Annotated in this window: 419 protein-coding genes, 7 tRNA genes, 13 pseudogenes and 1 riboswitch (2 of these 440 running past the window's edge); of the genes and pseudogenes, 197 read left to right on the top strand and 242 right to left on the bottom strand. The window is 64.1% G+C overall.

Features of this window, described 5'->3' with window-relative positions; translation table 11 throughout:
* The 14 genes from GGD62_RS15680 to GGD62_RS15615 form a co-directional block, all read right to left on the bottom strand.
* A protein-coding gene (locus tag GGD62_RS15680) for an ABC transporter ATP-binding protein (protein ID WP_092260221.1) crosses the window boundary here: on the bottom strand, positions 1-1,794 show its 5' portion. The gene continues 234 nt to the left of window position 1, outside the view; 1,794 of the gene's 2,028 nt are visible here — the first part of the coding sequence; its start codon is at positions 1,792-1,794; the stop codon falls past the left edge of the window.
* A 135-nt stretch (positions 1,795-1,929) separates the two neighbouring features.
* Complete coding sequence (locus tag GGD62_RS15675; protein WP_183708985.1) at positions 1,930-3,990, bottom strand: FAD-dependent oxidoreductase; 2,061 nt, start codon at positions 3,988-3,990, stop codon at positions 1,930-1,932.
* Between the two features lie 191 nt (positions 3,991-4,181).
* Positions 4,182-8,378: a DNA-directed RNA polymerase subunit beta' gene (rpoC, locus tag GGD62_RS15670; protein WP_018322257.1), complete on the bottom strand. Its 4,197-nt coding sequence runs from the start codon at positions 8,376-8,378 to the stop codon at positions 4,182-4,184.
* A 129-nt stretch (positions 8,379-8,507) separates the two neighbouring features.
* Complete coding sequence (gene rpoB / locus GGD62_RS15665) at positions 8,508-12,626, bottom strand: DNA-directed RNA polymerase subunit beta (RefSeq protein ID WP_018322256.1); 4,119 nt, start codon at positions 12,624-12,626, stop codon at positions 8,508-8,510.
* A gap of 483 nt (positions 12,627-13,109) precedes the next feature.
* Positions 13,110-13,487 (bottom strand): 50S ribosomal protein L7/L12, encoded by a 378-nt coding sequence (rplL, locus tag GGD62_RS15660; RefSeq protein ID WP_018322255.1) that lies wholly within the window; start codon positions 13,485-13,487, stop codon positions 13,110-13,112.
* Positions 13,488-13,541: 54 nt separating this feature from the next.
* On the bottom strand, positions 13,542-14,060 hold the full coding sequence (gene rplJ, locus GGD62_RS15655) for a 50S ribosomal protein L10 (RefSeq protein WP_018322254.1): 519 nt from the start codon (positions 14,058-14,060) through the stop codon (positions 13,542-13,544).
* A 575-nt stretch (positions 14,061-14,635) separates the two neighbouring features.
* The gene (locus GGD62_RS15650) at positions 14,636-15,589 is read right to left on the bottom strand and encodes a 2-hydroxyacid dehydrogenase (protein ID WP_183708984.1); all 954 of its coding nucleotides are present in this window, start codon (positions 15,587-15,589) and stop codon (positions 14,636-14,638) included.
* An 89-nt stretch (positions 15,590-15,678) separates the two neighbouring features.
* Positions 15,679-16,371, bottom strand: coding sequence for a 50S ribosomal protein L1 (rplA, locus tag GGD62_RS15645; RefSeq protein WP_018322253.1), 693 nt, complete (start codon positions 16,369-16,371; stop codon positions 15,679-15,681).
* 6 nt (positions 16,372-16,377) lie between these two features.
* Positions 16,378-16,806, bottom strand: a complete 429-nt coding sequence (gene rplK / locus GGD62_RS15640) for a 50S ribosomal protein L11 (protein ID WP_006611824.1) — start codon at positions 16,804-16,806, stop codon at positions 16,378-16,380.
* A gap of 133 nt (positions 16,807-16,939) precedes the next feature.
* On the bottom strand, positions 16,940-17,494 hold the full coding sequence (gene nusG / locus GGD62_RS15635) for a transcription termination/antitermination protein NusG (protein WP_008136441.1): 555 nt from the start codon (positions 17,492-17,494) through the stop codon (positions 16,940-16,942).
* Entirely contained in the window at positions 17,494-17,685 is a 192-nt protein-coding gene (gene secE / locus GGD62_RS15630; protein WP_026202711.1) for a preprotein translocase subunit SecE, read from the bottom strand. The genes nusG and secE overlap by 1 nt, the downstream gene beginning before the upstream one ends.
* A 364-nt stretch (positions 17,686-18,049) precedes the next feature.
* Entirely contained in the window at positions 18,050-19,318 is a 1,269-nt protein-coding gene (locus GGD62_RS15625) for a class I SAM-dependent methyltransferase (RefSeq protein WP_179739848.1), read from the bottom strand.
* A gap of 85 nt (positions 19,319-19,403) precedes the next feature.
* Positions 19,404-20,423 carry a lysylphosphatidylglycerol synthase transmembrane domain-containing protein gene (locus GGD62_RS15620; RefSeq protein WP_092260229.1) on the bottom strand — a complete coding sequence of 340 codons (1,020 nt, stop codon included), beginning with the start codon at positions 20,421-20,423 and terminating at the stop codon, positions 19,404-19,406.
* Positions 20,424-20,435: 12 nt separating this feature from the next.
* Positions 20,436-21,023: an SIS domain-containing protein gene (locus GGD62_RS15615; RefSeq protein ID WP_244550731.1), complete on the bottom strand. Its 588-nt coding sequence runs from the start codon at positions 21,021-21,023 to the stop codon at positions 20,436-20,438.
* A gap of 165 nt (positions 21,024-21,188) precedes the next feature.
* On the opposite strand from GGD62_RS15615, the gene GGD62_RS15610 reads away from it, so the two are divergent.
* From GGD62_RS15610 to GGD62_RS15525, 18 genes are all read left to right on the top strand, one after another.
* The gene (locus GGD62_RS15610) at positions 21,189-22,205 is read left to right on the top strand and encodes an SDR family oxidoreductase (protein ID WP_092260401.1); all 1,017 of its coding nucleotides are present in this window, start codon (positions 21,189-21,191) and stop codon (positions 22,203-22,205) included.
* Positions 22,206-22,287: 82 nt separating this feature from the next.
* Entirely contained in the window at positions 22,288-23,853 is a 1,566-nt protein-coding gene (locus tag GGD62_RS15605; protein ID WP_018322247.1) for a PfkB family carbohydrate kinase, read from the top strand.
* A 27-nt stretch (positions 23,854-23,880) separates the two neighbouring features.
* Positions 23,881-24,882, top strand: coding sequence for an NAD(P)-dependent oxidoreductase (locus tag GGD62_RS15600; RefSeq protein WP_092260233.1), 1,002 nt, complete (start codon positions 23,881-23,883; stop codon positions 24,880-24,882).
* Between the two features lie 5 nt (positions 24,883-24,887).
* The gene (locus GGD62_RS15595) at positions 24,888-25,499 is read left to right on the top strand and encodes a hypothetical protein (protein WP_246800118.1); all 612 of its coding nucleotides are present in this window, start codon (positions 24,888-24,890) and stop codon (positions 25,497-25,499) included.
* Complete coding sequence (locus GGD62_RS15590) at positions 25,496-26,533, top strand: aminoglycoside phosphotransferase family protein (protein ID WP_246800117.1); 1,038 nt, start codon at positions 25,496-25,498, stop codon at positions 26,531-26,533. Before GGD62_RS15595 ends, GGD62_RS15590 begins: the two co-directional genes overlap by 4 nt.
* On the top strand, positions 26,508-27,356 hold the full coding sequence (locus tag GGD62_RS15585; protein ID WP_183708981.1) for a transketolase: 849 nt from the start codon (positions 26,508-26,510) through the stop codon (positions 27,354-27,356). Before GGD62_RS15590 ends, GGD62_RS15585 begins: the two co-directional genes overlap by 26 nt.
* 10 nt (positions 27,357-27,366) lie before the next feature.
* The gene (locus tag GGD62_RS15580) at positions 27,367-28,326 is read left to right on the top strand and encodes a transketolase family protein (protein ID WP_183708980.1); all 960 of its coding nucleotides are present in this window, start codon (positions 27,367-27,369) and stop codon (positions 28,324-28,326) included.
* 8 nt (positions 28,327-28,334) lie between these two features.
* Positions 28,335-29,441: a DegT/DnrJ/EryC1/StrS aminotransferase family protein gene (locus GGD62_RS15575; protein WP_092260241.1), complete on the top strand. Its 1,107-nt coding sequence runs from the start codon at positions 28,335-28,337 to the stop codon at positions 29,439-29,441.
* A complete protein-coding gene (locus GGD62_RS15570) occupies positions 29,431-30,549 on the top strand; it encodes a DegT/DnrJ/EryC1/StrS aminotransferase family protein (RefSeq protein ID WP_183708979.1) in 1,119 nt (372 codons plus the stop codon). Before GGD62_RS15575 ends, GGD62_RS15570 begins: the two co-directional genes overlap by 11 nt.
* A complete protein-coding gene (locus tag GGD62_RS15565) occupies positions 30,546-31,352 on the top strand; it encodes a sporadic carbohydrate cluster 2OG-Fe(II) oxygenase (protein ID WP_018322239.1) in 807 nt (268 codons plus the stop codon). The genes GGD62_RS15570 and GGD62_RS15565 overlap by 4 nt, the downstream gene beginning before the upstream one ends.
* Positions 31,345-31,737 carry an LIC12192 family sporadic carbohydrate cluster protein gene (locus tag GGD62_RS15560; protein ID WP_018322238.1) on the top strand — a complete coding sequence of 131 codons (393 nt, stop codon included), beginning with the start codon at positions 31,345-31,347 and terminating at the stop codon, positions 31,735-31,737. The genes GGD62_RS15565 and GGD62_RS15560 overlap by 8 nt, the downstream gene beginning before the upstream one ends.
* A 25-nt stretch (positions 31,738-31,762) precedes the next feature.
* Entirely contained in the window at positions 31,763-32,428 is a 666-nt protein-coding gene (locus tag GGD62_RS15555) for a class I SAM-dependent methyltransferase (protein ID WP_183708978.1), read from the top strand.
* Positions 32,406-32,981 (top strand): WbuC family cupin fold metalloprotein, encoded by a 576-nt coding sequence (locus GGD62_RS15550; protein ID WP_183708977.1) that lies wholly within the window; start codon positions 32,406-32,408, stop codon positions 32,979-32,981. The genes GGD62_RS15555 and GGD62_RS15550 overlap by 23 nt, the downstream gene beginning before the upstream one ends.
* Positions 32,982-33,038: 57 nt before the next feature.
* A complete protein-coding gene (locus tag GGD62_RS15545; RefSeq protein ID WP_018322235.1) occupies positions 33,039-34,022 on the top strand; it encodes a lysylphosphatidylglycerol synthase transmembrane domain-containing protein in 984 nt (327 codons plus the stop codon).
* A gap of 23 nt (positions 34,023-34,045) precedes the next feature.
* Positions 34,046-36,337 carry a hypothetical protein gene (locus tag GGD62_RS15540; RefSeq protein ID WP_246800110.1) on the top strand — a complete coding sequence of 764 codons (2,292 nt, stop codon included), beginning with the start codon at positions 34,046-34,048 and terminating at the stop codon, positions 36,335-36,337.
* Positions 36,338-36,552: 215 nt separating this feature from the next.
* Positions 36,553-37,770 (top strand): class I SAM-dependent methyltransferase, encoded by a 1,218-nt coding sequence (locus GGD62_RS15535; RefSeq protein WP_183708975.1) that lies wholly within the window; start codon positions 36,553-36,555, stop codon positions 37,768-37,770.
* Positions 37,763-38,956, top strand: coding sequence for a class I SAM-dependent methyltransferase (locus GGD62_RS15530; protein WP_183708974.1), 1,194 nt, complete (start codon positions 37,763-37,765; stop codon positions 38,954-38,956). Before GGD62_RS15535 ends, GGD62_RS15530 begins: the two co-directional genes overlap by 8 nt.
* A gap of 13 nt (positions 38,957-38,969) precedes the next feature.
* Positions 38,970-40,004, top strand: a complete 1,035-nt coding sequence (locus GGD62_RS15525; protein WP_183708973.1) for a Gfo/Idh/MocA family protein — start codon at positions 38,970-38,972, stop codon at positions 40,002-40,004.
* Here GGD62_RS15525 and GGD62_RS15520 read toward each other — a convergent pair.
* Complete coding sequence (locus tag GGD62_RS15520; protein WP_183708972.1) at positions 39,994-41,664, bottom strand: hypothetical protein; 1,671 nt, start codon at positions 41,662-41,664, stop codon at positions 39,994-39,996. The two genes, GGD62_RS15525 and GGD62_RS15520, sit on opposite strands and share 11 nt — an antisense overlap.
* A gap of 152 nt (positions 41,665-41,816) precedes the next feature.
* On the opposite strand from GGD62_RS15520, the gene GGD62_RS15515 reads away from it, so the two are divergent.
* The 3 genes from GGD62_RS15515 to GGD62_RS15505 all read left to right on the top strand — a co-directional run bounded on the left by GGD62_RS15515 (position 41,817) and on the right by GGD62_RS15505 (position 43,743).
* A complete protein-coding gene (locus GGD62_RS15515) occupies positions 41,817-42,323 on the top strand; it encodes a hypothetical protein (protein WP_179739815.1) in 507 nt (168 codons plus the stop codon).
* Between the two features lie 9 nt (positions 42,324-42,332).
* Positions 42,333-42,839 (top strand): hypothetical protein, encoded by a 507-nt coding sequence (locus GGD62_RS15510; protein ID WP_183708971.1) that lies wholly within the window; start codon positions 42,333-42,335, stop codon positions 42,837-42,839.
* Between the two features lie 142 nt (positions 42,840-42,981).
* Positions 42,982-43,743 (top strand): glycosyltransferase family 2 protein, encoded by a 762-nt coding sequence (locus GGD62_RS15505; RefSeq protein ID WP_183708970.1) that lies wholly within the window; start codon positions 42,982-42,984, stop codon positions 43,741-43,743.
* Between the two features lie 136 nt (positions 43,744-43,879).
* Here GGD62_RS15505 and GGD62_RS15500 read toward each other — a convergent pair.
* Positions 43,880-43,955 (bottom strand) — tRNA-Trp (locus tag GGD62_RS15500).
* 151 nt (positions 43,956-44,106) lie between these two features.
* Between GGD62_RS15500 and GGD62_RS15495 the strand changes: the two genes are divergently transcribed.
* Positions 44,107-45,342, top strand: a complete 1,236-nt coding sequence (locus GGD62_RS15495; RefSeq protein WP_183234646.1) for a serine hydrolase — start codon at positions 44,107-44,109, stop codon at positions 45,340-45,342.
* A gap of 205 nt (positions 45,343-45,547) precedes the next feature.
* On the opposite strand, the gene GGD62_RS15490 is transcribed toward GGD62_RS15495, so the two are convergent.
* Together GGD62_RS15490 and GGD62_RS15485 are read right to left on the bottom strand one after the other, a co-directional pair.
* Positions 45,548-46,315, bottom strand: coding sequence for an SDR family NAD(P)-dependent oxidoreductase (locus GGD62_RS15490; protein WP_141934334.1), 768 nt, complete (start codon positions 46,313-46,315; stop codon positions 45,548-45,550).
* An 81-nt stretch (positions 46,316-46,396) separates the two neighbouring features.
* Complete coding sequence (locus GGD62_RS15485; protein WP_179734435.1) at positions 46,397-47,095, bottom strand: histidine phosphatase family protein; 699 nt, start codon at positions 47,093-47,095, stop codon at positions 46,397-46,399.
* A 135-nt stretch (positions 47,096-47,230) separates the two neighbouring features.
* Between GGD62_RS15485 and GGD62_RS15480 the strand changes: the two genes are divergently transcribed.
* The gene (locus GGD62_RS15480; protein WP_018322223.1) at positions 47,231-48,016 is read left to right on the top strand and encodes an SDR family NAD(P)-dependent oxidoreductase; all 786 of its coding nucleotides are present in this window, start codon (positions 47,231-47,233) and stop codon (positions 48,014-48,016) included.
* Between the two features lie 1,042 nt (positions 48,017-49,058).
* Positions 49,059-50,237, top strand: a complete 1,179-nt coding sequence (gene argE / locus GGD62_RS15475; protein ID WP_183708969.1) for an acetylornithine deacetylase — start codon at positions 49,059-49,061, stop codon at positions 50,235-50,237.
* A 275-nt stretch (positions 50,238-50,512) separates the two neighbouring features.
* On the opposite strand, the gene GGD62_RS15470 is transcribed toward argE, so the two are convergent.
* Positions 50,513-51,571 (bottom strand): phosphotransferase family protein, encoded by a 1,059-nt coding sequence (locus tag GGD62_RS15470; RefSeq protein ID WP_018322221.1) that lies wholly within the window; start codon positions 51,569-51,571, stop codon positions 50,513-50,515.
* A gap of 140 nt (positions 51,572-51,711) precedes the next feature.
* The gene (locus tag GGD62_RS15465) at positions 51,712-52,947 is read right to left on the bottom strand and encodes an acyl-CoA dehydrogenase family protein (protein WP_183708968.1); all 1,236 of its coding nucleotides are present in this window, start codon (positions 52,945-52,947) and stop codon (positions 51,712-51,714) included.
* Positions 52,948-53,158: 211 nt separating this feature from the next.
* Between GGD62_RS15465 and GGD62_RS15460 the strand changes: the two genes are divergently transcribed.
* Entirely contained in the window at positions 53,159-53,821 is a 663-nt protein-coding gene (locus GGD62_RS15460) for a TetR/AcrR family transcriptional regulator (RefSeq protein ID WP_183708967.1), read from the top strand.
* Positions 53,822-53,825: 4 nt separating this feature from the next.
* On the opposite strand, the gene GGD62_RS15455 is transcribed toward GGD62_RS15460, so the two are convergent.
* From GGD62_RS15455 to GGD62_RS15425, 7 genes are all read right to left on the bottom strand, one after another.
* A complete protein-coding gene (locus tag GGD62_RS15455; RefSeq protein ID WP_183708966.1) occupies positions 53,826-54,218 on the bottom strand; it encodes a RidA family protein in 393 nt (130 codons plus the stop codon).
* 97 nt (positions 54,219-54,315) lie between these two features.
* Positions 54,316-54,531, bottom strand: a complete 216-nt coding sequence (locus GGD62_RS15450; RefSeq protein WP_018322217.1) for a hypothetical protein — start codon at positions 54,529-54,531, stop codon at positions 54,316-54,318.
* Between the two features lie 209 nt (positions 54,532-54,740).
* Positions 54,741-55,970: a CaiB/BaiF CoA-transferase family protein gene (locus GGD62_RS15445; protein ID WP_183708965.1), complete on the bottom strand. Its 1,230-nt coding sequence runs from the start codon at positions 55,968-55,970 to the stop codon at positions 54,741-54,743.
* 191 nt (positions 55,971-56,161) lie between these two features.
* Positions 56,162-57,367: an MFS transporter gene (locus tag GGD62_RS15440; RefSeq protein ID WP_183708964.1), complete on the bottom strand. Its 1,206-nt coding sequence runs from the start codon at positions 57,365-57,367 to the stop codon at positions 56,162-56,164.
* A 135-nt stretch (positions 57,368-57,502) separates the two neighbouring features.
* Positions 57,503-58,330 (bottom strand): 3-keto-5-aminohexanoate cleavage protein, encoded by an 828-nt coding sequence (locus tag GGD62_RS15435; protein ID WP_179734423.1) that lies wholly within the window; start codon positions 58,328-58,330, stop codon positions 57,503-57,505.
* A gap of 122 nt (positions 58,331-58,452) precedes the next feature.
* Positions 58,453-59,850: an MFS transporter gene (locus tag GGD62_RS15430; protein ID WP_183708963.1), complete on the bottom strand. Its 1,398-nt coding sequence runs from the start codon at positions 59,848-59,850 to the stop codon at positions 58,453-58,455.
* Between the two features lie 268 nt (positions 59,851-60,118).
* Positions 60,119-60,859, bottom strand: a complete 741-nt coding sequence (locus GGD62_RS15425; protein ID WP_092260287.1) for an NrtR DNA-binding winged helix domain-containing protein — start codon at positions 60,857-60,859, stop codon at positions 60,119-60,121.
* Positions 60,860-60,959: 100 nt separating this feature from the next.
* Between GGD62_RS15425 and GGD62_RS15420 the strand changes: the two genes are divergently transcribed.
* Entirely contained in the window at positions 60,960-62,006 is a 1,047-nt protein-coding gene (locus GGD62_RS15420) for an SPFH domain-containing protein (RefSeq protein ID WP_183708962.1), read from the top strand.
* On the top strand, positions 61,990-62,928 hold the full coding sequence (locus tag GGD62_RS15415) for a sugar kinase (protein ID WP_183708961.1): 939 nt from the start codon (positions 61,990-61,992) through the stop codon (positions 62,926-62,928). Before GGD62_RS15420 ends, GGD62_RS15415 begins: the two co-directional genes overlap by 17 nt.
* A gap of 23 nt (positions 62,929-62,951) precedes the next feature.
* Here GGD62_RS15415 and GGD62_RS15410 read toward each other — a convergent pair whose 3' ends face one another.
* The 10 genes and pseudogenes from GGD62_RS15410 to GGD62_RS15365 all read right to left on the bottom strand — a co-directional run bounded on the left by GGD62_RS15410 (position 62,952) and on the right by GGD62_RS15365 (position 72,219).
* Positions 62,952-63,122, bottom strand: coding sequence for a hypothetical protein (locus GGD62_RS15410; protein ID WP_183708960.1), 171 nt, complete (start codon positions 63,120-63,122; stop codon positions 62,952-62,954).
* A 13-nt stretch (positions 63,123-63,135) separates the two neighbouring features.
* Positions 63,136-63,351 (bottom strand): hypothetical protein, encoded by a 216-nt coding sequence (locus tag GGD62_RS15405; protein ID WP_018322207.1) that lies wholly within the window; start codon positions 63,349-63,351, stop codon positions 63,136-63,138.
* Between the two features lie 68 nt (positions 63,352-63,419).
* Complete coding sequence (locus GGD62_RS15400) at positions 63,420-64,757, bottom strand: sorbosone dehydrogenase family protein (protein ID WP_183708959.1); 1,338 nt, start codon at positions 64,755-64,757, stop codon at positions 63,420-63,422.
* Positions 64,754-65,194, bottom strand: a complete 441-nt coding sequence (locus GGD62_RS15395; RefSeq protein WP_183709024.1) for a DUF2231 domain-containing protein — start codon at positions 65,192-65,194, stop codon at positions 64,754-64,756. The genes GGD62_RS15400 and GGD62_RS15395 overlap by 4 nt, the downstream gene beginning before the upstream one ends.
* A gap of 163 nt (positions 65,195-65,357) precedes the next feature.
* The gene (locus GGD62_RS15390; RefSeq protein ID WP_183708958.1) at positions 65,358-65,663 is read right to left on the bottom strand and encodes a hypothetical protein; all 306 of its coding nucleotides are present in this window, start codon (positions 65,661-65,663) and stop codon (positions 65,358-65,360) included.
* Between the two features lie 324 nt (positions 65,664-65,987).
* Positions 65,988-66,521, bottom strand: a complete 534-nt coding sequence (locus GGD62_RS15385) for a hypothetical protein (protein ID WP_183708957.1) — start codon at positions 66,519-66,521, stop codon at positions 65,988-65,990.
* Between the two features lie 39 nt (positions 66,522-66,560).
* Positions 66,561-67,877, bottom strand: a complete 1,317-nt coding sequence (locus GGD62_RS40795; protein ID WP_183708956.1) for a pentapeptide repeat-containing protein — start codon at positions 67,875-67,877, stop codon at positions 66,561-66,563.
* Between the two features lie 19 nt (positions 67,878-67,896).
* The gene (locus tag GGD62_RS15375; protein WP_183708955.1) at positions 67,897-69,195 is read right to left on the bottom strand and encodes a DUF2235 domain-containing protein; all 1,299 of its coding nucleotides are present in this window, start codon (positions 69,193-69,195) and stop codon (positions 67,897-67,899) included.
* 214 nt (positions 69,196-69,409) lie between these two features.
* Positions 69,410-69,483 (bottom strand) — tRNA-Gly (locus GGD62_RS15370).
* A 330-nt stretch (positions 69,484-69,813) separates the two neighbouring features.
* Positions 69,814-72,219, bottom strand: a pseudogene (locus GGD62_RS15365) (ATP-binding protein).
* A 346-nt stretch (positions 72,220-72,565) separates the two neighbouring features.
* Between GGD62_RS15365 and GGD62_RS15360 the strand changes: the two are divergent.
* Positions 72,566-73,279: an ABC transporter substrate-binding protein gene (locus GGD62_RS15360; protein WP_092260308.1), complete on the top strand. Its 714-nt coding sequence runs from the start codon at positions 72,566-72,568 to the stop codon at positions 73,277-73,279.
* Positions 73,280-73,290: 11 nt separating this feature from the next.
* On the opposite strand, the gene GGD62_RS15355 is transcribed toward GGD62_RS15360, so the two are convergent.
* Both GGD62_RS15355 and GGD62_RS15350 read right to left on the bottom strand, forming a co-directional pair.
* Entirely contained in the window at positions 73,291-73,494 is a 204-nt protein-coding gene (locus GGD62_RS15355) for a hypothetical protein (RefSeq protein WP_183234659.1), read from the bottom strand.
* A 22-nt stretch (positions 73,495-73,516) separates the two neighbouring features.
* On the bottom strand, positions 73,517-73,699 hold the full coding sequence (locus tag GGD62_RS15350) for a hypothetical protein (RefSeq protein WP_038950498.1): 183 nt from the start codon (positions 73,697-73,699) through the stop codon (positions 73,517-73,519).
* 212 nt (positions 73,700-73,911) lie between these two features.
* Here GGD62_RS15350 and GGD62_RS15345 point away from each other — a divergent pair, with 212 nt between their 5' ends.
* Positions 73,912-74,292, top strand: coding sequence for a YciI family protein (locus GGD62_RS15345; protein WP_183708954.1), 381 nt, complete (start codon positions 73,912-73,914; stop codon positions 74,290-74,292).
* A 9-nt stretch (positions 74,293-74,301) separates the two neighbouring features.
* Here the strand turns inward: GGD62_RS15345 and GGD62_RS15340 are convergent, their stop codons facing one another.
* Positions 74,302-74,892, bottom strand: coding sequence for a TMEM175 family protein (locus tag GGD62_RS15340; RefSeq protein ID WP_018322195.1), 591 nt, complete (start codon positions 74,890-74,892; stop codon positions 74,302-74,304).
* A 128-nt stretch (positions 74,893-75,020) separates the two neighbouring features.
* On the opposite strand from GGD62_RS15340, the gene GGD62_RS15335 reads away from it, so the two are divergent.
* Together GGD62_RS15335 and GGD62_RS15330 are read left to right on the top strand one after the other, a co-directional pair.
* A complete protein-coding gene (locus GGD62_RS15335; RefSeq protein ID WP_183708953.1) occupies positions 75,021-77,078 on the top strand; it encodes an ATP-dependent helicase in 2,058 nt (685 codons plus the stop codon).
* Between the two features lie 56 nt (positions 77,079-77,134).
* A complete protein-coding gene (locus GGD62_RS15330; RefSeq protein WP_183708952.1) occupies positions 77,135-78,115 on the top strand; it encodes an NADPH:quinone oxidoreductase family protein in 981 nt (326 codons plus the stop codon).
* A gap of 41 nt (positions 78,116-78,156) precedes the next feature.
* Here the strand turns inward: GGD62_RS15330 and GGD62_RS15325 are convergent, their stop codons facing one another.
* From GGD62_RS15325 to GGD62_RS15315, 3 genes are read right to left on the bottom strand one after another with little or no spacing between them, the layout of a single operon-like run.
* Positions 78,157-79,404: an amidohydrolase family protein gene (locus tag GGD62_RS15325; RefSeq protein ID WP_183708951.1), complete on the bottom strand. Its 1,248-nt coding sequence runs from the start codon at positions 79,402-79,404 to the stop codon at positions 78,157-78,159.
* Positions 79,405-79,421: 17 nt separating this feature from the next.
* Entirely contained in the window at positions 79,422-79,919 is a 498-nt protein-coding gene (locus tag GGD62_RS15320) for a GAF domain-containing protein (protein WP_183708950.1), read from the bottom strand.
* Positions 79,916-80,965, bottom strand: coding sequence for an MFS transporter (locus GGD62_RS15315; RefSeq protein WP_312014264.1), 1,050 nt, complete (start codon positions 80,963-80,965; stop codon positions 79,916-79,918). The genes GGD62_RS15320 and GGD62_RS15315 overlap by 4 nt, the downstream gene beginning before the upstream one ends.
* Positions 80,966-81,360: 395 nt before the next feature.
* Between GGD62_RS15315 and GGD62_RS15310 the strand changes: the two genes are divergently transcribed.
* Together GGD62_RS15310 and GGD62_RS15305 are read left to right on the top strand one after the other, a co-directional pair.
* Positions 81,361-82,308, top strand: a complete 948-nt coding sequence (locus GGD62_RS15310) for a LysR family transcriptional regulator (RefSeq protein ID WP_283806125.1) — start codon at positions 81,361-81,363, stop codon at positions 82,306-82,308.
* Between the two features lie 150 nt (positions 82,309-82,458).
* Positions 82,459-83,490, top strand: a complete 1,032-nt coding sequence (locus GGD62_RS15305) for an LLM class flavin-dependent oxidoreductase (protein WP_183708949.1) — start codon at positions 82,459-82,461, stop codon at positions 83,488-83,490.
* A 17-nt stretch (positions 83,491-83,507) separates the two neighbouring features.
* Here GGD62_RS15305 and rlmB read toward each other — a convergent pair whose 3' ends face one another.
* A complete protein-coding gene (rlmB, locus tag GGD62_RS15300) occupies positions 83,508-84,335 on the bottom strand; it encodes a 23S rRNA (guanosine(2251)-2'-O)-methyltransferase RlmB (protein WP_179734393.1) in 828 nt (275 codons plus the stop codon).
* A gap of 206 nt (positions 84,336-84,541) precedes the next feature.
* On the opposite strand from rlmB, the gene GGD62_RS15295 reads away from it, so the two are divergent.
* Positions 84,542-84,627, top strand: a tRNA-Tyr gene (locus GGD62_RS15295).
* A gap of 212 nt (positions 84,628-84,839) precedes the next feature.
* On the opposite strand, the gene GGD62_RS15290 is transcribed toward GGD62_RS15295, so the two are convergent.
* Both GGD62_RS15290 and GGD62_RS15285 read right to left on the bottom strand, forming a co-directional pair.
* Positions 84,840-85,331 carry a hypothetical protein gene (locus GGD62_RS15290; protein ID WP_018322186.1) on the bottom strand — a complete coding sequence of 164 codons (492 nt, stop codon included), beginning with the start codon at positions 85,329-85,331 and terminating at the stop codon, positions 84,840-84,842.
* Between the two features lie 43 nt (positions 85,332-85,374).
* Positions 85,375-85,860: a hypothetical protein gene (locus tag GGD62_RS15285; protein ID WP_183708948.1), complete on the bottom strand. Its 486-nt coding sequence runs from the start codon at positions 85,858-85,860 to the stop codon at positions 85,375-85,377.
* Positions 85,861-86,141: 281 nt separating this feature from the next.
* Between GGD62_RS15285 and GGD62_RS15280 the strand changes: the two genes are divergently transcribed.
* Positions 86,142-86,636 carry a hypothetical protein gene (locus tag GGD62_RS15280; protein ID WP_183708947.1) on the top strand — a complete coding sequence of 165 codons (495 nt, stop codon included), beginning with the start codon at positions 86,142-86,144 and terminating at the stop codon, positions 86,634-86,636.
* 164 nt (positions 86,637-86,800) lie between these two features.
* Positions 86,801-86,875: transfer RNA gene (locus GGD62_RS15275), tRNA-Thr, on the top strand.
* A 13-nt stretch (positions 86,876-86,888) separates the two neighbouring features.
* Here the strand turns inward: GGD62_RS15275 and GGD62_RS15270 are convergent.
* A complete protein-coding gene (locus GGD62_RS15270; RefSeq protein WP_183708946.1) occupies positions 86,889-87,200 on the bottom strand; it encodes a hypothetical protein in 312 nt (103 codons plus the stop codon).
* An 84-nt stretch (positions 87,201-87,284) separates the two neighbouring features.
* On the opposite strand from GGD62_RS15270, the gene GGD62_RS15265 reads away from it, so the two are divergent.
* Positions 87,285-87,944, top strand: coding sequence for a hypothetical protein (locus tag GGD62_RS15265; RefSeq protein ID WP_183708945.1), 660 nt, complete (start codon positions 87,285-87,287; stop codon positions 87,942-87,944).
* Positions 87,945-88,065: 121 nt separating this feature from the next.
* Here GGD62_RS15265 and GGD62_RS15260 read toward each other — a convergent pair whose 3' ends face one another.
* The 6 genes from GGD62_RS15260 to GGD62_RS15235 all read right to left on the bottom strand — a co-directional run bounded on the left by GGD62_RS15260 (position 88,066) and on the right by GGD62_RS15235 (position 94,200).
* The gene (locus tag GGD62_RS15260; protein WP_183708944.1) at positions 88,066-88,218 is read right to left on the bottom strand and encodes a hypothetical protein; all 153 of its coding nucleotides are present in this window, start codon (positions 88,216-88,218) and stop codon (positions 88,066-88,068) included.
* 157 nt (positions 88,219-88,375) lie between these two features.
* Positions 88,376-88,663 carry a hypothetical protein gene (locus GGD62_RS15255; RefSeq protein ID WP_183708943.1) on the bottom strand — a complete coding sequence of 96 codons (288 nt, stop codon included), beginning with the start codon at positions 88,661-88,663 and terminating at the stop codon, positions 88,376-88,378.
* Positions 88,664-89,011: 348 nt separating this feature from the next.
* Positions 89,012-89,425: a GFA family protein gene (locus GGD62_RS15250; RefSeq protein WP_018322183.1), complete on the bottom strand. Its 414-nt coding sequence runs from the start codon at positions 89,423-89,425 to the stop codon at positions 89,012-89,014.
* A 236-nt stretch (positions 89,426-89,661) separates the two neighbouring features.
* Positions 89,662-91,494 carry a PQQ-binding-like beta-propeller repeat protein gene (locus GGD62_RS15245; protein WP_183708942.1) on the bottom strand — a complete coding sequence of 611 codons (1,833 nt, stop codon included), beginning with the start codon at positions 91,492-91,494 and terminating at the stop codon, positions 89,662-89,664.
* Between the two features lie 99 nt (positions 91,495-91,593).
* Positions 91,594-92,307: a class I SAM-dependent methyltransferase gene (locus tag GGD62_RS15240; protein WP_183708941.1), complete on the bottom strand. Its 714-nt coding sequence runs from the start codon at positions 92,305-92,307 to the stop codon at positions 91,594-91,596.
* Positions 92,308-92,502: 195 nt separating this feature from the next.
* On the bottom strand, positions 92,503-94,200 hold the full coding sequence (locus tag GGD62_RS15235; protein WP_183708940.1) for a methyl-accepting chemotaxis protein: 1,698 nt from the start codon (positions 94,198-94,200) through the stop codon (positions 92,503-92,505).
* Between the two features lie 246 nt (positions 94,201-94,446).
* On the opposite strand from GGD62_RS15235, the gene GGD62_RS15230 reads away from it, so the two are divergent.
* Positions 94,447-94,647 (top strand): hypothetical protein, encoded by a 201-nt coding sequence (locus tag GGD62_RS15230; RefSeq protein ID WP_183708939.1) that lies wholly within the window; start codon positions 94,447-94,449, stop codon positions 94,645-94,647.
* Positions 94,648-94,650: 3 nt separating this feature from the next.
* Here the strand turns inward: GGD62_RS15230 and GGD62_RS15225 are convergent, their stop codons facing one another.
* Positions 94,651-94,917 (bottom strand): hypothetical protein, encoded by a 267-nt coding sequence (locus GGD62_RS15225; protein ID WP_183709026.1) that lies wholly within the window; start codon positions 94,915-94,917, stop codon positions 94,651-94,653.
* On the opposite strand from GGD62_RS15225, the gene GGD62_RS15220 reads away from it, so the two are divergent.
* Together GGD62_RS15220 and GGD62_RS15215 are read left to right on the top strand one after the other, a co-directional pair.
* Complete coding sequence (locus GGD62_RS15220; RefSeq protein ID WP_183708938.1) at positions 94,916-95,290, top strand: hypothetical protein; 375 nt, start codon at positions 94,916-94,918, stop codon at positions 95,288-95,290. The genes GGD62_RS15225 and GGD62_RS15220 overlap by 2 nt on opposite strands.
* Before the next feature lie 305 nt (positions 95,291-95,595).
* A complete protein-coding gene (locus GGD62_RS15215; RefSeq protein ID WP_018322174.1) occupies positions 95,596-95,850 on the top strand; it encodes a hypothetical protein in 255 nt (84 codons plus the stop codon).
* A gap of 27 nt (positions 95,851-95,877) precedes the next feature.
* Here GGD62_RS15215 and GGD62_RS41665 read toward each other — a convergent pair whose 3' ends face one another.
* The 4 genes from GGD62_RS41665 to GGD62_RS15195 form a co-directional block, all read right to left on the bottom strand.
* On the bottom strand, positions 95,878-96,120 hold the full coding sequence (locus GGD62_RS41665; protein WP_018322173.1) for a DUF6719 family protein: 243 nt from the start codon (positions 96,118-96,120) through the stop codon (positions 95,878-95,880).
* A gap of 248 nt (positions 96,121-96,368) precedes the next feature.
* Positions 96,369-97,076: an outer membrane protein gene (locus GGD62_RS15205; RefSeq protein WP_026202698.1), complete on the bottom strand. Its 708-nt coding sequence runs from the start codon at positions 97,074-97,076 to the stop codon at positions 96,369-96,371.
* Between the two features lie 286 nt (positions 97,077-97,362).
* A complete protein-coding gene (locus GGD62_RS15200) occupies positions 97,363-97,797 on the bottom strand; it encodes a hypothetical protein (protein WP_018322171.1) in 435 nt (144 codons plus the stop codon).
* Positions 97,798-98,009: 212 nt separating this feature from the next.
* Positions 98,010-98,417, bottom strand: coding sequence for a His-rich protein BRANT (locus GGD62_RS15195; RefSeq protein WP_183708937.1), 408 nt, complete (start codon positions 98,415-98,417; stop codon positions 98,010-98,012).
* Positions 98,418-98,667: 250 nt separating this feature from the next.
* On the opposite strand from GGD62_RS15195, the gene GGD62_RS15190 reads away from it, so the two are divergent.
* Positions 98,668-99,210: a tetratricopeptide repeat protein gene (locus tag GGD62_RS15190; RefSeq protein WP_183259002.1), complete on the top strand. Its 543-nt coding sequence runs from the start codon at positions 98,668-98,670 to the stop codon at positions 99,208-99,210.
* Positions 99,211-99,317: 107 nt separating this feature from the next.
* Positions 99,318-100,700 (top strand): serine hydrolase, encoded by a 1,383-nt coding sequence (locus GGD62_RS15185; protein WP_183708936.1) that lies wholly within the window; start codon positions 99,318-99,320, stop codon positions 100,698-100,700.
* Positions 100,701-100,751: 51 nt separating this feature from the next.
* On the opposite strand, the gene GGD62_RS15180 is transcribed toward GGD62_RS15185, so the two are convergent.
* A complete protein-coding gene (locus GGD62_RS15180; RefSeq protein WP_026202697.1) occupies positions 100,752-102,320 on the bottom strand; it encodes a S10 family peptidase in 1,569 nt (522 codons plus the stop codon).
* Between the two features lie 249 nt (positions 102,321-102,569).
* Here GGD62_RS15180 and GGD62_RS15175 point away from each other — a divergent pair, with 249 nt between their 5' ends.
* From GGD62_RS15175 to GGD62_RS15165, 3 genes are all read left to right on the top strand, one after another.
* Positions 102,570-103,349, top strand: coding sequence for an NAD kinase (locus GGD62_RS15175; RefSeq protein ID WP_018322166.1), 780 nt, complete (start codon positions 102,570-102,572; stop codon positions 103,347-103,349).
* A 98-nt stretch (positions 103,350-103,447) separates the two neighbouring features.
* Positions 103,448-103,993, top strand: a complete 546-nt coding sequence (locus tag GGD62_RS15170; RefSeq protein WP_008549760.1) for a response regulator — start codon at positions 103,448-103,450, stop codon at positions 103,991-103,993.
* Positions 103,994-104,021: 28 nt separating this feature from the next.
* Entirely contained in the window at positions 104,022-104,600 is a 579-nt protein-coding gene (locus GGD62_RS15165) for an Hpt domain-containing protein (protein WP_018322165.1), read from the top strand.
* A 154-nt stretch (positions 104,601-104,754) separates the two neighbouring features.
* On the opposite strand, the gene GGD62_RS15160 is transcribed toward GGD62_RS15165, so the two are convergent.
* From GGD62_RS15160 to folE, 4 genes are all read right to left on the bottom strand, one after another.
* Positions 104,755-105,930, bottom strand: coding sequence for a DUF2336 domain-containing protein (locus GGD62_RS15160; protein WP_092260354.1), 1,176 nt, complete (start codon positions 105,928-105,930; stop codon positions 104,755-104,757).
* Between the two features lie 165 nt (positions 105,931-106,095).
* On the bottom strand, positions 106,096-107,175 hold the full coding sequence (locus GGD62_RS15155; protein ID WP_183708935.1) for a lytic transglycosylase domain-containing protein: 1,080 nt from the start codon (positions 107,173-107,175) through the stop codon (positions 106,096-106,098).
* A 178-nt stretch (positions 107,176-107,353) separates the two neighbouring features.
* A complete protein-coding gene (hisI, locus tag GGD62_RS15150; protein WP_183708934.1) occupies positions 107,354-107,776 on the bottom strand; it encodes a phosphoribosyl-AMP cyclohydrolase in 423 nt (140 codons plus the stop codon).
* Between the two features lie 83 nt (positions 107,777-107,859).
* On the bottom strand, positions 107,860-108,552 hold the full coding sequence (gene folE / locus GGD62_RS15145) for a GTP cyclohydrolase I FolE (protein WP_018322161.1): 693 nt from the start codon (positions 108,550-108,552) through the stop codon (positions 107,860-107,862).
* A 235-nt stretch (positions 108,553-108,787) separates the two neighbouring features.
* On the opposite strand from folE, the gene GGD62_RS15140 reads away from it, so the two are divergent.
* A complete protein-coding gene (locus GGD62_RS15140; protein ID WP_183708933.1) occupies positions 108,788-109,243 on the top strand; it encodes an iron-sulfur cluster assembly scaffold protein in 456 nt (151 codons plus the stop codon).
* A 67-nt stretch (positions 109,244-109,310) separates the two neighbouring features.
* On the opposite strand, the gene GGD62_RS15135 is transcribed toward GGD62_RS15140, so the two are convergent.
* Entirely contained in the window at positions 109,311-110,210 is a 900-nt protein-coding gene (locus GGD62_RS15135; protein WP_179734357.1) for a hypothetical protein, read from the bottom strand.
* Between the two features lie 247 nt (positions 110,211-110,457).
* Here GGD62_RS15135 and yidD point away from each other — a divergent pair, with 247 nt between their 5' ends.
* Positions 110,458-110,796: a membrane protein insertion efficiency factor YidD gene (gene yidD / locus GGD62_RS15130; protein WP_183708932.1), complete on the top strand. Its 339-nt coding sequence runs from the start codon at positions 110,458-110,460 to the stop codon at positions 110,794-110,796.
* A 92-nt stretch (positions 110,797-110,888) separates the two neighbouring features.
* The gene (locus GGD62_RS41660) at positions 110,889-111,128 is read left to right on the top strand and encodes a hypothetical protein (protein WP_183708931.1); all 240 of its coding nucleotides are present in this window, start codon (positions 110,889-110,891) and stop codon (positions 111,126-111,128) included.
* On the opposite strand, the gene GGD62_RS15120 is transcribed toward GGD62_RS41660, so the two are convergent.
* Complete coding sequence (locus GGD62_RS15120) at positions 111,129-112,343, bottom strand: hypothetical protein (protein WP_183708930.1); 1,215 nt, start codon at positions 112,341-112,343, stop codon at positions 111,129-111,131.
* Between the two features lie 2 nt (positions 112,344-112,345).
* A complete protein-coding gene (locus GGD62_RS15115; protein WP_018322155.1) occupies positions 112,346-113,713 on the bottom strand; it encodes an APC family permease in 1,368 nt (455 codons plus the stop codon).
* 352 nt (positions 113,714-114,065) lie between these two features.
* Here GGD62_RS15115 and GGD62_RS15110 point away from each other — a divergent pair, with 352 nt between their 5' ends.
* Together GGD62_RS15110 and GGD62_RS15105 are read left to right on the top strand one after the other, a co-directional pair.
* Entirely contained in the window at positions 114,066-115,352 is a 1,287-nt protein-coding gene (locus tag GGD62_RS15110) for an alpha/beta hydrolase (RefSeq protein WP_246800106.1), read from the top strand.
* Between the two features lie 171 nt (positions 115,353-115,523).
* Positions 115,524-115,850 carry a GrlR family regulatory protein gene (locus GGD62_RS15105; protein ID WP_038950525.1) on the top strand — a complete coding sequence of 109 codons (327 nt, stop codon included), beginning with the start codon at positions 115,524-115,526 and terminating at the stop codon, positions 115,848-115,850.
* Positions 115,851-115,883: 33 nt separating this feature from the next.
* On the opposite strand, the gene GGD62_RS15100 is transcribed toward GGD62_RS15105, so the two are convergent.
* Together GGD62_RS15100 and GGD62_RS15095 are read right to left on the bottom strand one after the other, a co-directional pair.
* On the bottom strand, positions 115,884-116,261 hold the full coding sequence (locus GGD62_RS15100; RefSeq protein WP_092260373.1) for a hypothetical protein: 378 nt from the start codon (positions 116,259-116,261) through the stop codon (positions 115,884-115,886).
* A 91-nt stretch (positions 116,262-116,352) separates the two neighbouring features.
* Positions 116,353-117,513, bottom strand: coding sequence for an MFS transporter (locus GGD62_RS15095; protein ID WP_183708928.1), 1,161 nt, complete (start codon positions 117,511-117,513; stop codon positions 116,353-116,355).
* A gap of 184 nt (positions 117,514-117,697) precedes the next feature.
* Here GGD62_RS15095 and thrS point away from each other — a divergent pair, with 184 nt between their 5' ends.
* The 3 genes from thrS (at position 117,698) to GGD62_RS15080 (ending at position 121,741) form a co-directional block, all read left to right on the top strand.
* Positions 117,698-119,752: a threonine--tRNA ligase gene (gene thrS / locus GGD62_RS15090; protein ID WP_018322151.1), complete on the top strand. Its 2,055-nt coding sequence runs from the start codon at positions 117,698-117,700 to the stop codon at positions 119,750-119,752.
* A 93-nt stretch (positions 119,753-119,845) separates the two neighbouring features.
* A complete protein-coding gene (locus GGD62_RS15085; RefSeq protein WP_018322150.1) occupies positions 119,846-120,409 on the top strand; it encodes a nitroreductase in 564 nt (187 codons plus the stop codon).
* A gap of 63 nt (positions 120,410-120,472) precedes the next feature.
* Positions 120,473-121,741 (top strand): serine hydrolase, encoded by a 1,269-nt coding sequence (locus tag GGD62_RS15080; RefSeq protein WP_183708927.1) that lies wholly within the window; start codon positions 120,473-120,475, stop codon positions 121,739-121,741.
* On the opposite strand, the gene GGD62_RS15075 is transcribed toward GGD62_RS15080, so the two are convergent.
* Positions 121,727-124,189 (bottom strand): bifunctional diguanylate cyclase/phosphodiesterase, encoded by a 2,463-nt coding sequence (locus GGD62_RS15075; RefSeq protein ID WP_183708926.1) that lies wholly within the window; start codon positions 124,187-124,189, stop codon positions 121,727-121,729. The two genes, GGD62_RS15080 and GGD62_RS15075, sit on opposite strands and share 15 nt — an antisense overlap.
* A 1,306-nt stretch (positions 124,190-125,495) precedes the next feature.
* Complete coding sequence (locus GGD62_RS15070; RefSeq protein ID WP_179734338.1) at positions 125,496-126,341, bottom strand: LysR family transcriptional regulator; 846 nt, start codon at positions 126,339-126,341, stop codon at positions 125,496-125,498.
* 102 nt (positions 126,342-126,443) lie between these two features.
* Between GGD62_RS15070 and GGD62_RS15065 the strand changes: the two genes are divergently transcribed.
* A complete protein-coding gene (locus GGD62_RS15065) occupies positions 126,444-127,436 on the top strand; it encodes a zinc-dependent alcohol dehydrogenase family protein (protein ID WP_210317830.1) in 993 nt (330 codons plus the stop codon).
* Between the two features lie 47 nt (positions 127,437-127,483).
* Here GGD62_RS15065 and GGD62_RS15060 read toward each other — a convergent pair whose 3' ends face one another.
* On the bottom strand, positions 127,484-127,741 hold the full coding sequence (locus GGD62_RS15060; protein WP_246800104.1) for a hypothetical protein: 258 nt from the start codon (positions 127,739-127,741) through the stop codon (positions 127,484-127,486).
* Between the two features lie 417 nt (positions 127,742-128,158).
* Positions 128,159-129,232, bottom strand: a complete 1,074-nt coding sequence (locus GGD62_RS15055) for a hypothetical protein (protein ID WP_092259287.1) — start codon at positions 129,230-129,232, stop codon at positions 128,159-128,161.
* A 245-nt stretch (positions 129,233-129,477) separates the two neighbouring features.
* On the opposite strand from GGD62_RS15055, the gene GGD62_RS15050 reads away from it, so the two are divergent.
* Entirely contained in the window at positions 129,478-130,512 is a 1,035-nt protein-coding gene (locus GGD62_RS15050; protein WP_018322143.1) for a patatin-like phospholipase family protein, read from the top strand.
* On the opposite strand, the gene GGD62_RS15045 is transcribed toward GGD62_RS15050, so the two are convergent.
* Together GGD62_RS15045 and GGD62_RS15040 are read right to left on the bottom strand one after the other, a co-directional pair.
* Positions 130,513-130,941, bottom strand: a complete 429-nt coding sequence (locus GGD62_RS15045; protein WP_179734336.1) for a CBS domain-containing protein — start codon at positions 130,939-130,941, stop codon at positions 130,513-130,515.
* Between the two features lie 190 nt (positions 130,942-131,131).
* Positions 131,132-131,953 (bottom strand): rhomboid family intramembrane serine protease, encoded by an 822-nt coding sequence (locus GGD62_RS15040; RefSeq protein WP_183708925.1) that lies wholly within the window; start codon positions 131,951-131,953, stop codon positions 131,132-131,134.
* 455 nt (positions 131,954-132,408) lie between these two features.
* Between GGD62_RS15040 and GGD62_RS15035 the strand changes: the two genes are divergently transcribed.
* On the top strand, positions 132,409-132,963 hold the full coding sequence (locus GGD62_RS15035) for a PAS domain-containing protein (protein ID WP_183708924.1): 555 nt from the start codon (positions 132,409-132,411) through the stop codon (positions 132,961-132,963).
* Positions 132,964-133,090: 127 nt separating this feature from the next.
* Positions 133,091-134,223: pseudogene (locus tag GGD62_RS15030) on the top strand (DJ-1/PfpI family protein).
* Positions 134,224-134,276: 53 nt separating this feature from the next.
* Here the strand turns inward: GGD62_RS15030 and GGD62_RS15025 are convergent.
* Entirely contained in the window at positions 134,277-134,663 is a 387-nt protein-coding gene (locus tag GGD62_RS15025) for a hypothetical protein (RefSeq protein WP_177237232.1), read from the bottom strand.
* A 146-nt stretch (positions 134,664-134,809) separates the two neighbouring features.
* Between GGD62_RS15025 and GGD62_RS15020 the strand changes: the two genes are divergently transcribed.
* Together GGD62_RS15020 and GGD62_RS15015 are read left to right on the top strand one after the other, a co-directional pair.
* Positions 134,810-135,316, top strand: coding sequence for a GNAT family N-acetyltransferase (locus GGD62_RS15020; protein ID WP_183708923.1), 507 nt, complete (start codon positions 134,810-134,812; stop codon positions 135,314-135,316).
* A 126-nt stretch (positions 135,317-135,442) separates the two neighbouring features.
* Positions 135,443-135,754 (top strand): hypothetical protein, encoded by a 312-nt coding sequence (locus GGD62_RS15015; protein ID WP_183708922.1) that lies wholly within the window; start codon positions 135,443-135,445, stop codon positions 135,752-135,754.
* A 78-nt stretch (positions 135,755-135,832) separates the two neighbouring features.
* On the opposite strand, the gene GGD62_RS15010 is transcribed toward GGD62_RS15015, so the two are convergent.
* On the bottom strand, positions 135,833-137,782 hold the full coding sequence (locus tag GGD62_RS15010; RefSeq protein WP_179734328.1) for a DEAD/DEAH box helicase: 1,950 nt from the start codon (positions 137,780-137,782) through the stop codon (positions 135,833-135,835).
* Positions 137,783-138,064: 282 nt separating this feature from the next.
* Between GGD62_RS15010 and GGD62_RS15005 the strand changes: the two genes are divergently transcribed.
* Positions 138,065-138,418 (top strand): cupin domain-containing protein, encoded by a 354-nt coding sequence (locus GGD62_RS15005; RefSeq protein ID WP_183708921.1) that lies wholly within the window; start codon positions 138,065-138,067, stop codon positions 138,416-138,418.
* 23 nt (positions 138,419-138,441) lie between these two features.
* Here the strand turns inward: GGD62_RS15005 and GGD62_RS15000 are convergent, their stop codons facing one another.
* The 3 genes and pseudogenes from GGD62_RS15000 to GGD62_RS14990 all read right to left on the bottom strand — a co-directional run bounded on the left by GGD62_RS15000 (position 138,442) and on the right by GGD62_RS14990 (position 140,068).
* Entirely contained in the window at positions 138,442-138,954 is a 513-nt protein-coding gene (locus tag GGD62_RS15000; RefSeq protein WP_018322134.1) for a hypothetical protein, read from the bottom strand.
* 111 nt (positions 138,955-139,065) lie between these two features.
* A pseudogene (locus GGD62_RS14995) lies at positions 139,066-139,377 on the bottom strand (transposase); the annotation flags it as partial.
* Between the two features lie 7 nt (positions 139,378-139,384).
* Positions 139,385-140,068: a TetR/AcrR family transcriptional regulator gene (locus tag GGD62_RS14990; protein ID WP_183708920.1), complete on the bottom strand. Its 684-nt coding sequence runs from the start codon at positions 140,066-140,068 to the stop codon at positions 139,385-139,387.
* A 211-nt stretch (positions 140,069-140,279) separates the two neighbouring features.
* On the opposite strand from GGD62_RS14990, the gene GGD62_RS14985 reads away from it, so the two are divergent.
* The 4 genes and pseudogenes from GGD62_RS14985 to GGD62_RS14970 form a co-directional block, all read left to right on the top strand.
* Positions 140,280-141,173 carry an NAD(P)/FAD-dependent oxidoreductase gene (locus tag GGD62_RS14985; RefSeq protein ID WP_183709022.1) on the top strand — a complete coding sequence of 298 codons (894 nt, stop codon included), beginning with the start codon at positions 140,280-140,282 and terminating at the stop codon, positions 141,171-141,173.
* A gap of 21 nt (positions 141,174-141,194) precedes the next feature.
* A complete protein-coding gene (locus GGD62_RS14980; RefSeq protein ID WP_183708919.1) occupies positions 141,195-141,668 on the top strand; it encodes an isoprenylcysteine carboxylmethyltransferase family protein in 474 nt (157 codons plus the stop codon).
* A gap of 144 nt (positions 141,669-141,812) precedes the next feature.
* Complete coding sequence (locus tag GGD62_RS14975) at positions 141,813-142,271, top strand: nuclear transport factor 2 family protein (protein WP_183258978.1); 459 nt, start codon at positions 141,813-141,815, stop codon at positions 142,269-142,271.
* 249 nt (positions 142,272-142,520) lie between these two features.
* Positions 142,521-142,724 (top strand): annotated as a pseudogene (locus tag GGD62_RS14970) (SAM-dependent methyltransferase); the annotation flags it as partial.
* Between the two features lie 160 nt (positions 142,725-142,884).
* Here the strand turns inward: GGD62_RS14970 and GGD62_RS14965 are convergent.
* From GGD62_RS14965 to GGD62_RS14955, 3 genes are all read right to left on the bottom strand, one after another.
* Complete coding sequence (locus GGD62_RS14965) at positions 142,885-143,307, bottom strand: VOC family protein (protein ID WP_183708918.1); 423 nt, start codon at positions 143,305-143,307, stop codon at positions 142,885-142,887.
* A gap of 110 nt (positions 143,308-143,417) precedes the next feature.
* Positions 143,418-143,900 carry a DUF5680 domain-containing protein gene (locus tag GGD62_RS14960; RefSeq protein ID WP_183708917.1) on the bottom strand — a complete coding sequence of 161 codons (483 nt, stop codon included), beginning with the start codon at positions 143,898-143,900 and terminating at the stop codon, positions 143,418-143,420.
* Positions 143,901-143,903: 3 nt separating this feature from the next.
* A complete protein-coding gene (locus GGD62_RS14955; RefSeq protein ID WP_092259236.1) occupies positions 143,904-145,055 on the bottom strand; it encodes a zinc-binding dehydrogenase in 1,152 nt (383 codons plus the stop codon).
* A gap of 507 nt (positions 145,056-145,562) precedes the next feature.
* On the opposite strand from GGD62_RS14955, the gene GGD62_RS14950 reads away from it, so the two are divergent.
* The 3 genes from GGD62_RS14950 to GGD62_RS14940 all read left to right on the top strand — a co-directional run bounded on the left by GGD62_RS14950 (position 145,563) and on the right by GGD62_RS14940 (position 148,454).
* Positions 145,563-146,753 (top strand): MFS transporter, encoded by a 1,191-nt coding sequence (locus GGD62_RS14950; RefSeq protein ID WP_183709021.1) that lies wholly within the window; start codon positions 145,563-145,565, stop codon positions 146,751-146,753.
* Positions 146,754-146,887: 134 nt separating this feature from the next.
* Positions 146,888-147,499: a PilZ domain-containing protein gene (locus GGD62_RS14945; protein ID WP_026202686.1), complete on the top strand. Its 612-nt coding sequence runs from the start codon at positions 146,888-146,890 to the stop codon at positions 147,497-147,499.
* Between the two features lie 331 nt (positions 147,500-147,830).
* A complete protein-coding gene (locus GGD62_RS14940) occupies positions 147,831-148,454 on the top strand; it encodes a transglutaminase-like cysteine peptidase (RefSeq protein ID WP_177237231.1) in 624 nt (207 codons plus the stop codon).
* A 117-nt stretch (positions 148,455-148,571) separates the two neighbouring features.
* Here the strand turns inward: GGD62_RS14940 and GGD62_RS14935 are convergent, their stop codons facing one another.
* The 4 genes from GGD62_RS14935 to GGD62_RS14920 form a co-directional block, all read right to left on the bottom strand.
* Positions 148,572-150,329: a CYTH and CHAD domain-containing protein gene (locus tag GGD62_RS14935; RefSeq protein WP_183708916.1), complete on the bottom strand. Its 1,758-nt coding sequence runs from the start codon at positions 150,327-150,329 to the stop codon at positions 148,572-148,574.
* Positions 150,330-150,802: 473 nt separating this feature from the next.
* Complete coding sequence (locus GGD62_RS14930) at positions 150,803-152,161, bottom strand: amidohydrolase family protein (RefSeq protein ID WP_409333946.1); 1,359 nt, start codon at positions 152,159-152,161, stop codon at positions 150,803-150,805.
* A gap of 254 nt (positions 152,162-152,415) precedes the next feature.
* Positions 152,416-153,963 (bottom strand): FAD-dependent oxidoreductase, encoded by a 1,548-nt coding sequence (locus GGD62_RS14925; RefSeq protein WP_183234699.1) that lies wholly within the window; start codon positions 153,961-153,963, stop codon positions 152,416-152,418.
* Between the two features lie 420 nt (positions 153,964-154,383).
* A complete protein-coding gene (locus tag GGD62_RS14920) occupies positions 154,384-155,091 on the bottom strand; it encodes a GntR family transcriptional regulator (protein WP_092259219.1) in 708 nt (235 codons plus the stop codon).
* 267 nt (positions 155,092-155,358) lie between these two features.
* Between GGD62_RS14920 and GGD62_RS14915 the strand changes: the two genes are divergently transcribed.
* The 6 genes from GGD62_RS14915 to GGD62_RS14890 all read left to right on the top strand — a co-directional run bounded on the left by GGD62_RS14915 (position 155,359) and on the right by GGD62_RS14890 (position 160,926).
* Entirely contained in the window at positions 155,359-156,345 is a 987-nt protein-coding gene (locus GGD62_RS14915) for an ABC transporter ATP-binding protein (protein ID WP_183708915.1), read from the top strand.
* Positions 156,346-156,387: 42 nt separating this feature from the next.
* Positions 156,388-157,677, top strand: coding sequence for a PotD/PotF family extracellular solute-binding protein (locus tag GGD62_RS14910; RefSeq protein ID WP_183708914.1), 1,290 nt, complete (start codon positions 156,388-156,390; stop codon positions 157,675-157,677).
* On the top strand, positions 157,677-158,636 hold the full coding sequence (locus GGD62_RS14905) for an ABC transporter permease (protein ID WP_183708913.1): 960 nt from the start codon (positions 157,677-157,679) through the stop codon (positions 158,634-158,636). Before GGD62_RS14910 ends, GGD62_RS14905 begins: the two co-directional genes overlap by 1 nt.
* A 3-nt stretch (positions 158,637-158,639) precedes the next feature.
* Positions 158,640-159,518, top strand: coding sequence for an ABC transporter permease (locus GGD62_RS14900; protein ID WP_183234702.1), 879 nt, complete (start codon positions 158,640-158,642; stop codon positions 159,516-159,518).
* Positions 159,519-159,522: 4 nt separating this feature from the next.
* Complete coding sequence (locus GGD62_RS14895; protein ID WP_183234703.1) at positions 159,523-160,254, top strand: aspartate/glutamate racemase family protein; 732 nt, start codon at positions 159,523-159,525, stop codon at positions 160,252-160,254.
* Between the two features lie 177 nt (positions 160,255-160,431).
* Positions 160,432-160,926 (top strand): hypothetical protein, encoded by a 495-nt coding sequence (locus tag GGD62_RS14890; protein ID WP_018322110.1) that lies wholly within the window; start codon positions 160,432-160,434, stop codon positions 160,924-160,926.
* Positions 160,927-161,101: 175 nt separating this feature from the next.
* On the opposite strand, the gene GGD62_RS14885 is transcribed toward GGD62_RS14890, so the two are convergent.
* Positions 161,102-161,479 (bottom strand): hypothetical protein, encoded by a 378-nt coding sequence (locus GGD62_RS14885; protein WP_018322109.1) that lies wholly within the window; start codon positions 161,477-161,479, stop codon positions 161,102-161,104.
* Positions 161,480-161,582: 103 nt separating this feature from the next.
* Complete coding sequence (locus GGD62_RS14880) at positions 161,583-161,921, bottom strand: hypothetical protein (protein WP_018322108.1); 339 nt, start codon at positions 161,919-161,921, stop codon at positions 161,583-161,585.
* A 93-nt stretch (positions 161,922-162,014) separates the two neighbouring features.
* Between GGD62_RS14880 and GGD62_RS14875 the strand changes: the two genes are divergently transcribed.
* Complete coding sequence (locus GGD62_RS14875; RefSeq protein ID WP_018322107.1) at positions 162,015-162,179, top strand: hypothetical protein; 165 nt, start codon at positions 162,015-162,017, stop codon at positions 162,177-162,179.
* A gap of 31 nt (positions 162,180-162,210) precedes the next feature.
* Here the strand turns inward: GGD62_RS14875 and GGD62_RS14870 are convergent, their stop codons facing one another.
* From GGD62_RS14870 to GGD62_RS14860, 3 genes are all read right to left on the bottom strand, one after another.
* On the bottom strand, positions 162,211-163,905 hold the full coding sequence (locus GGD62_RS14870) for a PAS-domain containing protein (RefSeq protein ID WP_183708912.1): 1,695 nt from the start codon (positions 163,903-163,905) through the stop codon (positions 162,211-162,213).
* A 124-nt stretch (positions 163,906-164,029) separates the two neighbouring features.
* Positions 164,030-164,560, bottom strand: a complete 531-nt coding sequence (locus GGD62_RS14865) for a gamma carbonic anhydrase family protein (RefSeq protein WP_104463504.1) — start codon at positions 164,558-164,560, stop codon at positions 164,030-164,032.
* Positions 164,561-164,649: 89 nt separating this feature from the next.
* Positions 164,650-164,979, bottom strand: a complete 330-nt coding sequence (locus GGD62_RS14860) for a DUF6949 family protein (RefSeq protein WP_018322105.1) — start codon at positions 164,977-164,979, stop codon at positions 164,650-164,652.
* A gap of 222 nt (positions 164,980-165,201) precedes the next feature.
* Between GGD62_RS14860 and GGD62_RS14855 the strand changes: the two genes are divergently transcribed.
* Positions 165,202-165,909, top strand: coding sequence for a hypothetical protein (locus GGD62_RS14855; protein WP_183708911.1), 708 nt, complete (start codon positions 165,202-165,204; stop codon positions 165,907-165,909).
* Positions 165,910-166,111: 202 nt separating this feature from the next.
* Here the strand turns inward: GGD62_RS14855 and GGD62_RS14850 are convergent, their stop codons facing one another.
* Positions 166,112-167,011 carry an AraC family transcriptional regulator gene (locus tag GGD62_RS14850; RefSeq protein WP_246800103.1) on the bottom strand — a complete coding sequence of 300 codons (900 nt, stop codon included), beginning with the start codon at positions 167,009-167,011 and terminating at the stop codon, positions 166,112-166,114.
* Positions 167,012-167,208: 197 nt separating this feature from the next.
* Between GGD62_RS14850 and GGD62_RS14845 the strand changes: the two genes are divergently transcribed.
* The 3 genes from GGD62_RS14845 to GGD62_RS14835 are packed head-to-tail and all read left to right on the top strand — an operon-like array spanning position 167,209 to position 170,944.
* Positions 167,209-169,335 carry a molybdopterin-dependent oxidoreductase gene (locus GGD62_RS14845; protein WP_183708910.1) on the top strand — a complete coding sequence of 709 codons (2,127 nt, stop codon included), beginning with the start codon at positions 167,209-167,211 and terminating at the stop codon, positions 169,333-169,335.
* 2 nt (positions 169,336-169,337) lie between these two features.
* Positions 169,338-169,643: a ferredoxin family protein gene (locus tag GGD62_RS14840; RefSeq protein WP_026202677.1), complete on the top strand. Its 306-nt coding sequence runs from the start codon at positions 169,338-169,340 to the stop codon at positions 169,641-169,643.
* Positions 169,640-170,944, top strand: a complete 1,305-nt coding sequence (locus GGD62_RS14835; RefSeq protein ID WP_183708909.1) for an FAD-dependent oxidoreductase — start codon at positions 169,640-169,642, stop codon at positions 170,942-170,944. Before GGD62_RS14840 ends, GGD62_RS14835 begins: the two co-directional genes overlap by 4 nt.
* 136 nt (positions 170,945-171,080) lie before the next feature.
* On the opposite strand, the gene GGD62_RS14830 is transcribed toward GGD62_RS14835, so the two are convergent.
* Both GGD62_RS14830 and cysE read right to left on the bottom strand, forming a co-directional pair.
* Positions 171,081-171,299 (bottom strand): DUF3126 family protein, encoded by a 219-nt coding sequence (locus GGD62_RS14830; protein WP_007602550.1) that lies wholly within the window; start codon positions 171,297-171,299, stop codon positions 171,081-171,083.
* A 160-nt stretch (positions 171,300-171,459) separates the two neighbouring features.
* Positions 171,460-172,284 carry a serine O-acetyltransferase gene (gene cysE, locus GGD62_RS14825; protein WP_018322099.1) on the bottom strand — a complete coding sequence of 275 codons (825 nt, stop codon included), beginning with the start codon at positions 172,282-172,284 and terminating at the stop codon, positions 171,460-171,462.
* A 292-nt stretch (positions 172,285-172,576) separates the two neighbouring features.
* Here cysE and GGD62_RS14820 point away from each other — a divergent pair, with 292 nt between their 5' ends.
* The 3 genes and pseudogenes from GGD62_RS14820 to GGD62_RS40785 all read left to right on the top strand — a co-directional run bounded on the left by GGD62_RS14820 (position 172,577) and on the right by GGD62_RS40785 (position 175,376).
* Entirely contained in the window at positions 172,577-173,953 is a 1,377-nt protein-coding gene (locus GGD62_RS14820) for a hypothetical protein (protein WP_183234707.1), read from the top strand.
* 154 nt (positions 173,954-174,107) lie between these two features.
* Positions 174,108-174,914: an alpha/beta fold hydrolase gene (locus tag GGD62_RS14815; protein ID WP_183708908.1), complete on the top strand. Its 807-nt coding sequence runs from the start codon at positions 174,108-174,110 to the stop codon at positions 174,912-174,914.
* A gap of 224 nt (positions 174,915-175,138) precedes the next feature.
* Positions 175,139-175,376 (top strand): annotated as a pseudogene (locus tag GGD62_RS40785) (hypothetical protein).
* A gap of 526 nt (positions 175,377-175,902) precedes the next feature.
* Here the strand turns inward: GGD62_RS40785 and GGD62_RS14810 are convergent.
* The 5 genes from GGD62_RS14810 to GGD62_RS14790 form a co-directional block, all read right to left on the bottom strand.
* Positions 175,903-177,213, bottom strand: a complete 1,311-nt coding sequence (locus tag GGD62_RS14810; protein WP_183708907.1) for an HlyD family type I secretion periplasmic adaptor subunit — start codon at positions 177,211-177,213, stop codon at positions 175,903-175,905.
* A complete protein-coding gene (locus tag GGD62_RS14805; protein WP_183709019.1) occupies positions 177,210-178,913 on the bottom strand; it encodes a type I secretion system permease/ATPase in 1,704 nt (567 codons plus the stop codon). The genes GGD62_RS14810 and GGD62_RS14805 overlap by 4 nt, the downstream gene beginning before the upstream one ends.
* A gap of 290 nt (positions 178,914-179,203) precedes the next feature.
* On the bottom strand, positions 179,204-182,743 hold the full coding sequence (locus tag GGD62_RS14800; RefSeq protein WP_183708906.1) for a DUF5801 repeats-in-toxin domain-containing protein: 3,540 nt from the start codon (positions 182,741-182,743) through the stop codon (positions 179,204-179,206).
* Positions 182,744-183,450: 707 nt separating this feature from the next.
* Positions 183,451-184,206 carry an alpha/beta fold hydrolase gene (locus GGD62_RS14795; protein ID WP_092259203.1) on the bottom strand — a complete coding sequence of 252 codons (756 nt, stop codon included), beginning with the start codon at positions 184,204-184,206 and terminating at the stop codon, positions 183,451-183,453.
* A 115-nt stretch (positions 184,207-184,321) separates the two neighbouring features.
* The gene (locus GGD62_RS14790; protein ID WP_183229958.1) at positions 184,322-185,458 is read right to left on the bottom strand and encodes a hypothetical protein; all 1,137 of its coding nucleotides are present in this window, start codon (positions 185,456-185,458) and stop codon (positions 184,322-184,324) included.
* Between the two features lie 308 nt (positions 185,459-185,766).
* Between GGD62_RS14790 and GGD62_RS14785 the strand changes: the two genes are divergently transcribed.
* Positions 185,767-186,012 (top strand): zinc-finger domain-containing protein, encoded by a 246-nt coding sequence (locus GGD62_RS14785; RefSeq protein WP_007602543.1) that lies wholly within the window; start codon positions 185,767-185,769, stop codon positions 186,010-186,012.
* A gap of 19 nt (positions 186,013-186,031) precedes the next feature.
* Positions 186,032-187,234: an FAD-dependent monooxygenase gene (locus tag GGD62_RS14780; protein WP_183708905.1), complete on the top strand. Its 1,203-nt coding sequence runs from the start codon at positions 186,032-186,034 to the stop codon at positions 187,232-187,234.
* A gap of 25 nt (positions 187,235-187,259) precedes the next feature.
* On the opposite strand, the gene GGD62_RS14775 is transcribed toward GGD62_RS14780, so the two are convergent.
* Positions 187,260-187,688, bottom strand: coding sequence for a hypothetical protein (locus GGD62_RS14775; protein WP_018322089.1), 429 nt, complete (start codon positions 187,686-187,688; stop codon positions 187,260-187,262).
* Between the two features lie 173 nt (positions 187,689-187,861).
* Here GGD62_RS14775 and GGD62_RS14770 point away from each other — a divergent pair.
* A tRNA-Leu gene (locus GGD62_RS14770) sits at positions 187,862-187,950 on the top strand.
* Between the two features lie 325 nt (positions 187,951-188,275).
* Here GGD62_RS14770 and GGD62_RS14765 read toward each other — a convergent pair.
* Entirely contained in the window at positions 188,276-189,553 is a 1,278-nt protein-coding gene (locus tag GGD62_RS14765) for a hypothetical protein (protein WP_246800101.1), read from the bottom strand.
* 361 nt (positions 189,554-189,914) lie between these two features.
* Between GGD62_RS14765 and GGD62_RS14760 the strand changes: the two genes are divergently transcribed.
* Positions 189,915-191,165 (top strand): multidrug effflux MFS transporter, encoded by a 1,251-nt coding sequence (locus tag GGD62_RS14760; protein WP_092259200.1) that lies wholly within the window; start codon positions 189,915-189,917, stop codon positions 191,163-191,165.
* Between the two features lie 205 nt (positions 191,166-191,370).
* Here GGD62_RS14760 and GGD62_RS14755 read toward each other — a convergent pair whose 3' ends face one another.
* A complete protein-coding gene (locus GGD62_RS14755; protein WP_183708903.1) occupies positions 191,371-193,038 on the bottom strand; it encodes a glycosyltransferase family 39 protein in 1,668 nt (555 codons plus the stop codon).
* A 159-nt stretch (positions 193,039-193,197) separates the two neighbouring features.
* Positions 193,198-194,808: an ABC transporter substrate-binding protein gene (locus tag GGD62_RS14750; RefSeq protein WP_183708902.1), complete on the bottom strand. Its 1,611-nt coding sequence runs from the start codon at positions 194,806-194,808 to the stop codon at positions 193,198-193,200.
* Positions 194,809-195,077: 269 nt separating this feature from the next.
* Here GGD62_RS14750 and GGD62_RS14745 point away from each other — a divergent pair, with 269 nt between their 5' ends.
* The 8 genes from GGD62_RS14745 (at position 195,078) to GGD62_RS14710 (ending at position 205,521) form a co-directional block, all read left to right on the top strand.
* Positions 195,078-196,208: a M20/M25/M40 family metallo-hydrolase gene (locus GGD62_RS14745; protein WP_183708901.1), complete on the top strand. Its 1,131-nt coding sequence runs from the start codon at positions 195,078-195,080 to the stop codon at positions 196,206-196,208.
* 208 nt (positions 196,209-196,416) lie between these two features.
* Positions 196,417-197,358: an ABC transporter permease gene (locus tag GGD62_RS14740; RefSeq protein WP_179734267.1), complete on the top strand. Its 942-nt coding sequence runs from the start codon at positions 196,417-196,419 to the stop codon at positions 197,356-197,358.
* An 18-nt stretch (positions 197,359-197,376) separates the two neighbouring features.
* Positions 197,377-198,264, top strand: a complete 888-nt coding sequence (locus tag GGD62_RS14735) for an ABC transporter permease (RefSeq protein WP_018322083.1) — start codon at positions 197,377-197,379, stop codon at positions 198,262-198,264.
* A 14-nt stretch (positions 198,265-198,278) separates the two neighbouring features.
* The gene (locus GGD62_RS14730) at positions 198,279-199,928 is read left to right on the top strand and encodes an ABC transporter ATP-binding protein (protein WP_183709018.1); all 1,650 of its coding nucleotides are present in this window, start codon (positions 198,279-198,281) and stop codon (positions 199,926-199,928) included.
* A gap of 293 nt (positions 199,929-200,221) precedes the next feature.
* On the top strand, positions 200,222-201,727 hold the full coding sequence (locus GGD62_RS14725) for a M81 family metallopeptidase (RefSeq protein ID WP_183708900.1): 1,506 nt from the start codon (positions 200,222-200,224) through the stop codon (positions 201,725-201,727).
* Positions 201,728-201,740: 13 nt separating this feature from the next.
* Entirely contained in the window at positions 201,741-202,904 is a 1,164-nt protein-coding gene (locus tag GGD62_RS14720) for a M20 aminoacylase family protein (protein WP_038949932.1), read from the top strand.
* Between the two features lie 2 nt (positions 202,905-202,906).
* A complete protein-coding gene (locus tag GGD62_RS14715; RefSeq protein ID WP_183708899.1) occupies positions 202,907-204,328 on the top strand; it encodes an amidase in 1,422 nt (473 codons plus the stop codon).
* Between the two features lie 302 nt (positions 204,329-204,630).
* Positions 204,631-205,521: a crotonase/enoyl-CoA hydratase family protein gene (locus tag GGD62_RS14710; RefSeq protein ID WP_183708898.1), complete on the top strand. Its 891-nt coding sequence runs from the start codon at positions 204,631-204,633 to the stop codon at positions 205,519-205,521.
* A 143-nt stretch (positions 205,522-205,664) separates the two neighbouring features.
* Here GGD62_RS14710 and GGD62_RS14705 read toward each other — a convergent pair whose 3' ends face one another.
* From GGD62_RS14705 to GGD62_RS14695, 3 genes are all read right to left on the bottom strand, one after another.
* Positions 205,665-206,642, bottom strand: coding sequence for an NADPH:quinone oxidoreductase family protein (locus tag GGD62_RS14705; RefSeq protein ID WP_183708897.1), 978 nt, complete (start codon positions 206,640-206,642; stop codon positions 205,665-205,667).
* On the bottom strand, positions 206,642-207,250 hold the full coding sequence (locus GGD62_RS14700) for a 2-hydroxychromene-2-carboxylate isomerase (RefSeq protein WP_179734255.1): 609 nt from the start codon (positions 207,248-207,250) through the stop codon (positions 206,642-206,644). Before GGD62_RS14700 ends, GGD62_RS14705 begins: the two co-directional genes overlap by 1 nt.
* A gap of 133 nt (positions 207,251-207,383) precedes the next feature.
* The gene (locus GGD62_RS14695; RefSeq protein ID WP_018322075.1) at positions 207,384-208,085 is read right to left on the bottom strand and encodes a glutathione binding-like protein; all 702 of its coding nucleotides are present in this window, start codon (positions 208,083-208,085) and stop codon (positions 207,384-207,386) included.
* 130 nt (positions 208,086-208,215) lie between these two features.
* On the opposite strand from GGD62_RS14695, the gene GGD62_RS14690 reads away from it, so the two are divergent.
* Complete coding sequence (locus tag GGD62_RS14690; protein ID WP_183708896.1) at positions 208,216-209,238, top strand: methionine synthase; 1,023 nt, start codon at positions 208,216-208,218, stop codon at positions 209,236-209,238.
* Positions 209,239-209,262: 24 nt separating this feature from the next.
* On the opposite strand, the gene GGD62_RS14685 is transcribed toward GGD62_RS14690, so the two are convergent.
* The 3 genes from GGD62_RS14685 to GGD62_RS14675 are packed head-to-tail and all read right to left on the bottom strand — an operon-like array spanning position 209,263 to position 211,251.
* On the bottom strand, positions 209,263-209,925 hold the full coding sequence (locus GGD62_RS14685; protein ID WP_183708895.1) for a hypothetical protein: 663 nt from the start codon (positions 209,923-209,925) through the stop codon (positions 209,263-209,265).
* 24 nt (positions 209,926-209,949) lie between these two features.
* Positions 209,950-210,477: a xanthine phosphoribosyltransferase gene (gpt, locus tag GGD62_RS14680; protein WP_018322072.1), complete on the bottom strand. Its 528-nt coding sequence runs from the start codon at positions 210,475-210,477 to the stop codon at positions 209,950-209,952.
* A gap of 36 nt (positions 210,478-210,513) precedes the next feature.
* Entirely contained in the window at positions 210,514-211,251 is a 738-nt protein-coding gene (locus GGD62_RS14675; RefSeq protein ID WP_018322071.1) for a molybdopterin-binding protein, read from the bottom strand.
* A 276-nt stretch (positions 211,252-211,527) separates the two neighbouring features.
* Here GGD62_RS14675 and GGD62_RS14670 point away from each other — a divergent pair, with 276 nt between their 5' ends.
* From GGD62_RS14670 to GGD62_RS14645, 6 genes are all read left to right on the top strand, one after another.
* Positions 211,528-212,946 carry a circularly permuted type 2 ATP-grasp protein gene (locus GGD62_RS14670; protein ID WP_183234723.1) on the top strand — a complete coding sequence of 473 codons (1,419 nt, stop codon included), beginning with the start codon at positions 211,528-211,530 and terminating at the stop codon, positions 212,944-212,946.
* Between the two features lie 4 nt (positions 212,947-212,950).
* The gene (locus tag GGD62_RS14665) at positions 212,951-213,895 is read left to right on the top strand and encodes an alpha-E domain-containing protein (RefSeq protein ID WP_018322069.1); all 945 of its coding nucleotides are present in this window, start codon (positions 212,951-212,953) and stop codon (positions 213,893-213,895) included.
* Positions 213,896-214,015: 120 nt separating this feature from the next.
* Complete coding sequence (locus GGD62_RS14660) at positions 214,016-214,864, top strand: transglutaminase family protein (protein WP_026202673.1); 849 nt, start codon at positions 214,016-214,018, stop codon at positions 214,862-214,864.
* Positions 214,865-214,934: 70 nt separating this feature from the next.
* Positions 214,935-215,342: a carboxymuconolactone decarboxylase family protein gene (locus GGD62_RS14655; protein WP_183708894.1), complete on the top strand. Its 408-nt coding sequence runs from the start codon at positions 214,935-214,937 to the stop codon at positions 215,340-215,342.
* 114 nt (positions 215,343-215,456) lie between these two features.
* Entirely contained in the window at positions 215,457-216,215 is a 759-nt protein-coding gene (locus GGD62_RS14650) for a proteasome-type protease (RefSeq protein WP_092259186.1), read from the top strand.
* Between the two features lie 24 nt (positions 216,216-216,239).
* On the top strand, positions 216,240-216,998 hold the full coding sequence (locus GGD62_RS14645; RefSeq protein WP_018322065.1) for an SDR family oxidoreductase: 759 nt from the start codon (positions 216,240-216,242) through the stop codon (positions 216,996-216,998).
* A 209-nt stretch (positions 216,999-217,207) separates the two neighbouring features.
* Here GGD62_RS14645 and GGD62_RS14640 read toward each other — a convergent pair whose 3' ends face one another.
* Entirely contained in the window at positions 217,208-218,446 is a 1,239-nt protein-coding gene (locus GGD62_RS14640) for an MFS transporter (protein ID WP_183708893.1), read from the bottom strand.
* 160 nt (positions 218,447-218,606) lie between these two features.
* Here GGD62_RS14640 and GGD62_RS14635 point away from each other — a divergent pair, with 160 nt between their 5' ends.
* Positions 218,607-219,857 (top strand): NupC/NupG family nucleoside CNT transporter, encoded by a 1,251-nt coding sequence (locus tag GGD62_RS14635; protein WP_183708892.1) that lies wholly within the window; start codon positions 218,607-218,609, stop codon positions 219,855-219,857.
* Between the two features lie 107 nt (positions 219,858-219,964).
* On the opposite strand, the gene GGD62_RS14630 is transcribed toward GGD62_RS14635, so the two are convergent.
* Both GGD62_RS14630 and GGD62_RS14625 read right to left on the bottom strand, forming a co-directional pair.
* Positions 219,965-221,182, bottom strand: a complete 1,218-nt coding sequence (locus tag GGD62_RS14630) for a rhomboid family intramembrane serine protease (protein ID WP_246800099.1) — start codon at positions 221,180-221,182, stop codon at positions 219,965-219,967.
* A 327-nt stretch (positions 221,183-221,509) separates the two neighbouring features.
* The gene (locus GGD62_RS14625) at positions 221,510-222,037 is read right to left on the bottom strand and encodes a cupin domain-containing protein (protein ID WP_018322061.1); all 528 of its coding nucleotides are present in this window, start codon (positions 222,035-222,037) and stop codon (positions 221,510-221,512) included.
* A 219-nt stretch (positions 222,038-222,256) separates the two neighbouring features.
* Here GGD62_RS14625 and GGD62_RS14620 point away from each other — a divergent pair, with 219 nt between their 5' ends.
* On the top strand, positions 222,257-224,386 hold the full coding sequence (locus GGD62_RS14620) for a glycosyltransferase family 41 protein (RefSeq protein ID WP_183708891.1): 2,130 nt from the start codon (positions 222,257-222,259) through the stop codon (positions 224,384-224,386).
* 201 nt (positions 224,387-224,587) lie between these two features.
* Here the strand turns inward: GGD62_RS14620 and GGD62_RS14615 are convergent, their stop codons facing one another.
* Positions 224,588-224,875, bottom strand: a complete 288-nt coding sequence (locus GGD62_RS14615) for an usg protein (RefSeq protein ID WP_028141201.1) — start codon at positions 224,873-224,875, stop codon at positions 224,588-224,590.
* Between the two features lie 379 nt (positions 224,876-225,254).
* Here GGD62_RS14615 and GGD62_RS14610 point away from each other — a divergent pair, with 379 nt between their 5' ends.
* On the top strand, positions 225,255-225,569 hold the full coding sequence (locus tag GGD62_RS14610; RefSeq protein ID WP_018322058.1) for a co-chaperone GroES: 315 nt from the start codon (positions 225,255-225,257) through the stop codon (positions 225,567-225,569).
* 47 nt (positions 225,570-225,616) lie between these two features.
* Positions 225,617-227,257 (top strand): chaperonin GroEL, encoded by a 1,641-nt coding sequence (gene groL, locus GGD62_RS14605; RefSeq protein ID WP_092259181.1) that lies wholly within the window; start codon positions 225,617-225,619, stop codon positions 227,255-227,257.
* Positions 227,258-227,453: 196 nt separating this feature from the next.
* Here groL and lepB read toward each other — a convergent pair whose 3' ends face one another.
* The 5 genes from lepB to GGD62_RS14580 form a co-directional block, all read right to left on the bottom strand.
* The gene (lepB, locus tag GGD62_RS14600; protein ID WP_183708890.1) at positions 227,454-228,203 is read right to left on the bottom strand and encodes a signal peptidase I; all 750 of its coding nucleotides are present in this window, start codon (positions 228,201-228,203) and stop codon (positions 227,454-227,456) included.
* 161 nt (positions 228,204-228,364) lie between these two features.
* A complete protein-coding gene (locus GGD62_RS14595) occupies positions 228,365-229,528 on the bottom strand; it encodes a slipin family protein (protein WP_183708889.1) in 1,164 nt (387 codons plus the stop codon).
* Positions 229,529-229,860: 332 nt separating this feature from the next.
* Positions 229,861-229,926 (bottom strand) — tRNA-Lys (locus tag GGD62_RS14590).
* Between the two features lie 7 nt (positions 229,927-229,933).
* Positions 229,934-230,005, bottom strand: a tRNA-Leu gene (locus GGD62_RS14585).
* 188 nt (positions 230,006-230,193) lie between these two features.
* A complete protein-coding gene (locus tag GGD62_RS14580) occupies positions 230,194-231,033 on the bottom strand; it encodes a LysR family transcriptional regulator (RefSeq protein WP_183261590.1) in 840 nt (279 codons plus the stop codon).
* Between the two features lie 131 nt (positions 231,034-231,164).
* On the opposite strand from GGD62_RS14580, the pseudogene GGD62_RS14575 reads away from it, so the two are divergent.
* The 3 genes and pseudogenes from GGD62_RS14575 to GGD62_RS14565 all read left to right on the top strand — a co-directional run bounded on the left by GGD62_RS14575 (position 231,165) and on the right by GGD62_RS14565 (position 233,853).
* Positions 231,165-231,751, top strand: a pseudogene (locus tag GGD62_RS14575) (cysteine hydrolase family protein).
* Positions 231,752-231,762: 11 nt separating this feature from the next.
* Positions 231,763-232,392: a glutathione binding-like protein gene (locus GGD62_RS14570; protein WP_183708888.1), complete on the top strand. Its 630-nt coding sequence runs from the start codon at positions 231,763-231,765 to the stop codon at positions 232,390-232,392.
* A 111-nt stretch (positions 232,393-232,503) separates the two neighbouring features.
* Complete coding sequence (locus tag GGD62_RS14565) at positions 232,504-233,853, top strand: caspase family protein (protein ID WP_183708887.1); 1,350 nt, start codon at positions 232,504-232,506, stop codon at positions 233,851-233,853.
* A 30-nt stretch (positions 233,854-233,883) separates the two neighbouring features.
* Here GGD62_RS14565 and GGD62_RS14560 read toward each other — a convergent pair whose 3' ends face one another.
* Positions 233,884-234,975: a DUF2778 domain-containing protein gene (locus GGD62_RS14560; protein WP_183708886.1), complete on the bottom strand. Its 1,092-nt coding sequence runs from the start codon at positions 234,973-234,975 to the stop codon at positions 233,884-233,886.
* A gap of 663 nt (positions 234,976-235,638) precedes the next feature.
* Between GGD62_RS14560 and GGD62_RS14555 the strand changes: the two genes are divergently transcribed.
* Both GGD62_RS14555 and GGD62_RS14550 read left to right on the top strand, forming a co-directional pair.
* Complete coding sequence (locus GGD62_RS14555; RefSeq protein WP_183708885.1) at positions 235,639-236,157, top strand: FecR domain-containing protein; 519 nt, start codon at positions 235,639-235,641, stop codon at positions 236,155-236,157.
* Positions 236,158-236,233: 76 nt separating this feature from the next.
* The gene (locus tag GGD62_RS14550; RefSeq protein ID WP_183708884.1) at positions 236,234-238,120 is read left to right on the top strand and encodes a CHASE2 domain-containing protein; all 1,887 of its coding nucleotides are present in this window, start codon (positions 236,234-236,236) and stop codon (positions 238,118-238,120) included.
* 174 nt (positions 238,121-238,294) lie between these two features.
* On the opposite strand, the gene GGD62_RS14545 is transcribed toward GGD62_RS14550, so the two are convergent.
* The 4 genes from GGD62_RS14545 to GGD62_RS14530 all read right to left on the bottom strand — a co-directional run bounded on the left by GGD62_RS14545 (position 238,295) and on the right by GGD62_RS14530 (position 241,932).
* Complete coding sequence (locus tag GGD62_RS14545; RefSeq protein ID WP_179734229.1) at positions 238,295-239,797, bottom strand: glycosyltransferase family 39 protein; 1,503 nt, start codon at positions 239,795-239,797, stop codon at positions 238,295-238,297.
* Between the two features lie 6 nt (positions 239,798-239,803).
* Positions 239,804-240,937: a glycosyltransferase family 2 protein gene (locus tag GGD62_RS14540; RefSeq protein ID WP_092259170.1), complete on the bottom strand. Its 1,134-nt coding sequence runs from the start codon at positions 240,935-240,937 to the stop codon at positions 239,804-239,806.
* 272 nt (positions 240,938-241,209) lie between these two features.
* The gene (locus GGD62_RS14535) at positions 241,210-241,413 is read right to left on the bottom strand and encodes a hypothetical protein (RefSeq protein ID WP_092259169.1); all 204 of its coding nucleotides are present in this window, start codon (positions 241,411-241,413) and stop codon (positions 241,210-241,212) included.
* A gap of 138 nt (positions 241,414-241,551) precedes the next feature.
* A complete protein-coding gene (locus tag GGD62_RS14530) occupies positions 241,552-241,932 on the bottom strand; it encodes a hypothetical protein (protein WP_018316508.1) in 381 nt (126 codons plus the stop codon).
* Here GGD62_RS14530 and GGD62_RS41530 point away from each other — a divergent pair.
* From GGD62_RS41530 to GGD62_RS14520, 3 genes are read left to right on the top strand one after another with little or no spacing between them, the layout of a single operon-like run.
* Positions 241,880-242,011, top strand: coding sequence for a hypothetical protein (locus tag GGD62_RS41530; RefSeq protein ID WP_256375077.1), 132 nt, complete (start codon positions 241,880-241,882; stop codon positions 242,009-242,011). The two genes, GGD62_RS14530 and GGD62_RS41530, sit on opposite strands and share 53 nt — an antisense overlap.
* A gap of 23 nt (positions 242,012-242,034) precedes the next feature.
* A complete protein-coding gene (locus GGD62_RS14525) occupies positions 242,035-242,871 on the top strand; it encodes a DUF72 domain-containing protein (protein WP_179734226.1) in 837 nt (278 codons plus the stop codon).
* Positions 242,872-242,879: 8 nt separating this feature from the next.
* The gene (locus tag GGD62_RS14520) at positions 242,880-243,341 is read left to right on the top strand and encodes a DUF488 family protein (protein WP_179734224.1); all 462 of its coding nucleotides are present in this window, start codon (positions 242,880-242,882) and stop codon (positions 243,339-243,341) included.
* A gap of 208 nt (positions 243,342-243,549) precedes the next feature.
* On the opposite strand, the gene GGD62_RS14515 is transcribed toward GGD62_RS14520, so the two are convergent.
* The 7 genes from GGD62_RS14515 to GGD62_RS14485 all read right to left on the bottom strand — a co-directional run bounded on the left by GGD62_RS14515 (position 243,550) and on the right by GGD62_RS14485 (position 249,919).
* A complete protein-coding gene (locus GGD62_RS14515) occupies positions 243,550-244,464 on the bottom strand; it encodes a PhzF family phenazine biosynthesis protein (protein WP_183708883.1) in 915 nt (304 codons plus the stop codon).
* Between the two features lie 198 nt (positions 244,465-244,662).
* Positions 244,663-244,878, bottom strand: coding sequence for a hypothetical protein (locus tag GGD62_RS14510; RefSeq protein ID WP_183708882.1), 216 nt, complete (start codon positions 244,876-244,878; stop codon positions 244,663-244,665).
* A 145-nt stretch (positions 244,879-245,023) separates the two neighbouring features.
* A complete protein-coding gene (locus tag GGD62_RS14505; RefSeq protein WP_018316513.1) occupies positions 245,024-246,331 on the bottom strand; it encodes an adenylate/guanylate cyclase domain-containing protein in 1,308 nt (435 codons plus the stop codon).
* Positions 246,332-246,361: 30 nt separating this feature from the next.
* Positions 246,362-247,525: an ABC transporter permease gene (locus GGD62_RS14500; protein WP_018316514.1), complete on the bottom strand. Its 1,164-nt coding sequence runs from the start codon at positions 247,523-247,525 to the stop codon at positions 246,362-246,364.
* Positions 247,522-248,454: an ABC transporter ATP-binding protein gene (locus tag GGD62_RS14495; RefSeq protein WP_183708881.1), complete on the bottom strand. Its 933-nt coding sequence runs from the start codon at positions 248,452-248,454 to the stop codon at positions 247,522-247,524. The genes GGD62_RS14500 and GGD62_RS14495 overlap by 4 nt, the downstream gene beginning before the upstream one ends.
* Positions 248,451-249,239 carry an HlyD family secretion protein gene (locus tag GGD62_RS14490; protein ID WP_179734218.1) on the bottom strand — a complete coding sequence of 263 codons (789 nt, stop codon included), beginning with the start codon at positions 249,237-249,239 and terminating at the stop codon, positions 248,451-248,453. The genes GGD62_RS14495 and GGD62_RS14490 overlap by 4 nt, the downstream gene beginning before the upstream one ends.
* Positions 249,236-249,919, bottom strand: coding sequence for a TetR/AcrR family transcriptional regulator (locus tag GGD62_RS14485; protein WP_018316517.1), 684 nt, complete (start codon positions 249,917-249,919; stop codon positions 249,236-249,238). Before GGD62_RS14485 ends, GGD62_RS14490 begins: the two co-directional genes overlap by 4 nt.
* A gap of 98 nt (positions 249,920-250,017) precedes the next feature.
* Here GGD62_RS14485 and GGD62_RS14480 point away from each other — a divergent pair, with 98 nt between their 5' ends.
* Genes GGD62_RS14480 through GGD62_RS14470 form a run of 3 tightly spaced genes read left to right on the top strand, consistent with a single transcriptional unit; the run spans position 250,018 to position 251,249 of the window.
* Entirely contained in the window at positions 250,018-250,353 is a 336-nt protein-coding gene (locus tag GGD62_RS14480) for a helix-turn-helix transcriptional regulator (RefSeq protein ID WP_092259151.1), read from the top strand.
* On the top strand, positions 250,350-250,823 hold the full coding sequence (locus tag GGD62_RS14475; protein WP_018316519.1) for an SRPBCC domain-containing protein: 474 nt from the start codon (positions 250,350-250,352) through the stop codon (positions 250,821-250,823). Before GGD62_RS14480 ends, GGD62_RS14475 begins: the two co-directional genes overlap by 4 nt.
* Positions 250,824-250,835: 12 nt before the next feature.
* Entirely contained in the window at positions 250,836-251,249 is a 414-nt protein-coding gene (locus GGD62_RS14470) for a GFA family protein (RefSeq protein WP_183708880.1), read from the top strand.
* Between the two features lie 4 nt (positions 251,250-251,253).
* Here GGD62_RS14470 and adhP read toward each other — a convergent pair.
* The 11 genes and pseudogenes from adhP to GGD62_RS14415 form a co-directional block, all read right to left on the bottom strand.
* Positions 251,254-252,278: pseudogene (gene adhP, locus GGD62_RS14465) on the bottom strand (alcohol dehydrogenase AdhP).
* A gap of 136 nt (positions 252,279-252,414) precedes the next feature.
* Entirely contained in the window at positions 252,415-252,825 is a 411-nt protein-coding gene (locus GGD62_RS14460; RefSeq protein ID WP_183708879.1) for a DUF2000 family protein, read from the bottom strand.
* Between the two features lie 82 nt (positions 252,826-252,907).
* Positions 252,908-253,297, bottom strand: a complete 390-nt coding sequence (locus GGD62_RS14455; protein ID WP_018316523.1) for a DUF4189 domain-containing protein — start codon at positions 253,295-253,297, stop codon at positions 252,908-252,910.
* A gap of 248 nt (positions 253,298-253,545) precedes the next feature.
* Positions 253,546-255,150, bottom strand: coding sequence for an NTP transferase domain-containing protein (locus GGD62_RS14450; RefSeq protein WP_183708878.1), 1,605 nt, complete (start codon positions 255,148-255,150; stop codon positions 253,546-253,548).
* Positions 255,147-255,848 (bottom strand): XdhC family protein, encoded by a 702-nt coding sequence (locus tag GGD62_RS14445; protein WP_183708877.1) that lies wholly within the window; start codon positions 255,846-255,848, stop codon positions 255,147-255,149. Before GGD62_RS14445 ends, GGD62_RS14450 begins: the two co-directional genes overlap by 4 nt.
* Before the next feature lie 2 nt (positions 255,849-255,850).
* Positions 255,851-256,174: an XdhC family protein gene (locus GGD62_RS14440; protein WP_007602422.1), complete on the bottom strand. Its 324-nt coding sequence runs from the start codon at positions 256,172-256,174 to the stop codon at positions 255,851-255,853.
* Positions 256,175-256,184: 10 nt separating this feature from the next.
* Positions 256,185-257,387, bottom strand: a complete 1,203-nt coding sequence (locus GGD62_RS14435; RefSeq protein WP_179734212.1) for a VWA domain-containing protein — start codon at positions 257,385-257,387, stop codon at positions 256,185-256,187.
* A gap of 147 nt (positions 257,388-257,534) precedes the next feature.
* On the bottom strand, positions 257,535-258,458 hold the full coding sequence (locus GGD62_RS14430) for a MoxR family ATPase (RefSeq protein ID WP_183708876.1): 924 nt from the start codon (positions 258,456-258,458) through the stop codon (positions 257,535-257,537).
* 60 nt (positions 258,459-258,518) lie between these two features.
* On the bottom strand, positions 258,519-259,325 hold the full coding sequence (locus tag GGD62_RS14425; protein WP_018316528.1) for a xanthine dehydrogenase family protein subunit M: 807 nt from the start codon (positions 259,323-259,325) through the stop codon (positions 258,519-258,521).
* 27 nt (positions 259,326-259,352) lie between these two features.
* On the bottom strand, positions 259,353-259,838 hold the full coding sequence (locus GGD62_RS14420; protein ID WP_026201687.1) for a (2Fe-2S)-binding protein: 486 nt from the start codon (positions 259,836-259,838) through the stop codon (positions 259,353-259,355).
* Between the two features lie 134 nt (positions 259,839-259,972).
* Positions 259,973-260,419, bottom strand: a complete 447-nt coding sequence (locus GGD62_RS14415; protein ID WP_092259130.1) for a carbon monoxide dehydrogenase subunit G — start codon at positions 260,417-260,419, stop codon at positions 259,973-259,975.
* Between the two features lie 172 nt (positions 260,420-260,591).
* On the opposite strand from GGD62_RS14415, the gene GGD62_RS14410 reads away from it, so the two are divergent.
* From GGD62_RS14410 to GGD62_RS14400, 3 genes are read left to right on the top strand one after another with little or no spacing between them, the layout of a single operon-like run.
* Entirely contained in the window at positions 260,592-261,947 is a 1,356-nt protein-coding gene (locus GGD62_RS14410; protein WP_183708875.1) for a 3-carboxy-cis,cis-muconate cycloisomerase, read from the top strand.
* 28 nt (positions 261,948-261,975) lie between these two features.
* The gene (gene pcaD / locus GGD62_RS14405) at positions 261,976-262,758 is read left to right on the top strand and encodes a 3-oxoadipate enol-lactonase (protein WP_018316532.1); all 783 of its coding nucleotides are present in this window, start codon (positions 261,976-261,978) and stop codon (positions 262,756-262,758) included.
* Positions 262,759-262,778: 20 nt separating this feature from the next.
* A complete protein-coding gene (locus GGD62_RS14400) occupies positions 262,779-263,171 on the top strand; it encodes a carboxymuconolactone decarboxylase family protein (RefSeq protein ID WP_014494190.1) in 393 nt (130 codons plus the stop codon).
* On the opposite strand, the gene GGD62_RS14395 is transcribed toward GGD62_RS14400, so the two are convergent.
* Entirely contained in the window at positions 263,133-263,669 is a 537-nt protein-coding gene (locus GGD62_RS14395; protein ID WP_183709016.1) for a hypothetical protein, read from the bottom strand. The genes GGD62_RS14400 and GGD62_RS14395 overlap by 39 nt on opposite strands.
* Before the next feature lie 302 nt (positions 263,670-263,971).
* Positions 263,972-264,151 carry a hypothetical protein gene (locus GGD62_RS14390; RefSeq protein ID WP_183708874.1) on the bottom strand — a complete coding sequence of 60 codons (180 nt, stop codon included), beginning with the start codon at positions 264,149-264,151 and terminating at the stop codon, positions 263,972-263,974.
* A 273-nt stretch (positions 264,152-264,424) separates the two neighbouring features.
* Between GGD62_RS14390 and GGD62_RS14385 the strand changes: the two genes are divergently transcribed.
* From GGD62_RS14385 to GGD62_RS14365, 5 genes are all read left to right on the top strand, one after another.
* Entirely contained in the window at positions 264,425-265,342 is a 918-nt protein-coding gene (locus GGD62_RS14385; protein ID WP_183708873.1) for an ABC transporter permease subunit, read from the top strand.
* Between the two features lie 9 nt (positions 265,343-265,351).
* Positions 265,352-266,671, top strand: a complete 1,320-nt coding sequence (gene livM / locus GGD62_RS14380) for a high-affinity branched-chain amino acid ABC transporter permease LivM (protein ID WP_179734204.1) — start codon at positions 265,352-265,354, stop codon at positions 266,669-266,671.
* Positions 266,668-267,501 (top strand): ABC transporter ATP-binding protein, encoded by an 834-nt coding sequence (locus GGD62_RS14375; RefSeq protein WP_091965931.1) that lies wholly within the window; start codon positions 266,668-266,670, stop codon positions 267,499-267,501. The genes livM and GGD62_RS14375 overlap by 4 nt, the downstream gene beginning before the upstream one ends.
* Positions 267,498-268,241 (top strand): ABC transporter ATP-binding protein, encoded by a 744-nt coding sequence (locus GGD62_RS14370; RefSeq protein WP_026201689.1) that lies wholly within the window; start codon positions 267,498-267,500, stop codon positions 268,239-268,241. The genes GGD62_RS14375 and GGD62_RS14370 overlap by 4 nt, the downstream gene beginning before the upstream one ends.
* Before the next feature lie 161 nt (positions 268,242-268,402).
* Positions 268,403-269,521, top strand: a complete 1,119-nt coding sequence (locus tag GGD62_RS14365) for a branched-chain amino acid ABC transporter substrate-binding protein (protein WP_018316540.1) — start codon at positions 268,403-268,405, stop codon at positions 269,519-269,521.
* Positions 269,522-269,602: 81 nt separating this feature from the next.
* Here GGD62_RS14365 and GGD62_RS14360 read toward each other — a convergent pair whose 3' ends face one another.
* Positions 269,603-269,989, bottom strand: a complete 387-nt coding sequence (locus GGD62_RS14360) for a response regulator (protein ID WP_018316541.1) — start codon at positions 269,987-269,989, stop codon at positions 269,603-269,605.
* Positions 269,990-270,234: 245 nt separating this feature from the next.
* On the opposite strand from GGD62_RS14360, the gene GGD62_RS14355 reads away from it, so the two are divergent.
* The 3 genes from GGD62_RS14355 to GGD62_RS14345 are packed head-to-tail and all read left to right on the top strand — an operon-like array spanning position 270,235 to position 274,360.
* Positions 270,235-273,042 (top strand): PAS domain S-box protein, encoded by a 2,808-nt coding sequence (locus tag GGD62_RS14355; RefSeq protein WP_183708872.1) that lies wholly within the window; start codon positions 270,235-270,237, stop codon positions 273,040-273,042.
* A gap of 58 nt (positions 273,043-273,100) precedes the next feature.
* Entirely contained in the window at positions 273,101-274,096 is a 996-nt protein-coding gene (locus GGD62_RS14350; RefSeq protein WP_183708871.1) for a P1 family peptidase, read from the top strand.
* Between the two features lie 51 nt (positions 274,097-274,147).
* Entirely contained in the window at positions 274,148-274,360 is a 213-nt protein-coding gene (locus tag GGD62_RS14345; protein WP_018316544.1) for a KTSC domain-containing protein, read from the top strand.
* Between the two features lie 13 nt (positions 274,361-274,373).
* Here the strand turns inward: GGD62_RS14345 and GGD62_RS14340 are convergent, their stop codons facing one another.
* Entirely contained in the window at positions 274,374-275,165 is a 792-nt protein-coding gene (locus GGD62_RS14340) for an EF-hand domain-containing protein (RefSeq protein WP_183708870.1), read from the bottom strand.
* Positions 275,166-275,419: 254 nt separating this feature from the next.
* Between GGD62_RS14340 and rpe the strand changes: the two genes are divergently transcribed.
* From rpe to GGD62_RS14320, 4 genes are all read left to right on the top strand, one after another.
* Complete coding sequence (gene rpe / locus GGD62_RS14335; RefSeq protein ID WP_183708869.1) at positions 275,420-276,121, top strand: ribulose-phosphate 3-epimerase; 702 nt, start codon at positions 275,420-275,422, stop codon at positions 276,119-276,121.
* 47 nt (positions 276,122-276,168) lie between these two features.
* Positions 276,169-276,756: a hypothetical protein gene (locus tag GGD62_RS14330; protein ID WP_018316547.1), complete on the top strand. Its 588-nt coding sequence runs from the start codon at positions 276,169-276,171 to the stop codon at positions 276,754-276,756.
* A gap of 90 nt (positions 276,757-276,846) precedes the next feature.
* Complete coding sequence (locus GGD62_RS14325; protein ID WP_177237224.1) at positions 276,847-276,987, top strand: hypothetical protein; 141 nt, start codon at positions 276,847-276,849, stop codon at positions 276,985-276,987.
* A gap of 210 nt (positions 276,988-277,197) precedes the next feature.
* A complete protein-coding gene (locus GGD62_RS14320; protein ID WP_018316550.1) occupies positions 277,198-277,389 on the top strand; it encodes a hypothetical protein in 192 nt (63 codons plus the stop codon).
* A 24-nt stretch (positions 277,390-277,413) separates the two neighbouring features.
* Here the strand turns inward: GGD62_RS14320 and GGD62_RS14315 are convergent, their stop codons facing one another.
* The 5 genes from GGD62_RS14315 to GGD62_RS14295 form a co-directional block, all read right to left on the bottom strand.
* The gene (locus GGD62_RS14315) at positions 277,414-278,853 is read right to left on the bottom strand and encodes a bifunctional serine/threonine-protein kinase/universal stress protein (RefSeq protein ID WP_183708868.1); all 1,440 of its coding nucleotides are present in this window, start codon (positions 278,851-278,853) and stop codon (positions 277,414-277,416) included.
* 6 nt (positions 278,854-278,859) lie between these two features.
* On the bottom strand, positions 278,860-279,600 hold the full coding sequence (locus tag GGD62_RS14310; protein WP_018316552.1) for a metallophosphoesterase: 741 nt from the start codon (positions 279,598-279,600) through the stop codon (positions 278,860-278,862).
* A gap of 131 nt (positions 279,601-279,731) precedes the next feature.
* Positions 279,732-280,337, bottom strand: a complete 606-nt coding sequence (locus tag GGD62_RS14305) for a hypothetical protein (protein WP_018316553.1) — start codon at positions 280,335-280,337, stop codon at positions 279,732-279,734.
* Complete coding sequence (locus GGD62_RS14300) at positions 280,330-281,016, bottom strand: hypothetical protein (protein ID WP_018316554.1); 687 nt, start codon at positions 281,014-281,016, stop codon at positions 280,330-280,332. Before GGD62_RS14300 ends, GGD62_RS14305 begins: the two co-directional genes overlap by 8 nt.
* On the bottom strand, positions 281,013-281,810 hold the full coding sequence (locus tag GGD62_RS14295) for a MotA/TolQ/ExbB proton channel family protein (RefSeq protein WP_183708867.1): 798 nt from the start codon (positions 281,808-281,810) through the stop codon (positions 281,013-281,015). Before GGD62_RS14295 ends, GGD62_RS14300 begins: the two co-directional genes overlap by 4 nt.
* Positions 281,811-282,009: 199 nt before the next feature.
* Here GGD62_RS14295 and GGD62_RS14290 point away from each other — a divergent pair, with 199 nt between their 5' ends.
* Together GGD62_RS14290 and GGD62_RS14285 are read left to right on the top strand one after the other, a co-directional pair.
* On the top strand, positions 282,010-283,380 hold the full coding sequence (locus GGD62_RS14290) for a sensor histidine kinase (protein ID WP_183708866.1): 1,371 nt from the start codon (positions 282,010-282,012) through the stop codon (positions 283,378-283,380).
* A 7-nt stretch (positions 283,381-283,387) separates the two neighbouring features.
* Positions 283,388-284,038: a response regulator transcription factor gene (locus GGD62_RS14285; RefSeq protein ID WP_183234754.1), complete on the top strand. Its 651-nt coding sequence runs from the start codon at positions 283,388-283,390 to the stop codon at positions 284,036-284,038.
* 431 nt (positions 284,039-284,469) lie between these two features.
* Here the strand turns inward: GGD62_RS14285 and GGD62_RS14275 are convergent, their stop codons facing one another.
* Positions 284,470-285,057 (bottom strand): TetR family transcriptional regulator, encoded by a 588-nt coding sequence (locus GGD62_RS14275; protein ID WP_183708865.1) that lies wholly within the window; start codon positions 285,055-285,057, stop codon positions 284,470-284,472.
* A 558-nt stretch (positions 285,058-285,615) separates the two neighbouring features.
* Between GGD62_RS14275 and purB the strand changes: the two genes are divergently transcribed.
* On the top strand, positions 285,616-286,923 hold the full coding sequence (gene purB / locus GGD62_RS14270) for an adenylosuccinate lyase (protein ID WP_018316561.1): 1,308 nt from the start codon (positions 285,616-285,618) through the stop codon (positions 286,921-286,923).
* A gap of 106 nt (positions 286,924-287,029) precedes the next feature.
* Complete coding sequence (locus GGD62_RS14265) at positions 287,030-288,202, top strand: M20 aminoacylase family protein (RefSeq protein WP_183708864.1); 1,173 nt, start codon at positions 287,030-287,032, stop codon at positions 288,200-288,202.
* A 24-nt stretch (positions 288,203-288,226) separates the two neighbouring features.
* On the opposite strand, the gene GGD62_RS14260 is transcribed toward GGD62_RS14265, so the two are convergent.
* From GGD62_RS14260 to GGD62_RS14245, 4 genes are all read right to left on the bottom strand, one after another.
* The gene (locus GGD62_RS14260) at positions 288,227-290,068 is read right to left on the bottom strand and encodes a caspase family protein (RefSeq protein WP_092259357.1); all 1,842 of its coding nucleotides are present in this window, start codon (positions 290,066-290,068) and stop codon (positions 288,227-288,229) included.
* Positions 290,068-291,912 carry a caspase family protein gene (locus tag GGD62_RS14255; RefSeq protein WP_183708863.1) on the bottom strand — a complete coding sequence of 615 codons (1,845 nt, stop codon included), beginning with the start codon at positions 291,910-291,912 and terminating at the stop codon, positions 290,068-290,070. The genes GGD62_RS14260 and GGD62_RS14255 overlap by 1 nt, the downstream gene beginning before the upstream one ends.
* Positions 291,913-292,064: 152 nt before the next feature.
* The gene (locus GGD62_RS14250) at positions 292,065-293,888 is read right to left on the bottom strand and encodes a caspase family protein (protein WP_183708862.1); all 1,824 of its coding nucleotides are present in this window, start codon (positions 293,886-293,888) and stop codon (positions 292,065-292,067) included.
* A 196-nt stretch (positions 293,889-294,084) separates the two neighbouring features.
* On the bottom strand, positions 294,085-295,992 hold the full coding sequence (locus GGD62_RS14245) for an acyl-CoA synthetase (RefSeq protein ID WP_183708861.1): 1,908 nt from the start codon (positions 295,990-295,992) through the stop codon (positions 294,085-294,087).
* 249 nt (positions 295,993-296,241) lie between these two features.
* Between GGD62_RS14245 and GGD62_RS14240 the strand changes: the two genes are divergently transcribed.
* Positions 296,242-297,321: a SecDF P1 head subdomain-containing protein gene (locus tag GGD62_RS14240; RefSeq protein WP_183230020.1), complete on the top strand. Its 1,080-nt coding sequence runs from the start codon at positions 296,242-296,244 to the stop codon at positions 297,319-297,321.
* A 252-nt stretch (positions 297,322-297,573) separates the two neighbouring features.
* A complete protein-coding gene (locus tag GGD62_RS14235) occupies positions 297,574-298,380 on the top strand; it encodes a Crp/Fnr family transcriptional regulator (protein ID WP_018316569.1) in 807 nt (268 codons plus the stop codon).
* Between the two features lie 10 nt (positions 298,381-298,390).
* On the opposite strand, the gene GGD62_RS14230 is transcribed toward GGD62_RS14235, so the two are convergent.
* Entirely contained in the window at positions 298,391-299,032 is a 642-nt protein-coding gene (locus tag GGD62_RS14230) for a glutathione S-transferase family protein (protein WP_183708860.1), read from the bottom strand.
* Positions 299,033-299,275: 243 nt separating this feature from the next.
* On the opposite strand from GGD62_RS14230, the gene murI reads away from it, so the two are divergent.
* The 6 genes from murI to GGD62_RS14200 all read left to right on the top strand — a co-directional run bounded on the left by murI (position 299,276) and on the right by GGD62_RS14200 (position 304,276).
* The gene (gene murI, locus GGD62_RS14225; protein WP_183708859.1) at positions 299,276-300,067 is read left to right on the top strand and encodes a glutamate racemase; all 792 of its coding nucleotides are present in this window, start codon (positions 299,276-299,278) and stop codon (positions 300,065-300,067) included.
* Between the two features lie 61 nt (positions 300,068-300,128).
* The gene (locus GGD62_RS14220; protein ID WP_179734172.1) at positions 300,129-300,902 is read left to right on the top strand and encodes an HpcH/HpaI aldolase/citrate lyase family protein; all 774 of its coding nucleotides are present in this window, start codon (positions 300,129-300,131) and stop codon (positions 300,900-300,902) included.
* Between the two features lie 66 nt (positions 300,903-300,968).
* The gene (locus tag GGD62_RS14215) at positions 300,969-301,352 is read left to right on the top strand and encodes a cupin domain-containing protein (protein WP_018316573.1); all 384 of its coding nucleotides are present in this window, start codon (positions 300,969-300,971) and stop codon (positions 301,350-301,352) included.
* A gap of 103 nt (positions 301,353-301,455) precedes the next feature.
* Complete coding sequence (locus GGD62_RS14210; RefSeq protein ID WP_183708858.1) at positions 301,456-302,223, top strand: acyltransferase; 768 nt, start codon at positions 301,456-301,458, stop codon at positions 302,221-302,223.
* Between the two features lie 278 nt (positions 302,224-302,501).
* Entirely contained in the window at positions 302,502-303,119 is a 618-nt protein-coding gene (rpsD, locus tag GGD62_RS14205) for a 30S ribosomal protein S4 (RefSeq protein WP_018316575.1), read from the top strand.
* 89 nt (positions 303,120-303,208) lie between these two features.
* Entirely contained in the window at positions 303,209-304,276 is a 1,068-nt protein-coding gene (locus GGD62_RS14200; RefSeq protein WP_183708857.1) for a low specificity L-threonine aldolase, read from the top strand.
* Positions 304,277-304,339: 63 nt separating this feature from the next.
* On the opposite strand, the gene GGD62_RS14195 is transcribed toward GGD62_RS14200, so the two are convergent.
* The 4 genes from GGD62_RS14195 to grxD are packed head-to-tail and all read right to left on the bottom strand — an operon-like array spanning position 304,340 to position 307,818.
* Positions 304,340-305,602, bottom strand: a complete 1,263-nt coding sequence (locus tag GGD62_RS14195) for a serine hydrolase (RefSeq protein WP_183708856.1) — start codon at positions 305,600-305,602, stop codon at positions 304,340-304,342.
* A gap of 1 nt (position 305,603) precedes the next feature.
* Entirely contained in the window at positions 305,604-306,890 is a 1,287-nt protein-coding gene (locus tag GGD62_RS14190) for a serine hydrolase (protein ID WP_183708855.1), read from the bottom strand.
* A 46-nt stretch (positions 306,891-306,936) separates the two neighbouring features.
* The gene (locus tag GGD62_RS14185; protein ID WP_183708854.1) at positions 306,937-307,488 is read right to left on the bottom strand and encodes an O-acetyl-ADP-ribose deacetylase; all 552 of its coding nucleotides are present in this window, start codon (positions 307,486-307,488) and stop codon (positions 306,937-306,939) included.
* Positions 307,489-307,491: 3 nt separating this feature from the next.
* Positions 307,492-307,818, bottom strand: coding sequence for a Grx4 family monothiol glutaredoxin (gene grxD, locus GGD62_RS14180; protein ID WP_018316580.1), 327 nt, complete (start codon positions 307,816-307,818; stop codon positions 307,492-307,494).
* A 240-nt stretch (positions 307,819-308,058) separates the two neighbouring features.
* On the opposite strand from grxD, the gene egtB reads away from it, so the two are divergent.
* Positions 308,059-309,354 (top strand): ergothioneine biosynthesis protein EgtB, encoded by a 1,296-nt coding sequence (gene egtB, locus GGD62_RS14175; RefSeq protein WP_183708853.1) that lies wholly within the window; start codon positions 308,059-308,061, stop codon positions 309,352-309,354.
* 50 nt (positions 309,355-309,404) lie between these two features.
* Positions 309,405-310,376, top strand: coding sequence for an L-histidine N(alpha)-methyltransferase (gene egtD / locus GGD62_RS14170; RefSeq protein WP_026201693.1), 972 nt, complete (start codon positions 309,405-309,407; stop codon positions 310,374-310,376).
* Positions 310,377-310,452: 76 nt separating this feature from the next.
* Here the strand turns inward: egtD and GGD62_RS14165 are convergent, their stop codons facing one another.
* Both GGD62_RS14165 and GGD62_RS14160 read right to left on the bottom strand, forming a co-directional pair.
* Positions 310,453-311,646, bottom strand: a complete 1,194-nt coding sequence (locus GGD62_RS14165) for a low temperature requirement protein A (RefSeq protein WP_183708852.1) — start codon at positions 311,644-311,646, stop codon at positions 310,453-310,455.
* Between the two features lie 25 nt (positions 311,647-311,671).
* The gene (locus tag GGD62_RS14160) at positions 311,672-311,908 is read right to left on the bottom strand and encodes a BolA family protein (protein WP_018316584.1); all 237 of its coding nucleotides are present in this window, start codon (positions 311,906-311,908) and stop codon (positions 311,672-311,674) included.
* Between the two features lie 176 nt (positions 311,909-312,084).
* On the opposite strand from GGD62_RS14160, the gene GGD62_RS14155 reads away from it, so the two are divergent.
* Together GGD62_RS14155 and GGD62_RS14150 are read left to right on the top strand one after the other, a co-directional pair.
* Positions 312,085-312,444: a DUF427 domain-containing protein gene (locus GGD62_RS14155; protein ID WP_018316585.1), complete on the top strand. Its 360-nt coding sequence runs from the start codon at positions 312,085-312,087 to the stop codon at positions 312,442-312,444.
* A gap of 64 nt (positions 312,445-312,508) precedes the next feature.
* A complete protein-coding gene (locus GGD62_RS14150; RefSeq protein ID WP_183708851.1) occupies positions 312,509-313,612 on the top strand; it encodes an alpha/beta fold hydrolase in 1,104 nt (367 codons plus the stop codon).
* A gap of 49 nt (positions 313,613-313,661) precedes the next feature.
* Here the strand turns inward: GGD62_RS14150 and GGD62_RS14145 are convergent, their stop codons facing one another.
* Positions 313,662-313,835: a DUF1328 domain-containing protein gene (locus GGD62_RS14145; RefSeq protein ID WP_018316587.1), complete on the bottom strand. Its 174-nt coding sequence runs from the start codon at positions 313,833-313,835 to the stop codon at positions 313,662-313,664.
* Between the two features lie 205 nt (positions 313,836-314,040).
* Here GGD62_RS14145 and GGD62_RS14140 point away from each other — a divergent pair, with 205 nt between their 5' ends.
* Positions 314,041-315,228 (top strand): acyltransferase, encoded by a 1,188-nt coding sequence (locus tag GGD62_RS14140; protein WP_018316588.1) that lies wholly within the window; start codon positions 314,041-314,043, stop codon positions 315,226-315,228.
* A 152-nt stretch (positions 315,229-315,380) separates the two neighbouring features.
* On the opposite strand, the gene purL is transcribed toward GGD62_RS14140, so the two are convergent.
* Positions 315,381-317,591: a phosphoribosylformylglycinamidine synthase subunit PurL gene (purL, locus tag GGD62_RS14135; RefSeq protein WP_018316589.1), complete on the bottom strand. Its 2,211-nt coding sequence runs from the start codon at positions 317,589-317,591 to the stop codon at positions 315,381-315,383.
* A gap of 184 nt (positions 317,592-317,775) precedes the next feature.
* Here purL and GGD62_RS14130 point away from each other — a divergent pair, with 184 nt between their 5' ends.
* Both GGD62_RS14130 and GGD62_RS14125 read left to right on the top strand, forming a co-directional pair.
* Positions 317,776-318,255 (top strand): PaaI family thioesterase, encoded by a 480-nt coding sequence (locus GGD62_RS14130; protein ID WP_018316590.1) that lies wholly within the window; start codon positions 317,776-317,778, stop codon positions 318,253-318,255.
* Between the two features lie 76 nt (positions 318,256-318,331).
* Positions 318,332-319,297, top strand: a complete 966-nt coding sequence (locus GGD62_RS14125) for a DMT family transporter (RefSeq protein ID WP_183708850.1) — start codon at positions 318,332-318,334, stop codon at positions 319,295-319,297.
* Positions 319,298-319,492: 195 nt separating this feature from the next.
* On the opposite strand, the gene GGD62_RS14120 is transcribed toward GGD62_RS14125, so the two are convergent.
* Positions 319,493-320,230 carry a tetratricopeptide repeat protein gene (locus tag GGD62_RS14120; protein WP_183708849.1) on the bottom strand — a complete coding sequence of 246 codons (738 nt, stop codon included), beginning with the start codon at positions 320,228-320,230 and terminating at the stop codon, positions 319,493-319,495.
* 238 nt (positions 320,231-320,468) lie between these two features.
* Positions 320,469-321,065, bottom strand: coding sequence for a TetR/AcrR family transcriptional regulator (locus tag GGD62_RS14115; protein WP_183708848.1), 597 nt, complete (start codon positions 321,063-321,065; stop codon positions 320,469-320,471).
* Positions 321,066-321,192: 127 nt separating this feature from the next.
* Here GGD62_RS14115 and GGD62_RS14110 point away from each other — a divergent pair, with 127 nt between their 5' ends.
* Complete coding sequence (locus tag GGD62_RS14110) at positions 321,193-321,582, top strand: RidA family protein (protein ID WP_018316594.1); 390 nt, start codon at positions 321,193-321,195, stop codon at positions 321,580-321,582.
* Positions 321,583-321,632: 50 nt separating this feature from the next.
* Here GGD62_RS14110 and GGD62_RS14105 read toward each other — a convergent pair whose 3' ends face one another.
* Both GGD62_RS14105 and purQ read right to left on the bottom strand, forming a co-directional pair.
* A complete protein-coding gene (locus GGD62_RS14105; RefSeq protein WP_018316595.1) occupies positions 321,633-322,619 on the bottom strand; it encodes a tripartite tricarboxylate transporter substrate binding protein BugD in 987 nt (328 codons plus the stop codon).
* Positions 322,616-323,317: a phosphoribosylformylglycinamidine synthase subunit PurQ gene (purQ, locus tag GGD62_RS14100; protein WP_183234773.1), complete on the bottom strand. Its 702-nt coding sequence runs from the start codon at positions 323,315-323,317 to the stop codon at positions 322,616-322,618. Before purQ ends, GGD62_RS14105 begins: the two co-directional genes overlap by 4 nt.
* Positions 323,318-323,482: 165 nt before the next feature.
* Here purQ and GGD62_RS14095 point away from each other — a divergent pair, with 165 nt between their 5' ends.
* Positions 323,483-324,499 (top strand): magnesium and cobalt transport protein CorA, encoded by a 1,017-nt coding sequence (locus GGD62_RS14095; protein WP_018316597.1) that lies wholly within the window; start codon positions 323,483-323,485, stop codon positions 324,497-324,499.
* A 104-nt stretch (positions 324,500-324,603) separates the two neighbouring features.
* On the opposite strand, the gene purS is transcribed toward GGD62_RS14095, so the two are convergent.
* Positions 324,604-324,846, bottom strand: a complete 243-nt coding sequence (purS, locus tag GGD62_RS14090) for a phosphoribosylformylglycinamidine synthase subunit PurS (protein ID WP_179734149.1) — start codon at positions 324,844-324,846, stop codon at positions 324,604-324,606.
* A gap of 13 nt (positions 324,847-324,859) precedes the next feature.
* Complete coding sequence (purC, locus tag GGD62_RS14085; protein ID WP_173015815.1) at positions 324,860-325,627, bottom strand: phosphoribosylaminoimidazolesuccinocarboxamide synthase; 768 nt, start codon at positions 325,625-325,627, stop codon at positions 324,860-324,862.
* A gap of 320 nt (positions 325,628-325,947) precedes the next feature.
* On the opposite strand from purC, the gene GGD62_RS14080 reads away from it, so the two are divergent.
* Positions 325,948-326,271, top strand: a complete 324-nt coding sequence (locus GGD62_RS14080; protein ID WP_018316600.1) for a DUF1476 domain-containing protein — start codon at positions 325,948-325,950, stop codon at positions 326,269-326,271.
* Between the two features lie 5 nt (positions 326,272-326,276).
* On the opposite strand, the gene GGD62_RS14075 is transcribed toward GGD62_RS14080, so the two are convergent.
* Positions 326,277-327,251, bottom strand: coding sequence for a LysR family transcriptional regulator (locus tag GGD62_RS14075; RefSeq protein WP_049814786.1), 975 nt, complete (start codon positions 327,249-327,251; stop codon positions 326,277-326,279).
* A 112-nt stretch (positions 327,252-327,363) separates the two neighbouring features.
* On the opposite strand from GGD62_RS14075, the gene GGD62_RS14070 reads away from it, so the two are divergent.
* A complete protein-coding gene (locus tag GGD62_RS14070) occupies positions 327,364-328,191 on the top strand; it encodes an oxaloacetate decarboxylase (protein WP_183708847.1) in 828 nt (275 codons plus the stop codon).
* Here the strand turns inward: GGD62_RS14070 and cynS are convergent.
* The 4 genes from cynS to GGD62_RS14050 all read right to left on the bottom strand — a co-directional run bounded on the left by cynS (position 328,178) and on the right by GGD62_RS14050 (position 331,997).
* Complete coding sequence (gene cynS, locus GGD62_RS14065; protein WP_018316603.1) at positions 328,178-328,666, bottom strand: cyanase; 489 nt, start codon at positions 328,664-328,666, stop codon at positions 328,178-328,180. The two genes, GGD62_RS14070 and cynS, sit on opposite strands and share 14 nt — an antisense overlap.
* Before the next feature lie 14 nt (positions 328,667-328,680).
* Positions 328,681-329,604 (bottom strand): ABC transporter ATP-binding protein, encoded by a 924-nt coding sequence (locus tag GGD62_RS14060; protein ID WP_183708846.1) that lies wholly within the window; start codon positions 329,602-329,604, stop codon positions 328,681-328,683.
* 5 nt (positions 329,605-329,609) lie between these two features.
* Positions 329,610-330,449, bottom strand: coding sequence for a nitrate ABC transporter permease (ntrB, locus tag GGD62_RS14055; protein ID WP_183230049.1), 840 nt, complete (start codon positions 330,447-330,449; stop codon positions 329,610-329,612).
* A gap of 168 nt (positions 330,450-330,617) precedes the next feature.
* A complete protein-coding gene (locus tag GGD62_RS14050; RefSeq protein WP_183708845.1) occupies positions 330,618-331,997 on the bottom strand; it encodes a CmpA/NrtA family ABC transporter substrate-binding protein in 1,380 nt (459 codons plus the stop codon).
* A gap of 160 nt (positions 331,998-332,157) precedes the next feature.
* On the opposite strand from GGD62_RS14050, the gene GGD62_RS14045 reads away from it, so the two are divergent.
* Entirely contained in the window at positions 332,158-334,098 is a 1,941-nt protein-coding gene (locus tag GGD62_RS14045; protein WP_183708844.1) for a sigma 54-interacting transcriptional regulator, read from the top strand.
* 209 nt (positions 334,099-334,307) lie between these two features.
* Here GGD62_RS14045 and GGD62_RS14040 read toward each other — a convergent pair whose 3' ends face one another.
* From GGD62_RS14040 to GGD62_RS14030, 3 genes are read right to left on the bottom strand one after another with little or no spacing between them, the layout of a single operon-like run.
* Positions 334,308-335,186, bottom strand: a complete 879-nt coding sequence (locus GGD62_RS14040) for a sulfurtransferase (RefSeq protein ID WP_183708843.1) — start codon at positions 335,184-335,186, stop codon at positions 334,308-334,310.
* 52 nt (positions 335,187-335,238) lie between these two features.
* Complete coding sequence (locus GGD62_RS14035) at positions 335,239-336,372, bottom strand: acyl-CoA dehydrogenase family protein (protein WP_183708842.1); 1,134 nt, start codon at positions 336,370-336,372, stop codon at positions 335,239-335,241.
* A 35-nt stretch (positions 336,373-336,407) separates the two neighbouring features.
* The gene (locus GGD62_RS14030; RefSeq protein ID WP_152102721.1) at positions 336,408-336,950 is read right to left on the bottom strand and encodes an OsmC family protein; all 543 of its coding nucleotides are present in this window, start codon (positions 336,948-336,950) and stop codon (positions 336,408-336,410) included.
* Positions 336,951-337,196: 246 nt separating this feature from the next.
* Here GGD62_RS14030 and GGD62_RS14025 point away from each other — a divergent pair, with 246 nt between their 5' ends.
* Complete coding sequence (locus GGD62_RS14025; RefSeq protein WP_183708841.1) at positions 337,197-337,865, top strand: TetR/AcrR family transcriptional regulator; 669 nt, start codon at positions 337,197-337,199, stop codon at positions 337,863-337,865.
* 153 nt (positions 337,866-338,018) lie between these two features.
* On the opposite strand, the gene GGD62_RS14020 is transcribed toward GGD62_RS14025, so the two are convergent.
* Positions 338,019-339,563, bottom strand: a complete 1,545-nt coding sequence (locus GGD62_RS14020) for an alpha/beta fold hydrolase (protein ID WP_183708840.1) — start codon at positions 339,561-339,563, stop codon at positions 338,019-338,021.
* 207 nt (positions 339,564-339,770) lie between these two features.
* Here GGD62_RS14020 and GGD62_RS14015 point away from each other — a divergent pair, with 207 nt between their 5' ends.
* Positions 339,771-340,748 carry an NADPH:quinone oxidoreductase family protein gene (locus GGD62_RS14015; protein ID WP_183708839.1) on the top strand — a complete coding sequence of 326 codons (978 nt, stop codon included), beginning with the start codon at positions 339,771-339,773 and terminating at the stop codon, positions 340,746-340,748.
* Positions 340,749-340,758: 10 nt separating this feature from the next.
* Positions 340,759-341,511 (top strand): hypothetical protein, encoded by a 753-nt coding sequence (locus tag GGD62_RS14010; protein WP_183708838.1) that lies wholly within the window; start codon positions 340,759-340,761, stop codon positions 341,509-341,511.
* Positions 341,512-341,551: 40 nt separating this feature from the next.
* Here the strand turns inward: GGD62_RS14010 and GGD62_RS14005 are convergent, their stop codons facing one another.
* Complete coding sequence (locus GGD62_RS14005; RefSeq protein ID WP_183708837.1) at positions 341,552-342,991, bottom strand: DUF1254 domain-containing protein; 1,440 nt, start codon at positions 342,989-342,991, stop codon at positions 341,552-341,554.
* A gap of 362 nt (positions 342,992-343,353) precedes the next feature.
* Here GGD62_RS14005 and GGD62_RS41840 point away from each other — a divergent pair.
* A pseudogene (locus tag GGD62_RS41840) lies at positions 343,354-345,056 on the top strand (amidohydrolase).
* Between the two features lie 143 nt (positions 345,057-345,199).
* On the opposite strand, the gene GGD62_RS13995 reads toward GGD62_RS41840, so the two are convergent.
* The gene (locus GGD62_RS13995) at positions 345,200-346,399 is read right to left on the bottom strand and encodes a TrmJ/YjtD family RNA methyltransferase (RefSeq protein WP_179734130.1); all 1,200 of its coding nucleotides are present in this window, start codon (positions 346,397-346,399) and stop codon (positions 345,200-345,202) included.
* Positions 346,400-346,748: 349 nt separating this feature from the next.
* Between GGD62_RS13995 and GGD62_RS13990 the strand changes: the two genes are divergently transcribed.
* Positions 346,749-347,963: an NADP-dependent isocitrate dehydrogenase gene (locus tag GGD62_RS13990; RefSeq protein WP_018316614.1), complete on the top strand. Its 1,215-nt coding sequence runs from the start codon at positions 346,749-346,751 to the stop codon at positions 347,961-347,963.
* A gap of 96 nt (positions 347,964-348,059) precedes the next feature.
* Positions 348,060-348,560, top strand: a complete 501-nt coding sequence (locus GGD62_RS13985; protein WP_183708836.1) for a DUF3455 domain-containing protein — start codon at positions 348,060-348,062, stop codon at positions 348,558-348,560.
* Between the two features lie 4 nt (positions 348,561-348,564).
* Here GGD62_RS13985 and GGD62_RS13980 read toward each other — a convergent pair whose 3' ends face one another.
* Together GGD62_RS13980 and alaS are read right to left on the bottom strand one after the other, a co-directional pair.
* On the bottom strand, positions 348,565-349,791 hold the full coding sequence (locus tag GGD62_RS13980) for a cyclic nucleotide-gated ion channel (RefSeq protein WP_183708835.1): 1,227 nt from the start codon (positions 349,789-349,791) through the stop codon (positions 348,565-348,567).
* Positions 349,792-349,797: 6 nt separating this feature from the next.
* Positions 349,798-352,479 (bottom strand): alanine--tRNA ligase, encoded by a 2,682-nt coding sequence (gene alaS, locus GGD62_RS13975; RefSeq protein ID WP_026201699.1) that lies wholly within the window; start codon positions 352,477-352,479, stop codon positions 349,798-349,800.
* A 233-nt stretch (positions 352,480-352,712) separates the two neighbouring features.
* Positions 352,713-352,803, top strand: a riboswitch (glycine riboswitch).
* A 144-nt stretch (positions 352,804-352,947) separates the two neighbouring features.
* Between alaS and gcvT the strand changes: the two genes are divergently transcribed.
* From gcvT to gcvP, 3 genes are read left to right on the top strand one after another with little or no spacing between them, the layout of a single operon-like run.
* Positions 352,948-354,096 (top strand): glycine cleavage system aminomethyltransferase GcvT, encoded by a 1,149-nt coding sequence (gene gcvT, locus GGD62_RS13970; RefSeq protein WP_183708834.1) that lies wholly within the window; start codon positions 352,948-352,950, stop codon positions 354,094-354,096.
* A 10-nt stretch (positions 354,097-354,106) separates the two neighbouring features.
* Positions 354,107-354,475, top strand: a complete 369-nt coding sequence (gene gcvH / locus GGD62_RS13965; RefSeq protein ID WP_018316619.1) for a glycine cleavage system protein GcvH — start codon at positions 354,107-354,109, stop codon at positions 354,473-354,475.
* Between the two features lie 17 nt (positions 354,476-354,492).
* Positions 354,493-357,360, top strand: coding sequence for an aminomethyl-transferring glycine dehydrogenase (gene gcvP / locus GGD62_RS13960; protein WP_183708833.1), 2,868 nt, complete (start codon positions 354,493-354,495; stop codon positions 357,358-357,360).
* Positions 357,361-357,496: 136 nt separating this feature from the next.
* Here the strand turns inward: gcvP and GGD62_RS13955 are convergent, their stop codons facing one another.
* From GGD62_RS13955 to recA, 4 genes are all read right to left on the bottom strand, one after another.
* Complete coding sequence (locus GGD62_RS13955; RefSeq protein ID WP_312014262.1) at positions 357,497-358,471, bottom strand: hypothetical protein; 975 nt, start codon at positions 358,469-358,471, stop codon at positions 357,497-357,499.
* 56 nt (positions 358,472-358,527) lie between these two features.
* Complete coding sequence (locus GGD62_RS13950) at positions 358,528-359,523, bottom strand: hypothetical protein (protein ID WP_183708832.1); 996 nt, start codon at positions 359,521-359,523, stop codon at positions 358,528-358,530.
* Between the two features lie 9 nt (positions 359,524-359,532).
* Entirely contained in the window at positions 359,533-360,519 is a 987-nt protein-coding gene (locus GGD62_RS13945; RefSeq protein ID WP_183708831.1) for a hypothetical protein, read from the bottom strand.
* Positions 360,520-360,626: 107 nt separating this feature from the next.
* Positions 360,627-361,715, bottom strand: coding sequence for a recombinase RecA (gene recA / locus GGD62_RS13940; protein WP_018316624.1), 1,089 nt, complete (start codon positions 361,713-361,715; stop codon positions 360,627-360,629).
* A 300-nt stretch (positions 361,716-362,015) separates the two neighbouring features.
* On the opposite strand from recA, the gene GGD62_RS13935 reads away from it, so the two are divergent.
* Both GGD62_RS13935 and GGD62_RS13930 read left to right on the top strand, forming a co-directional pair.
* Positions 362,016-362,216, top strand: a complete 201-nt coding sequence (locus tag GGD62_RS13935) for a hypothetical protein (RefSeq protein ID WP_018316625.1) — start codon at positions 362,016-362,018, stop codon at positions 362,214-362,216.
* Between the two features lie 155 nt (positions 362,217-362,371).
* A complete protein-coding gene (locus GGD62_RS13930) occupies positions 362,372-362,539 on the top strand; it encodes a hypothetical protein (RefSeq protein WP_018316626.1) in 168 nt (55 codons plus the stop codon).
* A gap of 649 nt (positions 362,540-363,188) precedes the next feature.
* Here the strand turns inward: GGD62_RS13930 and GGD62_RS13925 are convergent.
* Positions 363,189-363,446: a DUF2798 domain-containing protein gene (locus GGD62_RS13925; RefSeq protein WP_179734448.1), complete on the bottom strand. Its 258-nt coding sequence runs from the start codon at positions 363,444-363,446 to the stop codon at positions 363,189-363,191.
* Positions 363,447-363,804: 358 nt separating this feature from the next.
* Between GGD62_RS13925 and GGD62_RS13920 the strand changes: the two genes are divergently transcribed.
* Both GGD62_RS13920 and GGD62_RS13915 read left to right on the top strand, forming a co-directional pair.
* A complete protein-coding gene (locus GGD62_RS13920) occupies positions 363,805-364,002 on the top strand; it encodes a hypothetical protein (RefSeq protein ID WP_026201702.1) in 198 nt (65 codons plus the stop codon).
* Positions 364,003-364,155: 153 nt separating this feature from the next.
* On the top strand, positions 364,156-364,389 hold the full coding sequence (locus GGD62_RS13915) for a DUF6894 family protein (RefSeq protein WP_018316629.1): 234 nt from the start codon (positions 364,156-364,158) through the stop codon (positions 364,387-364,389).
* A 9-nt stretch (positions 364,390-364,398) separates the two neighbouring features.
* Here GGD62_RS13915 and GGD62_RS13910 read toward each other — a convergent pair whose 3' ends face one another.
* The gene (locus GGD62_RS13910; RefSeq protein WP_018316630.1) at positions 364,399-364,653 is read right to left on the bottom strand and encodes a hypothetical protein; all 255 of its coding nucleotides are present in this window, start codon (positions 364,651-364,653) and stop codon (positions 364,399-364,401) included.
* A 104-nt stretch (positions 364,654-364,757) separates the two neighbouring features.
* A complete protein-coding gene (locus tag GGD62_RS13905; protein WP_179734122.1) occupies positions 364,758-365,054 on the bottom strand; it encodes a hypothetical protein in 297 nt (98 codons plus the stop codon).
* A 375-nt stretch (positions 365,055-365,429) separates the two neighbouring features.
* Here GGD62_RS13905 and GGD62_RS13900 point away from each other — a divergent pair, with 375 nt between their 5' ends.
* A complete protein-coding gene (locus tag GGD62_RS13900) occupies positions 365,430-365,894 on the top strand; it encodes a PaaI family thioesterase (RefSeq protein ID WP_018316633.1) in 465 nt (154 codons plus the stop codon).
* Between the two features lie 137 nt (positions 365,895-366,031).
* On the opposite strand, the gene GGD62_RS13895 is transcribed toward GGD62_RS13900, so the two are convergent.
* On the bottom strand, positions 366,032-366,325 hold the full coding sequence (locus GGD62_RS13895) for an HdeA family protein (RefSeq protein ID WP_026201704.1): 294 nt from the start codon (positions 366,323-366,325) through the stop codon (positions 366,032-366,034).
* A gap of 182 nt (positions 366,326-366,507) precedes the next feature.
* Between GGD62_RS13895 and GGD62_RS13890 the strand changes: the two genes are divergently transcribed.
* Positions 366,508-366,750, top strand: a complete 243-nt coding sequence (locus GGD62_RS13890; RefSeq protein ID WP_183234795.1) for a PilZ domain-containing protein — start codon at positions 366,508-366,510, stop codon at positions 366,748-366,750.
* Positions 366,751-366,794: 44 nt separating this feature from the next.
* Here the strand turns inward: GGD62_RS13890 and GGD62_RS13885 are convergent, their stop codons facing one another.
* Together GGD62_RS13885 and GGD62_RS13880 are read right to left on the bottom strand one after the other, a co-directional pair.
* Positions 366,795-368,831 carry a pyrroloquinoline quinone-dependent dehydrogenase gene (locus tag GGD62_RS13885; protein WP_246800095.1) on the bottom strand — a complete coding sequence of 679 codons (2,037 nt, stop codon included), beginning with the start codon at positions 368,829-368,831 and terminating at the stop codon, positions 366,795-366,797.
* A gap of 13 nt (positions 368,832-368,844) precedes the next feature.
* A complete protein-coding gene (locus tag GGD62_RS13880) occupies positions 368,845-369,069 on the bottom strand; it encodes a hypothetical protein (protein ID WP_018316637.1) in 225 nt (74 codons plus the stop codon).
* A 164-nt stretch (positions 369,070-369,233) separates the two neighbouring features.
* Here GGD62_RS13880 and GGD62_RS13875 point away from each other — a divergent pair, with 164 nt between their 5' ends.
* A complete protein-coding gene (locus GGD62_RS13875) occupies positions 369,234-369,638 on the top strand; it encodes a hypothetical protein (protein ID WP_026201706.1) in 405 nt (134 codons plus the stop codon).
* Positions 369,639-369,751: 113 nt separating this feature from the next.
* Entirely contained in the window at positions 369,752-370,078 is a 327-nt protein-coding gene (locus tag GGD62_RS13870) for a hypothetical protein (RefSeq protein WP_018316638.1), read from the top strand.
* 77 nt (positions 370,079-370,155) lie between these two features.
* Here the strand turns inward: GGD62_RS13870 and GGD62_RS13865 are convergent, their stop codons facing one another.
* From GGD62_RS13865 to GGD62_RS13850, 4 genes are all read right to left on the bottom strand, one after another.
* Positions 370,156-370,512 (bottom strand): carboxymuconolactone decarboxylase family protein, encoded by a 357-nt coding sequence (locus tag GGD62_RS13865; protein WP_183708830.1) that lies wholly within the window; start codon positions 370,510-370,512, stop codon positions 370,156-370,158.
* Between the two features lie 7 nt (positions 370,513-370,519).
* A complete protein-coding gene (locus GGD62_RS13860) occupies positions 370,520-373,747 on the bottom strand; it encodes an efflux RND transporter permease subunit (protein ID WP_183708829.1) in 3,228 nt (1,075 codons plus the stop codon).
* Complete coding sequence (locus GGD62_RS13855) at positions 373,744-374,754, bottom strand: efflux RND transporter periplasmic adaptor subunit (protein ID WP_183709013.1); 1,011 nt, start codon at positions 374,752-374,754, stop codon at positions 373,744-373,746. The genes GGD62_RS13860 and GGD62_RS13855 overlap by 4 nt, the downstream gene beginning before the upstream one ends.
* Before the next feature lie 114 nt (positions 374,755-374,868).
* Positions 374,869-375,168 carry an ArsR/SmtB family transcription factor gene (locus GGD62_RS13850; RefSeq protein WP_409333947.1) on the bottom strand — a complete coding sequence of 100 codons (300 nt, stop codon included), beginning with the start codon at positions 375,166-375,168 and terminating at the stop codon, positions 374,869-374,871.
* A gap of 115 nt (positions 375,169-375,283) precedes the next feature.
* Here GGD62_RS13850 and GGD62_RS13845 point away from each other — a divergent pair.
* The 4 genes and pseudogenes from GGD62_RS13845 to GGD62_RS13830 all read left to right on the top strand — a co-directional run bounded on the left by GGD62_RS13845 (position 375,284) and on the right by GGD62_RS13830 (position 379,620).
* A pseudogene (locus tag GGD62_RS13845) lies at positions 375,284-376,565 on the top strand (NAD(P)/FAD-dependent oxidoreductase).
* Between the two features lie 57 nt (positions 376,566-376,622).
* Positions 376,623-376,826 carry a DUF2892 domain-containing protein gene (locus GGD62_RS13840; RefSeq protein WP_183234801.1) on the top strand — a complete coding sequence of 68 codons (204 nt, stop codon included), beginning with the start codon at positions 376,623-376,625 and terminating at the stop codon, positions 376,824-376,826.
* A gap of 39 nt (positions 376,827-376,865) precedes the next feature.
* Positions 376,866-378,305, top strand: a complete 1,440-nt coding sequence (gene ccoG, locus GGD62_RS13835; RefSeq protein WP_183708828.1) for a cytochrome c oxidase accessory protein CcoG — start codon at positions 376,866-376,868, stop codon at positions 378,303-378,305.
* A 151-nt stretch (positions 378,306-378,456) separates the two neighbouring features.
* Positions 378,457-379,620 carry a GNAT family N-acetyltransferase gene (locus GGD62_RS13830; RefSeq protein WP_183708827.1) on the top strand — a complete coding sequence of 388 codons (1,164 nt, stop codon included), beginning with the start codon at positions 378,457-378,459 and terminating at the stop codon, positions 379,618-379,620.
* Positions 379,621-379,627: 7 nt separating this feature from the next.
* Here GGD62_RS13830 and GGD62_RS13825 read toward each other — a convergent pair whose 3' ends face one another.
* Complete coding sequence (locus tag GGD62_RS13825; RefSeq protein ID WP_020508626.1) at positions 379,628-380,293, bottom strand: DsbA family oxidoreductase; 666 nt, start codon at positions 380,291-380,293, stop codon at positions 379,628-379,630.
* Positions 380,294-380,463: 170 nt separating this feature from the next.
* Here GGD62_RS13825 and GGD62_RS13820 point away from each other — a divergent pair, with 170 nt between their 5' ends.
* Complete coding sequence (locus GGD62_RS13820) at positions 380,464-381,264, top strand: thioesterase family protein (protein ID WP_183708826.1); 801 nt, start codon at positions 380,464-380,466, stop codon at positions 381,262-381,264.
* Here GGD62_RS13820 and GGD62_RS13815 read toward each other — a convergent pair.
* On the bottom strand, positions 381,252-382,076 hold the full coding sequence (locus GGD62_RS13815; protein ID WP_183708825.1) for a helix-turn-helix domain-containing protein: 825 nt from the start codon (positions 382,074-382,076) through the stop codon (positions 381,252-381,254). The genes GGD62_RS13820 and GGD62_RS13815 overlap by 13 nt on opposite strands.
* A gap of 40 nt (positions 382,077-382,116) precedes the next feature.
* Positions 382,117-382,938: a helix-turn-helix domain-containing protein gene (locus GGD62_RS13810; RefSeq protein ID WP_018316648.1), complete on the bottom strand. Its 822-nt coding sequence runs from the start codon at positions 382,936-382,938 to the stop codon at positions 382,117-382,119.
* Positions 382,939-383,480: 542 nt separating this feature from the next.
* Here GGD62_RS13810 and GGD62_RS13805 point away from each other — a divergent pair.
* Positions 383,481-384,578 (top strand): site-specific integrase, encoded by a 1,098-nt coding sequence (locus tag GGD62_RS13805; protein ID WP_183708824.1) that lies wholly within the window; start codon positions 383,481-383,483, stop codon positions 384,576-384,578.
* Here the strand turns inward: GGD62_RS13805 and GGD62_RS13800 are convergent.
* Together GGD62_RS13800 and GGD62_RS13795 are read right to left on the bottom strand one after the other, a co-directional pair.
* Complete coding sequence (locus tag GGD62_RS13800; RefSeq protein WP_157644208.1) at positions 384,575-384,748, bottom strand: hypothetical protein; 174 nt, start codon at positions 384,746-384,748, stop codon at positions 384,575-384,577. The two genes, GGD62_RS13805 and GGD62_RS13800, sit on opposite strands and share 4 nt — an antisense overlap.
* 109 nt (positions 384,749-384,857) lie before the next feature.
* Positions 384,858-385,169, bottom strand: a complete 312-nt coding sequence (locus tag GGD62_RS13795) for an MFS transporter (RefSeq protein WP_312014261.1) — start codon at positions 385,167-385,169, stop codon at positions 384,858-384,860.
* A 317-nt stretch (positions 385,170-385,486) separates the two neighbouring features.
* Here GGD62_RS13795 and GGD62_RS13790 point away from each other — a divergent pair.
* Positions 385,487-385,905 (top strand): annotated as a pseudogene (locus GGD62_RS13790) (sigma factor); the annotation flags it as partial.
* A 39-nt stretch (positions 385,906-385,944) separates the two neighbouring features.
* Here the strand turns inward: GGD62_RS13790 and scpA are convergent.
* The 6 genes from scpA to mdeB form a co-directional block, all read right to left on the bottom strand.
* A complete protein-coding gene (gene scpA / locus GGD62_RS13785) occupies positions 385,945-388,083 on the bottom strand; it encodes a methylmalonyl-CoA mutase (protein ID WP_183234806.1) in 2,139 nt (712 codons plus the stop codon).
* A 63-nt stretch (positions 388,084-388,146) separates the two neighbouring features.
* Complete coding sequence (locus GGD62_RS13780) at positions 388,147-390,162, bottom strand: acetyl/propionyl/methylcrotonyl-CoA carboxylase subunit alpha (RefSeq protein WP_183708823.1); 2,016 nt, start codon at positions 390,160-390,162, stop codon at positions 388,147-388,149.
* An 8-nt stretch (positions 390,163-390,170) separates the two neighbouring features.
* On the bottom strand, positions 390,171-391,700 hold the full coding sequence (locus GGD62_RS13775) for an acyl-CoA carboxylase subunit beta (RefSeq protein ID WP_183708822.1): 1,530 nt from the start codon (positions 391,698-391,700) through the stop codon (positions 390,171-390,173).
* A 17-nt stretch (positions 391,701-391,717) separates the two neighbouring features.
* A complete protein-coding gene (lpdA, locus tag GGD62_RS13770; RefSeq protein WP_183234809.1) occupies positions 391,718-393,433 on the bottom strand; it encodes a dihydrolipoyl dehydrogenase in 1,716 nt (571 codons plus the stop codon).
* Positions 393,434-393,441: 8 nt separating this feature from the next.
* The gene (locus tag GGD62_RS13765) at positions 393,442-394,722 is read right to left on the bottom strand and encodes a 2-oxo acid dehydrogenase subunit E2 (protein ID WP_183708821.1); all 1,281 of its coding nucleotides are present in this window, start codon (positions 394,720-394,722) and stop codon (positions 393,442-393,444) included.
* A 17-nt stretch (positions 394,723-394,739) separates the two neighbouring features.
* Complete coding sequence (gene mdeB, locus GGD62_RS13760) at positions 394,740-397,418, bottom strand: alpha-ketoglutarate dehydrogenase (RefSeq protein ID WP_183708820.1); 2,679 nt, start codon at positions 397,416-397,418, stop codon at positions 394,740-394,742.
* 370 nt (positions 397,419-397,788) lie between these two features.
* On the opposite strand from mdeB, the gene GGD62_RS13755 reads away from it, so the two are divergent.
* Entirely contained in the window at positions 397,789-398,649 is an 861-nt protein-coding gene (locus GGD62_RS13755) for a helix-turn-helix domain-containing protein (protein WP_018316658.1), read from the top strand.
* A gap of 72 nt (positions 398,650-398,721) precedes the next feature.
* Here GGD62_RS13755 and GGD62_RS13750 read toward each other — a convergent pair whose 3' ends face one another.
* The 12 genes from GGD62_RS13750 to GGD62_RS13695 all read right to left on the bottom strand — a co-directional run bounded on the left by GGD62_RS13750 (position 398,722) and on the right by GGD62_RS13695 (position 410,054).
* Entirely contained in the window at positions 398,722-399,945 is a 1,224-nt protein-coding gene (locus tag GGD62_RS13750) for an ABC transporter substrate-binding protein (protein ID WP_183234812.1), read from the bottom strand.
* A gap of 77 nt (positions 399,946-400,022) precedes the next feature.
* Positions 400,023-401,888 carry a long-chain fatty acid--CoA ligase gene (locus tag GGD62_RS13745; RefSeq protein WP_183234813.1) on the bottom strand — a complete coding sequence of 622 codons (1,866 nt, stop codon included), beginning with the start codon at positions 401,886-401,888 and terminating at the stop codon, positions 400,023-400,025.
* A gap of 1 nt (position 401,889) precedes the next feature.
* Positions 401,890-402,669 carry an enoyl-CoA hydratase/isomerase family protein gene (locus GGD62_RS13740; RefSeq protein WP_007594449.1) on the bottom strand — a complete coding sequence of 260 codons (780 nt, stop codon included), beginning with the start codon at positions 402,667-402,669 and terminating at the stop codon, positions 401,890-401,892.
* Positions 402,670-402,685: 16 nt separating this feature from the next.
* Positions 402,686-403,819, bottom strand: coding sequence for an LLM class flavin-dependent oxidoreductase (locus GGD62_RS13735; protein WP_007594451.1), 1,134 nt, complete (start codon positions 403,817-403,819; stop codon positions 402,686-402,688).
* A gap of 167 nt (positions 403,820-403,986) precedes the next feature.
* Positions 403,987-404,778: a creatininase family protein gene (locus GGD62_RS13730; protein WP_183708819.1), complete on the bottom strand. Its 792-nt coding sequence runs from the start codon at positions 404,776-404,778 to the stop codon at positions 403,987-403,989.
* A 4-nt stretch (positions 404,779-404,782) separates the two neighbouring features.
* Positions 404,783-405,547 carry an enoyl-CoA hydratase/isomerase family protein gene (locus GGD62_RS13725; RefSeq protein ID WP_092215471.1) on the bottom strand — a complete coding sequence of 255 codons (765 nt, stop codon included), beginning with the start codon at positions 405,545-405,547 and terminating at the stop codon, positions 404,783-404,785.
* A 105-nt stretch (positions 405,548-405,652) separates the two neighbouring features.
* Positions 405,653-406,372, bottom strand: coding sequence for an ABC transporter ATP-binding protein (locus tag GGD62_RS13720; RefSeq protein WP_183708818.1), 720 nt, complete (start codon positions 406,370-406,372; stop codon positions 405,653-405,655).
* On the bottom strand, positions 406,365-407,090 hold the full coding sequence (locus tag GGD62_RS13715) for an ABC transporter ATP-binding protein (RefSeq protein WP_028140599.1): 726 nt from the start codon (positions 407,088-407,090) through the stop codon (positions 406,365-406,367). Before GGD62_RS13715 ends, GGD62_RS13720 begins: the two co-directional genes overlap by 8 nt.
* Positions 407,087-408,031 carry a branched-chain amino acid ABC transporter permease gene (locus GGD62_RS13710; protein WP_061881449.1) on the bottom strand — a complete coding sequence of 315 codons (945 nt, stop codon included), beginning with the start codon at positions 408,029-408,031 and terminating at the stop codon, positions 407,087-407,089. The genes GGD62_RS13715 and GGD62_RS13710 overlap by 4 nt, the downstream gene beginning before the upstream one ends.
* A 70-nt stretch (positions 408,032-408,101) precedes the next feature.
* Positions 408,102-408,971: a branched-chain amino acid ABC transporter permease gene (locus tag GGD62_RS13705; RefSeq protein WP_183708817.1), complete on the bottom strand. Its 870-nt coding sequence runs from the start codon at positions 408,969-408,971 to the stop codon at positions 408,102-408,104.
* A 114-nt stretch (positions 408,972-409,085) separates the two neighbouring features.
* Positions 409,086-409,610, bottom strand: a complete 525-nt coding sequence (locus tag GGD62_RS13700; protein WP_018316668.1) for a flavin reductase family protein — start codon at positions 409,608-409,610, stop codon at positions 409,086-409,088.
* A gap of 90 nt (positions 409,611-409,700) precedes the next feature.
* A complete protein-coding gene (locus tag GGD62_RS13695; protein ID WP_018316669.1) occupies positions 409,701-410,054 on the bottom strand; it encodes a VOC family protein in 354 nt (117 codons plus the stop codon).
* Positions 410,055-410,731: 677 nt separating this feature from the next.
* Here GGD62_RS13695 and GGD62_RS13690 point away from each other — a divergent pair.
* Positions 410,732-411,289 carry an Lrp/AsnC family transcriptional regulator gene (locus GGD62_RS13690; RefSeq protein WP_246783209.1) on the top strand — a complete coding sequence of 186 codons (558 nt, stop codon included), beginning with the start codon at positions 410,732-410,734 and terminating at the stop codon, positions 411,287-411,289.
* 142 nt (positions 411,290-411,431) lie between these two features.
* Positions 411,432-412,508, top strand: a complete 1,077-nt coding sequence (gene ribB / locus GGD62_RS13685) for a 3,4-dihydroxy-2-butanone-4-phosphate synthase (RefSeq protein ID WP_183709011.1) — start codon at positions 411,432-411,434, stop codon at positions 412,506-412,508.
* Here ribB and GGD62_RS13680 read toward each other — a convergent pair.
* A pseudogene (locus GGD62_RS13680) lies at positions 412,467-412,742 on the bottom strand (AraC family transcriptional regulator); the annotation flags it as partial. The gene ribB and the pseudogene GGD62_RS13680 overlap by 42 nt on opposite strands.
* 369 nt (positions 412,743-413,111) lie before the next feature.
* On the opposite strand from GGD62_RS13680, the gene GGD62_RS40585 reads away from it, so the two are divergent.
* On the top strand, positions 413,112-413,486 hold the full coding sequence (locus GGD62_RS40585) for a hypothetical protein (protein ID WP_210317847.1): 375 nt from the start codon (positions 413,112-413,114) through the stop codon (positions 413,484-413,486).
* 360 nt (positions 413,487-413,846) lie between these two features.
* Here GGD62_RS40585 and GGD62_RS13670 read toward each other — a convergent pair whose 3' ends face one another.
* On the bottom strand, positions 413,847-414,152 hold the full coding sequence (locus GGD62_RS13670; protein WP_183234818.1) for a hypothetical protein: 306 nt from the start codon (positions 414,150-414,152) through the stop codon (positions 413,847-413,849).
* A 57-nt stretch (positions 414,153-414,209) separates the two neighbouring features.
* Complete coding sequence (ligD, locus tag GGD62_RS13665; RefSeq protein WP_183708816.1) at positions 414,210-415,076, bottom strand: non-homologous end-joining DNA ligase; 867 nt, start codon at positions 415,074-415,076, stop codon at positions 414,210-414,212.
* A 527-nt stretch (positions 415,077-415,603) separates the two neighbouring features.
* Here ligD (GGD62_RS13665) and GGD62_RS13660 point away from each other — a divergent pair.
* Both GGD62_RS13660 and GGD62_RS13655 read left to right on the top strand, forming a co-directional pair.
* Positions 415,604-417,283 (top strand): annotated as a pseudogene (locus tag GGD62_RS13660) (PHP domain-containing protein).
* The gene (locus GGD62_RS13655; protein WP_183234820.1) at positions 417,283-417,846 is read left to right on the top strand and encodes an MOSC domain-containing protein; all 564 of its coding nucleotides are present in this window, start codon (positions 417,283-417,285) and stop codon (positions 417,844-417,846) included. Before GGD62_RS13660 ends, GGD62_RS13655 begins: the two are co-directional and overlap by 1 nt.
* Before the next feature lie 179 nt (positions 417,847-418,025).
* On the opposite strand, the gene GGD62_RS13650 is transcribed toward GGD62_RS13655, so the two are convergent.
* Together GGD62_RS13650 and GGD62_RS13645 are read right to left on the bottom strand one after the other, a co-directional pair.
* Positions 418,026-418,448 carry a hypothetical protein gene (locus GGD62_RS13650; RefSeq protein ID WP_007594570.1) on the bottom strand — a complete coding sequence of 141 codons (423 nt, stop codon included), beginning with the start codon at positions 418,446-418,448 and terminating at the stop codon, positions 418,026-418,028.
* Between the two features lie 15 nt (positions 418,449-418,463).
* Entirely contained in the window at positions 418,464-418,664 is a 201-nt protein-coding gene (locus tag GGD62_RS13645; protein WP_183234821.1) for a hypothetical protein, read from the bottom strand.
* Between the two features lie 258 nt (positions 418,665-418,922).
* Between GGD62_RS13645 and ligD (GGD62_RS13640) the strand changes: the two are divergent.
* Positions 418,923-419,869: pseudogene (ligD, locus tag GGD62_RS13640) on the top strand (non-homologous end-joining DNA ligase).
* Positions 419,870-419,897: 28 nt separating this feature from the next.
* Here the strand turns inward: ligD (GGD62_RS13640) and GGD62_RS13635 are convergent.
* Positions 419,898-420,722 carry a ribonuclease HII gene (locus tag GGD62_RS13635; RefSeq protein ID WP_183234823.1) on the bottom strand — a complete coding sequence of 275 codons (825 nt, stop codon included), beginning with the start codon at positions 420,720-420,722 and terminating at the stop codon, positions 419,898-419,900.
* Between the two features lie 163 nt (positions 420,723-420,885).
* Positions 420,886-421,809 carry a Ku protein gene (locus GGD62_RS13630; protein ID WP_183708815.1) on the bottom strand — a complete coding sequence of 308 codons (924 nt, stop codon included), beginning with the start codon at positions 421,807-421,809 and terminating at the stop codon, positions 420,886-420,888.
* 543 nt (positions 421,810-422,352) lie between these two features.
* On the opposite strand from GGD62_RS13630, the gene GGD62_RS13625 reads away from it, so the two are divergent.
* The 3 genes from GGD62_RS13625 (at position 422,353) to GGD62_RS13615 (ending at position 423,918) form a co-directional block, all read left to right on the top strand.
* Positions 422,353-422,802 (top strand): hypothetical protein, encoded by a 450-nt coding sequence (locus GGD62_RS13625; protein WP_183234825.1) that lies wholly within the window; start codon positions 422,353-422,355, stop codon positions 422,800-422,802.
* A 2-nt stretch (positions 422,803-422,804) separates the two neighbouring features.
* The gene (locus GGD62_RS13620; RefSeq protein ID WP_183234826.1) at positions 422,805-423,533 is read left to right on the top strand and encodes an SOS response-associated peptidase; all 729 of its coding nucleotides are present in this window, start codon (positions 422,805-422,807) and stop codon (positions 423,531-423,533) included.
* 124 nt (positions 423,534-423,657) lie between these two features.
* A complete protein-coding gene (locus tag GGD62_RS13615; protein ID WP_183234827.1) occupies positions 423,658-423,918 on the top strand; it encodes a hypothetical protein in 261 nt (86 codons plus the stop codon).
* A gap of 237 nt (positions 423,919-424,155) precedes the next feature.
* On the opposite strand, the gene GGD62_RS13610 is transcribed toward GGD62_RS13615, so the two are convergent.
* Together GGD62_RS13610 and GGD62_RS13605 are read right to left on the bottom strand one after the other, a co-directional pair.
* The gene (locus GGD62_RS13610; protein WP_183708814.1) at positions 424,156-424,305 is read right to left on the bottom strand and encodes a hypothetical protein; all 150 of its coding nucleotides are present in this window, start codon (positions 424,303-424,305) and stop codon (positions 424,156-424,158) included.
* Between the two features lie 35 nt (positions 424,306-424,340).
* Positions 424,341-424,733, bottom strand: coding sequence for a GMC family oxidoreductase N-terminal domain-containing protein (locus GGD62_RS13605; RefSeq protein ID WP_183708813.1), 393 nt, complete (start codon positions 424,731-424,733; stop codon positions 424,341-424,343).
* A gap of 156 nt (positions 424,734-424,889) precedes the next feature.
* On the opposite strand from GGD62_RS13605, the gene GGD62_RS13600 reads away from it, so the two are divergent.
* From GGD62_RS13600 to GGD62_RS13575, 6 genes are all read left to right on the top strand, one after another.
* Positions 424,890-426,611 carry an extracellular solute-binding protein gene (locus GGD62_RS13600; protein WP_183708812.1) on the top strand — a complete coding sequence of 574 codons (1,722 nt, stop codon included), beginning with the start codon at positions 424,890-424,892 and terminating at the stop codon, positions 426,609-426,611.
* A 386-nt stretch (positions 426,612-426,997) separates the two neighbouring features.
* Positions 426,998-427,489, top strand: a complete 492-nt coding sequence (locus GGD62_RS13595; RefSeq protein WP_183233413.1) for a nuclear transport factor 2 family protein — start codon at positions 426,998-427,000, stop codon at positions 427,487-427,489.
* 197 nt (positions 427,490-427,686) lie between these two features.
* Positions 427,687-429,051, top strand: a complete 1,365-nt coding sequence (locus GGD62_RS13590; protein WP_183233414.1) for an MFS transporter — start codon at positions 427,687-427,689, stop codon at positions 429,049-429,051.
* A 51-nt stretch (positions 429,052-429,102) separates the two neighbouring features.
* Positions 429,103-429,840, top strand: a complete 738-nt coding sequence (locus GGD62_RS13585; RefSeq protein WP_183233415.1) for an EthD domain-containing protein — start codon at positions 429,103-429,105, stop codon at positions 429,838-429,840.
* Positions 429,841-429,917: 77 nt separating this feature from the next.
* Positions 429,918-430,970, top strand: a complete 1,053-nt coding sequence (locus tag GGD62_RS13580) for an SMP-30/gluconolactonase/LRE family protein (RefSeq protein ID WP_183233416.1) — start codon at positions 429,918-429,920, stop codon at positions 430,968-430,970.
* Positions 430,971-431,945: 975 nt separating this feature from the next.
* Positions 431,946-433,385 (top strand): FAD-binding oxidoreductase, encoded by a 1,440-nt coding sequence (locus GGD62_RS13575; RefSeq protein WP_244550582.1) that lies wholly within the window; start codon positions 431,946-431,948, stop codon positions 433,383-433,385.
* Positions 433,386-433,631: 246 nt separating this feature from the next.
* On the opposite strand, the gene GGD62_RS13570 is transcribed toward GGD62_RS13575, so the two are convergent.
* The 11 genes from GGD62_RS13570 to GGD62_RS13520 form a co-directional block, all read right to left on the bottom strand.
* Complete coding sequence (locus tag GGD62_RS13570; RefSeq protein WP_183233417.1) at positions 433,632-434,954, bottom strand: FAD-binding oxidoreductase; 1,323 nt, start codon at positions 434,952-434,954, stop codon at positions 433,632-433,634.
* A 147-nt stretch (positions 434,955-435,101) separates the two neighbouring features.
* Complete coding sequence (locus tag GGD62_RS13565) at positions 435,102-436,574, bottom strand: aldehyde dehydrogenase family protein (RefSeq protein ID WP_183234875.1); 1,473 nt, start codon at positions 436,572-436,574, stop codon at positions 435,102-435,104.
* A 75-nt stretch (positions 436,575-436,649) separates the two neighbouring features.
* Positions 436,650-437,819, bottom strand: a complete 1,170-nt coding sequence (locus tag GGD62_RS13560; protein ID WP_183233467.1) for an alanine racemase — start codon at positions 437,817-437,819, stop codon at positions 436,650-436,652.
* A 26-nt stretch (positions 437,820-437,845) separates the two neighbouring features.
* The gene (locus GGD62_RS13555; protein ID WP_183233419.1) at positions 437,846-438,718 is read right to left on the bottom strand and encodes a GNAT family N-acetyltransferase; all 873 of its coding nucleotides are present in this window, start codon (positions 438,716-438,718) and stop codon (positions 437,846-437,848) included.
* A gap of 370 nt (positions 438,719-439,088) precedes the next feature.
* Positions 439,089-440,057, bottom strand: a complete 969-nt coding sequence (locus GGD62_RS13550) for a homoserine kinase (RefSeq protein WP_183233420.1) — start codon at positions 440,055-440,057, stop codon at positions 439,089-439,091.
* A 34-nt stretch (positions 440,058-440,091) separates the two neighbouring features.
* Positions 440,092-441,519, bottom strand: a complete 1,428-nt coding sequence (gene thrC / locus GGD62_RS13545) for a threonine synthase (protein WP_183234877.1) — start codon at positions 441,517-441,519, stop codon at positions 440,092-440,094.
* A 72-nt stretch (positions 441,520-441,591) separates the two neighbouring features.
* Positions 441,592-442,902, bottom strand: a complete 1,311-nt coding sequence (locus GGD62_RS13540) for an FAD-binding oxidoreductase (protein WP_183233422.1) — start codon at positions 442,900-442,902, stop codon at positions 441,592-441,594.
* 53 nt (positions 442,903-442,955) lie between these two features.
* A complete protein-coding gene (locus tag GGD62_RS13535; protein WP_018321788.1) occupies positions 442,956-443,834 on the bottom strand; it encodes an ABC transporter permease in 879 nt (292 codons plus the stop codon).
* Between the two features lie 38 nt (positions 443,835-443,872).
* A complete protein-coding gene (locus GGD62_RS13530; protein ID WP_183233423.1) occupies positions 443,873-444,823 on the bottom strand; it encodes an ABC transporter permease in 951 nt (316 codons plus the stop codon).
* A gap of 55 nt (positions 444,824-444,878) precedes the next feature.
* Positions 444,879-446,549 (bottom strand): peptide ABC transporter substrate-binding protein, encoded by a 1,671-nt coding sequence (locus tag GGD62_RS13525; RefSeq protein WP_183233424.1) that lies wholly within the window; start codon positions 446,547-446,549, stop codon positions 444,879-444,881.
* The gene (locus tag GGD62_RS13520; RefSeq protein ID WP_183233468.1) at positions 446,546-448,237 is read right to left on the bottom strand and encodes an ABC transporter ATP-binding protein; all 1,692 of its coding nucleotides are present in this window, start codon (positions 448,235-448,237) and stop codon (positions 446,546-446,548) included. Before GGD62_RS13520 ends, GGD62_RS13525 begins: the two co-directional genes overlap by 4 nt.
* Positions 448,238-448,877: 640 nt before the next feature.
* Between GGD62_RS13520 and GGD62_RS13515 the strand changes: the two genes are divergently transcribed.
* Positions 448,878-450,203 (top strand): FAD-binding oxidoreductase, encoded by a 1,326-nt coding sequence (locus tag GGD62_RS13515; protein WP_183233425.1) that lies wholly within the window; start codon positions 448,878-448,880, stop codon positions 450,201-450,203.
* A gap of 113 nt (positions 450,204-450,316) precedes the next feature.
* On the top strand, positions 450,317-450,793 hold the full coding sequence (locus GGD62_RS13510; RefSeq protein ID WP_018321783.1) for an Lrp/AsnC family transcriptional regulator: 477 nt from the start codon (positions 450,317-450,319) through the stop codon (positions 450,791-450,793).
* Positions 450,794-450,821: 28 nt separating this feature from the next.
* On the opposite strand, the gene GGD62_RS13505 is transcribed toward GGD62_RS13510, so the two are convergent.
* Positions 450,822-452,198 carry an aspartate aminotransferase family protein gene (locus tag GGD62_RS13505; RefSeq protein ID WP_183233469.1) on the bottom strand — a complete coding sequence of 459 codons (1,377 nt, stop codon included), beginning with the start codon at positions 452,196-452,198 and terminating at the stop codon, positions 450,822-450,824.
* A 343-nt stretch (positions 452,199-452,541) separates the two neighbouring features.
* Here GGD62_RS13505 and GGD62_RS13500 point away from each other — a divergent pair, with 343 nt between their 5' ends.
* On the top strand, positions 452,542-453,231 hold the full coding sequence (locus tag GGD62_RS13500; protein ID WP_183233426.1) for a haloacid dehalogenase type II: 690 nt from the start codon (positions 452,542-452,544) through the stop codon (positions 453,229-453,231).
* 112 nt (positions 453,232-453,343) lie between these two features.
* On the opposite strand, the gene GGD62_RS13495 is transcribed toward GGD62_RS13500, so the two are convergent.
* Positions 453,344-453,490, bottom strand: the end of a protein-coding gene (locus GGD62_RS13495) for an NAD-dependent succinate-semialdehyde dehydrogenase (protein WP_183233427.1). It continues 1,311 nt past the right edge of the window; only the last 147 of its 1,458 coding nucleotides appear in the window; its start codon lies off the right edge, out of view; it ends in the stop codon at positions 453,344-453,346.

Genomic DNA, 453,490 nt, shown 5'->3' with positions numbered 1-453,490 from the left:
GGTCGACCAGATCATGGTGCGTCCCTTGGCGACCTTGAGCAGCGTGCGGTTGATCGCGGCTTCCGTGGTCTGGTCCAGCGCCGAGGTGGCTTCGTCCAGCAGCAGCACCGAGGGGTTGCGGATGACCGCGCGCGCGATCGCGATGCGCTGGCGCTGGCCGCCCGACAGGGTGTCGCCGCGCTCACCGACCGGCGTGTCGTATCGCTGCGGCAGGCTCATGATATAGCGGTGGATCTCGGCCTTCTTGGCCGCCTCCTCCACCTCCTCGTCGGTCGCTCCCTCCTTGCCGAGCCGGATGTTCTCGCGGATCGACATGTTGAACAGCATGTTCTCCTGGAACACCACCGCCATGCTCCGGCGCAGCGAATCCAGCGTCACCTTGCGGACGTCGACACCGTCGATGGTGACGCGGCCCTCGTCGGGCACGTAAAGCCGCAGGATCAAATTGAGCAACGTGCTCTTGCCGGAGCCGCTCGGGCCGACGATCGCGATGCGCTTGCCCGCATTGAGCTTGAGGCTGAGATTGTCCAGCACCGGCGTCTGGCTGCCCTCGTACTGGAAGGTGACGTGATCGAAAGTGATGTCGTTGGTGATGCGCGGCAGGTCGGGTGCGCCGGGGCGGTCGGCAGCGCGAGTCGGCTCGTCCAGCAGCTCCTGCATGTGCCGGATCGCGGCGGCCGAGGAGATCGACACCGGGATGAAATGCATGACATGAGCGATGTTGTAGGAGACCTCCCAGAACGCGCTCTCGAAGGTGACGAAGGTGCCGATGGTGATCTGGCCCTTGGTGGCGAGATAGGCGCCGATCGCGAGCACCACGAGGTGCAGCATCAGCACCGAGATGGTGACCGTCCGCTCCACCATGGTCGACAGGAACGCGGCCGAGGCGATCTTGTTGCGCGTCTCGTCGTTGCGGAAGGTGAAGAAGCCGAACATCTTGCGCTGCAGGCTGAACGCCTTGATCACGGCCTGCGCCGCCACGTTCTCCTGCACCATGCCGAGCAGCGCGCTTTCGTTGAGCTTCTGCTCGTAATTGGCCTGCACCGCCTTCGGCGTCAGGATCCGCGGACCGATCAGTGTGATCGGGAACACGAGCAGCGCGACCGCCGCGAGCTGCCAGTTCAGGAACACCATTAGGATGATGCCGGCAACCAATTCCAGAAAGGGCAGCGCGGCACTGTTGGCAAACGTCTTGACCGAGCCTTCGAAGGCCGAGAGGTCGACGGAGAAGCGCGACAGGATCTCGCCGCGCTTGGTGCGGCCGAAATAGGCCGCCGGCAGGTCCTGAACGTGCTCGAACAGGCGCTTGCGGACGTCGGAGATGATGCAGGCCGCCAGCCGCGCGTCCCAGCGCTCGTACCAGACCGCGACGATCGAGGTGAAGATGCCGGCGACGGCGAGCACGCCGAGGATCTTGTACAGCGCCTGGAAATCCTCCTCGCCGAGCGCGTCGTCGATCAGGAACTTGAGGCTGAGCGGCATGATGACGTTGAACAGCGTCTCGACGCAGACGCCGAACGCCACGAAGGACAGCATCCGCTTGTAGTTCGCCAGGAACGGCTTGACGAACCCGACGATGGTCGCGAGCGCGCCGGCGGCCTCGCGCGCGGTGAAGACGACGAGGTCCTCATCCTCATCGTCGTCGTCGAGCTCCAGCTCGTCGTCCGCCTCGTCTTCGGCGTCCTCGTCGTCTTCGAGGTCCGGCTTGGCAGCCGAGGCGAGCTTGTCGTCGAGCTCGGCCGCCTCTTCGGCGGCGAGCTTCTGTTTGTCGGGCGAAAGAGGCTTGGATGCCATGAAACCAACCGATGCTGACGGCCGGCATGACCGCAGAGAAAGCAGAACATAGCGGCAAGCCGCTATTGAACCCGATTCTATGCGATCAGGATGAATTCGGCAAAACAATTGGCGAATTCGACGCGCGCCCCGCGGCTAGTCCTCGTCTTCGTCCTCGACCTTGTCGAAGAAGGAATAGCGCAGACTGTCGGCGTCGGCGTACCACTGCCCCGGCCCCTTGTTGGCGGCGAGCGTGGCCTCCCAGAGCGCATCGGTGCAGTCCTTGCGGTGCATCGAGAGGTCGAAACCATTGCCGAAGAACAGCTCGGACCATTCCCACCAGGTGCCGAGTTTCTTGACCCCGCGCAGGAGGTCGTAGCGGTCGATCAGCGCCGGCGCCATGTCCGAGGTAATCGAGCCGAACACGAGGCCGGTCTTGACCACGCGGTTCAGTTCCTTGATTGCGCGGACCACCTGCTTCGGGGAAACGTGGCAAAGGCTGGTCTCGAACACGAAGTCGAACGCGCCGTCCTTGAACGGCATGTCGGTGATCGAGCCGAGCTTGTTGTACTTCTTCAGCGCCTTCGGCGTTCTGGCGTGGATGGCGCGGTTGCTCTCGATGCCGAAGGCATCGATGCCTCGCTCGCGCAGCGCGCCGACCAATTCGCCGCTGGCCGAGCCCGCGACGAGCAGCCTGGTGCCCTTCGTCTTGCCCCAGACGATGCCGAGCAGTCGGGTGAGGTAATCGGGATCGGTGAAGTGCCGCCACGCCTCGTGATAGGGGCCGAGGCCGCGATAATTCTCGAAATAGTCACGATCGATCTTGTCGGAGAGCGGCTTGTCGTCCTGCGCGCGCTCGCGGCGCAGGCGCATCATCTCGGTCAGGATGATGTCGGTCGCCGCGTCCGAGGAGTCGAGCAGCCCGTTCAGCGTCGAGTCGAACAGATAGTCGCCGACCACCACGATGCCGGGATGCTCCTTCGGCTCGGGCCGGTGATTGGTCATGACGTCGCGTACCGGCAGGCCACCCGGTATAGCGTTCACCGACGACAGCCAGCGGTGGATCTTGCCTTCCATGAAATGCAGGCGCGCATCGCCCAGCGAGGCCGGCAGCGATTTCAGCGCGGCATCGATCAGCTCCTGGTCCGACAGATTGGCGAAGGCCAGCGCGTCGGAGCCGGGAATCAGCCAGTTCAGCACGCCGTGCTTGCCGACGTCGTGGCGCGCGCCCTCGTTGTAAACGCAGCAGCCGCCGAAGGCTTCCGACATGAACCAGGCGCCTGGAATCTTCTCGCCCCAGAACGGCGTGTCGAACAGGATCGAGACGCGCAAATAGTGCGCGGGACGGTCGAAGTAAGAAACGTGCTTGACCATCGACTTGCGGAGTTGCTCGCCTTCCCACCCCATGGTGGCGAGCCAGGAATGCGGCAGGCAGACCAGCACGAGATCGAAGTCGCGGGTCTCCGGTCCCTTGCCGTTCATCATCTTGAGCTGGTAGCGGCCGGTCGGCGCCTTGCCGACGGCAAGGACGCGGTGGTTGAGCTGGATGTCGGCATTGACCTCCGACTGCAGGCACTCGATCAGCTGCTCGTTGCCGTTCTGGATGGAGTAGAGGCCGATATAGCCGTCGACATCCATCAGATAGTTCTTGAGCGCGTTGAGGCCGTTGGTGTTGTGGCTCTCGGTAGCGATGTCGGAGCGCGCCATCACCTTGAAGAAGCGCTTTGCGGTTTCGTCCTCGACCTCCTCGTCGAGCACCTGCTCGGCGGTCTTGTAGGCCCAGGGATTCTCGTTGTCGTGCGCGCCGACGCCCTCGTAATATTCGATCGGCGACATCGCTTCAGTGCAGCGCTTGCGGAACGCCTCGATCGCCGCGGCGGTCTTGGCGCCGTATCTGCGACGCATGCCCGGCACGTCGTTGAGCAGCTCGCCGCCGAACTGCACCTGCTCGGCGTCCATCGGAATCGTCTGCAGCCCGAAATGCTGGATCAGCTCGCGCAGTGGGTCCGGCCCGGTCATCGAGTAGTCGTAGATCTCGGCAACGCCGGCCTCGTACATCGCGGGCGCGGAATCGAACTTGCGGGTGACGATCTTGCCGCCGAGCCGATCGGAGGCCTCGTAGATGGTGACGCGACAGAGGTCGCCGAGCTTGCGCTTCAGATACCAAGCGCTCATCAGCCCGCCGGGGCCGCCGCCTACGATTGCGAGATCAAGCATGTGAGTTCCGTGGTCTCCGGCCCGCCCCCTTCACGGGACCACCGGTCTAAACTCTCCTAGCAGAAGCGCTTTTGCGCCTGAAGGAAAGATGAACAAAGGTTGATCCCGCATCGCAACAGACAAGCAAAGCAACAAAAAGGCCGGCTTTCGCCGGCCTTTTCATTGTCCTCGGTAGTCCTACGGATGAACGATCATTCCGCGGGCGGCAGCGCAGGAAGCTCCGCTTCCGGCGCGGGCGACACGACCGCCGCCTGCTTCTCGCGCTCGTCCAGGATCAGCTTGTCGCGCTTCATGGCGACTTCGCGAATCTTGGCCATGGAGGCGCCGGTGCCTGCCGGAATCAGCCGGCCGACGATGACGTTCTCCTTGAGGCCTTCGAGCGGATCGACCTTGCCGTTGACCGCCGCTTCCGTGAGGACGCGGGTGGTCTCCTGGAACGAGGCCGCCGAGAAGAAGGAGCGGGTCTGGAGGCTCGCCTTGGTGATGCCGAGCAGAACCGGCGTCCCCGTGGCGGGCTTCTTGCCCTCTTCCTTGGCCTTCTCGTTCAGCGCGTCGAACTCGATCTTGTCGACCTGCTCGCCCGAGATCATGTCCGTATCGCCCTGGTCGGTGACTTCCACCTTCTGGAGCATCTGACGGACAATCACCTCGATGTGCTTGTCGTTGATGAGCACGCCCTGGAGCCGGTAGACTTCCTGGATTTCGTTGACCAGGTAGGCCGCCAGTTCCTCGATGCCCTTGACCGCAAGGATGTCGTGCGGTGCCGGGTTGCCTTCCACGATGAAGTCGCCCTTTTCGACGACGTCGCCGTCCTGAAGGTGGATGTGCTTGCCCTTCGGGATCAGGTACTCGCGCGGCTCGTCGGTCTTGTCCATCGGCTCGATCGAGATGCGACGCTTGTTCTTGTAGTCGCGCCCGAACCGGATGGTGCCCGCGATTTCGGCGATGATCGCCGCATCCTTCGGACGCCGTGCCTCGAACAGTTCCGCCACCCGCGGCAGACCGCCGGTGATGTCACGCGTCTTGGCGCTCTCGGTCGAGACACGGGCGAGGATGTCGCCCGGATTGACCTTGGCTCCGACGTCGACCGAGAGAATGGCATCGACCGACAGCATGTAGCGGGCATCGCCGCCACGGGCGAGCTTGAGCACCTTGCCGTCCTTGCCCTTGACCACGATGGCCGGACGCAGGTCCGCGCCGCCGCGGGTCGAGCGCCAGTCGATGACCACGCGCTTGGCGATACCGGTGGCTTCGTCGAGCGTTTCCGAGATCGACTGCCCCTCGACCAGATCCTCGAAGCCGATGGTACCTTCGACCTCGGTGAGGAGCGGACGGGTGTAGGGATCCCACTCGACGACGCGCTGGCCGCGCTTGACCATGTCACCTTCGTCGACATGCAGGCGCGAGCCGTACTGGACACGGTGCGTCGCACGCTCGGTGCCGTCGGCATCGACGATCGCCACCACCATGTTGCGCACCATCGCGACCAGGTGACCTTCGCTGTTGCGGGCGATGGCCTTGTTCCGGATCACGATCTTGCCGTCGAAATTGGCTTCGACGAACGACTGCTCGTTGAGCTGCGCCGCACCACCGATGTGGAACGTACGCATCGTGAGCTGGGTGCCCGGCTCGCCGATCGACTGCGCCGCGATGACGCCGACCGCTTCGCCGTGGTTGACCGGCGTGCCGCGGGCGAGGTCGCGGCCGTAGCACTTGCCGCAGATGCCGTTGACGAGTTCGCAGGTCAGTGCCGAGCGGATCTTCACCTCCTGCACACCACCCTGCTGGATGGCGTCCAGATGGCTTTCTTCCATCAGCGTATCGCGCTTGATGATCACCTTGCCCGAGCTGTCACGGATGTCTTCGCAGGCCGTGCGTCCGAGGATGCGCGAACCGAGCGAAGCAACCACGGTGCCGGCATCGACGATGGCGCGCATCTTGATGCCGAGCTTGGTGCCGCAGTCGCTCTGCGTGATGATGCAGTCCTGCGCGACGTCGACGAGACGACGGGTCAGGTAGCCCGAGTTCGCGGTCTTCAACGCGGTGTCCGCGAGACCCTTGCGGGCGCCGTGGGTCGAGTTGAAGTACTCGAGCACCGAGAGGCCTTCCTTGAAGTTCGAGATGATCGGCGTCTCGATGATCTCGCCCGACGGCTTGGCCATCAGGCCGCGCATGCCGGCGAGCTGGCGCATCTGGGCCGGCGAACCGCGGGCACCGGAGTGAGCCATCATGTAGATCGAGTTGATGTCGGCATCCGCTCCGGCCGCCGTCTTCTTGGTGGCGGAGATCTCCTTCATCATCGCCTTGGCGATTTCTTCCGTGGCCTTCGACCAGGCGTCGACGACCTTGTTGTACTTCTCGCCATGGGTGATCAGACCGTCGTTGTACTGCTGCTCGAAATCCTTCGCCAGCGTACGGGTGGTGTCGACGATCTTCCACTTGGAATTCGGCACGACCATGTCGTCCTTGCCGAACGAGATGCCGGCCTTGAACGCGTTGTAGAAGCCGAGCGCCATGATGCGGTCGCAGAAGATCACCGTCTCCTTCTGGCCGCAGTGGCGGTAGACCTGGTCAATGACGCCCGAGATCTCGCGCTTGGTCATCAGCTTGTTGATGATCTCGTAGGGGACGCGCGGGTTCTTCGGCAGCAAATTGCCGAGCATGACGCGGCCGGCGGTGGTCTCGATCCAGCGCTTCGAGATCTTGCCGGTCTCGTCGACGCCTTCCCACCGGTACTTGATCTTGGTGTGGAGGTGGATGACCTTCGCATGCAACGCGTGCTCGAGCTCGGCCATCTCGCCGAACACCTTGCCCTCGCCGGGCAGGCCTTCGCGCATGATCGAGACGTAGTAGAGGCCGAGCACGATGTCCTGCGACGGCACGATGATCGGCTGTCCGTTCGCCGGATGCAGGATGTTGTTGGTCGACATCATCAGGACGCGCGCTTCCAGCTGCGCTTCGAGCGACAGCGGGACGTGCACGGCCATCTGGTCGCCGTCGAAGTCGGCGTTGAACGCGGAGCAGACCAGCGGGTGAAGCTGGATCGCCTTGCCCTCGATCAGCACGGGCTCGAACGCCTGGATGCCGAGACGATGCAGCGTCGGTGCGCGGTTGAGCAGCACCGGATGCTCGCGAATGACCTCATCCAGGATGTCCCAGACCTCGGGCCGCTCCTTCTCGACCAGCTTCTTGGCCTGCTTCACCGTGGTGGACAGGCCCTTGGCGTCGAGCCGCGAATAGATGAACGGCTTGAACAGCTCGAGCGCCATCTTCTTCGGCAGGCCGCACTGATGCAGGCGCAGCTCGGGACCGACCACGATCACCGAACGGCCCGAATAGTCGACGCGCTTGCCGAGCAGGTTCTGGCGGAAGCGGCCCTGCTTGCCCTTGAGCATGTCGGCGAGCGACTTCAGCGGGCGCTTGTTGGCGCCCGTGATGACGCGGCCGCGGCGGCCGTTGTCGAACAGCGCATCGACCGCTTCCTGAAGCATGCGCTTCTCGTTGCGGATGATGATGTCGGGCGCGCGCAGCTCCATCAGCCGCTTCAAGCGGTTGTTGCGGTTGATGACGCGGCGGTAGAGGTCGTTGAGGTCCGAGGTCGCGAAGCGGCCGCCGTCGAGCGGCACCAGCGGACGCAAGTCCGGCGGGATCACCGGGACCACGGTCATGATCATCCATTCCGGCTTGTTGCCGGAGTGGCGGAACGCTTCCACGATCTTCAGGCGCTTGGCGAGCTTCTTGTGCTTGATGTCGGAGTCGGTCTCCTGCATCTCGAGGCGCAAGGTCGCCTCGAGCTTCTCGAGGTCCATGCCCTTGAGCAGCTCGCGGATCGCTTCCGCGCCGATCATGGCGGTGAAGCTGTCCTGGCCGTACTCGTCCTGCGCCTTCAGATACTCGTCTTCCGACAGCAGCTGGCGGTCCTTCAGCGCGGTGAGGCCCGGCTCGAGCACGACGTAGTATTCGAAGTAGAGGATCCGCTCGAGATCCTTCAGCGTCATGTCCAGCAGGAGGCCGATGCGCGAGGGCAGCGACTTCAGGAACCAGATGTGGGCGACGGGCGCTGCGAGCTCGATATGGCCCATGCGCTCGCGCCGGACGCGCGAAAGCGTGACCTCGACCGAGCACTTCTCGCAGATGATGCCCTTGTACTTCATGCGCTTGTACTTGCCGCACAAGCACTCGTAATCCTTGATCGGCCCGAAGATGCGGGCGCAGAACAGGCCGTCGCGCTCGGGCTTGAAGGTGCGGTAGTTGATGGTCTCCGGCTTCTTGATCTCGCCGTAGGACCAGGACAGAATCTTCTCTGGAGACGCGATCGAGATCCGGATCTGGTCGAAGACCTGAGCCGGCGTCGTCGGGTTGAAGAGATTCATAATTTCTTGGTTCATCGTCTTCTCCTCGCGTGCCGGTCGCCTCCGGCCGCAAATTCGAAAATCACTCAAGCAGGGCGCCCTGCCCTCAAGGCCTCGGACGGGGCGCCGGTGCCCGGCCGCGAAGGCCGGGCATGACAGGTCGAATTACTCGGCCGCTTCCGACGTCGGTGCCGGTCCCATCTTGGAGTTGTGCAGGTCGACGTTGAGGCCGAGCGAGCGCATTTCCTTGACCAGCACGTTGAACGATTCCGGAATACCGGCCTCGAACGTGTCGTCGCCGCGCACGATCGCCTCGTACACCTTGGTACGGCCGGCGACGTCGTCCGACTTCACCGTCAGCATCTCCTGGAGCGTGTACGCCGCGCCATAAGCCTCGAGCGCCCACACCTCCATTTCGCCGAAGCGCTGGCCGCCGAACTGCGCCTTGCCGCCCAGCGGCTGCTGGGTGACGAGCGAGTACGGACCGATCGAACGCGCATGGATCTTGTCGTCGACCAGATGGTGCAGCTTGAGCATGTAGATGTAGCCCACCGTCACCTTGCGATCGAAGGCATCGCCGGTGCGGCCGTCATAGACGGTCGACTGACCCGACGCGTCCAGGCCGGCAAGCTTCAGCATCTCCTCGATGTCGGCTTCCTTGGCGCCGTCGAACACCGGCGTCGCGATCGGCACGCCGCGGCTGAGATTGTGGCCGAGCTCGATCAGTTCGTTGTCGTTGAGCGACTTGATCGTCTCGTCCTCGCCGTAGACCTTCTTCAAGGTTTCCTTCAGCGGCTTGATGTCCTGCTTCGACAGGTAAGCATCGACCGTCTGGCCGATACGCTTGCCGAGGCCGGCGCAGGCCCAGCCGAGATGGGTCTCGAGGATCTGTCCGACGTTCATGCGCGAAGGCACGCCGAGCGGGTTGAGCACGATGTCGGCGTGCGTACCGTCTTCGAGGAACGGCATGTCCTCGATCGGCACGATCTTCGACACCACGCCCTTGTTGCCGTGGCGGCCGGCCATCTTGTCGCCGGGCTGGATCTTGCGCTTCACCGCGACGAAGACCTTGACCATCTTCATCACGCCGGGCGGCAATTCGTCACCGCGCTGAAGCTTCTCGACCTTGTCGAGGAAGCGCTGTTCAAGCCCCTTCTTCGACTCGTCGTACTGCTTCCGCATGGCCTCGATCTCGGCCATCAGCTTGTCGTTCGGCGAGGCGAACAGCCACCACTGCGACTTCGGGTACTCCTCGAGCACCGCACGGGTGATCTTGGTGTCCTTCTTGAAGCCCTTCGGGCCGGCAATGCCCTGCCGCCCCTCGAGGAGCTCGGCAAGACGGTTGTAGACGTTGCGGTCCAGGATCGCCTGCTCGTCGTCGCGGTCCTTGGCCAGACGCTCGATCTCTTCCCGCTCGATCGCCAGCGCACGCTCGTCCTTGTCGACGCCGTGACGGTTGAACACGCGCACTTCCACGATCGTGCCCTGCACGCCCGGGGGAACGCGCAGCGAGGTATCGCGAACGTCGGAAGCCTTCTCGCCGAAGATCGCGCGCAGCAACTTCTCTTCCGGCGTCATCGGGCTCTCGCCCTTCGGCGTGATCTTGCCGACCAGGATGTCGCCGGCGCGGACTTCCGCACCGATGTAGACGATACCGGCTTCGTCGAGGTTCTTCAGCGCTTCTTCCGAGACGTTCGGAATGTCGCGGGTGATTTCCTCGGGTCCGAGCTTGGTGTCGCGAGCCATCACCTCGAACTCTTCGATATGAATCGAGGTGAACACGTCTTCCTTCACGATCCGCTCGGAGAGCAGGATCGAGTCTTCGAAGTTGTAGCCGTTCCACGGCATGAACGCGACGAGCACGTTCCGGCCGAGCGCGAGCTCACCGAGATCGGTCGACGGACCGTCGGCGATGATGTCGCCCTTCTTGACGATGTCGCCGACCTTCACCAGCGGACGCTGGTTGATGCAGGTCGACTGGTTCGAGCGCTGGTACTTCATCAGGCGGTAGATATCGACGCCCGACTTGGTCGGATCGAGATCTTCCGTGGCGCGGATGACGACGCGGGTGGCGTCGATCTGGTCGATCACGCCCGAACGGCGCGCCGCGATCGCGGCACCCGAGTCACGCGCAACCACGCCTTCCATGCCGGTGCCGACGAACGGCGCCTCGGCGCGAACCAGCGGCACCGCCTGGCGCTGCATGTTCGAGCCCATCAGCGCGCGGTTGGCGTCGTCGTTCTCGAGGAACGGGATCAGCGCCGCGGCCACCGAAACGAGCTGCTTCGGCGACACGTCCATGTAGTCGACCTTGTCGGGCGTCACCGGCAAGACTTCGCCGGCGTGACGGCAGACCACGAGGTCTTCGGTGAAGCGGCCCTTCGGGTCGAGCGGCACGTTGGCCTGCGCGACCGTGTAGCGGCCCTCTTCCATCGCCGAGAGGTACACGACCTCGTCGGTGACGCGGCCGTCCTTGACCTTGCGATACGGCGTCTCGACGAAGCCGTACTTGTTCACGCGCGCGAAGGTCGCGAGCGAGTTGATCAGGCCGATGTTCGGACCTTCCGGCGTCTCGATCGGGCAGATGCGGCCGTAATGCGTCGGATGCACGTCGCGCACCTCGAAGCCGGCACGCTCGCGGGTCAGACCGCCCGGTCCAAGCGCCGACAGGCGACGCTTGTGGGTGATCTCCGACAGCGGGTTGGTCTGGTCCATGAACTGCGAGAGCTGCGAGGAGCCGAAGAACTCGCGCACGGCGGCAGCCGCCGGCTTCGCGTTGATCAGGTCCTGCGGCATGACCGTGTCGATGTCGACCGAGGACATGCGCTCCTTGATCGCGCGCTCCATGCGCAGGAGGCCGATGCGGTACTGGTTCTCCATGAGCTCGCCGACCGAGCGCACGCGGCGGTTGCCGAGATGGTCGATGTCGTCGATCTCGCCCTTGCCGTCGCGCAGGTCCACCAGCGTCTTGATGACGGAGAGGATGTCTTCCTTGCGCAGCGTGCGCTGGGTGTCGGGCGCATCGAGGTCGAGGCGCATGTTCATCTTGACGCGGCCGACCGCGGAGAGGTCGTAGCGCTCGGCATCGAAGAACAGCGACTGGAACATGGCCTGCGCCGAATCCAGCGTCGGCGGCTCGCCCGGACGCATCACGCGGTAGATGTCGAACAGCGCGTCTTCACGCGTCATGTTCTTGTCGGCCGAGAGCGTGTTGCGGATGTAGGCGCCGACATTGACGTGGTCGATGTCGAGCAGCGGCAATTCCTTGTAGCCGTGCTCGTTGAGCACCTTCATCGACTTGTCGGTGATTTCCTCACCGGCTTCGGCGTGGATCTCACCGGTCTTCGGGTTGACGAGGTCCTCGGCGATGTAGTTGCCGACCAGCTCCTCATCGGCCATGCGCAGCGCCTTCAGCCCCTTCTCCTGGAGCTGGCGGGCGGCGCGGACCGTGAGCTTCTTGCCGGCCTCGAGCACGACCTTGCCGGTGTCGGCATCGATCAGGTCGTTGATGGTCGAGTAGCCGCGGAAACGGTTGGCGTCGAACGGAACGCGCCAGCCTTCCTTGGTCCGCTTGTAGAGGATCTTCTTGTAGAACGTGGACAGGATCGCCTCGCCGTCGAGGCCGAGGGCGAACATCAGCGACGTCACCGGAATCTTGCGGCGACGGTCGATACGCGCATAGACGATGTCCTTGGCGTCGAACTCGATGTCGAGCCAGGAGCCGCGATACGGGATCACGCGAGCAGCGAACAGCAGCTTCCCCGAGGAATGGGTCTTGCCCTTGTCGTGATCGAAGAACACGCCGGGCGAGCGGTGCATCTGCGAGACGATGACGCGCTCGGTGCCGTTGACGATGAAGGTGCCGTTCATCGTCATGAGCGGAATGTCGCCCATGTAGACGTCCTGCTCCTTGATGTCCTTCACCGACTTCGCGCCGGTTTCCTCGTCGATATCGAACACGATGAGGCGCAGCGTCACCTTGAGGGGGGCCGCGAAGGTCATGCCGCGCTGGCGGCACTCGTCGACGTCGTATTTCGGCTGCTCGAACTCGTAGCGGACGAATTCCAGCATCGAGGTGCCCGAGAAATCGGAGATCGGAAACACCGAGCGGAACACCGCCTGCAGACCCTCGTCGAGACGGCCACCCTGGGGTTCATCGACCATCAGGAACTGGTCATAGGACGCCTTCTGAACCTCGATGAGGTTCGGCATCTCGGCGACTTCCTTGATGTGTCCGAAGAACTTGCGAACGCGTTTGCGACCGGTGAATGTCTGCTGCGCCATCGTGGCCTCTCATTTTCGTCGCCCGCTCTGGGCGAACCGTCCGGGACGCGGCTGCCACCGCTCCCCGGGTTGAATTTTTCGAACCCGTTTTGGGGGCCGGAGACTCAGCTTCAGGCGAAAATGTCCTGAATCTGTTCTTCAGACCTTCAAAACGCAAAACGACGCGCGGGGCGCTGGTGCGCGCCCGCCCGTCACAACGATCGTCTTCACGGACTGCAAAAGCCCGAAATAGCCTGCTCTCCCAACGGCTTACAGGGAATCCGGCATCCCTGCCCACCGCGCTTTCGTGCTGCCGAACCGATATGGGGCGACAATAGTGGAGATTCGAGGGGCGAACCCTCAAATCCCCACACTTTTTCGTGTTCGGCCTGCGTCGGGACGTTCCGTCGCACGCCTTTTGCATCAGGCCGACCCCTTTTTGAAGGGCAAGCCAGGATCCCGGGCCTGCTTACGCTCGCCCGAGACCTCGTCAGTAAGCGGTGCTTACTTGAGCTCGACCTTCGCGCCAGCCTTCTCGAGCTGGACCTTGATCTTATCGGCCTCGTCCTTGTTCACACCTTCCTTGACAGGCTTCGGCGCGCCCTCGACGAGGTCCTTTGCTTCCTTCAGGCCCAGGCCGGTGATGGCGCGGACTTCCTTGATGACCTCGATCTTCTTGTCGCCGGCGCTGGCGAGAACGACCGTGAACTCGGTCTTCTCTTCCGCCGGAGCGGCGGCAGCGCCACCACCAGCCGGGCCGGCCACGGCGACAGCCGCGGCAGCCGAAACGCCCCACTTTTCTTCGAGGAGCTTCGCCAGTTCAGCAGCTTCGAGCACGGTGAGGCTCGAGAGGTCGTCAACGATCTTCTGCAAGTCAGCCATTGTTCAGTTTCCTTACGTGTAAGTCTGGTTCGGGTTTGAGTTTTGCGAAGGGCGTCAGGCCGCTTCGCCCTTTGAGGCATGAGCCTGGATGACGCGCGCGAGCTTGCCCGCGGGCGCATTGGCGAGCTGAGCGAGCTTGGTCGCCGGGGCCACAAGCAGGCCGACGATCTTGCCGCGCAGTTCATCAAGCGACGGCAGCGAGGCAAGCGCCTTCACGCCGTCGACATTCAGGACGGTCTTCCCCATCGAGCCGCCGACGATGACGAACTTTTCGTTCGCCTTGGCGAATTCGATGGCGACCTTTGGCGCCGCTACCGGATCGTTCGAAGTGGCGATCACGGTCGGCCCCTTCAGCATGGGGCCGATGGCAACGACGTCAGTGCCTTCAAGAGCAATTTTGGCGAGACGGTTCTTCGAGACCTTCACCGCAGCGCCCGCCTGCTTCATCTGCTGGCGCAGCTTCTGCATCTGGGCGACGGTGAGGCCGGAATATTGAGCAACGACCGCGACGCTCGTGGTCTTGAAGACCTCATTGAGCTGTTCGACCGCCTCTTTTTTTGCCGCTCGTTCCACAGCAAGCTCTCTCCGGTTGGCGGTCATCGCGAAAAGCGGGACCGCCGGGTTGCACCCATCGTCCCACCCAAACCTGAACCTCGGGGCAAAACCCTTCGGACACGCCGGGCACGACGACGATTCAAAGCCTGCCCTCCGGGAGCCCTTGGGCCCACGGCGTGTCGAGGTCCGAACCAGACCCGTTCCGCAAACCAGCCCTTAAAGCTGGACGCGAAGTGAAATCCGGTCTTCACCCGTCTATGCAGGCCATGCGATTAAGCCTTTGAGAAGTCGAAACTTCCCGCGGGCGCCTGCAGTCTTGGACAGGACAAGGTCAGCCGGCGAACCGCCCGACCTCTGCCCGCACCCCACCAGCCGACGGGTTTTTCTTCCTTTTCGGGCAAATCCTTGCGGACGTCCTGAAAGGAATGATCTCCAGTCTTCGGTTTTCGGAATGCGTGCACGAACGCGCCAGCCGAAGCCGGCACGTCCGGAAGCGGTTCTTTAACCGCTCAGAGCCTGCTTGCCAAGAGCAAAATTCACACCAGTTCCAATCCGTTGCCGCGGGTGCTTGACCCGGGCCGATAAAGACCGATTCAGGCCGATTTGACCGCATAAGGCAGCGGCTTGCCCTCGAAGAACGCCGTCAGGTTCGCCAGCACGCAGTTCTGCATGGCGACGTGCGAATCGAGGGTGTGACCGCCGATATGCGGGGCGAACACCACGTTCGGCAGCGCGGTCAGCGCGTCGGGGACGTGCGGTTCCTTCTCGAAGACGTCGAGGCCGGCGCCGGCGATGGTCTTGTCGGTCAGGGCCGCCACGAGCGCCTTCTCGTCGATCACCGAGCCGCGGGAGATGTTGACGACGTAGCCGTCGGCGCCGAGGCGCCTGAGGATGTCGGCATTGACGACATGCTGGGTCTCGGCCCCTGCCCGGACCGCGATCATCAACACGCTGCACCAATCGGCCAGCGCCTCCAGGGTCGGGAAATATTGATAGGGCAGATCGTATTTGCTGCGGCTGAAATAGCCGATTTCGCTCTCGAAGGCCGCGCAGCGGCCTGCGATCTTGCGGCCGATCTCGCCCATGCCGTAGACGCCGATGCGGCGGCCGGGCATGCCGGCCTGCGGGCGCATCATCGGCGATTGCTTCGAGGCGGCCCAATCGCCGCTGCGGACATATTGGTCGGCCACCAGGATCCGCCGCGTCGTCGCCAGCATCAGGGTCATCGCGATATCGGCAACCGAGGCCGCATTGGCGCCGGGACTGTGGGCGACCGCGATATTGCGGCTGGCTGCCGCCTTCAGGTCGACGCCGTCATAGCCGGTGCCGTAGCAGACGATGGCGCCGAGTTTTGGAAACAGATCCATCGCCTCCGCACAGAGCGGCGAGCCGCCCGCCATCAGCATCGCGCGGACGCTGCCGAGTTCGTCGGCCGACAGCACCTCCCCCGCGGGCTTGCCGCCGGTGTCGAGCAATTCGAAGCGCTCGGCGAAACGCGCCATCATCGACTTGGGAAAGCGCGAATAGATCAGGACCTTGTCAGCCATTGTTCTTGTTTCCGGTGAGCCGTGCCACAAACGACGAGGGGCGGAATCGGTTGCCCAATTCCGCCCCTCGCCTCATGCGATTTCCAGACTTAGCCGAGAATGGTGCCCGGCTCGACCTTCACGCCCGGGCCCATCGTCGAGGACACCGCAACGCGCTGGATGTAGGTGCCCTTGGAACCGGCTGGCTTCGCCTTGGTGACAGCGTCAGCCAGGGCCTTGATGTTCTCGACCAGCTTCTCCTCGGTGAACGAGGCCTTGCCGACGCCGGCCTGCAGGATGCCGGCCTTCTCGACACGGAACTCGACCGAGCCACCCTTGGCACCCTTCACCGCACCGGTGACGTCCATGGTCACGGTGCCGATCTTCGGGTTCGGCATCAGGCCGCGCGGGCCGAGCACCTTACCGAGACGGCCGACCAGCGGCATCATGTCGGGGGTGGCGATGCAGCGGTCGAAATCGATCGAGCCGTTCTGCACCTTCTCGACCAGGTCCTCGGCGCCGACGACGTCGGCACCCGCAGCCTTGGCCTCATCGGCCTTGGCGCCGCGGGCGAACACGCCGACGCGGAGCGTACGGCCAGTGCCGTTCGGCAGGGTCACGACGCCGCGGACCATCTGGTCGGCGTGACGCGGATCGACGCCGAGATTGATCGCGACCTCGATGGTCTCGTCAAACTTCGCTTTCGCGCGTTCCTTGACCATCTTGATGGCGTCCGCGAGCGGGTAAAGCTTTTCGCGGTCAACACCTTCGCGGGCTTTGTTCAAACGCTTTCCGATTGCCATGACCGCTTACCCCGCCACTTCCAAGCCCATCGAACGGGCAGAGCCCTCGACCATCTTCATGGCCGACTCGATGGAATCGCAATTGAGATCCTTCATCTTCTTCTCGGCGATCTCGCGCACCTGCGCCTTGGTCACCTTGCCGGCCTTGTCACGGCCCGGCGCCTTCGAGCCGGACTGGATCTTGGCGGCCTGCTTGAGGAAGAAGGACATCGGGGGGGTCTTCATCTCGAACGTGAACGAACGATCGGCGTAGATCGTGATCACGACGGGAATCGGGGTGTTCTTCTCTTCCTTCTGGGTCTGCGCGTTGAACGCCTTGCAGAACTCCATGATGTTGAGACCGCGCTGACCGAGCGCGGGACCGATCGGGGGCGAAGGATTCGCCGCACCGGCCGGGACCTGAAGCTTCAGGTATCCGGTCACTTTCTTTGCCATGTATCACTCCTGTTGTGCCGGCTGTCGCCGGCGGTTTCAGGTTCGTGGTCTGGGTCGGATGCGGCTGGCAACCGCCCTCTCCCTCCCACGGCCTCTCTTTGCGCGAAGCTTTTCGACTTCACGCGCTACCCGGTCAGACCTTCTCGACCTGACCGAATTCCAATTCGACCGGCGTGGCACGGCCGAAGATCGACACCGCGACCTTCACGCGCGAGCGCGCCTCGTCGATTTCCTCGACGACACCCGAGAACGAGGCGAACGGGCCGTCGGCCACGCGCACGTTCTCGCCGATCTCGAACGACACCGACGCCTTCGGCCGTTCCACGCCTTCCTGCACCTGGTGCAGGATGCGCATGGCCTCGGATTCCGAGATCGGCATCGGCTTGTTTTCAGCGCCGAGGAAGCCTGTGACCTTCGGCGTGTTCTTGATCAGGTGAAACGCTTCGTCGGTCAGCTTCATCTTCACCAGCACGTAGCCGGGGAAGAACTTGCGCTCGGCGTCGATCTTGCGGCCGCGGCGCACTTCCGTGACCTTCTCGGTCGGAACCAGCACCAACTCGAACAGCTCCTCGAGCCCGCGCTGCTTGGCCTGCTCGCGGATCGATTCGGCGACCTTCTTCTCGAAATTCGAGTAGGCGTGGACGATGTACCAGCGCTTGTCGGACAGTTGAGCGGTTGCGGTTGCCATCAGTGAATGCCCAGAAGGTAAGTGATGAGGACACGGATGATCTGGTCGGCGGCGAAGAAGAAGATCGAGGCCACGGCGACCATGACGAACACCATGATGGTGGTGATCGTGGTTTCGCGGCGGGTCGGCCAGGTGACCTTGGCGGTCTCCGAGCGCACTTCCTGCAAGAACTTGAACGGGCTGACTGCCATCGTTTTGATGTCCAACGTCCGTCGACAGACGCTAATGAATTTCAGGGATCCGAACAGCGCCGTTGGCCCAGCCCTCTGTCTCGAAGGATGAGCCGGAAACCGGGCTCGATTGTTCGGGGATTTCAAAGCCGCGCCGGAGATCCGCGTCTAACGGGCCGGCTGCGAGTGCGGGGTATCTACTGCGGATAGGACCAAAGGTCAAGATATAGAGGGCCCGACTGGACCGGCCGACCTTCCCGGGCGCTAGAGCAGAGCCCAGCCGGATCAAAGGCTTATCCACCCACCCTTCAGGGCGCAATCGCAGCGCCCGTCCGGTTCCTTCCAGACGCTCCCCCTGAGCGTCCGCCTCGGCCCTATTGCGCGGTCAGTCGGCCCGGTCGACCATGGAAATGCCAGGCAGCGGCACCACGAACTTTCCGCCTTCGGCGAAGTAGCGGGCGTGCTTGGCCCGGATCGGGTCGACGTAGCGCCAGGCGAAGACGACGACGAACGCCGGCTTGCGCTCATAAAGGGCGGCAGGCGGCAGGATCGGGATGTCGTAACCTGGGCCGGCCATCACGTTCCCCTTCTTGGGATCGTCGTCCACCAGGAAGTCGATCTTGTTCTCCAGGCCGAACTGCGGCAGCAGCGTCGTGGTGCCGACCGAGACGCCGTAGCCGGCGACGAGCTGCCCCCGCGCATGAGCGGCATCAGCCATCGCGACCAGCTCGTCGCGGATCGCGGCGATCCGCTTCACATAGGGCGCATAATAGGCCGGCTGATCGACGCCCAGCCGTTCTTCCTCGGCGACGAAGCGCGCGACCTCAGCCGACGGCTTCTTGGCGCCACCGGCACGCTGCACGGTCACGCGGATCGAGCCCCCCTTGGTCCAGATGTGCTGGACGTCGATCAGCTCCATGCCGAGCCGGGCAAAGAAACGGATCAGCGGCTTGATGTTAAAATACGATAGATGCTCGTGATAGACGGTGTCGAGCAGGTTCTTCTCGGTGACGTCGACGCCATATTGCGTTTCGAACACGAACAATCCGTCCGGCGCGAGCACGTCGCGAACCCCGATCACCAGCGGATCGAGATTGTCGACATTGGCGATCATGTTGTTGGCGATCACGACGCTCGCCGCGCCGTGGCTCTGCAGGATGCGGTGACCGATGGCATCGGTGAAGAAATCGCCGATGGTCTCGATCCCCGCCTCGGTCGCGCGCTTCGCGATGTCCACAGCGGGATCGACACCCAGCACCCGCATGCCGCGCTCTTTGAAGAAGCCGAGCAGCGATCCATCGTTGCTGCCGAGCTCGACGACCAGCGAGCCCGGCGCGACACCGAAGCGGCTGACGACGTCGTTGGCATAGCCCGCGAAGTGCTCGCGCAGGCCGAGCGAGAGCGAGGTGGTGTAGACGTAGTTGCGGTACTGGATCTCGGGATTACCGACATGGAGAATCTGGAGATGGCCGCAATCCCTGCACAGATGCAGCGCCATCGGCACCGCAGCGCGGAACACGGGATCGTCGACGCTGGCGTCCGGGACCTGGAAGTTCGGCGTGCCGATCGGCATGCCTGCCATCGGGACGACAAGCTCCTGCTTGTCCGAATGGCAGAGGCGGCAGGTATGGCGGACGTAGAACAGGTTTTTCATCGTGGAACCGAAAAATGAGATACGCGATCGGGTGAGGCAATCCCACCCCGTGAAGACCAGACCGCCAGCAACGGGCTCAAGCGAGTCATGGGTGGCTCGAGACTTCCTTGCCCAGCCCGTCGTAGCTGGGGGCTTCCTCCGCCGCCTTGGCGGCCTTGTCCGCTGAATACGACCCGCGCTCCGGACTTGCCAACCAGATCGCGCCTCCGACGAGCCCGATGATCACGCTGATGGCGCCCAGCAGCAGCGAAACCGACAGTGCTTCCTCGGAAGGGACACCCGCCAGACCGAGGCAGGCGACCATCGCCCCCTCGCGAACACCCCAGCCGCTGATCGAGATCGGGACCGCCGTCAACAGCACCACGGGCGGAATCAGGATACCGGCGTCCACCACCGAGAGCTTTGCTCCGACACCGCGCGCCAGGGCGAAACAGGCCGCCGCGGTCACGAGATGGATGAGCAGCGCCGATCCGAACAGCAAAGCACGGCGTTCGGACTGCAGGAGGAGAAACCTGACCAGCGCTCCGAACCGGACAAAGCTTGCGATCGCCGGATGGGCGATGAGGCGCTTGGGCAGACGGTCGAGCGTCAACAGAACCACGGTGCCGGCGACGCCGGCCAGCGTCAGCCCGCCGATGGCCAGGATCGCGGCCTGATCGGACACGCGAGACAACAGGAACGGCAATCCGGCCACCATCAGCGCGATCAGCCCGATCAACGCCGTGAAACGGTCGGCCGCAACGCCCTTGACCGCCTCCGGCCACTGCACGCCGCGCTGGCGCAGCAGCCACATCCGCACCGCATCACCACCGACCGAGGACGGCAACACCTGATTGAACCAGAGGCTGATCATGAGGATCCGCCAGCCCGCGAGCCAGTCCAGCGACACGCCGAGCGCGCGCATGATCAGCTCCCACCGGCCGTTGAGCACGAAGGTCTGGAAGAAAATCAACGTCAGCGCCAGGACGAACAGCAAAGGATCGACCGAGACGAGATGGCTGCGCAACCGCTGCAGATCGAGACCGCGCGCGATGTAGACCAGCACGGCAATCGACAGCAGCAGCTTTACCGAAAACAGGGCCGCCTGTTTGAACCGCGACTGCATCGGATGCCCGCCTCAGGATGCCGGATATTCCGCGCGACCGATCACGAGGTCGATCGCGGCCATCATCCAGAACTGGTGCGTGGTCTCGACGATGTTGTAGCTGCGGCTGTCGACGAAGAAATTGACGTCGCCGAGATTGCGCAGCGGATTGTCCGCATTCATGCCCGACAGCGTGACCACGTCGAGCTTCATCGTCCGCGCCTGCGCAACCGCGTTGAGGATGTTCTTCGAGCGCCCCGACGAGCTGATCGCAACGAGGCAGTCGCCGGCGCGTGCGCTCAGCCGCACGGCGTGCGCGATCCAGTCCTCGAAGCCGTAATCGTTGGCGAGGCACGACATCATGCTCGCGTCGCTGAAGCAGAGCGCAGGCACCGACGCGTTCTTCGCCAGATCGATCGCCAGGTGCGAGGCGATGCCGGCCGAGCCGCCATTACCGATGAAGATGACGCGACCGCCCTGCTCGCGCGCGCGCAACCAAGTGGCACGGGTCGCGGAGATTGCGGCGAAAACGCCGACGTCGACTGCCGTCGCGCGATGGAGGCGTCCCACGTAATCGTCGAGGAAAGCCTTGTGATCGGGATCGACGGACTCGGCAGGCATGGGCTGGCGGCTCGATTGCAACATGACCGGGTGATACCGGCTATTACCAAGGATTGCAAAGGTATAATACTTGCAAAGTCAGCGAGCGGCTGGTAGTCGGCTTTCGGGTTTCACTCAACATTGGCGGGCCTGTTTCGCTGGGCATTCGCGTCACGGATGTTCCTCATGAAATGCATCGTTACTGGCGGCGCCGGTTTCATTGGAAGTCACCTCGTCGATCGTCTCCTCGACGACGGCCATGAGGTCATCGCGCTCGATAATTTCGTCATCGGACGCCCCGAAAATCTGGCCGCACACGCCGGTTCGAGCCAGTTGAAGGTCGTGCGGGCCGACGTCACCGACCTCGAGTCGATCAAGCCGTATTTTCACGGTATCGACTGGGTCTTCCATCTCGCGGCGCTGGCTGACATCGTTCCCTCGATCGAGTCGCCGATCCCCTATCATCGCGCCAATGTCGACGGCACGGTCAACGTTCTCGAAGCGGCGCGGCACGCCGGCGTCAAGCGCTTCGTCTACGCCGCCTCGTCGTCCTGCTACGGCATTCCCGACGTCTATCCGACGCCGGAGAGCGCCGAGATCCGGCCGATGTATCCCTACGCGCTTACCAAGAATCTCGGCGAGCAGTGCGTCATGCACTGGTGCCAGGTCTACAAGCTGCCTGCGGTCGCGCTACGCCTGTTCAACGTGTATGGGCCGCGCCATCGCACCACCGGCACCTACGGCGCCGTGTTCGGTGTGTTCATGGCGCAGAAGCTCGCCGGCAAGCCCTTCACCGTGGTCGGCGACGGCGAGCAGACGCGCGACTTCACCTTCGTCAGCGACGTCGCGGACGCCTTCGTGACTGCTGCGCGCTCCGATATCTCGCACGAGATATTCAACGTCGGCTCCGACAACACCTACAGCGTCAACCGGCTGGTCGAGCTTCTCGGCGGCGACAAAGTCCACATTCCCAAGCGACCGGGCGAGCCCGATTGCACCTACGCCGACATCACTGAGATCAAGCGGGTCCTGAACTGGACGCCGAAGGTAAAATTCGAGGACGGCGTCGCGACGATGCTGAAGTCGATGGATCAGTACAAGGACGCGCCTCTGTGGACGGTCGACAAGATCGCCGACGCCACCAAGGACTGGTTCAAATATCTCGGTGACGACGACGGCTCGCCGCAGAAGGCAAGCTCTTGAACAGGCTCGCCGGATATCGTTGCTGCGAGTCGATCATTTCAGGCCGGCCATCTGAGACCTGCCGGCGCTTTGGGTAATCCACATGGGTAATGCTGCGACAGACAAGCTGACCGGCCATCCGGCACCGCACGACAAGATCAAGACGATCGAGGAGCTGGGCGAGATTGCGCGCGCCGCGCAGGCCAAGGGCCAGACCGTCGCGCTCTGCCACGGCGTGTTCGATCTGGTGCATCTCGGCCACGTCCGGCACATCCTGGCGGCGCGCAACGAGGCCGACGTGGTCATCGTGACCATCACCGCCGACCGTTTCGTCAACAAGGGCCCGGGACGGCCGATCTTTCCGGAGAACATGCGCGCCGAGATGCTGGCCGCGCTCGGCACGGTCGACTGGGTCGGCATCAACCGCACTTCCAGCGCCGAGCCGGTCCTCGATGCCGTGCGCCCCGACACCTACGTGAAAGGCTCGGACTACGAGAATCCCGAGGATGACGTCACCGGCAAGATCGCCACCGAGCGCGAGGCCGTCGAACGTCATGGCGGACGAATCGTCTTCACGCGCGACGTGACGTTCAGCTCGTCATCGCTGCTGAACCGTTATTTCGACATCTACGATCCTCCCCTGCGCGACTACCTCCAGAAGGTACGTGAAGGCGGCGGCGCCGAACGCCTGCTGAAGCTGATCGACAAGATCCAGGACATGCACGTCGTGCTGGTCGGCGATACCATCATCGACGAATACCAGTACGTCACGGCGCTGGGGAAGGCTTCGAAGGAGAACATCGTCGCCACCCTGCTCAAGAATGGCGAGCAATTTGCCGGCGGCGTCATTGCCGCGGCCAATCACGTGGCGAGCTTCTGCAAGTCGGTGGAGATCGTCACGACGCTGGGTGGCAACGACTACCCCGAGGAGTTCATTCGCGCGCATGTCCGCCCGAATGTCACGCTGACGCCGATCCGCATTCAGGGCCGACCGACGACCCGCAAATTGCGGTACGTCGAGATGGGCTATCTGCACAAGCTCTTCGAAGTCTACACCATGGACGACACGCCGCTCGACGAGGCCGAGCGCAAGGAGATCGACCGAATCACCGCCGAGCGCGTTCGTGGCGGGGACGTGGTGATCGTCACAGATTTCGGTCACGGCATGATCGCGTCGAGCACCATCGACACGCTCATCGCGAACTCCAAGTTCCTGGCGGTCAACGCCCAGAGCAACAGCGGCAACCACGGCTATAATCTCATCACGAAATATCCGCGCGCCGACTACGTCTGCATCGACGCGCCGGAAGCGCGTCTGGCCGCGACCGACAAGTTCAGCGACATCGCGTCGGTGATCGAGAACCGCCTGCACGGCAAGATCGATTGCGACAACATGATCATCACGCACGGCTCCTTCGGCTGCTACCCCTTCTCGTCCAAGACCGGCGTCGCGCGCGTGCCCGCTTTCACCAAGACCGTCGTCGACACGGTCGGCGCCGGCGATGCTTTCCTGACGATCACGGCGCCGCTGGTGGCGGCCGGCGGCAATATCGAGGACGTCGCCTTCATCGGCAACGCGGCGGGCGCGATCAAGGTCGGCATCGTCGGTCACCGCAACTCGGTCGAAAAGGCGCCCTTGGTCAAATTCGTCACCGCGCTATTGAAGTAACGCGAGCGGGAAATCTGGAGAACGGCAGTGATTGATCAGAAATGGAACGTGATGGTCACCGGTGGCGCCGGCTATGTCGGCAGCGTGCTGGTTCCCCAGTTGCTGGCAGCGGGCCACAAGGTCACGGTGCTCGACCTGTTCATGTACGGCGAATCCGTTTTCGACGCGGTTCGCAACAATCCGAACCTTCGCCTGATCAAGGGCGACATCCGCGATGAGGCCGCGATCAACGAGGCCCTGCGCGGCAACAATGCGGTGATCCACCTCGCCTGCATCTCCAACGACCCCTCGTTCGAGCTCGACCCGGGGCTCGGCAAGTCCATCAACTACGACTGCTTCCGTCCAATGGTGCGCGCCGCGAAGAAGGCCGGCGTCAAGCGCTTCATCTATGCCTCCTCGTCGAGCGTCTACGGCATCAAGGACGAGGCCGAGGTGACCGAGGAACTGTCCTGCGAGCCGCTCACGGACTACTCCAAGTTCAAGGCGATGTGTGAGACCGACCTTGCCGAAGAGGCTGCGTCCGGCTTCGTCACCTGCACGGTCCGTCCTGCCACCGTCTGCGGCTACGCACCGCGGCAGCGCCTCGACGTCGTCGTCAACATCCTGACCAACCTCGCGGTCAACACCGGCCGCATCCGCGTGTTCGGCGGAACGCAGAAGCGGCCCAACCTGCACATCGAGGACATGTCGGCGGCCTATCTGTTCCTGCTGCAGCAGGATGATGCGAAGATCGACGGCAAGACCTACAATATCGGCTACGAGAACCACTCGCTGATGAAGATCGCCGACATCGTCAAATCGGTGGTCGGAAACAACGTCGACGTGGCCGTCGAGCCGACCGACGATCTGCGCTCCTACCACGTCTCCTCGGAGAAGATCCGCCGCGAGCTCGGATTTGCACCGACGCACACGATCGAGCAGGCCGTGTCCGGCCTCGTGGACGCCTTCAGGTCCGGCCGCCTGCCGAACTCGCTCAACGATCCCCGGTATTTCAATATCAAGATGATGCAGAACATCAGCCTGAAGTGAGCGGCGTGCGGATCGGCATCGATTTCGACAACACGATCATCTGCTACGATAAGGTCTTTGCCGCCGTCGCGCACCAGCGTGGCCTGGTGCCGGAGGGCTGGGTTGGGCTGAAGAACGATGTGCGGGATTATCTGCGATCCCGCACGGGTGGCGAGCTCGCCTGGCAAGGCCTGCAAGGCTTCGTCTACGGCAAGGGCATTGGCGGCGCCGAGATCTATCCGGGCGTGCGGGAATTCCTCGCGGCGTGCAGACAGGCCGGCGCCAAGGTGTGCATCGTCAGCCACAAGACCAGATACGGTCATCAGGACCCCGACCATACCGACCTGCGCGAAGCCGCACGCGGCTGGCTGCGTGGCGCCGGCCTGATCGACGCTGCGGAAGCGGCGGTGGCCAGCGGCGATGTTTATTTCGAGGACACGATGGCCGCCAAGGTCGACAGGCTCGCGAGCCTGGAGCTGGACATCTTCATCGACGATCTCGTCGAGGTCTTCGAGCAGCCGCATTTCCCGAAGGGTACGCGATCAATCCTGTTCACGCGTTCGCAGTCCCCGCACCCCGAACATTGCAAGCCGATCGCGACATGGGCCGGCATCCGCGACGAGGTGTTTGCGGCATGAGCGAGCCGGACATCAGCGCAGCGGATGCGATCTCGATCGGCAGCCGCCTTGCCGGAACAACGGTCGCGGCAGCCCAGCCGGCGCGGTCCGGCGGCAACAACAGGGTGTTTCGGCTGGAGATGGCGGAAGGACCGCCCCTCGCCCTCAAGCATTATCCGTCGGACGGGCGCGATCGGCTGGGACAGGAATATGACGCGCTCACGTTCCTGTCGCGCCACGGCATCGCGTCGACGCCACGGCCGATTGCAAAGGACGCCGATGCGTTTTGCGCGCTGTATCAATGGTTCGACGGTGACGCGGCGGTGCTGCATCCCCAGGGCGACGACGCCGACCAGCTGGCCGATTTTCTGATCGAATTGCAGAAGCTGCGCGACGCCGAAGGTGCGCAGACCTTGCGGAACGCGTCAGCCAGCATCTTCTCGCCCGAGGAAGCCATCGCCCAGTACGAGCAGCGCCTCGACGGGTTGACGCGTGAGTCGCAGGATCACCCCGAGCTGCGTACGTTCATCGACGGCAGTCTGGTTCCCAGCACGGCCGTCGCCATCCGAAGGCTCCGCCAGCGTTATGCGGAACTGGGGTGGGATCCCGCAGCGGACCTCTTGCCCGCGCATCGCGCATTGAGCCCGTCCGACTTCGGACTGCACAACGCCCTGCGCGCCGAAGACGGCCGCCTGCGCTTCATCGACTTCGAATATTTCGGCTGGGACGATCCGGTCAAACTGCTGTCCGATACCGCGATCCACCCCGGCAGCGATCTGCCCGCAACAGGCGCGAATCGCCTCATCGAACGCCTCACGCAAGCCTTCGCGGCTAGGGATGACGCGTTTGCGATCCGCCGTGACGTACTGTATCCTGTGTTCGGGGCGATTTGGTGCCTGATTGTCCTGAATGCTTATTTGCCCGAAAGCCGCTCCCGGCGCGCCTTGGCTGCGCAAGGTGGCGATCTGACGGTCCGCCTTGCCGGTCAGCTCGACAAAGCACGCCGGCTTCATCAAACGATTTGCCAACGTGATCCAGATCTCACCCCACGCTGAAGCCGCCCTCACCTGCACGCTGGACGAGCGCAGTCTCTATTTGCGCCGCCTGGTCCTTGGTTCTGTCCGTTCGGCCGGACGCGGCCATGTTGGTCCGGCCCTGTCGCTGATCGAAATGGTCCGCGTGCTCTACGACGACATCCTGCGGATCGATCCGAACAACCCGCGCGATCCCGAACGCGACCGCGCCATCCTCAGCAAGGGACACGGTTGTCTGGCGCTCTACGCGCTGCTCGCCGATCGCGGCTTCTTCCCGCTGTCGGAGCTCGACGGCTTTTGCGGCTCCGACAGTATCTTGGGCGGACATCCCGAATACGGCATGGTGCCGGGCGTCGAGGCATCGACCGGCGCGCTCGGGCATGGCCTGTCGATCGGCGTCGGGCTTGCGCTGGCCGCCCGCATGCGCGAGCGCAATTACCGGACCTTTGTCCTGCTCGGCGACGGCGAGATCAACGAGGGATCGGTGTGGGAGGCCGCCATGGGCGCGGCCAAGCACGGGCTCGATAATCTGGTCGCGATGATCGACTACAACAAGCTCCAGAGCTACGGGCCTACCGACTACGTCCTGCCGCTGGAGCCACTCGCGGACAAATGGCGCAGCTTCGGCTTTGCCGTGCAGGAGCTCAACGGCCACGACGCCGGCGCCCTGCGCACCGTCCTGAAGCAGGTCCCCGCCGTTCCGGGCAAGCCCACCGCGATCATCTGCCATACCGTCAAGGGCAAGGGTCTGCCGGCCGCGGAATCCAACGCCGATTGGCATCACAAGAACAAGCTGTCCGACAGCGAGCTCGACGCCATCCGCGTCGCCGTCGGCGATTTTTGATCGGCTCCCCATGCGCAACACCGCGATGAACATGGTCCACAAGCTCGCCGCGCGCGACGAGCGTGTGCTTTACATCGGCTCCGATCCCGGCGCCGGCACGCTGCGTGCGATGAGCAAGGAGTTTCCCAAGCGCCATCTGATCGAGGGCATTTCGGAAGCGCACATCATCGGCATGTCGGCCGGTCTCGCGATGGAAGGCTTCGTGCCTTACGTCAATACCATCGCGACATTCCTCACCCGCCGCTGCTACGAGCAGGTCGCCGTCGATCTCTGTCTGCACAATCTGCCGGTGCGACTGATCGCCAATGGCGGCGGGCTGGTCTACGCGCCGCTCGGTCCCACCCACCAGGCGATCGAGGACATCGCCATCATGCGGGCGCTGCCGAACATGGCGGTGGTCTGCCCGTGCGACGCCGACGAGGCCGCGCGGATGATGGACAAGACGCTCGACTGGACCGGACCGATCTACATCCGGCTCGGCAAGGGCGGCGACGCCGTCGTCTCGAAGGCCGAGCACGGCTTCGAGATCGGCAAGGCCATCCTGATGCGCCCGCCGGGCGACGTCCTCATGGTGACCACCGGCATCATGCTCCAGCGCGCCATCGCCGCAGCCGACCTCTTGGCCGCGCAAGGCATTCGCGCCGGCATCCTGCACATGCATACGGTGAAGCCGCTCGACACCGAAGCGCTGCTGCAGGCGATCCGCGGCATCAAGCTCGTGGCAACGCTGGAGGAGCACGTGCCCTCCGGCGGTCTCGGCAGCGCGGTTGCGGAGACGCTGATCGACAAGCTCGGCTCCGGCCTGCCCGCGATACTGCGGCTGTCGCTGCCGGACCGCTTCATGCACAATTACGGCTCGCAGGACTCGCTGCTGAAGAAGCACGGCCTCGCGCCCAACGCCATCGCGACCTCGATCGAGCACGCGCTCGCGGCGTCGCGCACCTCCGCTCCTCAACTTCATTCCACCTGACGGGTCACATGTACGACGTTCGATATTCCTATCTGCTCGAGCAATTCTCCGACCCCGCTCCGATCCTGGCCGAGATCGGCCGGCTGGTTGCGACCGGTGACTTCACCCTTGGCAAGCCCGTCGCCGAATTCGAGAAGCGCTTTGCCGAGCTGATCGGCGTGCGCCACGCCATCGGCGTCGGATCCGGCACCGACGCGCTCAAGCTGCCGCTCAAGGCGCTCGGCATTGGTCACGGCGACGAGGTCATCACCGCCGCCAACACCTTCATCGCCACCGTCGGTGCGATCGCGGAAACCGGCGCCACGCCGGTGCTGGTCGACTGCGACGATTCCTTCTGCATGAACGTCGACCAGGTCGAAGCCGCCATTACCAGGAAGACCAAGGCGATCATGCCGGTTCAGCTGACCGGCGAGGTCACCGACATGGGCAAGCTGATGCCGATCGCCCAGCGCCACAATCTCCCCGTCGTCGAGGACGCCTGCCAGGGCATCCTGTCGGAGTTTGCGGGCAAGCGCTCCGGCACCCACGGCATCGCGGCCGGCTTCTCGCTGCATCCGCTCAAGAACCTCAACGTCTGGGGCGATGCGGGCGTCGTCGTCACCAATGACGACGGCATGAACGAGAAGCTCCGCCTGATCCGCAACCACGGCATGAAGAACCGCGACGAGATCGCGATCCTCGGCTGCAATTCGCGGCTCGATTCCTTGCAGGCCGTCGTCGGCAACTGGCTGATCGGCCAGACCAGCGAGATCACGCGGCGCCGGATCGAGAACGCGGCCTATTACGATGCGGGCCTTGCCGGCCTGCCCGGCCTGCGCGTCCCGCCGCGCCGGCCCAATGTGAAGCACGTCTACCATCTCTACATGGTGTTCGCCGAACGCCGCGACGAGCTCTACCAATACTGCCTGGACAACGGCATCGAGGCCAAGATCCATTATCCAATCCCGCTGTATCAGCAGGAAGGCCTCAAGCATCTCGGCTACGCGCCCGGCACCTTCCCGGTCACCGACCGCCACGCCAAGGAAGTCATCAGCTTCCCCGTCGACCAGCATCTGACGCGCGCACAACAGGACCGTGTCATCGAGACCGTCAGGAAGTTCTGTCATGGACGCTGACACCGGCCGCCGGCGCATCGGTTACGTCAATCTTCCCGCCCAGTTCGAGGAAGAGCGCGCCGAGATCATGCAGGCGGTCGAGGGCGTGTTTTCCCGCGGCGACTTCATCGGGGGCACAGCGGTCGGAAAGCTCGAGGAGGAATTGTCCGCCTATCTCGGCTCGCCCCATGTCGTGACTTTGAATTCCGGCACCGACGCGCTGATCCTCGCCTTGCGGGCGCTCGACATCGGCCCCGGCGACGAGGTGATCACGCCGCCGAATTCGTTCGTGGCATCGACCGCCGCGATCATCGCGGTCGGCGCCACGCCTGTCTTTGCGGACGTGCTGCCGGACCAGAACATCGATCCCGCCGCGGTCGAAGCCGCCGTCACGTCGCGCACCAAGGCGATCATGCCGGTGCACCTGACCGGGCGCATGGCCGACATGACCCCGCTGATGGCGATCGCGGACAAGAACGCGCTCGCCGTGATCGAGGACAGCGCCCAGGCGGTCGGCTCGACCTATGACGGCCGGATGAGCGGCACCATCGGCACGTTCGGCTGCTTCTCCGCCCATCCGCTCAAGAATCTCAATGCCGCAGGCGATGCCGGTTTCCTCGTCACGGCCGACGCCGAGATGGCCGCACGCATCCGCCGCCTTCGCAATCACGGGCTCATCAACCGCAGCGACGTCCAGGAGTGGGGCATCGTATCGCGGCTCGACACGCTTCAGGCCGAGGTGCTGCGCATTCGCCTGCGTCACCTGCCCTCCGTGATCGAACGCCGGCGGCGCAACGCCGCGCAATACCGCGCCGAGCTCGCCGGGCTCCCTCTGTTCATTCCGCCCTGCCGCAACATCGAGTTCAACACCTTCCACACCTTCGTGGTGCAGACCGACCGCCGCAACGACTTCCAGAAATATCTGGCCGACAAGGGCATCGAGACCGCGATCCACTATCCGGTCCCGATCCATTTGCAGCCTGCCGCGGCGCATCTGGGGCAAGGCCGCGGCGCGTTCCCGGTGACCGAGCGGCAGGCGGACCAGATCCTCACGCTTCCCATCAACCAGTTCCTGTCGGCCGCCGATATCAGCTATATCTGCGCGATCGCCCGGGAGTATTTTGCATGACGGATACCGACTTCCTTCAGGCCGATGAGCAGGCGCTGGCGCAGCGCTTCATCGACAACGGCTTCGTCACAACGCCTGCCGATGATCGCGCCGGCCTCGACCGCATCCAGCGGCGCGCCGCCGAGCTGGCGGCGGACTATTTGAAGCTGCCGCACAGCAATGATCCCTATGCGATGCTGGACAGCATCCACACACGGGTGAGCGTGGACGATCTCAACGGCCTGCGGCTGCACGTCTTCAACGGCCTCAACGCCGAGCCGTGGTTCCGGCCGACCTATTTCCGCCTGGCGCGCTCGACGATCGAGACCATCGTCGGCAACGAGCTGTGCATGCAGCGCCGCGTCAATCTCAGCATCCAGATGCCCGGCGACGATTCCTCGCTGCTCGCCACCCATTCCGATGTCTGGTCGGGCGACTCGCCGTTCGAGGTCGTGGTGTGGGTGCCGCTTGTGGACGTCCACCACACCAAGGCGATGTACCTGCTGCCGCCGTCGCTCAACGGCGACATGCAGGACCGAATGGCAAGCCTGCGCAGCGCCGAGGAGCTGTACAAGACGATCAAGCCGCACGCGACCTTCATCGAGATTCCCTACGGTCACGTGATGCTGTTCAACCAGACCCTGATGCACGGCAATCGCGTCAACGAAGAGCCCGGCACGCGCTGGAGCATGAACTGCCGGTTCAAGAGCATCATGTCGCCCTACGCCGACAAGCGGTTCGGCGAGTTCTTCGAGCCGATCCTGCTGCGCCCGGCGACGCGGGTCGGCATGCAATACAAGCTGCCGGGAGGCTTCCATGGCTGAGCGAGCCGGCCATCGCGGCTACATCGGCGCGCGGCCGCTGAACGGCAGCCGCACCCCGCAGCACGTCCAGAACATCGTGATCCGCGACTACGCGCGGCGGAAGAACCTGCAATTTCTGCTGAGCGCCGTCGAGCACATCATGCCCGGCAGTTACATGGTGCTCGAGGACATCCTGGACGAGTTGCCCCGCCTGAATGGCCTGATCCTCTACAGCATCTTCATGCTGCCGCCCGACGAGGCACGGCGACGGGAGATCTACGACCGCGTGCTGCGCGAGGGCTGTGATCTCCACGCCGCCGTCGAGGAGATCACGCTGTCGTCGCAGAAAGACATCCAGGCCGTCGAAGACATTCTGCTGGTCAATAAATACGCCACGATCCTGTGACGATGCCGCGGACCGGTTGGGCCCCATGAGCGAGATCAACCTGCTCCAACCGATGCACGCATCGACCAGGCGGAACTACGTTCAGCGCGTGGTCGAGCACGACAAGGCGGAATCCGCCACCGTCGCGCGGCAATGGGGACGCGACTACTGGGACGGCGACCGGCGCTACGGCTATGGCGGCTATCGTTATGACGGACGCTGGCGCCCGCTCGCCCAGACCCTGATCGATCGCTACGGCATCAAGCCCGGCATGAGCGTGCTCGACGTCGGCTGCGGCAAGGGCTATTTGCTCTACGAGTTCACCCAGATCGTCCCCGACCTCACGATCGCCGGCATCGACATCTCCGACTACGGCATCGCCAATGCCAAGGAGGAGGTGCGGCCGCTGCTGAAGGTCGGCAGCGCCGTCGAGCTCCCCTACCCCGATCATAGCTTCGATCTCGTGGTGTCGCTCGGCGTGCTGCACAACCTGCCGCTCGAAGACGTGTTCCGTTCAGTGCGTGAAATCGAGCGGGTCGGGCGCGGCGCCTCGAAATATCTGATGGTGGAATCATTCCGCAACGAGCGCGAGAAGGCGAACCTCCTCTACTGGCAGCTCACCTGCCTGAGCTTCCACGGCCCGGAAACCTGGGCGTGGATCTACGACAAATGCGGCTATCGGGGCGACCATGGGTTCATCTTCTTCGAATGAAGCCGGCCTGCGCCGGCCGACGTCGCTACGCGCGCAGAATCCGGAAGTGTATTATTCGGACGACGCCATCGTTACGGCGGATGACGCCACGATCGCGGAGCTGAAACACATCGCCGCCGGCAACCCGCGTCTGCGCAGCCGGCTGTGCACGCACCCCGATCCCGCGTCCAGCCTGCACGAGATGCTGATCGTGCATCATCGCGAGGCCTATGTCCGGCCGCATAAGCATTTTGGCAAACCTGAATCGTTTCACGTGATCGAGGGCACTGCGCAGGTCGTGATCTTCGAGGATGACGGCCGCATTCGCGACGTACTCGAGATGGCGCCCTACGGCCAGGGCAAGCGCTGCTATTATCGGATGCCCGAAAAGGTCTTCCACTCGATCCTGATTACCTCGGAATGGCTGGTGTTCCACGAAACCACCGCCGGCCCGTTTGATCCCTCACGCACGGCATTTCCTGACTGGGCCCCCGATGGCGGCGACGCTGCCGAGGTCCAACGCTACGTCACACGGATTGGCGCGCTCGCCGCGGAGCATCTGGCGAGACAATAAATTTCGACCACACTGCTCGACGATCCCGCCGTGAATGATCGAGGACGAAACCAGACGATGAAGCCGCCTGCAAAAGCACTGGTTACCCTGGTCAAGTTCGCGGTGTCGATCGGGATCCTGGTATTGCTCTTGCGCAGCCAGGACTTGTCGTCCCTGAAAGCCGATCTTCTCGCGGTCAACTTGAACATGCTCGCGCTTGCGGTGTTGCTGCTGTTCGCCCAGACCTTCGTTCTCTGCCACCGCTGGATCCTGATCCTCCGCGCCATGAGCGTCCCCCTGGGATGGCTGGCCGGCTGGCGCATTCTCATCATCAGCACCTTCTTCAATCAGGTGCTGCCCGCAGGCGGCGACGCGGTCCGGATCTGGATGCTGCGGCGGAATGGCGTGCAATGGTCGCAGACGATCGGCAGCATCGTGGCCGATCGCTTCCTGGCGCTGCTGGCGCTCGGTCTCATCGTCCTGGCGGGAATCCCGTTCCTGCTGCCTCGTGTCCACGACAACTCACTCCTTTTCGCGATCGTGACCGTTTTGGCGGCTGCATGCCTCGGCGCAATCGCCATGGCGACGCTGGACCGGTGGCCGCCACGCTTGATTGCGGCCGTGCCGGCCAGGATCGTGCAATTCGCGATGCTGGTCAGGGCTCCGTTGCTCGCGGCCGGAGGGCGGACAATGTTGATCGTATCAGCCATTGTCGTCCACCTGATCACCGTTGCGACCTGCTATGTCCTCGCGATCGGACTGGAGGCGCCCCTCTCCGCACTTGACGCCTTCGTGCTGGTCCCGCTCGTCATCCTGTCTTCCGCGGTCCCCATCTCGATCGGAGGCTGGGGTGTGCGCGAAGGCGCGATGGTCGCTGCGCTTGGTCTTGCTGGAATCGCATCCGACAAGGCGCTCGCAATATCGGTTTTGCTGGGGCTTGGCGGCCTGATCGTCGGCCTGTTCGGCGGGCTGGTATGGCTGTTCGCGCCCGAGCGCACCAGCTTCAGCCCCGACCAGGCGCGGGCCATCGCCGAACGAACTGATGCAGCGCCGGTAGCATGAGCAACCCTGTACAAGATCAAACGATGACGGTTGGCGAGGTGCGTTTGCGCGCCATCATCGAAACGTGGTGGCCCCGCATCCTCATCTTCGTGCCGGCGGCACTTTCCATCTGGTTCGTGAACCGAACCGGCACCTACCGTACCTTGCTGTTCGACGGCGGCTGGACGACTCGATTTTACGTCCTCGCCTGGATCGTCCTGACGGCGTATCTCGGCTGGCTCATCATGGCGACCGGACGCCTGGCATTCTCGCTGATCAAGCACGAGCCCACTCAGCGCGTCGATGAGTTCTTCGTCGGCGCGGCTGCGCTCATCTTGGCGGGAGTTGGCCTCGGCGCTCTTTCGATCCTGTACCCGCAGATCGTTGTCGGATTTGCGGCCGTGCTGCTGCTGTGGGACAGCCGCAGCTTCGGAAAGCCGCGGAAACTCGCGGTGACCCTGCCGCTGGCCGCAACGTCGTTGATGGGCCTTTGGCTCCTGGCGACGGTGTTCCTCGATCGCGCCGTCATACCGGACGTGATTTCGACCGACGTTCAGCAGCTCTACGCCCCGTATCTTGCGGAGGTTGCGAGAAATCACAGCATCTGGCTTGCCGCCGACAATCCCATCTTCTCCGACTTCGAGATCGGCCACGGAAACGGGCTGCATCTGTTGTTGGCGACGTTCCTGCCGCCCCATGTCGCCCAGATAGTTTCGTTTCTCTACTTCGTCGGGATCGGCGCGGTCATTTTCGAGCTCGCCCGCCTCATTCTGCCGTTGCAAGCTCTCGGACGCCGCTGGGAAGACGCCGCGATCCCAATAGCCCTCGGTTTGGCGATCCTCGGGCTTGCGTGGCCCCGCACGATGCCGAGCGTCAAGGCTGGCCTCTACATCATGGAGTTCGGCAAGTACCATCTTCAGACGGCGGCATTCTTCGTCTATTTCCTGCTGGTCGTCATTCGATCGTCCCAAGCTCGCGACCGGCTTGCCGCCGGCATTTGCGGCCTTGCCGTCGCCGCCTCCTATCCGCTCTATGCAGCGTTCGTGTTCTTGATTTCGTCGCTGGGCGTATTCACCAAGGTCCTTCAGCGAGATCGATCTGGCCTCGTCACCAGCCTGTTGCTCGGATTGGGAGCGGTTGGCGGGTGCATCCTGGCCTTCTCCATCAATTATTTTTATCTCGGAATCCCGGCAACCAATCCGTACGCGCTCTTTCGAAAAATCGCATCAGTCGAGCGTTTCTCGCAGTTCGGCAGCCTGGAAATTCTTGATTTCTTCGTGCTGGCGCAGTCGCTGGAAGTCAGCGACTTCCTCAGCAAGGCGGGAGTGGTCGCCTTCATCAGGCAAGCCAAGTCCGTTCTCCTGGTTGCAACACTCATCGCGGCGACGACTTGTGCGATCTCTTTCCTCGATTCGAAGTTGTTTCCGGATCGATCCGACTTCATGAAAAAGCGGACACTGCCCAGTGTTGCGGGACTTTTCATCGTGATCGCCTACGTCGCCAGCGTGCGGCTGCTGGACATGACGCTGAACATTCCTAGCCTGATCAGGCTATCCATTCACGTCAACGCGCTCTTCCCGCTCGCAGCCGCCGCGATCGCCTTCTGGGGGCTCGTCATCGTGCGGTGGCTGGTCCCGACCGTGTTCGTCGGGCGCTTTGCACCCAATGTCGCCATTTTGGCGCTGCTCGCCGCTTGCGCCTGGATGACGGCCTCGTATCCCTGGCAGAGCTTCAGGGACGACGGAGCCATCGCCTTTGCGGCCCGCGGGCGCTCTCTCATCGAGATGCCGCGTGTCAGCCTGAACTGGCAGCGCTGTGACGAACTGCAGCAATCGACGGGCTCCGATCGGATTCTCGCGCTGAACGGCTACCGCGCAATGGTGCCCTGCTATTTCTCGCCGCTGCTCACGCGAGGCAAGGTCATCCACACCTATCAGAGCGATGTCGCGCGCAACTTCAGCAAGATCGCACTTGGGAGCGCCGATACAGCCGAAGCCACTCTACGATCACTCGGGGTCAAGCTCTTCTATGTTCAGAAGCAGAATTGCGATTTCTGGCTCAACGGTTTCTCCGATCTCTTTCAGAGCGCCGAGCTGGAGAAGCGGTTCGCCCTTCATAGCGAGACCCCGAACTACTGGATGCTGACGTGGAGGGATGGCGGTCAAACCTTGAGTCCCGAGGCCGAGGCCGGCATTTCTGCGCTTCGGACGAGATCGAAAGACATCTACCGGCAGGCCTACGGGATCGAGCCGTTCGAGGTGGTGAAGCACCGTCTGTCTCCCAACGGCCAACGAGCGGACGTCACGGTCCTCGGTCAGCTCATGACCTGCCACTAGGTTGTGCTTCGCACCGGTTCCGTCCATCTCGGCAAGAGGAAGGCCGTAAACAAAGGCCACGGGGTACCAGCTCGAGGGTGTCGCCAGGCTTGTGAATAGCCCGCCCGGCGCAACTTAAGAATTGTGGCACGGCCTGCGGCGCTATATAGGCTTCAACTGCCGCGTATCGCCTGGGGCGCCGATGTTCCCGTGTTTTCCCGCAAAGAGTTAAAGCCGTGACCGACCATTGCCGCCTTTGCCATTCGACCAACCTGCGTCCGGTCATCGACCTCGGACTGATGCCGATTGCGCATCGGCTTCGGCACAGCCGAAACGAGCAGGATGAACGATATCCGTTCGAGGTGCTGGCGTGCGGCGATTGCGGCCTGCCCCAGATCGTCAAGCCGATCGATCCCGACATTCTGTACCGCCAGTTCAACTACAATTTCAGCAGCTGGAAGCCGGAGCCGCATCAGGCGGACGAGCTCGACACCATCGCGAAATTCTCCAAGCACCAGTCCGTGTTCGAGATCGGATGCAACGACGGCCTGTTCATGGACAAGCTGCGCGAGCGCGGCACCAAGGTCATGGTCGGCGTCGAGCCCAATCCGGTGTCGGGCAAAATCGCCCGCGAGCGCGGCATCAAGGTCTATGCCGACATGCTCAGCCCGGAGATGGCCCACGATGCTGTCGCTCAGTCCGGCAAGTTCGACCTCGTCATATCGCGCCAGGTGCTGGAGCACATTGTCGATTTCGAGAACTTCTTCGACTGCGTCAAGATCGCGCTCAGCGACGACGGGCTGCTGTTCATCGACGTGCCGGATTTCGCACCCGGCTCGGCAGTGGGCGACCTCTCCGTTCTCTGGGAGGAGCATGTCAGCTATTTCACCGAACCGACCCTGCTCGCGCTGCTGGCGCGTCACGGCTTCGAGGCGGTGTCCGTCAAGAAATACAATTTCAGCGGCGGCAGCCTCGCGATCGCGGCCCGCCGTGCCAAGGGCACCGTGACGCCGCCGCCCGCGCCGTCCGGCGTCGGCGAGAAATTCGGTCAGCGCGCACGCGAGTATGGCGCGCGTCTCCGCCCGATTCTCGCGAAGGCCCGCGCCAACGGCGCCGAGACTGCCATCTACGGCGCCGGCTGCCGCGCCTGCACCTTCACCAACGCCCACGAGCTGGCGGATCTCGTCGATCTCTCGGTCGACGACCAGAAGGAGCGTCAGGGGCTGTTCCTGCCCGGCACCGGCATTCCGATCCGCTCGCCCGAGGATCTCGCCGGCAAGCCGGGTCCGCTCGTCTGTCTCCTGGCCGTGAACGAGGAGAACGAGGCCAAGGTCAGCAGCCGGCTGCGCGAGAGCGTGAAGCGTCCGCTGCAGATCGTTTCGATCTTCGCGCCGAACGACATCTGGAGCGAGCTCGACCGTCTCGAGGCGGCCGCAGGGTCGCGGCATGGCTGAGGACAAGCTCTTCAACTATTACGAACGTCAGGATGTTCTGCCGACGTTCGGGAATTTCAAGTCGTCCACCGAGCTCGAGGCCTACGCCAGCCAGCGGCGCGAGCTGTTTTCGGACAAGCTGGTGCTGCCGCCGCGGCTGTTCCGCGATGCCGATGTGCTCGAATTCGGTCCCGATTCCGGCGAGAACGCGCTGGTGTTTGCCGGTTGGGGCGCGAACATGACGCTCGCTGAGCCGAACCGGCATGCACACCCGAAAATCCAGGCCTACTTCGCACATTTCGGCCTGACCCAGCGTCTCCGCGAGCTCGCACTGGCCGACGTCGAGGGCTTCAGCAGCGATCGCCGCTTCGACATGATCGATGCCGAGGGCTTCATCTACACGGTGCAGCCGAGCGAAAAATGGCTCGGCATCTTCCATCGGCTGCTCAATCCGGACGGTTACGCCGTCGTATCCTATTACGAGCGCTATGGCGGCTTCTTCGAGCTCGCGCTCAAGGCGATCCATGCGGCCGGCAAGGCATTGACCGGTCGCGCCCCGCTCGAAACCGCGAAGCTGCTTTTCGAGGCGAAGTGGGACAGCATTCCGCACACCCGCAGCTTCGAATCCTGGCTGATGGACGTGCTGGAAAATCCGTTCGTCCGGCATCGCTACTTTCTCGACGCGGCCACCTTGTGCGCGGCGGCGCATCAACAGGGGTTCGACGTCCATTCGGCATGGCCGGCCTACCGCGACAGCCTCGACATCTACTGGCACAAGAAAGTCCTGTCCGGCGATGAGAAGCTGCACCGCGCGACGCACCATCTCGACCGCAGCCGCCTGAGCTTCCTCGGCGGACGAAAGCTCTATCTGGTCGGCAAGGCCGATGCCGTGCAGGCGATCTCGGCATCGATCGAGGCGCTGGTTCTCGACGTCGATGGCATGATCGACGATCCCTTCGGCGCGAGCCTGCCGCGCGTGATCGCGGGCCTTGCGTCGCTGCGCGAGACAATCCGGACCACAGACGTTCTCGCCGACGATGCCGCCGACATCGAAGCCATCATCGCGACGCTCGACAGCTTCCATCGCATCTTTGGCGCGATCGGGCGACGGGACGTGTCCGCAGTCACCGCCCTCACCCAGGCGGATCCGGCCTTCATCAACACGTGGGGACAGCCGGCGCATTTCCTCGTGATCCGGAAGCGCTAAAGGATCTTAGCCAGTGAAGCCAGGCATTGGCATCATCGGAACGGGCATGGTCGGCCAGATGTGCCACCTCGCCAATTTCGCTGCCAATCCCGCCTGCCGCGTCGTCGCGATCGCCGATCTCCGGCCGGACCTCGCTGCCGCCGCGGCGCAGAAGTTCGGCATTCCCAAGGTTTACGGCACGCACCGCGAGCTGCTCGCGGACAGCGCGGTGTCCGCCGTCGTCGTCGTGACGAAGCGTCGTGCCACCGGCCCGATCGTCCTGGACGCGTTGAACAGCGGGCGGCACGTACTGTCGGAAAAGCCGATGGCCTACACGACGGCCCGGGCCATTTCGCTGGTCGAAGCCGCGCGGCAGCAAAAACTCGTCTACAGCGTCGGCTACATGAAACGTCACGATGCCGGTGTGGCACGGGCGCTGCAGGTGCTGACGCGCTTGCGCGAAGACCGCTCGCTCGGACGCATCGTCCGGGCAAAAGGCTGGTGCTTCGGCGGCGACACGGGCCGGTCGCACGACAATTTCGTGATGACCGGCGAAGCGCGACCGGACGGGATCGAACTCTGGCAGGATGGTCCCGACTGGATGCCGCGCGCGATGCGTCCCGGCTACGACAATTTTCTGAACGTCTTCAGCCATATCATCAATCTTGCGCGCTACCTGCTCGGATCGTCGCCGACGGTCGCCGAAAGCGCGATCGAGATTTCGGGAGCCGCGCGCATCACGCTCGACTTCGACGGCATCGCCTGCACGCTGGATCTCGTGAACGGCTCCGAGGGCGGCTGGCGCGAGGGGCTGACGATCGATTTCGAGCGCGGCGCAGTGACCCTGGAATTGCCGCCACCTTTCGCCGAGCAAGAGGCGGAGGTCATCGTCGATCACGATTGTCAGCGCACGCGGCTGACGGATGATAAGAGCTGGGCATTTCGGCGCCAGGCGGACGCCTTCGTTTCCGACGTCGCCGCGCGAGGCGTCCCCTTGGCCTCCGGCGCGGACTCAGTGACCGACATCGCGCTTGCGGAGACGGTTTGGAAACAGCGGGCTAGCGGTTAGGCGCGGCATCCTTGCTTGCGCCCTCGAGCGGCAGGACGCCCGCGATGGGCCCGAGCTTGATCGTGACCTGCGCAAGTTGAGCCAGGAACTCTTCAACATCGCAGCGCGCCAGGAACCGGCACGCATAGTACTTCCGCACCAAGGTCTGGTTCGGTGCGGCCCCTGGGCCCGGCTGGAACGAGATCGTCGCCTGCGGCCCCGTCGGATCGAAATGATGGAATGCGCTTCCCGGAGCCGTCCGCGCCTCGTCCATTCCCCGCAGGATGTCGGGCCGCTCGGCCCGCAGTGCAAATCCGAAGAACGGCTGATTGCCCCAGGCAAGGCGCAGCATGCCGGTGACCTCGGCGAGGCCGAACGGCACATGCCGTGAGGGGTAGTCGAAAAAGCCGTCATCGAGCGCATAGACCGTCGCCGCGGGCTGGGCGCGGCCGGCAAGGTTGCGCGTCAGGGCCTCCTGCTTCAGCGTTCTCGCCTGCATGAAGACGTAGTCGCTCCACAGCATGCCGATCGACATGATCAGGCCCGATCCAAATATGGCTGCAAAGGCGGTGCTGGGACTGGTCCAACGTTCGGCCAGCCGCTTGAATGCGAGAAACCCCAGCGCCGCAGGCACACCGAACATCAGCAGATGTCGGCTCTCGTAGAAATGCGTGGACGACGGCCGCAGGCCGGCGATCAGATAGGGCGACGACAATGCGAGGAACAAGACCAAGGCGAGCACGAGCGGCAAGGCGATCGCGAGTCTGGACGTGGTCGGCTTCGTGTCGGCGCGCAGCAGCAGCAAGACGATGCCGACGAGCACCGCCGCCAAAATGAACAGCCCCGGGACGGCGATCGCCGCGCGCAATGCGTGGGCCAGGACGTCCCTGTAGCCGGTGATGAAGAATGCCAACCATCCCTTCACCAACTCGCCGAGCGTCGGGAAATGGGCATCATAGTGCTGCGCGTACACGCCGATCCGCTTGAACCAGATATTGAGCGTGCCCCAGTAGATCAAAGGAAGCAGGATCAATTCCGGATAACCCAGGGCGCAGCGCCAGGATGCGAGCCATGTGCGGCGAACCAAGCCGTCCGTCGGCTTCCCGCCCCGCCATATCGCAACGAACAGACCAAGCATCACGAAGGCATAGAGCACGATCGTCGAGTTGAGTGCGAAGCCCAGCAGGAACACGAGCGCACAGGCCACGCGAAGCAGCACGCGCCGCAGGCCGCGGGCGCTGAAGGCCAGCGTCAACAGCCATGCGCCGATGAACAGCAATCCGAAGCTGAAGACGTAGACCGCGTTCGCCTTGCCCGCCCACAGCTGATAGCCGGGATATGTCCAGACGATCAGCGCGAACCCAACCGCCTCGGAGCGGTCGAGCAGACCGAGACGCGTTGCGGTCAGGGCGAGCGATATTGCGCCGAAGACAATTCCAGCAATCGCCAGCGAGACCATCACGACAACGGGGGCGCCCGTCCAGTTCGCGAACGTGTCGTAGCTGTAAAATATCGGATGACCGGCGCCGTTCAGCAGGAAATCGATGTTGATGAAATAGTCGGGACGCGGCTTGAGCACCAGCCAGTCGTCCATGAAGAGACCGTCGTTGAGGAGCATCGGCGCATGCGCAGCCAATAGCACGACGAGGAGGACGACTATCGCACGCAGCAATGGGGACATCTCGGACGGAGGAACGGCATCGCCGGCAGGATTCGCACGCCCACGTGACGTCCGCAAGGCGGGATGATGGGCTCCCTTGACCGGAAAAATGCGACCTTTTATAGACTTTCGCTCTGGCTGGGCCTGAGAGGCGTCCGGGACGATTTTCCGCAATGAACATGCTCCCGGGCCCGGCGCAAGCCGCTGCGATTGGTCTCAGTGTCGCGCTGCCGCTGCTGCTATTGTGCTACGCGCGCATCGCCGCCACCGGCGGATCCGGCCGCCGCTTCCGGCTCGGCTGCATCACCGTCTTGGCCCTTTACGCGATCGCCTGTCTCGCGCTTCCCGGTCAGCGCCGTTATGACGACGTGCTTGGCGGCCTGTTCCTGCTCGCGACCGCGATGATGTTTTTCTACATCCTGTTCAGCCTGCTGGCCTGGGGCTTTACGCTGACGCTGCTCACGGCACTCGTTAAAGCCGGGCGTCCCCTCACCCTTGAGCAATGGGCCGTAGCCTACATGCAGGGCGGAGATCTCGGCACCTTCACGCACAACCGCCTGAAGCTCCTGGTCGGCGCGGGGATGGTGATCACGGCCGACGGCAGGCTGGCTCCGACGGCCAAGGGGGTGGCGGTCGCGCGTCTCGTCAAACTCGTTCGTCTGTCGACGGGCCTTGGGTGAGCGGCCACGATGTCCTTCGTTGTCGGATTTCTCGCCGCAGTGACCTTCGCCTTGTTGGCGCCTGCCTTGCAGCTCATGGCCCGCGCTCGCGGATGGTCGCTTGGCGCCGTGACCCTGCTTGCGATCGCCGCGATCCTCACCCATGGTCTCGGCGTGATGCTTGGAATCCTCGTCGTCCCGCAATTTCAGTATTGGGACGCCGCGTCGATTTTCGGTTTTTGCGTGATGGGTTACGTCTTCGCTTTTGGCGCAGTGTACAAATCCGTTTCCCTGGACATTCTGCTCAGCCTCACCGACCGGCCCGGGCGGAGGGCTCCGCTTTCGGAGATCATCGAACGGCAGGTTCCAGATTTGTTCCAGGGACGAATTGGGAACTTGGTCGACGGCGGCCTGGTCGAACCGGTGGATTCACATTTTGCAGCGACGGCGGCGGGCCGGACTATGGCAGGCCGCGTCGGACAGCTGCGCCGCGCCTTCGGTATCGGCGATACCAGCCTCTATGATTTTTCCGAATAGTTGCCGGGATCACACACATCGCCGGTTCGTGCCGATTGTGCAGGGCATATCTGCGGGCCCCTTATTGTTCGCCTGGTTCAGATGACCTAGAGTTGCGCCAGGGTTCCACCAGTAATGAGTGGCCGGCAACGGGCGGCATGAGATGACACCTTCCAGGGCGGCAAAACGGCTTACGATCGTCATCCCTGCACTGAACGAGCAGGACAAGATCGCCGACACCATTGACGGCGTGCTGCCGCTCGCCCGCGAACTGCTCGACGATTTCGAGATCTTCCTGATCGACGACGGCAGCACCGACGCCACCGGCGCGATCATGGACGAGTTCGCAGCCGGCGAGCCGCGCATCATCGTGCAACATAACGCCCAGCCGCGAGGCGTCGGTGCCGGCTTCGAATACGCCCTGTCGCGCGCGAAATTCGATGTCATCACGCTCATTCCCGGCGATCACGCCTTTCAGAACGAGGGTGTTGCCCGGATGTTCAAGGCGGCGGGCGCCGCCGACCTCGTCATCACCTATCGCGACAACCAGTCGGACCGCTCCGTCAACCGCTCGCTGCAGTCGCATTCGCTTCGGTTCATCCTGAACTGCCTGTTCGGCTTCTGGCTGTCCGACTATCACAGCATGATCGTCTACCCCGTGAAATGGCTGCGCCAGATCGCGGTCAAGGCCGACGGCTACGGCTATCAGATCTGCGCGTTGATCTCGCTGCTCCAGCTCGGCCTCACCTACGTCCAGGTGCCCGTGAGCCTGAACGCAGAGCTGAAGGGCTCGTCCCGTGCGCTGCGCCTGCGTACCTATTTCGAGCTCGGCGGCACCATCGTCTCGCTGCTGCGCCGCGTTCCCATCCGGGACGTCGATCTCAGCCAGATTCCTGACGACGCGGAGCGGGCCCCGGCGCGCTAGGCGCCGCCTGGCCTGCCAACCCCGGACATCAAGCGGATGGGCTCAGGCCTGGTGAGATGGGCTCGCGCGTGGCGATTCGCCCGCGGGACGCCTTGTCCCTATCCTGCCAGCACCTGACTTAAGTGATTGATTTGACTGGCAGGAGTGGCAGGGCTCGAACCTGCGACCCCCGGTTTTGGAGACCGGTGCTCTACCAATTGAGCTACACTCCTACAGACCTCGGGTCGCCCCAGGATCAGGGCCGCTTTCAAGCACAGGCGACGGCCGGTTTGCAAGGGTGAACCGCGCCCGCTTCGCTTGTTTGTACCGGGGTTTCTGGGCCACAGTCCGTTGCCGATAATCAAAAACAAACTGGGAGTGCCCATGACCGCCACAGCGACCGCTCCAGCCGCCTCACAGGCCACGATCGCAGCCTCCACCCCGCCTTTGCCCGAGGCAAGGCCGGAGACGCTTGGGCTGTCGCGGCCGCGCCTGCAGGCCATGTCGGACGCCTTCAAGCGCGAGATCGACAAGGGAACCGTTCCCGGGATCACCGTGCTGGTGGCGAGGGGCGGCCAGGTCGGCTGGTTCGAGGCGCTCGGCCGGCAGAGCCCGGCGGCCGCGGCGCCGATGACGCGGGATTCGATCTTCCGGATCTTCTCGATGACCAAGCCGATCGTCTCGGTCGCCATCATGGCGCTGGTCGAGGACGGCTATCTCCTGCTCAGCGACGCCGTCGCAAAGTTCATCCCGGAATTTGCCAGCCAGCAGGTCGGCATCGTCAAGGACGGCAAGCTGGAGCTGGTGCCGCCGGCGCGGCCGATGACCGTGCAGGACCTGCTTCGCCACACCTCGGGCCTGACCTACGAGCACCAGGGCGACGGCCCCGTGCACAAGCTCTACCAGGAGTCCCGCGTCCGCAGCCGCAAGATCACCAACGCCGAGCACGCCGCCCTGGTGGCGAGCTTCCCGCTGGTCTGCCAGCCCGGCGCGGAATTCAACTACAGCCGCTCCACCGACATCCTCGGCCGCATCATCGAGGTCGTCAGCGGCAAGTCGCTCGGCACGTTCCTCACCGAACGCGTGCTCGCCCCGCTGCAGATGGCCGAGACCGGCTTCTCGACCTCGGAGGCCAATGCGGGCAGGCTCGCCGAGCCATTCGCGGCCGATCCGTGGACCGGCGACAAGGTCGCGCTGTTCAACATGCACGAAGCACCGGTGATGGAGTCCGGCGGCGGCGGCCTGGTCTCGACCACGATGGATTATGCTCGCTTCTGCCTGATGCTGCGCAACGGCGGCACGCTCGACGGCGCCAGGATCATCGGCCGCAAGACGCTGGAGCTGATGGCGTCCGATCATCTCGGGCCGCAGGTTCAGACCAACGGAACCCTGCTCTCGCCCGGCCACGGTTTCGGCCTCGGCTTCGCCGTGCGCCGCGAGGCCGGCATCGCGCCGTTCCCCGGCAGCGTCGGCCAATATTTCTGGAGCGGCATCGCGGGCACGTTCTTCTGGATCGATCCGAAGGAGGATCTGTTCGCGGTGTTCATGAGCCAGGGGCCGGGACAGCGCGACTACACGCGAACGCTGGTGCGGGATCTGGTTTACGCGGCCGTCGAGTGAGGTGGCGTCGCTTGAGTTGAATGATCAAGCGCCAAGCTCGGTGCAGCCTCTCCCGCTTGCGGGGGAGGTCGGCACGAAGTGCCGGGTGGGGACTCTCCCCTCTGGGGGTCCTCAATTGTGGCAAGACCCCCTCCCCAACCCTCCCCCGCAAGCGGGAGAGGGAGCGCACCGTCACTCGCGGCCACACCGTGGCCTACAACGCTTCTCAGCTAATCGTCGCGCCGCCGTCGATCACCATGGTCTGGCCGGTCATGAAGTCGCCGGCCTTGGACCCCAGGAACACCGCGGCGCCGGCGATCTCGTCGGGGATACCGATGCGCAGGAGCGGTGAGCGCGCGGTCGAGGCCTTCAGGTTCTCCGGATTGTCCCACAGCGCCTTGGCAAAATCGGTCTTGATCAGGCCGGGCGCGATGCAGTTCACGCGGATGTTGTCCTTGCCGTATTCGCAGGCGAGGTTGCGCGCCAGCTGCATGTCGGCGGCCTTGGAGATGGCGTAGGCGCCGAGGATGGTCGAGCCTTTCAACCCGCCGATCGAGGAGACGATGATGATGGAGCCGTCCTTGCGCTCGATCATCTGCGGCACCACCATCGAGATCAGCCAGTTGTTGGCGACGATGTTGTTGTCCAGGATCTTCCTGAACTGATCGTCGGAGATGCCGGCGAGCGGACCGTAATACGGGTTCGAGGCGGCGTTGCAGACCAGCACGTCGATCTTGCCGAAAGCGCGGTTGCTCTCATCGACGAGGTTTTGCAGATTCTCCTTCGAGGAGATGTTGGCGGCGACCGCGACCGCAGTGCCCTTGCCGAACTTGTCGTTGATGCCCTTGGCCACCTGCTCGCAGACATCGGCTTTGCGCGATGATATCACGACCTTGGCGCCGTGCTCGGCCATGCGCTCGGCAATCGCAAGCCCAATGCCGCGCGTCGATCCGGTGATGACGGCGACTTTCCCCTTCATGTCGAACAAGGTCATGTTTCTCTCCCAGATTGATCTTTGTCTTCATCTCCAGATTCCGGGCTCGATGCTGCGCATCGCCCCGGAATGACAGCTCACTCAGGCCAGCTTCTTGACTTCCGGTCCCGCCGGCTGATGCATCGCCGCGTGCGCAGCATCCGCGATCCACGGCTGCTGGTTCACCATCGGTAGCCGCCAGACCTTGCGCTCGGGAGTTGCGAAATAATCCAGCCGCGTCACCGAGCAATTGTCGATGTCGAACGACAATCCCCGCTCCGGCTGGCCGTCGAGCGCGAGCCCCAGCGCCGCCTTGATGGTGCCGCCATGCGCGACCGCGATGATGTCCTGGCCCCCCGCCTCAGCGTTGATCCGCTCGATGGTGCGGCGCGTGCGGTTGTAGAGATCCATGAAGCTCTCGCCGCCGGGCGCGGGCTCGTTGATGTCGGCAAACCAGCTCGTGCCGACGGGTCGGCTGGCGACGAACTGGGCGCGGTTCATGCCCTGCCAGCGGCCGAGATTTTGCTCGGCGAGGTCCGCTTCCCATTTCATCGATTCAGGTCTTGGGAAGCCGGCCGCCCAGATCGCTTCCGCGGTCTGGTGCGTGCGCATCAGATTGCTCGAATACCAGACCGCCGTGCGTGGCAGCACCTTGGCAACAGCGTTGAACACATAGGTATCGCTGGTGTCGCAGGCGATGTCGCTTTGTCCGTAGATGTTGCCGCCGTCATTGCGCACCGGCGCGTGACGGACCCACCACCACCGTGTCATGACCACATTGGGCTTGTCTGCGCCTGCCATCGAAACCCTTCCATCCCGTTTGATGTCGCTGTACGTCAGGTGTGAACGTGTCTCAAGACACTTTTACCGTTTGAAATCTTGTTTGAAATTCCGTCGCGCGGCAAGCGTCGCGTGAGGCACCACAGGAGAGAACGCATGGGCCGCCTGCAAGGCAAATCCGTCATCATCACCGGCGCCGGCAGCGGCATCGGTCGCGCCGCCGCGCTGCTGTTCACCCGGGAAGGCGCCAAGCTGATCGCGGTCGATCGCACCGAGGCGGTGAAGGAGACCGTCGACGAGGTGAAGAAGGCCGGCGGCGTCGCGGAAGCCATGATCGCCGACGCGGGCTCCGAGACGGACGTCATCGCCGTGATCGACAAGGCGGTGAAGACCCACGGCCGACTCGACGTGATCTGGGCCAATGCCGGCGTCAGCGGCGGGCTCGTCCCGCTCGGCGAGCAAACCGTAGAGCATTGGCAGGAGGTGTTGCGCGTCAATCTGATCGGCCCGTTCCTCGCCGTGAAACACGCGATGCCGCACATGGTGAAGCAGCAGTCCGGCGCGATCGTGCTGACCGCGTCCGTCGCAGGCCTCAAGGCCGGTGCCAGCGGGCACCCCTATGCCGCAAGCAAGGCCGGCGTGATCAGCCTGGTGCAGACCACGGCGTATTCGCTCACCGGCACCGGCGTGCGCATCAACGCGGTGTGCCCGGGCCTGATCGAGACCGGCATGACCAAGCCGATCTTCGACCGCGCCAAGGAGCGCGGCACCCAGGACAAGATCGGCCAGCTCAATCCGCTCAAGCGCCCCGGCCAACCGCACGAGCTCGCGGCGATGGGGTTGTTCTTGGCCAGCGACGAAGCCTCCTATGTGAACGGCCAGGCGTTCCCGGTCGACGGTGGCCTCACCGCGTCGATGCCGTATACGGGCAAGCCGGTTTAACTCTCGCGTGTCCCGGACGCGCTGCAGCGTTCTTGGGCTGCTGCGCAGCGTCCAGGGCACGAGAGGCGAGTTTGGCAGCTCTCTCCACATCGTCATTGCGATGCTCCAGTGCAGATCCAGCCGCCGTGCCGTAGGGTGGGCAAAGGCGCATAGCGCCGTGCCCACGATCACCTCTCCCTGAGCCACAGGGCGTGGGCACGCTGCGCTTTGCCCACCCTACGAGATCGAGATCGTGGCACGTAGCTCAAACCGCAGACACACCCTCGCATCCTCGCGGCTCATCTCGCCCGAGCTTTGCTTCATCTCTTCACCCTCATAATTGAAAGAGGGCGCAGGGAAGACCGGGAGCCCGCTGGCACCCGAGGTCCACTGTGCGAAACCTGCGTGACAAGAAGTTGCACAGCGGCATACAGGTGTAGCCAGGACATCCCGGCCTTCCCTGCGCAGTGGTTTTACGGCTTATGTCGTGCTCTCCCCGGGGAGCGTTGCACTATTGCCCCCGTCGCCTTGCGGATGGCTGACGAATGCGTCCGGTTGGACGACACCCATCACCGCAACACTTGACGCACAGACCCCGGGCGTCAGGACCACACGATTTTGCCGTACGCGGATCACACCGGTCGTGTGCGCTAGGTGTTTCGCTCACGGTTGCCCGCCCTGCGAAATCCTTTGCGCCGATGTCACCTGCGTCCACCGCCGCCCGGCCCGCGTTCGTGACGATCGCGATACGCCCCTCTTCCTTGGGCCGGGTTAAGGCGACACATACGTGATTTCCGAATTTCGGTAAAGTGGAATATTTTTGTCGCCCTGCGTTGACCCAGCGCTGGCGTGTTTTGCCCGACGGGCAACCCAAGGGATTGTGGCCTTTGTAGCCCGGATGAAGCGCAGCGTAATCCGGGAGTCCTGTCACGAAGCACGCAGGCCCCGGATTACGCTTCGCTCCATCCGGCTACGGGTTTGTGTTGATTTGCGCAATCAGCCACCGCGTTGGTATGGTTCCTGCAAGCACTGCAGCCTCCATACTCCCTGACAGAACGAGACAATGCCCAGCTCAAGACCCGACCGTATCCGCAAACTCCTCGCCGACCTCGTCGGCTTCGACACCGTCAGCGACCGCACCAACCTGCCCCTGATTGCCCATATCGAGAGCTACCTCGCCGCGTTCGGCGTCAAGGGCGAGCGCATCACCGACGTAACAGGGCAGAAGGCCTCGCTGTGGGTCACGATCGGCCCCGAGGACCGCCCGGGCCTGGTGCTGTCGGGCCATACCGACGTCGTGCCGGTGGTGGGACAGGACTGGAGCCACGATCCCTTCAGGCTGATCGAGCGCGAGGGCAAGCTCTACGGCCGCGGCACCACCGACATGAAGGGCTTTGTCGCGGTGTGCCTCGCCATGGTGCCGGAGATGCTGGAGGCCAAGCTCGTAACGCCGATTCATCTGGCGATCTCCTACGACGAGGAGATCGGCTGCGTCGGCGTGCGGCCGATGCTCGGCGAGGTCGCGAAGAAACGGATCATACCGCTCGGCGCCTTCATCGGCGAGCCGACCGAGATGAAGGTCATCATCGGCCACAAGGGCAAGCACGGCGTGCGCGCAACCTTCCGCGGCCTCGCCGGCCACTCCTCGATCGCGCCCGACGGCGTCAACGCGATCGAATATGCCGCCGAGCTGATCGTTGAGATCCGCCGCCGCGCCGTGGCGCTCGCAGCCGTGCGAGCGACCGACAGCCTCTACGACGTTCCGCACTCGACGCTGCTCACCAGCATCGTGCACGGCGGCGCCGCGCTGAACATCGTGCCCGACACCTGCACGGTGGATTTCGAATGCCGCGGCATCGGCATCACCGAGTCCAGGGAGGTGACGGATGCGATCGTCGCCTGGGCCAAGGCCGAGCTCGAGCCGGCGATGAAGGCGCGGCATCCGGAGTGCGGCATCGATTTCGAGGAGATCCTCGACTACCCCGCCCTCGACACCGCCGCCGACGCCGCCATCGTCACGCTCGCCAAGAGCCTTGCAGGGCGCAACGACCACGCCAAGGTCGCCTTCGGCACCGAGGCCAGCCTGTTCGCCAGCATGGCCCACATCCCATCCGTGGTGATCGGCCCGGGCTCGATCGCGCAGGCGCATACGCCGGATGAATTCGTGGAGATGGCGGAGCTGGAGAAGTGTGCGGGGTTCGTGGAGAGACTGATCGCGCATTGTGCGAAAGCGGCGTCGTAGGTGCCGTAGGGTAGGCAAAGCGAAGCGTGCCCACCATCAGGCTGCGATCACGGGGAGATCGTGGGCACAGCGCTGCGCGCTTTTGCCCACCCTACGAGAGCTGTCAGGGGACTTGTGGCCCGCCTCCTCGTCATTGCGAGGAGCCCTTGCGACGAAGCAATCCAGGCTGGCCCGCGGAAATGGTCTGGATTGCTTCGCTACGCTCGCAATGACGGAGTGTGTGGCGAGAGTGGCGCAAGAAAAAAGCGCGGCCACCGGCCGCGCCTTCGTCGTTCCTACACCGCGCCGGCCTTCTGCGCGTATTCCCATGAGGCCTGCGACAGCGGCACGGTGCGCTTGGCTGACTCCAGCGCCTTGGCGTTGGCGGCGGTGCCGTCGCGGACGCGGCCGGCGATGCCTTGGGTGATGCCGGCGAGACGGAACAGATTGTAGGCGAAGTACCAGTTGAGATCAGGCACCGTCATCTTGGTGACGTTGCAATAGATCTGCGCAGCTTCTTCCACGCTCGGGATGTTGAGCGCCTTGAGGTCCGCGCCCTGCAGGCCCGGCATGATCCACTGCATCAACAGGTAGGTGAAGTCGGCCATGGGATCGCCGAGCGTCGACAGCTCCCAGTCCAGCACGGCCTGTACGCGCGGTTCCGTCGCGTGGAAAATCATGTTGTCGAGGCGATAGTCGCCGTGGACGATCGAGACGCGCGCCTGCTCCGGCACGGTCTTGGGCAGCCATTCGGCGACCTTCTCGAACTCGGGAATGTGCTGCGTCTCGGACGCGCGATACTGCTTGGTCCAGCGGTCGATCTGGCGCGCGAAATAATTGCCAGGCTTGCCGAACTCGCCGAGCCCTATCGCGGTGGGGTCGTACATGTGGAGCTTCGCCAGCGTCTCGATCTTGCTGGTGAAGATCTTGCGCCGCGCATCGCCATCCTGGCTCGGCAGTGTCGGATCCCAGAACACCCGGCCCTCCTCCATCGACATGATGTAGAAGGCCGCGCCGATGACGCTGTCGTCCTGGCACAGCGCATAGGCGTGCGCGACGGGAAAGCCCTGCTTGCCGAGCGCCGCGATCACGCGATATTCGCGATCGACCGCATGCGCCGACGGCAGCAATTTGCCGAACGGCTTGCGGCGCATCACGTAGGAACGGTTCGGCGTGTTCAGCCGGTAGGTCGGATTGGACTGGCCGCCCTTGAACTGGAGCACGACCAGCGGCCCCTGATAGCCTTCGACGTTGTCGCGCATCCAGGCTTCGAGCCGCATCTCGTCGAAGCGATGACGCTCCTCGACCGGCTTGGTGCCCGAGAACTCTTCGTCTTTCCTGACGCCGTCAGCCACGATGACGCTCCCTCTTCAGTCCTGACCATTTCAGGTCGAGCATGATCCTAATCGGTAACCGCTGACGCACTTGCGTCAAGCGGTCACCGCATCGTGCCCTGCCGTTTCTTCAGATCGGGAGCGCCTCCCGGCTCTCCCTCTTAGTGACCGGGAGAGTTTGCATACTTCCGAACCTCAAGTCTGGCAATGGCGCGATTGTGCACCTCGTCCGGACCGTCGGCGAGACGGAGCGTGCGGATGTGGGCGTAGTCCTTGGCAAGGCCCGCCTCGTCCGAGACACCGGCGCCGCCGAAAGCCTGGATCGCCTCGTCGATGATCTTCAGCGCCATGTTGGGGGCTGCGACCTTGATCATGGCGATCTCGGCCTGCGCGGTCTTGTTGCCGACCTTGTCCATCATGTCGGCAGCCTTGAGGCAGAGCAGGCGCGTCATCTCGATGTTGGTGCGGGCATCGCCGATGCGCTGCTCCCACACAGAGTGCTCGACGATCTTCTTGCCGAAGGCGCTGCGCGAGGACAGGCGCTTCACCATCTTCTCCAGCGCCTCTTCGGCCTTGCCGATGGTGCGCATGCAGTGATGGATGCGGCCCGGGCCGAGCCGGCCCTGCGCGATCTCGAAGCCACGGCCTTCGCCGAGCAGGATGTTCTCTTTCGGCACCCTGACGTTCTCCAGCAACACCTGGGCATGGCCGTGCGGCGCGTCGTCGAAGCCGAACACCGGCAACATCTTCTCGACCTTGATGCCGGGCGTGTCGAGCGGAACCAGGATCTGCGACTGCTGTTGATGCTTGGCCGCCTTGAAATCGGTCTTGCCCATCAGGATCGCGATCTTGCAGCGGGGATCGCCGACGCCGGACGACCACCATTTGCGGCCATTGATGACGTAATGATCGCCATCCTTCTCGATGCGGGTTTCGATGTTGGTTGCGTCCGAGGAGGCCACCGCCGGTTCCGTCATCAGGAAGGCGGAGCGGATCTCGCCGTCCATCAGCGGGCGCAGCCATTTGCGCTTCTGCTCCTTGGAGCCGTAGCGGATGAACACTTCCATGTTGCCGGTGTCGGGCGCGGAACAGTTGAACACTTCCGAGGCCCAGGTGATGCGGCCCATCTCTTCCGACAGCAGCGCGTATTCCAGATTGGTCAGTCCCGCGCCGCGGAATTCGTCGTCCTCATGCTCGCTCGGCGGCATGAACATGTTCCAGAGGCCTTCGGCCTTCGCCTTCTTCTTGAGGTCCTCCAGGATCGGGATCACCTTCCAGCGCTCGCCGACATGATCCTGCTGATCATAGATCGGCACTGCCGGGCGCACGTGCTTGGCCATGAAGGACCGCACGCGGTCGAGCCATTCCTTCTGCTTGGGCGACAGATCGAAATCCATGGGACGCTCCTCATCTCTCTTCTGCGAAGCTGTTTGCTTCGCGAGCTGTTTTGCGCCGGACCGTCCGGCCCGCAAGCGCACAGCTTGCGGGCGCTTCGGAACCGGCTTCGCAAGTTGCGAACGAGTCCCGATTGCGATTGACATCTCCGGCCTTCAAACGATAGTTTCATACAACTGTTTGAATTGCAACTCCCTCCCCTCCGGGACATCCATGGCCAGCGATCATACGAGGTCTGCCATTCTCGCCGCCGCCGAACGGCTCTATGCCGATCGCGGTTTTGGCGACGTGACGCTGCGCGACATCGTCGCGGAGGCGGGCGTCAACCTCGCCGCGGTGAACTATCATTTCGGCTCGAAGGACGAGCTGATCGCGGAATTATTCGTCACCCGCTCGATCGCCACCAACCGCGAGCGCCTGCGCGAACTGAAGGCGGCGGAAGAGCAAGGCGGCGGCCGTGCACCGATCGAGGTGATCTTGCACGCGCTGGTCGGGCCGACGCTGCGCGGCTGCCTCGGGCCTGAGAACCAGCGCTCGACCGCGGCGCGCTTCATGATCCGCGCCTCGATCGAATCTGTGCCGCCGATCCGCCGCATCAAGAACCGCGAGATCGACCATTTGCGCAAATTCGCCGGCGCGATGCGCCGTGCCCTGCCCGACCGCAGCGACGTCGATATCTACTGGGGTCTCAACTTCGCGCTCGCGATGGCGCACCACACCATCCGCGAGAGCGAGCGGCTGATAAAATTGTCGGAAGGCAAATGCGACCTCGACGACGTCGAGGACGTGGTCGCGCGCGTGGTCAGCGTGGCGACGATGGCGCTGACGGCGGGACGGGCGGAGACGAAGGCACCGGCGCGGGTCGCGGCGCGGTAATCCCTCACATCATCGCGATGCAGTCGATCTCGACGTCGAAGGGGCCGAACCATTCCGGCGTGCAGACGAAGATTCGCGCCGGCGGATCTTCAGGGAAATAGCGTGCATAGATGGCGTTGAACGCGGCGAAATGTTTCGTCGAGGTGCAGTAGACATTGCACTTCATGACGTTGTCGAGCGAGGCGCCGGCCGCCTGGAGGCACAGCTTCAACTGCTCCATGACGATCTCGCTCTGCCGCTCGATCGGCATTTGCACGATCTCGCCCGTCTCCGGGTCGAACGGCGGCAGGCCCGAGACGAAGATCATGTTGCCGGCGCGCGTCACCGGCGAGACCGGTGCGTTGCGGCGGTCGAGAAAGGTCGAGATCGGTTCGACGCGGAGCGCTTCGCGTTTCATGCAGCCACCTTCGGTTCAAGCGAGACCGACGCCGGACTACATTATTCTGCAGCCGGCATGCTTCGCTTCTAATCGAAGTGTGGTGGTCGCCGCGGGTTCAGGCCCGCTGCGGCATCTCCTCGGCCTCTTCCTTGGCGAGCAGCAGCAGCATCTCGATGCCCATCTCGCCTTCCTGCGGCGAGCGGATGAACTTGATCTCCTCGGCACTCTGCCGCAGTGCGGCAACGATAGCGACGGCCTGATTGGCGGTGGCCGCCTCGGTCGCCAGAATTGCCTTCTGGTCCTTGGCCTGGAACCCGATCGTGTAGGACATCCATTTCCCTCCCGACGTTAGTGGAGAGATCGAAACAGAGTCTGGCGCGGAACGGAAGCCTGTGAGACTACGGACCGGAACTATCTGGGGATGGCGCGCAAGCCTCAGGCAAGCCCGAGCACGCGCGCGTCCTCTGCGGCCGCCGCTTTGCTGCGAACCACCCTCTCCCACGAGGGAAGAGGGTAAGAGCGCACGCTGCCTCTGCTGAGTTAGATGATCCCCTGCTGCTTCAGCGTCTCGATTTTGCCCGCATCATAGCCGAGCTTGCCGCCGAGGACCTCCTGCGTGTGCTCACCAAGCAGCGGCGGGGCGCGATATTCGGTGATGGGGGTGCCCGAAAGAGTCAGCGCGTTGCGGATCAGCGAGAGTTCCGGTTCAAACTTGTGCTCGGTCTTCACCCGCATGCCGCGCGACTGGACGTGCGGATCGGAAAACACCTGCTCGAAATTGTTGATCGGACCCGAGGGCACGCCGGCCTCCTCCAGCTTGTCCAGCCAGTAGGCCACCGGCTGCTTCAGGAACAGGCCGGCGAAGATTGCCATGATCTCCTTGCCGTGCGTGACGCGGTCGTTGTTCTTGACGAAGCGCGGATCGCTCGCAAGCTCGGGTTCGCCGAGCACGGCGCAGGTCTTCCGGAACTGGCCGTCATTGCCGACCACCAGCATCAGCTCGCCATCGGTGCAGCGGAACACGCCGGCCGGCATGCCGCCATTGCCCCAGGTGCCGCGTCGCGGCGGCGTCTTGCCGTTGACGAGGTAGATCTGCAGCCAGTGCGACAACGACGCGATGACGGTGTCGAACAGGCAGACGTCGATGTGCTGACCCTGCCCATCATTGGCGTCGCGATGGTAGAGCGCCGAGAGAATTCCGATCGAGGTGTTCATGCCGGTCATGTAGTCGACAATGGAGGGACCGACCTTCATCGGGCCCTCGCCCGGCTCGCCATCCATGTGGCCGGTGACGCTCATCAGGCCGCCCATCGCCTGCAGGATGGCGTCATAGCCGGCGCGCGGCGCGTACGGTCCGGTCTGGCCGAAGCCGGTCACCGAGCAATAGATGATGCCGGGGTTGATCGCCTTGATGGTCTCATAGTCGAGGCCGTAGCGCTTGAGATCGCCGACCTTGTAGTTCTCCATGAAGACGTCGACGTCCTTGGCGAGCTCGCGGATGATCGCCTGGCCCTCGGGCTTGGCGATGTTGACGGTGACCGACTTCTTGTTGCGGTTGGCGCAGAGATAGAAGGAATTGTTGTTGTTGGCCTTGCCTTCGGGATCGCTGAGGTAAGGCGGGCCGAAGGCGCGCGCGTCGTCGCCGGTGCCCGGCCGCTCGATCTTGATCACCTCGGCGCCGAGATCGCCCAGCATCTGGGCCGACAAAGGCCCAGCAAGCACGCGCGTGAGGTCAAGGATCTTGATGCCTGAGAGCGGCAGGGCCGACATGTCGATTTCCTCCAGGGAACTGAATCTTAGAGCTGATTTTGGCGCGGCGGCTCTGAGCGGCCGCGCTCCCCAGCGGATACACTATTTTGGCGCCTTGAGCCCTGCACTGGCGGCATACGGCTATCCGCAGCTCCGGCAGCACGCCAATTCCTGTCCGCAACTTTCCGCGCCGCGAATATTGCCTGATCGGCTCAGGTCACGGCTGCCGCCGCCACGCGCGGCCGCCGCCGGCCGAGCAGGATCAGGATCAATACCGTCGCGCAGGAGCAGACGAAGGTGAGACCGAGCGCGCCGCGGCTGCCGAATTGGGTGAGCAGGCCGACCAGGAGCGGCGGCGAGATCGCGGACGCCAGATTGAGCGGCAGCGCGATCATCGACATCGCCTTGGCGAACTCGGCCTGGTCGTAGAACACCAGCGGGATGGTCGCCCGCGCCACCGCCATCGCGCCGCTGCCGGCGCCATAGAGCAGGATGAAGACCGCGACCGCCCAGGTCGCGCCTTCGCTCAGCATCAAGAGCAGCATGGCGACGGGCAGCGCCGTGCCCGCGACGAGCCCGGTCGTGATGCCGTCCCATCGCCCGCCGCCGAGGAGATCGAGCCCGCGGGCGCTGACCTGGATCACGCCCAGCATCGAGCCGAACGCGAGGGCCTGCGCAGGCGTGAGCCCCTCCGCCCGCAACAGCTCGATCATGACGGCGCTGATGCCGAAATTGACGAAGGCGTTGAGCGTGATCGCGGCGACGACGAGGCCGAAAGTGCTCCTTGGAATCGCGGGCACATCGGCAGACTTAGCCGGCGTGCCGCCATCGTCCTTCGCAAGTCTCCGGCGCGGCGCCACGAATGCATAGAGCGGAAGCGACACGAGGATCAGCATGGCCGCGTAAACCAGGCACGTCCCGCGCCAGCCGAGGTGCCCGCTGAGAAACGAGGTCGTCGGCCAGAAGATGCTGCTGGACAGGCCCGTTACCAGCATCAAGGCCCCGATCGCGTTCTTGGCCTGCCGTCCCGCGACCTCGTTCAGCATGATATAGGCGCCGGTCGACAGCGTGGCGCTGCCGGCGATGCCGAGGACGATCCAGGCGGCGAAATAGAGCATCGGCTCTCGCGCGAGGGACAGCAGCACGAAGCCGGGCGCGGTGACGACCGTGCCGACCATCATGACCGTCCGCGCGCCATGCCGCGCAAACGATTTGGCGAGCCACGGCGCGCACAGCCCCATCGAGACGTAGAGAACGGATGTCCCGGCGAACACCGCCGGCAGGCTCATGCCGAGATCGGCGGCGAGATCGCGCCCGACGATGGCAGGAAGCCCGATCGTGCCCCATCCGACCAGCTGCGTGATGGCGAGCACCAGCAGGACCCCGATCAGCCTGCTGTCAGTTTTCAAGAACCGCATTCCAAACGTTCGCCTGCCCGGCAGGCGCCGATCACGCCTGTGACACCTCTCTTAGCTGGAGACTCAGCGCACGGGAACGCCGGCCGCCGAATGGCAGAAGGCAGCCGGGAGCATGTCAGGAGGAGGCAGTAGCCTCTACCGCGCGATCCCGAGCAAGGATCGCGCCTCGGCGGCGGTCGCAACGCGGCGACCGTGGCGCGTGACAGCCTCGCAGGCGATGGTCACGAGCTCCGCATTGCTGGCGGCGAGGCGCGTCTTGTCGATCCTGATATTGTCCTCGAGCCCGGTCCGAACCGCGTCGGCGCCCCGCGCCAGCGCCCAGCCCATGACCTCGGCCTGGTGACGTCCGATCCCGGCCGCGGTCCAGGTCGCGTGCGGGATCAGCCGCCTGAGCTCTGCCAGCAGGATGTCGAGGACATGCTCGTCCGCCGGCATCGCGTTCTTGACGCCCATGACGAACTGCACGTGCGGACGTGTGTCGATCAGCCCCGCCTCGATCAGGCGGCGGGCACCATGGATATGAGACAGATCGAAGATCTCGATCTCCGGCCGGATGCCATTCGTCTGCATGCCGGTGGCGAGGGTCTCGACCAGGGCGGCGCTATTCTCATAAACAATCGTCGGGAAGTTCACCGATCCCGTGGACAACGAGGCCATGTCCGGCTTCAGATAAAGCGACGATCCGCGCGCCGAGGGATCGCGGCCCCGCCCGCCGGTCGAGAACTGGACGATCATGCCAGGACAATGCTTCCTGATCCCCTCCGCTACCTTCGCAAAACGTTCGGGATCGGACGACGGCGTCTCGTCATCATTGCGAACGTGGATGTGGGCAAGCGTGGCGCCGGCCTCGAAGGCCTCCTGCGTCGACTCGATCTGTTCGGACGGCAGAATCGGCACCGCCGGATTGTCCTTCTTGCGCGGAACGGAGCCGGTGATAGCGACAGCAACGACGACGGGGTTCATCCTGCAACCTCATGATGATCGCGCTCACGCGCACCAAGTTCGATCAGGCCCTGACATAGCGCGCAGAGCCCTGCCGCCGCAAACATCAATTGTCGCAGCGGCACGGCTTCCTTGCGTTCTCGTCAGGTCTGAACTGCGGCCACACCATTCGCGGCTTCCGCACGCTGCCGCTCATAGTCGGCTCGCGGCATCGGAACGGCCTTGGAATTGCCGAGATCGTCGATCTTGATCCGATAGGTTTCCCGAGCCGTGACGGCCGCCAGCGCCGCGATCACCGTGATGCCGAAGGCGATCGCGCCCACCGTCAAGGGAATGTTGGCCGAGCCGGGAGGTGCTACGATGGCGAACAGGGCTGGAAGCAAGGCGGTGATGGTCGTTCCGATGTTCTGCGAGATCGCCATCGCCGACACCCGTGTGCGCGTCGGAAATAGCTCCGGGTAAAAGCTCGGGAAGATCGCGTTATAGCCCTGATAGACGACGCCCCACATCAGGAGCGACAGCAGGATCGCCAGCGGCACGTTCCTGATGCTGATGGCATAGAGGTAGCCGAAGGCGAGCAAGCCGGAGAGCAGCGCGCCCACGACGATCGGAGGCTTGCGCCCGACCTTGTCGGAGAGATTGCCGACGAAGGGAATAACGAACACGGCCAGCATGTTTCCGAGGACCGGGATCCACAGATAAACGTCCTTGGCAAAGCCGATGCCGTAGGCCGGCTGCACCGCGTAGGCCGCACCGAAGATGGTCGCGACAACCGGAATGACATTCATCAGCGCCATGCAGATGACCCTGAGCATGTCGGGCCAGTTCAGCTTGATGGCCTGAACGATGGGCGCCCGCGGCGTTTCTCCCCGCTCGCCCTCTCGCGCAAAGGCCGGGGTCTCGTCGACTTCGCGGCGAATGATGTAGCCCGCGACGATGACGAAGAAGCTGAGCAGGAAGGGAATCCGCCAGCCCCAGCTGTTGAAGGCGTCGGTCGGCATATAGGCCGCCAGCGGCAGGAAGACCGCAGCTGCGAGAATCTGTCCAGCCTGTACGCCCTGAAGGGCGAAGCTTGCATAGAAACCGCGTCGACCGAACGGCGCATGCTCCAGAATCATCGAGCTTGCGCCGGAGATTTCACCGGCAACGGCAAATCCCTGCACGAGGCGCAGCATGACGAGCAGGATCGGCGCCAGGATGCCGACCTGCTGATAGGTCGGCAGGATGCCCACCGCCATGGTCGAGATGCCCATCAGGAACATGCAGAGGATGAGGACGGTCTTGCGGCCATGGGTGTCGCCCCAATGTCCGAGCACGAAGGCGCCGATCGGCCGGGCCACATATCCAACGCCATAGGTCGCCAGCGATGCGACGATCGCGACCGTGGGATTGTCCGACGGGAAGAAGATTTGCGGGAAGATCAGCGACGCAGCGGTCGCATAGATGAAGAAGTCATAATATTCGAGAGCCGACCCGATCCAGCCGCTGGCAGCAGCCTTTCTGGACTGACTCATGTCGTGGATCGCGCGCGTGGTACCCATCACAAAAGCTCCTCCCGATCTGTTCGTTTGATGCGTCCCGTTGGCGGGCTTCGCTGGACAATTGGACAGCAATCCCCGGGCGCTCTGCGGAGCTCCGCGAGCGCTTGGCACTGCCGGTCGGTGTCTTGAGTGAAGAGACAGTAGGCTTTCGCCGGGCTAACACAATTACCCAGTTATGCGATAAACCTAACATGATGTTATCTGGGCTAAAGGGCCGAGCCGACCCACTCTGCACGCTGACCGACGGCTCGGCATGTCGCCGCGGAATTCATTCCGGCGGATTGAACGTCCGCACGAAATACACGGGCTCGCTGCCCTTCTTCAGGCGGTAGAGTTGCGCCGGGCGGTTCGGGCCGCGCCGCATCTTCGCGACCGGCTCGATCATGTCGGCCGACAGGATGCGGGTGCGGAAGGCGCTCTTCTCCAGCGGGCGGTCGAGCACGATCTCGTAGACGCGCTGCAAATCCGGCAGCGTGAATTCCGGCGGCATCAGATAGGCCGGCAGCGAGGTGTATTCCACCTTGTTGCGCAGGCGCTGGATCGCGGTTGCGAGGATGTCGCCGTGATCGAAGGCGAGCTTGTCCTTGAGCCTGCCCCCTCGAATTGGAAACCAGTGCGCATCGTTCGCCAGCACGCTTGCGTCCGCCGGGATCAGCGCGAAATAGGCGTGCGTCGCCGACCAGCCGCGCGGATCGCGCGTCGCGCTTCCCCAGCTTCCGAGTTGCTCCAGATAAGGGCTGGTGACCCCGGTCTTCTCCTTCAGCTTGCGGGCCGCGCAAGCCGCGAGGTCGCGGTCCTTCGTGACGTCCACGAAGCCGCCCGGCAGCGCCAAGCTGAGCGGAAACGGCTCGCCCTCGCCGGCCGGGCGCTGCATCAGCAGCACCTGAAGGCTGTCGTCGAGGATCGTAAAGATCACGACATCGACCGTGGTCAGGGGGCGCGGAAAGTCCAATTCTCCAGACTTTCCAAGGCCCTTGCCAAGGTCCTTGCTCCGCCCCTCACCTGCCATCGCCAATCTTCCCTGTTCGGTTTGACAGTAGCATAGTTAGTTGTACAGTCCAACTTACTTAGTTGCTCAGACACACTTATTGCAGCCGTTGGAGAAACACATGTTCGGCGTCAGGTTCATCAAGGCCCAGCCCACCACCTATCTGATGAAGTATCGCGCCGGCGCGATCGTCGCCGAGGGTGCTGGTCTTTCCGCGCTGTATTACGCGCCGGTGACCATGCTGGTCGCGGTGCCCGTCGGCAGCCGCGACGCCTCGTTCATCTTCGAGCAGACCGCGCGCGACTTTCAGACGCTGACCGTGCAGGGCCAGGTGACTTATCGCGTCAGCGACCCGAAGAAGGCGGCCTCGATGCTCGACTTCACCCTGAAGGCTGACGGCAAGACCTATGCGAGCGACGATCCGGAAAAGCTGCCGGAACGCATCCTCGGCACGGTCGAGGTCCTCGCCCAGCAAGCGGTGAAGGAACTGACGCTGAGGGACGCGTTGCAGGCGTCCGACCGCATCGCCGACATCATCGCGGGCGGCTTGAGGGCGCGCGCCGACATCGCAGCTCTCGGCCTCGAAATCCTCGGCGTGTCGATCCGCGGCATCAAGCCGACGCCGGACACCGCGAAGGCGCTGGAGGCGCAAGCGCGCGAAGCGATCCTGAAGAACGCGGACGAAGCGATCTTCGCCCGGCGCAACTTCGCCGTCGAGCAGGAACGCGCCATTCGCGAGAGCGAGCTCGACACCGAGATTGCGGTCGAGCAGAAGAAGCGGTCGATCCGCGAGACCCAGATGGACGCCGAGGCGAGCGTTGCGGCAAAGCGCAATGAGCTGCGCGAGGCCGGCATGGCCGCGGACATCGTGCTGGAGGGCAAGCGCAAGGATTTCGTCGGCCTCAACGCCGAGAACACCAGGACGCTGGCCGACGCCGAGGCCTACCGCGTCGGCGCGCTGATGAAGATCTTCGAGGGCGTCGACACCCGCGTGATCCAGGCGCTTGCCGCTGCCGGCATGCAGCCAGGTCAGCTGATCGCGCAAGCCTTCTCCGGCATTGCCGAGAAGGCCGAGAAGATCGGCCAGCTCAACGTCTCGCCGGACCTGCTCAGCCAGTTGATGGAGAAGCCGAAGCCGACGGAGGCCGCCAATGCCCGCCGCCAATGACCGCAAGGTGGTGCTGGTGACGCGCAAGACCAGGCTGGAGGACCTGATCGCGCGCCACCTGACGGCGGCACAGGCGCGCTTCTATGTCGAGCATCTCGGCGCCGACTTCTCCGACTATGAGCGCGAGCACGAGGTCTATCGTGCCCAGCGTCACACGACGCTGCAAGTGCTGGAGCAATGGGGGCGCTATCAGGTCATCGACCGCGGCTTCCTGCCGAACTTCCTCTTCGGGCCTGATGACATCGTCGTCGCGCTCGGCCAGGACGGCGTCGTCGCCAACACGATGAAATATCTCGATGACCATCCGCTGATCGGGCTCAATCCGGATCCCGCGCGCCACGACGGCATCCTCCTGCCCTTCGCGCCGCGCGACCTCGCCAAGCTCCTGCCGGAGGTCGCCACTGAGAAGCGCGGCAGCCAGGCCGTGACGATGGCGGAAGCACGGCTCAACGATGGCCAGGTGCTCTACGCCGTCAACGATTTGTTCATCGGCGCACGGACGCATGTCTCCGCGATCTATGAGCTTGCCGCCGGCGGGGCGACGGAACGGCAATCTTCAAGTGGACTGATCGTCTCGACCGGGCTCGGATCGACCGCCTGGATCAAAAGCATCGTCACGGGCTCGCTGGCCATTGCCGGCAGTCTTGTTGGGCAGCCTCCCCCGCTGACCGGTTACGAGGCCCTGCCCTGGGACGCGCCGGAGCTGCGCTTCGCGGTGCGCGAGCCCTTCCCCAGCCGCCATTCGCAGACCCATCTCGTCTGCGGCCGGCTCGCCTCGGCGGACCAGTTGCGCATACGCTCGCTGATGGCGGAAAACGGCGTCATCTTCAGCGACGGCATTGAAGCCGACCGTCTCGACTTCAACGCGGGTGCCGAGGTTGCGATCGGGATCGCCGCGCGGCGCGGACGATTGATCGTCTGATCATGTTAGGCCGCCGCGCCGCCTCACGCGGTGTGGCCGGGATCGACGTGCCTCGGCGTCTTCTTGTCGCGCTGCGGGGTCATCTTGGCCGGATCAGGCGCACCGGGCACGCCGCGGGGACCCAGCTGCTCCCGCTGGATGTCGTCCTCGGAGCGGGATGGCTCGACGCCGTTCGGCTCACGCGGCTTGGTCATCGCGTCTTCCTTCTCAAGCGTTGTCCTGGACGCCGAGCGCGTTGCCTCCGGCTTCGCGGCCGGGCACGCTGACCTGGACTTCATGTCCCTCACGAAGCGCGAGGGATGCGGCGGCGACCGCCGATTCGAATGCAGCTTCCTTGGTGGCGTATGTGTTCTTGACGTCGCCGTCGTGCAGCACGCCCCATTCGTCCCTCACCGGCACGATGGCATATTGAGCAAGGCCCATTGTCCAACTCCTGGCTTTGAGTTTCAGAATTTGGCTTTCACCGTCTGTCCGATAACGCGCCGGCGGGCCTATCGTTGCGTCAGCTGCGGATGCGCAGCGCTGACGCGCCACACCGTGTTGCCGCTGTCGTCTGCGACCAGCAGCGCGCCAGTCTTGTCGATGGCGACGCCGACGGGACGGCCACGCGCCTGGTTGTCGCTGTTCAAAAAGCCCGTCACGACGTCCTGCGCCGGTCCGCTCGGCTTGCCCTCGGTAAACGGCACGAACACGACCTTGTAGCCGTTGAGCACCTTCCTGTTCCAGCTGCCATGCTCGCCGACGAAGGCGCCGCCACGATAGGCGGCCGACAGGCCGGAGCCGGTGTTGAAGACGAGCCCGAGCGGGGCGACATGCGAGCTCAGGGCATAATCCGGCACGATCGCCTTGGCGACGAGATCCGGTCGCTGCGGCTTGACGCGGGGATCGACGTGCTGGCCGTAATAGCTATAGGGCCAGCCGTAAAAGCCGCCGTCCTTCACCGAGGTCATGTAGTCAGGGACGAGATCGGGACCGAGTTCGTCGCGCTCGTTCACCACCGTCCACAACGCGCCGGTCTGCGGCTCGAAGCTGAGCCCGTTGGGATTGCGCAGGCCGCTTGCGAACACGCGCCAGCGGCCGCTGGCACGATCGACCTCGAGGATCGCGGCGCGGTTGTGCTCGGCCTCCATGCCGTTCTCGGTGATGTTGCTGTTGGAGCCGACGCCGGCATAGAGTTTCGAGCCGTCGGGGCTCGCGACCAGGCTCTTGGTCCAGTGATGGTTGATCGGCCCACCCGGCAGCGGCGTCAGCTCGGTGCCGGGCGCGGTGATCTTCGTGTCGCCTTCCGTGTAGGGATATTTGACGATCGCATCGGCGTTGGCGACATAGAGGTCGTTGCCAACCAGCGCGATGCCGAAGGGCGAATTGAGATGGTCGAGGAAGACGCTTTGCGTCTCCGGCACGCCGTCGCCATTGCTGTCGCGCAGCAGCGTGATGCGGTTGCCCGGCCCGGTGTCGTTGCCGCCCGAGGTCGCCCAGGACTCGATGTAGCCCATGACGATCTCTTTGGGCCGCTTGATCCCGGCCCCCTTCGGCGCCTTGGATTCCGCCACCAGCACGTCACCATTGGGCAGCACGTAGATGAAACGCGGATGCTGCAGGCCGGTCGCGAAGGCCTTGACCTGCAGGCCCTCAGCCACAGCCGGCGTCTCGTTCTTCTTCCAGCCGACGATGCGCGCGATGTGGACCGGCGGCAGCAAATATTGCTGGATGTCGGGAAGTTTTGGGTTGGCGCCGATCTGCGCCTTGGGGTCGCCGCTGCCGTCGTCGCAGCCAGCCAGCAACAGCAGCGGCGAGAACACCAGCGCCCGGGCAAGCTTCGATATCATCGTGCAACTCCTACGCCGTGGCGATAGACCATGGCCCAGCCGAGCCAGCCGGTGACGGGCAGGATCAGCACCGTGATCACGGACAGAACGAGCCCGGTCGGCCACACCGAGGTCCAGGCATCGCGGGTGTGGATCAGCGCGTTGACGATGGCCAGGATCAGCGCCAGTGCATTTCCGATCAGATGCGGCCAGGCCGGCGTTTGCGCCCGCACCAGGCGGTTGCCGAGGAAATCAATCAGGCCCGCGATCGCCGCCAGCACGCCGAAGACGACGCCAGCGAGCAGAAGCCAGGCGGAAAAATTCGTCCACATGATCTCGGCGCTGGCGACATAGGCGATGTCGGTTAGCAGCGCCCCGACGAAGCATGCGATCGGGATCGGCACCAGCATCGGATGAACAGGATGACCCGCGATCTGCGCGGTGGTGCGCACGCGCATGTCGTCTTGCACGGTCGGCCTCGTGTGATTTTCGGTCCTGCCCGACCGGCCAACTCGTGCGCGGAGTGATGGTTCCTAGGGGATCCCCGCCGCCTCGTTCCGACGCGCGCGGATGGCATTCATCGCCGTAGCGATATCAGCGATCTCACGGGCTACGATGGCCTTAGATGCGCGCCAGACCCAGCTTTTCGCGGACCTCGTCATCCTCGATCGCCTGATCGAGGCGCGCATTCTTGTCGGCTTCCAAATCTTCCGCGATCGTCTCGAGGGTTCGAAATGCGTCGCCAGCGCTCGCGGCCGTTTCGAGGTGAGCGATCGACTGACCGTTCACCGAGAGGTCGGCCTCGCCCCAGGGCGTAGTGTCGATCACCAGGCGATCGCCGCCGGCCTTGGCGATGAAGTGCTGGACGGTGGATTTGGAGGTCGGCAGGGAGAGGTCCGGCGTCCAATCGATCAGCTTGTTGGTCATGTGTATGTCCCGAAGTTGCGACCAATGGATAGACCATCCGGCGCGGGGGACATTGACCTGGATCAGGCCGCGACCGGGCCGTCCTTGTTCTGCGGGCTGAGGTTAATATTCTCGATGCTTTCTTTCGGGGGTATCGAATGAAATTGATATGTCCGTGGCGGTGTGCCTGACGCTGGCATTATGCACGACCGCTCACAGCCATCCTGTGGCGAGTTGCGCAGGCAAGTTCGTCGGCACCTGGATTCACCAAGAGCCTCGTGCGGAGCGACTGAGGTGGACCACTACTCTGGAGGCGTGGCCGCAAGGCCGCGTCTCGAAGGAACATTAGGCCGCACTCAGGAGCAGCGCGCAAATGCCGAGGACAACGGTCTGAGCCGCGGCCGCTCCGAAGGTCACGATCTTGATCGTCGTCGCCAGACACATCAGGTTGAATTTGGTGTCACTCACGTCGTGGCGCAGGAGGATCTGCGCGATCATGGCGTCTTCCACGAAATCGCTGATGATATAGGCGGCCGGCACGATGCAGACCGCGACACAATACCACCAATTGGCCGGGTCAGGCCATGTCAGCGCCGAGGCGAGCCATAGCGAGCCAGTGACGAAAAACCCTCCGACAAGAAAAATGTAGATGACATCCAGAAGCATGATGCATCGAGCATAGGGCCTGCGGAAGGGACCATTGGCGGGCGACCGCAGCCACTGCTCAAGCGATCTCCGGGTGAGCGCCTCGCCGGTCGATGGAATAGGTCCTGGGCGTTCGAGGAAGCGAGCGCTCACATCGGCGCCGAACCTGCTCGAAATCATGGCCACGATGAACGGCCAGATGATGGCCGCCGCAGCGAACGTGATTGCGTACATCGTTCCTCCCGAAATTCGCTTAGGTGACCGATACCCCTCTCAGCGACGTGGCCGGTTCAGGGCCTTCGACGTCTGATCAGCACTTGGCTGGCAATCGCCCCGCCGAACTCCGCACATCTCGACGCGCCTGAACTCGCCGGAAAAATACGGCTCCAAACCGAGCGGCTGCGCAGCGATGATGGTGTCTTCATCGTCTCCAAACCTGCCGACGCAGACTCGTCGCAGCATCGCGGTCGTCAAACCCTTGGCGCCCCTGAAATTGGCCCGGCTGACCGTGGCGCCGCACAGATTGGCGCCGGTCAGATCTGCGTTCCTGAAATCGGCGCCTCCCAGGGAGGCATTTTCGAAGTTGACGCCGCGGAGATCGGCGTCGCGCAAATCGGTGATGAAGCAGCGATAGGTCTGCCAGACGTCCAATTTAGGAGGTGCGTTGGTCTTGCTTTCCTCTTTCTTCTTCGGAGCCGGATCGGTTTCATCGAAGCCGATGCTCTCGGCGGTGAACCGCGTCTTCTCAAATTGCTTCGGTCTCTCGGATTCCTTCCACAACCATCCCGAACTAGCCGGCGAGCCTGGGACATCCCAGTCGGCCAGACTTGCGCCACCGAGATCAGCACCAAAAAGATTGGCGTATCGTAAGCTGACCCGACGCAGCTGGGCTTGCGTCATCACCGAACAAGAAAGGTCGAGCCCGCTAAGATCGAAATTGTCCAATCCGAGATTGGCCAGATTCAAGCGCCTGTCACCGGCACACAACCTGCCGCTGGGTAAACTGCGGACCCTCGATAGCACACCACCGCCGAGTTGCCGGATGGCGGCCTGAGCAGCAGGTGGCGGCTCCTCGCGGCGCTCGACGACCGGCCTTGGCCGGGTCGGATCTCCCGCGTCGCAAGTCCCGGATTCCTGCATCCGGTTGGCCTTCGTTCCATCGACGACGACGCTTTCCAGAATTGTGATAGCCTGCTGCCCGAAAGCGCCGGGGCTCTCCGAGACAAGGCTGGTGATCCGCTGCGCGGCCACCTGTGCATAGGGTTTGTCCGGGGCGTCAACCAGGCTGCGGGTCGCCTCCGCAAATTGCTGGCCCCGCTCGTGATCCAGACGAAGCCTGTAGTCTGCATTCCACTGATTGCTCGTCAACCAGAGCTGGACGGCACCGGCAATAAAGGTCGCGACGAGTCCCAGCCCGGTCAGGACCTGATAGTTCGTCTGGCGCAGGCGATCCTGAACCTCCAACTGCTTGATCTGATCGGCATCGAAGTGAAGCAGGACCTGCGCGCGCGGCGTTGCCCACCAGAACCAGAAAAACGCCCCGAGCAGGAAAATCGCAATGAAGACCAGCGGCACGATCAAGTAAAACATGACTAAGCTCCGCTCGCGGTTACCTGACTCTTTGCAGCCCTTGCCTCATCAACACCGTCGCCAGCAGGAGCGGCGTCGACATGGCATTCCAGTCCACGACGGCAACATCGCCGTTCAGCTGAACCAACTGCTGGAGGGCCGACATGAGGTTCCGCGGGGCGTATGTCGCGTCAACGCCGCCGATCCCGACGGATAGACCCAGGCGCTCGATGGCGCTGACGTGGATCGCCTCTCCGATCGGCTTGGCGTGCCGGTCGAAGCAGACGTTTCGTTCGAACGGTCTGGGCGCAACGGGTACGGGCAGATTTCCGATCGACCGGTAGACATAGGGCATGAAACGATACAGCCCCTGACGAGGTTCGTGCTGGGGCGCCGTGATACAATCAGGAGCGAGTGCTGGCGGCGGATCCAACGGGAAGTCGTCGCCGGCAATCTGGCGAACGCGCTTGATCATCCAATCCAGAGTGATGTCTTCGAGCTGATGCGGCCCGGACCGCACATATCCGCCGCCGACGTCGGCATGGGCCCCCGCGAACCACACCTGCTCCACGTTTGCCGGCCGTGCGGTGAAGGGCAATCGCCGCCAGAGAGTGGCTTCGAAAGCCTCCCGATGTTCGTCGATCGCCAGCGCCTGCAGGCTGTGCTCGCAGATCCCCGACAGACCGACGTCATGGAAGCCGTACAGGTCGCGATTTTCTTTCCAGAACGCATTCAGCGGTATCCCCAGGGCGCCCACGGTGTCGAACACGCCGAGCAACTTGACTGGAATGCTGTTCGGACCTGACGAAATCTTTCTGACGAGTATCTCGTCACAAGGGAGGCGGTTGGCCGGATGCGTGCGATAATGCGCCCACAGCCGCGACAAGGCCTTGGCGTCGAACTTATTGCGATAAATCAGACCGACGGCTGCCAGGCAGCCCACCAACGACCGGGCGGTGTATGAGCCGCGCGAGAAGCCGAAGATGAAAATCTCGTCTCCCCGGTCGTAGTGCTGGGCCAGAAAAGTGTAGGCACGGCGAACGTTTTCCGACAGGCCTGCGCCAAGGGCACCACCGCTGAACCGATCCAGAAAACCGCTGGTTCCTACCCCTCGCTCGTAGAGGATGACGTTGTCCCGGCCGCCCGGCTTGCCGCCCTTCAGGACGAATGTCTGCTGAGGCACGGCAGCGGAACTCGTGACGTCGCTCGTGGCGCGCGAATGCGCGTTGGAGAGATGCTCTGCAATTCTCTGCCTGAGGCGAACGATGTTGGTGTCGGCCCCGCCGTCATCGGCGTCGTTCCAGGTGCCGTCCAGCAGCAAGATGATCCGCTTCGCCACCCCAGCCCCCCAGCCTCATGGCACGTTCCGGCAGAACTCGATCAATCTAGCGAGATCGTGTCCCCTGCCCGCAACTTGAGGATGCTACACTTCCTCCGAGGATGTCCAGCCGGTTCGCTGTCAGCGCACAGCGAGTGCCAACGAACATTCGAAACGCGTCACTTGCAGGGGGATCGAGCAGATGCGCTCAGGGACATTCTGGCGCGGCACGTTTTGGAGCGGGTGAAGGGAATCGAACCCTCGTATTCAGCTTGGAAGGCTGCTGCTCTACCATTGAGCTACACCCGCGTTACGGGCTCCCTAACACGGCCGGGCGGCGGTCTCAACTGTTCAGGAAGTCGCTTTCCGGCCGTCCTGAGCCTTTGCGAATCGCGCCCGGTTCCTGCGGACCCGCCGCCCCTTAACAGCGGCGGCAATGCCCCCTATATTGAAATCTTCCGAAACCAACGAAAGGAGGTGATCCAGTGTCTTTTACCAAGCGCTGTCACCTCGCTGGGATCGCCCGCTAAGCTTTGAATAGGGCTTGGCATCGGGGCGCTCTCAGCCCTGGACCAGCGAGCAAGAAATCGGGCGCGACGGGGGCTTCCCCGCCGCGCCTTTTTCGTCCGGGAGCGCGCTTCAACCCGGCGGCTCGCCCGCAAGCACCTCGCGAATCTTCTGCGACAGCTCCGACTTCCGGTAGGGCTTCTTGAGCAGCGCCACGCCGGAATCGAGATGTCCTTCGTGGATCATGGCGTTGTCGGTGTAGCCGGAGGTATAGAGCACCCTTGCCCCCGGCCGGCGGAGCCGGATCGCGTCGGCCAATTCCCGCCCGTTCATGCCCCCGGGCATGATGATGTCCGTGAACAGCAGATCGAATTTGGCGCCCTGGTCGACCAGCGCCAGTGCGGACGCGCCGTCGCCGGCCACCAGCGTGCGATAGCCGAGGCTGCCGAGCCGGGCGATGACATAGCCCTGCACCAGGGGATCGTCCTCGACCACGAGGATCGTTTCATGTCCGCGTGCCGTGTCGAGCGCCTGGACCGGCGCGGTCCTGGCCGGCGCCTCGCCCTTCGATCGCGGCAGGAACAGCCGCATCACGGTGCCGCGCCCCTCCTCGCTCTCGACGGCGACCGTGCCGCCGGTCTACTTGGCAAAGCCGTAGACCATGCTGAGCCCGAGGCCGGTGCCGCGACCGACGCCCTTGGTGGTGAAGAACGGCTCGAACACGCGCTCGCGGATGTCGGCGGGGATGCCGTGGCCGGTGTCGCCGACCGCGACCATCACGAAGGCGCCGCGAACGGCATCGCCATCGCCGGCAACGCCGGTGTCGTCGAGCTCGCGGTTCGCGGTCTCGATCGTGAGCTTGCCCCCGCCCGGCATTGCGTCGCGCGCGTTGACGGCGAGATTGACGATCGCCGAGGAGAGCTGCGAGGGATCGGCCATCGCGGACCAGGCGTCATCGGCGAGCCGGGTCACGATCTCGATATGGGCGCCGAGGATCGGCCTCAGCAACTTCGTAGACTCGAGCACGAGGGCGTTGACGTCGATCTCGCGCGGCTCCAGCGGCTGGCGGCGCGCGAAGGTCAGCAGCTGCGAGGTGATCTCCGCACCGCGCGCGGCCGCATCGTCGATCAGCTGCGCGATCGCGGCGAATTCGGGCTTGTCCGCAAGTCCTTCCTGGATGATCTCGATGGTGCCGGTGATGACCGTGAGCACGTTGTTGAAATCGTGCGCGACGCCGCCGGTGAGCTGGCCGATCGCGTCCATCTTCTGGGATTGACGTAAGCGCTCCTCGGTTTCGTGCTGCTTGGTGAGATCGGTCGCGGAGCCGCGATAGCCCATGAAGCGTCCGTCGGCGGCGAAGATCGGCTGGCCGTTGACGCTGAAATGATGCATCCGCCCGGCGGTGTCGCGGCCGCGATATTCGAACTTCCGGAACGGCTCGTGGCGGTCCAGCATCGCCATGTGCGCGCGCCATTTCTCGGGCTCGGCGTCGCGGCCGAACGCGGCATCGGCGCGGCGCTTGCCGATCAGCGCCTTGCTGTCCATGCTGAAGGCACCGGCCCGGTCGGAAATGTAGGTGAACCGATGGTCTGGTCCGGTCTCCCAGAACCAGTCGGACGCGGTCTCGGCATAGTCGCGGAAGCGCTGCTCGCTCGCACGCGCGTCCTCTTCGGCGCGCTGGCGGATGGTCAGGTCGCGCTCGAGATTTGCATTGGCCTCGCGCAGCTCGCCATAGGCCCGCTGGAGGTTCGCGCACATGGCGTTGAAGGCGTCGATCACCTTGTCCAGCTCGTCGGCATCGTAGGGCGGCCGGCGCTCCAGGCGCAAAGGCGGCGGCGGCCACGCCAGGCTGTATTTGCTGACGAACTCGGCGATGGCGACCAGATGCCGCGTCACCAGCAGATGGAACATGTAGATGATGAACAGCGAGACGAGGAACGTCTTGGCCGCCTGGCTTGCCAGGATGACCAGCGCGCGGTTCAGCAGATGTTGATAGACATCGGTCAGCGTCGCCTCGACATGGAGCACGCCGATCTCGCGTGCGGTCCCTTGCACAATGGTGTTCAGCGGATAGTCGCGCGTCACGACCGAGCGGGTGCTCGGGTCGCCGATGGCGAGACGGATCGGATTGGGACGATCGGCAATCTCGCGCACCTCGGCGGCGCGGATGTCGGGCAGCCGCAGGATACCGTCGAGCTGGAGCTTGAGCTGGTTCTGGTCGAGATTCCACAGGCTCTCGCCGAGACTGCCGGTGGTGCTGCGGCCGATCTCCTCGAGCCTGGTCTCGATGAGGCCGACCTCGCGATCATAATCGAGATAGAGCTGGAGCGCCGTCAATGTCAGCGTCACGACCGAAGAGAACAGCAGCACGGCTGCGAGCAGGCGCGGCCCGACGCCGCTGCGCGACCAGTTGAAGAGCCGGGACAGCAGCGTGGCGAACATCGAAGGCGCGAGCGCGGTGCCGATCAAATCCTGCTTCGCAGCCGCCGGTGCAACGGCGCGGCCGCGCTTGGAGTCCTCGTCACCAGCCTTGACCATGCACCACATCCCCGGAAATGGCGGCACGCTGCGGCCGAGCGGTCGCAGCCTCGAGCATTTCGATCGTCGAGACTTCCCCGTCCCGCGATGCGCGCGGCGATCCCGTCGGCCGATTTCCTGTCAACCCCTGGGCGGCTTGAGGTCGGCGGGGTCATCTCTTGCGTCCGGCAGCAGGATTGTCGCGCAAACTACCACTTCGCGTGGTAGAATGACATCGGTGAAAGTCCGGAAGTCGCCTGCACCTCGGGCGGGCAGTGTCGCTATGGCCCCGCGCAGGCGCCATCTCCGGTAGATCGGGCGGACATCGGAAATCCAGCGATAGCATCGGGCAACGAGGAGGCGCGTCATGTGGCGTATTATCGTCGCCTGCCTGTCACTGCTTGCAAGTGGTCCATCGCAGGCGCAGGAGGTCATCCGGCTGGCGCGCATCGCCGACATCCCCGATCAATATGTCGGCGGCGAGATGCTGCGGGCCGTTTACGCCAGGCTGAACATCAAGCTGGAGTTCGAGGACGTCCCCGGCAAGCGTGCGCTCGCACTGTCGAGCGCCGGCGCGGTCGACGGCGAGATCCAGCGCATCGGAACGCTCTCGCGCGACTACCCGACGCTGGTCCAGGTCACGCCGGCGATCAACTATATCGAGCCTGCAGTGTTTGCGACCAAACTCCGGTTCGACGTCGCCGGCTGGGATTCGATCAGGGACTACCGCATCGGCATCGTCCGCGGCGTCGGCTCCTCGGAGGCCGGCACGCGCGGCATGGCCCGCGTTACGGCGACCACTGGCCTCGACAACATGGTCAGGATGCTCGATGCCGATCGTTTCGATGTGATGGTCACCGATCTCTTCAGCGGGCTCGCGGCGGTGCGGAAACTCAATCTGCAGGCCAGGATCCACCCGCTCTCGCCGCCGCTCCAGCGCATCCACATCTACCATTACCTGCACGAACGCCATCGCGACCTGGTGCCCGAGGTCGGCAAGGTGATCGCTCAGATGGAGGCGAGCGGCGAACTGGCGGCGCTGCGCGAGGCCCTGGTCAAACAGGTCTTGAACGGCCCGTAACGGGCGCCTACTCAGCCCGCGCGAAGCCGCTCGCGCAAGGCGACGGCGGCAATCAGCATGCCGACGCACCAGGCCACGACTGCGCGGTGAGGCTCCCCGCCGAGCAGCACCGTGAAGATGCTCGTCAGCAGGCACGGCACGATGACCTTGCTCGTCCGGCTCGTCAGCGCGAGCAGGAACGGCATCGCCGCGATCGATATTTGCAGGACGTCCATATGGGACATCGGGCGCGAGGCTTCAGAAGCCGCAAACGCCGAGCGCGCGCGGACGCTTGCCGCGCCGGCTTTCGACGATGCGCTCGCCGCCATTCTCGGCCGAACTGCCGTAATAGCGGTGATGGCCGCTTTGGTCGTGCAGATCGGCCGTCTGAGATTGTCCGGCCCGACGTGCGTCGCAGATGATCTTGATGTGACCCGACATTGCCGCCTCCAGCAGAAATCTTGTTGTTGTGGTCATCAGTCGCGACCACTTCCGGCGGCGTTCACACGGCAACGCCGCAATCGGGTTTCAGGACGGTTTCGTCGCGGCATGACTACGCAATATTTTGTGCTTGAATTCTTGTTTGGGGATTGTCGGCATCGCCCGCGGTGCTACGTCCTTTGGGATCGGTGCAGAAAAACAACGAGGTGACGATGCTGTACGCCATCCTGGCCTACCACGTGGAAGACGAGATCCTGTCCTGGACGCCTGAGCAGGACGCCGCGGTCGTGGCCAAGGTCATCGAGGTTCAGGCCCCCTTGCGGGCCAGCGGGCAGTTCGGGCCGGCCGCCCGTCTGGATGCGACCCGGAAGGCACGCACCTTGCGCGGCCCCGGCGCGGGCATGGTGCTGGACGGCCCGTTTGCCGAGACCAAGGAGCAGCTTCTGGGCTTCCACCTGATGGAATGTGCCACCGAGGAGGAGGCGATCGCGGCGGCGCGGAAGCTGCGAGCGGTCAATCCGACTGCGGTCTACGAAATCCGCCCGGTCAAGCTTTACGTGCCGGCCGATGGGTTCGGCGCGACGTCCGGGTGAGGCACGGCCTCACGCCCCCGGCCCGGTCCGCGCACCGTAGAAGCGCTGGATCAGGAGCCCGCCGAAGGCGATGAACCAGACAAAGGGCGCGACGTGGGGGGCGAATGCCGCCACGATCGTGCCCGGAATGAACACCAGAAGCGGAAACAGCGAGGCCATGATCTCGTAGCGCCAGCTGCCGAGGATGGTCCACCACAGCCAGGCATTGAGGCCGGCGATCGCGGTCAGGTGCAGCCCGTAGAGCACCGCAACCGCACTGCTCATGCTGTAATTGGTATAGAGGCCGTTAGTGACAGGCAGCAGCACGATCGAGAGCAGGAAGAACAGGTTCAGGATCACCGCGCCGCGGCTGCCGACTGGCTGGCGCGCCAGCCGCCGGTGATGGCTGATCCAGAACACCCCGGCGATGATGAAGCTGAGCGCGAAGCCGGCGAGCTTGCCGGAATAGACATGGGCAAGATCGCTCCAGCCGGGCGCGCTGGTGAACACCGCGGCCTTGGGCAGGTCGTAGGCCAAAAGCGTCATGGCGACACCGAAAATGGTGTTGCTGAGCGATTCCAGCCGCCGCATCTCGAACTGGTCGGATTTGAGCTCGGTCATGCCGGGGTGCGCTTTTCGGGAGGGAACCTTGGGTCGTCTTTCCCCCTAAATCCTAAACCCGGTCCCGTCCAGACGCATTGCGATTCGCGACGGGATCGCCGACTCTCGCCCTTTCACCGGGGCGATTCGTGGCGACATATCTGGACACGCTCAATGCGGAGCAGCGCCGCGCCGTCGAGCATGGCGTGGCCGATGGCGCGACCGTGGGCGCTCCCCTGCTCGTCATTGCCGGCGCCGGCTCCGGCAAGACCAACACGCTGGCCCACCGCGTCGCGCATCTGATCGTCGCCGGCGCCGATCCGCGCCGCATCCTGCTGATGACGTTCTCCCGCCGCGCCGCGGCCGAGATGGCCGGCCGGGTCGAGCGCATCGCCCGCAAGGTGCTGGGCGAGAACAACGCCGCAATCATGCGCGATGCGCTGACCTGGGCCGGCACCTTCCATGGCATCGGCGCGCGGCTGCTGCGCGAATATGCCGAACGGATCGGCGTCGATCCCGCCTTCACCATCCACGACCGCGAGGATTCCGCCGACCTGATGAACCTGGTCCGGCACGAGCGCGGCCTGTCGAAGACCGAGAGCCGCTTTCCAGCCAAGGGCACGTGCCTGTCGATCTACTCGCGCTGCGTCAACGCCGAGATGGAGATCGAGAAGGTGCTCGGCCAACATTATCCCTGGTGTGCGGGCTGGGCCGCCGAGCTGAAGGGGCTGTTCGCGGCCTATGTCGAGGCCAAGCAGGCCCAGCACGTGCTCGATTACGACGATCTGCTGCTGTACTGGTCGCAGATGATGAGCGATGGGTTGATCGCCGAGGAAATCGGCGGCCGCTTCGATCACGTTCTGGTCGACGAATACCAGGACACCAACCGCCTGCAATCCTCGATCCTCCTGGCGCTCAAGCCCGATGGACGCGGGCTCACCGTGGTCGGCGACGACGCCCAGTCGATCTATTCGTTCCGCGCCGCCACCGTGCGCAACATCCTGGATTTCCCGCAAAGCTTCTCGCCCCGCGCCGAGATGATCACGCTCGACCGCAACTACCGCTCGACACAGACTGTGCTGGCGGCGGCCAATGGCGTGATTGGACTTGCGCGCGAGCGCTTCACCAAGAATTTGTGGACCGACCGCACCGCCTCGCACAAGCCGCAGCTCGTCACCGTGCACGACGAGGCCGACCAGGCGCGCTACATCGTCGAACAGGTGCTGGCGAACCGCGAGCAAGGCGCGCTGCTCAAGCACCAGGCGGTGCTGTTCCGGACCTCCTCGCATTCCGGCCCGCTCGAGATCGAGCTGACCCGCCGCAACATTCCGTTCGTCAAGTTCGGCGGGCTGAAATTCCTCGACGCCGCGCACGTCAAGGACGTGCTGGCGCTGCTGCGCTTTGCCGAGAACCCGCGCGACCGTGTCGCCGGTTTCCGCATTTTGCATCTGTTGCCGGGCGTCGGCCCCGCGACCGCACAGCGCGTGCTCGACCAGATGGCGGAGAGCACCGATCCGCTTCACACGCTGGGCCAGCTCCCGGTACCCGCGCGCACGGGCGCGGACTGGACCGACTTCGTCCGCACCATCGAGAACCTGCGCTATTCGGAATGGCCGGTCGATCTCGAACGCGTACGGCTCTGGTACGAGCCGCATCTCGATCGCCTCCACGAGGATTCCGAGACGCGCCGCGCCGATCTGATGCAGCTCGAGCAGATCGCGAGTGGCTATGCCAGCCGCGAAAAATTCCTGACCGAGCTCACCCTCGACCCGCCCGATGCGACCAGCGACAAATCCGGGCCGCCGCTGCGCGATGAGGATTATCTGATCCTGTCCACCATCCATTCCGCCAAGGGCCAGGAGTGGAAGTCGGTGTTCGTGCTCAACGTCGTCGACGGCTGCATGCCCTCGGATCTCGGCGCCGGCACCAGCGCCGAGCTGGAAGAAGAGCGACGCCTGCTCTATGTCGCGATGACGCGCGCCAAGGACGATCTGCACCTCGTCGTGCCCCAGCGCTTCTTCGTCCACGGCCAGGCCGCCAAGGGCGACCGCCACGTCTATGCCTCGCGCACCCGCTTCATCCCGGAGCAGCTGGTCTACCTGTTCGAGCGCACCGCCTGGCCGAAGGCCGCAAGCGGTGCGGCCCGCACCGCCGCGCAGGGCCCGAAGGTCGACATCGGAGCAAAGATGCGCGGGATGTGGCGGTAGACGCAAGAGGCTCGTGTCGGGACCTGTCAGGATAATTGGAACAACAGAGGTCCGACATGAAAGCCGTCGTCGTCGAGCAATACGCGCCGATCGATCAGATCGAACTGAAGGACGTTCCGCCCCCGTCCATGGAGCCCGGACAATTGCGCATCCGCGTGGAAGCTGCCGGGATCGGCTTCGTCGACGGGTTGAAGATCGAGGGACGCTATCAGACCAGGGATCCCCTGCCCTTCATTCCCGGTACGGAGTTTGCCGGGGTGGTGACGGAAGCGCCCGGCGCACCCGGCGGCTATCAACCCGGCATGCGCGTGATGGGGATGACGCGATCGGGCGCGCTTGCCGAAGAGATCGTCGTCAGGCCCGAAGCGCTCCATCCCCTGCCCGACGGCGTCGCGGCCGAAGTCGCCGCCTCGTTTCGCGCCAATTATCTGACCGCGCTCTATGCGCTCAGTGCACGCGCCTCGCTCTGCGCAGGCGAACAGCTGCTGGTGCTGGGCGCAGCTGGCGGCACCGGAATTGCGGCCGTCCAGATCGGCAAGCTGCTTGGCGCCCGTGTGATCGCAGCGGCATCGACACCGGACAAGCGCGCCTTCGCCCAACAACACGGCGCCGACGCTGTGATTGACTACACGCAGACCGGCTGGCGCGACACGCTGAAGGAATTGACGGAAGGACACGGTGCCGACGTGATCTTCGACCCGGTCGGAGGCGACGTCTCGGTGCAGGCCTTTCGCTCCATCGCCTGGCGTGGCCGTCATCTCGTGGTCGGTTTTGCCGCCGGCGCGATCCCGGCATTGCCGTTCAACCTGCCGCTGCTCAAGGGCGGCGCCCTGCTCGGTGTTGATCTCGCGCAGATTCCGCTGCGCGAGCCCGAATTGCAAAAGCGCCTGATGTCGCAGTTGACGGGCTGGCTTGCCGACGGCCAGCTGAAGCCTGTGGTCGGTCGCGTCTTCGCGCTGGGCGATTTCCGGGAAGCGTTCAGGACCATGCAGACGCGCGGGGCGCTCGGCAAGATGGTGGTGCGCATCTCGACATAGGACGCACGAGCGGCGCGAGGGCGTCCGTGACGTGGCGGCAACTACGCGCTCAGTCGGTCGAACTGGACCTTGCCGGCCTTCATCACCAGCGGAATATGCTCGCCCTGACCGAGCAGGCAAGCGACGTCGCTGAGCGGATTGCCGTCGACCACCAGCAGGTCCGCGATCGCCTCGGGCGCGATACGGCCGAGCTTGCCCTCCATGCCCAGCACCTCGGCGCCGATCAATGTCGCGCTGGCGATCACCGCGCGCGGACCAAGGATCTCGGCGCGGATGCGGAATTCATCGCTCTGCAGGCGCTGCGACGGACCGAGCAAATCGCTGCCGAACCCCATCTTCACGCCGGCGTCGCGATAGATCGCGAGCGAACGGAGACCCGCGTCGCGGACATCGGCGATCTTGGCCACGCTCTCGGGCGGCAGGCCATATTGGGCGCCCTCATTGGCCAGCGCCTCATAGGTGACGAGCGTCGGCACCACATAGGCGCCCTTCTCGGCCATCAGGCGCGCGGTCTTGGCATCGACCAGATTGCCGTGCTCGATGGTGCGCACGCCGCAGCGAACCGCGCGCTCGATCGCAGCGGCGGTGTAGGCATGGGCGAGCACATAGGTCTGGCGCCCGCGCGCCTCCTCGACGATGGCGCGGATCTCGTCCTCGGAGTAGCCGAAGGCGCCGACCGGGTCGGTCGGCGACGCGACGCCGCCGGACGCCATGATCTTGATCTGGTCGGCGCCCATCTGCAGCTCCTCGCGCGCCGCCTTGCGCACGCCGTCGACGCCGTCGGCGACGCGCGCGAGCGCGCCGACGCGCACGCAACACGGACATGGCGCGTCGCTGGCGAGATAATCCGAGCGCGCCCGCATGTCGCCATGCCCGCCGGTCTGGCTCAGCGCGCGGCCGGAGACGAACAGCCGCGGGCCTTCGGTCAGGCCGGTCTCTATCGCCTGCTTCAGCGCATGGCCGGCGCCGCCGGCGTCGCGGACCGTGGTGAAGCCACGGCGCAGCATGCCGCGCAGCAGCAGCGTCGAGCGCAGCGTCACCAGCACATTCGGCATGTGCACCTGCTGCGACAGGTTGAGCTCGACCGCCACCGCATGGACATGCAGGTCGATCAGGCCGGGCATCAGCGTCTTGCCCTTCAGGTCGATGGTCCGGTCGGCGGTGACTTGAAGCGGCCGGTCCGAGACCTCCTTGATCACATTGTCCTCGACCAGCACGTGATGGCCCTCCAACAAATCCGGCTGAAGCGGATCGAGCAGGGCGGCATTCTTGAAGAGGGTGCGAGTCATGGTCGTTTCCTGTCCGGTCAGGACTGTGTGAGCAGCGCGGGAAGCGCGAGCTGGGCAAACGGGAGACACGCGGCGACATCGTCCGCACCGTACCAGCCCGCTTCATGCAGCAGGTTGAGCGAGCCGAGCGTGCGTCCGCGCCAGCGCACGGGCATGTTGAGCACGCTCTCGCAGCCGAGTGAAGCGATCAGCTCGTGATCGGCGAAGACATTGCGCAGATCGTCGAGGCTGCGGCCGATATACGCCTCGCCGCGGTCGAGCACGGCCTCGGTCCATGGTCCCGGCGCGAGGCGCTTGCGTCCGCCCGTCGGGTAAGGCCCGGGGAGATTGGAATAGATCCGCGCCGCTTCGCCGGTGTCGTCGTCATAAGTCAGGATCGTGAACAGCTTGTGCCCGATCGCCGATTTCAAGGCGTCGTCCAATGCCGAGAACAGCGCCTCCGGCTGATCCGCCCTGCCCTGCGCCGCCGCCACGGCGTTGAGCTGCGGATCGGCCTGGCGTGTCGTCTCCCTCATGCGACTTCGCCCGCGGCAATGTCTTCCAGCGAACGGCCGCGCGTCGGCACACCCATCACCACGACGGTGAGCGCTCCGATCAGCAGAACGCTGGTGGTGATCCCGAACACGCCGGCAAAGCCGAAATTGGGATAGAGGTAGCCGACAAGGATCGGCGAGACGATCGCGCCGATGCGGCCGATCGCCGAGGCAAGGCCGGCGCCGGTGGTTCGCACCGGCGTCGGGAATACCTCTGCGGTATAGGCATAGACGCCGGCATAGGTGCCGTTCATGAAGAACGACAGCAGAATCCCCGCGACCATGATGTGCTGGTCGCTCTGCGCGAAGGCGAGTCCGAGCGCGCTGATGCCGCCGAGCACCATGTAGGACGCAATGGTGGCCTGCCGGCCGATGCGCTCGTTGAACCAGGCAGCGCTGAAATAGCCGGGGATCTGCGCGCAATAGATCGCGATCGAATAGGCGAAGCTCTTGGTGATGCTCATGCCGTTCTGGACCAGAAGGCCGGGGATCCAGACGAAGAAGGAATAATAGCTGAAGGTGATCGCAAGCCACATGATCCAGGTCATGACGGTGATGCGCGCCTGCCGGCCGTCGAGCAGCGCCGCGAAATTGGCGAGCAACGTGCCCCCGGCGACGGGCGGGCTGACTGAATCGACGACCGGCTGCGGCAGCACATGCCCCTGGCGTGCGAAGCCGGCTTCGATCTTGTCCAGCACCGCTTCGGCTTCCTTCGCCCTGCCCCGGCTTTCCAGCCAGCGCGGCGATTCCGGCAACGCCCTGCGCCACCACAACAGCATGACGACCGGCACGGCGGTGATGACCAGCACGATGCGCCAGCCGTTCTCATAAGCGGGCACGATGAAGTAGCCGAGCAAGGCCGCTGCGACGAAGCCGAACGAGAAGAACCCGGCCAGCGCGCCGGTGAAGCTGCCGCGGAAGCGCCGCGCCACGAACTCGGCGAGGTAAGGCGCGATGATCGCGCTCTCGGCGCCGGTGCCCATGCCCGCGACGACGCGGGCGGCGAAGAAGGACGGCCAGCTGTCCACGGCGGCGCTGACGATCGATGCGGCACAATAAAGCGCCAGCCCGACATCATCACCGCGCGGCGTCCGATCAGGTCGCCGAGCGTGCCCGCCAGCAAGGCGCCGAACAGGAAGCCGATATAGGTGCTGCTGCCGAGCACGCCGATCTGCACGCTCGTCAGATTCCAGGCGGTGCGCAGCACCGGCAGGATGAACGCCAGCACGGCCGCGTCCATCGCGTCGAACATGTAGCCGAGCCCGCCCATCAACAGCAGATGCGTGTGGAAGCGTGCGAATGGCAGGCGCTCGATGCGCGCCGAGATCATCGACATGTAAGTCCCCTCTGTCCGGCGGCCCGGCATCCGCAAGTCCCTGGGGGAACCATAGACAAAGAGATATTATCGTCATAATTTATAATCGTGATCCCATACATCACCACGGTGAATGTTCTGTCGTTTCGATCGCTCGACCTCAACCTGCTGAAAGTCTTCGAAGCCCTGATGACCGAGGGCAGCGTCACGCGCGCTGCAAACGCGCTGCTGATGACGCAGCCCGCGGTCAGCAACGCACTGGCACGGCTGCGCGACGCGCTCGGCGATCCCCTGTTCGTCAGGTCCGGCACCGGCATCCGTCCGACCCAGCGCGCCGTGGTGTTGTGGGAGCCGATCGGCGAGGCGCTCGAAAGCGTCCGCGGCGCGCTCGACGAGCAGGTGTTCGATCCGCGCCGCGCGCAGACCGAGTTCAGCCTGTCGATGTCGGATTACGTCGCCTCGCTGGTGATGCCGAACCTCCTCGGCCATTTCGGCAAGGTCGCGCCCAAGGCGCGCGTGCACACCGTTCCCAACACCATCCTGGAGATCGCCGATCAGCTCGAAGACAATCGCGTCGATTGCGTGCTCAGCGTCTATGTCAACGAGGCGCAGCAGCCGGCCGCCATCCGCTCGCGCTCGCTGTGGACCGTCGACTATGCCTGCTTCATGCGGCGCGGCCATCCGCTCGCCGCCCAGAAGCGGCTGAGCACGCGCAGCTTCCTCGGCGCAGGCCATGTCGATGTGAGCCTCGCCGGCAAGACCTTGCCGTCCTACGATCTCTTCCTCGCCTCTCGCGGTCTGTCGCGCAATCTGGTCGCGACCGTCAACCACTACAGCGCCGCCTACGAGGTGGTGCGCCAGTCCGACCTGATCGCCGTGCTGCCGAGCGATCTGCGCTCGCAATCCCGGCACGCGCCGTTCCTGCACGCCATGCCCCTGCCGCTCAAGGCGCCGCCGCGCATCGTCAGCCTGTTCTGGCACCAGCGCAACGACACCGTGCCGGCGCAGCGCTGGCTGCGCGAGACACTGGTCGAGATGTTCGCCAAGTCCGACTGAATACTCGGGCACAGGCCTGACACCATCCAAAAAGGAAACGGTGGGTTTCTCGAAGCAGCATTGTTGCACCGGCCGCCGCGGCCTAGCTCCACCGCAAACGATCCCCTCCCACAGCGACAAGCGCAAGCTGCGTCCGCAGAGACCTCACCGATGACCGCATCGCTTCAATTCGGACTGGATACTTTTGGCGACGTCACCAGGGATGCCGCTGGCGCGATGCTTCCGCACGCGCAGGTGATCCGCAATGTCGTCGACGAAGCCGTGCTGGCCGACGAGCTCGGCCTCGACTTCATCGGCCTCGGCGAGCACCATCGCGCCGATTTTGCGATCTCCTCGCCGGAGACCGTGCTGGCCGCGATCGCATCGCGCACCAAGCGCATCCATCTCGGCTCGGCCGTGACGGTGTTGAGCTCGGACGATCCTATCCGCGTATTCCAGCGCTTCGCGACGCTGGATGCGCTCTCCAACGGGCGCGCCGAGGTGATCCTCGGCCGCGGCTCGTTCACCGAGTCCTTTCCGCTGTTCGGCTTCGACCTGCGCAAGTACGAAGAGCTGTTCGAGGAGAAGCTCGACCTGTTCGCCGCACTGCTGTCGCAGAAGCCGGTGACCTGGGAGGGCAAGCTGCGTCCGCCGCTGCGGGATCAGCTGGTCTATCCCCCGGTCGAGAACGGCCGGCTTAAGACCTGGATCGGCGTCGGCGGCAGTCCGCAATCGGTGGTGCGCGCTGTGCATTATGACCTGCCTTTGATGCTTGCGATCATCGGCGGCGATCCGGCGCGGTTTGCGCCCTTCGTCGATCTCCATCACCGCGCCGCCAAGGAGTTCGGCCGCCCCGCGCAGCCGATCGGTGTGCATTCGCCCGGCTATGTCGCCGAGACGGATGAAGAGGCGCGCGAACAGCTATGGCCCGACTACAAGGCCATGCGCGACCGCATCGGCAAGGAGCGCGGCTGGCCCCCGATGGGCCGCGACGAGTTCGTCAACGAGGTCGAGCACGGCTCGCTCTATGCGGGCTCGCCGGAAACGGTGGCGCGCAAGATCGCCAGGACGGCGAAGACGCTTGGTGTTTCGCGGTTTCAGTTGAAGTATTCGGCGGGACCCTTGCCGCACGAGAAGCTGATGAAGAGCATCGAGCTTTATGGGCGGAAGGTGGTGCCGATGGTGCGGGAGATGATGGAGTAGCGGCTTGACGCGGCCGCCTACTTCATCAGCCCGAGCCGGCTCGCGCCGACATAGAGCGAGAGCACGGCGGCGTTCGAGACGTTCAGACTCTTGATCTCGCCGGGCATGTCGAGCCGCGCCACGACGCTGCAGGTCTCGCGGGTCAATTGCCGCAGCCCCTTGCCTTCGGCGCCGAGCACCAGCGCGAGCGGCTCGCGCAGCGCGACGTCGCTGAGATCCGCGCTGCCTTCGCTGTCCAGCCCGACGGTCTGGAAGCCGATTTCGTTCAGGGTGGTCAGGGCGCGCGCGAGGTTCTGCACGGTCACCATTGGCACCAGCTCCAGCGCGCCGGAGGCGGCCTTGGCGAGCACGCCGGTGGCTTCCGGGCTGTGGCGCGCAGTGGTGACGATCGCCTTCACCGCGAACGCTGCGGCGGAGCGCAGGATCGCGCCGACATTGTGCGGGTCGGTGATCTGGTCGAGCACCAGCACCATGCCTTCTTGCTTCAAGCTCTCGATATCAGGCGAAGGCAGAGGATCGGCTTCCGCAAGCAGGCCCTGATGCACGGCATCGGGCGAGAGCAGACGGTCGATCTCCTGGGGCCGGACGATCTCGGGCGTGACGCGGGTCTCGATGTTCTCGTCCGCAAGTCGCTTCGCAGCGTTCTCGGTCAGCGTCAGCTTGCGGATCCGCCGCTCCGGGTTGGCCAGCGCCATGGTGACGGTGTGCCAGCCATAGAGGATGACCGGCCCGTCGGGGTGCGAATCGCGGTCGCGCCAGGCCGGCCGGCCGCCCGATTTCCCGGGCCTGTTGAAGGGCTTAGCCCCGCCGCGGGGACCCCTGGAGGTGAATTTTTTGTCCTTCATGGGCTCGCTTGTGTCACGGGTCCCGGAATATGGCAATTTGGGTGGCTTGGGAGGCGATTTTAGCTGTTCGCCTCGGTTGACTTTGCCCCACCGGATCGCCCATAACCGCGCCCGGTCGCGCCCCCATCCGGGCTGTCGCGGCCTTCACGTTCCATGGCCGTCTTCGGTCGCCGGCAAGGTCCGGCCCGATTGTGCTGCCGTCGAGCGGGGGAGTGTCCCGAGTGGCAAAGGGAGCTGACTGTAAATCAGCCGCCTCATGGCTTCGCAGGTTCGAGTCCTGCCTCCCCCACCAGCCTTCGCTCGCTTCGCGAGCTACGGCTCGGCAAGCCAATCCAGAACATCATTCAGCGAAGCGAGCGAAGGCTGCCACGCCGTAGCCGGCAGGCGTAGGCGGGCTGACAGCCCCGATCGATTCCAATCGCGACCACGCGCACGTCGCAAAAAAAACAAAACGCCCGTCCGCATCGCGCGAACGGGCGTCTCGTTAGCTCAACCGATCAGGGATCAGTAGTAGCGGCGCAGCACGCGGTGGCCGCCGTAGTACGGCGCCGGCGCGTGACGGTGGGCGTAGCCGTAGCGCGGACCGTGGCCGTAGTGCACGCGCGGCAGATAGCCGTAGCGCGGGCCGTAGCCGTAGCGATACGGACGGTAGTACGGGCGGTGATAGGGAGCCACGGCGGCGCGATAGCCGTAGCCATAATTGGCGGGCGCGACGACGGCGTCTTCGCGATAGGTCGGATACGGCGCGAAGGCGCCCGGGCCGGTATAGGTCGGGCCCTGGTTGACGTAGTAGTACTGCGTGGTCGGCTCGGCGAGACGCTCATAGGCGCCATAGCCATAGCCGTATCCATAACCATAGCCGCCGCAGCCGGTGTTGCAGCCGGTATAGACCGGCGCGACGGGCGCGCAGCTGGTGAAGCCGCAGGCCGCAGCGGGCCCGGTGGCGGCGAACATCACGGCAGCCGCCGCAACCAGTCCCGAAATCATTTGACGCATTACTCTCTCCTGTTGATTTTCGTTTGTTGAATTTTGACGTTTCTTAACCCGGCGGCTTGCCGGGGACCTGGACATGCGGCCGCGGTCGCGGTGGCCGCGGACGATCGTTGATTTCAGGCGCGAGGATCACCGGCGGCGGATCGACGGGCACGTCCATCTGCGGCGGCAGCGGCGCCGATTGCGCACCCCAGCTCTGGTGGTAGCTCTCGGCGGGCTTCGGCAATTTGCGGTTCGCGGGCGGCTCGACCTCGAGCCGGCCGTAGCCGGGCCGCAGGCCCAGCGTCGGATAATAAAGGCCGACGTCGGCAGGCTGCCGCTCGGCGATATAGCGCCCGCCATAAATAGTGGGCTGCACCTGCTGGTTCTTGCCCAGGCCCCAGACACCCTCGACCACAGCATAGGACGCGTCGATGTTGTTGATGATGATCGGCACGCCGGGCCGGCCGGGAACGACGATATCGAAGCCGCTGCCGGCAAACGCCGTCGCGGGCAGTCCGATCAGAAAGGCAGCGAGCGCCACAACGCGCATGAGGGGACCCCGGTTATGCGGCGGCAGCCTATCCGATCGCGGCGCAGAGAGGGTTAAGGCCCGCTCACCAAATTCCGGTAAGCCTAATGTGTAAGGATTGCGCGCCACTCAAATGCTGCAAGGCGGACTAGCGAAGCATTAACGGCATGTGGCTTCGCCAAGCGGAACCGCGGCTGCTCACATCGGTTTGACCGCCGCTTGCGAGAAAATCCACCGGTTTCATCGGAACGTCCGGCGCCGCAAGCGTTTAGCCCCCGTCAACAAAATGGGAGCCAACAACCATGAACATCAAACTTCTTGGAGCGACGGCGATTGCGGCGACCATGCTGGCAGGCTCGGCAATGGCGCAGGCGGTGGTCACCAATCCCGGCCGCTGCTCGGCACAATTCCCCAACGCCAATTGCCAGAATCTCGGCCCCGGAAATCCCTACACCGATAGCGGATACCGCCATCGCCGCGTGTCCTATCGTCAAACCAATTCCTACCGTCAGGCCAATGGCGACTGGAATAACGACTGGAACAGGAGCCGCACCGGCTTCTGGCCGACCGACGTTGCGGCCGGCGTAGCCGGCGCTGCGATCGGCACCGCGGGCGCGATTGCCAGCGCGCCGTTCCGCGCCTGGGACAATTCCTACGCCTACGACAATTCGTGGGACAACCGCGGCTGGGACAATCGTGGCTGGGACACCCGCACCTACGCCCAGCGTAACGGCTTCGTCTGCACGCCCGGCACCTGGTTCAAGGGCGCAGACGGCCGCCGGCACATCTGCCAATAAGGCGGTCTAAATCGATGCGAGAGATCAGGCGGCCTTCGGGCCGCCTGATTCATGTCTGCGGCCACGACGTTTCCGGTTGTGGCGCTTTCCGATCAAGTCTGGTATTGCGGCGCGCAACGGGTGGACACCCCGGCCCATGCCGGCCCTGCCCGCCTCCAGGCGTCGCCGGCTTAGCTCAGCGGTAGAGCAGCGGTTTTGTAAACCGAAGGTCGGGGGTTCAATCCCCTCAGCCGGCACCATGATCTCGGACGATTAGTCGACATCGTCCATTGAGGTGCCTCGAGCATCAAAAACCCGCGCACAGGCAATTCTTCTCGACGGCGAGTAACCTCTCAACATCGGTGCAGGTGCGCGGCACCGCTCAATATCCTCGCCCGCCTTCTGAGGTTTCTTCAGCCAGGACGTCATGGCGCCAAAGCCACGCCAGCTCTCGCCATTCGGGCCGAGATACTTCACGGCTAGATCGGGCTTGCGCTTGGCTCCGACTGACTTGAGGCCCAGGGGGAATGCTTCAGGCTGTCGGACAGCTTGAGCGCTTTGAAATCGGCAATAACCTTTCGTCATACAACCTCCCGCTGTCTCCAGCCGTAGGCTATGCTTTGCGCCGAAGACGGCCAGCCGGCATGCGAGGGGATAAGGGGACAGACAATGGGAGATCGTCTAATTCGTGTGCGACGGCAGGAGCAGCGGAATGTCTACATCCACAACGACTTGGATAGCGCGGCCTTCTATTTCAATGAGCGGATAAGGAAACGACTAGCAGAGGACGACCGGCACGGCATTGCCTACGACTGTATGGCCTTGGCCACGATGTGCGCGTTCACCTGGGAGGCCTACCTCAATTTCTACGGCTTCAAGCTCCTAAAGGCGTTCTGGCATGAACGCTGGCCACTTCACCGGAAAATCCACCACGTCTTTCAAAGGCTCAAGATCAAGCCGGACTGGTCAACTAGGCCCTACCTTTCCATTCGCGACCTCACCACGGTCCGCAACATCCTCGCGCACGGAAAGCCGGTGGAAGAGACGATCGACAAGATCGAAGAAGGCTCTCAAAGCGAGGTGGACCGCCACAGGATCGACCTTAGCGGCAAGTGGCAGGAATTCTGCACGACCGATGCTGTCCTTCAACAGTACGAGGACCTACAGAAAGTCTGGGGAGAGATGTTCAAGGCTTCAGGGCTCGGGCCCTTCGACACGATGACGCACGGCCAAGGCGGTGTGGAGTACATCGAAGATGTGGAAACATCGGAGGTGATCACGAAGAGGGAGGCTTACGCAAAGGGATTGTCAAATCCGCCTGGATCGTGAGAGTCTTCGCGCGGGGCGCTTGCGTACTTTCCTTAAACAAGATTGCGCAGCGCCCCAAATATTTCGGAGCCAACCTCGCTCCCCCGGCCGCAAACAATAGCGGCAAGGAAAGCGTAGTGGCTTAGCCGGGGCTATAGTCCTCTTCATCGACAAACTCCTCGGCCTCGCGGCTCAGCGGCGGTGACGTGGTCTGCGACGACTGGGAAACCTTGGGAGCTTCGACTTCTTCGACCTCATCCACGGTAAAGATAAAACTCATTTGCACGCGTTTCATCAGGCAATACTCCATCGTGGCGCGAAGCGGCATCGCGCAAGTGATTGACAAAATGCCCGGGGATGCGTCAGAACGCTCGACGTTGCGGAGGAGAGTTTTCGAACTCACCACCAGGGCGGTCAGGTGCCGTGTTCCAGCACGTCACCTGACTTCCCGCCTAAAGATGTTCGCTAGAATCGGCAAGCGAAATCACCTCGCCTTCCCCCGGTCCTTCCGAGTCTTCCCACAGATTTTTTTTGGCTGCCCCTACCAGCCGAAAACACTGGAAAAAATTTCCAAACAAATCAAACCCATACTCAATCAAAATAAGCGTCAGCAACTGACCATCGGTACTAAGCGTGGATTGACAATCCAAATCGACCAACAAATTAACATCAGCAAACAACGCAGCAAAAGCACGCGCAATTGACCAACCAGCATCAAGCGCAATCTTCTCAGCAAACATATCGATACTAGAACGCCCCGTCCGCTTCGCGGACCATCCCACAAGCGCCCGCCCAATGGGCGCGCTCGCGGCACGCCACACGGCGATACGGAAAGACCGTCACTCGGGCTAGATTCTGCGCTAACCCTTCCCAAGAAGGCCGAGGAGAAGGTTATTCTCCATTTCGGGAGGGGTGTCCCCGAACTGTCCCGGACCGCTTGATCAGAGCGCCCCTTGCCGCCCTCCGCTGCTGACCGCGGATCCGCTGAGCTTGAAAGGACTCGGGTGTTCTAAGCGTACCGCGGTTTTGTAAACCGAAGGTCGGGGGTTCAATCCCCTCAGCCGGCACCAGCGTCTGGCGTACAGCTCTCAGCTCGAACGCTTCGGCGCGCTACCTTGCTGGAAATGCTCGGCGCCTGACATCTCCACCCAGCCGTGTTTCGACTGCTCGAACACCGATCTGATCGGCGGTGGAAAATCGGGATTTGCGATCGCGCCGACGGCGACGGCGATCATCGCAGGCAAATTCTCGGCTTGCCAATAAACCGTCGAGCCGCAGTCGGGACAAAAATAGCTGCTGACCTTGCCGCCGCTTGCGGCTGTCCGGACGTAGGGTTTTGGCGTTCCTGTAATGGTGACGGTCTCCACTGGATAGAAGGCGCCGACGCCGAACGGCGCGCCGGTTCGTCGCTGACAATCAACACAATGACAGGCGACGACGAGGCGCGATGGTTCCGGAAGCGACAGCGCGAGAGCACCGCAGCTGCATCTGGCATCGATCATCGAATTCTCTCCTCGTTGGTCGGGATGCAAGTTGAAAGGGAGGCGCCGATGACGAGGTTGACGAAGCAGCCCCGACCTGTGCCCCGGACGCAGTGCAGCGCCTCCTCGGCGATGCGCTGCAGAGCGGGGGCCCATCGCGCCGCATTCCTCCGTGCCGCTTTCTGGGTCCCGGCTCAGCGCCGCAACGCTGAAGGCGTTTGCAGCGCGTCCGGGACACGAGAGCGAACTCGTGACGCTCACTCCGTCCCCACCTCGAACGCCAGCAGCACGTTGCCGGCGACGCCGCTCCATTGGCCGTAGCCGGAATTGCTGTAAAGCATGCCGCCGGCGATGACCGGCCCGGGGCCGTCGATCGCGCCGCCATGGGCGGGGACGCCGTTCACGGCCTTGAAATCCTGCGCGGTGTCGAACTCCCAGAGCAGCTTGCCGTCGGTGGCATAGGCGCGCAGGAAGCCGCTGACGCCGCCGGAGAACACCACGCCCGGGATCAGGCTCACCGCTGCCGAGAGCGCGGGGCTGCATTTGGGGCGGTCGCCGCAGGCGACCGGCGGCACTTCCATGGCAATCTTGCCGCTGGCGAGGTCAAGTCCGAACAGGCCGCCGCCTTGCGTGGAATCGAGTTGCCGCGTGCCGTCACGCATGAAGCGCACGTCGGAGTTGGCGACATAGATGCGCTCACCGTCCGCGGCCGAGCCCCATTCGCTGCCGCCGAGCGCTCCGCCCTTCCCGATCCGGGTCTGCCACAGGATCTTGCCGCCGTCGTCGGGATCGAGCGCGTGCACGACGCCGGATTTCTGCGCGATGACGAGCACGCGTCTGCCGTCGCGCAAGGTCACGAGGATCGGCGACTGCCCGAAATCGTGATCGGGTCCGTGATCCTCGGGACAATTGGACTTGTCCGCGGTGAAGCACGCCACGACAAAGGCATCCTTCGGCGTCGCCTGCTGCTTCCAGAGCAGCCTCCCGGTCGCAAGCTCGAAAGCGAGGATCGCGTCGGCGGTTACCGCCGGCGGGTTCGAGTATGAATTGCTGGTCGCGACATAGACGGCGCCCCGCTTCGGATCGATCGTCGGCGCCGACCAGATCGCGGCGCCGGACGGACCGAACAGCTGCGTGCCCCTCGCACTCTTGCCGGTCGGATGCGGCACTTCCGGAATCGTATAGGCCTGCCAGACCAGCTTGCCGGTCGCCGCGTCCAGCGCCACCACGCTGCCGCGGAAGGTGCAGCATTCGTAGCTGGCCTGCGAGCCGGCCGCTTCCTCGATCGAGGATACCGGCACGTAGAGCACCCCGGAATGCAGCGTCGGCGCTCCGGTGATGCGCGCGGCCGCGTGCTCCTCGACCTTCGTCTTCCAGATCAGCGCGCCGGTCAGCGCGTTTACGGCATAGACGTTGGCGCGCAAATCGCCGAAGAAGATCGCGAACTGGTCGGAGCCAGGAAGCGGCGCAAAGCTGATCGCGGCGCGCACCGCCGCATCGATCGCCAGCGTCCACAGCGTGCAGCCGCTGCGCGCGTCGAGCGCGTGCACCTTGCGATCGGTGCCGCCGATGAACAGCATTCCGCCCACGATGGTCGGCGGCGCAAACGACACCGAGGCGCCGGGGAATGCATAGGCCCATTTCAACCGCAGGCGCGGCACCTGTTCCGCCGTCAGCCCCGCCATGTCGGCGGGCTGGAATCGGCTGTTGTTGGTGTCGACGCCCCATCCGTTCCAGCGCGGACCGTCGAGGGCTTGCGGAAAACCGCTGGCCTGCTGCGTACAACGACCTTCCGCGTCGGCCGCAACGCCGCCGGTCGCGATCTTGCCGGTGACGAAGGACGCTATCGCGCGGCGTTCCGCGTCGCTGCGATCCTTTGCCATCGCCGCCATGCTGCCGGAGGTCAACGCCGCCAGCACATGGTCGAACGACATCGCCTGTAGGGCGCCGCGGCCCGGCACGCGGGTCTGCACATCGCCGTCGTGGCATTGCGCGCAATGCGCGGCATAGAGCGCGGCCCCCTCCTGCTGGGCCAGCGCCGGCGCGCTGCACCAGATCAACAACGCGGCCAGGACAGCACGTGCTCTCATGGTGGGCTCCGGCAGGTCACCGCGATACGAGATCGCTCCACAACCCAAAGTCTATCGCCGGGGCGATCACTGATGCAATGGACGTTCCGCCCGCAGCTGTCACACATCCGTGGCCGTGCGGACGCGACCCGGCAACTCATCCAGCCGCCAGAGCCCGAGGCTCTTGTCGCGCCAGCCGCCATCGCCCTCCTCACAGCGCTCATCGATCAATTCGCGCGGCACCGGCCAGTCGAACGGCGCCTTCGTCATGTTGAGCGCGCGCCAGTCGCCATCCTCGCAATCGCGGTTTTCCTCCCACTCCGGAAACGTCGTGGCGAGCAGGAATTGCGCGCCGCTCTCGCGAAAGCGGGCGATCACGCGGGCAATGTTCTGAAAACTCAGATGCACCAGGCAGTCCCGGCACAGGATCAGATCGGCGCGCGGCAATGCATCGCACGTGATATCGGCCACCAGGAATCGGCCGGACAATTCGCCGCGCGCCGCACGCGCGTTGTTGGTCTCGATCAGCGACCGCACGATGTCGATGCCGATGTAATCGAGGTCGAGCTTGACGCGGCCGATCCAGCCGGCATCGCCGCAGGGCGCATCGAGCAGCGAGCGAGCGCCGAGCCGTTGCAGCAACGAAGGAAACGCCTCCCGGATCGCGGCGGTGGCCGAGTCCTCCGAGCCGAGGCCCGACACCGAGTCGGGAGCGCCCCAAAGGTTCGTCCGCTCGATCCGTTCGAACCGCGCGGCGAGATCTAGTCCCGAGAAATTGTCGCGGTCGGCGACGAAGCGTTCGTGGGCGAGCACGGGAGGACGATTGGAGATCATGGGATCGGACTCAAGGTCGAGATTCCGGTGCAAACACGCTATACTCGCGTCCGATGCGCTCCACCACCCCGACAGAGAAGGCCAGGATCGCCGCTGGCGCGGTGACGGCCGTCGTCATGACGGCCGTGCTGTTGGTGTTCGTGCTCGCTTGTCTGCTGGCGCTCTAAGACGCGCGACGGACGGATGCCGGCGGCCTTACGCCGTACGCACCGTCCGCAGGAATTTCCCGACCTCGTCCTTGAGCCGGTTGCTGTCGGTCGCCAGCATCTTGGCGGTCGAGAGCACCTGCGAGGAGGCCGAGCCGGTCTCGGCCGCGCCGCGCTGCACGTCGGTGATGTTCGTGGAGACCTGCTGGGTGCCGTGAGCGGCCTGCTGGACGTTGCGCGAGATCTCCTGGGTCGCGGCACCCTGCTCCTCGACGGCCGCGGCAATGGTCGAAGACACCTCCGACAGCCGCTCGATGGTCATCGAGATATCGCGGATCGCGTTGACGGATTCCTGGGTCGCGGTCTGAATGCCGGAGATCTGCTGGCTGATCTCGCCGGTCGCCTTCGCGGTCTGCTCGGCCAGCGTCTTCACCTCAGAAGCGACGACCGCGAAACCGCGGCCGGCCTCGCCCGCCCGCGCCGCTTCGATCGTGGCGTTCAGCGCCAAAAGGTTGGTCTGGCCGGCAATGGTGTTGATGAGCTCGACGACGTCGCCGATCCGCGTCGCGGCAACCGAGAGCTCGCTGACCCGTTCCGTCGTGTTGCGGGCCTGGGCGACGGCTTCGCCCGCCATCCGCGCGGATTCCTGCACCTGCCGGCTGATCTCGTTGACCGAGGAGGACAGCTCCTCCGTGGCGGTCGCGACCGACTGTACGTTGCCGGTGGCTTCGCCGGACGCGACTGCGACGACCGAGGTCAGCTCCTGCGCGCGCTGCGCGGTGGTCGCCAGCGTCGAGGACGAGGCTTCGAGCTCGGTGGAGGCGGATCCGACCATGTCGATGATTTCGCCGACTGCACGTTCAAAGCCGTCAGCGAGGTTGACCATGTCGCGGCGGCGTTGCTCGGCAGCCTGCTTCTCGGCTTCGAGCTGTGCAGCCTTGAGGCGCTCGACTTCCAGTGCATTGGTCTTGAACACTTCGACCGTCTTGGCCATGTCGCCGATCTCGTCGCGCCGGTCCTTCTCGGGCACCTCGGTCTTGAGATCATTGCGGGCGAGCCCCTCCATGGCGAGCTTGAGCCGGGCGATCGGCTGCGACATCGCCTTGAGGCCGATGAACAGCGCGATCGCAATGCCCAGGATCAGGCCGCCGGCGCTGACGCCGATCACGGTCCAGGTCGCGGCGTGAGCGTCGCGGTTGATGGCGTCCTTTCGCTTGGCCACAGCCTGACCGGTTTCGGTCGTGAATTTGGCGATGCGCAGCAGGGCCGCATCGATCAGGGGATCGCACTCCTTGTGCGCGCGCTCGGCTGCCCTGGCATTTTCTTCCGTGCTGCTGGCCTGTGAGCCGGCCTGGAGCACCGGATCGCAGCCGGTGAAGGCGGCTTTCAACTGGTCACCGATGCTCTTCAGCTCGCCGGCACGCGATGGATCGTCCTGCTCGGCTGCATCGAGGAATTGACGGATTTCGTCGCGGTTCTGGGTCGCGGTCTTGAGGCGTTTGGCATTGCCCGCCTCGGTTGCCTCGGTGAACACCGCATAGAGCGCCGCGTGGTAGGTCTCGGCGCGGCGCTGGGCGCGGGTGAGGTTGAGAGAGGAGGATTGCGCGGCGGAGAGCTCGCCGAAACCGTCGACGGTCGCGGAAAGTTCGCGCACGCCAAAGGCCGCGACGGCGATCATCGCACAGCCCATCACGGTCACGATCAACGCGACCTTCCAGACGATCTTCAGATTGTTCAAAAAGCTCATTTGTGCCGTCCAATGATGGTGCTGCCGGCGATAATCCCAGCACCGTGCATTGGAACCGGCGGATGTTAAGATTTAACCTCAATTCGCCCGGGTATTCTTACGCAAAAATAACCCTTCTGCGCTTCGGCGTAAGCCTGGCGTAAGCTTCGGCCCGTTTTCGGTCGCGCGATCGGCATCGCCAGCCCGGAACCGAGCCTCCGCGTCAGCCGTTGTCGACCTATGCGGATCAGGGAAGAAAACCGAAATATGTTTCTGCTGGCGACGGTGGCGTTGTGCTGTGTCGCCGTGGCCGGGACATTGACGTTGTTGGAGCCGATGCTTTCGCCGGCCCCCGAAAAGCGGGTCGCGGAGACAGCCATGATCGACGTCACCCGGACACCGGTTCAGACACCGGTCCGGGTGGTTGGCGCACCGTTCGAGCCCAACATCAATCCGCGCCAGCGATAGCGCTCACCTCGGCGACGCCTGCGTGCCCTCCTCGGGCCGGCCATGCGCACGCGCCAATTCCTCGACGAACGCGATCACCTCCGCCCGCTTGTCGGGCGGTAGCGACAAGAACGCGCGGATGAGCCTCAGGCCCTCCACTTCGTCCGACCGTTCTTTTCCGGAATCCATCCGACTAATGTCGGGTGACCGGGAAAAATATGCAATCCCCTGTTTACCGCCTTGATTCGGCGCAGCCGCTTTGCTGGAATGGGCCCGGCTGAGGTGGATCATGAAATGGATCGCGGAACGCGACGCACTGATCGCGCAGACACTGGCCTTCGTCCAATCGGTAACTGGCAGAAAGGATGACGTCCTTCAGCCGGACGGGACCTCGGTTGCCACGACCGTCGCGGTCGAAATCGTTGCCGTGAAGGCCGCCGCAGTCGAGATCGAGCTGCCGCAAGCTCCGGTACCGCCCCCACCCACGCCTCTGCCGCCACCGCGGGCGATCGGTGATTTCCGCAGCGAGATGCAGGCCCGCATCGCCAATTTCCGCAAGCATCAGGAGCGGTTCGAGCGCGAGCGCGAGGAATATTGTGCCGAAACCCTGACCAGATTGCGCGCCGCCATCCACGACTCCCCGGCCCCACCGGCCAGAAAATAAGGCCCCCCTCCCGTCAGAGGGGCCTACAGCCAGGACCACACCAGCCAAAGATTGGCCGCGCAGGCGCCGAATAACGCCAGCGTCAGCGGCAGGAGCATGTGCCCGCAGGAGGTCTTCAGGTCGCTCGTCATGGTGGAAAACATCCGCTGATTCCGCCAAACGAGTCCCAAGGATTCTTTTTTTCCCGATTCAGGACTCGTTAAGGACTCAGGGGCTCCGGCAGCCCGATCACGGCCCCGTGATCGCCTGCCCCCCGGAACCGCCGGCCCATGAGGTCGTTAATGCGCTTTCCGGGAGCGGGAAGAATGCCCTACGCCTTGTTCTGCAACGACGCCCAGATCAGCAAGGCCTATCCGAGTGAATCCGACGTCTGGAAGCTCGCGTATAGGAGCGGCTTGGTCGTCGACGTCAGCGCCGACGAGGACCGTCCTGGGCCGCGCCGGGTGCTCGACAACGACTACGAGATCAAGCCCTGCCGGGTCGCGCAGGGTGAGGACCCCGCGCGAAACAAGGCCGAGGCCGACCGCCAGTCGAAAATGGAGCTCGAGCTGAATCCGTGAGATCTGGCGGCGGAGGCCGCCAAGCGATCAGGGCGTTGCGGTTGCCAGCGAGGCCTGCTCACCGGCCAGCGCCACGCAGGCCTTGCGGCGATGCAGCCCGCGGATCGCGCCGGTGACCTTGAGCACCTTGCCCGACGGGCAGGACGCGTCCTTGACGAAGGCCACCTCGTAAGGTGCCAGCATCAAAGGCTCTGATTTGAGGATTGTCTGTGCAGAGCACGGCAGGCAGATAAAGCACGAGAGCACCACCGCCGACACCAAGATACGCATGTCCGTCGTCCCACCAGCCCGGTAATTCTCATATAACGCTTTCCGGAGCGCGAGTTCCGTAAGCGGCAAAAATTATTTTTGCTTTACCCAAGTCCCATGACGCGCGTGAGAAGGCGCCCGCCGGAATGTTTTCCTGCAAATGACGCGCCAGATGGTTCATGCAAAGCAAACATGGGGCCGACAGGCAAGAGGCTGACAAACGAAAGGCCGGCAGAGCCGGCCTTCCCAGAGCGAGGTCGCGGTGAGGGTCAGTAGCGCGAGGCTGCCGGACCGCCCCAGCCGAAGCGGTAGTTCACACCGACCTTGACGGTATGCTCGTCCTCCCGGCCGCGAACGCCGACGATGTCGGCCGGGCCGGAGGTGAAGGTGGTGCTGCCGAAATTGTAGTACTGGTACTCGGCCTTGGCCGACCAGCTCGGCGCGAACATGTATTCGAGGCCGGCGCCGACGGTGTAGCCGTCCTTGCTGTTGCCGGTGGTGGTGAAGCCCTGCGGCACGCCTGCGACATTGACGCCCAGGCCGCCATTGCGCCAGGCGTAACCGCCCTTGGCGTAGAGCAGCGCCGGACCCCAAGTGTAGCCGACACGGCCGGTCACCGACCCGAGCTGGTCGGTGTTGGAGGTCACCTGCGTGCCCAGCGGGAACGTGACACCGTTGTTGTTGGTCGGCAGCCAGGAATACTGGGCCTCGATACCCACCACCCAGTTGGGCGCGAACTGGTAGTCGAAGCCGCCTTGCACGCCGCCGAGGAAGCGGGCGTCGCTGGACTGGAAGCTGCTGTCGCCGGCAAACGCACCGCCGACATGGCCGCCGATGTAAAAACCGGTCCAGTTATAAATCAGCTGCGGCGGCGTATAGGCCGGGGCCTTGGCGTAGGTGCGCGGCTGCATGTCCGCGGCTGCCGCCGGCGCGGCCAGCGCAAGCAGAGCAGCTGCACCCAGCAAAATCGATTTCATGATCATCCCCGTTCTTTCATTTACGACACTCAGGAAACAACGTGGCGTGAATTGGGTTGCTTCGCGGCGATGCCGGAACGTTGATCGCTCGTGACTGTGACGGAGGGGCAACAACGCGATTTTGTTCCGTCCCGTCGTCCGGCACCGACTATTCTTGTCGTCTGCGCAGCACCTGCTGTAACAATTTGTCGCGAGGTCAAACCAACCCGTTCAAAGCTCGCCGAAATGTGATCCGCGGCTCCGGCAGTTATCGTTCTAGCACCCGGCGATGAAGACGGGCTTTGCGCTACCGCGTCATCTTTTCGAGTTCCGGAAAGGGTACGTAAACCGCGCCGGCGCAGAGCTCGCTCGTGCGGTCGACGACGCGGTCCGCGCGTCCGTTGACGAAGATCACAGCGCGTTCCCGCATGGCCTTGTAGCTGCCATCGGTCTCGCGCGGGGTGAAGTGCAGGCAGCTCACATAGAACTGCCGGCCGCCGACCTCGCGCTGGACCGGCTCGGCCATGCTGGCCTCACGCACGCCGACCGGGTTGTTCAGATAGGTGCGCATCAGTGCCGGAATGTCGCCGCGGAAATTGTCCGGAAACGGCTGCGGCCCTCCGGCCTGGGTCCCACCGATGATGGTTGGACGATCACCGTCGCTGCCGAAACATGCCGCGAGCGCCAGCGGCAACAACAGGACCGATGCCAAGCTCGCCGCACGTTTCGCCAATCGCCCCACAGATCCCGCTCCCGCTCGAACAGACTAAGGGGACGTTCTAGCCGCAAGGTCGCTCAAAGGGAATTCGCGTCCCCGGGGCTTTGCGACGCACGCACCGTCCCGCCGCCGGCGTCTTTCGCTTTCGCGCAAGGCGCCGAGACGACGGGCCGGGCCTGACGTCCTGACGCGGCGGCGGGGCAATGCTTGGGATGCCGCCGCGAGAGGATCAGTCGTTAGCTGCGCTTCTCGGTGGTTGCCCGCTTGGTCAGGTCCGGCTGCGCCTTCAGCGATTTCTTCGCCGACAGATGCTTGTGGTGATGGCGATGGGAGCGCACGGTCTTGTGCTCGTCGGACGTGACCGCTGCGTTGGCATTCAGCGCCTTCGACTTGCTATCCACCTTGGCGTCCGCCTTGACGTCGGCGGGCTTGACGTCGCCGGCCTTCGCGTCGGTCTTGGCATCGACCGCCTTGGCATCGGCCTTGATGCCGGAGTCCGGTTTCGCGGCGGTGGTCGAGGCCTTGGTCTGGCTCTGGTCCGCCTTGATCATCGGGGCCGTAGTGGTCTTGCCGGCCTCGGCAGCGAAGGCCGGGGCTGCAATCACGGAAGCTGCGAGCAAGGCTGCGGAAATGGTCTTCAGCATGGTGGTCTCCTCTTGGAAGGATCTTGAGGCGGCGCCCTCTCGCCTACCCTTCGATCGTGGGTGGGAGCCTAGGAGCGGCGCGCTGAACCCTGTCTGAAGCCCCCTGCAGGCTTCCGTTCATCTGGATGACAAGTTTGTCATCCGCGCCCTGGCGAATAGATCGTGCGGAGCGGGAATGTTTTCGCCAGACGGGTGTTCCGGTCTTCGGGCAATCGTGTAGGATCGCCACGTTCCATACGGGAGAATTTAGATGCGCAAACTCTCAATGCTTGTCGTGCCGGGATTGGTCGCCATGTCGCTGGCGACCGCGCCGGTGCTGTCCAGCGCCTATGCCGCCGGCAGTGACGAGCCCTCGCCGCCGCCGAAGTCGGACTCCTCGTCCAAGAAGGGCAAGAAGAAGAGCTCTTCGGTCAGCGATCCCAAATTCCTCGCCGCCTATCGCACGGCCTATACCGCGATCTACGACAACCACGACTACACCGGCGCGATCGATCGGTTGAAGTCGCTCAAGCGCGACGACGTCGCCGACGTCGCCAACCTGATCGGCTACTCCTATCGCAAGCTCGGCGACTACCAGTCGTCGAAGGTCTATTACGAGCTGGCGCTGAAGGACGATCCGAACCACGTCCGCACCTGGCAGTATTACGGCCTCTGGCAGCTCGAGCAGGGCAATCGCGAACAGGCGCAGTATCATCTGAACAAGATCGCCTCGCTCGCCGGCACCGACAGCTCCGAGTATCGCTCGCTCGCCACAGCGCTCGACAAGCCAACCGGCGCGACGCTCGTCTACTAAGACAATCGCATCTTCGAACGCAGCGAACGGGCACAACCTTTCGGTTGTGCCCGTTCGGCTTTCTCGGCTAGCCTCTCGCATCGATTTTCCCACTAAATTGGTGTGCAATGGACCCGTGGCTGCGATCCGCGATCGACTACATCGGCTCCTGGATCGAATTCCAACTGACGACGATCCAGCAGCCAGGCGTCATCGTCGCATTCGCCCATCGCGGCGAGATCGTCGCCGAGCATGCGTTCGGCCTTGCCAATCTCGACACCGGCGAGAAGCTCACCCCGCGCCACCGCTTCCGCATCGCCTCCCATTCCAAGACCTTCACCTCGGCCGGCATCATGAAGCTGCGCGAGCAGCGCAAGCTCCGGCTCGACGACACGGTCGGCCAATATGTCGGCGGGCTGCATCCGCGCGTCGCCGAGACCACGATTGCACAGGTGCTCTCGCACAGCGCGGGTCTGACGCGCGACGGCGCCGATTCCGGCCAGTTCATCGACCGCCGTTCCTATCTCAACGCGAAAGAGTTACTTGCGGAATTGAAGCTGCCGACCGCGATCGAGCCCGCCACCCGCTTCAAATATTCCAATCACGGCTTTGGCCTGCTCGGCCTCGTCATCGAGGCGGTGACCAAGCAGCCCTACTCAGCCTGGATCAAGCGCGAGATCGTCGAGCCTGCGGGCCTGCGCGCAACCGAGCCGGACGCGCCGCTGCCCAAAGGCGCGTCGTTCGCGCGCGGCCACACACGAAAGCTGCCATTCGGCGAGCGATGCGTGATCCCCGGCGACAATCCCGCACAGGCGATGGCGTCCGCCGCCGGCTTCGTTGCGACTGCCGGCGACACCGCACGCTTCTTCGCGCAGCTTGCGCCCAATGCGAAGAAGAGCGTGCTCTCGGTCGCGAGCCGCCGCGAGATGACGCGACACCATTGGCGTATCCCGCAGAGCTTCGAGGGCTATTACGGCCTCGGCGTCAACGCCGGCAAGACCGACGGCTGGGACTGGTTCGGCCATGGCGGTGGCTTTCAGGGCTACATCTCCCGGACCTGCGCCATCCCCGCTTGCGAGCTCACGATCAGCATCCTCAGCAACTCCATCGACGGCGCGGCGCCGTTCTGGATGGACGGCGCGATGCAGATCTTGCGCGTGTTCAAGACGCGCGGCACGGCCGACCGTCGCCTGCGCGACTGGACCGGCCGCTGGTGGACGATCTGGGGCGCGAGCGACCTCGTGCCGATAGGCAACCGCGTGCTCGTCGCCAATCCGCAATTCAACAATCCGTTCATGGATGCCGCCGAGATCGAGGTCACCGGCCGCGACACCGGCAAGCTCGCCTGGGCTGCGGGCTATTCCAGTCATGGCGAGCCGGTGCGCCGGATCCGCGACAAGCGTGGCAGGATCAGCGAGGTCTGGATCGCCGGCGCCAACGTCAAGCCTGCGAGCGTCGTGGCGAAGGAGATCGCGCGCCGCTATCCGCCGCGCAAACGGAGGCCTCTTTAATCGGAGCATGATCCTATCGGAAAACCGCTATACACTTTTCCGGATCATGCTCTATTCCCTGATCAGCGCCTCGACCTCGCTGCGAAACGCCTGCCGCGAGCCGCCTTGCGAATAGAACATGTGGCCGCCGGGATAAACGGCGAACTTCACGCGCTGCGTCGCAAAGGCCGGCATCTGATCGAGCACCCGCTTCGTTCCGAAATAGGGCGTGGCAAGGTCGAACAGGCCGTGCGCGACCAGCACGTTCAGTTTCGCGTCGGTGGCGAGGATCTGGCGCAGCTCGGATACCGATTGCGGCGGGTTGATGCCACGACCGAAATCCCAGTGACCTTCCACACTGCCGTTCAGGACTTCATAGGAGCCGTCGGGCCGCCAGTTGAGCTTGCGCGTGAGCACGTCGACCGCGGCGCTCGTCAGCGGCGCCTGGAGTGCGTCGCCCGAGGGGTCGCCGAACCGCGAGCTGCTCGAATCCGGATAGGGATCGAAGCCGCGCACGGAGGCGTCGTAACGTCCCGTCACCTTGCCGTTCTTGCGGTCGAATTCGCGGCGGAATTCACCGACGTCGAAACGGCCGGCGAGCCGGCGGCTCACCGCCTGGTCGATGCCGGTAAGCGCGGCGACCTTGTCGGCAAGACGATTGGTGGCCTCCTTGTCCGCCTCGCCCTTGACGAGGTCGGCCAGGAATTCCCCGCGCGCGTAGGCCTCGACGTCGGCGAGATCGGCGCGCTTGACCGGCCCTTTTGCCTCGCGCGCCACCGCCACATAGCTCGGCAGCGTCGCGACATATTGCAGGAGGCTGGTGCCGGTGAACTCGCGGAAATCCAAGAGCGGCGACACCAGGATCAGGCCCTTGACGCCGACGCCGTGCTGGAGCTGCAACTGGCGCACGACCTTCGGCCCGCGAATACCGCCATAACTCTCGCCCGCGACGTATTTCGGCGAGGTCAGGCGGTCGTGCTTCTCGAGCCAGCGGCGGATCACCAGCGCGATCGCGTTGACGTCGCCGTCGACGGAGTAAAACGACTTGCGTGCGTCCTCGCCGCTCGCAATGAAGCGGCTGTAGCCGGTGCTGACGGGATCGATGAAGACGAGATCGGTGAAGTCGAGCCAGGTCTCCGCGTTCGGCTTCACCTCGGGCGAGGCTGACGGCGATAGCGCTTCGCCGTCGAGCGGCAGCCGCCATGGACCGGCCGCGCCGAACTGGAGCCACGCCGAGGACGCGCCGGGCCCGCCATTGAACAGGAACGTGACCGGGCGCGTGGCGCGGTCGGCGCCGTCGAGCTGGTAGGAGGTATAGGCGATGTCGGCCAGCGGCTCGCCCTTGCCGTCGAACACGCGGATGGAGCCGGCGGTCGCGGCGAAATTGAGGGTGCGGCCGGGCAGATCCAGCGTCTGCTTCGTGGTCGAATCCGCGGGGAGACGGTGCGGCTCGGCCGCGGACGGCGAGGCCTGCGTCGCGCTTTGCGGATTGGCGGCGCGCCCACCCTTCTGTGCCGCTGGCGATGCCGCCTCGGAGCGCGGCTGCGGCGGATCATCCGCGCGCGCGACGCTCGCGAGCGCGGCCGCGGACACGGCCAGCGCGAGCCCGGTTCGTCGCAGCGTCGGCAAGATCGTGAACATGATCGTTCTCCCTGCCCGGCTGTCACAGCCGGTGCGCATCAAAGCTAGCGCGGAATTGCGACGCTTTGCGGGATCACCGGCCCGATGGGCAAGTAAGGCGCCCGGGCCGGCTCAAATCAACCCGTTTTGTTCTCCGGATCGACAATCGCCCGTTTGCCTTGAGACCCGGTCATCCTCGACAATGCAGGGCCACCTCGTATAGACGAGCCCGGCGGAACTTCCTCCAGCCAGCGGCCTGCCTGACAAGCCATGACCAAGCCCCAGCGATACGAACGCATCGCCTTCGTCGCCAGCCCGAGCAGCGAGGCGCAGACCGCCTTCAGCCAGCTCACCAGGGACTATGGCAATTGCGACCCCAGGGAGGCCGACGTCGTGGTCGCACTGGGGGGCGACGGGCTGATGCTCCAGACGCTGCACCAGAACATGCGCACGGGAAAGCCGATCTACGGCATGCATCGCGGCACCGTCGGCTTCCTGATGAACGAATACGCGACGCACGATCTGCGCACGCGGCTCGAGACGGCGCATGAATCCGAGATCAATCCGCTCCTGATGCGTGCAACCGACGTCAATGACCGCGTCCATTTGCACCACGCCATCAACGAGGTCTACCTGTTCCGGCAGACCTCGCAGGCGGCGCGCCTGCGGATCCTGATCGACGAGCGCGAGCGCATGCCCGAGCTGATCGCCGACGGCATCATCGTGGCAACGCCGGCCGGTTCGACGGCCTACAATCTGTCGGCGCAGGGACCGATCCTGCCGATCAACGCCGCCCTTCTGGCACTGACCCCGATCAGCGCCTTCCGCCCGCGCCGCTGGCGCGGGGCGCTGCTGCCCAACACCGCCTATGTCGTGATCGAGGTGCTGGAGGACGACAAGCGTCCGGTCGCGGCCGTCGCCGACCATGAGGAGGTCCGCAGGGTCCGGCGGGTCGAGGTCCTGTCCGACAAGAGCATCTCGATGCGCATGCTGTTCGACCCCGGCCACAGCCTGGAAGAACGCATTTTGCGCGAGCAGTTCGGCTACTGAGCCCCTGCCCCCGCACGCTGCGGGAGCCCGGTCGCAACCCTTCGTTAACCCTCGCCACGATATGGTTAACGAAGGTTGACCGCTTTGGCCCGGGCGTCATGTTCCGTATCGACTTCAACAAGCTGCGCTTCCTCGTCTGCGACGACAATCCGCACATGCGCCGCATCCTGCGGACGCTGCTGCATTCCTTCGGCGCGCGCGAGGTCTATGAGGCCGAGGACGGCGCCACCGCGCTCGAAATGTACAGCCATTACGTGCCTGACATCGTCATCACCGACTGGGCCATGCCGATCTTCGACGGGCTCGAGCTGGCGCAGATGATCCGGCAGCCGGAATCCAAGGGCAACCCCTACGCGCCGATCATCATGCTGACCGGCCATTCCGAGAAGCGCCGCGTCACCGTGGCGCGCGATGCCGGCGTCACCGAATTCCTTGCCAAGCCGATCTCGGCCAAGGGACTCTATCAGCGCATCCTCAACGTGGTCGCCAATCCCCGCCCCTTCATCAAGACCAAGACCTATTTCGGGCCGGACCGGCGCCGCAACACCAATTCCGCCTATATGGGCCCCGAGCGCCGCGTCGGCGAAAAGCACGAGGTGCTCCAGCAGCCCTCGCTGCTCGACAAGGCCCGCTCATCCATCTAGCGCAACGTCTTCAGACGAGGCAGGCATCATGGCGAAGAACAGCGCAAAGGACATCGAGGTCACGGCCTTCGCCACGCATCAGATCATCACGCAGCCCAACCCGCTGCGGAAAGTCCTGCGCCGGGTCGAAGACAAGGACATGGACGATCCGATCGGCCGCGCCGAGCAGGCGCTCGCGGGCCTGTCCGGCGAATTCAAGGATTGGATGACGACCGAGGTCAACCGTCTCTCGGCCGCCTATGTCGCCATCCGTAATGACGGCTTCACCAAGGAGCGGCGCGACGAGCTGTTCCGCGCCGCGCATGACATCAAGGGCGACGCCGCGACCTTCGGCTATCCGGCCGCGGCCGGAATCGCGGAGAGCCTGTGCCGCGTCATCGAGCACGCGCCTGATCTGGAAAAGGTGCCGGCCGAATTGTTCACGCACCACATCAACGCCATCCTCGCCATCGTGCACGAGAACACCAGGCTCGACAGCATCAGCGTCTCCGCCGAGCTCAGCCGCCGCCTGCGCAAGGTCGCCGACGATTATCTCACCCAGGTCAACCGCGACCGCCCCGAGCATCTCGAGGTAATCCTCGCGCCGAGCATAGCGCCGGCGGAGTAAAGGCCCGTCTTTTTCATCTCGTGGGAGGCTGCTCCATCCGCACGGGCAGCATCTTAGGGTGGGCAAAGCGAAGCGTGCCCACGATTCATCTCGAATCATACTGATAGGTCGTGGGCATGGCGCTGTGCGCCTTTGCCCACCCTACGGCAGCTCGCTACGCGGCAATCAGATCGCCATACAGCGGATCGATCGTATCATCCGCGACCAGCTCGTCGCAGAACAGCCTTGCTTCCTCCCGCGCGGACTCCGTGGCGAAGCGGCGGAGCAGGACCATCAGCGGCTCGGTGACGCCGCGGTCGGTCTCGCAATGGGTGAGCACGCGCTCGACCATGCGCCGACGCAGCCGCACCGCTCCGTCGTCGCTGTCGACGAAGCCCTGCTCGTGGCAGGCATCGAGCGCGACCTGGAACGCCGCGAACGTCGCCTCGGGAAGCCCGGCGCGGCGCAGCAGCGCGTGCAGGCTGTTGCCGCCGCGGTCGTGCAGCAGCGCGGTGACGCGCGCCAGCGGCAGGTCGGCGAGCTCGGCCAGCGCCGCGTCGAACAAATCGAGATTGCTCGACAACAGCGCGCGCAAGATGAGGCCTGCCGTGAGCTGGCCGGTGATGCGCAGGTGCCGCACCAGGCCCTGCATGTCCTCGCCGCGCGAGCGCGATGCGATGTTCATGGTGGAACGGTCGCGCGCCTCGAGCGCGATGCGTTCGGCGCGGTCGGCGCTGAGCCAGTTCCGCGCCACGACGAATTGCGCCAGCGTCTCGGAGAGCTTCGCCACCAGCGCGGCACGCGTTGCGGACGGCAGATCGTCCAGCACCAGCATCGCCTCGCGGATCGCGGCGAGATGGCCGTGGCGCTCGACGATGCGGTCCCAGGAGAATGGTGCAAGCTCGGCGTTGGGATTTTCGATCAGCTCCAGCGCGGCCGCCGCGCAGCCGACTTCGGCGATAGCGGCGCAGACCGAGACCGGCAGCGCGATGCGGCGTGCGACCGCGCATTGCACCTCGTCATTGCCGGTCGCGACGATGTCGACGAGATCGGCATCGATCAGCAGCGGGGAATGTTCGAGCACGGGCAGCGCGACGGTCGGCTGGTCCGCCGACAGCGCCCGCACGATCGAGGCCGGCGCATCCGTGCTGCGCGCAAAAGCCTCGGCCATCGCCTGCCGCACCAGCGGCGAGGGATCGTCGAGCTGCATCAGAAGCGCGCCTTCGGCGGCGAGGCGGTCGTCGGTCGAAAGATCTGATATCAGCCAGGCCCGGGCCAACGCCCGTGTGGCCTCGGCCCGCTCGCCGGCGGGCGCCGTCCTGATCCAATTGATAAACTGCCGAACAATCATGCTGCTTCCGGCTTACACAACAAACGAAAATGGCGACGGCTCGTCACCTGCAACACAAAATAAACCACGACGCTTAACAAAGCGTTCACCATAACTGGCTGGTTTTATTGACGTTTTGTTAAGGGAACAGAGGCGCTGCAGCGCGTCCGGGACACGAGAGCGGGGTCAGCTCGAGAACGTGCCGCTGCGATCGCTGAACAGATCGAGCGGCTGCGGCGGACGCACATCCGGCGTCGCGGATGCAACTGAGGTCGCTGGTGCGACCGACGTGAGCGAGGCGTTGTTGCCCCACAATTTCTGCACTGTGGTCGAGACCGGCTGCGTGGCATCGCCGGGCTGATAGATCGAACGAAACACCGGCGCGGTCGGGGCATTGTCCGCAACCGTCGTCGGCGATGTCGCACTGACGGGCGTCACCGCGCGTGTGTTCGGGAAGGTCTGGAGATAGGCGGCGTTGTCGATAACAGGCGCGGTGGGCTGCACGCCGCTCGCGCTCGCAACCTCCGTGGTCGACGGCGTGCCGCCATACATCGCCATCGCGCTGCGGGTCGTTTTTGAATTGGCCGCGCTGGCGTAGCGCGCGTCCAGCACCGAATAGACTTCGGAGACGCTGCGGGCGCGGCCGTCCCTGGCGTAGAAGATCGAGCGGTTGGCAGATGCCGCATTGGGAAACAGCCGCGCGCCAACCGCTTGCGGATTGTCCTCGGCATTGGCGATCAGCTTTGCGGCGCCACCGACGCCCATGAAATGCGCCATGTAGAGTTCGCTGTCGCTCGGCCTGCGCCCGAGCAGGCCCGTCAACTTGAAACTGTTCGACTGCGTCAGCGCCGCCGCCATGCTGGAGGCGGCCTCGGGATCGTCGCGCAGCTTCATGATCGACCGCTTCATCGCGGGATCGTCGACGGCGTAGCCGCCCGACGTCGTCCTGGAGATCGCGTTGGCATAATTGCCATAGCCGAGCTGGGGGCCGGCCTCCTTCACCGTGCCGAGCCAGGTCTGGTCGATGAACTGGTAGAGCCCGTGCGCGGACGACGTGGTGGCTCCCGCCGTCGGATCGAAATCCGATTCCATCTTGGCGGTGGTCAGCATGTACTGGAAGCTGACGCCTGAAACATTCGAGGCCTGCTTGATCGCACCGGCGACGCGCGCCCGCGACGGATCGAGAACCGCCGTCTGCGTGGCACTGGAATTGTCGACCGACATGATGAAGTGCTCGCCCCGCGCGGCGTTGAGCAGCGCCAGCAATTCGGCGCCCGTCGTCTCACCGTGGGACAGGTATGGTTAATGCGGGGTTAATTCGGGGGGCGACCGCTCTCCGAGTCATTCCGGGGCGCGCGTAGCGCGAACTATGGCGCGCAGTTGCGCACCTGAGAATCTCGAGATTCCGGGTTCGGCTCTTTGAGCCGCCCCGGAATGACGGAAGTCATTTCTTGTAGACCGCGTCCGGATCGAACAGCCGCTCCGCATCGGCGATGACCAGCTTCGCCCCGCCGCCTTCGGCCTCGACCTTGCGATAAAAGCACGACCTTCGCCCGGTGTGGCAGGCCGCGCCGATCTGCTCGACACGGATCCAGACTGCGTCCTGGTCGCAATCGGTGCGCATCTCGATCACGCGCTGGGTCTGCCCCGAGGTCTCACCTTTTCGCCACAAGGCATTGCGCGAGCGGCTGAAGTACCAGGCCTCGCCGGTCGCGATCGTCTTGCGCAGCGCCTCCTCGTTCATGTGCGCGACCATGAGCACGTCACCGGAGGCGACGTCGGTCGCGACGCAAGTCACGAGGCCGCTCGCGTCGAACTTGGGCAGGAAGGACAGGCCTTCCTCGATCTCATGGGAGTGGGCGGACACAGCGACCTCGCTAGAGCATGATCCGGAAAAGTGTGAAGCGGTTTTCCGAAAAGATCATGCTCAAACAACAGAGCTTTGCGAGGTCAGCGCTGCAGGCCTCGCACCAGGGACAGGAAACGGGCTTGCTCCGCCGGGTTGTCGCGGAACATGCCGGTGAAGCGGCTGGTGAAAGTGGAGGCGCCATGCTTGGCGACGCCGCGCACCGACATGCAGGTATGCTCGGCCTCGATCAGCACCGCGACGCCGCGCGGCTTGAGGACCTCGTCGATCGCAGCCGCGATCTGCGCCGTCAGATGCTCCTGGGTCTGGAGCCTGCGGGCGAAGATGTCGGTGAGGCGCGCGAGCTTGGACAGGCCGACAACACGTTCCACCGGCGTATAGGCGATGTGCGCCCTGCCGTAGAACGGCATCATGTGATGCTCGCATTGCGAGGTGAACTCGATGTCGCGCACCAGGACGAAATCGTCATAGCCCGCGGTCTCGCCAAAGGTGCGGTCGAGCACTTCGGCCGGGCATTGGTGATAGCCCTGATAGAGCTCGTCGAAAGCCTCGACCACGCGGCGCGGCGTGTCGAGCAGGCCCTCGCGCTCGGTGTTCTCGCCGATATAGGCGAGCAACGTCTTCACCGCCTGTTCGGCCTCGGCACGCGCCGGGCGCGGTTGGTCGGCGCGGACGGCGGCCGCGAGGAATTCGGCAGGGTCAAGCTCGGCCGGGCGGCTCTCGGGCTGCCGGTCGGAGGGCTTGTTGGGGCGGATGGATTTGATGGTCGCGTCCATGTCTACTCCGTTCGACGGCCTTTCGGCCGGAGTGTCACCGGCAGACGGGGCGGCATGCCGCCGGACGCCTGAAGAGAACAGTTGAATCCGGCGAAAAGGTCCTCACCTCTCCCGTCGGCCGCATGGCCTGTCGCCACCGCCGCTGGACTGTTTTTCCGCCAGTTCCGACCCTATATAGGACCGTGGACGGCGCCCGCCAAGGCCGATCCGATGCGGAAGTGCTGGACCCCATCACATGCTGAACGACATCTACAACAAGCGGATCATCGAATTGGCCGGGAATATTCCGCGCCTCGGACGGCTGCCCGACCCCGATGCCTCCGCCACCGCCCACTCCAAGCTGTGCGGCTCGACCGTGAAGGTCGATCTCAAGATGGAGGGCGACAGGGTCACCGACTTCGCCCATGACGTGAAGGCCTGCGCGCTCGGACAAGCCTCCTCATCCATCATGGCAAGTCGCATCGTCGGCTCGACTGCGAGCGAACTCCGTGAGTTACGCGAAACTGTTCGCAAGATGCTGAAGGAGAACGGTACGCCTCCTGAAGGCAAATGGGAGGAGATCAAGTTCCTCGAGCCGGTCCGCGACTACAAGGCGCGGCACGCCTCGACGCTCCTGACCTTCGATGCGGTGGTCGACGCCATTGGCCAGATCGAAGCCAAGGCCAAGCAGCCGGCTGCGGCGCAGGGCTGAACTTCCCCAGGTCATTCCGGGGCGTCGCCAAGCGACGAACCCGGAATCATGATCAAGATTTCAGAGCTTACTTCTGCGTCGCCGGAGCCGGCGCGGCCACGCCGCCGGTCGGCACCAGGGCTTCCGCTGTCTTGGTCGACTTGGCAGCTTGCGACTGCTCCGGTTCCGCGCCGAACCTCGCCTGCGTCTTCGGCGCAAGCTCGGCCATTGCCGGGGCGGAGATGTCCACATGCGGCAGCACGTCGGCGACGAGATCGGTGGTCACGAGATTGGTGAGCTTGAGCTCGCCGGCGTCCAGCTCATGCAGGTCTTCCCAGGGCGGCACGCTGAGCGCGAGCGACAGCAGATCGCCGGCTCCGCCCATGTCGAAGGTGTATTTGGCGAGCCGGCCGATGTCGCGTTCGACGATCATCAGGTCCTGCGCGCTGTAGCTCGCCGCCTTCGCATCGTCGGCGCGGTCGCCCATCCAGATCTGATGGACGCGGACATGGGCAGCTTCCGGCACGTAGCGCTTCTTGCCGGCCAGCAGCAGGAACACGCACATGGATTCGCAATAGGCCTCTGGCGCAACCGCCGGGCGGCCAGACTGCCCGCCGCGGAGACTTACGCCGACCGTGGTCAGGAGTCCGAGATTGCGGAAACGTCGGCCGAGGGTGATCGCGTCGTTGACGGAACCGCCGCTGGAATCGAGCACCACGGTGGCGCCGCCGAGCTGGCGTCCGCGGGAAAACTCCTCGAAATCCTTCGGTGTGTCAGCGGTGATGATGCCGACCGCGCTGACCCAGCCGCGGCAGTTCGGCTCGCAGGCAATCCAGTTGAACTTCATCGGCAGCTTGCGCTCTTCGAGAGCAACACCCGCGCGAGCCGATGACCCGAGTGTCGCGACGGCGCCAGCCAGCACGACTCCACAGACGGCGGTTCCCACCAGCAACCAGCCGCGAAGATTAAGGGAGTTCAGAAGTCTCAATCTGGTTCCTTCCCCAAGCCCCTAAGGTCCCCAACAATCCTTGGTAGCGCCCTCTGAGTCCATCATACAGGCGTATGTTTCTACACATGGACGTCACAAAAATGGTATCCGTGGGAATACAGATCGTCCACAGGTACTTGCTGCACTGCTCCCAAAAAGCACGCAAAATATGGCGCGCAAACAACAGCTTACAGTTCCCTGCGCCGGAACTGTGCAACACCTCGATCAACATCGCAGCAAAGCGCCCATGAAGCATTCAGCCTGCGAGCATTGTTCCAATCCGGTCGAAGGTGTGCTCCGGCTCCCGCGCAGATTCGGCCGTGCGCTGATCTGGCTCTACCGGCACACGCTGTCGCCCCTGGTTGGTTACAATTGCCGGCATCTGCCGACCTGCTCCGTCTATGGCGACGAGGCGATCGAACGCTTCGGTCTCTGGGCCGGCGGCTGGATGACGCTCGCGCGCCTGCTCCGCTGCAATCCGTTCGGCACGTCGGGCATCGACAATGTACCGCTCACCGCACCGCCAGACGCACACTGGTATCTGCCATGGCGTTACGGCCGTTGGCGCGGCGTCAATGCATCCTGAGAGTGCCGCGATGCTTTGCGCATCGGTGGCCTGAGGGGAACCGTAAGGGTTCTTCCCGCGTTGTTTTGATGCTCCCCCGGGAGGAAACAACAATGCGCTGGAAAATCAGCCCTCATCTTCACTTTAGGCCTTTTCACTTCGGGCTTTCTCACTTCAGGCCTAGGCCCACCCCCGGCTCCAGGCGGCACCACGACCCCAGAACCTTGGATCTGCTCGCGATCGTCGCCTTGCTGGCGCTCGTGCTTGGCTCCGGCTGGTATCTGGCGACGATTTTAGCCACCGCGCCGAGCACGACTGCGTTCATCGTGCCGAGCCAGAGCGTGCACTGGTGATTAGCGGAACCAGTAAAAGCGCCCGGGCGACGGCGGGATCGGCTCGGGCGGCCGCAGCCGTTTCGGACGCGGCGGCTTCGGCGTCGGATCGGCCGACGAGGTGGCCTCCCCGCCCGGCGCTGTTTCGGTGCCCGGCACCCTCACCGCCAGCAGCAAATTGGACTCGTGCATCCGCCAGCGGTAGCCGACGCCGAAATCGATCGGCTGGGCCCGGGTGAACAACTCGGCGTAGCGCTCCTGGTAGCGGCCGGGGAATTCGTCGATCGGCCCGAGATAGCGGCCGAACGGGAAGAACCGCCATTGCCGCGCGCCGTAGTTCGCAAGCGGAATCCCGGAATCGTCCTGGATGATGGTGGCGCTGTTGGCAAGCAACCAGTCGCGAACGACGGTGAAGTTTCCGGAGTGCATGAGATAGGACGCGCTCTTGAGCAGGCTGTTGCCGGGCCCGAGCGTCTCGCAGAATTTCAAGAATCCGGTGTTGCGCGCGCCGGAATTGGAAAGATCGGTCGAGAAATAATACAGCGTGCGCGTTTCCCCGTCGCTGCCGGCGAAGGTGATGCGAACGCCGCGCGTCGCGTTACGGCCCGGATTGTCGTCGCCGACACGCAAGCCCCCCTTGTCGTCGAGCGCGATCATCTCGACGTTGCGGATGGTCTTGCCGGAGCGCGCCAGGAAAACATAAAGGATCGGCAAGGTGCCGTTGACCTGGTTGGTATGCAGGTCGACCTTCATCTGCTTGGTGATGAAGAAGGAAAAGCTCAGGATCGAGCCGAGCGAGCGCTCGACATTGTAGAGCGCCGCGCCGACCGCGCCGCGCGGCAGCCGCGTCAAATCGGGCACGGCGCCAACCGGCTCCAGCGCGCCAAGCACGTAGGTGCTGGCCTTGGAATAGAAGGCGTTGGCGTAGAGAAAATCGGGACCGCTGAACATGTAGAACATGGTCGGCCGGGGCGCGGCGAGATTGACGTCGGCCCAATCGCGGATCTTTGAGAGCTGGCGCTGTTCGAGCTGGGCGAAGGCGCCGTCGAAGAATTTTGCGTGGCGCTGCCAGCCTGGGTCCTTCGTGAGCGCCACCAGTGGCGAGTCCGCCGAAGGCTGCATGCCCGCGAGGAAGCGCGCGGTGTCATCGAAGGTGGCGTCGGCGGCGCGGGCGGACGAGACGGCAGCGGCCAGCAGGGCAAGAGCTGTGGCCGCAATTCTGAGGGGACGAAACATGTCTATGCGCGATCGTGTGAATTGCCAGCGGCGACCGGCCGCCTGCGGAAAACAGCATAAATCACTAGGCCCGAGAGCATGACGAGCATCCCCGCGAGCGACTGCAGCGGCCGCTCGGTCAACAGGTAGTACATCATGAACGCAGTCACGAGCAGGAAAACCAGGGGCGTGAACGGGTATCCCCAGGCGCGATAGGGCCTCGGCAAATCGGGATCGGTGATGCGCAGCTTGATGACGCCGGCGACCGTGAAGAACGAGCAGAACAACAGTGCGAACTGGATGAAGTCGAGCACCGCCTCGAAGCTGCGCGTGAACAGCAGCAGATTGGCGACGGCGAGCTGAAACAGGATCGCATAGGCCGGCGCGCCGCTCGCCGATCGCTTCGAGAACACGCGTAAGGCGGGAATGTCCTCCCCCATCGTCATCATCACGCGCGGGCCGATCCACATCATCGCGCTGATCGAGGAGATCAGGCCAACGCAGATCATCGCGCCGACGATCCGACCGCCGAGGCTGCCGAAGATGGCGCTACCGGCGACGCTGGCGACATCGAGCTGACCGGCAAGCGCACCGACCGGCGTCGAATGGAGAAACACTGCATTCAGCGCGACGTACAGCACGAGCACGATCAGCGTGCCCGCCAGCAGCGCGCGCGGCAGATTCCGCTGCGGCATGTTCATCTCGCCGATGATGTAGGTCGCGGCGTTCCAGCCCGAGAACGAATACATCACGAAGACCAGCCCGATCGCAAACGGCGCGCTGACGATGTGGGCGAGATCGCCCGGCTGCGGCGCGAACGTGATCGGTTGCGGGGCAGCGATGACGAAGCCGGCGACCAGGAAGGCGACGATCAGCGCGACCTTGATGATGGTCGCGATCAGCTGAAAGGTCGAGGAATGCCTGACGCCGGTCAGTTGCACGAGCGAAACCAGCCACACCACGGCGATGGCGAGCGGGATCGGCGGCAGATCGGGCACGACCGATTTGGCGTATTCGCCGAACGCCATCGCGGCGAGCGCGACCGGCGCTGCGAAGCCGACCGTCGCCGACACCCAGCCGGCGAGAAAGCCGAAGGCGGGATGATAGGCGCGACCGAGGAAATTGTACTCGCCGCTCGAGCGCGGAAACATCGCCCCGAGCTCGCTATAGGCGAACACCCCGCACAGCGCGACGATGCCGCCGACGGTCCACAGCAGCAGGATCGAGAAGCCGGACGGGATGTCCTTGACCTGGAAGCCGAGGCTGGTGAAGACGCCGACCCCGATCATGTCGGCCACGACGATGGCGGTTGCGACCAGAACTGAGACCCCGGTCCCGCTTCCGGTCAGCCGGCCAGTCCAGGGCGCGGTTCCCGCATTTGATGCCGTCATCGGGGTCCTTAACCTCAGGCGTCGTGCCTCATGGGCGCATCGTGCAGGTTGGCCCAGTCAATTCAAGCAGGGTTAACAAGGGCTAAATGAGGCGACGGAAGTGGGTATTTGAGCACCGCTTATTCTGCTCCCAAGCGCTAAAGCTGCGCCAGCCCCGGGAAAGCCCGTCCCCCTCCCCCACAATCAGGACACGATTGCATGGTCCTTTTGAGCGTTCCGGATGTGGGGAAGTTCTCCGGACGCTTAACGTCACCTAAACGCCGGTCGGCTCAATTGTCTCTTAATACGCCGATGGACGTGACTTTGGGGTCATGGGTGGATGGTCGGGGCCGTTCCGAAATTGAGAGCTGACATGCGTGCCGACCGGACGTCGTCCGGTGCGCGCGGGCATGCGCTCCGGGTCGGCCTGATCTCAGCCTTGGTGCCGCTGTCGCTGACACTGGTTCAATGCGGCAAGGCGCCCAATCCGGCGGCCCTCGCGGCGAATTCGCAGGCCAATGTTCAGGTCGTCGCGAAGACAAATCAGCAAGTCGCGAGCGGCGACACGTTCGAGGATCGCTTCCCCGCCCCGCAATTCGGGGAGCGCTTCCCCTCGGCGAGCGAGAGTTTTCTGCAGCGGCAGATGTCGGACTTCTCGCCGAAGCGGGCCGTGCAGCAACCGCCCCCGGAGCAGGCCCCCTACAAGGTCGCTTCGCTCGAGCCGCAGGTCCCCTACAAGCGTTCGCCCCGCGACGACCTGACGACGCTCGTCAGCATGAAGTCGTCGGCCTTCCCCTATTTCGGCAACAACCCCGCCTCCGACGCGCCGTTCCTCAACGTCGCCAAGGGCGACCGCCGCGGCCATCGCAGCTATTCCGGTCGCGTGTTCTGGCTGGACGAGACCTACAATGACAGCCGCGTGCTGATGCACGTGCCCGAGCATTTCGACGTCCGCAAGCCCGGCGTGATCGTGGTGTTCTTCCACGGCAATGGCGCAACGCTCGAACGCGACGTGCGTGATCGCCAGCTGGTGCCGAAGCAGATCACCGATTCCGGCGCCAATGCCGTGCTGCTCGCCCCGCAGATGGCCGTCGATGCCGCCGATTCCAGCGCCGGCAAGTTCTGGCAACCTGGCGGCTTCAAGCGCTTCATGGCGGAATCGGCCGACCACCTCGCCCGCGTCACCGGCGATCCCAACAGCGCCCGCGCCTTCGCCAACATGCCGATCGTGATCGTCGGCTACAGCGGCGGCTTCCTGCCGACGGCCTGGAGCCTCGAGGTCGGCGGCATCAGCGACCGCGTCCGCGGCGTCGTGCTGCTCGACGCCGTCTATGGCGAGATGGACAAGTTCGCGTCCTGGATCGAGAACCACCGTTCCGGCTTCTTCGTCAGCGCCTATACCCGCCACACCGCGCGGCGCGATCGCGAGCTGATGAGCATGCTCCGCCAGAAGGGCATCAGTGTCGCAGAGGACATGGACGGTCCCTTGCGTCCCGGCAGCGTGGTGTTCGTCGAGACCGGCGAGGGCATCACCCATCGCGACTACGTCACCCGCGCCTGGACGCGGGATCCACTCAAGGATGTGCTGGTGAAGATGTCGGCGACGCCGGCGCTGGCGCTGACCCGCGTCGCCACCAGTTCCGGCGCATCGAGCCGATAGCTTTGGATGTTGGTCCAGCCGGTGTCCAGCTGCATTGCCTGCAATTCCCTCAGGCTCTGATCAAAATGTAATGTTGATGGCCGACATCCCCGGGTGCCACCGGATTGCTTCCGACCGCAAGGCTCATACTTTGCCGGCCAGTTTGTGATTGGAATTCGGTGGGGACAGGCAGTGCGTCAGGGATTGTACAAGGTCGACTTCCATACCGTTCATGGAACGGGCTGCGGCGTCGTCTATGTGATGGATGGCAAGATGCGAGGGGGCAATTCCGCTTTCGCCTTCATCGGCACCTATACGGGCGAAGGCGACAGCATCAAGGTCAAGATCTCGACCCAGCGCTACAACGACGACCCCTCCTTCAAGGCTCTGTTCGGCACCGACCGGATCACGCTGGCGCTCGCCGGCCGGGAGGACGGCGACAACGCCGAATTCGAAGGCAACGCCTTGCAGGCGCCGGGCGTTGCCTTCCGGGCCGTGCTGAGCCGGATCAGCGACTGAGCATCAGCTCATCCGGTATTGCTCTTGTAAGTATTAGCTCTTGGGCAGCTTCGGAATGCTCTCGGCAAAGCCGTTGAAGCAAGCCAGCCGCTCGTCCTCTTCCTTCAAAAAGCGGCAATCGGCGTAGCCCTTGGCCTTCGCCGGCTTCGGCTTCGGCGCCGGCGCGATCACCGCGTCGTAGCAGTTGAGGCGGTCCTTGGTGCCGTCGTCGAGCTCGAGGCAGGCCTGGAGCCGGGCCGCGATCGATTGCGGCTTGCCCTTCGCCGCTGCGGCCGGCTTGGCCGCTGCCTCTTTCGTCCCCTTGGGCTTGACCTGCACCAAGGGCTTGTCCCCCACCATCGGTGGCTTGTCGGCTTGCGCAAACGCGGAGGCTGAATAGAGCACCGCGGCAACCGCCAGAATCATCCTCATTTCAGTCAACTCTCTTTGGTCCCCATGACCGGCGTTCTAGCGCTCCCGCGCGCGGTTTGCCAAGCACATTGCGTACACGAAGCCGCGGGATTCAGGCCGTTGGCCGGGGCCGGGTCAGGACCACCAGGATCAGCGCCAGCACGACGAAACCGACCGCGACGAAGCCGAGCGCATGCAGGAGTTCGCGGGCGAACAGCAGCCCGCCGACGGCGGAGCCGACCGCCTGGCCGATATAGAGGACGGACGTATTGAGCGCGACGGTCGCCGATGCCAGCCGCGGCGCGGCCGCGACCAGCCGCACCTGCTGCATCGAATTGGTCGAGGCAAAGCCGAGGCCCCAGATCGCGACTCCGACCGTCATGAAGGCTAGCGTGCCGGCGCCGAGCGCCCAGCCCGTGATGCCCGCAAGCAGCAGGCAGGTGAACAGCAGCGAGGTCCGATAGGGGCCTGAGGTGTCGACGATGCGGGTGGCGATGACGACGCCGAGGAAGCCGCAGACGCCGTAAAGCGCGAACACCATGCCGACCGCATCGGGACCGGCACCGGTGAGCTTCTTGAGCAACGGGCCCATGAAGGTGAACACCACGAACTGCCCCGACATTTGCAGCATGGTGATCGCCAGCAGCAGCAGAATTGTGCTGTTGCGGCCGACGTCGCGCCAGGTCTTCAGGTCCACCGGCGCGCCTTTCAGGCCTCCCGGCAGACGCAGCAGCAACAAGAGGAAACTGATGCAGCCGAGCACGCCGATCTCGCCATAGGCTGCGCGCCAGCCATAGCGGCTGGCGATGAAGGTGATCAGCGGAAGGCCAACGGCGGCAGCCAGCGACCAGCCGAGGAAGATATAGGCGATGGTGCTGCCCCGCCGCTCCACCGGCACGATCAACGCCGCCGTGCCGGCGGCCTGCGGCGTGTAGAGCGCACCGACCGCGAGCATCACGAGACGGATGGCGAGGAGGCTAGTGTAATCGGGTGCAAAGGCCGAGCCGAGATTGCCGAAGGCGAGCACCGCCAGCGTCGTCGTGAGCAGCGTCCGCCGTTCGATGCGGCTTGTCAGCCAGGCCGTCAGCGGCGAGCCGATGCACAGCGTGATCGCGCCGAAGGTGATGAGGAGCCCGGCCGCGTGAATGCTGACGTCGAGCCCCGTCGCCAACTCCGGCAGCATGCCCGCCGGGGCCAGGACCGAGCAGCCGGTGACGAGATTGCCGAGCATCAAGGCGGTTGGCGCGAAACGCGGGGCGCGTGCATTTTCCATGCAAGTGCATGTAGAGCAGCCGCCGGGCCAGTTAAAGGGCCGGTGCGAAATAGTTCGTGCGCACGTCCGTTTTATGCGCCGATTTTCTTGGAATTGCCGGATTGCGCAGGCCGAATCGCCTGATATATCGCTCGTTCCCGCTTACCTGCGCTCGTTCGCAGGAGTGAGCCTCAGGAGAAAAGCAATGACTGACCAGTCCAAGGACCAGCCGAAGTCCGAATCCGGCTTCCAATATTCCCTCAGCAATCTGAAGCCCGTGACCCCCGCCGCCAAAGTTACCCTCACCTTTCCGGACGGCGCCCAGCGTCAATACGACCAAAGCATCACCGGCCTCGATATCGCCAAGGGCATCTCGCCGTCGCTGGCCAAGCGCACGGTCGCGATGGCGCTCGACGGCGTCGTCGCCGACCTCAACGATCCCATCGAGGCCGACGCCAAGCTCGAGCTGATCAGCCGCGACGATCCGCGCGCGCTCGAATTGATCCGCCACGATTGCGCCCACGTGCTGGCTGAGGCCGTGCAGACGCTGTGGCCGGGTACGCAGGTCACCATCGGTCCCGTGATCGAGAACGGCTTCTATTACGACTTCTTCCGCAACGAGCCGTTCACGCCGGAAGACTTTGCCGCGATCGAGAAGAAGATGCGCGAGATCATCGCGCGCGACAAACCCTTCACCAAGGAAGTCTGGGACCGCGAGAAGACCAAGCAGGTGTTCCGCGACAAGGGCGAGGCGTTCAAGGTCGAGCTGGTCGACGCCATTCCCGGCACCGAGCCGATCAAGATCTACTATCAGGGCGACTGGTTCGATCTGTGCCGCGGCCCGCACATGACCTCGACCGGCAAGGTCGGCAACGCCTTCAAGCTGATGAAGGTGGCCGGCGCCTACTGGCGCGGCGACAGCAACAACCCGATGCTGACCCGCATCTACGGCACCGCCTTCGCCAAGCAGGAGGATCTCGACGCTTATCTCAAGCAGATCGAGGAAGCCGAGAAGCGCGACCATCGCAAGCTCGGGCGCGAGCTCGACCTCTTCCATTTCCAGGAGGAAGGTCCGGGCGTCGTGTTCTGGCACCCCAAGGGCTGGACCATCTTCCAGCAGCTGATCGCCTATATGCGCCGGCGCCTGACCGGCGACTACAGCGAGGTCAACGCGCCTCAGATCCTCGACAAGGTGCTGTGGGAGACCTCGGGCCATTGGGGCTGGTACCGCGAGAACATGTTCGCGGCGCAGTCGGCCGGCGACGAGGCAGAGGACAAGCGCTGGTTTGCGCTCAAGCCGATGAACTGCCCGGGTCACGTGCAGATCTTCAAGCACGGCCTGAAGAGCTACCGCGACCTGCCCTTGCGCCTCGCCGAGTTCGGCGTGGTGCATCGCTATGAGCCCTCCGGCGCCATGCACGGCCTGATGCGCGTGCGCGGTTTCACCCAGGACGACGCGCACATCTTCTGCACCGAGGACCAGCTCGCCGAAGAGTGCCTGAAGATCAACGAGCTCATCCTGTCCACCTATGCCGATTTCGGCTTCACCGGCGATCTCACGGTGAAGCTGTCGACGCGGCCGGACAAGCGCGTCGGCACCGACGAGATGTGGGATCACGCCGAACGCGTGATGGCCACCGTGCTGCGCGAGATCCAGTCGCAGAACAATCACATCAAGACCGAGATCAACCCGGGCGAAGGCGCCTTCTACGGGCCGAAGTTCGAATATGTCCTGCGCGATGCCATCGGCCGCGACTGGCAGTGCGGCACCACGCAGGTCGACTTCAACCTGCCGGAGCGGTTCGGCGCTTTCTACATCGACCATGACGGCGGCAAGAAGCCGCCTGTCATGGTGCACCGGGCGATCTGCGGCTCGATGGAGCGCTATATCGGCATCCTGATCGAGCACTATGCCGGCAACTTCCCGCTCTGGCTGTCGCCGGTGCAGGCGGTGGTCACCACCATCACCTCGGAAGGCGACGAGTACGCCAAGGTGGTGATGGAGCAGGCACGCCGCGCCGGGCTTCGGGTCGAGATCGACCTGCGCAACGAAAAGATCAACTACAAGGTCCGCGAGCACTCGCTGGCCAAGATCCCCGCCCTGCTCGTGGTCGGCAAGAAGGAGGCCGAGACGCATTCGGTCTCGGTCCGCCGCCTCGGCAGCGACGGCCAGAAGGTGATGACGACCGAGGAGGCGATCGCCGCCCTGGTCGACGAGGCAACCCCGCCCGACGTCAAGCGGGTGCGGGGCGCGGTCTAATCCCTGAAATCGATCTAAACTCGCTTCCGGTTGCGGGCGTGCATGCTTATCTCCGCATGGCACGCCCGACGACCAGTTGAAGAGGATCTCCCAGTGCCCGACGCCATCGAACTCCTGAAGACCCGCCGCTCGGTCAAGCCGCGCGAGATGACCGGGCCTGGCCCCTCCGCGGCCGAGCTCGAGACCATCCTCACCATCGGCGCCCGTGTGCCCGACCATGGCAAGCTGGCGCCCTGGCGCTTCATCATCTTCGAGGGCGACGCCCGCCAGCGCGCCGGCGAGGTGATCGCGAAGGTGTTTGCCCGGAAAAATCCCGGCGCGCCCGCCGCCGACGTCGAGATTGAGCGCAAACGCCTCACCGACGCGCCGCTGGTGATCGGCATCGTCAGCTTCACCAGGCCGCACCCGAAGGTGCCGGCGTTCGAGCAGGAATTGTCGGCCGGCGCCAGCGCCATGAACATCGTCACGGCCGCGACCGCGCTCGGCTACGGCGCCTGCTGGCTGACCGGCTGGTTCTCGTTCGATCGCGAGGTGCTCGATGGCCTCGGCCTCAAGCCGGACGAAAAGCTCGCCGGCTTCATCCACGTGGGCACGCCGACCAAGCCGAGCGAAGACCGTCCGCGGCCGTTCCTTTCGGAAATCGTGACGCGTTTTTAATCGAAGGCTTGTTGACGCCTCTGGCGTCTTGCGGCTTTGATCCCGGCCAGGGAGGAAGCCGGGATGAAGCGTCGTGATTTTCTGGTCGGGGCCGCGCTGCTGGCCGGCACGATGGCGCGAAGCCGGGCCGCCGACATCCCCGCCCCGTCGCCCGACGGGCTCGACCGCATCACGGCGTATTTCAACGACGAGGTGGGAAGCGGCCGGCTGCCGGGGGCCGTGATCCTGGTGCAGCAGCACGGCAAGCCGGTCTATCTGAAGACGTTTGGCCTGCGCGACGTCAGGACCAGTCTTGCGATGACGCCGGATACGATCTTCGCGATCCACTCGATGACCAAGCCGATCACCTGCCTTGGCGCGATGATGCTGATCGACGAAGGCAAGCTGGCGCTCACCGACCCCGTGTCGAAATACGTTCCCCTGTTTGCCGACACCAAGGTCGGTCTCGAGGTCACCCTGCCCGACGGCAAGCTGGAGCTCGATCTCGTGCCGCCGGTCCGCCCCGTCAACATCGAGGACTTGCTGCGGCACACTTCGGGCATCAGCTACGATTATATCGGCGGCAAATGGGTCGAGCAGGCCTACAAGGCCGCCAACATCTTAGAAGGCCAATTCAACAACAGGGAATTCGCCGACCGCATCGCCAAGCTGCCGCTGGCGCGGCAGCCGGGAACGCTGTGGCGCTACGGCCATTCCACCGACGTGCTCGGCAGCGTCATCGAGATCATCTCGGGCCAGACGCTGTATCAGTTCCTGAAACAGCGCATCTTCGACCCGCTCGGCATGAGCAGCACCAAATTCACGCTGGCGACCGAGGACGAGCTCGCGCGGATGGCGCGGCCGCTGCCCAACGATTTCATCCTGCTCGCCGCCGAGCGCGACCGCCTCGATCATCCCGAATGGCAATCCGGCGGCGGCGGCCTGCTCTCGACCATCACCGACTATCAGCGCTTCTCGCAGATGCTGCTCAACGGCGGCGAATTCGAGGGCAAGCGCTATCTCAGCCCTGCCGCGTTCAAGGCCATGACGACCGATCACATCGGACCCGGCTCCGGCGTCGGACGCGATTATTTCTATTTCCCGGGTGACGGCTTCGGCTATGGCTACGGCCTTGCGGTGCGGACCGATCCCGGCAACGCCAAACCGCCGCCGCCGGGCTCGCTCGGCGAATTGAAATGGGACTCAGGGAGCGGCACCTATTTCGGCGTCGATCCCAAGCTCGACATGGTCTACCTCATGATGCAGCAGACCCAGAACGAGCGCAGCCGCATCACGCCCGCCTTCAAGGCGCTGGTCTACGACTGCTACCCCGAGGGACTACGCCGCCCGTGAGGCGCGCTGACCGAAATCGGCGAGCAGCTTTGCGATCTCGGCCGCAGGCCGCGCCGCACTGAACAGAAAGCCCTGCACCTCGTTGCAGCCCTCGGCGCGCAGCCAGTCGAGCTGATCCTCGGTCTCGACGCCCTCGGCGGTCGTGGTGATGTTGAGGCTGCGGCCGAGCCCGGAGATCGCGCGCACGATCGCGCTGCAATCGGGCCGCTGCGCCAGATCCTTGACGAACGAGCGGTCGATCTTGATCTTGTCGAACGGGAAGCTGCGCAAGTAGCTCAGGCTGGAATAGCCAGTGCCGAAATCATCCATGGAGATGCTGACGCCGAGCTCGCGGAGCTGGTGCAGGATGGCGAGATTGGCGTCGGTCTCGGCCAGGAAGATCGACTCGGTGATTTCGAGCTCGAGCCGCCGCGGCGACAGGCCGGACTGCGCCAGCGCCGAGATCACGATTTGCACCAGGTTGCGGCTGCGGAATTGCGCCGGCGACAGATTGACCGCGACCTTGACGTCGGCAGGCCATTTGACGGCCTCGGCGCAGGCTTCGCGCAGCACCCACTCCCCTAACTGGGTGATGAGGCCGATGTCCTCGGCGACCGGGATGAACTCCGCCGGCGAGATCATGCCCTTGTCCGGATGACACCAGCGCAGCAGCGACTCGAAGCCGGAGATGCGATCGGAGGCGATCGACACCAGCGGCTGATAGTGCAGCTCGAACTCGCCATTGGCGAACGCACGCCGCAGATCGAGCTCCATGTCGCGGCGCTTCTGCGCCTGCAGGTCCATCTCGCGCTCGAAGAAATGGTGCACGCCGCCGCCGTCGGACTTCGCCCGGTACAGCGCCATGTCGGCATTGCGCATCAACTCTTCCGGCGTCGCGCCGTCGCCGGGCGACAGCGCGATGCCGATGCTGGCACCGATCACCATCTCCTGGCCGTCGAGATCGTAGGGCGCCTTCAGCATGTCGATCAGCAGGCCAGCGCAGGCGCTGGCCTCGTTCGGCGAGACGTCGGCGGCAAGGATCACCGCGAATTCGTCGCCGCCGAGCCGCGCCGCCAGATTGCCGCCGCGGACGGCAAGGGTCAGGCGCTCGGCGACGTCCTTGAGCAGGCGGTCGCCGACGGGATGACCGAAGGAATCGTTGATGTTCTTGAACAGGTCGAGATCGATGTAGAGCACGCCGACCCGTTTTCCCGCCGCCTGCTCCAGCGCCTGCTTCAGCCGCTCCTGGAAATATTCGCGGTTCGGCAGGTCGGTGAGCCCGTCATGGTGGGCCATGTGCGCGATGCGCGCCTCGGCCTTGCGCCGTTCGGTGATGTCGACCACCGCGACCAGATAGCCGTCGCGATCGTCGAAGGCGACGCGGCGGCCGAAGGTGAGCACCTCGATCTCGCTGCCGTCGGCGCGCAAATGCCGCCAATTGCGCGAGGAGTGGTAGGCCTCGCCGACGCGCTCCAGCGCCTCGGCGTGGCTGTCCCACTCGTCCTCCGGCCAGATCTCGTGCAGCTTCATGCGCAGGAAGGTGGCGCGGCTGTAGCCGTAATGCTGGACCGCGGCGTCGTTGACGCCAAGGAATTCCTTGGTCTGCGCGTCGAACACCCACATCGGCATCGGGTTGCTGTCGAACAGCAGGCGGAACGAGGCGTCGCGCCGCTTCAACGCGGTGACATCGGAGATCGTCAACGAGACCACGTCGGCGAAGGCCGTGGCGCTGAGGCGCAGATGCCGGCCCTCGCTCTCGATCTCGAGCTGTTCGCCGCGGCCGCCCGCGACGGCCTTGAGCAGAAAGTCCATGATCTCGGGCGAGGCCAGCAGCGTGTTGCCCTCGCCGATCCGCCGCCACAACAGGTTTCCGGTCGCGACATTCAGCAGCGCGCTTGCGCTGTTGTTGTGGTGCACGACCTGGAGATCGGACGGCTTGCCGCCGGCATCGCGCAGCGTCGCCAGCGAGATCACCGCGTCGTCGGTCGAGGCGAAGATCGCGTCCAGCAGATTGTACTGGGTGCCGCGCTCGTTGATATAGGCGCCGACCAGCGTAGCGCCCCAGCGCGAGGCCGTCGGCAGCGCCAGCACATCGTAGGTCCGGACCATGCCGTCGCGCACGCAATGCGCGCTGGCTTGATAGGGTCGTCCGTTGGCAAGCGCGCTCGTCGCCGCTTCCGACAGCGCGGTGGCGCAATCCGGCGACAATTCGGCGACGGGGATATCCCAACGCTCCTCGCCGAGCCATTTCTGCACGTAGCGTCCGCTGCGCGACAGTTCGAGCGTGCCGTCGTTCCTCAATAGCGCGATGTGATCGGCGAGCCGTCCGAGACTGCCGAGCATCACGTCCTCATAGCGCGGCAGCCGATCGCCCGGCTTCAGTGCGGCACTCCACTTGCGCTGAAGCACCGGGATGTCGTCGAACATTTCGGCGGCCGGTTTTCCCGACACTTTCTTCGCGGCATTCATGGCAGTCCCCAACGCACTTTCCCGGCGCATCCAATGCAGCTGCGCTTAACGACATGTAAAAAGGCCGCAGGCGCGGGTTCCATTCGGCGATTATGACAGTTTTAAGTCAGGTGTTGGTTAGTGGGCGTTAGAGACTATGACGGTGATGCGAAGCTCTCGCGTCCCCGGCGCGCTGCAGCGTTCTTACGCTGCTGCGCAGAGCCGGGACCCAGGAAGCCGCAGCACGTGCTGATACATGGGCCCCGGCTCTGCAGCGCACCGCCGAAGAGGCGCTGCAGAGCCGGGGCACGAGAGCGGAGCTTGGCGCACCACTGCGTCAACATCGTCACTGCGAGCGCAGCGACTTGCCCGCCGAAGCCTTGGCGAAGGCCGAAGCAATCCAGAATCCTTCCGCAGTGGCCATATTTAATCCGTCATCCTGAGGTGCGAGGCGTGCGATGCGAACGCATCGCATGCCGAGCCTCGAAGGATGAACGGCCGAGCTGATGCAGCCGGGCCGTCGCCCTTCGAGGCTTGCTCTGCGTCGCTGTCGCGCCGCAGCGCGCGCACCTCAGGGTGACGGTGACGGATAGAGCTCGCGGCAGCATTCCGTATTCGCTCTCGACGTGGAGACACACCTTCACATCCTCGCGGCTCATCTCGCCCGAGCTTTGCTTGATCGCTTCGCCCTCAATTGAAAGAGGGCGCAGGGAAGACCGGGCGCCGGCTGGCACCCGCGGTCCACTGTGCGAAATCTGCGTAACAAGAAGCTGCACAGCGGCATACAGGTGTAGCCAGGACATCCCGGCCTTCCCTGCGCAGTGGTTTTACGGCTTATGTCGTGCTCTCCCCGGGGAGCGTTGCACTATTGCCCCCGTCGCCTTGCGGCTGGCTGACGGATGCGTCCGGTTGGACGACACCCATCACCGCAACACTTGACGCACAGACCCCGGGCGTCAGGACCACACGATTTTGCCGTACGCCGATCACACCGGTCGTGTGCGCGAGGTCATCGCTCACGGTTGCCCGCCCTGCGAAGCTGTTCGCGCCGATGTCACCTGCGTCCACCGCCGCCCGGCCCGCGTTCGTGACGATCGCGATACGCCCCTCTTCCTTGGGCCGGGTTGAGGCGACACATACGATATTTCCGAATTTCGGTAAAGTGGAATATTTTTGTCGCCGCGCGTTGACCCAGGGCTCGCGTGTTTTGCCCGCCGGGCAGCGCAAGATCTTGTAGCCCGGATGGAGCGCAGCGTAATCCGGGGAGTCTTGCTACGAGGCACGAGCGCCCCGGATTACGCTCTCGCTCCATCCGGGCTACGAAGCCTCACCCCGCCAGCCTCTCGATCACGATATCGAGCAGCGCGCGCAGACGGGCGAGGCGCCTGAGATCGCGGTGATAACCGACATAGGTGTCGCGGCCGGGCGGCGCCGTTCCGACGTCGAGCGCGACCAGACGGCGGTCGCGGTCGCCGAGCGGACGCGGCAGCACGGCAAAGCCGTCACCGCTGGCGCAAAGCTCGGCCTGCACCTGCCTGTTGTTGCTGCGCGAAGCGATTGCTGCATTCGGCAGTGCGCGCTTCAACCAAACGGCGTCCGGCATGTCGGCGAACTCGGCATTCATCGTCACGACGCGGACAGCGCCGCCGGCGCGCGGCGGCTTGCTGCCCTTCTTGCCGTAGAGCGCGTAGGGAATGTGCAGCAGCTTTCTGGAGATCACCTCGGGCTCGCTGAACGGCTTGATGCGGAAGACGAGATCGGCTTCACGCCGCGGCAGGCTGTAGAGCCGCGCATCGGTCAGGAGCTCCACCGTCACCTTGGGGTGACGCTTGCCGAACGCGGCGATCACCGGCGACAGCATCACCGTCCCGAACCAGTCCGACGACGACAGGCGCAACAGGCCGTCGAGCTGCGTCTCCGCGCCGGATACATGACGCTCCAGTGCGAGCGCCTCGTCCTCGATCCGCTCGGCATGGCGGAGCACGGCGGCGCCCTCGTCGGTCAGCACCAGGCCATCCGCCGTGCGCTGGAACAGGGTCTGGCCCAACGATGTCTCGAGCGCGCGAAGCCGCCGGCCCATCGTCGGCTGGGTCTGGCCGATTTTTCGTGCGGCAGCGCCGAGCGTGCCTTCGCGCGCAATTGCCAGGAAGATGCGCAGATCGCTCCAGTCCATCAGGATTCCCGCCATACAAAAATGTATGACGAGCGTACAGCCTTGTTCCTTCTCATGCAAAATTTCATGGGCATATTGAGCCGATCACGGAGCAAGACGATCATGACGAGACAATCGACGATGCGCGCCGGCGTCCTGGAGACCCACAACGCTCCCTTGCGCGTCTCAACCATCTCCACGCCCGAGATCGGCCCGCACGACGTGCTGGTGCGGGTGCGGGCGAGCGGGGTCAATCCGCTCGACACCAAGATCCAGGCGGGCGCCGCGGCGCATGCGCGCCATCCGCTGCCGGCGATTCCAGGGATCGATCTCGCCGGCGTGGTCGAACTGGCCGGGCGCGAGGTGACGCGGTTCAAGCCGGGCGACGAGGTCTACGGCATGACCGGTGGTGTCGGCGGCGTACAGGGATCGCTGGCCGAATTCGCCGCGGTCGATGCCGATCTCCTCGCGCCGAAGCCTGTCAATCTCAGCATGCGGGAAGCTGCCGCCCTGCCGCTGATCGTCATCACGGCCTGGGAAGGCCTGATCGACCGGGCGGCGTTGAAGGCGGGCCAGAAGGTATTGATTCATGGCGGTGCGGGCGGCGTCGGTCATGTCGCGATCCAGATCGCGCGCGCCGTCGGAGCGGATGTGTTCGCAACCGGCTCGCCGTCGCAGCGCGCCACCATCGAAGGTTTCGGCGCCGTCTTCATCGACCGCGGCAGCTCGGTCGAAACCTACGTGCCGCAGCATACCGGCGGCCGCGGCTTCGACATCGTCTACGACACCGTAGGCGGCAAGGTGCTCGACGCTTCCTTCGAAGCAGTGCGCCGCTTCGGCCATGTGGTGAGCGCGCTCGGCTGGGGCACGCATGCGCTTGCGCCGCTGTCATTCCGGGCGGCCACCTATTCAGGCGTGTTCACGCTGCTGCCGCTGCTGTCGGGCGAAGGCCGCGCGCGTCATGGAGAGATCATGGCGCAAGCCACGCGCCTCGCCGAGACCGGCAAGCTCGTGCCGCTGCTCGACGCCAGGCGTTTTACGCTGGAGAGCGTCGACGAGGCCTATGCGCTGATCAGGGATCACGCCGCCAAGGGCAAGTTGGTCGTCGATGTCTGAGGTGGAGCTTGTGGCCCGGATGAGGGCAGCGCAATCCGGGATTCTCGCTAAGAGCACGAAGGCCCCGGATTACGCTGCGCTCCATCCGGGCTACGGAGCTGTGCGCGCCGCAAGTCCTCGCTGGACGCGGCGGAGCGGTTGCGCAAGTAGGCCTGCGACAACAGGAAGAACAACGCGCGCTCGCCATGATATTTGGCGGACGGCCGGGTGCGCTCGAAACCATCGGCAAAGATCTTGCCGGACTGGTCGCACACCTGCCATCGCCAGCCAAACCGCTTGCGCCTGGTGAGGATCACTTCGAACATGCCGACGAGCTTGGTCCCCTGCTCCTTGCCGGTCTCGCAAAGGCATCCAAGCCCCTGCTCCGGCCTCCCCCATTAAACGGATGCCCGACATATAACCCAGCCGAGTGGAAAGAGAATAAAATTGATGATCGGAAATCGTCTCTTGCACCGCTGGGATGAAGATGGCGGGGGTGCGGGAATAAGCTTTCGCCAGCGGTGTTCGCCTTGGCCCCAGGAGGCAATCTGCTGGCGCTTGCATATTCAAAGCAGAACACAGGGGTTGATGGGGATGAGCATTTGCTCACCAGTCCCCACGGCGGATGCGGCGGTAACAGGAGATGCCACGCTCGTGCGCTCGATGAGAATTTCCGTGCCGGGCGTCAGGTCGGTGTCAGGTCGCAGACGGCATCGCCGCCAGGACCTTAGCGCGCGATGGCCTTAGCGCGCGACGACTTCGACCTCGCCGTCGACGCCGTTGACGACGTTGAATCCGCGCTCGTAGACCTTGCCCTCGTTCTTGGCGATGGCGCGGTATTCGCCTTCGGAGAGCACGACGCGCGGGAAGGCGCCGATCGATTCCTTGATGACGTCGCCGCCCGGGGTCAGCACTGACCAGGCGGTGTTGGCGAGCGCCTCGCCGCCCCTGTCGCTGACCAGCTTGAGGGTGATCACGGCAGCACGGTGGGTGATGGTGACGTCGGTGAGCTTGCTGGCCTGGACGCGGATGTCGGAGCGCACCACCGAATTGGCGTCGCCATAGTTGGAGATGATGTAGTAGGTGCCCTCCGGCAGCAGCACGACGTCGCCGGCGGCGACGTTCGGCACCAAGGAGGCGCGCTCGCCGGATTCGAACTGGCTGCCCTTGTAGATCGCGAACGAGATCTGGTTCTGGGGAATGCGGCTGGTGCCGACCCGGCCCTCGATCCGCAGGCCCCCGGCCGGCAGCACGAAGGACTCGCGGTCGGTCTCGGCCTTCAGGCTGACGGTGCGCACCGCGCTGACGAGGCCGAAGGCGACGTGCACGACGTAATTGCCCGGCGGCAGCACGATGTTGGGCGTGGCGCTGCGGTCCTCGCGGATCAGCTTGAAGGTGCCGTTCTCGTCGGGACGGTCGGCAAACACGCGCCACACCAGGCCGCTGGTGATCGCCGGAGAATCCTTGCCGTATTTCGCGGTCAGCGACAGCACGCCCTGTCCGGGCACGGCCGCATTGAGCGGGGCGGCCGGCGGCACGGTCGTGACCGCGGGCGGCGGCATGCTCGGGGTTGCCGGCTGCATCAGGGTCGGCGGCAGGCTCGGGGGGCCGGCGCCAGGCCCGGAGGGCGGCGCCAGGCTGACGGCGCCGCCGGGCTCGGGCACCGAAGCCGGTGGGACCGGCGGCGGACGATCGGAGAAAAGCTGCGCCTGCGCAGCGTTTTGGCCTGAGGTAACGAGGCACGCGGCAAGGATCAGCGCCGGCAGCAGCCTGCCGCTGCGCCGCCATCCGATGATGCCGTCACCCCCGCGTGTCATGCCCCCTGCTTTTCACCGAAAACGCGGCAAATTCAAGCCTCTGATACCCCTGGAAATACGGGCCCGTGCAGATCGGTGGAACCTGGTTGACGCCTGCGTGATTACACCAGAGGCAACCGTCCCTCGCCATACTCCTGCCCCGTGCCCTTTCCAAAGCGGCATAAACCATGCTTCGCGCCTGATATGGCGAAGCGCAAATGCGGTGCCTAGTCTGACGGTGCAGGCCCCGGCGTAGGAGAGTTTCGGTGCTAGACATCTTGAAGGGGCGTGGCGCGAACGGCTCGAACGGTGAGAAGATTGGCCTTGGCCCCACCCGACGGCCGGTCATCGGCCTCGCCCTCGGTGGCGGCGCGGCGCGCGGCTTTGCCCATATCGGAATCCTCAGGACCCTGATTGCCAACGGCATCGTGCCCGACGTCGTGGTCGGCACCTCCATCGGCGCCGTGGTCGGTGGCCTGCATGCGGCCGGCCGGCTCGAGACGTTCGAAGAGTGGGGGCGCAGCCTGCAAGGGATGCGCAACATCCTCGGCTATCTCGACATCCGCCTCAACGGCTCCGGCCTGCTCGGCGGCGAGAAGCTGGCGACCCGCCTCGTGAACGCGGTCGGACAGACCCTGATCGAGGACCTGCCCATCAAGTTCGCAAGCGTCGCGACCGAGGTCCGCACCGGCCACGAGATCTGGCTGACACGCGGCCGGGTGGTCGATGCGATGCGTGCGTCCTACGCCCTGCCCGGCATCTTCTCGCCCGTCCTGATCGGCGACCGCTGGCTGGTCGACGGCGCGCTGGTGAACCCGGTGCCGGTCTCGGCCGCCCGCGCGCTCGGCGCCGAAATCGTCATCGCCGCAAATCTTTCCAGCGACATCTTCACCCATTCCACGACGATCTATTCGCACGGCGCACTGCCCGCCCCGGTCGCTCCGGAGGCGGAGGAGCCGACGGCCAAGCGGCGCTTCCCGCGCCTGTTCTCGCCCGAGAGGACGATGAAGCGCGAGTTCTTTGGCGGTAATGGCCGGCCCGGCATCTCCTCGGTGATGGTGGATGCCTTCAACATCATGCAGGATCGCATCACCCGCGCCCGCCTTGCCGGCGATCCGCCGGATCTGTTGATCACGCCGCGGGTCGGCCAGTTCGGCTGGTTCGACTTCCACCGCTCCGAGGACCTGATCGCTCATGGCACCCGCGCCGCGGAGCGCGCGCTGGAGTCGATCCAGGAGGCAATCCATGTGCTGGCGCCGGCGCCGGAAGGCACCGCGCCGAAAGCGGGCGAGCAGACCTGATCAGGCCGTCTTGATGTAGTCGCGCAGGGCTTCCTGCTCGGACTCGTATTCCTGGACCCGGCGCTTGACGATGTCGCCGATCGAGATCAGGCCGACCACCTTGCCGTTGTCGGTCACCGGCAGATGGCGGAACTTGCCCGACGTCATCATCTCCATGAGCTCGGCGACCGTGTCGGTCTCCTTGCAGGTCACGACCTTGCGGGTCATGACCTGAGCGACCGGCTCCTCCAGCGCGCCGGCGCCGCGCTCGCCGATCACGCGGACGATGTCGCGCTCCGACAGGATGCCCTCAAGCCGGCTCTGGTTCATCACCAGCACCGCGCCGATCTTCTTCTCACCGAGCAACTTGACCGCGGCAGCCAGCTTCGCGTCGGGCTCGACGCTCACGATCTGGTGGCCCTTGGTGTTGAGAATGGAACGTACCGTCATTGTTGCCTCCCTGAATCGGACCCGTTCCGCCTTTGGCGGCCCGGACTTGTTCTTCGAGTCTTCAACTAACAGTTTTAGCGCCGGTTGCAGGCTCAGGCGCTTTGCGAAGCATCGCCGCTAGCGGCTTGCAGCTTCGGAACATTCTTCCGGCAAATGATGGATGAATTCGGGCCGCACCGCAAGCGCCGCTTCAAATACGGTCTGAAACGTCCTGTGATGACGCATCCGCAGCATCGTTTCGCACGCGCGGCACGGGATCGAACAGCGCAAACAGCAGCAGGCCGGCGAAGAAGCCGCCGATATGCGCCTGCCAGGCCACGCTCGTGGTTTCGGAATCGATGCCGATCGCACCGACGCCGAAGATGATGTTGACGCCGAACCACACGGCGAGGAAGCCGACCACCCGTCCGTCGCGCAGCGCGCGCGACAGCGGCAGCGCCGGAACCTTGGCTGCGGTATCGGCGTCCGACCGGTTGAACGACAGGAAGCTGCCGCGGACGAACGCGAAGCGGATTGCGGCTGCCATCGCGCCCGACACCGAGGCCGAGGCGCCGATCATCGGCGCCACCGCATGCTCATGGGTGACGAGATGGGCGAGCGCGCCGGCCGCCGCCGTCACCGCCAGAAACAGGAAGAACCTGACCGCGCCGAAGCGCCGCGCCAGCGCGCTGCCGAACGGCAACAGCCAGAGCACGTTGAAGCCGAGATGGGTCAGATTGGCGTGCAGCAGCGAATAGGTGACGAAGGTCCAGACCTTGGCGCCGGCCCCGCCGGGGATCTGCAAGTTCAGCAGCGAGGAATCATACCGCTTGGGGATGAAGCCGAAGACGTCGATGGTCCAGTTCTCGAGCTCCGGCGGCAGCAGCACCCGCAGATGGACCACCGCCAGCAGGACGATATAGGCGGTCAGCGCCACAGGCAGCGTCAGGACCGGCTCGCGCGGAGCCTCCTCATGGGCGGCCGGCAGGCCGGGCTGAGAATCCTGCGGCGGAGAATCGTGCGGGGAATCCAAGGCAGCTTCGCTTTCAGGCGCGATCGGAACGATCCGTTTGGAGATAGTCGCCTTTGCCGGCCTTGCGCAAGTGCACAAAAGGAAAAGGCAGGGCCCTGGGAAGCCCTGCCTGTCCGTGTCGGCCTTCCGGTGCCGGAGGAATGAAGGTGTATCCCCACCCCTCCCCGCGGCCCGTGACCAAACTGTTTGACGCCCTGTGTACAGGCCCCGCCGAGAACCTGGATGAAAGCGGCGAGGCTTGCGACTGCGATCACCATAGCAGCGCCGCGCGAGGGGCAAAGGCCATAGTTAATTTAACGTTAACAACGCAAAGACCGCCTTAACGAGGGCGAAAACGCCCTCCCGGCATGGACGCTGCAAATCCCCTCCTGCACAACATCACAAGGGATCGCGGGTGCACTGAAGCGGGACAGCTTTGTCCCTTCGAGGTTGCACCCCGGGATAAGCGTTCAGACATGAAACATCCGTCGAGCCGCGCGTTCTTCGCGTACTGGGACAAGAAGCGCGGCGCCGCACGGGCTCCCGACAGGGCCGACATCGATCCGGCCGCGGTCCGCGGCCTGCTCGGCGACATTTTTGTCCTCTCCTGCGAGCCCAATCTCGGCTTTCCCTTCCGCGTCGCCGGCACACGCGTCTGTGCTCTCGCGGGATGTGACCTCAAGGACCAGAGCTTTGCGGCGCTGTTCACGGCCGCGAGCCGCGGCGAGATCGAGGAGATCACCACCATCGTCGCCGACGAGGCGTTAGGTGCGATCGCCGGCGTCACGGCCGCGCGCGAGGACGGCAGCAAGGCCTATCTCGAGCTGTTGCTGCTGCCCTTCAACGCCCGCCCGCACACGCCGGTGAGCGTGACGGGCGTGCTCGCACCGTTCGACGACGAATGCGGCGCGCTCTCAGCCTTCACCCTCACCTCCTGGCGCTATCTGCACCAGCCGGAGAAGCTGCTGCCGCGCGCGATCCGCAAACTGCAGATCGCACGCGGGCTGATGGTGTATGAAGGGCTGAGATAGTCTCCGCCGCCCGACAAATCACGCGCATGCGGATGGCCGTTTTTGCCGGATCTGCGTCATTCCTGATGTCGTCGCCAAGGGTTAGCTTCCGCCTCGCGTGAAGCAACGAGGTTCGGGTGACATCATCATGACATGGCGCGTTCTGGCGTTGAGCGGCCTCGGCTGCGTGGCGCTGCTGGCGGCGATCGGCGGAAGCTGGCTGTTCCTGCTGCCAGGCGCGCCGGCTCAGGGAGCCGCCCCTGCGATATCCAAGGAGGAGACCGAAGCGACGCTTGCGGCGCTGAAGCCGCCGAAGCGCAAACGCCCGCTGATTGCCATCGTCGGCATCAACGACATGAGCGAGACGACCGACTATCTGATGCCCTACGGCATCCTCGCGCGCGCCGATGTCGCCGACGTCCTCACATTGGCGACGCAGCCCGGACCCGTCACGCTCTATCCCGCGCTGAAAGTGCAGCCGCATGCGACCATCGCCGAGTTCGACGCGGCGCATCCCGACGGCGCCGATTACGTGATCGTGCCCGCGATGAGCCGCGAAGACGATGCCGTGGCGTTGCAATGGATCAAAAGCCAGGCCGGCAAGGGCGCGATCATCATCGGCGTCTGCGTCGGCGCCAAGGTCGTTGCCAACACGGGACTCCTCGACGGCCGGCAGGCCACCACGCACTGGTATTCGGTGCGCGATCTGCAGAAGCATTCCGCGATCCGCTACGTCGCGGACCGCAGGCTGGTGGTCGATCGCGGCGTTGCGACGACGACCGGCATCACCGCGTCCATACCGATGGCCCTGACCCTGGTCGAGGCCATCGCCGGCCGCGCCAGGGCCGAGGCGGTCGCCCGCGACATCGGTCTTGCGGAGTGGAATGCGCGCCATCGCAGCGCGGCGTTCCAGTTCACACGCCCGTTCGCGCTGACGGCGATCGCCAACACGCTCGCATTCTGGAACCGCGAGCAACTCGGACTCGCGCTGACGCCAGACATCGACGAGGTGTCGCTTGCGCTTGTCGCGGATGCGTGGTCGCGCACCTATCGCTCGCGCGCCCTCACCTTCGCGGCCACGGCAGAGCCGCAGACGAGCCGTGGCGGTCTTCGCATCCTGCCCGACAAGGTCGCGGCCGACTGGCCGGCACGCTGACGCCGCCTGATACCGTCGACTTGCCGCCGGCGCGAGCGCTGGACCGGACGCTGCATGCCATCGATGCGCGCTACGGGTCACGCACGGCCGACTTCGTCGCGATGCAGCTCGAATATCCGAGATGACCGCACGTCAGTGCGCCGGCTGTCGCTAGCAACAGCCGACGCACGATGCGCGGTTACGGCATCGCCAGGTGCCAGGCGCCGTTCAAGAAGCCGTCGCCGGTGACGTCGCCGGGCTTCTGGTCCTTGGCGAAGGTGTAGAGAGGCTTGCCCTTGTAGGCCCACTGCTTCGAGCCGTCGTCGCGCGTGATGATGGTGTAGCCGTCGCCCGCTGCATCGCTGGCCTCGGCCTTCAGCACCGGCCAGTTCGTCGCGCATGGACCGTTGCAGGCGGACTTGCCGTCCGCGTCCTTGTCGAAGGTGTAGAGCGTCATGCCCTTGCCATCGGTGAGCACGTTGCCCTTGTCGGTCTTGCCGGTCTTGGTCGGGGGTGCGGCGAAGGCGGCGGGAACGATCGCGAGCGAGAGTGCCAGCGAGAGCGCGAGGCGGATCGAGGACGTCATGATATCTCCTGTCGTGCAATTGGCTTGCATGGGTAGGACGCCGCAGGCCGCGTCGTATTCCTGAGACGGCGGCAAGGATATTTTTCACTGCGCTCGCCGACGCGGCGGAATAAACTGGATCAACCGAGACGGAACGACGGAAAGACATGAGCAAGCCGCATTGGCGTCCCGCGCACGCATCCGACCTGCCCGCGATCAGCGCGATCGCGGCGCGGATTCATCCTGCTCTTCCTGAGAGCCCCGAGGTGCTCGCGGAGAAGATGCGGCTCTATCCCGACGGATGCCGCGTGCTGATCACGGGCGACGAGATCGCCGGCTACGGACTTTCGCATCCCTGGAAGCAACACCGGATCCCGCCGCTCGACGGCCTGCTCGCACGATTGCCTGACGATGCGGATTGCCTCTACCTGCACGACGTCGCGGTGCTGCCCGATTTTCGCGGCGGTGTCGCGCGCTCCTATGTTGCCGAGATCGAGCAGCTGGCGCGTGCGGCAGGCATCGCAACGCTCGCGCTGGTCTCGGTCTATGCCACGCGGCCGCTGTGGCAACGTCTCGGCTTTCGGCCCGTCACGGCGGACGCGGCACTGCGCGCAAAGCTGGCATCCTATGGCGAAGGCGCGACGTATATGCTGCGCGACCTTACCGCGGCGTAATGTCCCTCACCGGCCAGCCGGCTCACGCGGGCGTGAAGCCGCGCCCTCGAACCGGGTCAAGTGGCGCTCCGTCGAAGGGATGTGCGAGCCGTTCCGGTCTCGCCGAACCGAGGCTGGAGAAGATCCATGAAACTCACTTTGTCGAAGATTGCTTTGATGACATGTGTTGCAGCGAGCGCGTTCGCCGCGACCAGCGCCAACGCGGCGCCACACCGAATCGATGGTTGCCAGTTCGGCTTGTTCGAAAGCTGTGGCATCGTTGCGGAGTCGACGACCCCGGGCCGCGCACGCCGCCCCGTCGCGCGCCTCGCCAACGATACCTCGCCGACCTACATGAAGCAGACTGATCCGCGCTACAGCTCGTCGATGCGCGATGCCGGCGGCGGCGGAGGTGGTGGTGGCGGCGGAGGCGGTGGTGGTGGTGGCGGCGGCCGCTGAACTCACACCTGACTTTTCAGATGATGCCGCCGGTGCAACCCGGCGGCATCATTGTCGTCTGCGCTGAACGGCGCCGGTTCAGCCGCGATGCTTTTTCTTCTTCGGCTTCTTTCCAGGCGCGCCCTTCGCGGGCCACGCCGTGACCGACGGCTCTGCGTGACCCGGCTTGTTCTTGTGCTTCTTCTTGCCGAAAGACGGAGCATCGCCGAATTTCGGCCCGCGCTCGCCTTGAGGCTTGCCGCGTGGCTTGAATTCACTCTTGTCGCGCGGACGATCGTCGCGACGTTCACGATGATCGCTGTCGCGGCTCTCGCGCGTGTGTGACCGCTCCTCCGCAGGCGCCTGCTGCTGCGAGCCCTCCCCCAGCCGTTCGATGCGGATGCTGTCCTCCTTGTCCGGACGCTTGACCTTGGCCGCGAAGGATTCCGCGACCCGCTCGGAGATCTCGAACTCGGTCGTGGTGTCCATGATCTTGATGGCGCCGATGTCGCGCTTGTCGATGCCGCCGCGGCGGCAGATCATCGGCAGCAGCCAGCGCGCCTCCGCATTCTTGCGTCGTCCGATCGCGGCGCGGAACCAGACGCTCGTCTCCGACATGCCGTGCTTCGACGATACTTTTCCCGATTTCGATCGAGGTCTTCCGGCGCGATCGTCGCCGCCGTCGCCTCTATCCTGGAATTTATCGCGACCACGATCATCGCGCGGCCGGCCGCTGCGCTCGCCAGGATCGAGGATGTCTTCGGGCGACGGCAGCCGCGCGCGATAGAGCCGCGCCAGGGCGGCTGCGATATCCTCGGCCGACCGCTCGGCCAGCAGCGCCTGAGCCAGCACCAGATCGTCCGCGGTCGTCTCCTCGGTGAACAACACGTCCTTCATGCGCTCGTGGTCGAGCTTGCGGATTTCGTCCGCCTGCGGCGCCGTGCCCCAGTCGGCGTCGACACCTGCGAGATTGAGCAGCAGCTCCGCGCGACGCCGGCGGGCGGGTGGCACCAGCAAGACGCTTGTCCCCTTGCGTCCGGCGCGCCCGGTTCGGCCCGAGCGGTGCTGCATCACCTCGGCGTCGTTGGGCAGGTCGGCGTGAATGACGAGGTCGAGGCTCGGCAGGTCGATGCCGCGGGCGGCAACGTCGGTGGCGACGCAGACGCGGGCCCGTCCGTCGCGCAGCGACTGCAGCGCCAGGGTCCGCTCGTTCTGCGTCAATTCTCCCGACAGGGCGACGACGGAGAAGCCGCGCTCCAGGAGCGCCGCCTGCAAATGCCTGACGTGATCGCGCGTGCTGCAAAACACCAGCGCGCTCGGCGCCTCGTAGAAGCGCAGCACGTTGACGACCGCATGCTCGGCATCGGCGGGCGCGATCCGGATGGCGCGGTACTCGATATCGGCATGACCGCCTTCGTCGCCGGCGACTTCGATCCGGAACGCCTGCTGCTGATATTGCTTGGCGAGCGCGACGATGCCGCGCGGAAAGGTCGCCGAGAACAGCAGGGTGCGGCGCGTCTCCGGCGTGGTCTCGAGGATGAACTCCATGTCCTCGCGAAAGCCGAGATTGAGCATCTCATCGGCCTCGTCGAGGACGACCGCTTTCAATTCCGAGATGTCGAGACGGCCGCGGCGCAGATGATCGCACAACCGGCCGGGCGTGCCGACGACGATGTGAGCGCCCGCGGCGAGCTCGCGCTGCTCGCGACGCGGATCCATGCCGCCGACGCAGGAGACGACGCGCGTCTCCGCATGCTGGTAGATCCAGGCGAGTTCGCGCTGAACCTGCATCGCGAGCTCGCGGGTCGGCGCCACGATCAAGGCGAGCGGAGCCGCCGCCCGCTCGAACCGCTCGGCATCGCCGAGCAGATCCTTGGCCATGGCGAGGCCATAAGCGAGGGTCTTGCCGGAGCCCGTCTGGGCCGAAACCAGCAGGTCGCGGCCGGCGGCTTCGTCCGCGAGCACGGCGAGCTGAACGGGGGTTGGCGAATCGTAGTTCCGCTCGGCCAAAGCGCGGGCGAGCGGCGGGGTCAGGGCCGGAAAAGACACGGGATGGAGAACCTTGGTTAATTCAGGCGCGCAAACGGTGAGCCGAGGGGCCTGAGCTGCATGCGCGGCAAACGGCCCGGCCGCACGCTGATTTGATCTGGGCGCTCTTTACGCCAAGTGCCCGGAAATCACCATGCCTATGATGCATGGCTTCGCGCAGAGAACCGCGCTTAGAGGTTGCGGAGGATTTTTACCGCCACCTCGATCGGTCAATGGATATGGTCTTGCCGCACCGGCCATCCGATACCAAATCGTTTCTCACACGAGAACAATGGGGGAAACATGCCTGACAGCATATCGCTCGCCGACAAGCTCGCGACCTTTGAGGACCTCTGGTCCCCGCGCACGATCACGACGTTCAACGATTGCGACGTGATGGTGGTGAAGGTGAAGGGCGAGTTCACCTGGCACAAGCATGACGACACCGACGACTTCTTTCTGGTCCTGAAGGGCAATCTGGACATCGAATTGCGGGATCGCACGGTGACGCTCGGTCCGGGCGAGCTCTATGTGGTGCCCAGAGGTGTCGAGCACCGTCCAGTAGCGCGCGAGGAGGTCCATCTCCTGCTCATCGAGCCGACCGGCACGCCGAACACCGGCGACAAGGCGACCGCCGCGGCGCGCAAGCTTGCGTAGAGGGCAATTCTCCCGGCGCGGGTCTAATCCCTGGAGGCCGCCAGCCGGCTGAAGCGGCCGGCCAGCCTGGCTCTCGCGCGTGCAGCACTGTCCTTGATTGCGCGGGCCAGCGCTCGGATGGCGCGCCAGGCCTCGGTCGCCTGCAGCCACGCCTTTGCCGCGGCGTATTTTCCGTAAGCCCAGGCAAACGCTGGAATTCGCATCAGCTTGTCGCGCGTGAGATGAAAGAGGCGCTCGACCAACACCAGCTTGAGCAACTCGCCGACAATGAAGGTCACAACGCTGCTGACGAACTGACCGGTCGCGGCGAGATAGGCCGCCACGGGCTTGACCGGCTCCAGAATGATGACGGGCACCGAGAATAAAGCGAGCGATGGATAAGGCGGTAGCCCCCTGATCCAGGCGCGCAATCGCCTGAATTCGAAATGCCGCCCGATCCAACGCGCTATTGGCCGCGCCACGGCCATGAAGACCGCATCCAACACGAAGTAAATGGCAGCCAGCACGTAAGTGACGGGTTTCAGGATTCGCTTCACGATCGCTCTCCTGGCAACTGAAAGCCGCAACCTTGACCTAAGTTTCACCTCGGCGTGAATAACTCGGGGATTTCCGGTGGAACTTTTGAGGCGACGGGCACCGTGACTGGACTAGGACGTGGACTCATTAACGCGAAGCCATAGCCTGATCGAGGCGAGCTGAACGAAAGCAAGATACGGGCTGAAGCAGATCGGATCGCTGCGATTGCTCTTTGGCGGGATGTTGGCCCACGCGCCCTTCTTCATCGCAAGTTCTCTGATCCAGTCGGCGTCATAGCCACGGTCGGCGAGTAACATTGCCCCGGATTTCAGACGAGACAGCAGTTTTCCGGCTAGTCGAACGTCGTGCGCCTCACCGGGGCTCAGCGCCAGCCGTACCGGCAGACCATTGCTACCGACCACCGCATGAATTTTGCTAGTCACGCACGATTCAAATTTTGTTTTTTGACCTTAAGGGAGGCAAATCTCCGCCCACTTGGTCGTTGTCACGATGCGCGGCGATGAACATGGCGACGGCCGACCGGCAATAGGATTCGATTTCGTTGTGGTCCTCTGCTTTCGCCTGATCGAAGCGTGCAATCATCAGGAGATCGGATCCTTTGAAAAGCGCGGCGAACAAGCGGGCGGACCGGAGAGGATCGGGCACGTTCAGAACCGCCTTCGCGTGCAACTGACGCAACAGGGCCTCGATTTCGGCGATGACATGGGCGGGGCCGGATTCGAAATGGAGCTTGCCTAACGCGTTTTGACTCGTCTTGTCGGCCATGACCATGGCTTCGAGGCTGCGGACGTCTGATCTCAACAGCGTGCGAAGCAGTGATGATCCCACCGCCACGAGCTGGTCTTCGACCGAACCGTCGACGCCTTCAAGAAGGGCCTGTGGTGCAAACAACTGATGGCAGCCGGCCGCCATGGCCGCGCCGAACAGCGCCTCCTTGTTCTCGAAGTGCCTGTAGATGCTGAGCTTGGATATCTTCGCTCGCTGGGCGACCTTGTCCAATGTCGTCGCTTGAAAACCCAACTCCACAAAGAGCTCGCGCGCGGCGTCGATGATGGTTTGGCCAAGCGCCTCGTTGGCGGGCCGGCCGCGCCGGCCCTGGCTGTTTTCGGTCACGGCAATTCCAGTACTTGACAGTATCCTAATTCTTGAATTACGATACCATGAAGTATCTGAAATGTGCAAGCCAGGGGGCAGGGTGACTCCTTCGACGCAACGACGAGCCCTGCTGAAGTTGGCTGCGCTTTCCGCCATCGGCCTCGCCCGCGCTCAGGCCACCGCCAAGCCCAACTCGTCTCCCTCCATCCACAACACGGAGCCCATCACCATGGATGACGTCATCATCATCGGCGGCAGCTTTGCCGGTCTCGCCGGCGCCCTGCAGCTCGGCCGCGCCCGCCGCAAGGTCACCGTTCTCGATACCGGTCTGCCACGCAACCGCTTCGCCGGCCACTCGCATGGACTGCTCGGCCACGATCACAAGCCGCCGCTGGACATCCTGGCGGAGGCGCGGCGGCAGTTGGCGCGTTATCCCGCGATCAAGCTTGTCAGTGCCCGGGCCGACAGCGTCTCCGGCGCCATCGACAATTTCTCTGTCCTTACTGGCGATGGTGAAAGCCTTGCGGCGCGTCGTCTGATCCTGAGCTATGGCGTCGCCGACCAGATGCCTGATGTTCCGGGCTACGCCGAAAGCTGGGGCACGTCCATCGTGCCATGCCCCTATTGCGATGGCTTTGAAGTCGCCGGCCAGCATTGGGGCCTCGTCTGGTCCAGCCCGCAGTCGCACAATCAGGCCAGGCTGTTCCACGATTGGACTGACAAGTTGACGCTCTTCGCCGATGGTCACGACATTCCGCCCGATATCCAGGCCGATCTGGCGCGCCGCAACATACCTCTCATCGATGGCCGGATCGTCGAGATCGCCCATCACCAGGGCCATATCGCCACCGTCAATCTCGATACCGGCCGCAATGTCGCGGTCGACATCCTGTTCGCCAATCCGCGCAACAAGCCGTCCGCAAGCCTGCATGAAGCACTCGGCCTTGCCACCGTGGCTACGCCCGCCGGCATCGTCCTCAAGGTCGACGAACGCCGTCAAACCAGCACGCCTGGCATCTACGCCGCCGGCGACCTCACCACGCCCTTCTTGCCCTCGGTCACCCAGGCATCATCGCAGGGCGCGATGGCGGGTATCTTCGCCCAGCAGTCGATGGTGGTTTGAGAGCGCAGATTGGAGATGAGCATGGCGGTCGAACCGGACAGCGCGGGTGTGCGCTTCCCTCCGCCCTTCGTCTATCTGGGAGCGCTGCTGTTGGGGCTGGCGGCGGAGCGGTTCGTCACCCAGCGCTCTTTCGGCATCGACGGGCGGTTGCTGGTCGCGACCGGCGCGCTGCTGTTCGTTGCCGGCGCGGCGATGATGCTTGCGGCGGCGGGGCTGTTCCGGCGGTTGGGCACCAACGTTCCGCCGTCGCAGCCAACGACCCTGATCGCAACGACCGGCCCTTATCGGTGGACCCGCAATCCCATGTATCTCGGAATGGCGCTTATCTATGCCGGTCTTGCGATCGGCTTCGACGGGCCGATCGCCTTCGCCTTGCTCCCGTTGGTGCTGATCGCGATCCAGACGCAGGTGATCGCCCGCGAGGAGCGCTATCTCGAAGCGAAGTTCGGCGACGACTACCGCCACTACAAGGCCGAGGTTCGCCGCTGGCTCTGACTATTCCGCCGCTGCCGCCTGCGGGGCCACCCGTCGGCCAGCTTTCCCAACGGATCGGCGTCGTTACCCGGAGCAGCTTTCAGTATCTGGAAAGTATCCATCCGTCTTGCAGAGCCGTCGGCTATCCAACAACAGGTGGCATCAATGGTCTACAGTCTAATTGTCGAAAAAGAGATCCGCAGGAGCTTCGATCATGTCAACAACCAGCGTTGGGATGATGCTGCAAAGGGCCTAACACCAAACGCGTATCACTGGGTTGCCGGAAATCATGCGTTGGGGGGTGAGCGACATGGAAAGCAATCGGTGAAGCAGTGGTTCGAGCGCATGGGCCGTGTTTTCCCGAAGCTTCATATAGATATTGAGCAGGTCGAGGTGACGGGTTGGCCATGGAATACCACAGTGTTCGTCAAGTGGCGGGCCAACGCGAGGCTACTTGACGGCCAAAGCTCGTATGTGAACAGGGGCGTCCACGTCTTCAAGTTGCGATGGGGCAAGGTTTATTCGATTGAGGAATATTTCGACTCGCAGGCTGCAGAACGAAGCCTCGCTATCCAAGCTCGTGCTGGTTTGGATGAAGCTGCGGCTGGCCCAATCGTGAGCTAACGCGGATCACTCGTGTGATGCCGCCATCAGCGGACGGCGCCTTATCACTAGTGGAGGCGGGCTCGCTGGAGACGATGGACTTTGGCATCGGATAGCTTCGTTAAGAACGAACCAGAACAAGGATATGTCATGGCACAGCACAATGCCGATCAGATCACCAACTGGAAGGGCCAAAGCGGGGAGCGCTGGGTCGCCCACCAGGCCCGGCTCGACGCTAGGCTGGAGGTGTTCGGTCAGGCCGCGATCACGGCGATCGACGACGCGGTGAAGATGACGTTCGAGGTCGGCCCGCTGTCGCGCGCGCTTGTTGATCAGCCCGACGACATCCGCGCACGCGCCTCGGCCGCGGTTCGTGCCGCCTTCGCGGACTGCCCCGGCGAGCGGTCGGTGATGATCGACGGCGCGACGTGGATCGTCACGGCGCGCAATCCCGCGCAAGCTGATAGCGATTAGCAGGGGGAGACGCCCCTCGCTGGCCTTGATGGCCGCTGCGCTGGCCGGGAAGGATACCGTGGCGCAAAAAGCCGAACCGCCGCGGCCGGTTGTGGTTGCGACCGCGCATTTTGACGCCGAGACCCCGGAGCGGAGCACAGCTGCTTAATGAGTACACAGCCTAGATCTCGGCATAGATCTCCAAGAGATTGCCGTCGGGATCGCGGAAGAACAGCGTGCGATGCCCGAACGACTGATTGGTCGGCGGCGACACCAGCGCAACGCCCTGCCGAACGAGTTCGTCTGCGCATGCATCGACCTCGGCCGCGGAGACCTTGAACGCCAGTTGCAGCGAGGCACTGCCCGGCGGCGTCGGCGCATCGGCGGCGGTCCGGCTCGGCCGCGCCAGCGCCAGCGTGTTGCCGCCGAGGCCGTACTCGATCCAGTTCGGTGACAGCTCGCGCAGCAGAGGAAAGACGAGGACATCCTCATAGAAGCGGCGCATCGCCGCCATGTCGCGCACGAAGATGACGGTGTAGTCGATCCCGCGGATGGCGTTGAAGGGGGAGCGCCGGGTTGGTTCGGGTGTCTGTTCCTTTGTCATCGTGGCCCTTATTCCAAATTGCGGCTCGTAGCCCGCATGAAGCAAAGCGGAATGCGGGGCCGGTGTCCCGGGATTGCGCTTCGCTCCATCCGGGTTACAGGCTCGCAGGGCTATCGCAGCAGCCCGCCACCATAGCGCAGCTCGTAGAGCTGCATGCCATCCTGCCGCGCAATCGTCTCGACGCCGTGGAAACGATCGAGCGCGCCTTCGACCTCGTTGCGGTAGACCATCCCCGCCTGCTCGAACCGGCGCGGTCCGCGGTATGGCTGCTCGACGCTCACAGCCAGCAGCGCGTAACGCAGGAATTTGTAGATCGCGAGGAGAGTCTCCCGATCCCTGATCTCCGCACCGGCGCCACCACCGTAGCTCATCGACCAGATGACGCGGTCGTCCTTCGACACCGTCTCCTGCCCGACGAAAAATCCCATGCCGAAATAGATATCGCGATAGGCATAAGGCGGCGCGCGATGCTCGAGCTGCCTGGAGCCTGCGAGCAGCGGCGCGGCCACCGTCGCGTCGTCGTCGAGGCCGGCATAGGTGCGCCGCTTGGCCTCGACCAGGAAGGCCGCGAGATCGTGCGGGACCGATGGCATCGTTTAGTCCACCAGTTCCGGCCACGGCACGATGGTCGACTTCACCGTCTTCATCGCCATCGCGTCCTTCACCGCCTGCGCGACGCCTTCCTCCGTGAATGGATAGATCGTCTGCATCTTCAGCCAGGGATATTTGCCCGCCGTGCGATAGAGCATGTCGACGCCGAGCGGCAGATCGTTGCCGGTGAAGCCCCAGGAGCCCAGCACGTTGAGATCCTTGGTGCAGATGCGGTGCCAGGAGGTCTCGATCGAGCCGGCATCGGTGAACTGGCCCATCTCGACATAGGTGCCGCCGTCACGCAGCATCTCGATGCCTTCGGGGCCGGCGGTGGGGTGCCCCGAGCAGTCCATCACCAGATCGGCGCCGAAGCCGCCGACGATCTCGCGCACACGCGCGATGCGCTCCTGCGGCGATCTGATCTCCTCGATGTTCACGGTCGCCTCCGCGCCGAACTCGCGGGCCAGCTTGAGCCGCGGCTCCTCCGGCGCGCCGACGCAGATGACGCGCCCCGCCCCCATCTCCTTTGCGGCCGCGACCGCGAGAATGCCGATCGGCCCCGATCCCTGGATCACCACGGTGTCGCCCCAGGAAAAACCACCGGCGCGGCTGGCGCGGTTGAAGGCGCGGATGCAGGAGGTCAGCGGCTCGGACAGCGCGCCGAGACGCAACGACATGTCGTCGGGCAGTTTGTAGATCTTGGTGCCCGGCAGCATCTCGAGATCGACATAGACGTATTCGGCCCAGCCGCCCCACATGTGCGGCGCCTTGTCGAAGCCGAGATAGCGGCCGTAATAGACCGGCGTCAGGCATTTGTTGGCGGTTTGCGGATAATGGATGCAGTAATAGCAATGGCCGCAGGGCATCAGCGGCGGGATCATCACTTTCGAGCCGACCTTGAGCGGCTTGCTCATGAAGTCCTCGGTAAACTCCTCGCCGCACTCGACGATGATTCCGCCAAGCTCGTGGCCGAGCGTGAACGGCCAGGGCAGCGGCTTCGGCCAATGTCCCTTGAGGATATGCAGATCGGTGCCGCAGACCCCGCAGGCGCCCACCTTGATCAGCGCAGCCTTGCGGCCGACCTTCGGCCACGGCACGGTGCGGATGACTGGCTCTGAGCCCGGCCCTGCATGGGTGCAGACGCGAATGGATTGCATTGGCTGTTTCCTCGATGCCCGTCTGTTATGATTGATGGGTGCGGGCTGAGGCAAAGCTATGTGAGATGTACGCGCGTGCCAAGATGCAGGAATTCGTCGCCCGCATGAGCGAAGCGACATGCGGGATCAGCGGCCCCGGATATCGCTGCGCTAATCCGGGCTACGGCAGCTGCCACACACTCTACCGTCATCCCCGCGCAACCGCGAAGCGGTTGTCGCTGGAGGTGCGAAACGTGCGGCGCGTAGCGTCGCACGGGGAGCCTCGAAGGATGGGCTACGGGTTGCGGTCCATCCTTCGAGGCTCACCTTGCGATGCGGACGCATCGCAAGGTGAGCTCCTCAGGATGACGGCGGAGTTCGTGGTGGCAGTGCATGGCAGATGCCCACACACCCAATTGTCTTGAGCCCTCACCCTCGACCGTGTAAGGCGCCGATAGTCCCACCCAGGTGCCCCCCTTGAACCCCCTTCCCCAAAATCCCGTGGCTGCGTCCGGCTCGTTCGCGGCGATGAAGTCGGTGCCGTACCGGCTGCAGTTCGGCTCTTACGTGCTGGCGATGATGGCCGACAACATCGAGCATGTGATCAGCTATTGGGTGGTGTTCCAGAAATTCCATTCGCCGGCGCTAGCGGGTTTTGCGGTGCTGTCGCACTGGCTGCCGTTCCTGCTGTTCTCGGTCGCGGTCGGCGGGCTTGCCGACCGGTTCGATCCGCGCCGCATCATCCAGTGCGGCATGCTGCTGTTCATCGTGGCATCGAGCGGATGGGGCTTCTTCTTCATCACCGACACGATCCAGATGTGGCACGCGATGCTGCTGCTGGTGATCCATGGCTGCGCCGGCGTGCTGTGGCAGACGCCGAACCAGCTGCTGCTCTACGACCTCGTCGGCCCCGCCGACCTGCCGAGTGCGGTGCGGCTGAACGCGATGGCGCGCTATCTCGGCATTCTGGTCGGGCCTGCCGTGGGCGGAATCATCATGCTGACGCTGGGCACCTCGCACGGCATCATCTTCAACACGCTGTTCTATCTGCCGATGCTGCTCTGGCTGTTCTGGGCGCCGGCGCGCGACAGCAGCGTGGCGGTGCGGCGCTTTGCCGTGCGCGGCCTTGCCGACATCGTGCTGACCATCCGCGCCATCGGCACCCAGCCGACCCTGACGGCGATGACCTGGCTCGCCGGCCTCACCTCCTTCATGATCGGCAACGCCTATCACGCCCAGATGCCGGGCTTTGCCGGCGATCTCGGCCATGGCGATCCCGGCGTCTCCTACAGCGTGCTGCTCGCGGCGGATGCGGCCGGCGCGGTGCTCGCCGCTATCGCGCTGGAGTCCTGGGGACGATTGAAAGGCACGCCGCGCACCGCGATCCTGCTGGCGATGCTCTGGAGCGCGGCGCTGCTCGGTTTCGCCACGGTGCGGATCTATCCGGTTGCGATCGTGCTGCTGTTCTGCGCCGGCTTCTTTGAGCTGTCGTTCAACACCATGGCGCAGGCCCTGGTGCAGGTGAATGCCCCGCACGACATTCGCGGCCGCGTCGTCGGTCTTTATAATATGGCGGGGCTCGGGATGCGGGCGTTCAGCGGCATCACGGTCGGGCTGTTTGGCGCGGCGATCGGCATTCACTGGTCGCTCGGGCTGTCCGCCGCGGTGCTGCTGGCGCTGCTGCTCCTGCTGCAGCGGCGGGCGACGAGGCCGGCTTGAGCACCCTCCCGGTGTGGCTTTTCGAACGCATCGTGTCTGTCCGTTTCCGCCGCACCCAATCCTAACGCGGCATTAACCCTATGCACCTTAGGGTCGTCCCGGACTCCGCCCGGGCGGGGGGTCGGGTGTTGAAAATGGCGTTGGCGAACAAAAAATTTCTTCCTGCCGCCGAAGAGCGTCGGCGTTTCCAGCGGGTGAAGGTGCACCTGCTCGGCCGCTACATGCTGCCGGACCGCCGCGAATTCCCCTGCCAGGTGATCAACATGTCGCCGGGCGGCCTCGCGCTGCTCGCCCCCGGCATCGGCAATGTCGGCGACCGCGTCGTCGCCTATCTCGACCATATCGGCCGTGTCGAGGGCAAGATCACCCGCATCATCGACAACGGCTTCGCCATGACGATCGGGGCGACGCCCCGAAAGCGCGACAAGCTCGCCGCGCAGCTGACCTGGCTCGCCAACCGCGACATCCTCAATCTGCCGGAGGACCGCCGCCACGACCGTATCGTGCCGCGCAACCCGATCGCGGTGCTGACGCTCGAGGACGGCACCAAGATGACCTGCCGCATCATCGACCTCTCGCTGTCCGGTGCGGCCATTGCCGCGGAGAACCGGCCGCCGCTGAAATCGACGGTCATGCTCGGCCGGGTCCAGGGCCGCGTGGTCCGAAACCTCGAAGACGGGTTCGCGCTGGAGTTCGTCCACGCGCAGCCGATCGAGACACTCGAAGAGAGCGTTACCGCGCGGTAAAGCGCTAGGACGTCAAAACCCCTGTATTTCCAGCCCCGAAGGCGGCTTCCGCAATGCGGACGCCGCCTTTTTCGCGCGTGATCATGGGCCTCGCGCCGGTTAACGCGCGGCCCGTTTGCACGTTGAAATGGCGGTTCCGCCAGCGTTTCCGCGTTAATCGATAAAATTTGAATCAATTGCAGTTGTTTCAAATTTTACGAGAATTCGATTCAAGTATAGATCGAATTCGCCGCGCCTTTTACTTGTATTCGTCTCGACTTGACTTGACTGACTTAGCGGCAACTCAAAAGCTCCGTGCGAAATGTGGTCCCAACAAGAAACGGGGGCCGCAATGTTTGACTTCAAGGGACAGGGGAAAGGGCTGGCGCTGGCTGCCATGCTCTTCGGGATCAGCGCGGCAGCGCAGGCCGGCGAAGGCCGTCTGCTCTACGCGAGCCTCGGTGACACCACGCGTGCGCCGATCGGCTGGGTCGAGTTCTGCGCGGACAATACCGCTCAGTGCCAGGGCACGCCGGCACAGCCGCGCGACATCGTGATGTCGCAGGCCGCATGGCGCGACCTCGTCAAGGTCAATCGCTGGGTCAACGAGACCGTCAAGCCTTTGACCGACCAGGAGCACTGGGGCGTGATCGAGAAATGGTCGCTGCCGACCGACGGTTACGGCGACTGCGAAGACTACGTGTTGTTGAAGCGCAAGATGCTGATCGATGCCGGATGGCCGCGCCAGGCCCTGCTGATCACCGTCGTGCGCGACAAGAAAGGCGAAGGACACGCGGTGCTGACGGTGAAGACCGACAAGGGCGAGTTCGTTCTCGACAATCAGAACGAGAACGTCGTTGCCTGGACGGAAACCGGCTACCGCTTCGTCAAGCGCCAGTCGCAGAGCGATCCCAACGTCTGGGTCTCGCTGGGCGATACCAAGCCGGCGGTCTCCACCGCCAGCGCCAGAGATTAAGAACGAGACAAGGAGTTACGCGACCCGGTCACATCCCCACCCCTCCCCGTCCCAGACCGGTTCGCGCGCGGCCAGCCATCCCCCAATGGCTGGCCGCAACTTTTGGGGGTTCTGCGATCAGCCCTGTGAGGACCAAGGCACGCGCGCGGCGGTGAAATTGCGCCAGGTGCCTTGCAAGGCGGGCTTGACGCCGATCGATGCACGCGCCTGCCAGCCGGCGATCGCGGCGGCGGCGATGGCGCTGTCGGGCTCGGCACCGAGCCCGTCGAGCAGCGAAGCCGTGACCGCCATGTCGTTGAAGGCGCCGAGCTCCTCCTGCAAACCGGCGAGCCTGCGGGCAAACTTCCTCGCGGACTTGCGATCGGCAAACAGCGGCAGCAGGAACTCGCTGAGATAGCGCAGCCGTTTGGTCGCGAGCCGCACCCGGTGCAGCTCCTCCATCGTGAGCGACTTGAAGCGGCGGCCGCGCTTGAGCACCTTGGCGTACTGCTCCGACAGAATGCGCTGCGCGAAGTTGACGGCGGGCTCGGCGAGCCGGCCGAGATCTTCGGCGGCGACGTCGTTGCGCCAGCCACGCGTCTCGATCCAGTTGCCGAGGCCGATCAGGAACATGGCGCAGCGGCGATCGTCGAGCGCGTGATGCGCCTTGCGATAGGCGTCGGACTGGCGTTCGGCCGCAGCCCGGCCGAGCGCATCGAAGCCGGCGATTGAAGGGCAAGCCTTCGCGATCGTCGGCAAGGTCTCGCGCTGGAACACGTCCCAGTCGCGTGCGGCGGACAGGTCCTGCGCCAGCCAGCGCGCCTCCGAGCGCAGTGCGTCGAGATTGCTGAGCGCGCCGACAGAGCGCATCAGGTCGAGCGCCGATCGAATCCGGCGCAGCGAGACACGCAGCTGATGCACGCCTTCCGGATTGCGCCCGTCCTCGGCCGCCGGCAGCGACTGAAGCACATGGAGGAAGCACGAGCGCAGGATCGTCGCGAAGGCTTCGTCGAGCGTCACCGAAGGATCGAGGCGGAGTTTTCGCGGGCGTCGTGCCGAGGGCGGCGCGCCCGCGGCAAGATCGAAGCCACGCGCCGACTTGCTGCGGATGGACGGCTTCACCGCGCCGTGCTCCGCCAGCCGCAACGCGACCTCGTAGATCGTGCTCGCACTGCCGCTCTTGAGCTCCAGCTCTATCTCGCTCACCGGCAGCGATCGATCGCTCGCCGTGAGCACGCCCTGGTCGAACGCGATCTCGACCGTGCCGGACGGCAGGTCGATCATCCGCGCGTGGCGATGGACGTCGGCGGTGAAGATAGCTTCGAGCGGCTGCGCTTCGAGATGGCTGCGAAGCTTCTCCGGAATGAACGGCATCGCCAGAGCGAGATCGGGCGCAAGCGAGGCTACGCTCGCCTCCCACTCGCCGCGGCGCAGCGGATCATCCGCTGTGTCGGTCTTCACGGTCTGCACGAAGCGCGCGCCGCTCTGGCGAACGCGCAGGCTGAGGCCGCTGCGCCGAAGCATCCGATCGGGCGTGTCATAGTAGACGGATTTGAGGTGTTTTCGCGTGCCCTTGTTGCGTGCATTCGCCGCGATGACCGGAGCGGCGTTGAAATGCGCCATGCGATCGGCATCGACGAGGAGCTTGAGCTCGATCTCGCCGGGGTGCGCGGCAAGGCTCGACCGAGTTGGTTCCGGAGCAGGCGGGGCATCTTGCGATGGCGTCTGATCACTCACAGCGCCCTCGACGATCGCAGGTTCCGCGCCGGGCTCGGCCGGTTCAATCTGCCTGAGAAAGCCGGCGACGACTTGCGTCCTCTTGTTGTCCTTCGGGACAGGATTTCCGTCCGGCGCACTCGAGGTTTTGCGAGCCGGTGTTGGGTCTGATTTCAGCATTTACGATGACATGACAGTTTAATGACAGAGCGACAGCATATAGCCCGTCAGTCCGGCGAGGAATAGTCACGTTAGTCGCGCTGCCTGATCATCGACACGACGTGCCAGACGCAGAAATCCGGCAAGGCTTGTCACAATTCGGCGTGCCATGACGAACTAAATTGGCCCCGAGCGCAGCAAGTGACCGATTTGACGAGCGAAATTCGCTGTTCTCGAAACCGAAACGAACGCATCAGCGAGTTTGACTCATGCTTGCCGAGAAATTCTTCCTGGTCCTGGAGACGTTGAGAAGCCATGCCTCCGACGACAGGCCCGGAATTATGACAAGCCCTGGACGGCCTGCCGCGGTTCCGGAGATCGCGGCCGATTCGCGGCGCAGAAGGCCGGTTGCGGAGGATCGCCCCTAGCAGCGATCCAATCCCGCCACCTCATGCCCTGGCAGGCGCGCAGGATGTGATCCACGCGCGCACTCGTCAGCGTGCGAGGATGTTCTTGTAGACCTTGCCGCCCTTCATGATCACCACAAAATTCCTCGCGGGATCTTCGACGAGCTTGATGTTGTCGAGCGGATTGCCGTCGACCAGCAGGAGATCGGCGAACGCGCCCTCCTCGACCACACCGAGCTTGCCCGGATAGGGATTTCGCGGACCTGACAGGCTCAGCAATTCGGCATTGGCCGACGTCGCCATGGCCAACGCTTCGGCCGATGTGTACCAGCGCGTGAGCGCGGCCAGCATGGCGCCCTGTCGATCCGCCAGCGCCTGCGAGAACAGGACGTCGGTGCCGAACGCGGTCTTGATGCCGTACTTCTTCGCGAGCGCATAGACGCGGTCGGTTCCAGCGACCACCTGCCTCATCTTGTCCTGCTCCGCAGGTCCGAGCGCGGCTGCAGCGGAGATATCCAGGAACGGTTGCGTGCTCAACCAGATCCCCTTCTCCGCGATCAGCTTGGCGCTCGCCTCGTCCATGAGATGACCGTGCTCGATGCATCTGACGCCAGCCGCGACCGAGCGCTGGACCGCGACCGACGTATAGGCGTGCGTCGCAACATAGGTGCCCCAATTGTCGGCGGCTTCGACCGCCGCGCGCAGCTCGGGCTCGGTGAAGGTGGAGACGTCGAGCGGACTAAAGGGCGATGCAACGCCGCCGCCTGCGGTGAGCTTGACCTGCGAGGCCCCTTGCATGAGCTGCTCGCGCGCGCGCACACGCACCTCGTCGGGACTGTCGGCCACCATGCTGCCGCCGATCCGCTCCATGCGGCTCAGCATGCCGCCGATCGTTCGCGGCAGATCGGAGAGCTGGCGGAAGTCGCCGTGACCGCTGGTGACGGTGATTATGGCGCCGGAGGGATAGATGCGGGGACCTGCGACGAGGTCCTCGTCGATGGCCTGCTTGAGGCCGAAGCTCGGCCCGCCCATGTCGCGCACGGTGGTGAAGCCGCGCATCAGCGTGGCCGTCGCCTCGCTGGCGGCGAGCAGGTTGTTGTAGCCGATATCGCCCGCAAGCGCGGCCATCGGCGTCGGGCGCACCAGCATCGCGTGCCAATGCGCGTCGATCAGTCCCGGCATCAGCACGCGGCCGCCGCCGTCGATCACCTGACCGGCGGCCGCGATGTCCGCGGTCGAGATCTTCTCGATCGTGCGATTTCTGACGAGGACGTTGGACGCGGCTGACAGCGCGGCGCTCTTGCCGTCGAATATCCGGACGTTGCGAAACAGGACGGCGGAGTCCTGCTGGGCCGGCGCCGAGGGCGCGCTGCCGAGGATCATTGCAACGGCCGCAGGCAGCGTGGCGATTCCGGACACTCTGGCCGGCATCCTCAAACCCGTCATGGCCGGCCTCCGCTGAGGTGCAGGGCTACGCGAGGGGTGATGGCAGGCACGCAACTTCTGCGTGCCATTTGACGCCGACGTCCGGCCGCCGTCAACTGGCCACCACGGCGGCAAATATGCAGTCCTGCCATCTGCATTGGCGGGAGGTCGCCGCGGTCGGCTCCAATTTGAATCAATGAGATATCGCCGCGTGCGAGATCAGCTGGCGAACGCGCCTCGCTCACGCGCCCGGCACGTCGGCGAGGTTGCTCGCCTCACTCTGCGGCTTCAAGATTGGCCGGCTTCTCGATATCGCCGAGCGGAGACACGGCAGGGCCGTTGAGTGCGGTGCCATCAGGGGCGAATTGCGAACCGTGACACGGGCAATCCCAACATTGCTCGAGCGCATTCCAGTGCACGACGCAGCCGAGATGGGTGCAGCTTGCCGAATGCAGATGCAAATGTCCGTTTCGGTCCCGGCACGCCGCGATCTTCTTCAGGCCGCTGCGGACAAGGCGCCCCTCCCCGGGGCGCAAATGTTCGACGCCCGCGATCTCGCTCGCCGTCAGATACTCCGCGAAATTCTTCAGCGGCGTGATGTTCTCGCTGATGAATTCGCCGATGTTCTTCTGAATCTTGCGGGCCGGGGCGTAGACATCCTCCCACGGGCTCGCGCCGGTCATGACGAGATCCGCAATCAGCATGCCCGCCACCAGCCCGTTGGTGATGCCCTGTCCGGAGTCACCGCTGACGATGAAAAGGTGCTCCTCGCCGGGGCTGCGGCCAATGAAGCCGACGAAATCGCTCGGCTCCAGCACCTGACCTGACCATCGATGAGTGACCTCGCGTAGCGCCGGCAATCGCTCGCGCGCCCAGCGTTCGAGCGCGGCAAGGCGCTGTGCGCCGTCGTCCGCTTCACCGGACTTGTGATCTTCGCCGCCGATGATGACGAGATCCTCGTCCGCGGAGAGCGGTTGAAGCCTGACATAGTGATAGGGATCGAGCGTGTCCCAATACAGCGCATCCTCCAGCGCGCCGGCCGGGATTTTGGCGGCGAGAGCATAAGTGCGGTAAGGCGCCTGCTTGGTATGGATCGCCACCTGCACATTGACCGGCGAGTTCGTCGCGACGACCACGTCGGCGGCGTGGACCTCGTAGCCCGAGGCGGTCGTCACGATCATGTCGCCACGCTCTTGCCGGATGCTTTCAACGCAGGTGTCGCCATAGAGCTGCGCCCCGCGGCGCTGAAGGGCGCCGGCTAGGCCAGCAAGATATCTGGTCGGGTGCAGGCGCGCCTGGCGGGAAAAACGCAACGAACGCACCACACCTCCAGAATGGAACACGGTCGGCTCGGCGCAATCTTCGACGGGGATCCCGAGCTTGCGACAGCAATCCAATTCCTCATCCAGCTCGGATGCTGGCGTTTCGGGCGCCTGCACCCAGTAACCGTCGACACGCCGAAAATCGCAATCGATGTGCTCGTCGCGCTGAATGGCCTCGGCGCGGTCGATTGCGGCTTCGACGCTCTGGTAATAGTGCCGCGCACAATCTGGGCCGCGGACCCTGACCAACTTGCCGTAGCCATCATCGAGCGCCGTCGCCAGATGCGCCGTGGTGCGCGCCGTCATCCCGCTGCCAATGCCGCCGCGGTCGAGCACCGCGACCGAACGTCCATGGCAGGCCAGTTCATAAGCCACCGACAGCCCGGCTATTCCGGAGCCGATGACAACGACGTCTACGCCCACGGTGCGCGACAGCGCGGGGGCATCCGCGACCGAAACATCCATCCAGAGCGATCGCGTGTACTCGTCCCGTACGTTCATGATGCTGCTCCTTCGAAAACAACAAACGATGCGGCATAACGCGAGTTCCTACCCGCCCTCCGCAGCGCAAAGCCATCGAAAGTCACGGCGTTGATTAGGAACCTTCGTCGCGCTCGCGCTTGAACCGGCATGAAAGATCCATCACCCGGGATGCGCAGGGCATTACGTCATGCCCAACTGTACGGACACTTGCTCGTCCGAAATGACAGGCTGTATTACCCAGGAGGTAACCATCCGATCTGCTCGGTGCAGCTGGCACGGGAGATGGTCAGGTCAGGATGGATGACAAAGCGAGGCGGCGACTACGAGATCACTCCGGACGGACAGCTCGCCGCAGAGCGCGCACTCAACCACTGACGCGGGTTCGTGGCTCCGGCGCGGATTCCTGGCGCTATTCCTGGCGCCTAAGATCGGTGCCGATCAGACGCCCAGCACGTCCGCGAGCCGCAGCTCGTCGGCGGCGGGGTCCTTGAGGAACAGCTCGTCCTCGATCTCGGTCAGATGCGACAGCATCTGCGCGCGCGCCGCCTGCTTGTCGCGGTTGCGGATGGCGGCGACGATGCCGGCGTGATGATCGGTGCCGCAGGCCGGCGTGTCGTGGCGGCGGTACAGCAGGATGATGAGCGAGGAGCGCGCGATCAGCTCCTTGAGGAAGCCGAGATAGATGCTGTGACCGCTCATCTCGGCGACGAGCTTGTGAAACTCACCGGAAAGCCGGACCGAGGCGCGCGCGTCGCCGCGCAGCTCGGCCTCGCGCTCCTCGGTGAGATGTTGCTGGAGACGATCGAGCCAGGCCGGCGACATCGCGTCGATGGCGTGATCGACGATGGTGGGCTCGATCAGGCGCCGCGCCTCGAACACCTCGCGGGCATCGGCGGGCGTGGGACGCGCGACGAACGCGCCGCGGTTCTTCTCGATGTTGACGATGCCCTCATGCGCAAGTTGCTGCAGCGCGGTGCGGACCAGCGTGCGGCTCGCGCCGTAGATCTCACCGATCTCGTCCTCGCCGAGCTTCGTGCCCGGCAGCAGGCGATGCTCGAGGATCGCGGCGGTCACGCCCTCCCGGATGCGGCTGACGCGATCGCTCGCATCTGGCGCGTCGGATTTGGGGCGGGACTTGGCGGCCATTGGTTCGAGAGTTGGGCTTGAGGGCGATCGACGACGTTCGCTTCGAATGTTAGTCGACGACCTGTATCCAATCACAGGCGAAACTTTATACAATCTTCGCCCATTTTGTGTGCAAATGACTATGCAGGCGGCGGGCAGCCCGGATGCCCAGGATTCGATCTAACGATCTGACTCCGCTGCACAGTTTCGGAATTCGGCCGGCCAAGCGGCGGTTGGCACGGACCTTGCGGAGAGAGCCCGGAAGCACCGCCCCTCCTCGGACACGCCATGGCCACTCCCGCCGCTCTCGAACTGGTCGCCGTCACCAAGCGCTACGACACGACGCTGGCGGTCGACACCGTCAATTTGAAGATCCCGGCCGGCACCTATTGCTGCCTGCTCGGCCCGTCCGGCTGCGGCAAGACCTCGACCCTGCGGATGATCGCGGGCCACGAGGCGGTCAGCGCCGGCGACATCATCCTAGGCAGCCAGAACGTCACCGACCTGCCGCCGGCCGAGCGCGGCACCGCGATGATGTTCCAGTCCTACGCACTGTTTCCGCATCTCAGCGTGATCGACAATGTCGCCTTTGCGCTGAAGATGCGCGGCGTCGACAAGCCGACGCGCCACAAGAGCGCCGGCGAACTGCTCGAGCTGGTGGCGATGAGCCAATATGCGGGCCGTCTCCCGGCACAGCTCTCCGGCGGCCAGCAGCAGCGCGTTGCGCTCGCCCGCGCGCTGATCACCGAGCCGCAGATCCTCCTGCTCGACGAGCCGCTCTCCGCGCTCGATCCTTTCCTGCGGGTGAAGATGCGCGGTGAATTGAAACGGCTGCAGCGCGAGCTCGGCATCAGCTTCATCCAGGTCACCCACGGCCAGGAAGAGGCGATGGCGCTCGCCGACCATATCGTGGTGATGAACCACGGCCGGATCGAGCAGCAGGGCACGGCCCGCGACATCTTCCACCATCCCCGCACCGAATTCGTGGCGCGCTTCATCGGCGGCCACAACGTGCTCAGCGACGCCGGCAAGCTGATCGCCGTGCGCGCCGATCAGCTAGGCATCGCGCCGTTCACCGACGGTGCGTTCGGCGCGCCGGCGCGGCTGATACAGACCGAGTACCAGGGCTCCTACATCGCCGTCTCGCTCACGCTCGACGACGGCACCGCCCTGTTCTCCCACGTTCCCGAAGCCACCTTCGACGTCCACCCGTTCCGTCCGGGCGATCGCGTGCTGGCCACCTGGGATCCCGCCAAGGCGCAACGCCTGCAATAGCGCCAATCGATCACTGGAATGCGCAACAGAGGAGTGACTGACATGAGCGAGACCACAAGGACTAAGGGCGTCAGCCGCCGCACGCTGCTCAAGGGCACCGCCAGTCTGGCCGGCCTTGCCGCCGGCTCCGGCGCCATCACCGGCTTTCCCTATGTGAAGTCGGCCGAGACCAAGGTGCTGCGCTATCTCGGCACCGCCGTGAACGAGGGCGACGACATCTCCAAGCAGTGCCTGAAGGACACCGGCATCAAGATCGAATACATCACCGCGACGACTGACGACGTCACCAAGCGCGTGATGACCCAGCCGAACTCCTTCGATGTGCTGGACACCGAATATTTCTCGCTGAAGAAGATCGTGCCGTCGGGCAACATCCTCGCGCTCGACGCCAGGAAGATCAAACAGTTCGACAACATCACGCCCGTCTTCACCAAGGGCGAGACGCCCGGCGGCAAGAAGATCGGCGGCCAGGGCACCGCACCCTGGAAGGTGCTGTATCTCGAAGGCAAGGACTCCAAGAAGTTCGCGACCTCGGCGACTGAATTCGTCACGCTGATCCCGACGGTCTACAACGCCGACACGCTGGGCATCCGCCCCGACCTGATCAAGCGTCCGATCAGCTCCTGGTCCGAGCTGCTCAACCCCGAGTTCAAGGGCAAGGCCTCGATCCTCAACATCCCCTCGATCGGCATCATGGACGCCGCGATGGTCGTGGAAGCCACCGGCAAGTACAAATATGCCGACAAGGGCAACATGACCAAGGAAGAGATCGATCTCACCATGAAGGTGATGACCGAGGCCAAGAAGGCCGGCCAGTTCCGCGCGTTCTGGAAAGACTTCAACGAGAGCGTCAACCTGATGGCATCAGGGGAAACCGTGATTCAGTCGATGTGGTCGCCGGCAGTCACCAAGGTCCGCTCGATGGGCATTGCCTGCACCTTCCAGCCGCTGAAGGAAGGCTATCGCTCCTGGGCTTCGGGCTTCTGCGTCTCCAAGGGCGTGTCAGGCGCGAAGCTCGAATGGGCTTATGAGTTCGTGAACTGGTTCCTGTCCGGCTATGCCGGCGCCTATCTCAACCGCCAGGGCTACTACTCCGCCGTGCTCTCCACCGCGAAGGCGCATATGGAGCCCTACGAGTGGGCCTATTGGATGGAAGGCAAGCCGGCCGAGAAGGACATCAAGGCGCCCGACGGCTCGCTGCTCGAAAAGGCCGGCGCCGTGCGTGACGGCGGCTCCTATGAGGACCGCATGGGCGACGTCGCCTGCTGGAACGCGGTGATGGACGAGAACGACTACATGGTCCGCAAGTGGAATGAGTTCATCGCGGCGTAATGGACATGTCGGAAGAGGTCCTGCAACAGGCGTCCCCGGGCTTGATCCCGGGGTCGGGCACAGCGCGCGCGGCAAAGCCGACGCGCCTGTCGCCCTCCTTCATCTCCTGGCTTCAGGCCGGGCCGATGATGTTGGTGTTTCTGGCCTTCTTCCTCATTCCGCTCGTCTTCGTCGTCATCGTCTCGTTCTGGGACTACAACGAATACCAGTTGCTGCCGGCCTTCTCGGGCCGCGGTTACACCGACACGTTCGAAGGCTGCATCGCGCAGCTCCCCGACCTCTGCACGATCGGCAAGACCTATCTGAAGACGCTGAAGCTGTGCTTCCTGGTCTGGGCGATCACGCTGTTCATCGGCTTCTGGGTCGCCTATTTCCTCGCCTTCCATGTCAAGTCCAAGACCTGGCAGATGGGATTGTCGCTGCTCTGCACGATCCCGTTCTGGACCTCCAACGTGATCCGTATGATCGCCTGGATCCCGCTGCTCGGGCGCAACGGCCTCGTCAATTCCGGCCTGGTCAAAACGGGCCTGATCAACCATCCGCTGGAATGGCTGCTGTTCTCCGAATTCTCCGTGGTGCTGGCGCTGGTGCACCTCTTCACCTTCTTCATGGTGGTGCCGATCTTCAACTCGATGATCCGCATCGACAAGTCGCTGATCGAGGCCGCCTATGACGCCGGCGCGACCGGCTTCCAGACGCTGGTCAACGTCATCATACCGCTGGCAAAGCCCGGCATCGTGATCGGCTCGATCTTCGTCATCACCATCGTGATGGGCGACTTCGTCACCATCGGCGTGATGGGCGGCCAGCAGATCGCAGCTGCCGGCAAGATCATCGAGACGCGGGTCAACGCGCTGCAATTCCCCGCCGCCGCGGCCAACGCCGTGATCCTGCTTGCGATCACCTTCCTGATCATCACCATGATGTCGCGCATCGTCGACATCAAGAAGGAGCTCTAGAGCATGACGGAAGGACGCCCGCGCTCGTTCTACGTGCTCGCGATCTTCTTCGCGGCCTATGTGCTGTTTCTCTACGGGCCGATGATCGCGATCTACGTGCTGTCGTTCCAGGGGCCGCAGGGCGGCCTCACCTTCCCGATGAATGGCGTGTCGACCTTCTGGATCGCAAAGCTGTTCCAGGGCACCGGCATCGTCGACCTCGGCGCGGCCTTCCGCCGCTCGCTGCTGCTCGGCGTGATCGTGATGATCGTCACCGTCGTGCTGTCGGTCGCCGCCGGCATGGCCTTTCGCAGGAAGTTCAGGGCGCAGAGCATCCTGTTCTATTCGGCGATCGCCAGCCTGATCGTGCCCTCGATCATCACCTCGCTCGGCATCTCCCTGGAATTCCGTATCATCGACGATCTGATCAAGGCGCATTGGAACGAGAATTTCGAGACCTCGATGGGCCTCCTCACATCGGGTCTCGGCGCACACCTGACCTGGACGCTGCCGTTCGGCCTGCTCATCATGTTCGCGATCTTCAACCGCTTCGATCCCCGCCTCGAGGAAGCCGCGCGCGATCTGGGGGCGACGCCGTGGCAGACGTTTCGCCATGTCGTGCTGCCGATCATCCTGCCTTCCGTGATTGGCATCGGCCTGTTCGGCTTCACGCTGTCCTGGGACGAGCTCGCCCGCTCCAGCCAGGCGATCGGGGCGGTGAATACGCTGCCGCTCGATCTGCAGGGCCTGACCACCACGGTGACGAATCCCGACATCTACGCGCTCGGCACCGTGATTTCGGCCGTCTCGTTCACGGTGATCACGCTTGCGCTCGGCACCATCCACATGCTCAACAAGCGGCAGGCGGCGAAGGGTTCGGACGCCGGCAAAGGGCTCGTCTGATCCGATGCGGCTGCACGTCGTCAATCCCAACACCACAGCGTCCATGACGGCGAAGATCGCCGCTGCAGCGCGCAGCGTCGCCCTGCCCGGCACGGTGATCGACGCGCGGCAGCCGACGATGGGCCCGATCTCGATCGAGGGATTTTACGACGAAGCCTTCGCCGTGCCCGGCATGCTCGGCTGCATCCGCGAGGCCGACAGCGATGGTGCGGAGGCCCACATCATCGCCTGCTTCGACGACACCGGCTTGGATGCCGCGCGCGCCGTCGCGAAGGCGCCGGTGATCGGCATTGGAGAGGCCGGCTTCCACATGGCGAGCCTGATCGCCGCGCGCTTTGCCGTGGTGACGACGCTCGGTGTCTCCATCGTGCCGATCGAACATAATTTGCGGAAATACGGCCTCGCTGAGCGCTGCGCCCGCGTGCGCGCCGCCGAGGTCCCGGTGCTGGCGCTCGAGGAGCGCAACACGGACGCGCTCGCAAAGATCTCCACCGAGATCACGGCCGCGATCCGCGACGACCGGGCGGAAGCCATCGTGCTCGGCTGTGCCGGCATGGCCGATCTCGCCGCTGAGCTTGCCGCCACGCACGGCCTGCCCGTGATCGACGGCGTCGCCGCGGCGGTGACGCTGGCGGAATCACTGGTGCGGCTGGGCCTGAAGACCTCCCGGCTCGGACCCTATGCGGCACCGCGCGCCAAGACCTATTCCGGGCCGTTTGCGCCGTTTCAACCTTGATTCCCGCGCCAGGGCGGAGCCTTGGAGGCCGCAAGGCCCGCTAATTCCTGGTTTTTTGGCCCTTAGCCTCTTTTTGGTCCCATTCCTTGCGGAAACGTAACACTTTCGGGACGCCCCGGCGACCTCTGGTTGCCGGTCTTCGCCACTCACCAAGTTTCAATTTGGGTTTTGTCAGCGATGATCGATCTCGCCCAGGACACACCGTCGAACCCTCTGCTTCGCCTTGGCGCCCAGCCCATCGCGCTGACCGCCGCTGCGCTCCTGCTCCTGATTGCGGGGGTGACCTCGATCGCGATCTGGCGGGCCTATACCGGCGCCGCACCTGAAGCCGACCGGGTGGTGGCATCGCGGCAGCTCCAGGCCCGCACGGCCCAGGCCTCCGAACAGCTGGTCGAGAAGACCAAGGGGCTGGAGGCGACGCAGCAGGAATCGATCGACCAGCTGCAGGTCGTGCAGGACCAGCTCCAGACGATGAAGCGGCTGATGGCGGCGCAGCAGGCCGACACCAAGCGCCTGTCCGAGCAGGTCGCATCGCTGAACGAGTCCATCGACGGCTTGCGGCAGTCGTTTGCCAGCGCACGGGCGACCGAAGTTGAAACGCCCTCGGTTACCCGCAGGAAACCGGCGCGGCACCGTGCCCACGCCAGCGCGCGAAAGCGCTCGCGCGGCTGAGCGTCCGCCCCGCGGTGGAACTTTATTTTCGCCACTTGTGAACTGGATCACATTCAGCCGTATGATTCCGCGCGATGCTCGCCCCTACCGGATGGCGTGAGCCGATTTCAATGTCCGGGGCTGGCAAGGTCGTTGACGGTATACTGCGTCAACGGCCTTGTTTTTTTGTGGGACGCTATTCGCAGACGTCCACGCGGCGGATACGCCAGCCCGCCGGCGTCATGACGCGCTTGCGCGCGACGTAGCAGCCGCCATAGCCATCGTTATAGTCGCCGTAGCCGGTACTATAATAGGTGGGACCGCCGTAATAAGGGTAGCCGTACCCGTAATAGCCGCCGTAGTAGCCAGCACCGGCGATCCCCGCCCCGATCGCAACTCCGGGCCAGAAGCCGCCGCCATGCCAATGGCCGCCATGGCCCCAGCCGCTCCCGCCGTGCCCCCAGCCGCCATGTCCCCCGCCGCCATGTCCGAATCCGCCTGCGTGGGCCACCTGCGGCGCCGACAGCCCGACCGCCGCGACGGCCAGCGCCGCCATCATCATCCTGCGTAACATCACTCGATCCTCCGCGTGGACACGCTCCACGCTTCAAAGCAGGATCAAGCTAACGTCCCTCGGGCATTCGGGACAGCCACGCTGTCTCACTTCCGCGCGAGGATTAGCAGCCGCGGCAGATGCTCTTGAGCTTCTTGTCGAGCATCCGATTCTCGGCATTGACGGTGGCATCGGCGCTGCCGCCTGTGCCGCTGCCGGTCGTAACTCCGGAGCCCGGGCCGGATGACTGAGCCGTACCCAGGCTGTTGGTGCCGGGCGGTGGAGCCGGCGAGTTGGCGACGCCTCCGCTCGATCCGACGGAGCCTCCAGTCGATCCCGCAGCGCCTCCGGTCGATCCGGCAGAACCGCCGCCCGCCTGCGCGAATGCGACGGCTGGCATCGCCACAAGGGCGAAGATCACCATCATGGTCTTGATTGAGACGGTTGCAGACGATGCGGCCATGAGAATTCTCCTTTACCGGTCAACCGCCGCGGCGAAGGCCGGTTCCGGAACAAATGCCGTCACATCAGCTTGAAAGCGAGGAGGCTCATCACGATGACCGATCGCGATCCTTTTGCAGAAGGCGAACGCGCCGCGCGCGACAACATCCCGGCCGAAGCCAATCCTTACCTCGACGGCAGCGACGAGCATGCGCTGTGGGCCGCCGGCCACGAGAAGGTCGCAGGCGCAATCGAAGCGCGCGAATCCGAAGGGCGCTGACGCGGTGCTGCCGTGAGGGCGCGCATAATCGCTAGGCGGCCGCCACCCTATTCTCCGTCCGGTCCTCGACCATGGTCACGAACATGTGGGACTCTTCGCTGGCGCCACCGATCTGAACCCGCCGTGCGGAGATGACGCGGCGCCCGCGCGCGGGATTGTCGATGGTATCGATGATCGGCTCGAGCTGCTGCTTCTGCGCGAGCAGCTGCTTGTCGCGCCGCTCGATCAGTTCGGCCGCCTCCGGGGAGAACAATTCCCGCGCGGTCTTGCCGATGATCTCGCCGCGCGACATGCCGATCATCTTCTCGGCCGCCTTGTTGACGAAGACGTAGCGCAGATTGCGCGCATCCTTGGCGATGATGCCCTCGGCCACGTTCTCGATGATGGTGGCGAGGAAGCGCTCCATCCGCTCGAGAATGCGCTCGCGCTGGCGCTGTTCGGTGACGTCCTCCTGCACCGACACCCAGCCGCCGCCGTCCATCGGACGCTCGTAGATCTTGATGATGCGGCCGTCGTTCAGGGCGATCTCGTAGGCCGCCGGTTCGCGCCTGGCGATCCGGTCGAGAACAGCTGCGACATATTTCGCGACGTCGCCGCTGAACAGCCCGCTCTTGACCCGGTGCTGGAGGATATCCTCGAGGGTCGATCCGGCCTGGATCGTCTCGGGCAGATTGTAGATCTGCCGGTAGTTCGAGTTCATCGCGACCACGACCGCCTTGCCGTCGAGCATGATCAGGCCCTGCGGCATGCTGTTGATCGCCGCCGAGAGCTGCCACTTCTTGGCCTGGTACTTGTCGTTGAATTGGTCGCGCTCGGTCCGCGCGGCGTCCCGCGCCTGGGCGGTGCCGAGCTCGAGCTCCTCGAGCTCGAAGATGCGCGCGACGGCGTCGCGGAAGTTCTGCACGGCGCGCGCAAGGCGTCCGATCTCGTCGTGACGGCCGAGATGCGGCACCTCGCTCTTGACGTCGCCTTGCGCGATTCGGTCGGTCGCCTGCGTGATGTCGGCCAGGGCGCCGACGATCGAACTGCGCATGACGACGACGTTGAGCGCCGCCAGCATCAAGGCGGCGAGTCCCAGTGCGAACAGATAGGCAGCCGCATAGCGGTTCTCATTGGCGAGTTCGTCCGCCTCGCGGGCGCGCTGCTGGTAGATGCGCTCGAGCGCCTCGATATCGCTGTTGAGCTTGCTGCGCACGGTGCGGTTGGCGTCATTGTCGCCCCATTCGCGTCCCGCGGCCGGGCTGATCTCGATCCCGCGCCGCACCAGATCCTGACGGAAGTCGATGAATTGCAAGATGCGCTGGCGGAAGCTCGCGAACAGCTCGGCGTCGTCGTCGCCGACGTTCTTCTCCATGCTCTTCACGGCCTCGGCGAGCTCGCGGTTGCGCCGCACCAGCCCGTCCGCGAACGGCTTCATCGCACGACGATCGGCCGACATGTAGATGCCGCGTGATTCCATCACGATGGCATAGATCAGCGCATTGATGCGCCCGACGCCGATCGCCGCCTCGGCGGCGGTGACATGCATGTGGCGATACGTCGTCTGCAGGCGTACGGACTGGACCGACATCACCAGGAGGAAGGTGGTGACGATCGCAAGGAAGGCGGCGATGCTGTAGACCTTCTCGGCGACGGTCAGCGTGTCGGCGCCACGCGCTAGTCTTACGAACTTTTTCAATAGATTGGTTCCGGCACCGAAGCCGGATCCCAGCGCCGTCGCATTCATGGCGACGCTCCTCCTGGTTGAAAACGCTCGACGATAAGCGTGATCGCGCTAGCGGAGGATTAAAGTACCGGCCTGTATTTTCACGGTACGGAACCGTGCCGCCGGGCCGTCCGGCCGCGCGATCTCAACCGATCCGCTTCAGGCCCTTCTTGAAGCGCGGACCGTTGGCCACGTAAAACCTCGCCGCACTCCCCATCTTCTGCACCTGGGCGTCGTCGAGCGTGCGGATCACGCGCGCCGGTGAGCCGATGATCAGGGAACGTTCGGCAAATTCCTTGCCCTCGGTGATGACGGAACCGGCGCCGACGATGCTGTTGCGACCGATCTTCGCCCCGTTCATCACGATCGAGCCCATGCCGATCAGCGCGCCCTCCTCGATGGTGCAGCCGTGCAGGATGACATTGTGGCCGACCGTGCAGTTCCGACCGATGTGAAGCGGAAAGCCGAGATCGGTGTGGCAGGTCGAGCCGTCCTGCACATTGGCGCCCTCGCCGATCTCGATCCACTCATTGTCGCCGCGCAACACCGCGCCAAACCAGACGCTTGCACCCGGCTTCAGGCGCACGCGGCCGATCACGGTGGCGGTCTCGGCGATGAAATAATTGCCGTCGGCGGGAAGGTCGGGCGCCTGCCCGTCGAGCTCGTAGATCGCCATTGGGGGTCTCCTGTCGCGTTGACCACTGGCATAGCCAAACGGCAGCCGCGACGCAAAGGCCCGCGCCGGCAGAGCTCAATGCGCGGGCGTCAGCCCAGAACGCCGGCCGCGCGCAGCGTCATCAGGAAGAAGGTGCCGCTCATCATGCTCCAGAAGCCGGCGATGAGGGTCGCCATCATCACGAACTCGGCGCGGCGGCTTTCCACCCGCATGCCGCGCAGCGTGTTGCGCATGATGATGAAGGGCGCGGCGAACACCAGGAACGGCACCGCAGCGAAGGTCTTCGGCGCCACGCCGTCCTGCAGCAGGCCGAACCCGGCGGGCCGCTGCGCCAGCGCCTGGTATCCGTTCACGAGCGCACCCGCGAGCGCGAAGCCAATGCAGATCGAGAAGAAAGTGTTGAAAGCTTCAGGTGTCATCGGAACGGTCCGCCCTTACGCAACGCCGAGCATTCCTGTGACAAATGGTGCGGGTTAACGCTACATTATCCTTAAGGGAAGGTTAACGCCGCCGTCCTGTCCACGCAGGGCCGCCCCCGCCCCCCGCAGCCGGGAACGCTGCGCGAAATCGCCGCCGCGTGGCATATTCGCCGCTGATTCGTCGGCCACCGGCCGACTTCCGGCTCGACCTCGTACAAGCTCATGACGGTGTTCTCGGCAGCTCCCCATAGGTCCCCCCGCACGCGCACCTGGGCGCATGCCGTCCCGATCGTGCTCGGCGGCATTGCTGCGGTCTGCGCGGTCGCGCTCGTCGCCTATCTGTTGTGGCTGACCTGGGGCACCCGCGGCGCGAACGCCCCAGACAAGCTGCCGGTGAGCGTCGGCGGCACGCTGTTCAACCTGCCGGTGACGGCGATCCGCATGAAGATCCAGCGGCACTCCGGGCCGCAGGAGCGCATCGATCTCGACTTCCTCTATCCCTCGCTCGAGCCGCCCGGCGCGCCGAAACACGTCACCGCCGACACGGTGGAGGCGGCGGTGCAATCGATCGACCGCATCTTCCTGTCGATCACGGCCCATCACGATGCGCTCTCGCCCGAGCAGCGGACAGCCACGATCTATCCGCGCTATCTCGACCAGGCCGCAGCGACGCCCGCGGACGGCCTGACGATGCGGATGTTCCGTGCTGACACGCCATACGGCAGCGAAGACTTCTATTCGGCTGCAAGCCCGGCGCTGACGGCGCGCTGCACCCGCGATGCGTCAACGCCCGGCATGTGCCTGTCCGAGCGCCGCGTCGGCGGCGCCGACCTCACCTTCCGCTTCCCGCGCAGCTGGCTGTCGCAATGGCGCGATGCGGCGGAGGCGATGGACAGGCTGACGGCGCAGCTGCGCGGGCCGAGGAGCTGAGCGCGGCCGCGAGATCGGCTTGCAGGCCGGGCTCAACCCCTCACCGAACCAAATCTCGAAAAACAACCCCATGCACAGTAGCCAAGTCACGGCCGCACTTCGTATTTTTAGATATTCGTTTTTTCCGAATTAGAGCTTGACCCGTCGGGCAAAACCCATGGGGATCTCAAGGCCACATCATCCACACTTGATGCGGGCAGGCTCAATCCTGCCCCTTCCGCGCCCGATAAAGGCTCGGCGTCGTGCCGACCGCCTTGCGGAAGGCGCGGTTGAAATTGGCCTGCGAGGAAAATCCCGCGGCAAAGGCGATATCAACCAGCGGGCGATCGCTGGTCGATAGGAGCCGCTTGGCGAGATCGAGGCGCTGACGGCTGACATATTCGTGCGGTGCAGTTCCGGTCGCCGCCTTGAAGCTGCGGGAGAAATGCGCCGGGCTCATGCAGGCCACCGATGCGAGATCATTCACGGTGAACTCGCGCTCGACGGATGCGTCGATGAATTCCGTGACGCGCGACAGGCGCCTCGCATCGAGCGGTTTCTGCACGGCATAGGATTGCTTCAGCCGGACTGAACTGGCGGCGTAGCTGTGCACCAGATGGGCGGACAAGGCCCGCCCCAGGCTTTCGATCAAAAGGCGGCCTGTGGAGGTCTCCTGCGCGAGCTCCGCGAGAATGCGGTCCGCGACATGCTCGATGAACATGTCCCGATCGATCGTCTCGTAACGGATGGACATGCCCGAGGGATCGATGTCGAGATCCCTGAGCATGGTGTCGTCGAACGGCTTGCCCGGAAGAAAGAGATGCAGGCATTCCTGCATCTGGTTCTCGACGCGGATGAAGTCTTCGCGGATGCCGGCCGGGCAGAGCCAGACGGTGCCTCTCCGGCCGAAGGTGCGCTGCCGCATGCCAGCGCCTTCGCGGTCGACGACCGAACTGCCGCGCAGCAATATCGCGATCTCGGTGTCGCGCGGCAATTGCGGAGGGAGATCGCCCGGCTCATGACTCCATCGCTCCGCCAGGAGATGACCCCACCGCCGGTCGTTGGACGTCTGGAGCATTCTGCCGGTAACATATTTATCGACAGAGTTGCCAAGCATACCCATCGGAAATCTCCGCCAGATCACGCGATGTACGGGTAGAGAGGTATTGCCGGTTCCAGCAATTAGCATGCCAGAGAACCGCCAGGGCGTCCACCGGACGAGAGCAGTCCGGGACAACAACACCGCACGTTTTGAAAAGCCAAGGCGGGTCCGGCCGCCGCATCCTTCGGACCGTCTTGAATCAGGAAGCGGAGAGATCCATGGCGAGGTCCACGGTCATAGGCGCATGCCCCCACGACTGCCCGGACACCTGCTCCATCCTGACCACGGTCGAGGACGGCAAGGCGATTGCCGTCCGCGGCAATCCCGATCACCCGTTCACGCGCGGACGGCTCTGCGTCAAGGTCAACAATTACGAGGAGCGCGTCTACAGCGACAAGCGCATCCTCCATCCGCTGAAGCGGGTCGGCCCGAAGGGCTCCCGGCAATTCCAGCGGATCTCCTGGGACGAAGCCATCGACACCATCGCATCGCGCTGGACCTCCGTGATCGCCGAGCACGGCGCGCAGGCGATCCTGCCCTACAGCTATCTGGGCACGCAGGGCATCATCAACGGGTTGAATGTCGGAGATCCCCTCTTCAACAAGCTGGGTGCGACAGTGCTGGAGCGCACGTTCTGCGACTCCGCCTCGTGCACAGCGTACATGATGACGATCGGGCACACGCCCGGCGTCGACCCCGAAAGCTTCGTGCACTCGAAATACATCATCCTGTGGGCCTGCAACACGCTGAGCACGAACTCGCATCACTGGCCGTTCATCGAGCAGGCAAAGAAGGCCGGCGCCAAGCTCGTCGTGATCGATCCCGTCCGCACCCGTACCGCGCGCCTCGCCGACTGGCACATTCCGATCCGGCCCGGCACTGACGCCGCGCTCGCGCTGGCGATGATCCACGTCATCATCAAAGAGAACCTTGTCGATCGCGACTACGTCAACAAATACACCGTTGGCTATGAGGAGCTGGCCGAGCGGGCCGCGATCTACACCCCTGAATTTGCCTCGCAGGAAACTGGCATTTCCGTCGACGACATCCTCAAGCTGGCCAGAGAATTTGCGACCACACCGCCCGCCGTCGTACGCATCGGCGTCGCGGTCGAGCGGCATGCCGGCGGCGGCCAGACCGTGCGTGCGATCGCCTGCCTTCCGGGGCTGATCGGCGCCTGGAAGCATGTCGGTGGCGGCCTGCTCCAGCTGCCAATCTGGGCCTTCCCGGTCAGATGGGACGTGCTGATGCGGCCCGATCTGCAGCCCGAGACAATGCGCGTGCTCAATTCCTGGCGGCTTGGAGCTGCGCTGACCGGCGAGCTCGGCTTCGACCCACCGGTCAAGGCGCTGTTCGTCTACAACGCCAACCCGATGGCGATGGTGAGCGAACAGGCCAAGCTCGAAAAAGGGCTCGAACGCGAGGATCTCTTCACCGTCGTCAGCGAGCACTTCCTGACCGACACCGCCAGATATGCCGACATCGTTTTGCCCGCAACCACGCAGCTCGAGCAGAAGGACATCATGTTCTCCTGGGGGCACCTTTACCTCTCCTACAACAACCAGGCGATCGCGCCGCTCGGCGAAGCCGTCTCCAACACCGAGCTGTTCCGCCGCCTGGCGCGCGCAATGGGCATCACCGACCCCACTTTCTTCCGGACCGACGACGAAATCATCGAAGCTTCGCTCGACTGGAGCAGCCCGGTTCTCGAAGGCATCACGCTCGACGGCGTCAAGACCAAGGGCTATGCGCGCCTCAACATGCCGGCGCCCGCCGACTGGGCGCCGCATCGCGAGGGCAATTTCCCGACCGCCTCCGGCAAGTGCGAGTTCAAATCGACGATCGCGGGCGGCGGCAACTTCGTGGTGCCGCTGTTCCGCCAGGGCTACAACGGCGACCAGGATGCCACGCCGGTCGATCCCCTGCCCCACTACATCCCGCCGAACGAGAACCCGCGCACGGCGCCGGTGCTCGCGACGCGCTACCCGCTCAGCCTGATCTCGCCGAAGAGCCACGCCTTCCTGAACTCGAATTACGGCAATCTTCCCGCGCAAACCGCCCAGGCCGGCGAAGAACAGGCGGTGCTTCTCAATCCCGATGATGCCGCACAGCGCGGGATCGTCGCCGGCGCGCCCATTCGCGTGTTCAACGATCGGGGCTCATTCGAAGCCTTTGCGACCGTTTCGTCCGACATCATGCCTGGAGTCGTGGTGGCGCCGTCCGGGTACTGGCAGCGGTCCAATCGCAAGGGCGCGACGGTCCACGTGCTGACACCGCCGGCGTTCGCCGACCTCGGCCGGGCCCCGACATTCTCCGACATCCTCGTCCAAGTCAGCGGGGCGTGACGATGACTTATGTGGTCACCGACAATTGCCGGGGGTGCCGATACACCGAATGCGTCACGGTGTGTCCCGTCGAGTGTTTTCACCTCGATGAGTCCATGACCTATATCGATCCGGAAAACTGCATCGACTGCGGCGGCTGCGCGCCGGCCTGCCCGGTCGGTGCGATCGAGCCCGACTATCGCCTCGCAGCCGACAAGAAATTCTGGATCGACGTCAACCGCAAGCGCGCCGCCGAAACTCCCGTCATCAGCGCGCGCCTGGTGCCTCTGCCGGGCGCCGACGAACGCCGCCTGGCGCTCGGCCGATGACGGGCGGGACGCGCGTCGCCGTCGTCGGCAGCGGACCGAGCGGCTTCTACACGGCCGAGGCCCTCTTGCGTTCCGGTACATCCGTGACGGTTGACATGTTCGAACGGCTCCCGGTGCCGTACGGGCTGGTGCGGTTCGGCGTGGCGCCCGACCACCCGAAGCTCAAGCAGGTGACGGCAGCGTTCGACCGCATCGCCGCCATGCCCGGCTTTCGCTTCATCGGCGGTGTCACGGTCGGAGACGATGTCACGGTCGACGAGCTGCGTGAGGCCTATGACGCCGTCGTATTGGCAACGGGCGCCGAACTGAGCCGGCCGCTGGGCATTCCGGGCGAGGCTCTTCCCGGGAGCCACAGTGCCGGCGATTTCGTCGCGTGGTACAACGGACACCCCGATTTCGCCGATCTCAGCTTCAATCTCGACCATGAGGCGGCAATCATTATCGGTCACGGCAATGTCGCACTCGACGTCGCACGCATTCTCGCCAAGACCGCCGACGAGCTGCGACAGACCGACATCGCGCGCCACGCGCTCGAGGTGCTGGCGGCGAGCCGGATTCGCGAGATCTCCATCGTCGGCCGCGGCGGACCGGTGCAGGCCAAATTCAGCGCCAAGGAATTGCGCGCTTTCCTCGAATTGAGGTCATGCGACACGCTCGTCGACGACCGCGATGTCACGCCGAAGGACTTCGAACCGCAGCATCCCGCAGATCCGGAGCTGGTCGAGAAGCTGTCGCTGCTGCGCGGATTTTCGCAGCAGACCGCGACCAGGCCGCGCCGCTGTGTCTTTCGATTTGGCTTCTCGCCCCTCGCGATCCACGGACGAGACCGGGTGGAGACCCTCTCGGTGACGCACCGGTCCGGCGCCGTCGAGGACATCGCCGGCGGCCTCGTGTTCGGCAGCGTCGGCCGCAGGACGGCGCCCGTCACCGGCGTGCCCTATGACACACATCGCGGCGTTCATGCCAATGCCAATGGACGTGTCACGAACGGGCATTGTGTGATCGAGGGCCTCTATGCCTGCGGATGGAGCAAGCGCGGTCCGAACGGCACGATCGGCACCAATCGCGGCTGCGGCATCGCCACGGCAGAGGCCGTGCTGGCGGATCTTGCGCATCGGCGAGCGCGCCCGGACACGCCGGATGCGCTGCTGGCACGCGTCGTCGGCCGCGTCAGCCGCGTCGTGAGCTATCCGGACTGGATGGTGATCGATACTGCCGAGAGATCCAGGGGAGCCCTGCTCGGCAAGCCGCGGGAAAAATTCGTCACAATCCCCGACATGCTCGCAGCGGTGGGCGCGTAACCCCGGAACCGATCGCGCCACCGGACCGCACTAAAGCGCGATGCGATCAGGATGAATCGTCATCGCGCTTTAGGTTGTTGTTTAAGCATGATCTTTTCGGAAAACCGCTGCGCACTTTTCCGGACCACGCTCGCATCTACTCCTGATCGACGAGATCGTCCTCGAGGATCGCCATCTGGAACTGGAACGAGCGATCGTCGTCCTCGTCGTCGACGAAGAGAACGCCGATGAATTCCTCGCCGATATAGACTTCGGCGGAATCGTCCTTCTTCGGCCGCGGCACGACGCGGATCTTGGGATTGCCGAATACGCGCTTCAAATACGCATCTAACTTTCTGACTTCTTTGACGTCCACGGCAAGTCTCCGATCGAAAATGGTCGGCGGGTTTTAGGACGAGACGCGACGAACCGCCAGCATGAATTGCCAAAGAATTTGGGGACCGAAAGGGCCGGAAATCCGGCCCTTTTCGCCTTCAAAGCCAAGTCTTAAAGCCCCAAGTCTTAAGCCCCAAGTCTCAAAGCCCCATCGCGTTGATCATCTGATCCATCGTGCGCGACGGTTCGGCGCACCCGGCCTCGCCGACGACCTTGGCAGGCACGCCCGCGACGGTGACGTTGTGCGGCACGGGCTTGACCACGACCGAGCCGGCGGCGATGCGCGCGCAATGGCCGATCTCGATGTTGCCGAGGATCTTCGCGCCGGCGCCGATCAACACGCCATGGCGGATCTTCGGATGACGGTCCTCGTTCTCCTTGCCGGTGCCACCGAGCGTGACGCCGTGCAGGATCGAGACGTCGTCCTCGATCACCGCCGTCTCACCGCAGACGAAGCCGGTGGCGTGGTCGAGGAAGATGCCGCGGCCGATGCGCGCGGCGGGATTGATGTCGGTCTGGAACACCGCGGAGGCGCGGCTCTGCAGGTAATACGCAAAATCCTTGCGGCCCTTCAGCCAGAGCCAGTGCGCCAGGCGATGGGTCTGGATGGCGTGAAAGCCCTTGAAGTAGAGCAAGGGATCGATGAAGCGCGAGGTCGCGGGATCGCGATCGTAGACGGCCACGAGATCGGCGCGGAAGGCGTTGCCGAGATCGGGATCGTCGCGCAGCGCCTCGCCATAGGTCTGGCGCACGAGGTCGCCGGACAGCGCGGAGTGATCGAGCCTGTCGGCGACACGGTGGATCACCGAATCTTCCAGGCGGCTGTGATGCAGCACCGTCGAATAGATGAAAGTCGCAAGCTCGGGCTCGCGACGGACGATGTCCTCCGCTTCGCCCCGGATCCGGTCCCAGATCGGATCGAGCGATGCGAGCTTTCCTCCCGGATTGACCTGATGCACTGCCATGGATTTGCTCTTTGGGATTTGCTCTTTCGAGTGGGCTCGTTTTGCCGGCTTTATAGCATAGTGTAGGCGACGAAGTCCTGACCGGCTTGCCTGAGAGTGAACAGCGCCTTGCCCTGCCAAAGCATGCCAAGACATTGAAACACAACAGTTTCTTTCGAAGCCCCCAAGCAGCAAGGTCGGCTCAAAGTGGTCAGAGTTTTGCCAAATTCAAGTCGGGCGGCGTCAAACTATTGGTGAATTCTCTCCCGACCCTTATTGCGAGCATGGTTCGGGGCGAGGACGGGGAACAGATTTGAGCATCACCACCGATCAATTGCGCGCACGCGCCGCGGATACGCTTTGGCTGCGTCTGGCGGCGGTCGCCCTGCCCCTCCTGATGATCGTGCCGGCGTTCTGGAACGGCTACCCGCTGTTGCAATGGGATACCGGCGGCTATCTGGCGCGCTGGTACGAGGGCTATCTCGTCCCCAGCCGCTCCACGGTGTTCGGCCTCTATCTGCACTTTGGCGAGAGTTTTGGCTTCTGGATCAACCTCGCGGTCCAGTCGCTGGCAACGCTGTGGCTGTTGCAGCTCACCCTGCGCGTGCTCTCGATGATGCAGACTGTCCGCTTCGTCGCGATCAGCCTTGGCCTGATCCTGTCGACCGCGCTGCCCTGGCTTGCGAGCATGCTGCTCACCGACATCTTTGCAGGACTCTCGGTGCTGTCGCTGTTTCTCCTGGTCGTCGGCGCAGGCCGAACCTCGGCGCTCGAGAAAATCTCGCTGTTCGTCTTCACCGCCTTTGCCGCCGCCACCCACAGCGCCACGCTCGGCGTGTTGCTCGGTCTTTGCGTCGCGGGCTGGATGGTACGGCCGTTTCTCAAGGAGCGCCTTCCGCTGGCCGGATTGGCGCAGGCCAGCCTCACCATCGTTGCGGGCGGGGTGATGCTGGTCTCGGCGAATTATGCGCTGTCCGGCAAGCTGGCCTGGACGCCCGGCGGCTACGGCGTCGCCTTCGGCCGCATGATGCAGGACGGCATCGTCGCGCGCTACCTCAACGACCATTGCCCCCGCGAGCGCTACAAGCTGTGTCCCTATCGCAACGAACTGCCGGCGACGGCAGATGAGTTCCTGTGGGGCAAGAGCATGTTCAACGCGCTCGGCCGCTTTGAAGGCATGAACGAGGAGATGGGTTACATCGTCGTGCAGTCGCTGAAGGATTATCCGACCTGGCAGGCCGGCGCGGCGCTGCGGGCGATGGGCCAGCAATTGCTGCATGTCGCGACCGGCGAAGGCACCAATGGCTGGATCCCGCACACCCGCGGCATCATCGAACGCTACGTCCCCGCGCAGGCCGGGCCGATGCGCGCCGCGCGGCAGCAGAATTGGCAGCTCGACTTCACCGCAATCAACCGGCTGCACGTGCCGGTGGCGCTGGCCTCGATGCTGGCGCTGGTCGCGCTGCTCGGCCATGCGCTCGCGAACCGCCGGCTGGACGATTTGACGCTGCTGGCGGCGACCGTGACGCTGGCGCTGCTCGGCAACGCTTTCATCTGCGCCGTGATTTCAGGCCCGCACGACCGCTACGGCGCGCGGATGGTGTGGGTCGCCACCTTCGTGGTGCTGACGGCGCTGGCGCGGCGGTTTGGCGAAACTGATCCGTCCAGGCCGGATCATCGCCACTCCTAGATGGCCCGGGCTTATCTAGTCCGCTTGCGTAACCAAGGCGATGGACGGCATGCCCGCCGCGCTCGACAGCCTGGATCACCTCGCTTTTATTTTCGGCTGCTCTTCGACTTGCCCGAGAAACGTGTCCGCAAAACCCCGTCCAAGGAGAGCTAGCATGCCCTATGTCGCGTCCGCAGACGGCACCCAGATTGCCTACTCCGTCGACGGCAGCGGTCCGGCGGTCATCCTTACCACCGGCTCGCTCGATGACGGCAGCGAGAACGCGCGACTTGCAACAGAACTCAGCCGTTGGTTTCGCGTCGTAAATTATGCGCGGCGCGGTCGCGGCGAGAGTGGTGACGGGCGCGAATATTCAGTTGCCCGCGAGATCGAGGACATCGCCGCGCTCATCGACGCCGCGGGGGGCGGCCGTGCCGCGCTCTACGGCGTGTCGACCGGCGGCGCCCTGGCCCTCGAGACGGCTGCCACATTGCGGTCCATCGATGCGGTCGCAGTCTATGAAGTGCCCTACGACCTCGCGCCGGAGACGCCGCAACAGCAGCGGGCCTATGTGGCCGAGCTCGACAGACGACTGTCGGCGGGGCGGCGCGGCGATGCCGTAGCACTGTTCATGGAGCTCGCCGGAAGTTCGGCTGAAGAGATCGCCGGCGCTCGCGCGCATCCGGTCTGGCCGAGTCTCGAGCGAATAGCGCATACGTTGGCCTACGACGCTGCCGTGCTGGGGACCCGCCAAGCCCCGTTGGAACGTTTCGCGCGCCTTCACCAGCCGGTGCTGGTTGCCACGGGCGGCGGCATCCCCCCGTTCGAAGGTGCGGCCGACGCGCTCGCGGACGCGATCCCCCGGGCCCGGCGAAAGGTGCTCACCGGTCAGGGCCACGTGGTGGACCCGGCCGTGATGGCAGCAGAACTGAAGGCGTTTTTCGAGGAGGCTAGGCCGGCCACGTCGTCAGAGCCCCGTTAGATCGCTACTTGCACGGCGTGCTTCGCCGCGCTGGTTTTCGAGGGTACGGCATCGATGTCCGCAGTTTGGCCTTTGCTGACGTCCCATAACCGCCCTTAGCGACCTCCGGGATGCTGAAAGGTCGTCACCCCGGCCGCCGCCGGCGCCGGAATTCCCTCCTGCTCGTAGGAACAAAATTTAATTGATTTAATTTATTTAATATTATTTAATACCTCTCGAGAGAAATGACCATGCCAGACCAGGACGATGGCCGACGGGAATTCTTGAAGACCTGCGGAAAGTTCGTCGCGGTGACGCCGCCGACCATCACCCTTTTGCTATCAACGTCCCTCACGTCCAACGCGATTGCACAGTCTGGCGCGGGGGGCGGTCCACCATGACCATCAGCACCATGGCAACAATGGCCGGCGCAACGGCGGCCGCAATGGCAGCCCCAACGGGAAGGGCGATAGAGGCCGCTGAGCCGATGCGCGGCCTGCGGAAGGAGACACAATGCAGCCCAGGCGCCGTGACGTAGATTGGCACTTCGCCTCCATGATCGTCTCGTCGATATGGCTAGCGATCTTGGCTGCCGCGCTTATAGCGGTGCTCATCCGAGCGCAATCCTGACCGCCCAAGCCGCGCGAGAGCGAGGATCGCGGGTCCCGGAACCATAGATGGGGTATTTCGCGATCGCGCGGAAGGACCGTGAGCCTCGGAGAGGCACCAGCTTGCATATTGGATCATCCGATCGACCCAATACGCGCGATGACCTACGGGCCCTGTAACGCCTGTAATGGTCTTCGTGCAACCGCAGCCGCAGACGATGACCGCATCTTCGGCCATCGCACTTGGTTTCGTCGAGCAGCGATCGCTTCGTCGAAAAGGAACAGCCAGAACTGACTTGGCGTTCAACAGCCCATCCGCGTCGGCAAAGAACCCGCGCAACTGAATCCGGTGATAGCCGCCCTTAACAAGAGATTGCCTTCACTTTAGGGGAGGTCGCAGCTTAGCGCTCGCGCCAGGCGCGCATCAACTGATCGGAGAGCGGCTTGACGAGGTACGACATCACCGTGCGCTGGTCGGTCTGAATGAAGGCTTCGACCGGCATGCCGGCGATCAGCTTCAGGTCGCCCAGGCGGGCTATCTCCGCCTCGGGAACTGCGATGCGGGCTACATAGAAGCTCGTCGTGCTCTTTTGGTCGACCGCCACGTCAGCGGACACCTGGCTCACTTCGCCGTTGAGTTGGGGTGTGGTGCGCTGGTTGAAGGCCGTAAAGCGCAACAGCACCGGCTGGCCGACCGACAGACGATCGATCTCATGTGGGGGAATCCGCACCTCCACGACGAGCGCGTCGTGCGTGGGGACGATAAGCATGATCTGCTCGCCGGGGCTGATGACGCCGCCGATGGTGTGCAGCGCCAACTGATGCACGGTGCCGTCCTGCGGCGCGCGAATATCGATGCGTTTGAGCTGGTCCTCGGCGGCAACGCGTTTCTCGACCAGCTCCGAGGTCTTGGCGCGGATCTCGGCGAGATCCTTTCCGACTTCGGTGCGCAGATCCTGATCGATCTGCATGATTTGCAGCGTGGTCTCGGTGATCCGGCCCCTGACTTCGGCGATGGCCGCGACCAGAGCGCCACGTTCGCCATGCAGGCGCACCGCGTCGCGCTCGAGCGTTGTCAGGCGCGTGATCTGTACCAGATTCTTTCGCCACAGGTCGCGCACGCCCAGAAGCTCCTGGTCGATGAAGGTGGTTTCGCGGTCTTTCGCCTGGATCTGCTCGTCGAGCCCGCGGATCTGCTCCCGGAGCTGGCCGATGCGCTCGCTGAGCTGCGCCTTCTTGCCGGTGCGGGCGGCGCGGCGCAACTCGAACAGCTTGCGCTCGCCCACGATCAGTCGATCGACGTCGGGATCGGCGGCACGATCAATGAGGTCGGCGGGAAATTCGAGCAGGTCCTGGCCGTCGCGCTCAGCCTCGAGCCGCGCCCGGCGCGCCGCCTGTTCGTCGAGACTCTTGACGACGATCAGGAGATTGGCCCGCGTCACCGTCTCGTCGAGGCGCACGATCACGTCGCCAGCCGTCACCCGCGCACCCTCGCGAACGTTGAGTTCACCGACCACGCCGCCAGTCGGATGCTGCACCTTCTTGGTGTAGCTGTCGACCACCAGCGTGCCGGAGCCGACGACGGCGCCAGCCAGTTCCGTGGTCGCGGCCCAGCCGCCGGCGCCCCCGGCAAGAATGATGACGCCCACGAGGCCGGCGCGCAGGTGCTGGCGGATCGCGTGCGGAACCTGATTCACCGGCTCGCGGTTCAAAGGCTCGCTCCCTCGGTTACGACCTTAAGCGGCACTGCCGGCCGCGGCTGCATCATCTTGGCCAGCAGCGCGTCCTTGGGCCCGAACGCCTGCACGCGCCCCTCGGCCATCACGATCAATTGGTCCACGCCAGCGAGCGCACTGGTGCGATGCGCGACGACGATGACAATGCCGCCCCGCGCACGCACGCCGTGAATGGCCTGCGTCAGGGCCTGGTCGCCGTCGGAGTCGAGATTGGAGTTGGGCTCGTCGAGCACCACCAGGAAGGGTTCACGGTAAAGCGCACGGGCGAGCGCAATGCGCTGCCGCTGCCCGGCAGAGAGCGCCGCGCCGCCTTCGCCGATCGGCGTGTCGTAGCCTTTCGGCAAGCGCAGCACCATCTGGTGCACACCGGCGGCGTTCGCGGCGGCGATCATCGCCTCGGCATCGGGAACGGGTTCGAAGCGGTTGATATTCTGCGCCACCGTGCCGGCGAACAGCTCGACGTCCTGCGGCAGATAGCCGATGTGACGGCCGAGCGCCTCGGAGCTCCATTGGTCGAGCGCGGCGCCGTCGAGCCGCACCTTGCCGCGCGCCGCCCCCCAAACACCGACGATGGCACGCACCAGCGACGACTTGCCCGATGCGCTCGGGCCGACGATGCCCACCCCCTGCCCCGGGTTCAACGCGAAGGAGGCTTCCAGCACGACGGCGGTCTGCTCGCCCGGCGGCGCCACGGAGACAGCCTCGACGGCGAGGGTCTTGCACGGCGGCGGCAACGGCGTCTTCTCCTCCTCGGCCGGGAGTTGCGCCCATTGCTGCTGCAGACGTTTCCAGCTCTGCCGGGCCGCGATCAGGCTCTTCCAGTGGGCGATGGCGAGCTCGACCGGCGCGAGCGCGCGCGAGGTGAGAATGGCGCCGGCAATGATGATTCCCGCGGTCGCCTCCTGGATGATGACGAGATAGCCGCCGACGGCCAGCACCGCCGATTGCAGCACCATGCGCAGCACCTTGGAGGCGGAGCCGAAGCCGCCGGCGATGTCGGCGGCGCGCCGCTGGGTGAACATGTAGCTGTCATTGACGTCCGCCCAGCGCGCGGCGAGCCGCCCGCGCATGCCCATGGCCTGCAATACCTCGGCATTCCGCCGGCTCGCCTCGGCGAGAGCGTTGCGTTGCGCGATCTGGCCGGTAACTTCCTTCGTGCGCGCACGCGTCAAGCGGTCGGTGAGAAGGGTCAGGGACACGAGCATCACCGAGCCGATCGATGCCGTGAGCCCGAGCAGCGGATGAAACATGAAGCAGATCGCGAGGTAAAACGGGATCCAGGGCAGGTCGAACAGCGCGGTCGGGCCGAGCCCGGAGAGATAGCTGCGCACCTGGTCGAGATCGCGCACCGGCTGCAACCCGTCGCCGCTGCCGCGCGACCGCAGCGGCCAGCGCGCGACGACGTCGTAGGCGCGCGCCGAGAATGCGCGGTCGAGCCACTCGCCGATGCGGACGAGGATGCGCCCGCGCAGAATGTCGAGGAATGCCTGGAACGAATAGAGCGCGCCGACCAGCGCGGCGAGGCCGATCAGCGTCGGCACGCTGCGGCTCGGCACCACGCGGTCGTAGACTTCGAGCATGAAGAACGAACCGGTCAGGTACAGCACGTTCAACATGGCGGTGATCAGGCCGAGCCCGACCAACACGCCGCGACAGGCGTGAAGCGGTGAGGACATTTGATGCGCGCGAGGTGGCTCGTCGGGTCGCGCAGCTGCCGCCGCGCGCCGCCGCTTCCAGACCAGCCCGATGAAAATGAAGGCCGCCACGGCGAACAGGCCGACGTGGATGGTGAAGCTCGCCAGCTCCTCTGGATAACCGAGGACCTGGCCACACCAGGCGGCAGCAGACCGGGAGAGATGGCCGCACCAGGCGGTGACACTATCCGGCATCGAATCTACTCCAGCCCCGTGCGACCGAACAGGTGCCGGCTGCGCGCCAAAGCGGCGTGCAGCCGGCGGCTTGCGATTCAGATCGTGATGACGCCGTTGTGGTTTCCGTCAATCCCGACCGAGAAACTGCTGGAAGCCGTATCCCCGTCGGCATCAGCGATCTGCACGGTGAAGTCGAGCTTCTCGTCGGGCGCCGGCTGCGACTGGATCAGGCTGAACCCGCCGATGTCGAACGTGTTGTTGTCGTTGCCATCGATGCCATCATGGGCGCTGACGTTTTCGATCAGCACGCGGTCGTGGGTCGTTCCACTCGTCGTCCACTGCACCTTGTCGCCGGTGCTCAGCCCGGTGATGATCAGATTGCCGTCGCCGTCGATCGTCGCTTGCGGCGTAAACTGCAAGTTGCCTGTTTTGACGACGAAGTCGGTGATCGAGAACGACGTGATGTTGACGTGCGTGTCGTTGGTGAGCCCGTCGACGAACCCCGCCCCCGGCTCGTAGGCGGTGCTGAAGGCCGTGATCTTGACGGTGACGGGTCCGACGCCCGGGTTCGTCTGGTTGACGGTAAAGGACGCCGACGTCGCATTGAACAGGGCCTGGAAGTCGATGTTGGCTTCGACATCGGCCTCGTTCTGGTCCAGATTCGGCACGAGGAAGTTCGTGTTCGCGCCAGTCACGTAGGTGATGTACGCGCCTTCAGTGGGATAATTGGCGCTGTCATTGAGCTGGTTGCCGTTGACACCGAACGACGTGGTGCTGCCGGCCTGGCTGATGTTGAGCACGTCCTTGGTCGTGATGTTGCCGCCCTGGGACTGGTTCAGCGGATTCTCTCCAACCACCACGATCTGGGTCGAGGCAGGATCGCCGAAGGTCATGAAGAGATTGCTGCCGGAGGGCGCTCCGGCAAAGCTGAAGCTGACCTCCGCGGGCGGAGGATTCTGCAGGACATCGAAAGTGTAATTGCCGCCGGACACGGTCAGCTTGAAGAAATCGATGTCGCCCGCGGTGTGTGTGGTGCTGCCATCTACGTCCTTGTAGTAGGTGGCGACAGTATTGCTGTCCGTGAGGGCCCGGAGCAGCGTTGTCTGCGAGACCGTGCCATCCAGGATCGTCAGGCTCGCCGGCGAGCTGGTGATACTGTACGTCGCCGGGTCGTCCACTCCGCCCGCTGCGTTGAGCGTCTTGGTTACGCTGGCGCCGGCAGCAAAGTCCACCTGCCCATCGGCGATGGGCCCGATGGTCGGCCCGTCGTCCTGGAACTGCACGGCATCGCCGATGCCGGTCGAGCTCGTCGCCGTGTCGCCGTCACCGTCGGTGACCGTCACCACCGCCAGCAGCGCGCTCTCGGTGATGTTGATCGCCTCATCGTAGCTGGCACCGACTGTCGGATGCTTCAGCGAGGCATATTGCGCCACGCTGATGACACCGCTCGTGCCGTCGATCGCCACCGCGAAGGCCGCGGCTCCGGCGGAACTGCCGATGCGGCCGACCACCAGGCTGCCTTCCTTGAACAGGAAGATGCTGGTGCCACCAGTCGTGTCGAGGCCGGAATCCACGCCTGCGGCGGACACCGCCAGCGAGAACGCCGTCGTCGCGCCCTCGTTATCGGCACCCGCAGAGCTGCCGGTCGCGCTCACGACGGGGGTGGCATCCTGTGCGTAGCCGGGGCTGAGATCGGTGCTTTTATTGGCGACGCCAGCGAACAAGGCGACAACACCTGCCGCAGTTGTGTCGTCGGCATCCGCGTCGACCCCCGCAGTCTCGTCATGCGCTACCGTCGCCGTGCCCTGCGCGATTCCCGCTGTCGGTCCGTCGTCCTGGAACTGCACGGCATCGCCGATGCCGGTCGAACTCGTCTTCGTGTCGCCGTCGCCGTCGGTCACCGTCACCACCGCCAGCAGCGCACTCTCGGTGATGTTGATCGCCTCATCGTAGCTGGCGCCGCCGGTCGGATGCTTCAGCGAGGCATATTGCGCCACGCTGACGACGCCGGTCGAGCTGTTGATTGCCACCGCGAAGGCCGCGGCGCCGGTCTCACCGCCGATGCGGCCGACCACCAGGTTGCCTTCCTTGAACAGGAAGATGCTGGTGCCGTTGGTGGTGTCGAGGCCGGAATCCACCCCTGCGGCGGATACCGCCAGCGAGAAGGCCGTCGTCCCGCCGAACGAGTCGGTGCCATACGAGCTTCCGGTCGCGCTCACGACAGCGGTCGCATCCTGCGCGTAACCGGTCGGGCTGAGGTCGCTGCTGACGTTGGCTACGCCCGCAAACAGCGCCACCACGCCCGCCGCGATGGTGTCATCGGCATCGCCCTGATTGCCCGCGGTCTCGTCATGCGCCACGGTCGGCGCGCCCTGCACGATCCCCGCCGTCGGGCCGTCATCCTCGAAGTGGATGGCCGTGCCGACCACGGCGCTCGCGGCGTTGGAGCTGACAAGGCTGAAGCCGCCGATATCGAAGGTGTTGTTGTCGTTGTCTGGATTGGTATCCGCGTTGCTGATGTTTTCGATCAGGACGCGGTTATGGGTTGCGCTCGTTGTCCACTGCACCGTGTCGCCGCTGCTCAGGCCGGTGACCGTCAAGGTGCCGTCGGCGTTTACGGTAGCGGCCGGAGTATATTGCGTATTGCCTGATTTTTTGATGACGTTGATGAAGGAGGCCGATGTGATCGCGATCTGCGTGTCGTTGCTGAGCCCGTCGACGAAATTCACCCCCGGCTCCGCAGCGGTGCTGAAGGCCGTAATCTTGACGGTGACGGGGCCGATGCCCGGATTGGTCTGGTTGACGGTGAAGGAGCCGCCGGTCGCGTTGAAGACGTTCTGGAAGGCGATGTTGGCTTCGACGTCGGCCTCGTTCTGATCGAGGTTCGGCACCAGGAAGTTCGTGTTCGTGCCCGTGACATAGGTGATGTACGCCCCCTCACCAGCGTTGATCTGGTTGCCGTTGACGCCGAACGAGGTGGTGCTGCCGGCCTGGCTGATATTGAGCACGTCCTTGGTCGTGATGTTCCCGCCCTCGGATTGATTGAGCGGGTTCTTGCCAATCACCACGATCTGGGTGGAGTTCGGATCACCGAAGGTCATGAAGAGATTGCTGCCGGACGGCGCTCCGGCGAAGCCGAAATTGATCTGCTCGCTGACCGCGACCTTGAGATGGCTGCCGAGGTCGAGGGAGTCATCGGGGTTGGTGCCATCCAGATGCTGCAGCGCCTCGTATTGAACGCTCCAGATCTTGGCACCGGTCGCGGTCTGCTCGAGATAGACCGCGAAGGCGATGACACCCGCAGCCGTCTTGCCGACCACGATGTTGTCGTTCGTGGGGTCCGCCCAAAGGAAGACCTCCTCGCCGTCATTGGTGAAGAGACCGCTCGTGTCACCGTCGAGCGCGCCGCCAGTCGAGTCGGTGAAGGCGAGGTTGCCGATCGCGCCCGTGACGCCGCTGATGGTGATAACGTCGCCGCTGCTGACCGCGTGGTTGATCTCCGTGGCCGGAGCGCCCAGCGCCGTCAGCCGGCTTGAAAACGCGCTCGGGAGCGCCGTGTTGGTGTCGTCGTTCTGCAGATCAGCGGTTTCGTCGAGAATAACGGTTGTGCCGGTAAGAGTGACTGAAAGTGCCATGAGAAACCTCCTACAAGAGAATAATGGTAGGCTTTCACATCAGAAATTCCTGCGTCAGCTCTTCGGCGTATCGCGAGTTTCGACAACGCCGGCATCATCGGCGGCAAGCCGATCACAGGCTCCTTCTTTCTCTTTCATCGAAGAATTTCCCGCCACCCGGGATTACATCACAGACGCAACAAAACCGTCTCGTCGCTCTCAGTCGAGAGATCAGAGCCACGACACGGTCGGAAGCGTGCGCCGCCCCGAGCGGCGATCACACCTTGCTGATTGGATATTTCCTGAAGCAAGCAGCGTGCACAAACATGGCCGCCTCCCCAAACAATGAACGTTACTCTGAAGCCCTCTCAATCAATCAGGGCCAACTCTGTTCAAGTGCGTGTGGGCTCGCAATCTCAATTCCTGTCGAGTATTAAATCTCGACGAAAATAAAAATTTAAACCAATTATTAACAAATGTAAATAGCGGCGCAATGTCGCTCGTGTTCGTGCGAGGAGATCTCGCGGCTCCCTTGATGATTGCGGCCATCTTGCGCAGCACTCGCGTACAGTTCGTTGGACTAACGCTTGAGATAAATCTCCGTTAGTGCCCTTTGCTGACGTTCCTACCCGCTTCGAGCTGACGTCTCGTCAGCGCCCTTGGCGGACTCCAGATCTCTGCGCATAGGATAGCTGGGCAACAACGTCATCCCCTCAGCCAACATTGCCTCAGCCGCGGCGTGACAGAAAATCCAGCACGCCGGTCTTGTAGACCTTGTCGCCGACCGCGCGCATGTGGTCGCGGTTGGGAATGTCGAGCACTTCTGAGCCGGGGATGATCGCACCGAGCGCGCTGGCACTTCCTGCGACGTCGTCGGTCGAGCCGACCGCGATCAGCACCGGCAAGTCGATGCGCGCGGCCTCGTCGCGGGTCATGAGGTCGCGCGTGCCGCGCAGGCAGGCGGCGAGCGCACGGTGATCGGAGCGAGTCTGGTCGGCAAACGCACGGAAGGTGCGGCCGACGGGATCGGTGACGTCATCCAGCGAGGGCGCCTCCAGCGCTTTCGCCACGTTCTCGCCGGGGCCGGTGCCCTCGATCAGGCCGCCGATGCCGATGCCGCCGAGGATCGCCGAGCGCAGGCGCTGCGGCTCGTTGAGGGACAGCCATGCCGCCATCCGACCGCCCATCGAATAGCCCATGATGTCGGCCTGCGGGATGGCGAGATGATCCATCAGCGCAAGCACGTCGCCGGCCATGGTCGGGATCGAGTATTGCGCGGGCTCGTAGAGCTTTGCGCTTTCGCCATGGCCGCGATTGTCGAGCGCAATGACGCGGCGGCCGTTCTTGCGCAGCTCCGAGACCCAGGTCGGATAGACCCAGTTCACGTTCTTGCTCGAGGCAAAGCCGTGCACCAGGATGATCGGATCGCCCTCGCCTTCATCGAGATAGGCAATTTCAACGGCGCCGTTGTGAAAGCTCGGCATCAGCAGTTCCGCGGGTCTGGAGGGGAATGGTTGATCTTAGAGCATGATCCGGAAAACTGTGCAGCGATTTTCCGGCAACATCATGCTCAAACAATAGCCTGAAGCGCCGCGCGCCTCAGGCCGTGACGGCCGCGTTGGCCAGAGCAGCTTCGGCTGCGATCTGGGCACGGCGCAGCCGCCGCGCCCGTTTGCGATCGCACCAGGCCTGGGTGAGGCGCTCGGTGGTCGCCTTGATGGAGGAGAGAAGGCCGAACAGCGTCAGTGCCGCACTGAACAGCCAGAGCGCCAGATTGAACGCGCCGCCGATCAGCAGCAGCGCGCCCCGGCCGAGCAGCTTCATGATCGCGCGCGTCTTGCTGCCTTGCGCTTCGGCAAGCCGCGCCGCGCGTGCGACATCCTTCGGGCCTTCGGCGATGCGCAGCGTGTCCATCGCCCCGCGCGTGCCGGTCTTCTCGGCGACGCGCGTGACGTCCTTGCCGAGCCGGACCAGCGCACCGGCCTTCTCGGCACGGAACGCGGCCTTGATCGCGCTGACGGTCTCGCGCGGCCGCAGCACCGAACCTGATACCACCGCATTCCGCAGCGCCGGCGTGTCGACGACCTCGCGCGCGGAACGGCCAGCCCAGACCGCGAGTCCCTCGCCGAGCCGCCCGACTTTGCGCGCGTCCTTCACCAGCGTCAGTCCGGCGCGCACCGGCGCCGCGCCACCGACGGACACATAGGTCGCCGCCGTTACCGCAAGTCCGGCCGCCGCAAGCCCGAGCACGAGCCGGTCGGTGTCCTCGCCCATGGCCAGATGCTTGCCCTCGCGCACCACGTCCCTGATGTCGCCGATCACGAAGAGATCGCCCGCCACCGTCCCCGAGAGGCTCGCGACATCATCGGCATTTCCGGTGACGAGGCCGGTGGCGAAACGCTTGGCGAAATGCGAGGTGGAGCTTTCGGCTTTGACCGCGTCATTGACGCGGCTCAGGAGGTCGTCGGGCAGCGCGATGTTGCGGTCACGCGCGAGCGCGACAAAACTGTCGGCGAGATCGGCATCGCCGGCGGCGAGCGCGGCCTCGATGTTGTCCTGGACCAGGCGATCGTTCTGCCGCAGCACTTGATCGAGCTTGAGCTCGGAGAGCACGGCCGGATCATCCTGGGCGGCGAGGATCGCGCCGGCCTCACGGGCGTGCGGCGCTACCTGCGCGAGCAAGAAGCCGCACGCCGCGATGCCGGTCAAAGCTGTGGTGATTCGCAGCCACTTCATGTGGAAAAGCCCGGAAGTCCCTGGGATCCCTTGCGCCTGATGATTCGTCTTTCGGCACAAATTTGCTCGTCCACAGACATAGTATGCCAAAATTGCGACACAACGTCCCCGACGAAAGAAGGGCTTCTCTCAGGCCTTAAGATTGTGTCGAATTTGCATGAGCAAATGAGCATGGGGCAATTGTGGACCTTTCGGTTCCGCTGGACTAGCAATCATCCACACCCGCCAGTATGGTCCGCGGCGCCTTAAAGATGCCGCGTCAGTTCTTGATTGTGTCTGCCGCCATTGCCACTCCAGGATGAGTTACGATGTCCGACCATGTCGTCCCGCACTTCCATAACGATGCCGGTGTCCCCGTCATCGAGATCGGCTCGCAAGAGTTCATGTGCGTGGGCGCCAACCCTCCGTTCGACCATCCGCACGTCTTCCTCGACCTCGGCAACGACAACGAGATCATCTGCCCCTACTGCTCGACGCTGTACCGTTTCGCGGCCGACCTGAAGGCGGGCGAAGCCCGCCCGCCGGAATGCGTCCTGAAGGACAAGGTGGCCTGACCGCTTCCATCGGTCCGGGGTGGCGCTCTCCCGCACGATTGTCATCGCCGGTGCCGGCATCGGTGGACTGACGGCCGCGCTGGCGCTCGCGGCCCGCGGCTTCCGTATCGTCGTGCTGGAAAAGGCCGAGCGGCTCGAGGAAGTCGGCGCCGGCCTGCAACTCTCCCCCAATGCCAGCCGCGTGCTGGTCGAGCTCGGCCTCACTGAGCGCCTCAAGCTGCGCGCCGTCACTCCGGAAGCGGTCTCGATCATGAGCGCGCGGGCCGGCGGCGAGCTGCTGCGGATGCCGCTCGGTGAAGCAGCGTCGCTGCGGGCCGGCGCCCCCTATTGGGTGGTGCACCGCGCCGACCTGCAATCCGCGCTGGCCGGCGCTGTTGCCGATCATCCCGACATCGACCTGAAGCTGGGCGCGACCTTCGAAGACGTCGCGCCTCACGCCAAGGGGCTGACGGTGGTCCACCGCAGCGGCACGATCCGCCGCAGCGATCTCGCCAGCGCGCTGATCGGCGCCGACGGCATCTGGTCGACGGTCCGTCAGCATCTGTTTCCCGAGGTGCAGCCACGCTTCTCCGGGCTGATCGCCTGGCGCGGCACGCTGGACGCCACGCAACTGCCGAAGGACTACACCGCGCGCCGGGTGCAGCTGTGGATGGGGCCGAATGCCCATCTCGTCGCCTATCCGATCACGGGCGGACGCCAGCTCAACGTGGTCGCTGTGCTTCCGGGCACCTGGAACAGGCCGGGCTGGAGCACGCCCGGCGATCCCCTCGAGGTGATGGAGGCCTTCGCCGCGCCACGCTGGCCGGCCTCCGCTCGCATGATGCTGGCCACGGTCGACAGCTGGCGGAAATGGGCGCTGTTCGGCGTGCCCGATGGCTGCCCCTGGAGCAAGGGTCCGGTGGCACTGCTCGGCGATGCCGTCCATGCGATGCTGCCTTTTGCAGCCCAGGGCGCCGGGATGGCGATCGAGGATGCCGCGGTGCTCGCCCGGCATCTGAGCTTTGAAGCCGCCGAGAGCACAGCGGGCATCAGTGCTGCGCTGACGCAATACGGCCGTGCCCGTCAGGCGCGCGTGCTGCGGGTGCAGCGAACCGCGCGGCAGCAGGGCCGCATCTATCATCTCGGCGGGCCGCTTGCGGTCGCACGCGATCTTGCGATCCGCGCGCTCGGCCCGGACCGCATGCTGGCGCGGCAGGACTGGATCTACGGCTGGCGGCCCTGATGCGAAGCGCCGCCGGCGCGGCGCCTCAGCGTGACGCTTTCCCGGATTTCGAAGCGGGCTTGGCAGCCGCCGCGGGGGACAATTGCGTGGCAGGCGGGGTCGCCTCCGGCGGCGTTTCCCGGCACTTGTTGCGGCGCCAGGCGTCCTCCGCCATTTGCGCCGACCCGCGCACGGCGACATAGTCGTTGCGATAGGCGAGTTCGGACACCACCGCGCCACCGGCCCCGGTCTCGGCCTTTTCCATCAGCCCCCGCAAATCGTCAGTGCGTTTGGCGAGCGTCTTGCGCTCGGCCTCCAGCTGCTTGCAGTCGTACAACTCGTATTTGGCGGGATCGGCAAAGGCCGGCGCGACCGTCTCGCTCATACCGGCGCAGCCGGACAGCGCGGCGCCGGCCGCAAGCAGCGCCAAGAGCGCGCCGAAGCCGCGCGGCGAAGTGGAAAACGAAGCAGCCATGCCGAATGAATAGTCCCCGTGGATTGAGAATGCCTAAAGCAACAACAGATGTCCGGATTGAGGCTTTGCCTTGTGCGCCCGGCTCGCTTAAGGAAGGACCGTCCCTCCGGGCTCGCAACGCGCCAATTCCAGACGGCTAGGATGGACTTAAGTGTTTGATCTCGTTGGATCAAGCGGGCATGGCGGAATTGGTAGACGCAAGGGACTTAAAATCCCTCGGTGCGCAAGCGCTGTGCCGGTTCGACCCCGGCTGCCCGCACCACGAGATTTGATGCTCCCGCGTGGGCCATTGGTGAAGGCGGTCTGCCCTCCGCTTCAGCTGAGCGATCATCGAACACGCCTCCGGTGACGTCTCGATCTGCCCAATAGCTTTGTTGCGCGGCTTTCAGCATCTGAAGATCGCCCTCTTCCGTGTCCGAGCAGCCGCTTCACCGAAAGCAGGCGACGCATCGCCACCGCATCGAGCGCTCGTTGGAACACGTACAGCAGAGTGCTGGGAGAGCTGGGCGATTATTGCGGCGTGGACCACGACCGCGAAAGCATCGAGCGTGCCGCCAAGGCGATGTCAGGCTCTACCACCGCCACGGCTATAGCTGGACCGTGTCCGGCACCCGGCCCGCATGACGGACGTCGAGCAGCAGGACCCAGAAGAACATCAGCGCGCTGAAGAGCTGGATGGAATTGTCCTCGGAGGAACTCCCCGTCACGAAGATCAATGAGGGCATCAGGAGACCGACGATGAGCGCGGCGGCGAGTGCCCTGACCGGAAGATCGACCAGCAGGATCGCGGCATAGAGCGCGAGCTCGAAGAAGGCATATTCCTTGAGGCGCGGCGAGCTGAGATAGAGCGCAAACATGGCCAGCACCGTGATGCGCATTGCTGCACGGGGGTGATCCATCAGCCAGCGATCCAGTCGCGCAAGAAGCGAATCTCCTTCGTGCGCCGGCCGGCTCCCGATCAAGCGCAGGACGGACAGGACGAACGGCACGAGCACCAGTGCGGTCGCAGCGAACGCATAGGTTGCGAAGATCGCCGGTTTGCTGTCGATCAGGCCCACATGGCCCATCAGATCCCGCGCCAGCAGCAGCAGGGACGGATTGCTCTCGAAGAGCTCGACGAGGTGCTGGTCCGGAATCTTTCCGGCCACCGCAAGCTGCCAGCTCGCGAACAGATCGGGGTACGCCAGCCACGATATCAGGATCGGCAAGGCGAAGCTGAACACAGCCATCGCGATCAGCGTCAGCTTGCGGCTGCGCGGCAGCGGCAGGAAATACAGCGCGGCCAGCACGGGAAAGAACACCAGCTTGAACGACATCACGAGGCCGAGCAGCGCGGCGCCGGCGAGGCGCGACGGAAAGCTGCGGTCCTCTGCCGCTCCGGATGCGGGCGGAGAAAGCAGGAGCCTCAGCGCGATCGCGGTCAGCACGCCGCTCAGGATCGCGAAATTACCCGACGCCTGCACCCATTCGAAACCGACGAATGCGCCGAGCGCGCAGAGCACCCTGAGCCCGACGTCGCGAGCGCTCGGGCGCGTTCGGCCAAAACCTGGCAAGATGAGGCCGCAGAGCACGGCCAGCACGGGAAAGATGGTTTTGTAGTGAGCGACCAGAATGCCGTCCGCGCAAAAAGGACGAAAGGCGTCCAGCGTCACCGGCAGATAGGGGTAAGAGAGCTTGGTGCCCTTCAGGTTCTTGACGAAATAGGGATCGAGTCCGCCGACATAGGCATCCACCGCCGCGCAATTGACGCGGGTGTCCCAGCCATATTTCACATCGAGGCCGAGGTCGCTGGCGAGATTGCCGAACACCAGAAGCGCGGTCAGTGCGATCAGGCAGGCAAGCCAGAGGTTACGCCTCGAAGCCATGTCGGCCGAAGGCTCCAACCATCGTGCCGTACCGGTGACATCAGACACAATCGGATACCTTGTTTGGCCTGGTTTCTCTCGGCGCCAGCGCAGCGCCTCATCCATCGGCCGCCACAGTGGACAGGAGGGGTTTCCGTTTCATCCCGCCGGGCCCCACCTGCCTCGCCCGACGCCGATCTTTAGGGAGGGATGGTGAATCACAGGTTTCCGGGCCATAGCAGGACCCACGTTCGGCTCGCGCGGGGGTTCCCCTCACCAATTCTTGTCCGCCCCTCCTCCGCCTGCCAGCCATCCCGAAACATGGGTTGTGCAACGCAGCATGGGCGATGGATAAAGTCGCTCAATTTCAGAGGTGAGCTTCTTGTCTGACGTCAATGCCGACGATTGGGTGTCCGCAGGACACCGCCCGATGGGATTTCCAGAATTCGTCATCGTGATCGCGTCCATCATGGCGCTGAATCCGCTTGCGATGGACATGATGCTGCCCGCGCTGCCCAATATCGGGACAGCCTTCAACATTCCCGTCGCCAACCATCTGCAGCTGGTGCTGTCGACCTTCCTGATCGGTTTCGGCGCCGGCCAGTTCGTGATGGGTCCCTTGTCGGACCGCTTCGGCCGCCGGCCGGTGCTGCTCGGCGGCATGGCGGTCTATGCGGTGGCGAGCGTGCTGGCGGTCGCGGCGCCCTCGTTCGAGACGCTGCTGCTGGCGCGCGCGCTGCAGGGGCTCGGCACCTCGGCGACACGCGTGATCGCGACCTCGATCGTGCGCGACTGCTATGTCGGCCGCCGCATGGCGAGCGTGATGTCGCTTGCCATGATGGTGTTCATCGCGGTGCCCGTGATCGCTCCCTCGTTCGGACAGGCGGTGCTGCTGGTGACGGCGTGGCGCGGCATCTTCGTCGTGCTGATGCTCTACGGCCTGCTCGCGCTCGCCTGGTGCGTGCTGCGGCTGCCGGAAACCCTTCCTGAATCCGGGCGCCGGTCCCTGGCGCCCGCCGACGTGCTCTCGGCGTTTCGGCAGACCGTGACCAATCGCCAGACCATCGGCTATGCCACGGCGGCCGGCAGCGTCATCGGCGCGCTCTTTGCCTTTGTCTTCTGCGCCCAGCAGGTCTTCACCGGCATCTATCACCTCGGCCATTACTTCCCACTCGCCTTCGCCGCGATTGCAGCCGGCACGGCCGTCGCCGGCTTCCTCAATGCGAGGCTGGTCGGGCGGCTCGGCATGCGCGTGATCTCGCATGGCGCGCTGACGCTCTACACAATCGTCGCTGCCGTGATGCTGCTGACGGAAATACTCGGCGTCCTGCCGCTCACCCTGTTCATGGTGCTCTCGGCTCTGATGATGTTCTCGTTCGGCATGATGGTTGCCAACTTCACCGCGCTCGCGATGGAGCCGCAGGGCCACATCGCCGGCACCGCCTCCTCGCTCTACGGGTCGATCACGACGCTGATCGGAATCGTGGTCGGCATGGCAATCGGACAGAGTTTCGACGGCACGCTGCTGCCGTTCTCGATCGGCTTCTTCCTGTCGACGCTCGCTGCGCTCGCGATCGTGCTGGTGGTGGAAAAGGGCCGGCTGTTCAAGCCGCATCATCGTCCCATCACTTAGGGAACTTCCCGATCCGCTCGATGTTGTCCTGCAGCAATTCGAGAGGTCACATTCAATGGAACCGGAACACCGGGAAGATCGCCGCGACGTCGAACGGCGGAAGACGGAACATTCGGAGCCGAGCGCAGAGCACGCCACGTTGACGACGCCTTTGGCGAGCGAGGGTCTTGAGCAGGTCCGCGACAGTCATTGTTGAGCGCAGAGCCTATTCCGAACCGCGCCTGCTGGCGCTGAAATCATCCGCAGCGCTCTTGGGTATCATCCGCATTCCCCGGGGCCGCACGATCAGAGCGACCACCTCCCGCGAGAGACCGGGCCGCCCCCACAGGGTGGCCCGCACGGTGAACTCGCGCCTGACGAAGTGTCCGGTCTGCGAGGACGCCCACGCCATCCACCGGGTGCAAGTATCCTGGTCGCGGAAACACAGCGCGGCCCAGCCGCGGTCGAGCGACGTCTTGCGCGGCAAGCCCAATGTCTGGTCGTACTCGAAGGGCGCCGCATGACGTGGATGGTCCGGGCTGTAGAAAGCGGTGGCGAAGGCCAGCGAACCATCACCACTCACCGCGCTCAGCGGCACACCGGTCTGCTCGCGCCACTCGCGCGTCAATTCACTGGCCGCCTGGGCGTAAAGATTCCGGCCCTCCTCATACCCGTGATCGTTGCGATAGACGGCATGGATCGGCGCGGCGATCAGGACGGCCGCGAGCGCGACGCCGGCCACGATCACGGTGAGGTTGACCGTGTAGAAGCGCTCGATCGGGTAGCTCGTCCCGCCGACCACGAGAACGGTGAACAGGAACAGTCCCTGCAATGCCCATAGCGACGGCAGATCGGTGCCCATCGCGAGCGACGTCAGCACCGGCAGCACGATCGTACCCATCGTGACGTAGAACAAAAGCCGCAGGCCCGGGCTCATTGCGGCGAAGTCCGCCGGAAACTGCTTCAAGCGCGTTCCTGCAACGAGCACCCAGAACACGGCCGACATGCTCATCGCCGCCGCCAGCCCCAGCAGAAAGTTTCTCGCCTCGCCGAGTGAGGTCGCAGCGTTGCCGCCTGTGTGCGCCAGCGCGTAGGTGAAGGTCGATGCGCCCGTTGTCGCGAGCCAATAGACGTGAGGTGACAGCGCCGCGAGCCCGACGACGACCGAGATCCAGGGCGAAGCGGAGGTGAAATAAGCGCGCCGCGCCGGGTGCGCCAGCGCGGCAAACGCGAAGCTCGTGACGAGAAAGACCGAATAATATTTGCCGACCATCGCCAGCGCCGTCGTGCATCCCATTGCGACCGCCCACAGCGGGGCGCGCGTCTCGAATGCGCGCAGGAAGCACCAGGTCGCCAGCGGCCAGACCGCCAGCAGCACCGAATTGGCATTGAAGCGCTGGGCATGGAATTGATAGACCGGCGTCAGCATCAGCAGCAAAAGCACCAGGATGCGCTTGTGCCCGGTCACGAATTGCCGCGCGACCCGGTCGACGAAGATCAGCGCAAGCCCGGCATTGGCCATCGCCATCAATTGCAACGACCAATCGCTGAGCGGGAAGACAGAGGTCCAGCTGGCGGCGATCCAGCCGGTCAAGGGCGGATGCTTGTGATAGCCCCAGGCGAAATGCTGCCCCAGCATCCAGGCCTCGAGCGTATCAGGGTGCAGGCCGCCGCCGGCATAGGCGATCGCCAGATAGGACGTCCAGATCGCGACGAAACAGCCGATGAGGAGCGGAACGGCCCAGCCCGCCTCGACGCCATCGAGCCAATGCAGGAAAGGCCGCCGCCAACGCGCCGGCGCGCGATCGGACCGTTCGGCCATCGCCTGGAATGCAAAATCGATCGGCACGGGAATCAGGTTGAGGAGGGAAAATGACGCGTAAGGACGACGCATCTATTTCAAGATTGAAACAAATAGCAATGACCGGAAACTGGAAAGGTTAAAAGCCGCAACGCTTTTCCGCCGACGCAAGACCACAAAAGACAACGGCGCCGCTGATGACAGCGGCGCCGCGTGGTGAAGACGACGAAGGCTACGTGAATTCGCCTCCCCTTACTCCGACTTGTCGACGTTCCAGAACAGCGGCGTCGCCGGGCCGTCGAGCACGCCGGTCAGCGATTTACGCCAGCCGCTCGGCAGCAGGTATTGCCCCAGCGGGATGTAGATCACCTGCTCATAGGCTTCCTTCTGGATGTCGGCGGCGATCTTCTTCTGCTCGTCGATCGACGGCGCGCGGACGAACGCGTCCTTGAGCTGCTCGATCTTGGCGCTTTCCGCCCAGCCGAACCAGCCGCCCTTCTTGCCCTGGCCGCCGATCGAGAGATTGGCGATCGGGTTGGAGACGTCGGCCGCGACCCAGTTGGTGAAGAACATGTTCCAGCCACCCTCCTTCGGCGGCTTCTGACTGGCACGGCGGCTCACCACCGTCTGCCAATCGGTCGCTTGCAGATCGACCTTGAAGCCGGCTTCGCGCAGCAGCTGGGCCGCGACGATGGGCTGGGCCTTGAGCGTGGTGACGTCGCCGGGCGCCATGATGACGACCGGGGTGCCGTCATAGCCTGACTCGGCGAGCGCCTTCTTGGCCTCCGCCATGCCATTGCCCTTCACCAGGGTCTCGGCGCCGACCTCGGTCGCGAACGGCGTATCGCAAACGAAGAACGCGCCGCAGATCTTCTGGTACTTGGCATTGCCGACCAGCGCGTCGAGAACGTCCTTCTGGTTCATCGCCAGAAGAGCGGCACGTCGTACCTTCACGTTGTCGAACGGCGGATAGAGGAAGTTCATCCGGCCGAGCGTCTGAAAGCCGAACTTGTTCGAGACCTCGATCGTGATCTCCTTGTTCGCCTCCAGCACCGGCAGCATGTCGTAGGGCAGGTTTTCCATGAAGTCGATGTCGCCCGACTGCAGCGCGTTCACCGCGGTCTGCGAGTCCGGCATGGTGATCCATTCGACGCGGTCGACCTTCGCCACCTTGCCGCCGGAGGTCCAGCTCGCCGGCTCCTTGCGCGGCACGTAATCGATGTTCTTGACGTAGACCGCCTTGACGCCGGGCTGGAATTCCGACGCCACGAACTTGAAGGGGCCCGAGCCGATCTGCTCGGGGATCTGCTTGTCCGGCGGCGTCTCGGCGAGGCGCTTCGGCATCATGAAGGCGACGCGCGAGGACGGTTTGCCGATGGAATCGAGCACGAGGCCGTAGGGCTCCTTCAGCTTCAGCGTGATGGTCTTGGCGTCGGTCGCCTCGATGCTCGCGGTGAAGTCCAGGAGCTTCTGGCCCATGCCGTCGACCGCGGCCCAGCGCTTCAGCGAGGCGACGCAATCTTCCGCCGTCACCGTCGCACCGTCATGCCATTTGAGGCCGTCGCGCAGCGTGAAGGTGTAGGTGAGCTTGTCGTCGGAGATCTTCCAGTCCGCCATCTGCGGCTGAATCTTGAAGCTCGAATCGGGAGCCACCAGCGTGTCGTAGACCATGTAGCCATGGTCACGCGTGATGTAGGCCGTGGTGAAGATCGGATCGATGATGCGCAGATCCGAATGCATCACCGCCGTAATGGTCTTGCCGGCTGCAAGCACTGGCGAGGCAAGCGCCGTCGAAAGCGCAACGACAGACAGCGCAAGTTTGGAGGCAAACGCGCGAGGCCCCCGGCGCATGAAGTGGAACATAAAAAGTTTCTCCTGACGTGAAACTGTTCAAAGGCAGGTTATTGGTTAAGCATGCGGCTCGTTCCTTGGGCGAACTAACCTCATGCAATGCCTTTATCTTTCGAGACTTGCAGACAGTGCCGAGCGCGTCAATCCGGTTTCGCTGCAAGCCCTGGCGGCGCGGGCACGGGCTCCACAAGGATCGGTTTGGCTCTACAACACTCTCCACTCGTCCTGCCCCGCACCAATGCAATGCGCATTCCATCTTTCGAAGCTTGAGAGACATTGAGATGAATCCAGCCAATCTTCCTTTCGATTCCGAGGCGATGCTCCAGGGTCTGCGCGGCTGGGTCGAATGCGAAAGCCCGACCTGGGACGCTGATGCGGTGAATCGCATGCTCGATATCGCAGCGCGGGATATGGCGATCATGGGTGCGACGATCGAGCGCATCGCCGGCCGCCAGGGGTTCGGCGGCGTGATCCGCGCGCGCTTTCCGCATCCGAAACAGGGCGAGCCGGGCATCCTGATCGCCGGCCATATGGATACCGTCCACCCGGTCGGTACCATCGAGAAGCTGAAATGGCGGCGCGAGGGCAATCGGTGCTACGGCCCCGGCATCTATGACATGAAGGGCGGCAACTACCTCTCGCTAGAAGCGATCCGGCAACTGGCGCGTGCATCGTTCACCACGCCGCTGCCGATCACCGTGCTGTTCACGCCGGACGAGGAAGTGGGGACGCCCTCGACGCGCGACATCATCGAGGCGGAAGCCGCGCGCAACAAATATGTCCTGGTGCCCGAGCCCGGCCGCGCCGACAACGGCGTCACCACCGGACGTTACGCCATCGCGCGCTTCAATCTCGAGGCGGCGGGCCGGCCGAGCCACGCCGGCGCGACGCTGTCGGCGGGACGCTCGGCGATCCGCGAGATGGCGCGGCAGATTCTCGCCATCGACGCGATGACGACGGAGGACTGCACCTTCTCGGTCGGCGTCGTGCATGGCGGGCAATGGGTCAATTGCGTTGCCACGACCGCCACCGGCGAAGCGCTCTCCATGGCCAAGCGGCAGGCCGATCTCGATCGCGGCGTCGAGCGGATGCTGGCGCTGTCGGGCACGGCCAACGATGTTTCCTTCAAGGTGACGCGCGGGGTGACGCGTCCGGTGTGGGAGCCGGATGCCGGCACCATGGCGTTGTATGAGAAGGCGCGCGGCATCGCCAAGTCGCTTGGCGCCGAACTGCCGCATGCGAGCTCCGGCGGCGGCTCCGATGGCAACTTCACCGGTGCGATGGGAATCCCGACGCTCGACGGCCTGGGCGTGCGCGGAGCCAATGGCCACACGTTAGAGGAGTATATCGAAGTCGAGAGTCTCGTTGAGCGCGGCCGGCTGATGGCCGGGCTGCTTGAGACGCTGGAGTGACCGGATTGGATGGGCGCGCCTGGCGCGCCGCAGATATTTCGTCTGGCGGGCACGCTCCGCTGGCCCCCTTGAAGAGGGGTCGCCAAAACAGCTGACCGCACTGCAAAAGCTGTGGCCCTGATGGCACGGGAATTGCTGAAATGTTAGGCTGGTGGCAGAACAGACTACGACCGCTGCCGCCGATTTACTCTAATCTGACGGATCCAACTTGCTCGGATATCTCCTTCGCCGAATCTTCGCCGCCGTGCCCGTGATGGGCGTCGTCGCGCTGTTCGTCTTCCTCCTGCTCCGCCTCACCCCCGGCGATCCCGCCGCGATCCTCGCCGGCGACAATGCAACGCCGGAACGGCTCGAGCGCATCCGCACCTCGCTCGGCCTCAACGAGCCCTTGATCGTGCAGTTCGTCACCTGGGTGAACAAGCTGCTCCACGGCGATCTCGGGACCTCGCTGATCTCCAATCTGCCTGTGATGAAGATGATCGGCCAGCGCGTCGAGCCGTCGATCTCGATCGCGCTGTGCACCATCATCCTCGCCGTGATCGTGGCGGTTCCCCTCGGCGTGATCGCCGCGTGGAAGCACGGCACCTGGATCGACCGTTTCGTGATGGGGCTTTCCGTGCTCGGCTTCTCGGTGCCGGTGTTCGTGGTCGGCTATATTCTGATCCAGGTCTTCGCGATCGAACTGCGGTGGGTGCCGGTGCAGGGCTTCCGCAGCATCTTTAACGGCTTCGGCCCGTTCTTCGAGCGCATGATCCTGCCGACCTGCGCGCTCTCCTTCATCTACATCGCGCTGATCGCGCGCATGACACGCGCGGCGATGCTGGATGTGCTCGGCGAGGACTATGTGCGCACCGCGCGCGCCAAGGGCATCAACGAGGTCGCCGTGATGATGCGCCACGCGCTGCGCAACGCCGCCGTGCCCGTCATCACCGTGATCGGCACCGGCTTTGCGCTGCTAATCTCCGGCGTCGTCGTCACCGAGAGCGTGTTCAACATTCCCGGCATCGGCCGCCTCACCGTGGATGCGGTGCTGGCGCGCGACTATCCGGTGATCCAGGCGATGATCCTGCTGACGTCGCTGATCTATGTCGTCGTCAATCTTCTCATCGACGTCGCCTACACCCTGCTCGATCCCCGGATCCGGTACTGAGGCAAGGACAAGAATAGAATGTCGGTCGATACCCTTCCCCAGTCCTCCATTCCGATCACGTCGCCGCTGCGGCCGCGCTTCGGCTTCCTCACCTCGACGCCGATCATCGCCACGGCGACGGTCCTGCTCGCGCTGATCATCCTGGTCTCGATCCTGGCGCCGCTGATCGCGCCGCATGATCCGATCCAGCTCGCGCCGTCGCAACGGCTCAAGCCGTCGTCCGCGCAATTCCTGCTCGGCACCGATGCCTATGGTCGTGACCTGTTGTCGCGCGTCGTCTATGGCGGCCGCATCTCGCTGCTGATCGGCATCGGCTCGGCGATCCTGTCGATCGTCATCGGCCTTGCGATCGGCCTCGTCTCCGGCTTCTTCAAGCTGGTCGATGCCGTGCTGATGCGGGTCATGGACGGCCTGATGGCGATGCCGAGCATCCTGCTCGCGATCGCCGTGGTGTCGCTGTCCGGCGCCAGCCTCTGGACCGTGCTGATCGCGATCACCATCCCCGAGATCCCGCGCGTGGCACGGCTGGTCCGCTCGGTCGTGCTGTCGGCGCGCGAGGAGCCTTATGTCGAGGCAGCGATCTCGGTTGGCTCGTCCTTGCCGAAGATCATGTGGCGGCATCTGATGCCGAACACGGTGGCGCCGCTGATCGTCCAGGGCACCTATATCTGCGCGAGCGCGATCCTCACCGAGGCCATCCTCTCCTTCCTCGGCGCCGGCATCTCGCCGGAGACGCCGACCTGGGGCAACATCATGGCCGAGGGCCGCCAGTACTTCCAGATCAAGCCGTCGCTGATCTTCTGGCCGGGCCTGCTGCTCTCGATCGCCATCCTCAGCATCAATCTGATCGGCGACGCCGCCCGCGACGCACTCGATCCGCGCATGAAGCAGCGGGAAGGCAAGTGATGACCGATCAAGTGATGACCAACACGGTTCTCGACATCAACAACCTCGTCGTCTCCGTCGGCAAGAAGCCGGGCGGGCCAAAGATCATCGACGGCATCTCGATCCAGGTCCGCGAGCGCGAGACGCTGTGCCTGGTCGGCGAAAGCGGCTCGGGCAAGTCGGTGACCTCGCTGACCACGATGGGCCTGCTGCCGAAGGGCACGCTGGTTCCCACCGCCGGCAGCATCAAGCTGGTCGGCGAAGAGCTACTCACCGCGACCGACCGCCGCCTGCGCCAGCTCCGCGCCACGCAGATGGCGATGATCTTCCAGGAGCCGATGACCGCGCTCAATCCGGTGGTGCCGGTCGGCCGCCAGATCGACGAGGTGCTGCGCGCCCACACCAATCTCGATGCCAAGGCGCGAAAGAAGCGCATCCTCGACATGATGGAGCAGGTCCACCTGCCCCAGGTCGAGCGCATCTTCGCTTCCTACCCGCATCGCCTCTCCGGCGGCCAGCGCCAGCGCATCATGATCGCGATGGCGCTGGTGCTGGAGCCAAAGCTCTTGATCGCGGACGAGCCGACCACCGCGCTCGACGTCACCACGCAGAAGCAGATTTTGTCCCTGATCCGCGAGCTCCAGCGCGATCACGGCACGGCCGTGCTGTTCATCACCCACGACATGGGCGTGGTCGCCGAGATCGCCGACCGCGTCGCCGTGATGCGGCAGGGCCGGCTGGTCGAGACCGGCCCGCTCGAGGCCGTGCTGCGCAATCCGACCATGGAGTACACCCGCAATCTGCTCGCCTCGGTGCCGAGCCTGGTGCCGCGGCCGCCGCGCGAGGAGAGCCGCGAGCCGGTCGTGCTCGAGGCCAACGACCTCAGCAAGGTCTACAAGGAGCGTGCCTTCTTCGGCAAAGGCCGCGAGGTCGTCGCCGCCGACAAGGTGACGCTGACGCTGCGCAAGGGCCGCACGCTCGGCATCGTCGGCGAAAGCGGCTCGGGCAAGTCGACGGTTGCGCGCTGCATCGTCCGCCTGATCGATCCGACCTCCGGCGGCGTGCGCCTCGCCGGCCGAGAGATCGCCGGCATCTCGCGCCGCCTGCTGCAGCCGCACCGGCAGAAGATCCAGATCGTGTTCCAGGATCCCTATCGCTCGCTCAACCCGCGTGTCACGGTCGGCGAGAGTATTGCGGAGGGCCCGATCAATTACGGCGTCGCCCATCCCGATGCGATGAAGCGCGCCCGCGAGCTGCTCGAGCTGGTCGGCCTGCCCGCCGATGCAGTGTCGCGCTATCCGCACCAGTTCTCCGGCGGCCAGCGCCAGCGTATCGCCATTGCCCGCGCGCTCGCGCTCGATCCGGACGTGCTGGTCGCGGACGAAGCCGTCTCCGCGCTCGACGTCTCGGTGCAGGCGCAGGTGCTGGAACTCTTCGACGAGATCCAGAAGCGCCTCGGCATCGCGATCCTGTTCATCACCCACGATTTGCGCGTCGCAGCGCAGATCTGCGACGAGGTCGTGGTGATGCAGCGCGGCCGTGTCGTCGAACAAGGCCCGGCCGCCGAGGTGCTGACGCATCCGAAGGAGGCCTACACCAGGGCGCTGCTGGATGCCGCTCCCGGCCGCGACTGGGACTTTGCGAACTTCCGGCCGGTCGCAGAGGGCGTGGGGGCGACGTTGTAGTTCCGCTGTCGTCCCTGCGAAAGCAGGGACCCATACCGCGTGATCGGTCGATTCCCGGTGGTGCTCGTCCCGAACGACCGGCCTTCGTCAAACTCCTCCCTGGGGTTATGGGTCCCTGCGTTCGCAGGGACGACAGCGAGAGTCTGGCTGGCAGAGCGGCTCACAACACGCACCGCACCCGCAGCATTCCCAAAACAGCTTGACCCTATGCGCGGCGCGAGTGCTTCCCACCTTGCTCTCGCCGCAGGGCCAAGGCTAACGTCGCGCCCTCTTGATTGATTGGACTGAACTGAATGACACGCATCGCCGTCGGCGGCTTCCTGCACGAGACCAACACCTTCGCTCCCACCAAGGCGACCTTCGCCGACTTCCAGCATGGCGGCGGCTGGCCGGCGATGACTGAAGGCGCGGACGTGCTGAAGGTGATGCGGCGCATCAATGTCGGCCTTGCCGGCTTCGTCGACAGCGCCGAAGCGAATGGCTGGGAACTTGTTCCGACGATTGCCTGCGGTGCGAGCCCGTCGGCGCATGTCACCAAGGATGCCTTCGAGCGCATCGTGAAGGTGATGGTCGACGGCATCGCAGCCGCCGGCCCGCTCGATGCGGTCTATCTCGATTTGCACGGCGCCATGGTGACCGAGCATCTCGACGACGGCGAAGGCGAGATTCTGGCGCGCGTGCGCCGCGTCATCGGCAAGGACGTTCCGCTGGTCACCAGCCTCGACCTCCATGCCAACGTCACGCCGGAGATGATGGAACATGCCGACGCGCTGATCGCCTACCGCACCTATCCGCATGTCGACATGGCCGAGACCGGCCGCGCCTCCGCCCGGCATCTGGCGCTGCTGCTGAAGACGAAGCAGCGCTTTGCCAAATCGTTCCGGCAATTGCCGTTCCTGATCCCGATCAGCTGGCAATGCACCAACGACCAGCCGACCAAAGGCATCTACGAAAAGCTCGCCGCGTTGGAGAGCGATGCGGTTCCGACGCTCTCCTTCGCACCCGGATTTCCCGCCGCCGATTTCCGCGATTGCGGGCCGAGCGTGTTCGCCTATGGCAGGACGCAAGCCGATGCCGATCGTGCTGCCGATGCGGTCGTCAAGCTGATCGAAGGCCACGAGGACGATTTCGACGGCAAGATCTGGTCGCCCGATGATGGCGTGCGCCACGCGATGGAGCTTTCGAAGAGCGCGAGCAAGCCGATCATCATTGCCGACACCCAGGACAATCCCGGCGCCGGCGGCGATTCCGATACGACCGGCATGCTGCGTGCGCTGGTGCGCAACAGAGCGAGCGCCGCGACCGGCGCGATCTACGATCCGGTCTCGGCCAAGGCCGCGCATGATGCCGGCGTCGGTGCCACCGTGACTCTGTCGCTCGGCGGCAAGTCCGGCATCCCCGGCGACGAGCCCTATCGTGAGACCTTCGTGGTCGAAAAGCTCTCCGACGGCCGCTTCATCGCGCCCGGCCCTTACTATGGCGGCCGCGAGATGGAGATGGGCCCCTCCGCTTGCTTGCGCATCGGCGACGTCCGCGTCGTCGTCTCCTCGCACAAGGCGCAGCTCGCCGACCAGGCGATGTACCGCTATGTCGGCATCGAGCCGACCGAACAGAAGATTCTGGTCAACAAGAGCTCGGTGCACTTCCGCGCCGATTTCGAGCCGATCGCGGAAAAGCTGATGATCTGCGCCGCACCGGGCGCGATGCCTGCCGACACCGCCACCCTGCCCTGGACGCGCCTGCGTCCGGGCATTCGCATCAAGCCGAACGGCCCCGTTTTCTCGCCTCCCTCACGCTAACTGGACAAAGCCCATGCCCACGATCGACCGCATCGACGGTTACGCCGACGAGCTCACCGCCATCCGCCGCGACCTGCACGCCCATCCCGAGATCGGATTCGAGGAAGTGCGCACCTCCGGCATCGTCGCCGACAAGCTGAAGAGCTGGGGCATCGAGGTGCATCGCGGTCTCGGCGGCACCGGCGTGATCGGCGTGATCAAGGGCAAGGGTTCGGGCAACAAGCGCATCGGCCTTCGCGCCGACATGGACGCGCTGCCGATGGAAGAGAACACCAATCTGAAGTGGAGCTCGAAAATCCCCGGCCGCTTCCACGGCTGCGGCCATGACGGCCACACCACCATGCTGCTCGGCACCGCGCGCTACCTCGCCGAGACCAAGAACTTCGACGGCACCGTGCATTTGATCTTCCAGCCGGCCGAAGAAGGTCTCGGCGGCGCCCGCGCGATGATCAAGGACGGCCTGTTCGAAAAATTCCCCTGCGACGAGCTTTACGGCCTGCACAACGCGCCCGACCTCAACCATGGCGAGATCGCGATCCTGCCCGGCCCGGCGATGGCCAGCGCCGACTTCTTCGACCTGCGTATCACCGGCTATGGCGCGCATGGCGCGATGCCCGAGCGCTCCAAGGACGCGGTGATCATCGCGACCACGCTGGCGCAGGCGATCCAGACCATCGTCAGCCGCAACGTCGAGCCGCTGCAGGCCGCGGTGGTTTCGATCACCCAGATCCACGCGGGCTCCGCCTACAACGTCATTCCCGGCGACGCGCATCTTTGCGGCACCATCCGCACCTTCTCGAAGGAAGTTCGCACCCTGGTCAGCGAACGCATCCGCACCATCTGCGCCGGCATCGCAAGCGCCTACCAGTGCGTCATCGACGTCGACATCCGCGACACCTTCGGCGTGCTGGTCAACCAGGTCGAGCAGTCCAAGGTGGTCGAGGACGTCGCGCGCACCATCGTCGACCCCGCCAACGTGATCACCCGCGCCCAGCCCAAGATGGGCAGCGAGGATTTTGCCGACATGCTGGAGACCATTCCCGGCGCCTATTTCTGGGTCGGCCATGATGGCAACGTGCCCGTGCACAATCCCGGCTTCGTGCTCGACGACAAGATCCTGCCGATCGGCGCCAGCATGTTCGCCCGGATCATCGAGACCCGTATGCCGGTGGGTTAGCAATGCATAAGAAGAGCCCTGAGGAAGCGGTCACCTCACTGCACGATCTGTCCGCGGTCGATCTGATCGCGGGCTATCGCGCCAAGCAATTCTCGCCGAGCGAGGTGCTGGAGGATTTGCTCACGCATGTCGCTACGTGGGAGCCGCATCTGAAGGCGCTCTATGCATTCGATCCCGACGGCGCGCGCGAGGCCGCGAAGGCCTCGACCGCGCGCTGGTCCGGCGGTGAGCCATCCGGCGCGCTCGACGGCGTGCCTGTCACGGTGAAAGACAACATCGCGACCAAGGGCGTGCCGGTGCCGCTGGGGGCTGCCAGCGTCAAGCTGGTGCCGGCCGAAAAGGATGCCCCGCCCGCCGCGCGCCTGCGCGAGGCCGGCGCGGTCATCTTCGCCAAGACCACGATGCCCGATTACGGCATGCTGTCATCCGGACTTTCCAGTTTCCACGCACTCGCGCGTAACCCCTGGGACCTCTCGAAGAACCCCGGCGGCTCCAGCGCGGGCGCAGGCGCGGCTGCCGCGGCCGGCTATGGTCCGCTACATCTCGGCACCGATATCGGCGGCTCGGTTCGCCTGCCTGCGGGCTGGTGCGGCCTCGTCGGCCTGAAGCCGAGCTTCGGCCGCGTGCCGATCGACCCCACCTATGTTGGGCGCGTCGCCGGCCCCATGACCCGCACGGTCGACGATTGCGCGCTGATGATGAGCGTGATCGCAAAGCCCGACCGGCGCGACGGCATGAGCCTGCCCGCCGAGCCGCTGAACTGGAAGGGAGCAGAGAAGTCTCCGCGCAAGCTGCGCATCGGCCTGATGCTCGATCCCGGCTGCGGCCTGGCGCTGGAGAAGCCGGTGCGCGAGGTCGCGGTGAAGGCGGCGAAAGCGTTCGAATCCGCAGGTAGCGTCGTGACCGAGGTCGACGGCATCCTGACGCGCGAGATGCTCGACGGCCTCGACAACTTCTGGCGCGCGCGGATGTGGGATGATCTGGCCAAGCTGACGCCGGCCGAACAGGCCAAGGTGCTGCCCTATATCTTCAAATGGGGCGAGTCCGGCGCCAAGCTCTCTGGCATCGATGTCATCCGCGGCTTCAACCAGACCATGGCGATCCGGGCCGCGGCGTCAAAGCTGTTCTGCGAGCTCGACTATGTGATCTCGCCGACCGCGCCGAATGTGAACTATCCGGCGGACTGGGCCTCGCCGACCAACGATCCCATGAAGCCGTTCGAGCACATCGCCTATACCGTGCCGTGGAATATGTCGGAGAACCCCGCCATCTCGATCAACGGCGGCTTCGACGCCAAGGGTTTTCCCATCGGCGTGCAGATCGTCGGCCGCCGCTTCGACGACATCGGCGTGCTCGGCATGGCCAAGGCTTTTGAAGGTTTGCGCGGGCCGCAGAAGCCCTGGCCGAGGCCGCCGGCGAAGTAAGACGTTCTCGTCATTCCGGGAAGCGCGCCCTTTAAGCGCAAGCCCGGAAGTCTTTGGACAGGCAGCATGCGGAGCCTCTTGCTTACCCTCCCTGGAGGGGGAGGGTCGGCTCACGTTGAGCGCAGCGAAATGTGAGACGGGGTGGGGTGACGGTCTCTGCGCGTCCAGCAGTGCCCGAGAGGAGAGATCACCCCACCCCACTCGCGCTGCGCGCGATCGACCCTCCCCCTCCAGGGAAGGGTAAAGAAAACTCAAGCCCTGTGCCATCTGCGCAGCGAAAGAACAAAAGGAAGGAAACCACCATGGCGTATGAGACGATCAAATACGAGGTCGCCGAGCAGATCCTCACCATCACCCTGAACCGGCCCGACAAGCTCAACGCCTTCAACGCGCAGATGCAAGCAGAGCTGATCGACGCGTTCGACGCCGCCGACAAGGACGACAACGTCCGCGCCATTATCGTGACAGGCGCCGGTCGCGGTTTTTGCGCGGGCGCAGATCTGTCGTCGGGCGCCGACACGTTCGACCGCGATGCGCGACGCGGGCCAGTGAAGCGCTTCGCCGACGGCAAGGTCGACTACAGCGATCCGCAGGTGCGCGACGGCGGCGGCCAGGTGACCTTGCGCATTTTCAAGTGCCTGAAGCCCGTCATCGCCGCCGTGAACGGTCCTGCGGTCGGCATCGGCGTCACCATGCAGCTCGCGATGGACATCCGCATTGCTTCCGACGCCGCTCGCTTCGGCTTCGTGTTCTCCCAGCGTGGCATCGTGCCGGAGGCGGCGTCGAGCTGGTTCCTGCCACGCATTGTCGGCATCTCGCAGGCGCTGGAATGGTGCTATTCGGGCCGCGTCTTCCCGGCCCAGGAAGCCCTCGCCGGCCGTCTCGTCAGCAAGGTCGTCTCCCCTGATGACCTCCTGCCGACCGCCCGCGCGCTCGCCAAGGAGTTCGCGGCGAAGACCGCACCGGTATCGGTCGCGCTGATCCGCCAGATGATGTGGCGCATGATGGGCGCCGATGATCCGATGGAGGCCCACAAGGTCGACAGCCGCGGCATCTACGCCCGCGGCCGCTCCGACGATGTCAAGGAAGGCGTGGTGTCGTTCCTGGAAAAGCGCCCCGCGCAGTTCAAGAACAAGGTGTCCAGCGACATGCCGGACTATTTCCCGTGGTGGACGGAGCGGGAATACAAGTAGCTTCGTAGCTCTCGTAAGGTGGGCAAAGCGACTTGTCCGCCATAGCTCGAAGAGCGACGGCGGAAGCGTGCCCACGCACTTTTCGCAATCGAGAGAGATGGTGGGCACGGCGCAAGAGCGCCTTTGCCCACCCTACGTCACCGTCACTCCATCATCAGCGCGACACGCCCGATCGCCTTGCGGTCGATCAAGAGCCGCATGGCCTTCGCGTAATCTTCCAGTGGCAGGCGGTGTGAGACGTTGGGGCGCAGCTTGCCCTCCTCCGCCCATTGCAAGAGCGCTTTCAGGCGCACCTCGCCAAGTGCGGGATTCTTTCGTACCGCTTCGCCGGCACGCACGCCGAGCACGCTGGCGCCCTTGATCAGCAGGAGGTTGGTCTTGGCCGAACCGATGCCGCCGGTGAAGCCGATTACGAGGAGCCGCGCGCCCCAGGCGATACAGCGCATCGAGTCTTCGAAAACCTGACCGCCGACGGGATCGAACACGATGTCCGCGCCGCGACCATCGGTGATGCGCTTGACGGCGTCGCGAAACGGCTCGCGGTCATAGCGGATAAGATGATCGGCGCCGCGCGATTTCGCAATGGCGAGCTTCTCGTCGCTGGACGCCGTCGCGATCACGGTCGCGCCCAGCATCTTGCCGATCTCGACGGCGGCCAATCCCGTGCCACCACCGGCGCCATGCACCAGCAGCACCTCTCCCGGCTCGACCCGGCCGCGATCGATCAGCGCGTGATAGGCCGTGCCATGGCCGGCAAGATAGGTCGCAGCCTCGGCGTAGTCGAATGTCGACGGCATCGGCGTGAGCTGCGACGGCGCGACGATGGCCTCGTCGGTGAATGCGCCATGCCGCATCTTCACGATAACCTTGTCGCCGACGGCAACGCCCTTCGCCTCCGCACCCACTTCGGTCACGTCGCCGGCAGCTTCCATGCCGGGCGTGAACGGCAGCTCCGGCTTGAGCTGATATTGGCCGGCGGCCATCAGCACATCAGGAAAATTCAGCCCGGCGGCACGGATCGCGACCCGCGCTTCGCCCGGCTTCAGGGCGCGCGGCGGAAACTCTTCCAGCCGCAAGGTTTCGGGCTCGCCGAGCGCATGGCAGACGACGGCGCGCACCATCAGGCCGCGCTCGCCTTGCTGCGCTTGAGCGCTTCGCGGATCAGCGGCAGGCGGTCGTTGCCGAAATACATGTCGGTCTTATTGACAAAGATCGTCGGCGAGCCGAAGCCGCCGCGCGCGACCACCTCTTCCGTATTCGCCTTGAGCTGATCCTTGATCCCTTGCTCGGCGATGCCGGCGAAGAATTTTGGCTCGTCGATGCCGACCTTCCTGCAGATCCCGGCGAGCACGGAGTCCTGCGAGATATCCTTGTCCTCGCCCCAATAGGCCTCGAACACGGCGGTCGCGAACGGCAGCATGTCCTTACCCAGCCAGATGCATCCGCGCATCGCCTTGACGCTGTTCACCGGAAACACCGTCGGCGGCATCTTGATCGCAAGGCCCGCCGAGCGCGACCAGTCCTGAAGGTCCTTCTTCATATAGCGCGCCTTCAACGGCACCGGCGTCTCGCGCTGCGCATAGACGCTCGGATTGACCGTATTGAAGATGCCGCCGACCAGGATCGGTCTCCAGACGATCTCGGCGCCGAGTTCCCTGGCGAGCGGCTGGATGTTGTGGAAGGCGAGATAGGTCCAGGGGCTGGAACAGTCGAAGAAGAATTCGATCATGGCGTTTCCTTTGTAACGGACCTCGTCCTGAGGAGGCAGCGTAGCGGCCGTCTCGAAGGATGGCCACGGGTGACAGTCGGGCCTTCATGGTTCGAGACGCGCCTATGGCGCTCCTCACCATGAGGGACAGGCACTACTTCCTTCCCAACACTTCCTTCGCACGCTGGCCGAACATGATCTTGCGTGATTCCTCGTCGAACGGCTCTTTCACGAATTTTCCGATCGCAAGCCCCGCCTGCACCTGCGGCCTGGCGCGGACGTCGGCATACCAGCGTTTGACATTCGGATAGTCGTCGAGCGTAAAGCCCTGCGCCTTGTGGGTCATGGTCCAGGGGAAGCAGGCGATGTCGGCAATGGAATAGTCGCCGGCGACATAGGCGCCGGTCTTCTCCAGCTGCCGGTCGAGCACGCCGTAGAGCCGGGCCGCCTCGTCGCGATAGCGCTCGATCGCATAGGGGATCTTCTCCGCCGCATAGAGCGCAAAATGCCCGTGCTGGCCGAGCATCGGCCCGAGGCCGGCCATCTGCCACATCACCCATTGAATTGTGGTGGAACGGCCGCGCAAGTCGGCGGCCAGGAAGCGGCCGGTCTTCTCCGCGAGATAAATCAGAATTGCGCCGGTCTCGAACACCGAGAACGGCCCGCCGCCGTCGGCGGGTGCGTGATCGACGATCGCGGGGATGCGGTTGTTCGGGGAGATCGCCAGAAACTCGGGGCTGAACTGCTCGCCGGCGCGGATGTCGACGGGCTTCACGACATAGGGAAGTCGGAGCTCTTCCAGCATGATCGAGATTTTCCAGCCATTCGGCGTCGGCGCGTAATGGAGATCGATCATGACGTTTCCCTCGGCATCCTTTGGCCTTCCCTGCCGATGCCGCCAGCTAAAATAACGACTTTTGTTGTTCTGTACCTTGACGTTAGGACATGGCAGGAAGGGGCGCAACACAACCCGCCGGAGGGCCGCCATGCTGTTTCCAACCACGATTGCCGGCTCCTTGCCGAAGCCGGAATGGCTTGCCGAACCCAATATGCTCTGGGCGCCCTGGAAGTCGCAGGGCGACGAGTTGCTCCGCGCCAAGCGCGACGCGACGTTGATCTGGCTGAAGATCCAGGAGGACGCCGGCATCGACATCCTCACCGAGGGCGAGCAGGCCCGGCAGCATTTCGTGCACGGTTTTTTGGAGAAGATCGAAGGCATCGATTTCGCGCACAAGGTCGAGATGGGCATCCGCAAGGACCGCTACAAGGCGATGGTGCCGCAGGTGGTCGCCCCGCTTCGGCTCAAGGGGCGCGTCCATGCCTTCGAGGCGCGCGCGGCGCGCACGCACACGAAGAGGAAGCTGAAGTTCACCCTGCCCGGCCCGATGACCATCATCGACACCATTGCCGATCGCTACTATGGCGACCGCGTCAAGATGGCGTTTGCCTTCGCCGAGCTTTTGAATGAGGAGGCCAAGGCATTGCAGGTCGACGGCGTCGATCTCGTGCAGTTCGACGAGCCCGCCTTCAACGTCTACATGGACGAGGTCAACGATTGGGGCATCAAGGCGCTGGAGCGCGCTGCGCAGGGCCTCACCTGCGCCACCGCCGTGCATATCTGCTACGGCTACGGCATCAAGGCCAACACCGACTGGAAGGAAACGTTGGGCAGCCAATGGCGGCAGTATGAGCAGATCTTTCCGGCGATCGACGCCAGCCCGATCCAGCAGGTCGCGATCGAATGCCGCAATTCGAAAGTGCCGCTCGATCTGCTGGAGCTGCTCAAGAACAAGATCGTGCAGGCCGGCGTGATCGACGTTGCCAGCGACACGGTGGAGACTGCAGAGGATGTCGTGAAGGTGATCGACGCGGTGTCGAAATTCGTCCCCAAGAGCAACATCATCGCCACCACCAATTGCGGCATGGCACCGATGCGGCGCGAGATCGCCGAAGCCAAGCTGATGGCGCTCGGCGCAGGCGCTGCGCTGGCGCGCGAGAAGCTGGGGTGAGGGCCGGGATCCGCAGCCGCTCTGCTAGTCCAGAGCGGTCGGATGCAGCGCCGGTTGATATCCGGCGCTCAGTGCACGCAGCGTGGACGGGGGCGTCAGCAGCATTGGGCTCTCCAGCTCGCGCTCGGCGCGGGCATAGCCGGCTGGCGACCAAAGCAGCGCCCTTCCCTGCACCACCAGAAAGCTGTCTTCGCCCCGTTGAACCATCGCGCCGTCGGGCAATTCTGCCAGCGGCACCGGCGGCGCGTGCAGGCGCTTGCGGCCATGATCCAGACGCTCCAGGTGCAGCGAGGCGTCCATCGCCTTCGCACTCACCTTGCTCACGCCATTACCCCTCTCCCACGCCGCGCGAAAGCGGTTGGCATCCTCGCGGCGGCAGAAGAAGCAGGGACGATGGCCCGCGGCCAACGCGGTGGCCTCGTCGAGAAAGAACAGCTCGGTCCAGCTGCGCCGCGCCATCACCGGCCGCCGCCAGCCGCGGAATTCGCACAAGCACGTAATCCACGCCGGCGACGACCAGCGCTTGTTCAGCAGCGTCTTCGTTGCGGGATCATGGATGATGCCGCGATTGCCGGTGAACAGGCCGCGATGCGGGGTGGCGATGATGTCGCCGGTAGGTGTGACACGGTTTTGGAGAGGGCGAGTAGCGAATGGCGAATTGCGAGTGGAGGGGCTGCTATTCGCCATTCGCTACTCGCCATTCGCCTTTGATCACGCCGCGCCGTCGCGCAGCGGCGGGTGGTAGGACAGCGCGGTGTCCCAGGGGAAGAAGATCCAGGTATCCTGCGAGACTTCCGTGATGAAGGTGTCGACGAGCGGGCGCCCCTTCGGCTTGGCATAGACGGTGGCGAAATGTGCGTCGGGCAACATCTCGCGCACCAGCTTGCCGGTCTTGCCGGTGTCGACGAGATCGTCGACGATCAACAGCCCCTTGCCGGTGCCACCACCAAGCTTCATGGCCTGTTCCGAAATACCCTTGAGGACCTGGAGGTCGCCCTGCTTGTCGTGGTCGTAGCTGGCGACGCAGACGGTATCGATGATGCGCACGCCAAGCTCGCGCGCCACGATGGCGGCCGGCACCAGGCCGCCGCGGGTGATCGCGATGACGGCGTGGAACGGGCCGACTTCGTTGAGCCGCCAGGTCAGCGCCCGGCAGTCGCGGTGGAACTGGTCCCACGAGACCGGGAAGGCCTTGCCCGCCCGCTCCTGCGCACTCAGTTCCGGTGCTTCACCAGCCATTGTCGTCTCCTGCTTCGCCTGCCGGCAAATCCTCAGCTAACGGGTGATGTTCAATCCTGCCAGCATTTCCTTCACCGCGGCCATTGCTGCCGCGAGCTTGTCCGCATCGCGCGAGCGCACCACGAGGTTCGTATTCGGCTTTTGCTCCTCGTCCATGAAGGGGTAGCTGCCGATGATGGTGTCGGGATGGGCGGTGGCGATCGCGCGTAAGGGGCTGCCGATGTCGCCCTCCCGCGCATTGGCGCGGACCGATTCGGAGAGCATGCGCACGCCCGATTTCAGCTTGGGCGAGACGATGTCCATCATCGCCTGCATGATCGAGGGCACGCCGGCCATCACGATGACATTGCCGATCTTGAAGCCGGGCGCAAGGATGGTTGCGCTCTGGATCAGCTCGGCACCGTCGGGGATGCGGGCCATGCGCAAGCGGGCCTCGTTGAGGTCCTGCTCGCTCCAGCGCTCCTTGAATCGGGCGACCACCTCCGGATGGTGGTCGATGCCGACGCCGAACGCCTTGGCAACGCTGTCGGCAGTGATGTCGTCATGGGTCGGCCCGATGCCGCCTGTGGTGAAGACGTAGGTGTAGCGATGCCGCAGTGCATCCAAGGCAGCGATGATGTCGGGCTCGTCATCGGAGACGACCCGAACCTCCTTCAGGTCGATGCCGATATTGGTCAGGTATTCGGCGATGAAGCCGATATTCTTGTCCTTGGTCCGGCCGGACAGGATTTCGTCCCCAATGACCAGAATGCCCGCCGTGACGATCTCGCTCATAACTTAAGTCCCTCACCTGTGGCGCCGACTTTGCCGAGGTAACGCGTTGAAGTCACGCGGTTTTGCTGTCGAAATAGGCAGTCCTCAGCCATTTTTTCAGGCAAGCCGCCGGCCATCCCCGGCAAATGCTGCCAGTCCCTGCTTATCGCGCTGGCCCGGCCCTTGCTACCACATGAAAGTCATGCACTCTTGCCGCATGGTCAGGACGTTGCGGCTTCACCAGGGCCTGGCGACCTGTCCATTGGCGCAACGCCTTGCGGAGAACAGTCGGCATCTATGGCAGTCGCGTTTGATGAAATGAATATTCCCGGCGGGGACCTTCGCCCCGCCTACCAGGAGCTGGCGCGCTGGCTCAAGGAGACGCCTCCCGAGGCGCTCGAATATCGCCGCCAGGAGGCCGAGCTGCTGTTCCGCCGCATCGGCATCACCTTCGCGGTCTATGGCGAGGCCGAATCCACCGAGCGCCTGATCCCCTTCGACGTGATCCCGCGGATCATGTCGGGTAAGGAATGGGCACTGCTGGAGAAGGGCCTGAAGCAGCGCGTGCGCGCGCTCAACATGTTCCTGCGCGACATCTATCACGGCCGCGACGTCCTGCGCGCCGAGATCGTGCCCGACGATCTGATCTTCCAGAACCCGGTCTTCCGGCCCGAGATGAACGGCCAGCAGGTGCCGCACGACGTCTACGTGCACATCGCCGGCATCGACATCGTCCGGGTCGATGCCAACGACTTCATCGTGCTCGAGGACAATGCGCGCACGCCCTCCGGCGTGTCCTACATGCTGGAAAACCGCGAGATCATGATGCGGTTGTTTCCGGATCTGTTCGCCCGCCACAAGGTGGCGCCGGTCGAGCGCTATCCGGACGAGCTGCTCTCGGCGCTCCGCTCCGTCGCGCCGCTGAGCGCCTCGGGCGAGCCGACCGTCGCCCTGCTCACCCCCGGCGTCTACAACTCGGCCTATTACGAGCACTCCTTCCTCGCCGACAAGCTCGGCATCGAGCTGGTCGAGGGCCGCGATCTCATCGTCAAGAACAACGAAGTGTTCATGCGGACGACCGAAGGCGTGAAGCGGGTCGACGTAATCTATCGCCGCGTCGACGACGACTTCCTCGATCCACTCACCTTCCGTCCCGATTCCGTGCTCGGCGTGCCCGGGCTGATGTCGGCCTATGCGGCCGGCAACATCACGCTCGCCAACGCCGTCGGCACCGGGATTGCCGACGACAAGGCGATCTACTCCTACATGCCGGATATCGTGAAATTCTATCTCGGCGAGGAGCCGATCCTCAAGAACGTGCCGACCTGGCGCTGCCGCGAGCCGAAGGACCTCGCCTATGTGCTGGACAATCTGAGCGAGCTCGTCGTCAAGGAAGTGCACGGCTCCGGCGGCTACGGCATGCTGATCGGGCCCGCCGCGACGAAGGCCACGATCGAAGCGTTCCGCGAGAAGCTCAAGCGCGAGCCCGAAGGCTTCATCGCCCAGCCGACGCTCGCCCTCTCGACCTGCCCGACTTGCACCGCAACCGGCCTCGCCCCGCGCCATGTCGATTTGCGGCCCTTCGTGCTCACCGGCAGCAAGAGCACCACTATCGTGCCGGGCGGCCTGACACGCGTCGCGCTGAAGGAAGGCTCCCTGGTGGTGAATTCGAGCCAGGGCGGCGGCACCAAAGACACCTGGATCCTGGACGAGTAGTCAGATGCTGTCGCGTACCGCCGAAAACCTCTACTGGCTCGCCCGCTACGTCGAACGGGCCGAATATCTCGCGCGCACCATCGATGCGACGCTGCGCGTCACCGCGCTTCCCGCCGCCTATGTCGGCAAGACCAATGAATGGGACTCGGCGCTGCTCACCGCCGGCGTCGCCGCCAGCTTCTATCAGACCTACGAGGAAGCCAACGAGCACAACGTCGTCGACTACCTCTCGTTCTCCGTGGACAATCCATCCTCGATCAGGAACTGCATCGAGGCGGCGCGGCTGAACTCGCGCTCGGTCCGCACCGCGCTGACCAGCGAGATGTGGGACACCATCAACTCGGCCTGGATCGAGCTTCAGGCGGTGTGGAGCAAGGGCACCTCGACGCGCGAGGACCTCGCCAAATTCCTGCGCTTCGTCCAGGAGACCTCGCTGCGCTTCGACGGTTCGGCCTACCGGACCATGTTGCGCAACGATGCCTACTGGTTTTCGCGGATGGGCGTGCATCTGGAGCGCGCCGACAACACCGCGCGCATTCTCGACGTGAAGTATCACGTGCTGCTGCCCGAGGAAGAGCATGTCGGTGGTCCCCTGGACTTCTACCAGTGGAGCTCGATCCTGCGCTCGGTCTCGGCGCTGACGGCCTATCACTGGGTCTATCGCGAGACGCTGAAGCCGTGGCTGATCGCGGATCTGCTCATCCTCAACGACACGCTGCCGCGCTCGCTCGCCAGTTGCTACGGCAATCTCGTGCGCAACCTCGACCAGATCGGCGTCGCCTATGGCCGCCAGGGCCCGGCCCAGCGCCACGCCCGCGGCATCCGTAACCGGCTGGAACACAGCAATATGAACGACATTTTCCAGCATGGCGTGCATGAATTCATTCAGGAATTCATCACCGACAATTCCAGGCTGGGCGAAATCATCACGAAGCAGTATTTGATCTGATGAACGCCGTCATTCCGGGATGGTCCAAAGGACCAGACCCGGAATCTCGAGATTCTCAAGTGCGCAATTACGCACTAGAGTTCGATGCTGACGCATCGCCCGGAATGGATCAAAACCACCATGCGCCTGCGAATCCTGCACACCACGACCTATCGCTACGAGCCGGCGGCCACCAGCGTAATCCAGATCCTGCGCATGACGCCCGGCAGCCATGACGGGCAATATGTGGCGGAATGGCAGATCGACGTCTCCACGGACACCAAGCTCGACACCCACGAGGACGCCTTCGGCAACGTCACCCATGTGCTGTCCTGCGGACCTGTCGGCGACATCAAGATCACCGCCGAAGGCCTGATCGAGACCCACGACACCGGCGGCGTGCTGCGCGGGACCGACGAGCGCTTTCCGGCCGGCATGTTCTTGCGTGCCACCGACCTCACCTCCGTCAATCCCGCGATGATGGCGGTCGCGCGCCAGTTGCGCAGCGAGGCCGAGAGCGACACGCTCGGCTTCCTGCATACGCTGATGACCGAGATCGCCGATCACATGACGTTCGACGAGGACCCGACCAACAGCGGCACCTCGGCGGCGGAGGCGTTCACGCTCAAGCGCGGGGTCTGCCAGGACTACGCGCACATCTTCATCGCCTGCGCCCGCGCCGGCGGCGTGCCGGCGCGCTTCGTCTCCGGCCACTTCCTGCGCGCGGACGGCACGGTGCATCAGGACGCCGGTCACGCCTGGGCGGAAGCCTTTGTGCCCGATCTCGGCTGGGTCGGATTCGATCCCGCCAATAGCATCTGCGCCACCGACGCCCATGTCCGCGTCGCGATCGGGCTCGACTATCTCGGCGCTGCCCCGGTGCGCGGCACCCGCTATGGCGGCGGCGCCGAGACGCTGGCTGTGGCCGTGAAGGTCGAGCAGGCCGGCCGCGGCGGTCCGTCGCAATCGCAATCCCAACGGCAGAGCTAGGCGCAGCCGTTCGAGCGCATCGGTCGTGCTACACTCGCGGGGATCGAAGCTGCCCCCCCGCGAGGTACCCATGGCCACCGCAAAACTGCTTTCGGACGATGAACTCTCCACCGAAGCGCGCGCCGTCTTCGACGATATCCGCAAGGTGCGAAAGTCGGACTTCGTCAACAATTTCTGGCGCGCGCTGGCGCATGATCCGAAGACGCTGCGGCGGACCTGGGAAAGCATCAAGGAGGTGATGGCTCCCGGCGCGCTCGATCCCAAGGTCAAGGAAATGCTTTATGTCGCGGTTTCGATCGCGCATGGCTGCAGCTACTGCATTCACTCCCACACCGCCGCCGCGCGGGCCAAGGGCATGACCGAGGCCGAATATGCCGAGCTGCTCGCCATCGTCGGCATGGCCGCGGAGACCAACCGGCTGGTCACGGCGCTCGGCGTGCCGGTCGACGAGGCGTTTCTCGTCGATGCCGCGGATTGAGCGGCAGAGCTGGCTGCCACGCCTCGGAATGACGACCTTCCCCCGGGAATCGGGGGTTGGACCGGCTCCCGAAATTCGCTAGTAATTCCGCGCAAACGCGTTCGGGGACTGGAAATGACCTATTGTTGCGGAATCCTGGTTCGGGACGGTTTGGTGATGATCGCCGACACCCGCACCAATGCCGGCCTCGACAACGTCTCGACCTTCCGCAAGCTGCACATCTTCTCAAAGCCCGGCGAACGCATCATGGCGATCGCCAGCGCCGGCAACCTCGCCATCAGCCAGTCCGTGCTCTCCACGCTGACCGAAGGCCTGGAGGACCCCAACACGGGCGAGGTCGAGACGCTGATGAACGCGCCGACCATGTTCCAGGCCGCCCAGCGCATCGGCCGGGCCATCCGCGCGGTGCACGCCACAGAAGGCCCGGCGCTGAGATCCGAGGACGTCTCGTTCGACGTCTCGTTCCTGTTCGGCGGCCAGATCAAGGGCTCCCGGATGCGCCTGTTCATGATCTACACCGCCGGCAATTTCATCGAGTGCACGACCGACACGCCGTACTTGCAGATCGGTGAGCACAAATACGGCAAGCCGGTGCTCGACCGCGCCATGCATTACGACGTCGAGCTCTACGAGGCGCTGAAGACCGGCCTGATCTCAATGGATTCGACCATGCGTTCGAACCTCGGCGTCGGCCTGCCGATCGACGTGCTGGTGGTGCGCGCCGATGCCTGCGATGCAGATCTCAACCATCGCATCGAGGCCGGCGAGCCCTATTTCCACGATCTGCGCTCGCGCTGGTCGGCGGCGCTGCGCGCGGCGCACCAGAACATTCCACGGCCGCCCTACAAGAACGAAAAAGAACCCAAAACCTGACAGCATGAGAAAAGGCAGGAAACAATGAGTGAAGCAAACAAGATCGCAGTAGTGACGGGCGCCGGCACCGGTGTCGGGCGCGCCGCGTCGCTGGCATTGATGAACACCGGCTTCACCGTGGTGCTGGTGGGTCGCCGGCTCGACATGCTCGAGGAGACGGCGAAGCTCGGTCCCGCCGGGAAAAGCCTGTGCGTCACCGCCGACATGACCAAGCCGGATTCCATCGCCGCGCTGTTCGACAAGGTGAAGGCCACCTATGGCCGGCTCGACGTGCTCTTCAACAATGCCGGCATGGGCGCTCCCGCGGTGAACTTCGAGGACCTCAGCCTCGAGCAGTGGCAGGCGGTGGTGAACACCAACCTCACCGGCCCGTTCCTGTGCACCCAGCACGCCTTCCGCATCATGAAGGACCAGACCCCGCGCGGCGGCCGCATCATCAACAACGGCTCGATCTCGGCGCATGCGCCGCGCCCGTTCTCGGCGGCCTACACCTCGACCAAGCACGCCATCACCGGTCTGACCAAGGCCAGCAACCTCGACGGCCGCATGTACGACATCGCGGTCGGCCAGGTCGACATCGGCAATGCCGCGACCCCGATGACCGATCGCATGGTCAACGGCCCCGGCGTGCTGCAGCCGGACGGCACCACCAAGCACGAGCCGCGCATGGATGCGAAAGCGGTCGGCGATGCCGTGGCCTACATGGCCGGCCTGCCGCTCGATGCCAACGTGCTGACCATGACGGTCATGGCAACCAAGATGCCGTTCGTCGGACGGGGCTGAAGCTAAAATTGCGAAAACAACCCCATGCACAGTAGGCGTCAAGAGGCGCCTGCTGCTGCTTGGCTACGGGGGTGACGCGAGTTAAGTCCACGAGCTATCTCAACAATCGTCATTGCGAGCGCAGCGAAGCAATCCAGAATGCCTCCGAGGCAAGATTCTGGATTGCTTCGTCGCTTCGCTCCTCGCAATGACGTGGAGAGAGCGGAGGCCTACTCCAAGCTCTCCACCTGCCGCAGGCTGGGAAACAGCTTCATCCAGAGCAGCGCCACCGCAACCGTGGCAACGCCGCCGAGCACGGCGGCCGGCATGGCGCCGAGCAGCGCGGCGGCCACACCGCTTTCGAACTGGCCGAGCTGGTTCGAGGCGTTGATGAACAGGAAGTTCACCGCGCCGACCCGGCCGCGCATCTCGTCGGGGGTGGAGAGCTGCACCAGCGAGAAGCGGATCACGACGCTGATCGTGTCGGCGGCACCGAGCACGGCGAGCGCGAGCACCGACAGCCACATCCAGGACGACAGCGCGAACACGATGGTGGCGAGGCCGAACACGATCACGGCCTGGAACATGCGCAGGCCCACGTGCCTGGAGATGGCGTGGCGCGCCAGCACCATGGTCATCAGGAGCGCGCCGACCGCCGGCGCGGCACGCAGCACGCCGAGCCCGACCGGCCCGGTCTGGAGGATGTCACGGGCATAGATCGGCAACAGCGCGGTGACGCCGCCGAACAGCACCGCGAACAGGTCGAGCGAAATGGTGCCGAGGATGGCCGGATTGCTGCGAATGAAGCGAACGCCGGCGAAGATGTTGTCCGAGTCCATCCCCTCCTTCGCGATCGCCTGCGGACGCGGCCGGATGAAGCCGGTCAGGATCATGCCGAAGATCCAGAACAGCACCATCACGGCGTAGGCGAGATGCGGGGAAACCGCATAGGCGAAGCCGCCGAGCGCCGGCCCGGTGATGGTCGCGACCTGCGCCGCGCCGCTGGAGACGGCGGTGGCACGCTGAAGCGAGCCCTGCGGCGCGATCAGCGGCAGCAGCGCCGCCGTGGTCGGGCTCTCGAACGCGCCGGCAATGCCGAGCACGAAGGTCGCGATGAAGATCTGGACTTCGCCGACCGCGCCGAGATAGGTGATGATTGCGAGATAGAGCGCGGTCGCCGCTTCAACGAGTTGGCAGAGCTGGACCACGCGCTTGCGCTCATAGCGGTCGGCGGCGTGGCCAGCGACGAACACCAGGAGCGCGGTAGGCAGGAACTGCACGAGGCCGACCATGCCGAGGTCGAAGGCCGAGCCGGTGAGATCGTAGATCTGCCAGCCGATCGCGACCGCCGCGATCTGGCTGGAAAAGCGCGACAGGCTGCGCGAGAGCAGGAAGAACAGGAACGCGCGATGGGCGAGAAGCGCGCGGGCGCTGACCGGCGGGTGTCCGGATATTGGTTGCTCTGGCATCGCCTTTTGGGTCACCCTCGGACCGCTCGCCCCCTCACTGTCGAAGGCCCCCGCGTGGCCGAGGTGGCCCCGCTTGTCAACAGTGGGGCGCTTCTGGCGGCCCCCGGCATTGCCTTTGCAACGCAGGCGCGGCCATAATCATTGAGGGTTTGGGGACATCATGCTGCGCTTGCAATCGGCACTCGGCATTTTCGCATTGCTGTTGATCGCCTTCGCGTTGGCGGAGAATCGGCGCGCGGTGTCGCTGCGGCAGGTGGCGATCGGCCTCGTCGCCACCTTCGTCACGGCGATCGTGCTCCTGAAGCTGCCGGTCGTCGCGCACGCCTTCGGCGCCATTAATGACGCGGTCGGTGCGATCTCGGCTGCCTCGCGCGCCGGCTCCGCCTTCGTGTTCGGCTATGTCGGCGGCGGCGCCCTGCCCTTCGACGTCAAGGTGCCTGGCGCCGATTTCATCCTGGCGTTCCAGGCGCTGCCGATCGTGCTGGTGATGAGCGTGCTGACGACGCTGCTATTCTACTGGCGCGTGCTGCCGCCGATCGTGCGCGGCATGGCCTGGCTGCTGGAGCGGACGCTCGGTGTCGGCGGCGCGGTGGGCCTCTCGACCGCCGCAAACATCTTTCTCGGCATGGTCGAGGCGCCGCTGTTCGTGCGGCCCTATCTGAAGCAGATGACCCGCAGCGAATTATTCCTGGTGATGACCGGCGGCATGGCGGGAATCGCCGGCACGGTGCTGGTGCTCTATGCGACGCTCCTTGCTCCTCTCATTCCCGACGCGGCCGCGCACTTCGTCATCTCCTCCGTGCTGGGCGCGCCGGCCGCGATCCTCGTCAGCCTGATCATGGTGCCTGAAACCTCCGACACGCGTACCGGCGGCACGCTCGAAGATCCGGAGATGGAGGTCTCCAGCACGATGGACGCGATCGTGAAAGGCACCACCGCGGGGATCGAGCTGCTGATCAACATCGTCGCCATGCTGCTGGTGCTGGTGGCGTTGGTCTATCTCGTCAACGCTATGCTCGGCCTGCTGCCGAACGTTGGCGGCGCCGCGATCTCGTTACAGCGCCTGCTGGGGCTGGTTATGGCGCCGGTGTGCTGGCTGATGGGATTGCCATGGGATCAGGCGGTGACGGCCGGTAGCCTGATGGGCACCAAGACCGTGCTCAACGAATTGATCGCCTATGTCGACTTCTCGAAGCTGCCGGGCGATGCGCTCGACCCGCGCTCGCGCCTGATCATGCTGTACGCAATGTGCGGCTTCGCCAATTTCGCCAGCCTCGGCATCATGATCGGCGGCCTCGGCGTGATGGCGCCGGAGCGGCGCGAGGAGATCAACGCGCTGGGATTGAAGTCGATCGTGTCGGGGACACTGACGACCTGCTTGATGGGGGCGGTGGTGGGAGTGTTGGCTTGATGCCGTAGCCCGGATGAGCGCAGCGAGTATCCGGATCAGCTTCGCCGCGGAGAGACTTTCCCGGATGCCGCTGCGCTCCATCCGGGGCTACGAACCGGTCATTCCGGTCAACTGCACAATTTCGACTTCTGCAAGATGCGGCGCACCTCGGCCAGCTTGGCACGGCACGGTTCGGCCGCCGTGGCTTTCGCCTCGCTTTCCCGTCCCTGCGCCCACAACAACACCGCCATCAGGCCCTGTGCGCCGGAGCGCACCGGCCCACCCGCCACATCCGAAGCTGCGAGCGACATGGCGGTTCGCGCCTCCGTCTCCGCCGACCTCAGGTTGGCTTGTTCCAGGAAGAAGACCGCGCGGAACACGTGAGCCCGCGCGTCTTTCGGATAGCGAGTGACGAGATCGAACGACCGGCTGACCATCTCGTCAGACTTCGTCGGCACTTCCGATGCGCGGATATAGTGCACGGCATCGGCCATGTAGGACGAATAATGCACCGCGGCGAAGCCGGCGCAGATCAGAGATCCGAGGGATGCTGCAAGCAACGTCATGCCGGCGCTCCGCGGCAGGCTGTCATAGGACCAGAAGGCGAGCCACGGCGTGATCGCAAGCGCGGCGCCGGCCACCGCACCGCCTGCATGGGCATAATAGTTGACATTGCCCGAGGCGCCGAAGGCCAGCGGCAGCAATGCGGGCACGCCGAAGAAGAGCGACGTCTTCAATCGCGATATGGTTTGATCGGCGTCCGCTTCGGGATCGAAGCTCGCGACGAACAGTGCGGCGATGAGCCCGGTAATGGCGCCGGACGCGCCGACGCCCACCGTGCCGGGGCCATTGCCCAGCAGAGAGCCGACCTCACCCGCCACTGCACTGGCGACGAAGATCAGCGCAAACCAGCCACGGCCGATCAGAGACTCCAGCCTGACGCCGACGATGAACAACCCGATGCAGTTGCTGATGAGGTGCCACCCGCTGCCATGCAGCAGCGGCGCAAGGCCAATCCTCCACCACTCTCCTCGTCCGACAACGAGATCGTAACCGGAGGCGCCCTGAGCGATCAGCGAGCGGACATCGAGGTCACCGTCCCGCGCAACGTCGATGGCCAGACTGCGTTGCAGAGCGAAGATCAGAAGCAGACCAAAAATCAGGCCAATGGTGAGGAAAGGGATATCGGCCAAAAGCTTGTTGTCGCCAAAAAGCGTCCCCTCACTAGGCAAGGCCTGAGCGGGGTCGCGCACGATCTCCCGAACGATCGGCGCAGCGACGGGTTGAAATGACGCTCTTGAGGGCGGCGCTGCGACGCCACGTCGGCCAAAAGTGTTGGTCGCCATGAAAGCACTCCCGCGTTTTCACAGCTTTGAGTTGACGGGAGAGGTATTTTCGACTGGTTAGCGCCCGCCCTGCGGAACAGCTGAAACCATCCGGCTGGTAAGTGCCCGGTTTCGCAGATCAGGTGCTTTTTAGCGATCGTGACGGGAACGCTGACGAACGTGTTTGATGGGCGGTGGTGGGGCTGGAGGCAGCGAGGGTCCTGTAGCCCGGATGGAGCGCAGCGCAATCCGGGAAGGTCTGCGTCGTCGCAGGCAGCGGCCCCGGATTGCGCTTCGCTCCATCCGGGCTACGAACCTTCATCGCAATGACAAAGGAGACAGATCGGCCTACGCCTTCAACTCCACCGTCTTGAACTCAGCCGGCAGGATCACCTCCAGCAATTCGACGTCATCCGAATAATCCAGGATCATGTGCTTGATCTTCGGGGGCTGGGTCCACGCGCTGCCTTCCTTCATCAAGGTCTCGCCCTGCCCGTCCATATAGGTCTTCACCCAGCCCTTGAGCACGTAGACCATCTGGAAGTCGACGTCGTGAAAATGCAGCTTCGACACCTCGGCCGGATCGCAAGGACCTTGCAGCCGGATCACGTGCGCTTGCGCGAGGCCGTGGCTTGCGTCGGCGATGCCGAGGTCGCGGTATTTCGCGTAAGCGCGCAGGCCATCGGCCTTGAAGTCTTCCTCGCGGTGATGGCTGATCGCGATGCGCTGCCTGGGCCGCGCCGGCTTCTTCGGCGCGGCGGTGCGGGCCTTCGCCTTCACCGCCTTGCGTGCCGAGGATCGCGCCGCCGCTTTGGCGCCGCTCCGCTTCTTCACTGCGGTCTTCGTTGCGGGTCTTGATGCCTTTTGCTTGGCCATTGTCTGCCTCCCTGATCTGAGCCGCGCCCGCCGGACGGGTACAACCCGAGCACAGATTATCCAGTCTTGGATGAGGCGGCAATTGCCGGGCGCGAGGCTGGCGGCTCGATGACCCGATCGGTCGTAGCTTGTCCCAAGCTGTCGTGGCGAACGGCCGTCGTCTCGTATTCGTTCTCTCGCTGAATTAATCTCGAAGAGAGATTCTGGGGGATTGAAGCCATGGGCAACAGCGTAGGTCAGCGTGCATTTCAAAATGCCCGGCTTCAGAAACGGCAAAAAGCCGAAGTGCTGCCGTTGCTCGGGCATGCGCTCCAGCTCCACAAGATGGGGCTTCTCGCCGAGGCCCAGGCTGCCTATCGGCAACTCCTGCAGCTCGCGCCCAACCAATTCATGGCGCTGCACATGCTCGGCGCTTTGGAGTCTGATGCCAAAAACTTTCAGCAAGCCGAAATCCTGCTGAGCCGAGCGGTCGCCGTGGATCCGCAATCTGCCGATGCTCATATGAGGCTGGGCGTCGCGCTCAACGGGCTGCGGCGTCACGACGAGGCCTGCGCGAGCTATCGAAAGTCCCTCGCCTTGCGGCCCAACCACGCCGCAACCCTCTCCAATCTCGGTAACGCGAGCGTGGCCCTCGATCTTCACGAGGAGGCGCTCCATAGCTACGACAAAGCGATCGCACTCAACGCGAGCCTTGCCGAAGCCCACAACGGCCGGGGTTGGGCGCTGTGCCGTCAGCGCAATTACGACGAGGCCGTCGCAAGCTTGAACCGCGCGCTGTCGATCAAGCCTGACTATGCCGCGGCGCTTGCAAACCGTGCCACGGCTTTACGGGAACTTCAGCGATTTGACGAAGCGCTGGCAGACGGCAATCAGGCGATTGCGCTGGCACCCGACGACGCGAATGGGTGGCTCGCGCGGGCCAGTGTCCTGCTCCAGATCCAGCAAATTGCCCACGCATCCCACGACTGCCAGCAGGCGCTCGCGATCGATCCAGATTCCATTCAAGCTCACCTGGTGCTGGGTCTTTGCCTCGCCGGACTTGGCCGGGTCAATGAGGCCCTCGCCAGTTTCGACAGAGCCCTCGACATCCAGCCTGACCTGCAGAGCGCGATCTCCAACAAGATATTCACGCTCGATTTTGCGGGGGACGCCACCGTTGAACGGCATCAGCAGGCTCGTCAGGTGTGGTGGGAGCGTGTTGGCGCGAAAATCGCTTCAGGCGCGGCGAGACCGCATGACAACAGCCGCGATCCGGATCGCCGTCTGGTGCTCGGTTATGTCTCGTCGGATTTCAACGCGCATTCGGCCGCGTTGATTTTCAAGCCGGTGCTCCAACACCATGACCGGGCACAGTTCGAGGTCGTGTGCTACGCTTGTTCGTCGAAAGTGGATGCGACGACCGGCGAATTTCAGGGGATCGCCGATCGCTGGCGCGACGCCTCGCAATGGACCGAAGATCGCCTCGCCGCCGAGATCCGCGCCGACGGCATCGACATCCTGATCGATCTGTCCGGCCATACCAGAGGTAACCGCCTCGGCGTGTTCGCGCGCAAGCCGGCACCGATCCAGGTGCATGGCTGGGGCCACGGCACCGGCACCGGGCTGCCGACGATCGATTATCTGATGTCGGATCCGGTCGCGATTCCTCACGAGGTTCGGCATCTGTTTGCCGAGACCATTGTCGACCTGCCGTGCTTCGTGACGCTGGCGTCGCTGCCGACCGAGATTCCGCGGGCACCAACGCCGGTGATCTCGAACGGTTTCGTCACCTTCGGCGTCTTCAACCGCATCAGCAAGATTTCGGACGAGGCAGCGCAGGTCTGGTCCAGGATTCTCGAGCGGGTGCCGGGCTCGCGACTGCTGATCAAGGATGTTGCCTTGGACGACCAGCTGGTCCGCGAAAATTTGCTCGCCCGGTTCGAGGCTTGCGGATTGCCGGCCGAACGTGTCGATCTGCTCGGCGCCACCTTGCGAAGTGAACATCTGGCATCGTTCAATCGCGTCGATATCTGCCTCGACCCGTTCCCGCAGAATGGCGGCGTCAGCACATGGGAAGCCTTGCAGATGGGCGTGCCGGTGGTGGCGAAGCTCGGCAACAGCCTGCCCAGCCGTGCTGCCGGCTCCATCCTCACGGCACTCGGTTTGCCGGACTGGGTCACCGACAGCCATGAGGCGTATATCGAAATCGCAACGCGCCGAGGCTCTGAGATCAGCGAGCTCGACAGGTTGCGCCGCGAGCTGCCCGACAAGATCCGGGCCGCAGCCGCCAGCAACCCCGTCTCATACGGGCGAGCGGTCGACGAGGCCTATCGCGCGATGTGGAGACGCTATTGCGGCGACGGCGCCTGATCGCCCCTCAGGTGATCACGGGAATAGCGCGTTCGCCCGGCGCAGCTGCAACGGAGATATCGTAGGGTAGGCAAAGCGACTTGTCCGCCGTAGCTCGAAGAGCGAAGGCGGAAGCATGCCCACCTTCCGTGCGCGATCATGGAGAGATGGTGGGCACGGCGCTTAAGCGCCTTTGCCCACCCTACGGGACCGGTGTGCGCCTCAATGCAGCCGGAACACGCCATCCACGGCGCGCAGCTCGGCCGGCTTGATCAGCTTGGAGTGCGCGACGGTGACCGAATGGAGGGGACCGTCGAGCTTTTCCTGCCAGAAGGCCAGGAAATCCTTCAGCGCCGGGAATTTCGGAAACATGTCGTAGTTCTGCCAGACGTAGGTCTGGAGCAGCGAAGGATGATCCGGCATCCGGTAGAGGATCTGCGCCGTCGTCAGCCCGTAACCTAGAAGCTGTTTCCGGAAGTCCTCGGAAACGCCCCCACTCCGTACGCCCATGCCAACCTCCTTTGCAGGAGCGCATTCAAGGGGCGGCCTGGTCGGTGTGCGCCTGACGAGCCACCCGGTACTGATGCGCTCACATGAGAGAAATGTGACGCAAACTGACAACCCATCTCAAGCCCAAAAGTTTAACAAGCTGTTGAAATTCAATGCGTTAGCAGCAGAGGCGGCACCGTGCTAATACGGACCCGGCCTCGGTTAACGATGGAAGAGAGATTCTGGCAGTCCGCGCTTCCGGGTGCTGATTTTTCTGCTAGAAGCCCTTGCTCCCACAAAATTCCTGTCCTATTTCAGCTTCGCTCGTGCTAGCACTCGCGGGCATCGACTGCTAACATCCCTTGAAACATCAATCTGAGCAAATGCTTAGGAGGACTGCATGAAATTCCGTCCGCTTCACGACCGCGTCGTGGTCAAGCGCATCGACGCAGAAGAGAAGACCGCTGGCGGCATCATCATTCCCGACACGGCCAAGGAAAAGCCCTCGCAGGGCGAAGTCGTCGCCGTCGGCCCCGGTGGCCGCGACGAAGCCGGCAAGCTGATCCCGATCGACCTGAAGGTCGGCGACCGCGTGCTGTTCGGCAAGTGGTCCGGCACTGAAGTCAAGATCGACAGCCAAGACCTGCTGATCATGAAGGAAAGCGACATCATGGGCGTTCTCGACGTCCCCGCTTCCAAGAAGAAGGCGGCCTAAGAGCCTCTCTTTCCCTCCAGTCAAACATTATCCAAGGAAAATTCCAGATGGCAGCCAAAGAAGTCAAATTCTCGGTTGAAGCGCGCGACAAGATGCTGCGCGGCGTCGACGTTCTCGCCAACGCGGTGAAGGTCACGCTCGGCCCGAAGGGCCGCAACGTCGTCCTCGACAAGTCGTTCGGCGCACCCCGCATCACCAAGGACGGCGTCACCGTCGCCAAGGAGATCGAGCTCGAGGACAAGTTCGAGAACATGGGCGCGCAGATGGTGCGCGAAGTCGCCTCCAAGTCCGCTGACGCGGCCGGCGACGGCACCACCACCGCCACCGTGCTGGCCCAGGCGATCGTGAAGGAAGGCGCCAAGTCGGTCGCCGCCGGCATGAACCCGATGGACCTGAAGCGTGGTATCGACCTCGCTGTCGAAGCCGTGGTTGCGGACCTCCAGAAGAACTCCAAGAAGGTCACCTCGAACGACGAGATCGCCCAGGTCGGCACCATCTCGGCGAACGGCGACCAGGAGATCGGCAAGTTCCTCTCCGACGCCATGAAGAAGGTCGGCAACGAGGGTGTCATCACCGTCGAGGAAGCCAAGTCGCTCGAGACCGAGCTCGACGTCGTCGAGGGCATGCAGTTCGACCGCGGCTACATCTCGCCCTACTTCGTCACCAACGCCGACAAGATGCGCGTTGAGATGGACGACGCCTACATCCTCATCAACGAGAAGAAGCTCTCCTCGCTGAACGAGCTGCTGCCGCTGCTCGAGGCCGTGGTGCAGACCGGCAAGCCGCTGGTCATCGTCGCCGAGGACGTCGAAGGCGAAGCGCTCGCGACCCTGGTCGTGAACCGCCTGCGCGGCGGCCTGAAGGTCGCGGCCGTCAAGGCTCCGGGCTTCGGCGATCGCCGCAAGGCCATGCTGCAGGACATCGCGATCCTGACCGGCGGCCAGGCGATCTCGGAAGATCTCGGCATCAAGCTCGAGAACGTCACGCTCAACATGCTCGGTCGCGCCAAGAAGGTGATGATCGACAAGGAGAACACCACGATCGTCAACGGCGCCGGCAAGAAGGCCGACATCGAGGCGCGCGTGGCCCAGATCAAGGCGCAGATCGAGGAGACCACCTCGGACTACGACCGTGAGAAGCTCCAGGAGCGTCTCGCCAAGCTCGCGGGCGGCGTCGCGGTGATCCGCGTCGGCGGCGCGACCGAGGTCGAGGTGAAGGAGCGCAAGGATCGCGTTGATGACGCGATGCATGCGACCCGCGCGGCTGTGGAAGAAGGCATCGTTCCGGGCGGCGGCGTCGCTCTGCTCCGTGCCTCCGAGCAGCTCAAGGGCCTGCGCACCAAGAACGACGACCAGAAGACCGGCGTCGAGATCGTGCGCAAGGCGCTGTCCGCTCCCGCTCGCCAGATCGCGATCAACGCCGGTGAAGACGGCTCGGTGATCGTCGGCAAGATCCTGGAGAACAAGGCCTACAATTACGGCTTCGACTCCCAGACCGGCGAATATGCCGACCTCGTCAAGAAGGGCATCATCGACCCGACCAAGGTGGTCCGTACCGCGATCCAGAACGCTGCCTCGGTTGCGGCCCTGCTGATCACCACGGAAGCCATGGTCGCCGAGCTGCCCAAGAAGGGCGGCGCCGGTCCCGCGATGCCCCCGGGCGGCGGCATGGGCGGCATGGACTTCTAAGGTCCAACCACCTCAAGAACTACGAAACCCCGGCAGCGATGCCGGGGTTTTTGTTTGGGACGGACGTTCTCGCGGAACGGCGGCTCGTAGCCCGGATGGAACGAAGCGCAATCCGGGACATCTCGTGCGACGCAGGCAGCCTTCCCGGATTACGCTTGCGCTCCATCCGGGCTACGAACCTCCGTCATTCCGAGCCTCACTCCACCTTCCCCAACCGCTCCATGCGCGGCTCGCCATCTTCGTCGAGCGACCAGAAGATCCGCGTCACCTTGCCGACGAGATTGTCCATCGGCACGAAACCGAACGCCGACATCATGCGGCTGTCGGTGGAATTGTCGCGGTTGTCGCCGAGCACGAAGAAATGGCCCGGCGGCACCGTGAAGACGTTGGTGTTGTCGAGGAAAGCGTTGTCGAGGCAGTCGTTGGTGACATAGGACGCGCCGCTCGGCAGCGTCTCGCGCCAACGCTTGACCCTGACGCCGCCATCCCCACCGCAGGCGTTGTCGGCGAGCCCGTCCTCGAGCGCGACGCGCGTCACTGGCCGGTCGTTGAGGATGAGCTGGCCGTGCCGCATCTGGATGCGGTCGCCGGGCAGCCCGACCACGCGTTTGACGTAGTCGGCCGAGGTATCCTTCGGCGTACGAAACACGACGATGTCGCCGTATTCCGGGTTGGCGGCGAAGACGCGGCCCGAGATCCAGGATGGCGCGAAGGGAAAGGAGTAGCGGCCGTAGCCATAGGCATATTTCGCGGCGAAGACGTAGTCACCGACCATCAACGTCGGCGCCATCGAATTGGAGGGGATGCTGAACGGCTGATAGAGGACGAAGCGAAACAGGATCAGCGGGGACCACAGCACCGGGACCAGCAGGATCAGGATGATGATCACCTTCCACTCCCGCGATCGCGCCGTCGGCGGCCGGATGGTGTCCTGAAGAATCGTCATGCGCCTGCCCTGATCAAACCCATAGTCATCGCGAGATTACGCAACCTTCGCGCGCGTGCAATCCCACTTCCGTGATTTTGGTCGCACAGGCGCGACTCCGCGTTCATTGCAAGCGACGACGACGGATATGTGAAGGGCCGCCCGTGGGCGGCCCTTCGGTTTTACGCACTCTCGGGCGCCTTGAGGCGCACGAGCCGGGTCAGGAGAGCATCGAGGCCCTCGCCGTTGCCGGCGTGGAGGTCGATGCGGCCGACCTTCTCGACCAGCCGCTCCAGCGACTCCAGCTCCTTGAGCCGCAGCAGCAGGGGGTTCTCCTCCATCAGGCGGGCGGTGTTCAGAAGCGAACGCGTCGCCGCGGTCTCCTCCTGGCGGCGGATCAGGTTCGCCTTGGCGACCCGCTCCGCCTCCACCACCTTGTTCACCAGCTCCCGGATCTCGCCGGGCAGGATCACGTCCTTGACGCCGAGCTCTGTGACCTCGACACCGGACTCCGCGACGCGTGCCCGCACATAGTCGCGCAGCTCCGCATCCAGCGCCGCCTTCGCGGACAGCACCTCGTCCAGCGTCCGGCCCGCCACCGCTTCGCGGATCGCGAACTGCACCAGGCGGTACAGCCACGCATCCACGTCGGGCACGGTCGCAACCGTCCGCTCGGGATCGACCACCTTACGGAACGCCGTCAGCGTCACCCGCAGCGCGATGCGATCCTTGGTCAGCATCTCCTGCGCGGTGATCTCGACCGCCTGAGGCCGCAGGTCGAGGCGCTTCACCTCGATCTTGCGGCCGACGGTCCAGAAGGCGTGCCGGCCGGGCACGAGCCGCTCCACGAGCCGGCCCTCGACATAGAGCAGGCCCGCCTCGTGGTTCTCGACCACCGTCTCCGACGTCACGGCCGAGCGGTTACGCTCGATCATGGCCAGATGCCGCGCGCCAACCCTGACATCGCTGGACACATCGATGCGCTCGACATCGACGCTCGTTGCGACCTTCCAGTAGACGCGCACCTGCCAGGGCGTCATCAGATGCACGGGCCGGCCGTCGAGGCTGACGATGGCGATCTCGTCCGCCTTGGTCTCGACCGCCTCGAACAGCTCGGCGGCCAGATCAGGCCGTGCGGCCTTCAGCACCGCGTAGCGATCCGCAGAGAATTCGCTGCGGACCACATCGAGCACCTCGGCCTTGAGCTCGTGCAGGGGATCGAACAGACGGTGCCTGCCGGGCGCGAGCACGCGCACGAGCTGCCCGTTGCGCGTCAGCAACGCCAGCTCGCCATCCTTGACCGTCACGTTCAGCATCAGCAAATGCCAGCCCTTGTTCGAAGTCATGGCACGCCTCCATCGTTTTGCGTCCGGCCGGATGCCGGACAACAGGTTTCGTTTGCAAAGGATTGAGGACGCGGACGACGCTTCCTGAGAGATCGACGGGCCGAGGCTTGAGCTCGCATGACGACGGGCGCACGCGCGCGATCGCGCGACGGGTGTCGCGCGGCCGAGCGGAGCCACCCGGCATCAACGCAAGCGGTATCTACCCGCGGCGCAAAGCCGGTCTCACAGTGTCTAGGTTCGGACGGAAAGCCTTGCGGCAAAACGGCCGGACTGCGACTGAAGCGCGCGTCCGGTCCTCGTCAGAGGTGTCAGTTTTTCAGGCTGACCCGTAGCGCTGGAGCGGGATTCGAACCCGCGTCACGATGATTAAACGTCATCTGCTCTACCACTGAGCTATCCTTTGGTTGGTACAAGAAATCGGAATCGAACCGATGCCTCCGGATTTTACTCCGGTGCTCTCCATGAGCTACATCCTGCGTCTTCATTCGGCGGAACACGAGACCGGAGACCGGATCGCGCCAGCCGGGATCTCAGAGAGCCCGGACACATGGCCTAGCGAAGGAGCGGGCTAATAGACGAGGCACGTTCGGGTTGCAAGGGGGCAGTTCAGGATTTTTCGTCGCACCATGCGCACTGTGACGCGATGATCACAGCGCGTCGTGACGTCAGGGGCGCGCGATGTCCTGGAAACACGCCCTCACCCAGTCGATCGTCACGCGTGTCGCCGGATCGCGCTTGAGGTGGTTCTGCACCAGCAGCCAGACGTCGCGCCGCCTCGGCAGCAGCGTCGCGCGCAGGCTGCGGTCGGCGAGCAGGCCTTCGCAGCTGTGTTCGGGCAACACGCCGACGGCCTGATGCGACTGGATCATGGTCCTGATGATGCGGACGTTGTCGGTGATGCAGCGAACGTTCGTCAGCCGCTTCGCGCGCAAGAACTGCTGTTCGGGAATGGTGTCGAGCTCATCGGGATAGATGCAGGCGACCGGCTCGCCGCCGGCACGGTCGGCGGGCTCGAAGAAATACAGCCTGACATCGCCGAGCTTGGAGATGGTGAAGTCGCCCTTCTCCGGCTTGCGCAGGCGAATGGCGAGGTCGGCCTGCCAGCGCGAGAATTTGACGTTGCCGCTGGAGGTCAGGAATTGCAGGGTCAGGCCGGGATGATCGCGCAGGAAGCTGCTCGCGTGCGGCGCCAACAACTCTTCGGCGACCGCGTTGGTCGAGGCGATGCGCAGACGGCCGACCGGGCCGGGCTGGCTCTCCTTGATGCGATCGATCGCCGCGACATGGGCGGCCATCGCGCCGACATGCTCGAGCACCGCCTCGCAATGGCGCGTCGGACGGCGCTGGCCGTCCACGGCATCGAACAGCAGGACCCCGAGATCGCGCTGAATGCGTGCGAGCCGGCGGCCGACGGTGGTCTCGTCGATGCGCAGCCGCGCGCTGGCGCCGGCATAGGTGCCCTCGTCCCTCACCGCGGCAATGATGCGCAGATCGTCCCAGTTCATCCGGGCAAGCCTAGCAGGCGATGCCGTGCCCTGCAAATCTGCAGCCGTAAGCTGCAATAGTCCTGCACAATGGCAGGCCCATGCTGCGCTAATGTGGACGCCATCCGATCTCCCTGGAAGGCCTGACCAGCATGACCGCTCCCAAGACCCTGCTCGAACTCGCCGGCGCCGATCTCAATCCGCCGAAGCTCAACGAGGCCTGCCTCGTGCTGATCGACATCCAGAACGAATATTGCGCCGGCCCGTTGGCCCTTCCCGATGCACAGCCGGCGATCGCCGCGGCGGCGCGCCTCTTGGCGCGGGCACGGGAGAGCGGCGCTGCGATCATCCATGTCGCGCACAAGGGCCGCGCCGGCGGCCTGTTCGACCGCGAGGCGGCGCGATCGTCGATCGCCTGACGCCGCAAGCAGGCGAGCCCGTGGTCGAGAAAGCGCTGCCGAACTCATTCGCCGGCACCGATCTGCAAGCCCGGCTTGCCGCGACCGGATGCAAGAACATCGTGCTGGCCGGCTTCATGACCCACATGTGCATCTCCTCGACCGCCCGCGCCGCGCTCGATCTCGGCCTGCGAACGACGATCGCGGCCGATGCCTGCGCCACTCGCGACCTGCCGGACGGCCGCGGCGGCACACTGGACGCCCGGACGATTCACGAGGTCGCGCTGGCCGAGCTCTCGGACCGCTTCGCGATCATCGCGCGCAGCGATGCGCTGATTTGACGGAGCATCCGATGCTGCAACTCTATTTCTTTCCGATGGCCTGCTCGCTCTCGAGTCGCATCGCGCTGATGGAGGCCGGTATCGAGGCGCAGTATCACCTTGCCCATATCTGGACCAAGCAGGTCGTGGACGACGGCAGCGATTTCCTCGGCGTGTCGCCGAAGGGCGCGGTGCCGGTCCTGGTGCTGGAGAACGGCGAACGGCTGACCGAGAGCGCGGCGGTGCTGCAATACATCGCAGACGTAAAGCCGACGGCGGGCCTTGCGCCGGCGTTCGGCGATCCCGATCGCTATCGCCTGCAGGAATGGCTGAGCTTCATCGGCGCCGAGATCCACAAGGCGTTCCTGTTTCCGACCTTCTGGTACAAGGACGACGGCTCGCTCGCCAAGCCGCGCGCCAGAATCGCGCAGACATTGTCGGTGCCGTCGGCGCATCTGGCGGAGCGCGAATTCCTCGTCGGTGACAGCTTCACCGTCGCGGATGCCCACCTCACCTGGGCCTTGCTGCTGCTCCGTCCCGCAGGCGTCGACATCGCGCAATGGCCGTCCTTGTCAGCCTATCTCGGGCGCATGCAGGCGCGGCCGGCCGTGCGTGAAGCGATTGCGACCGAGATGGCCCTGCGCAAGGCGATGGCAGCGTGACCGGACGTCACGGTCGCAAAATCCGAGCGTTTTCCAGGGGAAGGCATTGAAGTCGGCGCGGCATGCGCTAATCTGGACGGATATTTTTCGATATTTTCTTGGAAGGCATTTATGCGTGCTCTTTCCAGATTGTGCTCATCTTTATTTTGCCTGGCCCTCCTCGCCGGCTGGCTGTCTCCCGACACTGCATCTGCGGACACGCGGGTGGCACTGGTGATCGGCAACGGCGCCTATAACTCGACGGCGCAGCTGCCCAACCCGTCACACGATGCCGAGGACGTCGCGGCCTCGCTCAAACGCAGCGGCTTCGAGGTGATCCAGGGCATCGACCTGCGCCAGGCCGACATGCAGGATCTGACCATCCGCTTCGCGCGCGCCGCGAGCAGAGCTGACGTCGCCATATTCTATTACAGCGGCCATGCGATGCAGTACAACGGCGTGAACTATCTGATGCCTGTCGACGCCACGCTGACCGATGAGGCCGACCTCAAGCGTTTCGTGCGGGTCGACGACATCGTGAACGACCTGCAGCAAGCCAAGAACCTGCGCATCCTGGTGCTCGATTCCTGCCGCGACAATCCGCTGGCGGAAACTCTCAAACGCTCAGCGACGCGGGCCGCCTCGATCGGGCGCGGCCTGTCGAAGGTCGAAGCGCCGCGCGGCACGATCGTGTCGTTCTCGACGCAATCGGGGCAGACCGCGGCGGACGGCGTCGGCCGCAACAGCCCCTACACGACCGCGTTCCTCAAGCACATCGAAGAGCCGCAGGAGATCGGCGATGTGTTTCGCGACATCAGCAGCGACGTCTATGATGCCAGCGGCAAGACGCAGCTGCCGGAGCTGTCGCTGTCGATCATCGGCAAGTTCTACCTGAACGGGCCGGTGTCGGTCACGATCGCACCAGGGGCTCCGCAAGTCGCGCCGCGGGCCGACCCTTGCGCATCCGCGGAGGCGCACTGGAAGGCTGCCGACACCATCGGCACCGCCAGCGCCTTCGAGGACCATCTGACGCGATTTTCCAGTTGCAGCTTCGCCAGTCTCGCCAAGGCGCGGATCGAGGGCCTGAAGCAAAAGGTGGCGCTGGCGCCTGCGACCAACACCCGCGCCGGCGGCAGCAAGGACTTCGACGGCAGCTGGGACGTGACGCTGAACTGCCCGGCTTCCGGCAAGGCGCAGGGCTTCACCAGGCCCCTCGCCGGCACCGTGACCAACGGTGTGTTTCACGCCGAGGCCCAGAGCAAGGACGGCGTCAACCGCCTGGAGATCGACGGCCAGATCCCGGCCGACGGCAAGACGACGTTGAGCGCGCGCGGCACAACAGGGGCAAGCGCGTACACCCTCAACAACCTTGCGCCCGGCTCGCCTTACGCCTTTACGGTCGACGCGCAGTTCGATCGCACCCGCGGCAGCGGCAAGCGCAACGAGGCGCGCGCCTGCAACCTGGTTTTCGTCAAACGCTGATCGTGCAGAAAGCGTGAGACGCGCAGCGCCTCACTCCACCCGCGCCAGCACCGCGAGCTTGCGGATGCCCTTGTTGCGGTAGGCGTCGAGGAACGCGTAATAGTCCTTGAACGACACGCAGCCGTTGGAATCGCCGTTCGGTCCGAGCATGTAAGTGTGCGCGAGCAAACCGTCGCGGCCGTAGATCGCGCTCTCGCCGCCGATCGGGGTCAGGCGCAGCGCGGGCACGCCGTGGAACAGCGCCTCGCGCGGCTTCAGCGTGTAGATGTGCGGCGGCGTCACGCCGCGCATGCGGGTGCGCTGCGAGCGCGGATCGTCGAGACTGGAGCCGAGGCCGGAATGCGCCTCGAGCTTGGTGCCGTCGGGCAGATACACTGTCTTGGCAGTGATGTCGTAGACCGCGGTGTCACGCTCATAGGGCGGCGCGCCGCCGAACATCGGGTTCTGCTCCTTCGGCGCGATGGAGGCGGTCACGCTGGCATCGGCCGAGGCGTAGGCCAGCAGCCCGCCGGACGGCTCGCGCTTGCCCCAGAGTTTTTCGACCATCGACTGCCGCGGACCGGTGATCGACATCACCGCGGCCTTGGCGCGATCGGCGAACGACTTCTTCGCTTCCGGTGCCGGCACGATCTGGGCCGGATCGGTCGAGGCGAGCTGCATCTGGGCATCCGGCGCGCGCTTGGCCTTGTCCCCGGTCTTGTCAGCGGTCTTCTCAGCAATTTTGGCCGGGGCCGACGGCTTCAGTGCTTCCGCGACCTTCGCGATCACGCTCTGCTTCGGCGCGTCCTTGGCCACCGCAACCTGGGTCGCCGGCGCCGCGCTGGCCGCGTTCGATGCCACGCCTTGGGTCGCAGCGGCAGCAAAGCGCTCGTTGAACATCTCGCGCGAGATCGGGGCGGCGACCTGCAACCGGTCAGGCAGGAGCGCAAAAGCTTCCTTGATGGCGTCGCCAGCCTCGCGCAGCGCTACCTTGGGCGCACGCTTGATCACCGGCTCGTCGTAGCCGATGCCGCCGACGGTCGGATAGACGCTCGCGCCGAAGACGTTGCTGTAGATGGTCCAGCCGGCGCCCATCACGACGCAGCCGATAGCCGCGGCGCCAAGCCAATTGGTCGTGGTCATTTTCCGGGAAGACTTCCGAAGAGAATTCTTGGACTTCCGTGCCGCGTTACTATGCGCAGCGATACTCGTACTCATTCGCCTTGCGTCCAGGACGGTGTCACTCAGTCCCCCTTCAAAGTGCCGCTGGTCACGATCCGGGACCAGCATCTCGCAGAGGGTCGGAGCGTCATTAAGGCGACTTTTAGTTAAATGCGGATTAAGTTCGGGCAGATGTGCGGCGACTCGTTAAGGCTGTCTCATTCTGAGAAAAAAGCCCGCAGAACTACGGGCTTAGGCGCGTCTGTTAACCATAATTCTCGGCCGGTTCGGCGCATTCAGCGGACCTCTCCGGCCGCCTCTCTAGGGCCACCCAACCAAGTCGTTTTCGTGGCTTTCGATACCCGGAAGATAGCGGGGAAACGTTGCGCGGGGCTGGTCCCACTGGCCTTCCCGCCAGCGCGTGGGTGACACGAGAACGGCAGGCAAGATCACGCACATCACACAGCGAGCTCGGACCGCTCACACGGCGACCGCGCCCTGACCGAAAGTTGATCGCACCGCTCTGGAAAAGGCCGAGCCAAGAAAATAGCTGGTAGAGCGGCACTTTTCAGCAGCCTCTGCGTGTGATACGGTACCGTATCAACATCGCCTTGAATTGTGCCGGGCATGCAAACGGAGGCTGGCATGAGAGGGTTCGCGCGCGCCGGGTATCTTGCTCTGGCGTCGTCGTTGTTGATGGGATACGCAGCCGCGCAGCCTGCCAACATAGCTTGCACATCGTCGGCCTCGGCCGCGGGCACGCAGACCTGGCGCTGCGACAACGGCATCACCATCGTTGCGGAAAGTGGCGCCAGATTTGAACTAAAGGACGCCAACCGCGACGGACATATTGACTCCGTTGAGTTGAGCAGCAAAGCCCTGCTGGTCGAAGTGCCCAGGAAGCCGGGCGGCAATCCCTTCAAGGTGCTGACGCCGCAGGCGATTGCCGCGGTGCGCGGCACCAGATGGGCCGTCGATGTCGCTGAGGCCAAGACCTCAGTCTTCGTCGCCGACGGCCGTGTCGGCGTCAACCGCAGGGCTCGTGGGCGCGGCGTCGTGCTTGGCCCCGGCCAAGGCGTCGACGTGGAAGCGACCGGACCTTTGACGGTGAAGCAGTGGGGCCAGCCGCGCATCGACGCTCTCATGGCAAGGCTTGGTCAATGAGGCTTGGTCAATAAGACCTGGTCAATAGACCTCGGCCCACAGGCCCCGAAGAAAAAGAAGATTGCAGTACGACGCAATGACGAGACGCGTTCAAATCCTGGTGGCACTCGCCCTCACCGCGCTGTGGGGCGCGGGCATCTTTGCCGCGCACGCCGGCGGCCATCTGCGCTTTCTCGACCGCCTCGAAGCAACGCTGACCGATTGGCGAACCCAGGTCCGCGGGGTGCAGCGTCCGCCCGATCTCGTCACCATCGTCGCGATCGACGACACCGTGGTGAAGCGCGGCGGCAGCTATCCGCTGCCGCGCGCCGATCTCGCCCGCGTTGTCGACACCATCGTGCAGTTCAAGCCGAAGGTCGTCGCGATCGATCTCCTGCTGGTCGACCGCAGCGCTGCGATCGGCGACGCCACGCTGGCAAACACGCTCGCCACCGGGCCCATGGTGCTCGCCGCCGCTGCGATCTTCCCTTCCGCCAGCGAAAACGTGGCGCCCGGCAGCGCAGGTCCCCTCGCCGTGCTGCCGCAAGCCGAACGTTTCCTGCTGCCGCTGCCTGCGTTCGCTGACCACGCCGAGGTCGGCATCGTCAATGTCGCGACGGGCCAATCGGGCTCGCCGCTCTCGGTGCCGATGCTGTTTCGGACCCGCGACAAGGTCGAGCTGTCGTTCCCGTTGCGCGTCGCGACGCGCGCGCTCGACAAGCCGCTGACGATCGCTCCTGATCATCTCATGCTCGGCGACCGCGCCGTGCCGACCGATTCCGACTTCGCGCTGCCGATCACCTATTACGGTCCGCGCCGCACCATCCGCACCGTGAGCGCGCAGAGCATTTTCGACGGCACGCTCAATCGCGCCGCGATCGAGAACCGGATCGTCGTGATCGGCGCCTCGGTCGCCGGCGGCGGCGACTTCTACCCGACACCGTTCGATTCCCTGATGCCCGGCGTCGAGGTGGTCTCGACAGCGATTACCCATCTCGTTGCCGGCGACGGCATCGTGCGCGACCACAGGGTCCATATTGCCGACGCGCTCGCTGCGATCCTGCTGCCGATGCTGCTGGTCGGCCTGCTGGCCTGGCGGCGCAGCGCGCTCGGCATCATGGCGGCGGCCGCGGTGATGATCGCCTGGGCCGGCCTCAACACGTACGCGTTCACGCATGGCGTCTGGCTGAACGCGGCAACCACGCTCGCCGCCGCGGTGCCGCCGGTTGCGATCTTTGCCGGTGTGCAGCTGTGGGCCGGGGGCCGCCGCACGCAATATCTCGCCGCCAAGAGCAGGTCTCTCGCACAATTCCAGGCACCGGCCGTGCAGGAATGGCTGGCGCGCGATCCGAATTTCCTGTCCAAGCCGGTCCGGCAAGACGCCGCAATCGTCTTCATCGATCTCTCCGGTTTCACGTCCTTGAGCGAACGGATCGATCCGGACGCGCTTCAGGAGATCCTGCAGGCGTTTCACGCGCGGATCGACAAGGCCGCGGTCGATTGCGGCGGCATGATCACCGGCTTTCTCGGCGACGGCGCCATGATCCTGTTCGGTCTGCCGGCCGCGATGCCCGATGACGCCGCGCGCGCGCTCAAATGCGCGATCGACCTGCATCGCGGTGTCGAACACTGGATCGCCTCGCGGCCGTCAGCGATCGGCGGTCAGCTCGGCTTCAAGATCGGCGCGCATTTCGGCGAGATCGTCGCCTCCCGCCTCGGCGAAACCCACCAACACATCACGGCGACAGGCGACACAGTCAACGTCGCGAGCCGGCTGATGGAAGTCGCCGTCCGGAACGATGCACGACTCGCCCTCAGCAATGCGCTGCTGGATACGGCCGACTTCCAAGGCGCTCCCGACGGCGTCCTGTCGGGCCCCCTGCTCGCCCAGGTCCGTGGCCGCTCCGGGGTCGTGACCGTGTGGTTCTGGCGCGACCGGGACGGGCCCAAGCAGGCCGCGGCCAAGGCCGAGGCGATCGACTGAGGCGTCGGCCCCGCCGAACACTCCGTTGTCGTCCCGGCGAACACCGGGACACATAACCCCAGGGAGAAGTTTGGCGAAGACTAGTAGTGAGCAGGTCTTCGCGCGGTACAAGCACCCGCGCTCATCGATAGATCACGCGGCATGGATCCCCGCGTTCGCGGGGATGACAGACAGCTACCTTGCTTCCGGCGGCGGCGAGCGGTCCAGCACGTCGCCCTTGGCGCCCTCCAGCAGATCGAGGCTGTAGGTCTCGACCACGAGCGGGCCGCGCTTGCGCTGCAATTGCGCAACCTGCGTCACCTTCGCAAAGAGGTCGTTGAGGACGGGATGACCGTCCGGGCGCAGCTCGTCGACATAGAGCAGCTTGCCCGCCAGCAACTTCGGATCTGGCTCGCCCATGTTGACCCAGCGGATGCGCTGGTTCTGCTGCACCACGCAGGTGCCGCGGGGCAAGTAAAAGGCCAGCCAGCCCGTGGTGCCGTAGTCCTGCGCGAGCACGCAGGTCGCGCCATGGCGCGCGCGCACGGCTTCGATTTCGGCAGCGAGCTCGCGCCAGCCGACGCCGACGCTGCGCACGGTGGCATCGCGGCGATAACCCGAGAGCCAGCCGGTGTTGGCTTGCACGATGAGCGCGGCAAACATCACGATGCCGACAGGCGTGGCCCAGCGCAGGCAAAAATCCACCAGGCGGCGCTGGCGCGGCTTCCATTGCACGAGGTTGGCGGCAGCGGCCGCGGCGACGACGAAGGGCGGATAGACCGGCGCGAACCAGTTGGCCTCGACGCGGGCGTGCAGCGAATGCCAGACGAAATAGGCGACGATGGTCCAGAACATCGCCTCGATCAGCACGCGCGAGGCCAGCGCGCCGGCCCGGCGCCAGGTCAGCGCGTGCAGACCCATCGCGCCGAGGATGAAGACCAGCGGGGTTGCGAACGCGATCTGGGTCGGGATCAGCTCGGCGATGAAGACGGGTCGGAAGTCCTCGATCTTCGCGCGCCCGAGCTGCTTTGCGAACGAGACCCATTGATGGTCCGCATTCCAGAGGATCACCGGCGAGAACAGCGCCAGCGCAACGAGACCACCGAGATAGGGCCAGGGCGAGAGAAACCAGCGCCTGAGCTTCGGCACGCAAGCGAGCCAGATCAGGATCCCGGCGCCAAAGAACATCGCCGTGTATTTCGACAGCAGCGCCGCACCGACGGCCGCGCCGACCGCAAGCCACCAGACGCCACGGCCGGTCTCCAGCACTTTTGCGAGGAAGAACAGCACGAAGCTGGATGCGACCAGAAGCGGCGCATCCGGCGTCACGATCAGCGTGCCGACGGAGGCCATCATGGTTACGTTGAGCAGGACCGCGCTGGTCGCCGCCACGCGCGCGCCGCCGAACAGGATCGCAGCGGAGCGGTAGACCGCATAGCTCATCGGCAGTGCGAGCAGGATCGAGACGAGGCGGACGCCGAGCTCGGTATCGCCGGCGATCATGGTGCCGGCGCGGATGACATAGGCGACCATCGGCGGATGGTCGTAATAGCCCCCGGCGAGGTTGATCGACCACATCCAGTAATAGGCTTCGTCGAAGGTGATCGGCGTGAACGCGGCCGCGACGAGCCGCAGGGCCACCAGCGCGAGAATCAGCAGCACGGTATTGCGGACGATCCGCGCGTCAGCCCCGTCCATCGTGGGTTATTTCTTGCGCCAGACGAACAGGCCTGACATCGCGTAGTTCCACACCACGCCCATCAGCGCGCCGGCCATGCCGGCCAGCCACCAGATCGGCTCCTGGTCGTAGACCGAGAAGGCGACGCCGACATTGGCGAGCAGGCCGACGCTGCACACGATGTAGAAGGCGATCAGACCGCGCAGCAGCGCAAAGCCCCTCAGCCGCTGGTCGCGATAAGTGAGGAAGTTGTTGAGGATGAAATTGCTGGTCATGGCGACGATGGCGCCGGCGGCCTGCGCCTCCGCGAACGGCGCCTTGAACAGCTGAAGCCCGATGAACAGTGTGGTGAGATGCACCACGAGGCCGATGCCGCCGACCATCGCGAACAGGATGAAGCGCAGCGAGACGATGTCGTTGCTCAGCTTGGCCAGCACGAGGCCGAGGAAATCGAGCGCGACCATGGAATCGAGCTTGCTCTCGCCGTGCTGACGGGCGCCGAAAGTGTAGGGAATCTCGACCGCCCGCAAGCCGCCGTGCGCGGTCGCGACGACGTCGAGCAGTATCTTGAAGCCGTGCACGGAGAGCTTCGGCGCGAGCTGCTCGAAACGATCGCGGCGGATCATGAAGAAGCCGCTCATGGGATCGGCAATCTCGACCCGCAGCATCTTCCTGGCGAACTCGGTCGCCAGCGCGCTGGCGCCGGCGCGCTGCTTGTTGAAGCCCTCGCTCTTGTAGCCCTCGATGTAGCGGCTACCGACCACAAGATCGGCCTCGTCGCTTGCGAGCAGCAAAAGCATCTTCGGCAGTTGCGTCTCGTCGTGCTGGAGGTCGGCGTCGATCACGGCCACATAGGGCGCGCTGGACGCCAGGATGCCCTCGATGCAGGCGCCCGAAAGGCCGCGGCGGCCGATGCGGCGGATACAGCGCACGCGGCTGTCCTGCTGCGCCAGCGCGCGCACGACGTCCCAGGTGCCATCAGGCGAATTGTCGTCGACGAACACGACTTCCCAGGCGACGTTGGCGAGCACCGCCTCCAGCCGCCGGTACAGCACCGTGACATTGTCGCGCTCGTTGAAGGTCGGGACGATGACCGACAGTTCCGGCCCTTCTAGGGCCTGCAGCGGATTTTCGGAGCCCGGTCTGATCACTTCATTCATGACGGCAGCGTATATCCGCCGCGTCCTGCGCTGCCAAGTTCTGCGCTGCCGGGTTCTTATGCTGCGAAGCTGGGGGTGTCCGGGAAAGGGCCCAAAAGGCGCCCCAAAATGCCAACGACCCCGGAACGGCGGGCCGCGCGTACATCCGGCGCGAGCCTAAGCTATTCCAAGGTCGTTCCAACGCCGGAGTTTTTCGCTCAACGGCGCCGTTAAGGGGTAGATAAGAATGACAAGACGGCTTCGCAAGGGCCGAAAACCACGATTTTCGTGCCTTATTGGTTGGGCACTTCCCGGATGATCGGCCCGCGCGGCGCCGGCGCGGCCGGGGCTGCGGGTGCCGCAGCCGGGGCCGGCTCGACTTTCGCCGGTTTGGGCGGCTTGCCGTACTGGCCAATCGGCCCGAACACGACGGCGACTGCAAGCACGATCGCGGCGACGATCACGCCCAAAATGCCCCCTACCGACTCAGACGCCATGGAAACCCACCCCTGTTCCAGATACGCCCCGTGATATCACGGATGCGCGCGGAGCCGGAAGGGCCCGGAGCCAATGGCGAGTAGCGAATGGAGAAGGCCGCCTCTTCCCCTATTCGCTATTGGCCATTCGCCACTCCCTCATTTCACCGGCGGCCTCTGCTTGACGAAGGCCGTCACGATGTCCTTCTGCGCGGCCTCCACTGCCCTGTTCGCGGTCGCGAGATGGGCACCGGCATCGATGTTCGGATATTGCGTGGTGAGATAGTCGAGCAGCGCCACCCGGTAATATTGCCGCTCCGACGGGCAGGCACCCGCGACCGAGCGGCCAAAATCCTGTTCCGTCATTCCCCGATTGCTATCGCGCGAATATTCCCGCGCCAGGCAATGCCAGTAATCGTCGCGGCCCTGCATGGCGAGCTTCTGCGCGCCCTTCGCATCGTCGTCATCCGCCATGACCGGAGATATCATGGCAGCAGATGTCATCATGACGAGCGCCGCTCCCACCATCAGCATCCGCATCTTTTTCTCCTTTTTCGCAGATCCTGCCGCGACCTTAGACGGGACGCAGCAACTGGCCAATCACAACTGGTTTGACTAGGATGACGGCATCCCCTCACGTCGATGCGAGATCCTTCCGTGGCCAAAGCAAAAACTGCGTCCAAAAAGTCAGGCAACATCTTCATCGGCATCGGCGGCTGGACCTTCGAGCCGTGGCGCGGCGTGTTCTATCCGGAGAAGCTGACGCAGGCGAAGGAGCTGTCCTACGCCGCCTCGAAGCTGACCTCGATCGAGATCAACGGCACCTATTACGGCTCGCAGAAGCCGGAGAGCTTTCGCAAATGGGCGAGCGAGGTGCCCGACGGTTTCGTGTTCTCAGTAAAGGGACCGCGATTCGCCACCAACCGCCGGGTGCTGGCGGAAGCCGGCGATTCCATCAAGCGGTTCTATGATTCCGGCGTGCTGGAACTCGGTGACCGTCTCGGGCCGGTGTTGTGGCAGTTCGCGCCGACGAAGAAATTCGACGGCGCCGACTTCGGCAAGTTCCTCGAACTGTTGCCGCGCAAGCTCGAGGGACGCGCGCTGCGCCACGTCGTCGAGGTCCGACACGACAGTTTCTGCGCGCCGGACTTCGTGGCGCTGATCCGCGAGTTCGAGACGCCCGTCGTGTTCGCCGAGCACGGCAAATATCCAGCCATCGCCGACGTCGCCGGTGATTTCGTTTATGCCCGGCTGCAGAAGGGCAATGACGAGATCAAGACCTGCTACCCGCCCAAGCAGCTCGATGCCTGGGCCGAGCGCCTTCAGGCCTGGGCTTCGGGCGGTGAACCGGACGACCTGCCGAAGGTCGACAAGGCCAAGCCGAAGAAGGAGCCGCGCGACGTGTTCGCCTACGTCATCCACGAGGGCAAGGTACGCGCACCCGCCGGCGCCATGGAACTGATCGCAAGGGTGAGTTGAGGTGAGCCATGGCAAAGGCCAGGAAGCTGTTCACCATCGGCTATGAGCAGACGCCGCCCAAGGCGGTGCTGGATGAGCTGGTAGAGGCCGGCGTCAAGCTCGTGGTCGACGTGCGCGCGGTGACATCCTCGCGCCGGCCGGGCTTTTCCAAGAAGCAGCTTGCCGCGGGTCTCGACGAGCGCGGCATCGCCTATGTCCACCTCGCCGCGCTCGGCACGCCGAAGGAGGGCCGCCTCGCCGCACGCAGCGGTCAGTACGATGTGCTCGAGAGGATTTTCTCAAAGCACCTGAAGGCGCCCGAGGCCAGGGAGGCGATGGACGAGCTCTCGGCGCTGGTGAAGAAGGCCGGCCCGGTGTGCCTGCTCTGCTACGAGCGCGACCACACCCATTGCCACCGCCAGATGATCGCGGAGATCATCGAGGAACGCGATGGGGTTGCGGTGACGAATCTGGCGGGGCGGCTGGTCTGATCGTCGTGGGCGCTGGTGTTAGCCGTAGCTCATCCTGAGGTGGCCGCTTCTCCAGCGGCCCTCCGAGGACGACGGCGTGCCCCGAGGCTGCACCTCGGCCGTGCATCCTTCGAGGCTCGCAAAAGCTCGCACCTCAGAGCCTGACTCAAAACTTTTCGGTCAGGCTCTCGGGACGACCGTGGGACCCAGCACGAGCTTGGAATGACGCCTAGCCCTCCCCCGCCAGCTTGAACGTCCCCTCCATCATCTGCACACAGCTGCCGCCGACATGGGCGGAGAGGATCCTGCCGTCCTGCTTGCGCACGCGCGTCGAGAGGATGCTCGGCCGGCCCATGTCAAAGCCCTGGCCCACGGTGAGCTTGAGCTCGCCATCGCGCATCGGATCGAGATCAGCGAACAGTGCGGCCGCGGCAACCGTGGCGCTGCCGGTGGCGGGGTCCTCGACGAGACCGCTGGCGCCGCGCATGAACATTCGCGCCTGGCGCTCGCAAGGCGCCTCCGCCGCGGGTACGTCGCGCGTATAGAACCACACCGAGCGGGCGCCATCGCGCGGTAAGAGCTTGCCGTAGGCTGCCGCATCCGGCCGGGCGCGCTTCAGCGCCTCGCGCGAATGCAGCTCCATCACCAGAAACGCGTTTCCGACGGTGACGATCTCAGGCTCGTGATTGTCGGTCTTGATGTCGTCTGCAACGAGCGAGATGCAGCTCGCGGCTTCGGCGGCTGACAGCCGCGAGAGCCGCTCCAGCGGCTGCGGCGCGGTGAGCTCGGTTCTGATCACCCGGCCCTGCTCTGTCACGATGGCGACCGGTACGAGCCCGGCTTTCTCCTCGAACAGCAGACGTGGCTTCGGCTCCTTCGCCATCGAGGCGAGCACGAAGGCGGTGCCGACATTGGGATGGCCCGCGAAGGCAATCTCCTGCACCGGCGTGAAGATGCGCACCTCCGCGTCGTTGGCCTTGTCGCGCGGCGGCAGCACGAAGGTGGTCTCGGAATAGTTGAACTCGGTCGCGATCGTCTGCATCTGAGCGGTCGTGAGCCCGCCGGCATCGAGCACCACGGCGAGCTGGTTGCCGCCGAAGGCGCGGTCGGTGAACACGTCGACGGTGACGTAGCGGCGCTGCATCTTCGATCCCTCATGCAAGTCGCGACCGCAACGGGCCGCATCGCGCGGAAGTCTATAGGCCGGCGACATCGCTCGTCATGCCCCAAAATTCGGAGCAATCGGAGCAATCGCGATGACGCGTTGGAGGTTAATCGGCGGCAGCGATTCTCGAAGTCGGGCTGGCGAATTTCGCCAACCCGACATCGTTTGTTGCGATCGTCAATAGGCGTACGGGTAAGTCGTGTTCGGCAGGCAGGGCGGCTGCGTGTAGGGCGCAGAGGCATACGCGCCCTCTGCCGGCGCCCTGACGCAGGAGTCGGACACCGCCTGAGTCACAGCAGCGCGCGGCGGGGCAGCGTGGCGCATCGTCGCGGCCTGAGCCTGGGTAGCGGCTGCGGCGATCAGGGCGGCGGCAACAAGGGTCAATCGGGTCATTGGCTTTCTCCGGGTGAGAAGTGAATGCCGAGGCGTCTCGGCTTCCACAATGCAAGACCCGAAAACTAGCAGGGATATTTCATCACGCGCGTTCAAGGCAGCGCGACTCCGCTTCAACCAAACGCGACTCGCGCTTGAAGAGCCGTTACCCCAATTGAAACACCGCGACCTTCCGCTCATAGCCGCGCACTTCGACCTCGCCGAGCGCAACAGCATCGTCACCATCGTTGCCGAGCGCCTCGCGCACGGTCTCCGAAATCAGGAGCTGCGAGCCGAACTCCTTGTTCAAAGCCTCCAGGCGCGAGGCGAAGTTCACGGTGTCGCCGATGACGGTGTATTCCTTGCGCCGGGGCGAGCCGATATTGCCGGCGACGACCTCGCCGAAATGGATGCCGATGCCGATGCGCAGCGGCCAGCTCGTCTGTGCGTTGATGTGGTCCATCGCACTCAGCATCTCGCGGCCCGCGGCAACCGCGCGATGCGCGGCGTCGGAGGCTTCCAGCGGCGCGCCGAACAACGCGAGAAAGCCATCGCCGAGAAACTTGTTCACGATGCCGCCGTGGCGATCGAGGATGTCGACCAGCACCGCAAAGGCGCCGTCGAGCCGGTCGACCACCTCCTGTGGCGTGCGCGACTGCGCGCCCGCCGTGAAGCCGCGGAAATCGACGAACATCACCGCGACGCGGCGGAGATCCCCGCCACCGCTGGTTCCCGCCGCCATCAGCCGCTCCACCACCTGTGGAGAGACGTGCTGGCCGAACAGGTTCGTCACCCGGTCACGCGCGGTCGCAGCCGCGATGCTCGCGGCGAACTGGCGGCGCAGCTGAGCGCCGACCGCGCCCGCCAGCGCGCCACAAATCAGGATGACGATGCTGCGCACAGCGTGGAAATAGATCAGGGGTTCGCCGGCCTCGTCGGCCGCGTTGTAGAGCAGCGCGACGGACAGAAGCCCGGCTGCGGCGACGAAGCCTGTAAACGCAGAGAGCCAGAAGTCGAGCCGCAAGGTCGAGAGGATGACGAAAATGAAGTACATCAGCGGCACGGCGAAACCGAGAGCCTGGCTCGCGCCCATGGTCCGGGTTTGCAGGATCAGGATCACCGTGGGCAGCGACGTCTCGATCAGCGTGCCGATATAGCGCCGGATCACCGGCAGGTCGCGGTCGAGCCGGAGATTCTTCCTGATCTGGGTGTGGACCCAAACCTCGAACAGGATGAAGCCGCCGAGCAGGCCGTAGACCTCTACAAGCCCTTCCGTTCCGCGCCACACCCGGTTCACCACACTGGGGTCGATCAAATAGATCGCGGTGAGCAGCACCATCATGACGCAGCCTGTCATGATCAGCGCCCGCACCCGGAGCAGCTCGGTGCGCAGCACTTCGCGTGTCAGCTCGCGCTCGAAATCCTCCGATAGCACGGCGTGCTGCCGTGTCCTCCTGCTCGCAAATCTGACCATTCCCGCCCCTCGATTCCGGGGCATTGTGCCTCAATCCAGCGTGCGGCGGAAGCGCGTCACGGCGATGGTCATGGCGAGCGCCATCAGGATCGCCAGTGCCAGGGCGTCGAAATGCAGATTCTGCATGGTCGCGCCCTTCAGCATGATGGCGCGGACGATGCGAAGGTAGTGCGTCAGGGGCAGGCATTCGCCGAGATATTGCGCCCAGGTCGGCATCCCCGCGAAGGGAAACATGAATCCGGACAGCAGAATGCTTGGCAGGAAGAACATCATCGACATCTGCATGGCCTGGAGCTGGTTCTGCACCACCGTCGAGATGGTGTAGCCGATCGACAGGTTGGTGGTGATGAACAGCGTCGAGAGCAGCGCCAGCAGGAACAGATTGCCGAGCACGGGGACGCCGAACAGACCGACGCCGATCCCGATGATGAGGAACGCCTGCACGAAGCCGACCAGCACGTAAGGCACGATCTTGCCGAACATCACCTCGACCGGCTTGATCGGCATCGACAGCAGGCTCTCCATGGTGCCGCGCTCGACCTCGCGCGTGACCGACAGCGCGGTGAAGATCAGCATGGTCATGGTGAGGATGGTGCCGACCAGGCCCGGCACGATGTTGAGGCTGGAGGCCGCGGCCGGATTATAGCGGGCATGCGCACGGATCTCGAACGGCATCTCCGGGGGATCGCCGATATAGAGATCGTGCTTGAGCGCGGTCTGCACGATCATGCCGAGCGAGCCGATCGCCGAGCTCGCCGCCACCGGATCGGTCGCATCGGCCGCGACCAGCAGCGCCGGCCTGTCGCCACGCCGTACCGCCCGCTCGAAGCCGCGCGGGATCTCGACACCGAACAGCACCTTGCCGGATTTCAGGAGGTTGTCGAAATCGTCGACGTCGTGCACCTCATAGAGGAAGCGGAAATAGGCGGTGTTCTCCAGCGCCTTCAGGATCGAGCGGGCGAGATCGGAATCCTCCTGGAGCAGCACCGCGCTTGGCAGATGGCGCGGCGTGGTGTTGATGGCATAGCCGAACAGCATCAGCTGCATCACCGGCAGCATCACGATCATCGCGAACGAGACGCGGTCGCGCCTCAGCTGGATGAACTCCTTGATCAGCATCGCATAGGAGCGCCGAAGGAAGCCGAAGCGCTCGCGGATCTCGTGCCGTGGTGCGGGATGTTCGACGGCGCTCATTGGAAATTGTCCTTGGAGCGCCCCATCAGCTCGATGAACACGTCTTCCAGCGACGGCGACGATTTGTGCCAGTGCAAGCCGTCTCTTTCGCGCCATGGCGCGACGCTGGCTTCGAGCGCGGCGACGTCGCGCCCCGACACGTGCAGCGAGGTGCCGAACGGCGCCACCATGTCGATCCCGGCCTTGCCGGTGAGCTCGGCCGCGAGCCCGTTGAGGTCCTCGCCCGTTACGGTGTAAGTCGTCAGCGCGGATTTAGTGATCACCTCCTCCACCGTGCCGTGGGTCAGCAGATGGCCGTATGCGATGTAGGCGATCTCGTGACAGCGCTCGGCCTCGTCCATGTAGTGGGTCGAGACCAGGACGGTGAGGCCCTCGGCGGCCAGCGCGTGGATCTCGTTCCAGAAGTCGCGCCGCGCCTTGGGATCGACGCCGGCGGTGGGCTCGTCCAGCAGCAGCAATTGCGGATTGGGCAGCGTGCAGGCCCCCAGCGCCAAGCGCTGCTTCCAGCCGCCCGAGAGTTCGCCCGCAAGCTGCTCCTCGCGTCCCGAGAGCCCGAGCCGCTTGATCATGTCGCGCGCGGCGCCGCGCGCATCGGCCAGACCATAGAGCCGCGCCACGAATTCGAGATTCTCGCGCACCGAGAGATCCTGATAAAGGCTGAAGCGCTGGGTCATGTAGCCAACCTGGCGCTTGATCTTTTCGGCATCGCGGCGGATGTCGTAGCCGAGGCAGGTGCCCTCGCCGCTATCGGGCGTGAGCAGCCCGCAGAGGATACGGATGGTCGTGGTCTTGCCCGAGCCGTTGGGCCCGAGGAAGCCGTAAATCGAGCCGCGCTTCACCTGCATCGACAGATCGTGCACGACCTCGCGGCCGCCAAACGATTTGGTCAGGCCCTTGACGTCGATCGCGATGCCGTTGCCACCGTTCATCGCTTGTCCGCCACCGGGGTCTTTGGATTGAGATAGACGTCGATCGGCTGTCCGACCCGCAGCGCGTCGGGTCGCGACGGCCGCGCCTGGATCAAATAGACCAGCTTGTTGCGCTCATCGAGGCTGTAGATCACGGGCGGAGTGTATTCGGCCGAGGTCGCAATGAAGTAGATCTTTGCGGTGAGATCTGCCGCGCAATTGTCGCAAGCGATGCGCACCGTATCGCCGATCGCGAGCTTCGGCAGCGCGGTCTCCGGCACGAAGAAGCGCAGCTTCATGTTGCCAGGCGGCATGATCGACAGCACCGGGCGCTGCGCCGCCACCATCTCCCCCTCGCGGAAATAGATCTGCTGGATGGTGCCGGCAACCGGCGCAAAGCCCTTGCGCCGCGCCATCCGCGTCTCTGACGTCGCCACCCGCGCCTCCGCGACGCGCAAGGCGGACACGGCGGAATCGAGATTGGCCTGCGTGCCCGAACCGGTCTTGTTCAACGAGGCCGCACGGTCATAGGTCTGCTGCGCGTTCGCGAGCGTCGCCTTCTGCTGGTTGAGGTCGGCAAGCTGGAGATCGTCATCCACGGAATAGAGGTGATCGCCGACCTTGACCTCGTCGCCCTCGCGGACATTGAGCTTCGTCACCCGTCCCGCTTCATCCGGGCTGACGAAGATCATGTCGGCCTCGACCCAGCCCTGGAAACCGGGATCGCGCTTTTCCTGGCAGCCGGCGAGCGAGGCTGCGAGCGCCATCACCAATGCAATGCTGAAAATTGCTTGCGACGACCTCATGTCGTCCTCCGTTCGCCAAAAATCAAATCGAGATGAACGCGAAGCATGTCCTGTGCATCGAGCGGCGCGTGCCGCGCAAACAGGCTCTGCCAGATCACCGCGATCATCGCCGGCGCGACCAGGATCTGCGGATAGCGCGCGAGGTCCTTCTCGCGGATCTCGCCGCGGGCGATGCCGAGCTCGATCAGGGCGCGCATGGCGGCGATCCCGCGCGAGACAACCTCACGGTAGTAGAAATCGGCGACGGCCGGAAAGCGCGGCCCCTCCGCCACGATCAGCCGCACCAGATCGCCGCGCCTGGTGCCGATGACCTCTTTCAGGAAATTGCTGGCAAAGGCCTCGATGAGGTCGCGCACCGAGCCAGTCGGCGGCGGCAGCGCGGTCAGCCGAGCCACGACAGGCACGATCACGATGCGCACCAGCTCCTCGAACATTGATTCCTTGTCCTTGAAGTGCAGGTAGATCGTGCCCTTGGCGACGCCGGCGCGTTTGGCAATGTCGTCGAGTCGCGTTGCGGCGAAACCGCGGGCGATGAACTCCTCCATCGCGGCCTCCACGATCGCCGCGCGCCGCTCCTGCGCGCGCGCAGCGCGATTCGATGCAGGCACCTCTCCGCGGGCTGACGCAGGCTCTGCGCTCAGGGCCGACTTGTTGGCGAGCTTGGTCGACTTCTTCATCATCAGATATATATGACTGACCAGTCAGTCACAGTCAATACCGCGATACAAGCAGAAGAATTAGCATTGACTAATGAATTAGCCTCGGCTAATTGAATGTCATGATCGAAACTGCTCCAAACCCCGTCACCACCGTGATGCGTGCCCTCGCCGACCCGACGCGCCGAGCGGTGTTCGAGCGCGTGTTCGAGAGCAAGGAGATCAGCGTCGCCGAACTGACGCGCGGCAGCGGCGTGACCCAGGGCGCGATCTCGCAGCACCTGAAGTCCCTGAAGCAGGCCGGACTCGTCGCCGAGCGCGCCGAGGGCCGCAACGTCTATTACCGCGCCGCACCGCAAGGGCTCGAACCGCTGGTCACCTGGATGGACCATTACGGCGTGTTCTGGCGCGAGCGCTTCCAGAACCTGCGTGACCTCTTGAAGGAGATCGATCCGTGAGTGCTGCTTCCAAAGCTCAAGCCCAACACCAGACCAAAGACATCGTCATCGACGAGGTCTTCCCTCACGCCGTCGCAACGATCTGGAAGGCGCTGACCAGCGCACAGTTGATTGCGCGCTGGCTGATGCCACCGACCGGTTTCGAGGCCGTCGAAGGCAACACCTTCACGTTCAAGACCAACCCGGCCGGCGCGTGGGATGGCACGATCCGTTGCCGCGTTCTGGAGGTCGTGCCGAACCAACGCTTCGCCTTTGCCTGGAAGGGTGGCGACGAGGGTAACACCGGTTACGGCTCGGCGCTCGACACCGTCGTCACCTGGTCCCTCACGCCGGTCGAAGCCGGGACGCGCGTGCGCGTGGTGCATTCGGGCTTCGTGACGCCGACGAACGACACCGCTTATCGCAACATGAGCGACGGCTGGGTCAAGGTGCTGCAGCGGCTCGATGCCATCTCCGGCGAAGACAAGTAAGGAAGCATCGCTATGGACAAGCCCTACACCGGCGGCTGCGCCTGCGGCGCGATCCGCTATTCGATTGGCGGCGAGCCCCTGTTCAGCAATCACTGCCAGTGCCGGGACTGCCAGCGCGAAAGCGGCAGTGCGCATGGCTCATACGCGACGTTCGCGCGAGCCGGCGTGACGCTAACCGGCGAGGCGAAGCATTGGGACATGGTCGCCGACAGCGGCAATGTGAAGACGCGCGGTTTCTGCACGCAATGCGGCGTGCCTGTGTACATGACCTTCGCGGCACAGCCCGACGTCTTCACAATCCGAGCTACGAGCCTCGACGAGCCTGCCCGCTACAAGCCGCAGGCGGTCACTTTCGCCGCGCGCGGCCATGACTGGGATCGCCTCGATCCCAGCCTGGTCAAGTTCGAGGGCATGCCGCCTGGATGAGACGCTAGCCGAAATCCAGCACCATGCGGCCGTCGATCTTGCCGGCCTTCATCCGCTCGAAGACGTCGTTGATTTGCGCCAGGGGCACCTTCGTCACTTCGGCCTTCACCTTGCCGTCCGCAGCGAATGCGACGGCTTCGTCGAGATCGCGCCGCGTGCCGACGATGGAGCCGCGCACCGTGATGCGCTTGAGGACGACGTCGAAGATCGGCGTCGGGAATTCGCCCGGCGGCAGGCCGACGAGGCTGACGGTGCCCTTCCGGCGCACCATCTTCAGCGCCTGAGCGAACGCGGCGGTCGAGACCGCCGTCACCAGCACGCCGTGAGCCCCGCCGCCGGTCGCCGCCAAGACCTGATCCAGGGCGCCGCTCGCGAGCGCGTTGACTGCGAGATCGGCACCGGTTTCGCGCGCCAGCTCCAGCTTGTCCTCGGCGATGTCGACGGCGACGACCTTGAGCCCCATCGCCTTGGCGTACTGGATCGCGACATGGCCGAGTCCGCCAACGCCTGAGATCACCACCCATTCGCCGGGCCTCGCCTCCGTCTCCTTCAATCCCTTGTAGGTGGTGACGCCCGCGCACAGGATCGGCGCGATGGCGGCAAAATCGACCGTCGCCGGCAGCTTTGCTGCAAAGGCAGCCGAGGCGATGACATATTCGGCAAAGCCGCCGTTGACGCTGTAGCCGGTATTGTGCTGGTGCTCGCACAGGGTTTCCCAGCCGGTCTCGCAATATTCGCAGGACTGCAGGCATCGTGCAGCCAGGCGACGCCGACGGCATCCCCCACTTTCAAATTCTTCACGCCGGGCCCGAGTGCAGCGACGGTGCCGGCAGCCTCGTGGCCGGGAATGAACGGAGGAACCGGCTTCACCGGCCAGTCGCCGGAGGCTGCATGCAGATCGGTGTGACAGACGCCGCAGGCCTTCACCTTGACCAGAATCTCGCCGGGACCGGGCTGCGGCACCGGCACATCCTCGATCACCAGTGGCTTGCCGAATTGCTTGACGATTGCGGCCTTCATGGTCGGCATCTGCTGCTCCTCTGCGCTTTGCGAAGCAGAATAGCGATGCCGTCCGGTGCTCCTTTGACGGGGGTCAAACAGCACAAAGTTTGCGCAGGGCCGGCCCCATTATGACACCACGATGACGCCGCGCGGATGCGGCGTGTCAGCTATGGAACTTGAGGCCGTCGAGGATCTTGTCGATCACCTTGCGCTCGGCGCGCATGGCGATGCCGACGAGATTGAGATCGTTGCGCGCAACCACCCTCACCGCCTCACGGTTGGCGGCATCGTGCGTGGTGCTGAACATGTCCTCGGTATAGACCGCCGGCTTGACGTTGCGCGCGAGCGCACGGTCCAGCGCGCGCGACAACGCCGGACCATCGGCGCCATAGATCAGGATCGGCTGACCGATCAGCGCATGATATTTCGTGCCCGAGGCGTCCTCATAGGCTTCGCCGATGCATTCGGGAAAGGCCCCAGCGATGCCGCTGGTGAGGAAGGACGCAACGTTGAGCTTCTGCCAGGCCTGAAGATCGGTGCGGATCACGACCGCGATCTTGGTGTCGAATTGCATGTGGTTCCTTCGATTGTCATTCCGGGCTCGATGCTACGCATCGCCCCGGAATGACAGCAAGAGGAATCAGCGCTCGACGAAATCAACCCTTGGCATCGCAGGCCCAGGCGCGGATCACGCATTCCTTGCCGCCGTATTTGTAGCATTCGCGCGTGGCGGCGTTGAGCGAGGCCGAAATCTTCGGCTTGACGGCGTAGCCATAAGCGCCGCAAGGGTTGGTCATATCGACCGACATCGCGGCGCAGGCGCGCTTCATCGTCACCGTCGTGCAATCGCCCTTGCACTGCTTCTGCGCCGCGGCACGCGCCTCGTGCTCGTGGCCGTAATCAAAGGCCTGGCCATAAGCGCCGCATTTGCCGACTGCAATCGCACCGGCGGCATGCGCTTCGGTGACATAGCGGGCGCCCGTGACGGCAACTGACAAGACAAAGCAAAACATCGCGCAACGGCGCGCGACGACGTTCGAAGCCATGGAAAATCCCCTCCCCCCAAGGCAGGTGGAGGCAACTCTAAGCGCCGGTCGTTTCCAGATGGTGAACGGGTGGTTGAACTCGGAAGAGGCTTGGGGAAGTGCCGTAGGGTGGGCAAAGCGACTTGTCCGCCGTAGCTCGAAGAGCGAAGGCGGAAGCGTGCCCACCAATTGTCGATCGTAACGAAGAGACCGTGGGCACGGCGCTCCGCGCCTTTGCCCACCCTACGGCACCGTCGTTTGCGGCACCGTTATCCGCCTCGCGCAGCTTCCAGCGCCTGCGGCGTGTCGATGTCCAGGAAGGCGCTCTCGCCGTCCACCGGCACCTCCGCAACCGCCTCCGTGTGCTTGGCGATCAGGTGGCGCGCGCCGACGTCGCCGTCGAGCGTCATCAGCTCCTTGAAGAAGCGGCGCGACCACAGCACGGGATTGCCGCGGCGGCCCTCGCTGACGGGCACGACGATGAGATTGCCACGGTCGGGCGCGAAGCCGTCGATGAGACGGTCGATCAGGCCGGCATCGATCAGCGGCATGTCGCCCAGACACACCACGGCGCCATCACAGCTTTCCGGCACGGCCGCGATGCCGGCCTTGACCGAGCTGGCGATGCCGCCTGCGAAGTCCGGATTACGCACGAATTTCACCTTCAGGCCTTGCAGTGCCTGCTCGACCAGTTCGGCCTGATGCCCGGTGACGACGATCACCTCGGAGGCCTTCGAGGCCAGCGCCTGCTCGGTCGCGAGCCGCACCAGCTTCTTGCCGTCGAGCTCGGCGAGCAGCTTGTTCGGCCCGCCCATCCGGGTCGAACGGCCCGCAGCGAGCACGATGGCGGCGACCTGGCTATTGCCCTCGGTCTCGGGCTGTGCGCGTGGCTGCGGCCGCGTCACGATCTCCATCAGCAGGCCGCCGACGCCCATGCCCATGAGTTCGGACCGCGTCACCTTGATGCCGGCGAGAAGCCGCATCAAGACCCAATCAAAACCGTTCTCGACCGGCGAGCGCGCACAGCCCGGTGCGCCCAGCACCGGAACGTCGCCGGCCCGCGCGATCAGCAAGAGATTGCCGGGATCGACCGGCATGCCGAAATGCTCGATCTCGCCGCCGATCCTGGTGACCGCCGCCGGAATCACGTCGCGGCGATCGGCGATCGCGGAGGCCCCGAACACGATGACGAGCTCGGCACCGAGGCCGAGCAACTCCTTGATCGCGGCTGACAGGGCAGCTTCGTCGTGCTGGACCCGCCGCTCGGCGATGATGCTGGCACCGGCGGGTGCCAACCGTTCGGCCGTGACGCGCAGCGTCTTGTCGATCACCTTGGATGACAAGCCCGGCAGCAGCGTCGAGACCACGCCGACGCGCTGGATCACGTAAGGCGCGATCTTCAGCACGTCCTTGCCTGCGGCCTTCACCGCGGCATCGCGCAAACTTCCTTCGACGCCGAACGGGATGATCTTGACGGTGCCGACCATCTCGCCCTCGACCACCGGCTTGTAGGCGGTGAGCGTCGCAAAGGTGATGGCCTCGTCGATGTTGTTGATGCGGTCGACCGCGGCGCGGTCGATCACCAGCACACCCGGACGTGCGGCGAACAGATTGGCGCGGCCGGTGAAGGCGCGCTCGACATGAATGCCCTCGCCGCCAACGGCCAGCGCGATGCCGGCGGCCGCAATGTCCTCGGAGACGTCGCCCGCCTCCATGCGCACCACGACGATGTCCTTGATGCCGGCCCGCGTGAGCTGCTCGACCTCGGCAGGCCCGATCGTCGTGCCCTTCTTCAGCACCAACGATCCCTGGCGCAGGGTGTGGACGGTCACCCCGCCGATGGCATCCTCAGGGCTCGCCGGGCCGAACTTCATGCCGCTTCTTCTTTTTCCTTAGGAGGCAGGCGGAGTACCGCGGTGATCTCCGCCATGATCGACACCGCGATCTCGGACGGGGAAACCGCACCGATCGCAAGGCCAATGGGCGCGTGAATGCGCGCGATGTCGCTTTCCTTGGCGCCCTGCGCCCGCAGCCGGTCGCCGCGCTTGGCGTGCGTCTTCCGCGAACCGAGCGCGCCGATATAGAAGCAGCCGCGCTCGAAGGCGTGCAGCAGCGCCGGGTCGTCGATCTTGGGATCGTGCGTCACCGCGACGAAGGCGGTGTAGGCATCGACATTGAGCGGCGGCAGAGCCGTGTCCGGCCATTCGGCCACCAGCGGAACGTCGGGAAAGCGCTCGGGGCTGGCGAACGCCGTTCGCGGATCCACGACGGTCACGTCGTAGCCGAGCGAGCGCGCCAGCGGCGCCAAGGCCTGGCTGATATGGACCGCGCCGACGATGACGAGTTTTGCTGTCGGGGCGTAGACGTTGAGGAACAGCTTTTTGCCGCCGGCCTCGACATTGGCGCTCTTGCCCATGCGGAGTTGCTTGTCGAGTTCGGCGCGTAACGGATCTCTTGCAAAATCCTTCGCCTTCACCAGGCGCTGCTCGCCGCTCTCGGTGTCGGTCACCAGGATCACCGGCCGGCGCGCGGCCCGCTCGGCATTGAGTTCGTGCAGGATCTCGAGCTTCACGGCTAACCGACCTTCTCGACGAAGACGCGAATGGTACCGCCGCACGACAGCCCGACGTTCCAGGCGGTCTCATCCGCGACGCCGAACTCCAGCATCCTCGGCTTGCCGCTCTGGATCACGTCCATGGCCTCGGTGACCACGGCGCCCTCGACGCAGCCGCCGGAGACCGAGCCCAGGAATGTACCCTCGTCGTTGATGACGAGGCTGGAGCCCGCCGGGCGCGGCGCCGAGCCCCAGGTCTCCACCACGGTGGCGAGCGCGACGCCACGGCCCGCCTTTTGCCAGTCCTCCGCCGCCTTAAGAATATCCTCGTCGCGATCGAGCATGGGGTGCCTCTCAAGCTGCGGAGCGGATCAGGCTGCGGTGATGCGGCGGCAGCGGCCGGGAGAGCGTCGTGATCAGCTCCTGGATCGAACTCAAATTATGTACCGGGCGGAATTCGTCAACGTGCGGGAGCATCATTTTGATGCCCTGGGCCTTGGCCTCGAAGCCGCCGAACCGCAGCAGCGGGTTGAGCCAGATCAGGCGCCGGCACGAGCGGTGCAGCCGGTCCATCTCGAAGGCGAGCCTGGAATCCGCCTCCCGCTCCAGCCCGTCGGAGATCAGGAGCACGATGGCGCCCTGGCTCAACACGCGCCGCGCCCACAATTTGTTGAAGTTGTGCAGCGAGGCCGAGATCCGCGTGCCGCCGGCCCAGTCCTCGACCGAGGCCGAGCAGCTCGCCAGCGCCTCGTCGGGATCGCGCTGGCGCAGCGCGCGGGTGACGTTGGTCAGCCGGGTACCGAACAGGAACACCGAGACGCGCTTGCGCGCATCGCCGATGGCATGGAGGAAATGCAGGAACAGGCGGGTGTACTCGTTCATCGAGCCCGAGATATCGAGCAGCGCCACGATCGGCGCCGGCTTCTCGATCCGCCCGAGGCGATGGATGTCGATGATGTCGCCGCCGGTGCGCAAGGAGGCGCGCAGCGTGCGGCGGAGGTCAAGGCGAAGCCCGCGCGCATCAGGCCGCTGCCGGCGCGTCAGAAGCTCGGCCTGCGGCAGATGCATCCGCTCGACCGCACGCAGCGCCTCGCTGATCTCGGCGGCGCTCATCTGCGCAAAATCCTTCTTCTGAAGGATCTCCCTGTCGGACACCGACAGGCGCAGATCCTGCTCCTGGTGCTGCGGCGTCTCGGTCATGCGCGGCTGCGACATCGCCTCCTGCACGCGGCGGGAGCCCGCCTGCGGCTTCTTCTTGGCCTCGTCCGGCAGCGGCACCGAATCCAGCATGTGCTTCCACTCTTCCGAGGCGCGGAAGAACAGGTTGAAGGCCTGCTTGAAGATCAGCGCGTGCTCATGACGCTTGACGAAGATCGCCTCCAGCGTGGTGAAGACGTCGGCGCGGTTGCCGATGTCGATCACCTGGAGCGCGCTCATGGCGTCGATGACGGCGCCCGGCCCGACCGGCATGCCCGCAGAGCGCAGCGCGCGGGCGAAGCCGACGATGTTGTCGGCGAATTGCTCGGTCTGCTCGGGCGCCAGGTGGTTGATGGCCATGGTCTATCCTCGCTCCGTCATTCCGGGGCGTCGCGCAGCGACGAACCCGGAATCCAGAGATTGCAGCGCGAGATTCTCAGGTGCGCAATTGCGCACCGGAGTTCGCGCTGACGCGCGCCTCGGAATGACGAACTCAAATGACGCGCGTCAATTCTCGCTCGTTGCTTCCTTCAGCACCTTCTGCAGGGTGTCGCCCTGCATCCGGGTAATGTCGTCCTGGTACTTGAGCAGCGCGCCCAGCGTGTCGCCGACCACTTGCGGGGTCAGCGAGCGGGCATCTAACTCCGACAGCGCGGTGGCCCAGTCGATGGTCTCGGCGACGCCCGGCGACTTGTAGAAGTCCTGGTTGCGCAAAGCCTGCACGAAGCGCACGACCTGCTGCGACAGCTTTGCGGAGATGCCGGGCACGCGCGACTTGACGATCGCGAGCTCGCGCTCGGCCGCGGGATAATCGACCCAGTGATAGAGACAGCGTCGCTTCAGCGCGTCGTGGATCTCGCGAGTGCGGTTGGAGGTGATGATGACGATCGGCGCGGCGGGCGCCTTGACGGTGCCGAATTCGGGGATCGTCACCTGGAAGTCGCTGAGGATTTCGAGCAGGTACGCCTCGAACGCCTCGTCGGCGCGATCGAGCTCGTCGATCAGCAGCACCGGTGGTCCCGCAACGTCGGGCTCCAGCGCCTGGAGCAGCGGCCGCTTGATCATGTAGCGGTCGGCGAAGATGTCGCTCGAGAGCTGGTCGCGATCGGTGTCGCCAGCGGCTTCCGCCATCCGGATCGCGATCATTTGCGCGGCGCTGTTCCACTCGTAGACCGCGGAGGAGACGTCGAGGCCTTCGTAGCACTGCAGGCGGATCAGCTTCCGGCCGAGCGCTGCGGACAAGACCTTGGCGATCTCGGTCTTGCCGACGCCGGCCTCGCCTTCCAGGAACAGCGGCCGGCCCATTCGCAGCGAGAGATACGTCACCGTCGCCAGCGACCGCTCCGCGAGATAGCCGCGCGACGTCAGGAGTTCGAGCATCGCATCGACCGATGCCGGCAAGGCCCCGGGAGTATTGGCCGCTGAAGTCATGAAAAAGCCAGTCTCGCTACGCCCTCACCGGGACAAGTTTGGCCGAGGCGTGAGGTTCACTCACTCCTTGGCATTGGCGGCATCGAGGGCGCGCCGCGTCAGCACGCCGATGAGGTGCGCGCGGTATTCGGCGCTGCCGTGGATATCGCTGTTGAGGCCCTCGGCCGGCACCTCGATGCCGTCAAGCGCCTTCGCGGCGAAGCGCTTCTTGAGGGCTTCCTCGAACGCAGTGACGCGGAACACGCCTTCGGAGCCGGCGCCGGTGACGGCAACCCGCACGTCGGACGGACGCCGTGCCACGAACACACCGACCAGCGCATAGCGCGAGGCCTGGTTGCGGAACTTGATGTAGGCCGCCTTCTTCGGCAGCGGGAACATCACCTTGGTGATGATCTCGTCGGCTTCCAGCGCGGTCGAGAACAGGCCCTGGAAATACTCTTCGGCCTTGAGGCGCCGCTTGTTGGTAACGATGGTCGCGCCCAGCGCGAGCACGGCGGCCGGATAGTCCGCGGTCGGGTCGTTGTTGGCGAGCGAGCCGCCGATCGTGCCCTTGTGACGTACGGCGGGATCGCCGATTCCGCCGGCAAGATTCGCGAGCGCCGGGATCGCCTCGCCGACGACCGCGGAGGTCGCGACCTCGGCGTGCTTGGCGGTGGCGCCGATCACCAGCGAGCGGCCCTTCATCTCGATCGTATTGAGCCCCTCGATATGGGAGAGGTCGACCAGATGCGGGGGGCTGGCGAGGCGCTGCTTCATGACGGGAATCAGCGTGTGGCCGCCGGCGATCACCTTGGCGTCTTCGTTCTTCACCAGGAGGTTGGCGGCCTGCCGAACGGTCCCGGGGCGATGGTATTTGAATTCGTACATCTGAATGTCCTGATCGCGGGATGCGCGTTACGCGAGGTCGGATTTCGCCATCGCCTTGGCGCCGGCGGAGATCGAGGCGACGATGTTCTGGTAGCCGGTGCAGCGGCAGAGATTGCCTTCTAGTTCTTCCCGGATCGTATGGTCGTCGAGCTCGTTGCCCTTGCGGTGCACGATGTCGATCGCGGTCATGATCATGCCCGGCGTGCAGAAGCCGCATTGCAGGCCATGGTGCTCGCGGAAGGCCTCCTGCATCGGATGCAGCGGCGCGCCGTCTGCGGCCAGCCCCTCGATCGTCTTGACCTCGTGGCCGTCGGCCATCACCGCAAGCGTGGTGCAGGATTTCACGGCCTTGCCGTCGACATGCACGACGCAGGCGCCGCACTGCGAGGTGTCGCAGCCGACATGGGTGCCGGTCAGGCGCAGATTCTCGCGCAGAAACTGCACCAGGAGGGTGCGGGGATCGACGTTGGCGGTGACTGGATTGCCGTTCACGATGAGGGAGATTTTTGCCATAAGCACTCTCTATCAGCGCCCCGACGGGTCCCGTCGAAGCGGTTCTTATAATTATTCCAACCCATCATATGGGCCATTATGCCCCGGGGCAACATCGCCCGGGACGCAAGGTGCCATGCCGAAGGCGATGACCTTCAGCCCTGTACCGCCTTGGCGAAGTTCGCGAAAAATTCGTCGGCGAGTTTCTTGGCGGCGCCGTTGATGAGGCGCTGGCCGAGCTGCGCCAACTTGCCGCCGATCTGCGCCTCGACATCGTAGGACAGCAGCGTGCCGCCGTCCTTCTCCGCCAGCTTGACCACCGCGCCACCCTTGGCGAAGCCGGCGACCCCGCCCTCGCCCTCGCCCGAGATCTTGTAGCCGTTCGGCGGGTCGAGATCGGAGAGTGTGACCTTGCCCTTGAAGCGTGCCGACACCGGGCCGACCTTCATTTTCGCCGTAGCGCGAAAGCCGCCGTCCTCGGTCCTCTCGAGCTCCTCGCAGCCCGGGATGCAGGCCTTCAGCACCTCGGGATCGTTGAGCTTGGCCCACACGGCCTCACGGGACGCCGCAAGCTGGACTTCGCCGTTCATCGTCATGGCCATGAGGGTGCCTCCCGGATCGCGTAACTATTGTGCTGATCAAGTAACGCAGGGACGCGGCAAAGGAAAGGGCGGCGCCCGGTCACGTGCAATGCATATTCGCAACTGCAAAAAGGCGTGTGCGGGCGCTTGGGGATTGGCACAGCCGGGCCATGATGATTAGGTCGCGCGCAACATGAGCACATCCCTCTCCCCCCTGCTCGCACCGATGCTGTCGAGCGCCGCCATGCGCGCGGTCTGCGATGACCGGTCGACCCTGCAGAACATGCTCGATTTCGAGGCAGCCCTGGCACGCGCGGAGGCCGCCACGGATGTGATTCCGGCCTCTGCGGTGGTCTCGATCGAGGCCGCATGCAAGGCCGATTCCTTTGACATGGCGGCGCTGGCGGAGGCCGCGACGCGATCGGGCAATCTGGCGATTCCCCTGGTCAAGATGCTGACCGCCAATGTCGGCAAGGCAGACACGGAGGCCGCGCGCTACGTGCATTGGGGCGCAACCAGCCAGGATGTCATCGACACCGCGACCATGCTCACGCTTCGCGCCGGCCTCGATGCGCTGGACGCCGACCTCAGCCGCGCCATCAGGGGATTCGCCGCGCTGGCGCGCAGCCATCGCAACACCGCGATGGTGGCACGGACCTGGCTGCAGCACGCGCTGCCGATGCCGTTCGGGCTCAAGGCCGCCGAATATGCCGCAAGCCTCGCCCGCGCCCGATGCCGCCTGCGGCGGCTGTCCCGGGAGGGCCTCGCGCTGCAATTCGGCGGCGCCGCTGGCACGCTCGCGGCCCTCGGGGACAAGGGGCTTGCCGTGGCAGAGCGTCTCGCGCAGGAGCTGAACCTGCCGCTACCGGAAGCGCCCTGGCACACCCATCGCGACCGCATCGCGGAGGTCGCTTCGGCTTTCGCTATTCTGGCAGGAACCTGCGGCAAGATCGCGCGCGACGTTTCGCTGATGATGCAGACCGATGTCGGCGAAGCCTTCGAGCCCGCCGGCGAAGGCCGCGGAGGCTCCTCGACCATGCCGCACAAGCGCAACCCGGTCTCCGCCGCAAGCGCGCTGGGCGCCGCTACAATGGCTCCGCAGCTTGCCGCGACGATATTTGCGGCTCAAGTGCAGGATCATGAGCGCAGCGCGGGCCCCTGGCACGCGGAATGGCCGACGCTGCCGCAATTGATGCTGGTCACATCGGGCGCGCTGGCCGCCATCGTCGACATCGCCGAGGGCCTCGACGTCGACGCAGCGCGCATGCGCAGCAATCTCGATGCAACCCACGGGCTGATCATGGCGGAAGCGGTCACTTTCGCGCTGGCCGACAAGATCGGCAAGAGCGAGGCGCATCATCTCATCGAGGCCGCCAGCAAGCGCGCGGTTGCCGAGAAGAAACATCTGCGCGAGGTGCTGACCGCCGATTCGCAGGTCACTGCGCACCTTTCGCCGGAAAAAATTGCGGCATTGTTCGAACCGATGGCCTATCAAGGGGCTTCCCAAGCCTTGATCGACCGGCTGCTCGACAGCCTCGACCGCGAATAAGAACCGCAAAGTACGACGGAGACGCCGCATGCCCATGATCGATGCCGACGGTTGCCTGCTCAACGTCTCCGTCGAGGGCCGCGACGGCGGGCCGACGCTGATGCTCTCCAACTCGCTCGGCTGCACGCTGCAGATGTGGGAGCCCCAGATGAAGGCGCTGACGCAGGTGTTTCGCGTCATCCGCTACGACCGCCGCGGCCACGGCAAGTCGAACGTTCCGCCCGGCCCTTACACCATGGAGCGCTTCGGCCGCGACGTGCTCGCGATCCTCGACGACCTCAACATCGAGAAGGTGCATTGGTGCGGCCTCTCGATGGGCGGCATGGTCGGGCAATGGCTGGGCGCCAACGCGCCGGAGCGCTTCGGCAAGCTCATCCTCGCCAACACTTCCTGCTACTATGCCGAGCCGACCAAATGGCTGGAGCGCATCGACGCCGTGAAGAAGGGCGGCATCGCCGCGGTCGCCGATGCCGTGATCGCAGGATGGCTGACGCAGGATTTCCGCGAGCGCGAGCCTGACATCACCGCGAAGATGAAGTCGATGCTGCTGGCCTCGCCCGTCGAAGGCTACCTCGCCTGCTGCGAGGCGCTGTCGACGCTCGACCAGCGCGCGCTGCTGCCGAAAATCAAGAGCCCGACATTGGTGATCGCCGGCCGCCACGACATGGCGACGCCGATCTCGGCGGGTGAGTTGATCCGCTCGAATATTCCGGGCGCAAGCATGACCATCATCGACGCCGCCCACATTTCCAACGTCGAGCAGCCGCACGCGTTCACGGATGCGGTGGTGGGATTTTTGACGCAGCGCTAGTTGTTATCCGGAGAAACACAATGGACGACCAGAAGCGCCGCGATGCCGGCATGAACGTGCGACGGAAGGTGCTGGGCAATGCCTGGGTCGACAAGTCGATCGCGAACCGCAACGCCTTCAACACCGACTTCCAGGACATGATCACCCGCTACGCCTGGGGCGAAATCTGGACGCGGCCGCATTTCGACGAGCGCACGCGGCGGGTGCTGGTGATCGGCACCATGGTCGCGCTCGGGCAATGGGACGAGTTTCGCCTGCATGTGCGTGCGGCGCTCGCGGAGGGGGGCTTCACCCCCGACGACATCAAGGAAATCCTGCTGCAGCAGGCGATCTATTGCGGCGTGCCGGCGGCGAACCACGCCGTCAAGGAAGCCTCAGCGATTGTGCAGGAGCTCGGCCTGCTCAAGTCCTAGCGAGGCAGGGATCTCGGCAGGGTTCTCGACGATCTGCGGAGCAGCATCGGGCCGCTCGATCAGGATCACGATGGCAGCACCGAGCAGCAGCAGCAGCTCGGTGGCATGCAGCCGGAGCGCGGCCATCTCGCCGACCTTCGAAGCCATCACCATGCTGGCAAACGAGATCAGGCTGCCGATCGCCAGCGCGATCCCGAGCGCCTCATCGCTGCCGCCGGACTTACGGATTCGGGGCACGCAGAGCAGAGCGAGATAGATCGCAAAGAACGCCACCACTGTGAGCCGGCCCAGCGCAAGCAGCCAGGCCGCGCGCACCGTGCTCATCCCTGCCATCTGGAGATGGTCGCTGAGGAACAGTGCGACGGCAACGCTCGGCCGCTCGTAGAGGCCGTGCACCGGCGCGACGATGATGTTGAAGGCGACGATGGTCCAGGCCGGAATGAAATAGGCCGCCAGCAGCGCGCCGTTGACCGAGCCGATCCGCCAATTCCTGAACATGCCGCTTCCCGCTTCGTCGACCACGCGCCTTCCGCTGGGAAGGCTTTGCCGGGAGCTAACTCGCATCAGACTGTGGCGGCAATTTAAACCCTTTGTTTACCTTAACTGCCCTGCCCTCGTCATTCCGGGGCGATGCGCAGCATCGAGCTATGGTGCGCAATTGCGCACCTGAGAATCTCGAGATTCCGGGTCTGGTGCTAACGCACCATCCCGGAATAACGCGGCAAACAATTGCCCCCCAAAAAAAGACCCCGCCTTGCGGCGGGGCCCTCCTCACTACCCTTCGTTCTCGGGCTCCCAAATTACTTGTCCTGCTGGCCGCCCTGCTGCTGGCCGGGCCGATCGCCCTGGCGCATCGGATCGTTCTGCTGCTGTCCGGGTTTCTGGCCGCCGCCCTGCTGCTGGCCCGGCTGTTGACCTGGGCGCTGCTGGCCGGGGTTCTGACTCTGCTGACCCGGATTCTGGTTCTGCTGCTTCGTCATTCGGGGAACTCCCTTGTTGGACGTCAGAGGCGAGTTAACGGCCGGCATCAGCTTTGGTTGCCCGCGGAACCGGGTTCCTCGCAGTTGCGGAACCGCGCCAAATGAGCTCTGTACAAGACCTTTTGCCGGAGCGTGAGCTGTTGCAGCCGCCAGTTCCCTCCTGTTACAAATCCGGAAGAATGCTAGGGGCTGCCGGGGCCCAAGAAACGGCCCAAGAAACCCACTCTCCTAAGAGCTCCCTTTGAGCCCGCGTCAGGTTTGGTACGGCAGCCCATGGATTACTTCGCCCAGCAGCTCATCAACGGTCTCGTTCTGGGCTCGATCTACGGCCTGATCGCCATCGGCTACACGATGGTCTACGGCATCGTCGGCATGATCAACTTCGCCCATGGCGACGTCTTCATGATCGGCGGCTTCATCGCCCTGATCACCTTCCTGATCCTGATCTCGTTCGGACTGGCCGCGATCCCGCTGATCCTGCTGGTCGTGCTGCTGGTCTCGATGGCGATCACCGCGCTCTATGGCTGGACCATCGAGCGCATCGCCTACCGGCCGCTTCGCCACTCCTTCCGCCTCGCCCCGATGCTGTCGGCGATCGGCATGTCCTTCGTGCTGACCAATTTTTCGCAAGTGGCGCAAGGCGCGCGCGTCAAGCCGATCCCGCCCTTCATCACCGGCGGCTACACCCTGCATGAGAGCACGGACGGCTTCGTGATCCAGCTCTCCAACATCCAGATCATGGTGGTGATCACCACCATCGTGCTGCTGGCCCTCTTCACCTGGCTGGTGTCGCGCACCCGGCTCGGACGCGACATGCGCGCCTGCGAGCAGGACCAGACCATGGCGGCGCTGCTCGGCGTCGACGTCGACCGCACCATCTCCATGACCTTCGTGATCGGTGCCGCGCTCGCCGCGGTCGCGGGCCTGATGTACCTGCTCTATTACGGCCTCGTCGATTTCTTCATGGGCTTCGTTGCCGGCATCAAGGCGTTCACCGCTGCGGTGCTCGGCGGCATCGGCTCGCTGCCCGGCGCCATGCTCGGCGGCCTCGCGATCGGCCTGATCGAGACGTTCTGGTCGGCCTATTTCTCGGTCGAGTACAAGGATGTCGCCGCGTTCTCGATCCTGATCGTGGTGCTGATCTTCATGCCGACCGGCCTGCTCGGCCGTCCCGAAGTCGAAAAAGTCTGACGGTCGCGCGTGACAGCTCCCTCGATCAACACGGCCAAACCTGCAACGGGCATCGTCGCTCTCCTGAAGACGGCCTTCATCAACGCGCTGATCGCGCTGGTGCTGTTCTCGCTGATGATCGGCATCCGCACCGAGGCGGGCGCCTCCGGCCAGCTCACCTATTGGACCCGCTTCGGCGACCTCGCCTCCATCGTCGCCGCCGTGTTCGGCGGTTCGATCGTGATCGAGCTGCTTCGGCAATGGATCGGCCCGACCGGCGCCGAGAAGCTGGTGCCGCCGGCGGTGCAGAGCGGCATATCGTTCATCGGCCGCTACCTCGCGCCGGCGCTCCTGATCTTCACGCTGCTGGTACCGGTGATCTTCTATAACCAGCGCTACATTCTCGACCTCGCGATCCTGGTGCTCACCTATGTCATGCTGGGCTGGGGATTGAACGTCGTGGTCGGCCTCGCCGGCCTGCTCGATCTCGGCTACGTCGCCTTCTATGCGGTCGGCGCCTATTCCTACGGACTGCTCGCCACCAATTTCGGCTGGTCGTTCTGGATCTGCCTGCCGCTCGCCGGCATCCTCGCCGCCTTCTGGGGCGTCCTGCTCGGCTTCCCCGTGCTGCGCCTGCGCGGCGACTATCTCGCCATCGTGACGCTCGCCTTCGGCGAGATCATCCGCCTCGTCATCATCAACTGGCAGGATCTCACCGGTGGCCCCAACGGCGTCTCCGGCATTCCCCGCCCCACCTTCTTCGGCATCCCGCTCGACAACAGCGATGACGGGCTCGCCGCCAGGCTCGGGATCGAATATTCGCCGACGCACCGCATCGTCTTCCTGTTCTATCTGATCCTGGCGCTGGCGCTGCTCACCAACTGGGCGACGATCCGCCTGCGCCGCCTGCCGATCGGACGGGCCTGGGAAGCCTTGCGCGAGGACGAGGTCGCCTGCCGCGCGCTCGGCATCAACACCACGACCACCAAACTCACGGCGTTCGCGACGGGTGCGATGTTCGGCGGCTTTGCCGGCGCGTTCTTCGCCACCCGGCAGGGCTTCATCAGCCCGGAATCCTTCACCTTCCAGGAATCGGCGCTGGTGCTCGCCATCGTCGTCCTCGGCGGCATGGGCTCGCAGCTCGGCGTCGCGCTCTCCGCGCTCGCCATGATCGGCGGCTTCGAACTGTTCCGGGGCCTCGAGGGCTATCGCATGCTGGTGTTCGGCATGGCCATGGTGCTGATCATGATCTGGCGGCCGCGCGGCCTGATCGGCCATCGCGCACCCACCGTGTATCTGACCAAGGCGAAAGCGATCTCCTCCGACCTCGTCAAGGAAGGCCACGGATGAGCGGCGACAAGATTCTCAGCGTCGACCGGCTCGCCATGCGTTTCGGCGGCATCGTCGCCGTGCAGGACCTTTCTTTCGCCGCCGAGCGGAAGAAGATCACCGCGCTGATCGGGCCGAACGGCGCCGGCAAGACCACCGTCTTCAACTGCATCACCGGATTCTACAAGCCGAGCGGCGGCGCCATTCGCCTCACCCATGACGGCGGCAGGACGATCGCGCTGGAGCGGCTGAACGATTTCCGCATCGCCAAGCAAGCCAAGGTGGCCCGCACTTTCCAGAACATCCGGCTGTTTCCCGGCATGACCGCGCTGGAAAACCTGATGGTGGCGCAGCACAACGCACTGATGCGCGCCTCCGGCTTCACCTTCCTCGGCCTGATCGGCGCCCCCGGCTATCGCGACGCCGAAAAGCGCGCGATTGATCTCGCCACGGACTGGCTCAAGCGAGTCAATCTGCTCGACCGCGCCGACGATGCCGCCGGCAATTTCGCCTATGGCGACCAGCGCCGGCTCGAGATCGCGCGCGCGATGTGCACCGAACCCGCGCTTCTGTGCCTGGACGAGCCCGCCGCCGGCCTCAATGCGCGCGAGAGCGCGGCCTTGAGCGAGCTCCTGCTCTCGATCCGCGACGAGCTCGGGACCTCGATCCTCCTGATCGAGCATGACATGTCGGTGGTGATGGAGATCTCCGACCACATCGTGGTGATGGACCATGGCGTCAAGATCGCCGAAGGCACGCCGCGCGAGGTCCGCGACGATCCCAAGGTGATCGCCGCCTATCTCGGCGCCGACGAGGAAGAGGCGGCAGCCGTGATGGAGGGCGGGTCGTGACCGCGGCGCCCTCTCCTCTGCTCGCAATCCGGGGCTTGCGCGCCGCCTACGGCAAGATCGAGGCGCTGAAGGGCGTCGACGTCGAGATCAATGCCGGCGAGATCGTGGCGCTGATCGGCGCCAACGGCGCCGGCAAGTCGACGCTGATGATGACGATCTTCGGCAAGCCGCGCGCCCGCGCCGGCCAGATCCTGTACGAAGGCCGCGACATCACCGACGTCCCCACCCACGAGATCGCGCATTTGCGCATTGCGCAATCGCCGGAGGGCCGCCGCGTCTTCCCGCGCATGAGCGTGGCGGAAAACCTCCAGATGGGGGCGGATGCCACCGAATGCACCGAGGGCGAACGCGAGGCGACGCTGCAACGCGTCTTCACGCTGTTTCCGCGGCTGAAGGAACGCTACGCCCAGCGCGGCGGAACGCTGTCCGGCGGCGAGCAGCAGATGCTGGCGATCGGCCGCGCCTTGATGAGCCGTCCCCGCCTGCTCCTGCTCGACGAGCCCTCGCTTGGCCTTGCGCCGCTGATCGCGCGCCAGATCTTCGATGCGATCCGCACCCTGAACCGGCAGGACGGCTTGACCGTCCTGATCGTCGAGCAGAACGCCAACCACGCCCTCAAGCTCGCCCATCGCGGCTATGTCATGGTCAATGGCCTGATCACGCTGGCCGGTACCGGCGCCGAATTGTTGCAGCGCCCCGAGATTCGCGCGGCCTACCTGGAAGGCGGCCGGCACGGCTGACCGGCCGGCAGCCCGACCCGCGTGCGGCCCCGTGTGGCGGGATATCTCTGCCGATGCCCGTATTTTGCCGGTGACTTCTCGGTAAATTCATTCGAGAATGGCGCCGGTTTGAACCGGGCACGCCCGGCAACTTCCACAGGCGACCACCCGCGAGGTATCTCATGAAGTCACTGAAGCTCATCGGTCTGGCATTCGGCGCGTCGATCGCGCTTTCGAGCGCGGCGTTCGCGCAGGATGTCACCGTCGCAGTCGCAGGCCCGATGACCGGCGGCGAATCCGCCTTCGGCCGCCAGATGAAGAACGGCGCCGAAATGGCCGTGGCCGATATCAATGCCGCAGGCGGCGTCAACGGCAAGAAGCTCGCGCTCTCCGTCGAGGACGATGCCTGCGACCCGAAGCAGGCGCGCTCGATCGCCGAAAAGATCGCCGGCGCGAAGATCCCGTTCGTGGCAGGGCACTATTGCTCGTCGTCGTCGATCCCGGCTTCCGAAGCCTATGCCGACGGCAACGTGCTGCAGATCACGCCGGCCTCGACCAATCCGCTGTTCACCGAGCGCAAGCTCTGGAACGTGGCGCGCGTCTGCGGTCGTGACGATCAGCAGGGCCTGATCGCGGCGCAGTACATCGCCAAGAACTACAAGGGCAAGAACATCGCGATCCTCAACGACAAGACCACCTACGGCAAGGGTCTTGCCGACGAGACCAAGAAGGCGCTCAACAAGGCCGGCGTCACCGAGAAGATGTACGAGTCCTACAACAAGGGCGACAAGGACTTCAACGCGATCGTCTCGCGCTTGAAGCGTGACAACATCGACCTCGTCTATGTCGGCGGGTACCATCAGGAGAGCGGCCTGATCCTGCGTCAGATGCGCGACCAGGGCCTCAAGACCGTGTTGATGGCCGGCGACGCGCTCGCCGACAAGGAGTACGCCTCCATCACCGGCCCGGCCGGCGAAGGCACGCTGTTCACCTTCGGCCCCGATCCGCGCAACAAGCCGACCGCGAAGAAGATCGTGGAGGCTTTCAAGGCCAAGAATATCGACCCCGAGGGCTACACCCTCTACACCTACGCGGCGATGCAGGTGTGGTCGCAGGCGGCCAAGAAGGCCGGCACCACCGACGCCAAGAAGGTCATGGAGGCGATGAAGGCCGGCAAGTGGGACACCGTGATCGGTCCGATCGAGTATGACGCCAAGGGCGATATCAAGCAGATCGACTACGTCGTTTACAAATGGGACGCGAAGGGCAACTATGCCGAGATCAAGGGCAACGGCACCTAAGCCCGCTTGACGCGCCCTCGGGCCGCCATACGATCGTCACCACGCCCCGGCTCGCCCGGGGCGTTTCTTTTCGCGGGCGGTTCAGACGGCCGCAGGCAGTTCGCCGCTGGCCGCAGCCTGGGCCTTCCGCAGTGCTTGCAGGAGGTCGTTCGGCCGAAACGGCTTTTGCAGGCAGACCACGTTGGCGAGGTGAGGCGCTTGGTCCAGGAAATCGAGCGTCGTCATCCCGGACACCGCAATGATGGGAAGTCCCGGCGCACGTTCGCGCAGGCTCGCGATGACGTCGACGCCGCTGGTGTCACCAAGGAAGATATCGACGATTGCCGCGTCAAAGGAGCCTTCCGCGAAGGTTTTCAGCCCGGCCGCACCGCTGTCGGCCTCGGCAACCTCGTAACGGTTGACCCGAAGCACGATCGCGACCATCGCGCGCACGTCCTTCTGGTCGTCGATGATGAGAATACGAGGCATGGGAACAACCCCCACAGATTGATCCAAATCGTATGATTCAAGCCTGGAACCCGCCGCGGCGGCAGGGCATTATGACACCGCCCAGTAAAGCGCATCTTACCCATCCCTATTCCGCGCTCCCACCAAAATTAAGTAAGCTGTAACCTTCGGTTGAGTCGTCACTGCAACAGTTCACGACACGCGCCCGGAACGGGCTACCGTGGGGACCGTGGAGATCAAGACTGCCGTATCTTGGAACTGCGGAGATGCTCAAAACGGGTCTGCATGAGATGAACGTGCCTGCGATCGACCGAAGCACATTTCTTTCAACGCTGCCGGCCGCACCGGCCGACCGGACCGCGGCAATGTGGATCGTCGGCGTCTCCTCGATCCTGTTCGCCCTGGCCGTTCCGTTCGCAGGTATCCAGCTGTCGCCGGTTCCGGCCTTCGTGGCGAGCTACCAATCCGCCCTGGCGGTGAGCGACATCATCACGGCAGTGCTGCTGCTGTCGCAGTTTTCGGTGCTGCGGACCCGCGCCCTGTTGTGGCTGTCGACCGGCTACCTGTTCACCGCCGCGGCAGCGCTGGTCCATGCCCTCACCTTCCCGGGCCTGTTCGCGCCGACCGGGCTGTTTGGCGCCGGCAGTCAGACCACGGTCTGGCTCTACATGGTCTGGCACGGCGCCTTCCCGCTGTTCGTGCTGGGCTATGCCTGGCTGAAGGAAAAGGACGGCGGCCCCACGATCCGGGGCACGACAAGCAACGTGATCTACGCCATCGTGCTCGGCGTCATCGTGGCCATGGCTGCCTTCACCTGGATCGTCACCGCCCAGCACGATCTGTTGCCGGTCCTGCTCCGCGACAGCCGATACACACCGACCATGATCGGGGTCGTGTCTTTTGTTTGGTCGCTGAGCTTCGCCGCACTCGTTTCGCTGTGGTTCCGGCGCCCGCATTCGGTGATCGACATATGGCTCATGGTCGTGATGTGCGCATGGCTGTTCGACATCGCGCTGTCTGCGATCGTCAACGTCGTGCGCTTCGATCTCGGTTTCTACGCCGGCCGTCTCTATGGCCTCTGCGCGTCGAGCTTCGTGCTGGCGGTGTTGCTGATCGAGAATGTTCGCCTTCAGGCCCGGACGGTGGGTCTTGTCGGCAGGCTGCGCGAGCAATCGGCGTCGGATCGCGACTTCTATGGCAAGCGCCTCGCGCTGTATGGCGCCGTCGTCGAATCCTCCAACGACGCCATCATCACCCAGTCGCTCAACGGCGCCATCACCGGCTGGAACCGTGCCGCCGAGCACCTGTTCGGCTATTCCGCAGCAGAGGCCGTCGGCAAGCCGATCGACATCATCGTGCCTGAGGACCGCAAGCCGGAAGTCAGGAGCATTCTCAATCGCATCAGCAGCAACGAGTCGATTGCCCAGCACGAGACCGTCCGTCTCAGGAAGGATGGTCGCGCGCTCGACGTCGTCCTCAACGTCTCGCCACTTCGGGCGGAGAGCGGCGAGATCATCGGCGCCTCCAAGATCGCTCACGACATCACCGAGGAGAAGCAATCCAGGGAAAAGCTTCGCCGCGAGATCGAGGAGCGCCAGCGCATCTTCGAGACCTCGCAGGACCTGATCCTGGTCACCGACGGTTTCGGCAATTTCATCCAGGTCAGCCCCAGCGTGAAGGACATCCTCGGCTTCAGCCCGGAAGATCTGATCGGGCACAGCGCCACCGAGTTCATTCACCCCGACGACCTCGATAGAACCCGGGAGGAGATGCGCGCGGCGCGGCGCGGTGCGGTCAAGCGCAGCTTCGAGGCGCGCTACTATCACTACGACGGTCACGAGGTCACGCTGAACTGGATGGGCACCTGGTCCGAGCCGGTGAAGCGTCACTTCTTCATCGGCCGGGATCTCACGGAGAAGCAGGCCGCCGAAGCCCAGTTCCGGCAGGTCCAGAAAATGGATTCCATCGGTCAGTTGACCGGCGGCGTCGCTCACGACTTCAACAACGTGCTGACCGTGATCACCGGCACGATCGGCATCTTGTCGGACGCGGTCGCCGACCGGCCCGAGCTGGCTGCGATCACCAAGCTGATCGACGACGCCGCCGAGCGCGGCGCGCAGCTGACCAAGCATCTGCTAGCCTTCGCCCGCAAGCAGCCGCTCCAGCCACGCGAGATCGACGTCAATGCGCTGGCGCTGGAAGCCGCCAAGCTGTTGCACCCCACCCTCGGCGAGCAGATCACCATCATGCCGCAGCTCACCGAGGATGCATGGCCGGCTCTGGTCGACCCCGGCCAGCTTTCCACGGCGATCCTCAACCTCGCGCTGAACGCGCGTGACGCGATGCCCGATGGCGGCACCCTGGTGCTGGAGACCCGCAACGTCTTCCTCGACGACGGCTATGCCAGCATGAATGCCGACATGGTCGCCGGCAGTTACGTGATGATCGCGGTCAGCGACACCGGCTCCGGAATTCCGCCGGAGTTGATCGACCGGGTGTTCGACCCCTTCTTCACCACCAAGGAGGTTGGCAAGGGCACCGGGCTCGGGCTCAGCATGGTGTTCGGCTTCGTCAAGCAGTCCGGTGGCCACGTCAAGATCTACAGCGAGGAAGGCCATGGCACGAGCGTCAAGATCTACCTGCCGCGCTCGAGCGGCGTGCAGGAGACCGAGATCGAAGTGCTCCAGAACGCGCCCATCACCGGCGGCGACGAGAAGATCCTGATCGTCGAGGACGATGCGCTGGTGCGGCAATATGTGGTGACCCAGGTCAAGAGCCTCGGCTACACCGCGCTCGAGGCCGCCAACGGCGCGGAGGCCCTGACCATCATCGACAACGACAAGACCATCGACCTGCTCTTCACCGACATCATCATGCCGGGCAACATGAACGGTCGCCAGCTTGCCGATGAAGCCGCCCGCCGCCGTCCGGACCTGAAGACATTGTTCACCTCGGGCTACACCGAGAACGCCATCGTCCACCACGGCCGGCTCGATTCCGGCGTGCTGCTGCTGGCAAAGCCCTACCGCAAGTCCGAGCTTGCCAAGATGCTCAGGACGGCACTCGCCAGTTGAGCCTGCGTCCTCCCTGCGCTATCGCACATCGCGAACTGCACTCAACGATGAGGCCGCCTTGAAAAATCTGCTCACCGATATTGCCGGCGTCCGCGTTGGCCATGCCGAAGATACGAAAGTGGCCTCCGGCACGACCGCGATCATCTTCGACCAGCCGGCGGTCGCGGCGATCGACGTCCGCGGCGGCGGACCCGGCACGCGCGAAGATGCACTGCTCGATCTCGCCAACACCGTCGAGCGCGTCGACGCGATCGCACTGTCCGGCGGTTCCGCGTTTGGTCTCGATACCGGCGGCGGGGTGCAGGCCTGGCTCGCCGAGCAGGGCCGCGGCCACCGGGTTCGGGAAGCGCTGATCCCGATCGTGCCGGGCGCGATCCTGTTCGATCTGCTCAATGGGGGCGACAAGGCCTGGGGACGGTTCTCGCCCTATCGCGACCTCGGCTACGCCGCGGCGGCCGCCGCCGGCACCGACTTCGCGATCGGCAGCGTCGGCGCCGGCCTCGGTGCCACCACCGCAACGCTCAAGGGCGGGCTCGGCTCGGCCTCGGCGGTGACGCCCGATGGCGTCAAGGTCGCCGCGATCGTCGCCGTCAACGCGGTGGGAAGCGTCACCGTCGGCAACGGACCTTGGTTCTGGGCGGCGCCGTTCGAGGTGAACGGCGAGTTCGGCGGACGCGGCCTGCCGGACAAATTCACAGACGACATGCTCCGCATGCGCATCAAGGGCGGCCCTGCCGCGAACGCGCGCGAGAACACTACCATTGGCGCGGTCGTCACCGACGCGGTGCTGACCAAGCCCCAGGCCAAGCGGCTCGCGATGATCGCACACACCGGCTTTGCTCGCGCGATCTACCCGGTGCATGCACCGACGGATGGCGACGTGCTGTTTGCGGCCGCCACCGGTGAGAATCCGATCGATCCGCTGGTCGGCCTCACCGAACTCGGCACCGTCGCGGCCAACGTGGTCGCGCGCGCAATCGCCCGCGGCGTCTATAGCGCAGCCGCGCTACCGTTCCCGGGAGCGCTGCCGGCCTGGATGGACCGGTTCGGCTAGAAACGAAACGGCGGATACGGCGTTGTCCTGGCGGGGCCAAGGTGTACCGCCATGCCGTCTTCCGTGATCCGCTTCTTCCGCTATGCGCCGGAAACGCGCGAGCTGAAGGTGACTTTCGTTAGCGGACGCCTCTATGTCTACGAGGATGTTCCGCCCGAGGTCGCCGCGGCGTTCAGGGAAACGCGCTTAAAGGGGGCGTTCTTCAACCACGAGATCCGCGACCGGTACGCCTATCGTGACATCACGCACGAATATGCCGGCTGACCTCGGATGCCGCTCACACGCTCATCGACATCGACGAACCGGCAGCCGCCGAAGAGCCTTGCCCGCCTTGCTGCTGCATCAACTGCGCGAACAGATCGTAAGCCGAATTGCGGGGGCTGGAGGCGCCCGGCACCGTCGTCGACATCTTGAAGCCGTCGGCATAGGTGACGGTCGTCGTGGTCGAGCCGTCGGCAGCGGTCGTCGTGGTCGTGGTCGATCCGCCGCTGGGCTTCGACGAGGAATCCGAGCCATCGCCCGCGCCGCCGGCGCCTTGCGCGTGATGGTGCCCGTGGCCGCTCTTCAGCGCCTTCGACATCTCGTCAAGGCTGACGTTGCCGTCGGCGTTCGCATCCAGCTTCGAGAAGACATCGTCGGCCTGCGCGAGGTTGGTGCCGCCGGCGCCCAGCGCGTCCTCGAACTCGGACTTGGTAATGCTGCCGTCGCCGTCCGCATCGATCTGAGAGAACAGATCCTTGAGCGCAGCCTCCCGGCCCTTCGACATCGAGGACGACGAACTCGACGAGGTCGAGCTCGCCGAACTGCTCGCGCCGTCGGTCGACTGGCTCTGCGCGGCGAGCAGCGCGTTCATCGTCTCCGGCGCGATCTGTGGCGGACTGCCTGAGCCGACCAACGAGGTCGTCATGCTGCCCGCGCTGCTGTCGATCGCGAACGGGTTGGTTGCGCCCTGCGAAGATCCGGCCTTCTGCGTCGACCCGGCCTTCTGCGTCGACGAGGACGACTTCGAATTCGTCAGCGACTGGATCGCGTCGAGCGCGCTGGACACGGCGCCAAGGGCTAACAGCATTGCACAACTCCAACCGACGCGGCATGCCGCGGCCAATGTTCTGTCGGGTAACGTCAGCAAGCGTCGTGCCAGCGCAAAAAGCTCAATGAAATCCGCCGCCACCGCACCTTCAACGGCCCGGGAACACCGGCAAATCATGCCGGTCGCGGCAGAAATTTCCGCCCACAGGAAGCACGCCTGCCCTGCATTGCCGACCGCGGAGGCCCATGTTAGCGAGGCCCAATCTTCTTTCGGCCGCCACGGGAAACCGCGCCATGACCCAAGCCTTCGCCCCCCGCCCCCTGGCAATCGCGCCCTCGATCCTGGCCTCGGACTTCTCCAGGCTCGGCGAGGAGGTGCGCAGCGTCGACGCCGCCGGCGCGGACTGGATCCATCTCGACGTGATGGACGGTCACTTCGTCCCGAACATCTCCTACGGCCCCGACGTCATCAAGGCGATGCGCCCGCACACGAAGAAGGTGTTCGACGCGCACCTGATGATCTCGCCCTGTGACCCCTATCTCGAGGCCTTTGCGAAAGCCGGCTGCGACCACATCACGGTGCATGCGGAGGCCGGTCCGCATTTGCACCGCTCGCTCCAGGCTATCCGCGCGCTCGGCAAGAAGGCCGGCGTCTCGCTCAATCCCGGCACGCCGATCAGCACGCTCGAATATGTCCTCGACCTCGTCGACCTCGTGCTGGTGATGTCGGTCAATCCCGGCTTCGGCGGCCAGGCCTTCATCCCTTCCACGATCGGCAAGATTCGCGACATCCGCGCGATGACGGCCGGACGTCCGATCGACATCGAGGTTGATGGCGGCGTCGGCCCCGAAGTTGCGGGCGCGCTCGCCGCGGCCGGCGCCAACGCCTTCGTCGCCGGCACGTCGGTGTTCAGGGGCGGCACGCTGGACTCGTACAAAGCCAACATCGCCGCGATCCGCAACGCAGCACTGGGGGCACGCGGCGAGGCGATCTGAGACCATCGCTGTCCGAACCGGAGCTGCTGCCGCTGCGACCAACGGGGATGGATGAACTCCGCGCCACTCCGTTTTCTGCCGGCCTGCTTCGTCTTCTCGCCGAGTCCCTTCAGGATGGAGAGCAAGTGGTCTGGCAGGGGCAGCCCGACGGCATCGCCCGCGCGGCAATGTGGCGATTTCTCTGGTGTATCGGATTTCCCTGGTTGTTGCTGACCGTCATCGCCGTCAGGAACGATTGGATCGACCAAGCGACCCAACCTCTCGCGATGCTTGGAGTTGGGATTGTTGCAGCTCCGTTCGTTATGCTGCTACAAGACCTGCAAACGCTTTATGTGATCACTGACCACCGCGCGCTGATCGTGCGCACGGCCTGGAGCAGACGCAGCGTGACGGCTACTTCGTTCGACGCCATGGATGCAGTGTTCGAAATCCTCGACATCGGCGGCGGCGTCGGCCACCTCAACTTTGCGTCAGGGCGCTCGACCCGCTCGCCCGATACCGACTACACCGGGCGCTATGGGTTTCGCTGCGTTCGAGACGCACGGCGCATCCGGGATATCCTCGATCATGCGCGCACCGGCAAAGTAAGTCGGTCGCACCTGGAAAGAATTGCGGCTTCTACGGGTAAAGCTTAAAATTGTAGCCTTCGTCCGTACTCATCCGGACTTCACTGATTCGTGCAAATCACTGCAAGTGATTCCTGCCTGTTTTCGCGGGAGCACATCATGACGACGACCCTGGTTTGGACTGGCGTGGCGTTGTGGATTGGTTTCAGTGCGTTTGTCGTGCTCGGTCCGTCGGCCGGCCCGGTCGAGGCTCCGGCCCGTTCGGCCCGCAACATCCGTCGCGCCCGCGACAGGGGCTGACGTCCATGCAGATCGCACTCGTGAAGCGCCAGCCGAAGCGCAGGTGCCGGATCCCGCGCCGCCCGCATCCGGGCCTCGACTATTTCTTCGGCCGCCTCGAGCGAGCCGATGGCGGGCTAGACGACGATGCCGGGTTCGACTGTTCGGACCTCGATCATTCGTTTCCTTCGCGGCGCCGACACTGAGACACTCTTTTCCGGACCACCTCCCATGAAACCGCACTGCCCGAACTGCCTCAAGGAAATGACCAAGGCATCCGCGTCGCGTAACCTGTTCAATTGCGAGCCCTGCCGCGAGATCATCCAATATTTCGGCGGCAGTCCGGATCACGGCGAGCCCGGCCCGCAATTCTGTTGGCCGATCCGCCGCAAGCGCACCGTTCACTCCGTCCACGCGGCCTGATCCAGCCTCAAGTCGACAGGCGGCCTATCCCGGCACTTCGCCGTCATTGGGCTCGCCGGCGTCCCCAGCCATCCGCGGCGGCCGCACCACGGTGACGGTGCAGGCCGCTTCCGAAGCCACCTTGGCCGAGACGCTGCCGAGCAGCGTGCGCCTGAACGAGCTCTGCCGCGCGCCGATGATGACGTGGTCGACCTGGTTGACCTCGGCGAACTCCAGGATCGCGGCGGCGGGATCGACCGCCTCCAGCACATGAGCCGACAGCCGGCTCTCATCCAGCTTGAGCGGCGTCGCCCAATGCCTGAGCGCGACCAGGCGGTCGATATGCTTGTTGGACCCCTGCTCGTCCAGGGTACGGTCGATCGCGATCCGGTTCAGCTTGAGCACGTTGACGCAGGCAAGCCGTGCTGACGGCAAGGTGGCAAGGATGCGCTCGGTAGTCACGCGCAGCGCCTCGTTCAGCTCCGGTGCGCCTTCCACGGTGTCGAGCGCGACGGCGAGGATGGGGCTCGATGCGATCTGGGCGGCGACATCCGATTTCGCGCGCGGCGCCATGACACCCTGGTTGAAGCGGCGACGCCATGCGACGCCGATTGGGTCGCGTTTCACCCGCTCCGAGCGCGCGGTGAGCTTGACCTGGTCCGGATGGACGAGATCGAAGGCGAGTTGGGATGCCGTCGGATAGCGCCATACCGGCTCGATCTCGAGACACCGCAACACTATTTCCTGAAGCCAGAGCGGGTAGTCGGTGCGCAAGCTTCGCGGCGGATACGGATCGCGCCACAGCCGGCGCCGCATCGCGCCCATCGTCTCGCCCTCGCCGAACGGCCGTTCGCCAGTCGTGAAGAAATAGAGCAGCACGCCGAGCGAAAACAGATCACTGCGCGGATCGTCGCGCACCCCTGACAGCCGCTCGGGCGCCATGTAGGGCGCGGTGCCGTAAGGCAGGCGGAATTCCTCCTGCAGAAGATCCGGCAGGTGGTTGTGATGCGACAGGCCGTAGTCGATCAGCACCGCCTCGCCGGTTTCGCGGAACATGATGCTGCTCGGCTTGATGTCGTGATGGATCACGTTCTGGCGGTGGAGATCGGCAAGCGCGGTTGCGATCTTGGCGACGAGCTGCCGCGCTTCGTCGTAGGGCAACGGCAGGTCAGGCAGCCGCTTGTAGAGCGTGGTGCCGCCGATGCGCTCGATCACGACATAGGCCTGGTGCGCGAAATCGCCGGTGCCGAAACAGGCCGGGACGTGCGGACCCGCCAGCCGCGGCAGGATCATCATCTCCATCTCGAAGGAGACGATCGCGGCAGGATCCTCGCCCTCCGACACCCGCGGGATCTTCATCAGCAAGGGTACATCGATGCCGGGATGGGTGACCGTCCACAACGTCGCCATGCCGCCGGCATGAACGCATTCACCGATGGTGTAACCATCGATCAACGCACCGGATTTGACCAGGGGCTTCGGCATCGGCCTCTAGCGCCCCTGCGAGAGCCGATCGGCGAGCCAGTGCGGCAGGCCGTTGTCGCGAATCCTGTCCGCCGCGGTCCCGATGTCATAGGGCGCGCGGCAGTAGGTGATCTGGCACGTCTCGGTGTCGAACAAGACGAAGGCTGCCGACGGATCGCCGTCGCGGGGCTGGCCGACCGAGCCGAGCACGGCGAGCCATTGCCGGCCGCGCAGAAGCTGCACCGGAACGTCGGTCTTCGGCACGAAGCTCGTCATCTTGGCCGTCACCGACATCGAATAGAGCGCGGGACGATGGATGTGGCCGCAGAACGTGACATGAGCGGGCGTTGCAATCAGGCTCTTGGCGGCGTCCACCGTCGAGCGGACATAGTGCCAGCGCTGGGGGCTGGAGGCTTCCGAATGCACGAAGAGACGATCGCTATCCTCCACCAGCATCGGCAGTTCGGTCAGGAACCGCCGCTGCGCGGTATCAAGCCGGCCGCGGGTCCATTCGATTGCGATTTGCGCCTCGGCGTTCATGGTCTCCGTCGAGGAATTGACCGCCTGGTCGTGATTGCCGCGGACGGCGATCGCACCCTGGGCAACGAGCTCCATCGCGGTATCCACCACCCATTCCGGATCGGCGCCATAGCCGACGAAATCGCCAAGCAGGACGAACCGCTCCGCGCCCCTCGCGCGGGCGGCCTTCAGGCAGGCCTCGAAGGCCTGTCTGTTGCCATGGATATCCGAAAAGACAGCTAGGAGCACGCACCCTCCACCCTCCAATTCTTATTGAAGGCCGGTAAGGCCAAATTGAGGGAGGTCAAAACCATGCGCCAGCGCCGCGCCGTTTACCAGCGCAGCCTTGCGGTGATGATCCTGCGGCGATGACGAAGGGCCTATTGCTCGTCCTTTGGCGGCATCCGGGGCGGCGGTATCGGCGTGAACACGGCGCCTTGCGCGCCTGCCGGCGGGGCAAGGAATTCGCCGGTCGAGGAATCGCCGCCGGTGGTCTCCAAAATGGTCTTCGGCGTCACATATTCGCGGACCATATCGATGAGGCTGCCATCGCCGCCGCCGAAATCGGCGGCGCGGCCGCCTTGCGGATGTCCCAGAGCGATCTCGTTCTCCGCGGCATGGGTCTTGTCGGCGAGCCTGTCGTCGTAGGGCACGCGGAAGGCGCGCGGAATGCCGCTCGGGCGATTGTCCTCGTCCAGCTGCTCGACCCACAGATAGATCGAGCCGGGGTCACCCTGAAGCGAATGCGGCTCGACGATGCGGGACTTCAGCAGCTTGAACGTCGTCGGCAGCCGGTCGGTGCTGGCCCAACCGAGCAGGCCGCGCATCTCGCTGAAGCTGACGATGTAGAACGCGCTGGTGACCACCACCGCGACCGCCTTGAACGACCAGTGCAGCCGCCCATAGACCAGCACGATCAGCAGCAGCGCACCGATCACGGCATAGGCAACCGACAGCGTGAGGATGACCGTTTGCAGATTAGTCACGGCGTATCCTCTTGGCGTTACTGCTCACCCCGGTCCTCGGGTCGAGATCGGCCCCGTTGCGCCAGCTGCTGCGGAACGTCTCCAGCAGCGATTTCGGCCGCTGGTCCACATTGACGACCTTGCCTTCGGCGTCGATCCGGAACCGCACCGCGGTCTTTTCGTCGCCGGTGTGATCGAGCGTGAACTTGTTGTCGAAGACCACCTGCGCGGTCGGATTGAGCTTCTGCACCTTCACATTGGCCGTAACGGGCTCACCTGTCGTCGCCACGAAATGCGAGACGTTGACGGTGTATTCGCCGGCGAGGATGCCGCGCACGGTGACGATCTCCTCGCGGATGGGCGAGGCGATCTTCTTGCCAGCGACGATGATGAAGTCGTTGGCCCCGCCGCGGTCGTCGCGATCGAGCGTCAGGAAGCCGGCCTCACGATGGCGGTACCAGGCGATATTGCCGGCGGGATCCTGCACGAACAGGTCGAGATCGTCGGGGTGGCTGTCCGGCCAGTCCAGCGTGATCATGAACTCCGCCTTGGAATCGATCTTGCCCTCCTTGGCATCCGGGGAGACCGCGAGCAGCGCAAGAAAGAACAGGAACGCGATCACCTGGAGCGCCTTGAACAGCATCACGCCCAGCGGATCGAACGGCTCCTCGCGCGGATAGAGACCGAAATCATCCATCATGACGGGATCCCGGCACCCTTGATCCCAGACCCCTTTTCAGACCCCTTGCGCTCCAGCACCGGCGTCACATAGGTCTCGGTCAGCACCAACGCATCCGAGAACACCCGCTGGGTCGCGGCATCCAGCATGTAGTATTGGATACGGACCAGGATCGAGCCGACGAGGCCGGCGAGCGTCGTGTACATCGCGACCGCCATGCCGTCGCTCATCAGCCCCATCGAGGAGCGCATCGCGACCTTGTCGGCGGCATCCAGCCCCGCGATCGGCGCCAGCATGATGATGAAGCCGACGATGGTGCCGAGCAGGCCGAGCTTCATCAGCGTATCCGAGACGAAGGCGCCGAATCCATTGGAGCCGCGCAGCCGGTCCGCGAGTGTCCGCAGCAGCAGCGTCTGGTCGACCGGGCGGTAGCCCTGCGCGGCCGCTTTCGTCACCAGGCTCTGGATGTGGTCGCGCACCAGGCCGCGCGGCAGCGCCGCCGCGCTCGCATCGAGCACCTTGCCGCCATCAGGCGCGGCGAGCGCCTCGCGGCAGCGCCGCGCCGCTGCGCCTTCACGCGCGATCGCCCGCGTGCGCAGGAAGCAGTGGCCGCAGGTCAGAACATAGAGCACCGCGATGACGCTCGAAATGTAGGTCCGGTCCGAGGTCAGCATCAAATGGATCAGGCCGAACCGCCATAGCAGCACGACGGCGAAGATCGAGAGCCCCGTGAAGATCATCCAGAACAGGAGCGCGCTACGCTCGGATGGGTCGGTCCCGGTTCCCGCGATCGGTCCAATCGTGATCGAACTCATGCTGCACTGCTCCCGGCCCGCAACGATTGGCCTGCAAAGATTTCCGGTCGATTAGATCAAAGCCGCCGTATCAGGTCCAAAGACCCATGCCCAATCCGGCTTGGGAAATTTGCCCGAGCAGCAGTCCCGCCACACCCCGCAATTGGCAAGGTGCGGCGGCGTTGTTAGGCTGAGCTTATCAAACGTCGGGGATGATCGCATGCGCCTCGTGCTTCAGCTTGTCGCCCGTCTGCTGCTTATCGTGGCCCTGTGCCTTGGCGCGGCAACCATATGGGCCACATTCGACGCCTATCGCAGCGTCGACCGGTCCACTGCGGCCTCGGCGCAGCGGGTCGCGCAGGCGCTTCAGGCGCTGTATTGGCGCGAGCTTTTGTTGCGCAGCAGCAGAGCGCGCGAGCATCTCCTGCCCGTTCCGGACTGGCGCACCTTGGAGACCATGAAGCTGATCTCGCCCGGAGTCTGCGTCGAGTTCCAGCCAGCCGCGGCATTCGAGAAGCCGCTCTGCGGCCAGAGCGAAGGGCTGGGCAAGATCCCGCCGCGCTGGTTCGCCGCGATCGTGCCGACCTTCCTCGGCAGCCACGCCGAGGTGGTTCGGCCCGTCAGTCCACGCGCCGCGACCGCCGGCACCGTGGTCGCGACGCCGGATGCCGCGGCCGCCATCTCGCTCGCCTGGGAATACATCCTCAACGTGATCGACGTCGCGCTACTGATGGCGGCGGCGATCGCGCTGCTGGCTTCGCTGGCGATCGCGCATGCGCTGGCACCGGCGCGCACGATCGTGACCGCCCTGCAGCGCATGGCGCGCGGGCAGTATCGCACCAAACTGCCGCGCTTCCGCTCCATGGAGCTGGCGATGATCGGCGGCGCCGTCGACGAACTCGGCGGCCGGCTGGAGGAAGCCACCGAGCAGCGCGCCGCGCTGACGCGGCGCCTGATCGAGATCCGCGACGACGAGCGCCGCGCCCTCGCCCGCGAGCTGCACGACGAGTTCGGACAGAATCTTTCCGCCATTCTCGCCTTCGCCAACACGATCGAAACGGCGAGCACGAAAGACAACCGGGATAATGGCATCGCGCAGGATGCGCGCATGATCTCGCAGGCGACCCATCATCTGATGGCATCGCTCCGCGATGCGCTGAAGCGTCTGCGCAATCCCCTGCCCGAGGAGCTCGGGCTCGAGGCAAGCCTCGTCAACCTCGTCGACAGCTGGCGCTCGCAGAGCGCGGCGCGGCCGACGATCCAGCTCGATCTCAGGGGTGACCTCACTGACATCAGCGGTCCGGCCGCCACCACGGCCTATCGCGTGGCACAGGAATGCCTGACCAACGCGCTGCGTCACGGTGCGGCGCGCGAGATCTCTTTGCGCATCGAACGCCGGGCCGGCGAGGACGACGCGCTGCTCATCCGCGTCGAGGACGACGGCGGCGGTGATGCGGAGCGCGTCTCGCAATCGGCCGGCTTCGGCCTGACCGGCATCCGCGAGCGCGTCACGGCGGCCGGCGGATCGCTCTCGATCCTGCCCGCCCGCGGCGGCCTCAGTGTCGCCGCCACCATCCCACTCGCCGCGTGAGGGCGGAATGAGCGAGGTTGCAGCAACAGGCATCTCCGTGCTGCTCGTAGACGACCACCCGATCGTCCGCCAAGGCTATCGGCGCGTGCTGGAAAGCCAGGGCGACCTGCATGTAGTGGCGGAGGCCGACAACGCCGCGGACGCCTACGGCGCTTTCAAGGCGCATGATCCCGAGGTCGTCTTGCTCGACATCTCGATGCCCGGCGCGAGCGGGCTGGAGGCGATCCGCAACATCCGCGCGCGCAGTCCGCGGGCGCGGATCCTCGTCTTCACCATGCACAACGAGGCCGTGCTGGTAAAAGCCGCCTTCAGCGCGGGAGCCAGCGGCTTCGTTACCAAGAGCAGCGAGCCGTCCGCCGTCGTCACCGCGATCCGCGCTGTCGCGCGCGGCGAGCGGGCCATGAGCGACGATATCGCGCACATCCTCGCCGAGGACAGCCTGTCGGCGGGCTCAGCGCTGGATCAGCTGGGCGAACGCGAGATCGAGATCCTGCGTCAATTTGCCGGCGGCGCCACCACCGAGCAGATCGCGACGCATCTCAATCTCAGTGTGAAGACAGTGCAGAACTACCACTATTTGATCAAGACCAAGACCGGCGCGCGCACCGACGCGCAGCTGGTGCGGCTCGCCGCGACCTGCGGGCTGACGAAGATCTAGCAGCGGGGCTGCCGCTTTCCCCACGTCACTTGAAGATTTCGAATCTGCCGGGCCCGATGGAACGGAGGCCATCCGGCTCCGGTTAGGAGTAGAGTGGAGGAATCGCCATGAGTAAGGCTCATCACAAGGCAGTCGACCATCCCCCGATCATCACCGTAGGCGAGCTCATCGATGAACTTTGCCGCCTGCCCGATACGGCCGTCGTCCACTTCCGCTGCCCCATGCTCGAGCAGGAGCTGACATTCTACCGCCTTCGAAAGCGGTCAAAGGATGCCGTCGAAATCGCGGTCAATGCATATCCGGAGAGCCCGCCAGTCGTACCGGCGACCAACGGCGGTGCGTTTCAGCCGCGCAGGCACGCAACGGCCGCGCCCCCCGTTCGGGAGAGTGCGCTTCTTCACAAGGCAAGAGGGTGAGGTAGGCCTCCGGGTCTAGGCCGCCTTCAGGCCGCGCAGCACCAGCGCGAGCGTCCCGTCGACACGCGCCGGCAGATCGGCGTCCTTCCATTCGTCGGCATGCGCCGGATGGTGGAAGCGAACGGTGGCATCGAAGATCGCGCGCGCGGTGGTCTTGACGTCGCCGATGGCGAATGCGCCCTGCTTCACGCCGTCAGTCAGGATCGCCGAGATCTGGTCGATCATGGTGTCCTTGTGACATTTGACGGCCGCGCAGGCCTCGCGCGCCAGCGTCAGATAGGTCTCGAACATCTCGGGGTCGTCGAGCACACGCGAACGCTTGGCGGCGAACAGCGTGCGCAGCCAGCGCTCGAGCCGCGCCGGCGCCGGGCCCTGCTCCGCGGCGATCTGGCGGAGCGGCGCGTCGATGCGGTCCAGCCAGCGTTTGGCGACGGCCTCGCGCAGCGAGGCCTTGCTCGGGAAATGGCGATAGACGCTGCCGTGGCTCACATCGAGCGCACGGGCAACGTCGACCACGGTGGCCTTGGCAAGTCCGTAACGCCGCAAGACGTCCTCGGTCACTTCGAGGATCCGCTCCGGCGTCAAGACAACGGCTTCATTCATGCCAGCACCATGTTCCCGTTGGGCTCAGTTATCCGGCGATGGAGCTGCTTCCGAAGCGCCCATGCCGGCCGTTTCGGAAAGCTCTCGCCTTAATGAGGCAGTTTTGCAGCCTGCGCCGCGATCTGGCGCGCCACCAGCAAATTGAGCCAATGCCCAATCGCGCCGGTGAGGTTGATGATTTCGGTTGTCATTCTCTTAAGTCTCCATTCGTCCGCGGTCCCCGCTCTTCAATCCGCCCTCCGATCCGAGCTTGGCTCGGATGTCGGGCTCCCCGGGGCTTGTCGCGGGACGCCCAATCGGAGCGTCCGAGAACGGATATACACGTCCCGCTGACAGATTTCAATATCTGTCAGTCAATGATCCGTGATTGACAGTTAATATTTGCGGCTGGGGTCGCCAACCCCCTGCCTCCGGTCCGGTGGATAGCTCGGCGATCCCCCTCTCCCGGGGCCCAGACCGTTTGTTTCGCCCTGCCTGCTCTGTTAAATCACGGCGTAAAAAGCATTTTGGCCGGCGCCGCCCCTCGGGATCGCCCGCCCACCTTCCTGGAGCCGTCAGATGATCCCCCGCTATACCCGCCCGGAAATGGCCTCGATCTGGGAGCCGCAGACCCGGTTCAAGATCTGGTTCGAGATCGAGGCGCATGCGGCGGACGCCCTCGCCGAGCTCGGCACCATCCCGAAGGAGGCCGCCAAAACCGTCTGGGCCAAGGCCAAGGACGCCACCTTCGACGTCGCCCGCATCGACGAGATCGAGCGCGAGACCAAGCACGATGTCATCGCCTTCCTCACTCACCTCGCCGAGATCGTCGGCCCCGAGGCGCGCTTCGTTCACCAGGGCATGACCTCGTCCGACGTGCTCGATACCTGCCTCAACGTCCAGCTCACCCGCGCCGCCGACCTGCTGCTCGCCGACCTCGACAAGGTGCTGGCCGCGCTCAAGAAGCGCGCCTTCGAGCACAAGATGACGCCGACCATCGGCCGCAGCCACGGCATCCATGCCGAGCCCGTCACCTTCGGCCTCAAGCTCGCTTATGCCTATGCCGAATTCTCGCGCGCCAAGGAGCGCCTGATCGCGGCGCGCAAGGAGGTCGCGACCTGCGCCATATCAGGCGCCGTCGGCACCTTCGCGCAGATCGATCCGCGCGTCGAAGAGCACGTTGCGAAAGCCATGGGCCTCGTCCCCGAGCCGATCTCGACCCAGGTGATCCCGCGCGACCGCCATGCGATGTATTTCTCGACGCTCGGCGTGATCGCCTCTTCGGTCGAGCGCATCGCGGTCGAGATCCGCCACATGCAGCGCACCGAAGTGCTGGAGGCCGAAGAGTTCTTCTCGGAAGGACAAAAGGGCTCCTCCGCGATGCCGCACAAGCGCAACCCGGTGCTGTCGGAAAACCTCACCGGCCTCTCCCGTATGGTGCGCGCCTATGTGACGCCTGCGCTGGAGAACGTCGTGCTCTGGCACGAGCGCGACATCTCGCACTCCTCGGCCGAGCGCATGATGGGCCCGGACGCCACCGTGACGCTCGACTTCGCACTGGTGCGCCTCGCCGGCCTGATCGACAAGCTGCTGGTCTATCCCGCCAACATGCAGAAGAACCTCGACCGCCTCGGCGGCCTCGTGCATTCGCAGCGCGTGCTCCTGGCGCTCACGCAGAAGGGCGCGAGCCGCGAGGACGCCTACAAGCTGGTGCAGCGCAACGCGATGCCGGTCTGGCGCGGTGAAGGCGATTTCCTTCAGCTGCTGAAGAAGGACACCGAGGTGAAGAAGTATCTCTCGGACGCCGAGATCGAGGAGCAGTTCGACCTCGGCTATCACCTCAAGCACGTCGACACGATCTTCAAGCGCGTGTTCGGCGAAAGCTGACATCTTGTAGGGCGGATTAGCGTAGCGTAATCCGCCTTCCGTCCCGGCATCGCGGCGGGTTACGCTACGCTAACCCGCCCTACGAAGAAAAAACGGATCCCACCCCATGCCCATCGTCAACCGCGTTGCCGCCCTCTCCGACGAAATGGCCGCCTGGCGCCATGACTTCCACGAGAACCCCGAATTGCTCTACGAGGTCCACCGCACCGCCGGCATCGTCGCCGAGAAGTTGCGCGAATTCGGCTGCGACGAAGTGGTGACGGGTATCGGGCGCACCGGCGTCGTCGGGGTGATCCGCGGCCGCAAATCCGCCTCCGGCAAGACCATTGGGCTCCGCGCCGACATGGACGCGCTGCCGATCATGGAGACGTCGGGCGTGCCTTATGCGTCGAAGGTCCCCGGCAAGATGCATGCCTGTGGCCATGACGGCCACACCGCGATGCTGCTGGGCGCCGCCAAATATCTCGCCGAGACGCGCAATTTCGACGGCACGGCGATCATGATCTTCCAGCCCGCCGAGGAAGGTGGCGGGGGCGGCAAGGCCATGGTCGAGGACGGGCTGATGACGCGCTGGAACGTCCAGGAGGTCTACGGCATGCACAACATGCCGGGCCTACCGGAAGGCCATTTCGCGACCACGCCCGGCGCGATGCTGGCCTCCTCCGACAACATCCAGATCACGGTCCACGGCAAGGGCGGCCACGCCGGCGCGGGCCCGCACAAATCCGTCGACAGCGTGCTGATCGGCTCGCAGATCGTCAACGCGCTGCAATCGATCGTGGCGCGCAACGTCGATCCGCTGAAGTCGGCGGTCATCTCGATCACGCAATTCCACTCCGGCACCGCCTTCAACATCATCCCGGAGGTCGCCGAGCTCGGCGGTACCGTGCGCACGCTCGATCCCGAGGTGCGCGATCTCGTCGAGCGCCGCATCGGCGAAGTCGCCGATAGCGTCGCCCGCGCCTATGGCGGTTCGGCCGAGACCAAATACAGCCGGATGTATCCGGTGACGATGAACCATGCGCGCGAGGCCGGCCTTGCCGCCGACGTCGCCCGCGACATCGTCGGCGCCGATCGTGTCAACGACAAGTTCATCCCGATGATGGGCGCCGAGGATTTCTCGTTCATGCTGGAGGCGCGTCCCGGCGCGATGGTGCTGGTCGGCATGGGCGACGGCAACGAGTGCCATCACCCGGCCTATGTCTTCAACGACAACATCCTCGGCCACGGCGCCTCGTTCTGGGTGCGCATGATCGAGACGCGGATGCCGGCGGGGTAATCCCTCGCCTCAGCGGGGGCCGCTTCAATTGCAGACCTCGGTCAAGCCGCCACCGTTAATGGCAACGCTCGGCGATCGTCCCAGCTTGCAGCCGGGACGAAGGGGCCGGCAGCCGGCATTCGTGCATACGATCTGGCCGGACGAATTCGCTTGTGAAGCAGCCGGCGATGACTCACTCTTTTTCCGGTCCGAGTCACGTCTTGCGGGTTCATCGCGCGTCGCGACGGGCTTCTTCTCCGGGATCTTCTCGCATTCGTTGTCGTCGCTGATACGGTGACCAGCACGGCACACGATCTTGCTGCATTGGTCTCCATCCGCCCTGAAGCCGCGCTCGCAAACCAGGGGACACACCCGCCCCGACTTTCCCTTGAGGGCGTCCAGCACATCGGCGTTCGCAATCTTCGCATCGAATTTGGTGCCGGCGTATTTGTTGAACAGCGTCAGCGAGCGTTGCGCCGTCTCGCTCCACTCGCTGTACGGCTCGGCCTTCATGCAGCCGACGCGCCGCAGCTCGACTTGCACGGATCTCGGCAGATCTTGCGCCGGAGCGGAGCTCGGCGGCGGCGAAAGCGCTGCAACCTTCTTGCTCTCGGCATCAGCGGCCTGCTTTTCCGCAACGTGCTTCGCGGCGGCGTCGGCCGCCGCCTTCTCCATGACCTGCTTCTCCGCGAGCGCTTTCGCGGCCGCCGCCTCGGCGACCTTGCGCTCGCGCTCGGCTGCTTCAGCCTTCGCCTGCTCGATCTGCTTTTGCTTCTCCGCAGCGATCCGCGCATCCTCGGCGGCTTTGGCGGCAGCGGCGGCCTTTTCCAGCTCCGCCTTGTGGGCCCGTTCAGCGGCGAGCTTCACCTTCTCCTGCTCGGCCTGCCGTGCCTTCTCGGTCGCCGCCGTGCGCTCCTCCTCGGCGGCAATCTTCTTCAGCTGCACGCGGGCGAGGTTGGCGTAGAAGCCATCCGGATAGGTCTGCAGGAAGGCTTCCCAGGCCTCACGCAGGCCGGCCTGAAGCGCAAGCTCATAGTCCCTGCGCACGCTGTCCTGTGGATTGGCCTGCGGCCCCGCCACAGTGACCGGCTTCGCTGGCACCAGCGGCACGTCGTCGCCGCCGAGCGAGCCGTAGACATAGGGCTCCTGCCTGTTGCCGGTGTTCTTCAAGACATCGTCCCGCACGAAGCCGAACGCCTTGCGCAGATCAAGCCCCGGCTTCGGCAGGTGCTCGACCAGCGCCGTGGCGAAGGGACTGTTGCGGGAATCGCCGTCGGATGCCGTCGATCCCGCCTTGGCAGCGAACGCGATCATCGTGTTCGGGCTGGTCGGCTCGACCTTGGCAAGACCTCGCCCGATCGCGCGCGAGGCCACCATGCGCTTCATGGTCTTGGAAAAGGGATTGTCGCGGCAGGCGTCGAGGATGACGAGGCGCAGCCGCTTGGCCGGCTCGACGGCGAACAGCGCACGATCGAGCGCAACCGTCTCGTCGAGAACGTCGCCGTCGGTCTCCAGCATGGCGTCGGTCGGGATGAGATAGTTGTTACCGTCGAGCTCGATGCCGTGGCCGGCGTAGTAGATCACCGCCATGTCGGCGTCGCGGACCCTGCCGGCAAAGTCACGCAGCGTCCGCCGCATCTCGGAGGCATTGAGGTCTGTTTTGACGTCGACCGCATCGAAGCCGGACTTCTTGAACATGTCGCCGATCAGGGCAGCATCGTTCACGGGATTGGTGAGCCGCAGCGTGTTCTTGTAGGCGGAATTGCCGATCACGAGCGCGACGCGCTTTTCGGCAAGGGCCGGTCCGCAAACGAGCCAGGTCGCAAGAACAAAAAAAGCGAGGGCCGTCAGCGCGATGGAGCAAGCCCGAAAGATGTGCTTCATCATCAGTTGCATATTTCAGCCGGTATCTTCACCGTAGGAGTGGCAGGATGATTGGCCGTTCCGAGCCGGCATCCCTTGGCGATCGGCCTGCATCCGGCGTTGTTGCAGATCATCTGTCCCGAGGCCTGCGGCGCCGATGGCGCGGACTCGCTCTGTTTCCGATCCGTATCCCGCCGCCGCGAATCCTCGCGCGTCGCGACCGGCTTCTTTTCCTGGACCTTCTCGCATTCATTGTCCTCGCCGACGCGATAGCCGGCGCGGCAGGCGATCTTCACGCATTGATCGCCGTCGGCCTTGAAGCCGAAATTGCACACCAGCGGACAGACCCGTCCCGGCTTCGCCTTCAGTGCGTCGAGTGCATCCACGCTCGCGATCTTCGCGTCGAGCTGGGTGCCCGCATATTTGTTGAACAGTGTCAGCGAGCGCTGCGCGGCCGAGCTCCACTCGCTCTCCGCGGACGAACTCAGGCAACCGACGCGGCGCAATTCGCTCTGTACGGATTTGGAAAGCTCGGCCGCCGACAACGTAGCTGTCGGCCCCGGCGAGAGCGCGGCCACTTTCTGGTTCTCGACTTCGGGCAGCTGCCGATCGGCGGCCGGCTTTGCGGCCTGCTCCGCCCTCTCTGCCGCCTGCTTTGCCGCGAGCTCGGCCTTGGCTTTCTCCGCCGCCTGCTTCTCGACCAATGCCTTCGCTGCGGCCGCCTCGGCAACCTTGCGCTGCTGCTCGGCCGCCTCGGCCCTCGCCTGCTCGATCTGCTTCTGCTTCTCTGCGGCAATGCGGGCCTCTTCGGCAACTTTGGCCGCAGCGGCCGCCTTGTCCTGCTCGGCCTTCTGGGCGCGCTCGGCAATGAGCCTGGTCTTTTCCTGTTCGGCCGCCTTCGCCTTTTGCTCGGCTGAAGCACGCGTCTCCTCGGCGCCGATCTTGTTCAACTGGCCTTTGGCGAGATTGGCATAGAATCCCTCAGGATATTGCGCCAGGAACGCTTCCCAGCCGTCACGGGTGCCGAGTTGGAGCGCAAGTTCATAGTCTCGCCTGAGCTCAGACTGCGGATTGGCTTGCGGGCCGGTCGCAACGGGCTTGGCAGGAACGAGCGGCACGTCATCGCCGCCGAGCGAGCCATACACGAATGGCTCTTGCTTGTTCGCGGTGCTCTTCAGCACGTCATCGCGCACGAAGCCGAACGCTTTGCGCAGATCCAGGCCGGGCTTTGGCAGGTGGTCCGAGAGAGCCGTGGCGAACGGGCTGTTCCGGGAGTCTCCATCGGACGCCGTCGAACCGGCCTTGGCCGCAAACGCAATCATCGTGTTCGGAGTGGTTGGCTCGACCTTGGCGAGGCCGCGGCCGATCGCGCGCGAGGCCACCGTGCGCTTCATGGATTTGGCGAAGGGATTGTCGCGGCAGGCATCGAGAATGACGAGACGAAGCTGTTTGGCGGGCTCGATGCTCACCAGCACGCGATCGATCGGTAACGCCTCGTCGTAGACGTCGGTGTCGGTCTCGAGCGCGGCATCGGTCGGGATCAAATAGTTGGTGCCGTCCACCTCCATGCCGTGGCCCGCATAGTAGATGACCGCGACATCGGCATCCCGGGTCCGCCCGCCGAATTCGCGTAGCGCCTTGCGCATTTCAGACGCGTTCAAGTCCTGCTTGACGTCGACCGTATCGAAGCCAGCCTTCTTCAACATGCCGCCGATCAAGCCGGCGTCGCTCGCCGGGTTGGCCAGCTTCGGCACGCTCTTATAGGCGGAATTGCCGATGACGAGCGCTACTCGTTTCTCGGCCTGCGCGGGCGCGCAAGTGACGAGAGCTGCAACAATTAATACGCAAAAGGATCTAACAATATTCACCACATCACCCGCGGGCCTCGATGCACTGCATGGAACCGGTCAATCAGGGAAGCTAAAGCGCGATGCGATGAGATGTATCGTCATCGCGCTTTAGGTTGTTATTTAAGCATGATCTTTTCGGAAAACCGCTGCGCACTTTTCCGGATCATGCTTTAGTTGCACACCTCGTAGGAACCTCCGGTCGCGGTGTTCGAGCTGACCCTGCCAGGGATGACCCCGCTGACGAGCCGACACCCTTTTTGCACCGGACGGCAGCCGGTCGAACTGCAAATGATCTGCCCGCTCGCCTCGGGCTTGGGCGGCGCGGTTTCACTTGCCCTGCGGTCTGCGTCGCGCTTCCGCGTGTCCTCGCGCGTCGCGACCGGCTTCTTCTCCGGCACCTTCTCGCACTCGTTATCGTCGCCGACGCGATAGCCGGCGCGGCAGGTGATCTTGACGCATTGGTCGCCGTCGGCCTTGAAGCCGAAATTGCACACCAGCGGGCACACCCGTCCAGGCTTCGCCTTCAGCGCATCGAGCGCATTCACGCTCGCGAGCTTCACGTCGAGCTGGGTGCCGGCATATTTGTTGAACAGCGTCAGCGAGCGCTGCGACGTCGCGCTCCAGTCGCCGTCTGCGGCGGCGGACAGGCAGCCGACGCGGCGCAACTCGCTCTGCACGGATTTTGTCAGATCAGCCGCCGATAACGTGGAGGCCGGCGCGGGCGAGAGCGCAGCGACTTTCTGGTTCTCGACTTCGGGCAGCTGCCGATCGGCAGCCGGCTTTGCGGCCTGCTCAGCCCTCTCCGCCGCCTGCTTCGCGGCAAGCTCGGCCTTGGCCTTCTCCACGGCCTGCTTCTCGGCAAGCGCCTTCGCAGCCGCCGCCTCAGCCACCTTGCGCTGGTGCTCGGCCGCTTCCGCTTTCGCTTGCTCGATCTGCTTTTGCTTCTCTGCGGCGATCCGCGCCTCTTCCGCCGCCTTGGCAGCAGCTGCTGCCTTCTCCTGCTCGGCCTTCTGGGCGCGCTCGGCGATCAGCCTGGTCTTTTCCTGCTCGGCTGCCTTGGCCTTTTGCTCAGCCGACGCGCGCGTCTCTTCGGCGGCGATCTTGTTCAACTGGCCCTTGGCCAGGTTGGCGTAGAAACCGTCCGGATACGCCGCCAGAAACGCTTCCCAGCCGTCGCGCGTCGCAAGCTGAAGCGCGAGCTCGTAATCCCTGCGGATGGCATCCTGCGGGTTTGCCTGGGGACCGGTCGCGGCCGGCCGCACGACGAGGGGCACGTCGTCGCCCCCGAGCGAGCCGTAGACATAGGGCTCCTGCTTGTAGTTCGTGCTCTTGAGCACGTCGTCGCGCACGAAGCCGAAGGCCTTGCGCAGATCAAGGCCCGGCTTTGGCAGATGCTCGACCAGCGCAGCGGCGAACGGACTGTTTCGCGCATCGCCATCGGACGCCGTCGATCCCGCCTTGGCCGCGAACGCAATCATCGTGTTCGGGCTGGTCGGCTCGACCTTGGCGAGCCCGCGCCCGACGGCGCGTGAAGCCAGCGTGCGCTTCATCGACTTGGCGAACGGGTTGTCGCGGCAGGCATCCAGGATGATCAGGCGCAGCTGCTTGGCCGGCTCGACCGCGAACAGCGCGCGTTCGACCGGAATGGTCTCATCGAGAACGTCGCCATCCGTCTCCAGCGTCGCGTCGGTCGGAATGAGATAATTGTTGCCGTCGAGCTCGATGCCGTGGCCGGCGTAGTAGATCACCGCCATGTCCGCATCGCGCGACCTGCCGGCAAACTCGCGCAGCATGCGCCGCATCTCGCTGGCACTGAGATCCAGCCGGACGTCGACGGAATCAAAGCCCGCCTTCTTGAACATGCCGCCGACCAGCGTGGCATCGTTCACGGGATTGCCGAGCTTGGGCGCGCTCTTGTAAGCGGAATTGCCGATCACAAGCGCGACCCGCCGGTCGGCATGCGCCGGTCCGCAGGCAAGGCCAATCGCAAACATCAACAAAGCAAATAGCCGAAACGGAATCACTTGCGTCCCCCCGGATGCAATTCCCTGAGACTATTCGCTAGCGTCGCCGATTGCTAATTCTTCCTATGTGATTCTTGTCACACAAGCCGGTCTAACGGGGGTAAGGATAATGCGGCGAAGCGTCACCCTGGTTTTTCCAGGTGACGCCGCCGTCTGTCCCGGCCGCTTACATTTGCACCACCTCGTGGCGCATGACGAAGGGTGCAAGCAGCGCGTGTACCTCGCTCGCAACCGCCTCGCGCTGGTCCGATGGCAGGCCGGCAAGGGTCACGGTGGCGATCGATCCGTGACTGCCATGGGCACCGACTTTGACCCTGCAATCGATGCCGCGCTCGACCAGCGGCGTGAGCACCTTGGTGAACACGCGCTCAGCCGCGTCCCAGCGCAATTGAGGCTTGAATACCTTGCCGACACCGGTCACGGGCATCGGGTCGATCGGAATGACCTGCACCGGGACGGCGGCCCGCTCCGGCGTGCGCTCGCGAACCCAGGATTCCAGTTCGCCGGGCTCCACGGTCGCGCCGGGCTTCAACTGCACGTAGCCCACCGGCAGTTCGCCGGCATAGGCGTCGGGCTGGCCGACGACGGCGGCGAAGCCGACCGCGGGATGCCGGAACATGATCTCCTCGACCGGCGCGGGATCGATGTTATGGCCACCACGGATCACGAGGTCCTTGGCGCGACCGGTGATCCAGAGATAGCCGTCGGCGTCGAGCCGGCCGAGATCGCCGGAATTGACCCAGACCTCGTCGACGAACGCGCCCTTGTTGTGCTCGTCGTTGAGATAGCCGCCGAACACGCCGGGCCCTGCCATGATGACGACCCCGATCTCATCCGGAGCGCAGTCGCGGATCAGGCGACCATCGGCATCGAGTTGCACGATGCGCACGCGCGCATAAGGCATGGGCAAGCCGACCGAGCCGAGCCGGATCGGCCGTGATGGATAGGCCAGCGTGTGCACGCTCGAGGTCTCGGTCATGCCGTAGACCTCGACCACGGGCAGCTTCAGCTTGTCCTGGATCGCCGAGCCGACCGCGACGGGGATCGCCGAGCCGCCTCCGGCGGCATATTTGAGGCTTGAGATGTCGGCTTGATCAGGTGGCACCGCGAGCGTTGCGGCGAGCACCGTCGGCACGCTCGACAGCGCTTCCGGCTTGAAGCGCTCGACCAATTTCCAGATATTCTTCACCGCATTCGGATTGCGCCAGCCGCTCGGCGACAGCACGACCAGCGAGCCGCCGCCCGACAGCATCGTCAGCACCTGGGTCAGCGATCCCCCGACGTGAAACAGCGGCATGCCGAACAGCAAATTGGCACCGGGCTTCGCCCTCAGCAGCAGGTTGAGCGCCCAGGCCTGGTAGACCTGGTTGGTATGCGTGTGCCGCACCAGCTTGGGCGTGCCGGTGGTGCCGCCGGTGTGGAAATAGGCCGCGATGTCGGCACCCGAAATCTTGCGCCCGCTGACAAGCTGATCCGACGGCTGCTGCTTGATCAGGTCGCTGAAAGCAAAGATGCCATTCGCCGGATCGCCGCCGCCGAACACCTGCACGATCGCCTTGAGGTGCTTGAGTTGCGGGCGGATCTGCTCGACCTTCTGCCAGATATCGGTGCCCGGCATCGGCCCGAGCGCCACCAGGATCTTGGTGTTTGCAGCATCAAGGATCTCCGCGATCTGGTGCGGCTCGAGCAGCGGATTGACGGGATTGGCGATGCCGGCGGCCTCCGCGCCGAACAGCGTCACGAAGGCATCCGGCACCAGCGGCAGCATGAAGCTGATGACGTCGTCTTTCTCCGCGCCGAGCGCGTGAAACATGTTGGCAGCCTGCGTGACGCGCGCAATGAAATCGCGGTAGGTGACCACCAGTGGCGTGTCGGCGGGATCAGCATTTTGCAGAAACTGGATCGCCGCGCCGTCGGGATTGCGCGCCGCGCCCAATTTGATGGCGTCAAGCGTGCTCTCGGCAGCGATGCGGTCCGCATAGGGGACCCGCTCGAACGCCCGGACCTCCTCGTCGGTCAAAAGATCCGGATAGTCATTGCCAATGAGCCGATCGAGCGCGTGGATGCCCGCCATGGAATTCCGTCCTCCCTCAGATGTATGTCCACGCCCCCTGTCTTTTGACATTTTTGGGTCGGCGAGGCCCCGACCGATGGCCGGCCGGGCGCCGACAGAATGATGGATGATTTGGCGTTCGTCCATTGCCAACGGGCTGCGGCGCTCGAACGCGAACCTAAGGCGCTTGAACCTCTGCGGCCGATCCGGGGACCAAGAACTGGCACTGAATTCGCTCACCAGCGCCCTGCCGCAAGACTTGAGGTCACCATGACGATGTCCCTGCGGAACCGCATCACACGGCTGATCGCCGCGTGCGCTATCTCAACAGCCATCGCGCTGCCCTCCGCAACATTCGCCGCGGACGGCCAGCTTGACAAGATGCGGGCCAAGATCGCGGCATTCATCACCGACAAGATGGAGAAGCTGGGCGGATCGCGCATCATCTACAAGGTGGACAGTGACGCCTTGCGGGAGGCGGTCACCACGGATCTGCGCGACGACGTCTACAAGACCCTGCGCGAGGGCCGGATCGCCTTCTCCGGCCTTGCGATTCGTGACGGCGGCGTCGAGGTCAAGATCGCGGACGCCAAGGGCCGCGAGCTGCTGACGCGCAAGCTCGCCTCGGCGGCAGAGGGATTGCCCACGCACGCCCTCGCCGTGACCGACGCCGGAGACGGGCTGATCAGGCTCGCGCCGACCGATGCCGCATCCGCCGCACGGCTGCGCGATCTCGTCGAGGATTCCATCGCCATGATCGAGCAGCGCCTCAAGGACGCCGGCGTCACTCTGGCCAGCGTCCAGCCTGAGGGAACGGACCGCATCCGCATCTTTCTGCCGGGCACGATGGAGCCCGAGCGCATCACCGCGATCTTCGCCAGGAAGGTCAAGGTCAGCTTCCGCCTGATCGATGTCACGATGTCGGCGGAGCAGGCGCAATCCGGCACGCCTCCGGCGGGCACGGAAGTCATGTTCGGCTTCAAGGACAAGCTTCCCTATCTCGTCAAGGCCAGCGCGCTCGACGGCGACGACATCAGCTACGCGGGGCCGGGATTCTCGAGCGGCACTAAGGAGCCGATCGCCTCGTTCCGCTTCAACGGCCGCGGTACGCGGCGCTTCGCTCACATCACCGCAGAGAACGTTGGAATGCCCTTCGCCATCGCGCTCGACGACAAGGTGATCTCCTCCCCGGTGATCCGCGAGCCCATCACCGGCGGCTCCGTCCAGATTTCCGGCAACTTCACCCTGGAAGAGGCGAACAGCGTCGCCATGCTGCTGCGCGCCGGCTCGCTGCCCGGACGTCTTGGCCTCGTCGAGCAGCAGGTCATCCAACCCGCCGCCAAGCCATAAGGCGAAGATCGTCAGACGCGCCCCACCAGGGGCATCCGGCCGTTCCGCGACGCCGAAGCCCGCCCCGAATCACGGCCGCGTTGCGGCCGGACGCACAACCAACGGGCAATTGCCGAAACGCCCGATCAGGCTAAAATTTGCCTCTTGCGGCGTGACGGCCAAAGGCTTCATTTCAGGCGGCCGTCATTCGATTTCGGCTATACGTGTCGAGCATACCGACCAGGACTGAAAGCCTTACGCGGGGTTAGTACCATGCCGTCCGGCAGCGCAGACATTTCCTCGATTCTCGACCGCATTCTCGATGCGGCAACGGACAACCTCAGGATCGCGAAGATCCTGGTCCAGATGGGCCTGGATCCGAACAACGTCACCTATGACGCGATCTTCAATAGGCTGCTGGAGATCTTCGTCCACAACATCACGTTTGCCAATCTGTTCGCCGCGGTCGGCGCCGGTTTCTTCGTCGCCACCCTCTTGATGCGGACCATGGTGCCGCTGCGCGTCGCCAACATGATCGGCTGCGCGTTCTTCGCCGTTTTCGGCGCGCTCTCCGCCAACGTCGCGACGTTCCTGCTCTATCTGCTGCTGCTTCCGATCAACGCCCTGCGCCTGCGGCAGATGCTCAAGCTGGTCAAGAAGGCGCGCCATGCCGCCGAAGGCGACATGTCGATCGAATGGCTCAAGCCATTTATGACCGAGCGCAAATATCGAAGCGGCGACACGCTGTTCAAACTGGGCGATCCTGCCAAGGAGATGCTCCTCACGGTCACCGGCAAGTTCCTGGTCAAGGAGATCAATGTCGAGATCGGGCCCGGAGCGCTGATGGGAGAGCTCGGCTTCCTGACGCCCGACAACCGGCGCACCGGAACGATCGAATGCATCGAGGACGGCCAGGTGCTGACGATCACCTACGACCGGCTGCTCGAGATCTACTTCCAGGACCCGCAGTTCGGCTATTACTTCCTGGTGCTGACCAGCCAGCGCCTGCTGCAGAACATCGATCGTTTGCAGAAGCAGCTCGCCACGGAGCGGGCGGCCACGACGAACAGGATCGCGTGATCGCCGCTGCTCAGCCTAGCAGCAGCGCCATGCCGGGGTCGCCCTTCTCCATCGCGCGCCGATAGGCCGGACGTGCACTGATACGGCCGAGATATTTGACCACGTTCGGGCAGCGTTGGACATCGTAGGGCTGGAAGTAGCGCATCGTCGTCAGCGAAAAGCCCATCATGATGTGGGCGGTGGTGAAGGCATTGCCCGCCAGATATTCGGCATCGCGAAGGCGGGCGTCGAGGAGATCGTAGGAGCGATCGAGCCGTCCCTTCATGGCAAGCAGGGTCGGGTTATCCTTTGCAAGATCGAGTCGATTCAGAATCATCATCCGCCCCATGCCGGGTTGCAACGTGCCATTGGCGAAGTGAAGCCAGTACAGGAACTGCGGGAAGGCGGGATCATTGGGGCCGAGCACCAGACGGCCGTTGCCGTACTTTGCGACGATGTAGTCGACGATGGCGCCGGACTCCGCGAGCACGAGATCGCCGTCGGTCACGACGGGCGCCGCCCCGCTCGGGTGCAGCGCCTTGTACTCCGGGGGCGCCAGCATGGTGACGGGATCGCGGGCGTAGCGCTTCAGCTCGTAGTCAAGCCCCAGCTCCTCGCAGAGCCAGACGATGCGCTCGGACTGAGACTTGCCGAGATGATGGACGGTGAGCATGCGGCCTCCTGCAGCGGTAAGTTGGGCACGTCGTGAAGACGCGTATAGCCTGCCATTGCCGGGGACGCATCTCGGTCTTGTGTCCCGGATGCAGCGCGGTGCCGCTTCGACGGCGCTGCAGAGCCGGGGCCCAGCCCACCGGGTATGTCCTGTCCGCGGCGCCTCCAGCCTCCCTCCAAAACGGCCCCGCCGCAAAATCGCCCTAAAAACCGAATGGTAACCATGACGGGCTAGGGTAATGACGTGACCAATCCTCCGACGATCCTGGTGTTCGATTCCGGCCTTGGCGGGCTCACGGTGCTCCGCGAGGTCGTGGCCGCGCGTCCGGACGCCCATTTCGCCTACGTCGCCGACGACGCCTTCTTCCCCTACGGCCACCACAGCGAGGACGAGATCATCGCCCGCGTCGTGCCGCTGATGGGTGAGCTGATCGGCACGCATGACCCTGATATCGTCGTCATCGCCTGCAACACGGCGTCCACCCTGGTCCTGTCCCACTTGCGCGCCACTTATTCGGTGCCCTTCGTCGGTACGGTGCCGGCGATCAAGCCGGCCTGCGCGCAATCGAGGACCCGCCGCGTCTCGGTGCTCGGCACCAAGGGCACGGTGAAGCGCGAATACACCAAGGCCCTGATCCGCGATTTCGCGCAGGGCTGCGAGGTGACGCTGGTCGGCTCGCCCGAGCTTGCCTCGCTGGCTGAAGCTGAACTCAGCGGCGCTTCCGTCAGCGACGGCGACATCCTGGCCGAACTCGCCCCCTGCTTCGTCGGCGAAGACGCGACCTCGCGCACCGACACCGTCGTGCTCGCCTGCACACATTATCCGCTGCTGCTCGACCGGCTGAAGCGGCTGGCACCCTGGCCGGTCGACTGGATCGATCCCGCGCCGGCGATCGCCCGCCGCGTCTCGGATCTGCTCGGCCCGCGCATCGGCGGCATCGCACAGGTCGGCGCCGAGATGATCTTCACCTCGAACCGCGTGCACGGCCTTTCGGCTACGCTGACGCCGTTCTTCGGCGGCCGCGCGCTGGCCTGACTTTGCGCATCGGCGCCGCGCTGCTAGGTTTTGCCGTTGTCACCTCACTGCAGGCCTTTCCATGTCGGTCCAGACTCCGCCGCTCAACCGCCTCCGCCAATTGTGGCGCGATGGCCGCCCCGCTTTCGGCGCGATCGCGACCATCCCGAGCGTGCAGATGGTGCAGATCATGGCGCGCTCGCTCGACTGGATCATCGTCGATCTCGAGCATGGTCCCATCGGGCTGACCGAAGCGCATGCGATGATCGCCGCGACCACAGGCACGCCGTGCACTCCCCTGGTGCGGATCGCGGCGAATGAGCCGTGGCTTGCGAAAGCCCCGATGGACATCGGCGCCTTCGGCATCAACTTTCCGATGATCACGAACCGCAACGATGCCGAGAAGGCGGTCCGCAGCGTGCGCTACCCGCCGCGCGGCGACCGGCTCTGGGGGCCCTTCCACGCGCCGTTCCGCTGGGGCCAGTCGATGCCGGACTACATGGCGAGCGCCGACGACGAGATGATCTGCATGATCACCATCGAGCATGTCGATGCCGTCAACCGCATCGACGAGATCATGGCGACGCCGGGCATCGACGTCGCCGTGATCGGGCCCGGCGATCTCGCGACATCCATCAACAAGCGCGGCCAGATGGACGATCCGGAACTGCTGGAGCTGGTCGCGCGCGCCGAGGCCGGCATCCTCAGAAGCGGCGTGCCGATCGGCGGCGTGGCCCGCACCGCCGACCAGGCCAACGCCCTGGTCGACCGCGGCTACCGCGCGATCGCGCTGGGCTTCGACTGGTCGCTGCTCCAGCGCGGCATCATGGCGGCGTTCGAGGGCATCAGGCGCTGAGCAGGCCCTGCCACCTTGCCGCGAACTGCGGCCCTGCTAGGGTCGGCCGAATAGGGAGGAAAAACCATGCTCAAGAAGACTTTGCTCGCTCTGACCTTTACCGGCCTCGCCGTCGCCGCCTTCGCCCAGCAGCCTGGCATCAAGCGCACCCCGCTCCAGAAAGTCGAATTTCCGGAGGGCTATAATACCGTCACCGCCATTGCGGAGGTCCCGGCGGGCGGCGCGGCCGGACGCCATACCCATCCCGGAATTGAGACCGGTTATGTGCTGGAAGGCGAGCTCAATCTCCTCGTCGACGGGCAGCCGGAGAAGACCTTGAAAGCCGGCGATTCCTACCAGATCCCGGCAGGCGTCGTGCATGACGCCAAGGCTCATGGCGATAAAGCCATGAAAGTGCTTGGAGTTTACGTCGTCGACAAGACCAAGCCGCTGGCTTCGCCGGCTCCCTGATTGGTCGAACCGTTCAGCCCCTGGCGGGTTGGTTCGTGCTAAAGGAAACGGCGAGCGGGACCCGCTCGCTGCACATTTTTTCATCTGTAGGAACCGAAGACCGATGCGGGGGACGCCAAGGCCCATTTCGCTGCCGCGCCGCCTGATTTGCGACCTCATGCGCGCGTCGATGGACGTGCCGTTCGTTTCGCTCTCCCGTTCGCTCAATATCCGCCCCCTGCTCGAGGCTCGCGCCGGAGCCGCCACGCCGGCCGGCTGGGCTGCCACCTTCGTCAAGGCGTTCGCCCTGGTCGCCAGGGACGAGCCGATCCTGCGCACCGTCTACGCCAAATGGCCCTGGCCGACGTTCTACGAATTGCCGAACAGCGTGGCGTCGGTGGCGATCGCCCGGGTCGAGGACGGCGAGGAATGCGTGATGCCGCAGCGAATCGCGGCTCCCGAGGCCATGGCGCTGGCCGCGGTCGATGCCGAGATCCGGCGCGGCAAGACGGCGCCGATCGCAGACGTTCCGATGTTCCGCAAGATCATGCGGGCAACCCGCCTGCCGCTGCCGCTGCGGCGCCTGTCCTGGGCGATCGGCCTCAATTTCGGCCGCCAGCGCGGCAACTGGTTCGGAAGCTTTGCGGTGAGCTCGGTGGCCGCCTATGGCGGCGGAGAGCTCCATCCGATCACGCCGGGCCCCTTCATCGTCAGCTACGGCCTGGTCGAGCCCGACCAGACCATTCATGTCGTGATCCGCTGGGACCACCGGGTTACTGATGCGGCCCCGATCGCCCGGGTCCTGACCCGGCTGGAACAGGTCCTGAACACTGAAATCGCTGCCGAATTGCGGGCGGCGGGGTCAAAGCCGATAAGAGTGGTCGGGACATAAGCACCGTCGTTCCGGGGCAGCTCGCAGAGCCGAACCCGGAACCTCGAGATTTCCGGGTCGATGCTGGCGCATCGCCCGGAATGACGGGCTAAACAATTGACAGCGAACCCCAAACTCCCCTAAAAGCCGCCTGCTCGCGGGCCGATTTCGGCCCGCGAAGCGTTTCGCGACCCGTGGTCCTCTCCCTTGAAGCTTTGGGGATCGGACCTGTCAGTGCCGGGCTAGCCCGTCACACAGGAGGGCGCGTTTCCTCAAACCATGTACCTGAAGAGGACGCGATGACTAAGCGCAGTGAGGCGAAGTACAAACTCGATCGCCGTATGGGCCAGAACATCTGGGGCCGCCCGAAGAGCCCCGTGAATCGCCGCGAATACGGCCCCGGCCAGCACGGCCAGCGCCGCAAGGGCAAGCTCTCGGACTTCGGCGTGCAGCTGCGCGCCAAGCAGAAGCTGAAGGGCTACTACGCCAACATCTCCGAGCGTCAGTTCCACGGCATCTATGTCGAGGCGAGCCGCCTCAAGGGTGACACCGGCGAGAACCTGATCGGCCTGCTGGAGCGTCGTCTCGACGCGGTCGTGTACCGCGCCAAGTTCGTTTCCACGATCTTCGCCGCTCGCCAGTTCATCAACCACGGCCACATCAAGGTGAACGGCCGCAAGGTCAACATCTCGAGCTATCAGCTCAAGGTCGGCGACGTGATCGAGGTCAAGGAAGCCTCCAAGCAGCTCGCCCACGTGCTGGAAGCCAGCCAGCTCCCCGAGCGCGACACTCCCGACTATCTCGAAGTCGACCACGGCAAGATGACCGCGAAATACGTGCGCATCCCCGGCCTCTCCGACGTGCCGTTCCCGGTGCAGATGGAGCCCCATCTGGTCGTCGAATTCTATTCGCGCTAAGATCTGAATATCGAAAGGCCCCGGTTCGCCGGGGCCTTTTTGCTTAAGAGCCACAATTCAGTGGCCGCAAATGCGTTAGGAGCCGTCGCATGCTCTACACCCCTCCCCCGATCGATCCCAAGGCGCCGCCGGTGCGCATCAATCTGCTCTCGGACACGCAGACCAAGCCGACGGCCGCGATGCGCGAGGCGATGGCGCGCGCCGAGGTCGGCGACGAGCAGGTCGGTGACGATCCGACCGTGAACGCGCTGTGCGAGCGCGTGGCGGATCTGCTCGGCAAGGAAGCCGCGGTCTACATGCCCTCGGGCACCATGTGCAACGTCACCGCGACGCTGGTGCATTGCCGCCCCGGCGACGAGATCCTGGCGCACGAGACCGCGCACATCATCGCCCGCGAAGGCGGCGCGCATGCGGCGATCGGCGGTTTTCAGGTGACGCAGCTTAGGGGTCCCGACGGCCAGTTCACGCCGGAGACATTCCGGAAAGCCCTGCATCCACGCACGCGCTACCAGCCGCCGCAGACCGTCGTCAGCGTCGAGCAGACCGCCAATATCGGCGGCGGCACGATCTGGAAGAAGGCAGTGCTCGACGAGATCGTCGCGATCGCGAAGCAACACGGCCTCGTCACCCACATGGACGGTGCACGTCTCCTCAATGCCACCGTCGCCAGCGGCATCTCCCCGCGTGACATGACGGCGGGCTGGGATTCGGCCTGGATCGATTTCTCCAAAGGCCTGGGCGCGCCGATCGGCGGCGTACTCGCGGGCTCGCGCGCCTTCATCGATGCGGTCTGGCAGTGGAAGCAGCGCCTCGGCGGATCGATGCGGCAGGCCGGAATCTGCGCCGCCGCCTGCATCTACGCGCTCGACCACCATGTCGATCGCCTCGCCGACGACCACGCCAATGCGCGCGCGCTTGCCCGCGGGCTGTCGCAGATCCCCGGCGTCGAGGTGCAGGAGCCCGAGACCAACCTCGTGTTCTTCAAGCCCGACGGCGCCGGCATTGCCGGCGACAAGATGGTTGCAGCACTGCGCCAGCGCGGCGTGACGCTCGCGATGATGGACGGCCGCATCCGCGCCTGCACCCATCTCGACGTCGATGCGAGCCAGATCGAGGAGACGATCGGGTACGTGCGCGAGACCGTGCGCGGGGCGTAGTCAGCGCGTATTCGAGCGAAGTGGATACCGGTTCGCGTAAAGAAAACGCGTCAAAACGAGAGTCTACCGACCCATCGCCTGATAGATCAGCGTCTTCAACGCCAGCTGGATCCGGCCGCGTTGCGACGGGGTCTGCACCATGAAGATCCCGAACAAATCGTCTTCCGGGTCGATGAAGAAGAAGGTGCCGCCGACGCCGTCCCAGCGATATTCGCCAAGCGGCCATGACGTCCCCGGGGGCACCGAAGTGCGCACCGCAAAACCGAGGCCGAAGCCGGAGCTGCCGCCCGGATAATAGTTCTGATCGCGCGCGATCTTCGTTTCCGGCCCGATGTGATCCGACGCCATCAGCGCGATGGTCTCGGGCTTGAGATAGCGCCGGCCTTCATAGCTGCCGCCATTCAGCAGCATCTGCGCGAAGCGGGCGTAGTCGCCGACTGTGCCGACGAGGCCGGCACCGCCCGATTGCCAGATCGCCGGGCGCCTGATGTCGCGAACCGGTGTCGTTGCATTGATGTTGCGATCATCCGGCATCGGTTCGGCGATGCGTAGGAATTTGGCGGGGTCGGTGACGTAGAACGCCGTCTCCGTCATGCCGAGCGGGTCGAGCAGCCGCTCCTTCTCGAACTGCAGCAGCGTCTTGCCCGAGATGACCTCGACAACCCGGCCGAGCACGTCGGTGGCAAAGCCGTAGTCCCACAGCGTGCCCGGCTGCTCGGCGAGCGGCAGCGCCGCGAGCTTCGCGACGAAATCGGCGTTGGAAACATCGCCATTGAAGAGGTTGGCGGCCGCATAGAGCTCGCGCACCGCGCCGCCGCCAGAAGAACCGTAAGGCAGCCCCGCGGTGTGGCGCAGCAGATCCTTGATCGTGACGGGACGCTGCAGCGGCTCCAGTGCCAGCGAGACCTTGCCGTCCTCCGCCTTCTTCTCGACGCCGACCTTCATATCGGCAAAGGCCGGAATGTACTTTGCGACGGCATCCTCGAGCGCGAGCTTGCCTTCCTCGACCAGCATCATCGCCATGACCGAGGTGATCGGCTTCGACATCGAATAGAGACGGAAGATCGTGTCCGCGCTCATCGAACTCTCGGTCGCGACATCGCGAACGCCGAAATTCTCGTAATAGACCGGCTTGCCATGCTGCTGGAGCAGCAGAATGGCGCCGGGAATCTTGCCGGTCACGATCTCGTTGCGGATGTAGTCGGAGATCTTCGCCAGCCCTTGGGCCGAGAGCGTGCGAGCGCTGCGTGCTTCGGAGCCGGCCTTCGCACCGACCGCTCCGACCAGAAGCACGAGCGCCGCGATGAAAGCGCGGCGCCCGAACATGTCACTTTTCCATGGCTTCATAGACCAACAGCTTCAATGTCCGCTGCACGCGCTGGCGCTCGGTCGGGGTCTGCTCCAGCAGCACGAAGAACATGTCCTGCTTGGGATCGATGACGAAATAGCAGCCGGAGGCGCCGTCCCATTTCAACTCGCCGAGATTGCCGGGCGGCGGCGGTTTTGCGTTGCCGGGATCGGTGCGCACCGCGAGCCCTAGGCCGAAGCCGAAACCGTCGCCGGGGAAGTAGAAATAATCGCGATCGACGCCTGATTTGGGGCCGAGCTGATCGGTCGTCATCAGCTTGAACGTCTCAGGCTTGAGAATGGTCTTGCCGTCGAGGCTGCCGCCGTTGAGCAGCATCTGCGCGAAGCGCTCATAATCGGCCATGGTCGTCACCATGCCACCGCTGGCGAACTGCATCTTCTTGACCACGGTCGGATCATTGATCCGGCCAACGCGGAAGTCGCTGTCGTTCGGCACCGGCTGCGCCAGCAGCTTCTGCTTCTCGGGAGCGGCGACGAAAAAGCCGGTGTCGACCATGCCGAGCGGATCGAGCAGCTTCTCGCGCATGATGTCGATCAGCGGCTTGCCGGCCGCGATCTCCATCACGCGTGCCAGCACGTCGGTGGAATGGCCGTATTGCCAGAGCGCACCCGGCTGGTTGTGCAGCGGCAGCTTGGCGATGCGCTCGGCGAACTCGGCGAGGTCGAAATCGCCTGCGTAGAGGTTGGCATCGCGATAGGCCTTGCGGACCAGGCTGTCGCCATAGAAGCCATAGGTGATGCCCGATGTGTGCGTCATCAAATCATGCACCGTCATCGGCCGGTTCGGCGGCACCAGCTCGAGCGACTTGGTGCCGTCCTCCGCCTTCTTCTCGACGCCGACTTTCACATTGGCGAAGGACGGAATGTACTTCGAGACGGGATCATCCAACTTGATCTTGCCGTCCTCGACCAATTGCATCGCGACCACCGAAGTGATCGCCTTGGACATCGAGAACAGGCGGAAGATCGTCTTGTCCGTGATCGGCGCCTTGCTGACCACGTCCTGCACGCCGAAGGCTTCGTGATAGACCGGTTTGCCGTGCTGCCGGATCAGTACGGTCGCGCCGGCGATCTTGCCGGTCGCAACCTCGTTCTTGAAGAATTCGCTGATCTTGCCGAGCTTGTCCCGATTGAAATGCGCGCCGGCCGGAATCTCGTAGGTGCCCTCCGCTCGCGCCAGCGACATCGCGCCGAGCGACACCAGCGCGCCGCAGACCAGCGCACGCAGTCCAGACTGTGAAATCATATCCCCTCCCCGGAACATGGCCCGGCGGAGTGTACTGAGCGCGCCATCAGGCACAAGGGCCGGCGTGTCGCGCAAGCGCCTCGGCGTGGAGCTTGGCGCTCGGCTCGGCGAAGCAGCAGAACACCACGCGGGCCACGGACGGCGCCAAAGCGAGCCCTTCGATTGTGGTACGAACGGCGATATCGGCGGCCCGGTCGGCTGGAAAGCGGAAAATGCCGGTCGAAATCGCGGGAAATGCCACCGAGGTCAGCTTGTGCTTCCCGCACAGCTCCATCGAGCCGCGATAACAGGACGCGAGCAGATCGTCCTCTCCGAGCGTGCCGCCATTCCAGACCGGTCCGACGGTGTGGATCACATGGGCAGCCTTGAGCCGGTAGCCTTTGGTGATCTTGGCATCACCCGTCTTGCAGCCGTGGAGCATGCGGCATTCGGCGACCAGATCGGGGCCGGCCGCCCGATGGATCGCACCATCCACGCCGCCCCCACCAAGGAGCGACGTGTTGGCCGCGTTGACGATGGCATCAACGCTCAGTGTGGTGATGTCTGCGACAATGACCTCGAGCTCGGCGCCGCCAATCCGGCGCGTCAGCTGGGTCACCTATCAGGCCGCGACGACGACGCCCTTCTCGGTAAAAAGCTGCTGCAATTCACCGGCCTGGAACATCTCGCGGACGATGTCGCAGCCGCCGACGAACTCGCCCTTCACATAGAGCTGCGGGATGGTCGGCCAGTTGGAGAAGGTCTTGATGCCGTTGCGCAGTTCGGCGGATTCGAGAACGTTGAGGCCCTTATAGCCGACGCCGATATGGTCGAGGATCTGGACGACCTGGCCGGAGAAACCGCACTGCGGAAATTGCGGCGTGCCCTTCATGAACAGAACCACGTCGTTCGACTTCACTTCGTTGGCGATGAATTCCTCGATGCTCATTTCCGTGTCCTTCTGGGGCGGAGCCCCCACCAATCAATTCGGGCTGGCTCCGCCGATCTAACCCGATACCTGCCTATATATGTAGCCCAAACCGTTGTGCATCCAAAGTAAAATGGCGGCGACATGCCCCGCTGGCCGGCTTGCCCCCCAAGCCGGATCCATAGGCTGATGACATCAATATCATCGCCGGGGAGGACTTTCATACCGTAACGGAGCCCCTATCTAGGACAAACCTCGGTTTTGGAACCGGGCAACGCCAACGACGTTCTCTTGTCCTGTCTGGAGAAAAACGTGACGAAACAAGCCTCCGCTACGGCCGCCCCCTCGCTTTCGTCACTGTCCTCTGCCGGTAACCTCGCCCAGCGGCTGGAAGACGCCTTTCTCGCCGTCCGCAACGAGACCGAACGCCGGGCCGCGCCGCTCTCGCCGGAGGACCAGCAGATCCAGTCCATGCCCGATGCGAGCCCGACGAAATGGCACCGGGCCCATACCACCTGGTTCTGGGAACAATTTTTGCTCGGCGAGCACGCGGCTAGCTACCGACCCTTCCACCCCGATTTCGCATTCCTGTTCAATTCCTATTACGTCAGCGCCGGCCCGCGTCATGCCCGCAATCATCGTGGCGACATCACCCGTCCCAGCGCAAACGAGGTCGGCGCCTATCGCAACTATGTCGATGCGGCGGTCGTGAAATTCTTCCGCGAGGCGGGGGAGGACAAGCTTCGCGCGATCGCACCGCTGGTCGAGGTCGGGCTCAACCACGAGCAGCAACACCAGGAATTGATGTTCACCGACGTCCTGCACGCCTTCGCGCAGAACCCGGTCTATCCGGCCTATGACCCGGACTGGCGCTTCCCGGCCGCGACGCGCGCTGGCGACGACTGGCTGACGCTGAACGAGGGTATCCACACCGTCGGCCATGTCGACGACAGCTTTCATTTCGACAACGAGAAGCCGGCGCATCGCGCCCTCGTCGGCCCGGTCAGGGTCGCGCGCAATCTGGTCACCAATGCCGAGTGGCTGGCCTTCATGCGGGACGGCGGATACCGGCGTGCGACGCTGTGGCTGATGGACGGCTTTGCCGCAGCCAGCAAGGAAGACTGGCAGGCCCCGGGTTACTGGCGCGAGATCGATGGCCAGTGGCACGTGATGACGCTGGCCGGTGTGAAGCCGGTCGATCCCACCGCGCCGGTCTGCCATATCAGCTACTACGAAGCCGACGCCTTCGCGCGCTGGGCTGGCAAACATCTGCCGACCGAGATGGAGTGGGAGGTCGCGGCCCGCGCCGGCCAACTCAACGACGCCTTCGGCATCGTCTGGCAGTGGACCCGCAGCTCGTACGCGCCCTATCCCGGCTACCGGGCCATCGAAGGCGCGCTCGGCGAGTACAACGGCAAGTTCATGGTCAACCAGCTGGTACTGCGAGGCTCCTCGCTTGCAACTCCGGAAGGCCACAGCCGTATCACCTATCGGAACTTCTTTTATCCGCACCACCGCTGGCAGTTCACGGGACTGCGGCTCGCCGATTACGACTAGTTCTCATCCGACGACAGATGCGCGCCGGACAGCGCGTTCAGGAGAGTATCATGAATGTGCACGCCAGCGCTTTGGCCGAAGCCCATCTTCCCGACGAACAGACCACCGCCTTCGCCCGCGAGGCCATCAAGGACCTCTCGCAGCAGCCCAAAACACTGTCGCCGAAATATTTCTACGACGCGACGGGATCGGAGCTGTTCGAGGCGATCACGCGCCTGCCGGAATATTATCCGACGCGGACCGAGCTCTCGATCCTGAAGGATCGTGGCAGCGAGATCGCGAAGATCATTCCGGAGCATGCCGCGCTGGTCGAGTTCGGCGCCGGCGCGACCACGAAGGTCCGCCTGCTGCTCAACCAGTGCAGGTTCGCGGCCTATGTCCCCGTCGACATCTCCGGTGACTTCCTCAAGGCGCAGGCGAACGGCCTGAAGCGCGACTTCCCGTCGCTCGGCATCTATCCGGTGACCGCCGATTTCACCACGCCGTTCGAGCTGCCGAGGGCGGTCGCCTCGATGCCCAAGGTCGGCTTCTTTCCGGGCTCGACCATCGGCAATTTCGAGCCGCATGAAGCCCAGGCCTTCCTGAAGAGCGCACGCGCGATCCTGGGCCGGGGCGCGCAGATGATCATTGGCGCCGACCTCGAGAAGGATGAGCGCGTGCTGTTCGATGCCTATAACGACGCCGCCGGCGTCACCGCGCGCTTCAACCTCAATGTTCTCGTGCGGATCAACCGCGAGCTTGGCGGCAATTTCGACCTCTCCGCCTTCACCCATCGCGCGATCTACAATCGCGAGCGGCACCGCATCGAGATGCACTTGTTCAGCAAGAAGAGCCAGACCGTGCGCCTGCTCGGCACCAGCTTCTCGTTCCGCCCCGGCGAAAGCATCCACACCGAGAACAGCTACAAATACAGCATCGAGCGTTTTGCCGCGCTGGCACAGGGCGCGGGTTGGCGCGTCCGCGAGAGCTGGACGGATGCGGCGAAGATGTTCTCGGTGCATGCGCTGGAGGTGGCGGAGTAAACGCTGCGGCCGCTCTCCGCGAGAGCGCTTTCCCCGCAGCGCATCCTTCGAGACGCTTGCTCAGACCGCTCCAGAGTCAGTGCTCCTCGGCCTCTTCCGGAGCAGATCCCAGCGACACCGATTCCCACACCGCGACGACGATCATGATCATCGTCGACGCGACCGACAGCCAGAGCGGCGGGAGGCCGGCGGCGAACCACCACAGCAACAGCAGCAGCATGATGCCGATGCCGTGCGAGAGCTGGAGGAAGCCGCGGATCGCGTGCTTGAACAGGATGGTGCCGATCAGGAACACCAGCGGCCCGCCGATCGTGCTCACGATGGTGCGCACGTCGGAATGGCCGGTCGGGTGCTTCAGCACCAGCTCGTCCGAGACCGCGGTCAGGATGATGCCGGCGATGATCGGCGTGTGCAGATAGGTATAGGCGAGCCGCGCCAGGCGGCCGGATTCGGTGGACTTCGAGATCCGCTCCGAGCCGGCCTCGGCGCCCTTGTGGAAATAGACCCACCACATCGCGATGGCGCCGACCAGTGCGGAGACGAAGGCCATGATGTTGTCCGCAGTCCAGTCCAGCTCGGCGAAGGTCGCGCCGTTGACGACGACGGCTTCGCCGAGCGCGATGATGACGAAGAGCGAGCAACGCTCGGCCATGTGGCCGCCCTCGACGGCCCAGGCCTCGACCGACGAGAAGCCCAGTTTCGGAACCCAGAAGCGCACCGCCGGCGAGACGTACTCCCAGGCGACTGCCGCAATCCACAGCCATAGCCGCGTCTCGCCTTCGGACAGGCCGCCTGCGATCCACAACACCGCGGAGATCGCGAGCCAGGTCAGAATGCGGATCGCGTTGTGGCGGACCGCGGTCCGATGCCGCGGCGTCGCGAACAGCCAGAAGGCCGTGCGCCCGATTTGCATCGCCGCGTAGGCGATCGCAAACCACAGACCCCGCCCGTCGAAGGCGGTCGGGATCGTCGTCGACAGCACCAGCCCGCCCAGCATCATCAAAAAGAGCATGACGCGGACCGGCGTCAGCTCCGGATTGAGCCAGTTGGTGACCCAGGCGGTATAGACCCACACCCACCACACCGCGAGAAACAGCACCGTGACGTGCACTGCGCCGAGCGGCGTGAAATGGTGCAGCAGCGTATGCGACACCTGCGTGACGGCGAAGACGAAGACGAGGTCGAAGAACAGCTCGACATTGGTGACGCGGCTGTGCTGGTTCGGCACGATGACGCGAAACATCGCGCCGCGAGAATTGTCCGCAGCCATCGTCGTCCCCCGTCGCGCGATCAGATCAAGCGCCCGGCACGCCAGTTTGCAGCGCCAGCGCGTGCAGCACGCCGCCCATCTGGCCGCGCAGGGACTGATAGACGATCTGGTGCTGCTGGACGCGGGATTTGCCACGGAAAGATTCCGAGATCACGGTCGCGGCATAGTGGTCGCCGTCGCCGGCGAGGTCACGGATGGTCACCTCGGCATCGGGGATCGCTGCCTTGATCATCGCCTCGATATCGTGGGCGTCCATGGGCATTCGGGTCTTGCTCCTTCTGGTCTCGAATCGCTGCCGGGGTCCCCTCTCCGGCAGGGCCAAACTTAGCGTGAACGGACTTCTGCGTCACGCTTTCCGGCACTATATCCATGATCCCATCAGGATAAAGGCACGACAAAGTGCCGCGCGCGGCAGATTGATCGAAAAGGTGTGAAATCATGAAGCTTCCAGGGCCCGACCATCCCATCACCATCACCCCAAATCCCCGCCGCGTCCGTGTCACCGCGGGCGACATCGTGATCGCCGAAACCAGCAAGGCGCTGACGCTGAAGGAGGCCAGATATCCGGCGGTGCAATATGTGCCGCGGGAGGACACCAACATGGCCCTGCTGGCGCGTACCGACCGCGTCACCCACTGCCCCTACAAGGGGGATGCGAGCTATTACAGCGTTAAGGCCGACGGCAAGGTGCTCGATAATGCGATCTGGACCTACGAGACGCCCTTTCCCGCGATGAGCGAGATTTCCGGCCATCTCGCCTTCTATCCGGATAAGGTGAAAATCGAGGAAGTGGGGTAGGCGCACGCGCTGTGACGCCGGGGCGATCCTGGATCGCCTCCTTCCAGTCGACACAAGGCACGAGATGCCGCGCCGGGCCGCAAGACTGATTGGGGTCTCGTTGCTGGGATTGTCCGGCATCCTTGTTGTGCTCGCTGCTGCCGGGCTGGGTTTTCGTGCCTATCGTCAGCACCTTGCTGCCCAAACTCTCGCGATCCGCTCTCCTGCCGGCGTGCAGGAGGGAGAGTTCATCGAGATCGGCGGCATCAAGCAATGGATTCAAATCCGCGGCGAGGATCGGGATAACCCGGTTCTCCTGTTCGTCCACGGCGGCCCCGGCGGCTCCACCCTGCCGATCTCCTCGGGTTGGCGCGCCTGGGAGAAGCATTTCACCGTCGTGCAGTGGGACCAGCGCGGCACTGGACGCACCTTTGGCGCGGCTGGAGACGCGCTCGGCCCCACGATGACACTGGAGCGGATGACGCAAGACGGCATCGAATTGGCCGAGTACCTGCGCACGCATTTGCACAAGGACAAGATCGTCCTGGTCGGGCATTCCTGGGGCTCATTCCTGGGAATTCGGATGGCGAAGCAACGTCCGGATCTGTTCTCGGCCTATGTCGGCACGGGCCAGGTGGTCGGCAGGGCAACCTTTGAGAAGGCCTTCGAGCTCACGATCGCGCGCCTGCAGCGGCTTGCGGCAGCGGCCAACAACAAGGAGGCTCTGGCCGAGTTGGCGCCGATCGCTTCGCAGCCGGTCCTCACCCCGGAGAATCGCCTGATTGCGGACAAATGGAGCAATGTGCTGGGTCTGCCGCTCGCCGACGGCTTCCAATTGGCCGGTCCCATCCCGCCGCTCTTCATGCCGGACGTCTCGCTGCTTGATCTGTACAATTGGCGGAAGGGCGCCGCCTTCTCGGCAAAGTACCTGACGGGACGGAACGGGCCGATGTTTCAGAGCGACATGGCCTCAATGGGGTTCGAGTTTTCAATACCCATGTTCTTCATCGAGGGCGATGCAGACGCCGTGACGCCGGGAGGACCCGCCGAGCAATTTTTCAACCTGATCACGGCCCCGCATAAGGAATTCGTCTGGGTTCGCGGCGGAGACCATTTCATTCCGTTCGATCGCCCCGATGAGTTCTTGGCGGAGCTGGTGGCTCGCATAAGACCGTTCGCAAGCCTTTGACGGCCTGCGCCTGGGGGCCGGCGCCCGTTCCGGTCCGACCTACTGCCCGCTACGCCCTGAAGATCGTGAGCCCCAATATCAGCAGCACCAGGAAGATCACGACGAAGACGTAGAACAGGAAGCGGGCGATATCGGCGGAGACGGTCGAGATGCCGGTGAAACCGAGCACGCCGGCCACGATCGAGACAAGTAGGAAGATCAGCGCCCATTTCAGGATCGTCATTGCCAGCTCCGAATTGTGCCGCTTGTCGCGGCCGTCAGCCCTTCCCTTCGGCGGACGCTAACTTCGCTGCGCGGAACTGGTTCCTACGGGTGTCAGGACCCAAGTCGGGCTCAAGTGGGGCTCAACTACCGCGCAAACGAGCCTTGCTGAATCCGGCTCGCGGCGGCACAGTCCAGCCCGGGGCAGGAGTGCGGGGGCGACCAAGATGACGATGGCAGATTCAGCGACGATCGGCGCGGAGGTGCATGCCGCGCCGAAAAGCAAGGCGCGCAATTTGGCGATTGATCGCGCCCGCACCTTCCTGACTCTGGTGGTGCTGCTGCATCACGCGGTGATCCCCTATACCTATTTCGGTCATACCGATCCGAAGTACTTCTTCGGCTTCGACATGATCGTGCTCGCCACCGACAGTTTCTTCATGGCGATGTTCTTCTTCCTGTCGGGGCTGTTCGCCTGGTCTGGCATCGCCCGGAAGGGAGCACGGAGCTATTTGGCAGATCGCCTGCTTCGGCTTGGCTTACCCTTCGCGATCTGCGCCCTTACGGTCATTCCGCTCGCCTACTACGCGATCTCCCTGCGGCAGCATCCCGAGATCGGCTTTTCGGAATTCTGGTGGAATATGGTCACGAAGGGCCCGTGGCCGAGCGGGCCGATTTGGTTCCTTTGGGTCTTGTTCGCTTTCGACCTGGTTGCCTGCCTGCTGCACCGGCTGTCGCCCAATCTGCTCGATCCGATCAATCGCCTCTCGCTATACGGTCGCCGTCGGCCCGCCGTGTTCTTCGCGGTCATGCTTGCCGTCACCGCGGCGTTCTACATTCCCGGGAGGGTTCACTTCGGACCAAGCAGTTGGTTCGAGTTCGGGCCGTTCTCGGTCCAGCACGGGCGCGTGATGCTCTACGCGACCTACTTCTTTTTCGGTGCAGGCATCGGCGTTGCGCAAATGGATCGCGGGCTGCTCGCTGTCGACGGCCGGATGGCAAAGGTCAGCTGGGACTGGATGGTGCTGGCGATCGTTCCGTATTGCCTCTTGTGGGTGCTGATCTTTATCAAGCGCGAAATACTGGGCAACCCGTCGCCGTTGCCGGACTGGTATGAAGCGCTCTATGCCATCTGCTTCACTGTCTTCAGCGTGGCCATCATGTTTCTGATCCTGGCCTTTTTCCAGAGGTTCAGGCAATCAGGCTCAGCCAAGCTGCTCGATCCAATGCAGAGCGACGCGTTCGGCATGTTCCTGGTGCACTATCCAATCGCACTGTGGCTGCAATATTGGCTGTTCGACTATGGCCTGCCGGCGATCGTCAAGGCCACGATCGGATTTGTACTGACAGTCATGGCGAGCTGGGCGCTGACGCGAGCGTTGCGGCAGATCCCGGGCGCGACGAAGGTGCTTTGAGGAAGCGGCACCGGCCTCCTATCGTCGTTGCGAGCGCAGCGAAGCAATCCATCTCACCGCAGGCAGCAGTGTGGATTGCGTCGTCGCGGAGCCTGTCATCGGGCCCGCCAAAGGCGGGACCCGGTGGCTCCTCGCAATGACGGATGGCGTCGCTACGCCGCCTTCCCACCCATATATTCCGGCAGCCAGCGCTCGAACGACTTACGGAGCGCATCGATCGCCACGGGCGCTTCGCCCGCGATCGCGATCGCATCGCCGCCGGTGGTGCCGATCCGCACGCAGGGCACTTCGCAGCCACGCATCTTGGCAAGTACGCGGCCGGCTTCGGTTTCCGGCACGGTGACGAGATAGCGCGCCTGGTCCTCACCGAACCAATAGGCCTGCGAGATCAGCGAGGTCGGCGCCGCCAGCAGCTTGGCCCCGATGCCGCCCGCCATCGCCATCTCGGCCAGCGCGATCAACAGACCGCCGTCGGAGAGGTCGTGCACGGCAGTTGCAGTACCGCCATGGATCATGCCGCGCACGCAATCGCCGTTGCGCTTCTCGGCGGCGAGATCGACCGGCGGCGGCGCGCCCTCCTCGCGACCGCAGATATCGCGCAGGTAAACGGACTGGCCGAGCCAGCCATGGGTCTCGCCCACCAGGAGGATCGCTTCGCCCTCGGCCTTGAAGGCGAGCGAGGCAGATTTGGTGAAATCGTCGAGCAGGCCGACGCCGCCGATCGAGGGCGTCGGCAGGATCGCGCGGCCGTTGGTCTCGTTGTAGAGCGAGACGTTGCCGGAGACGACCGGAAAGTCCAGCGTGCGGCAGGCTTCCGAGATGCCCTTCAGGCAGCCGACGAACTGGCCCATGATCTCGGGCCGCTCAGGATTGCCGAAATTGAGATTGTCGGTGATCGCGAGCGGCTTGCCACCGACCGCGGTGATGTTGCGCCAGGCTTCCGCCACCGCCTGCTTGCCACCCTCAAACGGATCCGCCTCGCAATAGCGCGGCGTGACGTCGACGGTGAGCGCGAGGCCCTTCGGCCCGTCCTCGACGCGCACGACCGCTGCATCGCCGCCGGGACGCTGCATGGTGTTGCCGAGGATGACGTGGTCGTACTGCTCCCAGACCCAGCGCTTAGAGCACATGTCAGGCGAGCCGATCAGCTTCTCCAGCGCAGGCCCGAGGCCCATCGGCGCCGGCACGTCGCGCGCATGCACGACCGGCAACGCGGCGGAGGGGACATGCGGACGGTCGTAGAGCGGCGCCTCGTCGCCGAGCTCCTTGATCGGCAGATCGGCCATGACGTCACCGCCATGCTTGACCACGAAGCGCTTACTCGGCGTGGTGTAGCCGACCACGGCAAAGTCGAGGCCCCACTTCTTGAAGATCGCCTCGGCTTCCTTTTCCTTCTCGGGCTTGAGCACCATGAGCATGCGCTCCTGGCTTTCCGAGAGCATCATCTCGTAGGCGCTCATCCCGGTCTCGCGGGTCGGCACCGCATCGAGATCGAGGTCGACGCCGAGGTCGCCCTTGGCGCCCATCTCGACGGCCGAGCAGGTCAGGCCCGCCGCGCCCATGTCCTGGATCGCGATGACGCAGCCCTTCTCCATGATCTCGAGGCAGGCTTCGAGCAGCAGCTTCTCGGCGAAGGGGTCGCCGACCTGCACCGTCGGGCGCTTCTCCTCGGACTTGTCATCGAACTCGGCCGAGGCCATCGAGGCGCCGTGGATGCCGTCGCGCCCCGTCTTGGAGCCGAGATAGACGATCGGCATGTTCACGCCGGAGGCCGCCGCATAGAAGATCTTGTCGGCATCGGCGAGGCCTACCGCCATTGCGTTGACGAGGATGTTGCCGTCATAGCGGGTGTGGAAGCGCACCTGGCCGCCGACCGTCGGCACGCCGAAGGAATTGCCGTAGCCGCCGACGCCGGCAACGACGCCGGAGACGAGATGCCGGGTCCTGGCATGCTCGGGCGCGCCGAAGCTGAGCGCATTCAGGCAGGCAATCGGCCGCGCCCCCATCGTGAACACGTCGCGCAAGATGCCGCCGACGCCGGTGGTCGCACCCTGATAGGGCTCGATGTAGCTCGGGTGGTTGTGGCTCTCCATCTTGAAGACCACGGCCTGGCCGTCGCCGATGTCGATCACGCCGGCATTCTCGCCGGGGCCCTGGATCACCCAGGGCGCCTTGGTCGGCAGGCCCTTGAGATGGATGCGTGACGACTTGTACGAGCAGTGCTCGTTCCACATCGCCGAGAAGATGCCGAGCTCGGTGAAGGTCGGTTCCCGCCCGATCAGCTTCAGGATGCGCTCGTATTCGTCGGGCTTGAGCCCGTGGGCGGCAACCAGTTCGGGGGTGATCTTGGGTTCGTTCTTCATGGATTCGAGGCTTTCGGCGGCGGTTTGGCCGTTCTTAGGAACATCGGGGGCTTCCGGAAAGCCCTTTCTGGCGCATTTTCCCGCTGTCCCAGGTTTTGCAGGCGGGGACGGCGGGAACAGGAATTGCACGGCGCGGACGGATCGGATTTAAGGGCTAAAGACCCGCAATTGAAGGCCCATTTCCTTGCACGAATTGACCAAAGCGTCCCCGCCCCGCCGCCCCGACCTCCACGTCGCCACCGAGGGCGAATTTGTGGGCTGGCGGACCTGGATTCGCGACAGTTTTGAGTCCCATGTTGGCCCCTTCTGGCACCGGATCGAGGCGGACGGCAGCGTCCGCAGCGCCTTTCGGGTCGAGAAAAAGCACCTCAACGGCTCCGGGAACGTCCACGGCGGCTGCTACATGGCCTTTGCCGACTATTCCCTGTTTGCGATCGCCACCCATGTCCTGGACAGCCGGGCGGTGACGACCAACTTCGCCTGCGAATTCCTCGACGCGGCACGCGAGGGCGAGCTGATCGAATGCACCGGCGAGGTCACCCGCGCCGGCGGCTCGCTGATCTTCCTGCGCGGCAAGATGATGTCCGGGACACGGGTGCTGCTGACCTTTTCCGGCACGATCAAGCGGATGAAGCGGAAGGCGCTACCTCAGCCAAACGCATAGCTCGCCGGCTTCCCTTTTCAGGTCCCCTCGCCCAGACTTCCCGGCAAGCGCTATCGCGCCGGGGAGCAGGAACAAGGTGCCGCAGAGCACATCGGAGGCGGGGCGCTCAGCGGCCTCCGTTTCATCGCCGTTGCCGTCCATGGCCGCAACCGGCGCGCGCAACTGGCGCGACTATGCGCTGCTGCTCGCGCTCGCCTGCTGCTGGAGCTCGACCTACCCGCTGGCCAAGCTGGCGCTTCCCACCATCCCGCCCATCACCTTCATCTCGGCACGCTCGCTGATCGCGGCTGCCTTCCTGTTCGCGATCCTGTGGATGCGCGGCATCAGGGTCCCGACCGACGCGAAGGTGTGGAAGCTGTTCGCGACCCAGCAATTGATCAACTCGACCTTTCCGTTCCTGATCATCACCTGGTCGCAGCAATATGTGCCGGCGTCGAACACGGTGGTGCTGGCCTCGACGACACCGATCTTCGCGTTCCTGATCACCTCGCTGATCACCCGGCATGAGCCGGCAACGCTGCTCAAGCTCGCCGGCGCGATGTTGGGACTCGCCGGCACGATTCTCATCGTCGGCCTCGACGCGCTGCGCGGCTTCGGGAGCGAGATCGTGGCGGAAATCGCGATTTTGCTCGCGACCATCTCCTTTGCCTGCGCCACGATCTTCGGCCTTCGCCTCTCCGAATACGACCCGATGGTGGTGGCGGCCGGCTCGCTGTTGTTCGGCGGCCTCATCCTGTTGCCGCCCTCGCTGATCATCGATCAGCCCTGGACGCTGCAGCCGACCTCGACCGCAATCGTCGCCACCATCGTCATGGGAATCGTCTCGAGCGCGCTGGGCTTGATGCTGTTCTACGTCTGCCTCGGCCGGCTCGGCACGCTGACCACGAACGCGCAAGGCTATTTGCGCATCCCGATCGGCGTCGGCCTCTCCGTGCTGCTGCTCGGCGAGAGCGTGCCGTCCAACCTCGCGCTCGGCCTGCTGCTGGTGATGGCGGGTGTTGCGGCCATGACGGTGCCGGCGGAGCGTCTGAAGCTGCGCTGAAGCACAATGAGCTTGGCTTGAATCGATGCTGGGCCAGCACGGGATCACCTCTCCCGCTTGCGGGAGAGGTCGTATCGCATCGAAGATGCGATACGGGTGAGGGCTCTATCCTCTTGGGGAGTCCCACCGCGGAGATACCCTCTCCCCACCCCTCTCCCGCAAGCGGGAGAGGGAGCCGAGTCCCACCGCCACCGCTCAAGCCGAAATCTGCTTCTCCGCGATCGACAGCCATTCGGCCTGCGCCTTGCGCAGATATTTCGGCGCGCGCCGCATCTGGATCAGGAGCTCGTTGAAGACCATGCGTGCCTCGGCGCTGCGGCCGACCGTTTGCAGCAGCATGCCGTAGCGCACCCGCGCTTCAGCGCCCGGAAAGTAGCCGGCGAGCGCGTGATATTCCTCGAGCGCCTCGTCGAGCCGGCCGACCTCCGCGAGCGCGCGGGCATAGAGCAGATGCGCGTCGGCGGAATCGAAATCCGGCCATTGCTTCTGCAGATCGTCCAGTGTCGCAAGCGCGTCTGCCGGGCGCTTGGCCGAAAATTCCGCTTGCGCCTTGCGAAGCGCGTAGGCGGGATCGTGGCCCATCGGCAGCTTCAGAATGTGATCATAATGCTGCTCGGCCTCGCCGAACCGGCCGATATTTGCGCATTCTTCGGCCAGCGCTGCACGATTGGCGATGGTGTCGGCGCCGGCCAGGTGGTCGGACAGCTCACGATAGCGCTTCTCGGGATCGAGCCGGTTGGCAACACGCTGGCGCGCCTGCCGCGCGCCGGGGCTGGAAAACCATTCGGGAATGAGCTCGACCGCGATATAGGCGATCGCGCCCATCAGCGGCACCATCAGGATGATGAAGGCCCAGGGCCGCAACCGTCCGGTTCGCGAGGCGTGGTAGATCAGGGTGATATCGAGCAGCAGAACGACGAGAGCAACGGGCATGTGACATCCGGAAGCACAACGACAGCGCAAGCCTCCTGATATCGCAACTCATACGATGAAACAACTTTGAGTTGCTGCTTCTCGCGAAAATCCACGATATCGAACGCATGCGCCTTGATGGCGACGAGGAGTCAGTCGTCTTGAACGCGATGGGGGTTCATGAATCAGCGGCAGCGCGGCTAATGTCTGGCGCCGCGAGCTGCGCAGGGCGGGGCACGAACATTTGCATCATGCGCAGTCAAGCCGGCTTGAGCAACAATCCGCTTGCCAGCGCTCGAAACGCGTCCACGGCCTTGTCCAGCACGACTTCCGGATCCTCGGCTGCGGCGACCCATAATGCGGCACCGAGCGCGGCGCCGTTCAGCAGTCGCCCGGCTGCTTCAACATCCAAAGGCTTCACCACCTTCTCGTCGATCAGTGACCGGATCGTTCGCATGGTGATATCCAGGCAGGCGTTCTCGCCGGGCCATTTGGATGGATCACCGAGTACGGCAGGTCCATCCAGAAGCATGACGCGCTGAATTTCGGGATCGAGCGCCATTTCGATATAGGCACTGCCCTCTGCGAGCAGGCCCTGCCACAAGGTTGGCGCCTGCTCCCGGATCGCGCGCAGCCGTTCCGCCATTTCGCCATCGATCTGCGCGACGACGGCCCAGAGCAGTCCCTTCTTGTCTTCGAAATTGTGATAGAGCGCGCCCCGCGTCAGCCCAACCGAGGCTGTCAGCTCATCCATCGACGCTTCTGCATAACCCTGCGTGGCGAAGGCTTTGCGCGCAGCGCGGATGAGCTTGGCCCGATTTTCCGCCATGGCTGCGGCACGTTTTCCCTCGATCATGTGCGACCCATTTCCTGTTGACATACGCCCCGTATGTGAGTGATACACTCACATACGAACCGTATATGAACAATGTCACGACCGGCGCCGCGAGGCAATTCGCGATCCCTTTGAAAGGTACAGCCACATGCTCCAGCGCGAGGCCATCTTCCCCGCTCACCGTCACGCACTTTATGAAGCCCATCGGTATTCTGCCGCGATCCGGTCCGGCGACTTGCTGTTCGTATCGGGACAGGTCGGCAGCCGCGAGGACGGCTCACCCGAGCCCGTGTTCGAGGACCAGGTCCGGCGTGCGTTTGCCAATTTGCGCGCGGTGCTCGCAGCTGCCGGATGCACGCTGGACGATGTAGTGGATGTCACCACGTTTCACACCGATCCTGCCCAACAGATCGATACCGTGATGGCTGTCCGCAGCACTGAGATCGGCGACGCGCCCTATCCGAATTGGACGGCTGTTGGCGTGAATTGGCTTGCCGGGTTCGACTTCGAGATCAAGGTCGTCGCGCGGATTCCTTGAGTCGTGCAAAGCCGTCTCCCGCCAACGGGGGAGCCGGCAGAAGCCGCCTGCTACTTGGCGTCGTCCGCCAGCATCTTCCGGTATTTTTCGACGTCTCGCGTCACGAGCTGCTGCAGCAGCTCCGGCGTATGTTCGCCTGCATCGGGCGCAACGGTCGAAAGGTCGGCAAAGCGCTTCTTCACCGCGTCGGTCTCCACGGCCGTGCGCGCTGCGGCGTTCAGCTTGGCAATCACGGCCGCTGGCGTGCCCTTCGGCGCGAACAGGCCGTTCCAGCCCTGCGCCTCGAATTCGGGCAGGCCCGCCTCCACCGACGTCGGCAGGTCGGGCAGCGTGGCGAGCCGCACGGTCGAGCCGACCACGAGCCCCTTCACCAGCTTCTCGTTGATCGATTGCGAGACCGAGGCGGCGGCATCGCAGACGCCATCGATCTGGCTGCCGACGGCGTCGGTGAGCGCGGGCGCGGCGCCGCGATAGCCGACCAGCGTCGCGTCGATGCCCGCGGCGGTGACGAAGCTCTTGCAGATCAGATAGTTCGAGGAGCCGACGCCGGCATGGCCGAGATTGATCTTGCCGGGATTGGCCTTGGCGTAGGCGATGAACTCCTTGAGGTCCTTCGCCGGAAAGTCCTTGCGCAGCGCGATGATGCCGAACGTCTTCGCGACCATGGCGATCGGCACGAAAGAGTCAGGCGTGAACGGCAGTTTTGGATAGATCGTGTAGGTCGCGGCGTTGGTGCCGGCATTGCCGATCGCGATGGTGTAGCCGTCGGGCTCGGCGCGGGAGGCGCGCGCCAGCGCGGTCGAGCCGCCGGCCCCCGCAACGTTCTCGATCACGATGGTCTGGCCGAGCGCGATGCCCATCTGCTCGGCCACGGCGCGTGCGATCACGTCCGAGGTGCCGCCGGCCGCGAACGGCACGATCATGGTAACAGGACGCTTGGGATAATCCTGCCCGAACGCGCCAGTTGCGAACGAAAATGACGCGAGCGACAGCGCCGCGATCGCGGCGAGTGACCGCTTCAGCCCGAACGAAATCACGCGGCCTTTTCCAGATGCGCAGTCAGGCCGGCGAACAGGCCGCGGCCGTCGGTGCAGCCCATGATGTCTTCGACATGGTTTTCCGGATGCGGCATCATGCCGAGCACGTTGCCCTTGTCGCTGACGATGCCGGCGATCGAATGCGCCGCGCCGTTGATGTTGCTGTCATCGTCGACCACGCCGGCGGCGGAGCAGTAGCGATAGAGCACCCGCCCCTCGCCTTCGAGCCGCTTGATGGTCTCTTCGTCCGCCTCGTAATTGCCTTCGCCATGGGCGACCGGCACGCGGATCACCTGTCCGGCATTATAGCCGCGGGTGAACGGCGTGTCGGACCGCTCGACGCGCAGATGCACGTCGTGACAGATGAATTTCAGCCGCTCGTTGCGCATCAAGACGCCCGGCAACAGGCCGGACTCGCACAGGATCTGAAACCCGTTGCAGACGCCGAGCACGAGGCCGCCCTTGGCCGCATAGTCGCGCACCGCGTCCATCACCGGCGCGCGCGCGGCAATGGCGCCGCAGCGCAAATAGTCGCCGTAGGAGAAGCCACCCGGCACCACCACGAGATCCGTGCCCGCAGGCAACGCCGTCTCGGCGTGCCAGACCATCGCCGGCTCGCTGCCCGAGATCATCCTCAGTGCACGCGCCATGTCGCGTTCGCGGTTGATTCCGGGAAAGACGAGGATGGCGGCTTTCATGTTCGGGTTCCGACGGTGATGGGAATCGGGCTGGCCAAAGGGCCAATTCGTGAAGAGACATAGCCATTTGACGGGGATTTTACCAGTGCTAGCCTTGCCGGACGGCCTTGTGCACAGGCCATAGCCGAGGCACTTTTGCCCGCGATCTTGCCCGGGATTGAAGCCATGAACGTCCCGTCGCTGCCCACATCCCACTCCGAGCCCGTGTCCACCGAGGGCGTCGTCGCCGCCGGCGCCTATGTCGATGGACGCCGTATCGCCAATATCGCCATCAGCGAGGCCTCGAGTTGGCGGGCCAAGCCCGGCCACGTGGTCTGGATCGGCCTGCACGAGCCCGACATGGCGCTGCTCGGCGCGGTGCAGAAGCAATTCGACCTGCACGAACTGGCGATCGAGGACGCCAATCACGCCCATCAGCGACCCAAGATCGAGCAATATGGCGAGGCCCTGTTCATCGTGGCGCGGACGGCGCAGCTGGTCGAGGGCCGCATCGCCTTCGGCGAGACCCACATCTTCGTCGGCGAAGGTTATCTGGTCTCGGTGCGCCACGGCGCCTCGACGTCCTACACGCCGGTGCGCGAACGCTGCGAAAGCTGCCCGCGGGCACTCGCGCGCGGCGAGGATTACATCCTCTATGCGATCCTCGATTTCATCGTCGACAATTACTCGCCCGTGCTCGAGAGCATTCACGACGAGGTCGAGGGCATCGAGGACGACGTGCTGTCCAAGCCGATCAGCAAAGCCCAGATCGAGCGGCTCTATATGCTGCGCCGCGACCTGTTGCGGCTGCGCAACGCGATCGGGCCACTGGTGGAGGTCTGCCGCCGGCTGGAGCATGACGAGCTGTCGATGGTGCGGCAGGCCATGCAGCCGCTGTTCCGCGACGTCACCGACCACGTCCGCAACATCCAGGAGCGCATCGATTCCATGCGTGAGGTGCTGGCCTTCGCCTTCGAGGCCAGCCTGCTGGTCGGCCAGGCGCAGGAGACGGCGGTGTCGAAGAAGCTCGCCTCGTGGCTTGCGATCATCGCGATCCCGACCGCGCTGGCCGGCATCTACGGCATGAACTTCAAGCACATGCCGGAGCTGGAATGGGAGTACGGTTATTTCATGCTGCTCGGCGTGATGCTGACGGCATGCGGCTCGCTGTATTGGCGGTTTCGCAGAGCCGGGTGGTTGTGAGCGAACCACCCCGTAGCCCGGATGGAGCGAAGCGCAATCCGGGAAAGTGCCATAGCGGATAGCCCCGGATTTCGCTTCGCTCCATCCGGGCTACAAAGGCGGGCCTAGCTAAGCAGCTCCACCCGATAATTCTCGATCACGGTATTCGCCAGCAGCTTGTCGGCGGCTTCCTTCAGCGCGGCTTCCGCCTTGGTCTTGTCGGCGCCGGCGAGCTCGATGTCGAACACCTTGCCCTGGCGGACGCTGGCGACGCCGTCGACGCCGAGCGACTTCAGCGCGCCTTCGATGGCCTTGCCTTGCGGATCGAGGATGCCCGTCTTCAAGGTAACGGTGACACGTGCCTTCACGTCAAAAATCCCCTCAGCTCTTCACCAGCACCGGGCCGGAGCCCTGCGGACGCTCGTTCTCCATGAGGATGCCGAGGCGTTTTGCAACTTCAGTATAGGCCTCGAGCAAGCCGCCGAGATCCCTGCGGAAACGATCCTTGTCGAGCTTCTCGTTCGACTTGATGTCCCACAGACGGCAGCTGTCCGGCGAGATCTCGTCGGCGACGATGATGCGCATCATCTCGTTCTCGAACAGGCGTCCGCATTCCATCTTGAAGTCGACGAGGCGGATGCCGATGCCGAGGAAGAGGCCGGTGAGGAAGTCGTTGACACGGATGGCAAGCGCCATGATGTCGTCGATCTCCTGCGGCGTCGCCCAGCCGAAGGCCGTGATGTGCTCTTCGGACACCATGGGGTCGTTGAGCTGGTCGTTCTTGTAGTAAAATTCGATGATCGAACGGGGCAGCTGGGTGCCCTCCTCGATGCCGAGGCGCTGTGACAGCGAGCCGGCAGCGACGTTCCGCACCACTACCTCGAGCGGCACGATCTCGACCTCGCGAATCAGCTGCTCGCGCATGTTGAGACGGCGGATGAAGTGGGTCGGCACCCCGATGTCGTTGAGGTGCTGAAACAGGTACTCCGAGATCCGGTTGTTGAGGACGCCCTTGCCCTCGATCACCTGATGCTTTTTCGCATTGAACGCGGTCGCGTCGTCCTTGAAGTGCTGGATCAGGGTACCGGGCTCCGGGCCTTCATACAGAACCTTTGCCTTGCCTTCATAAATGCGACGCCGACGGCTCATGGGGATGTACCGTGTTTTGTTGAAATCCATGTATTTGGTGTGCTCCGGTTACTAGGATTACGACCCACAGCGGAGCTGCCGTGAACAGCTCGGAACCCGTCCATAACCCTTGGAAACAGAACGGGAACCATGCCTTCAGGCAACCTATCCGATTGGCTGACCGAGCACAATCGATCCGGCCGTCCGGCGCCAACTTATACCGTCTTGCCTGCGGCTTAACGGCCCGTTGTTTTGCCGATTCGTGCTATCTATGTAGGCATGCAGTCGGGTCGCCGCAACGGAAGGCTCCCGCTCCATTCAGCAGGGGATTTGGAACAGGTATGAGCGAGTTCGACAAGCGCCAGGAAGGTTTCGAGAAGAAATACGCCCTCGACGAGGAGCAGAAATTCAAGGCGGAGGCCCGCCGCAACCGGTTGCTCGGGCTGTGGGCGGCCGAAAAGCTCGGCATGTCCGGCGATGCCGCCACAGCCTATGCCAAGGAAGTGGTCGCGGCCGACTTCGAGGAGGCCGGCGATGCCGACGTCCTGCGCAAGCTGACAACCGATTTCGCCGCCAAGAACGTCGCCGTCACCGAGCAGGCGATTCGCGCCAAGATGAGCGAGCTGCTCGCGGTAGCGGCCGCCGAGGTGAAGGCGGGGAAATAATACGTTCAGGCCCGACGCCGGCGCGCAATGACCTTGCGCGCCGGCGGTCTTTTTTGGGCGCCCCGCCTGGCCGGGCCGTCGAACGTGGCGTAGTCGCGGCGGATGGTCTCCAGCAGACGCTGAGCGGCAGCACTCAGGAAGCCGCCGAGACGAGTCACCAGGACAATGTGCTGGTCCGCGGTGAGATCGCCGACGGTGATCGTCGAGATCGCTCCCGCATGCAGCTCCTCCGCCACATGGCTCCGCGCCAATAGCGCAAGGCCGAAGCCCGCCTCCACGAGCCGCTTCTGCGCCGTGAGGCTGTCCACCGCCGTCCACTCCACGTCCCCGAGGCCTTGCGTCAGGAACAGCGCGAACACGTGAGCCGCTGCGATCTCACGGCGGCCGCGCGTTTCCGGGAACGCGATCCAGCGCTCGCCGCGAAGCTCGGCAAGCCGCTTGACGCGCTTGTTGGCGAGCGGATGGTCGGACGCACAGACCACCTGCAACGCCTCGCTCAGCACCAGCTCACAGGCGAGATCGCCGGCCAGGTCGGTATTGTAACGCAAGCCGATCGTGGCCTCGCCGCGCCGGATGAGATCAGAGACCTCCGCGCTGGTCGCGGTCCGCAGGGCAAGCGCGACCGCGGGATTATCCGCGGCAAACCGTTTCATGATGCCCGACAGGCGGCCGTCGGCGAGCGTGCCGGTCACGGCCAGCGAAACCGGACCCGAAGGCTGCTTGGTCAGCGCGCGTATCGCCTGCTCGGCGTCCTGCGCCGCCGCGACGGCGCGCTCGGCATAGGGGATCAGCACGCGCCCGGCGTCGCTGAGCCGCGTACGGCCCGCGATCCTCTCGAACAGGGGCACGCCGAGCTCCTGCTCCAGCAGCGCAATACGGCGCGAAATCGCCGGCTGCGAGCGATGCAGGAATTTCGCGGCATTCGAGACCCCGCCTCTGCGATGAACGGTCAGGAAGGTATTGAGGGCATCGCTGTCCATGGCGGACACCTCATGCAAAAAACTGATGATTATAAGAGGAATAACAAATTTGGCGGATGGCGAGAATGCCCCTAAGGGCTTGCCGGCAGACAAGGTCAAGCGGAGACGAGCCATGACGAGCCAATTGGACAAAGCGAAAGCATTTCGCGCCCTGCACGAGCGGCCCGGTGCGTTCATCATTCCCAACCCCTGGGACGTCGGCACCGCAAAACTGCTCGCCGCGGCCGGCTTCGAGGCGCTCGCAACCACGAGCCTCGGCCTTGCCAACATGCAGGGAAGCTCGACCGTCAGCCTGGACGAGATCCTCGAGAATTGCCGCGCGATCGCGCAGGCCACCGATCTTCCGGTCAGCGTCGATCTGGAAAACTGCGGCGCGCACGATCCGAGACGCGCGGCCGAGGCGATCCGGCGCGCCGCCGAGGCCGGTGCGGTCGGCGGTTCGATCGAGGATTCGACGGGCGATCGCGATCGGCCGATCTACGACTTCTCACTGGCGGTCGAGCGCGTGCAGGCGGCCGTCGAGACGGCGCGCTCGCTGTCGTTTCCCTTTACGCTGACGGCGCGGGCGGAAAACCTTCTCCACGGGCGCAACGATCTCGACGACACGATCCGGCGGCTTCAGGCGTACGAAGCGGCGGGCGCGGATGTCCTCTACGCCCCCGGGGTCCACGACCTTGCCACGATCAGGACGGTCGTGACCTCGGTCGGAAAACCCTTCAACCTCGTGATGGGTTTTGCCGATCCGACGCTGACGCTCGCGCAATTGTCCGCGGCCGGCGTCAAGCGCATCAGCGTCGGTGGCGCCATGTCGCGATACGCGCTGGCCGCCTTCCTGAAGAGCGCGCGCGAGATGAAGGAGAATGGCTCCTTCACCTATGTTCGCGAGATGGCACCGATCAAGGACCTGCGCGCCGCCTTCGCCGCGGTCACTCCTCTTTGAAGCCGTATTCCGGCACGTTGCCGCTGGCGCCGTAATATTTGTACGGCAGGAATTTGCCGCTCATGGTGATCTTGACGCGGTCGCCCTTCGGGTTGGCGACGCGTTCGATTCCCATGTCGAAGTCGATCGCCGACATGATGCCGTCGCCGAATTCTTCTTCGATCAGCGCTTTCCAGGCCGGGCCGTTCACCATCACCATCTCGTAGAAGCGATAGATCAAGGGATCGGTCGGCGGCATCGGCGTGCCGGCGCCGCGCATCGGCACCTCGTTGAGCATCGCCGTCTCCGCCTTCGACAGACCGAACAGCTCGCCGGCATTGGCGGCCTGCGGCTTCGTCAATTTCATCTGGCCGAGAATGGCGCCGACGATGAGGACCTCGGAATACCCCCCGATCTTGTCGCAGATGTGCTTCCAGCTCCAGCCCTTCTCGCGCTTGATGTCGAGCAGCTTCTCGGTGAGGTCTTCGCGTTTCATGTCAGGTCTCCGTTTCAGGCAGTCAGTCCGGGACTGGTCCCGGGAATCAAGGTCTGGCGTTGCTCGTCACCACTGGTCGCGATCGTCAGTCCGGGCTTGCCGATATGCACCAGCGGCACATTACGCGGGTCGTGACCGGGTGTCTCGGCGGTAAACGTCTTGCTGCGCGTCACCAGGAAATCGATGATGTGGTTGCGCAGCGCATAGTAGAGCGGGTGGCGGTGCAGATCGGTACGGCCGCGGTCCCTCGGCAGCGGATTCTCCACGACCTCCGCGAGCACCGCGCCGGGCCCGTTGGTCATCAGGAAGATCTTGTCGGCGAGGTAGATCGCCTCGTCGACGTCATGGCTGATCATGAACGCGGTCTGCCCGGTCTCGAGGCAAATGCGCCGCACCTCGTCCTGCAGCGTGCCGCGCGTCAGCGCGTCCAGCGCCGAGAACGGCTCGTCCATCAGCATGATCTTCGGCATGATCGAGAGCGCACGTGCGATGCCGACGCGCTGCTTCATGCCGCCGGACAGCTCTGACGGCCGCTTGTGCTCGGAGCCGGTGAGACCAACGAGGTCGATGAAGCTCTGCGCGTGCGCCTTCACCTTGGCGCGGTCCCAGCTGCGCCATTTCGAGCTCACGGCATAGGTGACGTTGCCGAGCACGGTGCGCCAGGGCAACAGCGCGTGGCTCTGGAAGATCACGGCACGGTCGAGGCTGGTGCCCGAAATCGCCTGCCCGTCGACGATGACGGCGCCCTCGCTCGGCGCATCGAGGCCGGCGAGGATGTTGAGCACCGTGGTCTTGCCGCAGCCGGAATGCCCAATCACGCAAGCAAACTCGCCCCGCGCCATCGAGAGCCACAGGTTCTCGAAGATGGTGGTCGTGGCGCCGCCTGCGCCCGGATAGCGCTTCGCGATGGCTTCGATGGAGATGAATTTGTCGGTCATCGCCCCTACTCCGGAAACGTGACCATGCGCGTGAAGCGCGCCAGGATCTGGTCGAGCAGCATGCCGACGATCCCAATCAGGAGGATCGCGATGATCACGTTGGTGATCGACAGATTATTCCACTCGTTCCAGACGAAGTAGCCGATGCCGGTGCCGCCGACGAGCATTTCGGCAGCGACGATCACGAGCCAGGCGATGCCGATCGAGATGCGCATGCCGGTCAGGATCGTCGGCGCCGCCGCCGGGAGGATCACGGTGAAGGCGCGCCTGACGGTGCCGACCTCGAGCGTTCGCGCGACGTTGATCCATTCCTTGCGCACGCTGGCAACGCCGAACACGGTGTTGAGCAGCATCGGCCAGATCGAGCAGATGAAGATGACGAAGATCGCCGAGATCGAGGAATCCTTGATGGTGTAGAGCGCGAGCGGCATCCAGGCCAGCGGCGAGATCGGCTTCAGCACCTGGATGAAGGGATCGAGCGCCTTGCTGAGCAGCGGCGACATGCCGATCAGGAAGCCGAGCGGGATCGCGACCAGCACCGCGAGCAGATAGCCGGTGCCGACGCGCCCGATGGAATATGCGAGCTGAATGCCCAGCCCCTTGTCGTTCGGCCCGTTGTCGTAAAACGGCCGTCTCAAATGCTCCCAGAGCTTGGCGCCGACGTCGAGCGGCCCGGGCATCGCCGATTTGCCCTGCGTCGCGGTCAGGCCCATCAGCTTGGCGTATTCGGGGCTCATCGTGGCGACGGGGCCCGTCGAGCGCGTGGCGAGATGCCAGATGCCGAGGAACGCGGCGAGCAGCGCGATGGAAACGAGACCGGCGCGGAGACGGAGGGAGGAGGTCATCGCGCAAGACCTCTCCCCATGTCGTCCCGGCGAACGCCGGGACCCATACCGCGGAATCTATCGATCGCAATCGGTGGGCGTACCGAACGACGAGTCTTCACCAAACGTCTCCCTGGGGTTATGGGTCCCGGCGTTCGCCGGGACGACGCTGGGAGAAAGCGCAGCCCATCACGACGACTTCCTGATCTTGAAGCTCGCGACATAGTCCTCCGGCCTGGCCGGATCGAAAGTCTTGCCCATCACCGCAAACGACTTGTACGCGCTCGCCGGCGGCGACAGCCCCATCTCCGTCATCAGCTTCTTGGTGTCGGTGGCCAGATACACCTGCTCGGCCACCGCCTTGTAGTCGACGTCGCCCTTGATCTGGCCCCAGCGCTTCATCTGCGTCAGCATCCACACCGCAAAGGACTGCCAGGGGAACGGATCGAAATCGACGCGCTTGGCGTCGGTCTTCACGCCGCCGAGACCGTCGGCATAGGTGCCGGTCAGGACCTGTTCGAGCACCGTGACGGGCGCGTTGATGTAATTGGCCGGCGCGATGGCCTCCGCAATCTGCTTGCGGTTCTCCGCCTTCGAGGCATAGGCGGTCGCATCGACGATCGCGCGGGTCAGCGCCGCAAAGCTGTTTGGCGCTGACGTGATGAACTCGCGGCTTGCGGCAAAGCTGCAGCAGGGATGCCCGTCCCAGATCTCCTTCGACAACAGATGCATGAAGCCGACGCCGTCATAGATCGCGCGCTGGCAGATGTTGTCGGGCGCGAGGAAGCCGTCGATGTTGTCGGCACGCAAATTGGCGACCATCTCCGGCGGCGGCACCGAGCGCAGCTGCACGTCGGCATCGGGATCGAGACCGTGCTCGGCGAGATAATAGCGCAGCAGGTAATTGTGCATGGAATAGTCGAACGGGATGGCGAATTTCAGGCCCTTCCAATCCTTGGGGTCGCGCTTGTCCTTGTGCTTGGCCGCCAGCACGATGCCCTGCCCGTTGATGTTCTCGATCGCGGGCACCGCGAAGGGAATGGCGTTGGCGCCAAGGCCGAGCGAGATCGCGATCGGCATCGGCGCCAGCATGTGCGCGGCGTCGTATTCCTTGTTGATGGTCTTGTCGCGGATCACGGCCCAGCCGGCGGTCTTGACCACTTCGACATTGAGTCCGTGCTTGGAGTAAAAGCCCATCGGCGCCGCCATGATGATGGGCGTGGCGCAGGTGATCGGAATGAATCCGACCTTGAGGTCCTTCTTCTCGGGCGTACCGGCCTGCGCGAACACCTCGGTCGCCGTCTTGAGCGGGAAGAACTGTGACAGTGCGGCAAGCGCAGTCGATGCGCCGACCGACTTCAGGAATGCACGCCGAGCCACGTCCTGCGGAAACATCGCGCGCATCACCGCGGAGGCGACGACGCCCTCGTAACGCTTCTCTTGGCTTTCGACCGGTTCGCAATGCAGAGCCATCACCTGCTCGTGCTCCGCCGCAGAGCGATGCTGGCCGCAGATACAGCCGGCTCGAAGGTTGCGATCGGGATCAAACGGATTGTCGAACGTAGACATCGGCCCTCCTGCGCGTCATTGCGGGGAGGAATTACGCAAGGAGCATGCCACGACCCTCGAAGCGACCAGTGCCTTGATGGCGCAGCACTTTCGGTCAAGCTTGGCCACTACGAAAACTCGTGATAAACGAGATTTCGTAGTTCAATTACGAGATTTCGCAATGGCAACGACGCCAATGCCCATCCACGACGATGTGGCCCCGGCCATCGACCCGCGCATCGCGGCATTCGAATCCTCGGTGGAGGCGACACTGCTGGTCGACCCCTTCAGCGACCAGATCGTCGATGCCAATCCCGCCGCCTGCGCCCTGCTCGGCTACGATCGCGCGCTGTTGCGGCAGACCCGGGCCAGCACGCTCCATGCCGGCGAGCTTGCCGCCCTTACCGTCTTCACCCAGGCCGTGCTGCACAAGGGCGCTTATTGGACCACGGCGCTCACGCCCCGCCATGCCACGGGGCAAGATCTCCAGCTCGAATACGCCGGCTGCCTGCTGCCGCATGACGGCCGCACGCTGGTGCTGCTGACGCTGACTGATCTCGAAGCGCGCCGCCGGCGCAATGTCGATGCCGCCGCCGAAGACCACATGCGCGGCGGCATTTCGACCTGGCAGCGGGTCGAGCGCGTGTTTCAGGACATCGAACGCGAGAACCAACTGATCCTGCGCGCCGCCGGCGAAGGCATCTATGGCGTGAACGCGGAAGGCAAGACCACCTTCGTCAATCCCGCGGCCGAGCGCATGCTCGGCTGGACCGCCGAAGAGCTGGTCGGCAAGGAGATCCACCCGATCGTCCACCACACCCATCACGACGGCCGCCACTATCACAACCACGATTGCCCGATCTATGCCGCCTTCCGCGACGGCGCCGTGCACCAGGTCGACGGCGAGGTGTTCTGGCGCAAGGACGGCTCGCCCGCCTGGGTCGAATACACATCGACTCCGATCCGCGATCGCGGCGTCGTGGTCGGCGCCGTCGTGGTGTTTCGCGACGTCAGCCAGCGCCGCGAGGCCGACGAGAAGCTGCACGCCGCCCTTGCCGAGGTCGACCGCCTGCGCGAACGGCTGGAGCTGGAAAATGCCTATCTCCAGGAAGAAATCCGCATCGAGACCAATCCGCGCGGCATCATCGGTCAAAGCGAGGCGATCCAGAAGACGCTGCGGCAGGTCAAGCTGGTGGCGCCAACCACCGCGGCGGTGATGATCAACGGCGAATCCGGCACCGGCAAGGAGCTGATCGCGCGCGCCATCCACGAGGACTCCACCCGCAGCGACCGGCCGCTGATCCGCGTCAACTGCGCCGCGATCCCGCGCGAATTGTTCGAGAGCGAGTTCTTCGGCCATGTCCGAGGCGCCTTCACCGGGGCGACGCGCGACCGCATCGGCCGCTTCGAGCTCGCCGACGGCGGCACGCTGTTCCTCGACGAGGTCGGCGAGATTCCGCTCGAACTCCAGGGTAAGCTGCTGCGCGTGCTGCAGGAAGGCCATTTCGAGCGCGTCGGCGAGGCGCGCACCCGCGCGGTCGACGTTCGTGTCATCGCCGCGACCAATCGCGATCTCAAGCAGGAGGTGCAGCGCGGCCGCTTTCGCGAAGACCTCTATTTCCGCCTCAACGTGTTCCCGATCGAGACCGTCCCCTTGCGCGAGCGGCGCGAGGACATTCCGCTGCTCGCCCAGCACTTCCTGACGCGCGAGAGCAAGGCGTTGAAGTCGAATTTGCGCCTGTCGGAGGGCGACGCGCGGCGGCTGACCCGCTACGACTGGCCCGGCAATGTCCGCGAACTGCAGAACGTGATCGAGCGCGCCGCGATCCTGTCGCAGAACGGCCGCCTGCGCATCGATCTGCCTGACGCCTCCGGCGCGCAAGCGCCTAGCGGTGCCGCTCGCCAGAAGCTCGACGCGCGTCCCGCCGTCATGACGTCGTCGGAAATGCGCGACCACGAGCGCGCCAACATTTTGGCCGCGCTCGAGGCCTGTGCTGGAAAAGTCTTCGGCCCCGGCGGCGCGGCCGAGATGCTGGACATCAAGCCGACCACCCTGGCCTCGCGGATCAAGGCGCTGGGAATTGCGCCGCGTTCGCGGACTGGCCTCAACGGTTTGGCATGAAGCGATCAGCTTCGATGCTGGCCACGGGCTCATTTCAGCTCTCCCGCTTGCGTGGGAGGTCGGCACGAAGCGCCGGGTGGGGGCTCTCTCCACACCGGGAATCCCGCTGAGGAACACCCCCACCCCAACCCTCCCCCGCAAGCGGGAGAGGGAGTGCACTTCCTTCGTGGCAACACGGCCCGATCTAGTCAGGCTGGATGGAAGCGCGCTCACGCCGCCTTGGTCGTCACCCCCGATGCAATCGGCAATCCCTGCTCGATCGGCAGCGATGGATCGCGCGACCATTCGTTCCAGGAGCCGAAATACATCCGCACGTCCTTCACGCCGGCATTCTTCAGCGCGAGAAAGGTGTTCGAGGCGCGCGCGCCTTTGAAGCAGTAGAGATAGACCGGCGTCGTCGGCGAGATGCCGACGGTTGCGCATTCGGCCAGGATCTCCTCCTTGGACTTGAAGCGGGGCCCTTCCGCGGTCGGCTTCATCATGCGGTACCATTCCAGCCACACCGCGCCGGGGATGCGGCCCTTGCGCGGGCAGAAATCCTTTCCATAGGGCGAAGAGCTGTCGCCGATCCATTCGTCGACATCACGCACGTCGAGAATGGCGATGCCGGGCTTGCCGACCGCGGCGAGCATGGTCTTCGCATCGATCAGGATATCGCCGGCTTCCGGCACGACCGCGAACGAGGCCTTCGCCGGCGCCGGGACATCCTTCGTCACCGGAAGACCCGCGGCCGACCACGCGTCGAAGCCGCCATGCAGCACCTTCACCTTGGGATAGCCGAGCATGGTGAGCAGATAGTAGCCGCGGCAGGACTGGCCGAAGCCGGAATTCATCGACTGCTCGTAGATCACCGCGGTCTCCTTGCCGGAGAGGCCGGCGGCACCGAAGGCGTCGGCGAATTTGGTCTTCAGCTCGCTCATGCCTTCCGGCGTCGAGGTCGCAAGAAACGTGAAGATCTCGTGCACGTTCACGGCGCCCGGCAGGTGCCCGGCGCCATAGGCGTCGGGATTGCGGGTGTCGATGACGACACAGGGTTCGAGCTTCAAGAGATCGGCAAGTTCGCTGGCAGAGATCAGAACGTCCGTCATTGGCAGCCTCTCCGTTGAGGTTAAGTGGTCTTCTGGGGTGGACTCGTGAAGCTCAGTAATCGGCGAGCATCTTGCGCAGCTGCTTGGTGGCCGGCGTGACGATCGCGACGAAGTAGGCCTCGCGCAGCCGTCGTTGCGCGCGGTGACTCCTGAGATAGCCGCGTGCGCCACAATGCAGCATCGCCGCATGCGCCGCCGCGACGCTGGCCTCGCCGGCGCGCAGGCGCAGCGCGATCACCTTGCGCCAGTAGGTCTCGTCCTCGTTGTAGGGATCGCGCGCCAGCGCCATGGTCTCGGCCTCGAGCTCGGCGGCGAGATCGCGGAAGTGCACCGGCTGCTGCGGCAGATAGCGGTTGATGTGGCCGAGCGGACCACCGACCTCGTCCATGATGTTGATGCAATCGCGGATCACGCCTAGCGCCATGCCGGCCTGCAGCAGGATGAAGCCGGCACGGATCTTCTTGACGAAGGGCCCGGCGGGATCGGCCAGGATCAGCTCGTCCGGCACGAAGACATCGCGGAACTGCACGCCATAGGTGCCGGTGCCGTCCATCGCCATGAACGGCTTGCACGGCGTCAGCGTGATCGCGGGATCGGAGCAGTCGGCCAGGAACATCACAGTACCCGGTTCGCCACCTGCGATGCCCTGATCATCTTCACGCTCGAAGATGGTGCCGAAATAATGATCGGGGCCGAGATTGGAGACCCAGGGCAGCGCGCCGCGCACGATATAACCGCCCTCGACCTTCTTGCCTTTCAGCTTCAGTTTCTCAATGCCGAAAAAGCTCTTCATCGGGTTGGAAAGCCCGGTGCCGCCGAGCACGCGGCCGGTCGAGAACGTATCGCCGAAACGTTTTGCCAGCTTCAGATTGGTCGAGTTGGCCGCGTACCAGACCAGCGTGTTCTGGCACCAGGCCATGAAGGCCGTGGCGCCGCAGACCTCGCCGATAGCAGCCATCGCCTGGATCGCGCAGCGCAGATCCGCGGGACCTTCGTGCGGCACGTGACTGCCCCAGGCGCCGACCGCGCCGAACTTGCGCAGCACCTCGGCCGGATAGACCGAGCCGTCGTCGATGCCGGCGGCAAGCGGCGCGAGATCTTCGCGCGCGATCCGCGCCACCTCCCCTGCAATGGACGGTGCGGGCTGATCCAAAACCTCGGCCCGCGATAAAGCCAGTGACCCCATGATCGTCTCCCGCACCTTGTCCTGGTTGCTAACAGCTAGATGCCGACCTCGAGATTGACCGGCCGGGTGAAGGTGTTGGCGACCGGCGACCATTTCTTCACATGGGCGACCAGCGCGTTGATCTCGTCCTGCGAGACGCCCTCGCATTCCATGTCGACCTTGACCCGCACATCGGTGAAGCCGACCGGCTTGTCCGAGGTATCGCCGGTGCCCCAGACCGCGGTGATGTTGAGGTCGCCTTCGAGCTCGAGCTCGAGCTTGTTGACGATCCAGCCGCGATGCACGGCGTTGGCGTGCAGGCCGACCGCGAGGCACGAGCCGAGCGCAGCAAGCGAGGCTTCCGACGGATTGGGCGCGGTGTCGTCGCCCAGCAGCCCCGGCGGCTCGTCGACGATATAGGGCGGCAGATTGCGGATGTAGTTGGCGTGGCGGAATTTGCCTTCCGCGACCGTCTTGCATTTCAAGGTCTTGACGACCTTCGGATTGGCCTTGCCGCTCGCGATCAGTTGCTCGAGGCCATTCTTGTCGATGGGCGCAAGGCACCCCGTCAGCACTGTCTTTTGAACGACGGCAGTCATCATCTTCTCCCTGGCAGCCGTGGAAAACGGCAGGATACCGAACGGTCTGTTTCCTTGCATGGAGCGTGCCAGACGAGATCGAAAACGAAATGCGAGGCATTGGAGCCGCTTAGCGATGGCTGCCTGCGGATTGATCAGCCGCGCTCTGCTCAAAGGCGATGCAGATGAGATCGCCAATGCGAATCTTTTTAGCGCGGAGCAGATGCGGCTTGATGATATCACGCGGCTGCGATTAAGTTGCAATCCATGGCCAAAGCTTCACTGAACAAGCCTTCACTGAACAAGATGTCGTCGAAGAAGAACGCGCCGCATTCAGGCGCCGGCGATGACGAATCCGCGCGCGGGCGCCTGCTCAGCGCCGCCTCGCATCTGTTTTGCAAGAACGGAATCAACGCCACCGGCATCGATGCGATCATCGAGGAGGCCGGCACCGCGAAGACCACGCTTTACAAATTGTTCGGCTCCAAGACCAACCTCGTCAACGCGGTGCTGGAGAGCGAAGGCAAGCAATGGCGCGAATGGTTCATCGGCGCCATGGAAGACGGCGGCGGCGATGCGCAGGCGAAACTGGCGCGCATCTTTCCGGCCCTGAAGAGCTGGTTTGCCGAAGAGCGCTTCTACGGCTGCCCCTTCATCAACGCGGTCGGCGAGCACGACAAGGACGCCAAGCAATTCCGCAGCATCGCGCTGAAGCACAAGAAGATCGTGCTCGGCCACATCGAGAAGCTCGCCGCCGAGCTGGGCTCGAGCGAGCCCGCAATGCTCGCGCATCAGCTCGGCCTCATCATCGACGGTGCCATCGTCGCCGCGATGATCTCGCGCGACCCGGGCGTGGCCGATACAGCGGCACTCACGGCCGGGCCCCTGCTCGGCCAGTCCAAGGCGAAGAAGAAGCGTGAGCTCGAGGCGGTATGATCGCTCTCACGTCGTAGCCCGCGGAGCAAAGCGGAAGGCGGGGACACTGTCCCGGATTACCCCATCCGGTGGGCAAAGGCGCAAAGCGCCGTGCCCACGATCTGCCTCGTTCCTTCTCGAACGACGTCGTGGGCACGCTTCGCTTTGTCCACCCTACAAGATCGAGCCCTTTATAAATCGCGCGATCGCCTCGAGCACCGGCTGCTGATCACCCGCAAAAAACCAGTGATCGTTGCCGTCGAGCTCGACGAACTCCGCACCGCTGATCCGGCTCGCGATATCGCGGCCGGCCGCGATCCGCACCGCCTGGTCGCCGCGCCGGTGCAGCACCAGCGTCGGCACCGCGATCTGCGCCAGGAGATGCCGCACGTCGGCATCGCGAAAGGCCTCGAGCACGGCCGAGATGCCGCCGGGACTGGAGGCCGCACGCAATAGCCCGGCCCACCAGGCGCGGGCCCGGGGATCACCGGCAAGACTCGGCGCAAAGGTCTCGATCCCGACCGGGCCGCCCCATTGCGCGACGAGCTGCCTGCTCCAGGCGTCGTACTGGCTGGCGCGCAAGGCGTGCGGATAATCCTCCGACCATCGGCCCTTGGCGAGCGCGCCGAACAGGATGAGCCCGGCGACGCGACGCGGTTCGTCGACCGCAAATTTGATGCAGGCCGGCCCGCATTCGGAAGCGCCGAACAGCACGACGCGGCGCGAATCCGCTGCCCGCAGCACGGTGCCGATATCCTCCGCGGTGACGTCGATGCCGGGAGCCGATCCGACCCGGTCGGACAACCCGATCCCGCGACGATCGAAAATGATCAGCCGTCCAAGCTTCATCAACGACGCCAGGAACGACCGGCTTGCAGGGCTCTCCCAGGCGCGCTCCACATGTGACACGAAACCGGGCATCACCAGGATATCGAGCGGGCCACTTCCGTAGGTCTGATACGCCAGATGCACGCCGGCACCCTTCACATAGCGCGTGGTCGGAACAGCGTGCAGCTCCGTTGCGGGACTCATGAGCGCCTCGGTCTCGGCCTCCGGCGCAATCCCGAGTTCGTCCCGCAGCCGCTGTGTCAGGGCCGCATGGTGACGCTCGGCTGCGCTGCGGTCGCCTGATAGCAGCAGGCTGCGGATCAGATACCGCCCATAGACTTCACTGAGCGGATCGAGCTCAGCCAGGCGCGCCGCATACGCGGTCGCGGCAAAATGATCGCCGGCGGCGTTCTTGTCCTGCACGAGACGCTCGAGTGCATGCATCAGCCGTCCTCTCAGCGCCTCGCGGCGAAAGAACGCCCAATCGTCGAATGCAGGACAATCGTCGAGAGCGAACCCTGCGAGAAAGTCGTCCCGATAGATCGCACAGGCTTCTTCGAAGGCGCCGCGGTCGCAGGCGCCCTCGAACAGATGGGTATCGATCGTCATCTCGACCGCCCCAGACCATCGCACGCTGGCGCGGTCGGCCTCGAAAACCTCCCGGCCAAGTGCAAGCTCGATGCGATGAAGCAGCCGCCGCAACCGCGCCCGGGCGGTTTCGGCTGACGTCTCCGGCCACAGCAGCGCGGCCAGGACCTCGCGCGCAACGGCGCCCCTGGCCTCCGCGAGATAGATCAGCAGCGCAAGAGCCTTGCGCAGGTTCAGCTTGATCGGGCGATCGCCAGCGTAGACCTCGGGAAATCCAAGCGCATGAAGCGAGAAGACCGTCATGAAAATCCTCTCGTCGTCATCGCGCCGTTCGGGGGACGCGCAGGGGACGGTCCATTGGTAAGTGTCGGACCGGATCGAGCCCGCTCGCGAGCGAAGGGTTCAGTTCCTGCATGCTGCGCCATTTGCGCCGACACCTTAAGGGAAGATCGTCATGTTCGCACGTCCGCTGCCGCGCATGTTCGCCTGTCGCAAAACGGGAGCGCCACAATGAAAGCAGTTTTGTGCCATTCGTTCACTGGACCCGGCGATTTGCGCCTCGCTGAGATCGATGTCCCCAAGCCCGCCGGCGACGAGATCCTGATCGACGTCCGCGCGGCCTCCGTGAGCTTCATGGACCAGCTCTTGGTCTCGGGCCTCTACCAGATGCGGCCGCAGACGCCTTTCGTACCCGGCACGGAAGCATCCGGAACCGTCGTAGCAATCGGCGACAAGGTGACAAGGTTCGCGCCCGGCGATCGCGTCGCCTGCAGCAGCTGGACCGGCGGCTACGCCGAACGAATGATCGCGAAGGAATCGAAGACCGTGCGCCTGCCTGGCGGCGTCGCGTTCGAGGCGGCGGCAACCATCCTGCACAATTACGGCACGGCCTATTATGCGCTGGTCGAGCGGGCACGAGCCGAGCGCGGCGAAACGCTGTTCGTCACGGGCGCTGCCGGCGGGGTTGGACTGGCCGCCGTCGACCTCGGCCGCCATCTCGGCCTGCGCGTCGTCGCCGGGGTTGGCTCCGACGACAAGGCGGCCCTGGTCCGCGACTACGGCGCCAGCGCGGTCATCAACTATCGCAGCGAGGATCTGCGCGACCGGATCAAGGCGATCACGTCAGGCGAAGGCATCGATGTCGGCTTCGATAATGTCGGCGGCGCGATCTTCGAGCAGATGGCCCGGCTGATGAAATGGGGCGGACGGCTGATGCCAATCGGCTTCACCGGCGGCGAGATTCCGTCCCTTCCGATGAACCTGCCGCTGCTGAAGAACTATTCCATCATTGGCGTCTTTGCCGGTGCCTGGGCGGAGAAATGCCCGGACGAGAGCGCGCGGATGAACGACACGCTGATGCAGTTGTTGGCGGCCGGGCAGATCCGCCCGCACATCGACCGCCTCCTTCCTTTGGAGCAGGCCGGCGAGGCCATGCGCGCCGTGGCCAACCGCACGGTTCAGGGACGCATTGTGCTCAGGATCGGGTAGAGTGCGCGCCATGACAGAGATCATCATCGACAAGCGCTATTGCGGACCTCCGAACTCCGGCAACGGCGGCTATGTCTGCGGCCGGCTCGCCCGCCATATTCCGGGGCCTGCGGAAGTGACGCTGCGCGCGCCGCCGCCTCTGGACACGCCGCTCGCTGCGGTCGCGACAGACGGCGACACATGGGAGCTCCGCGACGGCGACAAGGTGGTCGCGACAGGGCGCGCCGTGAGCGTCGAGCTTGCGCAGATCGAGACAGCTAACTTGCCGGAAGCCCGCGCGGCCGAATTGCTCGCACTGTTCAATCCGCACGAGCATCCGCTGCCGAACTGTTTCGTCTGCGGTCCCGCAAGGGCGAAAGGCGACGGCCTGCGCATCTTCGCCGGCCCGCTCCGCCGTCATGCGCGGAACGCCGTTCTCGCCGCGAGCTGGGCACCCGATCCGAATCTCGCCGCCGAGGATGGCCTCATCGCGCCCGAATTTCTCTGGTCCGCGCTCGACTGCCCGACCGGGTTTGCCTGCAATTACGATCAGCAGAGCGGCAGCTTCGAGAAGACCCCGCTGCTGCTCGGACGGATGTCAGCCCGCATCGAAGCCCGCCCCCACCCCGGCGAGCGCTGCATCATCACCGCCTGGCCCACCGGCCGCGACGGCCGCAAGCGCACGGCCGACGCCGCGCTTCGTGATGAAGCCGGCAGATTGCTGGCGTTGGCGCGGACGACCTGGATTGCGGTGGAGCGCGAGGTACTGCTCGGGCGCCGGTGACGGTGCGTAGGGTAGGCAAAGGCGCGAAGCGCCGTGCTCCCTAGCTGCTCGTCACCTGCCGGACGGGCGGCGGCTTCCAGGTCCCGTTGATGATCGAGGGCGACTTCTCGTTCGGCCAATACATCCGCAACATCAGGACGAACTTGCCCGCGGGCGCGGGAAGCCAATTGCTCTCCTTGTCAGGGCCCGGGTTGTCCTTCTGAATGTAGAGGTCGACCGAACCGTCGGGATTGGCTTTGAGATTCTGGCGGGCGCTGATCGACTGGCGGTTGATCGGATTGGCGACGAAGAAATAGTTCTCGTCATACATCGTGAGCGACCAGAAGCCGCCGACCGGAGGAAGCTGCCCCTTCGGAAAACGCATGACGTATTTGTTGCTGCCGACGTACTCTTTGCCATCGGCGTCCTTCTGGGATGTCGGATAGCACGCATCCTGAATCCGGTTGGCGCCGAGGCCGATGGCCGTGACAAGCGCACGGTTGAGATAATTGGTCCCGTAAATGCCGGCTTCGCTGTCGAAGGCCCAGCCGTTGATGTTCTTGATCGCCTTGTTGATCTTGAACTGCAGCATGATGCGGTCGAATGCCACCTGCGGGATCCGCTTGGCGAAGGCAGCATCGAATTTGCTCGCGTCAAAATCCTTGCCGGGGACAAGACCGATCTTCGCGAATTTGGCGACCTCGGCCGCGTCGGCGGCGGCCGGCGGATTGCGCTTCATCAATTGCGCGAGAAGGGTGAAATAGGCTGCGGCGTCCAGGCGGTTGACCTGCTCGCGAACCGCCGTCTTCATGTCGATCGATGCATCGACCTTGCCTGCCGGGGGCGTAAAGGACTTGTCGTATGCGCTGAGCGGCACGAGCTTGAACTGGTCCTGCGCGGCGTGCACGGCCGCGTAGTCTTCCGGCGTACCGGTGCAGTAGATGCGGCCCAGGATCCACACCATGCCCGTGGGTGATTTGTATTCCTTGACGCCGGCGGGAAGCGTTCCCTTCCAGCCCGGGCCGGTGATCGCATAGGTTTGCGCCTTGGTGCCGGTGGTGCGCTTGCCAGGCACCTGGAAGACATTGGTCCAGCCGTCCAGCATCGGAAACAGGAAGTAGCGGTCCTTCATGTCCGGCATGCTCAGGACCCAGGGCTCGTCTCCCACATCGATCCAGGCCGTCGTGTAGAGCGTATCGGCATTGGGTGCCGTGACGTCCTTGAAGGTGGCATCAGGGTACTTGCGGAGCTTGACGAATTGCCCCATCGGCCCGCGCGTGCCTTCCACCGCAGCAACGTTGGTCATGACCCGGCGCGTCATCTCCATCGTCACGAGCGGATATCCGTAGATATAGGCGTCCTGGGCAAGCCAAAAATCTTCTCCGCCCTCCAGAGCCCTGACGACAAGACCATCAAACTCGGCGCGTGCGGTGCGGGAAATCGCGAGCGCCGATACTGCGGCGCTGAAGGCGGCCAGTGCTTGGCGACGGCTGATTGACATATCGAACCCTCCCTGTTGCCTCAAAACCGTAACGGGCGGGGTTCCATGTTCCTTGACATGCATCAACGAGGCGGGATGGTCTTGGGCGCAGCGCCGTTCGCTTGCCTGGGCGTGGCCGCCACGCCTGCCAACTCGTAGGGTGGGCAAAGGCGCGCAGCGCCGTGCCCACGTGTCTGCCGCGGCGTTGTTGATCGACGTCGTGGGCACGCTTCGCTTTGCCGACCCTACGAGACTAACACAGAGCGCGATCCACTTTGCCAGCATGTGGACGCTGGCAAGCCTCAGAAGCGTTGAACCGATGTTCGATCGACGATACCCTTGAAAATCTTCGTCCAGCAAAAACAAGATTCAAGGGGGACGTCATGGTTCGCAAGTTGACGGCATCTGCAATCGTTGCCACGAGCATGTGGATCGCCGGCATCGCAAGTGTCGCGGCGCAGCAACCGGAGTTCAGCGCACCTGACCCGGTCCTCATTAATGGCAAGGTTCTGACGCTGGATGAGCGATCGACGATGACGGAAGCAGTGGCCGTTGCAGACGGAAAGATTCTCGCAACCGGAACCAGTGCTTCGATAAAGGCGCTCGCCGGCGCCCGGACCCGCGTGCTCGATGTGGCTGGCAAGACCGTCATCCCCGGATTGATCGATACACACGCTCACTTCAAGGCCGCTGGTCTTGGCGACTATGTCGTCATCATGGGCCGAGCCAAGACGGTCGCCGAAGCGCTCGAGGCCATCAAGGCATTCGCTGCGAAGAAGAAGCCGGGCGAGTGGATTGTAGGTGGCGCGTGGCATCCGCCTTCACAATTGGCCGAGAAGCGATATCTGACCAGGCAGGAGATTGATAGCGTTGCTCCAGACAATCCGGTCTATCTTCGCACCGTCGGGCATTTCTCGATGGCGAACAGCATGGCTCTACAGCGGGTCGGAATCGACAAGACCACCGCGGATCCGAACGGGGGAAAGTTTGAGCGCGACGCGGCCGGTGAATTGACCGGCGTGCTGGTGGAGACGGCGATCGATCGGGTCGAGAAGGCCGTACCGCCCTGGACAGAAGACGATGAGATGCGGCAATTCACGATTGCCGAAAGTGTGCTGAACAGCTTCGGTATCACGAGCGTGGTCGAAGGCGCGACAGAGGCACGCGATATCGCATGCTGCAGAAGCATGTCGCATCCGGGAAAGCCACATTGCGCACCGGCGTGATGTTTCGACCGGAGCCCCCGGCCGATCTGACCGCGTGGGAAGCGATCATGGCAGGCAATGGGGCCTCTTCAGGCTTTGGCGACGATTGGCTGAAGTTCGCGGGAATCAAGATCTTCTACGACGGCGGCATGACGCTGAAGACAGCGCTCATGCGCGAGGTGTATCCCGATTCACATGACAACTATCATGGCGTTGCGCAGCAGACACCTGAGCGATTGAAACAACTCATCTCCATCTGCCACCGGTATGACTGGCGGGTCGGTGTCCACGTGGTGGGTGACCTTGGTATTGACCAGGTGCTCGATGCGTTCGAGGCCGCGGATAAGGAGAAATCGATCCGAGACCGTCGCTTCGTCCTCATTCATGCCAGCCTGATCCGGCCAGAACAGATGGAGCGGGCGCAGAAGCTGGGAGCCCGTGTCGATTTCCAGAACGCTTTCATGTGGGATAAGGCAGCGACCGTCGAACGATTTCTCGGGAAAGCGACCGCTGACCGCGCCGTACCGACCAGGACGTTAATCGAAAAAATGGGGCTCAACAACCTGGGCGCCGGGACGGACTTTCCCGTCAACCCGATCAACCCCTTCCTCAACATGTACATCATGGTGACCAGGAAGGACCCCAACGGAAACGTCTACGGCGCGGCAGAAGCCATTACGCGCGAGCAGGCCCTGCGGCTCTACAGCAGCGCGGCGTCGCGCTACACGTTCGATGAAGCACGTAAAGGGACCATTGAGCCCGGAAAGCTTGCGGACATCGTGGTGCTCTCCGCGGATTACACGGCCGTGCCGGAGGGCCAGATCAAGGACATCAAGGCGGACATGACGCTCGTGGGCGGCAAGGTCGTGTTTCAGCGCTGACGTCATCCGCTGCCGACCAGCAGGAAGTGCCGTAGGGTGGGCAAAGGCGCGTAAGCGCCGTGCCCACCTTCTCTTGATGATCAGCGAGAGATGGTGGGCACGCTTCGCTTTGCCCACCCTACGAGAGCCATGCCTTACGGCACCTACATCGCTTGCTCGATCATCCCCTGCAGCCGCGCCAGCTCCGCCTCGAGATCCCGCTCCACATCCGCGGCACGAATGTCGAGCACCCGATAGTCCCGCGCCTCGAGCCAGGCCCGCCGCGATGCGCGATCCGCTGCGATCGCTTCCCCCTCGCCCGGATTGACCAGCTCGATCGCGATCCGATGCGGGAAGGAGACGAAGTCCGGAATGTGCCGCCCCACCGGCGTCTGGCGCTTGAACTGGCCGGCGAAGCGACGGTCGCGGGTCAGCGCCTGCCAGAGCAGACGCTCGGCGTCGGTCGGGTTGCGACGGAGCAGACGGGCGAGGCCCCGCACCGTCGAGCCGCTGTCGGGCACGCCGCCGCCCTGCCCGTGCTCGGCCAAAAGCGCGCGCAGGCGCGTCGCCTGCTCGCCGTCGAGCACGCCGCCCTTGGCCGGGCCCTTGCGTCCCTCGGCGATCGCCATGATCACCCCGTGCAAGGTGTGCATGTCCTGCTTGGTCGGCTCCATGCGGCTGAAGATGTTGCGCAGGTTCACCAGCATGGTGTCGCGCTTCTCGGCCGGGCGCAAAAATTCCACCTTGTCGAGCTCGCGGATGAGGTTGTCGAAGAAGGCCTGCATCTGGTGCTGAGAGGCGCGCTCGGAGCGCTCCGGCATGGCGTGCGGCAGCTCGCCCGACGTCGCTCGCTTGAACCATTCATAGCCGACCAGCAGCACGGCCTGGGCGAGGTTGAGCGAGGCGAAGCCCGGGTTGACCGGGAAGGTGATGATGCGGTTGGAGAGGCCGACCTCCTCGTTGGTTAGGCCCCAGCGCTCGCGGCCGAACAGGATACCGGCCTTGCCGCCGGTCGCGACGTGACCCGCGATCTCGCTGGCGGCTGCCTCCGGCCCGACCACCGGCTTGGCCTGGTCGTGGGGGCGCGCGGTGGTGGCGAACAGCAGGTCGAGGTCGGCGACGGCGTCTTCGACCGTGGCGAACAATTCGACCTTTTCCAGAATGTGGTCGGCGCCGGCGGCGGCCCGCTGTGCTGCGATGTTGGGCCAGCCGTCCCTGGGGTTGACGATACGCAAGGCGCCGAGCGCAAAATTGCCCATGGCGCGCGCGGCCATGCCGATGTTTTCCCCGAGCTGCGGCTCGACCAGGATCACGATGGGACCGTCGAGGGACAAACCCGCCTTGCTCTTGTCAGTCCCCGACATCTCGTTTCGCTTTCACTCTTCGTCTCAAGGCCTTGCCAGGGCACTCTCAGGAATTGATTCAAGCCCGCCTTTCCCAAGTCGTCCCTGGGCCGGCCGGCGCTGTCCGCCTCGTTTGCCTGTCCTGACGAAATTCTCAAGGGAAATAACGGGTTGGAATCGACTTTTGAATCTCCACTGGATCCTCGGATCCGGCCCTGCGGCAGGGCGGCCCTGCCCCCACGTCTGGGGAAGCTGGATGAGCTAAAAGTGCATAATCCCTTGGCTTTCGCCCGCCGCGTCTGGGTGCTAAGAGGCGGCGGATATTCCCGTGGCGCGCCAAAAGCGCCGTTCCCAAGAGGCTTCCCCGATCATGGCAAAAATCAAGGTATCCAATCCCGTCGTCGAGCTCGATGGCGACGAGATGACCCGGATCATCTGGCAGTACATCAAGGACAAGCTGATCAACCCGTTCCTGGATGTCGAGCTGATGTATTTCGACCTGGGCATGGAGTACCGCGACCACACCAACGATCAGGTCACCATCGACGCCGCCGAAGCCATCAAGAAGGTCGGCGTCGGCGTCAAGTGCGCCACCATCACCCCGGATGAAGCCCGGGTGAAGGAGTTCAACCTCAAGCAGATGTGGAAATCGCCGAACGGCACCATCCGCAACATCCTCGGCGGCTGCATCTTCCGCGAGCCGATCATCTGCAAGAACGTGCCGCGCCTGGTTCCCGGCTGGAGCAAGCCGATCATCATCGGCCGCCACGCCTATGGCGACCAGTACCGCGCCACCGACATCAAGTTCCCGGGCAAGGGCACCCTGTCGATGAAGTTCGTCGGCGAGGACGGCACCGTGATCGAGAAGGAAGTGTTCAAGGCGCCCGGCGCCGGCGTCGCCATGGAGATGTACAATCTCGACGACTCCATCATCGACTTCGCCCGCGCCTCGTTCAATTACGGCCTGCTGCGCAACTATCCGGTCTACCTCTCGACCAAGAACACGATTCTGAAGGTCTATGACGGCCGCTTCAAGGACATCTTCCAGGACATCTTCGACCGCGAGTTCAAGAAGGAGTTCGACGCCAAGGGCCTGACCTACGAGCACCGCCTGATCGACGACATGGTGGCCTCGGCCCTGAAATGGTCCGGCGGCTATGTCTGGGCCTGCAAGAACTACGACGGCGACGTGCAGTCCGACACGGTCGCGCAGGGCTACGGCTCGCTCGGCCTGATGACCTCGGTGCTGCTCACCCCCGACGGCAAGACCGTGGAAGCCGAAGCCGCCCACGGCACGGTGACCCGCCACTACCGCGAGCACCAGAAGGGCAAGGAGACCTCGACCAACTCGATCGCGTCGATCTTCGCCTGGACCCGTGGCCTCGCCCACCGTGCCAAGCTCGACAACAATGCCGAGCTCGCCAAGTTCGCCAACACGCTGGAGAAGGTCTGCGTCGACACCGTCGAGGCCGGCTACATGACCAAGGACCTCGCGCTGCTGGTCGGCGCCGACCAGCGCTGGCTCTCGACCACCGGCTTCCTCGACAAGGTCGCCGAGAACCTGACCAAGGAGCTGGCGGCCTGAGCCGACCGCAATTTCGCCCGACTGGGTCAGACATCATCACGGGCCGCGCAACCGCGCGGCCCGTTTCTTTTTGAGACCTTGCGCGGAGATGCCACCATGTTCATCAAGCTTGCCGGCCCCACCATGCTGCTCGCGGCCCTGATCGGACCGGCCGGGGCTGCCGAGCCGCTCCCCGACGCCATCGCCGCGCCGGGCGAGAGCGTCGTGCTTAGCGTCCACGCCGAGGGCGCGCAGGTCTATGAGTGCAAGGCCGGCACCGACGGCAAGCTCGCATGGAGCTTCCGCGAACCGGTCGCGACGCTTCTCTCGGACGGCAAGACGATCGGCCGCCACTATGCCGGCCCGAACTGGGAGCTCGCCGACGGCAGCGCGGTGACCGCCAAGGCCGCGGGCAACGCACCGGGCGCAACGGCCGCCGATATCCCCTGGCTGAAGCTGGAAGTGACCGCCCGCCGCGGCAGCGGTGTACTGACGCCGGTGACGACCGTGCAGCGCATCAACACCCATGGCGGCAAGCTCGACGGCGCGTGCGACAAGGTCGGCGAGTTCAGGAGCGCACCCTACTCGGCCGAGTATGTTTTCCTGAAGAAAGGCTGACCGCTCAGCGGTCGGTCCCGTCTTTCTCCGCCTGCGCCAATTCCGCGAGCGCGAGATCGCCGCTGTCGGCAAGCCGTGCCTTGGCGGTGGTGTGGACGTGGTCGGCGAGCGTCGGCATCCGTTCGATCAAAGCGTGAAAATCCTGGGCGTCGAGCACCAAAAGGCGCGTCTTGCGCGTCGCCGTCACCGTGCCGCTGCGCTTTGTTTTATGCAGCAGCGCGATCTCGCCGAAGAAGGTGCCGTCCGTGAGGTGCACATGCTGGCTCGGCAGCGCGATCTCGACCTCGCCGGCGGTGATGAAATACATCGACGAGGCCACATCGCCACGGCGGACCAATATCTCGCCCTGCTCGATGGTGCGCGCGCGCAACAGCCGCATGATGTCGGCGATCTCCGCGGCCGACAGATGCGAGAACAGCGGCACCCGCGCCAGCATGCCCCAGGTGACGACGAAATCGCGCCGCTTCACCTCTTCGGCGAAGGCGGTGGAGATGATCGCGACCGGCAGCGCGATCATGGCGAAGCCTGAGATGATGGCGAAGGTGGAGACGAGCTTGCCGAGCGGCGTCACCGGCACGACGTCGCCATAGCCGACGGTGCCGAGCGTCACGATCGCCCACCACATCGCCTGCGGGATGGTGCCGAGCTTGTCCGGCTGCACGTCGCGCTCGATGGCGTAGAGCAGCGAGGCGAACGTCAGGACCGCGCCGATCAGGATGACGATGCAGCCGATCAGCGCGCGACGCTCGGCATGCACGGCGGCGAGCAACGAGCGCATCGCCGGCGAATAGCGGATCAGCTTGAAGAACGGCAGCACCCCGAGCGCCGCCAGCGTCGCGTGCCGGCCGGTGGCGAGCACGATAGAAGCGGGCAGGAACGCCATGAGGTCGATGATGCCGAGCGCGGAGAAGGCGTAGCCCAGCCGGTCGGACAGCGCGGAGCCCCTGCGCTGGGTGTGGCCCGCCACGGTCCACAGCCGCGCCAGATATTCCAGCGCGAACACGATCACGGACAGGACGGTGATGGCCGAGAACACCGTGCCGAACTGGGCGTCCAGTTCCGGCACCGAGGCGAGGATCATCGCGGCCACATTGAGCACGATGACGCCGATGATGAGCTGGATGAAGCGCGATCCGGCTGAATAAGCCAGCGGATCGTGCTCCAGCAATTCATAGAGGCGATCCCTCAAATTGGGATCGCGAAGTCCACGCCCTCGCAGACCGGGGCGCATGGCCGTTTACGCGCCTGCCATTGCTTTTTCGATCGCCGCCAGCGCCTCGGTCGCCTTGGCCCCGTCAGGGCCGCCGGCCTGGGCCATGTCGGGCCGGCCACCGCCGCCCTTGCCGCCGAGCGCCTCGGAGGCAACGCGCACGAGGTTGACCGCGTTGAAGCGCGCGGTGAGATCCGCGGTGACGCCGACCACGATGCCGGCCTTGCCGTCCTCGGTGACGCCGACGATGGCGACCACGCCGGAGCCGATCTGCTTCTTGCCGTCGTCGGCGAGGCTCTTGAGATCCTTCATCTCGATGCCCTCGACCGCGCGCGCCATCAGCTTGACGTTGCCGATTTCGCGTACGCCTGAAGCTGCGCCATTGCTGCCGGCCGAAGCGCCGCCGCCCATCGCCAGCTTCTTGCGGGCGTCGGAGAGCTCGCGCTCGAGCTTCTTGCGCTCCTCCATCAGCGCGGTGATGCGCGCCGGAACGTCGTCGAGCGACGTGCGCAGCTCGTTCGCCGCGGTCTTGGCCAGCGCCATGGTCTCGTTGGCGTGCCTGCGCGCATAATTGCCGGTCAGCGCCTCGATGCGGCGCACGCCCGAAGCAACCGCGCTCTCGCCGGTGAGCGTGATCAGGCCGATGTCGCCGGTGCGCTTGACATGGGTGCCGCCGCAGAGCTCGACCGACCAGCCGAGCGCGTTGGCGCCGCGCTCGCGCGCGGTCCGGCCCATCGAGACGACGCGAACCTCGTCGCCGTATTTTTCGCCGAACAGGGCGCGCGCGCCGGCTTCGCGGGCCTCGTCGACGCCCATCACGCGCGTGGTGACCTCGTCGTTCTCCAGCACCACGTCGTTGGCGATGTCCTCGACGCGGGCCAGCTCCTCTGCCGTGATCGGCTTCGGATGCACGAAGTCGAAGCGCAGACGATCCGGCGCGACCATCGAGCCGCGCTGGGCGATGTGGTCGCCGAGCACCTGGCGCAGCGCCTCGTGGATGAGATGCGTCGCCGAATGATGCGCCCGGATCGAGGAGCGCCTGGAATGATCGACCTCGAGCTGCAGCGCGGTGCCGAGCTTCAGCTCGCCGCTCTCCACGTTGCCGACATGCACGAAGAAATCGCCGAGCTTCTTCTGCGTGTCGGTGACGCGAAACTTGATGCCGCCCTCGCCCGTGAGCACGCCGGTGTCGCCGACCTGGCCGCCCGACTCCGCGTAGAACGGCGTCTGGTTCAGCACGATCGCACCGGTGTCGCCGGCCTTCAGGCTGGCGACCTCTGCACCGTCCTTCACCAGCGCCGACACCACGCCTTCGGCGCTCTCGGTCTCGTAGCCGAGGAATTCGGTGGCGCCGAGCTTTTCGCGCAGCGGGAACCAGATCGCCTCGGACGCAGCTTCCCCGGACCCCTTCCAGGATTCGCGCGCCTTGGCCTTCTGGCGCTCCATTGCGTCGGTGAACGCAGCTTGATCCACGCCGATGCCGCGCGACTTCAGCGCGTCCTGCGTCAGGTCGAGCGGGAAGCCGTAGGTGTCGTACAGCGTGAAGGCGACGTCGCCGTCGAACATGTCGCCCTTTTTCAAGGACGCGCTCTTCTCGTCGAGGATGGCAAGGCCACGCGAAAGCGTCTTGCGGAAGCGGGTCTCTTCCAGCCGCAGCGTTTCCTCGATCAAATTCTCCGCGCGCATCAGATCGGGATAGGCCTGGCCCATCTCGCGGACCAGCGCCCAGACCAGGCGGTGCATCAGCGGCTCTTTCGCACCCAGCAGCTGCGCATGGCGCATCGCGCGGCGCATGATCCGGCGCAGCACATAGCCGCGGCCCTCGTTCGAGGGCAGCACGCCGTCCGCGACCAGGAAGGCCGAGGAACGCAAATGGTCGGCGATGACGCGGAACGAGGCGACCGTCTGCTCATTCGGCCCACTGCCGAGCGCGGACGAGGTCGCATCGATCAAATGACGGAACAAATCGGTCTCGAACACGCTGTCGACGCCCTGCATGATGCAGGCCATGCGCTCGAGGCCCATGCCGGTGTCGATCGAGGGACGCGGCAGATCCACGCGCTCCTCTTTCGTCACCTGCTCATATTGCATGAACACGAGATTCCAGAATTCGAGGAAGCGGTCGCCGTCCTCCTCCGGCGAGCCCGGAGGTCCGCCCCAGATGTGATCGCCACGGTCGATGAAGATCTCCGAGCACGGGCCGCACGGACCGGTGTCGCCCATCGCCCAGAAATTGTCGGAGGTCGGAATGCGGATGATGCGGTCGTCGGAGAACCCGGCGATCTTCTTCCAGAGCCCGTGTGCCTCGTCGTCGGTGTGGTAGACGGTGACGAGCAGCTTGTCTTTGTTGAGGCCGAAATCCTTGGTGATCAGCTTCCAGGCGAGCTCGATCGCGCGCTCCTTGAAGTAGTCGCCGAACGAGAAGTTGCCGAGCATCTCGAAGAAGGTGAGATGGCGCGCGGTGTAGCCGACATTGTCGAGGTCGTTGTGCTTGCCGCCGGCGCGCACGCATTTCTGCGACGTGGTGGCGCGCTGATAGGGCCGCTTCTCGACGCCGGTGAAGACGTTCTTGAACTGCACCATGCCGGCATTGGTGAACATCAACGTCGGATCGTTGCGCGGCACCAATGGCGAGGACGACACGATCTCGTGGCCGTTCTCGGCAAAGAAGTTCAAAAAGGTCGACCTGATCTCGTTGACGCCGCTCATGTTCATCCAATCGGGTGTGCTTGGACCCGCTATAGGCCATCCAAACCTGACATTTAGGCTGATATCTGCGGGCCACAGCGCTTTTAGACAAGGCCAGCTTCGCTGTCCAGAAACTGTGCAAGGAGATCAGAGGGTTGCCGCAGCCGCTCAATCCCCGCTGCAATCCCGTTGATAGGGCAAGCGGACGCGTTGACAGGCTTGGCCCCGCTGTGGTCTGTACCCATCTGTATCGTACGGCCACGTCGGGAGAGACCGGCTTTAGGCAGCCGGCGCCGAAGGAGCAACCGCCCCGGAAACTCTCAGGCAAAAGGACCGCGTGGCTTTGACAGCATCTGGAAAGAGGCGCCGACGGGTTTAGACCCGGATGGCTCCCGCCGACGGGATAATACTCTCAGGCACAGCGACAGATGGGGCTTCGACTGGTGTCCCCAGGGAATCGTCCCGGGGGAACCGCCGAGGGCCCCTGTGATGCTAGCGCGCGACGACCAAGATTCCCTGAAACGTACGCCCCTTCATGGGCTTCATGTCTCCCTCGGCGGCAAGATGGTGCCGTTCGCGGGCTATGACATGCCCGTGCAATACCCTGCGGGCGTGCTGAAGGAGCACCTCCATACCCGGGCCTCCGCCGGCCTGTTCGACGTCTCCCATATGGGCCAGATCGCGCTCCGGCCGAAATCCGGCAGGGTCGAGGACGCCGCCCGCGCGCTGGAACGGCTGGTGCCGCAGGATATCGTGGCGATCGCGCCGGGACGGCAGCGCTACGCCCAGTTCACCAATGAAGACGGCGGGATTCTCGACGACCTGATGGTCGCCAATTTCGGCGATCACCTCTTCCTGGTCGTCAACGCCGCCTGCAAGGACGCTGATGAGGCGCATCTGCGCGCGAATCTCTCTGAAGATTGCGTCATCGATTCCCTCGCAGATCGTGCGCTGATCGCGCTGCAGGGGCCGAAGGCCGAGGCGGCGCTGGCGAAATTGTGTGCAGAGGCGCCCGCCATGAAGTTCATGGATTCCGGCCCGCGCAAGGTGGCCGGCCTCGACTGCTTCGTCTCGCGCTCCGGCTACACCGGCGAGGACGGTTTTGAAATTTCGGTTCCCGCGGCCGATGCGGAACGTCTCGCCAAAACGCTGCTCGAAAATCCCGACGTGCTGCCGATCGGCCTGGGCGCCCGCGACAGCCTGCGGCTGGAAGCCGGGCTCTGCCTCTACGGCCACGACATCGACACCATGACCACGCCGGTCGAGGCCGCGCTGGAATGGTCGGTGCAGAAGAGCCGCCGCAGCGGGGGCGCGCGCGCCGGCGGCTTTCCCGGTGCCGAAAAAATCCTCGCCCATTTCGACAACGGCGCGGCCCGCCGCCGCGTCGGCCTGCTCGCCCAGGGACGCGCGCCGGTGCGCGAGGGCGCGCTGCTGTTTGCGAATGACGCGGGCGGCGAGCCGATCGGACAAGTCACATCGGGCGGTTTCGGCCCAAGCCTGAATGCGCCGGTCGCGATGGGCTATGTGCCCACCGCATCGAGCGCGCTCGGCACACAACTCTTCGCCGAGGTGCGCGGCCAGCGTCTGCCTGTCGCTGTCGCGGCCATGCCCTTCGTCAAGAACACCTACAAACGCTGAGGATTCGAGAATGACCACGACGCTGTACACCTCCGACCATGAATGGCTCGCCATCGAGGGCGACGTCGCCACCGTCGGCATCACCGACTACGCCCAGCAGCAGCTCGGTGACGTCGTGTTCGTCGAACTGCCCAAGGTCGGCCGCACGCTGAAGAAGGCGGAAGCCGCCGCCGTGGTCGAGTCCGTCAAGGCGGCCTCCGACGTGTACGCGCCCGTGACAGGCGAAGTGCTCGAGACCAACGCCGAGCTCGCGGCCGAGCCGGCGCTGGTGAACTCGGACGCGCAAGGCAAGGCGTGGTTCTTCAAGATCAAGATGGCCGACAGAAGCGAACTCGGCGGCCTCATGGATGAAGCCGCCTACAAGGCGCACACGGCTTAAGGACGATGGAGCAAGCGATGACCGCGCACCGCAAGACCAACGGCGACACCGCCGCCAGTTTCGTTCGCCGCCACATCGGCCCATCGGCGCGCGATGTCACCGCCATGCTCGAAACCGTCAGCGCCAAGAGTGTGGACGCGCTGATGGCGGAGACGCTGCCGGCCTCGATCCGGCAGGCCGCCCCGCTCGACCTCGGCAAGCCGCTCAGCGAGACCGAGGCGATCGCGCATATGGGCGAACTCGCACGGCAGAACCAGGTCTTCACCTCGCTGATCGGCCAAGGCTATTCCGGCACGATCCTGCCCGCGGTGATCCAGCGCAACATCCTGGAGAACCCGGCCTGGTACACGGCCTACACGCCCTACCAGCCCGAGATCAGCCAGGGCCGGCTGGAAGCGCTGCTCAACTTCCAGACCATGATCTGCGACCTCACCGGGCTCGACGTCGCCAACGCCTCGCTGCTCGATGAAGCCACCGCGGCGGCGGAAGCGATGGCGCTCGCCGAGCGTCACTCGCAGGTGAAAGCGCAAGCGTTCTTCGTCGACAAGGACGTGCATCCGCAGACGCTGGCTGTGATGCGCACCCGCGCCGAGCCGTTGGGCTGGACCCTGATCGTCGGCGATCCCCTCACCGATCTCGACAAGGCAGACGTGCTCGGCGCGCTGCTGCAATATCCGGGGTCTTCCGGCGCGGTGCGCGACCTCCGGCCTGCAATCGCCACGCTGAAGGCCAAGGGCGCACTCGCGATTGTCGCCGCCGACCTTTTGGCGCTGACGCTGCTCGCCTCGCCGGGCGAGTTAGGGGCCGACATCGCGATCGGCTCGGCCCAGCGCTTTGGCGTGCCGATGGGCTATGGCGGACCGCACGCGGCCTACATGGCAGTGCGCGATGCGCTGAAGCGCTCGCTGCCCGGCCGCATCGTCGGCCTCTCCGTGGATTCCCGCGGCGCGCCTGCCTATCGCCTCGCACTGCAGACCCGCGAGCAGCACATCCGCCGCGAGAAGGCGACCTCGAACATCTGCACCGCGCAGGTGCTGCTGGCCGTGATCGCCTCGATGTATGCGGTCTATCACGGGCCCGAAGGGCTGACGCAGATCGCGCGCAACGTGCATCGCCGCGCCGCCGTGCTCGCGAGCGGCCTGCGCAAGCTTGGCTTTGCGCCTGACAGCGAGAATTTCTTCGACACGCTCAGCGTCGATGCCGGCGCCAGGCGCGCCGAGATCGTCGCGCGCGCGGCGGCCGAGAAGATCAATCTCGGCGTCGGCGCCACCAGCTTGCGCATCGCGCTCGACGAGACCACAACGCCCGCGACGGTCGAAGCGGTCTGGCGCGCCTTCGGCGGCAAGCTCGCCTATGCCGAGTTAGAGGCGACCACGCGCGAGGCGCTGCCGGAGGCACTGAAGCGCGCGACCTCCTTCCTCACCCATCCCGTCTTCCACGCGCATCGTTCGGAGACCGAGATGCTGCGCTACATGCGCAAGCTCAGTGACCGCGACCTCGCGCTCGATCGCGCCATGATCCCGCTGGGATCCTGCACCATGAAGCTGAACGCGACCACCGAGATGATGCCCCTGACCTGGCCGGAGTTCGGCTCGCTGCATCCATTCGTGCCGCGTGAGCAGGCGGCAGGCTATCACGCGCTGTTCGCGCGGCTAGAAAAATGGCTGTGCGACATCACCGGCTATGACGCGATCTCGCTGCAGCCGAATTCCGGCGCGCAGGGCGAATATGCCGGACTTCTTGCCATCCGCGGCTATCACGCCGCGCGCGGCGAGAGCCATCGCAAGATCTGCCTGATCCCCTCCTCCGCCCACGGCACCAATCCGGCCTCGGCCGCGATGGTCGGCATGGACGTGGTGGTGGTCGCCTGCGAGACAAACGGCGACGTCGACGTCAATGATCTCCGCGCCAAGGCGGAGAAGCATTCGAGCGACCTCGCCGCGGTCATGATCACCTATCCCTCGACCCACGGCGTGTTCGAGGAGCACATCCGCGAGATCTGCGACGTCGTGCATGGCCATGGCGGCCAGGTGTATCTCGACGGCGCCAACCTCAACGCGCAGGTCGGCCTTAGCAGGCCCGGCGATTACGGCGCCGATGTCAGCCATCTCAATCTGCACAAGACCTTCTGCATCCCGCACGGTGGCGGCGGCCCCGGCATGGGCCCGATCGGGGTCAAGGCGCACCTCGCCCCGTTCCTGCCCGGTCATCCGGCAACGCAGGCGGATGCCCCGGTCGGCCCGGTCTCGGCGGCGCCGTTCGGCTCGGCCTCGATCCTCACCATCTCCTACATCTACATTTTGATGATGGGCGGCGAAGGCCTTAAGCGCGCCACCGAGATCGCGATCCTCAACGCCAATTACATCGCAGCGCGCCTCGATCCGCACTTCCCGGTGCTCTACAAGAACGCCAAGGGCCGCGTCGCGCATGAGTGCATCGTCGACCCCCGTCCGCTGAAGACGACGGCCGGCGTCACCGTCGACGACATTGCAAAACGCCTGATCGATTACGGCTTCCACGCCCCGACCATGAGCTTCCCGGTGCCAGGCACGCTGATGATCGAGCCGACCGAGTCGGAATCCAAGGCCGAGCTGGATCGGTTCTGCGATGCCATGATCGCGATCCGGAAAGAGATCGCCGAGGTCGAGGCCGGCCGCTTCAAGATCGAAGCCTCGCCGCTGCGCCACGCCCCGCACACCGTGCACGACATCGCGGACGACGATTGGAAGCGCGCCTACACCCGCGCCGAAGGCTGCTTCCCCGCGGGCACCTCTCGCACCGACAAATATTGGAGCCCCGTCGGCCGTGTCGACAACGTTTACGGCGACCGCAACCTCGTATGCTCCTGCCCGCCCGTGAGCGATTACGCGCAAGCTGCGGAGTAAGCCACGACGGAGGTCTCGTCGGCGGAGCTCTCGTAGGGTGGGCAAAGCGTCAGCGTGCCCACCACCTCTTGCTTGTTGAAAATGGTGGGCACGGCGCTTGCGCGCCTTTTTCCACCCTACGGCACCGGATGCGCCGCTATGGCGCAATCAACAACCGGCTTTCACGATCCCAGCGCCAGAGCCGTTCGTTGGTGAGTTCGGTCCCGCCCCACCAGCGATAAATCCGGTTGTGGCGCCACATATCATCCTCGCGCGCAAAAATTGAACGCCCGAGTTCAGTGAGCGTGACCTTCCACTCGCTCCTGCCGAAATAGCGATCCTCATTGTCGAATGCCGGATCGCCCAGCAGGATCGGCGGGACCGGGTGCGCCCCCAGTTCGAGCAAGGCATCAAACGCGTCGTTTTCGTCAAACACATTGCGAAGCCACCTCGCTCCCTCGACGATCCTCGGGTCGGTGTGCCCATCGTTCACAAACTCCAGAATATCCATTTCGCTGGCACCCAGGCCCGTCACACTGTCCGGAAGCTCTTCGAGCAACGCGATGAGCGCCGGCCGAAGTCTCGGCAGGGCCGTCAGATCCGTCATCAGAAGATCGAAGCAGGGCTTTGGCGTTTCAGCCCGATAGGCTTGCCAGGCGCGGCGTGCCAAGGCCAAATGGTTTTCGGTCACCTTGAAGGCCGGCAGCTTCCATTTTGCGACAGATTCCGGAGCATAGTCCGCAACATGATCATCTGTGTGCACCAGACTGAGCTTCGTCGTAATCTCCTTGTAGGGGCGAAGCAGGTCCAGCAGCCAGATCAGCACAAGCTGATCGTTTGGTCGAGGGTCGACCCAGATTTCAATTGAGTCGAACTTCGCACACAGCTCGAAGAAACCGATATCACGCGTTCCGAACCCCTCCAGCGAGCCGCGACAAGCCTCATCGAGCCAATGATCGCCAGGATTGCCGTGCTTCGCCGATCGGCGCTCCAGCCCAAGCAATAGTTGTTCCTCGGGAGGCAATTTCCTCCACACGAAGCGTAGATTGAATCCAACCACGACATTCGCGAGGCGCGACTGGGCAAGCACGTCTTCGTCAAGGTGGTTCGTGGATAAGATCAAATGAGACACGGTCGCCTCTTAAAAAATTGATTCGCGTACAGGAACGCTGAGAGCCATGCGCGCCCTTAGTCAGGTGCGATCAACGCGCGGTGCTCGGCGTCCCATCGCCAAAGCCGTTCGCTGGTGAGAAGTGTGCCACCCCACCAGCGGCGAAACGGATTATGGCGCCGAAAGTCCTCTTCTCCCGTCAGCACCGCCATCCCGAAATCGGTGAGCGACATTAGGGACTGCTTGTATTGCGCGAAACGGCGTGCATCGTCATGCATGTCGAGCGTGAATGGCCCCTCCTCCAGCCCGGCTACGGCCGGCACTGGACATCGCGCGAGTCCATCGAGCAGCGCGCCGACCTCCCAGTAATCGTACACGCGCCGGTCGTTGGGTTTCTGATGTCCCGGGAAGACGTGAAAGGGCTGCACTTCGCCCGGCGCGATGAGTTGCAGCATCCGTGTCTCCGTGGTCCCGAGGCCGCTGGTCACGTTTGGAAGCTCTTCGAGCAGGTCAACAACGCAATGCTCGAGCTGCGGAAGCGGACTCAAGTCCGCTTCAAGCAGGTTGAACCAGGCCTGCGGCGTGGGTCCGCAATAAGCGGACCATGCGCGACCGGCCAGTTCAAGGTGATCTTCCGCAAGTTTTCCTATTGGCGGATTCAGCTTCACAAGTTGCTCCGGCGCGACATCACCCACGGCAAAGTCCAGGTGACGTATCGAGAGCTTGGAAACTGCCGCTTTCTCGGTGCTGCAATGATCGAGCAACCAAAGCAGAATTAACTGTGCATTTGGCTCTGATCCCATCCACAGTTCGGTGTCGCATTCGGACAACAGGTCGACCAGTCCGCGCCCCCTCACCCCAGACCCTTCCAGACGCCAGGCCGGGGTGTGGTCCAGCCAGTGCAGGCCGAGCGCTTGGGTCGTTCGCGGGGAGAAGAATGCCCGGTGTTCCGCATCAGACGGCAGCGGCCCCAAGACAAGCCGGCGCTCGATCGCAAGGACGAGATCGCCAAGGCCGGCGTTTTGTATCGCGCCGGCGGCGGACGAATCGGTCGTCACGATGAGCCGCGTCATGCGGGATCCTCAGGGTTTCGTCAGGACTGCGCCGTAGCGCCATAGCTTATCATTGGTCAGATGCGTGCCGCCCCACCAGCGGTCGATCGGATTGTATCGGCTGAAATCCTCCTGATGGGCCAGGACAGCCTTCCCGAACTCGGTCAACGACAATCGGCTGCGGAGATAGACCTCATGCCGAGCCCTTAGATTGCCGTGGTCGATTGTACGCAGTTCATCGCCCAAACCGGCTACGGCGGGCCTGGGGCCAAGCGCGAGCCCCTCCAACAGCGAACCCAAATCAAATTCGCTGAACACGTACGTGCGCCGCTGCGAGCGCAGATGAAACAGGGCGTTCGTATTTGCAAATCCTCTGGAAAGCAGCTCCAGGAATCGCATCTCGGTCGCACCAAGACCCGTCGAGGATGACGGTAGCTCTGCCAACAGCTCTTGCAATGCCGGTCGCAACATCAACAAGGCGCTCAGATCGCTCCAAAGTAGGTTGGCGCAGGCCTCGGGCGTCGGCGTGCGATAGGCCTGCCAGGCCATTCTGGCAGTGCTAAGTTCACGGGCCTGAACATCCACCATAGGAATATGCGACGCGGACGCTTCGGAAACTCGGTCTCTCAGATCGAAGAGATCGGATGCAAGCAGACGCAACCTGAGTTTTTTCAGCAGCTCAGGGTATGAGGCAAGATAGTCGAGCAGCCAGATCAGCTGCAGTTGATCGTCTGGGCTCGGATCGAACCAAAGTTCGATCTCGTCATAGCGCTCGCAAAAATCGGCAAAGGGTAGCTTCCTGAGTTCCTTGAACTTGGAGGGCCATTTTGTACCCCAATCCGACCAATGATCGCCCGGCCTGAGCGTCCCTGACTGCGCCCCGAAATAGGCTGCGAAATAGTCGGACGAAGGCAACGGCCCCCACGTGAGGCGAAAAAAGAACAGAACGACGATCTCGGCCAGCTTCGATTTGGCGAGATTGGCGCCGGCCGCACTGGTCAGGATCAGACGCTTCATCACACCACCACCCGATCCCGACGACGCAAAACGAAACGGGCGCTGACGACGTCGGCAACTCAACGTCTTCAGCGCCCGCTCCTCGCGAAAAGCTTTCGCGGTTCGTCTTACTCGTCTGCCGGCTCCTCGCCGTCGGCGTCGCTCTCGGGCGTACCGGCCAGAATCTGCTCGGAGATCAGACCGGAGTTCTGGCGGATCGAGGTCTCGATCTTGGCGGTGATGTCGGGGTTGGCCTTCAGGAAGGCTTTCGAGTTCTCGCGACCCTGGCCGAGACGCTGGCTGTCATAGGAGAACCAGGCGCCGGATTTCTCGACGATGCCGGCCTTGACGCCGAGATCGAGGATCTCGCCCATCTTGGAGACGCCCTCGCCGTACATGATGTCGAACTCGACCTGCTTGAAGGGCGGTGCCAGCTTGTTCTTGACCACCTTGACGCGCGTGGTGTTGCCGACCACTTCGTCGCGCTCCTTGATCGCGCCGATGCGGCGGATGTCGAGCCGGACGGAGGCATAGAACTTCAGCGCGTTGCCGCCGGTGGTGGTCTCGGGCGAGCCGTACATCACACCGATCTTCATGCGGATCTGGTTGATGAAGATCACCATGGTGTTGGACTTGTTGATCGAGGCCGTCAGCTTGCGCAGCGCCTGGCTCATCAGGCGCGCCTGCAGACCCGGAAGCGCATCACCCATCTCGCCTTCGAGCTCGGCCTTCGGCACCAGCGCGGCGACCGAATCAACCACCAGCACGTCCACCGCGCCCGAGCGCACCAGCGTGTCGCAGATTTCCAGCGCCTGCTCGCCGGTGTCGGGCTGCGAGATCAGAAGCTCGTCGATGTTGACGCCGAGCTTGCGGGCATAGACCGGATCGAGCGCATGCTCGGCGTCGATGAAGGCGCAGATGCCGCCCTTCTTCTGCGCTTCCGCCACCGTGTGCAGCGCCAGCGTGGTCTTGCCCGACGATTCCGGCCCGTAGATCTCGACGATGCGTCCCTTGGGCAGACCGCCGATGCCGAGCGCGATATCGAGCCCGAGCGAGCCTGACGACACCGCCTCGATGTCCATCGACCGGTCGTTCTTGCCGAGCTTCATCACCGAGCCCTTGCCGAACTGGCGCTCGATCTGAGAGAGCGCGGCGGCCAGAGCTTTACTCTTGTCCATGGAAGATCCTTCGACGATACGCAGGGCAGTGGCGGACATTGGGTCGTGCTCCTTATGGCGAGGATTCGCGTGAGGGACAAACGATTGGCGAGGCGGCTCGTCGATAAAAGTAGTGTACCCCATTTGTTCTAGGTTCGCAATATGTTCTTTTGCGGATTTGGGGGTTGTCCGTGAGCATCCCCCCAGTCCCCCTCCTCATTCGCGTTGTGCACACAACTGGACAGACGCCGGTCCCGTTAATGGTCCTCAATGGGCCATCACCGCACGAACCGTGGCCACTATCGGTGATGAGAACGCCCGATTGCGCTCCCGCCTTCCTCGCACGGAAAGGAGCGCGCCATGCTCAAGCGGCGACGTTTCAAGCAGCAGCTGACGCTTCAAGATCGACTCTCCGCCTGGGTGAAGCAGGTCGAGGAGCAGGCCTCCAGGCTTCCGCCCGGGCCCGAGCGGGACGCCCTGTTCAAGAAGGCCCGCCAGGCCGATGTCGCCAATCATCTGCACGACTGGGTCATATCCCCCGGGCTGCAACCGCCGAAATAACAGGGCTGCCGCAACGTCATTCCCCGGCCGAAGCTGACGCGCATCAAAGACGCATGGCCCGGCCGCCGTCAGAATTCCGTAATCCTGCGGCACCGAACCTTTTCGCGGTCTTGGGCCTTCTCCAGGATGGGACCGCAACTTTGGGGACCTCAGTCATGACGGACAACACGAACCGCGACACGATCAGGCGCAATCCCCTGCTGGAGGCGGCGCAGGAGGAGCTGATGAAGTTCGAGCGCGCGGAAAACGAGTTCCGCAAGAAGGACCGCCAAGAGCGCGCCGCCGAGCTCCACCTTCCCCTGAACGAAATCAAGATCCACTAAACCTCGGCCGGGGGCCGGCGTCCGAAGCTGACAAGGGCGCGCCGGCGATGCGGCTGGCGGCGGCGGGAAGCAGTCGCAAGGTGTCGGCAGCGCAGCTTGAGTCGATTTGAGCGGCTCCACGGGGCGCATCGCGCGCAATGACGGTATTACTCATAAGTCCCTGAATGAACAACCGAATTTCCATGCCGCCTACTGTGCATGGGGTTGTTTTCCAGTTTTTGAGAATGCGGCACGCCCCGTAACCCGTCATCCGGGGAAAGGCTGCCGATCGCGCGCCTGTTTTAAAGCAGCGCCAGCAGCACGAGGCCGATCACCAGCACCACGAAGCCAGCCGCTGTCGCGGCGGCGAATGACCGCTCTACGTTATCCATGATGCCACCCCGTGGTCGGCGTGCCACGTTTCCCCCATGGCTGCGCCGAACGATGTGGAATCTTGCCGACCGGTGTGTCCGCAGTTGTGCGAACGGATGTCGAAATTGGGACCGGTGCGGGGCCAGTCTGCGGCCTCGACGCTCGGCCCGGAAATCCGCCGCCTGTCAGGCTGCCGTAAGCGCAGCCGGCTAGAATGATGCGGCTATGGTGTTGCAGCCCAGCACCTCAGCCTCCAATAACTTTTTGCCCCGTCTGGCTCTCCCCAGGCGGGGCTTTTTCATCCCTGCCGGGCGGTTCGCGGATCTCTCTCCTCCTGGGTCAGGAGCAGCGAGAAAGTGCGGATCGCGGGCGCAGCCAGCAGAACGATCGGCAGCATCGCGGCCCATGCGATCAGCCACGACACCATCCAGTGCCCGACGAAGCTCATCGCGCTGCCGGCGGGCAAGCTGGCGATCCCCGCCGCGATCAGCGAGGTCAGTCCGGACTGGATGATTCCGAAGACGAAATGACTGTAGCGGCGGGGAATGCCGAGCATGACCGGGCCCATGTTGTTTCTTGCCGTCGTTCAGACCAAGCAAGGCATATGCCGCCGCTTGCAGGGAAATCAGTGATCCTCGGCGGGGCCCCCCGCGGCCCCGTCCGATCGGCGTACCGGCGCAGCCGGGTGCAGCCCAGGAACTTTGTTCATGGTCGGAGAACCACGGGTATGCGACAGCCTTACTGTCTCACGGCCCGGCGTCTTTCGAAAGCCGGCTCCGCTTGTTTCGGCGCACGCGCGCTTTCGAGATATCCCCGAACTATCCGGGGCTTACCGACAGAATTTGCTTGTCTCCGGAATATTGGGACGCCCAACATGTTTGCAGACATGGAGAGTGAATCGTGGGGAGGTCACCATGAATCACAGGGGCATCGAATTCACTGTCGCCAAGACGGCGATTCCCGGAATCTGGCAATGGCAGTTCCGCATCGGCGAGCAGGTCAAGACCGGCAAGACCGAGACGAAAATCGATCTGTTGGCGATCCGGCGCGTGCAGCTGCGCATCGATCGGGAGCTGAAGCGATCGGCCGGGCCGACTGAACCGGCCGGATGAAGGTCGGCGTCGGATGGCGCCTTGTGCCGCCGCGGCTGGCGGCGGAACATCATCCGTAGCCGCCCGGAATTGATCTGACGGTGGTTTGGGATTGGACTGCGCGCGCTCATGGCCCTGGGGGCAAGGCCATCACGCGCGCGATCGGTGCCAGCCATGCCATTGTATTTCTTTCGAATCCGGAATGGCCGTTATTCGGGCTGCGCGGACCAGGCGACGGAATTCGCCGATCGCGATTCGGCCTGGAAAGAGATGACCAATGTCTGCGCCGACATGACCGCCGGCATTGCCCGCAAGCTCCAGGAAAATTCCGAATGGCACATGGAGCTGCTGGACGAGGCCAAGGAGCCCGTGTTCCGGATCCGCATCGTTGCCGAAACCCTCGACTAGCAAGCAGCTTCAATCCGCGCTGGGCAGCCGCCGCATGGTAAATTCGATGTCGCCGCCGGGCAGCTCGCGCCAGGTCTCGACCGCGCTCATATAGCCGGCCTTGGGGTAGCGGGCGAAGAAGGCCTGCGCCCTTTCCCGTGCCGCCGCGCGCGGCAGCGTGAAGGTCTCGCGCAGATAGCCGTCGCCGACCGTTTGGCCCGGCTTGCCGGCGATCTTGCGCCGGCCCGCCATCCGCTCGGCGAGATCCCGCGGACGATCGGCCATGTCCTCCTCCTCTACGCGCTACGCTCAGCCCAATGTAGGGCGTGGGCCGGACGAAGAGGAGTCCCGTCCCGAAGGCGTTGTGCTGCCCCCATACGGAGCTGCGGTCAGTTGGCGGCGGTGCCGCTCTTGGACTTCTTCGGCGCGCTGGTTGCAGCCGAGGCCTTCGGCACCGCCGGCTGCTTCGGCGGATCGGCGCGCATGCCGCCCCAGGGATCGTTGGACGTCTTGGAATCCGGGATCTTCTTCAGCGTTTCCTTATAGGCCTTGTCACGCTCGGCTTCCGCGGCCTTTTCCTCGGGGGTCTTGCTCGGGGCGTCCTGCAGCAAATTCAGATTGGGCATTTGCGCATAGGCAGGTCCCGCCAGCACGGCCAGCACCGCGGCCAAACGGAAAAGCTTCATCGTCTACTCCTTGATCATCCATGGAGGCACGGTTCGCCCGCGCCTGGTCATCCTTGTCGCGGCCGGTCGCGACCGCCGAGGCCGTCCGGGGCCCCTAGAGCCGATCCGATCTGCACGATTTCGGCGCATGCAGCCAGTCGTCCCAGATCGGACCGCATTTGGTGCACCCGCTCAGCGCGAGGCCGAGCGCGGCCATACAAAAGACGAGGACACACCGACGCAACATCATCCACCCATACCCCGAGCAAGCCATCATATCGGGCCAAGTCAGGCATTTTCAAGCCGACGGGACCGGCCCCAGACCGGGTGACTTTGCCGCGCCGATGCGCGCACAATGGGACGAAACATCCGGCAATACAGAAGAGCGCGCCAGCAATGCAAATGCAGCCAGACACCGAATTCGGCCTCTCCGACGCCAGACGCATCCTCGGCGAGATTATTGCGCCCTGGGTCCAGGATCTCAATCTCGCGGTCGAGCGCCTCGAGCACGTGCAGCCGGCGGATGCGCCGGACTGGCAGCCGGGCGCACTCCTGCGCATGCCGTTCTCGGAGCGGCTGTGCCGGAACGGCGGCATGGTCTGCGGCCAAGCCCTGATGGCGCTCGCCGACACCGCGATGGTGATCGCGAACCTCGCGGCCAATCGCGGCTACCGCCCCATGACCACGGTCGACCAGACCACGCATTTCATGCGCGCGGCCTCCTCGTCGGACGTGCTGGCGGACGCGCGCGTGGTGCGGCTCGGGCGCACCATGAGCTTTGGCCGCGTCACGCTGCTCTCGGCGACCGACAACAAACCGATCGCGATGGTATCGAGCGCGTTCGCGATGCTGCCGGGCTGAGCAGCATCTCAAAAGAAGAGAGCCGCGTGGGCGCAAAGCGCACCGCGGCTCTCGATCACGTTCTCATCAAAGCGAGAGACGGAAAGCGCGATTGCGTCCGCGCTTCAGTCGGCAAGCTTCAAAGGTGGCTTCAAAGATTACTTGCCGAGCACTTCGTCGGCCGCGGTGACAATGCTGGCGGTCGGATTCTTTCCGCAATAGGCACCGAACTTCTTGGCGTTCTCGATGAACACGTCAGTGTCGATGATCGCGTTGTCCTCGTCGCCCTTGTACCAGCCGTCCATCCAGGTCAGCACAACCTGGATGTTGTCTTCGCCGCTCTCGAGGAACTGCTTGCAGCTCATGGTCGAAAGGTCCCACTTGACGGCGTGGGCGGGCATCGACGACAGCGAGAACGCTGCGGCGAGCAAAATCGAAAGCGTGGTCTTCATCAGTATCTCCATCGGCGCGTAGCGCCATAAAAGAAGTGCGTGTGGGGAAAGTCGGCGGAGAGATTCTCCGCGTCAACGTCGTAAACGAATTCTGAAGCGCTGTGCAAGTAGCGCCAGTATTGAGTTTAGTTCAACGTAATTTCTATGCATTACTTCACAATCATCATGTTGGACCAACGCGGATGATCGAGAAGCGTGCAGCGCAGCGGCACCGTGTTTTCAAGGGTGGAACGATCACCTTCGAAAGCAGCGGCATCCCCTGCACCGTGCGAAACATGTCGGCGGGCGGCGCGGCGATCGACCTCGACACCCCCGTCACATTGCCGCAATCGTTCACGCTATCGATCGCGCGCGACGATTTCGTGCGGAATTGTCGCACAGTTTGGCGCAGTGACAAGCGCGTCGGCCTCGCCTTCGAGCAATAGCGCGCGCGATGTGAACGAACGTTCGCATCACATCCACAACACGATTATGATTGCGTGATACGACGACGGCGACGCCAGCGCAGGCTTGCGATCACGAGCGCGGCGATTGCGATTCCGATCGCCGCGGATGCTCCGAAAAATCGTCCACCGGGACGATCGATGGTGCGCGACCACAATGTCGGCGCCTCGCCCGGCCGCGCCAGGCGGAACGCGACCACGCTGTCGCCGATCGAGGTGCCGACTTCGGAGTGGCCGCCGGCGCCGATCGCGACATATTGCTCGCCCTTCCACAGATAGGTCATGGGATTGGCGACGCCGGGCACCGGCAGCCGTCCCTGCCACAGCTCCTTGCCGCTTCGCGCATCGAAGGCGCGCAGATAAGCATCCATCGCGCCGGTGAAGACGAGGCCGCCTGCCGTGACCGCCACTCCGTTGACGAGAGGCGCGCCCCAAGGCAGCGGCGCGCCGAGTGGTGCCAGGTCTTCGGTGGTGCCGACGGTCGAACGCCAGAGGATCTTGCCGGCCTTCAGATCGACCGCAACCATCTCGCCCCAGGGCGGCTTGTTGCAGAGCAGACCGAGCGGCGACATCGCCACCGCGCGCGACATCGCAAACGGCGCGCCGCGCTGCTGGCCGAAATCATGCCCCGGCGGCGGATTGAATCCGGCAGCCTCCGTGCGCGGGATCAGCCTGATGAGATGAACGGCGCGCCCGGTGTTGGCGTAGAGAATCTGGTGGACCGGATCGAAGGCCGCGCTGCCCCAGTTCACGCCGCCGCCGGTGAAGGGAAATTCCAGCGTGCCCCGCACGGAAGGCGGCGTGAACAGACCCTCGTTGCGCGCCTCCGTGAACAGGCGCTCGCAGGACGAGGGGCGCAGTTCCGGCAACAGCGAGAGCGCGTCGTCGGTCGAGATCGCCTGTGATGTCAGCGCCGGTACATGCGTCGGAAACGGCTGCGTCGGCGACAACGTTTCCCCTTCCGCGCCGCCCTGCGGCACCGCGCGTTCTTCCACCGGCCAGACCGGCTTGCCGCTGTCGCGGTCGAGCACGAAGACAAAACCTTGCTTGGTCGGCTGGATCACGACGTCGCGCTGGCCGTCTCCCGCATCGAGGCGCGCAAGCGTCGGCTGCGCCGCCAGATCGTAATCCCAGACGTCGTGATGCACCGTCTGGAATGCCCATGCGAGCTCACCGGTCTCGATGCGCAATGCGACCACAGAATTGGCATGCTCGTTGTTGCCCGGCCGCTTGCCGCCCCAGAAATCCGGCGACGGCGAGGACGTCGGCAGTAACACCAGGCCGCGCGCCGTGTCGACCGACATCGGCGCCCAGACATTGCCGTGCCCGGCTTCGATGCCGTCACGCTTGAGCGGCTCGAAGCTCCAGCGCGCCCGGCCGGTGCGCGCATCGAACGCACGTACGACGCCGCTCGGCGCATCGACGCGTCGGTTGTCGGAGATCGAGGAGCCGACCACGACGACACCCCGGCCAACGGCGGGCGGCGAGGTGATCTGGAACTCGCCGGGCCATTCCAGGGCAATACCGATATCGAGCTTCACCTCGCCACTATTGCCGAAACCGGCACAGGGAATTCCCGTCTTCGCATCGAGCGCGATCAGGCGGACGTCGTTCGTGCCCATGAAAATGCGCGACCGACAGGCGGCATTCGCGGGCGCCTCATCGTCGGTCCAATGGGTGACGCCGCGGCAGACGTAGCGATTGGCGGGACGCTGATTGGTCGCGATCTTCGGATCATAACGCCATTTCTGCGCGCCCGAGCCGGGATCGAGCGCAATCACCTCGTTGAAGGGCGAGCAGAAGATCAGACTGTCCTCGACGAACAGCGGCGTTGCCTGGAATTTGGTTCGCCGCATCACCTCCGGCGGGCGCACCGCGAGATCGCCGGTGCGGAATTCAAAGGCCCGAACCAGATTGCCGACATTGTCGGGCGTGATCTGTTGCAGTGGCGAGAAGCGCGAGCCGCCGGCATCGCCGCCCCAACTCTCCCAGGCCGCGCTTGGCCGCACGGCGATCAACAGCAGCGCAACGAGCCCGATCGGAAATCGCAGGCCGGTCCGCAACGCTCGCCTCGCCCTATTTCGGCTTCTTGGCAGGTTCACTCGGGCGGGCCCCGCCCCACGGGTCGTACTTGTCCTTGGGCTCGGGAATGCGCTCAAGCGCGGCCTTGTAGGCTTTCTCGTCGACCTTGGGCTTGTTGTCCGCCGGTTTAGCTGCCTCATTGGGTGGCCGCCGGCCCTGCGCCTGCGCCGATGCAACCGTCAGCGCCATGACCGCAGCCGCGATGACCAAAATCCTCATTGATGCAACCCCCCTCGTCTGGGGTACAAACTTAGCCTGCAATTCCGGAATATGAAATGCCGCGAGTTCCAGGACTTCCTGGAGACTTCAGCAAATCTTGATCGCCGGGGACTTCGCCGGATCGCATTCCTGCCTATCTGTTGGCCCGCAGGGGACCTTCACGGATGTTACGGATCATTGCTCATGCGGCGCTGCTCGCCGGCGCGCTCGCGCTCGGCGCCTGCGGCTTTGCCGACAGCCGCGCGCCGGTGCCGGAATTCATGCGCATGAAGGAAACCGAGCAGCCGCCGCCTGAACCCGCCCCCGACGTCAAGCGCGTGGTGCGCGAGCAGATCGACGTCGTCTTCCTTGCCACCTCCTATCCGCGCGAGGTGCACGTCGCTGCGCCCCATCGCGAGGTGCGCGGGCCGGGCTGGACCGCCTGCGTCCGGGCCCAGCTCACCTCTGCCACCGGCACCTCGCTCGGCGCCCAGACCTACATCGTGACGATATCAGGCGGAAAAGTGGTCGACCGCCGCCGGGCAGAAGCCGAGGACATCTGCGGAACGGAAACCTACGAGCCGATCTAGCAGCGAATCTGCGTAACAAAGCTCCGGTTCCGGGAAAAACCAGCATCGCAACCGGGAACGATCGCCGCCTCCCCTTCTTGTTACCGCCGAGGGCAGTTTCGGTGGAGGACACGATGAAGACATTTACGATTGCGCTGTTGGCGGGTGTCGGCGCGCTGGCCGCGGCAACCGGTGCCAAGGCGGCGGACATCTATTCGACCAGCGAATACACGAACCCCGATCTCATTCAGGAAGTCCGGCTTGTCTGCGACGACGCCGGCAATTGCTACCGCACCCGCGGCGGCTCGCGCGTGATCGTGCGCGACTCCTACGCGACCATGCCGCGCGATCGCTATTATGAGCGACGCACCTATCGCGACTGGGACGATGGTCCGCGTGCCGGCGTCGGCATCCGGACACCCGGCGTCAGCGTGGGCGTCGGTGTCGGCGACCGCTGGTAGTTGATAGATCGAGCACGGACGGGACCGGACGAGACAGCTCGCCCGGTCCCGTCGCGTGCTTGACTCAGATCACCACGTCAGGCGGCGACGGATTGCTGCTGAAACTGCTCAAAGGCCGCGATCGCATCGGCGGCGTACATCAGCGACGGTCCGCCGCCCATGTAGACAGCCATGCCGAGCGTCTCCTCGACCTCCTGACGCGTCGCGCCGAGCTTGACGAGGGCTTCGGTGTGAAAGCCGATGCAGCCGTCGCAACGCGCGGCGACACCGAGCGCCAGCGCGATCAGCTCCTTCGTCTTCTTGTCCAGTGCACCCTCGTGCGTGGCAGCCTGGGCGAGTGCGGAAAATCCCTTCATGGTCTCGGGAATGTCGCCACGCAACTTCTTCAAATTGGCCGAGATGTTCCTGGTGATGCCGACGTAGTTCTTGTCCATTGGGCCCTCATGAGCTGGATTTGGCTGTGGTCGAAACCGCCTCGCGCGGCGTGCGCAAGGCGATGTAGATCGCGGGGATCACCAGCACGGTGAGCAGGGTCGACGAGGCAAGCCCGAACAGGAGCGAGATCGCCAGTCCCTGAAAGATCGGGTCGAGCAGGATGGTTGCGGCCCCGATCATGGCCGCGAGCGCGGTGAGCAGGATCGGCTTGAAGCGGACCGCGCCGGCTTCCAGCACTACTTCGCGAAGCGACTTGCCGTGTGCGCCGCTATGCCGGATGAAATCGACCAGCAGGATCGAATTGCGCACGATGATGCCGGCCAGCGCGATGAAGCCGATCATTGAGGTCGCGGTGAACGGCGCCCCCAGCAGCCAGTGCCCGATCAGGATGCCGATCAGCGTCAGCGGAATCGGCGTCAGGATGACGAGCGGCAAACGGAAGCTCCTGAACTGGGCGACGACCAACACATAGATGCCGAGGATGGCCGCACCGAAGGCGGCGCCCATGTCGCGGAAGGTCACCCAGGTGATCTCCCATTCGCCGTCCCACAGCAGCGTGGGCCGCGACTCGTCCGACGGTTGGCCGTGCAGGTTGATCGCGGGCTTCGGCAGCTTGCCCCAATCATGGGCCTCCACGCGATCGGCAACCGCGAGCATGCCGTAAAGCGGCGCCTCGAAGCGTCCGGCAAGCTCAGCCATCACCATGTCGGCGAAGCGGCCGTCCCTGCGGAAAATCGTCGGTGAACCCTGCTCCATGGTCGCCTTCACGACCTGACCGAGCTCGACCACCGTCTTGCTGCCGGGCAAGGTGTTGGCCGGCACCGGCGTCGAGGCCAGCGCCTCGTCCCAGACCAGATCGCGCTTTCCGAGATGCACCGCGATCTCGATCGGGTTGCGGTCCTCGCCGCGATGCGAATAGCCGATCGAGATGCCGCCGAACAGCGCCTGGATGGTGTCGTAGACGTCGCGTTGCTCGACGCCGAAGAATTCGAGCCGGTCCTGGTCGATCGAGAGCCGCAGCCGTGGCCGCTTCTCGCCGATGGAATCGTCGACGTCGACGATGAACGGCACTTCCGCGAACACCTTCTTGAGCTCGGCCGTGACCGCACGGCGTGTGGACGCATCGGGACCGTAGACCTCGGCGAGCAGCGTCGAAAGCACCGGCGGCCCGGGAGGCACCTCGACCACCTTGATGCTGGTGCCTGCGGGCACATCGAGCGCCTTCAGCTTCTCGCGCAGCTCGAGCGCGATCTCATGGCTCGCGCGCTTGCGCTCGCCGCGCGCGGTCAGGTTGACCTGAACTTCGCCGAGCTCGGGCTTCTGGCGCAGATAATAATGCCGCACCAGGCCGTTGAAATTGAAGGGCGCCGGCGTGCCGGCATAGGATTGCAGCGAGGTGACCTCCGGCAATTGCCGCGCGATCTCGGCCGCGCCGAACAGCGTGCGCTCGGTCGCCTCCAGGCTCGCCCCTTCCGGCAGGTCGACGACCACGGCGATCTCGGACTTGTTGTCGAACGGCAGCAGCTTGACGGTCACCGACTTGGTCGCAAACAGCGTCATCGACGCCAGCGTCGCGATGCCGACGCCAAGCAGGAATATCCAGGCCGACCGCTTGCTCCGCACGATCGGCGCGGCGAAGCGCCGGTAGAGCCGGCCGAGCCGGCCTTCATCGTGCGCCGCATGCGCTGAGGCGACCTCGCCCTTCGGCGCGAGCTTGAGCATCAGCCAGGGCGCGACCACCATCGCGACGAAGAACGAGAACAGCATGGCAGCCGACGCGTTGGCCGGGATCGGCGCCATATAGGGGCCCATCAGGCCCGACACGAACAGCATCGGCAACAGCGCTGCGACCACGGTCAACGTCGCGACGATGGTGGGATTGCCGACCTCCGCCACCGCCTCGATGGTCGCCTGCAGGCGCGGCCTGCCGTCGCGCATGCCCCAGTGCCGCGCGATGTTCTCGACCACGACGATGGCGTCGTCGACCAGAATGCCGATGGAGAAGATCAGCGCGAACAGGCTGACGCGGTTGATGGTGTAGCCCATCAGATTGGCGGCGAACATCGTCAGCAGGATCGTCGTGGGAATCACGACGAAGGTCACCAGCGCCTCGCGCCAGCCGATCGCGATCGCAATCAGGACGACGATCGAGACGGTGGCAAGGCCGAGGTGGAACAGCAGCTCGTTGGCCTTCTCGTTGGCGGTCTCGCCGTAATCGCGCGTCACCGTCACCTGGATGTCTTCGGGGATCAGGCGCGACTTCAATCCTTCGAGGCGCTTGGCGATGTTCTCGGACACGACGACCGCATTGGCACCGGCCCGCTTGGCGAGCGCCAGGCTGACAGCGGGCGTCCGCGCCCACTGCCCTCCGGCATCGCGCGAATCCGTCCAGACCCGATGCTCGACGGTGCTCGGGCCGACGACGACGGAGGCGACGTCCTTGACATAGACCGGCCGGCCGTCGCGGCTCGTGATCAGCAGCAATCCGATGTCGGGAATGCCTGTTAGCGTCTGCCCCGCCGCGACGTTCCGCACGACGCCGGCGTCGCGAACCTGCCCGGCCAGGAACGAGCGGTTGGCGTCCTTCACCTTGGCCACGAGCTGCTGCAGCGTGATCCCGAACAGCGACAGCTTCTCCGGATCGGGCTCGACGCGGATCTGTTGTGCAGCGCCGCCGGAGATGTAAGTGAGACCGACGTCGTCGACTTTCATCAGCTCCGCGCGAACCTTGTCGGCGAGCTCGTAGATGTCCTTGTCGGTCCAGCGGCTGGCGGCCTCCGGCTTCGGCGACAGCGTCAATACCGTCACCGCAACGTCATTGATTCCCCGGCCGACGATCAGCGGCTCGGGGATGCCGACGGGAATGCGGTCGAGATTGGCGCGGATCTTCTCGTGCACCCGTAGGATGGCGTCCTCGAACTTGGTGCCGACCAGGAAGCGCGCGGTGACCATCACGCGGTCGTCCTCGGTCTGGCTATAGACGTGCTCGACGCCGTCGATGCCCTTGACGATCGACTCCAGCGGCTTGCTCACCAGCTCCACCGCGTCGGGTGCGCGCAGGCCGTCAGCGTTGACGCGGATGTCCACCATGGGAACGCTGATCTGCGGCTCCTCCTCGCGCGGGATCACCACGACGGCGATCAGCCCCACAACGAGCGCCCCGAGCAGGAAGAGCGGCGTCAGCGGCGATGCGATGGTCGACCGGGTCAACCGTCCTGACAGACCGAGATTCATGGCCGCACCAATTGGTCACCGACCTGGATGCCCGAGAGGATCTCGAGCCCGTCGGGAAGCGAAGGCGTCGGCATGTCGCGGCCGCGCTGCACCGGCACGTCGATCGTCTGGTCCCCTTTCCGGAGCTGGACGTAGTCGATGCCGAATCGCGTCGTCACATAGCTGGACGGAATGACGAAGGCCGGCCGCGTGCCGCCGGCAATCCAGACCCGCAAGCGATCGCCGACGAAATATTCGCCGAGTCCCTCGACGGTCGCGTCCGCAATGACGCGCCCCTCCTCGATCTGAGGATAGACGAGGTCGATCACGCCCCGTTTCGAAGCTTCTCCCGCCAGCTCTGCGCCATCGACACGGACCTTGTCGCCGGCCTTCAGGTAGCGCGCGTGGCGCTCCGGCACGCGCAGCCGCAGCTTGAAGTTCTGCTCGGCGACCGTCACGATCGGGTCGCCGGCGAGCACGACGGACCCCAGCGTGATCAGCCGCTTCAACACGCGCCCGTCCGCCGGCGCCAGCACCTGGCCCTGGTTGAGCTGCTCGTTGATGACGGCACGCTCCGCAGTCTTGGCGCGCAGACCGTTGTCGGCGACGTTGAGCGCCGTGCGCTGCTCGTCGAGCTTGACCCGCGGCAGGATACCGCGCTCGACCAGTCCTTCGGTCCGGGTGAAGTCGAGCTGCGCCTGCTTGGCCTGGGCCTGCAGCGCCTCGATCTGTGCGTCGAGCGATTTCATCTGCAGGACGAGCTTCTCGTCGCCGATGGCCGCGATGACCTGGCCTGCGGTGACGCGATCCCCTTCCCGCACCTCGAGCTGAATGACGGTCCCGCCGATGCGGCTACGCGCGGGAACCACGCTGATGCTCTCGACGGTCGCAAACACCGCCTTCTCGTCGGCGACCGTCTGCTGCGCAACGACGAGCGTACTCGCGGCGGCAGCAGGCCCCGCCGGTACTCCGATCGCCGCCCAAGCGGCCAGAAGCCCCAGGCGCGCCAGATATTGCAAAGGACACATCCGTGTCGTCATCGGGTTCATCACACCGCGCAGCGGTGCCCTCTCATTTCATCGACATCGGGCGAAGGCGCGTTGATCTCGCGCAAGGCGCGCCCGCCCGCCGTTTCCTAGGCTTCACTTCGTCCTTGCGGACTTCGGCGCGCAAAACACCTGGTAAAGCGTCTTCAGGATTGCGCGCGCCGGCTCGCTGGCGATCGAATAGAAGATCGTCTGCGCATCGCGCCTGGCGGCGACCAGGCCATCCTTGCGAAGGAGCGCAAGATGCTGGGAGACCGTGGAGTCCCGCAGGCTCAGGAACTCGGCCAGCTCGCCGACCGACCGCTCGCCGTCGATCAGCTGGCAGATGATGAGAAGGCGGTGACGATTCGAGAGCGCCTTGAGCAACTCGCTCGCCTGGTCCGCCGCCCGCTCCATGATCTCGCTATCTATTTTCATACTTGCGTATATACGCAATTACGAATATATAGTCAAGCGCTGCACGACAACCGGCACAGAACCGGTGAAGCGGCGTAATCCAACGGAGGAACCCATGGCGGAGATTGTCGTAGTCGGAGCCGGTCTGAGCGGAACGCTGATGGCCTATGAATTGCTACCCCAATTGAGAAAGGAGGACCGCCTCAGCGTCATCTCCCAAGGCACGGTCTATCATTTCGTGCCCTCGAATCCGTGGGTGGCCGTCGGCTGGCGCAAGCGCGAAGAGATCGAGATCGATCTCGCAGACGTCATGAAACGCAAAGGCGTGCGGCTGCTGACGCAGGGCGCAAAGCGCGTCCACCCGGAGAGGAACCGTGTCGAGCTCGGCGACGGCACCTCGATCGACTATGATTATCTGGTCGTCGCGACCGGTCCTGAACTCGCCTTCGACGAGATCCCCGGCCTCGGTCCGCAGGGCCATACCCAGTCGATCTGCCACGTCGATCATGCCGCGCATGCCCGTGACGCCTTCGAGCAGCTCGCGGCCAATCCCGGCCCGGTCGTGATCGGAGCCGTTCAGGGTGCCTCCTGCTTCGGGCCGGCCTACGAATTTCTCTTCATCCTTGAAACGGAGCTGCGCCGGCGGAAGCTGCGCGACCGCGTCCCGATGACCTTCGTCACCTCGGAGCCGTATATCGGCCACCTCGGTCTCGACGGCGTCGGGGACACCAAGGGTCTTCTGGAAAGCGAGATGCGCGAGAAGCACATCAAGTGGATCACGAACGCCCGCATCGACAAAATCGGCCCCGGCTTGATGTCGGTGGAGGAGTTTTCCGACGACGGCACGTCCCGCAAGGCGCATGAGCTGCCATTCGCCTATTCGATGATGTTGCCCGCCTTTCGCGGCGTCGAGGCGGTGCGCGGCATCGAGAAGCTGACCAATCCGCGCGGCTTCGTCATCGTCGACAAGCACCAGCAGAACCCCGCCTTCCCCAACGTCTTTGCCGTCGGCGTCTGCGTCGCGATTGCGCCGGTCGGCGCGACACCCGTGCCGGTTGGCGTTCCCAAGACAGGCTTCATGATCGAATCCATGGTGACGGCGACCGCGATGAATATCGGCGCCCTGCTCCGCGGCAAGGCGCCGACGGCGCAGCCGACCTGGAACGCGACTGGCCGACTTCGGCGATTCCGGCGTCGCCTTCCTCGCGCAGCCGCAGATTCCGCCGCGCAACGTCAATTGGTCCTCCAAGGGCGAATGGGTGCACCTCGCCAAGGTCGCCTTCGAGAAATACTTCCTGCGCAAGATGCGGCGCGGCGAGAGCGAGCCGTTCTACGAGCGTTTCGTTCTCGACAAGCTGAACATCGCCAAGCTCAAGGAGGTCCGAACCGGCACATGAGTGGCATCGTATGCACCGAAGCCAACCCGACCCGTCGTCAAGAAGAAGGAGCCTGCCATGAATGTCGATAAAGCCGTCCTCGCCTTTGCGGGATGCGTCGTCCTGCTCGGTCTCGCGCTGGGCACCTATGTCAATGCGTACTGGTACCTGCTGACGGCGTTCGCCGGGCTGAACATGTTGCAGGCCTCGATCACGGGCTTCTGCCCGGCAGCGATCGTGTTCAGGAAGCTCGGCCTGAGCAGCGGCTGCGCGTTCTCCTGAACGCACGCAGATGCAGCCTGTGATGCGGGGGAATTTGCCATGACCGACGACACCTTCATCGAAGGACCTCTCTACGAGAAGCGCAGGAAGGTCTATCCGCAATCGGTCCACGGGCCGTTCCGCCGTATCAAATGGGCGATCCTGTGCGTCACGCTTGGGATCTATTATCTTTTGCCGTTCGTACGCTGGAATCGCGGACCAGGCCTGCCCGACCAGGCCGTGCTGATCGACTTGCCGCATCGCCGCTTCTATTTCTTCTTCATCGAGCTGTGGCCGCAGGAAGTGTATTACTTCACCGGCCTGCTCATCATCGCGGCGATGGCATTGTTCCTGATGAACGCAGTCGCGGGGCGGCTGTGGTGCGGCTATTTGTGCCCGCAGACGGTGTGGACCGATTTGTTCTATGCCGTGGAGCGCTGGGTCGAAGGCGACCGGCGCGAGCGCATGCAGGGCGACAAGCGCTACTGGACGTTCGACCACATCCGAAAGGTCGCGCTCAAGCACTTCCTCTGGATCATGATCGCCTGGTGGACCGGTGGCGCCTGGGTGCTGTATTTCGACGACGCTCCGACGCTGGTGAAGGAGCTCGCTACCTTCCAGGCGCCGCTCATCGCCTATCTCTGGATCGGTATTCTGACCGCAACGACCTATGTCTTTGCCGGCCACGCCCGCGAGCAGATGTGCATCTACATGTGCCCGTGGCCGCGCATCCAGGCGGCCCTGACCGACGAATGGGCCCTCAACGTCACCTATCGCCGCGACCGCGGCGAGCCGCGCATGTCGGTGAAGAAGGCGGAAGCCGCCCGCGCCCACGGTGATTTCGCCGGCGATTGCGTCGACTGCCACCAATGCATCAACGTCTGCCCGACCGGCGTCGACATCCGCCACGGCATCCAGCTCGGCTGCATCCAGTGCGGCCTCTGCATCGATGCCTGCGACAACGTCATGCGCGAGATCGGCCGGCCCAAGGGCCTGATCGGCTACGACACCGACATCAACATGCAGCGCCGGCGCGAAGGCAAGCCGCCGATCTATCGCATCGTTCGCGCGCGCACGCTGATCTATACCGCAGCCATTGGCATCGTCGGCACCATCATGGTCTACACCCTCGCCACGCGCGCGACCATGGACGTCAACGTGCTGCACGAGCGCAATCCTCTGTTCGTTCAGCTCTCGGACGGCGGCGTGCGTAACGATTACACCGTGCGCATCCTCAACAAGGGCGCACAGCGATCGTTTGCGATCGAGGTCTCCGGGCTGCCCGGCGCGAACATTCGGATTGCGGGCATCGAAGCCCCTCCCGGTGGCAAGCCCGTCGTCGAGGTCGGACAGGACCAGACCCGCGAGGTCAGACTGTCGGTGCAGGTCGGGCCTGCCGATCTGCCGAAGACCTCGCGCGATGTCGAGGTCACGATCACCGATAGCGCCGGCGGTGGACGGGCAAGCGCCCGTGATCACTTCCTGCCCGGCGACAAGTAAGGTCTGCGTTGAGCAATCCGGCGCAGGATGCTCAACGAAACGTTAACATTACCGTTCGAATTGGAGCCGCGTACCAACGGTATTTTCCAATCTTTGCGCTAAGCATGACCACGTGACGCGGCATTTGCCCGCGTGAACGGGACGAGGGGACGTGGTCGACATCGCGCAGCAGGCAGCGATCCATGCGGCATCGGCAGAGGATGCCACGGCGGCGCGCGTCCCGCTTGCGGCGATCGATCCTGGCCAATGGCGCGCGCTCGCGCAGCGGGCGATCGAGCCGAACGGATATTACCTGCCCGCCTGGGAGCTCGCCGTCAGCGCCACCGCGCGCGGCCGCACGAACGCCTCGGCCCTGCCCGCATTCGACGGCACGTCGACGCGGCTGATCGGGCTGATGCCGGTGATCCCGCTGTGGCACGCCCTGAAGATTCCCCTGCCCGCGCTGGTGAGCGCGCATCCCTACGGCACGCTGTGCAGCCCGCTGATCGACGGCGACGCCCCGATCGAGGCGGCCACGCAGCTGTTGCAGCGGGCGCGCGGGGCCGGCGCGCATGCGCTCGTGCTGAACGACGTTGCGCTCGACGGCGCTGCGATGACTGCGCTCGAGCAGGTCCTGATCCGCGACGGCCTGAGGCCGCGCGTCCTTTCCTCCTACATCCGCGCCAGCCTCGATGCGACGCAGGATGCCGAGACGCTGCTGCGCGACGCACTGGGCACCAAGAAGCTCAAGGAGCTGCGCCGACAACGCCACCGCCTCGAAGAGCACGGCCCTGTTGCGTTCGACGTCGCCCGCCGGCCTGACGAGATCGGGCCCGCACTCGAAACATTCCTGCAGCTCGAAGCCAGCGGCTGGAAAGGCAAGCGCGGCACCGCGCTGGTTCAGCATGCCGGCGATGCGACCTTCATTCGCCGCGCGGTGCCGGCGCTGGCGGAGACCGCGCAGTGCGAGATCGTCACGCTTCGCGCCGGGACGACACCGGTGGCCGCGGGCATCGTGCTGCGCCACCAGGATCGGGCCTTCTTCTTCAAGCTCGGCATCGACGAGCGCTTTGCAAGATATTCGCCGGGCGTGCAGCTGACGCTCGATCTCACCCGCCACCTCTGCGCCGATCCCGCCATCGCCAGCGCGGATTCCACCGCGAGCGCCGATCACCCCATGATCAACCCGATCTGGCGCGGGCGCTTTGCGGTCGGCGACGTGCTGATCCCGCTGCGGCGGCACGATCCGGTCGTGGCGCTGATTCACGCAGCACTAGCCGGACTCAATGCCGCGCACGAGGGCGCGCGACACGTGGTCCGCCGGCTCCGCAAATAAGCGAAAGCTACTCCGCCGCCTGGGCGTTGATCTCCTCCGAGACCTGGCGGATGGCGCGCGCGAGCAGGTTCGGGTCCTGCGCGCCGGAGACGGCGTATTTCTGCGCGAACACATAGGTCGGCACGCCGGAGATTCCCTTCTCCGCCGCCTCCTGCGCATCGGCCGAGACGCGCGCGACGTCCTCGTCGGTGGCAAGGCGCCGACGCACGTCCTCGGCATCGAGGCCGACATCGGCGGCCGCCTGCACCAGCACGTTCACATCGGTGAGATCGCCGCCGTCGCGGAAATACAGCTCCATCAGGCGCTGCTTCATCTCGGGCGCCTTGCCGATCGCTTCCGCCCACAGGATGAGGCGATGGCAGTCGGTGGTGTTGGGCTGCCGCGCCACCAGCTCGGGCTTGTAGAGGAGGCCCTCCTCGCTGGCGGCCGCAACGACACGTCCGGCAATGCCCTTATAGGCCTCGACCGAGCCGAACTTCTGGGTGAGATAGGCCTCGCGGCTGATGCCCTCGCGCGGCACCCAGGGATTGAGGAAGAACGGGCGGAAATTGAGCTTGACCGGAACGTCCGGCACCAGCGCCAGCGCACTCTCGATCCGGTGCTTGCCGATATAGCACCAGGGGCACACCACGTCGGAGACGACATCGATCTGGAGCGGTTTCAGCGTGCTCATGTCAGGCGCCTCCTTCGGGCGGGTCACGGGTTCGCCGGAAGATAAGCCGAACCGGGGGCGGCGCAAGCCGCCGGTCCTGCATGGCTCACGACTTCACCTCTGCGGTTATTGTGACCGCTGCACCCCGCCCCGATACTCGCGACCACAATCAAGTCCGAGAGGAGACCGCGATGAGCGCCATTTTCAGGCCGGAAGGCCAACAGTTCCGGGCTACGGAGCATGCCGGCGGTCCGTGGTCTCCGGACATGCTGCAGGGAAGCGCCACCACTGCCCTGATGACCCGCGAGGTCGAGCGTCTCGCCACCGAATCCGGCTTTGTTGTGCGACGCCTGACCTTCGATCTGTGGCGACCGGCGGGCCTGCGCGCCTTCAGGGCCGTCAGCGAATTGCTGCGCGACGGCCGCAAGGCCAAGACCTTGCAGGTGCGGCTGATGGACGGCGAGACCGAGATCGGCCGCTGCACGGCGCTGCTGACGGCGCCGAGCGGGGAATCCCCCACCGATCCCTTTGCGAGCCCCATGGCGCTCGACAAGGCGCCCGAGGCGGGTAGCCCGCCGCCGGCCTTCGCGCAGAAATGGAGCCGCTATTTCCAGAACGTGTCGGTGCGGCTGATCGAGGGCGCGCTGGAGAAGCCGGGCTCGGCGGCGGCCTGGATGCGGCTCGATGCGCCGCTGGTCGAGGGCGAGCCGAACACGCCGCTGCTGCAGGCGGTGCAGGCCGCGGATTTCGCCAGCGGGGTCGCGCAGATCGTCGACATGCGCGACTGGACCTTCATCAATCCCGAGATCAGCCTTTACTTCTTCCGGCCGCCCGAGAGCGAATGGATCCTGATCCGCGCCGCCACGCGCGTTGGCGCCAACGGCGCCGGCCTCACCACGGCGACCTTGAGCGATCTCAAGGGTCCGTTTGCCGAGGTGATGCAGGCCATGAGCTTCGAGCGGCGTGAGGCCGCGCAAGCTCAGGCATCTTGAGCCGCAAGCGCGACCAGGGTCGCCTCGGAGGCGGCATCAACGGGCATGAACATCTCGACGCGAAGCTCCTGCAGCGTCACGTCCTGCGGCGTGCCTAAAGTCAAAACCGCGCCGATCAGTGAGACGCCGGCGTCGCCCTTGCGCAGGCGCACCTCGCAGAGCGGCCCCGGCGCGGCGTTGTCCTCGATCCCAAGCGCGGGAAGCTCCGGCAGCCGCATCAATTCGCGCCAGGTCGATTGCAAGGCTTCGTCGAGCGGCGCGGCCATTGCCTCATGGCGCGCGCGCGACAGCAGAGCCGCGGCCACGGTGGTCCAGTTCTCGACGAACGGCTTGAGCTCGTTCGGCGCCAGGAACATGCGCATGTGATTGAGCGGCCGCTGCATGCGCTCAGGTCCGAGCAGCATCGTCATCAGGCGCGATGCGGCACGGTTGGCCTGCATCACGTTCCAACGCCGGTCGGTGACGATCGCGGGAAACGGCTCGTGCCGCCGCAGCAGAAGATCGATGGCCCGGCGCGCATCGGCAAGCTCGGGCGCGGCAAGATCGCGCTCGCCATATTGCCGGGCGAAGCCGCCGGCCTCGAGCAGCGCGTTGCGGTCGCGAAGCGACAAATCGAGAGCGGATGCGAGTTGCAGCAGAATGTCCCGGCTTGCCGCCGCCTTGCCGGTCTCGACATAGCTCAGATGCTTGACCGAAATGCCGGCCTCGAATGCCAATTCCGCCTGGCTCAACGCCCGGCGCATGCGCCAGGCGCGCAAGAGATCGCCGACGGGATTGGCCGGGCGCAATCGCCGAAACGAGCGTGTGTCCATCGACGGATTATGCGGGGATCGCTGCTGCCTGTAAACGGCGCTATGGCAGCCCGGCCGCCATCTGCTTCAGCCGTTCGGCGGTGCGCTCGTCCGCCGGGAAGAAGGTCTCCAGCGCCAGCTCCGACAGGGTGATGTCGACGGGCGTGCCGAACACCATGGTGGTGGAGAAGAAGCTCAGGATTTCACCGCCGTGACGCAGCTTGAACGGGATCGCGACGTTGTCGCTCGACAGCGGCCCCGTCCGCGCCGGGATCGGATAGCTCTTGAGGTCGTTGTAGAGCTTGATCAGCTCAGGATCGGCCGTCACCTCGCATTGGCGGTGCAGACGCTCCAAAAGATGGCCGCACCACTCCGCGAGATTGACCGTGCGCGGCGCCAGCGCCTCGGGATGAAAGGCGAGCCGCAGCACGTTGAAGGGCTGGCCGAGCAGCCGCTGCGGAATGCCGTCGAGCAGCGGCGCCACCATGCGGTTCGCCGATACCAGGTTCCAGTGCCGGTCCACCGCGAGCGCGGGATTGGGCTCATGCGCCCTGAGCACGAGGTCGATCGCCTGGCGGGCTGATTTCAAGGCCGGGTCCTCCAGCGGGCGCTGCTGAAACGCGGGCGCATAGCCGGCGGCGACCAGCAGCACGTTGCGTTCGCGCAAGGGCACGTCGAGACGCTCGGCAAGCCGCAGCACCATGTCGCGCGAGGGCGCGGCGCGGCCGGTCTCGACGAAGCTTAGGTGACGCGCCGAAATTTCGGCCTCGCCCGCGAGATCGAGCTGGCTCATGCGGCGGCGCTGCCGCCATTCGCGCAAATGGTCGCCGATGTGAACCGGCTGGCTGCGGTCGGCTTGTGCCGTGGATGCATGTGCGTTCATGACCAGAAACCTATCATGCCGATTTCGGCCCTTCCATTACCCACGAGGTAACGGATATTGGCACCTAGCTAACTGAAATCGTTCAGTTTGTTTGCTACGGGTCTGGCCCATACCAACAGAAATACCAACAACCCCAAGAACAACTTCCGACACGAATAAATATTTAGGCCGAGCCGATTGGTAGCCGGAATTAAGAACCAATCACTGATCGCCCCCACTAGGAGGGCGCCTCTCGCCATTGCTAGACTTGCGAGCGAACACGCGACCTGGAGCACGTTCACTCCGTAAGGTCGGCCGCAAGTCGAACTCATCCAGTACCAGGCAACGTGAGCTAGCGTGGATCAGTCCAGTCCATCATGGGGGCGACGGAAAAGCGATAGTCTTGATATTTCAATAAGTTGTCCTATTCTTTCAATGGACTAGAACGTGAACCAGGTGCACACGTGTGCACTTAAACTAGCCCAAATTGCACACGTTTGTACCGCCTTTGATCTCCCGGTGCACACGTAGCGCACACGAAATCGGGGTGGAGTGCACACGCAATGCCGACGTTTACAAAACTCAGATCGGGAAGCTGGCGCGTTCAGGTCAGGAGGAAAAACGAGTACATCGCAAACACGTTCGTGCGACGGCGCGATGCTGAAGAATGGGCGATTGATGTGGAGCGCTCTATCGATCGCGGCACCCCAATTCGACGTTCCCGGCCTTTTGAGCAGCCTCGAATTTTTTCCGATTTGATCACCCTGCATCTCGACGATCTTGCCCAGGTCGGCAAGCCCGTACGACGATCCAAGTCGATGGTGCTCAAGGCCCTTAAGATCTCGCTTGGACGAACAAACCTCAAAGAGCTGACCAGGGAGAGATTGATTGAGTTCGGGCGAAAGCGAGCTGCTCAAGGCGCTGGACCGGCGACCCTTGCGATCGATTTCTCATTCATCCGAACGATCCTACTTCACGCTGCCGCAGTCCACGGCATTAACGTTTCAGTCGAGAACGTACAGCTGGCCAGAGCTGCGCTAAAGCACCTGGATCTCGTCGGAAAGTCAAACGAGAGGGATCGGCGCCCTAGCCAAGACGAACTCGATCGACTGATCGGATACACCGAATCTAACGCCCAACAGTATCTACCACTCGGTAGAATTGTTCGCTTTGCTGTGGCGACAGCAATGCGCCAAGCTGAGATCTGCCGCATCGAGTGGACTGATGTCGACATGTCAAAGCGAACCGTCACTATTCGCGACCGCAAAGATCCTCGACGCAAAGACGGAAACCACCAAGTGGTTCCTCTCCTCAATTCGACCGGGTACGATGCCTGGCAGCTTATGCTCGAGCAGCGGATTCTCACGCGCGGCCTCGGACGCGTTTCTCCATACCACTCGAAGTCGGTAGGAGCTGCCTTCCGCAGGTCATGCAACGCTATCGATATAGATGACCTATGCTTTCACGATTTGCGCCATGAAGGAACAAGTAGACTCTTCGAAGCGGGCTTTTCGATACAGCAGGTTGCGATGGTGACAGGCCATAAAGACTGGCGAATGTTGCGCCGATATACAAATCTCAAGCCCGAAGATCTGCACAAGATGCAGAAAGCTGCACAGCCATCAATGGAGCAATTCCTAGCCACTCTGGTCGCCAGCTAGAGCGCGACCTTCGTCAAATTTGAACCTGCTCGCTGAATATGTAACTGCAAGGGATCGTCCTGCCTGCTTTGGCCTTGAGAGCGGACTTCGGCGGGTAACTGCATCACGTCAGCCTTGCGCCATGAGCTGACTTGCGACAGGTGGTGGCTGTCGGCGGAACGCAGACTCATGATGGGCTTTCCGGGCCGCTGTGAGTCCGTCTTGGCGATACACGGCGCGTAGGCGAGAAGCCGTAACACTCAACCCGCCAAAAATGACCCACTTAAAAAATGACGGGTTTCAGATCGGACCCCATAAGGCTCCCCGAAGCCAACTCTGGCCAAATCCGGTCCTTCGGCTTCTGATCGCCGCAGGGGAATGAGCCCGCTTAATCGCGCATCCGATGGCACGGTCAGCGTTTGTCACGCGCTGGTGCGGCCTCAGGTGCTCGAGCCACGAGGCGACCTTGAAAGTCTCCAGGTAGCGGCCGTTCACAGCCGCGTCTTCGAAGAGATCCCACGCGTAAGCGCCGTCGCGCCGTCGTTGCTGCTCCAAGCCGGCGATCGCGTGCAGAAACGCTTCTCGTTTCGCCTGATCAATCCGGTATTCCACACCGGACGAGAAAGCGCCCTTTCCGATTGCCCGTTATTCGGGCGGCTGGTGAGCCGAGCAGCGGCTCGAAGGCCCTTGCGAGCGGGCGCGCTGTTCTATTTGCCAGCGGGACGGATCTCGTACGACGTTGTCGCCGCTGATGGCGGCGTCGCAGTGCGATGGCAGTGTTTCCATTGTACCAGGCCAAGGTTATTGCTTCCTCCCCGACGGGATGGCAGGTGGCAGCAATCTCGGCAGCCGTTCGGCGGCAGCCAACTCTATGGCCAACGGGTTTCCATCGGGTCGGCGACACCGAGTTCGAAGCGGAGCGCGGGTGCCTGACACGCTTGGCCTATCGGATGATGGGCTGGCTCGCCGAGGCGGAGGACGTCGTTCAGGACGCATGGCTGCGGTGGGTCGGGGTGGACCTCGATTCGCCTCCCGCCCATCTAACCCGCATCGTCACACGCCTGTGCCCTGACCGACGCCGCTCCACGCGAGCGCGCCGGAAGCCTACCTCGGACCCTGGTTGCCAGATCCTCTCGTGGGTTCCATGGAGCCGGACGAGACGGTCGCCGACGACGTCAAGGTCACGTTGATGCTGGCCCTCGAGCGTCTGTCCCTCTGGAGCGGGCCGCTTTTCTTCTCCATGACGTCTTCGACGTACCGCTGACTGAAGTGGCCATCACCCCGCCAGCCAGCCGCGGTCCGTACGCTCGCGGCGCGCGCTCGTGCTTGGATGAATAGAACGCATCCTGATCGAAGCCCGTGCAACTTCAAAGCGGCCGGGCCTCGATCAGCGATTTCTTCGCCGTCCCTCGATAAGATCGAGAACTGCCATAGCGGCCTCAAGTACGTTGGTACCAGGTCCAAACACGGCTGCCACTCCGCTCCGAAGCAACTCCTCGTAGTCCTGCCGTGGCACGACGCCCCCGCAAACAACAATGATGCCGCCAGCGCCAGCCAGCTTCAACTCCCTGACAACCTGAGGAACGAGCGTCCTGTGACCGGCCGCGAGCGACGAGACCCCCAGAACATGTACCTTTGCCTGAACGGCCATCGCGGCAGCTTCGGCTGGCGTTTGAAACAAAGGACCGGCAATAACATCGAATCCCATATCGCCGAATGCCGACGCAATAACCTTCGCACCTCGATCATGACCATCTTGTCCCAGCTTGGCGATCATAATCTTTGGCCTCACGCCAATCGCTTGTGACACTTCGTCGAGCCGCGAAACAAGATTGGTGAACTCGGGATCGTTTCCATAAGCAGGGCCATAGACACTCGAAACAACATCGGGTATCGCCTGGTGATCTCCAAAAGCCTGCCGCATTGCATCAGACATTTCGCCGACGGTTGCTCGAGACCTAGCGGCCTCAATCGCGGCTTCCAGCAGATTTCCCTCACCTGATTGCGCGACCCGGTTCAGTCGAGCCAACGCACTGGAGACGCTCTTAGAATCTCTAGACCGTTTGATATCAGTCAGGCGGCGAATTTGCGAAGCGCGCACAGTCGAATTGTCGATCTCCAGAATGTCGATTGGCTCCTCTTGTTCAAGCCGAAACCGATTAACTCCGACGATAACCTGATCGCCGCGATCGATCGCGGCCTGCTTGCGCGTCGCCGATTCTTCGATCAATCGCTTAGGCCACCCTGTCGCGATCGCGTTCGCCATCCCTCCCCGCTCTTCGACCTCCTCCATGAGTTGCCAGGCAGCCCTGACGAGATCGTCCGTCAGGCGCTCGACATAGTAGGATCCCGCGAGGGGATCGACGACGTCGGAGACGCCCGTCTCATGCTGAAGGATCAGCTGGGTGTTCCGGGCAATCCGAGCCGAAAACTCAGTAGGCAATGCGATGGCTTCGTCGAACGAATTTGTGTGCAGCGATTGCGTGCCGCCCAGAACGGCGGCTAAGGCCTCATAAGCGGTCCGCACGATATTGTTATACGGATCATGCTCCTGGAGCGACACTCCCGACGTCTGACAGTGCGTACGAAGCACTGAAGACGACTGCTTTTTAGGGTTGAACTCCGCCATAACGCGCGACCAGATAAGTCGAGCAGCGCGCAACTTCGCCGCTTCCATGAAGAAATTCATTCCGATAGCGAAGAAGAATGAAAGCCGCCCTGCGAAGTCATCGACGTTAAGGCCCTTGGCAAGAGCAGACCGGACGTATTCACGTCCATCAGCGAGCGTAAAGGCCAACTCCTGGACGAGCGTCGCCCCCGCCTCCTGCATATGGTAGCCTGAAATCGAGATGGAGTTGAAGCGCGGCATGTTCTGCGCGGTGAACGCTATAATGTCAGCAACAATGCGCATCGATGGTTCCGGCGGATAAATGTATGTATTGCGGACCATGAACTCCTTCAGAATGTCGTTTTGGACAGTTCCCGAGAGAGCTTCGCGCGGAATTCCCTGCTCTTCACCGGCGACAATGAAGGTTGCGAGAATGGGGATTATCGCTCCGTTCATGGTCATCGACACCGACGTTTCCCCGAGGGGAATGCCGTCAAAGAGGATCTTCATGTCTTCGACTGAGTCGATGGCAACGCCCGCCTTCCCGACATCACCTAGGACGCGAGGATGATCAGAATCATAGCCGCGGTGGGTCGCCAAATCGAACGCAACCGACAAGCCCTTCTGTCCTGAGGAAAGGGCGGCACGATAGAATGCGTTTGACGCCTCTGCAGTCGAGAATCCCGCATACTGGCGGATTGTCCACGGTCTGCCAGTATACATCGTCGCCTTAGGACCACGAACGAACGGCGACATGCCAGGTAACGTGTCCAGATGCTCGATCCCATCTAAATCAGACACCGTATAGATCGGCTTGACTTCAATGCCCTCCGGAACCTTCCGCACGAGCGCGATGGGATCGCCTTTTAGTTCCTTCTCGGCAATCCTCTTCCATTCATCTGGAAATGACATCGACATTCCTGATCTCGCACGGGTTACCGACCTAATTGTCGACCACGCATCGCGGGCTACATGGCCTGCTTACGCAAATTCCAAGATCAGCGCGTCCACCGCCAGCGTCGCACCGGCGCTGGCGTGGATCTTCTTCACCGTACCGTCCTGTTCGGCACGGAGCACGTTCTGCATCTTCATGGCTTCGACCACCGCGAGCGTCTCGCCGGCCTTGACCTCCTGCCCCTCGGTCACCGCGATCGAGACCACGAGGCCGGGCATCGGGCACAGCAGCTTCTTGCCGGTGTCGGAGGCCGTCGTCACCGGCATCAGCCGGGCCGATGCGGCTTCCGCTTCGGTCCAGACATAGACCGGCACCTCGACGCCCTGATGCGCCAGACGGATGCCATTGGCGATCGGGCGCGCCTGCACGGCGACGAAATGGCCATCGATGGTGCCCTGCCAGACCGGATCGCCCGGCTTCCATGGCGACTGCAACAGATGCGCGTTGCCGGCCTTGCCTTCGGCGTCGACGAAGCGGATCGCAATGGCCTCGCCCTCACGCGCAACCTCGAGCAAAATCTCCTGGCGCTCGAGCCAGACCGCACGGCGGCGTTCGCGCTGCACGATGCGTCCGCCCATCTGGCCCGAGATCTGGCGCTTGCGCTCCCCGAGCACGTGGTCGATGGCAGCGCCGACCGCGGCGATGCGCCGCGCGACCTCGCCTTCCGGCACGCGCACCGCAAAGCCCTTGGGGAATTCCTCGGCGATGAAGCCGGTCGACAGCCGGCCCTCGCGCCAGCGCGGATGATGCATCAGCGCCGATAGGAACGGGATGTTGTGCCTGATGCCGTCGACATAGAACGAATCCAGCGCGGTGGCCTGCGCCTCGATCGCGGCCGCGCGCGAGGGCGCGTGGGTGACGAGCTTGGCGATCATCGGATCGTAGTGGATCGATATCTCGCCGCCCTCCTGCACGCCGGTGTCGTTGCGCACGGTGATGCCGTCCTTGCTCACCTCGGCCGGCGGATGGTACTTCACCAGGCGCCCGATCGAGGGCAGGAAGTTGCGGAACGGGTCTTCAGCGTAGAGCCGCGATTCCACCGCCCATCCGGTGAGCGTGACGTCCTTCTGCGCGATCGCGAGCTTCTCGCCGGCGGCAACGCGGATCATCTGCTCGACGAGATCGACGCCGGTGACGAGCTCGGTGACGGGATGCTCGACCTGGAGGCGCGTGTTCATCTCCAGGAAGTAGAAGCTCTTGTCCTGCCCTGCGACGAACTCGACCGTGCCGGCGGAATCGTAATTCACGGCCTTGGCCAGCGCGACCGCCTGCTCGCCCATCTTGCGGCGCGTGGCCTCGTCGAGCAGCGGCGACGGCGCCTCCTCGATGACCTTCTGGTTGCGGCGCTGGATCGAGCATTCGCGTTCGCCGAGATAGATCACGTTGCCGTGCTTGTCGCCCAGCACCTGGATCTCGATGTGGCGGGGATCGACGATGAACTTTTCGACGAAGACGCGGTCGTCGCCGAACGAGGCCTTGGCCTCGGCCTTGGCGAGGTTGAAACCTTCGGCGACCTCGGCCTTGGAATGGGCGATGCGCATGCCCTTGCCGCCGCCGCCGGCGGAGGCCTTGATCATCACGGGATAGCCGATCTCGTCGGCGATCTTCACCGCGTGCTTGTCGTCCTCGATGACGCCGAGATAGCCCGGCACGGTCGAGACCTTGGCCTTCGCGGCCGCCTTCTTGGATTCGATCTTGTCGCCCATTGCGGCGATCGCGCCCGGGTTCGGGCCGATGAAGACGATGCCGGCGGCCTCCAGCGCGCGCGGAAACGCCTCGCGTTCGGACAGGAAGCCGTAGCCGGGATGCACGGCCTCGGCGCCGGTCTTTTTACATGCCTCGACGATCTTCTCGATCACCAGATAGCTCTCGGCTGCCGCGGGCGGGCCGATCAGCACGGCCTCGTCGGCCATCTCGACATGGAGGGCATCGCGGTCGGCCTCGGAATAGACCGCAACCGTCTGGATTCCCATCTTGCGGGCAGTCTTGATGACCCGGCAGGCGATTTCGCCGCGATTGGCGATCAGGATGCGTTTGAACACTGCTCTTCTCACAACGGCATGTTGTCGTGCTTCTTCGCCGGCGCTTCCATTTTCTTGTCCTTCAGTATCGCCAGCGCCCTTGCGATCCGCTTCCGCGTCGAATGCGGCATGATGACATCGTCGATGTAGCCGCGCTCGGCGGCGATGAAGGGCGACAGGAAGCGGTCTTCGTATTCCTTGGTGCGCGCGGCGATCTTGTCGGCGTCGCCGATATCGCTGCGGAAGATGATCTCGACCGCGCCCTTGGCGCCCATCACCGCGATCTGGGCGGTCGGCCAGGCGTAGTTCATGTCGGCGCCGATCTCCTTGGAGGCCATGACGTCGAAGGCGCCGCCATAGGCCTTGCGGGTGATGATGGTGACGAGCGGCACGGTGCACTGCGAATAAGCGAACAGCAGTTTTGCGCCGTGCTTGATCAGGCCGCCATATTCCTGCGCGGTGCCCGGCAGGAAGCCCGGCACGTCGACGAAGGTGACGATCGGGATGTTGAAGGCATCACAGAAGCGGACGAAGCGCGCGGCTTTGCGCGAAGCGTCGCTGTCGAGCACGCCGGCCAGCACCATCGGCTGGTTGGCGACGAAGCCGACGGTACGGCCCGCGATGCGGCCAAAACCCGTGACGATGTTCTTGGCGAACATGTCCGCGATCTCGAAGAAATCGCCCTCGTCCACGACCTTCAGGATCAGTTCCTTCATGTCGTAGGGCTTGTTCGGATTGTCGGGGATCAGCGTGTCCAAGGACATGTCGACCCGGCCGATGTCATCGAAGCTCGGCCATTCCGGCACGCCGTCGGTGTTGTTGGACGGCAGGAAGTCGACCAGGCGCCGCATCTGCAGCAGCGTCTCGACGTCGTTCTCGAAGGCGCCGTCGGCGATCGAGGAGCGCGTGGCGTGTACGCTGGCGCCGCCGAGTTCTTCGGCGGTGACGACCTCGTTGGTGACGGTCGTCACCACATCGGGGCCGGTGACGAACATGTAGCTAGTGTTCTTCACCATGAAGATGAAGTCGGTCATGGCAGGCGAATAGACGTCGCCGCCGGCGCAGGGGCCCATGATGATGGAGATCTGCGGGATCACGCCGGAGGCGAGCACGTTGCGGCGGAACACATAGGAATAGCCGGCGAGCGCGGCGACGCCTTCCTGGATGCGCGCGCCGCCCGCGTCATAGAGGCCGATGATGGGCGCCCGTGCCTTCATCGCCATGTCCTGGAGCTTCGTGATCTTCAGCGCGTGGGTCTCCGACAGCGAGCCGCCGAACACCGTAAAATCCTTGGCGAAGACGAACGTCTTGCGGCCGTTGACGGTGCCCCAGCCGGTGACGACGCCGTCGCCGGGGATCTTGTTCTTCTCCATGCCGAACTCGGTGGAGCGGTGCTCGACGAACATGTCGAACTCCTCGAACGATCCCTTGTCGAGCAGGAGCTCGATGCGCTCGCGTGCGGTCAGCTTGCCGCGGGCGTGCTGCGCCTCGATGCGCTTCTCCCCGCCGCCGAGCTTTGCGCCGGCGCGACGTTGTTCAAGGGCTTCGATAACGGACATCGATTGGGCCAACTGGTCTACCGTTTTCGGGCGATTGGAGGCAGGTCGGTGCAAATGCCCTCATAGACTTCGGCAGCCATGCCGATCGTCTCGCCGAGGGTCGGATGCGGGTGAATGGTCTTGCTGATATCGATCGCGTCAGCCCCGATTTCGATCGCGAGACAGATTTCCCCGATCATATCGCCGGCATGCGGTCCGACGATCACACCCCCGACGATGCGACTGGTTTCGACGTCGAACAACAGCTTGGTCATGCCATAGGATGCGCCCGACGCGATGGCCCGGCCGGACGCGGCCCACGGGAATTTTGCCGAACGGATCTTCCCTCCGGATTCGGCGACATCACGCTCGGACTTGCCGACCCAGGCGATCTCAGGATCGGTGTAGGCGACATTGGGGACGATCTTCGCGGTAAAGACCGCCGGCTTCCCGGCAGCTACTTCCGCGGCGACGTGCCCCTCGTGAACGGCCTTGTGCGCCAGCATCGAACCGCCGACGACGTCGCCGATGGCGAAGACGTTGCGCGCCGTCGTTCTCATCTGCTCGTCGACCTGAATGAAGCCGTTCGAATCGATGGCAACGTCGATCCGTTCGAGGCCGAGCTCGCTACTGTTGGGAACACGGCCGGCCGATTGCAACACCAAATCGTACGATCGTGTCCGTACCGATGCGCCTGTGGTACCGACACTCACGCCGTCCGGCGTGATTTCGGCGGTTGATACGCTGCTTGCGACGTCGATATGCTCGAAGCGATGCGCGTTGCGCGAACGCCAGATCTTCACCGCGTCGGCATCCACGCCCGCCAGGATATCGGGAAGCCTTTCGACAAGATCGATCTTGGTGCCGAGCGAGTTGTAGACGGTCGCCATCTCCAGCCCGATGATCCCCGCTCCGATCACGAGCATGCGGCCCGGAATGCTTCGCAGCGCGAGCGCGCCGGTCGAGGTCACGACCCGCTCGTCCTTGGGAAGCACCGCCAGCTGCACCGCGCGCGAGCCCGTGGCGATGATGCATTGACCAAATTCAATTTGCTGCGATCCTGCCCCCTCACCGACAATCTCGAGCCGCGTGGCGGAGGCGAATTTTGCGGTGCCGCGGATCACCGTGACGCGGCGCGCTGCCGCCATCTGGCTCAGCCCATCCGTCAGCTTCTTGACAGTGCCGTGCTTGAAGGCGCGCAGCTCCTGCAGATCGATCTGCGGCGCGGCGAAGCGAATGCCCAGGTCGGCGATCCGTTCGGCCTCCTCCTTGACGGCCGCAACATGAAGCAGCGCCTTCGACGGGATACATCCGACGTTCAGGCAAACTCCGCCCAAGGTGCCGTAGCGTTCGACGATCGCGGTCCTCAGTCCAAGGTCTGCGGCGCGATAAGCTGCTGAATAGCCGCCAGGCCCCCCTCCGATCACCACGAGGTCGTAGCGCGTGGGGTCGATTGCGTGCGGGCCAGCATAGGACTGTTCCGGCGAGATCGTCTCAGCTTGCGCGCCGCCCCCGTCGGACGCCGACGCTGTGCCGATCATGGAACCTTGAGACACCTTGTCTCCAACGCGCAGCGAAATGCTCGTGATCACCCCTGCGATCGGTGACGGAATCTCCAGCGTCGCCTTGTCGGATTCGACGGTGATCAAAGCCTGCTCTCGCGCGACGACGTCGCCCGCCCTGACGTGGACCTCCACGACTTCGACGTCTCGGAAATCCCCGATGTCGGGGACCAGGATCTCCTCTGTCCGCATCTGCGTCCTCACAATGCGAAGCGCCGCACATCGGTCAGCACCGACGCGACGAATCCCAGGAACCGGGCCCCGGCCACGCCGTCGACGACCCGGTGATCCCACGACAGACTCATTGGAAGGATGAGTCGCGGTTCAAACTGGCGGCCGTTCCAGACTGCCTCGGTGGCGGCACGACCAGCTCCGAGGATTGCGACCTCGGGCGCATTGATGATGGGCGTAAATCCCTGACCGCCGATGCCTCCCAGAGACGACACCGAGAAACAGCCGCCCTGCATGTCGCCCGACGCGAGCTGCCCCGCGAGCGCCTTGTCGGCGAGCGAGCGCATCTCCGCGGCGATCTGCCGAAGGCCCTTCTTATCGCAGTCCCGGATCACCGGCACGACCAGACCTTTCGGCGTGTCGACGGCGAAGCCGATGTGGACGTAGTGCTTGAGGATCAGCTCATCGCCATCGAGCGAAGAATTGAAGCGCGGGTATTTCTGCAGCGCCAAGGCCGCGGCCTTGATCAGCAGCGACACCATAGTGAGCTTCGCCGTGTCCTTCGTGGCCTCGGCGTTGGCGAGCTGACGAAAGGCTTCGGCGTCGTTCACATCCGCTTTGTCGAAATTCGTCACATGGGGAATGACGCTCCAGTTGCGCGAGAGGTTCGCGCCGGTCAGCTTCTGGATTCGCGTCAGCGGCAGGCGCTCGACCGCGCCGTACCTCTCGAAATCCACCTTGGGCCAATCGACCGGCGCGTCGCGCGCAGGCGCCATCGCCGGTCCCGATCGCACCAGTCCGTTGACGAAGGCCGCCACATCCTCGCGCAGAATCCGGCCCTTGGGGCCGGTGGGCACGACAGAATCCAGCGCCACGCCGAGCTCACGCGCCAACGCGCGAACGGACGGCGATGCATGCGCCGCCCCGCTGGGCTGCGGCTGCTGTGCACGTGCTCGCGAGTCATCGGCTGGAGCGGCGGGCGTCGGCTGTGACAGCGCCTCCTGCTGCGGCAACCGTTGCTCCACCTGTGGCGCCGACGCAGCCGCCGGCGGAGGCGCGATGGAGTCACCGCGACCTTCGAGGATCATCAGAACCGAACCTTCTGAAACCCGCGCCCCGACGTCGATCATCAGTTTGGCCACCGTGCCTGCGGCCGGGGATGGCACCTCCATCATCGCCTTGTCGGACTCGATCGACAGCAACGGCATGTCGATTGTGACCTCGTCGCCGACCAGCACATTGATTTCGACTACCGGAACATCCTTGTAGTCCCCAATATCCGGCAAAACGACTTCAATTGAATGAGACATGCGCGCTCCGCCCTCTCTCAGCGCGACCAAGGCGATGCAACGCCGGTCGGCAATTCGTAGCTGGCGATGGCTTCGGCGACCTGCTCACGCGCCACGTCACCCGATTTTGCCAGCGCCGACAGCGCCGCAACGACGATCTGCTTGCGATCGACCTCGAAGAAAGATCTCAGCGCGGCGCGCGTATCGCTGCGCCCGAAGCCGTCGGTGCCCAGCACCGTATAGGGCGCCTCGATGTAAGAAGCGATCAGTTGCGGATACGCCCGGACATAATCCGAAGCCGCGACGATCGGCACCTTGCCGCCGAGGCATTGTGCGACGTGGCTCTCGACCGGGGTCGACAGCGGCGAAAGCCGATTAGTTCGCTCCACCTCACGCGCCTCTCGCGCCAGCTCGGAAAAGCTCGTTGCCGACCAGACTTCACAGGCCACTTTCCATTCGCTTTGCAGCATCGCTGCGGCGGCGAGCGCCTCCGGGAGAATGGCGCCCGAGCCGACCAGCCTGATCTTCGCCGGCCCGTCAGCGCTCGGCAGAACCCGATAGAGACCCTTGATGATGCAGTCGCGTGCATCGTCGGGCATCGAGGGCTGCGCATAGTTCTCGTTCATCGCCGTGAGGTAATAGAACTCGTCGTTGCCCTGCTCGAGCATCGACCGCATGCCGTGATCGACGATGACGGCCACCTCGTAGGAGAATGCCGGATCGTAGGCCCGGCAGTTCGGAACGGTCGCCGCCATCAGATGGCTGGACCCGTCCTGATGCTGCAAGCCTTCGCCGCCGAGCGTCGTCCGGCCGGCCGTCGCCCCGATCAAAAAGCCACGCGCGCGCTGGTCCGCCGCCGCCCAGATCAGATCGCCGACCCGCTGAAAGCCGAACATCGAATAGTAGATATAGAACGGCAGCAACGGGAAGTTATGGATGCTGTAGGAGGTCGCCGCCGCGGTCCATGACGAAATCGCCCCCGCCTCGGTGATCCCCTCCTCCAGCAATTGACCGTCGATCGCTTCCTTGTAGTACAGCATCGAGCCGGCATCTTCCGGCTCGTAGAGCTGTCCTGCCGGCGAGTAAATGCCCACCTGCCTGAACAGGTTCGCCATTCCGAAGGTGCGGGCTTCGTCGGCAACGATGGGAACGATGCGCGGGCCGAGCGTCTTGTCCTTGAGCAAATTGTTGAACAGCCGCACGATCGCCATCGTGGTCGACGTCGCCTTGCCGTCGCCGCGCAACGCGAACTCCGCGTAGGATTGCAGCGGCGGCACCGGCAGCGCCGCCGAAGCGCGTCGCCTCACCGGCATGTAGCCGCCGAGCGCAGCGCGACGGGCGCGCAGATATTGAATTTCCGCGCTGTCTTCCGCAGGCGTGAAGAACTCCAGATTCTCGACCTGCTCGTTGCTGAGCGGCAGAGCGAACCGGTCGCGGAACGCATACAGCGCGTCGACATCGAGCTTCTTGGCCTGGTGCGACGTCATGCGCGACTCGCCGGCGCCGCCCATGCCGTAGCCCTTCTTGGTCTTCGCCAGAATGACGGTCGGCCGACCCTTGATGTCCTTAGCGGCGGCAAAGGCCGCGAACAGCTTCTTGAAGTCGTGGCCACCGCGTTTCAGGCCATCGATATCCGCGTCCGACATGTGCGCAACCAGCGCCCGGACCTCGGGGTCCTCGCTGAAGAAGTTGGCGAGGTTGTAGGCCCCATCCTTGGCGCCGAGCGTCTGATATTTGCCATCGACGGTATCGGCGAATTTGCGCAACAGCGCATGCCTGCTGTCGCGCGCGAAGATATCGTCCCAGTCCGATCCCCACAGCACCTTGATGACGTTCCAGCCGGCGCCCTGGAAGAGGGATTCGAGTTCCTGAATCACCTGCCCGTTGCCGCGGACCGGCCCATCCAGGCGCTGTAGGTTGCAATTGACGACGAAGGTGAGGTTGTCGAGATTTTCCCGCGCCGCCAGGGCGAGCCCGGCGATCGATTCCGGCTCGTCCATCTCGCCGTCGCCGAACACACCCCAGACGTGGCGACCAGCCGTCTGCACCAGGCCGCGATGCTGCAGATACTTCATGAACCGCGCCTGGTAGATCGCGCTGATCGGGCCGAGGCCCATCGATGCCGACGGCACCTGCCAAAACTCCGGCATCAGCCAGGGATGCGGATAGGACGACAGACCGGGGCCGCTCAGTTCCTGGCGATACAGCTTCAGATTTTCGTCCGACAGTCGGCCTTCGAGATACGCTCGTGCATAGACTCCGGGAGACGAATGCGGCTGGAAATACACCAAGTCCCCCTCCGACCCGGAGCTTGATGCGCGAAAGAAATGATTGAAGCCGACTTCGAAAATCTCCGCGGCCGAGGCGTAGCTGGCGACGTGCCCGCCGAGTTCCCCATAGGCCTTGTTGGCACGGACCACCATCGCGAGCGCGTTCCAGCGAATGATCGCCGTCAGGCGGGTCTCGATCGCGATGTCGCCGGGGTAGGGCTTCTGCTGCTCGAGCGGAATCGAATTGCGATAGGGCGAGAACGGCGGAGAGTCCGGCAGAACGCCGAGTTCCTTCGCGCGCCGATCGAGCGCAGCCAGGATGTATCGCACCCGCTCGGCACCGGCCCTGTGGTGCAGCGATCCGAGCGATGCGAGCCAATCGGCGGTTTCGACCGCGTCCTGATCGGCGTTGACGCCCTTGCGTGGCGGATCGATGTGTGCAGTCATGCGTCGGGCTCCCAGAAGCCCGCACTTGGTAGCATCGGGTGCTGTGGCACGTGCTGCTGAATACGGCCGCGTTCCGACGGATTGCCCGGTTCCGGCGGGACGCCGAGGCTCGCATCGCAGCATTCTCTGCTGTTGGTTTAATCAGGCAAGTGATCGAGCCGTCGGCCGCCTGACAGGTGCTCACGCTTGGTCGCGGCGCAGCATGCCGCATCGCTCAGCGCTCACGCCGCAGGAGCGGCCATCTTGTCGCGGATCAGCGAACTCGACGGCTCGCCGCGACTAGTGACCTGAGCTTTCAAAACAGCTAACCTGGGTTAGCAGCAGGATCTGCATCAAGGCATGACAGACTTGACGAATTGACAGGATTGAAATGCCGCCCGAGACCGAGTTCGATCCGGATTTTGCGCGAATGGATCTCCCCGATCTTCGGATCAACTATGATCCGGTCGATCCGGATCAGTTCGATCGTCCCGTCACTTCATTCTGTCTCGAAACCAGCAAAGACAACGACGACCTACCGCTGCACTCACACCGCAAAGGCCAATTGGTCGTCGCATCTCATGGCTCGGTGATGTGCCGGGCGCCTGGTGGCTTGTGGATCGTACCTCCGCAAGGCGCGGTATGGATCCCGGCCGGCGTGCAGCACAGCAATTGCGTGGCCGATTTCGGCAAACTCTACACCGTGTTCATCGATCCACAGGTCAGCATGCTGCCGCGGACCTGCTGCACGCTGATGATCACGTCGCTGGTGCGCGAATTGATCCACCGCCTCTCGGTGTTCCCACCGCTCTATCCGCTGGAAGGACCGACCAGCCGTCTCGGCCGGGTCTTGCTCGACGAACTCGTGCAGATGCCGACGACGGATGAAATGTATCTGCCGATCTCCCCCGACGCCCGTCTTCAACACCTCGCCACTTCCTTGTTGAATAATCCGGGCGACCGCAGCACGATGGACGAAGTCGCCTCGCGCTACGCAATGAGCGAGAGCACGTTCGCACGCTTCATCGCCAAGGAAACAGGGATGACCTTCGGGCGCTGGCGCCAGCGTCTCCACATTCTGATCGCCATGCAACGCCTCACGGCGGGCAGTTCGGTCCAGGCCGTGTCGCTAGAACTGGGCTACGAAACCCCGAGCGCGTTCATCACGATGTTCAAGAAGACGATGGGACAGAGCCCTCGCCGCTTCCTTGCCGAGCGGTCGCGCCTGATAAATTCGGACAGTTTGCCCTAGCTCGCACGTCCCTGCCTCGATATTTGACGACCGCGACCCCACGACGCTTTCGCGGGGTCGCACGGGACGAGCTCAGCGTTTGCTGTAAGGCGCAAGTGGATATTCGAGCGACGCTTCCGCGATGGCCTTTGGAGCCACCACCCGCGGCCTGCCTTTCAAACCCTGCAGCATCACCATCGAACAGTGGATGTTCTGGCCGGTCTCGTCGAACTTGGTGTTGTCGCCGTACATCAGGATCGGCTTCATTTCGGTCTTCTTGAGCGCGCCGTGAATCGCCGCCGACTCCGGCGAAGCCGCCCGCGTCACGGCGTCTGCGACGATCTGCACCGCCTCGAACGCGCAGCCCGCATTGGCATCGAACCAGTCGTTCGGGTAGTCCGCCGCGAACATCTTCATGATCTTGTCGGTCTCGGCGCCCTTGGGATTGAGCCACAACGCCGACAGAACCGGACCGTCACCATACTTTCCGAGCGCGTCGTGATACGCCTTGTCGGACACGCCGTTGGAGTTGGGCGAAAACACCATCTTCGGGTCCCAGCCCTGCTTGATGCATTCGCGCGCGATCATGATCGCGTCGTTGACGCGCGTGACCGAGATCAAAGCATCGGCACCCGACGCTTTCGCCTTGGCAACTTCCACCGACAGATCCTTGGCCTTCTCGTCATAGGCAACGTACTGCGCGATCTTGAGCGGAACATCCACTTCCTTCCACGCCTGATCGATGCTGGCCGCCGTCGACTGCCCCATCGTGTTGTTGAGATGGAGAACGACGGCGCTGCTCGGCGGATCCTTCAGCGTGCCGAGCACGGACTTCAGCTCGGTCAACGATTGCCGCACGATGGTCAGCGACGTGGGGTAATAGCGGAACACTTGGGTGAAGCCCTGTGAAGTTACCTGGGTGGCGCTCGCGATGTGGACCACCATCGGCACCTTGGCGGCCTCGCAGGCCTGCAGCGCCGAAATGGTGGCACCGGAATCCCACGCGCCGATCAGCACGGTGCAGCCCTGCCGGATCAGGCTCTCGGCGGCAATCCGGCCGTTCTCCGGACGGCTTTGCGTATCGGCGTGAACGATCTCGATGTCGAGGCCGAACTTCTCACGCGCGAATTTGGCGCCGAGATCGATGCCGCGCACGCAGGCCTGACCGGGAAACGCCAGCACACCGCTGCTGGGCATGATCGCTCCGACTTTCACTTTCGTGTTCGCCGCAAACGATGGCCTTGATACCATTCCTGCCGCAATTCCCAATCCGCTTCCGACAATCGTCCGCCGCGTGATTCCGCTTCGCTTGGTCATCTCGATGTCCTGTTGCTGAAGGAGTGAAATCTTATCTCGACTGGTAGCTTCGTACGTTTTGGGACCGACCGCCGACGTCAAAGGCCCATCTCGGCCTTGATCAACTCTTCCTCGGTTTCGTCGTAGAGCGACGCGATCAGCGATTGATAGCGTTCGTTGATCTGCTTGCGACGCTTCTTCCGCGTCGGCGTCATCACGCCGTTCTCGAGCGACAGCTCCTCCGGCAGAATGCGGAACGCCTTGATCTGCTCGGCTCGCGCCAGCCTTCCGTTGGCCTTGCCGATCTCCGCCTCGATCAGCCGGTTGACGATCTCGGAGCCTGCCAGGTCGGCGTAACTCGCGATTTTGTCGTCGCGCGACTTCGCCCAGTCCATTGTGGCGGTGGCATCCACTTCGATCAGGGCGGTGAGATATTTTCGCCCCTCGCCGATCACAGCCGCCTCGGAGATGAACGGACTGTGCCTCAGCTCGTTTTCGATCTGAGTCGGGCTGATCGATTTGCCGTTCGACGTGTTGATGATCTCCTTCTTCCGGTCGACCAGCTTGAAGGTTCCTTCCGGCGACACTTCGACGATGTCGCCGGTGTAGAGCCAGCCGTCGCGAAGCGCCGCTTTCGTCTCGTCCGGCTTGTTCCAATAGCCCGCAAACAATCCCGGTCCACGGACGATCATCTCGCCGTCCTGGAGCACGGCGGTTTCCCAGGCCGGATCCGGCAGCGGGACCCCGACGTTGCCGGCCTTCGGCCACTCCGCCATCTGCACCAGATTGGCACCGACCAGTTCGGTCTGGCCGTAGCACTCCTTGAGCTGCAAGCCCCACAGCTGCCACAGCGACATCAGCTCGGACGGCATCGCCGCCGACGAGGTGAACGCGACCTTCAGCTCGTCGAAACCGACCTCCGCGAGCAGCGGCAGGAACACTTGCTCGCGGCAGGCCGCGAACAGTTTCGAGACGAAGGCATCCTCGTGGCCGCGCTGACGGTCTTCGAGCGCCCTGCGCGCGATCGTCATGGCGAGCGTGTAGTTCTGATCTCCCGCTTCCCCGGCGGGATGCACCTTGCTGAGGATCTGTGTCGCAAAGCGCTGGTAGAACCGCGGCGGCGCCATATAGTAGGTGGGCTTCACCTCTTTGATCGTCTGGGCGAAGTCCGCGGTCGTCTCGCCGAAATATGGAACTGCGTCGGCGATCAGCGGCAACGTGGTCGCCTGCCCGCGCGCCACGGTGTGCGACATCGGCAAATGCACGACCACCCGGTGTTCCTCTTCGCGCATGCTGGGGCCGAACAGGGTGATGCAATGAACGCCGGCGAGAATGGAAAGGTGCGTCAGCATGGCGCCTTTGGGGTTTCCGGTCGTCCCGGACGTATAGCCGATGCTGACGACATCGGACGCCTTTGCTGTCGCGCTCTCCTTCTGCAGATAGTCATGCGCATCGACATCGGGTGCTCCAACAAAGGCGGCCAGCGACTTGATCGACGCCGAGGCCTCGCCGGTCCAACCCGGGTCGAGCACGATGATGCCGCGGAGCTGCTCGGCCCGACCGGAGGCGAGCACGATGCGAAGCTGCGGCTCCCCGCCGACGAACGCGAACTTCGCGCCTGAATCCGTGAAGCAGTAAGCCACTTCTTCGGGTGACGAGGTGAAGTAAACGCCCACCATGACGCCGCCGGCGCACATCGTGGCCATGTCGGCGATCAGCCATTCCTCGGACGAATCGCCCATGATCGCGACCCGATCGCCGCGCTCGAGACCAGCACGCCGCAGCGCACTGGCCAGGTTCACGACACGCTGCGCATAGGCGCCCCACGTCATGGCGGTCCAGGCGCCGTGACGCTTTTGTTGCAAGGCGATCTTGTCGGGCCGCTCCGCGAGTCGCGCGGCCAAAAGCTGCACGACGGTCGTATCCGCCAACTGGGCGCCGGATGTCATCTCAGCGACGTTCATCTCAGCGCTCCGCGAAACGCTTGCGCTTGGCCGCGAATGCGGCAACCGCCTCGGCCCGCTCGGGCGACTTGAACGTCAACATCTCCAGCGCCGCAGAGGTGTCGAGCAGCAGGTGGGCGTACTGCTTGATGATCTTGTTGACGCTGTACTTGGTCCACACGATCGATTCCTTCGGCCCGCTTGCCAGCAGTTCGGCGTATTCGATCGCGGCATCGAGAACGTTGCCGTCTGCGACCACCTCGTTGATCATGCCGATAGCAGCCGCTTTCTCGGCCGAGATGAATTCGCCGGTCATCAGATAGTGCTTCGCGCGTACCGGCCCCATCAGCAGCGGCCAGATCACCGCGCCGCCATCGCCCGCGACGACGCCGGCATTGACGTGCGTGTCGGCGAAACGGGCTGTCGAGCTCGCATAGATCACGTCGCAGAACAGCGCGAGCGTGGCACCCAGGCCGACCGCGACACCGTTGACGGCCGCGACGATCGGCACTTCGACTTCCAGCATGTTGCGGATGAGGTGGCGTCCGCTGCGCGTCGGGGACGGCAGCGTTCCCTTATCCAGCGACTTCTGATCGCCACCAGAGCAAAATCCGCGGCCCGCACCGGTGAGAACGATCGCGTTGACAGAACTGTCGTGATCCAGCTTGACGAAGACGTCTTCGAGCTCCTCGTGCATCTCCCAGTTGATCGCGTTGAGGATCTCCGGGCGGTTCATCGTGACGATCGCGACGCCAGTGGCGCGCTGCTCGACAATCAGGTACTTGTAGCCGTATTGCGACATTGATTTCACCGTTCGATTACTGCTTCTGGGTCCGCATCAGCCGGATCTGCCCGAGGATCTCCTCCGTCGGCCGCACGACGTTGTTTCCGTCGTTGAAATGCGGGATGACGTAGCGACCGACCATGTCGATCGCCTCCATGATCTTTTCGTGCGGGACGGAGTCCATGTGCAGCAGCACCTCGTCGATACCCATGGCCTCGAACTTCTCGATCTGACGAATGACCGTATCGGGGCTGCCGCACACCGTCGTGGCCGACTCGTTGACCAGATAGTCCCAGTCGTTGGCGGCGCGCTCCATCGACGGCACGCTCTCCCCCATGTATTTGTAGTCGTCGGCAATCGCCGCGAGACGCGGATAGGCATCGGTCGAGATCTTGGCATAGTGCATTAGCGGGCCGGCATAATCCGCCTTGGCCTGCTCGTCCGTTTTCCCGATGCCGATGAACAGCGGAATGCCGATACGCGGACGCTGCAGCGGTCCCTCCGCGTCGCACTTCCAGTTTTTTTGATAGGCGTCGATCAGCTTCTGCTGAGCTTCCCAGCCCTGATAGATGTTGCTGCTCATCACGGCGAAGCCCTGCGAGGCCGCCCAGAGATGACTGCGCTCGCTGGTCGCCGCGATCCCGATCACCGGATGCGGCTTCTGCAGCGGCTTCGGAACCAGCTGGCGCGGAGGGATCTGGTAGTACTTGCCGTCAAACGTGAAAATGTCCTGGCGCATCGCCGTTTTCAGCAGCGCCAGCCCTTCTTCCATCTGCGCCAGCGTTTCGTTGGGATCGACGTTGAACGCCCGCATCGCGATGGTGGTGTTGGCGCGGCCGCCGTAGAATTCCATGCGGCCGTTGGACAGGATGTCGGTCACGGCAAGCCGCTCGGCCGAACGCAAGGCGTGGTTGATGCGCTGCGGCATCAGCGTCACCGCCGCGCGCAGCTTGACGCGCGACGTCACCGCGGCCAGATAGCCGAACACCACTTCGGGCGCCGAGCTCGAGATCCCGCCCAGTGCCACGTGCTGCTCGGAGAGCGCGACGCAGTCGAAGCCGACCTTCTCGGCCAGACGGACTTCGTCGACCAGTTCGTGAAGCCTGCGCGAGTAACTGTGGCCGACCTGGGTTTCCTGTTCAGACCAGAACCCAAACGTAAGTGCCATGTCTCAATCCTTTTAGCTTGCGAGATGGCACAGGGTTTCATAGGCGTGGCGATATTTTCGCCCGAAAGCCGCGTTGCGTAGTAACGCTTTCCGAATTTTATGCTGTCAGCATTCGCAACATGGCAGACGCCCCGGGAAGCTTCGCCACGCAGCGGACGGGCTGACCGTCAACGGCGGGCGCTGGCGGCTCCGGCCCCGTTATCGAAGGTCTTGATCAGCAACTCGGCGACCGCCGCGAGGCACGCTTCGCCGATGGCGTAGCTCGAGCCGATCGGACTTCCGATCACGCCGTTCTGCGAAACCGATCGGATGCCGTTCTTCCACATCAGTTCGAGATCAGCCTCCGACAAGCCGCCAAGATGGCCCACCTCGAAGCGGTCCGGTCTGACGCTATCGGGCCTAATGACCATCATCAGCGACGTCTCGGCGATGTCGGCGTGGCCGCCGACGGCCAACACGTCTCCTCCGGCTTCGCGCACCGCATCGCGCCACGTGTCGATCCATTTCGTCGAGTCGAAGAACGCCAGGATCTCGACATCCGAGGGGACGGCCTCGCGCAAGCGACCGAGCATGTCCTTCAGCACCGGAAAATTGCCGATGTGACCCGAGTGAATCAGGATACGCTTGAAGCCGTGCCGCGCCAGGCTTGTGCAATAATCGACACAAATCGCTTCCAGCGTCTCCGGCCGTAGCGAGATCGTACCCGCGAATCGCAGATGGTGAGACGAGCAGCCGACCGTGATGGTCGGCGCCACCAGCGTGTTGCCGCGGCTGCGCGCGATCCGCTCGGCCAGAGCATCGGCATGATCCGCATCCATGCCCAAAGACAAATGCGGCCCATGCTGCTCGACGGCCCCCAGCGGGATCACTACCGTCGTGCACCCATCGGCCAGCGCCGCGGCGACCTCCTCGTGGCTCATCTGCTCCAGATAGATCTGATCGGGATATCCGCGCGTCATCGGCTCAGCCCTTGCTGTTCTTTGACAAAAATCTCGCACGCGCGTTGGTTGAGCTCTCGGCTGTGACATAGGCGTCGAGGTCGGCCACGGTCATTTTTTCGAGCGCCTGATCGCTCATTTGCGCGGTGAGGTTGAGCGATCGCTTGATGGCATGGAACAGCTTGCGGTCTTTCTGCCGCAACACGCCGCACACGTCTCGCGCACGGGATGCGACCTCCTCGGTCGGGACGATCTCGTTCACGGCGCCGATCGCCACGGCACGCTCCGCGCCGACGAGCTCGCCCCAGTACAGCAGCTCTTGCGCCGCCCGCACGCCGAGCTTCTCGACGGCCCGGCGCATGCCTTTGGTCACCGGCAGCAGGCCATGGTTGATTTCCGGAAATCCAATCTTGCACGCCGCATCGGCCACAACATAGTCCGCATGCAGCAGAAACTCCAGGGCGCCTCCGACCGCATAGCCGCGGACGGCGCAGACGATCGGGCCCGGATAGTTCTCCATCGCCACGAGGAGTTCGTGGAAGAACCGAATGCGCGGCCTCGCGACGTCGATCCCGACGACTTCCTTGATGTCGCCGCCTGCGCTGAAGAAGCGGTCGCCGCTTCCGGTGAGCACGATGCCGGGCGGATTCTCGTCGTCGGCAAGGCGCCGGATCGCCTCCAGCAACTCGACGATGAGTTGCGCATTCAGCGCATTGGCCGGCGGCCGGTTCATCGTGATCGTGACCAGGTCTTGATCACGCTCGATCAGGAGAGAGGTGGCAGTGTTCATCAATGAGACCCAAGCGAGAGGCGGCTGCAACAGCCGGGGAGCGGTGGACCGAACGGCGGCGCGACGAGAGCCGCAACGCCCGACGCCTCGCCGAGACGGCGCGCCTCACAATCCCAGATAGGCGCGCTGGACATCGGGGTTCTCGAGCAGATCGCGGCTAGATCCATGCAACACCACGGAGCCGTTCTCGAGCACATAGCCGCGGCTGCTCAGCGCGAGCGACTTGGCGACATTCTGCTCGACGAGAAGGACCGTGATCCCCTGCTCGTTGAGGGATTTGACGACGCCGAACATCACATCGGTCAGCGCCGGCGACAGTCCGATCGACGGCTCGTCGAACATCACGATTTCTGGCTTCGACATGATCGCCCGACCGATCGCCAGCATCTGTTGCTCGCCGCCGGACAGCGTGCCGGCGAGTTGGTCGCGGCGCTCGCGAAGTCGCCCGAACAGCTGATAGACGGAATCAAGCGTATTTGCCAGATCTCGCCTGGCCCGCTTCAGCGAGCCGCCGATCAGCAGATTGTCCTCGACGGAGAGCGCACTGAAGATCTGGCGGCCCTCGGCGACCTGAGCGATGCCCATTTCGCATATGTCCCACGGCGGTCGCCGCGAGATTTCGACTCCGTTGATCCTGACGGAACCGCGCGACGACGGAACGATCCCCGCAATTGATCGGATCAGAGAGGTCTTGCCGGCGCCGTTGGCGCCGACCACGCAGATCAGTTCACCCTTACCGATGCGGAGCGACACGCCGTTCAGCGCATTGGAGCCGTCATAGGCCACGCACAGGTCGTCGATTTCGAGAAGCGCGTCGTCAGGCATGGAAGCCGGCTCCCAGATAACTTTCCAGCACCGCGGGATCCGCTACCACCTCAGACGGCTTGCCCTCGGCGATCTTGGCGCCGTGGTGAAGCACCACCACGGTCGACGCCACTTCCATCACGATCCGCATCACGTGCTCGACCAGTAGGATCGTCAGTCCACCCTCGGCGAGCCGGTGCAGCACGCCGACGACGCCGGCCGCTTCGGTCGGACGCAGCCCCGCCATCACTTCGTCGAGCAGCAGCAACTTGGGGCGAGTCGAGAGCGCCTTCGCCATCTCGAGCATCTTGCGATCGGGCAACGTCAACTGATCCGTCCGGGCATTCGCCTTGCCGGCGAGCCCGACATTTTCGAGCGACTCATACGCCTTGTCCCGCGCCTCCTTGACGTTCGTCGTCCAGCTGAAGGCGCCCACCATGGCATTCTCGAGCACCGACATATCTTTCATCGGTCGGACGATCTGGAAGGTGCGCGCAATGCCCATGCGGCACACCGCTTCGGGCGGCTCGCGCTCGAGCGAACGCCTCTCGAACAGCACCCGCCCGGCGGTCGGTCTCAGCGCCCCGGCGACGAGATTGAAGCAGGTGGTCTTGCCGGCGCCGTTCGGCCCGATCAGGGCGGTGATGCGGCCTGCCTGCAGTGAGAAGCTGACGTCATTGACCGCGACCAATCCAACGAACGCTTTGGTCAAGTTCTTCACTTCGAGCAGCGCGGTCATTCCTCGACCTTCCGCAATTGTGAGATCCGGCCGCGCGCCGGCAGCTGGATCGCCTCGTAGAGCCGGACGATCGCCGGCCAGATGCCGTCGGGCAGAAACCACACGACCAGGATCAGCACCGCCCCGTAGGCGACGCTGTTCAGTCCGGGGAGCCCCAGGCTGTCGCCGAGCGCCCCCATGGCGTGATGCAGCGGGATCGCGGCCATCGAGCCGACCAGCGGGCCGAACGCAGTGCCCAATCCGCCGACCACAGGGCCGATCAGTACGTCGACCGAGATCGCCATGCCCATGATCGAATCCGGAAAGATCGCACCCTGCACCAAGCCCAGCACGCCGCCGCCGACCGCGGCTGTCGCGGCCGATATCGAGACCACCAGCACCTTGTGGCGAAACGTCCGCACCCCCAGTGCGCGGGCGGCCTCGTCGTCGTCCCGCATCGCCCGCCAGACATAGCCCCAATAGGACCGCGAGATCAGCTCCGTTCCCGCGACGCCGATGGCCGCAAGCGCGAGCGCGACGAAGTAGTAGAACCGCGCGTCACCGCGCAGCATCCCGAGGTCCATCGTGCCACTCGGCGCCTGATAGAACAGGCCCTGCATGCCGCCGACATAGTCCCACCCGCCGAACATGATCCGGGCGAATTCGGCGGCTGCGATCGTGAGCAGCGCGAAATAGATGCCACGGACCTCGAAGCGGAAGCTCAGCCACGCCAGCACCGCGCCGACGAAGCCCGCAATCACCGCGCCCAGCAGCAGACCGATCCACGGGGTGACGCCGTATTTGATGTTCAGGATCGCCACCGCATACGCACCGATTCCAACGAACAGCGCGTGACCGATGGATAGCTGCCCGCCGATCCCGAGCATCAGGTTCCACGATTGTCCCATGAAGGTGAACAACAGGACGATCGTCAGAAGTGAGATGACGTAGGCGTTGGACATGCCACCCACCACGGCCAGGGCGGCGAAGACTAGAGCGCCGGCACCCCAACGCTTGGTGTCGCTGGCTTGATCAGAGGTCCTTTGCACCGAAAAACCCCCTCGGACGGAAAATCAGGATGATGATCAGAAGTGCGTAAGGGAGTGCTGTTTTCATCGACGGCGTGAACATCAAGGCCGCGATCGCTTCGGCGACCCCGATCGTCAGGCCGCCCAGAAGAGCGCCGCCGAAGCTGCCGAGACCGCCGACGATCACCGTCACGAAGGCCAGCAGCGTGAAGTCGACGGCGAGATAGGGCTGCGCATCGAACAGCGGCGAGATCAATGCGCCGGCGACGCCAGCGCAGGCGGCTCCGATGCCGAAGGTCACCGCATAGACCCGAGGGATATTCAGCCCGACCACCAGTCCGCCCAGTCGATTATTGGCGGCGCCCCGCAGCGATCGGCCGAATGCGGAGTACTTCAGATAGGCTCCCAGTGCGGCGATCAGCAGTCCGGCCGTAGCGGCCGCCTGGATGCGGGCCCAATCCAAGGTGAGCGATCCCACGCTCACGGTTTGGAAGGACAACTGAGACGCCGTCGGCCGCGGATCCGGACCGAACGACATCAGCAATACGCCGCTGAAAAGCAGTGAGAGGCCGATGAAGACGATGAACTGATAGTGATGCGGCCGATTAACGAACTGCTTCACGACGAGCGTCTCTAGCAGATAGCCGAACACGAACATGACGACCGCGGCGATCGCGGCGGCTAAAACGATCGGGATGTCCCAGATTTGAACGGTCCAGTATCCGATGTAGATCCCGAACACGACCATCTCGCCATGAGCGAAATTGACCACGCGCATGACGCCGAAGATGATCGTGAGACCGAGCGCGACGAGCCCGTAAACCAGCCCGATGAGCACCCCGCCGGCGATGACATTGAGCCAGAGCGACAGCATCAGCGACCGACCGCCGATGGATGCGCGATAGAAAGTCTTCGTCTTCCTTGCATGCTGATCGGTTCCATCTTGGCTGTAGCGGAAACGTAGCGGCGCCTGACGTCGTCCTGTGTTTCAGACCGCCTTTGGCGCGGCGAAACATCCGTCGATGTAGACGAGCGACTCACATCCGGCCCTCGTGGTCTGAGCCACCACCTCTCCGGTGAAAATGGTGTGACTACTGTCGCTGTAAGCATTCACCACGCGGCAATCGAAGCTGCAGACCGCGCCGACCAGACTTGGTGCTCCGGTTTTGAGATCGCACCACAAACCGTCACCGAAGCGGATATCGCCCTTGCTGCCGTCCTGCCCGGAAAACTTGAGCGCCAGATCGCGATGCTCGACCCCTAGAATATTCCAGCAGAACGACCCACTGCTGAGAATGATGTCGTGCGCACCGGCAGATCGATTGACGCAAACCAGCACGCTGGGCGGAGCCGCCGACAGCGAGCAGCCCGCCGTGAGTGTCAGACCATGGCGGTTCGGCGCCCGGCCTGTCGTGACGATCGACACGGTGCCCGGCACGCTGCGCATCGCAGCACGGAATGCTGCGGCGTCGAGTGGGCTCGTTTCGGACAGCGGCGGTGTTGCGGACGGCATGGCTACGACCCTTGGATTCATGGGATGGATGCGCCCTCTTTGTCTGGTTGTGGTTCCGGGCATGCAGCGCCGCCCCGGTGAACGTCTGAGCTATCCGGCTGCTTGATAGAACTGGATGACGTTGCCGCCCGGATCCCGCACCTTCACCGCACGGCCGTGACTTTCCATGTCCCGGACCGCGCCGACTTGCGCCCCCATGGCTGCGGCACGCTCCATGGCGGCATCGAGGTCATCGACATCGAAGACAAGAACGGCATCTTGCAGCTGGTCCGAGACCGACTCCGTCGGTCCGGCGACGCAGAACGCAGCCGCATCGCTCACGAACTGGATCCACTTGCCGTGATCAGCGAAGCGCACCTTCAGACCCAGGCCTTCGTAGAACTCGGCCAAGCGTCCAGGATCGTTCGCTGTCAAATAGACTTGCTTCAGTTTCACGCTCGACATCCAAACCGTCGCTACCCAAGTGCGATCGTGGTTGGATAGTCGCCCGAGCCTCGCAGCATTACTGCTTGAACAACGCCTGTCACAGAAGCTTCATCAGCATTTTATGCTGTAACGACTTGTCGAGTCGCTAGATCCAACTCTGCATCCGGCCGATCTTTGCCATTTTCTGGTTGACGAGGGTGGGCGTCGTTGCTGCCGAACCTTTTGTCTCGCGCAACGCCCGCGGCGTGGTCAGCGGCGTGGGACCGGGGGCCACACGCGACGACAGGCGGTTGTACGAAACAGGGCAGCTCTCGACATCGAACTCTGCTGCACGTCCCGTCAAGTGACATGGGGAGCCAATCGATGGAGCGGCGGGCATTACATCTTGACCGAATCCGTGGATCAACGTCGGCCTGCATATCGCATAGGCAAAAAATGTATCGGAAGTAGGCAACTAACCTCCTGATCGCAATGCACAATGCGAAGGTTGATGGTTTTTCGATACAAATCGACGATTTGTCGAAATCCCACAAGCGCAATTGCGGTTAGCTTTTACCACGCGATTGTCATCACCCCGCAAACGACGGTGATACGCGCCGCAGAAGACTGCCATACTTGGGAGATACGCGATGTCGACAACCTCTCTCGACAGAATAGATATCAAGATCCTCAACGAGCTCCAGCAGAATGCGAGCTTGACCAATGTCGAGCTCGCATCACGCGTCAATCTCTCGCCGTCGCCGTGTCTGGCACGCGTCAGAACACTCGAAAAACTCGGCGTGATCGATCGACGGATCGCCCTTCTCGATCCCGCCGTGCTCGGCATTGGTGTAACGGCTTTCATCCAGATCAAGCTGGAAAAGCAGGTCCAGACGTCCCTCGAGAATTTCACCCGATCCATCGACCGGCTGGCCCAGGTAATGGAATGCTATCTCATGACCGGTGAGAGCGACTACATGCTCCGCGTCATGGCGGCCGACATCGAAGATCTCGAAGACCTGATTGTCAACAAACTATCCCGCATTCCCGGCGTCAGCAGCATTCGATCAAATCTGGCCCTCAAGCGCATTTCGCACAAGACCGTGCTGCCGATCGACGCCAATCGGCCGGTCACCGTCAAGGCTTGCGCCGCCCCCTCGCGCCCTCTGGAGCGCTCACCAAGACCCCGATACGACCCAACCGGTCCTTTGCTGTCCGATGCGCCGATCGGGCTCGACACCAATCGTCCCAGCTACAGCGTGGAAAGGCTATGAGGCGCCCCGCCATGGGCTCCGGCCAGTTGGCAATAATGGTGAAGTTAAGATCGGCAGAGTGCTCGAGCGGCGCTGCGAGCCTGACAATCCGCACACGGCCCAACGCGAGCACCCGTCGGTTCCAGCGAGCAGAGCGACCGAGATGACGGGATCGATCGAAGCGGCCCTGCAGGCGCTCGCCGACGGCGAAATCGTCGTGGTCACCGACGACGACGATCGCGAGGGCGAAGGGGACCTCGTCGTTGCCGCCTCGCGGTGTACGGCTGAGAAGATGGCCTTCATCATTCGCCATACATCGGGAATCGTCTGCGCTCCGATTACCCTCGAAGACGCGAGACGCCTGCGGCTTGACCCGATGGTTGTCAACAACGACTCGGCTCGCACCACGGCGTTCACCGTGTCAGTGGACTACCGGCCGGATAACGGTACGGGCATCTCGGCCGAAGAACGGGCCTCGTGCTGCCGTGCACTCGCCAACCCCAACGCTGGCGCCGGCGATTTTTGCCGGCCGGGACACGTTTTCCCGCTGATCGCAAAAGAAGGGGGCGTACTCATGCGCTCGGGTCACACCGAGGCCGCCGTCGACCTGTGCAGACTGGCAGGTCTCGAGCCGGTCGGTGTCATCAGCGAACTGATGAACGACGATGGCTCGGTGATGAAGGGTCCGCAAGTCGCGGCGTTCGCCGACAAGCACAAGCTGAAACAGGTCACGATCGCAGACCTCATCAGCTTCCGGCAGGCCCGCGAGACGCTGATCGAGCGCGTCTCGAGCGTCACGGCGGAGAGCTCGATCGGCCCGCTCCAGGGCTATTCGTATCGCTCGCCGTTCGACCCCATTCATCACGTCGCCTATATCTACGGAGAACTGGGCGACGGCACCAATGTCCTCACGCGTTTCTACAAACCCAACATCCTGCGCGATTTGTTCTCGGGTCAGGAACATGCCAAGATGAACGTCATTCTGCAACGCTTCAAGGATAATGGCAGCGGCGTGCTCGTCTATCTGCGCGACGGCGCGGCGGGCGTTCCGCCTGCGCCGCTAGGCCTGATCAGTTCGCGCGAAGACGACCGTAATCGGCAATGGCGCGAGATCGGCGTCGGCGCCCAGATCCTGCGGGATCTCAAGATCAGCTCCATCCGTCACCTCACGTCGTCGACGCATCACTTCAAGGGACTGTCAGGCTTCGGCATCGAGATCGTCCGAAACGAAGCGCTCTAACTCCAGCCATCCGCGTTTCGAAAGTCCATTGAGCGCGTCCCGCACCTCAGGCATCCGGCGAAGCTTGCAGTTCGTCTCGCGGCAGGTCTCCCCCGGGCCAGTCTGGCCGGCCTCGCGCTCGGAGAAGTAGCGCGCCGGCGATTTGCCAAGCGCCTTCTTGAACATGGTGATGAACGCGCTCACCGACTCGTAGCCGAGCGCCTCGGACACGGACTGAAACGTGTCGCCAGCAGAGCGCGCTTGACGAACAGTAAATGCGCGACAACAGCGCTGAACCCGCGACTTTCAAAATTGCCGAACGCCTGATGGCAATCGCACAGGAGCTGTTGCCTGCTGGCGCAATCTGCGGTCAAAATATCTCGCCCATCCAACTTGGCCGCGCATCATCAAGTATCGTGCAACGGGGTCCGAGATCAGCCAGTCCGGTCCATCATGGGTGCCACGGAAAAGCGATAGTCTTGATATTTCAATCGTTTATCCTATCCTCTCAATGGGATGAAGCACGAACGTGTGCACTCCAAACTAGCCGAAATTGCACACGTTTGTACCCGTTTTGACCTCTCGGTGCACACATAGTGCACACGAAAGCCGGAGTGCACACGCGTGGCGACCTTCACTCAATTGGGATCGGGAAACTGGCGCGTTCAAGTCCGCCGCAAGAACCGCTATGTGGCCGAGACTTTCCGGCGGCGCAAGGACGGCGAAGAATGGGCGCTCGAGATGGAGCGCAACATTGACCGCAATGGATCGTCTAAACCACGCGCGGTGCGCAACGTTCGCACATTTGGCGATCTGATTGATCTGCACGACGAAGACATGCGCGAGGTTGGAAAACCCCCTCGCCGGTCAAAGGCTGCTGTGATGGCGTCGCTCAAGGCTGAGCTCGGCAGTGTGAAGCTGCTCGCGAACGGATGGCTTTCGGCGATACTCAGATTGGAAGTCTTCGAATTTCGCTCGCCATCTCAACGCCCATTCTGACATTTCATAGCTTTTTAGCTCGTCGAGATCATTACAGAATTCTTGGTTGTCAGAATGACCGTCGTGCCGGCTGCAGGCCCGCGACACGGCGTACCCACCGCCTTAATCCGCGCCGCGACTTCGCCTTAGCTTATTGTAGTGGGCTGGGGATCTCGGCGACGCGGCATATCGGGATCTAACGTGTCCATCAAGTTCATGCCGGATGTCCGGGATCGACGTCCTTAGGCGTCTTCTTCTCCCGCTGAGGTGTCATCCTCGCCGGACTTTCCTTGCCGGGTACGCCGCGCGGACCCAGCTGATCGCGCTGAATGTTGTCCTCGGAGCGTTGGGGCTCCACGCCATTCGTGGGCTTCTCAGGCATCATTCCATCCGAGCCTTGTCTTTCAGGTCGCGGATTCGGGTCTCGGCCTCTTCCTTCGAGGTAACGATCTCCGATTCATCCGGCACCCGTGCGATCGCGCTGAGCCTTTTGAGCTCGGCGAGTTGTTCTGCAGTTGGTTTTCCCATCTTCGAATCCTTGAGCGCCTGCACGACGGCCTCGTCGTCGAGCACATCCAGCAGCTGGTTTATGGTTTGCACGCAATCTCTGGGGCCAGGCTCGACATACCGGGCCAGGATGCCCTGAGCGTCTTCCAACGCCTTCGCAACTCGCTGTTCCGGGTCCATGACCGGTACTCCAGATACTCTGAGGCAAACGCGGCTATGAACGGCGCGTTCCTTTGCTCAGTCCCTTGAACGACTGGCCCGCAGGAGTCCTTCGGAGGTAATGTCGCGGTACTCGATGTCGGCATAGAACTTGGGTTCGACCCAGGTGGCCTTCGGTTTTCTGATGGTCTTGGTCAACTTCTGCTTGGGGCTGACGACGGTATCGAGCGCCTTGCGGATCTGCGCCGAGGTGGTCCGGCTCCACCCTGTGCCGACCTTACCCATATAAACGAGATCACTGCCTTCCTTCTTGCCCAGATAGAGCGCGGCGACGCCGGATGGGTCCTTGATGAAGCCGACCACGGGAAACTTCCCTTTCTGGACGACTTTGATCTTCTGCCAGGCTTCGACCCGCTCCGATCGGTATGGCGCATCCACGCGCTTTGAGATGATGCCCTCATAGTTCAACTTGCTGGCGGCGACGAACAGAGCCTGCCCGTCCCCTTCATGGTGTTCACTAAAAAAGATGGGCTCCTCGAGCCTGTGCTCCTCGATCAGTTCTTTGAGCAGCCTCTTCCGCTCGAGCTGCGGCTCCTTGCGCAAATCCTTGCCGTCGAGCCACAGCAGATCGAACGCGAAGAAGATCAGGCGGTCCTGGTCGCCTCTGCCGAGGTCTGCCTGCAGCTCGGAAAAGTTGGTGCGGCCGTCATGGATGACGACGACTTCGCCGTCGACGATGGCCTGCCCCTCGATATCGAAGGCGGCAGCAATCTTCGAAAACTTGCTGACCCAATTGTAGCCGTTGCGGGTGTAGGCCCGGCGATCGTCGCCATCGATTCGGAGCTGGATGCGGTACCCGTCGTATTTGATTTCGTGAATCCATCTTGATCCCGAAGGTGCCTTCACCTTCAGGCTCGCGAGTTGGGGGCTGATGAACCCCGGCATCTGAGGAGCTTCTGGCTTCTCGGCCGGAGGCGCCGCTCTTGTACGCTTTGCCACGCTACGCCACTCACAAAAAACCGCCGCCGGGTTGGGGCCGGCGGCGGGCAGTTTACCTACCTTACTCAACGAGTCTCGCAACTTCGAAGGCAGCGAGGAGTTCCCAGACCTCGCACCTCGCAAGCTTTCGAGCAGCGCCGAAAAAGCCAATCCTGCCGCATCGAACTCCGGTCCATGGCGGGCGTTTACCTATCATGTCAGACGCATTCGATTACTTTCGGGCCTACGCCGTTCGCGCTCTCTGCAAAGCGAGATCTATGCCGCAGGGCCGGCTGAAGCATCTGCAGCTAGTGGCCGGTCGGATATACAATCTCCTCAAGAAGGAGGCCGCTTACGGTTCCAATATCCAGCACCTGGACGACTTCCGCGCCGCCCAGAAGCTCGAGGGTTCGTTCGATCGCCGGTCAAGCGGCCGCTCTGGCGTTCGCTCTACTCCAACGGCGACGCAAAGCGCGGACCGGGAGGTTCGCTGAATGCCAGTGCTCGACGCTCGCGGTGTGGCAAGTCTCCTGCGAGAGTACGCGCAGCGCACCGCCTTGCGAGGCGGCAACCCCTACCGGGCGAAAGCCTACTCTCGGGCCGCCGACAGCTTAGCGGCCCTCCCCGTTGCTCTGGACGTGCTCATCGCCGAAGATCAGCTCACAGAATCCCGGGCGTCGGGGATGCGATCGCCGACATCATCACCAAGCTTCACAAGACGGGCAGTCATCCCAGTCTCGAAAAGCTGCGGAAGGAGATTCCCGAGGGCGTGCTCGAGATGCTCGCGGTACCCGGTTTGCGGCCGGAGAAGGTGCTGCGGCTCTATCAGGATCTCGGCATCACCTCGCTCGCGGAATTGGAGGCCGCCGCCAAGGACGACCGCATCAAGAAGGCGAAAGGACTCGGTGCCGCGCTGCAGACCAAGATCCTGCAGAACCTGGCGATGGCCAAAAGCGGAGAAGGCCGCCTCCACCTGCACCGCGCCGTCACCCTGCTCGCGCACGCGAAAGGAATCCATCCGGAAGTCCCGGCCAGAACTGAAGCGCGTGACGATTGCCGGCGATTTCCGTCGAGGCTGCGAACTCGTCGCCGACCTCACAATCGTTGCGGAGGCTGCCAAGTCGGACGAGACAGCGATGCCATCGTCCGAAGGACTGCAAGTCCGGGTGTCCGACCGCAAACATTTCGGCGCCGCCCTTCTCTTCGCCACCGGCTCCGCCGCTCACATCGAGCAGCTCCAAGCCTTGGCCGCCGAGAAGGGCATGCGGTTGGACGCTCACGGCCTGCACAAGGGCCGCGCACTGATTGCCAGCGAGGAGGCTGACATCTACCAGGCTCTCGGGCTGCCCTTCATCGATCCCGAGCTAAGGGAAGGCCGCGGCGAGGTCGAGCTGGCCTTGAAGGGCAAGTTGCCGAAGCTTGTGACCGACAAGGACTTGCGCGGAATCCTGCACTGCCACACCGATGCTTCCGATGGGACAGAGACCCTAGAGACCATGGCGAAGGCGACCCGTCAGCGCGGCTTCGAGTATTTTGGGGTCGCCGACCATTCCAAGTCCGCCCATTACGCCGGCGGTCTCTCCCTCGAAGAGATCGTGCAGCAGCACCGGGAAGCCGACCGCCTGAACAAGCGCTTCGGTAAGGACTTTCGGATACTCAAGGGAATTGAGTCGGACATTCTGGCTAACGGGTCGCTCGACTACGATGAAAAGGTGCTTGAAGGTTTCGACTTCGTCGTCGCCAGCATTCACGGCCGTTTCAAGCTTGACCGCAAGGCGCAGACGCAGCGCCTGCTTCGGGCCATTTCCGATCCTCACACGACCATCATCGGCCACATGACCGGGCGACAGCTCCAGCGACGGCCCGGCTACGAAATCGACGTCGAGAAGGTACTTCGGGCCTGTGCGAAGCACGACGTCGTCGTTGAGATCAACGCACATCCATGGCGCCTCGACCTGGACTGGCGTTGGCACCAGGCGGCCCTCGAATTCGGCTGCATGCTGAGCATCAATCCGGACGCGCACTCGATTGCCGAGCTCGACCACATGCACTGGGGCGTCGAGATGGCCCGCAAGGGTGGAGTCCCCGCCGACCGTATCCTGAATGCGATGACGCTTCCTGAGATCACGCGCTACCTCCGCCAGAAGCGGCGCTCGCTCGCCCGCGCTGCCTGATGTCGCACGCGCTCGACCTTTCGCTTAAAGGAAGGGTTATTTCGGTGGCTGCCGATCGCGGGCACCACTTCAGCAAGCCGCCACGGGATCAGATCGTTCTGGTGGAAGGCCATGGTGTCGAAGGTGACGCCCACGCCGGTCCGTTTGTCAGGCACCGATACCTCGCCCGTCGTCGGCCCCGGCTTCCCAATTTGCGGCAGGTCCACCTGATCGCATCGGAGCGATTTGCGCACCTCCGGGAAGCTGGCTTCGCAGTTGCAGCGGGAGACCTCGGTGAGAACATCACCACGGCTGGACTGGACCTCGAACTGATGCCGCTCGCGACGCTGATCGAGCTTGGGCCCACGGCGATCATCGAGTTGACCGGCCTCCGGACGCCCTGTGTCCTGATCGACCGTTTCCGAGCCGGCCTGAAAAGGCACCTGCTGTCGGCGGCGGAAACGAGGCCTCCATTCAAATGCGGGGTGCTGGGAGTGGTTCGGGCCGGTGGAGCGGTAGCGGCCGGCGACACCGCGCGGGTGCGCCTTCCGACCACCTCGTTTCAGCCCTTGCCGGGGCTGTAAGAGCCCGTGCACAACTCGGCCGATCGATGGCCGAATGGAAAAGGGCTCGGTAGATCGGGCTGGCATGGCCGCAAACAAGGTAACGGCGGTACGCTTGGGGCTGGGGAGGCAATCGACGGTCCGGGACTATCAAGCCGCCCAGCTTCGCTGGCGGCTTTTTCTTTGGCTCGCCCCTCCCCTCAAGAGGCATTCGCCCTCGCTCGTTCACGGGCCTCACGGCGACGCTCCCGGCGCTCGCGGCGACGCTTGGCACGATCGGCGGGCTGCCGCAGAGGAGGAACGTCCGTCGCGACCTCCATTGCAGCTGTAGTCTCCTCGACCACCGACGCCTGGCTCGGCTCGGGTGCAGCAGGGCGGGCTTCCATGAACTCAAGCGCCGCCCGTCCTTTGGACGTGATCTTCCAACCGCCGCTGGTGCGTTCGACCAGCCCTTGTGACCAGATGTCAAGATCCGGAACCCGCGCCGCGAGGCGTCTGGTCCGATCCGCCCAATCGCGTCCGCTGGTCGCCAGGATAGCCATGTCCCTCTTGAGGTCCTCCATCACGGCAAACCCATCCGGATATGCCACCAGGATCTTGAGGACTGTCACCTGGAAGTTCACGCCCGCTCCTCCCGATCAGGGCCACATCGTGGGCGCGTGTGAGAGGGCATCGCGACCGACCTGCTTGAGAGCCTCCGGAGAAATCTCGCCCCCGGTAGCAGCCTCCAGGATCTTCGAGGCGACGTGGGTACGAGCGCCGATCTCGCGCTTCGAGACGCTTTCGCAGACTTCATCGAGGACCGCGCGCAAGAGCGCGGTGGTTGCCGGGTCCAACATGAGGTGCCCCAAGAGGGAAAGTCCCATCCTAACCGGTGTTGCCGGCTTGTGGATTCAGGAATGTTAAGCTTCGCTGCAAGTACAGCTTCGAATTGGCGAGCAGAATTGTCACAACGGCCGCTCAGAGCGCGGGCAGCGCACCCGGTGACGTTGCACCCGGAGCTTTAGCACCTGGGCTCGGCCATCTTCTTTAAGTGTCGCCGGAACTCACGATACATTCCACTCGTTCCTCCCCATCTCTCGTCCCGCCGCCCGGCCATGGCTCGAAAATCAACACTGCCTCTTCGCCTGCAGCCGATGCTGGCCACCCTGACCGATTCACCGTTCGACGATCCCAATTGGGTCTTCGAGGATAAATTCGATGGTTTTCGCATGGTCGCGGAAATCCGGGGCGGTCGAGTCTCCCTCTACAGCCGCAACGGGAAAATCATCAGCCACTCCTATGTGGAGGTCGCGAAAGCACTTGAAGGCGTGAAGGCGGACGCTGTCATCGATGGCGAGCTGGTTGCGATCGGAAAGGACGGCGTATCCCATTTCCAGTTGCTTCAAAACGCCCTGCGCCACGAAGCTAAGCTTTTGTACTGCGTTTTCGATCTCATGTTCGTAGACGGCGAGGATCTGCGTGCGCTGCCGCTCATCGAGCGCAAGAAGCGGCTAAAGGCCATCTTGCCGCGCCACAAGCTGATCGCTTTCAGCAGCCACCGCAAAGGTAAAGGAACGAAGTTCTTCGCAGAAGCCGAGCTGAGACATCTCGAAGGCATCATGGCCAAGCGTGCCGATAGCCCGTACGCGTCCGGACGCCGGACCGCCGACTGGCTGAAGGTGAAGACCGCGCAGCGGCAGGAGGTTGTGATAGCCGGCTTCACGGCGCCGAGGAGAACCCGGCCCTTCTTCGGCGCTCTCGTGCTAGCGGTACGCGAAGACGATGCATGGCGGTACATAGGCCACGTCGGCACCGGCTTCAGCCACCAGGCTCTGGAAGGCTTCACGGCAAACTCGTGAGGCTCAAGACGGCCAAGTCGCCCTTTCCTGCCAAGGTGAAGGACGAGCAGGTCACGACCTGGGTGCGTCCCACGTTGGTCGCAGAAGTGAAGTTCGCGGAGTGGACCAGCAAGGGCGAGCTGCGCCAGCCGGTCTATCTCGGGCTGCGGACCGACAAAAACGCGAAGGACGTCGTACGCGAAAAGAACTTGTCGCGAAAATAATGCCGCCGAGACGATACGTACTAGCGGTTCAGCTGGCGTCGCGCTCGGATGCCGAAGGCCATGGCGGCAGGGGCGGCAACCCGAGTGCCTTGCGTACCGGTCCGAACGACCGCCGGTGAGCTGCGCACGCGCCAAGCCTGGCGAGCGCATCATAATGAGCCGGCACCGGATAGCCCTTGTGATCCGCGAAGCCATAGCCGGGGTGACGCACGTCGAGCGTCCGCATAACTGCGTCGCGCTTCACTTTCGCAAGAATGGAGGCGGCGGCGATGCTGGCGGACTTGGCGTCGCCTTTGATGATCGCCTGCTGAGGGATGTCGATTTCCTTCAACCGCTTCGCATCGATCAGCAAGTGTTGCGGCGTCAACCCTAGTCCCCGGACCGCACGCTGCATAGCCTGGATGCCTGCCCAATAGATGTTGATCGCGTCGATCTCTTCGACCTCGACGAACGCCACACACCAACCGACTGCCTTTTCCTTGATCTCCTTCGCGAGTTCTTCGCGAGCCGCAGCATCAAGTTTTTTCGAGTCGTCGATTCCGACAATTCGCGTGCCGGGTTTCAGAATCACGGCGCCCGCGGAGACGGGCCCGGCGAGAGGGCTCATGCCGGCCTCGTCGACGCCTGCCACGGCATAATGGCCGCTTTCCCAAAGAGAGGTCTCGAAGCGGAGCATCTTGCGGAGGCGCTGCCCTTCGGACCTATTTTCATAACGCCGTTTATCTATTGCAGCCAGGATGGCACGCGCTCCCGTGCGGGTGTCGGCCCGCAAGATCTGCTCCACGTTGGCCTCGAGCGGTCTTTTCTCGACGACATAGCGCTGACGCAATACATCGAGCGAATACTGGGACATAACGGCCTTCGCAAAGACTGACTGTGGGGAGCGTGTCGGTGATCTTTGTGGCTACTGCCTGAAGTTGAGCCATTCTGACATTGCTTTAGTCGCACCACGCCGCCGGGTTTATGGGTAAACGGCCCAGTCCGCCGGTGCGGCCGCTGATGAATACGATGGGCCATTAGGCCGACTTTCGCTGCGGCCGAGCCGCCGGCTTCTTGGCCGCTGCCTCCTTCGGCTTCTTGCCTTCGATTGGCATTAGCATTTCCGTCTGCCCGGCGGAGGCCTTCTTCGGTTTCTTGGCCGGCTTGGGCCCCTTCGCCGGCGCGGCGTCCTTGCCAACGGATCGACGGAGCGCTTCCATGAGATCGACGACGTTCGTCGCCGCCGGCCTGGACTTCGGCGTAATCGGCTTGCCGGCGCGCTTCTGGTTGATGAGATCGATCAGCGCGGTCTCGTAGTGATCCTCGAATTTCTCAGGCTCGAACCGCCCGGCCTTCTGGTTCACGATGTGCTTGGCGAGATCGAGCATGTCCTTGGTGACCTTCACGTCCTGGATCTCGTCGAAATACTCGGCCTCGCTACGGACCTCGTACGGATAGCGCAGCAGCGTGCCGACCAGACCTTTGTCCATAGGCTCGAGCGCGACGATGTGCTCGCGGTTGGTCAGCACCACCCGGCCGATGGCCACCTTGTTCATCTCGCGAATGGTCTCACGGATGACCGCGAAGGCGTCATGCCCGACCTTGCCGTCAGGCCGAATGTAGTAGGGGCGGATCAGGTAACGCGGGTCGATATCGGACCTGTCGACGAACTCGTCGATCTCAATGGTGCGTGTGGATTCCAGCGCGATCTCCTCCAGCTCCTCTTTCGTGACCTCGATGAACTGATCTTTCTCGAGCTGGTAGCCCTTGACGATGTCCTCGTTCGGCACCTCGTCGCCGGTGTCCGCATCGACCTTCAGGTACTTGATGCGATGGCCGGTCTGCCGGTTGAGCTGATTGAAGGAAATCTTCTCGCTCTCCGAGGTGGCGGGATAGAGAGCGACCGGGCAGGTCACCAGAGACAATCGCAGAAAGCCTTTCCAATTGGCGCGCGGTGCCATGTACGCAGAACTCCGGTCTTTGGGTACTTGACTCAAGACGAATGGGGGCACCGGGTTCCGACACCCAGGAAGCCCACCGTATGATTTCTACGGGAGGGGGTATCGACTCTTTCGTTCCTGTTATGTTCTAATCAGGGTATGTCCGACCGACCCGCGAGCTGGCGCATGCCTAACCCGAAACAGATCGAAAAGATGGCCGCTACGGCTCGCCCGCATCAGGTGCGGACCTCAGGATTAGCTCCTGACGCCGATTTGCCGCCGGAATACTGGCGGGCTGTTCTGGAGGACGCTCGCGCCGAAACGGGGCCGGCTCCCTCCGCCCGAGCGCTGCGGCTAAACCAAATTCCTCACCATGTGTTGCGGGTGGGATGCCGCCGATGCAGCAGGCTGGTCGAGATCCAGAAGGTAGACGCCACCCGGCTGTACGGCGCAGACGCGGTCTGGAAGGAGGTCGGTAAGCGATTGTTGGACAATACCTGTACACATCGTACGGGGCGATACGAAGAGGATGGTTGTTGGCCAACGTTCGACTAGGCACGGCGAATGGCCCCGAAGCACCATCCAACGCCCCTATCCGGGAGCTACCGAAAGGCACTCGGAAAGGAACTCAGCAAGGCCCGCGCGATGACCGCGATCCTCGCGTCGCAGTCGGCTGAAACCCGCGCCAAAGGCGAGGCACTCATCCGTCAGGCGGACAAGCTGCTTTGCGAGTCGTGGAACGAAAAGATGTGGGCCGATGGAGGACCGATCGATCCGTCCCCCACGATCGACCAAGCCGTGAACGGCGGATACTACTGGCTCGAGATTGAGTGCTCGCGCTGCAAGACGAAGCGGGACGTCGACTTGGCTGCGCTGAGTCATCCCCCAACAACGTTGGTCCAGGACCTCGCGAGCCGGCTTCGTTGCAGCAAGTGTGCTAAGGCCGGCCGACGGCCCGCTGCCACCCTCCTGCAACTGACAGCCCGTCCTCGCCAGGCGCCTCCGGGGACCTGAACGTGTGCAACCTCTACTCGATGACGAAGAACGTGGACGCGATCCGCCGCTTGTTTGACGCGCTCAACAGCAGCGTCGGCAACTTGCCAAGCATGCCAGGCATTTTCCCGGACTACCCGGCCCCGATCGTCCGCAACGTGCGCGGCGGGCGTGAAGTCGCAATGGCGCGCTGGGGTATGCCGTCTTCCTCGGAAGCGCTAATGAAAGCAGCGAAAAAGCGAGCCGAGAAGCTCCAGGCTAAGGGCAAGACGGTCGACTTCAAGGAATTGCTGCGGATGGAGCCGGACGGCGGCACGACCAACATCCGCAATACCAGCAGCAAACATTGGAAGCGATGGCTCGGGCCGGACAATCGCTGCCTGGTTCCGCTGACTTCGTTTTCCGAGTACGACACCCTGGACGGGAAGAAGGTGCCGGTGTGGTTCGCGCTTGACGAGTCTCGGCCCCTCTCCGCTTTCGCGGGCATCTGGACAAATTGGACATCCGTGCGGACGGTTAAGGAAGGCCCAGTGACCGCCGATGTATTCGGTTTCCTGACCTGCGAGCCTAACGCGGAGGTGAAACGCGTCCACCTAAAGGCAATGCCGGTGATTCTGAGGACCGCCGAAGAATACGACACCTGGCTGCGGGCGCCCTGGGATGAGGCCAAAGCGCTGCAACGGGCTCTTCCCGATGGCATGCTAAAGATCGTCGCCACTGGCGAGAAGGAAGATCCAGCGACCACAGCATAGGTTCTGCACAGGCCTGCGGAACACGTGGACAAGCTCAGACTCCGCAAAATGGAATCCCTGCCCCGTGCTAACCGCGCGGAACGAGCAACGGGCGAGAGGATTCGTCCCGGCAGGAGCGATCTTCATGCTGAAGACGAGAGAAAGACGGCCGGGAATCCGAACCTTGCGTGGTTGGGCGATCGCCGTACTGCAAGACGCAGGTGCCGTCCGTGAATGCGAGGAGCATGGTTGGATGAAAGATCGTGCCGATCCTCACGCCCGCGACAGAGCGCTGGAAATCGCGAGACAAAATCCGCCGGCCGGACTGTCTGCTGGTCAAGCCGAGGCCGAGATTCGGGAAGTGCTGGAATCGATCGGCGACACTTGTCCGGAGTGCCGGCCCTGAGAACGGCATCACCATTGCGGCGAGCTCTCCGGTGAAACTCATCGTCACGCGACTTGAGAGTTATGGTGCGCTCGGAGGGCGGTCGCATTTACTGTGATTTGAACGGGTTACGGTGGAGGACAACGAGTTTTGGTGCATTTCGCGCTCAAAAGTGCCTTTGGCCCGCCGGTTGTAGAAGCGCCCCGTCCCAAGCGAGGTCAGGTTGGCTCTCCGCTACCTCGCGGTCAGCGGACATCCTTAAGAAACTCGGGGTGCTTCGTTCCAGGCATTGACGGTGACCTCGCTCTTGTCGAAGAACTCCGCGAGATCCTTATCCGTGGCGGCCAAGCTGCACAGCAACGCTGCCTTGGTCAGCAAACGCAGGCTTGTAGTCAGACGGGCGGCCACCTCTTGGCACGCCCGATTATGCGCACAGAAGCGATTCAGTTGGCAAGCGGTTCACGCCCGGATGCTGCCCATAGTCCTGATGATTGCACGCGTTTCTGCACGGCCTCGGACCAGCGTCGATAGTCCGACGGCATGCCGCGTAAGGCCCACATACCCATGATGCTGGATCCGCCACCCATGATTCGTGCCTGGGGATAGGGATGGAGCCGTCCGCCCTCCCGTCGACGCGCCTGCAACTCCGGCCAGAAATATTCTGGGTTGAGGCTCGAACTCGGGAAGGTGTCGTCGATATCAGCGGGCGTGGCATCCGGCGGCGTATCGGCCCCTGCCTCAAGCAGGACCACGCGGTTCGCCGAGTTCTCGGATAAGCGCGATGCCAGCACCGCGCCGGCACTGCCGCCGCCGACAATGACATAGTCCGCGATCATGCCGGATACCCGCGAGCCGTCAGCGCTCCCGCCCATTCCGCCATGAACTGTCCTCCCTCTTCCCGGAAAGACCACAGTCCACGTCGCACCGGCTTGCGGCAAATAAGAATTAGTCCATACTGGATAAAAATAAATTCAGCATGGATATTCTGCGGCATGAACGAAGGAGAGCTGCTGAGAGTCATCGGTTTCCTCGACCGGCTCCGCGAGCCGTTCGGCGAGCTATTTCCTGTTACCCAGCAGGATCCGACCTGGGCCATCGCCACCAGCCTGGTGACCGCGCAGCTGCGCGGCGAAATCCTGACCGTCTCCGCACTGGCCCAGGTCTCGGGCGTGCCTCACGCGACGGCGCTGCGCCGGATCAATGAGCTGATCGCGAGCGGCTGGATCATTCGGCTGCCACGCACGCGCACGGGCAAGAGCCTCACACTGCATCCAGGCGAGCCGATGATGGCCGCCTTCACTGGCTATGCTCGGCACATCAAATCCGTGCTGGCGCAAACCGTCGGCGTGCGGTCGAGCGCCGAGAACGACGAGGATTTCAGCTTCGGCGTCAACCGCATCGACACCTTTCTCGCGCCGCCCCCGAGCATCATGCAGCGCACGATCGACAGCGGCCGGACTCTGCGCTTCCTGCTGCAGGACGATGCCTTCTTCGCTGCGATGCGCGACCTCTGGGCCGATTGGCGCAACAACCTGGCATCTCGCCGCGACTTCGATCTGCTGAAGCTGGACGACATGTATGAGCGCGCCGTGGCCAATGCACAGCGTCCAGTCTCCGAATACGACGTCATCACCCTAAACGCGCCCTGGCTCGGCTCCTTCGCCGAGAGCGGACGAGTGCAATGCCTCGATGCACATCTGCTGAATGTCGGCATCGATTCGCTGGACTTCGACCCATCGGTCTGGGCGACCGGGCGGTGGGACAGCCGTCAGTACGGTGTGCCGATTGTCTCTTCGATCGAGCTGTTTGCCGCACGCACCGATCTGTTCGCCGAGAAATCGCTCAACTTCCCCCGGAGTTTCGACGAGGTGATCGCGGCGGGGCGGAAGCTGCACGCGCCCGCTGAAGGCCGTTTCGGCATAACCTGGAACGGTGTGCGCGGCATGCCGATCGCGTCCAGCTTCATGTCACTGGTCGGCTGCTGTGGCGGCGCCGTGCTGGAGGGGCCACGTGGTCCCGCCACACACCGGGCGATCGACTGGAGTGCAGCCGAACTGATGCCGTCCCTGGACAGCGACGCCGCGCGCGCGGCGCTCGACTATATGCACCGGCTCTGCACCATTTCGCCGCCGGACGTTTTGGATCTCAGTTGGGATCCCTCCGTCGAGCTGTTCCTGACCGGTCGCGCGGCGATGGCCTATGCTTGGTCCATGCGCGCGGTGCGCTTCGAGGCGGACATGCGCTCGCGGGTCAAGCGCCGCGTGCGCTACCTGCCGCAGCCGGCGGGGCCGCGCGGCGGCAATATCACGCCGCTCGGCGGCTTCCTGCTGGCGATCCCGGCCAATCTGCCGTCCGACCGCGTCGAGGCCGCCGCGGCCGCGATCGGCAGGATGACCTCACGCGAATCTATCCAGAGCCAGATCAACAATGGCTTCCCTGTCCTGCCGCGCTTCAGCATGGCCGCCAATCCCGACACGACCGCGGGCTCCCCGATCGTGCGCGCCATTGATCAGATGGCTCGGCGCGGGCAGCTTCAGGCTTGGCAACGTCCAGCCGTGCCGGGTTACATCGCCGTCGAAACGATCATTGGTGAGGAAGTGCATGACGCGCTGACCGGTCGTAAACCAGACGCGGCGGCTCTGAGCGATGCGCAGCACCGCATCATGGCAGTTCTGAAGCGGGAGCGGCACCTGACCAACGTCAAGCGGTCATGACCGCCGTGTCCGATCCGGCGGGATGTTGGCGGACTTGGCTCGATGACTTTCATTCGCGAACCATCACACGAGATATCGCATCGCGGTCGTATAGATGACCTCGGGAGGGCGCGGCTTCGTCGTCGCCTCGCCCCTAACATCTCACCAACCAGAAAGTCGCTCCAGAACTGACCGGTCGAAGGGCGTCCGAAAGGCCCGGCGCTTCGCGCGATACGTTCGACGATTCGGACAGACGCGAGGTCTCTTATCCATCGTGCCTCGCTGAAAAGTCCAAAACGGACAATTCCATCGTTGCGTCTCCTGCGGTGGGCTGTTGTGCTCCCGCCTGACGGACCAAGAGCTATTGCAACGGGTCCGTGTCGCAACAAGAAAGTTGGAGTGAGGAAATGTCTCAAGACGATCTTGCGACGCTCAAGACGCGTGTCCAGGCATTGGAGGATCGAAACGCGATACTCGACACGCTGAAGCAGTATGGTCACGCCCTCGACTACGGTGACTTCGACCGGTTGACGGACTGCTTCACGGCCGACGCGGTGCGGGAGACGAGGCGACCGGATGGCTCGGTCAATCGATGGGAAGGCGTTGCTGGCACCAAAGATTTCGCGAGCCGCCATTCGCATGCTCCTGAAATTTTTCATAAGCACCTCGTTCTCAATAGCCTGATCGAATTGCACGGCGACACTGCAGATGTCGTGAGCTACATGTTCCGCTTCGATCCGCGTGACGGCGAACCGTCGTTCGTCTGGGGGATGGGGCGATATCTGGATACGCTGAGGCGAGATGCCGATGGCCGCTGGCGCATCATGCGGCGCGTTTCCGAGATCGAAGATCAATGGCCTGGTCGATTTGTATTGACTGGACATCAGGTGAAAGCTTGAGCGCCCGAAGGCCAACGAGCACTGTTGATTTCCAACGATTTCCGGCCCTATTCGCCAACTGGCGCCGGAAGCTGCTGCCGCGTCCATTCCTACATCACAGCGGGCTCTGTCCAAGCAGGGTACTTACGTGCGGACACTGGCAGTGAATATCGACCTGCCGTCCAAGCAAAAGCAGAACAACGATGAGGGAAACGTCCATGATGCTTCAGGAAGCGAATACCTACTCGATCGCCGGGACGGCTGCCGTGGCGGCAGTCTCGGACGACACACGCCATGCAAATTCGGACCGACGCGAAGTGAGGCGCGTCATCATCTCCGGCTACCTCGGATGTGCAATTGAGTTCTACGACTTCCTCTTGTACAGCACTGCTTCTGCGCTCGTGTTCGGGCCGGTCTTCTTTGGCAACCTCTCGCCGCTGATGAGCACGGTTGCTGCCTACGCGACGTTTGCCGCTGGGTATTTGGCTCGGCCCTTGGGCGGCATCATCTTTGGCCACTTCGGCGACCGACTCGGGCGTAAGAGCATGCTCGTCATCACAATGTGGATGATGGGCATCGCTTCGACATTGGTGGGTCTTCTGCCTACGCCCCAGACCATTGGCTGGGCGGCTCCTGCGCTATTGCTGCTCATGCGCATCATCCAAGGCCTCGCGGTGGGCGGCGAGTACGGTGGAGCATTGATGATGGCCATCGAACACGGTGATCAGAAAAGGCGGGGGCTTTTTGCGTCGCTCATCCACATCGGTGCGCCGACCGGAACCTTGCTCTCGGCGCTCGCATTCGGGCTCGTCAAACTGCTACCCGAGGACCAGTTCCTGCAATGGGGATGGCGCGTGCCCTTCCTCTTCAGCGCTCTGTTGCTGATCATTGGCGTCTACATCAGAAACCGGATCAGCGAGTCACCGCTTTTCCTCGAGGCTTTGAAGCGCGAAGGTGAAATGAGCCGATTTCCTCTCGCCCATCTACTGCGCTTTGAGTGGAAGGCCGTTATTCTCGCTGTCGTCACGGCAGCAGGACCCCTTGCCGTCTTCATCGTTGGGGCAACCTTCACACAGACCTATATCCGGAATCTGGGGTTGGACTCGAGCATCGCGCTGTTCGCGCTCGCGTTCGCAAACGGTGTCAACCTTGTGTGGTTCCCGGTCTGCGCTCATCTCAGCGACAAGTATGGACGCAGGCCAGTGTTAATCACGGGCTTCTTGCTTTCGATTCTGCTGATTGGGCCCAACTTCCTCCTGGTCTCGACGGGTGATCCGATCCTGACTGTCCTCGCCTTCTGGCTTTTGGGTTCGTTTGCAGCAGGCCTGCTCTATGGACCCATGGGCGCCTTTCTGAGTGAGAAGTTCAGCACCAAGACGCGCTACACCGGCGCCTCCATCGGCTATCAGCTTGGCTCGACCCTGGGCGCTGGCCTCACCCCACTGATCGTGACGTGGATTTTCGCCTCTACGGGGGGAACCAGCGTTGTCGGAGTTGGTGCCTTCCTGGCAGTGTTCTGTCTCATCTCGATGCTTTGCGTCGTGCTGTCGCCAGAAACACGCCAGACCGACATCTCGCACTGACGCCGGTTGCGCATCAACTCAGTCCGACATCCGCTTCACCAGGGGAACACAATGACATCATCCGAGCTGCGGCAGAAGCCATTGTATCTGCTGAAACGTAATTCGATGATCAACCAGGAGCAATTCGGCAAACATTGGTTCGAGGTCCACGCAGCGGTTCTTAAGTCGATCCCGGAATGGCCTCGGTTGCGCAGCGGTTACGTGCAGAATCATCTGATTGGTTCGGGTCTCCTGGGCCAATTGCCGTTCCCCTATGACGGGGTGGCGCAGGTCTACGTTCGTCCAGGCACCGAGGGTGGCCCGTCCTTTCCCGAGATGCCGGTATTCCGGGAGCGCGTGATCCCGGATGAGGAGGCTTTCCTAGATCGTAGCCGCGTTGTCGTTCTCAAGACGCTCGAGCACGTGATCCTTCCGGGTGCTGGCGCCGTGAAGGTATTCGTCTTCCACCGCCGGCGTGCAGGTCTGTCGCAGCAGGACTTCAGCAACCGCTGGCGCACCGTGCACAGGGATATCGTGCTGGCTCAGAGAGACTTCGTGCAGGGACTCCGCGGCTATCGGCAGGATCACACGATTTCAGGCGCAACGCGGTATCTGGCAGGCGGAGTCGTGCCTGTCGATGAGGAATTCGATGGTGCCTCCGAATTCTGGTTCGATTCGTCAGAGGCAGCAAAAGCGGCCTTCAATGCGTCGGGCTACACGAGGGGAATTCGTGATGATGCATCGAACCTCTTCGATTTGAGCCGCGAGATAGCATGTCTTGTCGCCCCCCGGGTGATCCTTCCTGAATGAGCACGCAACGCTGAAGACTGGGTCTTACAGTCAAAGTCGGCCGACCCACTCTCGCCCTTCCAGTCATGGAGAAACGGATGACATCGCCAATGAGTTTGGAAACGTCACGGAGCGCTTGGCGTTTGATGGCCGTGGCGGCCGTGACAACTATGATAGGAATCACAACGACTGCCGGCCAAATGGCGGCGCCGTTACAGGTCCCGGGGCCGATTGTGGCGTCAGGCGCCAAGCTGGAAAAACTATTCGATGGGGGCTTCTGGACTGAAGGCCCCGCGGTTGGCCCCGATGGTAGGATTTATTTCTGCGACATCACCATGACGTTCGCAACTCGGATGGATGCGGGGAGTATTTGGGTCTTCGATCCTGCCACCAACAAGACCTCTATCTTCCGTTCACCAAGCGGCATGGCCGCTGGGATCAAATTCGATCGCGAAGGACGAATGATCGTCGCGCAAGGCGCCGATTTTGGGGGCCGTTCTATCGTTCGCACGGACAGCAAGACCGGTCGAACAACGATAATCGCAGGGCTCTATAAAGGACGCCCTTTCAATGCACCGAACGACCTCGACATCGACGATCAGGGTCGTATCTACTTTACGGATCCCCGCTATTTTGGTCATGAACCGATCGAGCAACCGATTCAGGGAGTCTACCGCCTCGACACGGATGGCTCCGTCCATCTCATCCTTGCCGATGTTGCCAGGCCGAATGGCATTGTGATTTCGCCCAATCAAAAGACCCTGTACGTTGCCGAGCTCGATTCTTTGGTGTCCGACTTTCGCATCGACAAGGTCCCGCAGCGGAACGGCGCCATGAGACTATTGGCATATGACTTGGCCGCGGACGGGACGGCGAGCAATCAACGCGTTCTTGCTGACTACGGCAGTGAGATCGGCCCTGACGGCATTACCGTTGATGCGCGGGGAAATGTCTACGCTGCGGTGTCGGCGGCGAGTCGTCGCGGCGTGCGTGTCTACGCACCGAGCGGCGAGGAGATCGCATACATTCCCGTGCCTGACGAACCCGCGGTGTCTAACGTCGCGCTTGCCACTCGTGACGGCCGAACGTTTCTCTACATGACAGCGAAGAACAGTCTTTATCGGATCGAGACGTTGATCCCCAGTCGATGACGTGAGCGGCATTCGATTTCGCGTTGCATCCAACCTCTTCTATATGAACCGCTCGATTGCATGTCTTGTCGACCCCGGGTGATCCGTGAACTGCACGGCGACCACGAAGTGGGGTGGTATCGTTCCGCCACTGCCGAGTCCTATTCGACTGCACAGATCATGGCGCTTGTGGCTGGGTCCTCTGACATGCTCTTCGGCGCGCGGTTCAGGTTCGAATTCTGGCGACGCCCTCCGCGATACTCTGATCGCGCGCAGTCGACGTGTACCAATGACCGGCATTGGGCTACATTCGGCACGATTGACGAGCCAAGCGCGGGGGATCGTAGTTTGGCGTACAAAATCGGGCGACTGCGGAGAGAGTGGGAGTCAAACCCACGATTTTCGACTATTCCGCTTCGAACAGCCGAGGCCGCGCATAAGCACTCGCCCGCCTTCTGCCCTCGCAAATTCGGAATCATGCACATGCGCCACAAGCTCGCTCAAGTTAGTCGTAGCGAGATTTTTCTTGATATCCCGGTGCACACGTCGTGCACACGTCGCCCTCTAACCAGTTGAACAACTTGAACTCTCGGTCCAATCCATCATGGGCAAGTTTGAGCTAGCTCCAGCAATCGATGTCCAATTGGAGCCAATTCAAGGAGGTTTCGTCCATCACCTCTTCCCATGAGCCACGGCACGGAGAGAGTGTCAGTCAACCTCCATTGAAATATGTACCGTTTCTCAATTCAGCACAGAGCAACCTACGATCTTGGCTACGGTAGCGACGCCCCACTTCAAGCATCAGGGATAGATGACCCGTGAAGTCATCGACTACTTCTCTCAAGTCCCAGACGCCTCGCGAGAAAGTGTTCGACGGCGGCGCAAGCTGCCGACAATCGTAGTAATTCAGCATTGGTTTCTTCTGAATGACCCTCCAACGGCAGCCAATGCGGCACAAACGCGCAAAGATGGCCCGATGCCAATTGGGAGCTGAGCATGTCCCAGTCAGTACACGTTCGGGCCTTTCGCGACCTTGTCGGCGACGGAGGCGTCGTTGACGACCCGGAGCGGATGGCTACCTACACGACGGATCAACGCCAGCTCTCCACGGGCTCGACGTTTGCCGTGCTGAAGCCGGCGACGACGAAGCAAGTCGCCGACATCGTGCGGCTGGCGGCGCATCATGGTATCGGAATCGTTCCGCAGGGCGGCAATACCAGCTACTGCGGCGGTGCGACACCGGACGCTTCCGGACGCCAGATTATCGTGAGCCTCGAGCGGATGGACAGGATTCGCGAAGTCGATCCCGTCTCCATGAGCATCTCTGTGGACGCCGGCGCCATCCTGAAGAACGTACAGGACGCCGCGGCGGCCACCGGACTTCTGTTGCCGCTCAGCCTCGGCGCGGAAGGCAGTTGCCGGATCGGCGGTAACATCGGGACGAATGCCGGCGGGCTATCGGTCGTCAGGTACGGAATGACGCGTGATCTGCTGCTCGGAATTGAGGCGGTGCTGTCGGACGGCACGGTGGTCTCCGACATGCGCAAGCTGCGGAAGAACAATACCGGCTACGATGTCAAACAGTGCTTCGTCGGAAGCGAGGGGACTCTGGGCATCGTTACGGGCGCAGTGTTGCGTCTCGCGCCCCTGCCAACCCGCCGCGCGACTGCCTGGCTGAAGCTCGCGAGCGGCGCGCCGCTCGCCGAGCTTCTCGCTCTGGTCCGTCGCGAATCCGCGGACCTGCTGACCACTTTCGAATTCATGGCGGCCCGATCCATCGCGCTTGCGACCGACGCAATGACCGACCCGCGCTCCCTTGGAGCGGGCCCAGCTGGCGCCGTCCTCGTCGAGTTAGCCTCTTCCTCACGTCATCTCGATCTCGACGAACTGATGGAAGCAGTACTGGCCGAGGCGATCGAGTCCGGATGGATCGAGGACGCACTGCTGGCGCAGAGCGGATCGCAGCGGACCGCGATGTGGCGGCTCCGCGAGACCATCCCCGAGGGCGAGAAGCGCCGGAACGGGTCGGTCAAGCACGATATCTCGGTACCGCTTTCCTCCATTCAGCGCTTCCTAGATCTGGCCGGCTCACAGGTGCGAGCATATGACGCCGACCTTGAGCTTTCCGTGTACGGCCATGTCGGCGACGGCAATCTGCACTACAACGTGCTCGTTCCCGCCGGCGTCGACCGCATCGAGTTCACCAAGCGGATCGAAAGCAGCCTGTCTCTGCAACTCTACGATACAGCCGCAGCGCTCGGCGGCACGTTCAGCGCGGAGCATGGCGTCGGCCGATTCAAGAAGCATCTTCTGGAGCGGTACGGCGATCTCGGGCGCATCGCGGCGATGCGCCGGATCAAGACCGCCTTTGATCCGGCGGACATCATGAACGCTGGCGCGATCGTCTGCCCATTGGGAGAGAAGTCTGCCCGTTGAACCATCGGCCGGCGAGTTGGCGATCCTTTCCAAACGGTGGGTCTTCGGCCGATGCACCTCGATCAGCCAAATCGTCTTGTCCATAAAGAAAGAGCCACTCCGAAGGAGTGGCTCAAGTTGGGGAGGAAACGCCCCTTAGGGACTGCTAAATCGCGATCAGGTCCCGCACGCGGATAAGGATCTTCGAGCACAGCTCCGAGTCCTTTGCTCGCCACGGTACGTCGGGCCTGACGTCCGGCTCGATCTTCAGATGGCGGCGATGTCCAGCTTGGAACCATCGACCAGACGCGACAGCCGGAACGGCGTCGGATCGACGCAAGGCGTGTCGTTTACGACAAGCTCTGCGGCCAGATAGCCGAGCCCCGGGCCCAGACCGAAGCCGTGACCCGAGCAGCCCGCCGCGAGGACGAGGCCATCCACCCCGTCCACCTGCGATACCACGGGCACTGCGTCCGGCGTGCAATCGACGAAGCCGCCCCAGGCGCTATCGATCTCTATTTCGCCGAGTTGGGGGAAGGTTTTCCGGACACTCTCCACCACTTGGCTCTCCAGCCATTTCAAGGGCGGAGGGTCCAGCACGCGATTCTGTTCGAAGATCCGGTCGTCGTTGGTCAGCAGCGCCGGCAATGAATCCGGCCCCGAAACGAACGATTGGCCGATGCCGAGCCTGACGTTCTTCAGGCGACGCAAGAACTGCGGCATGAATTCCCGGCTATACCGGATGGCCTGGGGCGTGATTTCGAGGTTCGCCTTGCCGCTGATCGCAAGCGTGTAGCTGCCGTCCAGTCGGCGCGTAATCGTGCAATAGGGTGTGGAGACCGCCTCGCCTATGTTGATTGTCGGCGTGGAACGCAGCGCGGTCTGCCGGATGCTCGCTTGGGGGAAACTGATCCCGAGCGGCCGAAGGAAGCGCGAGGACCAGGCGCCGGCGGCGCACAGCACAGCACTGGTTCTGATGTAGCCCTTCTCCGTGTGCACGCCCGCAATCCTGCCATTGGCCAAGTCGAGCGCCCGCGCGGCGCATCCCTGGTGGATCGTGGCGCCCAGAACTCTAGCCCCCTCAGCGATAGCCGGCGCGGCGAGCGCAGGTTCGGCCTTGCCGTCTCGCGCCGAATAGGTCCCGCCGACCCATTTGTCGCGCGCTTCGGGGACGCGCTCGGCCACCTCGGCCCGGCTCAGCACGCGGGTATCGACGCCGTACTCCCTGGCGACCTCGCGCCACTTTTCCCAGCCCGCGAGCACAGCCTCGTCATGGGTCGCATAGACGAGACCACAGCGACGAAATCCAAGGTCCCGATTGATATCGCGCGTGAGCTCGTCCCACAGCCGCATGGAGAGCACCGATAGCGGCAGTTCGCGCCGGTCGCGGTTCTGCTGGCGGCACCAACCCCAGTTTCGGCTCGATTGTTCACAGGCGACGTGCCCCTTCTCGAGGAGCGCCACGGAGAGGCCACGCTTCGCCAGGTAATAGGCGGCCGTAGAGCCGAGGATGCCGCCGCCGACGATGACGACGTCGGCCTCGGCCGGGAGACGCTCATCGCTGTGAATGCGATCGACGTGGGGCGACATGGTCCAACGAACCTCGGCTGCCAAGAATGCGGAAGCAACGTTTCCGATCAGCCCTTCATCGCATCGTGCGCTCGGTAGAATGTGCTGAAATCATCCAGGACTTCGCAAGATGTTCGGTTTTCTGGCCGTTTGAGCGATACGAGATGCTCAAGCGCGAGAGTGATAAAATCCGAGAACGGCCTTGGTCTCGAGATACTCCTCCATGCCCTCGATGCCGTATTCGCGACCGTTGCCGGAGCGCTTGTAGCCGCCGAAAGGTGCGTTGGGGTCCCAGTCAGGATAATTGAGATGGACTTGACCCGACTGGATCTGCCCGGCGACGGTTCGCGCCGTCTCCATATCAGTGCCCTGCACGTGGGCGCCGAGGCCGTAGACGGTGTCATTGGCGATCGCGATCGCTTCGTCCACGGTGTCGTAGGGAATGATAGACAGCACCGGGCCGAAGATCTCCTCCTGCGCGATCCTCATGTCGGGACGGACGTTCGAGAAGATGGTCGGCCGCGCATAGAAGCCAGTCCGGAGATCGTCGGGCCGCCCTCGCCCGCCGATGACGAGCTTGACGCCTTCTTCCAGTCCGACGCCGATCATGGTCTGGATGCGCTCGAACTGCGGCCGGTTGGCGATCGGACCATGGGTCGTGCTTTCCGCAAGGGGATCGCCGACCACCAGTTCAGAAGCGGCCGCCGCGGCCAAGGTCTCGACCTCCTCGATCCGTGAACGGGGCACGAGCATGCGCGTCGGCGCACTGCAGGATTGGCCGAGATTGCGGAAGGCGGCGGCGACGCCAAGCGGAACAGCACGGCTGAGATCGGCGTCCGGCAAGATGATATTTGGCGACTTGCCGCCGAGCTCCTGGGCAACGCGCTTGACGGTGGGCGCTGCCGCTTGCGCGACGAGAACGCCGGCGCGCGTCGAGCCGGTGATCGAGATCATGTCGACCAACGGATGCGACGCGAGAGCGGCGCCCACGATCGGACCTGTCCCATTGACGAGGTTGAAGACGCCGGGTGGGCAACCGGCATCGTCCATCAGTTCCGCGAATAGCAAAGCGCTCAGCGGCGATAATTCGCTCGGTTTCAACACCACCGTGCAACCGGCCGCAATCGCCGGGGCCACCTTCGCAGTAATCTGATAAAGTGGCCAGTTCCATGGCGTGATGAGGCCGCAGACGCCGATTGGCTCGCGCATGATCGCGGTGCTGCCGCGCGCGGCGATGAACGGATAATTCGCGAGATTGTCGCGGGCGACGCGGATATGCTCGGCGGCCAACGGCACCTGAGCGCGGCGCGCATAGGTGATCGCAGCTCCCATCTCACACGTAAGCGCCTGCGCGAACAGCTCCAGCCGCTCAAGGAGCAAGGCGTGCATCCGGTCGAGCAGCGCCGCTCTCTGAGCAGGCGGTGTCATGGACAAGGCGGCGAAGGCTCCTCTGGCGGCTGCGATCGCGCAGTCCACATCATCGTCGTCGCCGAGCGCGACGTCGGCGATCGGCTGTTCCGTCGCCGGGTTGACGACAATTGCGGCTGCCGTGACTGATCCGATCGGCTTCCGCCAGTCTCCGTCGATGTAGAATTTTCCGAGAAAGCCGGCTTCCGTCAAATGTCGAATGGGCGAGGTCATTGGAAGCGATCCTTGATCCGGGAATAGGCGCCGATCGGCGGCGGGAACCAGGGGCTGGGAATGGCCCGGCCAGTGCTACCAGCCGCGCATCCGGGGCCATCGGGCGTGAGTCGCGTCGCCGCCGGCGGAGACGACGTTGTACAACTCGTGTTGCGACGCCGTAGCACAGGCGTGATTGGGGAGAATCCTGACCTTCGCGCCGATCGGAAGATTGGGCAAAGCGTGCGCCGACCCGGGCCTGATGGCGAGGATCCCGTGCTCCTGGCTTGCTTGCGAAACGATCAGGTCCGGATAGACCTTGCCGGCCACGTCGCAGACCAGACCATATCCGTGGTCGACCCGCTGCGCCGCGGTGCCGCGGTCGCGCGACAGCGCCATCCATCCGGCATCGACCAAAATCCAGCCCTTCTCGGGCTTCGTGCCGATCACGGTGGCGAGCACCGAGATCGCGATGTCGTCCGTCGTGCAGACACCAACACCGTGCATGACCAAGTCGAAGAACATGTAGACGCCCGCCCGCATTTCCGTGACGCCGGTCAGGTCTTCGGCGAAATGCGCTGTCGGGGTCGAGCCGACGCTCACGATGGGGCATTGGTGCCCGGCCGCCCGCAAGGCCTCCGCCGCGGCAACCGCTACCGCTCTCTCATTCTCCGCGGCCGCGACGAGAGCCTCGGGCGTGAAGAGGCTGTAGGATTCGCCTGCATGGGTGAGAACGCCGGCAAGCTTGATGCCGGCCTCGCCCAGCGCGACCGCGACTGCAATGAGCTTTGGATCGTCCGCGGTCAGCCCGCCGCGGTGACCATCGCAGTCAATCTCGATGAACGCAGTGGGTGTCACACCAGCGTCACGACCGGCGGCGCCGAGCATCCTCGCCTGCTCCGGCGAATCGAGCAGTACCTTGAGGTCAACGCCTGCTTTGCGCAGACGCATCGCTCTTTCAGCTGTGTGGGGCGCCAGACCCACCGCATAAGTCATGTCGCGAAAACCGTGCCGCGCGAAATACTCGGCTTCCGCCAGGGTAGAAACAGTGATCGGCCCCGATCCGGACGGATAAGCCCGTCGCGCCACGTCGATGGATTTCGCGGTTTTCATGTGGGGACGCAGCACGACGCCCCGCTCCGCCATGCGCGAGGACAGGCGGGCGAGATTGCGATCGAGCCGATGCACGTCGAGCAGGAGAGCCGGCGTTGCCAGCGTGCCGAGCGTTGCGGCCGTCTCGGAGTTCTGGTGATCCGTTCCGCTCATCTCCTCGCGTCGCACGTCGATGTCTCCTAGCCGAACGACTGATTGGGAATCGCAAACACGCGCGCCGGCCCGCCTGATGGTGCCGGCGTGCCCAAGATCATTGTGGTGGCATCGCCGACCTGCTCCAGGCCGATGCCTTCAAGCCAACTCCCGAGCTGCGATGTGGCAGAGGTGTCGATGCGGACAAAACCACTGCCGAGCCGCGCGAGCGCAGCCTCGATCAGCGCCTGTGCATCGGTCTCGGTTTCGGCGACGACGGGACCGATGACATGCCCGCGGCCAAAAAGCCGGGAGATGGCGTAGCCGCGGGCCATGCCGTCACGCTGCAGGAGATAGCTATCACCGCTTTGGAGTAGCTTTTCGAGCATCTGTCGTCTCTCCAAGCCCGTAGCGTCGCGATCGAGTCGCATGATCACCTCGAAATCCGAGGCAGCCATTGGCCTGACGAGCCCCGGCGGCGACTCATGGCGTCCTCTGGGAATTCCCTGATGCTGGTGGATGACCCCGATGGGGACGAAACCGCGCCGCTGGTAAAGCGCTTGGCCTTCGGCGGTCGAATTCAGCGCAATGCTTCGTGGACGCGCGGACGTCAGCAACGCATCCATGAGCCGGGCCCCATAGCCACGGCCCTGAGCGGTCTTCGCGACGATGATCATACCAGCGGAAGCATGGGTTTCGCCATACGGCCACCATGCCGCGGTCCCGATCACCGTCCCACCGTGTTCCAGAACAAAGCCTTTGCCCAGCTGCAGCGCGACATCCCAATCTTCGAGCCGATAGGGCCAGGACATCTCCTGCGAGAGCTTCAGGGCGCCTTCCAGGTGTGATCTGGCGAATGGAACCAGCACCGCGGCTCGATCGTCGCGATCTCCGGCCTGGTAAGCTGCGGGCTTCATCATTGGTCGACGTTTCTCTTGCTCGCGGTACTTGTCGCCAGTACCTGATTGACGGCGAGGTCCACCTGATCCTCGCATCGTCCGCACTGTACGTTTCACCAGACAGCATTACACAATTGGACTGGAGCAAAGTTCGGCATAGAATTTCATTGTTCGCGGCTCGACGCGGCCAATCTGCCGTCAGCGGCGGGCGCGCCAGGACGGCGCTCGAAAGCGGGCCGTCAGAGCTGACGCCTCACATGCGGCGGGAGCACCACTGCAAGCGCCAGACGGTGCGGATTGACGTCGGTTATCACGACGTGTCGCGCGCCGACGCGTCGGGCGCCGCGGCGCGGCCTTCGAGAGTCGGCGTCATAATTCCCTCCAATCTCCGCTAGGGCGCCATTTCGGCGATCATCATGGGGATCTCTCCACGCAGCACGCGCAACATGCGCTCGAAGTGACCCGGATCGTGTGGCTTTAGGAGCGTAGCTTTGCGGGGCAGATATACGTCCCACAGGCGCGACAGTAAAAACCGAAATGCCGCAGCGCGCTGCATCGCGGGAAGCAGCAAGCGCTCCGAAGGAGTCAACCTCCGGACGCTCTCATATGCGTCGAGGAAGGCGATGACTCGCTCCTCGTCGTAACGGCCGGCGGGACCATCGATGCACCAATCATTGACGCACACTGCAATGTCGAACAGAAGCGCGTCGCACCCGGCGAAATAGAAATCAAGAACGCCGGACAGTTGCCCCCGCTCAAACAAGGCGTTGTCGCGAAAGAGATCAGCGTGCACCGGTCCCCTGGGCAGTTGCCGGTAGGTCGAGGACAAAGCGACCTGGTTCTGAAACGCCAATTCACTCGCGAGCAGCGAGCGCTGTCCAGCAGATGCATAGCGGCTGACCACCGGCACAACCTCGTTCCACCACTGGAGGCCGCGCGGATTTATCTGTTGTCGCGGGTAATCGGCCCCAGCCAGGTGCACCTGCGCGAGGAATTTTCCGACGGCACCACAATGCGCGACCGTAGGCTCCATCTCGCTTGCACCGGGAAGCCTGGTAACGACGGCGGCAGGCCGCCCCTTCAGTGAGTGAAGGATTTCGCCGTCACGGTTGGCGACCGGATTGGGGACGGGCATGCCCCGCACCGCAAGATGCTTCATGAAGTGGAGGTAAAACGGCAACTGCTCGAAGGGGAGGCGCTCAAAAATGGTGAGCACGTACCCTTCCCGATCCGTATCGACGAAGTAGTTGGTATTCTCAATTCCGCTGGTGATCCCGCGAACGGAGCGAGGCGCGCCGAGACCCCGCGCTCGAAAGAACGCTGTGACTTGGTCGAATGACAGCTCCGTGAATACGGCCATGGGTTGACGCGACCTTCGTTCCGATATCTGCCGTTCAGCAGGCTTTATCACGCACAATCTCGGTGATGTAGTTCTTGACAGCCTGGGCATTCGCGGGAAGGACTTTGACCCGCCTCGGCAACTTCTCAATGCCATCGTAGCTTTGCGGGCGATCGGGCTCACGGCCCAGAGCTTCCTTGATCGTCGCGGCGAATTTGATCGGCAGAGCAGTTTCGAGCACAATCATCGGCATCTCGGGACTCGCGTGCATGCGCCCGACCTTCACGCCATCTGCCGTATGTGGATCGATCACGGTGTTCCGACGCTTCCACGTGTCACGGATGGTCGCGAGCCGATCGGCATGTGTGCTCCTTCCGCTACGGAAGCCGAAACGGGCTGTAGCCTCTGCAAATCTGGATTCTCCACTCAGATCGAACGAGCCTCGCTCCCCGAGCTGATCAGCAAACAGCGATTTCGTTCGCTCTGCGTCCCGATCTAACAAGTCGAATACAAAGCGTTCGAGATTTGAAGCCTTGGAGATGTCCATGGACGGGCTTGAGGTTTCGAGCGTGTCTGCGCGACTTCGGACGCGATACACCCCGGTACGGAAAAACTCGTCGAGCACGTCGTTCTCGTTGGTCGCAAGGACCAACCGGGATATTGGAAGCCCCATCATGCGCGCAACATGCCCCGCGCAGATGTTGCCGAAATTCCCCGAAGGCACTGCAAAGCTTACACTTGTCGTCCCCCGTTCGGACGCCTGCAGATAACCGGAGAAGTAATAGACGACCTGCGCAAGGAGCCTCGCCCAGTTGATCGAGTTCACCGCACCGATCTTGTATTTCTGCTTGAACTCCAGATCGCTCGCCACCCGCTTGACGATGTCCTGGCAATCGTCGAAGACGCCTTCTATCGCGATGTTGTGGATGTTGTGGTCCTGGAGGCTGAACATCTGAGCTTGTTGAAAGGCGCTCATTCGTCCGCGGGGCGAGAGCATGAACACCCGCACCCCTTTCTTGCCGCGCATGGCGTATTCTGCCGCGCTTCCGGTATCGCCACTGGTCGCACCAAGAATGTTCAAGTTCTCCTGCCGGCGCGCCAGCTCGTACTCGAGCAGATTGCCGAGCAACTGCATGGCCATGTCCTTGAACGCCAACGTGGGACCATTCGACAGTTCCTGGAGGTAAAGTCCCCTCTCCAGCTTTCGCAGCGGCGCGATGTCAGGCTTTCCGAATATCTCCGGCGTGTAGGTCTTTGCACAGATGGCATTCAGGTCGGCGGAGGGAATATCGCCGACATAGAGCGACAGGATCTCGAAAGCCAGGTTGGCGTAGGACAGCGTACGCCACGCATCCAGCGTGGCGTGGTCCACACGAGGATAGGTTTCCGGGACGTACAGCCCGCCATCCGGGGCGAGGCCTTCAAGCAATGCCTCGCAGAATTGCTTGCGGCCTGAATGGCCGCGCGTGGACACGTACTGCATCGTCAATCTTCTTTAGAGAGGCGGAAGTGCCTCCGGAACTCAGACCTGGGTTGTAAGCTGTGCTGCCGGCCGTCAACGGCTGGCGCGCCACATCGCGATCCGGTCACGCATCCGGTAGCCTTGAATGAAGGCAGGCATGAACCACGGATTGCCTCGATAGAACGGGATGAAGGCCGGAGGCCTGAAGTCGAACGCGGTGCGCGCCCTCTCCTCGTGTCCCATGAGCTTGTGGGCCGCATGCATACCGACCCATGGCGCCCAGACCACGCCCGACCCGCAGAAGCCGCTGGCATAGACGATACCTTCCTTCTCGAAAATGCGCGGAATCATGTCGCGGTTCATGGCCACATGGCCGAACCAGCTGTGTGAGAGGCGAACGGGCTCCAGCTCAGGGAACAGATTCACCAGGCCCTTGCGCAGAAGCAGCTTCGGGGCGACGGGGTCGCCGACACGAGAGCTGTCGCGGCCGCCCAGCAAGATGCGTTTGCCATCAGGCGAGGGCCGATAATAGAAGCCGACCTCCCGGTTCTCCGTGATCATCATGCGTTTCGGCATCAGCCGCGCCATGACTTCGGGCGCAAGCTCCTCCGTCGCAATGATCCGGCTGCGAACCGGGACCAGCCGACGGCGCAGGAAGGGCACGGCGCCATCGGTGTAACCGTTGGTACACACCAGCACCTGACGCGCCTGCACCGGACCGGCCGCGGTGACGACGCGGAAACCGGAGCCATCTCTGTCGATCGAGATCACGGGCGTCCGCGCGTGGACTCTCAATCCGGAAGCGAGCGCGACCCGCAGCAGTTCGGCGTGAAACTTCGCCGGGTGCAGTCCGCCGATGTCGATCCGAACCGTACCGCCGCGATAGACATCGGTGCCGATATACTGGCGCTGCTCGGCATAGGGAACTGCGTAGGCTTCGATCCCAAGCTTCTTTGCCAGCCTCTCCGCGGTGCGCGCCATGGCCTCGTATTGCTCGTAGCCGAAGGCGCCTTTGAACTGCCCCACCGGCTGGAAGTCGCAGGCGAGGCCTTCCGTCCTGATGAAATCGTACAGGAACTCGCGCGCGGCCTTGCCTTCCGCCTCGATCGCCAGCGCCCTCTCCTCTCCGAACCGGCGCGTGAGCGTCGCGTAATCGGGCCGAATGGATCCGCTGGTGATACCGCCGTTGCGCGTCGAAGCTCCTTCACCAGGGTCCATGGCGTCATAGGCCGCAACCGAGCGGCCCTCGCGCGCCAGCACCAGACCGGCCGAGAGCCCTGCATAGCCCGCGCCCACGATCAACACGTCGAGCTTCCTGGCTATTGGCTGCTGAGGCGGCGGCTTAAGCGGCGCGGCTTCCCACCAATAGGGCGTGGCCTTCTCGGCAACTCTCGGCGCGTGCATGGCTTTGCTTCTCGTATGGTCGCTGGTTTCTGCCGCGACTCAGTTGAAATCGTTCAGATGTGGTCGTTTCGAACGTCGAGGGCATCTCGCAAGCCATCGCCGATGAAGTTGAAGCTCGTCACCGCCATCGTAATGGCGGCACCGGGAATGATGGCAAGCCAGGGAGCGCTCGCCAGATATTGCTGGGCGCCATTGAGCATGTTGCCCCAGCTGGGCAGCGGCGGCTGGATGCCGTAGCCGAGAAAGCTGATATAGGCCTCCAGAAGGATCGCGCGCGCGACGGCCAGACTTGCGGCGACGATGATGGGACCCATGGCATTGGGCAGGATCTCGCGGAACATGATGTGCGCCCTGCGAAGCCCGACCATGCGCGCGGCCTGGACGAACTCGCGCTCGCGCAGGGAACGGACCTCGGCCTCGACGATTCGCGCAGTCTCCATCCAGCTCGTGACGGCAATGATCACGGTGATCATCGCCGGGCTCGGCCGCAGCGTTGCGGCCAGCGCCAGCACGAGAAAGATCGAGGGATAGGACAGGAAGCCATCGACCGTCCGCATCAATGCCGCCCCGACCCAACCCCCGCGATAGCCGGCCGTCACGCCAATGAGCGTGCCGATCAACGTCGACAGCAACATGGCGGAGAACCCCACCGCCAGCGAGACGCGCCCGGCCATCAACAGCCGCACCGCGAGGTCTCGCCCTAAGGGATCCGTGCCTAAGTAATGGTTGCCTGTCAGCGGCGGAGCAAAGCGGGCGCGCAGATCGATGTGGAGCGAATCGTAGGGCAAGGCATAGGGACCGATGGCGCACGCCAGCACGAGCAGGGTGATCATCGCGATTCCCAAGAGCGCCAGGTGGTGACGCATGAAGCGGATAACGGCACGGCTGTGCCACCAGCGGGCCGGAGCTGCGTGCGCGACGATGGCGGTCATATCTACTCGCTCCTCTTATCTGTCGTGAGTCTGCAGGCTCAGGCCAGGCGAATGCGCGGATCGACGGTGGCGATCACGATGTCTGCGATCAGATTACCCAACAGGACCAGGATGGCCGAGAAGATCAACAGCCCCATCACGACCGGATAGTCGCTGTAACCAAGGCTGTCGAGAAACAGCCGCCCCATGCCCGGCCAGGTGAACACGGTCTCCGTGACCAGCGCGCCGGTGAGAACGCTGGGCAATTGCATCCCTGCCAGCGTGATCATCGGCAACAGCGCATTGCCGATGACATGTTTCAGCAAGATGCGGCGTTCGCTCACGCCCTTGGCCCGGGCCGTCTTGACGAAATCCTGACTGAGCGCATCGAGCGTTGCCGTCCGCATGTAACGGCTCCAGATAGCGACATGAACGAGGGACAGCACCAGGCTCGGCAAGATCAGGTGATGCAGATAGTCCAGTACCGAGCCGTCGCCAATCGTGTACATGTTGCCTGCGGGCACCCAACCCAGCTTCAGGGTGAAGATGTAGATGCCGATCAGGCCAAACCAGAACGTCGGAACGGACAGCGCCACCATGGCGCCGACAGTCGCGCAGTAGTCGAACAGCGAATAGCGGTGGGTGGCGCCCCGGATTCCGATCCAGGCACCCACCCCGATCGCAAATACGGTGGACGTACCCATAAGCAGTAGCGTCGCCAGCAAGTGTCGACCAATCACCGTCAGCACCGAAGAGCCATCGCGGAACGAGTGTCCCCAATCGCCCTGGAGCAGCCGCCAGGCCCAATCGAGATACTGCATCCATAGCGGCCGGTTCAACCCGAGCTGCGCTGCGAGCCGCTCCACATCCTTCTGGGTCATCCCCGGATCGAGCCCGAACTGCGCCAGAGGACCACCCGGCATGAGGTTGAGAACCGTGAAGCCGATGATCGAGACGATCACCAGCAGCACGATGCTCTGCAAGAGACGATTCAGCAGGAAGGCGGACATTCGAGTCCTCCATTAGCGTGACAACACCGTCCGACGCGGTCCGTCCGGCGAGACATCAGCTCGCCCAATACCAAGCGAGCGCGTTCCAGGACTCCGTGCGCGTGTTGCCATTCGGCACGAATCCATTGATCCCTTTCTTGAGACCTTGGACCGAGTTGCTCTGATACAACGGCAGGAAAGGCAGATCGCGGCGCACGAGTTCCTGTACGCGAGAGTAGATCGCGCGCCGCGCTTCGGGATCGAAGGTGCGGGCGCCTTTGTCAAGGAGGGCATCGACCTCCGGATTTGCGTATTGGGCATTGTTCGAGCCGCGGCCGCCCTTCGCTGCGATCGAGCGCGAGTGGAGGCGATTGGTGACGTCCGGATCGGCGCCAATCAGATACGAGCTGCCGACGATCACGGAATCGAACTGCGATTGCACCCAGAAATCGCCCCACATCACGGCGGCGGGCAGGTTCGATATCTTCATCTCGACCCCCAGTTGCGCGAACGTCTGCTGCAGGAACTGCTGCACCTGTTCACGAAGGGGATCGCCCGACGTGGTCGAATTGGTAAAGGACAGGCGAACGCCGTTCTTGGCGCGAATGCCGTCCGCGCCCTTTGCCCAGCCGGCCTGGTCGAGGATCTTGCCCGCGCGATTCACATCAAATTTGTGCAGGGGCAGATTGGCGTTGAAGAAGAAGGACTGCCGCGGCATGAACGTCTCTGTCGGGGTCGGCACGCCGTAATAGAGCCCCTGAATGATCGCCTCCTTGTCAATCGCCGCGTAGAGCGCCTCGCGAACGGCAAGCTCCTTGAACTGCGGGCGCTCGAGGTTCAGATAGAAGGATTCGAACGAGGTCCTTGGGACGAGCGTCACCACACGGTTTGGCAGCGTCTTGGCTTCCCCGTGATGATCGGGCGTGATGTAAGGCTGGCCCACGAGATCAATGTCGCCGCTCTTGAACTGGGTGTAGAGGACCGTGAGATCGGGAATGTATTTGAAGACCAGCCTCTCGATGTGAGGGCCATCACCGAAGTATTCGGTGTTCGCAACGAGTTCGAGATGATCACCAGCAACCCTCTTGCTCCACTTGAAGGCGCCGGTTCCGACCGGTGCCTGGTTGAAGGCGGCGTTGTTCGGATTGGCCTCTTTCTCGAGGATGTGCTTGGGGACGATGAATGTTTCGGTCAGGAACGACAGATACGGCGCAAAGGCCTCCTCCATTCGCCACGTGATCTCCGTCGGCGAGACCACCGTGATGTCGCGCACGAGAGCATGGCCGGCCGTGCGCCAACTCCGGAAGTTCGGATTCGTAATCAGCTCGAGCGTGAACTTCACGTCCTCGGCGCTGAACGGTTTGCCGTCGTGCCAGCGGACATCGTCGCGCAAACGAATACGCCATTTGAGACCGTCTTCCGAAATGCCGCCATTCTTCTGGTTCGGCACTTCCACGGCCAAGTTGGGCTGGATAACGCCTTGAGGATCGATGCGGAACAGCGCGTCGAAGACCGAGAAGTGCACGCCATCATCGACTTCAATGTGTACCATCAGCGGATTGAAGACGGTGGGCTCTTGTCCAAGCCCGACGATCACGCGGCCGGTTGGCTTTGTCGGAGAGGTGCGCGCGTGGGCCGGCTTGCCCAATAGGTTGGGCGCGATCAGGCCGGCAGCTCCGCCGATCGCCACCATTCGCAGAGCATCACGCCGCGAGTAGCTCGATGTCGTTGCAGAACCCTTTCTCATAACGTCTCTCCTCCCTTGTGCTGTCCGCCGTACTCTGCATGTTCGGGCATGCTCAGGGGTTGCTCGCCCGGGATTGCTGCCACCAGTTCTCGCGTGTAGGTGGATTTCGGATCGAGGAATATCTGGGACGGCGGTCCGCGTTCCACGATTTGTCCTCGATGCATGACGGCGATTTCATCGCAGATTTGGCTTGCGACGCGCAGATCATGCGTGATGAAGATCATCGAGACGCCGGTCTCCCGCTGGATCTGGTCGAGCAGCTTCAAGATCTGGGCCTGGATCGATACGTCGAGCGCTGAGACCGCTTCGTCGGCAATCAGCAATTTTGGCTTGAACATCAGCGCCCGCGCGATGCCGACGCGCTGGCGCTGCCCGCCGGAGAACTCGTGCGGATAGCGCTCAAAGGCGCCTGCATCCAGGCCGACATGGGACAGAAGCTCCCGCGCACGCTCGCAAGCTTTGTCATAAGGCATGCCATGCGCGACCGGGCCGACAGTGAGAATTTGACCGACCGTCGATCGCGGATTGAGCGATGCGAAAGGATCCTGAAAGATCATCTGGATGTTCGGCCGTAGCGGCCGAAACTCGGCTTCGGAAAGCCCAGCGATGTCGCGGCCTTCGAACAGAATCGAGCCGCCGTCGCACTCCATGAGCTTGATCAACAGCCGACCGAGCGACGACTTGCCCGAACCGCTTTCCCCGACGACGCCGAGCGTGCGACCCGACGTGAGGTCGAAGCTGACCCCATTGACCGCAGGCACGATGCGCTGCGTACGGAAAAGCGCGCTGCCGCTGCGATAAGTCTTTGCCAGGCATTCGACCTTCAGGATCGACGCTCGCTCCCCGGCTTCCGAGGGAACGCGGTCCTTGCCGGTCAGGTGGGGCACGGCTGCGATCAGGCGGCGCGTATAGAGATGACTGGGCGACTTCAGCACCTGCGCGGCACTGCCCTGCTCCACGCAATGGCCCTTCTCCATCACCACAACGTGGTCGGCAATCTCCGCGACGACGCCGAAATCATGGGTAATGAACATGACGCTCATTCCCTTGCGGCGCTGAATGTCGCGGATCAATTGCAGGATCTGCGCCTGGGTCGTCACGTCGAGTGCGGTGGTCGGCTCGTCCGCAATCAGGATCGCTGGTTCGAGAGCCAGAGCCATAGCGATCATCACCCGCTGCCGCTGCCCGCCCGAAAGCCGGAAGGGATATTGGTGATACATGAGCTGCGGATCAGGCAGACCCACTTCAATCAACAAGTCTATGGCCCGGCTGCGGCGCGAGGCCGGCGTGCCCACGTCGTGCGCGGCCATCACCTCCTCGATCTGCGCGCCCACGGTCATCAGCGGGTTGAGCGCCGAGAGAGGATCTTGAAAGATCATCGAGACGACTCGGCCGCGCAGACTGCGGAGCTTTTCTGGCGCGAGGCCTACGATGTTCGTCCCATTCAGGTGGATCGCCCCCGAGGTGACCCTGATCACCTTCGGCAGAAGCCCCATGATCGCATTGGCGGTGACCGACTTGCCCGATCCAGATTCTCCGATGATGCAGAGAATCTGTCCACGTTTGAGATCGAAGGAGATGTTCTCGACGGCGTGGGCCCGCTCCATTCCTTCAGGCAGGCTCACGGTCAGTTCGCGCACCGACAGCGCGACATCGGCGGGGGCTGCAGCCGGCTCGCCAGAGGCCATCGGAACATCCTCCCTTTTTAGCTTCGTTCGGCCATCCTGCTGCGAGCCGCGCTTTCGGTTCTTTGCCTTGCCACGCTTCTTCGACAGGTCGACGATTTGACGTTCGACGTGCCATTCCTCCATTGGAGACTGCGACATGATTCAGGCCTCCCCGCGCAAGAGGCAAGAACTCTTCTTCGCAGTGCGGCGCCGACCGAACAGGTCAGTTCGATCGAAGCGAAGCATGGATGGTGCCGAGCTCATAGCTTGATCGCTTCTGCCAAGATCTGCTCCTCGACAAGGCTCATGCGGGTTGCCTCTATGGACTTCGATCCTTCGATCCGTTCTGCCGATCTTGACGATTTGAATCACCCTGGAGTCGCCGAAAGCCGGCATCGAAGCAGCAGGAACTTCTGAAAACGAAGTCCGATTTGGCATTTCAGTCTGCGCCGCCAGCCCTGCCGCGGCGGCGCGCGACGGATCGCAGGAGCACGTGCATCAGTCTCGCCGCCTGCAAGCTGCGATCCAAGCAAAGTATTTTCGCAATAATAGCCTGTGTCAAAGGCAGTAAACCGCAGGATATTCGGTCTCATGGCCAAAGTCCGCGGGGCCTGCCGCAATTCCCCGGTTACGCTACGCAACCACCGGAGATCCCTGTCGGATGAGCGCGCCGCTCCTGCATATCGAATCCAGTCCATCCCTGCCTCGTGAGGCGGACGTCGTCGTCATCGGCGGCGGCGTGGTGGGCGTGTTCACAAGCTACTATCTCGCCCGGCGCGGGCTCAAGGTTGCCTTGCTCGAGAAGGGCCGCATCGCCGCCGAGCAGTCCAGCCGCAACTGGGGATGGTGCCGTCAGCAGAACCGCGACGCGCGCGAGCTCCCGATTGCAACCAAGAGCCTCGATCTCTGGGACAGAGTTGCCGGAGAGACCGGTGAAGATACGGGTTTTCGCCGCTGCGGGCTTTTGTATTTGTCGAACGACGAAAATGAGCTGGCGGGCTGGGCGAAGTGGCGAGACTTCGCCAGTACGGTGGGCGTCACGACGCACATGTTGAGTGCGGAAGAAGCGAACGAGCGCGGCAAGGCGACGGGCCGCAAATGGAGAGGCGGCGTCTTCTCGCCGACAGACGGGACGGCGGACACTTCAAAGGCCGTTCCCATCGCCGCGCGTGCGATCATGGCGGCGGGCGGCACGGTGCACCAGCTCTGCGCCGCGCGCGGCATCGAGCTCAGTGCCGGCCGGGTCAACGGCGTGGTGACCGAGGCGGGCACGATCCGGACGAAGACGGTGGTCATGGCAGGAGGCGCATGGGCATCTTCGTTCTGCAACCAGCTCGGAATTCGCTTCCCGCAGGCATCCGTGTGCTCTTCGATTCTCGCCCTGGCCCCGGGCGCGGCCGACCTGCCTGATGCCCTTTACGCAGGGCTCGTGTCGGCCACGCGCCGCGGCGATGGCGGATACACGCTGGCCATCAGCGGGCGCGCGCGACTAGATCCGACGCCGCAGCAGGTCAGGTTCGGCCGCGAATTCCTCCCCATGTTCGCCCGCCGCTGGCGAAGCCTCAGCCCCGGCGCCTTCGAGGGCATGCGGCAAGGCCACGAATCCCTGGCGAAATGGAGGCTCGACGAGGTGACCCCGATGGAGCTGAACCGAACGCTCAACCCCCGCCCCGACATGGGGCAGATTCGGCTGACGCATCGACGCGCGTGCAAGCTGGTCTCCGAGCTGCGGCACCTCGCCATCTCAAACGTCTGGGCCGGCTACATCGACAGCACACCGGACGGCATTCCGGCAATCGGCGAAGTTGAATCCATTCCAGGCTTCATCCTTGCGGCGGGGTTCAGTGGGCACGGCTTCGGGATTGGGCCCGGCACCGGGCACATGATCGCCGACATCATCACCGGTCGAGCACCGATCGTCGACCCGCGTCCCTACAGGCCGGAACGGCTGAAAATGAGCGCCTGGGGGAAGGTCAGCGAGTTCTGAATTGCAGTTTCCGCCTCGTTGGGAAAAGCTGCTGGTTGATGCTATGACAATGCATATGACGCTGAAGACTCAAAGCCCTGACGCCGTTGTCGGCCCCATCTGATGGCATTGCTATGAAGCTCGATAAGATCGACATCAGGATTTTATGCGAACTGCAGAAGAACGGGCGCATTTCCAACGTCGAGCTCGCAGAGCTGATAAATCTTTCGCCGAGCCCGTGCCTGATGCGCGTCAAGAGGCTCCAGACGGAGGGCTTCATCACCGGCTATTCCGCCCAGATCGATGTTGCCAAGCTCGGACAAACTCTGACGGTCTTCGCTGAAATCACCCTGAAGAACCACCGGCAGATCGATTTCGCTCGCTTTCTCACGACGATCGAAAAGATCGATTCGGTCGTCGAATGCCATCTGGTTTCGGGTGGGTACGACTATCTCGTGAAGTTCATCACGGCGGGGATCAGCGAATACCAAGCGGTCATGGAACGCCTGGTCGAGATGGATATCGGCATCGACAAGTATTTCAGTTTCGTCGTGCTGAAGTCCCCGATCGTGAAATCCCATCTGCCGCTCGAAAGCATCTTCGATAGCTAAGAACAATCTCCGACCGGCAGCGCGGTGATCATCCCTTCATCGCCGCGCGGACGTCCTTGTCTTCGAGCGTCTGGTCGAGCGTCGTCTTTGTCCGCTCAATAATGCCGTCGATGTCGTCATCGGTGCAGCACAGCGGCGGCGCGTAGCCCAGCACGCCTTGCGCGAAGGCGCGGATCACGAGACCATTGTCCCACGCGCGGTCGAAGATGCGGCGCACCGCGTCGGCTTCCGCCGGCAGAGGCGTCTTGAGCTCCTTGTCAGTCACGAGCTCGATTGCAGCCAGCATGCCGCGACCCCTGATATCGCCGACAAGCGGATGATCGGCAAGCGCCCGAAGACCTTCCATCAGCCGGTGCCCGGCCTTCCGGCCGTTTTCCAGCAAGCCGTTTTCATAGAGATCAAGGCACGCGAGCCCAACGGCTGCGCTGACGGGATGAGCGGAATAGGTGTAGCCGTGGCCGACGGCCGCCTTGCCGGCGCCATCGGCAATCGTGTTGTAGACGCCGTCGGACATGAGAACGGCCCCCATCGGCACGTAGCCAGAGGTTAGCCCCTTTGCCGTGGTCATGAGATCCGGCACGACGTCATCCTCTTCACAGGCGAAGAGCGGACCGACACGGCCAAAGCCGGTGATGACCTCATCGGCAACGAACAGAATATCGTGCTCCTTGCAGACCGCATGCATCGCCTTCAGCCAGGACGGCGGCGGAACGAGGACGCCTCCTGACCCCTGTATCGGCTCGACATAGAAGGCGGCGACGCGTTCGGCGCCGAGCTCGGCGATCTTGGCCCGCAAGGCCGCGACCGACGCCGCAATGATAGCCTGGGGATGGGAACCGACAGGGTTGCGATAGGCGTAGTGCGAGGGGATCTTGTGTTGCCAGTTGTATGGCACCCCAAAGCCCGCATGAAAGGCGGGCAGCGCCGTCAAGCCAGCCCCTGCCGTCGACGATCCATGGTAGCCAGACTCGACGGAAATGAACTGGTCCTTCTGCGGCCGCCCTTTGGAATGATAGTAGTACCTGATGAACCGGATCGTACTGTCGATGGCATCGGAGCCACCCAGCGTGAAGTAGACATGGTTCAGATCGCCAGGCGCCAATTCAGCCAACCTGGCCGCCAGCCGGATCGCCGGGTCCGAGCCCAAACCGAAATAGCCCGTCGCATAGGGAAGTTCACGCAACTGCCTCGTGGCCGCCTCGACGATGCTGTCCTGCCCGTAGCCGGCATTGACACACCACAGACCCGCGAACCCGTCGAGCAATTGACGTCCCGAGGCATCGGTCAGGGTCGCGCCCTTCGCTGATTTCAGCATGCGCACACCCGACGCCTCATGGCTGCGATAGGATGAGACCGGGTGAATCAGATGCGCGCGATCGAGTTCAATCAGCGAGTTGCTCAACATATTGTCCTCCAGATCGGTCGCGATGTTTATGCGAGCAGGCCGTCGTGTCTGGGCCAACATAAGCTGCCGAAGACAGCACTTGCTCCCAGGCAGGACATGGACGGAGGGCGTTTTGACTTTGATTGGGCACCAGTGCGGCATCTTATGCCGGCATCGGCCCGCGCCAGGCATTGGCGCTCACGTCGGATGCGCCTATTTCGCACAACTCTCTGCCACAGCTCCGATCCGATACGACACAATCTGCTCCCGGTCACCGCGACAGCGGTGCTTTATCCGGTCGTCTGCCCGCTATGATCCCTGTCGTACCGGAGCGCGGTGCGTGAGGACCGAAAAGGATCGAGCCATGGCAACGTTTAGACCGAAATACATCACCTTCGACTGTTACGGCACGCTGACCAATTTCGACATGGCCGGCGCGGCAAGGAGAGTCTACGGATCTCAACTTTCTGCCACGACGATGGCTAGTTTCATCAAGGATTTCGCCGCCTATCGCCTGGACGAAGTTCTTGGCGCGTGGAAGCCGTACTTCGAGGTCGTGCATAATTCAGTTGAGCGCGCTTGCAAGCGCAACGGTATCGTATTTCGGCCGGAGGATGCCCAGCGCATCAATGAAGAGATCCACACATGGGGTCCACATCCCGACGTCCCAGCGGGTCTGGCCAAGGTTGCCAAAGAGATCCCGCTGGTCATCTTGTCGAACTCCATGAAGAACCTCATCATGTCCAACGTGGAGAAGCTCGGCGCTCCCTTCCACATGGTCATCACGGCCGAGGAGACTGGCGCCTACAAGCCGCACATGAAAGGCTTCGAATACATGTTCGACAAGCTGGGCTGCGGCCCGGAAGATATCACCCACGTCTCCTCCTCGTTCCGCTACGATCTGATGACCGCCTACGATCTGGGTATCAAGAGCAAGGTATGGGTGAACCGCGGTCACGAGCCGGCGAACCCCTTCTATGAATACACCGAGGTCTCTGGCATCGGCGGCTTGGCTGCCGCAGTCGGCCTGGAGCCTCTTCGTAAAAGCGCCTGAGCGCAGTTCTTTCGGGATCGCTCGCGGCACTTCAGCAATAGAGATCTGCGCTGGTCAAAGAAAAGGGGGCGGTTCAACCGCCCCCTTTTCTTGTTTCAGATCCGATGGACGCTCAATCCAGGCCGCCGACATGAAGGGCCTTGCTCTCGAGATATTCTTCTATCCCGAGCTGAGATCCCTCGCGTCCCAGGCCCGACTGTTTGACACCGCCGAAAGGCGCGACCTCCGTCGAGATCAGGCCGGTGTTCAGGCCGACCAT

This window comes from Bradyrhizobium sp. ERR14, from assembly GCF_014198235.1.
Taxonomy (GTDB): Bacteria; Pseudomonadota; Alphaproteobacteria; order Rhizobiales; family Xanthobacteraceae; genus Bradyrhizobium.
This window is presented reverse-complemented; position numbering and strand designations above follow the sequence as displayed.

Excerpts from the sequence above, each read along its gene's own strand:
- GGD62_RS15675 (WP_183708985.1), bottom strand. The coding sequence starts at position 3,990 with ATGCTTGATCTCGCAATCGTAGGCGGCGGCCCCGGCGGGCTGATGAGC.
- rpoC (WP_018322257.1), bottom strand. The coding sequence starts at position 8,378 with ATGAACCAAGAAATTATGAATCTCTTCAACCCGACGACGCCGGCTCAG.
- rpoB (WP_018322256.1), bottom strand. The coding sequence starts at position 12,626 with ATGGCGCAGCAGACATTCACCGGTCGCAAACGCGTTCGCAAGTTCTTC.
- rplL (WP_018322255.1), bottom strand. The coding sequence starts at position 13,487 with ATGGCTGACTTGCAGAAGATCGTTGACGACCTCTCGAGCCTCACCGTG.
- GGD62_RS15650 (WP_183708984.1), bottom strand. The coding sequence starts at position 15,589 with ATGGCTGACAAGGTCCTGATCTATTCGCGCTTTCCCAAGTCGATGATG.
- rplA (WP_018322253.1), bottom strand. The coding sequence starts at position 16,371 with ATGGCAATCGGAAAGCGTTTGAACAAAGCCCGCGAAGGTGTTGACCGC.
- rplK (WP_006611824.1), bottom strand. The coding sequence starts at position 16,806 with ATGGCAAAGAAAGTGACCGGATACCTGAAGCTTCAGGTCCCGGCCGGT.
- nusG (WP_008136441.1), bottom strand. The coding sequence starts at position 17,494 with ATGGCAACCGCAACCGCTCAACTGTCCGACAAGCGCTGGTACATCGTC.
- secE (WP_026202711.1), bottom strand. The coding sequence starts at position 17,685 with ATGGCAGTCAGCCCGTTCAAGTTCTTGCAGGAAGTGCGCTCGGAGACC.
- GGD62_RS15625 (WP_179739848.1), bottom strand. The coding sequence starts at position 19,318 with ATGAAAAACCTGTTCTACGTCCGCCATACCTGCCGCCTCTGCCATTCG.
- GGD62_RS15620 (WP_092260229.1), bottom strand. The coding sequence starts at position 20,423 with ATGCAGTCGCGGTTCAAACAGGCGGCCCTGTTTTCGGTAAAGCTGCTG.
- GGD62_RS15615 (WP_244550731.1), bottom strand. The coding sequence starts at position 21,023 with ATGCCTGCCGAGTCCGTCGATCCCGATCACAAGGCTTTCCTCGACGAT.
- GGD62_RS15610 (WP_092260401.1), top strand. The coding sequence starts at position 21,189 with ATGAAATGCATCGTTACTGGCGGCGCCGGTTTCATTGGAAGTCACCTC.
- GGD62_RS15605 (WP_018322247.1), top strand. The coding sequence starts at position 22,288 with ATGGGTAATGCTGCGACAGACAAGCTGACCGGCCATCCGGCACCGCAC.
- GGD62_RS15590 (WP_246800117.1), top strand. The coding sequence starts at position 25,496 with ATGAGCGAGCCGGACATCAGCGCAGCGGATGCGATCTCGATCGGCAGC.
- GGD62_RS15580 (WP_183708980.1), top strand. The coding sequence starts at position 27,367 with ATGCGCAACACCGCGATGAACATGGTCCACAAGCTCGCCGCGCGCGAC.
- GGD62_RS15575 (WP_092260241.1), top strand. The coding sequence starts at position 28,335 with ATGTACGACGTTCGATATTCCTATCTGCTCGAGCAATTCTCCGACCCC.
- GGD62_RS15570 (WP_183708979.1), top strand. The coding sequence starts at position 29,431 with ATGGACGCTGACACCGGCCGCCGGCGCATCGGTTACGTCAATCTTCCC.
- GGD62_RS15565 (WP_018322239.1), top strand. The coding sequence starts at position 30,546 with ATGACGGATACCGACTTCCTTCAGGCCGATGAGCAGGCGCTGGCGCAG.
- GGD62_RS15560 (WP_018322238.1), top strand. The coding sequence starts at position 31,345 with ATGGCTGAGCGAGCCGGCCATCGCGGCTACATCGGCGCGCGGCCGCTG.
- GGD62_RS15555 (WP_183708978.1), top strand. The coding sequence starts at position 31,763 with ATGAGCGAGATCAACCTGCTCCAACCGATGCACGCATCGACCAGGCGG.
- GGD62_RS15550 (WP_183708977.1), top strand. The coding sequence starts at position 32,406 with ATGGGTTCATCTTCTTCGAATGAAGCCGGCCTGCGCCGGCCGACGTCG.
- GGD62_RS15545 (WP_018322235.1), top strand. The coding sequence starts at position 33,039 with ATGAAGCCGCCTGCAAAAGCACTGGTTACCCTGGTCAAGTTCGCGGTG.
- GGD62_RS15540 (WP_246800110.1), top strand. The coding sequence starts at position 34,046 with ATGACGGTTGGCGAGGTGCGTTTGCGCGCCATCATCGAAACGTGGTGG.
- GGD62_RS15530 (WP_183708974.1), top strand. The coding sequence starts at position 37,763 with ATGGCTGAGGACAAGCTCTTCAACTATTACGAACGTCAGGATGTTCTG.
- GGD62_RS15520 (WP_183708972.1), bottom strand. The coding sequence starts at position 41,664 with ATGTCCCCATTGCTGCGTGCGATAGTCGTCCTCCTCGTCGTGCTATTG.
- GGD62_RS15515 (WP_179739815.1), top strand. The coding sequence starts at position 41,817 with ATGAACATGCTCCCGGGCCCGGCGCAAGCCGCTGCGATTGGTCTCAGT.
- GGD62_RS15510 (WP_183708971.1), top strand. The coding sequence starts at position 42,333 with ATGTCCTTCGTTGTCGGATTTCTCGCCGCAGTGACCTTCGCCTTGTTG.
- GGD62_RS15505 (WP_183708970.1), top strand. The coding sequence starts at position 42,982 with ATGACACCTTCCAGGGCGGCAAAACGGCTTACGATCGTCATCCCTGCA.
- GGD62_RS15495 (WP_183234646.1), top strand. The coding sequence starts at position 44,107 with ATGACCGCCACAGCGACCGCTCCAGCCGCCTCACAGGCCACGATCGCA.
- GGD62_RS15490 (WP_141934334.1), bottom strand. The coding sequence starts at position 46,315 with ATGACCTTGTTCGACATGAAGGGGAAAGTCGCCGTCATCACCGGATCG.
- GGD62_RS15485 (WP_179734435.1), bottom strand. The coding sequence starts at position 47,095 with ATGGCAGGCGCAGACAAGCCCAATGTGGTCATGACACGGTGGTGGTGG.
- GGD62_RS15480 (WP_018322223.1), top strand. The coding sequence starts at position 47,231 with ATGGGCCGCCTGCAAGGCAAATCCGTCATCATCACCGGCGCCGGCAGC.
- argE (WP_183708969.1), top strand. The coding sequence starts at position 49,059 with ATGCCCAGCTCAAGACCCGACCGTATCCGCAAACTCCTCGCCGACCTC.
- GGD62_RS15465 (WP_183708968.1), bottom strand. The coding sequence starts at position 52,947 with ATGGATTTCGATCTGTCGCCCAAGCAGAAGGAATGGCTCGACCGCGTG.
- GGD62_RS15460 (WP_183708967.1), top strand. The coding sequence starts at position 53,159 with ATGGCCAGCGATCATACGAGGTCTGCCATTCTCGCCGCCGCCGAACGG.
- GGD62_RS15455 (WP_183708966.1), bottom strand. The coding sequence starts at position 54,218 with ATGAAACGCGAAGCGCTCCGCGTCGAACCGATCTCGACCTTTCTCGAC.
- GGD62_RS15450 (WP_018322217.1), bottom strand. The coding sequence starts at position 54,531 with ATGTCCTACACGATCGGGTTCCAGGCCAAGGACCAGAAGGCAATTCTG.
- GGD62_RS15445 (WP_183708965.1), bottom strand. The coding sequence starts at position 55,970 with ATGTCGGCCCTGCCGCTCTCAGGCATCAAGATCCTTGACCTCACGCGC.
- GGD62_RS15440 (WP_183708964.1), bottom strand. The coding sequence starts at position 57,367 with ATGCGGTTCTTGAAAACTGACAGCAGGCTGATCGGGGTCCTGCTGGTG.
- GGD62_RS15435 (WP_179734423.1), bottom strand. The coding sequence starts at position 58,330 with ATGAACCCCGTCGTCGTTGCTGTCGCTATCACCGGCTCCGTTCCGCGC.
- GGD62_RS15430 (WP_183708963.1), bottom strand. The coding sequence starts at position 59,850 with ATGGGTACCACGCGCGCGATCCACGACATGAGTCAGTCCAGAAAGGCT.
- GGD62_RS15425 (WP_092260287.1), bottom strand. The coding sequence starts at position 60,859 with ATGGCAGGTGAGGGGCGGAGCAAGGACCTTGGCAAGGGCCTTGGAAAG.
- GGD62_RS15420 (WP_183708962.1), top strand. The coding sequence starts at position 60,960 with ATGTTCGGCGTCAGGTTCATCAAGGCCCAGCCCACCACCTATCTGATG.
- GGD62_RS15415 (WP_183708961.1), top strand. The coding sequence starts at position 61,990 with ATGCCCGCCGCCAATGACCGCAAGGTGGTGCTGGTGACGCGCAAGACC.
- GGD62_RS15410 (WP_183708960.1), bottom strand. The coding sequence starts at position 63,122 with ATGACCAAGCCGCGTGAGCCGAACGGCGTCGAGCCATCCCGCTCCGAG.
- GGD62_RS15405 (WP_018322207.1), bottom strand. The coding sequence starts at position 63,351 with ATGGGCCTTGCTCAATATGCCATCGTGCCGGTGAGGGACGAATGGGGC.
- GGD62_RS15400 (WP_183708959.1), bottom strand. The coding sequence starts at position 64,757 with ATGATATCGAAGCTTGCCCGGGCGCTGGTGTTCTCGCCGCTGCTGTTG.
- GGD62_RS15395 (WP_183709024.1), bottom strand. The coding sequence starts at position 65,194 with ATGCGCGTGCGCACCACCGCGCAGATCGCGGGTCATCCTGTTCATCCG.
- GGD62_RS15390 (WP_183708958.1), bottom strand. The coding sequence starts at position 65,663 with ATGACCAACAAGCTGATCGATTGGACGCCGGACCTCTCCCTGCCGACC.
- GGD62_RS15385 (WP_183708957.1), bottom strand. The coding sequence starts at position 66,521 with ATGTACGCAATCACGTTCGCTGCGGCGGCCATCATCTGGCCGTTCATC.
- GGD62_RS40795 (WP_183708956.1), bottom strand. The coding sequence starts at position 67,877 with ATGTTTTACTTGATCGTGCCGCTGGTCTTCATTGCGATTTTCCTGCTC.
- GGD62_RS15360 (WP_092260308.1), top strand. The coding sequence starts at position 72,566 with ATGTGGCGTATTATCGTCGCCTGCCTGTCACTGCTTGCAAGTGGTCCA.
- GGD62_RS15355 (WP_183234659.1), bottom strand. The coding sequence starts at position 73,494 with ATGGACGTCCTGCAAATATCGATCGCGGCGATGCCGTTCCTGCTCGCG.
- GGD62_RS15350 (WP_038950498.1), bottom strand. The coding sequence starts at position 73,699 with ATGTCGGGTCACATCAAGATCATCTGCGACGCACGTCGGGCCGGACAA.
- GGD62_RS15345 (WP_183708954.1), top strand. The coding sequence starts at position 73,912 with ATGCTGTACGCCATCCTGGCCTACCACGTGGAAGACGAGATCCTGTCC.
- GGD62_RS15340 (WP_018322195.1), bottom strand. The coding sequence starts at position 74,892 with ATGACCGAGCTCAAATCCGACCAGTTCGAGATGCGGCGGCTGGAATCG.
- GGD62_RS15330 (WP_183708952.1), top strand. The coding sequence starts at position 77,135 with ATGAAAGCCGTCGTCGTCGAGCAATACGCGCCGATCGATCAGATCGAA.
- GGD62_RS15325 (WP_183708951.1), bottom strand. The coding sequence starts at position 79,404 with ATGACTCGCACCCTCTTCAAGAATGCCGCCCTGCTCGATCCGCTTCAG.
- GGD62_RS15320 (WP_183708950.1), bottom strand. The coding sequence starts at position 79,919 with ATGAGGGAGACGACACGCCAGGCCGATCCGCAGCTCAACGCCGTGGCG.
- GGD62_RS15305 (WP_183708949.1), top strand. The coding sequence starts at position 82,459 with ATGACCGCATCGCTTCAATTCGGACTGGATACTTTTGGCGACGTCACC.
- rlmB (WP_179734393.1), bottom strand. The coding sequence starts at position 84,335 with ATGAAGGACAAAAAATTCACCTCCAGGGGTCCCCGCGGCGGGGCTAAG.
- GGD62_RS15290 (WP_018322186.1), bottom strand. The coding sequence starts at position 85,331 with ATGCGTCAAATGATTTCGGGACTGGTTGCGGCGGCTGCCGTGATGTTC.
- GGD62_RS15285 (WP_183708948.1), bottom strand. The coding sequence starts at position 85,860 with ATGCGCGTTGTGGCGCTCGCTGCCTTTCTGATCGGACTGCCCGCGACG.
- GGD62_RS15280 (WP_183708947.1), top strand. The coding sequence starts at position 86,142 with ATGAACATCAAACTTCTTGGAGCGACGGCGATTGCGGCGACCATGCTG.
- GGD62_RS15270 (WP_183708946.1), bottom strand. The coding sequence starts at position 87,200 with ATGACGAAAGGTTATTGCCGATTTCAAAGCGCTCAAGCTGTCCGACAG.
- GGD62_RS15265 (WP_183708945.1), top strand. The coding sequence starts at position 87,285 with ATGGGAGATCGTCTAATTCGTGTGCGACGGCAGGAGCAGCGGAATGTC.
- GGD62_RS15260 (WP_183708944.1), bottom strand. The coding sequence starts at position 88,218 with ATGAAACGCGTGCAAATGAGTTTTATCTTTACCGTGGATGAGGTCGAA.
- GGD62_RS15255 (WP_183708943.1), bottom strand. The coding sequence starts at position 88,663 with ATGTTTGCTGAGAAGATTGCGCTTGATGCTGGTTGGTCAATTGCGCGT.
- GGD62_RS15250 (WP_018322183.1), bottom strand. The coding sequence starts at position 89,425 with ATGATCGATGCCAGATGCAGCTGCGGTGCTCTCGCGCTGTCGCTTCCG.
- GGD62_RS15245 (WP_183708942.1), bottom strand. The coding sequence starts at position 91,494 with ATGAGAGCACGTGCTGTCCTGGCCGCGTTGTTGATCTGGTGCAGCGCG.
- GGD62_RS15240 (WP_183708941.1), bottom strand. The coding sequence starts at position 92,307 with ATGATCTCCAATCGTCCTCCCGTGCTCGCCCACGAACGCTTCGTCGCC.
- GGD62_RS15235 (WP_183708940.1), bottom strand. The coding sequence starts at position 94,200 with ATGAGCTTTTTGAACAATCTGAAGATCGTCTGGAAGGTCGCGTTGATC.
- GGD62_RS15230 (WP_183708939.1), top strand. The coding sequence starts at position 94,447 with ATGTTTCTGCTGGCGACGGTGGCGTTGTGCTGTGTCGCCGTGGCCGGG.
- GGD62_RS15220 (WP_183708938.1), top strand. The coding sequence starts at position 94,916 with ATGAAATGGATCGCGGAACGCGACGCACTGATCGCGCAGACACTGGCC.
- GGD62_RS15225 (WP_183709026.1), bottom strand. The coding sequence starts at position 94,917 with ATGATCCACCTCAGCCGGGCCCATTCCAGCAAAGCGGCTGCGCCGAAT.
- GGD62_RS15215 (WP_018322174.1), top strand. The coding sequence starts at position 95,596 with ATGCCCTACGCCTTGTTCTGCAACGACGCCCAGATCAGCAAGGCCTAT.
- GGD62_RS41665 (WP_018322173.1), bottom strand. The coding sequence starts at position 96,120 with ATGCGTATCTTGGTGTCGGCGGTGGTGCTCTCGTGCTTTATCTGCCTG.
- GGD62_RS15205 (WP_026202698.1), bottom strand. The coding sequence starts at position 97,076 with ATGAAATCGATTTTGCTGGGTGCAGCTGCTCTGCTTGCGCTGGCCGCG.
- GGD62_RS15195 (WP_183708937.1), bottom strand. The coding sequence starts at position 98,417 with ATGCTGAAGACCATTTCCGCAGCCTTGCTCGCAGCTTCCGTGATTGCA.
- GGD62_RS15190 (WP_183259002.1), top strand. The coding sequence starts at position 98,668 with ATGCGCAAACTCTCAATGCTTGTCGTGCCGGGATTGGTCGCCATGTCG.
- GGD62_RS15185 (WP_183708936.1), top strand. The coding sequence starts at position 99,318 with ATGGACCCGTGGCTGCGATCCGCGATCGACTACATCGGCTCCTGGATC.
- GGD62_RS15180 (WP_026202697.1), bottom strand. The coding sequence starts at position 102,320 with ATGTTCACGATCTTGCCGACGCTGCGACGAACCGGGCTCGCGCTGGCC.
- GGD62_RS15175 (WP_018322166.1), top strand. The coding sequence starts at position 102,570 with ATGACCAAGCCCCAGCGATACGAACGCATCGCCTTCGTCGCCAGCCCG.
- GGD62_RS15170 (WP_008549760.1), top strand. The coding sequence starts at position 103,448 with ATGTTCCGTATCGACTTCAACAAGCTGCGCTTCCTCGTCTGCGACGAC.
- GGD62_RS15165 (WP_018322165.1), top strand. The coding sequence starts at position 104,022 with ATGGCGAAGAACAGCGCAAAGGACATCGAGGTCACGGCCTTCGCCACG.
- GGD62_RS15160 (WP_092260354.1), bottom strand. The coding sequence starts at position 105,930 with ATGATTGTTCGGCAGTTTATCAATTGGATCAGGACGGCGCCCGCCGGC.
- folE (WP_018322161.1), bottom strand. The coding sequence starts at position 108,552 with ATGGACGCGACCATCAAATCCATCCGCCCCAACAAGCCCTCCGACCGG.
- GGD62_RS15140 (WP_183708933.1), top strand. The coding sequence starts at position 108,788 with ATGCTGAACGACATCTACAACAAGCGGATCATCGAATTGGCCGGGAAT.
- yidD (WP_183708932.1), top strand. The coding sequence starts at position 110,458 with ATGAAGCATTCAGCCTGCGAGCATTGTTCCAATCCGGTCGAAGGTGTG.
- GGD62_RS41660 (WP_183708931.1), top strand. The coding sequence starts at position 110,889 with ATGCGCTGGAAAATCAGCCCTCATCTTCACTTTAGGCCTTTTCACTTC.
- GGD62_RS15120 (WP_183708930.1), bottom strand. The coding sequence starts at position 112,343 with ATGTTTCGTCCCCTCAGAATTGCGGCCACAGCTCTTGCCCTGCTGGCC.
- GGD62_RS15115 (WP_018322155.1), bottom strand. The coding sequence starts at position 113,713 with ATGACGGCATCAAATGCGGGAACCGCGCCCTGGACTGGCCGGCTGACC.
- GGD62_RS15110 (WP_246800106.1), top strand. The coding sequence starts at position 114,066 with ATGCGTGCCGACCGGACGTCGTCCGGTGCGCGCGGGCATGCGCTCCGG.
- GGD62_RS15100 (WP_092260373.1), bottom strand. The coding sequence starts at position 116,261 with ATGAGGATGATTCTGGCGGTTGCCGCGGTGCTCTATTCAGCCTCCGCG.
- GGD62_RS15095 (WP_183708928.1), bottom strand. The coding sequence starts at position 117,513 with ATGGAAAATGCACGCGCCCCGCGTTTCGCGCCAACCGCCTTGATGCTC.
- thrS (WP_018322151.1), top strand. The coding sequence starts at position 117,698 with ATGACTGACCAGTCCAAGGACCAGCCGAAGTCCGAATCCGGCTTCCAA.
- GGD62_RS15080 (WP_183708927.1), top strand. The coding sequence starts at position 120,473 with ATGAAGCGTCGTGATTTTCTGGTCGGGGCCGCGCTGCTGGCCGGCACG.
- GGD62_RS15075 (WP_183708926.1), bottom strand. The coding sequence starts at position 124,189 with ATGAATGCCGCGAAGAAAGTGTCGGGAAAACCGGCCGCCGAAATGTTC.
- GGD62_RS15070 (WP_179734338.1), bottom strand. The coding sequence starts at position 126,341 with ATGGACTGGAGCGATCTGCGCATCTTCCTGGCAATTGCGCGCGAAGGC.
- GGD62_RS15065 (WP_210317830.1), top strand. The coding sequence starts at position 126,444 with ATGACGAGACAATCGACGATGCGCGCCGGCGTCCTGGAGACCCACAAC.
- GGD62_RS15060 (WP_246800104.1), bottom strand. The coding sequence starts at position 127,741 with ATGTTCGAAGTGATCCTCACCAGGCGCAAGCGGTTTGGCTGGCGATGG.
- GGD62_RS15055 (WP_092259287.1), bottom strand. The coding sequence starts at position 129,232 with ATGACACGCGGGGGTGACGGCATCATCGGATGGCGGCGCAGCGGCAGG.
- GGD62_RS15045 (WP_179734336.1), bottom strand. The coding sequence starts at position 130,941 with ATGACGGTACGTTCCATTCTCAACACCAAGGGCCACCAGATCGTGAGC.
- GGD62_RS15035 (WP_183708924.1), top strand. The coding sequence starts at position 132,409 with ATGAAACATCCGTCGAGCCGCGCGTTCTTCGCGTACTGGGACAAGAAG.
- GGD62_RS15025 (WP_177237232.1), bottom strand. The coding sequence starts at position 134,663 with ATGACGTCCTCGATCCGCCTCGCGCTCTCGCTGGCACTCTCGCTCGCG.
- GGD62_RS15020 (WP_183708923.1), top strand. The coding sequence starts at position 134,810 with ATGAGCAAGCCGCATTGGCGTCCCGCGCACGCATCCGACCTGCCCGCG.
- GGD62_RS15015 (WP_183708922.1), top strand. The coding sequence starts at position 135,443 with ATGAAACTCACTTTGTCGAAGATTGCTTTGATGACATGTGTTGCAGCG.
- GGD62_RS15005 (WP_183708921.1), top strand. The coding sequence starts at position 138,065 with ATGCCTGACAGCATATCGCTCGCCGACAAGCTCGCGACCTTTGAGGAC.
- GGD62_RS14985 (WP_183709022.1), top strand. The coding sequence starts at position 140,280 with ATGGATGACGTCATCATCATCGGCGGCAGCTTTGCCGGTCTCGCCGGC.
- GGD62_RS14980 (WP_183708919.1), top strand. The coding sequence starts at position 141,195 with ATGGCGGTCGAACCGGACAGCGCGGGTGTGCGCTTCCCTCCGCCCTTC.
- GGD62_RS14975 (WP_183258978.1), top strand. The coding sequence starts at position 141,813 with ATGGTCTACAGTCTAATTGTCGAAAAAGAGATCCGCAGGAGCTTCGAT.
- GGD62_RS14965 (WP_183708918.1), bottom strand. The coding sequence starts at position 143,307 with ATGACAAAGGAACAGACACCCGAACCAACCCGGCGCTCCCCCTTCAAC.
- GGD62_RS14960 (WP_183708917.1), bottom strand. The coding sequence starts at position 143,900 with ATGCCATCGGTCCCGCACGATCTCGCGGCCTTCCTGGTCGAGGCCAAG.
- GGD62_RS14955 (WP_092259236.1), bottom strand. The coding sequence starts at position 145,055 with ATGCAATCCATTCGCGTCTGCACCCATGCAGGGCCGGGCTCAGAGCCA.
- GGD62_RS14950 (WP_183709021.1), top strand. The coding sequence starts at position 145,563 with ATGAAGTCGGTGCCGTACCGGCTGCAGTTCGGCTCTTACGTGCTGGCG.
- GGD62_RS14945 (WP_026202686.1), top strand. The coding sequence starts at position 146,888 with ATGGCGTTGGCGAACAAAAAATTTCTTCCTGCCGCCGAAGAGCGTCGG.
- GGD62_RS14940 (WP_177237231.1), top strand. The coding sequence starts at position 147,831 with ATGTTTGACTTCAAGGGACAGGGGAAAGGGCTGGCGCTGGCTGCCATG.
- GGD62_RS14935 (WP_183708916.1), bottom strand. The coding sequence starts at position 150,329 with ATGCTGAAATCAGACCCAACACCGGCTCGCAAAACCTCGAGTGCGCCG.
- GGD62_RS14930 (WP_409333946.1), bottom strand. The coding sequence starts at position 152,161 with ATGACGGGTTTGAGGATGCCGGCCAGAGTGTCCGGAATCGCCACGCTG.
- GGD62_RS14925 (WP_183234699.1), bottom strand. The coding sequence starts at position 153,963 with ATGAACGTACGGGACGAGTACACGCGATCGCTCTGGATGGATGTTTCG.
- GGD62_RS14920 (WP_092259219.1), bottom strand. The coding sequence starts at position 155,091 with ATGGCCGCCAAGTCCCGCCCCAAATCCGACGCGCCAGATGCGAGCGAT.
- GGD62_RS14915 (WP_183708915.1), top strand. The coding sequence starts at position 155,359 with ATGGCCACTCCCGCCGCTCTCGAACTGGTCGCCGTCACCAAGCGCTAC.
- GGD62_RS14910 (WP_183708914.1), top strand. The coding sequence starts at position 156,388 with ATGAGCGAGACCACAAGGACTAAGGGCGTCAGCCGCCGCACGCTGCTC.
- GGD62_RS14905 (WP_183708913.1), top strand. The coding sequence starts at position 157,677 with ATGGACATGTCGGAAGAGGTCCTGCAACAGGCGTCCCCGGGCTTGATC.
- GGD62_RS14900 (WP_183234702.1), top strand. The coding sequence starts at position 158,640 with ATGACGGAAGGACGCCCGCGCTCGTTCTACGTGCTCGCGATCTTCTTC.
- GGD62_RS14895 (WP_183234703.1), top strand. The coding sequence starts at position 159,523 with ATGCGGCTGCACGTCGTCAATCCCAACACCACAGCGTCCATGACGGCG.
- GGD62_RS14890 (WP_018322110.1), top strand. The coding sequence starts at position 160,432 with ATGATCGATCTCGCCCAGGACACACCGTCGAACCCTCTGCTTCGCCTT.
- GGD62_RS14885 (WP_018322109.1), bottom strand. The coding sequence starts at position 161,479 with ATGTTACGCAGGATGATGATGGCGGCGCTGGCCGTCGCGGCGGTCGGG.
- GGD62_RS14880 (WP_018322108.1), bottom strand. The coding sequence starts at position 161,921 with ATGGCCGCATCGTCTGCAACCGTCTCAATCAAGACCATGATGGTGATC.
- GGD62_RS14875 (WP_018322107.1), top strand. The coding sequence starts at position 162,015 with ATGACCGATCGCGATCCTTTTGCAGAAGGCGAACGCGCCGCGCGCGAC.
- GGD62_RS14870 (WP_183708912.1), bottom strand. The coding sequence starts at position 163,905 with ATGAATGCGACGGCGCTGGGATCCGGCTTCGGTGCCGGAACCAATCTA.
- GGD62_RS14865 (WP_104463504.1), bottom strand. The coding sequence starts at position 164,560 with ATGGCGATCTACGAGCTCGACGGGCAGGCGCCCGACCTTCCCGCCGAC.
- GGD62_RS14860 (WP_018322105.1), bottom strand. The coding sequence starts at position 164,979 with ATGACACCTGAAGCTTTCAACACTTTCTTCTCGATCTGCATTGGCTTC.
- GGD62_RS14855 (WP_183708911.1), top strand. The coding sequence starts at position 165,202 with ATGACGGTGTTCTCGGCAGCTCCCCATAGGTCCCCCCGCACGCGCACC.
- GGD62_RS14850 (WP_246800103.1), bottom strand. The coding sequence starts at position 167,011 with ATGGGTATGCTTGGCAACTCTGTCGATAAATATGTTACCGGCAGAATG.
- GGD62_RS14845 (WP_183708910.1), top strand. The coding sequence starts at position 167,209 with ATGGCGAGGTCCACGGTCATAGGCGCATGCCCCCACGACTGCCCGGAC.
- GGD62_RS14840 (WP_026202677.1), top strand. The coding sequence starts at position 169,338 with ATGACTTATGTGGTCACCGACAATTGCCGGGGGTGCCGATACACCGAA.
- GGD62_RS14835 (WP_183708909.1), top strand. The coding sequence starts at position 169,640 with ATGACGGGCGGGACGCGCGTCGCCGTCGTCGGCAGCGGACCGAGCGGC.
- cysE (WP_018322099.1), bottom strand. The coding sequence starts at position 172,284 with ATGGCAGTGCATCAGGTCAATCCGGGAGGAAAGCTCGCATCGCTCGAT.
- GGD62_RS14815 (WP_183708908.1), top strand. The coding sequence starts at position 174,108 with ATGCCCTATGTCGCGTCCGCAGACGGCACCCAGATTGCCTACTCCGTC.
- GGD62_RS14805 (WP_183709019.1), bottom strand. The coding sequence starts at position 178,913 with ATGTCCTCACCGCTTCACGCCTGTCGCGGCGTGTTGGTCGGGCTCGGC.
- GGD62_RS14800 (WP_183708906.1), bottom strand. The coding sequence starts at position 182,743 with ATGGCACTTTCAGTCACTCTTACCGGCACAACCGTTATTCTCGACGAA.
- GGD62_RS14795 (WP_092259203.1), bottom strand. The coding sequence starts at position 184,206 with ATGCCGAGCTTTCACAACGGCGCCGTTGAAATTGCCTATCTCGATGAA.
- GGD62_RS14790 (WP_183229958.1), bottom strand. The coding sequence starts at position 185,458 with ATGAAGTGGCTGCGAATCACCACAGCTTTGACCGGCATCGCGGCGTGC.
- GGD62_RS14785 (WP_007602543.1), top strand. The coding sequence starts at position 185,767 with ATGTCCGACCATGTCGTCCCGCACTTCCATAACGATGCCGGTGTCCCC.
- GGD62_RS14775 (WP_018322089.1), bottom strand. The coding sequence starts at position 187,688 with ATGGCTGCTTCGTTTTCCACTTCGCCGCGCGGCTTCGGCGCGCTCTTG.
- GGD62_RS14765 (WP_246800101.1), bottom strand. The coding sequence starts at position 189,553 with ATGGCTTCGAGGCGTAACCTCTGGCTTGCCTGCCTGATCGCACTGACC.
- GGD62_RS14755 (WP_183708903.1), bottom strand. The coding sequence starts at position 193,038 with ATGCGTCGTCCTTACGCGTCATTTTCCCTCCTCAACCTGATTCCCGTG.
- GGD62_RS14750 (WP_183708902.1), bottom strand. The coding sequence starts at position 194,808 with ATGTTCCACTTCATGCGCCGGGGGCCTCGCGCGTTTGCCTCCAAACTT.
- GGD62_RS14745 (WP_183708901.1), top strand. The coding sequence starts at position 195,078 with ATGAATCCAGCCAATCTTCCTTTCGATTCCGAGGCGATGCTCCAGGGT.
- GGD62_RS14735 (WP_018322083.1), top strand. The coding sequence starts at position 197,377 with ATGTCGGTCGATACCCTTCCCCAGTCCTCCATTCCGATCACGTCGCCG.
- GGD62_RS14730 (WP_183709018.1), top strand. The coding sequence starts at position 198,279 with ATGACCAACACGGTTCTCGACATCAACAACCTCGTCGTCTCCGTCGGC.
- GGD62_RS14725 (WP_183708900.1), top strand. The coding sequence starts at position 200,222 with ATGACACGCATCGCCGTCGGCGGCTTCCTGCACGAGACCAACACCTTC.
- GGD62_RS14720 (WP_038949932.1), top strand. The coding sequence starts at position 201,741 with ATGCCCACGATCGACCGCATCGACGGTTACGCCGACGAGCTCACCGCC.
- GGD62_RS14715 (WP_183708899.1), top strand. The coding sequence starts at position 202,907 with ATGCATAAGAAGAGCCCTGAGGAAGCGGTCACCTCACTGCACGATCTG.
- GGD62_RS14710 (WP_183708898.1), top strand. The coding sequence starts at position 204,631 with ATGGCGTATGAGACGATCAAATACGAGGTCGCCGAGCAGATCCTCACC.
- GGD62_RS14705 (WP_183708897.1), bottom strand. The coding sequence starts at position 206,642 with ATGGTGCGCGCCGTCGTCTGCCATGCGCTCGGCGAGCCCGAAACCTTG.
- GGD62_RS14700 (WP_179734255.1), bottom strand. The coding sequence starts at position 207,250 with ATGATCGAATTCTTCTTCGACTGTTCCAGCCCCTGGACCTATCTCGCC.
- GGD62_RS14695 (WP_018322075.1), bottom strand. The coding sequence starts at position 208,085 with ATGATCGATCTCCATTACGCGCCGACGCCGAATGGCTGGAAAATCTCG.
- GGD62_RS14690 (WP_183708896.1), top strand. The coding sequence starts at position 208,216 with ATGCTGTTTCCAACCACGATTGCCGGCTCCTTGCCGAAGCCGGAATGG.
- GGD62_RS14685 (WP_183708895.1), bottom strand. The coding sequence starts at position 209,925 with ATGGCGAATAGCAGCCCCTCCACTCGCAATTCGCCATTCGCTACTCGC.
- gpt (WP_018322072.1), bottom strand. The coding sequence starts at position 210,477 with ATGGCTGGTGAAGCACCGGAACTGAGTGCGCAGGAGCGGGCGGGCAAG.
- GGD62_RS14675 (WP_018322071.1), bottom strand. The coding sequence starts at position 211,251 with ATGAGCGAGATCGTCACGGCGGGCATTCTGGTCATTGGGGACGAAATC.
- GGD62_RS14670 (WP_183234723.1), top strand. The coding sequence starts at position 211,528 with ATGGCAGTCGCGTTTGATGAAATGAATATTCCCGGCGGGGACCTTCGC.
- GGD62_RS14665 (WP_018322069.1), top strand. The coding sequence starts at position 212,951 with ATGCTGTCGCGTACCGCCGAAAACCTCTACTGGCTCGCCCGCTACGTC.
- GGD62_RS14660 (WP_026202673.1), top strand. The coding sequence starts at position 214,016 with ATGCGCCTGCGAATCCTGCACACCACGACCTATCGCTACGAGCCGGCG.
- GGD62_RS14655 (WP_183708894.1), top strand. The coding sequence starts at position 214,935 with ATGGCCACCGCAAAACTGCTTTCGGACGATGAACTCTCCACCGAAGCG.
- GGD62_RS14650 (WP_092259186.1), top strand. The coding sequence starts at position 215,457 with ATGACCTATTGTTGCGGAATCCTGGTTCGGGACGGTTTGGTGATGATC.
- GGD62_RS14645 (WP_018322065.1), top strand. The coding sequence starts at position 216,240 with ATGAGTGAAGCAAACAAGATCGCAGTAGTGACGGGCGCCGGCACCGGT.
- GGD62_RS14640 (WP_183708893.1), bottom strand. The coding sequence starts at position 218,446 with ATGCCAGAGCAACCAATATCCGGACACCCGCCGGTCAGCGCCCGCGCG.
- GGD62_RS14635 (WP_183708892.1), top strand. The coding sequence starts at position 218,607 with ATGCTGCGCTTGCAATCGGCACTCGGCATTTTCGCATTGCTGTTGATC.
- GGD62_RS14630 (WP_246800099.1), bottom strand. The coding sequence starts at position 221,182 with ATGGCGACCAACACTTTTGGCCGACGTGGCGTCGCAGCGCCGCCCTCA.
- GGD62_RS14625 (WP_018322061.1), bottom strand. The coding sequence starts at position 222,037 with ATGGCCAAGCAAAAGGCATCAAGACCCGCAACGAAGACCGCAGTGAAG.
- GGD62_RS14620 (WP_183708891.1), top strand. The coding sequence starts at position 222,257 with ATGGGCAACAGCGTAGGTCAGCGTGCATTTCAAAATGCCCGGCTTCAG.
- GGD62_RS14615 (WP_028141201.1), bottom strand. The coding sequence starts at position 224,875 with ATGGGCGTACGGAGTGGGGGCGTTTCCGAGGACTTCCGGAAACAGCTT.
- GGD62_RS14610 (WP_018322058.1), top strand. The coding sequence starts at position 225,255 with ATGAAATTCCGTCCGCTTCACGACCGCGTCGTGGTCAAGCGCATCGAC.
- groL (WP_092259181.1), top strand. The coding sequence starts at position 225,617 with ATGGCAGCCAAAGAAGTCAAATTCTCGGTTGAAGCGCGCGACAAGATG.
- lepB (WP_183708890.1), bottom strand. The coding sequence starts at position 228,203 with ATGACGATTCTTCAGGACACCATCCGGCCGCCGACGGCGCGATCGCGG.
- GGD62_RS14595 (WP_183708889.1), bottom strand. The coding sequence starts at position 229,528 with ATGACTTCGAACAAGGGCTGGCATTTGCTGATGCTGAACGTGACGGTC.
- GGD62_RS14580 (WP_183261590.1), bottom strand. The coding sequence starts at position 231,033 with ATGAACTGGGACGATCTGCGCATCATTGCCGCGGTGAGGGACGAGGGC.
- GGD62_RS14570 (WP_183708888.1), top strand. The coding sequence starts at position 231,763 with ATGCTGCAACTCTATTTCTTTCCGATGGCCTGCTCGCTCTCGAGTCGC.
- GGD62_RS14565 (WP_183708887.1), top strand. The coding sequence starts at position 232,504 with ATGCGTGCTCTTTCCAGATTGTGCTCATCTTTATTTTGCCTGGCCCTC.
- GGD62_RS14560 (WP_183708886.1), bottom strand. The coding sequence starts at position 234,975 with ATGACCACGACCAATTGGCTTGGCGCCGCGGCTATCGGCTGCGTCGTG.
- GGD62_RS14555 (WP_183708885.1), top strand. The coding sequence starts at position 235,639 with ATGAGAGGGTTCGCGCGCGCCGGGTATCTTGCTCTGGCGTCGTCGTTG.
- GGD62_RS14550 (WP_183708884.1), top strand. The coding sequence starts at position 236,234 with ATGACGAGACGCGTTCAAATCCTGGTGGCACTCGCCCTCACCGCGCTG.
- GGD62_RS14545 (WP_179734229.1), bottom strand. The coding sequence starts at position 239,797 with ATGGACGGGGCTGACGCGCGGATCGTCCGCAATACCGTGCTGCTGATT.
- GGD62_RS14540 (WP_092259170.1), bottom strand. The coding sequence starts at position 240,937 with ATGAATGAAGTGATCAGACCGGGCTCCGAAAATCCGCTGCAGGCCCTA.
- GGD62_RS14535 (WP_092259169.1), bottom strand. The coding sequence starts at position 241,413 with ATGGCGTCTGAGTCGGTAGGGGGCATTTTGGGCGTGATCGTCGCCGCG.
- GGD62_RS41530 (WP_256375077.1), top strand. The coding sequence starts at position 241,880 with ATGGCAGCAGATGTCATCATGACGAGCGCCGCTCCCACCATCAGCATC.
- GGD62_RS14530 (WP_018316508.1), bottom strand. The coding sequence starts at position 241,932 with ATGCGGATGCTGATGGTGGGAGCGGCGCTCGTCATGATGACATCTGCT.
- GGD62_RS14525 (WP_179734226.1), top strand. The coding sequence starts at position 242,035 with ATGCGAGATCCTTCCGTGGCCAAAGCAAAAACTGCGTCCAAAAAGTCA.
- GGD62_RS14520 (WP_179734224.1), top strand. The coding sequence starts at position 242,880 with ATGGCAAAGGCCAGGAAGCTGTTCACCATCGGCTATGAGCAGACGCCG.
- GGD62_RS14515 (WP_183708883.1), bottom strand. The coding sequence starts at position 244,464 with ATGCAGCGCCGCTACGTCACCGTCGACGTGTTCACCGACCGCGCCTTC.
- GGD62_RS14510 (WP_183708882.1), bottom strand. The coding sequence starts at position 244,878 with ATGACCCGATTGACCCTTGTTGCCGCCGCCCTGATCGCCGCAGCCGCT.
- GGD62_RS14505 (WP_018316513.1), bottom strand. The coding sequence starts at position 246,331 with ATGGTCAGATTTGCGAGCAGGAGGACACGGCAGCACGCCGTGCTATCG.
- GGD62_RS14500 (WP_018316514.1), bottom strand. The coding sequence starts at position 247,525 with ATGAGCGCCGTCGAACATCCCGCACCACGGCACGAGATCCGCGAGCGC.
- GGD62_RS14495 (WP_183708881.1), bottom strand. The coding sequence starts at position 248,454 with ATGAACGGTGGCAACGGCATCGCGATCGACGTCAAGGGCCTGACCAAA.
- GGD62_RS14490 (WP_179734218.1), bottom strand. The coding sequence starts at position 249,239 with ATGAGGTCGTCGCAAGCAATTTTCAGCATTGCATTGGTGATGGCGCTC.
- GGD62_RS14485 (WP_018316517.1), bottom strand. The coding sequence starts at position 249,919 with ATGATGAAGAAGTCGACCAAGCTCGCCAACAAGTCGGCCCTGAGCGCA.
- GGD62_RS14480 (WP_092259151.1), top strand. The coding sequence starts at position 250,018 with ATGATCGAAACTGCTCCAAACCCCGTCACCACCGTGATGCGTGCCCTC.
- GGD62_RS14470 (WP_183708880.1), top strand. The coding sequence starts at position 250,836 with ATGGACAAGCCCTACACCGGCGGCTGCGCCTGCGGCGCGATCCGCTAT.
- GGD62_RS14460 (WP_183708879.1), bottom strand. The coding sequence starts at position 252,825 with ATGCAATTCGACACCAAGATCGCGGTCGTGATCCGCACCGATCTTCAG.
- GGD62_RS14455 (WP_018316523.1), bottom strand. The coding sequence starts at position 253,297 with ATGGCTTCGAACGTCGTCGCGCGCCGTTGCGCGATGTTTTGCTTTGTC.
- GGD62_RS14450 (WP_183708878.1), bottom strand. The coding sequence starts at position 255,150 with ATGAAGTTCGGCCCGGCGAGCCCTGAGGATGCCATCGGCGGGGTGACC.
- GGD62_RS14440 (WP_007602422.1), bottom strand. The coding sequence starts at position 256,174 with ATGCTCGATCGCGACGAGGATATTCTTAAGGCGGCGGAGGACTGGCAA.
- GGD62_RS14435 (WP_179734212.1), bottom strand. The coding sequence starts at position 257,387 with ATGGCCATCAACCACCTGGCGCCCGAGCAGACCGAGCAATTCGCCGAC.
- GGD62_RS14430 (WP_183708876.1), bottom strand. The coding sequence starts at position 258,458 with ATGACTTCAGCGGCCAATACTCCCGGGGCCTTGCCGGCATCGGTCGAT.
- GGD62_RS14425 (WP_018316528.1), bottom strand. The coding sequence starts at position 259,325 with ATGTACGAATTCAAATACCATCGCCCCGGGACCGTTCGGCAGGCCGCC.
- GGD62_RS14420 (WP_026201687.1), bottom strand. The coding sequence starts at position 259,838 with ATGGCAAAAATCTCCCTCATCGTGAACGGCAATCCAGTCACCGCCAAC.
- GGD62_RS14415 (WP_092259130.1), bottom strand. The coding sequence starts at position 260,419 with ATGGCCATGACGATGAACGGCGAAGTCCAGCTTGCGGCGTCCCGTGAG.
- GGD62_RS14410 (WP_183708875.1), top strand. The coding sequence starts at position 260,592 with ATGAGCACATCCCTCTCCCCCCTGCTCGCACCGATGCTGTCGAGCGCC.
- pcaD (WP_018316532.1), top strand. The coding sequence starts at position 261,976 with ATGCCCATGATCGATGCCGACGGTTGCCTGCTCAACGTCTCCGTCGAG.
- GGD62_RS14400 (WP_014494190.1), top strand. The coding sequence starts at position 262,779 with ATGGACGACCAGAAGCGCCGCGATGCCGGCATGAACGTGCGACGGAAG.
- GGD62_RS14395 (WP_183709016.1), bottom strand. The coding sequence starts at position 263,669 with ATGTTCAGGAATTGGCGGATCGGCTCGGTCAACGGCGCGCTGCTGGCG.
- GGD62_RS14390 (WP_183708874.1), bottom strand. The coding sequence starts at position 264,151 with ATGACGAAGCAGCAGAACCAGAATCCGGGTCAGCAGAGTCAGAACCCC.
- GGD62_RS14385 (WP_183708873.1), top strand. The coding sequence starts at position 264,425 with ATGGATTACTTCGCCCAGCAGCTCATCAACGGTCTCGTTCTGGGCTCG.
- GGD62_RS14375 (WP_091965931.1), top strand. The coding sequence starts at position 266,668 with ATGAGCGGCGACAAGATTCTCAGCGTCGACCGGCTCGCCATGCGTTTC.
- GGD62_RS14365 (WP_018316540.1), top strand. The coding sequence starts at position 268,403 with ATGAAGTCACTGAAGCTCATCGGTCTGGCATTCGGCGCGTCGATCGCG.
- GGD62_RS14360 (WP_018316541.1), bottom strand. The coding sequence starts at position 269,989 with ATGCCTCGTATTCTCATCATCGACGACCAGAAGGACGTGCGCGCGATG.
- GGD62_RS14355 (WP_183708872.1), top strand. The coding sequence starts at position 270,235 with ATGCTCAAAACGGGTCTGCATGAGATGAACGTGCCTGCGATCGACCGA.
- GGD62_RS14345 (WP_018316544.1), top strand. The coding sequence starts at position 274,148 with ATGCCGTCTTCCGTGATCCGCTTCTTCCGCTATGCGCCGGAAACGCGC.
- GGD62_RS14340 (WP_183708870.1), bottom strand. The coding sequence starts at position 275,165 with ATGCTGTTAGCCCTTGGCGCCGTGTCCAGCGCGCTCGACGCGATCCAG.
- rpe (WP_183708869.1), top strand. The coding sequence starts at position 275,420 with ATGACCCAAGCCTTCGCCCCCCGCCCCCTGGCAATCGCGCCCTCGATC.
- GGD62_RS14330 (WP_018316547.1), top strand. The coding sequence starts at position 276,169 with ATGGATGAACTCCGCGCCACTCCGTTTTCTGCCGGCCTGCTTCGTCTT.
- GGD62_RS14325 (WP_177237224.1), top strand. The coding sequence starts at position 276,847 with ATGACGACGACCCTGGTTTGGACTGGCGTGGCGTTGTGGATTGGTTTC.
- GGD62_RS14320 (WP_018316550.1), top strand. The coding sequence starts at position 277,198 with ATGAAACCGCACTGCCCGAACTGCCTCAAGGAAATGACCAAGGCATCC.
- GGD62_RS14315 (WP_183708868.1), bottom strand. The coding sequence starts at position 278,853 with ATGCCGAAGCCCCTGGTCAAATCCGGTGCGTTGATCGATGGTTACACC.
- GGD62_RS14300 (WP_018316554.1), bottom strand. The coding sequence starts at position 281,016 with ATGATGGATGATTTCGGTCTCTATCCGCGCGAGGAGCCGTTCGATCCG.
- GGD62_RS14295 (WP_183708867.1), bottom strand. The coding sequence starts at position 281,810 with ATGAGTTCGATCACGATTGGACCGATCGCGGGAACCGGGACCGACCCA.
- GGD62_RS14290 (WP_183708866.1), top strand. The coding sequence starts at position 282,010 with ATGCGCCTCGTGCTTCAGCTTGTCGCCCGTCTGCTGCTTATCGTGGCC.
- GGD62_RS14285 (WP_183234754.1), top strand. The coding sequence starts at position 283,388 with ATGAGCGAGGTTGCAGCAACAGGCATCTCCGTGCTGCTCGTAGACGAC.
- GGD62_RS14275 (WP_183708865.1), bottom strand. The coding sequence starts at position 285,057 with ATGAATGAAGCCGTTGTCTTGACGCCGGAGCGGATCCTCGAAGTGACC.
- purB (WP_018316561.1), top strand. The coding sequence starts at position 285,616 with ATGATCCCCCGCTATACCCGCCCGGAAATGGCCTCGATCTGGGAGCCG.
- GGD62_RS14265 (WP_183708864.1), top strand. The coding sequence starts at position 287,030 with ATGCCCATCGTCAACCGCGTTGCCGCCCTCTCCGACGAAATGGCCGCC.
- GGD62_RS14260 (WP_092259357.1), bottom strand. The coding sequence starts at position 290,068 with ATGATGAAGCACATCTTTCGGGCTTGCTCCATCGCGCTGACGGCCCTC.
- GGD62_RS14250 (WP_183708862.1), bottom strand. The coding sequence starts at position 293,888 with ATGTTTGCGATTGGCCTTGCCTGCGGACCGGCGCATGCCGACCGGCGG.
- GGD62_RS14245 (WP_183708861.1), bottom strand. The coding sequence starts at position 295,992 with ATGGCGGGCATCCACGCGCTCGATCGGCTCATTGGCAATGACTATCCG.
- GGD62_RS14240 (WP_183230020.1), top strand. The coding sequence starts at position 296,242 with ATGACGATGTCCCTGCGGAACCGCATCACACGGCTGATCGCCGCGTGC.
- GGD62_RS14235 (WP_018316569.1), top strand. The coding sequence starts at position 297,574 with ATGCCGTCCGGCAGCGCAGACATTTCCTCGATTCTCGACCGCATTCTC.
- GGD62_RS14230 (WP_183708860.1), bottom strand. The coding sequence starts at position 299,032 with ATGCTCACCGTCCATCATCTCGGCAAGTCTCAGTCCGAGCGCATCGTC.
- GGD62_RS14220 (WP_179734172.1), top strand. The coding sequence starts at position 300,129 with ATGTCGGTCCAGACTCCGCCGCTCAACCGCCTCCGCCAATTGTGGCGC.
- GGD62_RS14215 (WP_018316573.1), top strand. The coding sequence starts at position 300,969 with ATGCTCAAGAAGACTTTGCTCGCTCTGACCTTTACCGGCCTCGCCGTC.
- GGD62_RS14210 (WP_183708858.1), top strand. The coding sequence starts at position 301,456 with ATGCGGGGGACGCCAAGGCCCATTTCGCTGCCGCGCCGCCTGATTTGC.
- rpsD (WP_018316575.1), top strand. The coding sequence starts at position 302,502 with ATGACTAAGCGCAGTGAGGCGAAGTACAAACTCGATCGCCGTATGGGC.
- GGD62_RS14200 (WP_183708857.1), top strand. The coding sequence starts at position 303,209 with ATGCTCTACACCCCTCCCCCGATCGATCCCAAGGCGCCGCCGGTGCGC.
- GGD62_RS14195 (WP_183708856.1), bottom strand. The coding sequence starts at position 305,602 with ATGTTCGGGCGCCGCGCTTTCATCGCGGCGCTCGTGCTTCTGGTCGGA.
- GGD62_RS14190 (WP_183708855.1), bottom strand. The coding sequence starts at position 306,890 with ATGATTTCACAGTCTGGACTGCGTGCGCTGGTCTGCGGCGCGCTGGTG.
- grxD (WP_018316580.1), bottom strand. The coding sequence starts at position 307,818 with ATGAGCATCGAGGAATTCATCGCCAACGAAGTGAAGTCGAACGACGTG.
- egtD (WP_026201693.1), top strand. The coding sequence starts at position 309,405 with ATGAATGTGCACGCCAGCGCTTTGGCCGAAGCCCATCTTCCCGACGAA.
- GGD62_RS14165 (WP_183708852.1), bottom strand. The coding sequence starts at position 311,646 with ATGGCTGCGGACAATTCTCGCGGCGCGATGTTTCGCGTCATCGTGCCG.
- GGD62_RS14160 (WP_018316584.1), bottom strand. The coding sequence starts at position 311,908 with ATGCCCATGGACGCCCACGATATCGAGGCGATGATCAAGGCAGCGATC.
- GGD62_RS14155 (WP_018316585.1), top strand. The coding sequence starts at position 312,085 with ATGAAGCTTCCAGGGCCCGACCATCCCATCACCATCACCCCAAATCCC.
- GGD62_RS14150 (WP_183708851.1), top strand. The coding sequence starts at position 312,509 with ATGCCGCGCCGGGCCGCAAGACTGATTGGGGTCTCGTTGCTGGGATTG.
- GGD62_RS14145 (WP_018316587.1), bottom strand. The coding sequence starts at position 313,835 with ATGACGATCCTGAAATGGGCGCTGATCTTCCTACTTGTCTCGATCGTG.
- GGD62_RS14140 (WP_018316588.1), top strand. The coding sequence starts at position 314,041 with ATGACGATGGCAGATTCAGCGACGATCGGCGCGGAGGTGCATGCCGCG.
- purL (WP_018316589.1), bottom strand. The coding sequence starts at position 317,591 with ATGAAGAACGAACCCAAGATCACCCCCGAACTGGTTGCCGCCCACGGG.
- GGD62_RS14120 (WP_183708849.1), bottom strand. The coding sequence starts at position 320,230 with ATGCCCGTTGCTCTCGTCGTTCTGCTGCTCGATATCACCCTGATCTAC.
- GGD62_RS14115 (WP_183708848.1), bottom strand. The coding sequence starts at position 321,065 with ATGATCGAGGGAAAACGTGCCGCAGCCATGGCGGAAAATCGGGCCAAG.
- GGD62_RS14110 (WP_018316594.1), top strand. The coding sequence starts at position 321,193 with ATGCTCCAGCGCGAGGCCATCTTCCCCGCTCACCGTCACGCACTTTAT.
- purQ (WP_183234773.1), bottom strand. The coding sequence starts at position 323,317 with ATGAAAGCCGCCATCCTCGTCTTTCCCGGAATCAACCGCGAACGCGAC.
- GGD62_RS14095 (WP_018316597.1), top strand. The coding sequence starts at position 323,483 with ATGAACGTCCCGTCGCTGCCCACATCCCACTCCGAGCCCGTGTCCACC.
- purC (WP_173015815.1), bottom strand. The coding sequence starts at position 325,627 with ATGAGCCGTCGGCGTCGCATTTATGAAGGCAAGGCAAAGGTTCTGTAT.
- GGD62_RS14080 (WP_018316600.1), top strand. The coding sequence starts at position 325,948 with ATGAGCGAGTTCGACAAGCGCCAGGAAGGTTTCGAGAAGAAATACGCC.
- GGD62_RS14075 (WP_049814786.1), bottom strand. The coding sequence starts at position 327,251 with ATGGACAGCGATGCCCTCAATACCTTCCTGACCGTTCATCGCAGAGGC.
- GGD62_RS14070 (WP_183708847.1), top strand. The coding sequence starts at position 327,364 with ATGACGAGCCAATTGGACAAAGCGAAAGCATTTCGCGCCCTGCACGAG.
- cynS (WP_018316603.1), bottom strand. The coding sequence starts at position 328,666 with ATGAAACGCGAAGACCTCACCGAGAAGCTGCTCGACATCAAGCGCGAG.
- GGD62_RS14060 (WP_183708846.1), bottom strand. The coding sequence starts at position 329,604 with ATGACCGACAAATTCATCTCCATCGAAGCCATCGCGAAGCGCTATCCG.
- ntrB (WP_183230049.1), bottom strand. The coding sequence starts at position 330,449 with ATGACCTCCTCCCTCCGTCTCCGCGCCGGTCTCGTTTCCATCGCGCTG.
- GGD62_RS14050 (WP_183708845.1), bottom strand. The coding sequence starts at position 331,997 with ATGTCTACGTTCGACAATCCGTTTGATCCCGATCGCAACCTTCGAGCC.
- GGD62_RS14045 (WP_183708844.1), top strand. The coding sequence starts at position 332,158 with ATGGCAACGACGCCAATGCCCATCCACGACGATGTGGCCCCGGCCATC.
- GGD62_RS14040 (WP_183708843.1), bottom strand. The coding sequence starts at position 335,186 with ATGACGGACGTTCTGATCTCTGCCAGCGAACTTGCCGATCTCTTGAAG.
- GGD62_RS14035 (WP_183708842.1), bottom strand. The coding sequence starts at position 336,372 with ATGGGGTCACTGGCTTTATCGCGGGCCGAGGTTTTGGATCAGCCCGCA.
- GGD62_RS14030 (WP_152102721.1), bottom strand. The coding sequence starts at position 336,950 with ATGACTGCCGTCGTTCAAAAGACAGTGCTGACGGGGTGCCTTGCGCCC.
- GGD62_RS14025 (WP_183708841.1), top strand. The coding sequence starts at position 337,197 with ATGGCCAAAGCTTCACTGAACAAGCCTTCACTGAACAAGATGTCGTCG.
- GGD62_RS14020 (WP_183708840.1), bottom strand. The coding sequence starts at position 339,563 with ATGACGGTCTTCTCGCTTCATGCGCTTGGATTTCCCGAGGTCTACGCT.
- GGD62_RS14015 (WP_183708839.1), top strand. The coding sequence starts at position 339,771 with ATGAAAGCAGTTTTGTGCCATTCGTTCACTGGACCCGGCGATTTGCGC.
- GGD62_RS14010 (WP_183708838.1), top strand. The coding sequence starts at position 340,759 with ATGACAGAGATCATCATCGACAAGCGCTATTGCGGACCTCCGAACTCC.
- GGD62_RS14005 (WP_183708837.1), bottom strand. The coding sequence starts at position 342,991 with ATGTCAATCAGCCGTCGCCAAGCACTGGCCGCCTTCAGCGCCGCAGTA.
- GGD62_RS13995 (WP_179734130.1), bottom strand. The coding sequence starts at position 346,399 with ATGTCGGGGACTGACAAGAGCAAGGCGGGTTTGTCCCTCGACGGTCCC.
- GGD62_RS13990 (WP_018316614.1), top strand. The coding sequence starts at position 346,749 with ATGGCAAAAATCAAGGTATCCAATCCCGTCGTCGAGCTCGATGGCGAC.
- GGD62_RS13985 (WP_183708836.1), top strand. The coding sequence starts at position 348,060 with ATGTTCATCAAGCTTGCCGGCCCCACCATGCTGCTCGCGGCCCTGATC.
- GGD62_RS13980 (WP_183708835.1), bottom strand. The coding sequence starts at position 349,791 with ATGCGCCCCGGTCTGCGAGGGCGTGGACTTCGCGATCCCAATTTGAGG.
- alaS (WP_026201699.1), bottom strand. The coding sequence starts at position 352,479 with ATGAGCGGCGTCAACGAGATCAGGTCGACCTTTTTGAACTTCTTTGCC.
- gcvT (WP_183708834.1), top strand. The coding sequence starts at position 352,948 with ATGCTAGCGCGCGACGACCAAGATTCCCTGAAACGTACGCCCCTTCAT.
- gcvH (WP_018316619.1), top strand. The coding sequence starts at position 354,107 with ATGACCACGACGCTGTACACCTCCGACCATGAATGGCTCGCCATCGAG.
- gcvP (WP_183708833.1), top strand. The coding sequence starts at position 354,493 with ATGACCGCGCACCGCAAGACCAACGGCGACACCGCCGCCAGTTTCGTT.
- GGD62_RS13950 (WP_183708832.1), bottom strand. The coding sequence starts at position 359,523 with ATGACGCGGCTCATCGTGACGACCGATTCGTCCGCCGCCGGCGCGATA.
- GGD62_RS13945 (WP_183708831.1), bottom strand. The coding sequence starts at position 360,519 with ATGAAGCGTCTGATCCTGACCAGTGCGGCCGGCGCCAATCTCGCCAAA.
- recA (WP_018316624.1), bottom strand. The coding sequence starts at position 361,715 with ATGTCCGCCACTGCCCTGCGTATCGTCGAAGGATCTTCCATGGACAAG.
- GGD62_RS13935 (WP_018316625.1), top strand. The coding sequence starts at position 362,016 with ATGCTCAAGCGGCGACGTTTCAAGCAGCAGCTGACGCTTCAAGATCGA.
- GGD62_RS13930 (WP_018316626.1), top strand. The coding sequence starts at position 362,372 with ATGACGGACAACACGAACCGCGACACGATCAGGCGCAATCCCCTGCTG.
- GGD62_RS13925 (WP_179734448.1), bottom strand. The coding sequence starts at position 363,446 with ATGCTCGGCATTCCCCGCCGCTACAGTCATTTCGTCTTCGGAATCATC.
- GGD62_RS13920 (WP_026201702.1), top strand. The coding sequence starts at position 363,805 with ATGAATCACAGGGGCATCGAATTCACTGTCGCCAAGACGGCGATTCCC.
- GGD62_RS13915 (WP_018316629.1), top strand. The coding sequence starts at position 364,156 with ATGCCATTGTATTTCTTTCGAATCCGGAATGGCCGTTATTCGGGCTGC.
- GGD62_RS13910 (WP_018316630.1), bottom strand. The coding sequence starts at position 364,653 with ATGGCCGATCGTCCGCGGGATCTCGCCGAGCGGATGGCGGGCCGGCGC.
- GGD62_RS13905 (WP_179734122.1), bottom strand. The coding sequence starts at position 365,054 with ATGAAGCTTTTCCGTTTGGCCGCGGTGCTGGCCGTGCTGGCGGGACCT.
- GGD62_RS13900 (WP_018316633.1), top strand. The coding sequence starts at position 365,430 with ATGCAAATGCAGCCAGACACCGAATTCGGCCTCTCCGACGCCAGACGC.
- GGD62_RS13895 (WP_026201704.1), bottom strand. The coding sequence starts at position 366,325 with ATGAAGACCACGCTTTCGATTTTGCTCGCCGCAGCGTTCTCGCTGTCG.
- GGD62_RS13890 (WP_183234795.1), top strand. The coding sequence starts at position 366,508 with ATGATCGAGAAGCGTGCAGCGCAGCGGCACCGTGTTTTCAAGGGTGGA.
- GGD62_RS13880 (WP_018316637.1), bottom strand. The coding sequence starts at position 369,069 with ATGAGGATTTTGGTCATCGCGGCTGCGGTCATGGCGCTGACGGTTGCA.
- GGD62_RS13875 (WP_026201706.1), top strand. The coding sequence starts at position 369,234 with ATGTTACGGATCATTGCTCATGCGGCGCTGCTCGCCGGCGCGCTCGCG.
- GGD62_RS13870 (WP_018316638.1), top strand. The coding sequence starts at position 369,752 with ATGAAGACATTTACGATTGCGCTGTTGGCGGGTGTCGGCGCGCTGGCC.
- GGD62_RS13865 (WP_183708830.1), bottom strand. The coding sequence starts at position 370,512 with ATGGACAAGAACTACGTCGGCATCACCAGGAACATCTCGGCCAATTTG.
- GGD62_RS13860 (WP_183708829.1), bottom strand. The coding sequence starts at position 373,747 with ATGAATCTCGGTCTGTCAGGACGGTTGACCCGGTCGACCATCGCATCG.
- GGD62_RS13855 (WP_183709013.1), bottom strand. The coding sequence starts at position 374,754 with ATGTGTCCTTTGCAATATCTGGCGCGCCTGGGGCTTCTGGCCGCTTGG.
- GGD62_RS13850 (WP_409333947.1), bottom strand. The coding sequence starts at position 375,168 with ATGGAGCGGGCGGCGGACCAGGCGAGCGAGTTGCTCAAGGCGCTCTCG.
- GGD62_RS13840 (WP_183234801.1), top strand. The coding sequence starts at position 376,623 with ATGAATGTCGATAAAGCCGTCCTCGCCTTTGCGGGATGCGTCGTCCTG.
- ccoG (WP_183708828.1), top strand. The coding sequence starts at position 376,866 with ATGACCGACGACACCTTCATCGAAGGACCTCTCTACGAGAAGCGCAGG.
- GGD62_RS13825 (WP_020508626.1), bottom strand. The coding sequence starts at position 380,293 with ATGAGCACGCTGAAACCGCTCCAGATCGATGTCGTCTCCGACGTGGTG.
- GGD62_RS13820 (WP_183708826.1), top strand. The coding sequence starts at position 380,464 with ATGAGCGCCATTTTCAGGCCGGAAGGCCAACAGTTCCGGGCTACGGAG.
- GGD62_RS13815 (WP_183708825.1), bottom strand. The coding sequence starts at position 382,076 with ATGGACACACGCTCGTTTCGGCGATTGCGCCCGGCCAATCCCGTCGGC.
- GGD62_RS13810 (WP_018316648.1), bottom strand. The coding sequence starts at position 382,938 with ATGAACGCACATGCATCCACGGCACAAGCCGACCGCAGCCAGCCGGTT.
- GGD62_RS13805 (WP_183708824.1), top strand. The coding sequence starts at position 383,481 with ATGCCGACGTTTACAAAACTCAGATCGGGAAGCTGGCGCGTTCAGGTC.
- GGD62_RS13800 (WP_157644208.1), bottom strand. The coding sequence starts at position 384,748 with ATGAGTCTGCGTTCCGCCGACAGCCACCACCTGTCGCAAGTCAGCTCA.
- scpA (WP_183234806.1), bottom strand. The coding sequence starts at position 388,083 with ATGTCGATGTCATTTCCAGATGAATGGAAGAGGATTGCCGAGAAGGAA.
- GGD62_RS13775 (WP_183708822.1), bottom strand. The coding sequence starts at position 391,700 with ATGTCCGTTATCGAAGCCCTTGAACAACGTCGCGCCGGCGCAAAGCTC.
- lpdA (WP_183234809.1), bottom strand. The coding sequence starts at position 393,433 with ATGCGGACAGAGGAGATCCTGGTCCCCGACATCGGGGATTTCCGAGAC.
- GGD62_RS13765 (WP_183708821.1), bottom strand. The coding sequence starts at position 394,722 with ATGTCTCATTCAATTGAAGTCGTTTTGCCGGATATTGGGGACTACAAG.
- mdeB (WP_183708820.1), bottom strand. The coding sequence starts at position 397,418 with ATGACTGCACACATCGATCCGCCACGCAAGGGCGTCAACGCCGATCAG.
- GGD62_RS13755 (WP_018316658.1), top strand. The coding sequence starts at position 397,789 with ATGCCGCCCGAGACCGAGTTCGATCCGGATTTTGCGCGAATGGATCTC.
- GGD62_RS13750 (WP_183234812.1), bottom strand. The coding sequence starts at position 399,945 with ATGACCAAGCGAAGCGGAATCACGCGGCGGACGATTGTCGGAAGCGGA.
- GGD62_RS13745 (WP_183234813.1), bottom strand. The coding sequence starts at position 401,888 with ATGAACGTCGCTGAGATGACATCCGGCGCCCAGTTGGCGGATACGACC.
- GGD62_RS13740 (WP_007594449.1), bottom strand. The coding sequence starts at position 402,669 with ATGTCGCAATACGGCTACAAGTACCTGATTGTCGAGCAGCGCGCCACT.
- GGD62_RS13735 (WP_007594451.1), bottom strand. The coding sequence starts at position 403,819 with ATGGCACTTACGTTTGGGTTCTGGTCTGAACAGGAAACCCAGGTCGGC.
- GGD62_RS13730 (WP_183708819.1), bottom strand. The coding sequence starts at position 404,778 with ATGACGCGCGGATATCCCGATCAGATCTATCTGGAGCAGATGAGCCAC.
- GGD62_RS13725 (WP_092215471.1), bottom strand. The coding sequence starts at position 405,547 with ATGAACACTGCCACCTCTCTCCTGATCGAGCGTGATCAAGACCTGGTC.
- GGD62_RS13720 (WP_183708818.1), bottom strand. The coding sequence starts at position 406,372 with ATGCCTGACGACGCGCTTCTCGAAATCGACGACCTGTGCGTGGCCTAT.
- GGD62_RS13715 (WP_028140599.1), bottom strand. The coding sequence starts at position 407,090 with ATGACCGCGCTGCTCGAAGTGAAGAACTTGACCAAAGCGTTCGTTGGA.
- GGD62_RS13710 (WP_061881449.1), bottom strand. The coding sequence starts at position 408,031 with ATGTCCAACGCCTACGTCATCTCACTTCTGACGATCGTCCTGTTGTTC.
- GGD62_RS13705 (WP_183708817.1), bottom strand. The coding sequence starts at position 408,971 with ATGCTGTCGCTCTGGCTCAATGTCATCGCCGGCGGGGTGCTCATCGGG.
- GGD62_RS13700 (WP_018316668.1), bottom strand. The coding sequence starts at position 409,610 with ATGCCGTCCGCAACACCGCCGCTGTCCGAAACGAGCCCACTCGACGCC.
- GGD62_RS13695 (WP_018316669.1), bottom strand. The coding sequence starts at position 410,054 with ATGTCGAGCGTGAAACTGAAGCAAGTCTATTTGACAGCGAACGATCCT.
- ribB (WP_183709011.1), top strand. The coding sequence starts at position 411,432 with ATGACGGGATCGATCGAAGCGGCCCTGCAGGCGCTCGCCGACGGCGAA.
- GGD62_RS13670 (WP_183234818.1), bottom strand. The coding sequence starts at position 414,152 with ATGGACCCGGAACAGCGAGTTGCGAAGGCGTTGGAAGACGCTCAGGGC.
- ligD (WP_183708816.1), bottom strand. The coding sequence starts at position 415,076 with ATGCCGGGGTTCATCAGCCCCCAACTCGCGAGCCTGAAGGTGAAGGCA.
- GGD62_RS13655 (WP_183234820.1), top strand. The coding sequence starts at position 417,283 with ATGTCGCACGCGCTCGACCTTTCGCTTAAAGGAAGGGTTATTTCGGTG.
- GGD62_RS13645 (WP_183234821.1), bottom strand. The coding sequence starts at position 418,664 with ATGTTGGACCCGGCAACCACCGCGCTCTTGCGCGCGGTCCTCGATGAA.
- GGD62_RS13635 (WP_183234823.1), bottom strand. The coding sequence starts at position 420,722 with ATGTCCCAGTATTCGCTCGATGTATTGCGTCAGCGCTATGTCGTCGAG.
- GGD62_RS13630 (WP_183708815.1), bottom strand. The coding sequence starts at position 421,809 with ATGGCACCGCGCGCCAATTGGAAAGGCTTTCTGCGATTGTCTCTGGTG.
- GGD62_RS13625 (WP_183234825.1), top strand. The coding sequence starts at position 422,353 with ATGGCCCCGAAGCACCATCCAACGCCCCTATCCGGGAGCTACCGAAAG.
- GGD62_RS13615 (WP_183234827.1), top strand. The coding sequence starts at position 423,658 with ATGCTGAAGACGAGAGAAAGACGGCCGGGAATCCGAACCTTGCGTGGT.
- GGD62_RS13605 (WP_183708813.1), bottom strand. The coding sequence starts at position 424,733 with ATGATCGCGGACTATGTCATTGTCGGCGGCGGCAGTGCCGGCGCGGTG.
- GGD62_RS13600 (WP_183708812.1), top strand. The coding sequence starts at position 424,890 with ATGAACGAAGGAGAGCTGCTGAGAGTCATCGGTTTCCTCGACCGGCTC.
- GGD62_RS13595 (WP_183233413.1), top strand. The coding sequence starts at position 426,998 with ATGTCTCAAGACGATCTTGCGACGCTCAAGACGCGTGTCCAGGCATTG.
- GGD62_RS13590 (WP_183233414.1), top strand. The coding sequence starts at position 427,687 with ATGATGCTTCAGGAAGCGAATACCTACTCGATCGCCGGGACGGCTGCC.
- GGD62_RS13585 (WP_183233415.1), top strand. The coding sequence starts at position 429,103 with ATGACATCATCCGAGCTGCGGCAGAAGCCATTGTATCTGCTGAAACGT.
- GGD62_RS13580 (WP_183233416.1), top strand. The coding sequence starts at position 429,918 with ATGACATCGCCAATGAGTTTGGAAACGTCACGGAGCGCTTGGCGTTTG.
- GGD62_RS13575 (WP_244550582.1), top strand. The coding sequence starts at position 431,946 with ATGTCCCAGTCAGTACACGTTCGGGCCTTTCGCGACCTTGTCGGCGAC.
- GGD62_RS13570 (WP_183233417.1), bottom strand. The coding sequence starts at position 434,954 with ATGTCGCCCCACGTCGATCGCATTCACAGCGATGAGCGTCTCCCGGCC.
- GGD62_RS13565 (WP_183234875.1), bottom strand. The coding sequence starts at position 436,574 with ATGACCTCGCCCATTCGACATTTGACGGAAGCCGGCTTTCTCGGAAAA.
- GGD62_RS13560 (WP_183233467.1), bottom strand. The coding sequence starts at position 437,819 with ATGAGCGGAACGGATCACCAGAACTCCGAGACGGCCGCAACGCTCGGC.
- GGD62_RS13555 (WP_183233419.1), bottom strand. The coding sequence starts at position 438,718 with ATGATGAAGCCCGCAGCTTACCAGGCCGGAGATCGCGACGATCGAGCC.
- GGD62_RS13550 (WP_183233420.1), bottom strand. The coding sequence starts at position 440,057 with ATGGCCGTATTCACGGAGCTGTCATTCGACCAAGTCACAGCGTTCTTT.
- thrC (WP_183234877.1), bottom strand. The coding sequence starts at position 441,519 with ATGCAGTACGTGTCCACGCGCGGCCATTCAGGCCGCAAGCAATTCTGC.
- GGD62_RS13540 (WP_183233422.1), bottom strand. The coding sequence starts at position 442,902 with ATGCACGCGCCGAGAGTTGCCGAGAAGGCCACGCCCTATTGGTGGGAA.
- GGD62_RS13535 (WP_018321788.1), bottom strand. The coding sequence starts at position 443,834 with ATGACCGCCATCGTCGCGCACGCAGCTCCGGCCCGCTGGTGGCACAGC.
- GGD62_RS13530 (WP_183233423.1), bottom strand. The coding sequence starts at position 444,823 with ATGTCCGCCTTCCTGCTGAATCGTCTCTTGCAGAGCATCGTGCTGCTG.
- GGD62_RS13525 (WP_183233424.1), bottom strand. The coding sequence starts at position 446,549 with ATGAGAAAGGGTTCTGCAACGACATCGAGCTACTCGCGGCGTGATGCT.
- GGD62_RS13520 (WP_183233468.1), bottom strand. The coding sequence starts at position 448,237 with ATGGCCTCTGGCGAGCCGGCTGCAGCCCCCGCCGATGTCGCGCTGTCG.
- GGD62_RS13515 (WP_183233425.1), top strand. The coding sequence starts at position 448,878 with ATGAGCGCGCCGCTCCTGCATATCGAATCCAGTCCATCCCTGCCTCGT.
- GGD62_RS13510 (WP_018321783.1), top strand. The coding sequence starts at position 450,317 with ATGAAGCTCGATAAGATCGACATCAGGATTTTATGCGAACTGCAGAAG.
- GGD62_RS13505 (WP_183233469.1), bottom strand. The coding sequence starts at position 452,198 with ATGTTGAGCAACTCGCTGATTGAACTCGATCGCGCGCATCTGATTCAC.
- GGD62_RS13500 (WP_183233426.1), top strand. The coding sequence starts at position 452,542 with ATGGCAACGTTTAGACCGAAATACATCACCTTCGACTGTTACGGCACG.